Origin of the sequence: Qiania dongpingensis (assembly GCF_014337195.1) — a bacterium.
GTDB classification, from domain to species: domain Bacteria; phylum Bacillota; class Clostridia; order Lachnospirales; family Lachnospiraceae; genus Lientehia; species Lientehia dongpingensis.
The window spans coordinates 2,536,682-2,998,054 of sequence record NZ_CP060634.1 but is presented as its reverse complement, the minus strand read 5'-3'; the positions used below and the strand labels follow the sequence as shown (position 1 = coordinate 2,998,054).

Annotated in this window: 440 protein-coding genes, 7 tRNA genes, 4 pseudogenes, 3 riboswitches and 2 other annotated features (2 of these 456 only partly in view); of the genes and pseudogenes, 107 read left to right on the top strand and 344 right to left on the bottom strand. The window is 49.5% G+C overall.

Annotated features, from left to right (window positions below; genetic code table 11):
• The 3 genes in view from rpoD (H9Q78_RS14065) to H9Q78_RS14055 are tightly spaced (at most 49 nt apart) and all read right to left on the bottom strand, a layout consistent with a single transcriptional unit that may run on beyond the window.
• A protein-coding gene (rpoD, locus tag H9Q78_RS14065) for an RNA polymerase sigma factor RpoD (protein ID WP_249302604.1) crosses the window boundary here: on the bottom strand, positions 1-505 show its 5' portion. It extends 599 nt beyond the left edge of the window; only the first 505 of its 1,104 coding nucleotides appear in the window; it begins with the start codon at positions 503-505; the stop codon falls past the left edge of the window.
• Between the two features lie 49 nt (positions 506-554).
• Positions 555-2,312 (bottom strand): DNA primase, encoded by a 1,758-nt coding sequence (gene dnaG / locus H9Q78_RS14060; RefSeq protein WP_249302602.1) that lies wholly within the window; start codon positions 2,310-2,312, stop codon positions 555-557.
• Between the two features lie 15 nt (positions 2,313-2,327).
• The gene (locus H9Q78_RS14055) at positions 2,328-3,332 is read right to left on the bottom strand and encodes a deoxyguanosinetriphosphate triphosphohydrolase (RefSeq protein WP_231061857.1); all 1,005 of its coding nucleotides are present in this window, start codon (positions 3,330-3,332) and stop codon (positions 2,328-2,330) included.
• A 478-nt stretch (positions 3,333-3,810) separates the two neighbouring features.
• Between H9Q78_RS14055 and H9Q78_RS14050 the strand changes: the two genes are divergently transcribed.
• Positions 3,811-5,163: a sodium-dependent transporter gene (locus tag H9Q78_RS14050; protein ID WP_249302595.1), complete on the top strand. Its 1,353-nt coding sequence runs from the start codon at positions 3,811-3,813 to the stop codon at positions 5,161-5,163.
• A gap of 757 nt (positions 5,164-5,920) precedes the next feature.
• Here H9Q78_RS14050 and H9Q78_RS14605 read toward each other — a convergent pair.
• The 4 genes from H9Q78_RS14605 to H9Q78_RS14030 all read right to left on the bottom strand — a co-directional run bounded on the left by H9Q78_RS14605 (position 5,921) and on the right by H9Q78_RS14030 (position 9,627).
• Positions 5,921-6,070 (bottom strand): AlbA family DNA-binding domain-containing protein, encoded by a 150-nt coding sequence (locus tag H9Q78_RS14605; protein ID WP_283245073.1) that lies wholly within the window; start codon positions 6,068-6,070, stop codon positions 5,921-5,923.
• A gap of 139 nt (positions 6,071-6,209) precedes the next feature.
• Positions 6,210-7,958: a S8 family peptidase gene (locus tag H9Q78_RS14040; protein ID WP_249302593.1), complete on the bottom strand. Its 1,749-nt coding sequence runs from the start codon at positions 7,956-7,958 to the stop codon at positions 6,210-6,212.
• Between the two features lie 188 nt (positions 7,959-8,146).
• A complete protein-coding gene (locus H9Q78_RS14035) occupies positions 8,147-8,860 on the bottom strand; it encodes a YggS family pyridoxal phosphate-dependent enzyme (protein WP_249302591.1) in 714 nt (237 codons plus the stop codon).
• Positions 8,861-8,973: 113 nt separating this feature from the next.
• Positions 8,974-9,627, bottom strand: coding sequence for a YczE/YyaS/YitT family protein (locus H9Q78_RS14030; RefSeq protein WP_249302589.1), 654 nt, complete (start codon positions 9,625-9,627; stop codon positions 8,974-8,976).
• A gap of 161 nt (positions 9,628-9,788) precedes the next feature.
• Between H9Q78_RS14030 and H9Q78_RS14025 the strand changes: the two genes are divergently transcribed.
• The gene (locus H9Q78_RS14025) at positions 9,789-10,697 is read left to right on the top strand and encodes an AraC family transcriptional regulator (protein ID WP_249302587.1); all 909 of its coding nucleotides are present in this window, start codon (positions 9,789-9,791) and stop codon (positions 10,695-10,697) included.
• Positions 10,698-10,765: 68 nt separating this feature from the next.
• Positions 10,766-11,015: a binding site (T-box leader), on the top strand.
• Positions 11,016-11,125: 110 nt separating this feature from the next.
• Positions 11,126-12,508, top strand: coding sequence for a TrpB-like pyridoxal phosphate-dependent enzyme (locus H9Q78_RS14020; protein WP_334298668.1), 1,383 nt, complete (start codon positions 11,126-11,128; stop codon positions 12,506-12,508).
• A 64-nt stretch (positions 12,509-12,572) separates the two neighbouring features.
• On the opposite strand, the gene H9Q78_RS14015 is transcribed toward H9Q78_RS14020, so the two are convergent.
• Both H9Q78_RS14015 and H9Q78_RS14010 read right to left on the bottom strand, forming a co-directional pair.
• Entirely contained in the window at positions 12,573-13,727 is a 1,155-nt protein-coding gene (locus H9Q78_RS14015) for an aldo/keto reductase (protein ID WP_249302583.1), read from the bottom strand.
• Between the two features lie 79 nt (positions 13,728-13,806).
• Positions 13,807-15,408, bottom strand: a complete 1,602-nt coding sequence (locus H9Q78_RS14010) for a spermidine synthase (protein WP_249302582.1) — start codon at positions 15,406-15,408, stop codon at positions 13,807-13,809.
• 150 nt (positions 15,409-15,558) lie between these two features.
• On the opposite strand from H9Q78_RS14010, the gene H9Q78_RS14005 reads away from it, so the two are divergent.
• Positions 15,559-15,756, top strand: coding sequence for a hypothetical protein (locus H9Q78_RS14005; RefSeq protein WP_147595582.1), 198 nt, complete (start codon positions 15,559-15,561; stop codon positions 15,754-15,756).
• 46 nt (positions 15,757-15,802) lie between these two features.
• Here the strand turns inward: H9Q78_RS14005 and H9Q78_RS14000 are convergent, their stop codons facing one another.
• The gene (locus H9Q78_RS14000) at positions 15,803-17,884 is read right to left on the bottom strand and encodes an elongation factor G (RefSeq protein ID WP_249302581.1); all 2,082 of its coding nucleotides are present in this window, start codon (positions 17,882-17,884) and stop codon (positions 15,803-15,805) included.
• Positions 17,885-18,134: 250 nt separating this feature from the next.
• On the opposite strand from H9Q78_RS14000, the gene aroF reads away from it, so the two are divergent.
• From aroF to H9Q78_RS13965, 7 genes are all read left to right on the top strand, one after another.
• Entirely contained in the window at positions 18,135-19,151 is a 1,017-nt protein-coding gene (aroF, locus tag H9Q78_RS13995) for a 3-deoxy-7-phosphoheptulonate synthase (RefSeq protein WP_249302579.1), read from the top strand.
• On the top strand, positions 19,148-20,245 hold the full coding sequence (locus H9Q78_RS13990; RefSeq protein WP_249302577.1) for a prephenate dehydrogenase: 1,098 nt from the start codon (positions 19,148-19,150) through the stop codon (positions 20,243-20,245). Before aroF ends, H9Q78_RS13990 begins: the two co-directional genes overlap by 4 nt.
• A gap of 41 nt (positions 20,246-20,286) precedes the next feature.
• Complete coding sequence (gene aroA / locus H9Q78_RS13985; RefSeq protein WP_249302575.1) at positions 20,287-21,552, top strand: 3-phosphoshikimate 1-carboxyvinyltransferase; 1,266 nt, start codon at positions 20,287-20,289, stop codon at positions 21,550-21,552.
• Between the two features lie 125 nt (positions 21,553-21,677).
• Entirely contained in the window at positions 21,678-23,138 is a 1,461-nt protein-coding gene (locus tag H9Q78_RS13980; protein ID WP_249302573.1) for a DEAD/DEAH box helicase, read from the top strand.
• 390 nt (positions 23,139-23,528) lie between these two features.
• Positions 23,529-23,726, top strand: coding sequence for a helix-turn-helix domain-containing protein (locus H9Q78_RS13975; protein WP_330595194.1), 198 nt, complete (start codon positions 23,529-23,531; stop codon positions 23,724-23,726).
• Between the two features lie 5 nt (positions 23,727-23,731).
• Positions 23,732-24,619 (top strand): LysR family transcriptional regulator, encoded by an 888-nt coding sequence (locus H9Q78_RS13970; protein WP_249302568.1) that lies wholly within the window; start codon positions 23,732-23,734, stop codon positions 24,617-24,619.
• A 106-nt stretch (positions 24,620-24,725) separates the two neighbouring features.
• On the top strand, positions 24,726-25,727 hold the full coding sequence (locus H9Q78_RS13965; protein ID WP_330595193.1) for an alpha/beta hydrolase: 1,002 nt from the start codon (positions 24,726-24,728) through the stop codon (positions 25,725-25,727).
• Between the two features lie 12 nt (positions 25,728-25,739).
• Here the strand turns inward: H9Q78_RS13965 and H9Q78_RS13960 are convergent, their stop codons facing one another.
• Positions 25,740-26,138, bottom strand: coding sequence for a MerR family transcriptional regulator (locus tag H9Q78_RS13960; protein ID WP_238727302.1), 399 nt, complete (start codon positions 26,136-26,138; stop codon positions 25,740-25,742).
• Between the two features lie 128 nt (positions 26,139-26,266).
• Between H9Q78_RS13960 and H9Q78_RS13955 the strand changes: the two genes are divergently transcribed.
• From H9Q78_RS13955 to H9Q78_RS13900, 12 genes are all read left to right on the top strand, one after another.
• Positions 26,267-27,436, top strand: coding sequence for an iron-containing alcohol dehydrogenase (locus H9Q78_RS13955; RefSeq protein ID WP_249302567.1), 1,170 nt, complete (start codon positions 26,267-26,269; stop codon positions 27,434-27,436).
• Between the two features lie 17 nt (positions 27,437-27,453).
• Complete coding sequence (locus H9Q78_RS13950; RefSeq protein ID WP_249302566.1) at positions 27,454-28,110, top strand: flavodoxin; 657 nt, start codon at positions 27,454-27,456, stop codon at positions 28,108-28,110.
• Positions 28,111-28,178: 68 nt separating this feature from the next.
• Complete coding sequence (locus H9Q78_RS13945) at positions 28,179-28,922, top strand: flavodoxin (protein ID WP_249302564.1); 744 nt, start codon at positions 28,179-28,181, stop codon at positions 28,920-28,922.
• 13 nt (positions 28,923-28,935) lie between these two features.
• Positions 28,936-29,475 (top strand): flavodoxin family protein, encoded by a 540-nt coding sequence (locus H9Q78_RS13940; RefSeq protein WP_249302562.1) that lies wholly within the window; start codon positions 28,936-28,938, stop codon positions 29,473-29,475.
• Between the two features lie 12 nt (positions 29,476-29,487).
• Positions 29,488-30,477 (top strand): aldo/keto reductase, encoded by a 990-nt coding sequence (locus H9Q78_RS13935; protein WP_249302560.1) that lies wholly within the window; start codon positions 29,488-29,490, stop codon positions 30,475-30,477.
• 14 nt (positions 30,478-30,491) lie between these two features.
• Complete coding sequence (locus tag H9Q78_RS13930) at positions 30,492-31,127, top strand: flavodoxin family protein (RefSeq protein ID WP_238727296.1); 636 nt, start codon at positions 30,492-30,494, stop codon at positions 31,125-31,127.
• Positions 31,128-31,153: 26 nt separating this feature from the next.
• Positions 31,154-31,813 (top strand): DUF4405 domain-containing protein, encoded by a 660-nt coding sequence (locus H9Q78_RS13925; protein ID WP_249302559.1) that lies wholly within the window; start codon positions 31,154-31,156, stop codon positions 31,811-31,813.
• Between the two features lie 32 nt (positions 31,814-31,845).
• Positions 31,846-32,319, top strand: a complete 474-nt coding sequence (locus tag H9Q78_RS13920) for a winged helix-turn-helix domain-containing protein (RefSeq protein ID WP_330595192.1) — start codon at positions 31,846-31,848, stop codon at positions 32,317-32,319.
• 222 nt (positions 32,320-32,541) lie between these two features.
• A complete protein-coding gene (locus H9Q78_RS13915; RefSeq protein WP_249302557.1) occupies positions 32,542-32,940 on the top strand; it encodes a cysteine-rich VLP domain-containing protein in 399 nt (132 codons plus the stop codon).
• Between the two features lie 366 nt (positions 32,941-33,306).
• Positions 33,307-33,660 carry a replication initiator protein A gene (locus H9Q78_RS13910; protein WP_249302555.1) on the top strand — a complete coding sequence of 118 codons (354 nt, stop codon included), beginning with the start codon at positions 33,307-33,309 and terminating at the stop codon, positions 33,658-33,660.
• Between the two features lie 4 nt (positions 33,661-33,664).
• A complete protein-coding gene (locus tag H9Q78_RS13905) occupies positions 33,665-33,901 on the top strand; it encodes a hypothetical protein (protein ID WP_249302553.1) in 237 nt (78 codons plus the stop codon).
• A 94-nt stretch (positions 33,902-33,995) separates the two neighbouring features.
• Positions 33,996-35,636 (top strand): DUF4368 domain-containing protein, encoded by a 1,641-nt coding sequence (locus H9Q78_RS13900; protein WP_249302552.1) that lies wholly within the window; start codon positions 33,996-33,998, stop codon positions 35,634-35,636.
• A 109-nt stretch (positions 35,637-35,745) separates the two neighbouring features.
• On the opposite strand, the gene H9Q78_RS13895 is transcribed toward H9Q78_RS13900, so the two are convergent.
• The 18 genes from H9Q78_RS13895 to H9Q78_RS13810 form a co-directional block, all read right to left on the bottom strand.
• Complete coding sequence (locus H9Q78_RS13895; protein WP_249302551.1) at positions 35,746-36,375, bottom strand: Spy0128 family protein; 630 nt, start codon at positions 36,373-36,375, stop codon at positions 35,746-35,748.
• A 28-nt stretch (positions 36,376-36,403) separates the two neighbouring features.
• Positions 36,404-37,189 (bottom strand): class B sortase, encoded by a 786-nt coding sequence (gene srtB, locus H9Q78_RS13890; protein ID WP_249302549.1) that lies wholly within the window; start codon positions 37,187-37,189, stop codon positions 36,404-36,406.
• Positions 37,182-38,237, bottom strand: coding sequence for a DUF7601 domain-containing protein (locus tag H9Q78_RS13885; RefSeq protein WP_249302548.1), 1,056 nt, complete (start codon positions 38,235-38,237; stop codon positions 37,182-37,184). The genes srtB and H9Q78_RS13885 overlap by 8 nt, the downstream gene beginning before the upstream one ends.
• Positions 38,238-38,379: 142 nt before the next feature.
• A complete protein-coding gene (gene lepB / locus H9Q78_RS13880) occupies positions 38,380-38,931 on the bottom strand; it encodes a signal peptidase I (RefSeq protein WP_249302547.1) in 552 nt (183 codons plus the stop codon).
• Positions 38,924-39,175, bottom strand: coding sequence for a hypothetical protein (locus H9Q78_RS13875; RefSeq protein WP_249302546.1), 252 nt, complete (start codon positions 39,173-39,175; stop codon positions 38,924-38,926). Before H9Q78_RS13875 ends, lepB begins: the two co-directional genes overlap by 8 nt.
• Before the next feature lie 7 nt (positions 39,176-39,182).
• Positions 39,183-42,002 carry a vWA domain-containing protein gene (locus H9Q78_RS13870; protein WP_249302545.1) on the bottom strand — a complete coding sequence of 940 codons (2,820 nt, stop codon included), beginning with the start codon at positions 42,000-42,002 and terminating at the stop codon, positions 39,183-39,185.
• A complete protein-coding gene (locus H9Q78_RS13865) occupies positions 41,992-42,489 on the bottom strand; it encodes a hypothetical protein (protein WP_249302543.1) in 498 nt (165 codons plus the stop codon). The genes H9Q78_RS13870 and H9Q78_RS13865 overlap by 11 nt, the downstream gene beginning before the upstream one ends.
• A gap of 425 nt (positions 42,490-42,914) precedes the next feature.
• A complete protein-coding gene (locus tag H9Q78_RS13860) occupies positions 42,915-43,748 on the bottom strand; it encodes a tyrosine-type recombinase/integrase (RefSeq protein ID WP_249302542.1) in 834 nt (277 codons plus the stop codon).
• Between the two features lie 262 nt (positions 43,749-44,010).
• Positions 44,011-46,284 (bottom strand): complex I subunit 5 family protein, encoded by a 2,274-nt coding sequence (locus H9Q78_RS13855; RefSeq protein ID WP_249302541.1) that lies wholly within the window; start codon positions 46,282-46,284, stop codon positions 44,011-44,013.
• Entirely contained in the window at positions 46,281-47,765 is a 1,485-nt protein-coding gene (locus tag H9Q78_RS13850) for a complex I subunit 5 family protein (RefSeq protein ID WP_249302540.1), read from the bottom strand. The genes H9Q78_RS13855 and H9Q78_RS13850 overlap by 4 nt, the downstream gene beginning before the upstream one ends.
• 25 nt (positions 47,766-47,790) lie before the next feature.
• Entirely contained in the window at positions 47,791-49,272 is a 1,482-nt protein-coding gene (locus H9Q78_RS13845; protein ID WP_249302538.1) for a complex I subunit 5 family protein, read from the bottom strand.
• A 35-nt stretch (positions 49,273-49,307) separates the two neighbouring features.
• Positions 49,308-50,801 (bottom strand): complex I subunit 5 family protein, encoded by a 1,494-nt coding sequence (locus tag H9Q78_RS13840; RefSeq protein WP_249302536.1) that lies wholly within the window; start codon positions 50,799-50,801, stop codon positions 49,308-49,310.
• Complete coding sequence (locus tag H9Q78_RS13835; RefSeq protein ID WP_147595572.1) at positions 50,801-51,175, bottom strand: sodium:proton antiporter; 375 nt, start codon at positions 51,173-51,175, stop codon at positions 50,801-50,803. Before H9Q78_RS13835 ends, H9Q78_RS13840 begins: the two co-directional genes overlap by 1 nt.
• Positions 51,176-52,153: a hydrogen gas-evolving membrane-bound hydrogenase subunit E gene (gene mbhE, locus H9Q78_RS13830; RefSeq protein ID WP_249302534.1), complete on the bottom strand. Its 978-nt coding sequence runs from the start codon at positions 52,151-52,153 to the stop codon at positions 51,176-51,178.
• Positions 52,137-52,400, bottom strand: coding sequence for a hydrogenase subunit MbhD domain-containing protein (locus H9Q78_RS13825; protein WP_147595570.1), 264 nt, complete (start codon positions 52,398-52,400; stop codon positions 52,137-52,139). Before H9Q78_RS13825 ends, mbhE begins: the two co-directional genes overlap by 17 nt.
• Complete coding sequence (locus H9Q78_RS13820) at positions 52,387-52,713, bottom strand: cation:proton antiporter (protein WP_249302532.1); 327 nt, start codon at positions 52,711-52,713, stop codon at positions 52,387-52,389. Before H9Q78_RS13820 ends, H9Q78_RS13825 begins: the two co-directional genes overlap by 14 nt.
• The gene (locus H9Q78_RS13815) at positions 52,714-53,127 is read right to left on the bottom strand and encodes a monovalent cation/H+ antiporter complex subunit F (protein WP_249302530.1); all 414 of its coding nucleotides are present in this window, start codon (positions 53,125-53,127) and stop codon (positions 52,714-52,716) included.
• Positions 53,124-53,588 (bottom strand): Na+/H+ antiporter subunit E, encoded by a 465-nt coding sequence (locus tag H9Q78_RS13810; RefSeq protein WP_249302528.1) that lies wholly within the window; start codon positions 53,586-53,588, stop codon positions 53,124-53,126. Before H9Q78_RS13810 ends, H9Q78_RS13815 begins: the two co-directional genes overlap by 4 nt.
• 152 nt (positions 53,589-53,740) lie before the next feature.
• Between H9Q78_RS13810 and H9Q78_RS13805 the strand changes: the two genes are divergently transcribed.
• Together H9Q78_RS13805 and trxA are read left to right on the top strand one after the other, a co-directional pair.
• Entirely contained in the window at positions 53,741-54,415 is a 675-nt protein-coding gene (locus H9Q78_RS13805) for a Crp/Fnr family transcriptional regulator (RefSeq protein ID WP_249302527.1), read from the top strand.
• Between the two features lie 66 nt (positions 54,416-54,481).
• Entirely contained in the window at positions 54,482-54,793 is a 312-nt protein-coding gene (trxA, locus tag H9Q78_RS13800; protein WP_249302525.1) for a thioredoxin, read from the top strand.
• A 31-nt stretch (positions 54,794-54,824) separates the two neighbouring features.
• Here trxA and H9Q78_RS13795 read toward each other — a convergent pair whose 3' ends face one another.
• The 6 genes from H9Q78_RS13795 to H9Q78_RS13770 all read right to left on the bottom strand — a co-directional run bounded on the left by H9Q78_RS13795 (position 54,825) and on the right by H9Q78_RS13770 (position 60,348).
• Entirely contained in the window at positions 54,825-55,157 is a 333-nt protein-coding gene (locus H9Q78_RS13795; protein WP_249302523.1) for a hypothetical protein, read from the bottom strand.
• A 199-nt stretch (positions 55,158-55,356) separates the two neighbouring features.
• Positions 55,357-56,367: a hypothetical protein gene (locus H9Q78_RS13790; RefSeq protein WP_249302521.1), complete on the bottom strand. Its 1,011-nt coding sequence runs from the start codon at positions 56,365-56,367 to the stop codon at positions 55,357-55,359.
• Between the two features lie 150 nt (positions 56,368-56,517).
• Entirely contained in the window at positions 56,518-57,411 is an 894-nt protein-coding gene (locus H9Q78_RS13785; protein WP_249302519.1) for a D-psicose 3-epimerase, read from the bottom strand.
• A gap of 22 nt (positions 57,412-57,433) precedes the next feature.
• A complete protein-coding gene (locus H9Q78_RS13780; protein WP_249302518.1) occupies positions 57,434-58,696 on the bottom strand; it encodes an L-rhamnose isomerase in 1,263 nt (420 codons plus the stop codon).
• Between the two features lie 104 nt (positions 58,697-58,800).
• Positions 58,801-59,814: a LacI family DNA-binding transcriptional regulator gene (locus tag H9Q78_RS13775; protein WP_249302517.1), complete on the bottom strand. Its 1,014-nt coding sequence runs from the start codon at positions 59,812-59,814 to the stop codon at positions 58,801-58,803.
• Positions 59,815-59,922: 108 nt separating this feature from the next.
• Complete coding sequence (locus H9Q78_RS13770; protein ID WP_249302515.1) at positions 59,923-60,348, bottom strand: pyridoxamine 5'-phosphate oxidase family protein; 426 nt, start codon at positions 60,346-60,348, stop codon at positions 59,923-59,925.
• A gap of 209 nt (positions 60,349-60,557) precedes the next feature.
• Between H9Q78_RS13770 and H9Q78_RS13765 the strand changes: the two genes are divergently transcribed.
• The 5 genes from H9Q78_RS13765 (at position 60,558) to H9Q78_RS13745 (ending at position 67,039) form a co-directional block, all read left to right on the top strand.
• Positions 60,558-61,223, top strand: coding sequence for a response regulator transcription factor (locus tag H9Q78_RS13765; RefSeq protein WP_249302513.1), 666 nt, complete (start codon positions 60,558-60,560; stop codon positions 61,221-61,223).
• Positions 61,220-62,221, top strand: a complete 1,002-nt coding sequence (locus H9Q78_RS13760) for a sensor histidine kinase (RefSeq protein WP_249302511.1) — start codon at positions 61,220-61,222, stop codon at positions 62,219-62,221. Before H9Q78_RS13765 ends, H9Q78_RS13760 begins: the two co-directional genes overlap by 4 nt.
• Positions 62,222-62,374: 153 nt before the next feature.
• Positions 62,375-63,142 carry an ABC transporter ATP-binding protein gene (locus H9Q78_RS13755; RefSeq protein WP_249302509.1) on the top strand — a complete coding sequence of 256 codons (768 nt, stop codon included), beginning with the start codon at positions 62,375-62,377 and terminating at the stop codon, positions 63,140-63,142.
• Entirely contained in the window at positions 63,132-65,156 is a 2,025-nt protein-coding gene (locus tag H9Q78_RS13750; protein ID WP_249302507.1) for an FtsX-like permease family protein, read from the top strand. The genes H9Q78_RS13755 and H9Q78_RS13750 overlap by 11 nt, the downstream gene beginning before the upstream one ends.
• A gap of 824 nt (positions 65,157-65,980) precedes the next feature.
• Complete coding sequence (locus tag H9Q78_RS13745) at positions 65,981-67,039, top strand: ABC transporter substrate-binding protein (protein ID WP_249304838.1); 1,059 nt, start codon at positions 65,981-65,983, stop codon at positions 67,037-67,039.
• A 70-nt stretch (positions 67,040-67,109) separates the two neighbouring features.
• On the opposite strand, the gene H9Q78_RS13740 is transcribed toward H9Q78_RS13745, so the two are convergent.
• From H9Q78_RS13740 to H9Q78_RS13710, 7 genes are all read right to left on the bottom strand, one after another.
• Complete coding sequence (locus tag H9Q78_RS13740) at positions 67,110-69,209, bottom strand: hypothetical protein (protein WP_249302506.1); 2,100 nt, start codon at positions 69,207-69,209, stop codon at positions 67,110-67,112.
• The gene (locus H9Q78_RS13735) at positions 69,206-71,329 is read right to left on the bottom strand and encodes an efflux RND transporter permease subunit (RefSeq protein ID WP_249302504.1); all 2,124 of its coding nucleotides are present in this window, start codon (positions 71,327-71,329) and stop codon (positions 69,206-69,208) included. Before H9Q78_RS13735 ends, H9Q78_RS13740 begins: the two co-directional genes overlap by 4 nt.
• A gap of 2 nt (positions 71,330-71,331) precedes the next feature.
• Positions 71,332-71,928, bottom strand: a complete 597-nt coding sequence (locus H9Q78_RS13730) for an HdeD family acid-resistance protein (protein WP_249302500.1) — start codon at positions 71,926-71,928, stop codon at positions 71,332-71,334.
• 137 nt (positions 71,929-72,065) lie between these two features.
• The gene (locus tag H9Q78_RS13725; protein ID WP_249302499.1) at positions 72,066-72,629 is read right to left on the bottom strand and encodes a TetR/AcrR family transcriptional regulator; all 564 of its coding nucleotides are present in this window, start codon (positions 72,627-72,629) and stop codon (positions 72,066-72,068) included.
• Positions 72,630-72,745: 116 nt separating this feature from the next.
• Entirely contained in the window at positions 72,746-73,543 is a 798-nt protein-coding gene (locus tag H9Q78_RS13720; RefSeq protein ID WP_249302498.1) for an ABC transporter permease, read from the bottom strand.
• Entirely contained in the window at positions 73,536-74,426 is an 891-nt protein-coding gene (locus H9Q78_RS13715; RefSeq protein ID WP_249302492.1) for an ABC transporter ATP-binding protein, read from the bottom strand. The genes H9Q78_RS13720 and H9Q78_RS13715 overlap by 8 nt, the downstream gene beginning before the upstream one ends.
• On the bottom strand, positions 74,423-75,046 hold the full coding sequence (locus tag H9Q78_RS13710) for a TetR/AcrR family transcriptional regulator (protein ID WP_249302490.1): 624 nt from the start codon (positions 75,044-75,046) through the stop codon (positions 74,423-74,425). The genes H9Q78_RS13715 and H9Q78_RS13710 overlap by 4 nt, the downstream gene beginning before the upstream one ends.
• Before the next feature lie 281 nt (positions 75,047-75,327).
• On the opposite strand from H9Q78_RS13710, the gene H9Q78_RS13705 reads away from it, so the two are divergent.
• From H9Q78_RS13705 to H9Q78_RS13670, 8 genes are all read left to right on the top strand, one after another.
• A complete protein-coding gene (locus H9Q78_RS13705; RefSeq protein ID WP_249302488.1) occupies positions 75,328-75,501 on the top strand; it encodes a hypothetical protein in 174 nt (57 codons plus the stop codon).
• Between the two features lie 131 nt (positions 75,502-75,632).
• Positions 75,633-76,097: a TspO/MBR family protein gene (locus H9Q78_RS13700; RefSeq protein WP_249302487.1), complete on the top strand. Its 465-nt coding sequence runs from the start codon at positions 75,633-75,635 to the stop codon at positions 76,095-76,097.
• Between the two features lie 186 nt (positions 76,098-76,283).
• Positions 76,284-77,042, top strand: a complete 759-nt coding sequence (locus H9Q78_RS13695; RefSeq protein WP_249302485.1) for a Fic family protein — start codon at positions 76,284-76,286, stop codon at positions 77,040-77,042.
• A 203-nt stretch (positions 77,043-77,245) separates the two neighbouring features.
• Positions 77,246-77,833 (top strand): RNA polymerase sigma factor, encoded by a 588-nt coding sequence (locus H9Q78_RS13690; RefSeq protein WP_249302484.1) that lies wholly within the window; start codon positions 77,246-77,248, stop codon positions 77,831-77,833.
• Positions 77,808-78,611 (top strand): hypothetical protein, encoded by an 804-nt coding sequence (locus H9Q78_RS13685; protein WP_249302483.1) that lies wholly within the window; start codon positions 77,808-77,810, stop codon positions 78,609-78,611. The genes H9Q78_RS13690 and H9Q78_RS13685 overlap by 26 nt, the downstream gene beginning before the upstream one ends.
• 362 nt (positions 78,612-78,973) lie before the next feature.
• Entirely contained in the window at positions 78,974-79,189 is a 216-nt protein-coding gene (locus H9Q78_RS13680; protein ID WP_249302482.1) for a hypothetical protein, read from the top strand.
• A gap of 147 nt (positions 79,190-79,336) precedes the next feature.
• Positions 79,337-79,585, top strand: coding sequence for a hypothetical protein (locus H9Q78_RS13675; protein ID WP_249302481.1), 249 nt, complete (start codon positions 79,337-79,339; stop codon positions 79,583-79,585).
• 92 nt (positions 79,586-79,677) lie between these two features.
• Entirely contained in the window at positions 79,678-80,496 is an 819-nt protein-coding gene (locus H9Q78_RS13670; protein ID WP_249302480.1) for an FxLYD domain-containing protein, read from the top strand.
• A 995-nt stretch (positions 80,497-81,491) separates the two neighbouring features.
• On the opposite strand, the gene H9Q78_RS13665 is transcribed toward H9Q78_RS13670, so the two are convergent.
• The 4 genes from H9Q78_RS13665 to H9Q78_RS13650 form a co-directional block, all read right to left on the bottom strand.
• Positions 81,492-81,563: transfer RNA gene (locus H9Q78_RS13665), tRNA-Gly, on the bottom strand.
• 165 nt (positions 81,564-81,728) lie between these two features.
• Positions 81,729-82,493 (bottom strand): nitroreductase family protein, encoded by a 765-nt coding sequence (locus H9Q78_RS13660; RefSeq protein ID WP_249302479.1) that lies wholly within the window; start codon positions 82,491-82,493, stop codon positions 81,729-81,731.
• Positions 82,494-82,606: 113 nt separating this feature from the next.
• Positions 82,607-84,412: an oligoendopeptidase F gene (gene pepF / locus H9Q78_RS13655; protein WP_249302478.1), complete on the bottom strand. Its 1,806-nt coding sequence runs from the start codon at positions 84,410-84,412 to the stop codon at positions 82,607-82,609.
• 83 nt (positions 84,413-84,495) lie between these two features.
• Positions 84,496-85,407 carry a DMT family transporter gene (locus H9Q78_RS13650; RefSeq protein ID WP_249302476.1) on the bottom strand — a complete coding sequence of 304 codons (912 nt, stop codon included), beginning with the start codon at positions 85,405-85,407 and terminating at the stop codon, positions 84,496-84,498.
• A gap of 172 nt (positions 85,408-85,579) precedes the next feature.
• Here H9Q78_RS13650 and H9Q78_RS13645 point away from each other — a divergent pair, with 172 nt between their 5' ends.
• A complete protein-coding gene (locus tag H9Q78_RS13645) occupies positions 85,580-86,530 on the top strand; it encodes a GNAT family N-acetyltransferase (RefSeq protein WP_249302474.1) in 951 nt (316 codons plus the stop codon).
• On the opposite strand, the gene H9Q78_RS13640 is transcribed toward H9Q78_RS13645, so the two are convergent.
• From H9Q78_RS13640 to H9Q78_RS13555, 19 genes are all read right to left on the bottom strand, one after another.
• On the bottom strand, positions 86,499-87,302 hold the full coding sequence (locus tag H9Q78_RS13640; RefSeq protein ID WP_249302473.1) for a hypothetical protein: 804 nt from the start codon (positions 87,300-87,302) through the stop codon (positions 86,499-86,501). The two genes, H9Q78_RS13645 and H9Q78_RS13640, sit on opposite strands and share 32 nt — an antisense overlap.
• The gene (locus H9Q78_RS13635) at positions 87,259-87,858 is read right to left on the bottom strand and encodes an RNA polymerase sigma factor (RefSeq protein WP_249302466.1); all 600 of its coding nucleotides are present in this window, start codon (positions 87,856-87,858) and stop codon (positions 87,259-87,261) included. The genes H9Q78_RS13640 and H9Q78_RS13635 overlap by 44 nt, the downstream gene beginning before the upstream one ends.
• A 14-nt stretch (positions 87,859-87,872) precedes the next feature.
• Complete coding sequence (locus H9Q78_RS13630; RefSeq protein WP_249302464.1) at positions 87,873-90,632, bottom strand: ABC transporter permease family protein; 2,760 nt, start codon at positions 90,630-90,632, stop codon at positions 87,873-87,875.
• Positions 90,629-91,366 carry an ABC transporter ATP-binding protein gene (locus tag H9Q78_RS13625; RefSeq protein ID WP_249302463.1) on the bottom strand — a complete coding sequence of 246 codons (738 nt, stop codon included), beginning with the start codon at positions 91,364-91,366 and terminating at the stop codon, positions 90,629-90,631. The genes H9Q78_RS13630 and H9Q78_RS13625 overlap by 4 nt, the downstream gene beginning before the upstream one ends.
• Before the next feature lie 314 nt (positions 91,367-91,680).
• A complete protein-coding gene (locus H9Q78_RS13620) occupies positions 91,681-93,168 on the bottom strand; it encodes a glutamate synthase subunit beta (RefSeq protein ID WP_249302461.1) in 1,488 nt (495 codons plus the stop codon).
• Between the two features lies 1 nt (position 93,169).
• Positions 93,170-97,744, bottom strand: coding sequence for a glutamate synthase large subunit (gene gltB, locus H9Q78_RS13615; protein ID WP_249302459.1), 4,575 nt, complete (start codon positions 97,742-97,744; stop codon positions 93,170-93,172).
• Between the two features lie 352 nt (positions 97,745-98,096).
• Complete coding sequence (locus tag H9Q78_RS13610; protein WP_249302457.1) at positions 98,097-99,290, bottom strand: acetate kinase; 1,194 nt, start codon at positions 99,288-99,290, stop codon at positions 98,097-98,099.
• A gap of 112 nt (positions 99,291-99,402) precedes the next feature.
• The gene (locus H9Q78_RS13605; protein ID WP_249302456.1) at positions 99,403-100,035 is read right to left on the bottom strand and encodes an epoxyqueuosine reductase QueH; all 633 of its coding nucleotides are present in this window, start codon (positions 100,033-100,035) and stop codon (positions 99,403-99,405) included.
• An 87-nt stretch (positions 100,036-100,122) separates the two neighbouring features.
• Complete coding sequence (gene rpoD, locus H9Q78_RS13600) at positions 100,123-101,250, bottom strand: RNA polymerase sigma factor RpoD (RefSeq protein WP_147597619.1); 1,128 nt, start codon at positions 101,248-101,250, stop codon at positions 100,123-100,125.
• A gap of 126 nt (positions 101,251-101,376) precedes the next feature.
• On the bottom strand, positions 101,377-102,297 hold the full coding sequence (locus H9Q78_RS13595) for a diacylglycerol/lipid kinase family protein (protein ID WP_249302455.1): 921 nt from the start codon (positions 102,295-102,297) through the stop codon (positions 101,377-101,379).
• Between the two features lie 127 nt (positions 102,298-102,424).
• On the bottom strand, positions 102,425-103,207 hold the full coding sequence (trpA, locus tag H9Q78_RS13590) for a tryptophan synthase subunit alpha (protein WP_249302454.1): 783 nt from the start codon (positions 103,205-103,207) through the stop codon (positions 102,425-102,427).
• Positions 103,200-104,384 (bottom strand): tryptophan synthase subunit beta, encoded by a 1,185-nt coding sequence (trpB, locus tag H9Q78_RS13585; protein WP_249302446.1) that lies wholly within the window; start codon positions 104,382-104,384, stop codon positions 103,200-103,202. The genes trpA and trpB overlap by 8 nt, the downstream gene beginning before the upstream one ends.
• Positions 104,381-105,055: a phosphoribosylanthranilate isomerase gene (locus H9Q78_RS13580; RefSeq protein WP_249302445.1), complete on the bottom strand. Its 675-nt coding sequence runs from the start codon at positions 105,053-105,055 to the stop codon at positions 104,381-104,383. Before H9Q78_RS13580 ends, trpB begins: the two co-directional genes overlap by 4 nt.
• 16 nt (positions 105,056-105,071) lie before the next feature.
• On the bottom strand, positions 105,072-105,887 hold the full coding sequence (gene trpC / locus H9Q78_RS13575; RefSeq protein WP_249302443.1) for an indole-3-glycerol phosphate synthase TrpC: 816 nt from the start codon (positions 105,885-105,887) through the stop codon (positions 105,072-105,074).
• Positions 105,888-105,899: 12 nt separating this feature from the next.
• Positions 105,900-106,910, bottom strand: coding sequence for an anthranilate phosphoribosyltransferase (trpD, locus tag H9Q78_RS13570; RefSeq protein WP_249302442.1), 1,011 nt, complete (start codon positions 106,908-106,910; stop codon positions 105,900-105,902).
• A 30-nt stretch (positions 106,911-106,940) separates the two neighbouring features.
• A complete protein-coding gene (locus tag H9Q78_RS13565; protein WP_249302439.1) occupies positions 106,941-107,540 on the bottom strand; it encodes an anthranilate synthase component II in 600 nt (199 codons plus the stop codon).
• A gap of 2 nt (positions 107,541-107,542) precedes the next feature.
• A complete protein-coding gene (trpE, locus tag H9Q78_RS13560; protein ID WP_249302437.1) occupies positions 107,543-108,994 on the bottom strand; it encodes an anthranilate synthase component I in 1,452 nt (483 codons plus the stop codon).
• 178 nt (positions 108,995-109,172) lie between these two features.
• Positions 109,173-109,307: a hypothetical protein gene (locus H9Q78_RS14510; RefSeq protein ID WP_283245052.1), complete on the bottom strand. Its 135-nt coding sequence runs from the start codon at positions 109,305-109,307 to the stop codon at positions 109,173-109,175.
• A gap of 173 nt (positions 109,308-109,480) precedes the next feature.
• Positions 109,481-109,729: a binding site (T-box leader), on the bottom strand.
• Positions 109,730-109,806: 77 nt separating this feature from the next.
• Positions 109,807-111,084, bottom strand: coding sequence for a homoserine dehydrogenase (locus H9Q78_RS13555; RefSeq protein WP_249302436.1), 1,278 nt, complete (start codon positions 111,082-111,084; stop codon positions 109,807-109,809).
• A gap of 310 nt (positions 111,085-111,394) precedes the next feature.
• Between H9Q78_RS13555 and H9Q78_RS13550 the strand changes: the two genes are divergently transcribed.
• Positions 111,395-112,774, top strand: a complete 1,380-nt coding sequence (locus tag H9Q78_RS13550) for a citrate/2-methylcitrate synthase (protein ID WP_249302434.1) — start codon at positions 111,395-111,397, stop codon at positions 112,772-112,774.
• Positions 112,775-112,848: 74 nt separating this feature from the next.
• Here H9Q78_RS13550 and H9Q78_RS13545 read toward each other — a convergent pair whose 3' ends face one another.
• From H9Q78_RS13545 to H9Q78_RS13420, 26 genes are all read right to left on the bottom strand, one after another.
• Positions 112,849-113,766, bottom strand: a complete 918-nt coding sequence (locus H9Q78_RS13545) for a cupin domain-containing protein (protein WP_249302432.1) — start codon at positions 113,764-113,766, stop codon at positions 112,849-112,851.
• Between the two features lie 14 nt (positions 113,767-113,780).
• A complete protein-coding gene (locus H9Q78_RS13540) occupies positions 113,781-114,638 on the bottom strand; it encodes a class II fructose-bisphosphate aldolase (RefSeq protein WP_249302431.1) in 858 nt (285 codons plus the stop codon).
• A 43-nt stretch (positions 114,639-114,681) separates the two neighbouring features.
• The gene (locus H9Q78_RS13535; RefSeq protein ID WP_249302430.1) at positions 114,682-116,169 is read right to left on the bottom strand and encodes an FGGY-family carbohydrate kinase; all 1,488 of its coding nucleotides are present in this window, start codon (positions 116,167-116,169) and stop codon (positions 114,682-114,684) included.
• A 17-nt stretch (positions 116,170-116,186) separates the two neighbouring features.
• Positions 116,187-117,305, bottom strand: coding sequence for a substrate-binding domain-containing protein (locus tag H9Q78_RS13530; protein ID WP_249302429.1), 1,119 nt, complete (start codon positions 117,303-117,305; stop codon positions 116,187-116,189).
• A 45-nt stretch (positions 117,306-117,350) separates the two neighbouring features.
• Positions 117,351-118,319 (bottom strand): ABC transporter permease, encoded by a 969-nt coding sequence (locus tag H9Q78_RS13525; RefSeq protein WP_249302428.1) that lies wholly within the window; start codon positions 118,317-118,319, stop codon positions 117,351-117,353.
• A gap of 2 nt (positions 118,320-118,321) precedes the next feature.
• A complete protein-coding gene (locus H9Q78_RS13520; RefSeq protein ID WP_249302427.1) occupies positions 118,322-119,290 on the bottom strand; it encodes an ABC transporter permease in 969 nt (322 codons plus the stop codon).
• Entirely contained in the window at positions 119,265-120,791 is a 1,527-nt protein-coding gene (locus H9Q78_RS13515; protein ID WP_249302426.1) for a sugar ABC transporter ATP-binding protein, read from the bottom strand. The genes H9Q78_RS13520 and H9Q78_RS13515 overlap by 26 nt, the downstream gene beginning before the upstream one ends.
• Positions 120,792-120,819: 28 nt before the next feature.
• Positions 120,820-122,025: a hypothetical protein gene (locus H9Q78_RS13510; protein WP_249302425.1), complete on the bottom strand. Its 1,206-nt coding sequence runs from the start codon at positions 122,023-122,025 to the stop codon at positions 120,820-120,822.
• Positions 122,026-122,277: 252 nt separating this feature from the next.
• Positions 122,278-123,171 (bottom strand): LysR family transcriptional regulator, encoded by an 894-nt coding sequence (locus tag H9Q78_RS13505; RefSeq protein ID WP_249302424.1) that lies wholly within the window; start codon positions 123,169-123,171, stop codon positions 122,278-122,280.
• Positions 123,172-123,314: 143 nt separating this feature from the next.
• A complete protein-coding gene (locus H9Q78_RS13500) occupies positions 123,315-124,652 on the bottom strand; it encodes an MATE family efflux transporter (RefSeq protein WP_249302423.1) in 1,338 nt (445 codons plus the stop codon).
• 83 nt (positions 124,653-124,735) lie between these two features.
• Complete coding sequence (locus tag H9Q78_RS13495; RefSeq protein WP_249302421.1) at positions 124,736-125,311, bottom strand: TetR/AcrR family transcriptional regulator; 576 nt, start codon at positions 125,309-125,311, stop codon at positions 124,736-124,738.
• 84 nt (positions 125,312-125,395) lie between these two features.
• Positions 125,396-126,253 carry a DegV family protein gene (locus tag H9Q78_RS13490; protein WP_249302415.1) on the bottom strand — a complete coding sequence of 286 codons (858 nt, stop codon included), beginning with the start codon at positions 126,251-126,253 and terminating at the stop codon, positions 125,396-125,398.
• Between the two features lie 103 nt (positions 126,254-126,356).
• Positions 126,357-127,064, bottom strand: coding sequence for an alpha/beta fold hydrolase (locus tag H9Q78_RS13485; protein ID WP_249302413.1), 708 nt, complete (start codon positions 127,062-127,064; stop codon positions 126,357-126,359).
• Between the two features lie 5 nt (positions 127,065-127,069).
• Complete coding sequence (locus H9Q78_RS13480) at positions 127,070-128,077, bottom strand: Gfo/Idh/MocA family protein (RefSeq protein ID WP_249302411.1); 1,008 nt, start codon at positions 128,075-128,077, stop codon at positions 127,070-127,072.
• A 23-nt stretch (positions 128,078-128,100) separates the two neighbouring features.
• Positions 128,101-128,547, bottom strand: coding sequence for a hypothetical protein (locus H9Q78_RS13475; protein ID WP_249302409.1), 447 nt, complete (start codon positions 128,545-128,547; stop codon positions 128,101-128,103).
• A complete protein-coding gene (locus H9Q78_RS13470; protein ID WP_249302407.1) occupies positions 128,544-129,104 on the bottom strand; it encodes a hypothetical protein in 561 nt (186 codons plus the stop codon). The genes H9Q78_RS13475 and H9Q78_RS13470 overlap by 4 nt, the downstream gene beginning before the upstream one ends.
• A riboswitch (molybdenum cofactor riboswitch) is annotated at positions 129,097-129,215 on the bottom strand. Its footprint overlaps the gene before it by 8 nt.
• A 6-nt stretch (positions 129,216-129,221) precedes the next feature.
• Positions 129,222-131,174, bottom strand: coding sequence for an aldehyde ferredoxin oxidoreductase family protein (locus H9Q78_RS13465; RefSeq protein ID WP_249302405.1), 1,953 nt, complete (start codon positions 131,172-131,174; stop codon positions 129,222-129,224).
• Positions 131,171-131,449 (bottom strand): 4Fe-4S dicluster domain-containing protein, encoded by a 279-nt coding sequence (locus tag H9Q78_RS13460; protein ID WP_249302403.1) that lies wholly within the window; start codon positions 131,447-131,449, stop codon positions 131,171-131,173. The genes H9Q78_RS13465 and H9Q78_RS13460 overlap by 4 nt, the downstream gene beginning before the upstream one ends.
• Before the next feature lies 1 nt (position 131,450).
• Positions 131,451-132,311, bottom strand: coding sequence for a sugar phosphate isomerase family (locus H9Q78_RS13455; RefSeq protein ID WP_249302402.1), 861 nt, complete (start codon positions 132,309-132,311; stop codon positions 131,451-131,453).
• Positions 132,312-132,332: 21 nt separating this feature from the next.
• A complete protein-coding gene (locus H9Q78_RS13450) occupies positions 132,333-132,968 on the bottom strand; it encodes an SDR family oxidoreductase (protein WP_249302400.1) in 636 nt (211 codons plus the stop codon).
• Positions 132,969-133,259: 291 nt separating this feature from the next.
• A complete protein-coding gene (locus tag H9Q78_RS13445; RefSeq protein ID WP_249304836.1) occupies positions 133,260-134,792 on the bottom strand; it encodes a 4Fe-4S dicluster domain-containing protein in 1,533 nt (510 codons plus the stop codon).
• Between the two features lie 182 nt (positions 134,793-134,974).
• Complete coding sequence (locus H9Q78_RS13440; protein WP_249302398.1) at positions 134,975-136,819, bottom strand: putative bifunctional diguanylate cyclase/phosphodiesterase; 1,845 nt, start codon at positions 136,817-136,819, stop codon at positions 134,975-134,977.
• Positions 136,820-137,290: 471 nt separating this feature from the next.
• Positions 137,291-137,500: a type II toxin-antitoxin system HicB family antitoxin gene (locus H9Q78_RS13435; RefSeq protein WP_249302396.1), complete on the bottom strand. Its 210-nt coding sequence runs from the start codon at positions 137,498-137,500 to the stop codon at positions 137,291-137,293.
• Position 137,501: 1 nt separating this feature from the next.
• Positions 137,502-137,753, bottom strand: coding sequence for a type II toxin-antitoxin system HicA family toxin (locus H9Q78_RS13430; RefSeq protein ID WP_249302394.1), 252 nt, complete (start codon positions 137,751-137,753; stop codon positions 137,502-137,504).
• Positions 137,754-137,923: 170 nt separating this feature from the next.
• The gene (locus H9Q78_RS13425) at positions 137,924-138,934 is read right to left on the bottom strand and encodes a GGGtGRT protein (RefSeq protein ID WP_249302392.1); all 1,011 of its coding nucleotides are present in this window, start codon (positions 138,932-138,934) and stop codon (positions 137,924-137,926) included.
• A 34-nt stretch (positions 138,935-138,968) separates the two neighbouring features.
• Entirely contained in the window at positions 138,969-139,661 is a 693-nt protein-coding gene (locus H9Q78_RS13420; RefSeq protein WP_147597648.1) for an iron-sulfur cluster assembly scaffold protein, read from the bottom strand.
• A gap of 242 nt (positions 139,662-139,903) precedes the next feature.
• On the opposite strand from H9Q78_RS13420, the gene pfkB reads away from it, so the two are divergent.
• The 4 genes from pfkB to H9Q78_RS13400 all read left to right on the top strand — a co-directional run bounded on the left by pfkB (position 139,904) and on the right by H9Q78_RS13400 (position 142,985).
• Positions 139,904-140,845, top strand: coding sequence for a 1-phosphofructokinase (pfkB, locus tag H9Q78_RS13415; RefSeq protein WP_249302390.1), 942 nt, complete (start codon positions 139,904-139,906; stop codon positions 140,843-140,845).
• Between the two features lie 13 nt (positions 140,846-140,858).
• Entirely contained in the window at positions 140,859-141,047 is a 189-nt protein-coding gene (locus H9Q78_RS13410) for a hypothetical protein (RefSeq protein ID WP_147597650.1), read from the top strand.
• Positions 141,048-141,214: 167 nt separating this feature from the next.
• Positions 141,215-142,138: a helix-turn-helix transcriptional regulator gene (locus H9Q78_RS13405; RefSeq protein WP_249302388.1), complete on the top strand. Its 924-nt coding sequence runs from the start codon at positions 141,215-141,217 to the stop codon at positions 142,136-142,138.
• An 85-nt stretch (positions 142,139-142,223) separates the two neighbouring features.
• Positions 142,224-142,985: an N-acetyltransferase gene (locus tag H9Q78_RS13400; protein ID WP_249302386.1), complete on the top strand. Its 762-nt coding sequence runs from the start codon at positions 142,224-142,226 to the stop codon at positions 142,983-142,985.
• A gap of 47 nt (positions 142,986-143,032) precedes the next feature.
• On the opposite strand, the gene gpmI is transcribed toward H9Q78_RS13400, so the two are convergent.
• A complete protein-coding gene (gene gpmI, locus H9Q78_RS13395) occupies positions 143,033-144,574 on the bottom strand; it encodes a 2,3-bisphosphoglycerate-independent phosphoglycerate mutase (protein ID WP_249302384.1) in 1,542 nt (513 codons plus the stop codon).
• Between the two features lie 238 nt (positions 144,575-144,812).
• Between gpmI and H9Q78_RS13390 the strand changes: the two genes are divergently transcribed.
• Positions 144,813-145,439, top strand: a complete 627-nt coding sequence (locus tag H9Q78_RS13390; protein ID WP_249302382.1) for a GntR family transcriptional regulator — start codon at positions 144,813-144,815, stop codon at positions 145,437-145,439.
• An 83-nt stretch (positions 145,440-145,522) separates the two neighbouring features.
• On the opposite strand, the gene tpiA is transcribed toward H9Q78_RS13390, so the two are convergent.
• The 16 genes from tpiA to H9Q78_RS13310 form a co-directional block, all read right to left on the bottom strand.
• On the bottom strand, positions 145,523-146,272 hold the full coding sequence (gene tpiA / locus H9Q78_RS13385) for a triose-phosphate isomerase (protein WP_249302380.1): 750 nt from the start codon (positions 146,270-146,272) through the stop codon (positions 145,523-145,525).
• A gap of 46 nt (positions 146,273-146,318) precedes the next feature.
• Positions 146,319-147,524 carry a phosphoglycerate kinase gene (locus tag H9Q78_RS13380; protein WP_249302378.1) on the bottom strand — a complete coding sequence of 402 codons (1,206 nt, stop codon included), beginning with the start codon at positions 147,522-147,524 and terminating at the stop codon, positions 146,319-146,321.
• A gap of 105 nt (positions 147,525-147,629) precedes the next feature.
• Positions 147,630-148,661, bottom strand: coding sequence for a type I glyceraldehyde-3-phosphate dehydrogenase (gene gap / locus H9Q78_RS13375; RefSeq protein WP_249302377.1), 1,032 nt, complete (start codon positions 148,659-148,661; stop codon positions 147,630-147,632).
• A 189-nt stretch (positions 148,662-148,850) separates the two neighbouring features.
• Complete coding sequence (locus tag H9Q78_RS13370) at positions 148,851-149,339, bottom strand: YbaK/EbsC family protein (protein ID WP_249302375.1); 489 nt, start codon at positions 149,337-149,339, stop codon at positions 148,851-148,853.
• 56 nt (positions 149,340-149,395) lie between these two features.
• Positions 149,396-150,511, bottom strand: coding sequence for an aminopeptidase (locus H9Q78_RS13365; RefSeq protein ID WP_249302373.1), 1,116 nt, complete (start codon positions 150,509-150,511; stop codon positions 149,396-149,398).
• Between the two features lie 169 nt (positions 150,512-150,680).
• Positions 150,681-151,874 carry a [FeFe] hydrogenase H-cluster maturation GTPase HydF gene (gene hydF, locus H9Q78_RS13360; protein WP_249302371.1) on the bottom strand — a complete coding sequence of 398 codons (1,194 nt, stop codon included), beginning with the start codon at positions 151,872-151,874 and terminating at the stop codon, positions 150,681-150,683.
• A gap of 23 nt (positions 151,875-151,897) precedes the next feature.
• Positions 151,898-152,875, bottom strand: coding sequence for a biotin synthase BioB (locus tag H9Q78_RS13355; protein WP_249302369.1), 978 nt, complete (start codon positions 152,873-152,875; stop codon positions 151,898-151,900).
• Positions 152,865-153,476 carry an ATP-binding cassette domain-containing protein gene (locus H9Q78_RS13350; RefSeq protein WP_249302367.1) on the bottom strand — a complete coding sequence of 204 codons (612 nt, stop codon included), beginning with the start codon at positions 153,474-153,476 and terminating at the stop codon, positions 152,865-152,867. Before H9Q78_RS13350 ends, H9Q78_RS13355 begins: the two co-directional genes overlap by 11 nt.
• Positions 153,473-154,228: an ABC transporter permease gene (locus H9Q78_RS13345; RefSeq protein ID WP_330595190.1), complete on the bottom strand. Its 756-nt coding sequence runs from the start codon at positions 154,226-154,228 to the stop codon at positions 153,473-153,475. The genes H9Q78_RS13350 and H9Q78_RS13345 overlap by 4 nt, the downstream gene beginning before the upstream one ends.
• Before the next feature lie 26 nt (positions 154,229-154,254).
• A complete protein-coding gene (locus H9Q78_RS13340; RefSeq protein ID WP_249302365.1) occupies positions 154,255-155,232 on the bottom strand; it encodes an ABC transporter substrate-binding protein in 978 nt (325 codons plus the stop codon).
• 127 nt (positions 155,233-155,359) lie between these two features.
• Positions 155,360-156,052: a Crp/Fnr family transcriptional regulator gene (locus H9Q78_RS13335; RefSeq protein ID WP_249302363.1), complete on the bottom strand. Its 693-nt coding sequence runs from the start codon at positions 156,050-156,052 to the stop codon at positions 155,360-155,362.
• Between the two features lie 89 nt (positions 156,053-156,141).
• Entirely contained in the window at positions 156,142-156,981 is an 840-nt protein-coding gene (locus H9Q78_RS13330) for a prolipoprotein diacylglyceryl transferase (protein ID WP_249302361.1), read from the bottom strand.
• A gap of 144 nt (positions 156,982-157,125) precedes the next feature.
• On the bottom strand, positions 157,126-157,830 hold the full coding sequence (locus H9Q78_RS13325; RefSeq protein WP_249302359.1) for an ABC transporter permease: 705 nt from the start codon (positions 157,828-157,830) through the stop codon (positions 157,126-157,128).
• A complete protein-coding gene (locus H9Q78_RS13320; protein ID WP_249302357.1) occupies positions 157,830-158,747 on the bottom strand; it encodes an ABC transporter ATP-binding protein in 918 nt (305 codons plus the stop codon). The genes H9Q78_RS13325 and H9Q78_RS13320 overlap by 1 nt, the downstream gene beginning before the upstream one ends.
• A gap of 65 nt (positions 158,748-158,812) precedes the next feature.
• Positions 158,813-159,775, bottom strand: coding sequence for a sensor histidine kinase (locus tag H9Q78_RS13315; RefSeq protein ID WP_249302355.1), 963 nt, complete (start codon positions 159,773-159,775; stop codon positions 158,813-158,815).
• Positions 159,768-160,466 (bottom strand): response regulator transcription factor, encoded by a 699-nt coding sequence (locus H9Q78_RS13310; RefSeq protein ID WP_249302353.1) that lies wholly within the window; start codon positions 160,464-160,466, stop codon positions 159,768-159,770. Before H9Q78_RS13310 ends, H9Q78_RS13315 begins: the two co-directional genes overlap by 8 nt.
• Positions 160,467-160,722: 256 nt before the next feature.
• On the opposite strand from H9Q78_RS13310, the gene H9Q78_RS13305 reads away from it, so the two are divergent.
• Both H9Q78_RS13305 and ftsH read left to right on the top strand, forming a co-directional pair.
• Positions 160,723-161,199 carry a MarR family winged helix-turn-helix transcriptional regulator gene (locus H9Q78_RS13305; protein WP_249302351.1) on the top strand — a complete coding sequence of 159 codons (477 nt, stop codon included), beginning with the start codon at positions 160,723-160,725 and terminating at the stop codon, positions 161,197-161,199.
• Positions 161,200-161,202: 3 nt separating this feature from the next.
• Positions 161,203-163,041, top strand: coding sequence for an ATP-dependent zinc metalloprotease FtsH (ftsH, locus tag H9Q78_RS13300; protein ID WP_249302349.1), 1,839 nt, complete (start codon positions 161,203-161,205; stop codon positions 163,039-163,041).
• A gap of 100 nt (positions 163,042-163,141) precedes the next feature.
• Here ftsH and H9Q78_RS13295 read toward each other — a convergent pair whose 3' ends face one another.
• The 5 genes from H9Q78_RS13295 to H9Q78_RS13275 all read right to left on the bottom strand — a co-directional run bounded on the left by H9Q78_RS13295 (position 163,142) and on the right by H9Q78_RS13275 (position 166,979).
• Complete coding sequence (locus tag H9Q78_RS13295; protein WP_249302347.1) at positions 163,142-163,864, bottom strand: hypothetical protein; 723 nt, start codon at positions 163,862-163,864, stop codon at positions 163,142-163,144.
• A gap of 1 nt (position 163,865) precedes the next feature.
• A complete protein-coding gene (locus H9Q78_RS13290; protein ID WP_249302345.1) occupies positions 163,866-164,726 on the bottom strand; it encodes an ABC transporter ATP-binding protein in 861 nt (286 codons plus the stop codon).
• Positions 164,707-165,090 carry a GntR family transcriptional regulator gene (locus tag H9Q78_RS13285; protein WP_249302343.1) on the bottom strand — a complete coding sequence of 128 codons (384 nt, stop codon included), beginning with the start codon at positions 165,088-165,090 and terminating at the stop codon, positions 164,707-164,709. Before H9Q78_RS13285 ends, H9Q78_RS13290 begins: the two co-directional genes overlap by 20 nt.
• 186 nt (positions 165,091-165,276) lie before the next feature.
• The gene (locus tag H9Q78_RS13280) at positions 165,277-166,137 is read right to left on the bottom strand and encodes a homocysteine S-methyltransferase family protein (protein ID WP_249302336.1); all 861 of its coding nucleotides are present in this window, start codon (positions 166,135-166,137) and stop codon (positions 165,277-165,279) included.
• The gene (locus tag H9Q78_RS13275) at positions 166,134-166,979 is read right to left on the bottom strand and encodes a hypothetical protein (protein WP_249304832.1); all 846 of its coding nucleotides are present in this window, start codon (positions 166,977-166,979) and stop codon (positions 166,134-166,136) included. Before H9Q78_RS13275 ends, H9Q78_RS13280 begins: the two co-directional genes overlap by 4 nt.
• 239 nt (positions 166,980-167,218) lie before the next feature.
• Between H9Q78_RS13275 and H9Q78_RS13270 the strand changes: the two genes are divergently transcribed.
• Entirely contained in the window at positions 167,219-168,028 is an 810-nt protein-coding gene (locus H9Q78_RS13270; protein ID WP_249302331.1) for a histidinol-phosphatase HisJ family protein, read from the top strand.
• A gap of 398 nt (positions 168,029-168,426) precedes the next feature.
• Entirely contained in the window at positions 168,427-168,600 is a 174-nt protein-coding gene (locus tag H9Q78_RS13265) for a hypothetical protein (RefSeq protein ID WP_249302329.1), read from the top strand.
• Positions 168,601-168,703: 103 nt separating this feature from the next.
• On the opposite strand, the gene H9Q78_RS13260 is transcribed toward H9Q78_RS13265, so the two are convergent.
• The 8 genes from H9Q78_RS13260 to H9Q78_RS13225 all read right to left on the bottom strand — a co-directional run bounded on the left by H9Q78_RS13260 (position 168,704) and on the right by H9Q78_RS13225 (position 178,931).
• The gene (locus tag H9Q78_RS13260) at positions 168,704-170,107 is read right to left on the bottom strand and encodes an MATE family efflux transporter (protein WP_249302327.1); all 1,404 of its coding nucleotides are present in this window, start codon (positions 170,105-170,107) and stop codon (positions 168,704-168,706) included.
• Complete coding sequence (locus H9Q78_RS13255; RefSeq protein ID WP_249302325.1) at positions 170,088-170,696, bottom strand: TetR/AcrR family transcriptional regulator; 609 nt, start codon at positions 170,694-170,696, stop codon at positions 170,088-170,090. Before H9Q78_RS13255 ends, H9Q78_RS13260 begins: the two co-directional genes overlap by 20 nt.
• Positions 170,697-170,831: 135 nt before the next feature.
• Positions 170,832-171,704: a helix-turn-helix domain-containing protein gene (locus tag H9Q78_RS13250; RefSeq protein WP_249302323.1), complete on the bottom strand. Its 873-nt coding sequence runs from the start codon at positions 171,702-171,704 to the stop codon at positions 170,832-170,834.
• A gap of 130 nt (positions 171,705-171,834) precedes the next feature.
• Complete coding sequence (locus H9Q78_RS13245) at positions 171,835-172,044, bottom strand: helix-turn-helix domain-containing protein (RefSeq protein ID WP_249302322.1); 210 nt, start codon at positions 172,042-172,044, stop codon at positions 171,835-171,837.
• Between the two features lie 11 nt (positions 172,045-172,055).
• Positions 172,056-172,631 (bottom strand): hypothetical protein, encoded by a 576-nt coding sequence (locus H9Q78_RS13240; protein WP_249302320.1) that lies wholly within the window; start codon positions 172,629-172,631, stop codon positions 172,056-172,058.
• A gap of 250 nt (positions 172,632-172,881) precedes the next feature.
• Entirely contained in the window at positions 172,882-174,015 is a 1,134-nt protein-coding gene (locus H9Q78_RS13235) for an aldo/keto reductase (RefSeq protein ID WP_249302319.1), read from the bottom strand.
• 328 nt (positions 174,016-174,343) lie between these two features.
• Positions 174,344-176,830, bottom strand: coding sequence for a response regulator (locus H9Q78_RS13230; protein WP_249304831.1), 2,487 nt, complete (start codon positions 176,828-176,830; stop codon positions 174,344-174,346).
• Between the two features lie 145 nt (positions 176,831-176,975).
• The gene (locus H9Q78_RS13225; RefSeq protein ID WP_249302317.1) at positions 176,976-178,931 is read right to left on the bottom strand and encodes a 5'-nucleotidase C-terminal domain-containing protein; all 1,956 of its coding nucleotides are present in this window, start codon (positions 178,929-178,931) and stop codon (positions 176,976-176,978) included.
• Between the two features lie 204 nt (positions 178,932-179,135).
• On the opposite strand from H9Q78_RS13225, the gene H9Q78_RS13220 reads away from it, so the two are divergent.
• Positions 179,136-180,611, top strand: coding sequence for a GntR family transcriptional regulator (locus tag H9Q78_RS13220; RefSeq protein ID WP_249302316.1), 1,476 nt, complete (start codon positions 179,136-179,138; stop codon positions 180,609-180,611).
• Between the two features lie 15 nt (positions 180,612-180,626).
• Here the strand turns inward: H9Q78_RS13220 and H9Q78_RS13215 are convergent, their stop codons facing one another.
• The 8 genes from H9Q78_RS13215 to H9Q78_RS13180 form a co-directional block, all read right to left on the bottom strand.
• Positions 180,627-181,658, bottom strand: a complete 1,032-nt coding sequence (locus H9Q78_RS13215) for a GGDEF domain-containing protein (RefSeq protein WP_249302315.1) — start codon at positions 181,656-181,658, stop codon at positions 180,627-180,629.
• A 175-nt stretch (positions 181,659-181,833) separates the two neighbouring features.
• The gene (locus tag H9Q78_RS13210) at positions 181,834-183,042 is read right to left on the bottom strand and encodes a GGDEF domain-containing protein (RefSeq protein ID WP_249302314.1); all 1,209 of its coding nucleotides are present in this window, start codon (positions 183,040-183,042) and stop codon (positions 181,834-181,836) included.
• Positions 183,043-183,281: 239 nt separating this feature from the next.
• Positions 183,282-183,367: transfer RNA gene (locus tag H9Q78_RS13205), tRNA-Ser, on the bottom strand.
• 47 nt (positions 183,368-183,414) lie between these two features.
• Entirely contained in the window at positions 183,415-184,575 is a 1,161-nt protein-coding gene (locus H9Q78_RS13200; RefSeq protein WP_249302313.1) for an N-acetylmuramoyl-L-alanine amidase, read from the bottom strand.
• 19 nt (positions 184,576-184,594) lie between these two features.
• A complete protein-coding gene (gene mnmA / locus H9Q78_RS13195; protein ID WP_249302310.1) occupies positions 184,595-185,698 on the bottom strand; it encodes a tRNA 2-thiouridine(34) synthase MnmA in 1,104 nt (367 codons plus the stop codon).
• 3 nt (positions 185,699-185,701) lie between these two features.
• Positions 185,702-186,139: a Fe-S cluster assembly scaffold protein NifU gene (nifU, locus tag H9Q78_RS13190; RefSeq protein WP_249302306.1), complete on the bottom strand. Its 438-nt coding sequence runs from the start codon at positions 186,137-186,139 to the stop codon at positions 185,702-185,704.
• An 18-nt stretch (positions 186,140-186,157) separates the two neighbouring features.
• Positions 186,158-187,369 (bottom strand): cysteine desulfurase NifS, encoded by a 1,212-nt coding sequence (nifS, locus tag H9Q78_RS13185; RefSeq protein ID WP_249302304.1) that lies wholly within the window; start codon positions 187,367-187,369, stop codon positions 186,158-186,160.
• Between the two features lie 29 nt (positions 187,370-187,398).
• Positions 187,399-187,842, bottom strand: coding sequence for an RrF2 family transcriptional regulator (locus tag H9Q78_RS13180; RefSeq protein WP_249302302.1), 444 nt, complete (start codon positions 187,840-187,842; stop codon positions 187,399-187,401).
• A gap of 154 nt (positions 187,843-187,996) precedes the next feature.
• Between H9Q78_RS13180 and H9Q78_RS13175 the strand changes: the two genes are divergently transcribed.
• From H9Q78_RS13175 to H9Q78_RS13165, 3 genes are all read left to right on the top strand, one after another.
• Positions 187,997-189,547 (top strand): putative polysaccharide biosynthesis protein, encoded by a 1,551-nt coding sequence (locus H9Q78_RS13175; protein WP_249302300.1) that lies wholly within the window; start codon positions 187,997-187,999, stop codon positions 189,545-189,547.
• A gap of 37 nt (positions 189,548-189,584) precedes the next feature.
• On the top strand, positions 189,585-190,097 hold the full coding sequence (locus H9Q78_RS13170; protein ID WP_249302299.1) for a DUF6512 family protein: 513 nt from the start codon (positions 189,585-189,587) through the stop codon (positions 190,095-190,097).
• An 82-nt stretch (positions 190,098-190,179) separates the two neighbouring features.
• The gene (locus H9Q78_RS13165; protein WP_249302298.1) at positions 190,180-190,698 is read left to right on the top strand and encodes a nitroreductase family protein; all 519 of its coding nucleotides are present in this window, start codon (positions 190,180-190,182) and stop codon (positions 190,696-190,698) included.
• Between the two features lie 120 nt (positions 190,699-190,818).
• Here the strand turns inward: H9Q78_RS13165 and metA are convergent, their stop codons facing one another.
• The 6 genes from metA to H9Q78_RS13135 form a co-directional block, all read right to left on the bottom strand.
• On the bottom strand, positions 190,819-191,724 hold the full coding sequence (metA, locus tag H9Q78_RS13160) for a homoserine O-acetyltransferase MetA (protein ID WP_249302296.1): 906 nt from the start codon (positions 191,722-191,724) through the stop codon (positions 190,819-190,821).
• 10 nt (positions 191,725-191,734) lie between these two features.
• Positions 191,735-193,696 (bottom strand): NAD-dependent DNA ligase LigA, encoded by a 1,962-nt coding sequence (ligA, locus tag H9Q78_RS13155; protein ID WP_249302295.1) that lies wholly within the window; start codon positions 193,694-193,696, stop codon positions 191,735-191,737.
• Between the two features lie 21 nt (positions 193,697-193,717).
• Positions 193,718-194,473, bottom strand: coding sequence for a pseudouridine synthase (locus tag H9Q78_RS13150; protein ID WP_249302294.1), 756 nt, complete (start codon positions 194,471-194,473; stop codon positions 193,718-193,720).
• 149 nt (positions 194,474-194,622) lie between these two features.
• A complete protein-coding gene (locus tag H9Q78_RS13145; protein WP_249302293.1) occupies positions 194,623-194,982 on the bottom strand; it encodes a YccF domain-containing protein in 360 nt (119 codons plus the stop codon).
• Positions 194,983-194,986: 4 nt separating this feature from the next.
• A complete protein-coding gene (locus tag H9Q78_RS13140) occupies positions 194,987-195,451 on the bottom strand; it encodes a hypothetical protein (RefSeq protein ID WP_249302292.1) in 465 nt (154 codons plus the stop codon).
• Positions 195,452-195,699: 248 nt separating this feature from the next.
• Positions 195,700-197,043, bottom strand: a complete 1,344-nt coding sequence (locus H9Q78_RS13135; RefSeq protein WP_249302291.1) for an MATE family efflux transporter — start codon at positions 197,041-197,043, stop codon at positions 195,700-195,702.
• A gap of 119 nt (positions 197,044-197,162) precedes the next feature.
• Here H9Q78_RS13135 and H9Q78_RS13130 point away from each other — a divergent pair, with 119 nt between their 5' ends.
• Positions 197,163-197,987, top strand: coding sequence for a MerR family transcriptional regulator (locus H9Q78_RS13130; RefSeq protein ID WP_249302290.1), 825 nt, complete (start codon positions 197,163-197,165; stop codon positions 197,985-197,987).
• 15 nt (positions 197,988-198,002) lie between these two features.
• Here H9Q78_RS13130 and H9Q78_RS13125 read toward each other — a convergent pair whose 3' ends face one another.
• From H9Q78_RS13125 to H9Q78_RS13105, 5 genes are all read right to left on the bottom strand, one after another.
• Positions 198,003-198,587 carry a sugar O-acetyltransferase gene (locus H9Q78_RS13125; protein ID WP_249302288.1) on the bottom strand — a complete coding sequence of 195 codons (585 nt, stop codon included), beginning with the start codon at positions 198,585-198,587 and terminating at the stop codon, positions 198,003-198,005.
• 175 nt (positions 198,588-198,762) lie between these two features.
• Positions 198,763-201,183 (bottom strand): ferrous iron transport protein B, encoded by a 2,421-nt coding sequence (feoB, locus tag H9Q78_RS13120; RefSeq protein ID WP_249302287.1) that lies wholly within the window; start codon positions 201,181-201,183, stop codon positions 198,763-198,765.
• Between the two features lie 77 nt (positions 201,184-201,260).
• A complete protein-coding gene (locus H9Q78_RS13115) occupies positions 201,261-201,482 on the bottom strand; it encodes a FeoA family protein (protein WP_147597267.1) in 222 nt (73 codons plus the stop codon).
• Positions 201,479-201,724 carry a FeoA family protein gene (locus H9Q78_RS13110; RefSeq protein ID WP_147597268.1) on the bottom strand — a complete coding sequence of 82 codons (246 nt, stop codon included), beginning with the start codon at positions 201,722-201,724 and terminating at the stop codon, positions 201,479-201,481. Before H9Q78_RS13110 ends, H9Q78_RS13115 begins: the two co-directional genes overlap by 4 nt.
• 164 nt (positions 201,725-201,888) lie before the next feature.
• Positions 201,889-204,300: a PAS domain-containing hybrid sensor histidine kinase/response regulator gene (locus H9Q78_RS13105; RefSeq protein WP_249302285.1), complete on the bottom strand. Its 2,412-nt coding sequence runs from the start codon at positions 204,298-204,300 to the stop codon at positions 201,889-201,891.
• 235 nt (positions 204,301-204,535) lie between these two features.
• On the opposite strand from H9Q78_RS13105, the gene H9Q78_RS13100 reads away from it, so the two are divergent.
• Complete coding sequence (locus H9Q78_RS13100) at positions 204,536-205,951, top strand: GntR family transcriptional regulator (protein ID WP_249302283.1); 1,416 nt, start codon at positions 204,536-204,538, stop codon at positions 205,949-205,951.
• A gap of 67 nt (positions 205,952-206,018) precedes the next feature.
• Entirely contained in the window at positions 206,019-206,849 is an 831-nt protein-coding gene (locus tag H9Q78_RS13095; protein WP_249302281.1) for a class I SAM-dependent methyltransferase, read from the top strand.
• 38 nt (positions 206,850-206,887) lie between these two features.
• Here H9Q78_RS13095 and H9Q78_RS13090 read toward each other — a convergent pair whose 3' ends face one another.
• Positions 206,888-207,877 (bottom strand): hypothetical protein, encoded by a 990-nt coding sequence (locus H9Q78_RS13090; protein WP_249302279.1) that lies wholly within the window; start codon positions 207,875-207,877, stop codon positions 206,888-206,890.
• A 220-nt stretch (positions 207,878-208,097) separates the two neighbouring features.
• Here H9Q78_RS13090 and H9Q78_RS13085 point away from each other — a divergent pair, with 220 nt between their 5' ends.
• The 4 genes from H9Q78_RS13085 to H9Q78_RS13070 all read left to right on the top strand — a co-directional run bounded on the left by H9Q78_RS13085 (position 208,098) and on the right by H9Q78_RS13070 (position 217,887).
• Positions 208,098-215,666 (top strand): GEVED domain-containing protein, encoded by a 7,569-nt coding sequence (locus H9Q78_RS13085; RefSeq protein ID WP_249302277.1) that lies wholly within the window; start codon positions 208,098-208,100, stop codon positions 215,664-215,666.
• Between the two features lie 252 nt (positions 215,667-215,918).
• Entirely contained in the window at positions 215,919-216,323 is a 405-nt protein-coding gene (locus H9Q78_RS13080; RefSeq protein ID WP_249302275.1) for a hypothetical protein, read from the top strand.
• Between the two features lie 224 nt (positions 216,324-216,547).
• The gene (locus H9Q78_RS13075; protein ID WP_249302273.1) at positions 216,548-217,426 is read left to right on the top strand and encodes an MBL fold metallo-hydrolase; all 879 of its coding nucleotides are present in this window, start codon (positions 216,548-216,550) and stop codon (positions 217,424-217,426) included.
• 5 nt (positions 217,427-217,431) lie between these two features.
• Positions 217,432-217,887, top strand: a complete 456-nt coding sequence (locus H9Q78_RS13070; protein ID WP_249302271.1) for a GNAT family N-acetyltransferase — start codon at positions 217,432-217,434, stop codon at positions 217,885-217,887.
• 84 nt (positions 217,888-217,971) lie between these two features.
• Here H9Q78_RS13070 and H9Q78_RS13065 read toward each other — a convergent pair whose 3' ends face one another.
• From H9Q78_RS13065 to H9Q78_RS12965, 21 genes are all read right to left on the bottom strand, one after another.
• The gene (locus tag H9Q78_RS13065; RefSeq protein WP_249302269.1) at positions 217,972-219,099 is read right to left on the bottom strand and encodes an aldo/keto reductase; all 1,128 of its coding nucleotides are present in this window, start codon (positions 219,097-219,099) and stop codon (positions 217,972-217,974) included.
• A gap of 57 nt (positions 219,100-219,156) precedes the next feature.
• Positions 219,157-219,636: a flavodoxin gene (locus H9Q78_RS13060; RefSeq protein ID WP_249302267.1), complete on the bottom strand. Its 480-nt coding sequence runs from the start codon at positions 219,634-219,636 to the stop codon at positions 219,157-219,159.
• Between the two features lie 199 nt (positions 219,637-219,835).
• Positions 219,836-220,036 carry a hypothetical protein gene (locus H9Q78_RS13055; RefSeq protein ID WP_249302265.1) on the bottom strand — a complete coding sequence of 67 codons (201 nt, stop codon included), beginning with the start codon at positions 220,034-220,036 and terminating at the stop codon, positions 219,836-219,838.
• A gap of 31 nt (positions 220,037-220,067) precedes the next feature.
• A complete protein-coding gene (locus H9Q78_RS13050) occupies positions 220,068-220,610 on the bottom strand; it encodes an RNA polymerase sigma factor (RefSeq protein WP_249302263.1) in 543 nt (180 codons plus the stop codon).
• A 57-nt stretch (positions 220,611-220,667) separates the two neighbouring features.
• A complete protein-coding gene (locus tag H9Q78_RS13045) occupies positions 220,668-220,862 on the bottom strand; it encodes a hypothetical protein (protein WP_147597294.1) in 195 nt (64 codons plus the stop codon).
• 75 nt (positions 220,863-220,937) lie between these two features.
• Complete coding sequence (locus H9Q78_RS13040; protein ID WP_249302261.1) at positions 220,938-221,177, bottom strand: hypothetical protein; 240 nt, start codon at positions 221,175-221,177, stop codon at positions 220,938-220,940.
• 66 nt (positions 221,178-221,243) lie between these two features.
• Positions 221,244-221,498, bottom strand: a complete 255-nt coding sequence (locus H9Q78_RS13035) for a hypothetical protein (protein WP_249302260.1) — start codon at positions 221,496-221,498, stop codon at positions 221,244-221,246.
• Between the two features lie 102 nt (positions 221,499-221,600).
• Positions 221,601-223,775: an NHLP bacteriocin export ABC transporter permease/ATPase subunit gene (locus tag H9Q78_RS13030; RefSeq protein WP_249302258.1), complete on the bottom strand. Its 2,175-nt coding sequence runs from the start codon at positions 223,773-223,775 to the stop codon at positions 221,601-221,603.
• 13 nt (positions 223,776-223,788) lie between these two features.
• Positions 223,789-225,933: an NHLP family bacteriocin export ABC transporter peptidase/permease/ATPase subunit gene (locus H9Q78_RS13025; RefSeq protein ID WP_249302255.1), complete on the bottom strand. Its 2,145-nt coding sequence runs from the start codon at positions 225,931-225,933 to the stop codon at positions 223,789-223,791.
• Positions 225,934-225,946: 13 nt separating this feature from the next.
• Complete coding sequence (locus tag H9Q78_RS13020; RefSeq protein WP_249302254.1) at positions 225,947-226,546, bottom strand: hypothetical protein; 600 nt, start codon at positions 226,544-226,546, stop codon at positions 225,947-225,949.
• A complete protein-coding gene (locus tag H9Q78_RS13015; RefSeq protein WP_249302252.1) occupies positions 226,533-227,432 on the bottom strand; it encodes a GGDEF domain-containing protein in 900 nt (299 codons plus the stop codon). Before H9Q78_RS13015 ends, H9Q78_RS13020 begins: the two co-directional genes overlap by 14 nt.
• Before the next feature lie 14 nt (positions 227,433-227,446).
• Positions 227,447-228,223 carry a 5'-methylthioadenosine/S-adenosylhomocysteine nucleosidase family protein gene (locus H9Q78_RS13010; RefSeq protein ID WP_249302251.1) on the bottom strand — a complete coding sequence of 259 codons (777 nt, stop codon included), beginning with the start codon at positions 228,221-228,223 and terminating at the stop codon, positions 227,447-227,449.
• On the bottom strand, positions 228,220-228,633 hold the full coding sequence (locus H9Q78_RS13005; protein WP_249302249.1) for an ATP-binding protein: 414 nt from the start codon (positions 228,631-228,633) through the stop codon (positions 228,220-228,222). Before H9Q78_RS13005 ends, H9Q78_RS13010 begins: the two co-directional genes overlap by 4 nt.
• Positions 228,630-230,588 (bottom strand): PP2C family protein-serine/threonine phosphatase, encoded by a 1,959-nt coding sequence (locus H9Q78_RS13000; RefSeq protein ID WP_249302248.1) that lies wholly within the window; start codon positions 230,586-230,588, stop codon positions 228,630-228,632. Before H9Q78_RS13000 ends, H9Q78_RS13005 begins: the two co-directional genes overlap by 4 nt.
• Before the next feature lie 14 nt (positions 230,589-230,602).
• Positions 230,603-232,318, bottom strand: coding sequence for an ATP-binding protein (locus H9Q78_RS12995; RefSeq protein ID WP_249302247.1), 1,716 nt, complete (start codon positions 232,316-232,318; stop codon positions 230,603-230,605).
• Positions 232,319-232,326: 8 nt separating this feature from the next.
• On the bottom strand, positions 232,327-233,625 hold the full coding sequence (locus tag H9Q78_RS12990; RefSeq protein ID WP_249302245.1) for a Rossmann-fold NAD(P)-binding domain-containing protein: 1,299 nt from the start codon (positions 233,623-233,625) through the stop codon (positions 232,327-232,329).
• 45 nt (positions 233,626-233,670) lie between these two features.
• Positions 233,671-233,970 carry an STAS domain-containing protein gene (locus H9Q78_RS12985; protein ID WP_249302243.1) on the bottom strand — a complete coding sequence of 100 codons (300 nt, stop codon included), beginning with the start codon at positions 233,968-233,970 and terminating at the stop codon, positions 233,671-233,673.
• Positions 233,971-233,982: 12 nt separating this feature from the next.
• Positions 233,983-234,228, bottom strand: a complete 246-nt coding sequence (locus tag H9Q78_RS12980; protein WP_249302242.1) for a hypothetical protein — start codon at positions 234,226-234,228, stop codon at positions 233,983-233,985.
• Positions 234,229-234,349: 121 nt separating this feature from the next.
• The gene (locus H9Q78_RS12975; protein ID WP_249302240.1) at positions 234,350-235,660 is read right to left on the bottom strand and encodes a sensor histidine kinase; all 1,311 of its coding nucleotides are present in this window, start codon (positions 235,658-235,660) and stop codon (positions 234,350-234,352) included.
• Positions 235,661-235,671: 11 nt separating this feature from the next.
• Entirely contained in the window at positions 235,672-236,403 is a 732-nt protein-coding gene (locus tag H9Q78_RS12970) for a LytR/AlgR family response regulator transcription factor (protein ID WP_249302238.1), read from the bottom strand.
• 284 nt (positions 236,404-236,687) lie between these two features.
• Positions 236,688-238,622 carry a hypothetical protein gene (locus H9Q78_RS12965; protein ID WP_249302236.1) on the bottom strand — a complete coding sequence of 645 codons (1,935 nt, stop codon included), beginning with the start codon at positions 238,620-238,622 and terminating at the stop codon, positions 236,688-236,690.
• On the opposite strand from H9Q78_RS12965, the gene H9Q78_RS12960 reads away from it, so the two are divergent.
• Positions 238,608-240,446: a GHKL domain-containing protein gene (locus tag H9Q78_RS12960; protein ID WP_249302234.1), complete on the top strand. Its 1,839-nt coding sequence runs from the start codon at positions 238,608-238,610 to the stop codon at positions 240,444-240,446. The two genes, H9Q78_RS12965 and H9Q78_RS12960, sit on opposite strands and share 15 nt — an antisense overlap.
• Here H9Q78_RS12960 and H9Q78_RS12955 read toward each other — a convergent pair.
• Positions 240,439-241,143 carry a LytR/AlgR family response regulator transcription factor gene (locus H9Q78_RS12955; RefSeq protein ID WP_249302232.1) on the bottom strand — a complete coding sequence of 235 codons (705 nt, stop codon included), beginning with the start codon at positions 241,141-241,143 and terminating at the stop codon, positions 240,439-240,441. The genes H9Q78_RS12960 and H9Q78_RS12955 overlap by 8 nt on opposite strands.
• Before the next feature lie 385 nt (positions 241,144-241,528).
• Here H9Q78_RS12955 and H9Q78_RS12950 point away from each other — a divergent pair, with 385 nt between their 5' ends.
• From H9Q78_RS12950 to H9Q78_RS12940, 3 genes are all read left to right on the top strand, one after another.
• Positions 241,529-241,939 (top strand): rhodanese-like domain-containing protein, encoded by a 411-nt coding sequence (locus H9Q78_RS12950; RefSeq protein ID WP_249302230.1) that lies wholly within the window; start codon positions 241,529-241,531, stop codon positions 241,937-241,939.
• A gap of 62 nt (positions 241,940-242,001) precedes the next feature.
• The gene (locus H9Q78_RS12945; protein ID WP_249302228.1) at positions 242,002-243,525 is read left to right on the top strand and encodes a serine hydrolase; all 1,524 of its coding nucleotides are present in this window, start codon (positions 242,002-242,004) and stop codon (positions 243,523-243,525) included.
• A 24-nt stretch (positions 243,526-243,549) separates the two neighbouring features.
• The gene (locus tag H9Q78_RS12940; RefSeq protein WP_249302227.1) at positions 243,550-245,064 is read left to right on the top strand and encodes a catalase; all 1,515 of its coding nucleotides are present in this window, start codon (positions 243,550-243,552) and stop codon (positions 245,062-245,064) included.
• 35 nt (positions 245,065-245,099) lie between these two features.
• Here H9Q78_RS12940 and H9Q78_RS12935 read toward each other — a convergent pair whose 3' ends face one another.
• Positions 245,100-245,288 (bottom strand): DUF2196 domain-containing protein, encoded by a 189-nt coding sequence (locus H9Q78_RS12935; RefSeq protein WP_249302226.1) that lies wholly within the window; start codon positions 245,286-245,288, stop codon positions 245,100-245,102.
• Between the two features lie 138 nt (positions 245,289-245,426).
• Here H9Q78_RS12935 and H9Q78_RS12930 point away from each other — a divergent pair, with 138 nt between their 5' ends.
• The gene (locus H9Q78_RS12930; protein WP_249302225.1) at positions 245,427-245,606 is read left to right on the top strand and encodes a hypothetical protein; all 180 of its coding nucleotides are present in this window, start codon (positions 245,427-245,429) and stop codon (positions 245,604-245,606) included.
• Positions 245,607-245,677: 71 nt separating this feature from the next.
• On the opposite strand, the gene H9Q78_RS12925 is transcribed toward H9Q78_RS12930, so the two are convergent.
• The 16 genes from H9Q78_RS12925 to H9Q78_RS12850 form a co-directional block, all read right to left on the bottom strand.
• On the bottom strand, positions 245,678-246,853 hold the full coding sequence (locus H9Q78_RS12925) for an iron-containing alcohol dehydrogenase (protein ID WP_249302224.1): 1,176 nt from the start codon (positions 246,851-246,853) through the stop codon (positions 245,678-245,680).
• A gap of 23 nt (positions 246,854-246,876) precedes the next feature.
• Complete coding sequence (locus H9Q78_RS12920) at positions 246,877-247,968, bottom strand: aldo/keto reductase (RefSeq protein ID WP_249302217.1); 1,092 nt, start codon at positions 247,966-247,968, stop codon at positions 246,877-246,879.
• A 22-nt stretch (positions 247,969-247,990) separates the two neighbouring features.
• The gene (locus H9Q78_RS12915; protein WP_249302215.1) at positions 247,991-248,509 is read right to left on the bottom strand and encodes a flavodoxin family protein; all 519 of its coding nucleotides are present in this window, start codon (positions 248,507-248,509) and stop codon (positions 247,991-247,993) included.
• A 60-nt stretch (positions 248,510-248,569) separates the two neighbouring features.
• Complete coding sequence (locus H9Q78_RS12910) at positions 248,570-249,748, bottom strand: MalY/PatB family protein (RefSeq protein ID WP_249302213.1); 1,179 nt, start codon at positions 249,746-249,748, stop codon at positions 248,570-248,572.
• 36 nt (positions 249,749-249,784) lie between these two features.
• On the bottom strand, positions 249,785-250,426 hold the full coding sequence (locus H9Q78_RS12905) for a cyclophilin-like fold protein (RefSeq protein WP_249302211.1): 642 nt from the start codon (positions 250,424-250,426) through the stop codon (positions 249,785-249,787).
• Between the two features lie 41 nt (positions 250,427-250,467).
• A complete protein-coding gene (locus tag H9Q78_RS12900) occupies positions 250,468-251,079 on the bottom strand; it encodes a LysE family translocator (RefSeq protein ID WP_249302209.1) in 612 nt (203 codons plus the stop codon).
• A gap of 35 nt (positions 251,080-251,114) precedes the next feature.
• Positions 251,115-251,366, bottom strand: coding sequence for a hypothetical protein (locus H9Q78_RS12895; RefSeq protein WP_249302208.1), 252 nt, complete (start codon positions 251,364-251,366; stop codon positions 251,115-251,117).
• A 154-nt stretch (positions 251,367-251,520) separates the two neighbouring features.
• A complete protein-coding gene (locus tag H9Q78_RS12890; protein ID WP_249302206.1) occupies positions 251,521-252,369 on the bottom strand; it encodes a transporter substrate-binding domain-containing protein in 849 nt (282 codons plus the stop codon).
• A gap of 34 nt (positions 252,370-252,403) precedes the next feature.
• A complete protein-coding gene (locus H9Q78_RS12885) occupies positions 252,404-253,156 on the bottom strand; it encodes an amino acid ABC transporter ATP-binding protein (RefSeq protein ID WP_249302204.1) in 753 nt (250 codons plus the stop codon).
• A 4-nt stretch (positions 253,157-253,160) separates the two neighbouring features.
• Complete coding sequence (locus H9Q78_RS12880) at positions 253,161-253,835, bottom strand: amino acid ABC transporter permease (RefSeq protein WP_408635207.1); 675 nt, start codon at positions 253,833-253,835, stop codon at positions 253,161-253,163.
• A gap of 46 nt (positions 253,836-253,881) precedes the next feature.
• Complete coding sequence (locus tag H9Q78_RS12875) at positions 253,882-254,496, bottom strand: cyclophilin-like fold protein (RefSeq protein ID WP_249302201.1); 615 nt, start codon at positions 254,494-254,496, stop codon at positions 253,882-253,884.
• A gap of 59 nt (positions 254,497-254,555) precedes the next feature.
• A complete protein-coding gene (locus H9Q78_RS12870; protein ID WP_249302200.1) occupies positions 254,556-255,326 on the bottom strand; it encodes an SDR family NAD(P)-dependent oxidoreductase in 771 nt (256 codons plus the stop codon).
• Positions 255,327-255,451: 125 nt separating this feature from the next.
• Complete coding sequence (locus tag H9Q78_RS12865; protein WP_249302199.1) at positions 255,452-257,803, bottom strand: ABC transporter permease; 2,352 nt, start codon at positions 257,801-257,803, stop codon at positions 255,452-255,454.
• Positions 257,804-257,815: 12 nt separating this feature from the next.
• Positions 257,816-258,574, bottom strand: coding sequence for an ABC transporter ATP-binding protein (locus H9Q78_RS12860; protein ID WP_249302198.1), 759 nt, complete (start codon positions 258,572-258,574; stop codon positions 257,816-257,818).
• On the bottom strand, positions 258,571-259,941 hold the full coding sequence (locus tag H9Q78_RS12855) for a phenylacetate--CoA ligase family protein (RefSeq protein WP_249302197.1): 1,371 nt from the start codon (positions 259,939-259,941) through the stop codon (positions 258,571-258,573). The genes H9Q78_RS12860 and H9Q78_RS12855 overlap by 4 nt, the downstream gene beginning before the upstream one ends.
• A gap of 14 nt (positions 259,942-259,955) precedes the next feature.
• A complete protein-coding gene (locus tag H9Q78_RS12850) occupies positions 259,956-261,059 on the bottom strand; it encodes a carcinine hydrolase/isopenicillin-N N-acyltransferase family protein (RefSeq protein ID WP_249302195.1) in 1,104 nt (367 codons plus the stop codon).
• Positions 261,060-261,209: 150 nt separating this feature from the next.
• Here H9Q78_RS12850 and H9Q78_RS12845 point away from each other — a divergent pair, with 150 nt between their 5' ends.
• Complete coding sequence (locus tag H9Q78_RS12845) at positions 261,210-262,079, top strand: LysR family transcriptional regulator (RefSeq protein WP_249302193.1); 870 nt, start codon at positions 261,210-261,212, stop codon at positions 262,077-262,079.
• A gap of 195 nt (positions 262,080-262,274) precedes the next feature.
• Here H9Q78_RS12845 and H9Q78_RS12840 read toward each other — a convergent pair.
• From H9Q78_RS12840 to H9Q78_RS12790, 11 genes and pseudogenes are all read right to left on the bottom strand, one after another.
• A pseudogene (locus tag H9Q78_RS12840) lies at positions 262,275-262,558 on the bottom strand (flavodoxin); the annotation flags it as partial.
• 22 nt (positions 262,559-262,580) lie between these two features.
• Complete coding sequence (locus tag H9Q78_RS12835) at positions 262,581-263,093, bottom strand: nitroreductase family protein (protein ID WP_249302191.1); 513 nt, start codon at positions 263,091-263,093, stop codon at positions 262,581-262,583.
• An 82-nt stretch (positions 263,094-263,175) separates the two neighbouring features.
• The gene (locus H9Q78_RS12830; protein ID WP_249302189.1) at positions 263,176-264,045 is read right to left on the bottom strand and encodes an aldo/keto reductase; all 870 of its coding nucleotides are present in this window, start codon (positions 264,043-264,045) and stop codon (positions 263,176-263,178) included.
• A gap of 48 nt (positions 264,046-264,093) precedes the next feature.
• Positions 264,094-264,834 carry a DUF4405 domain-containing protein gene (locus H9Q78_RS12825; RefSeq protein WP_249302186.1) on the bottom strand — a complete coding sequence of 247 codons (741 nt, stop codon included), beginning with the start codon at positions 264,832-264,834 and terminating at the stop codon, positions 264,094-264,096.
• A 4-nt stretch (positions 264,835-264,838) separates the two neighbouring features.
• Positions 264,839-265,378, bottom strand: a complete 540-nt coding sequence (locus tag H9Q78_RS12820; protein WP_249302185.1) for a flavodoxin family protein — start codon at positions 265,376-265,378, stop codon at positions 264,839-264,841.
• Between the two features lie 17 nt (positions 265,379-265,395).
• A complete protein-coding gene (locus H9Q78_RS12815; RefSeq protein ID WP_249302183.1) occupies positions 265,396-265,914 on the bottom strand; it encodes a formylglycine-generating enzyme family protein in 519 nt (172 codons plus the stop codon).
• 13 nt (positions 265,915-265,927) lie between these two features.
• Complete coding sequence (locus H9Q78_RS12810) at positions 265,928-266,632, bottom strand: flavodoxin (protein ID WP_249302181.1); 705 nt, start codon at positions 266,630-266,632, stop codon at positions 265,928-265,930.
• Positions 266,633-266,773: 141 nt separating this feature from the next.
• Positions 266,774-267,133: a MerR family transcriptional regulator gene (locus H9Q78_RS12805; RefSeq protein WP_249302176.1), complete on the bottom strand. Its 360-nt coding sequence runs from the start codon at positions 267,131-267,133 to the stop codon at positions 266,774-266,776.
• A gap of 94 nt (positions 267,134-267,227) precedes the next feature.
• Positions 267,228-268,115, bottom strand: a complete 888-nt coding sequence (locus H9Q78_RS12800; RefSeq protein WP_249302174.1) for a LysR family transcriptional regulator — start codon at positions 268,113-268,115, stop codon at positions 267,228-267,230.
• A 184-nt stretch (positions 268,116-268,299) separates the two neighbouring features.
• The gene (queA, locus tag H9Q78_RS12795) at positions 268,300-269,325 is read right to left on the bottom strand and encodes a tRNA preQ1(34) S-adenosylmethionine ribosyltransferase-isomerase QueA (protein ID WP_249302172.1); all 1,026 of its coding nucleotides are present in this window, start codon (positions 269,323-269,325) and stop codon (positions 268,300-268,302) included.
• A 122-nt stretch (positions 269,326-269,447) separates the two neighbouring features.
• Positions 269,448-270,698 (bottom strand): SH3 domain-containing protein, encoded by a 1,251-nt coding sequence (locus H9Q78_RS12790; protein ID WP_249302170.1) that lies wholly within the window; start codon positions 270,696-270,698, stop codon positions 269,448-269,450.
• A gap of 173 nt (positions 270,699-270,871) precedes the next feature.
• Between H9Q78_RS12790 and H9Q78_RS12785 the strand changes: the two genes are divergently transcribed.
• Positions 270,872-270,943, top strand: a tRNA-Arg gene (locus H9Q78_RS12785).
• A 199-nt stretch (positions 270,944-271,142) separates the two neighbouring features.
• On the top strand, positions 271,143-272,123 hold the full coding sequence (locus tag H9Q78_RS12780; protein WP_249302168.1) for a DUF5688 family protein: 981 nt from the start codon (positions 271,143-271,145) through the stop codon (positions 272,121-272,123).
• A gap of 90 nt (positions 272,124-272,213) precedes the next feature.
• Here the strand turns inward: H9Q78_RS12780 and H9Q78_RS12775 are convergent, their stop codons facing one another.
• From H9Q78_RS12775 to H9Q78_RS12720, 12 genes are all read right to left on the bottom strand, one after another.
• Positions 272,214-274,328: a polyribonucleotide nucleotidyltransferase gene (locus H9Q78_RS12775; protein ID WP_249302160.1), complete on the bottom strand. Its 2,115-nt coding sequence runs from the start codon at positions 274,326-274,328 to the stop codon at positions 272,214-272,216.
• Positions 274,329-274,503: 175 nt separating this feature from the next.
• The gene (gene rpsO / locus H9Q78_RS12770) at positions 274,504-274,770 is read right to left on the bottom strand and encodes a 30S ribosomal protein S15 (protein WP_147597329.1); all 267 of its coding nucleotides are present in this window, start codon (positions 274,768-274,770) and stop codon (positions 274,504-274,506) included.
• A gap of 152 nt (positions 274,771-274,922) precedes the next feature.
• Positions 274,923-275,858: a bifunctional riboflavin kinase/FAD synthetase gene (locus H9Q78_RS12765; protein WP_249302158.1), complete on the bottom strand. Its 936-nt coding sequence runs from the start codon at positions 275,856-275,858 to the stop codon at positions 274,923-274,925.
• Positions 275,858-276,817 (bottom strand): tRNA pseudouridine(55) synthase TruB, encoded by a 960-nt coding sequence (gene truB / locus H9Q78_RS12760; protein WP_249302156.1) that lies wholly within the window; start codon positions 276,815-276,817, stop codon positions 275,858-275,860. Before truB ends, H9Q78_RS12765 begins: the two co-directional genes overlap by 1 nt.
• Before the next feature lie 22 nt (positions 276,818-276,839).
• Complete coding sequence (locus H9Q78_RS12755) at positions 276,840-277,805, bottom strand: DHH family phosphoesterase (protein WP_249302154.1); 966 nt, start codon at positions 277,803-277,805, stop codon at positions 276,840-276,842.
• Between the two features lie 46 nt (positions 277,806-277,851).
• The gene (gene rbfA, locus H9Q78_RS12750) at positions 277,852-278,250 is read right to left on the bottom strand and encodes a 30S ribosome-binding factor RbfA (protein WP_249302152.1); all 399 of its coding nucleotides are present in this window, start codon (positions 278,248-278,250) and stop codon (positions 277,852-277,854) included.
• Positions 278,251-278,277: 27 nt separating this feature from the next.
• Positions 278,278-281,100 (bottom strand): translation initiation factor IF-2, encoded by a 2,823-nt coding sequence (infB, locus tag H9Q78_RS12745; RefSeq protein WP_249302150.1) that lies wholly within the window; start codon positions 281,098-281,100, stop codon positions 278,278-278,280.
• 19 nt (positions 281,101-281,119) lie between these two features.
• Positions 281,120-281,428: a L7Ae/L30e/S12e/Gadd45 family ribosomal protein gene (locus tag H9Q78_RS12740; protein WP_147597334.1), complete on the bottom strand. Its 309-nt coding sequence runs from the start codon at positions 281,426-281,428 to the stop codon at positions 281,120-281,122.
• The gene (gene rnpM / locus H9Q78_RS12735; protein ID WP_249302148.1) at positions 281,415-281,693 is read right to left on the bottom strand and encodes an RNase P modulator RnpM; all 279 of its coding nucleotides are present in this window, start codon (positions 281,691-281,693) and stop codon (positions 281,415-281,417) included. Before rnpM ends, H9Q78_RS12740 begins: the two co-directional genes overlap by 14 nt.
• Before the next feature lie 21 nt (positions 281,694-281,714).
• A complete protein-coding gene (gene nusA, locus H9Q78_RS12730; RefSeq protein ID WP_249302146.1) occupies positions 281,715-282,905 on the bottom strand; it encodes a transcription termination factor NusA in 1,191 nt (396 codons plus the stop codon).
• Between the two features lie 48 nt (positions 282,906-282,953).
• Entirely contained in the window at positions 282,954-283,424 is a 471-nt protein-coding gene (locus H9Q78_RS12725; RefSeq protein WP_249304828.1) for a ribosome maturation factor RimP, read from the bottom strand.
• A gap of 163 nt (positions 283,425-283,587) precedes the next feature.
• Complete coding sequence (locus tag H9Q78_RS12720) at positions 283,588-283,803, bottom strand: hypothetical protein (RefSeq protein ID WP_249302145.1); 216 nt, start codon at positions 283,801-283,803, stop codon at positions 283,588-283,590.
• Positions 283,804-284,290: 487 nt separating this feature from the next.
• On the opposite strand from H9Q78_RS12720, the gene H9Q78_RS12715 reads away from it, so the two are divergent.
• Positions 284,291-284,539, top strand: coding sequence for a hypothetical protein (locus H9Q78_RS12715; RefSeq protein ID WP_249302143.1), 249 nt, complete (start codon positions 284,291-284,293; stop codon positions 284,537-284,539).
• 116 nt (positions 284,540-284,655) lie between these two features.
• Here H9Q78_RS12715 and H9Q78_RS12710 read toward each other — a convergent pair.
• A tRNA-Val gene (locus tag H9Q78_RS12710) sits at positions 284,656-284,729 on the bottom strand.
• A 161-nt stretch (positions 284,730-284,890) separates the two neighbouring features.
• Between H9Q78_RS12710 and H9Q78_RS12705 the strand changes: the two genes are divergently transcribed.
• The gene (locus H9Q78_RS12705; protein WP_330595303.1) at positions 284,891-285,580 is read left to right on the top strand and encodes a M20 family metallopeptidase; all 690 of its coding nucleotides are present in this window, start codon (positions 284,891-284,893) and stop codon (positions 285,578-285,580) included.
• 64 nt (positions 285,581-285,644) lie between these two features.
• Here H9Q78_RS12705 and H9Q78_RS12700 read toward each other — a convergent pair whose 3' ends face one another.
• The 17 genes from H9Q78_RS12700 to H9Q78_RS12620 all read right to left on the bottom strand — a co-directional run bounded on the left by H9Q78_RS12700 (position 285,645) and on the right by H9Q78_RS12620 (position 303,733).
• Complete coding sequence (locus H9Q78_RS12700) at positions 285,645-286,973, bottom strand: hypothetical protein (RefSeq protein ID WP_249302139.1); 1,329 nt, start codon at positions 286,971-286,973, stop codon at positions 285,645-285,647.
• Positions 286,970-287,110 carry a hypothetical protein gene (locus tag H9Q78_RS12695; protein WP_249302137.1) on the bottom strand — a complete coding sequence of 47 codons (141 nt, stop codon included), beginning with the start codon at positions 287,108-287,110 and terminating at the stop codon, positions 286,970-286,972. The genes H9Q78_RS12700 and H9Q78_RS12695 overlap by 4 nt, the downstream gene beginning before the upstream one ends.
• A 207-nt stretch (positions 287,111-287,317) precedes the next feature.
• Positions 287,318-287,518, bottom strand: coding sequence for a hypothetical protein (locus tag H9Q78_RS12690; protein WP_249302135.1), 201 nt, complete (start codon positions 287,516-287,518; stop codon positions 287,318-287,320).
• A gap of 670 nt (positions 287,519-288,188) precedes the next feature.
• A tRNA-Glu gene (locus tag H9Q78_RS12685) sits at positions 288,189-288,260 on the bottom strand.
• A gap of 24 nt (positions 288,261-288,284) precedes the next feature.
• Positions 288,285-288,358: transfer RNA gene (locus tag H9Q78_RS12680), tRNA-Pro, on the bottom strand.
• Between the two features lie 90 nt (positions 288,359-288,448).
• The gene (locus tag H9Q78_RS12675) at positions 288,449-288,757 is read right to left on the bottom strand and encodes a metal-sensing transcriptional repressor (RefSeq protein ID WP_147597340.1); all 309 of its coding nucleotides are present in this window, start codon (positions 288,755-288,757) and stop codon (positions 288,449-288,451) included.
• Positions 288,758-288,858: 101 nt separating this feature from the next.
• Positions 288,859-293,298, bottom strand: a complete 4,440-nt coding sequence (locus H9Q78_RS12670; protein ID WP_249302132.1) for a PolC-type DNA polymerase III — start codon at positions 293,296-293,298, stop codon at positions 288,859-288,861.
• A 41-nt stretch (positions 293,299-293,339) separates the two neighbouring features.
• A complete protein-coding gene (gene ispG, locus H9Q78_RS12665; protein WP_283245051.1) occupies positions 293,340-294,416 on the bottom strand; it encodes a flavodoxin-dependent (E)-4-hydroxy-3-methylbut-2-enyl-diphosphate synthase in 1,077 nt (358 codons plus the stop codon).
• Positions 294,417-294,485: 69 nt separating this feature from the next.
• Positions 294,486-295,784 carry an RIP metalloprotease RseP gene (gene rseP / locus H9Q78_RS12660; protein ID WP_249302127.1) on the bottom strand — a complete coding sequence of 433 codons (1,299 nt, stop codon included), beginning with the start codon at positions 295,782-295,784 and terminating at the stop codon, positions 294,486-294,488.
• A gap of 5 nt (positions 295,785-295,789) precedes the next feature.
• Positions 295,790-296,932 (bottom strand): 1-deoxy-D-xylulose-5-phosphate reductoisomerase, encoded by a 1,143-nt coding sequence (locus H9Q78_RS12655; protein ID WP_249302125.1) that lies wholly within the window; start codon positions 296,930-296,932, stop codon positions 295,790-295,792.
• 41 nt (positions 296,933-296,973) lie between these two features.
• Positions 296,974-297,819: a phosphatidate cytidylyltransferase gene (locus H9Q78_RS12650; RefSeq protein ID WP_249302123.1), complete on the bottom strand. Its 846-nt coding sequence runs from the start codon at positions 297,817-297,819 to the stop codon at positions 296,974-296,976.
• Between the two features lie 2 nt (positions 297,820-297,821).
• Positions 297,822-298,544, bottom strand: coding sequence for an isoprenyl transferase (locus H9Q78_RS12645; protein WP_249302121.1), 723 nt, complete (start codon positions 298,542-298,544; stop codon positions 297,822-297,824).
• A gap of 179 nt (positions 298,545-298,723) precedes the next feature.
• Complete coding sequence (frr, locus tag H9Q78_RS12640; protein WP_249302119.1) at positions 298,724-299,278, bottom strand: ribosome recycling factor; 555 nt, start codon at positions 299,276-299,278, stop codon at positions 298,724-298,726.
• Between the two features lie 13 nt (positions 299,279-299,291).
• Positions 299,292-300,005, bottom strand: a complete 714-nt coding sequence (gene pyrH, locus H9Q78_RS12635; RefSeq protein WP_249302117.1) for a UMP kinase — start codon at positions 300,003-300,005, stop codon at positions 299,292-299,294.
• 139 nt (positions 300,006-300,144) lie between these two features.
• Positions 300,145-300,876 (bottom strand): hypothetical protein, encoded by a 732-nt coding sequence (locus H9Q78_RS12630; protein ID WP_249302116.1) that lies wholly within the window; start codon positions 300,874-300,876, stop codon positions 300,145-300,147.
• A gap of 11 nt (positions 300,877-300,887) precedes the next feature.
• Positions 300,888-301,955 (bottom strand): CHAP domain-containing protein, encoded by a 1,068-nt coding sequence (locus H9Q78_RS12625; protein ID WP_249302115.1) that lies wholly within the window; start codon positions 301,953-301,955, stop codon positions 300,888-300,890.
• 359 nt (positions 301,956-302,314) lie between these two features.
• The gene (locus H9Q78_RS12620; RefSeq protein WP_249302114.1) at positions 302,315-303,733 is read right to left on the bottom strand and encodes an L-fucose/L-arabinose isomerase family protein; all 1,419 of its coding nucleotides are present in this window, start codon (positions 303,731-303,733) and stop codon (positions 302,315-302,317) included.
• A 267-nt stretch (positions 303,734-304,000) separates the two neighbouring features.
• Here H9Q78_RS12620 and H9Q78_RS12615 point away from each other — a divergent pair, with 267 nt between their 5' ends.
• Positions 304,001-304,576 carry a biotin transporter BioY gene (locus H9Q78_RS12615; protein WP_249302113.1) on the top strand — a complete coding sequence of 192 codons (576 nt, stop codon included), beginning with the start codon at positions 304,001-304,003 and terminating at the stop codon, positions 304,574-304,576.
• Positions 304,577-304,672: 96 nt separating this feature from the next.
• The gene (locus H9Q78_RS12610) at positions 304,673-305,359 is read left to right on the top strand and encodes an AIM24 family protein (RefSeq protein ID WP_249302111.1); all 687 of its coding nucleotides are present in this window, start codon (positions 304,673-304,675) and stop codon (positions 305,357-305,359) included.
• A gap of 41 nt (positions 305,360-305,400) precedes the next feature.
• Here H9Q78_RS12610 and H9Q78_RS12605 read toward each other — a convergent pair whose 3' ends face one another.
• The 13 genes from H9Q78_RS12605 to H9Q78_RS12545 form a co-directional block, all read right to left on the bottom strand.
• Complete coding sequence (locus H9Q78_RS12605) at positions 305,401-305,805, bottom strand: MerR family transcriptional regulator (RefSeq protein WP_249302109.1); 405 nt, start codon at positions 305,803-305,805, stop codon at positions 305,401-305,403.
• 474 nt (positions 305,806-306,279) lie between these two features.
• Positions 306,280-306,567: a hypothetical protein gene (locus H9Q78_RS12600; protein WP_249302107.1), complete on the bottom strand. Its 288-nt coding sequence runs from the start codon at positions 306,565-306,567 to the stop codon at positions 306,280-306,282.
• Positions 306,568-306,605: 38 nt separating this feature from the next.
• A complete protein-coding gene (locus H9Q78_RS12595) occupies positions 306,606-308,102 on the bottom strand; it encodes a rhamnulokinase (protein ID WP_249302105.1) in 1,497 nt (498 codons plus the stop codon).
• Positions 308,103-308,203: 101 nt separating this feature from the next.
• Positions 308,204-308,827 carry a class II aldolase/adducin family protein gene (locus tag H9Q78_RS12590; RefSeq protein WP_249302103.1) on the bottom strand — a complete coding sequence of 208 codons (624 nt, stop codon included), beginning with the start codon at positions 308,825-308,827 and terminating at the stop codon, positions 308,204-308,206.
• 23 nt (positions 308,828-308,850) lie between these two features.
• Positions 308,851-309,087, bottom strand: coding sequence for an HPr family phosphocarrier protein (locus H9Q78_RS12585; protein WP_249302101.1), 237 nt, complete (start codon positions 309,085-309,087; stop codon positions 308,851-308,853).
• A gap of 26 nt (positions 309,088-309,113) precedes the next feature.
• Positions 309,114-310,583 (bottom strand): rhamnulokinase, encoded by a 1,470-nt coding sequence (locus H9Q78_RS12580; protein ID WP_249302099.1) that lies wholly within the window; start codon positions 310,581-310,583, stop codon positions 309,114-309,116.
• 64 nt (positions 310,584-310,647) lie between these two features.
• Positions 310,648-311,316, bottom strand: coding sequence for a class II aldolase/adducin family protein (locus H9Q78_RS12575; RefSeq protein WP_249302096.1), 669 nt, complete (start codon positions 311,314-311,316; stop codon positions 310,648-310,650).
• Between the two features lie 48 nt (positions 311,317-311,364).
• A complete protein-coding gene (locus H9Q78_RS12570) occupies positions 311,365-312,750 on the bottom strand; it encodes a hypothetical protein (protein ID WP_249302094.1) in 1,386 nt (461 codons plus the stop codon).
• Between the two features lie 12 nt (positions 312,751-312,762).
• Positions 312,763-313,821: an aldose 1-epimerase family protein gene (locus H9Q78_RS12565; RefSeq protein ID WP_249302092.1), complete on the bottom strand. Its 1,059-nt coding sequence runs from the start codon at positions 313,819-313,821 to the stop codon at positions 312,763-312,765.
• An 87-nt stretch (positions 313,822-313,908) separates the two neighbouring features.
• Positions 313,909-314,991: an ABC transporter substrate-binding protein gene (locus H9Q78_RS12560; protein ID WP_249302090.1), complete on the bottom strand. Its 1,083-nt coding sequence runs from the start codon at positions 314,989-314,991 to the stop codon at positions 313,909-313,911.
• 66 nt (positions 314,992-315,057) lie between these two features.
• Entirely contained in the window at positions 315,058-316,053 is a 996-nt protein-coding gene (locus H9Q78_RS12555; RefSeq protein WP_249302089.1) for an ABC transporter permease, read from the bottom strand.
• On the bottom strand, positions 316,046-317,563 hold the full coding sequence (locus H9Q78_RS12550; protein ID WP_249302088.1) for a sugar ABC transporter ATP-binding protein: 1,518 nt from the start codon (positions 317,561-317,563) through the stop codon (positions 316,046-316,048). Before H9Q78_RS12550 ends, H9Q78_RS12555 begins: the two co-directional genes overlap by 8 nt.
• A gap of 27 nt (positions 317,564-317,590) precedes the next feature.
• Positions 317,591-318,559: a sugar phosphate isomerase/epimerase family protein gene (locus H9Q78_RS12545; RefSeq protein ID WP_249302087.1), complete on the bottom strand. Its 969-nt coding sequence runs from the start codon at positions 318,557-318,559 to the stop codon at positions 317,591-317,593.
• Between the two features lie 267 nt (positions 318,560-318,826).
• On the opposite strand from H9Q78_RS12545, the gene H9Q78_RS12540 reads away from it, so the two are divergent.
• From H9Q78_RS12540 to H9Q78_RS12530, 3 genes are all read left to right on the top strand, one after another.
• The gene (locus H9Q78_RS12540) at positions 318,827-319,588 is read left to right on the top strand and encodes a DeoR/GlpR family DNA-binding transcription regulator (protein ID WP_249302085.1); all 762 of its coding nucleotides are present in this window, start codon (positions 318,827-318,829) and stop codon (positions 319,586-319,588) included.
• 103 nt (positions 319,589-319,691) lie between these two features.
• Positions 319,692-320,360 (top strand): transaldolase family protein, encoded by a 669-nt coding sequence (locus tag H9Q78_RS12535; protein WP_249302083.1) that lies wholly within the window; start codon positions 319,692-319,694, stop codon positions 320,358-320,360.
• A 48-nt stretch (positions 320,361-320,408) separates the two neighbouring features.
• The gene (locus H9Q78_RS12530; protein ID WP_249302081.1) at positions 320,409-320,861 is read left to right on the top strand and encodes a hypothetical protein; all 453 of its coding nucleotides are present in this window, start codon (positions 320,409-320,411) and stop codon (positions 320,859-320,861) included.
• A 109-nt stretch (positions 320,862-320,970) separates the two neighbouring features.
• On the opposite strand, the gene H9Q78_RS12525 is transcribed toward H9Q78_RS12530, so the two are convergent.
• The 6 genes from H9Q78_RS12525 to H9Q78_RS12500 form a co-directional block, all read right to left on the bottom strand.
• Positions 320,971-321,801, bottom strand: coding sequence for an aldo/keto reductase (locus H9Q78_RS12525; protein ID WP_249302079.1), 831 nt, complete (start codon positions 321,799-321,801; stop codon positions 320,971-320,973).
• Between the two features lie 227 nt (positions 321,802-322,028).
• The gene (locus tag H9Q78_RS12520; protein WP_249302077.1) at positions 322,029-322,229 is read right to left on the bottom strand and encodes a hypothetical protein; all 201 of its coding nucleotides are present in this window, start codon (positions 322,227-322,229) and stop codon (positions 322,029-322,031) included.
• A 399-nt stretch (positions 322,230-322,628) separates the two neighbouring features.
• Entirely contained in the window at positions 322,629-323,591 is a 963-nt protein-coding gene (locus H9Q78_RS12515; RefSeq protein ID WP_249302075.1) for a Gfo/Idh/MocA family protein, read from the bottom strand.
• A 198-nt stretch (positions 323,592-323,789) separates the two neighbouring features.
• Complete coding sequence (gene nifJ, locus H9Q78_RS12510; protein WP_249302073.1) at positions 323,790-327,329, bottom strand: pyruvate:ferredoxin (flavodoxin) oxidoreductase; 3,540 nt, start codon at positions 327,327-327,329, stop codon at positions 323,790-323,792.
• Between the two features lie 135 nt (positions 327,330-327,464).
• Entirely contained in the window at positions 327,465-328,406 is a 942-nt protein-coding gene (locus H9Q78_RS12505; protein ID WP_249302071.1) for a transketolase family protein, read from the bottom strand.
• Positions 328,394-329,230: a transketolase gene (locus tag H9Q78_RS12500; protein WP_231061875.1), complete on the bottom strand. Its 837-nt coding sequence runs from the start codon at positions 329,228-329,230 to the stop codon at positions 328,394-328,396. The genes H9Q78_RS12505 and H9Q78_RS12500 overlap by 13 nt, the downstream gene beginning before the upstream one ends.
• Before the next feature lie 1,080 nt (positions 329,231-330,310).
• On the opposite strand from H9Q78_RS12500, the gene H9Q78_RS12495 reads away from it, so the two are divergent.
• The 3 genes from H9Q78_RS12495 (at position 330,311) to H9Q78_RS12485 (ending at position 332,562) form a co-directional block, all read left to right on the top strand.
• Positions 330,311-331,336, top strand: coding sequence for a glycosyltransferase family 2 protein (locus H9Q78_RS12495; RefSeq protein WP_249302069.1), 1,026 nt, complete (start codon positions 330,311-330,313; stop codon positions 331,334-331,336).
• Between the two features lie 33 nt (positions 331,337-331,369).
• Positions 331,370-332,065 (top strand): putative ABC transporter permease, encoded by a 696-nt coding sequence (locus H9Q78_RS12490; protein ID WP_249302067.1) that lies wholly within the window; start codon positions 331,370-331,372, stop codon positions 332,063-332,065.
• 308 nt (positions 332,066-332,373) lie between these two features.
• The gene (locus H9Q78_RS12485; RefSeq protein ID WP_249302065.1) at positions 332,374-332,562 is read left to right on the top strand and encodes a hypothetical protein; all 189 of its coding nucleotides are present in this window, start codon (positions 332,374-332,376) and stop codon (positions 332,560-332,562) included.
• A 207-nt stretch (positions 332,563-332,769) separates the two neighbouring features.
• On the opposite strand, the gene H9Q78_RS12480 is transcribed toward H9Q78_RS12485, so the two are convergent.
• From H9Q78_RS12480 to H9Q78_RS12465, 4 genes are read right to left on the bottom strand one after another with little or no spacing between them, the layout of a single operon-like run.
• Positions 332,770-334,242 (bottom strand): Mur ligase family protein, encoded by a 1,473-nt coding sequence (locus tag H9Q78_RS12480; RefSeq protein ID WP_249302063.1) that lies wholly within the window; start codon positions 334,240-334,242, stop codon positions 332,770-332,772.
• A gap of 11 nt (positions 334,243-334,253) precedes the next feature.
• Positions 334,254-334,625: a VOC family protein gene (locus H9Q78_RS12475; protein ID WP_147597378.1), complete on the bottom strand. Its 372-nt coding sequence runs from the start codon at positions 334,623-334,625 to the stop codon at positions 334,254-334,256.
• 36 nt (positions 334,626-334,661) lie between these two features.
• Complete coding sequence (locus tag H9Q78_RS12470; protein WP_249302061.1) at positions 334,662-335,330, bottom strand: 3-dehydroquinate synthase II; 669 nt, start codon at positions 335,328-335,330, stop codon at positions 334,662-334,664.
• Positions 335,327-335,668 carry a hypothetical protein gene (locus H9Q78_RS12465; protein ID WP_249302059.1) on the bottom strand — a complete coding sequence of 114 codons (342 nt, stop codon included), beginning with the start codon at positions 335,666-335,668 and terminating at the stop codon, positions 335,327-335,329. The genes H9Q78_RS12470 and H9Q78_RS12465 overlap by 4 nt, the downstream gene beginning before the upstream one ends.
• 14 nt (positions 335,669-335,682) lie before the next feature.
• Between H9Q78_RS12465 and H9Q78_RS12460 the strand changes: the two genes are divergently transcribed.
• The 6 genes from H9Q78_RS12460 to thiE all read left to right on the top strand — a co-directional run bounded on the left by H9Q78_RS12460 (position 335,683) and on the right by thiE (position 340,391).
• Positions 335,683-336,012 (top strand): hypothetical protein, encoded by a 330-nt coding sequence (locus tag H9Q78_RS12460; RefSeq protein ID WP_249302058.1) that lies wholly within the window; start codon positions 335,683-335,685, stop codon positions 336,010-336,012.
• Positions 336,013-336,087: 75 nt separating this feature from the next.
• A riboswitch (TPP riboswitch) is annotated at positions 336,088-336,190 on the top strand.
• Positions 336,191-336,311: 121 nt separating this feature from the next.
• Entirely contained in the window at positions 336,312-337,619 is a 1,308-nt protein-coding gene (gene thiC, locus H9Q78_RS12455; protein WP_249302057.1) for a phosphomethylpyrimidine synthase ThiC, read from the top strand.
• 13 nt (positions 337,620-337,632) lie between these two features.
• The gene (gene thiW / locus H9Q78_RS12450) at positions 337,633-338,151 is read left to right on the top strand and encodes an energy coupling factor transporter S component ThiW (protein WP_249302055.1); all 519 of its coding nucleotides are present in this window, start codon (positions 337,633-337,635) and stop codon (positions 338,149-338,151) included.
• A complete protein-coding gene (gene thiD / locus H9Q78_RS12445) occupies positions 338,148-338,960 on the top strand; it encodes a bifunctional hydroxymethylpyrimidine kinase/phosphomethylpyrimidine kinase (RefSeq protein ID WP_249302053.1) in 813 nt (270 codons plus the stop codon). The genes thiW and thiD overlap by 4 nt, the downstream gene beginning before the upstream one ends.
• A complete protein-coding gene (locus H9Q78_RS12440) occupies positions 338,947-339,777 on the top strand; it encodes a hydroxyethylthiazole kinase (protein WP_249302052.1) in 831 nt (276 codons plus the stop codon). The genes thiD and H9Q78_RS12440 overlap by 14 nt, the downstream gene beginning before the upstream one ends.
• The gene (gene thiE, locus H9Q78_RS12435) at positions 339,774-340,391 is read left to right on the top strand and encodes a thiamine phosphate synthase (RefSeq protein ID WP_249302050.1); all 618 of its coding nucleotides are present in this window, start codon (positions 339,774-339,776) and stop codon (positions 340,389-340,391) included. Before H9Q78_RS12440 ends, thiE begins: the two co-directional genes overlap by 4 nt.
• An 80-nt stretch (positions 340,392-340,471) precedes the next feature.
• On the opposite strand, the gene H9Q78_RS12430 is transcribed toward thiE, so the two are convergent.
• The 3 genes from H9Q78_RS12430 to H9Q78_RS12420 form a co-directional block, all read right to left on the bottom strand.
• Positions 340,472-341,818 (bottom strand): MATE family efflux transporter, encoded by a 1,347-nt coding sequence (locus H9Q78_RS12430; protein ID WP_249302048.1) that lies wholly within the window; start codon positions 341,816-341,818, stop codon positions 340,472-340,474.
• Positions 341,819-341,928: 110 nt separating this feature from the next.
• Positions 341,929-343,884, bottom strand: coding sequence for an elongation factor G (locus H9Q78_RS12425; protein WP_249302045.1), 1,956 nt, complete (start codon positions 343,882-343,884; stop codon positions 341,929-341,931).
• 34 nt (positions 343,885-343,918) lie between these two features.
• Positions 343,919-344,257 (bottom strand): cyclic-di-AMP receptor, encoded by a 339-nt coding sequence (locus H9Q78_RS12420; RefSeq protein WP_147597387.1) that lies wholly within the window; start codon positions 344,255-344,257, stop codon positions 343,919-343,921.
• A 153-nt stretch (positions 344,258-344,410) separates the two neighbouring features.
• Between H9Q78_RS12420 and H9Q78_RS12415 the strand changes: the two genes are divergently transcribed.
• Positions 344,411-344,548, top strand: a complete 138-nt coding sequence (locus H9Q78_RS12415; protein ID WP_249302043.1) for a hypothetical protein — start codon at positions 344,411-344,413, stop codon at positions 344,546-344,548.
• A gap of 201 nt (positions 344,549-344,749) precedes the next feature.
• A complete protein-coding gene (locus tag H9Q78_RS12410) occupies positions 344,750-345,187 on the top strand; it encodes an RrF2 family transcriptional regulator (RefSeq protein ID WP_249302041.1) in 438 nt (145 codons plus the stop codon).
• Between the two features lie 14 nt (positions 345,188-345,201).
• On the opposite strand, the gene cysK is transcribed toward H9Q78_RS12410, so the two are convergent.
• Entirely contained in the window at positions 345,202-346,131 is a 930-nt protein-coding gene (gene cysK, locus H9Q78_RS12405) for a cysteine synthase A (protein ID WP_249302039.1), read from the bottom strand.
• A 331-nt stretch (positions 346,132-346,462) separates the two neighbouring features.
• Between cysK and H9Q78_RS12400 the strand changes: the two genes are divergently transcribed.
• Positions 346,463-347,779 (top strand): O-acetylhomoserine aminocarboxypropyltransferase/cysteine synthase family protein, encoded by a 1,317-nt coding sequence (locus H9Q78_RS12400; protein ID WP_249302038.1) that lies wholly within the window; start codon positions 346,463-346,465, stop codon positions 347,777-347,779.
• Between the two features lie 36 nt (positions 347,780-347,815).
• Here the strand turns inward: H9Q78_RS12400 and H9Q78_RS12395 are convergent, their stop codons facing one another.
• From H9Q78_RS12395 to H9Q78_RS12355, 9 genes are all read right to left on the bottom strand, one after another.
• Entirely contained in the window at positions 347,816-348,433 is a 618-nt protein-coding gene (locus H9Q78_RS12395) for a DUF305 domain-containing protein (RefSeq protein ID WP_249302037.1), read from the bottom strand.
• A gap of 64 nt (positions 348,434-348,497) precedes the next feature.
• Positions 348,498-349,451, bottom strand: coding sequence for a CobW family GTP-binding protein (locus H9Q78_RS12390; RefSeq protein ID WP_249302036.1), 954 nt, complete (start codon positions 349,449-349,451; stop codon positions 348,498-348,500).
• A 104-nt stretch (positions 349,452-349,555) separates the two neighbouring features.
• A complete protein-coding gene (locus H9Q78_RS12385) occupies positions 349,556-350,617 on the bottom strand; it encodes an NAD(P)-dependent alcohol dehydrogenase (protein WP_249302035.1) in 1,062 nt (353 codons plus the stop codon).
• A gap of 102 nt (positions 350,618-350,719) precedes the next feature.
• Entirely contained in the window at positions 350,720-351,475 is a 756-nt protein-coding gene (deoC, locus tag H9Q78_RS12380; RefSeq protein ID WP_249302034.1) for a deoxyribose-phosphate aldolase, read from the bottom strand.
• Positions 351,438-352,169, bottom strand: coding sequence for a GntR family transcriptional regulator (locus H9Q78_RS12375; RefSeq protein WP_249302032.1), 732 nt, complete (start codon positions 352,167-352,169; stop codon positions 351,438-351,440). The genes deoC and H9Q78_RS12375 overlap by 38 nt, the downstream gene beginning before the upstream one ends.
• An 86-nt stretch (positions 352,170-352,255) precedes the next feature.
• Positions 352,256-353,005 carry a GNAT family N-acetyltransferase gene (locus tag H9Q78_RS12370; protein ID WP_249302031.1) on the bottom strand — a complete coding sequence of 250 codons (750 nt, stop codon included), beginning with the start codon at positions 353,003-353,005 and terminating at the stop codon, positions 352,256-352,258.
• A 713-nt stretch (positions 353,006-353,718) separates the two neighbouring features.
• Positions 353,719-356,028 (bottom strand): hypothetical protein, encoded by a 2,310-nt coding sequence (locus H9Q78_RS12365; RefSeq protein ID WP_249302030.1) that lies wholly within the window; start codon positions 356,026-356,028, stop codon positions 353,719-353,721.
• 187 nt (positions 356,029-356,215) lie between these two features.
• Positions 356,216-356,297, bottom strand: a tRNA-Leu gene (locus H9Q78_RS12360).
• Positions 356,298-356,385: 88 nt separating this feature from the next.
• Positions 356,386-357,720 carry a sodium-dependent transporter gene (locus H9Q78_RS12355; protein ID WP_249302029.1) on the bottom strand — a complete coding sequence of 445 codons (1,335 nt, stop codon included), beginning with the start codon at positions 357,718-357,720 and terminating at the stop codon, positions 356,386-356,388.
• Positions 357,721-358,021: 301 nt separating this feature from the next.
• Here H9Q78_RS12355 and H9Q78_RS12350 point away from each other — a divergent pair, with 301 nt between their 5' ends.
• Entirely contained in the window at positions 358,022-358,243 is a 222-nt protein-coding gene (locus H9Q78_RS12350) for a hypothetical protein (protein ID WP_249302027.1), read from the top strand.
• A gap of 289 nt (positions 358,244-358,532) precedes the next feature.
• On the opposite strand, the gene H9Q78_RS12345 is transcribed toward H9Q78_RS12350, so the two are convergent.
• The 12 genes from H9Q78_RS12345 to H9Q78_RS12290 all read right to left on the bottom strand — a co-directional run bounded on the left by H9Q78_RS12345 (position 358,533) and on the right by H9Q78_RS12290 (position 373,030).
• Positions 358,533-358,943, bottom strand: a complete 411-nt coding sequence (locus H9Q78_RS12345; RefSeq protein WP_147597401.1) for a CBS domain-containing protein — start codon at positions 358,941-358,943, stop codon at positions 358,533-358,535.
• Positions 358,944-359,054: 111 nt separating this feature from the next.
• On the bottom strand, positions 359,055-359,249 hold the full coding sequence (locus H9Q78_RS12340; RefSeq protein WP_147597402.1) for a small, acid-soluble spore protein, alpha/beta type: 195 nt from the start codon (positions 359,247-359,249) through the stop codon (positions 359,055-359,057).
• Positions 359,250-359,332: 83 nt separating this feature from the next.
• On the bottom strand, positions 359,333-359,524 hold the full coding sequence (locus tag H9Q78_RS12335; protein WP_147597403.1) for a PspC domain-containing protein: 192 nt from the start codon (positions 359,522-359,524) through the stop codon (positions 359,333-359,335).
• Between the two features lie 65 nt (positions 359,525-359,589).
• On the bottom strand, positions 359,590-360,345 hold the full coding sequence (locus H9Q78_RS12330; protein WP_249302025.1) for a DUF4097 family beta strand repeat-containing protein: 756 nt from the start codon (positions 360,343-360,345) through the stop codon (positions 359,590-359,592).
• Positions 360,342-361,229, bottom strand: a complete 888-nt coding sequence (locus H9Q78_RS12325; protein ID WP_249302023.1) for a DUF1700 domain-containing protein — start codon at positions 361,227-361,229, stop codon at positions 360,342-360,344. The genes H9Q78_RS12330 and H9Q78_RS12325 overlap by 4 nt, the downstream gene beginning before the upstream one ends.
• A 2-nt stretch (positions 361,230-361,231) precedes the next feature.
• The gene (locus tag H9Q78_RS12320) at positions 361,232-361,546 is read right to left on the bottom strand and encodes a PadR family transcriptional regulator (RefSeq protein WP_249302021.1); all 315 of its coding nucleotides are present in this window, start codon (positions 361,544-361,546) and stop codon (positions 361,232-361,234) included.
• Between the two features lie 159 nt (positions 361,547-361,705).
• The gene (locus tag H9Q78_RS12315; RefSeq protein WP_249302019.1) at positions 361,706-362,794 is read right to left on the bottom strand and encodes a C39 family peptidase; all 1,089 of its coding nucleotides are present in this window, start codon (positions 362,792-362,794) and stop codon (positions 361,706-361,708) included.
• Between the two features lie 130 nt (positions 362,795-362,924).
• Positions 362,925-364,148: a pyridoxal phosphate-dependent aminotransferase gene (locus H9Q78_RS12310; RefSeq protein WP_249302018.1), complete on the bottom strand. Its 1,224-nt coding sequence runs from the start codon at positions 364,146-364,148 to the stop codon at positions 362,925-362,927.
• Positions 364,149-364,180: 32 nt separating this feature from the next.
• Positions 364,181-365,020 (bottom strand): YhfC family intramembrane metalloprotease, encoded by an 840-nt coding sequence (locus tag H9Q78_RS12305; protein ID WP_249302017.1) that lies wholly within the window; start codon positions 365,018-365,020, stop codon positions 364,181-364,183.
• A gap of 54 nt (positions 365,021-365,074) precedes the next feature.
• Positions 365,075-368,860: a helicase-exonuclease AddAB subunit AddA gene (addA, locus tag H9Q78_RS12300; protein ID WP_249302016.1), complete on the bottom strand. Its 3,786-nt coding sequence runs from the start codon at positions 368,858-368,860 to the stop codon at positions 365,075-365,077.
• Positions 368,861-368,871: 11 nt separating this feature from the next.
• Positions 368,872-372,288 (bottom strand): PD-(D/E)XK nuclease family protein, encoded by a 3,417-nt coding sequence (locus H9Q78_RS12295; RefSeq protein WP_249302015.1) that lies wholly within the window; start codon positions 372,286-372,288, stop codon positions 368,872-368,874.
• Between the two features lie 43 nt (positions 372,289-372,331).
• A complete protein-coding gene (locus tag H9Q78_RS12290) occupies positions 372,332-373,030 on the bottom strand; it encodes a GTP pyrophosphokinase (protein WP_249304826.1) in 699 nt (232 codons plus the stop codon).
• Positions 373,031-373,215: 185 nt separating this feature from the next.
• Between H9Q78_RS12290 and H9Q78_RS12285 the strand changes: the two genes are divergently transcribed.
• Positions 373,216-373,656 (top strand): FMN-binding protein, encoded by a 441-nt coding sequence (locus H9Q78_RS12285; RefSeq protein WP_147597412.1) that lies wholly within the window; start codon positions 373,216-373,218, stop codon positions 373,654-373,656.
• A 103-nt stretch (positions 373,657-373,759) separates the two neighbouring features.
• Here H9Q78_RS12285 and H9Q78_RS12280 read toward each other — a convergent pair whose 3' ends face one another.
• On the bottom strand, positions 373,760-374,644 hold the full coding sequence (locus H9Q78_RS12280; protein ID WP_249302014.1) for a fumarylacetoacetate hydrolase family protein: 885 nt from the start codon (positions 374,642-374,644) through the stop codon (positions 373,760-373,762).
• A 37-nt stretch (positions 374,645-374,681) separates the two neighbouring features.
• Positions 374,682-375,689 (bottom strand): tryptophan--tRNA ligase, encoded by a 1,008-nt coding sequence (trpS, locus tag H9Q78_RS12275; RefSeq protein ID WP_249302013.1) that lies wholly within the window; start codon positions 375,687-375,689, stop codon positions 374,682-374,684.
• Between the two features lie 185 nt (positions 375,690-375,874).
• Between trpS and H9Q78_RS12270 the strand changes: the two genes are divergently transcribed.
• Entirely contained in the window at positions 375,875-376,354 is a 480-nt protein-coding gene (locus tag H9Q78_RS12270; protein ID WP_249302012.1) for an S-ribosylhomocysteine lyase, read from the top strand.
• 95 nt (positions 376,355-376,449) lie between these two features.
• Entirely contained in the window at positions 376,450-377,322 is an 873-nt protein-coding gene (locus tag H9Q78_RS12265; protein WP_249302011.1) for a MerR family transcriptional regulator, read from the top strand.
• Between the two features lie 71 nt (positions 377,323-377,393).
• Here H9Q78_RS12265 and H9Q78_RS12260 read toward each other — a convergent pair whose 3' ends face one another.
• Positions 377,394-377,915: a TetR/AcrR family transcriptional regulator gene (locus H9Q78_RS12260; RefSeq protein ID WP_249302010.1), complete on the bottom strand. Its 522-nt coding sequence runs from the start codon at positions 377,913-377,915 to the stop codon at positions 377,394-377,396.
• A 117-nt stretch (positions 377,916-378,032) separates the two neighbouring features.
• Between H9Q78_RS12260 and H9Q78_RS12255 the strand changes: the two genes are divergently transcribed.
• Genes H9Q78_RS12255 through H9Q78_RS12245 form a run of 3 tightly spaced genes read left to right on the top strand, consistent with a single transcriptional unit; the run spans position 378,033 to position 379,512 of the window.
• Positions 378,033-378,263, top strand: a complete 231-nt coding sequence (locus H9Q78_RS12255; protein WP_249302009.1) for a hypothetical protein — start codon at positions 378,033-378,035, stop codon at positions 378,261-378,263.
• The gene (locus tag H9Q78_RS12250; RefSeq protein WP_249302008.1) at positions 378,260-378,631 is read left to right on the top strand and encodes a hypothetical protein; all 372 of its coding nucleotides are present in this window, start codon (positions 378,260-378,262) and stop codon (positions 378,629-378,631) included. Before H9Q78_RS12255 ends, H9Q78_RS12250 begins: the two co-directional genes overlap by 4 nt.
• An 11-nt stretch (positions 378,632-378,642) precedes the next feature.
• Entirely contained in the window at positions 378,643-379,512 is an 870-nt protein-coding gene (locus tag H9Q78_RS12245; protein ID WP_249302007.1) for a hypothetical protein, read from the top strand.
• Positions 379,513-379,546: 34 nt separating this feature from the next.
• On the opposite strand, the gene H9Q78_RS12240 is transcribed toward H9Q78_RS12245, so the two are convergent.
• The 5 genes from H9Q78_RS12240 to H9Q78_RS12220 are packed head-to-tail and all read right to left on the bottom strand — an operon-like array spanning position 379,547 to position 385,960.
• Positions 379,547-380,689 (bottom strand): carbohydrate kinase family protein, encoded by a 1,143-nt coding sequence (locus H9Q78_RS12240; protein ID WP_249302006.1) that lies wholly within the window; start codon positions 380,687-380,689, stop codon positions 379,547-379,549.
• A 34-nt stretch (positions 380,690-380,723) separates the two neighbouring features.
• A complete protein-coding gene (locus H9Q78_RS12235; RefSeq protein ID WP_249302005.1) occupies positions 380,724-381,434 on the bottom strand; it encodes a TraX family protein in 711 nt (236 codons plus the stop codon).
• A complete protein-coding gene (locus H9Q78_RS12230; RefSeq protein ID WP_249302004.1) occupies positions 381,431-383,323 on the bottom strand; it encodes an alpha-amylase in 1,893 nt (630 codons plus the stop codon). Before H9Q78_RS12230 ends, H9Q78_RS12235 begins: the two co-directional genes overlap by 4 nt.
• Before the next feature lie 13 nt (positions 383,324-383,336).
• On the bottom strand, positions 383,337-385,205 hold the full coding sequence (locus H9Q78_RS12225) for an ABC-F family ATP-binding cassette domain-containing protein (protein ID WP_249302003.1): 1,869 nt from the start codon (positions 385,203-385,205) through the stop codon (positions 383,337-383,339).
• Positions 385,202-385,960 carry an exodeoxyribonuclease III gene (locus tag H9Q78_RS12220; RefSeq protein WP_249302002.1) on the bottom strand — a complete coding sequence of 253 codons (759 nt, stop codon included), beginning with the start codon at positions 385,958-385,960 and terminating at the stop codon, positions 385,202-385,204. Before H9Q78_RS12220 ends, H9Q78_RS12225 begins: the two co-directional genes overlap by 4 nt.
• Before the next feature lie 210 nt (positions 385,961-386,170).
• Between H9Q78_RS12220 and H9Q78_RS12215 the strand changes: the two genes are divergently transcribed.
• Positions 386,171-387,811 (top strand): ABC-F family ATP-binding cassette domain-containing protein, encoded by a 1,641-nt coding sequence (locus H9Q78_RS12215; RefSeq protein WP_249302001.1) that lies wholly within the window; start codon positions 386,171-386,173, stop codon positions 387,809-387,811.
• 8 nt (positions 387,812-387,819) lie between these two features.
• Here H9Q78_RS12215 and H9Q78_RS12210 read toward each other — a convergent pair.
• The 13 genes and pseudogenes from H9Q78_RS12210 to H9Q78_RS12150 form a co-directional block, all read right to left on the bottom strand.
• Positions 387,820-387,984: pseudogene (locus H9Q78_RS12210) on the bottom strand (Fic family protein); the annotation flags it as partial.
• A gap of 64 nt (positions 387,985-388,048) precedes the next feature.
• Positions 388,049-388,603 (bottom strand): CarD family transcriptional regulator, encoded by a 555-nt coding sequence (locus tag H9Q78_RS12205; protein WP_249302000.1) that lies wholly within the window; start codon positions 388,601-388,603, stop codon positions 388,049-388,051.
• 62 nt (positions 388,604-388,665) lie between these two features.
• Positions 388,666-389,139 (bottom strand): acyl-CoA thioesterase, encoded by a 474-nt coding sequence (locus H9Q78_RS12200; RefSeq protein ID WP_249301999.1) that lies wholly within the window; start codon positions 389,137-389,139, stop codon positions 388,666-388,668.
• Positions 389,140-389,180: 41 nt separating this feature from the next.
• Positions 389,181-389,882: a response regulator transcription factor gene (locus tag H9Q78_RS12195; RefSeq protein ID WP_249301998.1), complete on the bottom strand. Its 702-nt coding sequence runs from the start codon at positions 389,880-389,882 to the stop codon at positions 389,181-389,183.
• A 91-nt stretch (positions 389,883-389,973) separates the two neighbouring features.
• Entirely contained in the window at positions 389,974-392,121 is a 2,148-nt protein-coding gene (locus tag H9Q78_RS12190) for an RNA degradosome polyphosphate kinase (RefSeq protein WP_249301997.1), read from the bottom strand.
• 3 nt (positions 392,122-392,124) lie between these two features.
• Positions 392,125-393,651, bottom strand: a complete 1,527-nt coding sequence (locus H9Q78_RS12185) for a Ppx/GppA phosphatase family protein (RefSeq protein ID WP_249301996.1) — start codon at positions 393,649-393,651, stop codon at positions 392,125-392,127.
• A 152-nt stretch (positions 393,652-393,803) separates the two neighbouring features.
• Positions 393,804-395,069, bottom strand: a complete 1,266-nt coding sequence (locus tag H9Q78_RS12180) for an ATP-binding protein (protein WP_249301995.1) — start codon at positions 395,067-395,069, stop codon at positions 393,804-393,806.
• Positions 395,056-396,219 (bottom strand): bifunctional chorismate mutase/prephenate dehydratase, encoded by a 1,164-nt coding sequence (locus tag H9Q78_RS12175; RefSeq protein ID WP_249301994.1) that lies wholly within the window; start codon positions 396,217-396,219, stop codon positions 395,056-395,058. The genes H9Q78_RS12180 and H9Q78_RS12175 overlap by 14 nt, the downstream gene beginning before the upstream one ends.
• A 35-nt stretch (positions 396,220-396,254) precedes the next feature.
• Entirely contained in the window at positions 396,255-397,076 is an 822-nt protein-coding gene (folK, locus tag H9Q78_RS12170) for a 2-amino-4-hydroxy-6-hydroxymethyldihydropteridine diphosphokinase (protein WP_249301993.1), read from the bottom strand.
• A gap of 65 nt (positions 397,077-397,141) precedes the next feature.
• The gene (gene folP / locus H9Q78_RS12165; RefSeq protein ID WP_249301992.1) at positions 397,142-397,954 is read right to left on the bottom strand and encodes a dihydropteroate synthase; all 813 of its coding nucleotides are present in this window, start codon (positions 397,952-397,954) and stop codon (positions 397,142-397,144) included.
• Between the two features lie 18 nt (positions 397,955-397,972).
• Positions 397,973-398,455, bottom strand: a complete 483-nt coding sequence (locus H9Q78_RS12160; RefSeq protein ID WP_249301991.1) for an HD domain-containing protein — start codon at positions 398,453-398,455, stop codon at positions 397,973-397,975.
• Between the two features lie 153 nt (positions 398,456-398,608).
• Positions 398,609-399,163: a GTP cyclohydrolase I FolE gene (folE, locus tag H9Q78_RS12155; protein ID WP_249301990.1), complete on the bottom strand. Its 555-nt coding sequence runs from the start codon at positions 399,161-399,163 to the stop codon at positions 398,609-398,611.
• Positions 399,156-400,466: a bifunctional folylpolyglutamate synthase/dihydrofolate synthase gene (locus H9Q78_RS12150; protein ID WP_249301989.1), complete on the bottom strand. Its 1,311-nt coding sequence runs from the start codon at positions 400,464-400,466 to the stop codon at positions 399,156-399,158. Before H9Q78_RS12150 ends, folE begins: the two co-directional genes overlap by 8 nt.
• Positions 400,467-400,619: 153 nt before the next feature.
• Here H9Q78_RS12150 and H9Q78_RS12145 point away from each other — a divergent pair, with 153 nt between their 5' ends.
• Complete coding sequence (locus H9Q78_RS12145) at positions 400,620-401,042, top strand: putative ABC transporter permease (protein WP_249301988.1); 423 nt, start codon at positions 400,620-400,622, stop codon at positions 401,040-401,042.
• A gap of 64 nt (positions 401,043-401,106) precedes the next feature.
• On the opposite strand, the gene H9Q78_RS12140 is transcribed toward H9Q78_RS12145, so the two are convergent.
• From H9Q78_RS12140 to H9Q78_RS12095, 10 genes are all read right to left on the bottom strand, one after another.
• Positions 401,107-401,874, bottom strand: a complete 768-nt coding sequence (locus H9Q78_RS12140; RefSeq protein WP_249301987.1) for an SDR family oxidoreductase — start codon at positions 401,872-401,874, stop codon at positions 401,107-401,109.
• Positions 401,875-401,924: 50 nt separating this feature from the next.
• The gene (locus H9Q78_RS12135) at positions 401,925-402,983 is read right to left on the bottom strand and encodes an NAD(P)-dependent alcohol dehydrogenase (RefSeq protein WP_249301986.1); all 1,059 of its coding nucleotides are present in this window, start codon (positions 402,981-402,983) and stop codon (positions 401,925-401,927) included.
• Between the two features lie 163 nt (positions 402,984-403,146).
• Positions 403,147-404,265, bottom strand: coding sequence for an ROK family transcriptional regulator (locus H9Q78_RS12130; protein WP_249301985.1), 1,119 nt, complete (start codon positions 404,263-404,265; stop codon positions 403,147-403,149).
• A gap of 63 nt (positions 404,266-404,328) precedes the next feature.
• Entirely contained in the window at positions 404,329-405,105 is a 777-nt protein-coding gene (gene hisA / locus H9Q78_RS12125; protein ID WP_249301984.1) for a phosphoribosylformimino-5-aminoimidazole carboxamide ribotide isomerase, read from the bottom strand.
• A gap of 189 nt (positions 405,106-405,294) precedes the next feature.
• Positions 405,295-405,636: a hypothetical protein gene (locus H9Q78_RS12120; RefSeq protein WP_249301983.1), complete on the bottom strand. Its 342-nt coding sequence runs from the start codon at positions 405,634-405,636 to the stop codon at positions 405,295-405,297.
• 250 nt (positions 405,637-405,886) lie between these two features.
• Complete coding sequence (locus H9Q78_RS12115) at positions 405,887-406,729, bottom strand: ECF transporter S component (RefSeq protein WP_249301982.1); 843 nt, start codon at positions 406,727-406,729, stop codon at positions 405,887-405,889.
• A 246-nt stretch (positions 406,730-406,975) separates the two neighbouring features.
• Positions 406,976-407,104, bottom strand: a riboswitch (FMN riboswitch).
• Positions 407,105-407,204: 100 nt separating this feature from the next.
• Complete coding sequence (locus tag H9Q78_RS12110; RefSeq protein WP_249301981.1) at positions 407,205-407,621, bottom strand: YjdF family protein; 417 nt, start codon at positions 407,619-407,621, stop codon at positions 407,205-407,207.
• 172 nt (positions 407,622-407,793) lie between these two features.
• Positions 407,794-409,200: an MFS transporter gene (locus H9Q78_RS12105; protein WP_249301980.1), complete on the bottom strand. Its 1,407-nt coding sequence runs from the start codon at positions 409,198-409,200 to the stop codon at positions 407,794-407,796.
• Positions 409,201-409,230: 30 nt separating this feature from the next.
• The gene (locus tag H9Q78_RS12100) at positions 409,231-409,893 is read right to left on the bottom strand and encodes a TetR/AcrR family transcriptional regulator (RefSeq protein ID WP_249301979.1); all 663 of its coding nucleotides are present in this window, start codon (positions 409,891-409,893) and stop codon (positions 409,231-409,233) included.
• A gap of 150 nt (positions 409,894-410,043) precedes the next feature.
• Entirely contained in the window at positions 410,044-411,222 is a 1,179-nt protein-coding gene (locus H9Q78_RS12095; protein ID WP_249301978.1) for an iron-containing alcohol dehydrogenase, read from the bottom strand.
• Positions 411,223-411,535: 313 nt separating this feature from the next.
• On the opposite strand from H9Q78_RS12095, the gene H9Q78_RS12090 reads away from it, so the two are divergent.
• From H9Q78_RS12090 to H9Q78_RS12080, 3 genes are read left to right on the top strand one after another with little or no spacing between them, the layout of a single operon-like run.
• Positions 411,536-412,882 (top strand): MFS transporter, encoded by a 1,347-nt coding sequence (locus H9Q78_RS12090; protein ID WP_249301977.1) that lies wholly within the window; start codon positions 411,536-411,538, stop codon positions 412,880-412,882.
• Between the two features lie 37 nt (positions 412,883-412,919).
• Positions 412,920-413,441, top strand: coding sequence for a methyltransferase family protein (locus H9Q78_RS12085; RefSeq protein WP_249301976.1), 522 nt, complete (start codon positions 412,920-412,922; stop codon positions 413,439-413,441).
• 39 nt (positions 413,442-413,480) lie between these two features.
• Positions 413,481-414,239, top strand: coding sequence for an EFR1 family ferrodoxin (locus H9Q78_RS12080; RefSeq protein ID WP_249301975.1), 759 nt, complete (start codon positions 413,481-413,483; stop codon positions 414,237-414,239).
• Here H9Q78_RS12080 and H9Q78_RS12075 read toward each other — a convergent pair.
• From H9Q78_RS12075 to H9Q78_RS12030, 10 genes are all read right to left on the bottom strand, one after another.
• Positions 414,201-414,446 (bottom strand): hypothetical protein, encoded by a 246-nt coding sequence (locus H9Q78_RS12075; protein WP_249301974.1) that lies wholly within the window; start codon positions 414,444-414,446, stop codon positions 414,201-414,203. The two genes, H9Q78_RS12080 and H9Q78_RS12075, sit on opposite strands and share 39 nt — an antisense overlap.
• A gap of 116 nt (positions 414,447-414,562) precedes the next feature.
• On the bottom strand, positions 414,563-415,411 hold the full coding sequence (locus tag H9Q78_RS12070; protein ID WP_249301973.1) for a MerR family transcriptional regulator: 849 nt from the start codon (positions 415,409-415,411) through the stop codon (positions 414,563-414,565).
• Positions 415,412-415,490: 79 nt separating this feature from the next.
• Positions 415,491-415,952 (bottom strand): SufBD protein, encoded by a 462-nt coding sequence (locus H9Q78_RS12065; protein WP_249301972.1) that lies wholly within the window; start codon positions 415,950-415,952, stop codon positions 415,491-415,493.
• Between the two features lie 121 nt (positions 415,953-416,073).
• Entirely contained in the window at positions 416,074-416,406 is a 333-nt protein-coding gene (locus tag H9Q78_RS12060; RefSeq protein ID WP_249301971.1) for a putative signal transducing protein, read from the bottom strand.
• A gap of 11 nt (positions 416,407-416,417) precedes the next feature.
• Positions 416,418-416,870, bottom strand: a complete 453-nt coding sequence (locus H9Q78_RS12055; RefSeq protein ID WP_249301970.1) for a DUF6773 family protein — start codon at positions 416,868-416,870, stop codon at positions 416,418-416,420.
• A complete protein-coding gene (locus H9Q78_RS12050) occupies positions 416,867-417,070 on the bottom strand; it encodes a helix-turn-helix transcriptional regulator (protein WP_249301969.1) in 204 nt (67 codons plus the stop codon). Before H9Q78_RS12050 ends, H9Q78_RS12055 begins: the two co-directional genes overlap by 4 nt.
• Before the next feature lie 303 nt (positions 417,071-417,373).
• The gene (locus H9Q78_RS12045) at positions 417,374-418,225 is read right to left on the bottom strand and encodes an SIR2 family NAD-dependent protein deacylase (protein ID WP_249301968.1); all 852 of its coding nucleotides are present in this window, start codon (positions 418,223-418,225) and stop codon (positions 417,374-417,376) included.
• Positions 418,213-419,004, bottom strand: a complete 792-nt coding sequence (locus tag H9Q78_RS12040) for a protein-ADP-ribose hydrolase (protein WP_249301967.1) — start codon at positions 419,002-419,004, stop codon at positions 418,213-418,215. Before H9Q78_RS12040 ends, H9Q78_RS12045 begins: the two co-directional genes overlap by 13 nt.
• Positions 418,974-419,627, bottom strand: coding sequence for a 4Fe-4S binding protein (locus H9Q78_RS12035; protein WP_249301966.1), 654 nt, complete (start codon positions 419,625-419,627; stop codon positions 418,974-418,976). Before H9Q78_RS12035 ends, H9Q78_RS12040 begins: the two co-directional genes overlap by 31 nt.
• An 18-nt stretch (positions 419,628-419,645) precedes the next feature.
• Positions 419,646-420,275 carry an NAD(P)-dependent oxidoreductase gene (locus H9Q78_RS12030; protein ID WP_249301965.1) on the bottom strand — a complete coding sequence of 210 codons (630 nt, stop codon included), beginning with the start codon at positions 420,273-420,275 and terminating at the stop codon, positions 419,646-419,648.
• 146 nt (positions 420,276-420,421) lie between these two features.
• Here H9Q78_RS12030 and H9Q78_RS12025 point away from each other — a divergent pair, with 146 nt between their 5' ends.
• The gene (locus H9Q78_RS12025) at positions 420,422-420,748 is read left to right on the top strand and encodes a winged helix-turn-helix transcriptional regulator (RefSeq protein WP_249301964.1); all 327 of its coding nucleotides are present in this window, start codon (positions 420,422-420,424) and stop codon (positions 420,746-420,748) included.
• Here H9Q78_RS12025 and H9Q78_RS12020 read toward each other — a convergent pair.
• The 13 genes from H9Q78_RS12020 to H9Q78_RS11960 all read right to left on the bottom strand — a co-directional run bounded on the left by H9Q78_RS12020 (position 420,737) and on the right by H9Q78_RS11960 (position 435,195).
• Entirely contained in the window at positions 420,737-421,381 is a 645-nt protein-coding gene (locus tag H9Q78_RS12020; protein WP_249301963.1) for a CatB-related O-acetyltransferase, read from the bottom strand. The two genes, H9Q78_RS12025 and H9Q78_RS12020, sit on opposite strands and share 12 nt — an antisense overlap.
• Positions 421,382-421,857: 476 nt before the next feature.
• Positions 421,858-422,121: a CD3324 family protein gene (locus H9Q78_RS12015; RefSeq protein WP_249301962.1), complete on the bottom strand. Its 264-nt coding sequence runs from the start codon at positions 422,119-422,121 to the stop codon at positions 421,858-421,860.
• A gap of 172 nt (positions 422,122-422,293) precedes the next feature.
• On the bottom strand, positions 422,294-422,773 hold the full coding sequence (locus tag H9Q78_RS12010) for an NUDIX hydrolase (RefSeq protein ID WP_249301961.1): 480 nt from the start codon (positions 422,771-422,773) through the stop codon (positions 422,294-422,296).
• A gap of 55 nt (positions 422,774-422,828) precedes the next feature.
• Positions 422,829-423,461 carry a hypothetical protein gene (locus tag H9Q78_RS12005; RefSeq protein ID WP_249301960.1) on the bottom strand — a complete coding sequence of 211 codons (633 nt, stop codon included), beginning with the start codon at positions 423,459-423,461 and terminating at the stop codon, positions 422,829-422,831.
• Positions 423,439-423,900 carry an RNA polymerase sigma factor gene (locus tag H9Q78_RS12000; protein ID WP_249301959.1) on the bottom strand — a complete coding sequence of 154 codons (462 nt, stop codon included), beginning with the start codon at positions 423,898-423,900 and terminating at the stop codon, positions 423,439-423,441. The genes H9Q78_RS12005 and H9Q78_RS12000 overlap by 23 nt, the downstream gene beginning before the upstream one ends.
• Positions 423,901-424,107: 207 nt before the next feature.
• Positions 424,108-424,671 carry a hypothetical protein gene (locus H9Q78_RS11995; protein ID WP_249301958.1) on the bottom strand — a complete coding sequence of 188 codons (564 nt, stop codon included), beginning with the start codon at positions 424,669-424,671 and terminating at the stop codon, positions 424,108-424,110.
• Positions 424,672-424,928: 257 nt separating this feature from the next.
• Positions 424,929-425,807: an AraC family transcriptional regulator gene (locus H9Q78_RS11990; RefSeq protein WP_249301957.1), complete on the bottom strand. Its 879-nt coding sequence runs from the start codon at positions 425,805-425,807 to the stop codon at positions 424,929-424,931.
• Positions 425,808-426,105: 298 nt separating this feature from the next.
• A complete protein-coding gene (locus tag H9Q78_RS11985) occupies positions 426,106-426,588 on the bottom strand; it encodes a prolyl-tRNA synthetase associated domain-containing protein (RefSeq protein WP_249301956.1) in 483 nt (160 codons plus the stop codon).
• Between the two features lie 682 nt (positions 426,589-427,270).
• A complete protein-coding gene (gene guaA / locus H9Q78_RS11980) occupies positions 427,271-428,563 on the bottom strand; it encodes a glutamine-hydrolyzing GMP synthase (protein ID WP_249301955.1) in 1,293 nt (430 codons plus the stop codon).
• Positions 428,564-428,808: 245 nt separating this feature from the next.
• Positions 428,809-429,936 (bottom strand): sensor histidine kinase, encoded by a 1,128-nt coding sequence (locus tag H9Q78_RS11975; protein WP_249301954.1) that lies wholly within the window; start codon positions 429,934-429,936, stop codon positions 428,809-428,811.
• Positions 429,933-430,619 carry a response regulator transcription factor gene (locus tag H9Q78_RS11970; protein WP_249301953.1) on the bottom strand — a complete coding sequence of 229 codons (687 nt, stop codon included), beginning with the start codon at positions 430,617-430,619 and terminating at the stop codon, positions 429,933-429,935. Before H9Q78_RS11970 ends, H9Q78_RS11975 begins: the two co-directional genes overlap by 4 nt.
• Before the next feature lie 85 nt (positions 430,620-430,704).
• On the bottom strand, positions 430,705-433,254 hold the full coding sequence (locus H9Q78_RS11965; protein ID WP_249301952.1) for a M13-type metalloendopeptidase: 2,550 nt from the start codon (positions 433,252-433,254) through the stop codon (positions 430,705-430,707).
• A 276-nt stretch (positions 433,255-433,530) separates the two neighbouring features.
• The gene (locus H9Q78_RS11960) at positions 433,531-435,195 is read right to left on the bottom strand and encodes a hypothetical protein (protein ID WP_249301951.1); all 1,665 of its coding nucleotides are present in this window, start codon (positions 435,193-435,195) and stop codon (positions 433,531-433,533) included.
• A gap of 249 nt (positions 435,196-435,444) precedes the next feature.
• On the opposite strand from H9Q78_RS11960, the gene H9Q78_RS11955 reads away from it, so the two are divergent.
• A complete protein-coding gene (locus tag H9Q78_RS11955) occupies positions 435,445-436,158 on the top strand; it encodes a LytR/AlgR family response regulator transcription factor (RefSeq protein WP_249301950.1) in 714 nt (237 codons plus the stop codon).
• 2 nt (positions 436,159-436,160) lie between these two features.
• Complete coding sequence (locus H9Q78_RS11950) at positions 436,161-437,507, top strand: sensor histidine kinase (protein WP_249301949.1); 1,347 nt, start codon at positions 436,161-436,163, stop codon at positions 437,505-437,507.
• 270 nt (positions 437,508-437,777) lie between these two features.
• Here H9Q78_RS11950 and H9Q78_RS11945 read toward each other — a convergent pair whose 3' ends face one another.
• On the bottom strand, positions 437,778-440,387 hold the full coding sequence (locus H9Q78_RS11945) for an Ig domain-containing protein (RefSeq protein ID WP_249301948.1): 2,610 nt from the start codon (positions 440,385-440,387) through the stop codon (positions 437,778-437,780).
• A 319-nt stretch (positions 440,388-440,706) separates the two neighbouring features.
• Here H9Q78_RS11945 and H9Q78_RS11940 point away from each other — a divergent pair, with 319 nt between their 5' ends.
• The 3 genes from H9Q78_RS11940 (at position 440,707) to H9Q78_RS11930 (ending at position 441,554) form a co-directional block, all read left to right on the top strand.
• Positions 440,707-440,967 (top strand): hypothetical protein, encoded by a 261-nt coding sequence (locus tag H9Q78_RS11940; RefSeq protein ID WP_249301947.1) that lies wholly within the window; start codon positions 440,707-440,709, stop codon positions 440,965-440,967.
• Positions 440,968-440,969: 2 nt separating this feature from the next.
• Positions 440,970-441,233, top strand: a complete 264-nt coding sequence (locus tag H9Q78_RS11935; protein ID WP_249301946.1) for a hypothetical protein — start codon at positions 440,970-440,972, stop codon at positions 441,231-441,233.
• Between the two features lie 63 nt (positions 441,234-441,296).
• The gene (locus H9Q78_RS11930) at positions 441,297-441,554 is read left to right on the top strand and encodes a hypothetical protein (protein ID WP_249301945.1); all 258 of its coding nucleotides are present in this window, start codon (positions 441,297-441,299) and stop codon (positions 441,552-441,554) included.
• Between the two features lie 294 nt (positions 441,555-441,848).
• Here H9Q78_RS11930 and H9Q78_RS14600 read toward each other — a convergent pair.
• The 6 genes and pseudogenes from H9Q78_RS14600 to H9Q78_RS11900 all read right to left on the bottom strand — a co-directional run bounded on the left by H9Q78_RS14600 (position 441,849) and on the right by H9Q78_RS11900 (position 446,885).
• Positions 441,849-442,718, bottom strand: a pseudogene (locus H9Q78_RS14600) (KilA-N domain-containing protein).
• Positions 442,719-443,019: 301 nt separating this feature from the next.
• A complete protein-coding gene (locus H9Q78_RS11920; RefSeq protein WP_249301944.1) occupies positions 443,020-443,616 on the bottom strand; it encodes a hypothetical protein in 597 nt (198 codons plus the stop codon).
• Positions 443,617-443,744: 128 nt separating this feature from the next.
• On the bottom strand, positions 443,745-444,101 hold the full coding sequence (locus tag H9Q78_RS11915) for a hypothetical protein (RefSeq protein ID WP_249301943.1): 357 nt from the start codon (positions 444,099-444,101) through the stop codon (positions 443,745-443,747).
• Positions 444,102-444,451: 350 nt separating this feature from the next.
• Complete coding sequence (locus tag H9Q78_RS11910; protein ID WP_249301942.1) at positions 444,452-444,739, bottom strand: hypothetical protein; 288 nt, start codon at positions 444,737-444,739, stop codon at positions 444,452-444,454.
• A gap of 22 nt (positions 444,740-444,761) precedes the next feature.
• Positions 444,762-445,574 carry a P-loop NTPase family protein gene (locus H9Q78_RS11905; protein ID WP_249301941.1) on the bottom strand — a complete coding sequence of 271 codons (813 nt, stop codon included), beginning with the start codon at positions 445,572-445,574 and terminating at the stop codon, positions 444,762-444,764.
• A gap of 63 nt (positions 445,575-445,637) precedes the next feature.
• Entirely contained in the window at positions 445,638-446,885 is a 1,248-nt protein-coding gene (locus H9Q78_RS11900) for an AAA family ATPase (RefSeq protein WP_249301940.1), read from the bottom strand.
• 3 nt (positions 446,886-446,888) lie between these two features.
• Between H9Q78_RS11900 and H9Q78_RS14665 the strand changes: the two are divergent.
• A pseudogene (locus H9Q78_RS14665) lies at positions 446,889-446,987 on the top strand (hypothetical protein); the annotation flags it as partial.
• Here the strand turns inward: H9Q78_RS14665 and H9Q78_RS11895 are convergent.
• From H9Q78_RS11895 to H9Q78_RS11850, 10 genes are all read right to left on the bottom strand, one after another.
• Entirely contained in the window at positions 446,950-447,399 is a 450-nt protein-coding gene (locus tag H9Q78_RS11895) for a very short patch repair endonuclease (protein ID WP_249301939.1), read from the bottom strand. The pseudogene H9Q78_RS14665 and the gene H9Q78_RS11895 sit on opposite strands and share 38 nt — an antisense overlap.
• A gap of 1 nt (position 447,400) precedes the next feature.
• Positions 447,401-448,576 (bottom strand): type II restriction endonuclease, encoded by a 1,176-nt coding sequence (locus tag H9Q78_RS11890; RefSeq protein ID WP_249301938.1) that lies wholly within the window; start codon positions 448,574-448,576, stop codon positions 447,401-447,403.
• Positions 448,577-449,899, bottom strand: coding sequence for a DNA (cytosine-5-)-methyltransferase (gene dcm, locus H9Q78_RS11885; protein ID WP_249301937.1), 1,323 nt, complete (start codon positions 449,897-449,899; stop codon positions 448,577-448,579).
• 41 nt (positions 449,900-449,940) lie between these two features.
• Complete coding sequence (locus H9Q78_RS11880) at positions 449,941-451,233, bottom strand: plasmid recombination protein (RefSeq protein ID WP_249304824.1); 1,293 nt, start codon at positions 451,231-451,233, stop codon at positions 449,941-449,943.
• Between the two features lie 167 nt (positions 451,234-451,400).
• Positions 451,401-451,640 (bottom strand): hypothetical protein, encoded by a 240-nt coding sequence (locus tag H9Q78_RS11875; RefSeq protein ID WP_249301936.1) that lies wholly within the window; start codon positions 451,638-451,640, stop codon positions 451,401-451,403.
• Positions 451,641-451,715: 75 nt separating this feature from the next.
• The gene (locus H9Q78_RS11870) at positions 451,716-451,949 is read right to left on the bottom strand and encodes a complexin-2 (protein WP_249301935.1); all 234 of its coding nucleotides are present in this window, start codon (positions 451,947-451,949) and stop codon (positions 451,716-451,718) included.
• A 98-nt stretch (positions 451,950-452,047) separates the two neighbouring features.
• Positions 452,048-453,178 (bottom strand): AAA family ATPase, encoded by a 1,131-nt coding sequence (locus H9Q78_RS11865; RefSeq protein WP_249301934.1) that lies wholly within the window; start codon positions 453,176-453,178, stop codon positions 452,048-452,050.
• Positions 453,175-453,498, bottom strand: coding sequence for a plasmid mobilization protein (locus H9Q78_RS11860; protein ID WP_249301933.1), 324 nt, complete (start codon positions 453,496-453,498; stop codon positions 453,175-453,177). Before H9Q78_RS11860 ends, H9Q78_RS11865 begins: the two co-directional genes overlap by 4 nt.
• A complete protein-coding gene (locus tag H9Q78_RS11855; protein WP_249301932.1) occupies positions 453,482-454,582 on the bottom strand; it encodes a site-specific integrase in 1,101 nt (366 codons plus the stop codon). Before H9Q78_RS11855 ends, H9Q78_RS11860 begins: the two co-directional genes overlap by 17 nt.
• A gap of 20 nt (positions 454,583-454,602) precedes the next feature.
• Entirely contained in the window at positions 454,603-454,782 is a 180-nt protein-coding gene (locus H9Q78_RS11850; RefSeq protein ID WP_249301931.1) for a helix-turn-helix domain-containing protein, read from the bottom strand.
• Positions 454,783-455,000: 218 nt separating this feature from the next.
• Between H9Q78_RS11850 and H9Q78_RS11845 the strand changes: the two genes are divergently transcribed.
• Positions 455,001-455,528: a helix-turn-helix domain-containing protein gene (locus tag H9Q78_RS11845; RefSeq protein ID WP_249301930.1), complete on the top strand. Its 528-nt coding sequence runs from the start codon at positions 455,001-455,003 to the stop codon at positions 455,526-455,528.
• A gap of 192 nt (positions 455,529-455,720) precedes the next feature.
• Here H9Q78_RS11845 and guaA (H9Q78_RS11840) read toward each other — a convergent pair whose 3' ends face one another.
• From guaA (H9Q78_RS11840) to uvrA, 4 genes are all read right to left on the bottom strand, one after another.
• Complete coding sequence (gene guaA, locus H9Q78_RS11840; RefSeq protein ID WP_283245050.1) at positions 455,721-457,262, bottom strand: glutamine-hydrolyzing GMP synthase; 1,542 nt, start codon at positions 457,260-457,262, stop codon at positions 455,721-455,723.
• Positions 457,263-457,343: 81 nt separating this feature from the next.
• Complete coding sequence (locus tag H9Q78_RS11835; RefSeq protein ID WP_249301929.1) at positions 457,344-457,841, bottom strand: zinc ribbon domain-containing protein; 498 nt, start codon at positions 457,839-457,841, stop codon at positions 457,344-457,346.
• A 117-nt stretch (positions 457,842-457,958) separates the two neighbouring features.
• Positions 457,959-458,567, bottom strand: a complete 609-nt coding sequence (locus H9Q78_RS11830; RefSeq protein WP_249301928.1) for a histidine phosphatase family protein — start codon at positions 458,565-458,567, stop codon at positions 457,959-457,961.
• A gap of 28 nt (positions 458,568-458,595) precedes the next feature.
• Positions 458,596-461,373, bottom strand: the 3' portion of a protein-coding gene (gene uvrA / locus H9Q78_RS11825; RefSeq protein ID WP_249301927.1) for an excinuclease ABC subunit UvrA. It continues 54 nt past the right edge of the window; the window shows 2,778 of its 2,832 coding nt (coding positions 55-2,832); its start codon lies beyond the right edge, outside the window; it ends in the stop codon at positions 458,596-458,598.

Genomic DNA, 461,373 nt, shown 5'->3' with positions numbered 1-461,373 from the left:
TCATGAGCCCCAGATTTCCCTCCTGGATCAAATCCAGAAACTGCATGCCGCGCCCCGCGTATCGCTTCGCGATGCTCACGACAAGTCTGAGATTCGCTTCAGCCAGACGTCTTCCGGCTTCTTCATCTCCCTCTTCGATCCTCTTTGCAAGAGAAAGCTCTTCTCCCGTCGTCAAAAGAGGAATCTTCCCAATCTCCTTCAGATACATCCGAACCGGGTCCTCTGACGAAGGCCCTTCTATATTCACCGTCTCCTGAAATTCCGTCTCTGTTTTGTCTCCTTCCTCATCCGAAAGGAAAAGAAGCTCTTCTTCTGCTATTTCACTGCGTACTTCCACGCCTCCGGCCTCCAGCACCTGAAACGTCTTGTCGATACAGTCCGCATTCAGGCTGTCATCTCCAAGCACTTCCATGATGTCCTGGTAATCCAAGGTATTTTTCCTCTGTGCCGCCAGCTTCAAAAGCTTAGCCAGCTTGTCCTCCAGCCGGAGCCCCACCGCTTCCATATAACTCCCATCCTTCCGTAACCGAATGCTATTCGGCTATATTCTATCCTTAATTGAGAGAAATATGCAGTTGATTTAAGTTTGCCTGCTCTTTAATGAGCTCCTGCAAAGCGGCTATTTCCGTCACATTCCTGCTTTTTTCCTCGAGGCTGTGCCGCTTCACCCGCTTCACGGTTTCCGAAAACGCTTTCTCTCTCTCCTCCTTTGTCAGCTCCGAAAGGGAAGTATTGAACAGCGCCGCCACTTCCTTATATTCTTCCTCGTCGTTAATAAAATGGCTTAGGATACCGGCCGGTTCCAGGTGCCCCGACTGCAGACCCTCAAAGACCATGGCTGCAACCTTCTGATAAAGGACCTCTGTAAAATCCTCCGGTCCTATGATTCCCTTCACCGCACCATAGACACGCTCATCTTCGATCAGCCAGGTGAGCAGAATTCTCTGAGACTGCCGTACCCCGTCAGTACGCTCCTTTTTTTCTTCTGTCCGCCGCATGCCCGACGGCCGTTCCGCCGCCAGTCCGACCTTTCCGCCCATGGTGTTGACCAGGCTCTTCAGATTCTCATACCCGATATGATACTGTCTCGCCACAGCTTCCGTATAATTATCCCGTTCCAGTTTTTCAGAAAACTGCAGCAGCTTCTTTGCCACCGCATTATGAAATGCCGTCTTTTGCTCCGGGTCTTCCATATCATACTGTCTGTAAAGCACATCTGTCTCAAATAAGAAACCGTTCTGCGCTGATTCTATCCGTTCCTCAAACGCCTCTGCCCCCAGATTTTTGATAAATTCGTCCGGATCTTTATACGGCTTCAGGCTCAGCACCTTGGCCGACAGCCCTGCTTCCTTCAATATCGGAATCGCCCGGAGCGCCGCCTTTATTCCGGCGCCGTCACTGTCATAGGTCAGGATCACCTGCTCCGTATACCGTCTAAGAAGACTGGCTTGCCCGGAGGTAAACGCGGTCCCCAGGGATGCCACCGCGTTGGCAAAGCCTGCCTGCTGCATGGAGATCACATCCATATATCCTTCGCAGATCAGCATATAAGGCTTTCTGGCCGTTCTGGCATAGTTGAGTCCATATAAGTTCCTGCTCTTGTCAAAGGCCTTCGTCTCCGGTGAATTCAGGTATTTCGGCTCACCCTCTCCCATAACGCGCCCGCCAAAGCCGATAATCTTTCCGTTCACATCCATGATCGGAAACATCACCCGATTCCAGAACCTGTCATGGCATCCCCTCTCTTCTATCTTCACAAGACCCGTTTCCTTTAAGAGGCTGTCACTGTATCCTTTTTTCTTCAGATACTGGTAAAGGTCGTCCCGGTAAGGATTGGAATATCCCAGGCCGAATTTCCGGATAGTATCATCCGTAAGGCCCCGGCCTCTCAGATAGTCATACGCCCTTTGTCCGGACACGCCTTTCATTTGATAATAAAAATACCGGCCGGCTTCCCGATTCACCTCAAGTATCCTCGCCCGCAGATCCGCCTGTTTTCTGGCCTCCGCGCTCTCCTCCTGCTTCGGCAGCTCTATCCCCGCTCTCTCTGCAAGATATGCGAGTGCTTCTGGAAATGTATAGTTCTCATATTCCATTAAAAACGTGATCACATTGCCCCCCGCTCCGCATCCAAAGCAGTAATACATCTGTTTGGACGGCGTCACGGAAAAGGACGGTGTTTTTTCATTATGAAAAGGGCACAGCCCAAAATAGGTGCTGCCCCGCTTCTGTAATTTCACATAGGAGGAGATCACATCTACGATATCGTTTCGCGTCCGCACCTCTTCCACCAATTCTTCTGGATAAAACATAAGCTCATTCCCCTGTCAGTTTTTCCACGCCTGCGGAACAAACAGATTCGTAAACGTGTCGATCGCGTAGCTGTCACTCATGCCCGCGATATAATCGCAGACCACCCGTTCTTTAGAATCTCCCTGATCCATCAGCATCTTGTATTCCCCTGGAAGCTCATCCACATGATCCAGATAATATCCAAATAAATCCACCAGCAGCTGCTGTGCTTTCGGATCCTCTTTTTTGGATACACTATTCTTATAGACATTTTCAAACATGAATGCCCGAAGGCTTCCCATGGCTTTTTCCACTTCCGGCGCCATGAGAATCTCCGGTTTGCCGCAGCTCTCCTCAATGATACTGTGGATCAGTGTATTCAGACGCTCCCGCACCGTATGTCCGAGGACGTCCGTATAAGGAGATGGAAGCATCTCCTCTGTCAGTATCCCAGCGCGTATGGCATCGTCTATATCATGGTTGATATACGCAATCTTATCCGACAGACGGACTACTTTACCTTCCAATGTATGAGGGCGGCCGGAGGTCCTGTGATTCAGGATGCCGTCTCGCACCTCCCAGGTCAGGTTAAGTCCTCTTCCTTCCTTTTCCAGACGCTCAACCACTCGGACGCTTTGCTTATAATGGGCAAAGCCTTCTGAACACACCGTATTTAACGCGTCCTCCCCAGCGTGGCCAAAAGGTGTATGTCCCAGATCATGCCCCAGTGCGATGGCCTCCGCCAGCTCCTCGTTAAGCCGGAGGGATTTCGCTATAGTCCGGGCAATCTGCGCCACTTCAAGCGTATGTGTCAGTCTCGTCCTGTAATGATCGCCCACCGGTGAAAGAAAAACCTGTGTCTTATGTTTTAGACGCCGGAAAGATTTACAGTGCAGGATTCTGTCCCTGTCCCGCTGATAGGCCGGCCTGATATCGCAAAGAGGCTCGTCTCGTTCACGCCCTCTCGTGTTTTTGCTGAGGGAAGCATAGGGACTTAAAATCTCACATTCCTGTGCTTCCAGCTGTTCTCTGATGTTCAACACTGCCACCGCCTTTCCCTGTCCGGCCTGTGCCGGCGCGGTATATCGTCTGGCCCGCTGCGTTATGAGCGCGGGCCGTGTGGATATCCGATCCTTTTCTAGAATCTAAGAAACAAAGTCTATCCAATGTGATGCGGCAGTCAGGACGCCGGCAGAAAGATTCCGGGACAGCCCGGAACTTCTGCCGGTGCTAAACTTAAGCTTAATCGGAGTTAACTAAAAATGATTCCAAAAAGTATTTTGTATCATTCCAAGGTATACCCAAGGGCATCCCTTAATACATGCCCTCTGGGCAGGCGCCCTTCGTGCGTCAAGGTATACTTCTTCTTGTATATTATACCATGTCTGCTGATGATAGAAAAGTAAATCCCATCGCCTTTTTTTGATATTTTATAGAAATTTCACTTTTCTCTTGTCCAATTTGAGAATTTATTGTAGACTTAATAGAACATTGTCATTTTTTGTGGGAGGTAAAAACATGGAACAGACACCAAAACGAAGCAGTTTTTCCGGGAAGCTGGGGTTTGTCCTCGCTGCCGCGGGATCTGCGGTCGGCCTGGGAAATATCTGGCGTTTCCCCTATTTAGCCGCTAAATACGGCGGAGGGATTTTCCTTTTATGTTATTTGATCTTAGCCGTAACGTTCGGATTTGCTCTCATGGTAGCGGAAATCGCCATCGGACGTAAAACAAGGCAGAGTGCCATAAAGGCCTACGGAGTTCTCGATAAACGTTTTCGTTTTCTCGGTCCCCTCTGCTCGGTCGTGCCGATCATCATCACGCCCTACTACTGCGTTATCGGCGGATGGGTATTAAAATATCTCTCGGTATACGTGACCGGAAACGGAGCGGCCGTATCCGACGGAAACTTTTTCACAAAATTCATCTCATCTTCGTCACCGATGGTCTGGTTCATCATTTTCGTGGTGATCACCGTCGTCATCGTCATGACCGGAGTGGAAAAAGGAATTGAAAAGGTCAGCAAATTTATGATGCCGCTGCTGGTGCTTCTTTCACTGGGAATCGCCATATATTGTCTGACCCTGCCTGGGGCCATGGATGGAGTAATCTATTATCTGAAACCCGATTTCAGCAAGTTCTCCATCACGACGGTACTGGCCGCCATGGGACAGCTCTTTTATTCCATGTCACTGGCCATGGGCATCATGATCACATACGGCTCTTATATGAAAAAGGATACCAGTCTCTCCTCTGCCGTACATCAGATTGAGATTTTTGACACCGGTATCGCGTTCCTGGCTGGCCTCATGATCATCCCCGCCGTATTTTCTTTCACCGGAGGCGCAGACATCAATGCGGGCCCCGGCCTTATGTTTATGACTCTGCCTAAAGTATTTGGCAGCATTACCATCACCAATATCATCGGCACGCTGTTCTTCCTGCTGGTATTCTTCGCCGCTTTGACCTCTTCCATTTCCTTGACGGAGACAGTGGTCTCTATCATCTGCGACAAGACCGGCATGAAACGGATATCCGGCTGTATCATTACTGCCGTCATCCTTTTAGCCCTGGGAACTCTTTCCGCTTTAGGCTATGGCGTGCTGTCTCAGATTCAGATCATCGGCATGGCATTTCTGGACTTCTTTGACTTTGTGAGCAACAGTGTCCTGATGCCCATCGTAGCCTTTATCACCTGCATTTTAGTGGGCTACGTCATCAAACCTAAGGTTATCATAGATGAGGCAGAAGAAAGCGGCCCCTTTAAAGGAAAAAAATTATTTGTGATCGTGATAAAGTATGTCGCTCCCATATGTATCATCGCTATCCTGATCAGTTCAATCTTAAATTCTCTTCATATCATCAATATCTGATTTTCAGGACAAAACAGCCTCTTGCGATAAGAGGCTGTTTTTATACTTTGATACAAAATACTTTTTGGAATTATTTTTAATTAGTTCTGATTAAGCTTAAGTTTAACACCGGCAGAAGTTCCGGACCGTCACGATTTCGGTTCGCTGGCGATTCAGAGGCCGCTTTATCCCCGCTCCGGGAGTACCGCTCACATGTCGGCAGGAAATCTTTATGATTTCCTGTCTCCGGTTCGCTCAGAAACAGAATCGGAATTTTTCGTTTCTTCCTCCCTCCGCCTGGGGAACACCGGCCGCTGCCCTGCGGCGCTCACCTTTAGGCCGGCCCGGAATCTTTCTGCCGGTTTTTTTCTGCCGCACCGTTAAAGATAGGCGCCATGTCCCTGATTCCAGAAAAGGATTGGATATCCACGCAGCCCGCGCGCCTTACGGCAGCGGGCCGCGGTGGGCCGCCCCAATGGCTTTTATAACAAACGAGCGCCTACTTCGGTGCGGCAAGAGGAGCGGGAGGAATGATCCGATTCCATCGTAAGGCGAGCGCCGCAAAGGCGTTAGCAGGATTTTCCCGGCCGCAGGGAGGTAAAAACCGAATTTCATGCAGGTTTTTATTGGAATCTGCCATGGAAAAATTAAGGTTTATCCATGGCAGTTGGAAAGGACCGACTGGAGGCCGTAAAAATTCTGGTTACGGCTGCCAGCGAGCCGCCTGGATGGAATCGGATTTCCTCCTGTCTCATCTGTGTCATAAGATAAATTTGTTTTAAAAGTATTGAAAGGTATGCACCAAAAAAGAATGGTCTTCCCGCTCCTCAACTCCCAGAAGGATAATACCGCCTAATGTATTGGCAAACGCAGAATACGTCTCCCAAAGGCTGCGGGGCAGACCGCCAAGCGCTTTTTTCGCTTCGATCCGGTTTTTTTCCCGATAAGTCTAAAGCCGTGTCAAATCAATAATATCCTCTGTCATATCCCCTCTCCATCTCTACGTTCCTGTACCGGGTTTCTTTTGTCTCTATCATAACATGATCTGCCCCGTTTTGGTATCTTCGTCAGCGGCGGTCGGGTAAACTGTCGTTGAGGCAAAGCGCCCCGTATCCCACCTGCGGGTTGGGATATGTGGTAAACCCGGGCAGCGGACGCGCCCCACGTCTTAAATACGCTTTTAGCTTCTCCCCGTAGAGGTAAGGATCATTTCCTTTTATGATCCCCCACTCCATCATGAGTGCCGCCGCTCCCGTCACAAACGGGGCGGCAAATGATGTGCCGGTCATCGGCCCGTAGCCTCCTCCTGCCTGAATCGTTTCTATTCCCACTCCAGGAGCAACAAGATCCGGCTTTACCTGGTTGGTCACTCGCGTATATCCTCTCCCGGAAAAATCCGCATAAGTCAGATACCGGCTGTCGTAGGCTCCGACTGTGATGACATCCGCGGCCGTACTGGGTATGGTAAGCGTGATATCAGGTGTCGGATTGCTGAATCTGGTCGCCCGGTTGAGCACCCCTTCGCTGGGCAGCCACATATCAAACCTGCCCTCCACAATCTTCTGTGGAATCAGCTGAATATAGTAGATTCCGCTCTCAAGATAAGTATCTGTGGGGATAAAATCTATGAAAATCTCCTGGGCGCTGCTATAAGGAATCGGTTCCCCATAATAGACATAAATAGTCGCTTCCGGCGTTTGATACCTGCCTATGGGCTGTTCCAGTCTGAACGGCCCCAAACGTCTGCCTCTGGGAGTCGTCATCATGATGGAAAACTGGTCCACGTAAGATTTCCAAAGCTGGATATTGAGCCCTGTCTCATACTGTCCGACTATCAGCCGGACGAAGGTACTGCCCGCTTCTCTGTCTGCCCCCTCCGGAAGGTTGACCAGGACCCCGGAGGTATGGCCCCCTGAGCCGCCCTCGTTTCCGCTTCCCACACAGATGACCATCTTTCCCAAATCCGAAACGTCATTCAAAAAACGCTCTAGAAGAGAAGTACCGTCATGAGAACCATAGGTATTGCCAAAGCTCAGATTTACCGCAAGAGGAAAACGGTATTCCAGCATCTTCCGTACCACATAGTCTACCGCCTGCATAAGCTCTGTAGTCCGCGGGAATCCGCCTCCCGCATTGCCAAGCTTTACAACCAGAAGCTGGCTTTCCGGCGCCACTCCCCGGTACTGGCTGCCTCCCACGCCTCCGTTTCCGGCCGCAATGCCTGCGACCGGCGTACCATGATTCTGAAAGTCCTGTGACGGCACCAGAGAACGGTCGTCTTCCCTCAACGCCTCGTTTATCTGTTCTCTGGTATATTCTGTCCCAATATAGTACCCCTCCGGCGGATTCCCATCTATGGTCTGATCCCACAAGAAAAGGATTCGACTGTTCCCCTCCGAATCTCGAAAATCCTCAAGCCAATAATCGACGCCGGAATCGATAACCGCGATCACGACCCCTGATCCGAAGAGAGCACCGCTTCCAATTTGCACCTGATTGATACAGGAAACGCTCCTTCCAACATCCGTGGCCAAAAAAAGCCCTTTCGGTTTCTCTATGTATTCAATCTCCGGCTCCTGCGAAATCGCTTCTACCAGAGACTCCGGCAATGTCACGATCGCATAATTATTGAGGAGCTGCACCACTCGGACATCGTCTCCCACCAGCCGCCTGATATCTCCGCTGTATTTCACGATGATATCCCAGGTATTGGTTGCTTTTTCATATCCCACATTCAGATCCAGAGACTTTTTCCGCTCCTCCTCCGGCACTGCTAAAGCCAGGTTCAGAAGATTTTCCAGTTTTTGATCCGGCATACGATTTCCACCATCCTGTCGTTCCCTTTATCCTTTTTATTCTATGAGTGAAAGACCTTTTTCTTGCTTCTGTGCCGGCCGGAAAATATAATATTGATTGAAAAGAAGAATCTAATACAAAATAGGCGGCCTCTGTCTGAATTCCATTTCAGATCAGCGGCTGCCTATTAAAAGGCATGCAAGATTTCTCAAGGTGTATCGGCCGATTCCGGCGCCCCGTATTGTCTGGCTCCAAAAATCGCGGTCCCCACGCGTATCATGGTGGCTCCCTCTTCTATGGCTACTTCAAAATCACCGGTCATTCCCATGGAAAGCTCTTCCATTTCCACACCCGGTATTTTTTCTGCCTTTATCGTCTCGAACAAAGCTCTCATCTCTTTGAAGTACCCTCTTGCCTCTTCCGGATCCTCCACAGGAGGCGCAATAGTCATCAGGCCTTTTACCCGGACATTGGGAAACGCTGCAATTTCTCGGATGAGAGCCGCCGCTTCTTCCTTTGGCACGCCGTCCTTAGTTTCCTCTCCTCCGATATTGACTTCGATGAGCACCTGGCAGACGACCCTGTGCTTTTCTGCCTCTTTCTGAATCTCCCTGGCCAGGCGGACAGAATCCACCGAATGAATCATATACGCCTTATCTACAATATATTTCACTTTATTTCGCTGCAGATGACCGATGAGATGCCAGCGGAGCGGCTCCGTGATCTCCTCCGTCTTGCTGCACATTTCCTGCACCTTGTTCTCACCAAAATCTTTAACGCCGCAGTTCATGATCTCCTCAAGCATCTCCACCGGCTTTGTCTTGCTGACGGCAATGAGCCTCACCGACTCCCGGCTCCTTCCGGCTCTTTCACATGCTGCCAGGACACGTTTTTCCACAGCTTCCAGATTATCCTTCAACATTTATTTCACCCCGACTTCCTCTCCGCCTGTGCGTGATTCCCGCACATTCAGGCTGTCCTCATCTTAGCACATCCAATCACGTTTTGCAAGATTGCAGGGTGTTTCTCTTACGGCTAACCGGCGGAAGCAGGACGTTTTCCGCGAAGAAGCGGAACCGCCACATGCCCATTGAAAAACTCAATAAAGGGGCCCAGACAGATAGCCGTTACCACGGTTCCCACGCCAATGGATGCCCCCAGAACCAGCGCGAGAACGACACAGAAAAGATCGGTCCCCATCCGGCAGGCTTTTAAAGAAGCTTTACTGCGGTCCCTAAGGATAAGAGCGGCCGCATCATAAGTGGACACTCCCAGATCCGCAGTGAAATAAAGCGCTGTCCCTATACTCAGGATAAAAAGTCCCGCCAGAAAAAAAACGGCCTGCAAAAGTCCCGTTCCCATTCCTGACAGCGCCAGGCCGGAGACCGCGCGCTCCATCCCCTCAGAGAACAATCCAGAAGTAAACTGCACCACATAGCCGGCTCCCACCATGTTGATCAGTGTCGCTATGCCGATATAATGCTGGTCTAGGAACCAAACGGCAATAAATACAGCGAAATTCACAATGGCATAGATATTCCCATAACCTGCCCCTGACAGTTGACTAAGTCCCGTGATAAAACCGGTATAGGGGTCTGTTCCGAACATAGCCGTCTTAATAAAACCGCATCCAATACCGCTTAAGGCTACTCCCGCCAATGCCATGGCAAGCCTTCGTCCCTTGTTCATAAAATCCCTCCCGCATACAGGTTTCAAAAGAATCCTTGATTTTTTCTACAGTTTCATTATAATTGCGTTATAAAGCTTCCTCTATAAATATAATCGCATTTTTTATAACAATCCTGCCTTATACATCGGCGCTGCGATTGGGAAAGGAACTGAAATAATAGATGAATAAAAAAATTATTTTTACCGATAAAAACCAAAGGGAACTCAACCGCACCTTAAGCGGCAGCTTTCCTGTCTGCGTGGAACACGACATGCTGTCGGATTTCATCAAACGGACCGTTCTCCACCACTGGCATCCGGAGCTGGAAATGGCTGCCGTGCTGCAGGGCTCTGTCATTTGTCAGATAAACGGCGTTTCCTGCCGGCTGGAAAAGGGAACCGGCATCTTTATCAATACCAATGTGCTGCACGGCTACCTGCCCGACGGAGAACAGGATTGCATCTATGAAGCCATCCGATTTGATCCTTCCCTGCTGGGGCAGCCGGGAAGCTGCATCTATGAAAACCTTGTCACTCCAGTCCTTTCCAGCGTGAACTTATCCTCTATATTGCTTTCCAAAAACGTCGGCTGGCAAAAAGAATTTCTCACTGCCATCGAAGAGATCGGAAACCTGGAACAGGAAAAGGCCTCTTGTTTGGAGCTTAAGATCCTGGAACGGCTGACCCGGATCTGGCAGCTTCTTTACGAAAATACCATGGAGCCTGCGCTGCAGACTCCCCAGTCGGCCAAGGATATTGCCCGGATGAAGCAGGCCATAACATTTGTTCAAAATTCCTGTCATTCCATCATTACGCTGGATGATATCGCCGGCTCCTGTTCCCTGAGCCAAAGCGAATGCTGCCGGCTCTTTAAGCGTATCCTCCGCCAAAGCCCAATGGAATATGTCATTACCTGCCGCATCAATAAAAGTCTTCCACTTCTGGCGGAAGGAACCTTGTCCATAACAGAGATAGCCGGGCAGACGGGCTTTCAAAGCAGCAGCTACTTTACCGAGACCTTCCGGCGAATGACCGGTATGACTCCTTCCCAATACCGGAAACAGGCGGCCCTGTCCCTTTCCCGTATCTGACAGGATATCTCATTTATACAAAAAACAGTTGACACATTCCTCTCTTTTGGAGTATATTGTTAGTGATAGTAAAACCAGTGAATGAGAAGAGTAGATATCTCATATCCCTCACAGAGAGCTTCCGGCAGGTGGAAGGAAGCAGGGAACCGGATATTGAATGGGCTCATGAGGGCAGGGAGAACGGCGCATGCCTAGTAATACCTGACGGGAACTTCACCCGTTATCAAGGAAGCATATGTGGCAGCATATGGAATGAGTGGATGAACGATCATCAATCCGGGTGGTACCGCAGAAGACCTTATGGCTTCTGTCCCAGTGAAAACTGTGACAGAAGCTTTTTATTTTATAGAAAGCTTGTTCCATAAAATAAACTTGCTCCGCGGGGATTGCACTGCCGCAGCCGATTATCTGTATCAAAAAAGGAGGATATGAAAATGAAAAAAATTCCGCACAGACTTTATTTGACCGAGGAGCAGATGCCGAAGCAATGGTATAATCTCCGTGCCGATATGAAGGAGCTTCCCGACCCGATGTTAAATCCGGCGACCTTCCAGCCTGTTTCTGAAGAGGATCTGTATCCCATCTTCTGCAAGCAGCTGGCGCACCAGGAAATGGACGGTACGACCCGTTACATCGATATCCCGGAGGAAATCCAGGATTTCTATAAAATGTACCGCCCCTCTCCGCTGATCCGGGCTTTTAATCTGGAAAAAGCGCTTGGGACACCCGCCAAGATCTATTATAAATTCGAGGGGAACAATACGTCAGGCAGCCATAAGCTCAACTCCGCCATCGCGCAGGCGTACTACGCTAAGGAACAGGGACTTACCAGCCTGACGACAGAGACAGGAGCCGGCCAGTGGGGCACTGCCCTGGCGGAAGCCTGCTCCTATTATAATCTGCCTCTGACGGTATATATGGTAAAATGTTCTTATGAGCAGAAGCCCTTCCGAAAAGCGATCATCGAGACCTTTGACGGCCATATCGTCGCCAGCCCCAGCAGCACGACCAATGCCGGCCGAAAGATCCTGGAAAAGGACCCCAACACCACCGGAAGCCTGGGCTGTGCCATTTCAGAGGCCGTGGAAAAAGCGGTCACCACGGAAGGCTGCCGTTATGTCCTCGGTTCTGTCCTGAATCAGGTCCTGCTGCATCAATCCATCATCGGCCTTGAATCCAAAACAGCCATGGAGATGCTGGACGAATATCCGGATATTGTCATCGGATGCGCGGGAGGCGGCTCCAATTTGGGCGGCCTGATCGCCCCTTTCATGCAGGATAAGCTGACGGGAAAGGCAAGCCCCAGGATCATAGCGGTAGAGCCCGCGTCCTGCCCGTCTCTCACAAGAGGCCGTTACGCCTACGATTTCTGTGATACCGGCCGTGTGACGCCGCTGGCCAGAATGTATACCCTAGGCTGCGGATTTATTCCTTCTGCCAATCATGCGGGCGGCCTGAGATATCATGGGATGTCTCCAATCCTTTCTAAGCTGTACCATGACGGTTACATGGAAGCCGTTTCCGTGGAGCAGACAAAGGTATTCGAAGCAGCCACCCTTTTTGCAAAGCAGGAAACCATCCTGCCGGCTCCGGAATCTTCCCATGCTATCCGCGCCGCTATTGATGAAGCACTGAAATGCAAAGAAACAGGAGAAGCCAAAACTATCCTTTTCGGATTGACCGGAACCGGTTATTTCGATATGAACGCCTACAGCTCTTACCTGAACGGCACCATGACCGATACGGTACCCACTGATGAAGAGCTGGAAAAAGCATTCGGGGAGCTTCCCAAGATTCCCGGGATCCAGTAATAGAAACGGGATGGAATTCTTGTGGCGAAAGAATTCCATCCCGTTATTTTATAAACTTACCAAATCATTTCCCGAATAAACCGGCGGCCTGTCTCATCTTACCGATGATGTCCACCCCAAAGGGACAATTCTTCATACATTTCCCGCACTCCACACATTCTCCCGCATGATGCTCCAAAAGGCCATAGTGGTCCATGAGAGTATCCGGTACCTTTTCCTGTATCAGAGATAAATCCAGATATTTATTCACAGACGCTATGTCAATCTTTACGGTGCAGGGTGCACAATGGCCGCAGTACATACAGTGTCCATGGAATGAGCTCCTCGGCGCTCCGGAAAGTATCTCGCTGTAATCCTTTTCTTCCTGACTGGCCTCGCCATACGCGGCAGCCGCCAGGACCTGCTCTCTGTCAAACGCCCCCACCATAACAGAAGCCACAGCCGGTCTCGTCAGACAGTAATGCAGACACTGGACCGGAGTCAAAGCCTTTCCAAATGGACATTCCTCTCCACTCAGCAATACTCCGGCGGCATATCCCTTCATGACGGTAAGCGCCACCCCTTCATTCTGACAAGTCTGATACAACTTGGCCCTCTTCGGGTCGATTCCCTGATAAACCCGGTCTTTATATGTACTTTCCTCGAATAAAAAATCTATTTCTTCGCTGGCAGGCAGCATGTCGTAGGCAGCATTGACGCTGAACAAGATCACATCGATAATCCCCGATTTTACAGCCCGAAGCGCCATATCCGGATTATGGGTGGACATCCCCAGAACGCGGATTATCCCTTTTTTCTTAAGTTCCTTCACGTATTCCAGGACCTCTCCCCCGAAAACCCGGTCAAAATCCCGGTCATCATCTATGTAATGGAGCATTCCGATATCCACATAATCCAGCCTCATCCTCTCGAGGAAATCCTCATAAGCGGACACCACCTCCTCCAGTTTTCTGGTACGGCGGTACTGTCCGTTCTCCCACATGGAGCACAGATGCCCTTCCACCACAAAACTTTCTCTCTTATACCGGCTGAGCGCTTTTCCTACGTTGCTCCTGACATCCGGATTGGAATTATAGATATCGATAAAATTTATGCCCCGCTCCATGGCGCAGTCCACAATCTCCTGGCATTCATCATAGCTTTTCCCTTCAAAGCCTTCTCCGCCCAATCCAACCGCGCTCACCTTGATTCCCGTTCTTCCCAAAACCCGATATTCCATATGATACCCTCCTCTTTTTCATACAGTCTAACACTTGGAGTGCGCTCAAAGTCAACAAAAACTTTCCTGTCTGCGATTTTCAGAAACTTTCCAGGACTCCCTGGATTCCCTCTTCTTTAAAAACCTGTTTGTAATAGCCGACTTCATCTTGTATCAGCTCATCAATCACTTCCATTCCCAAAAGCTCCACCGGCGCCTGGTCATCCGTGAGAAGATACCCTCCTTTTTCATATGGCTCCATGCTGCCCTCCACCTTTTCCATGAGCGTCTTCAGTTCCCGATCCTCTATCTCCTTCACCCGCGCTCCAAAAGAATCCATGTCCTCAGGGCTTTCCGATGCAAACAGCACCCGGTTGGTGGAGTTTTCCACATCCACTGTATAGACGGCGTCAAAGACCGACGCGATGGTATCCGAAAGATATTGGTTGATATTCCCTTCTTTTTCCGCATGCATATTCATGTTTACCACCATGATCCCGTCATCGGTCAGATGATTCCGGACCATCGTGAAAAATTCTTTAGAAGACATCTGAAAAGGAATCGTGATATCCTGGTAGGCGTCCACCATGATCACATCGTATTTCTCATCAACAGCATTCAGATACGCTCTGCCGTCATAGGTGGTCACCTTCACGGCTTCCGGCAGTTTGAAATACTCCCCCGCCAGATTCGTTATTTTCTGGTCGATCTCAACACCTTCCACAGACACCCCGTCAAAATATCTCTGGCACTGCCTGGCATAAGTACCCGTCCCCATGCCCAGGACCAGGATGGAGGGGGCTTCTTTTTTCGGTATTCCCGCCATGACCGGAGCTGCCAGCGCATAATCATAATACATGCCTGTCAGGCTGTCGTCCTTCTTCATGATCGACTGGACGCCAAAAAGGACGTTCGTGGAGAGGATCACGCTGTCCTCATCTTCCTTTACCTGGAGATAATTATAGATGGATTCCCCTTCATATAAAAGGCCGCTTTCCCAAAACGCAAATTTCCCCGCAGAACCAAAGATGCTGCAGAGCAGAAACAGAAAAACACTCACCCCGCATTTCACCGGTTTCGCTTTCGTACTGATGAAATAAACCAGTCCAAGAACCAGCAAAATCCCGGAAAATATCAAGAATGTAATGGACGTGCCTACCGCCGGTATGGTGACAAAAGTAGGGACAAAGGTACCGATGATGCTGCCGATCGTATTAAAAGCGCCGAGGGTTCCCACCGTCTTTCCGCTGTCATCCAGGCTGTCCACCGTATACTTCACCAGAGAAGGCGTCACAGTCCCCAGAAGAAAAAGCGGAAATACAAAGATGACCATACAGGCCAGAAATGCCGCCCATATCAGCAGATTGCTGTTCACTGCAAATACAAGGAGCCCTGAAATACCAAGAATGATATATTTGCCTGCCAGAGGAATGGCGGCTATCCAGACTGCCGCAATGATCAGGCGCATATAAAGCTTGTCCGGATCCGGATTCTTATCCGCGCTTTTTCCGCCCCAGATGTTCCCGAGCGCCATGGCGATCATGATCGTCCCGATGATGATCGTCCAGACGATCTGAGAAGAGCTGAAATACGGCGCCAGAAGCCGGCTGGCTCCCAGCTCCACCGCCATCACCGACATGCCGGCAAAAAATTCTGTCATATAAAGATAGTATTTGTTCTTCAGTATCTTTTTTGTTCCCATCCGTGTTCTCCCACATCTTTCCATTTCATAATACTAGTATTCTATCATCTGGAATGAGTACGTCAAGCACTTATGGCGAAAGAAAACAAAGAATCCCGCTTGTTCTTTTTGACAATGGAGGCTATAATATAAGAAAAAGGAGGTATAGAGATGGCTGCAATAGATGGATGTGAAGCAAAATTCCGCACGCCCGTGCCGGAAGAACGTATTTGCCCCAAATGCGGAAAGACTATTGAGGTTTTTACGATCAGGGGAAAGGTCACCGAAGAGACCGCCTGTGAGTGCGGCTATGTGGTTCCTGCAGAAGAACCGGATTCTCCTGTTGTAGAAAAGAAAAAAGAAGAGTAAAAAAAGAAAGAGTCCCGCCTGCGGGATTCTTTCTTTTTTCATTTCCTTATTCTTCCGCCGCCCTCGCCGCGATCTCCTTTGCCTGAACATCACTGGGAGCCTGCTCGTAACGGGTGAACTCATATTCAAAATCACCGATTCCGCCTGTCATGGAACGAAGATCCGTGGAGTATCCAATCAGCTCTGACATGGGAATATCCGCTTCGATGACCTGGTTTCCCGCATGGTCGGGATTCATCCCCAGCACGCGTCCCCTTCTCTTGTTCAGATCGCCCATGATGTCACCGGTGAACCGATCCGGCACGCTGACCTTCAGGGAAGCGATGGGCTCCAGGAGGACCGGCTTCGCGTCCGGCTCAGAGAACGCCTTTTTCACCGCCAGAATAGTCGCCATCTTAAACGCCATCTCAGAGGAATCCACCGCGTGATAAGAACCGAATACCAAAGTCGCTTTCAGCCCCACCACCGGGTATCCGGCCAGCGGTCCTTTCAGGACGGATTCCTGGATACCCTTTTCCACCGCGGGGAAATAGTTTCTCGGAACAACGCCGCCTACAATCTTTTCCTCAAATACATACGGCTTTTCCAGATCGCCGGAGGGCTCGAACTCAATGACGACATCTCCGTACTGCCCATGTCCGCCCGACTGCTTTTTATGCTTGCCCTGCACCTTGACTTTTCCTTTGATGGTCTCACGGAAAGCAATCTTCGGCTTGGCCAGCTCAACCTCCACTTTATAGCGGTTGAACAGCTTGCTGACCACTACCTCCAGCTGCTGGTCGCCGATTCCATAAAGGAGGCTCTGCCTGTTTTCTTTATCAACGACCGATTTAAGCGTCAGATCCTCTTCCATCAGCTTGCCGAGAGCACCTGCGATCTTATCCTCATCTCCCTTGTTCTTCGCTTTATAGCTCATATATGTATAAGGCTTGGAGATGGCGGGCCTGTCAAATACCACCGGAACCGCCTTTGTGGAGAGCGTATCTCCTGTATTCGTCACGGTCAGCTTCGGAATGGCTCCAATGTCTCCGCTTCTTAACGCCGACACCTCAATAGCCTCTTTGCCGCGCATCACGTACAGCTTGGCAACCTTTTCCTCGGCTTCCTTATTCGCGTTATAGAGGGCCGAATCCGGACGGAGCACGCCGGAGCAGACCTTCACATAAGAATATTTTCCGATAAAAGGGTCCACCAGAGTCTTCCACACTTTCACACTGAGAGGATTTGCATCCTGATAATTCGCTTCGAAGATATCTCCGGTAACCGCGTTGGTCCCCGAAAGCTCCAGTTTTTCCGGCGAGGCAAAATATTTTTCCACCGCCTGAAGGAGCATCGTGGTGCCCTGTCCGTTTACTCCGGCGCCCATAAGTACCGGGACGATCGAACCGTCCATCACATGAGTCCTGAGGGCAATGGATATCTCATCATATGTAAACTCTTCACCCGCAAAATAGCGGTCCATGTATTCCTCACTGGTCTCCGCCACGGATTCCATCAGTGCTTCCCGGCAAAGCTCCAGGTTTTTCATGGAGTAATCCGGAATCTCACATTCCTCATAATCACTCAGGCTAAGGAATCTCCTGCCCTTCATCTTGACCACGTTTACGAAGCCTACAAACCGTTCATTCTCACGGATGGGCAGATGGAACGGAGCGATCTTCTTTCCGTAAAGTCCCTGCAAATCCTCCACGATCTGACGGTAGCTGGCGTTGTCATCATCCATATTGGTAACAAAGATAATCCTGGGCAGATCATGCTTCTCACAGAAATCCCATGCCTTCTGGGTCCCTACTTCTACGCCGGATTTTCCATTTATCACGATAATCGCCGCGTCTGCGACGTCTAGAGCCTCTTCCACTTCTCCCACGAAATCAAAATAGCCGGGAGTGTCCAAAAAATTAATCTTAATCCCTTCCCACATGATGGGAATCACAGTTGTGGAAACCGAAAACAGACGTTTTGTTTCTTCTTTATCGAAATCGCTTATGGTATTTCCGTCCGTTATTTTACCCTGACGCGTGGTAACTCCGGTGACATGAGCCATCGCTTCCACCAGAGTCGTCTTACCTGCACCTCCATGCCCCAATAATACGACGTTGCGAATTCTTTCCGATTCAAAAACGTTCATAAGATACTTCCTCCCTTTTTTCTGTATTTGTCCCCACGCCGTTCCAAAATCTGACGGCAAGATGTCATAAATCCTTCATCCCAAGACTTAGTTATATTGTACTAAAAAGTTTTGAGAATAGCAACAAAAATATCTGAATTGTATAAATTACTTTAGTCCGTTACGCTTTAACGTGAAAAAGCGTTGACAAAGCCGGTTTTCTGTTTTACAATACCCATGATATGAGGAAATACAGAAAGGACATAACATTATGATCATCATTATGAAACCCGGCGTTACCCGAGGAAATGTGGATCACATTGTGGAAATGATCGAATCCAAAGGACTGACCGCTCATCTTTCTCAGGGCTCCCAGGTAACCATCATCGGCGTAGTGGGCGACAAGACTAAGCTGGCCCATTCCAATATAGAAATTGCTCCCGGCGTGGACAGGATCGTGCCGGTCACCGAAAGCTATAAGCTGACAAATAAAAAATTTCATCCCGAAGATTCCACCATCACCGTTGGAAACGTATCCATTGGCCCGGGAACTCTGACCATCATGGCAGGCCCCTGTGCCGTGGAAAGCGCGGACCAGGTCATGGAAACGGCCATGGCTGTGAAAAAAGCCGGCGCTTCCATGCTGCGGGGAGGCGCTTACAAGCCCCGTACCTCTCCCTACTCCTTCCAGGGACTGGAGGAGACAGGCCTTCAATATATGAAGGATGCCGGAGAAGCCGCAGATCTGCGGACCATCTGCGAAGTGACCAGTATCCATGCCCTGGAGATCGCCGTTAAATATGTGGACATGATACAGATCGGCGCCAGGAACATGCAGAATTTTGAACTGTTAAAAGAAGTCGGCAAGACCGGCATTCCGGTAATGCTTAAACGCGGCCTCTCCGCCACCGTCGACGAATGGCTGAACGCCGCCGAATACATAGTAGCCGAAGGAAATGCCAATGTGGTCCTTTGTGAACGCGGTATCCGTACCTTTGAAAAAGCCACCAGGAATACTCTGGACTTAAGTGCGGTGCCCGTCCTCAAGGCCAAGACTCATCTGCCGGTCATCGTAGATCCCAGCCATGCGACGGGAGTCCGCGCTTACGTAGCTCCTCTTTCAAAGGCTGCCATCGCGGCGGGAGCCGACGGCCTGATGATAGAAGTACACCCCTGTCCGGAATGTGCTCTCTCCGACGGCCCTCAGTCTCTGACCTTCGAGGATTTCGAGCAGCTCTGCGACAATCTTGATCCCTACGCCAAACTGGCAGGAAGGATGTTTCGATGAATAATCTGACATTAGGCTTCATCGGTCTGGGCCTTATCGGCGGCTCCATTGCCAAGGGCTTCAAACGCGCTGACCAGAATCACCATATCATGGCTTACGCCCGCCACCGCTCCACTTTAGACGCTGCGCTGCGGGACGGGACCATCGACGAAGCTTTGGACGGCGTGGATGAAAACCTTTCAAGATGTGACTACATTTTTCTGTGTACTCCGGTTTCTTATAACGAAGAATACCTGACAGCCATCCGGCCCTATCTCAGGAAAGATGCCATCCTCACCGATGTGGGCAGCGTAAAGACAAATATTCATGAAGCGGTTGAGAAAATGGGTCTGGAGGCCAATTTCATCGGCGGCCATCCCATGGCCGGTTCCGAAAAAAGCGGCTATCAGTATTCCACCGACCATCTGGTGGAAAACGCCTATTATGTGATCACACCCACGCCTTTTTCTCCGCCGGAAAAGGTGGAAGAGCTTCGCCGGCTGGCGCTGTCGCTGTCGGCCCTTCCCCTGATCTTAGATTACCGGCAGCACGATTATATCGTCGCCGGCATCAGTCATCTGCCGCACCTCATCGCCTCCAGCCTGGTTAATCTGGTAAAGGATAAAGATACGCCGGAACAGACAATGAAGCTGGTGGCCGCCGGAGGCTTCAAGGACATCACAAGAATCGCCTCCTCTTCTCCTGTCATGTGGCAGCAGATCTGTGCAACCAACCGGGAGAATATCCAGGCCATCCTTGGAGACTATATCGCTTCCTTAGAGCAGGTGCGTACAGCAGTAGCCGGTGGCGATGACGAAGCCGTATACGATTTATTTGACACCTCCAGAGAATACAGGAATTCCATACCGGACCGTTCTTCCGGCCCGATCAAAAAGGAATACTCTCTGTATTGCGACATCGTGGATGAATCAGGAGCAATCGCCACCATCGCCACCATTCTGGCAGCCCATCAGATCAGCATCAAGAACATAGGGATCATACACAACCGTGAGTTTGAGGAAGGCGTCCTTAAAATAGAATTTTATGAGGAAGACGCTTCTTTAAGAGCGGTCGATCTGCTGACTCAATGCCGCTATACCGTGTATCACAGGTAAAGAACCGCATAGACCTGTATCCCCAGATTTGAGGTAAAAACATGACAAGACCATTAAAAGGAGAAATCACCGTACCCGGTGATAAATCTATTTCCCATAGAAGCATCATGCTCGGCGCACTGGCCCGCGGCACCACGCGGGTGAAGAATTTTCTCCAGGGCGCCGATTGCCTGTCCACCATCGGCTGCTTCCGGGCAATGGGCATCCCCGTCGAAAATAGAGGAACAGAGGTACTCATCCACGGAAACGGCCTCCGCGGGCTCAAGGCCCCGAAAAGAATCCTGGACTGCGGAAACAGCGGCACCACTGTTCGTCTGATATCGGGAATCCTTTCCGCACAGGCCTTTTCCACAGAGCTGACCGGCGACTCTTCCATCCAGAAGCGCCCCATGGCCCGGATCATCGCTCCTCTTTCCCAAATGGGAGCCGACATCATAAGCATACGCGGAAATGGCTGCGCCCCTCTCCGTATCCACGGACAGGAACTGCACGGTACTCATTATAATTCTCCTGTCGCCTCCGCCCAGGTGAAATCCGCCGTCCTTCTGGCCGGCCTCTATGCTGACGGCGTCACACAGGTGACAGAGCCGTTTGTTTCCCGGAACCACACGGAGCTTATGCTGCAGGCCTTTGGAGCACACATCACCACGGAAAACAAGGCGGCATCCATAACGCCTCCTGAAGAGCTCTATGCACAGGAGATACTGGTTCCCGGCGATATCTCATCCGCCGCCTATTTTCTGGCCGCGGGAATCCTGGTTCCCGGTTCTGAACTGCTCTTAAAAAATGTAGGCATAAATCCTACCAGAGATGGGATCCTCCGGGTATTCCAGAATATGGGGGCTGATATCACTCTTCTGAATCCGCGTGTCTGCTCCGGAGAACCGGCTGCCGACATTTTGGTGAAATCCGGCGCTCTCCACAGTACAGTGATCGAAGGTGGAATCATCCCCACTTTAATCGATGAGCTTCCCATCATCGCCGTCGCCGCCTGCTTCGCAGAAGGAACTACGGTCATACGGGACGCTGCCGAATTAAAAGTAAAGGAATCCAACCGTATTGCTGTCATGGCCGAAGGCCTCTCCGCCATGGGCGCGGATGTGGAAGAGACGGAAGACGGAATGGTCATACGGGGCGGTCTTCCCCTGCACAGCGCAGTCATTGACAGCCGTCAAGATCACCGGATAGCCATGAGCTTCACAGTCGCAGGTCTGATGAGCGATGGGATTCCGGACATCAAAGGACAGGACTGCGTGAGTATTTCTTATCCGGCTTTTTATGAAGATCTGGAAAAATTATCGAATTAATAAAGAAACTTTTGCATCGTTACAAGCTTTCTTATAGAAAAAATAAATTTATACGGCATTTTTTCCCAACATGTGTTATAATGAGGAGATGTCATATTAAAATATAAAGAAAGAACAGGTAGCAAATGAATTTTAACGAACTGAATTTACGAAAAGAAATCCTGCGGGCAATCTCAGATATGGGATATACGGAAGCCACCGATATCCAGGGAGCAGCCATTCCCTCCATATTAGAGGGCCGGGACGTCACAGGACGTTCCAGCACCGGCACAGGCAAAACTGCCGCATTCGGCATCCCCATTGTCCAGAAGACCGCAGATAACACGGACAAGGCCAGCGTTTTGATTTTATCTCCCACCAGGGAACTGGCGGTCCAGATAACCGATGAGATTCGCAAATATGCCAAATATTTGTCCAATATTTCCGTCGCCGCCGTATACGGAGGCGAATCCATGACCAACCAGATCCGGATGCTGAAAACCGCGCGGATTGTCGTGGGAACTCCGGGCCGGGTGATGGACCATCTCCGCCGCAAGACTCTGAAGCTTGACCATCTTCAGACCGTGGTTCTGGATGAAGCCGATGAAATGCTCAATATGGGCTTCATTGACGACATCCGCTGCATCCTGGAAAGCGCTCCGAATGAACATCAGACTATTCTTTTCAGCGCTACTCTTCCGCCGGCGATCATGAAGATCACCGAAGACTTCCAGACAGACACGATCATTGTCAAGGCAGACAAAGGACAGCGGACCGTTTCCAGTATCGAGCAGAACTATTATCTCATACCAAAAGAACGTAAGGACGACGCGCTAAAGCTTCTCCTGGAATATTACCGTCCCAAACGGGCGCTGGTGTTCTGCAATACAAAAAAGATGGTTGATGAGCTGTCCGAATCCCTCTGTGAATCCGGTTTCCGCGCAGCAGGTCTCCACGGCGACCTGAAACAGAGCCAGAGAAATATCGTCATGAGAGAATTCAAGTCCGGACGGAGCGGTATCCTGGTGGCCACAGACGTAGCGGCGAGGGGTATCGATGTGGATGATGTGGAAGCTGTCTTTAATTATGACATTCCTCAGGAAAATGAATACTACATCCACCGTATCGGCCGAACAGGGCGCGCAGGCAAATCCGGTTCCAGCCATACGCTGGTCACGAACCGCAAACAGCTCATGCAGCTGCGGGAAATCGAACGGTACGTCGGGATGTCCATCAGGGAAAAACCGATTCCAACGCTCGAGAGCATTGCCGCTTCCGGCACTGCTGAATTGGCCGATATCATCCGCCGACAGGTAGGCAAGGGCATTGACCAGCAGTACCTCGCTCTTGTCAGCCAGCTGAAGGAAGAAGGATACTCTCCGGAAACGGTTGCCGCTGCTCTCTGCGAACGGCTTCAGAAAAAGAACAAGCGTCTCTCTTCTGTCCAGGATGTCTATCCTCTGGTGCTTGGAAGAGAAAAGGAATCCCGCAGGCGCAAACCGCGGTATGACAACAGGGATTATGGGAAAAAGGAATTCCCCAAGGGCTTCAAAGGAAAAAAAGACGGCGGGCACGGTAAACGCCGGGGACCGAGATTTGATTACTAAATGAAATATTCCAAATATAAAAAGGACGCTGCCTAATGGCGGTAGCTCATAAGGAAACATGACAAAAACTATGAGTTATGCCAGGTAAACGGAAAAATGAAAAACTCTATGCGACCACGAAATCTTTCGCATAGAGTTTTTTCATGTTAGGGATATTGTTTTTGAGTTTTTCAGCGTTCGCAGAACGCGCAGCCGTCACCGCAGGTGGCGATCTTAGGGGTTTGGGGATATGTCACCAACAAGCATTATTGCAGGTTTTCCGGGAACGGAAAATCTGCAATAATACGCAATCTTACGTAAGATTGCATTGCTTGCCGAATTTGTAAATTTGACAAAATACATATATGCAAATATAATATAGGCATTGTATTATACGGATATGCGTATGTTATGGAGGGCGAAATGGATTACATATCAGTTAAAGAAGCAGCCGAAAAGTGGGAAATCTCGGAACGACGAATTCAAAAGCTGTGTGAGGACGGAAGAATTGACGGTGTTGAGCGATTCGGCAGATCGTGGATGATACCCAGGAATTCTAAAAAACCAAATGATTTACGAAGGCGTAGCACCCAACAAGAAAGGCGGTGATATTCATGTATAACCCACAACTTGAAACATTTATCAAAGTGGCTGACGCCGGCAGTTTCAATAAAGCGGCAGAACAATCCTTTATCACGCCTACGGCTGTGATTAAGCAAATAAATCTTTTAGAGGCAGGCTTAGGGGTAGCACTATTTGACCGCACACATCGTGGACTTACTTTAACCAAAGCAGGAAAATCTCTGTATCGGGATTCAAAATATATTATTCAATATTGCCGTGATTCCGTTGTTCGGGCAAAGAACGCCATGCAGCAGGACGAGCAGATTATTCGTATCGGCACCTCCCCTATGACTCCGGCACAGGTACTATTGGCACTATGGCCGAAAATTCACGAGCATTATCCTAATATGAAATTTCAGCTTGTACCCTTTGAAAACACGCCGGAAAATGCAAAAGAAATCCTTGCCAACCTCGGACAGAATATTGATATTGTTGCAGGAATTTTTGATGAAACATTGCTGGATTTAAGAAAATGCAAAGGTTTTGAATTGATGCGCAATCCGATTTGCTGTGCAGTTTCCATTAACCACCCGTTGGCAGAAAAAGATAGGCTCAAAGTTACTGACTTATATGGTGAAAACTTAATGCTCATTCATCGTGGCTGGAGCCACTATGTTGACAAGCTGCGGGATGATTTGTGGGTGAACCATCCGCAGATTAAGATTATAGATTTTGACTTTTACAATGTCAGCGTTTTCAATCAGTGCGAAAACAGTAACGACATTTTAATGGCGATTGATTCGTGGCAGAGTGTGCATCCGCTGCTTAAAATCATTCCTGTAGAATGGGATTACTCCATTCCGTATGGGCTGCTCCATTCGCCGGAGCCGACAAAAACTGTTCAGGATTTCCTTTCCATTATTCAGACAATTAAATAAACGAAGTTACAACCTTTAGGTATAAACTGATGAACGAATCGAGACTTCTGTTGAGGTCTCGATTTTTTTATAATGTAGGTGTAAAGAAAAAGCGGAGGTGATCGAAATGAAGAAAGCAACCATTCTTTTTATGATATTTCTTGTGATTTTCTGTTTCGCCGGCTGTTCGTCTGAAGATACTTCCTCCGTCAGCCCCGAAACAGAAAACACAGCGGAATCACAAATGGAGCAAATGAATTTGAGCAGCTTTGATAAAAACACCCGTATAACAGATGTGATCAACGATTCTTCTTTTGGTGATTATGGCAGATTGATTTTTCCGGCTGATACTGGATATTACAGCGGAGACACACTGGAAGAATTAAGACTCACATGGTACAACAACATTTCACCGGATAAGACAGTGGAAATTGCAAACTATCTGAAAAGCCATGCCGACGCCGGAGAAACCGTATTCTATGATATTTATACGGAGGAAGAAAAGGCGGCTGACCCGGATAAAGAAGATACGGGGCTGTTCTTTTTCAAAGGCAATCCCGGTGAGAAGTTTGCTGTGTGCAACGCAGGCGGCGGATTTGCTTATGTGGGAGCGATGCAGGACAGTTTCCCTCATGCGTTGGAATTATCAAAAAAAGGCTATAACGCATTTGCTTTGATTTATCGTCCCGGCGCACAAACTGCCTGCGAAGATTTGGCACGAGCCATCAGTTTTATTTTTGAACACGCCGAGGAATTGGAGATAGATACCGATTGTTACTCTCTCTGGGGCGGTTCTGCTGGTGCAAGAATGGCAGCATGGCTCGGTTCCTATGGCCCCGCTGCTTTCGGTGGCGATGATTTACCCCAGCCGGGAGCCGTTATCATGCAGTACACAGGTCATAGCGACTACACCGAGAACGACCCGCCAACTTATGCCTGCGTAGGAGAAAATGATGGTATCGCAAGCTGGCGCATCATGCAGCAGCGGTTGGAAGCCTTGGACTCTCTTGGTATTGATACAGAATTTCATAAATATCCCGGACTGGCACACGGATTTGGTATCGGAATCGGAACAGCGGCCGAGGGCTGGGTTGATGACGCCGTTGCCTTTTGGGAAAAGCAAATGTGACAGAGTGTAGATTTACTCTTTTGTCCGTATCAAATTACTTATATACGGTTGCTTTCCTGAGAGAACATCATCATAAAAATTTTGTTTCCAATCGATGTAAGCGACACTGGCATTTAGTTCTTCGATTTCAGAGAGAAGGGCTGTCCGTTTCTGAGCGAGCATTTCTTTTCTCGATAAAATAGTTGATTGTCCCTCAAGGCACAGTGAAAGATATCCTTTCATTTCCTGTATGCTCATGCCGCATTTTTTCAGACAGGTAAGGTCTTTAATCCATTTTATATCCTGTTCATCGAAAATCCGGCGATTGTTGGAATCACGCTTTACATTTGGAATAAGCCCCTCGTTGCAGTAAAATTTTAAGGTTTGGTATGTCATATCGAGTGTTCTGCATACCTGCATCATCGTGTACATAACGATTACCTCCTATGTGTGTAAAGAAATTAAAAATCTTTTAAAAAGGGTATTGACCGATAGTTACAACCGGTTGTTATACTCTGATTGTATCACAGAATAAAGTGAAATCAAAGGAGAAATAACAGATGAACAATTTTATTTTTGAAAATGACACCAAAGTTTATTTTGGTAAAGGCTGTGTGAAAGAATATCTTTCCAGCGTTTTAAGCCATTATGGAAAAACCGTTATGCTTGCCTATGGCGGCGGGGCTATCAAGAAAAACGGTATCTATGATGAAATCGTTGAGGCATTGACCGCCGCAGAGAAAACAGTCGTTGAGTTTGCCGGAATTATGGCTAACCCCACCTATGCAAAAGTCTTGGAAGGCGCAGCCCGTGTAAGAGAAAAAGGCGTTGATTTCATTCTCGGCGTGGGCGGTGGTTCTGTGATGGACTGCTGCAAGGCGGTTTCACTGGCTGCCCGGTATGAGGGTGATATATGGAACGACTTTTGGGAGCGAGCCGGTATTGTGGATTTAGAGCCGCTTCCGCTTGGATTCGTGGTTACGGTTACAGGCACCGGCAGCGAGTGCAACGGCGGAGCTGTTATCACCAATGAGGAGCGAAAAATCAAGACGGGGCGGGACTATCCTGCCTGCAATGCAAAGTTCGCTATGCTTGATCCAGTCTACACTATGACCGTTCCCCTGCGTCAGACCGTTTCCGGCGGTTTCGATATTCTTTCTCATATTATGGAGACATATTTCAGTGAGCCGAATGAAGATAATGTTTCTGACAACATTTCAGAGGCGTTGATGAAAAGTGTAATCCACAATCTGCGGGAGGTGATAAAAAATCCAAAGGACTATACTGCCCGGAGCAACCTTATGTGGGCGGCGACTATGGCAGAAAACCGTATCATCAAGCTGGGCAAACGGTGTGACTTTCAGTGCCACCAAATGGAACATCAGCTTGGCGCTTACACGGACTGCAACCACGGCGAAGGACTGGCAGTGCTACACCCGGTCTACTATCGGCATATTTATAAAGACGGGTTGCCGAAGTTCATTCGCTTTGCAGAAAATGTCTGGAATATTCCCCGTGAAGGCATGAGCGATGAAGAACTTGCAAAATCCGGTGTGGAATCACTGGCTATGTTTATCGCAGAAATTGGCTTGCCTACCACTCTGACCGAATTGGGAATTACGGATGAAGCACTTCTGGGAAAGGTGGCAGATTCCTGTAATATTGCTCCCGGAAGTTACAAAAAAATGACTGCCGAAGAAATCCGGCAAATATTAAAAGAATCCATATAATTTAGGAGGTAAACACCATGAAAAAAGTAATTTCTTTATTCCTTGCGCTGACTTTCGTTTTCGCACTGGCGGCTTGCAGCAACAATCAGCCGCAGACAAATGATTCATCTGAATCTATATCCGAGCCAATAACAGAAAGTACAGAAACACCTGCGGATATTTCTGCTCCCGAATCTTCTGAATCAGAAGACGGAAAGACATTGGTGGTCTATTTTTCCGCCACAGGCAACACAGAAGCAGCAGCCAATTACATCGCACAGGAAACCGGCGGCGACCTGTTCGAGCTGGAACCGGCAGAACCCTACACGGATGAAGATTTGAATTATAGCAATGAAGACAGCCGCGTATCCAGAGAGCATGAGGACGAGTCCTTGCGGGATGTGGAGCTTGCAGCGGATACCGTGGAAAATTGGGATGAATACGATACCGTGTTTATCGGATATCCAATTTGGTGGGATATTGCTGCGTGGCCGGTAAATGACTTTGTAAAATCCAATGATTTTACAGGCAAAACGATAATACCTTTTGCTACCTCTGCTAATGACGATATCGGTGAAAGCGGTAAATTGTTAGAGGAAATGGCCGGAACTGGAAACTGGCTGGAAGGCGAACGCTTTTCTTCCAGTGTTTCAAAAGATGCGGTAACAGAATGGATTGAAGGTCTGAATCTGTAAAAGTAAGATACAGATTTGCCCAATAGTAACTCATAAATAACAATATTCAATTTTAGGAGGAAACCATTATGAAAAAACTGATGTCCCTATTCCTTGTGCTGACTATGATTTTTGCACTGGCAGCTTGCAGTAGCAATCAATCTACAGGCGATAATTCATCGGAATCTTCTTCATCTGTACCTGCTACAGAAAGTACAGAACAGCCATCTTCTTCTGATGAAGAAGAACCTGCTGAAACACCTTCTGAACAGCCGGAAACGGATGCGAAAACCCTTGTTGTCTATTTCTCTATGCCGGAAACAACTGATCCAAACAACATGACACAAGAGGAAGATAACAGTGTTGTTGTCATTAACGGAGAAGTTCTCGGAAATACACAGTATGTAGCTTATGTGATTCAGGAGCAGACCGGGGCAGATATTTTCCGTATCGAACCGGAAACTCCCTATCCGACGGACCATGACACTCTTGTCGATCTGGCGGCTGACGAGCAGGATGACAATGCCCGTCCCGCTATTAAGGATACGACCCTGAACCTTGACCAATACGATACCATCTTTGTGGGTTATCCCAACTGGTGGGGCGATATGCCGATGATTCTCTATACTTTCTTTGATACTTATGATTTTTCCGGCAAAACCATTATTCCGTTTAACACCCACGGCGGCAGTGGATTTTCCGGCACCATCGGCACCATTGCAGAACTGGAGCCAAATGCCGAAGTCAACGAGGACGGATTTACAGTATCCCGCAACAATGTGCAGGAAGCTGAGCCGGATATTATAAGCTGGCTGGATGAACTTGGCTATTAAGGAGGAGGCTGTTATGAGCAAAAAAGTATTGATTTTATCCGGTAGTCCCCGTAAGGGAGGCAATTCCGATGTGTTATGTGATGCGTTTATGAAAGGGGCGCAGGAAGCCGGTAACGAGGTAGAAAAGATTTTTCTGCGAAGCAAAAAGATTGGCTATTGCAACGCCTGTTACTACTGCAAAAAAAGCGGCGGTGTCTGTGCCATTAAAGACGATATGGCGGAAATCCTTGAGAAAATGCACTGGGCGGATGTTATCGTTATGGCAAGCCCTGTCTATTTTTACTCTATCGACGCACAGATGAAAACCGTGATTGACCGTACAGTGGCACAGTGGACGCAGATTAAGAACAAAGAGTTTTATTACATTATGACTGCTGCGGAGGAAAGCAGCACCGTTATGGATTGCACTTTAGAGTGTTTCCGAGGTCTTGCCGCCTGCCTTTCCGGCTCAAAGGAAATGGGCGTTATTTACGGAAAAGGCGTTTATGAAGCCGGTGCGATTAAGAACACAGCTACGATGCAGCAAGCCTATGAAATGGGCAAAGGAATTTAAGGAGAACATACCATGCAAAAAAGAAAACTTGGCAACAGTGATTTGATGGTCAATCCGGTGGGTCTTGGCTGTATGGGATTCAGCCATGCTTCCGGTGAGCCGACCGAAAAAAATACTGCAATAAAAACATTACGACAGGCCTATGAGATGGGATATGACTTTTTTGACACCGCCGAAGCCTATACGGGCTTCTTCCCGGACGGCTCTGTGTCCTATAATGAAGAATTAGTAGGTCAGGCACTACATGATGTAAGGGACAAAGTTGTGATCGCCACCAAAATGGGTGTTTTCCATAACGAAGATTTATCCCTTTCTTTGGACAGCAGTCCGGAAACCATCCGAAAAAGCGTGGAGGGCAGCTTGAAAAAGCTGGGTACGGATTATATCGATTTGTATTATCAGCATCGCATAGACCCAAAGGTTGAACCGGAGGTTGTTGCGGAAACCATGTCTGAACTCATCAAAGAAGGTAAAATCCGACATTGGGGAATTTCCGAAACAACGGAAGAATACCTGCGGCGGGCACACGCAGTATGCCCGGTGACTGCTATAGAGAACCGATATTCCATGATGGCAAGGTGGCATGAATCTATTTTTCCTGTGTGCGAAGAATTGAATGTGTCTTATGTGGCTTTTTCTCCTATGGCAAACGGCTTTCTGACCGGACAATATACACCAGGTACTGTCTTTGAGGGAAAGCATGACTACCGGGCAGGTATGCCGCAGTACACAGAAGAAGGATATAACAAAGCAAAAGAACTTTTAGAATTGCTGGAACGGATGGCGCAGGAAAAGAATTGCACGATGAGTCAACTCTCGCTGGCTTGGATGATTTGCAAAAAGCCTTATATTATTCCGATTCCCGGTTCCAGAAAGCCCGACCGGATTCGTGAAAATTTTGCCGCAGGCGATATTTTCTTAACCGCCGGTGAAATTTCTGAAATTGATAACAAATTAAACTCTATGACATTTGATGTCTTTGGCGGTCATCGTGCAAAATAACGGAGGTGAAAACGATGAAAGTATTGCTTGTAAACGGGAGTCCTCATAAAGAGGGTTGTACCTATACAGCTCTCTGCGAGGTGTCCGAAGCATTGAATAAAAACGGTATTGATACCGATGTTTTCTGGATTGGCAATAAGGCGATTTCCGGCTGTATTGCCTGTAAAGCCTGTGTGAAGAAAGGTGTATGTGCTCTTGGCGGCACGGTAAACGAATTTTTAGAGATCGCCGGAGATTATGACGGTTTTGTATTCGGTACTCCGGTTCATTGGGGAGCAGCCAGCGGCGCTCTGACTTCTTTTCTTGACCGTGCTTTTTATGCTGATCTATGCGGCGGTGGAAATCGTTTCCTCTTAAAGCCTGCTGCTGCTGTTGTATCTGCCCGTCGCGCCGGAACCACGGCAACTTGGGATCAGATCAATAAATATTTTGCCCTGATGCAGATGCCGATTATTTCTTCCCGTTACTGGACGATTGTTCACGGTGCAACGCCCGAACAAGTCAAGAAAGATGAGGAAGGTATGCAAACTATGCGTATTTTAGGGAAAAACATGGCATATTTTCTTCGCTGCATTGAGGCCGGCCGACAGATCTGTATTGACCGACCGGAAACAGAAGCCGTTACCTTTACAAATTTTATTCGGGAATAAGGATTAGCACAAAGGAGGTGAAGCGTATGAACCCACAAGCACTTAAAAAGTTAACATTGGATTTCATTATGACAATCCTCCTGCTTCTTCTGATGACCTATGAACTAATCGGCAGAGCTACACATGAATGGCTGGGAACTGGAATGCTTCTTTTAGTGCTTATTCATCATATTTTCAATCATAAGTGGAGCAAGGCTGTTTTCAAAGGAAAATACACGCCATACCGCATGATACAAACTATACTCGTAGCATTGTTGGTGTTATGTATGCTCGGCGCTATGATTAGTGGAATTATGCTGTCCCGCTATGTGTTCGATTTTCTGCCTATTCAAGGCGGACGCTCCTTTGCCAGAAATCTGCATATGGTTTCAGCCTATTGGGGATTTGTTTTCATGGCGGTTCATCTTGGTCTCCATTGGGGCATGGTGATGAACATAGCAAACAAGCACATCAAAAAACCGTCTGCAATCCGCAAATGGATTCTTCGAGGCTTTGCGTTGCTGATTGCCGGATATGGTGTTTATGCTTTTATAAACCGTGACATCTTCAGTTATATGGTGCTGAAGGAGCAGTTTGTGTATTTCAATTATGAAGAACCGATTGTCCGATTTTTAGCAGATTATTTGTCGATTATGTGTCTGTTTGGATGCATTGGTTATTATATGAGAAAATATTCTAAAAAATAATTTGGTGGTGATTTTATGGGAAATTAGTTGTATTGGATTTATCCGAGAGCGGTGTACAGATTGGTGAGAAATTAGCACTCTTACTTGACGAAAAACAGAGGAAAGAACTTGCGAAATATCTTCTTGATAATCCTGTGGAAACAAATGCTGGTGTTACATATCAGCATTTAAGACACGGTTGGCAATTAATTGATTCCCTCACGGAAATTCAGGAAGGCAACTTATATCTTTGTGTAGAACAACGCATTGTAAAAGTGAGAGAAGAAAAAATCGAACTTACTGCTAAAGAATTTGATATTCTGTCGCTGCTCATTATGAATCCAAATCGGGTATTTACCTATGAACTTATTATGGATTTGGTCTGGAAAGAGGATTATGCTTACTATTCCAGAAAAGCAATCAATAACCATGTATGTAATCTCCGGAAAAAATTAAAGATAGACCCAGGCGATCCCGACTATATCAAAAGTGTTACCGGAATCGGATATAAGTTTGTGTTGCCATAAATTCACACCATAGGGTAAAACCTGAGGTGTGAATTTTTTTGTACTTTCTCAGGATAGACGGCAACTTTTTCCTGAAATATGTACTGAATAATGGAGGAATTTTGGGGCTGCCACTTCTGACAGGGTAAATTGTGAATTTTTTGTGAAATTTTCAAAAAGACCCCCTATTTTTGCCAAAAAAATGTACGGAATAGTGAAGGGATATTTTTTGACAGTCAGGAGGTGAAGCATATAAAAGACAAAATACCGGTCATGGATTACAGCCAATACCGGAGGGCAAGAAAATTAGTCCATGCGTGCTGCAATTATGATAACGGAAACTGTATCATTCTGGATGACGGGGAGGAATGCGTCTGTGTCCAGAGCATTTCCTACTCGCTTTTATGCAGATGGTTTCGGATTGCGGTTCTCCCATTGGACAAGCCTTTAGAAACAGTCCTGTTATACAGAGGAAGTATGAAGCGATGTGTTGTCTGTGGTCAGCCATTTCGCCCCGGTTCCAACCGGGCAAAATACTGTAAGCCCTGTGCGGCAAAGGTGCATCGAAAACAGAAGAATGCCAGCGACCATAAAAGAAGGCTCCTATGCGGACAATTAGGAGCGAAAAAAACCTTGATATAGCTGGACGTTTCAACTCTTGTCAGCGGGTTGGCAGTATAAATCCCTTCCACACCCAAAAAGCAGGCTTGAAACTGTCCGCAGAGGTAATTTCACCTATCCGGGATTTTCCCGATTAGGTAAGTACCTACTTCTCTTATATTTCATGCATTTTAGAGTTCGCTCCCAAACGGGGTTATCCTGTCTTGGAATTTCAGAGACTGGAAAAGCTGCCCATCTGCACTGCCCCAAAGCTGTCTTTCCGGCAGTGGATATTTCGACGCTTTGGAGAGCCGGAGAATAGACGGAAATTAAAGAGAAATAAGTAAATTATAAAATAGTCAATATCAATCCAATCAATCAGGATGGATTGATGGAAAGGAACAATGTATGCAGAATAATATTTTTATCCCCTATAAAGCTGATACAACAGTACCGCCGTATCTTCCGTTTCTGCGTTTTTTGGTAACACTCAATTTATCCAATGACGCAAAGGTGCTTTATGCCCTGCTCTTTGACCGGGCAGGCATTTCAAGAGAAAACGGTTACATAGAAACAGACGGAACGGTGCGGCTGTATTTTACAGTAGAAGAAGCAAAAGGGAAATCACACCGGAGCCGTCAGGTAACGACCCGTGCGTTTCAGGAATTAGAGCACAGTGGACTGATTATCCGTAGGAAACAGGGGCTTGGCAGACCTGCAGTAATTACCCTAAAGATTCCGGCGGCAGGAAAGGAGAACTGACTGAATGGCAGATAAAAAAGATCTGGGTACACTTCCGCAATTTCTAAAACCGGAAGTGGCAGAACGTGTGGCAGAGCATTTCAAAGACGGCGTGTTTGAATTTGATTTTGATACTGAGGAACATATTGCGGTGGAGGGCAACACGGTGTACCATGTGATTCCCCATTATGCCGGTGATGATGCGGAAAATGTGCTGAACAAGCTGCGCCGGATGATTGCAAAAAACTTGGAGGAAATGTAAATGAGGGAGGCTGAAATAACAGAAAGAATGCGTTATAATACAGGTAACCGTTTACCTGGCTGTTATCCCTTTTTCGGGAGGAAAGGAGCTACTTATGAACCAGCAGCCAGATAAAATTACAGCTTTATATTGTCGTTTAAGCCAGGACGATGCCCTTGACGGAGAATCCAACAGTATTACCAATCAAAAGGTACTGCTCTCCAAATATGCTGCAGAACACGGCTTCCGCAATACCATGTTCTTCGTGGATGACGGATTTTCAGGAACGAGTTTTCAAAGACCCGGATTTCAGAAAATGATGAAATATGTGGAGGACTATTCTGTTTCCACTCTGATTGTCAAAGACCTGTCCCGGCTCGGCAGGGAGTATTCCTATATGGGACGTTTGCAGGATTTTATTTTCCCGGCCTACGATGTCCGCTTCATTGCAATCAATGACGATGTGGACAGCGCTAAAGGAGAAAATGATTTCGCCGTTTTCAAAAATGTGTTCAATGATTATTACGCAAAGGACACCAGTAAGAAAATCCGGGCAGTCGTTAAAATGCGGGGTGAAGCCGGGGAACACCTTGCCAGTAACCCTCCCTACGGCTATATCAAAGATCCTCATGACAAAAAGAAATGGATTGTGGATGAAGAAGCGGCTAAGGTGGTGCGACGTATCTTTGACCTGTGCATTGCGGGGAAAGGGCCGATGCAGATAGCAAAAATACTGACAGCAGAAAAGGTGCTGACTGTTACAGCCTACCATGCCAAACAGAAAGGCTGGACAATGCCGGATAATCTATATGGATGGAACAAAAAGTCAATCGCCGGTATTTTGGAACGGCGGGAATATACCGGATGTACGGTTAATTTCAAGACCTATACCAAATCCCTGAAATTTAAGAAACGGCTGGAAAATCCGAAAGAAAATCAGCGCATATTTGAAGGAACACAGCCAGCAATCATTGAGTACGGACAATGGGAACGGGTACAGGTTCTCAGGGAAAATAAACGCAGACCGACCAAAACCGGCAAGACAAGCATTTTCTCCGGCCTTGTTCACTGTGCTGACTGCGGAGCTAAGCTCTATTACTGTACCTGCAACAGCTACAAAGATGATTCGCAAGATCATTTCGTCTGCTCCAATTACAAAAGCAATACCGGTTCCTGCCAGATTCATTATATCCGTGAAATCACGCTGTATAAGCGAGTGCTGGAATGTGTTCAACGGACACTGACTTATGTGCGACTGTTTCAGGATGACTTCACCCAGGAAATGCTGATGCAGGATGAAGCCAGCCGGAAAGCAGAACTGGCACAGAAACGAAAAGCCCTGTCAGGCGCACAGAAGCGTATGGAGGACTTGGATAAAATCATCCAACACCTTTATGAAGATAATGTTTTAGGGAAACTAAGTGACCTCCGTTTCCAGAAGTTATCTGCACAGTATGAGACCGAACAGGCAGAAATCAGGCAGCTTTCCGAAACACTGGAACGGGAAATTGCAGAAGAAGCCGAGCAGGTTTCGGATGTGGGGCGTTTCTTACAGCTTGCGGAACGGTATTCCGATATACAGGAGCTTGACGCTGCGACAGTCAACGAGCTGATTGAAAAAATCGTCATCCATAGCCCGGAGAAAATCAACGGAAGAAAGCATGTGACGATTGAGATTTACTTTACTTATGTAGGCAAGATTCGGATTCCTCTTCAAAAACCGGAGCTGCCTGCAAGCACGGAAAAACCGGCGTGATTGTTACCACGCCGGTTCTACCGGGAAATTTCTTTACTTCCTTATGAGCCTCCGCCTAAGCAGCGTCCTCCTTTTTTAATATTTCATACTTATGCAAATTAAAAGAACATCACCTGTTGTGGTCCGACTTCATTTTTACCGCCAGCGCCGTTGCCAGGAGACTCACAAGAATGGCCACGATCCATGGCAGAATATTCTGAGCATCCCCAGTTTTAACGTTTTCCGTTTTTGTCTGGGCTGCCGGCGTTACCGTCGGTTTCTGTTCCGGTATTACAGGCTTTTTATAGCTGTTTCTGAATACGATTTCCGCGCTCTTGTCTCCCGATTCGTCCTTAACCGCCCAGATTTCAGTGCTGAGACCGGCTTCCCCATCATTTATCACTCGGACAGTCACAGTATAAACCGATGTATCATAAGTAAAATTTTCAGTATTTCCTGCCATCTGGCTGATCCGGTACCGGTAATCCCCAGGCGCCAGATAAGTAATCGGCCCAAGCTGTACCTTTCCTCCGCCTTTCAGTATAATCTCCATCTGTCCGGGCATCGGAACATTTTCTCCTTCTATGAGGATCCGATATTCTTCATCTGCCGGCGCGCCCTCCCCTGTCACCACTATTTCCACGGGTATGAATACAGCGCAGGTACGCTCCTCTGCCAGCGCCCTTCCCGGAAAAATCAGGACCGCCAGGATTGAGGTGAGCAATACTCCCATATACCTTTTTCTTAAATTATAGAACATGATAAAACACCTCCCTCCTGTGCCTTCTTTATTCTTCTATCCGTCCGAAAATAATCACGCGGCCGTTTGTCTCAGCTTCGGCACAAGTTGACAGCCCAATTATAGGATCAGACGCCGTGACGCCAATCTCACGGTACTGTACCGCGTTCTCCCGGATATATGCCAGAAAAATGTCCATTTGACCTTCCTGCCCGTCAGGATTAAATATCAGACTGTCAAATGCATCCGTTTTCACGCAGGCAAATATCAGGAACGAATGTGTTTCGTCAGACAGATAGAGTGTGCCTGTCCGATGGCTTTTGAAGTAATCCTGACCGGTAAATTCCGCTACGTCACTGAATATCCCGCCGTTATCCATGTGGTGGCCGTATAGAAGATTATAGCCATCAGAAAAATCCGACTGGTTCCTGCAATCTAAAAATACAGAACCCGACAAGGAAAACTCTCCGAATACATCCTTATTGATATATTCCATATTTGTCTCTCCCTGCACGACCGGATAATCAATATGCGTTCCGTCGACCGTCAACCAGGCCCGTACATCCGGATTAATTTCCTGAAGATCTTCCAGAGTGGAATTTTCCTGCTGATTTCCTTCAGGCTTATATTGCAGCAATTCTTCTCCCGCGAAAGCGCCCTGGTAAACCATGACAGTATCCCACAGGGAATAACCGCCATATAACAGCAGAATCAGAATCAGCAGAGCCGCAGCTGCGTTCAGAATATGGTTTCCTGCCCTCGCTGTCCTGGCGGCCGCCTGCAGTCCGGGCCGCTTCCCGGTTCTGTGCTCTGCTCCAAAACATTTTTTATGCACGGTTTCTTCTGCGCAGGAGCAAAAATGCGGCCGCGGCTGCCAACACCACCATCAGCACATACGGTACGAGGTTCATGAAGATACCTGTTGGCGTCACAGCTTCCTTATTATTCGTAAATGTCACTGTATTATCCGTTTTGCCCATCGTCTGATTTCCGGTTGCAGTTCCGTCGCTTACTGTGCCGTCATTGATTTGATAGCTCGTTGTGTAACCCTCTGTCGATGCAATATTCTCGGTTATTTTGTAAGTTACTGTGGAAGGTATGCCGGTAATCTCAGCAGATTCACTGTCTGCCAGTCTGACTCCCGTCACAGAAGCCTTACCTTGCCCGTCCAAGCTGATCCTCTCATCACCATAGGTAAAGGAAGCATTGGCGGGGCCTGTGAATTCAACAGTAAAATCAAACTCCCGCCCCTTATTTCCCATGGAACCGGTAACCTCTTTTCTCAGTGTCAAGCTATAGGTTTCATAAGAATTCTCATAGCCGCTGCTTTTTCCGGATCTCCCGTCTCCATATTTGCCATCCAGACCGGGAATAGCTGCTTCCGTCAAGAGGACTGAGTGACGGATCACATAGGTATTCGCTTCTGTCCCATTTTCCACATAAATATCCAGATAGCGGACAGCATTGTCATCATTGGTGACATCGGCATTCTGAGAAGCTTTTTCTGTAATCATATAACGGTAGATTCCCGGAGCCGGAAAAGTCACGTTTGAAAAATCCACAGACGCGGTTCTAATCAAATCACTCACACTGTCTGTATGACTGTATGTTACAGCGCTTACAACAGGCTGTCCGACACCTGCCAGAATTTCCGGATTGCTGTCAGCAGCCGCAACACCATTGCCGGGCACGATTTCCCATTCAAAGGTTATGTCCGGAACGCTGGCGCCTTCTGCGCCGGTCATATCCAGTGTCTTTTCGAAAGAAACATTGCCTTCTGCATTTCCTGTGCCCGCCGCAAACACATTTAATCCCAAAGCGGCCACTGTTAAAAGTCCGGCAGCTACAACCGCAGTAAGTCTGCCTAAAAATCGTTTTTTCATTTTACCCAACCTCACTTTTCTTTAAAATTTAGTTAATTATGTCTTGGCCGCGCTGCTGCACGGACTTTATCTCAAAGGCATTAAATACCTCTGTGACATCTCTGAGAACAGACCATTTTCTCGGATGGCTGCAGACCGTTGTCTACAAGTCGCGGCGGCGGATCACGGTAAATACTTTGCCCTTAATCTCGCTTCTTTCCGCCGCCCCGCAGTACCGGCTGTCTTTTGCCCCTTCCCGGTGATCACACAAAATAAAATACTGATTCTCATTCAGTGTCAGGGGATACTCTACTTCACCGTCATATCTTGGCGTGGAATAAAAGATATCATTTTCGATGACGACACTTCCGTTGATCTTCAGTCGGTGATCATCTGTAATTTCTACCGTATCCCCGCCCTGAGCCACGATCCGGCCAATATACTGTGTACTTTCTTTTTCCCATACCACCACATCCTGAATACGCAGCTCATTTTCCAGGCGGAAATACAGCAGCAGGTCTCCTGCGCTGATTATCGGCGACATATCATTATTCTCCATGGGTGTTATTCCAAAGACAACGCCGAAAATAATATACAGCAGCAAAGCCAACAGTACGATACGAGCTGAAAAAGAAGTAATCTCAGCCTGATTTGCGAGTTTCTTCCGTCTGGCCGCTATCACCTGCTCCGGTGTCTCCGGCTTCTTTTCAGCCATTCGTTTCACCTCGCGTTTTTCCCTGGCTGGCAATCCGGCGCTTTAATTCAGAGATTTCCAAATCCCTTTCCCGAATCAGAATCTTTAACCGTTCTTGTTGAATTTCGTAAGCAGAGCGATAAGCATTTTGCAGATTCTCCATCTGGCGCCATACGTCTTTTTCATCCACGCCGCCGAACAGTTTTCTCCGGAAACACATTTTATTCATAAGGACCGCAACATCTTCCATGGTTTTTATTGCCATATATCCCTTAACCCTCTCTGCGTTTCATCATGAAGGCCGCTGCAAAAGTCAGAGCGAGAAACACCATTGCCAGATATGGAAAGACCGACTGACCTATTCCCGTAGGCGGCACCATATCCTTTGTATTTATAAAAACTGCTGCCGAATCATCATTCAGTGTGCCTGTCAGTTTCCCCCCTGTATATTCCCCGCCGCCTGGATTCACTTGCAGCGTATAGTCCGCATTTTCTTCTGTCACTGTATATACGCAGCCATGGGGAATGATCAGATGTATTCTGTCGCCATCTGCCAGTAAAAACTGATACGCTCCCTCATCAGCCTGAAGTGTTATCTCACCAGAATCCTCATTTTCCGTATAAGTCAGATTTTCTGTATACGCCTGACTGTCTTTGGTAAGGGTCAATGAAAAGGAAAATTCCCTGTTATGGTCTCCCATATTGCCGTCCACCTGTTTTTCAATGGTGAGAACATGACTTCCAGGCTCATATGTGTTCGTGAAGGATGCTGTCTGAATTCCTTGACGCTCTACGGTCCCATTCCCGTTCTGAGAAGAAGCAGTCAACCGATAATCATATGCAGAAGAGATATCCGCATTAACCTCACCGGCCTGATAGACGGTATTCGGGGACAGGCCTTCTATCCGGTATTGAAAGCTCTGGCTTTCCTGATTCCATGTGAAGTCGCCGAACGGTACTTCCTGAGCGCTGCCACTGTTCAGCGTATAGTTAAATTTCAAATTCTGCTTCAGATAAACCAGAGCATCCCCCTCCAGCCCCTCAATCTTCTTCTCTATAACCAGCGTTCCTGGTTCCAGCTGTATGACAGGCCTGTTATAAGAATCAGTAATCTCCTCTCCGTTGTAAATATAGGTGAGTGAACTGCCGCTGTTGCTGAAAAAACCCTGCCGCCCCTCTGACGTCTGTCCTGTCCCGGCTTCTCCGGTATCCGTATAGACGGCCCCGTTATTCCGGTATGCTTCATATGCGGCTTCCGACGGTTCTATATTGACGGTCACCTGATAGGTATACCCGCCTTTCAGTTCATAATGATCCGGAAAATCCAGAATGACTTGTCTGGCGCTTTCGTCATATCGGGCCGAAATCGTCACGCCGTCAAATTCCACACTGTTTTCTCCGGAGACAGCCACATTTCCATCTCCGTCCCTGACGGCTACCGTCATAGACGCAGGGTTTCCTCCCATGGTCCCTGCAATCTGTACATTGCTGCTCAGAGTATCCGTTATGGTCACATCGCTGCACAACATTGTGGTAATTGCCGCCTGTATATCATCGAAAGCTGCGTTCAGCGAAGTTTCATCCGTACCCTCATAGAAAGCTTTTGTCGTATTTTTCGGTGCGGCATCTTTCAGATCGCGCAGCTTTGAATAATTATTTTTTGGCCCTACACCAACCGTATAGAAATAATTTGTTCCCAGACCGGCCGCTTCATCTTTAGCCGCCTGCAAATTATAGCCTAAAACATCACTGTTTCCAGTTCCAGTCGTATATCCGTCTTCATCATAACGAAATGTAGGATTTCCATCTGATATAAAAATCACCGCCGTCAGCGCTCCGCTCCTGGCGCTCGCCAGCAGCTCTTTTGCATTTCTCAATCCTGCCTGATAATTGGTCCCTCCGTTGGCGGCCGGGCCTGAACTGCTGGTTATCCGTCTGGTATCTCCAGTCCATCCCACGGTCACTTCCGCGTCATTCCAGGCGCTGTCCCTTCTTCCGTCAGACCCGCTGAACGTCACAAGGGAAAACTGTACATCTATATTCTGATTGGAAGCCAAAGCAGCGGTCAGACTGTCGATGGCATCTTTGGCCGCTTCACGCCTGGTTTTTCTGGATCCGCCTCCCAGACCGTCATCCATGCTTCCGGATTTGTCCAGTACATAGATCACATCCAGCTTCGATTTTGAAGTCGATGTCCCGACCATGCCGGAAACTGTCAGCGTCAGATCATATGTCCCGTCCTCTTTTTTCTCCACATATTTTTCATGTCCGGCTCGCAGCTGCGCGGACGGGGCGGCTGTCCTGACAGTACTTAATACCCGGGCCGTGCCGTCTTCCCGATTGTCGGACCAGGTCAGCGCGAACACCGAAAAACGTTCCGCCGCAAAGACTGCCTGTACCGTTTCACCGTCTACTACAATATTTCCGCACAGGCTTTCCGATGAGTCTGCCACCGCCTGGACCGCTATGCCGCTTTCCGTTTCGGTCAGCTGCAGCAGGGACAGCGACGCCGTGTCCATCTCTGACGTATTGAGCCCGGAGCAGGTCATTTCCAGACGCACAGACCCTCCGGCCGGTTCTACTTTCCCACCCGCCTCATTATAAAAGCCGATATCCCATAGACTAAATCCCTCTGCCTCCGTCCCGTACGCACTCAAAGCTTCTGCATATCTGCTGCCTTGACTTTCAGGCTGAAGTTCTTTTACTTCCAGATAAGCATCTTCCGGCAGCACTCCAGCATCCGCCCAGGCCTTTATGGTGACTCCTTCCGGAAGCCCGCATGGAAGATATTCAACGATATTCCCACTGCTTCCATCTTGCCGGTCAGTCTCTCCCGCTTCCTCCGCCGCTGCCAGACTGCCTTCCGTTCCGGCCTGGGCACCGGCGGCTTCGTCTTGTTCCCCGGCTGCCTTTTCCAGGGTATTCTCCTCTGCACTCAGTTCCGTTCCATTGTCTGACGCAGCGGAACTTACCGATGACGCCAGAATCCGAGGAGCCTCTGTCAGAAACAGCAGTATAAACACTGCCAGCACCGCTGCCAGTGTTTTCTTCAATCCTTTATTCCCCTGGCGCTTCCTTTTTTTACCTCTCATTATTTTTTTCCTGCTCCTTCCGTATAAAGTAATCTATCATAAGCAGCAATTCTAAAGCACTGCGGAAATATTTTCTCTGCCCGCCAATGCAGCAGCTGCCTTGCCAGCTGTAATGCTGCCGGTACACGGTCTGCACAAATATATCGGGCCTGTGGCGGCCGTCCCAAACCCTGCCGGCCTTCCATGCGTGTATGCTCATATCCCATTCATCCGCAGTCTCCAAATCCGCTTCCCGCCAATGGAATTCTTCTCTCTTCCCTTTTATATCCCGGCCAAATCCCGGTATCTTCAGCAAATCATAAATCCTTTCCATTTTCAGCAGCAGATCTCCATATCCGTAAAACTCGATGCCGGAAGGTATATGGGCATTGCTTATCACCCCTTTTGAAAAACTGCCGTCAAATTTATTAACAGTCAGCATCAAAAGAGCATCCCCGGCTGTAACCGGCATTCTGTCTGACGATGCTGGCAAAATTCTTTCCGGCATGGCCGTATTCCTCCTCTTTATATATCCGGTCAGAAATCAGTTCATTTTCATAATGTCGGTTTTCTGTGACTGCTGTCTGACGCTTTTTGCCACATAATTCTTATTACGTGGCAAAAAAAAGAAAAGCCTCAACCATATGAATGGCCCGACCCTTCAAAAAAATGCTGGTTTATTCACTTTGCAGAGCGGTTTCATCCATCAGATCTGCTTTTATTGTTAAAATGAGCGCATATAATAAGCCTTACCGCTGCATATGACAGAAAGGCCTGTTTTCCATGCCGTATCATAAAAAAACCATATTTTACCACTGTGACATTGACATCCGCGAACTGCTGGGTTATAATTTAAGACAGTTTGAGAAGGGATTATGTACATATTTTCAAGTACATCTACCACGTAATAAGAATTACGTGGTATTTTTTTATCTAGACCACCAGATCAAGCGTATCCAGGCGCCGCAGGTGCTCTTTTCCTGTGGATATAATATAGATCCTGGTAGTATTTATATCACTGTGTCCTAAAATGTCTGCCAGTTTCGCAAGGTCTTTGTCGATAGAATAGAAACATCGGGCGAACAAGTGGCGGAGATTATGAGGGAATACCTTTTCAGGGTCAACATGGGCATCCGTACACAGGGATTTCATCATCTTCCAGATATTACTGCGGTCCAGAGGTTTGCCTCCCCGGGTTAAAAATACCGGCCCTGACTGGATTTCATGTTTCTCCATATAGAAAGACAGCCTTCTTTTCAGTTTTCCGGGAATCAGGACAATCCGTGTCTTTCCTTTCAGCCGGACGACTGCTTCTCCTTTTTTTACCGCCTCTGCCGTAATAAAAGCCAGCTCTGATACACGTATCCCTGTCGAACAGAGAGTCTGAAGCAGCAGTGACAGTCTCTCATTTTTCCGTTTTTCGGATGCTCTCACCAACCGTAAATATTCTGCTTTTGTGAGCATCTTGTCTCCGGGGCAATATGGCCGGTGCTGAATTTTAAGCAGGCGGACTTTCAACTCCGGCCTTCCCGCAAATTCCAGGAACCCGTTGATCGCCGCCAGCTTTGTATTGACACTGGCCGGCTGATAGTTGAGCTGAAGGATTTCTTTATAATTGATCACCAGTTCCTTAGAAACAGAAACCGTACCGAAATAATCCAGAAAGTTCAATATGTCTTTATGATACTGCCTTCTGGTAGAAGCTGACTTTTCCTGTTCTTTCAAATACTTCAGATAATCTGCGATTTTCATGTTCAATGATTTCATAATGGCCTCCTTTGTTCTTCTTTTAACATAGCATAACCAGTCGGTCCCTCAATTACTCCGTATATCCAGGACAAAAAACGCCTCATATTGGACAAGTAAAACAGAAAAACGGACTCTGAAGAGTCCGTTGTCCCAGTGTGGCTGCAGATTTCCCATATCAAGTCTCAAACATATGAGAAGTGGAAAAGCGCAATTTACATACAACGAGGGCACCATTCAATCACATCGTATCAATGATTTAACGGCACCCTCTTAAATTTATTTATCTCTGCCACAGCAGATACAAAAGCACCAGAATCAGCCCGATACACACCAGCATCAAAGCAAAAGACAAGCTGCCGTTTATGATCCGGTTCGTTCGCACCGTCTCCTCTTCCAGTTCGATCAGGTTCGGCACATAGGACTTCCTGATGGGGTGTTTCTTTCTCACGGTCTTATTTAACAAGTCCGCGCAACCGTCCAGAAAATGTCCCATCGCATACGCAAACCGATCTCTCATCACTTTCTTTTTAGGCCTCTTCACCTGCCGGTGGGTAGTCCTTCTGGCAAGCACGATGATGCCGTCTGTCATATGATCCAGCGCACGGCTTCCAAAAGCCGTCACCGTCATAAAAACCTTCACCGCAGTCTCCACAACATACGTGTCCAGGAACTGGCACACAGCGCCGGATATCCCCAGAAACGCTCCTTGGATTCCGGAAATCACATACTTATCAAGAAATCCGCAGATTCCTCCAAAAAACCAGGGGAAAAACCTCAGAAGCACAGGACGGTAAATCCTCTCTTCCAGATCAAGAAAAGCCGGCCACCGGTCAACATATTCCCTGATTCCATCCTTTCTCTTTCTCATGAGACAGGTCCGGATGACGCCGAAATACAGCGCCAGACCAATCCCGATGGAGATCATTCCTCCTTTTAAGTTTTCAAAGGAAAAATAATGCACAGCGTGAAGAGGGTTCTCTCCTCGCATAAAAGGCTGGCCCAGCTCCGCGATCTTATTCATGATGATACTGGGAAGCGTCCCCATCACCGGGAGAAGAAGCGCGGGAATTGTCACCGCAAGTCTGCTCTCCAGATTCCAATACTTCTTATATTCCCGGTCAAACTCATCCTGTTTCTCAGGATGCTTCTCCACAAATACCGCGATAAAAAGCTTAAGCATGTAGGCTACGGTCATACCTCCCGCCAGAAGGAAAAGCCACTCCACCGTCTTAAAGAAGGCAGGTGAACCGATGACCGCCATTCCCGCCTTAGCCTGCAACGTCAGCGCCGTATATTCCACTATACTCTCATGGAGCAGCGTCTTGCTGACATATCCGCTCCAAAGGGGTATGCCCCCAATGCCCAGGCCCCCCATCAAAAAGCAGAATTTAAGCAGCGGCTTCTTTCTGCCGAAACCACGGATCTCATTCAGGTCCAGCTTATGGAGGTTCATATAGACAACACCCGCCGCCATGAAAAGGACCAGCTTAAACAGGGAATGGTTTACCATGTGGAGCAGCGTCCCCCTCACAGCAAGGGCATTCTCCTCTCCTAAAAGCCCCTGCATGCCAATCCCCACAAGGATGAAACCAATCTGTGACATGGAAGAACATGCCAGCGTCCGTTTTAAATCCACGGAAAAGACCGCCAGGGCCGCGCCTCCCAGCATGGTCACCACTCCAAGGAGCAAGACTGCCATGCCCCAGGCTGAATCGTGGAGAAAGATATTGCAGCTGACCACGAGGATTCCGAATATTCCGGATTTCGTCAGGATCCCGGATAAAAGCGCGCTCGCCGGCGCCGGCGCCACAGGGTGGGCCTTGGGAAGCCAGATATGCAAAGGGAACATCCCCGCCTTTGCTCCGAAGCCGAACAGCATCAGCGCGCCGGACAGATATAACACGCCGCTCTTTTCCGGCCGCACCTGCCGGCACGCCTCCAGGAGCTCATCCATTTGCAGAGTGCCCGCCGTATGGTACAGCATAAAAAGTCCCATCAGCATGACCATACCGCCGATCACCGCAACCCCCAGGTATGTGCCGGCCGCCCGCATCGCCGCCTCTTTTTCATCATGGGCCACCCACACATAAGAGGTAAAGGACATGATCTCAAAGAAAATAAAGGTGGTGTACAGATCCGCCGATAAAAACACGCCCATGGTCGCCCCAAGGGTCAGGAGCAGGAACAGGTAATAGCGGTTCCGGTTCCGGTAGTGTCCAAAATATTCTCTAGAAAATACAGTCGTTGTCATCCACATAAAGGCCGCCACCAAGCCATAAAGCACCCGGAAGCCGTCGAGCCTCAGAGTAAGCCCCAGGCCGCAGAAGCCTTCCCATTTAAAATTGAGCTCAGGCAGCGCCATGCCGGAAACGCCGCCGTTTCCTGACAGAAGCCCGCGGACAAGCAGGCCGCACAGCAAGGCGAACTCTGCGATCACGACACCATCCGCAAAAAGATTCCTTCCGTTCTTCCCTCTCCGCCCAATCCCATAGGAGAGAAAAGCGCCGAGCATGGGCCAAACTACAAGAACCAACAAAATCCAGTCACCGCTCATATGCCGCTCCCTCCCGCTGTCTGCTTTAGAAAATGGAGAAGCGGTCTGGAATACAGACCAAAGAACAGGATGACAGCCGCAAAAATCACAATGGGGACCAGCATGCGCCATCCCGGCTCCTTCACCCCATCCAAAGCCGTCTCATCATATCCTGCTTTTGGAAAATATGCCCTGACCACCACAGTCATCATATAAATACCGGTCATGAGCGCTGAATAAAGCAGAACACCTGCAGCCAGAAACCCCGGAATGCCGCCGAGTCCCACAGCCGCCTGCGCAATATTCCACTTGCTTATGAATCCCGCAAAGAGCGGAATGCCCGTAAGGGACAAGCCCGCGATCGTAAAACAGGCAAAGGTGACCGGCATCTTTTTCCCTATGCCGTCCAGTTCATATACATAGTTTCTTCCCGACTGGTGCATCACCGCCCCTGCACAGAAAAAGGAGCAGATCTTCATAAACGCGTGAAAGACCAGATGGCTGAGAGCCGCTACCATCCCTGCCGCGCTCATCATAACGGTTCCCAAAAGCACATAGGAGAGATTGCTTATGGTAGAATACGCCAGCCGCCTTTTAAAATGGACCTCCTTAACAGCCATGGTAGAGCCGTAAACAATCGTCACAAGCACCGCTCCCAGCACTACATAATGCGCCCAGGTCCCTTTCAGGAAACCCGCACCATAGCTGAAATAGGTCAGCCGCAGTATGGCAAAGGCCCCGGATTTCACTACGGCCACCGCATGGAGCAGAGCTGTGACCGGCGTCGGAGCCACAGATACAGACGGCAGCCAGCTGTGGACTGGAAACAGAGCCGCTTTCACCCCAAAGCCGAAGAAAGCCAATACATACATAAAAAGAATCACATTGGTGTTAAACCCCGGTACACCCTTGTTGAGCACGCCGCCCAGGGTAAAATCCGCAGTACTCCCATAAATCAGCACAAATACCAGTCCTATGAACGCAAACGCAGCGCCTCCAATGGAATAAAAGAGATACTTCCGGCTTGCCCGGATCGCTTCCTTCGTTCTGTCATGGAGCACCAGCGGAAACGTGACCAGAGTGAGCAGTTCATAGAACAAGTACAAGGTCACCAGGTTTCCGGACAATGCGATTCCCAAAGTCACCCCATAGGTCATTGTGTAAAACGCGAAAAACTCCCTTCCCCGCTTGTCTCCCTCCATATATTCGAAGGCATAGAGCGTAGCAAGGGGCCATAGCACGGATACCAGCCCGGAAAACACGGCCCCCATTCCGTCCATACGGAAAAACACCTTCAGATTCCCTGCCATGGAAAAAAGCACGGCGCCGTTTCCCTGTCCCCTTCCGGTGAACAGCACGGCCCAGATCATGGCGCTGGCGGCCAGCACGATCAATTCTGTAAATATAGGATGCACCCGGGCTTCTTTCTCCGGAATCATCAGCATGAGGATTCCGCCTGCTATGGGCAGGAGCACCGGAGTGACCAACAGCAATTGGTTCATAACAAATCCCCCATTCTCCCGTCCGTCAGAACAGCAGCCCGGCTGCCGCCGACGCTGCATTTAAGATCACGCCCGGGAACATGCCAAGCGCCACGGCTCCGATCGTCATCAGGATCATCGGTACCGTCATAAGAGCGGAAGGCTCCCGCTTCTCCAGGCTGCCGTAATCATAATCTGCTCCAGGGAAAAATCCATGTATCGTGACCGGAAGCAGATATCCGGCCGTCAGAAGAGCGCTTATCAAGAGAATCACAGGTCCCAGCCAGGAGAAAACTCCCGTTCCTGATGAAAGAGCCCCTGTCGCCAGATACCATTTGCTCACAAAACCGCTCGTAGGCGGAATTCCCACAAGGGTAATGGACACCAGTGTGAAGCACCATATGGTCACCGGCATCTCCTTTCCGATCCCCCGAAGCTCCGCCACCTTTGTCTTTCCCGTCTTGTAGATGATGGCTCCGGCTCCCAGAAACAGCGTATTTTTCACCAGGGAATGGAATATCACATGGGCGATCGCCCCTATGAACGCCGCCGGATGGAGAAGAGACAGTCCGAAGAGGATATAGGAAACCTGGCTCACCGTCGAATAAGCCAGCCGCTTTTTCATGATCTTCTCTTTATAGGCCATCATGGAGCCGAGGAAGATCGTCGTCAGGGTAAGTATCAGCCAGACAGTCTGTACCCAGGTCCCCCGGAGGAAATCCGGCCCTATCACATAAAAGACCACACGGATTACGGCCAGCACGCCCATCTTCGTGATCACGCCGGACAGCACGGCGCTGGCAGGAGCCGGCGCTTCCGGATGAGCGGTCGGCAGCCATCCGTGCATGGGAAACATGCCCGCCTTTGTGCCGAAGCCGATGATCATCATAAAAGCAGACGCCAGAAGAAGCCCTTCGTGGCCGGCTGTGGCAGAAGCATCCAGAATCCCGCCGGCCTGGAAGCTTCCTATCGCTCCATATCCCGCAAGAAAGAAGATGCCGAAAAGAGCCATGAAAGCGCCGGCCACCGAATAAAACAGGTATTTAAGGCCCGCCATGATGGCCGGCTTCGTCATCTCATGCAGAACCAGCGGCAGAGATGTGAAAGTCATCACCTCAAAAAACACGTAAAAACCAACCATATTGTCGGCAAAGGACAGAGCCGTCAGCGCCCCCTCCACGATCAGGTAAAAACCGAAGAACCGTTCCTCATGCTCCTCATGGCTCATATAGGAAAATGCAAAGCATCCCACCAAAAGCCATACCGATACCGACAGGCCTGCGAATATCCTGGAGATCGTATCCACATGAAAGGAGATGCGAATCGTATCTGTGAGCTGCCATAAAGTCACAGACACATCTCCCCGTACCAAACAGAGTATGGTAAAAAGAAGCTCCAGCACCAGCGCTCCGAAGACGACCGTGAGCTTTGCTTTCCTCCCTATTTTGGCTTTGGTCAGCGCCAGCGTCAAAATGCCGGCCGCCATGGGGAAAAAGATCGGAAGCAACAATAAAAAATCCTGTTCCATAATACCCTCCCTTATTTTGTCAGCCTGACGCCGCCTTATACAAACATACTGAGTCCGGCGTCAATGGCATTGACGATGGGCTGGGAAAAAAGGCCCAGCACCAAATTTACGATAATAAATAATAACGACGCCACCTTAAGCTTCCCGGAAGCCTGGTGGGACATATCTGCGCCATATTCCCTCTCTGCCGGAGAATAAATACTTATGACCAGACGCAGGAAATAAATAGCGTTCAATATGGTGCTGACTGCCAGCCCGAGGATAGTCGCCACCATTTTATGCGGGCTCTGGACAGCAGCTGTGGCGAACATCAGCTTGGAAATGAATCCTGACAGCATCGGAAATCCAACCATGGACAGCGCGCCCACCGCGAAAGCGATACCCGCTGTCCTGTTCCGGTAGCCGGACCCTCTGAGACTGCGGTAATCTGCTTTTCCGTCCGACACCTCATATAGGCCCACCGCGCTGATAAACAAAAGAGATTTAGTCGCCGCGTGGGTAAAGATATGGAATACGGCCGCCGCCATTCCGGCTTTTGTCCCAAGACCAATACCCATATAAATATACCCGATCTGTGCCACCGAGGAATAGGCGATCATCTTTCTCGTATCCGTCTGCTTGATGGCCTTTACGGATCCCACGATCATGCCGACCAGCCCGAACACGAACAGAGCGTTGATCACCTTGCTGCTCACGACATTCTCGTATCCCAGCACCCGGTAGAATACTTTAATCAGCAGAAATATATAACCCTTCGAAACCAGGCTTGACAAGATTGCGCTGGCCGCAGGGGTGGCATATCCGTAAGTTTCCGGAATCCACGAGTGAAACGGATATAGGCCGCTTTTTATGGCCAGACCGACAGACATGAGCGCTATCACCACCAGAAGAGGCACTTCATAGGAACCGGAAGCCACAATGGCTCCCACCGCTTCCTTGGCCGGCTCCATCAACAGGTGTCCGGTGATGTCGTAGAGCATACTCAGGCTGATCAGGAACATACCGGAGCCAAGAAGGCTCATGACCATATACCGGATGGCCGCTACGATCCCGTGCCCGTCCTGTTTTATCATGATCAGGCCACAGGCCGCGATGGTATTGATCTCCACAAATACATATGCCGTAAACAAATCATTGGTATAGATGAGAGCCAAAAGCGAGCTCATCAGAAGATCCACCAATATAAAGAACAGATTGGTCTTCGTCTCCTCCACGTCGGTAAAAATATGGCTCATGCCGCCCAGCAGCGAAAGGAGCATGATCACGGAAAATCCGGTGGCCGTAAGAGCTTCCAATACACCAGCCCGGATCTCATTGCCCCAGGGCGCCGGAAAATGCCCCATCGAATACGTATAACTGGTTCCCGTCTTCATCGTATACGCCAGAACCGCTGCGGACATGACAAGAACCGCAGTCACCATGAATAGACAAAGGCGCTTCGCCCACGGACCCTTTAAGACAGAAGACAGAATCCCGCAGAACATCGCCAGTATAATGGAGAAAAACGGAAAATTACACACAAAATCCATCACCGCTCCTCCTTCCTCCACTGCATGACTATCTCATCCAGATCCAGAGAACCATATCTTCTGTATAGACGGATAGTCAGAGACAACATCAAGGCTGTCACGCTGACTGACACTACAATCCCGGTTAGCACCAGACCGTCGGGTATCGGGTTCGTATACGCCGCCGGGTCCGTGATCCCGTCGGTCAGGATTGGCACCATTCTTCCGGATATGTATCCCTTGGCCGCCAGAAATAAATATACCGCGGTATCCATGATGTTTAAGCCGATTATTTTCTTTATCAGGTTCTTATGGAGCAGGAGCGTCGTAAATCCAATGCCAAATAAGATCATGGACGCCGTCTCTTCCATATTCGCCGCCAGATGTGCAAGCATCTACATCCCCCCCTTTCGGAACAAGGTATAAAACGCATACATGGTGCAGGCCACCACAAGGCCCACACAAATATTCAGGGGGAGTATCAGCCCGCTGGACAAGATCGCACCGGGCGTCCCCAGAGGAATCCCGCTCTCCATATGATTGGCCCCCGTGAAAAAGGAATAGCTTTTGGCAAGACAGTAAAAGGTAAGAGCCGCCAGGGTGATCCGCCGGAAGGTCTTCTCTGTGAAGAAACGCTCTGTCTTCTTAAATCCAAAGGCGTTCAGATATAAGATCAGGCCGGATCCAATGACCGCACCGCCGGAAAAGCCGCCTCCCGGCGACAGGTGGCCGTTCAAAATAATATAAATGCCAAAGATAAAGATGAGCGGCACCAGGACACAAGATACCTTCTGGAGGATCAGATCATTTTTCGGCTCATATAGCCTGTCGTTCTCTTCTTCTTTCTTCTTCTTCATCTTCTCTTTGCTGCTGGAATTATCCAGGCGCATGAGCACCAGGACACAGGTGGCCGCTATGAACAGTACGCAGGACTCTCCAAAGGTATCAAAAGCACGGTAATCCAGTATCATGCCGGTTACGAAGTTGGTCGCGCCGGTCTCCTCCACTCCCTTTGCTATATAGCGGGCAGAGACTTCATTGTTGATGGGATTATCCGGGCTTCCGAATTCCGGCAGGTATACCACCGTCCATAAGAGCACGCCGATGAGCGTCACACAAAGGAGCACGGAAGCCAGCCGGTAAATAATCCGGAACAGTTTAAGCTCCTTGTTGTGGGCCGTATCATAAACCACAGAATTTATCTTTTCCTCATCAATAAAGGGCTCCCCCTTTTCCGGAAACTGTGCATCTTCATCCTTTTCTCTGTCCAGAGGCTCAATCTCCATCCGTCCTTCCAGAGGGTCGATATCGCCGTCCACCCATTTTTCCAGGCGGTGCCAGCGGCTTTTTTCATAGTCATTCCTCAGTCTCATCCTGCTTCTCCTCTCTGATGGCCCTGATCTTCTTCAAGGTCACAAAAAACAAGATACTGGTGACGCCGGCTCCTACTGCCGCTTCTGTGACAGCCAGGTCCGGCGACTGCAGTATGACCCAGATAACAGCCATGATGGAACTGTAGGACATATAGATGATAATGGATGTCAGAAGCTTCTTCGTAAAACTTACGGACAAGGCACATACGATCAGCCCGGCCAGCAGGCAAAACTCAAATATCCTCATGATGCTCCACCTCGATCTCTCCCAAATCTTCATCCGTCGTCACTTCCAGACGGCTGATCATATGACCTGCCACGGGACTGGCCAGCCAGAAAAAGAGCACCACCAGCAAAAGCTTCAGAGAGTCAAAGCCAATACCCTTCCAGATGATCAGGCCCAGGATTACGAAAAGAATGCCAAGAGTATCCCCAAGGGCAGCGGCGTGCATCCGGTTCAGAGCGCGGCGAAACCGGTTCACTCCGATGGAAGCTGCCAAAAACATCATGATACCAAACAGCAAGAGCGCCGCCGAAATTCCAAAACGTACCCATTCCATCTACTCTTCCTCCTTTTTTTCCGGCCGCTTTTTCTCCGGTTCTCCGGCCGGCTCTTTCTCTTCCTTTTCCAGATATCCCTGATGCTCCAGATTATCCTCTATGGCGGCCTTATCTCCCCGAATCCCTTTCTTCTCCAAATATATCCCGGTGTAGACCTTCGTAAGGACCACCACAGACAAAAAGCTGATCATCGCATATATCAGGCACACATCCACAAGATAGCTCTCTTTCAGATATACAGACAGAATCGCGATGATAACGATCGTCATCGTTCCGATCATATTGACCGCGATGATCCGGTCCGCGGTCTTCGGCCCGCGGACAGAACGTATGATGGATACCAGGACCAAAATGGCCAGGACCACCATACACGCCATAAGAATTCCCTGATAAAGTGTCTCTGCTCCTGTCATCGGCCCGCCTCCATCTTCCGTAAAAGCCGCACGAAATCCGACTCTTCGATTCCTTCTGCCATATCCTTATCCAGACAGTGGACACAGAACTCATTTCCCTCCACGGAAACAGTAATGGTTCCCGGCGTCAGCGTAATGGAATTGGCCAGAAGCACCTTACAGATACCGCTTTTGAGATCTGTCTTAAAATATATAAGTGCCGGCTCCGGCCGGTATTTCTGAGACAGAATCAGGCGAAGGACATTCAGATTCGCCTTGGCGATCTCCTTGACTAAAACACCCAAAAAAGCTAAAAACAGACCTGTATTTTTCAACAACAAAAAATCCTTCCGCAGGCTGTAATCCATAAACCGGCAGATAAATAAATAAACTGCCGCCGAAATTGCCAGACCAAACAGAAAGATTTCCCATGTGAATCTTCCATTCAACATAATCCAGAAAGATAAAAATATAAGATACATCTTGACGAAACCCCTCCCTGTGAATTCTCATCCAACGCCCTTATAGAGTATAACTCTCTTCCCTTGAAAACACAAGGAAACTTTCCGCCTCCTATTTTCCCGTTAAAAGGCATATAAATAAAGTAACAGATGGATCCGCCGAAGAGGAAAATATGATCCAGAATGACAGAATATCCATTTTAGAGACCGGCTTCTCTTTTTGGGAGCATTTATCAGAAGAAGAAAAAGAATTACTGGCAGCTTCCTGCTCCATTGTACAGTTCGAAAAGGGAGCTCTGATCCACCGCCACGATGAAATATGCATCGGCATGCTTCTTGTACTCTCCGGGCAGATCCGCACCTATATCCTTTCCGATGACGGCAGAGAAGTCACCTTGTACCGCCTCTATAAAGGCGATACCTGTATTCTTTCGGCCTCCTGCGTATTGGATGCCGTCGCATTCGATGTGCTGATAGAATCGGTGGAGCCGACAGAAGCCCTGCTCGTGCCCCTTCCCGCTTTCCACCGGCTGATGACACAGAATGTCCACGTGGAATTGTTCGCCTATAAGCTGTCCACCGAACGGTTTTCTGACGTCATGTGGACCATCCAGCAGATATTATTTATGGGGGCAGACAAGCGGCTCGCCATCTTTCTGTGGGACGAGACAGCAAAGACCGGTGAAGATACAATTTCCTACACCCATGATCAGATAGCCCGCTACATCGGAAGCGCCAGAGAGGTGATCTCCCGGATGCTTAAATATTTCAGCGAAGAAGGGATTGTCTCTCTGTCCCGCGGCAAAATCCGTATTCTCGACCGCAGCCGGCTCAAAGGCTATCTGTGACTCAGTCACAGAACCGTATCGAAATTCTCCGTATACTATTTAGTAAAGAAATAAGGAGTTATCAATATGTCAGTCAAAACCATAACAAAGCAAAATTTCCATAGAGAAATCATGAATTCAGCGAAGCCGGTGCTGCTGGATTTCTGGGCTGAATGGTGCGGACCCTGCCGCATGCTCTCTCCTGCGGTAGACGCCCTCGCCGGAGAAAGGCCGGACATCACCGTCGGAAAAGTAAATATAGACGAACAGGCAGATCTGGCAAGGCAGTTCCGGATCATGAGCATCCCTACACTTGTCGTCCTCAAGGACGGAAAAGTGACGGCACAAAAAGCAGGCGTGCAGTCCAAAGAAAACATCCGGGCTATGCTGTACAGTTAGGGTATAATATTAGATACTTTTTGGAATTATTTTATTTAATTTCGATTAAGCTCCAGTTAGGCACCGGCAAAAGTTCCGGACCGTCACGATTTCGGTTCGCTGGCGACGCAGGGGCCGCTTTATCCCCGCTCCGGCAGTACCACTCACATGTCGACGGGAAATCTTTATGATTTCCCGTCTCCTGTTCGTTCAGAAACGGAATCGGTATTTTCGTTTCTGCCTCCCTCCGCCCGGGGAACACCGGCCGCTGCCCTGCGGCGCTCACCTTTAGGCCGGCCCGGAATCTTTCTGCCGGTATTCTTTTTGCCGCACCTTTTCGGATGACTTCTATCCCCTTGATTCCAGAAAAGGATCGGATATCCACACGGCCCGCGCGCCTTACGGCAGCGGGCTGCGGTGAGCCGCTCCAATGGTTTTCAAAACACGTGGAAGCCTTATCTCGGTGCGGAAAGAGGAGCAGGAGGAATGATTCGGTCCCATCGTAAGGCGGGCGCACTTTATGCGTCAAGGCACAAAAAAAGCGGCCCGGCGTATTCTGCCGGGCCGGAGCTTTCGCCCTGTCCTTAATGTCTCAGGATTTTCCGAATAACACAACATACGATTCCAAGTCCGCTGCAGACATAGACCCAGGACTGGCCGGCGGCCAGCACCAGGAAAAACTGTCCCAGGCCGCTCAGGACATGGGGGCTTCCAGGCAGATAGAGCGCCGTCCTGGCCGCCAGGAATGTGAGCCCCGCAACTATCACAAAAGGAATAAGTCCCCGCCCTGTATCGAATCTTCTCATCCTGCCGTCGCAGGCCATGCGTCTGCGCGTGAGGATCCAAAGGGCCGATATCGCGCCATACGCCAATAGCGCCGCCGCCAGAATAAGGTAGAGTCCCTCCGCATAATTGCGGTCAGAAACCACCTGGGTCATGGGACCCAGCACATCCCTCTGGCTCCAAAAACCCGTAAGCAGCCGGATGGTCATCCCTCCCATCAGTACAAAGGACGCAAGACGCAGAGCGAGAGGCAGTATCCTGCCCAGAGTTCCTCCGACAGCCTTCCCCGTCACCCTTCCCACAGATTTCACGGAAGACGCGGCGCGGCCTTTTTTCTTTTTCTTCTTTCTGGTCACCTGTTCCTCATAAACAGTCCGGTTCCCCGGACGGCTCTTTTTTCCGCTCTGTTTCTTCTCACTATAAATATCGCCGTTTTTCGGATATCTCTTTTGTGAATCCGGATCGTATGGATCTCTTCCATATTTACCGTATTTCTTTCCGTAGCTTTCTTTCTTCTCTTCGTATTCCGGGTTCACCAAAGACTCATTTTCTTCCCTGTGGTAAACGCTTCTCTGTTCCTCTCCGTCATACTGCTCCAGCGGTTCCAGCACCACCGTCTCGTCAAGATCCGTTTCCTCCCGGAAAAGCCTCTCTCCGGTATCCGCCGCCCAGGCGTCATCCTGCGGTACGAAATCCACGCCTGAAAAATCGTCTGCCGCCCGCGCTGTCCGTTTCCCCGGCCCCGTTAAAAGCGTCCCGCAGCTGCTGCAAAATTTACCTTCCGTTTCTCTTCCGCATTTTGGACAAATCATAATTCTCATCCCCTATATAAATAACAATCTTGCTTTCCCAGTATCAAATATATGCCATTCTAACACAATGCGACAAAAAACGCAAAATTTTCACAGAAACATCACACATCCGAAACCTGGAAACAGGGGATAAGACAAAGCAAGAACCCTTTATATCTGCCGGTAATCCGATGCAGGGCCGCTGAACACATATCTCAGATATGCCACAGAATTCCTGGCGTCTTCGTCCAGCTGCTCTTTGGAAGCGCTGTTGCTCAAATCCCTCCAGATCTTGATATCGCTTCCCACCTCGCCGCCGTCCAACACAAACGGCTCCATGACAACATTTTTGTCATATCCGATCCTTCTCAGCGCATGGCCGATCTCACACCAGGGCAGATTCCCTTTTCCCGGCACCCGCCTGTTGTTTTCTCCCACATGGAAGTGGCCCAGGCGGCTGCCCGCCGTCAAGATTGCGTCCACCATACTGTCCTCTTCAATATTCATATGGAACGTATCCAGCATCACCTTTGCGGCCGGCACATCCACTTCCTTTACAAACTCCACCGCCTCCTTCGCCGTATTGAGAAGGTATCCCTCAAACCGGTTCAAAACCTCCAGGCAGTAGTCCACTCCACATTCTCCGGCGATTCTGGATACGGTTCTGACATTTTTCACGCTCCGCTCCCAATCTCCTTTTTTGTCAATGGGCTTCGTGTAATCCACCGGCCAATAGGAATAAATACCGCCGCCGATGGTGTGGATATCCAGATATTCCAGCTTTTTTAGAATATCTGTATAAAACTCGACAGCGTGTTTCGTTACGGCCTCGTCCGCGGAACCTAGGTTTTCTTCCGCAGAAGGGCCGTATCCCGCAGTCAGGGTGATCCCTTGGGCTTTCGCCTCTTCCTTAAAGGCCGTAAGCTCGGCTTTGCTGATGTCTTTAAGGGCTGCACAGGAAATCTCCAAAATGTCAAACCCCAGCTTTTTCACCTTCTCTATGTATTTCCTCTGGTCCGCTCCCCACTTCTTTTCCCAGTAAGCAAAATAGATACCATATTTCATTTTCTTTTCTCCCTTTTCCATGTCACTGCCGTTTTAACTGGACCTCTTTCTCATACCGCTCCACTTCCGCGAACCAGCCAAATCCCACCGGCACATTCTCCATTTCACAGATGTGATCCCAGACTGCCTGGAAAGGCATCGTCTTCATTTCTTCCATGAGAGCCAGACGCTTCGTGTAGTTTCCTTCATTTTCATAGGTCCGCAGCTCCTTTGTCGGCTCCAGGAAAGCTTTCAGAAGCGCTTTCTGTGTGTTGCGAAGACCGATCACTCCTGCCGCCACCCGGTTTATGGAAGCGTCAAAATAATCCGTTCCAATGTGCACCCGGTCAAGCCATTCGTTCCGTACGATCTCATTCATGATGTTCTGAGTCGTATCGTCAAACGCCACCACATGGTCACTGTCCCATCTCATGGGCCTGGTGACATGCAGAAGGATCTCATCACATAGGAACATAAGAGAGGATATCTTGTTCGCCACTTCCTCCGAAATATGGAAATGACCGGCGTCCAGTGTGACCGGAAGATGATGTTTCGCCGCATACGCCATATAGAATTCATGAGAGCCTACCGTATAGGCCTCCACTCCTATGCCAAAAAGCTTGCTCTCCAGAGAATCCATATTATGAACGCGGTCTGCCTTCCGATCAAAAACGCGGTCCAGGGATTCTTCCAGCCTTTTTCTGGGAGCGTACATATCCGCGGGCATATCCTTGTAGCCGTCGGGGATCCAGTAATTCGTCATACATCTTATCCCAGTCTCCTGTCCCAGATATTCGCCTATCTCACTGGCGCGTCTGAAATGCTCGATCCAGAATTCCCGCACCCTTTCATCCGCGCTGCTAAGAGTAAACCCAGAATTTGCCATGGGATGCCCTGAGCAGCTAGGGTTAAAATCCAGCCCGATTCCGTTCTCTTTCGCCCAGTCCACGTAGTAACGGTAATGCTCCTTTTCAATCCTGTCCAGGTCGATTCCCGGCTCGGCTGAAGCGATCATCTTGGATTGGACGCTTAATTTATGTCTGCCCGGAATCAAAGAGAACACTGTTCCCGCGTCCTGTACCAGCTGTTCCGCATTCTTCGCCGCTCCCGGATAGTTGCCTGTCGCCATGACTCCTCCCCCGGTTCCGGCCTCCACCTGCAGAAACCCCTTGTCGTCGTCCAGCTGCCACGCATTGAAAGAGATCCTGACGGCTAGAAGCTTCTTCACTGCTTCCTCCGTATCCACCCCCATCTTTGCGTAGCGCTCCTTCGCCAGTTCATAAGCTTGTTCTGTTTTGCTTCCCATATCCTTTCTCCTTTCTGATTTTAATGCCATAGTGGCTTTTTTCAATAATGTAAACGTTTACTCATGCCCGCTTCGCCGCCGGACCAAAAAACCGGCGGGCAAATTCACTCCCGGCGTTTCTCCGTGGACTCCCGCTCTGTCAGCCGCACCGGTATCACCCGGTGACACCCTCCCGCCGTTTTCCCCTCGATCAATTCCAGCATTTCTTTCGCAGCAATCCCGGCCATCTGTTTCACATCCTGATGAACGCTGGTAAGCGCCGGCTCATATATGGCCGCGAGGGGCGTATCGTCAAAGCCGGTCACCATGACATCCTCGGGCACTTTTCTGCCGCGTTCCCGAAGAGCCATGACTGCTCCCGCCGCCAGTTCATCCGTGGTACACATGATCCCGTCAAAGAAGATGCCGGCCTCCAGAGCCCTTCCCACGGCCTTCCTGGATGCTTCTGCCGAAACACTGTCCGCATAAAAGGCAAGTTCCATATCCAAGGGCCTCCCGGCTTCCGCCATGGCCCGGCAATAGCCCCTGTATCTGGCTTCCTTGTTCCAGTCGTTTCCCTTGTCCCGGAGGACAGCTATTCTCCTGCAGCCTCTTTCCACCAGCTTACCGGCCGCCTGATATCCTCCGCTTTCATTATCGGACTCAATGAGTACGATCTCCTTCTGACCCTCGTATCCTTCCGGCCGCCTGTCCAAATAGGCCACCGGCATGTCCTCGATCTCCGTATGTATCCTGCTGCCCGAAATGAACAGGATTCCGCTGACCTGGTGGGCGAGCAGAGTATCCACATGCCGCTTCTCCAAACGTTCATCTTCATTGGTATTGCAGATCAGCGTAGAATACGAATATTTAAACATCTCCATCTGTATCTCCAGGACCAGACCCGCAAAGTGACGGCTCAGAATATCCGGGACGATGATTCCCACCACATCGGTCCGCCTGGTCTTAAGCTCCTTGGCCGGCAGGTTCGGCACATAGTGATATGTCTCGATGATCTCCCGCACTTTGGACTCCGTCTCCGCTGAATACCGCCCGTTCTGATTGATTACCCGGGATACGGTGGCTACAGATACTCCTGCAAGCTCCGCTATTCTTTTTATCGTAATTTTCTTTTCCATAAATCACACCTTGACCATCCGTTCGCGTAAACGTTTACTCATCAATGAACAGTGTACCTCAAAACTGGCTTTGTTTCAATCCTTTTATAAAGGAAATGATTTTTTTCTTCACCGCAGCGTCTGTTCCGCGAATCCAACGGGAATATCATTTTCGTAGATCCATTCAGAAACGTGTTCTATCGTCAATTCAAAAAACACCTCGTCTGATTCTATAAATTCATCTTCTTTGCCAAAGGAATCCGGATATCGGGAAATATACGCTTTTTTCAGTTCTGTATTGCCGCTGCCGAACGCGGAGCCTAAGAATCTCGCTTTCCCTGTGAAATAAAATTTTCCAGCGCATACGGCGATATTGGGGTTGGCTGTCATCTCTTTCGCTTTTTTTGAGGAAGCCGACGTCCGGATATATAAGTTCAGGCCAATGTTCAGGGGACTGACAGGCCTTGAAGAAACGACGTCGTGAACGCTTGTCGATAAATAGATAACTTCCGCTTTATCCAACGTCTCTTCCAGTTTTTCTAAATTGATCTCCATGCTTTCTCCTCTCCCATTCTCTTGATCTTCATGCCAAATAAATCCTCTTAAATATACCTCCGGCAGAAAAAAATGTCAATTTTCGTTTACTCCCATATTCTGTCTCACCTGTTCTCCTTGTTTCGCGGCGGCAGAAATGATATTATTGGGATAATGATGCTCGGCTGTCACCTTTAAATATATTTGCGTGGAAAGAGGGGCTTTTGACAATGGATAAAATTCTGATCGTGGAAGATGACAAAAAGATCAGGGAAGAGCTTCGCACAGCTCTCGAAAAGAAGGGCTACTCCTGTGCTCTGATCGAGCAGTTCCAGAATGTGGCAGAGCAGATCATAAGGGAAGAGCCTTTACTCGTGCTCCTGGATCTGAATCTGCCTGTCAACGACGGATTTTACATCTGTCAGGAAATAAGGAAAAGTTCTGACGTGCCTATAATTGTGGTGACAAGCTCTGACAGTGATATGGATGAACTGATGAGTCTGAATGTGGGGGCGGATGACTTTATCACAAAACCGTACAACATGCACATCCTGCTGGCCCACATTGCAACTGTGCTCCACCGGGCATATGGCAGGAAGACGTCTATGACTCTTTCTCACAACGGTCTCACCTTGGATATTTTAAAGAGCCGTATGTCCTATCAGGGAAAAGAGGCGGACCTGACAAAAAATGAAATGGGGATTCTCAGAATGTTGATGGAGAACTACGGAACGATCATCTCAAGATCCGATCTGATCTGCCAGCTATGGGAAATGGAAGAATTTGTAGAAGACAGCACTCTGAACGTAAACATTAACCGTCTTAGAAAAAAACTGGCGGATCTGGGACTGAACGATTACCTGGTGACAAAGCGGGGTCAGGGGTACATGATATGAAAATTTCAGAATATGTCAGGGATAAGTGGGCCTTTATCGGGACTGGAGTGCTCCTTTACGCTGTAGCGGCCTGGTTTCTCTGGATGACGGGAACGGAGCTTCCGGTGATCATTATGACCGGAATCCTCTATTTTTCGGGCTTTGCGGGGATAGGGGCATATGACTGTATGCAGAAAAAACGGTACTATGACAAGCTGAACGAGGCCTGGGAAGAACTGGAGGAGAAATCCTATCTGACTGAGATCATAAAATTCCCCGGCTTTTATGATGGAAAGCTGATGTATGAAGTTATCAGAAAAAATGAAAAATATCTGAATGACATCATCGCCGATCAGCAGGCGGAAATGATGGAATATAAAAAATATGTGGAAACATGGGTCCACGAAATCAAGACTCCGATCGCAGTGGAGCATCTGATCATCGAGAATAACAAAAGCCCCATTACCTCAAGCCTGGAAGAAGAGGTGGATAAAGTAGAGGCTTATGTAGAACAGCTGTTATATTACACGAAAAGCGGAAGTCTCGAGGGAGACTATATGATACAGCCGGTCATCCTGAAGAAGCTGGTGAGCGAGGCGATTCGGAAAAATAAAAAGATGATGGTCGCCGTTGGTATGATCCCAAAGCTTGAAAACCTGGAATACGAGATTCTCACAGATACAAAGTGGATGGGATTTATTTTGGGCCAGATCATTACGAATTCCGTAAAATATAGTGACTCCCATAAAAAGCCTCATATCACATTTGAAGCCGCAAAAAGTGAAAAGCATATGATAGAGTTCTCCGTTTGGGATAACGGGATTGGAATTCCCGAAGGTGACCTCTCCCGGGTATTTCTGAAAGGTTTCACAGGTGAAAACGGAAGGCGGGTCCGGCATTCCACAGGCATGGGACTATATCTGTGCAAAAGCCTTTGCGACAAAATGGAGATCCCTCTTGAGATTCATTCTAAATGCGGAGAAGGGACAAGAATCAACTTTCTTTTTAAACAGAATTAAAGCATTAAAGCTTCCCGCCTTTTATAGCTAAAACGCAGGAAGCTTTTTATATTACGATAATGTAATCTTTCTGTTATGAACATACGTGGTACAGAAGCTGTTTTAGTGATAAACTGAGTTCAGTACAAGTGAAACAGAAAGGAGAGCCAGAGAATGAAACCAGTTTTGACAGTAGACAACTTAGAAAAGTTTTACAAAAATAAAGGAAACATCACCAAGGCAGTGAACCACATCAGCTTTGAGGTGCAGGAAGGGGAATATGTGGGAATCATGGGAGCGTCGGGAAGCGGTAAGACTACGCTCTTAAACTGCATCTCTACCGTCGACCGTGTGACGGCGGGGCACATTTATGTAAACGGAAAAGATGTCACTGATAGGAAGGAATCTGCACTGGCAAGATTCAGAAGGGAGGAACTGGGTTTCATTTTCCAAAACTTCAACCTCCTCGATACCCTGACAGGTCGGGATAACATCGCATTGGCACTGGCGATTCTCGGAGAGGACCCAAGGAAAATCGACGGCATGGTGGAATCTGTCTCCAGAGAACTCGGGATTGAAAAAATCATCGATAAATATCCTTACGAGATGTCGGGAGGACAGCAGCAGAGAATCGCCTGCGCCAGAGCGATCATCACGAATCCGTCCCTCATTTTGGCGGATGAGCCCACCGGAGCGCTGGATTCCAAATCTGCCGGCATGCTGTTAGAGAGCCTGAGCCTTTTAAACGAAGAAAAAAATGCAACCATCCTTATGGTGACGCACGATGCCTTTACCGCCAGCCACTGCAAACGCATCCTGTTCCTGAAGGACGGGCAGATCTTCAATGAGCTGGTGCGCGGAACGGATTCCCGAAAAGAATTTTTTGATAAGATCATGAAAGTAGTTTCCTTGCTGGGAGGTGAAAAGAGTCATGCGTTCTAGGAAAAAAGCTTCCAAAAAATTTTTTGACAAGCTGGCCTCCAGAAATGTCAAAAGAAGTGCAAGGGACTATTTCATCTATTTTTTCACACTCACCTTTGCAGTATGTCTTTTTTATACCTTTAACTCGATAAAAGCACAGTTCGGCATCCTTGGCATCCCGGATACTCTGAATTATCTGGCGGCGTCCCAGGCGGCTGTCGCGGCCGTTTCCGCGGTTTCCTGCGTCATCATCGGCTTTCTCGTGGCATATGCAAACAACTTCCTGATGAGACGAAGAAAAAAAGAATTTGGAGTATATTTTGTACTGGGAATGGACCGGAAGGACGTGGGCCGCCTTCTCATGAAAGAGACAGGAAAGATAGGGGCCGCATCCCTGGTATCCGGACTTCTTTTGGGAATCTTCGCTTCTCAGGGACTTTCCATGATAACAGCCAGGCTGGCAGGAGCGGGGCTTACCAGTTACCACTTCGTATTTTCACCGGCAGCCATGGGGGCGGCGGTCATCTTTTTTGCCGTCACATTCGCATGCGTCCATATCTTCAACGTTCATCAGATCAAAAAAATGAAACTGATAGAGCTTCTTTATGCAGAGCGTAAAAATGAAGAAATGCCGGAGTCAAAGAAAAAAGATGGTCTCATCACTCTCCTATCCATCCTTCTGATGGCGGCAGGATACTTTGTCATCTTCAAATGGGCCGGTTCCTTCTTTATGATCTCCATCCTGGCAGGAGGCGGGCTGATAGCATCCGGGACCATCTTATTCTTCCTTTCGGCAGCAAGCGCGGTGATGCGCTTCCTGAAACGGAAAAAACGCTTTTACTATCGCGGCCTCAACATGTTCGATGTAAATCAGCTGGGAAGCCGCCTCAAAACAGCCGGTGTCTCCGTCGCTGTCGTATGTATCCTGATGTTCCTCGCCGTATCCGCCATGGGAATCAGCATGGGGCTTGGGCAGAGCAGCATCATCGGAAAGAAAAAGCTGGTGCCGTATGATATCAGCATTGAGTATACCTTTGGAAGTGAAAAGGACAAAGAACTCATGGCCCATTCTATTTTAGAAGAACTGAAAAATAAAAACGCAGAGCTTACAGAATATTTGGGGCCGACTGTCGAGTTCACCGTGTACCGTATCGGCGATTTAAAGGATCATGAGCTTTTTGGACCGTATGCACAAAGTAATAAAGAAGAAAAATTATATGGAGACTATCTTGTCACCGTAATCGGGCTTGAGGACTACAACAGTATTTTAAAGCTTCAGGATAAAGAAACCGTGTCACTGAATGATGACCAGTATGCCCTCGTCTACAATAACCCAGATGCAAAAAAGGTCTTGGAACGATTTGCCGAGGCCCAGGAAAAACCGATGGAGGTGGGAAATACTCTTCTGACTTTAAAGAAGGGAGCGATCTATGAGACCACCCTGAACAATCAGAACGTATTTGCCGATACGGGTGTCCTGCTCGTCCCCCAGAAAGCCGCCGAAAACAGCAAGCCATATATGAAAATCAGCAACAGCATGTATAAAGGGAACGAGAATAACGCTTATACCGCCCTCAAAAAAGATATGCTGGACGTCAATATCTTCAATTACAGAAGCAAAACAGATCTGCTGGTAGAACTGATGTCGAACCAACTGACGGACATCTATGTGGGAAATTACCTTGGAATCACCTTTTTAGTCACAGCAGGAGCTGTCCTCGCGCTGCAGCAGCTCACCCAGTCCTCCGAAAATGTAAAAAGATATAAGCTTCTGTCTGAGCTGGGAGCCGGGGAACGGGAAATGAAAAAGTCCCTCCTGACACAGATGAAAGTATACTTCGGGCTTCCGTTTGCTGTGGCCGCCGTACACTCCGTTTTCGTAATTGCCGGAGTTTATCAGGTCATTCCCTATCTGACTGCGGGAACGATCATGCAAAATGTATTGTTTGGAGCCGGGCTGGCGGCAGGCATCTACATGGTATACTTTATGACCACTTACGCGGGAAGCAGGCAGATCCTCAAACTATACCTTTGAATATCTTTTAACCAAACTTCTCTCCATAACTAGATGAGACAGGAGGAAATCCGCTTCCATCCAGGCGGCTCGCTGGCAGCCGTAACCAGAATTTTACGGCCTCCAGTCGGTCCTTTCCAACTGACATGGATAAACCTAAATTTTTCCATGTCAGATTCCAACAAAAATCCGCATGATATGCGATTTTTGCCTCCCTGCGGCCGGAAAGATTCTGCTAACGCCTTTGCGGCGCTCGCCTTACGATGGAATCGGATTATTCCTCCTGCTCTTCTTTCCGCACCGAAATAAGCTCCCATTCGTTTTAAAATCCATCGGGGCGGTCCACCGCAGCCCGCTGCCGTAAGGCGCGCGGGCCGTGCGGATATCCAATCCTTTTCTGGAATCAGGGGAACTGAAATCATCCGAAAAGGTGCGGCAAGCAGGATACCGGCAGAAAGATTCCGGGCCGGCCTAAAGGTGAGCGCCGCAGGGCAGCGGCCGGTGTTCCCCAGGCGGAGGGAGGCAGAAACGGAAAATCCGATTCCGTTTCCGAGCGAACGGGAGACGGGAAATCATCAAGATTTCCCGCCGACATGTAAGCGGTACTTCCGGAGCGGGGATAAAGCGGCCTCTGCATCGCCAGCGAACCGAAATCGTGACGGTCCGGAACTTCTGCCGGTGCTAAATTGGAGCTTAATCAGAATTAATTAAAAATAATTCCAAAAAGTGTTTTGTACTATAAAAAAGCCGCCGGATACGAGGTACACGGTATTGTCCTGCACGTATTTCTCCGTTCTCCATATTATACCAGTAAGCAAAACTCATAGGAGAACGACCCATTGAACATGAAAACCCTGACGAAACGGCTTCTCTGCCTCTCCCTCTGCTTACTCGTCCTGATTGGGACAGTATCCGGCTGCAGAAAAAAAGCAGACAGCGGGAAGACGGATGCCGAAAAGACAGAGGCCCCCAAGCAGGAAGCCCTGACCCCCGTTACCTTAAGCGAAGTGGCACATTCCATTTTCTATGCGCCTCAATATGTGGCCATTGAAAACGGATATTTTGAAGAAGAAGGCATCGACCTCACCCTCATCAACAGCGCCGGAGCCGATAAGGTAATGACCGCCATGATCTCCGGCGGCGCCGACATCGGTTTCATGGGTTCTGAGGCCAGCATCTATGTCTACGCAGAAGGAAGCTCTGACTATGCGGTGAATTTCGCCCAGCTGACCCAGCGAGCCGGCAATTTCCTGGTGGGAAGGGAAGCAGATGAAGATTTCAAATGGGAAGACCTGAAAGGGAAAAAGGTCCTCGGCGGCCGCGCCGGCGGCATGCCTGAGATGGTATTTGAATACATTCTGAAAAAGAACGGGATCGATCCGAAAACTGATCTGACCATCGACCAGAGTATCGATTTCGGTCTGACTGCAGCCGCTTTCATAGAAGGCGACGCGGACTACACCGTGGAATTCGAGCCCTTTGCCACCAAGATTGAATTGGAAGACGCCGGAAAAGTCGTGGCGTCCCTCGGCGTGGATTCCGGATATGTCCCCTACACGGCTTACTGCGCGAAGCAGAGCTACTATTCGGAGCATCCGGAAATCATCCAGGGCTTCACAAACGCGATTCAAAAAGGCCTTGACTATGTGAACAGCCATACCGCCGAAGAAATCGCCAAAATCATACAGCCTCAGTTTTCTGAGACCGAGGAGAGCACCATCGCCGCGATCGTCGGCCGTTATCTGGATCAGGACACCTGGAAAGAAGATCTGGTCTTCAGCGAAGACAGCTTTAACCTGCTGCAGGATATTCTGACGGAAGCCGGTGAGCTGAAGGAAAAAGTCCCTTATAAAGAACTGGTTAATACTGAATATGCGGAAAAAGCTGCAGAAACAGCTAAATAACAGGTTTACCCGATAAGAAAGAGAGCGCTGCCGAATAGATGAACTTAATCTATGGAGCAGCGCTCTTTCTTTATTCTTCTGTCTCTACTGCGTCTGTCTTATAAATGAACTTCACGCTTCCGCTCATATCTCCTGAGATTCCTGCAAAGGATCTATAGTTCTTAGAGACATCTGCGGTAGCCCGGAGTCTGGATACCAACACATCCAGGTCCCCGTCGACCGCATCCACCAGCTTCTGTATCCCCTCTTCGCTGAACTCCTTCAGACCGTCAGATAACTGCAATGCTCCGTCGGCCAGCTGTGATACCCCATCCGTAAGGGCGCTGCCGCCGCTTTGCAGCCGGCTGATTCCCTCGCGGAGAGTCCCCGCGCCGTCGTAAAGATCTGACGCTCCGGCAGCCAGCTCAGAGGCTCCGCCCAGGAGTGCTCCGGCTCCGTCATTCGCTTCGGCAACACCGGCGGTATAGCTCAGCAGGCCGTTATAAAACTCATGGTAACCGTCCAGCTGGGCCTTAAGGGCCGCTATACTTCCGGCTCCGTTTCTGGCGCTTTCCACAGCGGCATTGATCTGAGACGTCACCTCGCTGCTCTGCATATTCTGCTGGATCAGCTCCTGAACCTTGGATTCTGTGGCAGCGGCGATCTGTCCCAGGATATCGGACGACTGCATCTGATTATCCACAGCTGCCGCGACCATGGCCTGGGTATCGGCATCTACTCCGCCTGCATTCACGGCAGCCTCATACTGCTCCGCCGTCATCGGCATTCCGGCCGCCTGCAGAACTCCTTCCAGTACCTTTCCACGGACAGCGATTTCGACCTGAGCGCGGATGGCCGTTTCCTGAGCGCGCACCTTTCCGGTCACCGCATCAAGCGCCGTATTATAGGCCATGTTGTATACGGTGTTCTCATCCAGGGAGCCTTTGACCCCATCCAGCACCTCCGCATAGTTGTCAATGGTGAGCGCCGGTACAGAAAGCCCTGCCGCCGCCAACTGGCTGTCCGCGGCCGCCAGCAGAGAATCAAACACCTGTCTGGCTCCTCCGTTCAAAGTCTCATTATTGGCAGCCAGTTTATTCAGTCCTCCGGCCAGATCGCCGGCCCCGTCTTTGAGGCTCTGAGATCCGCTCTTTAATGCTCCGGCCCCGTCTGACAAGGCCCCCGCTCCAGACGCCAGCTGGCTGACTCCGTCAATCAGCTCTCCCGACTTGCTCTGCAGAGTCTCCAGACCGTCGTATAATGCGGAAGAGCCGTCCAACAGTTGTTCCATGGCATCGGATAGTTTATCCAGAGACTCTTTCAGTTTGTCAATGGAATCTCCATCCTCCAGGTCGATATCAGAAAATACTTCATTTGTCGCCAGCGACAGAGTGGCGGCCACTTCAAAATCTGTCACATCGGCCGTGATCTCCACATAGCCCGGAAGTTCTATTTTTTCCTTGTCAATATTCAGATTCTCCTGGAGTCCGGGCATCGCGATTCCTGCAACGATGGTATGGCTCCCATCATTTACCAAACGTCCATTGGAAACCTCCACATTCTTAAACTGCTCATTGTCCAGTATCATACCGGTCAGCATCACAAACGGCACATAAATCTTTTGTTTTTCTCCCTCGATCTCCACCTCTTCATATTGATTGTTGGTATAGTCGAACCGCATGGTGACTTTTCCGCTCTTTCCGGCCAGCTCCTCCGCAGAAATGGCTTTCCCGTCCAGCCTGTAGCTGATGGACATGGTAACCGGAAGTTCCTTGCGGATATCTCCTTTATAATAAATATCATTGCCCTCTGCATCCCAGACGCGCATGCCGCCGTCGTTCACGGTGCAGCTTTCTTCTCCGTTCACGTTCGTCACATTGTCAAGCTCTGAACGGTCATTCACCTGTGCTTTGCCGATGCTGTTCTTTATCCAGTCGCTTACAATGACCTTCCTGGGGGAACCGTCGGCGTTTGCTATTACATAAACCGTCTCATCCTTTGATACGTCTCCTTCTGTGGCTTCCTGTTCCTTTTCCCCTCTAGAAGCTTCTGTTTCTGCCGTCTCCTTTTCCGCCGTTCTTCTGGTTTTCGCTCCGGCGGCATAGGATATCGCTCCCACCAGACTAAACACCATCACAGCGCACAGAATCAGGGAAAGGATTTTAACTGATCTCTTTTTCATGTCTTTCATAATGCAACCTCCGAATCATTTTTTCGTTTCCATCCTCTTTTTTTGCCTTTATCTTCTTTTTTCCGGAAGCCGATGCTCGTCGCACAGATTACCCGGTCAAACAGCATGAACATAGCCGGAAGAATCAAAATCACACAGAACATGCTCACAATGGCTCCGCGGGCCATCAGATTACATAAGGAGCTGATCATATCGATATCCGAATAACAGGCCACTCCGAAGGTGGCTGCAAACAGCCCCAGCGCGCTGACGATGATCGACGGAATGGACGCCGCCAGGGCATTTCCCACAGCCGTTTTTTTATCCAGTCCGGAATATCGTTCACTTTTATACCGCGTTGTCATCAAGATCGCGTAGTCGACCGTGGCTCCCAGCTGAATGGTGCTGATGCAGATCGGCGCGATAAAGGGCAGAGACACATTGGTATAATGCGGCAGTCCCAGATTGATGAAAATTGCAAATTCTATGACAGCCACCAGGATGAACGGCAGGGAAATGCTTTTTTCCACGATTGCGATGATAAAGAAAATCGCGATGATGGATATGGCGTTCACCACCTTGAAGTCCGTATCCGTGACCTCTATCATATCCTTTGTACAGGGAGCCTCCCCGATCAGCATACCATTCTTGTCATACTTTTTGAGTACTGCGTTCAGCCCGTCTATCTGATCGTTGACCTCATTGCTGGCCGTCTTGTATTCTGAATTCACCAGCAAAAGCTCCCATTTATCACTTTTCAGGATACTGCTGATGGATTCTGGTATCATTTCCTCCGGTACCAGAGATCCGACTACAGAATCCATTCCCAGCACATATTTCACACCGTCCACGTCTTCCATTTCCTTTATCATCGCTTTCGTCTCTTTCTGAGACAGCGAGGAATCTGCCAGTATCATATGGGTGGAACCCACCTGGAAGGTTTCCTGAAGCTTTGTGTTGGCAATAATATTATCCATATCTCTCGGAAGACTGACCGACAGATCGTAATAGACCTCGCCGTTGGTCTTTTTATATCCGCCGTAGGCAGGAATCAGGATCAGCACAAACAGGACCAGAAATATAGGGAACCGCCTGGTAACAAAGCCTGCCACCTTATCCGCCTTCGGAATCAGAGATTTGTGCATGGTCTTTTCCAGCGGTTTATCCAGGACCAGGATGAGCGCCGGCAGCGTCGTCACACATCCGATCACGCCCAGGATGACTCCTTTCGCCATGACTATGCCGAGGTCCCTGCCCAAGGTAAAGCTCATAAAGCAAAGGGCGATAAAACCCGCGATCGTCGTAACGGAGCTTCCGATCACAGAAGTAAGTGTTTCCTTAATAGCCACCGCCATGGCTTTTTTTCTGTCGGTCCGACGCCGCTTCTGTTCACTGTAGCTGTGCCACAGGAAAATTGAATAATCCATCGTGACTGCCAGCTGGAGTACCGCCGACAAAGCCTTTGTCAGATAAGAAATCTCACCCAGGAAATAATTGGTCCCCATATTTAACAGGATCGCCATGCCGATGCTTATGAGGAAAACAAACGGTATCAGGAAATTATCCATAAAAATCATCATGGCTGCACAGGCCAGAAGGACCGCTATCCCCACATAAATCGGCTCCTCCTTCTCACAAAGCTCCTTTAAGTCCGTGACGAGTGCCGACATTCCGGATACAAAGCACTGCTCTCCTGTGACCTCTCTGACGGCCTGTATGGCTCCCATGGTCTCATCGGATGATGTGGAACTGTCAAAGAATACGGCCATCATAGTGGCATCCCCGGAGTTAAATGCTCGATACAGCTTATCGGGAAGCAAATCCATGGGGACCGACAGATCCAGAATACTGTCATACCACAAAACAGTATCCACATGTTCTACCTGTTCAATCTTCGCTTTGAGCTCTGCTACTTTCTTTTCCGGCATTCCCTCCACGATGACAAAGGAAAAAGCTCCTTTTCCAAAATCCTCCATCAGGATATCCTGCCCTTTTACCGTGTCCATGTCCTCCGGCAGATAATTCAGCATATCATAGTTGATCCTTGTCTTTGCCATTCCGACTGCCGAAGGGACCAGCAGCAAAACGGCAAGTATCAGAATGGGTATCCGGTACTTAACCACCGCTTTTCCGAACTTCATCTCTATTTCTCCTCCTCTTTATATTCTTCTATGATCACGATATCCGGTTTCCTCCCCTTGATGATCTTTACGGCACAAAGCGCCACACACAGGTTCAGGATTCCCTCCGCCAGCAGCGTGATTCCTACCATGACCATGAGAATGGATGCCCCTGCGAAGGGATCGATGACCAGCAGAAGTCCAAAAAGACCCGTGACTACCGCCGTCAGACCGATGACCCACCATTTCCCGATTCCAAATCGTTTCGCGTCTACTGCTGTCTGAATCTTGAACAGGCTGTCTGCCAGAGCCAGGATGCCGATGACGATATGCAGGATGGAAATCACTCCCGCCGGATGAAAAAGCATCACCAGCCCCATCGCCACGGAGAGCAGGCCAAGAGCCAAATCAAACTGAAAGGCCAGGCGGTAAAGATCCTTGGAAAAATACCCGATCAGCTTTATGACTCCGCACAGGATGAGCAGCGCCCCCGCCGCATAGCAAAGCGCCTGTGCCGATATGCCGGGACAGACTATTAAGAATATACCGGCGACACATGAAACCAATGAGGTGACAATATATCCAAATTTTGCGGCTTTGATCGTCTTACTCGTCTTCATACCATATCCTCCTTTTCTTTCCGCTTTTTATTTTATGACCCCGGCTTCTTTTTTTGAATGGGTAAAAAAAGGGCAGTGCACAAAAATTGTGCACTGCCCTTCAATTGACTAAAAATCAGACATTTTATATCCAATGCCTAAATTCCCTGCCTGGAAATCCTCTTTAGCGCCGCCTCGATCTCACCCTCCAGCATCTTGCCAAGTCTTCGGATGACCTGCCTGGGATCGTACTGCATCCCGGCACCCAGCCAATCCAAAACCATACCGGTCAGAGCCGCTTTATAAAACTCCACGATCAGCGCCTTATCTTCCTCGCTGGCTCCGATTCCCTCCGACACTTGCTCGACAAACCGCTTCATCACATCCCTGGAAATATTGTTCAGGTACTGCTCAAAAACCTCCCTGTTTACAGAATTGTATATATGATAAACGCTTTTTTTATTATCCAGGGCAAAATCCGCCGCCGCGATAAACCCTTCTTCCCAGGATTCCATATCCTGATGTTCGGAGATCACCCGCTCTGTCTCCGCTTTCAGGATGTCTTCCACCAAAGCCGGTATATCATCAAAATGATAATAAAACGTATTTCTGTTGATTCCGCAGTCCTCCACGATGTCTTTTATGGTAATCTTATCCAGCTGCTTTTCTCTCAGAAGCTTCAAAAACGAGTCGACAATGGCTTTCTTTGTAAATGACGGCACAGATGTGTCTCCTTTCCTTCCCTTTTCCAACCCTTAATGCGTCTTCCATTATAACCGATAATCCCGGCATTTACAAACTACAAAAGCCTTAAAATGTTTTCTGTCCTGAAAAACCGTCAGATGGACAGATCCTTTTTGCAAAAGATCCTTATTCCCACACCGAACAGCAAAAATCCGGCCCCATAGAGAATGAGGAACATCCAGACCGCCTCTCTGTTTCCTGCCGCTATTTTTTCCGGCTGGAACAAGGTCAGAGGAGTGGCATATTTGAGCTTATCAAATTTCTCTCCTACCTGAGACAGCATCTGGACCAGAATGAACAGGATACAGGCTCCCGCTCCAAAGCCCATAGCCTTTCCGCTTTCCGAAAAAATGCAGGAGAAGAGGAAACATACTCCGGAGAGGAAAAAAAGCAGCCCCAGAAGCCCTGCGTTCACCAAAAAAAATTTTCCGATCTCCAGCTCTCCCGGAAACATAACGGCGGCTACTGCGATGGTCAGAAACGTCACATAGATGACGAGTATCAGTATCATCTGGCAAAGTACGCCGGCCAGCGTGAACGTGAGCTTCATCCGGCTGTTGGGAGTAGCCAAAAGATAGGCAAAAATCCCCCTGTCCGTATACCGTATCATCAGCCGGTTTACCAGAATAATGATGAACACGACCGGAAATACCACGAGCAGAAATCCGTACAGATAGTTGATGACAAAATCCAGCAGCGTAACGCCGGGGGATGCCATCCCAAACGCGGAAAATATCTGCGGCATGCTTTCCATCATCACTTTCAGACTTTCTCCCAGCTTGGGATCGAACATGCAGATGATCATCACTGAATATAAGGACAAAACAGCCCCAAATATCAGAAGGACCTTGTAATTCGCCCTCCATTCTCTTTTCCATAAGGTCTTATTCATCGTCTTCTCCTCCATAGAAGTGGAGGAACATCTCCTCCAGAGTCTGCATACGCATACGGACATCTCCTATCTCATATCCCGCCAGCTCCTTTATGAATCCGTCCATCCCGCCGGATACGGAAATTTCAACATTTTCCCGCTTCGGCGCCGCGTCTTCATGTTTATTTAAATATTCTGCCTTTTCTTCTTCCTTCTGGAAGGTTATCTCGAATATCCGTTTTCTGCTTTTTTGAATATCCTTCATCCTGGAAACGGATACCAGTTCCCCGCTTCGGATAAACGCGGTCCTGTCGCAGGTACGTTCGACCTCCTCGAAAATATGGGATGAGAGAAAAATCGTGGTTCCCTTCTTTTTTTCCTCCAGCAGGATATCGATAAACCGGTTCTGCATCAGCGGGTCCAGCCCGCTGGTCGGCTCATCCAACAAAAGTATCTCTGGATTCTGCATCAGGGCACAGATGATCCCGATCTTCTGTTTCGTCCCCTTGGACATACGGCGGATTTTTCCTCTCCCGTCCAGTTCAAAACATTCCTTGAGCTGATTCAGCCTCGACAGATCCTTGATTTCTTTCATCTGAGCCATGAACTTAAGAAATTCATCTCCGCTCATATCCTCCATAAAAGCAATCTCTCCCGGCAGATAACCCAGATGCCTCTGAATATCCGCCCTCTTTTCAAAGCAGTCCATCCCGTCGATCCGGATGCTGCCTTTATCTGCCCGAATAAAACCCATCAGCTGCCGTATAGTCGTAGTCTTCCCCGCCCCGTTCGGTCCGAGGAACCCAAATACCTCCCCCTCACCGACAGAAAAGCTCACATCAAACACACCGCGCCCTCTTCCATAATCCTTCGTGATCTTTTCTACCTCAATCCTATTTTTCATAGATACTCCTTTTTATAAGATATCCGCCTGAACATATCCATCCAACTGCGGAACAGCTTTATAAGCCCCTCCAGTTCCACGTTCTTCCCCATATTCATCTGCTGATGCATGTAGCCGTCCGTCATCCACATCATCATCTGCAGAATTTCCTCCGGATTCACATCCTCCTGGAATTTATTCAGATCGACTGCTTTAAAATACTGACGGAACATATGGGAGGTCTTCTCCTGCATGTAGTCATCCAAATCCTCTTTGATATCCTGGTGGGTGGAATAAAAAGCCCGGACGGAAAACTCCATCATATAGGGATTCCTGCAGACGATCTGGCATTTCTTTTCTCCTCCATATTCCAGGAGATCAAAAAAATCATCTATTTCATAAAAATGCGGATCCAGCAGCTGGGATGTAACCGTTTCTTCCAGATAATCCATCAAATACAGATACAGTTCCCGTTTATTCTTAAAATAATAAAACAGAAGCCCCTTCGAAATCCCGGCCTTTGACGCTATCAGATCGGTGGAAGCATGCTTATATTCGTTCTTCGCAAATACCTCCAGCGCCGCGTTCACAATCTCCTGCCGCTTTTCCTCCGGAAGCTTTTGAAACCTTTCATTTACCATCGCGCTCTCCCTTCCGCTTTGCCCCTCTATTTTTGACCGTACCGGTCAATCTTTCTCCTTATCCCCATTATAGAAAACTGACTATTTTTTACAACCCCCTTCTGGACAAAAAAATGTAAATACTTTCTATACCTTTTAAACTAGTTTTCTCTGTCTGGTTTACAAAGCAAGAGGAAATCCGATTCCATCCAGGCGGCTCGCTGGCAGCCGTAACCAGGATTTTTACGGCCTTTAGGCGCGCGGGCCGCGTGGTTCCCTGATACTTTCATGGAATCAGAGGGATGGAATTTATCCAGTATGGTGCGGCATGCGGAGTACCGGCAGAAATCATCCGGATTTCTCGCCGACATGTGAGCGGTACTGCCGAAGCGGGGATAAAGCGGCCCCTGCATCGCCAGCGAGCCGAAATCGTGACGGTCCAGAACTTCTGCCGGTATCTGAATGGAGACTTCTAAAAATGATTCCAAAAGTATTTTGTAGTATATCCTAGAACATCCCTTATTTTTCATGTAGCGCGACGGGCAGTAAATTCATATTTCATCAAAAAGCTTCATACTATTAAACAAAACCTGTCAGGACTAAATCCATGAAAATCAAAGATAAAAGCACCTTTTTCATATATCTTTTAATCCCTCTGGCTGTCGGGTCCCTATCTGTCCTCTTCAGTGGTAACACAGCAATGTACTCTGTTATAAATAAGCCCCCATTAAGTCCTCCTTCTTTTGTTTTTCCCGTCGTATGGACTGTTCTCTATATCCTGATGGGCTTATCCTCGTATATCGTTTCCATATCCGATAATCCAAGCAAAGGAGCTTCTCTTAAAGTCTACGCTGTCCAGCTTTTTTTCAACTTCTGCTGGAGTATAATCTTCTTCGGATTTTCACAGTACCTTTTTGCCTTTATATGGTTATTGGCGCTGATAGCGCTCATCGTATTGATGATTTATAAGTTCTACAAGATCAGTCCTTTATCTGCCTATTTGCAGATACCATATTTACTCTGGTGCCTGTTCGCCGCTTACCTGAATTTCATGATCTATAAACTGAATTGACCTGAATGGACTCTCCTTTTCTTTGTCTGAAAGTCCTTCACTTCTCTCGCTTAAAAATAATGATGTGAATATAACAATCGTCATCGTGATTTTTATCAATCAAATTATAAATATTTTTCTTGGATATGTGGGGTTTTCGTTATATAATACTGCTATCCTATTTTTAATTTGAAAGGCGAAATTCACATGACCAAACAACAGCTTTTTAGCAAAGCAGACGATTATAAAAAGAAAATACAATCCAGTCGCCCTCTTTCTCCAGAGGAATCAAAAAACCTGGATGAATATTTCCGAATCGGTTTCACCTATTCCAGCAATGCCCTTGAAGGAAATACACTCACTATTTCGGAAACAAAGATTCTCCTGGAGGATGGTCTAACCGTTGCGGGAAAACTGGTCAGAGATTGTATAGAAGCTCTGGGACATTCCAAAGCTTACGATTATATGCTGAATGTCGCCCGCAGCGGGGAGCCCATAACAGAATCCGCTATACAAAAGCTCCATAGGCTCTTCTACGAGGGAGTTGACAGCGATAACGCAGGGAAATACAGAGATATTCAGGTCTATATCTCTGGAACCGATTATATTCCTCCGGCACCGGAAGATGTCCCAAGATTGATGGAACATTTCATACAGCAGATGGAATACTCAAAGAAACAATTTCATCCGATCGAGTTTGCGGCTCTCTGCCACAAGCGGCTTGTGGATATCCAACCTTTCACTGCCGGAAACGGGCAGATCGCTCGGTTCCTCATGAACATACTGTTTATAAAGGCTGGCTATGGTATCGTATCCATTTCTCCGGCTCTTCGTTCTGATTACATCCAAGCGCTTATAGCTTCTCAGAAACCGGATAACCCAGACACAGATCCTTTCGTAAAGCTGATCGCTGAGTCTGTCATAGAAACCGAAAAAGATCATTGCAGGCTGCTGAATATAACATAATAAAGATTTAGATAAGTAAAACGCAAAAAGGCAGGAAGAAATTCCTGCCTTTCTCGTTGTATTCGATGTCACTTTTCTTGTAATCATATTACATTTTATTTTCAGAAAGTGCAACCAAAGTAATAATGATTGTGTATATATAGTCAAAAGACAAAGAGATAGACCATTCTACCTTTTTAGCATCTAATATGGGGGGATAAAAGATGACACCTGATAAGGAACTCCAATTAATATTAGATTTAAAATCGCATAAAAAACATGCCTTACAACTGTGTATCTCTCTATACTATAAATATGTATCGTACATTGTCGAAAATATAATCGGTAAGTCTCTCTCTAAAGAAGATAAAGAAGAAGCGGTAGCCGACGTCTTTATTTCATTGTGGAGACACACAGACCACATCAATCCTGAACAATATCAAACTTTAAAGCCTTATTTGGGAAGCATTGCAAGAAATATATCGAAAAACGCCTTACGAGAGTTTAGAACAGAGAATCATCTTTCGTTCGATGAATCTATAATCATCCATGCGCCAGAGCAGCTTCTTGACAGCGTTATATTGCAAGAGCTGGCCGACACATTAAAAAATGTTCTTTCACTTCTCAGTGAAGAAGAACGAATTTGTTTCATTAAATATTATTATTACCGGAAAACCATACGGTCCATCTCCGAAGAAACTGGAATAGGAGAATCTTCCATAAAATCCAAGCTTTATCGGGGCAGAAAAAAACTCCGGGATCTGTTAAAGGAAAGGGGAATTGATTATGAAAACTATGAGGACATCTTATAACGATGTTATGCAGGAATTGGATGAATCCTACATTGAAGAATTATGCTGGACTCAAAAAAAGAGCAGAGGGAACTCCCGTATTCATGCAGAAAAAAAAGTATGGATGTCCATTAATCCTCCTACCTATCATAGGTTGAAATTACAATATATTTTAGGTTTCTTACTATTGATCATGTGCGTCTCTTCCCTATCCATATATGCAATATCTTCTCTGCTCAAAAAAGCTTCTTTAATCGATGACAGTACAAGGGGGCTCATTGGCACTGAAGTCAGAGACACCAATTATATCCTATATAAAGATGGCAAATACATGGACAAAAACGGGAATGAAATCAATCTGGATGAGCTATCAGAAATCACACAAGTTCCATCCAGCAGAATTGTAAAAGAAATTGAGATACCTTCCCTTAAGCCTTCAATAATTGTAGAATTCCCCATATCCTCCGCAGAAAAAAACACATATATCACACCAGAAATCATTATGCCAAATGCTTCTCCAGCGATATTGACGCAGCCAGACGGCTCCGGATGGGTATTGTCTGAAGGGGCAGCCATAAGTTACTCTTTTGAAAAATACCCGTCCGTGACGGTAGATGATCAGCTTTTACAAATAGGTATTGTAAAAGACGGCATTATGTATGACGGAATCGTCTATGATAATCTGACTGATACGTATCAGCTGACTGTTTCTGAAAGCGGAGAATACTACATTTATCTGCTAAATGTCAGCTCTGACTATTTGTCACTGAAGACTGGAAATTTAAGCGTCAAATTTTGAATGTAATGTGAACCTTTTATCGTCTCAGTAAAAAAACCGGCGGAAAAACACAAAAACATAACAAAAAACCCAGTGATCAAAGTCTATAAACCTTGATTTACTGGGTTTTTCATCGAGTGCGAGACGGGATTCGAACATGTCAGTGACATATTATGAGAATTCTTATATGCCATTGTACGATGTTTCACTATTTTATTCTATAAAACATAATTGGGGACTGTTATGCAACACGATAAAGATTAAATACAGTCTTTACTTTATAATCTAACAACAAAATATAGAATCATGACCTCTATACTATTTACATTTTTCCTCCAAATAGTGTATACTATTATTGTCGATATATGTCGGAAATATGATTTTTGAAAGTTAATCATCGTTATACATTTGTCGTTATTGCTATCGCCATAACGGCTATTATTGTAATTTGGGCCATTAAGTTTCTTTTACCAGCAAAACGCCCCGTTTTCGAATTAAAATATAGCACTTCTTACGACGATGTACTAAAAAAGTTTGAAGCAAAATTTGATGAAAATATTTTGAACGATATTATTGAAGTTCCTATACACATTATATGAATCGTATAATAATGACTCAACCCATCTTCGGTGAAAACATCATCTGTGCAGGAAAAGTCCTCGGTAAATGGGAATATAGTAGAATTAATCAAACTATTGACCGCTATGCGGCTAATATAATAATAATTTTATGGGAGGAAAACAAGTATGATTTGTCCAAAATGCGGTAGCGAAAATGTAACCATCGAAATGGTTCAAACAAGTGGAAAAACAAAAAAACATGGTAATGGTCTCGGCGGACATGTAAACAATGCAGCCAGAGGTCTTACAGCAGCCTGCACACTCGGAATGTCAAATCTCTTATGGAAAAAATCAAAGGGAAATGAAAAAACATCATTTAATACACAAAAGATATGTCTGTGTCAAAGCTGTGGTAATTCTTGGAATATTAAGTAAAAAGTTGGCTAAGGTCAATTATAACCAGTGTTGGAAGATTTGATTCGCTGCTGGTGTTTTAGTAAAATTGCATTTTGAAGGAGGAAATTAAAATGAAAAAGAAAATTATATGTTTAATGTTGGTTTCTGCGCTAACTATATCAACGGCTGCCTGTGGTAAACCCAGCGCCCCGACAGCCACGGACCAGATAAAGGAAACAACTACCGAAAAATCTGAAGCTTTCTCAACTGAGAACGCAAATGGTACACTCAAAGAAAGCGAAGAATCAAATGTCAGTAAGGCAGATAATTCAAACAACACAATAAAGGCAGAAAGTAAAAGTGATGAGATAAAACCGCCCACTGTTTTGGATTACGGTTATATTGTAATAGAAGGGCACGATTGCTATTATATTGAATATGCTTATGAAATGAAAAATGAAAATACAGTAGATATAGAATTTCCAACCGTAAAAATAATAGCTAAAGATGAGACAGGTTCTATATTAGCATCTGATGAAGATGTAAGGGGGTATATTGCAGCAGGTGATACAATAGCTCAGGCTTCGCAAATTAGTTGTGAAAAAATGCCTGCTTCGATCGAAATAGCAGGAGTAACTCCTGATGACTACAATATAATTACTAACAGCGCTGCCGGAAGTTCTGCTGATTTCGAAATATTTAATATTTCTTTACAGGGAGATTCAATAACTGGAGAAGTTACAAATACTTCAGCTATTGGATATGATGATGGATTTGTTGCGACCGCTATTTTTAGAGATGCAGATGGGCATATAGTTACTGGAGCGACTGGTTATTTTACAAATAAAATTGCCGCTGGAGAAACTACGGCATTTGATATAAACTGTATGTTTGATCCTGCTGAATATGCGTATGATACAATAACTGTTACTGCATACGGTGGAATTTAGTTAAAATTATACATAAAAACCGGTCTTTGCGCCAACAAAGACCGGTAAGCATACAATCCGAAGATGGTACGCCATTACATAACTATATTATATCATCTTCGGACAGCCACCACAAGCGGAACATAAATTCCGGCTGGCTGTTATTTTTATACAAAAAAAGAGAATACTATAACGGCAACAGCAAAAAACTAGCTAATGGTATTTATATAACCATCTAAGAAGTTGTTGTTGATGTAGACAAAGACAGCGTTCGGAAAAATGAGGCAAAAAACCCGACCAGGAACCGACGGCATCAGCTCCCCTCTATATCATACTGTTGATAAATCAAGTCAAAGATGATGTTTTGGTCCCTATCAGCGGGCATGCCCTGAATTACAACTGGATTCGCCTATAAGATGAAAATGGCGTGACTCCTATTACTTTCCATGATTTACGACATATTAACGCGACAAATTTCGCCTTATTTTTATAAATATATGATATATTTTATGGCAAATCTACTTAAAGGAACAGGGAAAATGCCATATTTCGACTACTTCAGACATCTAAATGTTTTCTGCAAGAGATTTAGCTTGGCCTTAATATAAGCACTGACAATTCCCCTAAGTTATGAAATCCTATTTAGCAATAGCACATGGCTATAACATACCTTACCTTGACTGCTACATAATAATGTGCAGGCATAGCTCGCGGGAATTTTAAACTATCTATGAAAATATGGAAAATACATTTGTCTACGTCCTGTAATTTGATAGAAGCATCTGCTCTAAATCTGGAGTCCTACGAACAAGTTATTCAGTAAAGTATTCATATAATAATATTCATTGCGCTGCTGTCTTCCATGTCAAACATTTTATTCATAATTCTCTACAACTCACCTGGAAAAAAAGTGGTTCGCCTTTTACTTTGTCAATGTACTGAATACTCAATTTTTAAAATTTATGCAACACGAAATGTAACACAAAAAGAAGCCTGATAAAATCAGACTTTTTGAGAGCGCGAGACGGGATTCGAACCCGCGACCCTCGCCTTGGCAAGGCGATACTCCACCACTGAGCCACTCGCGCATATGTAATCTTTTTCCTTTTCCACTGTTTTTTTTCCTGTGTTCTCCAGCGGACATGTAATATAATACTATGCCCGCGGCACTTTGTCAACAGTTTTTTGAATTTTTATTATTGTTTTTTTAACTACAACAACTTATCTCCAGAGATAACGATCCGGCCCCTCTTTCAGACCAGAAAAACCGTAAGAAAATACTTGTTGTTTTTGAATTCCCTGGCAGCCATCTGTTCCATCCTGGAAAATTCCGTATCCCGCCAGTTCTCTTCCGCCGCCAGGCTGATATGATACAGCATCACGCCAATATCAAACCCCAGAAAATCCGCCTTGGAGCTGAACCGAAACGTCTCTTTCCTCGCAAACACATGAATCCTGTTCTGATACACCATAAAACGCCAGGGCTGCCCGTTCATGGCAGAGGGGGCCATACGCGCCGCCTGCATCATCAGCCTGGTCTCCTCTGTAGAGTCCTCTTTAAACGCGCACAGCTCCTTTAACGGAAGTCTTTTCGCCTGAAAGGAATCCCGGTACAGTTTCCCGTCCGCATAGCCGAAAGCCAGGACCATCATCGGCTCCATCCCCTCCGGCCCGTCCATGGCCGGAATTTTCGCGCTTCCCTGATAGCAGGTGCCGATGCCTTTGCTGGTCAAATACAGAACGATCTGCTCCATCAGATAACCGGCGTTGGCCATCGCATATTCTCCCGCTTCCGAAAACAGCACCAGATAATACGGTGCTTTGACCTTGAAAAGGCCCTTTATCCGGGCTTCTCCATTCATGGCATTGAATAGTTCCACACTATAACGAAGTTTTCCCCAAAGAGGGCGAAGGCCCTGCTCAAACTTCCTCAGATTTTTAAACAGCTCCTGGGGCAGGGGCTCCATTTTATAATGCCTCACCGATTTTCGGTTAAATACTGCCTCATACAAAGTCAAGCTCCCCACCCCCCATTTCCAATCCTGTCATAATAGAGTGTATTCATTATATCACAAATCCATCCAGTTATTCCTGGAGAAAAGGCAAAGAATTTCTTAAAAATTCCAAAATTTCAGGAAAGCAGCTCTTCCAGTTCTTCCAGCGCCCGTTCGAATGACGCCATGGCCGCTCTGACCGGTTCCGGCGTCCGCATATCCACTCCGGCATCCGCCAATAAATCTATGGGGTCTTTGCTGCAGCCGCCCTTTAAAAATCCCATATAAGCTTCAGCCGCCCCTTCTTCTTTGTTCAAAATCCGCTCTGAAAGAGCGACCGCGGCAGAAAACCCCGTCGCGTACTGATATACATAAAAAGGAGTGTAAAAATGAGGGATTCTCGCCCATTCCAGAGCGATCTCATCGTCGATCACAATACCGCTGCCAAAATAGTCCTGATTCAGCTCCTTATATATGCCGCAAAGCACATCAGCCGTCAGGACTTCTCCCTCCTGCGCTTTTTCGTGAGCAATTTTCTCAAATTCCGCAAACATAGTCTGGCGGAATACGGTGCCTTTAAAACCGTCCAAAAAATGATTCAGGATATAAGCACGTTCCTTTCTGTCTGCGGCGTGCTCCAGCAAATACCGGTTCAGAAGATTCTCATTGCAGGTAGAAGCGACCTCCGCTACGAAAATCTTATATTGAGAATTTGTAAAGGTCTGGCTGCTGTTGGAAAAATAAGAGTGCATGGCATGGCCCATTTCATGGGCCAGGGTAAATACATTATCCAAAGTATCCTGGTAGGACATGAGTATAAAGGGATGGACGCCGTAGGGACCTCCGCAGTACGCTCCGCTCCTCTTTCCTTCATTCTCCCGGAAATCAATCCACCGGCCTTCCAGCCCCTCCTGAAACACCCGAAGATACTCAGGCCCCATTGGTTCCAGCGCTTTTGTTATGATGCTCTTTGCCTCCTCATAGGAAATCCTGTTCTCCACATCCGACACGATTGGAGTATAAAGATCATACATGTGAAGCTCATCCAGCCCCAGCATTCGTTTTCTGAGCGCCACATAACGGAACATGAGCGGCATGAACTCTCTCACTGTACTTATCAGAGTATCATACACCTCTTCCGGCACATTGGCATCTGCCAGATAGTATGCCCGCGCAGAGCTGTATCTCCTGGCTTTCGCGTAGAAACAAGCCTGTTTCGCATTGGCCTGAAAAGCGGCGGCCAGCGTGTTCCTGTGGCGGCCGAATGTCTCATACATGGCATGAAACGCAGCCTCACGGACTCTTCTGTCCTTGCTCTCCAAAAAAGATACATAACGGCCATGGGTCAGTTCCACCAGATTCCCATTTTCATCCCTTACGGACGGGAACCGGGTATCCGCATTATTGAACATCTTAAAAATCTGAGAAGGCCCCATCGTCACTTCAGAGGCGTCTGCCAGAATCTCTTCCACCTCCTGGCTTCTGGTATGCGCCCGGTCCCGGAGTATCAGATCCAGAAGCCTGTCAAAGCTCCTGTCCGCCCCGCTTGATTTCCTAAGCTCCGTCAGGCGCTCCGGCGCGATCGCCAGAATCTCAGACGCGATAAAAGAAGAAGCCGCGGAAGCCGCCGCCCATAATCCGGCCGCCCGCCCTACCATCTGCTGATAAAACTGGTTGCCCGTATCCACATCTGATTTCAAATGAGCATAGCTGTAGATCTTATCCATCATTTCGCTTATCTGTTCATCAAATTTAAGGCAGCCGTAAAGCATTTCAGCAGATTCCCCCAGGTGTCCTTTAAACCTCTCATAATCAGAAAGCGCTGTTTTCGTTTCTGTAAATGCTTCTTCCCATTTGGCATCGGAAGAAAAGATATCCTCCGTCGCCCAGGTCTCTAAAAAGGGAATCTCGTTTCTTTTTTGGATCGTCTTTGTTTCGGCCATATCGTCTCCTCCACTTTCCGGACCATTCTATTCCGGAATTTCATATTCTATTCCTATACGTAAGTGTATACTCTACATCTCCGTCATTCTTCCTGTATCTCCATCTCCTTGTCTTTTCTGTTCCCCTTTAAAAAGGAAAGCTTAGTCTCAGCCAGGAGGATAGCCGCAAAAATAAGCGCACATCCTATCGCCATCCTGACAGTCAGATACTCTTTCAGAAAAATCAAAGAACAAAGCACGCCGAATACCGATTCCAGGGAAAGGAACAGCGACGCAGAAGAAGGCGTCGTATATTTCTGGCACACATTTTGCAGGAGAAACGCGATCATGGTGCTCCCCAGCCCCAGATAAAGCATACTAGTTACAATCTTCATAGAAAAAGCCGCTTCCGGAAAAGTCCCGTCATAGAGAGGCGCCATGAGCCATGAAATAAGAGCTGCCACCCCAATCTGAAGAATCGTCAGGGCCACAGGATCATGCTTCTCCGTATACCGGTCAATATAAATCATGTGGAACGCAAAACCAAAGCCGCAGATAATAGTCAGAATATCACCGATATTCATGGACAAGTCGCCTTGCAGGGAAAGAAGTCCGATTCCGGCGATTGCCAAAAACGCGGCGGCGATACAATACCCATCCGGCTTTTTCTTATTGATGAACCAATGAAGAAACGGAACGATCACCACATATATCGTGGTCAAAAACGCATTTTTCCCGGCTGTGGTGTATTGAATCGCGACGGTTTGAAAGAAATAGCTGATAAATAACAGGATGCCCAGAATCCCCCCGCAAAATAAGTCTCTTTTACTGATTTTAAATAATTTTTTGCAAAATACAAGTGCCAGTCCGGCAAACGCAATGGTAAACCGGAACGCCAGCATGTAAACAGGCGGTATGAAATCCACGGAATCTTTTACCACCACAAAGGCAAATCCCCATATCAATGCGGTGAGCACCATCCCGGCGTTGGCGAGCCCCGTCACATTTTTCTTCAATTTTATCCTCCACTCTCTTCTCTGCACAGACTGTCCAAAATCAACCAGTGGCATTATACTCTTTTCTTCTTTTCTTGTCCACACCTGCCGCTTGATTTTTGAAAAAATCTTTCCTTCGGATTCCTTTTGCCCCATCTTCATGATAGAATAGTTTCATAGGAGGAAAACTGCTATGCCTTATATTCTCTGCAACAGTCTCAATGAACTTCAGTGTTGTCAAGTGACGGCTCTGCATACAATCTGTTCCGAAGCTGCGCCTGTGACGTCTCCAGCAGGAAACGCTTCTTCCAAAAATCCGATTGTCCTGAGCTTAGTCCTTCCCGAGCCAAACGCCGAGGACGAGGATACCTTTTTTCTGCTTTTTTATATGGAAGAAGTTCTTGTAAGCTTTTTGTCTGTTTTCTGTCCGGACCGGAAAACCGCGGAGGTATCCGGCTTCACCCATCCCCTTCACAGAAAAAAAGGATATTTTTCCCTGCTCCTTCAGGCTGCCCGTACAGAAACGAAAATCCGGTTCGGAAATGTGTCCTTCCTCTATCAATGTCTCTCCTGTGACCCTGATACCACCTCCTTTTGCATGCGCCGGAATTTAAAATTATCACATTCCGAATGTATGATGGCAGCCGAGATTCCTGCCGCAGGTGCGGCTGCCGCTCCATCTGTTCAACTTTCTCTTTCCGGCCGTGACAACCGAGAACAGCTTATTTCGCTGCACATGCAGGCGTTTGACGCGGATCGATTTTTTACAGAATCCTATATCGACACCATTTTGGAGGATCCGGATACGACCTCCTACATCTTATTGCCCGCCCCCTCTTTTCAGAAGTCTCAGGAGGAGCCCCTTGGCCTGCTGCATCTAACGCTTGATAAGAACGGGCGCGCGGCATATCTGATGGGCTTTGGCATACTGCCCTGTTTTCGTCGGAAGGGGTATGGAACAAAGACGTTATCCGCCCTGTTCCAAATCCTTCCTCCCGGATGTCTTCTCCTTCTCCAGGTATCCACATCCAACCTTCCGGCTTTTTATCTTTATAAAAGCTGCGGCTTTCTCATACAGTCAAGGCTCGATTATTACCGGGAAAGCGGGACTTTTATTTCACCAGGGAAGAAAGAGCCGTCTTAAAGGTCTCCAGAGAAGAATCCCCCGATGTGAGCACATAGAGGAAGCCGTCCTCCGAAAATGCCGCGCCGTAGATTTCTTTCCCTCCCTCCGTGCCGTTTAGCCGGTATAATGTGACAGTTCGCCCTCCCAGCTCCTCCCGTCTCAGGTATACCCAATTCTGACTGACCGAATAGGAATATCCATAGGCTTTCTCTTCTTCTTTTACAAAATACGCATTATAGCTGGAGATCCCCGGATGTTCTTCTTTGTCAAAATACGCCGCCACGTTGTAAAAGCTGCTTCCCGGCCTGGAATCCAGATACAGCCCCGATACCGTCTGTCCTTCCGGCTTCACCAGCGAAAATCCCAGCTCTGCCTCCAGCTCCCTCCAGGATTTATAAGCATAGGTCCTCCCATAGGAAGGATCTATTTCTTTATAGTTTATCCGGTAATTTTCACTCCTTCCCTCCCCGGTAATAAATGTCACGTATGGGCTGTTTCCCTGTACCTTGACCGGATACAGGAAGGATGCCGCCAGCCCCACCGTCAGAAACACGCAGGCGGCCGCAAGAACACATCTGCAGATCCGCAGCCGTTTTGTCTTTCTGCGGTAAAGCAAAAGCTCCCATTTCATCTTAAGCTCTTTTTTAGTATATTGTGCCGGCGTTTCTTCCCCTTTTCGTTTAAGCTCCCCTTCCACGAGCTCGTCCATCTGAGACGGGAGAAATTCTCTTTCCTCTAAATATCTGTCAATGAATACCTCTTGATTCGTTTTCATCCGGATATCTTTCATATGGCCCGCCTCCCTTCTTCTCCATCTGTTCCAACTGTTTTCTCAGCTTTTTCCGCAGCCTGCAAACCTTTGTGGTGGCATTCGTATAGGAAATAGACAACGCTTCCGCGATCTGCCGCGTATTCTTTTTCTCCAGCACCAAAAAACGGTAAAGCTCCCGTTCCTTTGGTTTAAGACACGCTGTCAGATTCTCTTCCAGTCCCTGAGTTTTCCTGCTTTCATCTTCACGGACCAGCTTTTTTTCCACATCTTCCAAGCCGTCAGAATATCTGCTGAAAAAGCCGTTGTCTGCCTGTTCAAATTCTTTTTTGCGCGCCTGCTTTCTCAAGGTTTCCAGCGCGACATTCCGCGCCGCCACATACAGCCACCGCTCTGGGCAGGGATGCTCCATCAGTCTTTCCACCTTCCGAAACGCCCGGAAGAACACTTCCATGGCGCAGTCCTCCGCATCCTGTCCAGAGGCTCCCAGCTTCAGGCAGCAGTACCGGTATATCCGGTTATAGTTTTGGCTGAAAAGCAGTTCCATGAACTGCTGCTCTTCCTGGCTTCGCTTCACGTTCCATTCCTTCCTCAGTCTTCCTGCCGGATCAGGCTGCTTATGCTGTCCTTAAAAAACGCCCGCGCTGTTATGACGACGGCTGCAAACGACAGAAATGCCGCTCCCACGAGCACCTTCATCCACTGCCAGAACCCCCAATATCCGTCCAGCATGAAAAAATATTCTGAACTTATCCTGACAAGCAGCATGGATACCGCCCACATGGCCGGTACCAAAGCAATAAACGGACGGATGAGTGACCAGAACAGCCTCTTCCTGGTACAGCCCGCAATCTGATAGAGCCCCGTGCGTTTTCGTTCCTCTCTGACCCGCATCAACATCCTCCCCGTTATCATGCCTGTCCCCATTATAGCAGAAAGTATCGTCAGAAGGGTAGAAAGAACCGATAAAAGAAGACGATACTGACGGTATTCCTCCATGAATCCCCGGCGGTCATCCAAATGCATCTCCGACAGCTTGCCGCTCAGTTTATACATGTTCTGCTTAAGCGTCCCTCCGTCTTCTCCATTGACTCCGTAAACACGGACGCGGGTATAGGTGCTGGGAAGACCTATCGCCTCAAAGGTATCATTAAGTCCCAGGAAGTTAAAAAACGGTTCCGGACGCATCGTATCTTCAAACCATCCAGCCCGGCACCGGATGACCGCGCCGATCCGAAATGTGAAATCCTGTCTCTTCACTTCATCTTCTGCAATCTTAGCCGTCACCTTTCCCCGAAGCTCCGGGTTCTCCGAATACAGGCGGAAGACATCAATGGTATCTCCCACATGATAATATCGGTTGCTGTACTGTCCCTCGCTTCCGTCATAAACTCCTTTTTCCAGATAGGAAATTGACATCGCACTGTTTTTTTGTCCGGTCCCGTCGTCATACTCCCACATCTCTGTCTGGATATCCGGGACCATCAGAATGATCTCTTTTCCCGTTCGTATTTTCTCCAGATCGATCTCCCCCTCCTCCACATAAGGGGCAAGGCTCAGAAGCTCTTCCTCTGAATATCCCTGCAGTCTGGATTCCTGATAGGATCCGTCAAGTCCGTATATCCTTTCCATTTCCTCATTGAAAGAAACCGTCTGGCTGGACAGCATGTCATCCTCCATCGCTTTCTGGTAGGGATCTTCTCTGTCCGCTTTCATATAAAGCTGGCTGCATTCCTTATATGCCAATACTTTTTGTATCCCTTCCTCTTTCCTAAGCGCTTCCACATCCTCTTCGCTCATCCCCAGATACGGTTCGTTATATACGGTATAAATATCATCGGGCCCTGATGTGCTGACACTCAGAGAGTTTCCGTTTTCATCCACATAGGAGGTATCATCGCTGATGGTATTCGCCAAAAATTCATAATCATAGTCCGTGGAGATTTTCCCGTAGAGCGGTACAGAAAGATTTCTGTTTTCATCTGCTTTCAGATAGCATAAGGAGCTGCCGTGCAGAAAAAAGATACAAATGAGAAGCAGACCAAGAAGCCCGCCGGCAATCAGACGCTTTTGTGTTCTGCGGCGGCGGAAGGATACTGCCTGTCCTTCCAGAATCTCCGTTCGAAAAAGCCGTACTGCCGGAAGGACACCTGACAAAAGAACAAGTACGCCGATCATAGCCGCCGCCCCGGCCATTCCCGCCGCGCTCACCCGGAATAAAAAAGGCATGGAGATCATCCTGCTTCCAAGACTGCATATCAGATATGCCCCGCCGATTCCCGCCAAGATCCCAATGGGCAAAGACAAAATATAAACCCAAAAAAGATCCAGATAAAGCAGAAATGGGATACTCGCTCCAGGTACTCCTAAAAGCCGGTACAGCCGCATTCTCTGTTCCAGTCTCGGAAGTCCCAGAAGCAATAGCTGGATCAGCAAAAGGGCCGCGCAGATATAGACCAGGTACAAGAGATAAGGGGGAACGGAAAACTGTTCGCTTTTTATGGCCATGTTCTGCACCAGCGCGTAGTCCTCCATATAGATATCGGAAGAAAAGACGTCCCTCAGCTCCATAAGAGTGCGATGGGATATCTGGATATCACTGGCTCCCTGCAAAAGTATTTTAAAATCCGTCTCAGAAAAGAACAGATCCGGCCTCTGCCTGTCAGCATCCGTCTGGTTTACATTTTCCACCCACAGCATCCCATAGTCATAAAGAATACCTGAGACAAGGTAACTCCTGCCCCTCCATTCCACACGGTCTCCAGGCTGAGGCTCCTCCTCCCATTCCTTCTGCAGGCTTTCCGTTATTACGACCGCCCCCTCTAAAGGCCAGGTTCCTTCCTTCAGCCTGAGGCGTCCCAGCTCTCTGGCCGTTTCATCGGCATATCCCACGGACAAAAGGCCGGAGGTACCTCCTGCGCCATAATAATCCGCTTCCTTTTTCTCCCGCTTCAAAAAAATCTGTTCCAGGCTCTTTTCCGCTTCATCCGCATCAAGGTTCGGACTCTGTTCTTTCCAGCACGCCAGGTCAGCGCTGTAAAGATTTCCCAGGCGCCGGATCTTTTGGATTTCTTTTTCATCCAGAAGCCCTTTCAGACTACCGTCGTTCATTCCCTCCAGGGCCGCGGTCCCAGCGAGGCTTCCTGCCGTTTCATTCCCATAAAAAATATCTGTGAACTCTCCATATAAGTCCTTTTTCTTTTCCTGCGCCGTATAAAACATGCTGTCTGTCACAGTTATAAAAAGCAGAGGCAGCGCTATACAAAGGGTCACTCCCAGAAGAAACACCCGGTAAGCGCCGCTTTTTACAACACCCTGAAGACTGTATCCAAGCATTTTTCTAATCTTCATACGTGCCCCCTTCTGTTTTCCTCTCCGCTGTCCGGCTGAACCATCCCGTCTTTTAGCCGTACGATCCGGTGCGCCATCCCCGCAGCCGCCATATCGTGAGTGACGATGACAAAGGTCTGTCCATATTTCTCATTGGAACGCAAAATGAATTTTAAAAGCTCCTGTCCCGCAGCTTCATCAATATTGCCGGTCGGTTCATCTGCCAGGATCAGATCCGGCTTCAAAAGCAGGGCCCGGGCGATAGCCGCCCGCTGCTGGCCCCCTCCGGAAAGCTGGTGGGGATAAAAGCCCAGCCGGTCTTCCAGATCCAGCATGGAGATCAGCTCTTCTTCGAAAGCCTTATCCTTCTTCTTTCCCGCCACATCAAGGGGAAACTGCAGATTCTGCCGAATGGTCATATCCGGTATCAGCTGGAATTTCTGAAATATGAATCCTATCCGTTCCCGGCGGAATTTCGTCCTCCTGCTGTCGTTCATTTCATAAAGCGGACTGCCGTCCAGAAGGACCCTTCCTTTTGTCGGCGGCTCTAATCCTCCCATCATATGGAGAAGGGTCGTTTTTCCTGATCCGCTTTTTCCTACTATGGCGGTGATCTCCCCTTTCCAGATGGATAGATTTACTTGATCCACGCTTTTTACAAGTGCCTCTCCATCTCCATAATATTTGGACAGCCCCTCTGTCCTTATGATCTCCGATCCCATGCTCTCCTGTTTGAATCCTGTATGACTCTTCATACGCTCCCTCCTCATAACCTCTTTTCTTAATCATGTCAAAAACATCCGGTCTGTCACACCTTTTCAGGAAAATAAAAATAAGAAAGCCGCAGCCGCTTGCTTAAGCGCTGTGGCTTTCTTAAATGCCATTTCTCCTATCTGTATATTTCCCGGCAATATCTGGCGACACCATTCCGTCCGTGAACCTTCGTCTCATAAAGGGCCCTGTCGGCATTTTTGTAGATGGTCTCAAAATCCCTCCCATCATCTTGCTTTTATTGTACTCATATCAGATAACTTTTTCAAGACGGAGACTCTGCGGAAAACGGATTTCCTTATACCGGATTGGAATACCCCATCAGGCTCTCATCCACCTCTCTGGCCACTTCACGTCCTTCCCGTATGGCCCACACCACCAAAGACTGTCCTCTGTGCATATCACCGGCGGCAAAAACATGCCGGATGTTTGTCTGATGCTTTCCCGGTTCCGTCTTTACGTTCGTCATTCCGTCAACGGATACCCCAAAAGCCTTTGTGACATATTCCTGACTTCCCAAAAATCCGGCGGCAATCAATACCAAATCCGTTTCTACTTCTTTTTCACTGCCTTCCACCGGAACCATTGCCATCCTTCCGCTTTTCGAATCCTTCTTTCCTTCCAGCTTCACAAGAACGGCCTTCTTCAGGTTTCCCTTGGCATCCGGAATAAATTCCTTAACCGTGGTCTGATAAAGCCTGGGATCATGTCCAAACCTGGCGATAGCCTCCTCCTGTCCGTAATCGGTCTTCAACACCCTCGGCCATTCCGGCCATGGATTGCTGTCAAGCCGTTTTTCCGGCGGCTTCGGCATTATTTCCAACTGAATGACTGACGCACAGCCATGGCGGATGACTGTCCCCACACAATCGTTCCCAGTATCTCCGCCTCCTATGACCATGACCTTTTTTCCTTTTGCACTTATATATTTCTCATCTTCCAGATTGGAATCCAACAAACTCTTGGTCGTAGATGCCAAAAAATCTACCGCAAAATAAATACCCCGGGAATCGCGTCCCGGCGCCTTGATATCCCTTGGATTTGAGGCTCCGCAAGCAAGCACCACACTGTCGAACTGCTTCATCACATCAATGGCCTTATAGTTCACTCCGATATCGGCGCCAGTCACAAATTCCACGCCTTCCTTTTCCATGATATCGACTTTCCTGTCAATGACCCATTTTTCCAGTTTCATATTGGGAATCCCATACCGGAGTAATCCTCCGACGCGGTCCTTTCTTTCAAAGACCGTGACCTGATGTCCTCTTTTGTTTAAAAGATCTGCCGCGGTAAGGCCAGAGGGCCCGGAACCCACAACTGCGATACGTTTTCCTGTCCTCACTTTAGGAGGCTCTGGCTTCACATAGCCGTTTTCATATGCCGTCTCTATGATGCTTCTCTCATTTTCTTTAATGGAAACAGGCGGACCTGCCAGGTTGCAGGTGCATGCCGCCTCACAAGGAGCCGGGCAAACCCGGCAGGTGAACTCTGGAAAGCTGTTGGTCTTGCGAAGTCGATAATAGGCCTGCTCCCAGTTCCCACAATAAACAAGATCATTCCATTCCGGAATCAGATTATGTAAGGGGCAGCCCGACACCATTCCGTTAAACAGTACTCCGGACTGACAGAACGGCACACCGCAATCCATACATCTGGCTCCCTGAAGCCGCTGGCTTTTCACCGGCAGTGATCTGTGAAATTCACGGAAATTCCGAACCCTTTCCTCCGGCGGCATCACCTCTCCTGTTTCTCTTTCATATTCCAAAAAACCAGTAGGCTTCCCCATCTCAATGTCCTCCTTCCTCATCGCCCTTTGCGTTCACAAAGAACGCTTCTATCTGCGCCTGCTCGCTGCTGAGTCCCTTTTCTTCCATCTGTATGATAGTATTGAGCATACGTTTATAGTCATATGGTATTATCTTTTTAAACCGAGGCAGATACTCCCCAAAATGGTCCAGTATTTTCTTTCCTCTGGCAGAATTTGTATAAGCCACATGATCCTGGATCATTTTCTTCAATTCCAGAACATCATATTTATTCGTCAGTTCTTCCATGGAGACCATCTCCCTGTTGAGTCTGCGATACAGATCATTTGCCTCATCCAATACATAGGCAATCCCTCCGCTCATACCTGCCGCAAAATTCTTTCCCGTTTTCCCAAGGACCACGACACGGCCTCCTGTCATGTATTCACAGCCGTGATCCCCTACGCCTTCCACCACGGCGGAGGCGCCTGAATTACGGACACAGAAACGCTCTCCTGCCAGACCGTTAATATAGGCTTTTCCACCCGTGGCGCCATACAGAGCCACATTTCCGATGATGATATTGTCCTCTGCCGAAAAGCGTGCGCCTTGAGGAGGATAGATAATCAATTTACCGCCGGAAAGCCCCTTTCCAAAATAGTCGTTGCTGTCGCCCGCCACCTCCAATGTGAGACCGGAAGGAATAAACGCCCCAAAGCTTTGTCCTCCGCTGCCGCTGCATTTTATAATAAAAGAATCTTCCGGCAGTCCCTCCGGACAGCGTCTTGTGATCTCCGAGCCAAAAATGGTGCCAAAGGTTCTGTCCGTATTTTTAATATCTATTTCAATACTCTTTTTCTGTCCCATCTCCAGTGCCGGCAGGAGCTTCTTCATCAATACTCTCTCATCGGCCGTTTTCTTAAGCATAAAATCATATTCTTTTTTCTTATGATAACCGGCCAATTTGTATCCCACATAGGGATTGTTAAGAATCGCCGATAAATCCACAGTTGCGGCACGTTCAAAATCAAATTCCCGCTTCATTTTCAGAAGGTCAGTCCGTCCCACCAGCTCATCCACAGTGCAGACCCCCAGTTTAGCCATGTATTCACGAAGCTCCTGGGCAACAAATTTCATAAAATTGATGACATATTCCGGTTTTCCTCGAAATCTTTTTCTCAGCTTTGGATTCTGAGTAGCCACTCCCACCGGGCAGGTATCCAAGCTGCACACTCTCATCATAACACATCCCATGGTCACCAGAGGCGCAGTTGCAAATCCAAATTCCTCCGCGCCAAGCATTGCGGCTACCGCCACGTCACGGCCATTCATCAGCTTTCCGTCTGTCTCCAGGATCACCTTATCCCGCAAATCATTCATGATCAGAGTCTGATGAGTCTCCGAAAGCCCCAGTTCCCAAGGAAGTCCTGCATTATAAATGGAATTTCTGGGCGCAGCACCGGTTCCGCCGTCGAATCCGGATATCAAGATAACCTGAGCGCCGGCTTTCGCCACTCCTGCCGCCACCGTCCCCACACCTGCTTCCGATACCAGCTTTACAGAGATTCTGGCATTTTTATTGGCATTTTTTAAATCATAGATCAACTGTGCCAAATCCTCTATGGAATAGATATCGTGATGGGGCGGGGGAGAGATCAGACTCACGCCCGGAGTGGAATGTCTTGTTTTCGCTACCCACGGATAGACCTTTTTCCCGGGAAGCTGTCCGCCTTCTCCCGGTTTCGCCCCCTGCGCCATCTTTATCTGGATTTCATCCGCGCTTACCAGAAAACGGGATGTCACGCCAAAGCGGGCAGATGCCACCTGTTTAATGGCCGAACAGCAGTCTTTCCCTGCCACTCCCTTCGTATCCAGACGCTCCAGCGCTTCACCGCCTTCGCCGGTATTGGATTTTCCATGAATGGCGTTCATGGCCAGCGCCAGGGTTTCGTGGGCCTCCTGCGAAATAGATCCATAAGACATGGCTCCTGTCTTAAATCTCTTTACAATGGAATCTACACTTTCCACTGCTTCGACCGACACACCCTTTTGGGGGAAATTAAAATCCAGAAGCCCGCGAAGATTCAGTGGGTTCTTTTCTTCGTGGAGCATCTCTGAATATTCCTTAAACATCTCATAATCTCCTGTCCTCGTGGATTCCTGAAGGAGATGAATGGTCTTGGGATTGTACAAATGTTCTTCTTTTCCGGAACGGGATTTATGGCTTCCCACACTTTCCAGGGTTAGGTCTACTTGAAGGCCTAGAGGGTCGAAGGCCGCCGAATGAAGGGCGTCCACATCCGCCGCGATATCCTTCAGAGTGATTCCTCCCACCCGGCTCACTGTATTGGTAAAATACCGGTCTATCACCTCTCTGCTGATGCCTATGGCCTCGAAAATCTGAGACCCCTGATAGGATTGAATGGTAGAAATCCCCATTTTAGAGGCAATTTTCACAATGCCATGAAGGACCGCCAGATTATAATCATCTACCGCAGCATAATAATCCTTGTCAAGCATACCGGATTCAATTAGATAATGAATAGATTCATGAGCAAGATATGGATTAATGGCACACGCCCCATAGCCCAGCAGTGTGGCAAAATGATGGACTTCTCTGGGCTCCCCGCTTTCCAGGATCATGGCTACGGAAGTACGCTTCTTGGTCTTCACCAAATGCTGCTGCAGTGCGGAAACGGCCATTAGAGAAGGAATCGGCACATGATTTTCATCAATTCCCCTGTCTGAAAGAATCAGAATATTCGCTCCGTTCCTGTGCGCCCGATCCACTTCCAAAAACAAATGGTCGATTGCCCGTTCTAAAGACGTATTTTTATAATAGATAATAGGAATCACCGCAGGCTTCAATCCGGGAATCTTCATATTTTTTATTTTCAAAAGATCCGTATCGGTGAGAATCGGGTTGTTCACCTTTAAAATCCTGCAGTTTTCTGGAACCTCCTTTAAAAGATTTCCGTCACATCCTATATATACCGCCGTAGAGGTTACAATTTCTTCCCGAATGGCGTCAATGGGCGGATTTGTCACTTGCGCGAATAACTGTTTAAAATAATTGAACAGCGGCTGATGCTGCTTGGAAAGAACCGCCAGCGGACTGTCTGCCCCCATTGAGGATACCGCCTCTGCTCCATCTCTGGCCATGGGAAGAATCATAGTCTTATACTGTTCGTAGGTATATCCATATGCTTTCTGAAGTTTTGCCCGTTCTTCCTCTGTAAAGCCGGGAACCTTCTTATTGGGAATTTTAAGGTTTCCAAGCTTTACCAGATTGCTGTCCAGCCATTCCCCATAGGGCTTTTTGTCTACAAAACGGCCTTTCAGAGTATCGTCGTCCACCACCTCGCCCCTGACTGTATCAATCAAAAGCATCTTTCCCGGCCGGAGTCTCTCTTTTCTCGATACTTTTTCCGTCGGAATTTCCAGAGCTCCCACTTCCGATGCAAGAATCACATATCCGTCATTCGTAACATAATACCGTGATGGGCGAAGGCCGTTCCGGTCCAGAACCGCTCCTAAAATATCCCCGTCGCTGAACACGATGGAAGCCGGCCCATCCCAAGGTTCCATCATTGTGGCATAATATTGATAGAAATCCTTTTTTTTCTGACTCATATATTTATCATTAGCCCAGGGCTCCGGGATAGTGATCATTACGGCAAGTGGCAGTTCCATACCACTCATCACAAGAAACTCCAGTGTATTGTCGAGCATGGCCGAATCTGAACCCGATTGATTTACCACCGGAACCACCTTAAGCATTTCTTCCTTTGTAAATTCAGATTCCATATTTTCCTCACGGGCCAGCATTCGGTCCACATTCCCGCGGATGGTGTTGATTTCTCCGTTATGCACGATCAGGCGATAAGGATGCGCGCGCATCCAGCTGGGAGTGGTATTTGTACTGAATCTGGAATGGACTACGGCAATGGCGGATTCAAAATTCTGAGACTGCAAATCCACAAAAAACAGGCGCAGCTCTTTCACCAGAAACATTCCTTTATAAACAATAGTACGGCTGGACAAAGAGACTACATAGGTATTATCGTTACTCTGTTCAAATACACGTCTGGCCACATAAAGCTTCCGATCAAAATCCACCCCTGTTTCCACTTCTTCCGGTTTCTGTATGAAACATTGTTCGATACATGGCATACAATCCAATGCCTTTTTTCCCAATATGGAAGAATTCGTTGGAAGCTTTCGCCATCCCAGGAATTCCATTCCTTCTTTTTCCACTATGATTTCAAACATCTTCCTGGCCTGGTTCCTGGCTAGCTCATCCTGAGGAAAAAAGAACATGCCTATACCGTACTCTCTCTCTCCGCCCAGAGCGATACCGCACTCTGCCGCCGCTTTTTTAAAAAACCTATGGGAAATTTGCAGCAGGATTCCCACGCCGTCACCCGTCTTTCCCTCCGCATCTTTTCCGGCTCTGTGTTCCAGGTTCTCAACGATTTTCAGCGCATTTTCCACGGTCTGATGCGTCTTGATTCCTTTAATGTTCACCACAGCTCCTATGCCGCAATTGTCATGCTCAAAGCTTTCATCATACAAACCGGGACGCCGCTTGTTTTTTACCGCCTGTTTTCTATCCATAATCTGTCTCCTCTCTTCCGGCAATGCCTTCATAAAAGAAAAGGAGCACAGCAGATACAGACTAAATTTTGTCTGTATCTACAGCACTCCGTTGTGCCACTTAAAATATGGCGATTCCGTTCTCATTTATGAAGTTATACACATCAGTAACTTGTGTTTTATCATACAATCATTTATTCCGTTTGTAAATAAAAACTTTTTATTGAATAGTCAGTTAATTTCAAACCTCCCTTGTGTGCTTCCTGCCCGGTGGTTTTTTCTTTCATGGAACGCACTTTCCTATGATATAAAAAGACGAACTGCCCAACCCCGCCGGCAGTTCGCCATTTATCTTTTTATCACAATCTGACCTTTATTTTACAAGAGCCACTGTCTCTCTCATGATCGCCAGTTCTTCGTTGGTGGGCACCACAGCGACCTTCTTTGCTGAATCGTCTGCAGAAATCACCACTTCTTTGCCACGGCTGTTATTCTTTGCCGCATCGATCTTTACGCCCAGGTATCCGAGATATTCACATACCTTTTCACGGATCAGAGGAGCGTTCTCGCCAATGCCGGCCGTAAACGCAATGGCATCCACACCGTTCATGGCAGCCACATAAGAGCCTACTATCTTAGCCACGCGGTAACAGAAAATATCGATGGCGTCTGCCGCCAGCTGATTGCCGTCTGCCATGGCTTCCTCCAGATCGCGGAAGTCGCTGGAGAGGCCTTTGGTCAGGCCGAATACGCCTGATTTCTTATTCAGGATATTCAGCATCTCACTGACTGTCTTATTCTCTTTATTGCAGATATATTCTACCACAGCCGGATCGATATCGCCGGAGCGCGTTCCCATCACAAGTCCCTCCAATGGAGTCAGGCCCATGCTGGTATCCACACATTTACCGTTTTTCACTGCACTGATGGACGCGCCGTTGCCCAAATGGCAGACAATGACCTTGGAATTATCCGCATCGAGGCCGAGGAATTTAATCGTCTCTTTGGACACAAAGCTGTGGGAGGTTCCATGGAACCCATATTTCCGGATATGGTATTTCTCATAATATTCGTAGGGAAGTCCATACATAAACGCTTTGGTGGGCATCGTCTGGTGGAAAGCCGTATCAAAAACTGCTACATTGGGCTTTCCGGGCATCAGCTTCTGGCAGGCATAAATACCTTTCAGGTTGGCCGGATTATGGAGAGGGCCCAGATCACAGCACTCTTCGATGACATCCACAACAGCCTGGTCGATGACACAGGACTCCGTAATCTTCGCTCCGCCATGCAGCACGCGGTGTCCGATGGCGTCCACCTCATCCAGGGACTTCATAACTCCGGTCTTTGCGTTTACAAGCGCGTCCAGAACCATCTGAATCGCCTCTGTATGAGTGGGCATAGGCGCCTCTGTCACTTCTTTTTCCCCGCCTGCCGGCTGATAGATCAGACGGCCGTCTATGCCGATCCTCTCGCACAGGCCCTTTGCCTGAACCTGCTCTGTTTCGGAATCAATCAGCTGATATTTCAGAGAAGAGCTTCCGCAATTGATAATCAATACATTCATGAATTTGTACCCTCCTAAATTAATAATCCTCTTTTTTGTGAAAAACACAGATTATCTTTATTCTATCGCGTTCCTTGCCCTGTGTAAAGTGCAATTCTCCCCGATCATGTTTTTATTTCGGTACGCTTCCCGCCCTTTCTTCCCTTTTAGAAAAAATACAGCCGCAGTAATTCTGCCGGTAAAGGCCAAATTCCTTTGAAAGCTCTATGGAACGCTTATATCCCTCCCGCTTTTTAAAATCGGAAGGCAGATAAGAAACCCCATATTCCTCTGCCAGGGCCTCCCCGATCTCCATAAGCTTCCCGGCGTTTTTAAGCGGGCTTATGGACAAGGTGGTACAAAAATAGTCATATCCGCCCTTCCGAGCCATGGAAGCCGCCTGCCGGAGCCGGAGTTCATAGCAGCCAAAGCACCGTTCGCCTCCCTCCGGGACGTGCTCCATCCCCTTGGCCATTTGGTAAAAGGCATCCGGATCATAGCTCCCCTCCACAAACTCAATGGGAAAAGAGCCGCTTCTTTCTGAAAGCTCCCGGATCAGACGCTTCTGCTCCTCCACCCTCTTCCGGTATTCCTCCTCCGGACTGATATTGGGATTATAATAAAAAACGGTAATGGAGAAATAACGGGACAGATATTCCAGCACATAGCTGGAGCACGGCGCGCAGCAGCTGTGCAGAAGCAGACTCGGCGCCTCTTTCTTCATCCTCTCCAGGAGTGTGTCAAGCTCCTTCTGATAGTTTCTCATGATCCATTCCTTTCTGAATTTCAAACTTTCCTAATGAAACAAAACGCTGCCCGGATCATTCCGGGCAGCTTGGTCTTTTGCCTGCTTCTACAGAAAATCTCTGATACGCTTGCTCCTCACAGGATTACGCAGCTTCCTGAGGGCTTTCGCCTCTATCTGCCGGATGCGCTCCCTGGTGACATTGAACTCCTTGCCAACCTCCTCCAGAGTACGGGGATGCCCGTCTTCCAAGCCGAAGCGCAGGACGATGACCTGGCGCTCCCTTTCCTTTAAATCCTCCAGAAGCGTATCAATATGTTCTCTGAGCATCACAGATTCCACATTTCCTTCTGGTGTGACCGCATTGCTGTCCGCAACGAAATCCCCCAGATTGGAATCGTCCTCTTCTCCGATGGGAGTTTCCAAGGAGGCCGGTTCTCTGGCAATCTGCATGATCTCCATGACTTTCTCTTCCGTCATATCCAGAGCGCCCGCCAGCTCGGTCACTGAGGGCTCATATCCCAGCTCAAGAGTCAGCTTCCTCTGCATCTTCGACATTTTGTTGATGGTTTCCACCATATGTACCGGAACACGGATAGTCCTGGCCTGATCTGCCAGCGCCCTTGTCACCGATTGCCGGATCCACCACGTCGCATAGGTACTGAGCTTGTACCCTTTTGTATAATCAAATTTTTCAACGCCCTTTATAAGCCCCAGGTTTCCTTCCTGGACCAGATCCAGAAAGCTCATACCGCGGCCCGTATAGCGTTTAGCAATGCTGACCACCAGCCTCAGGTTCGCCTCGATCAGACGTTCCTTCGCCACCTGGTCTCCTTCCGCCTTTCGTTTCGCCAGTTTCAGTTCTTCTTCTGCCGTCAACAGCGGGACTGTGCCAATTTCCTTCAGATACATCCGAACCGGATCTTCCGTACCGATGCCATCCAGAAAATCAATGGCATCCAAGTCAATCTCTTCTTCCTCTTCTTCTTCCAATGTGAAAGCGTCATCATCCGCGTCCAGGACCATGTCTTCATCGATGGTCAGTTCATCATTCATCACGCGCAGTACGTCTATCCCATTGTTCTCGAGGTATGTAATGATATCTTCAATCTGCTCAACGGTCAGATCCGCTCCCGCGAAAAAGTCATTGATATCATTCATATCCAGAGTGGACTTCTTGCTCTTACCCAGTTCTACAAGTTTCAGTAAATCTTCACTAAACTTTCCTTTTTCCACTTGCTAACGTCCTTTCGCACACACTTCTCCACGCTAATTTTTAATTATACAAGCTTTTTCTACAAAAGTAAAGCCAAGATTTCATTTTTCCTGTGTTTTCCTGAATATCTATTTCAATTTTCCAAATTACGACTGCGTTTTCTTTTTTGGCGGCATATGGGTCATCTTCATGATCTGTATAGCCCGGCAATGGTTATCAATGACGACTTCTTTTCTCTTTCCGCCAAATTCTCCGTCCAGCACCCATTCCACCGGTTCTTCAAACTGGAATTTCACATGGGAAGCCATAAAATGTCTCACCAGCTTTGATTTATGGCCGTTCTGCAAAAGACTGGCCACCACGTCCGGAAGCTGGAGTATGTTCTGAGGGTTTTCCACTAAAAGCACCTCAAATCTGCCGTCGTCCAGCCTGACATTCCTGCCGTTCAGCCCTTTAAAGCCTGCTATCTGATTGGCGTTGCTGACCATCCCGACGAGTACGTCCCCCTCGTAGAAATCCGTCTCCGTCTCCATGGTGATGTGCTGTGCCTTTATACCTCCCAGGCTCTTTGCCGCTTCCAGAATGTAGGCGGGATGGCCTAAAACCGCCTTAAACTCTCTGGGAGTCTTATAAGGCACATCCGTAAAAGCTCCGAAAGCCGCCACGTAGGTGAAATAGCTCTCGTTGAATTTTCCGATATCCACGGGACAGGCGGTGCCCATCACAATGCTTTCCGCCGCCTGGATCATGTTCCTGGGTATTTTATGGCTGGCCGCGAAATCGTTGGTCGTGCCGGCGGGAATATAACCGATATAAGGTTTCTTATCCATCCCCATAACACCGGAGACAACTTCATTCAGAGTACCGTCTCCCCCACTTCCCACAATCAAATCCATGCCATATCCACGTTCTTCTACCACTCGCCTTGCATCCAGTGTCCTCTGGGTCACATGGATCTCCACTTGATACCCGGCCTTCACAAAAACATCCAGGATGTCCATAAGCTTAGTCCGAATCTGTGCTTTGCCTGACAGCGGGTTGAAGACGAACAGCATCTTCTTATCCATACTGTAGAACCCTGCCTTTCCACCACAACGGCAGCCGCCGTTTTACTCACGATCTGTCTGAATCATCTTTATACATAGGTAGATTCTACTCTTTTCCGACTTTGACGTCAATCTTTTCACGAAAATTTTATGATTCGGCACTTAATACGGCTTCTTTCATTTTCTTCACATATGCGGCCACCGGCTCAATGCTGTCTTTTCCGTACTCTGCCACCAGCTTTACAATGGCGCTGCCCACGATAGCCCCGTCGGAAACAGCCGCCATCCGTTTTGCCTGCTCCGGCGTGGATATCCCAAAGCCCACCGCACAGGGCACCTTTGCCTCCTGTTTCACAGCCTTCATCATGGAGCCTATGTCCGTCTGGATCTCGTTTCGAACGCCGGTCACTCCCATGGAAGAGACACAATATAAAAATCCCTTCGCCTCCCTGGCTATCATGGCGATCCTTTCATGGGAAGTAGGCGCGATCAGAGAGATCAGATCAACGCCAAACCGTTCACACTCCGGCAGAAGCTCCTCTTTTTCTTCATAAGGAAGATCCGGCACGATCAGACCGTCAAGGCCTACTTCCTGACATCTCCTCATGAACCGTTCTTTTCCGTAGGTATAAATGGGATTGATATAGGTGAGGAACACCAAGGGAATCTGTGTGGTCTTCCGTACTTTTTTCACCAGATCGAACAGTCCGTCCGTCGTGCAGCCCGCCGAAAGGGCGCGCTGGTTGGCGTCCTGGATCACGATTCCTTCTGCGATAGGATCAGAAAAAGGCACTCCTATCTCAATGAGGTCCGCACCGGCCTCCGCCATCGCGTAAATCAGCTGCTCCGTCACATCCAGCTCAGGATCTCCCCCCGTCACAAATGGAATGAACGCCTTTCCGTTTTTAAAAGCCTCCGCTATCCTACTCATATATATTCACCCCCCTGTATCTTGCAATAGCCGCCACATCCTTATCGCCCCGTCCGGATATATTGATGACAATGATCTTCTCTTTATCCATGGTCGGAGCCAGCTTTCTCGCATATGCCACCGCATGAGCGCTTTCCACAGCCGGAATGATGCCTTCTGTCCTGGAAAGATATTCAAAGGCGCTTACCGCCTCTTCATCGGTCACCGGCACATACTGAGCTCTTCCGGTCTCATGGAGCATCGCATGCTCCGGTCCGATCCCCGGATAGTCAAGCCCGGCAGAGATGGAGTATACCGGTGCGATCTGTCCGTATTCATCCTGACAGAAAAGAGATTTCATCCCATGGAAGATACCGGTGCTCCCATTGGCAATGGTCGCGGCATTTTTAGGATTATCCACTCCAAGGCCGGCCGCCTCACACCCGATCAGCTTCACCTGTTCATCGGGAATGAACTCGTAAAAGGCTCCCATGGCGTTGCTCCCGCCGCCTACGCAGGCAATGACCGCGTCCGGAAGCTTCCCTTCCTTTTCCATAAGCTGTTCTTTGATCTCTTTTCCGATCACCTTCTGAAAATCCCTCACGATCATCGGAAAGGGATGCGGTCCCATTACAGATCCCAGAACATAGAGCGTATCGTCCACTCTTCTGGTCCACTCTCTCATGGTCTCATTGACGGCGTCCTTAAGCGTCATCGTGCCGCTTTTCACCGGATGTACCTTGGCTCCCAAAAGCTCCATCCGATATACGTTTAGCACCTGCCGGTCCGTGTCTTCCTTTCCCATGAAGATTTCACATTCCATTCCCATGAGCGCCGCCGCCGTCGCAGTCGCCACGCCGTGCTGTCCCGCTCCTGTTTCGGCAATGACGCGGGTCTTCCCCATTTTCTTGGCCAAAAGCACCTGCCCCAGCACATTATTGATCTTATGGGAACCGGTATGATTTAAATCCTCTCTTTTTAAATAAATTTTTGCGCCGCCCAAATCCTTCGTCATTTTCTCTGCATAATAGAGCAGTGAAGGGCGCCCCGCATAATTTTTAAGGAGCTCGTCAAGCTCCCGGTTGAACTCCGGATCCTTTTTATAGTGCTCGTAAGCGGCGTCCAGTTCCTTCACCGCATTCATAAGCGTCTCCGGAATATACTGGCCGCCGTACTGTCCGTACCTGCCTTCTTTCATAGTTCCTTTCCTCCTGTTCTTCTTCCGGCCCCTCCGCCCGCTGCGTACCCGCCGCGGGCGGCTTTTAAAAAGGCCTCTACTTTTTTGATATCTTTATATCCGCCGCTCTCCAGACTGCTGGAGACATCCACGCCATAAGGGCGATATCGGCAGACGGCCTCCGCCACGCTTTCTGTCCTCAGTCCTCCTGCCAGGAAATATGGCTTCCTCAGACTTGGAATCAGCTCCCGGTCAAAGGCTTTCCCACTTCCACCGTATGTCCCTTCCGTATAGGTATCCAAAAGAAGATAGTCACAGGGAAGCTGTTCTGCCGAAAGTACCTGTTCCCGGCTCTTCACCCGTACTGCCCGGATGACCGGCACATGGGTCATATTCCGCAGCCGTTCCATATATTCCCGGTCCTCTTCTCCATGAAGCTGTACCATGTCAATGACACCGTCCCGGCACAGGCCGGCCACCTGCTCCGGCTCTTCATCAACAAAAACTCCCACCGCCCTGATTTCCGGATTCAGAAGAGTTTTCAGCCGCTCTGCCGTATTCCGGTCCACCTGCCGGCTGCTCTTCGCAAAAACGAATCCGATAAAATCCGGTTTGAAGCGGTTGGCCATCTGAATATCCTCCGGTCGTCTCAAACCGCAGATTTTCACTTTTACACCGTCTGTTTTTTCCATATCTGCTCCGCCTGCCTTATATTTGTCCGCGGTCAGAGCCTTCTGTCATTTCTTCGCCTCTCAGCCGTTTCAGCATGCCCGCCTTATCCGCACTTCTCATAAAGGTCTCTCCGATCAGCACTCCATTAACCTTTGCATCCCGGAGTACCTGGATATCCGAAGCGTCCCGGATCCCGCTCTCTGCCACGAACAGTATTTCTTCCGGCACCAGGCTCCGAAGCCTCTCGCTGTTATGAATATCCACCTCAAAGGTCCGGAGGTCTCTGTTATTCACTCCGATCATCCTGGCTCCCGCGTCCAGCGCCATCCGGATCTCCGTTTCGTCATGGGCCTCCACCAGAGCGGACAGACTGAGAGAGTCACAGATATGCAGGTATTGCTTCAATCTGTCTGCATCCAGGAGCGCACAGATCAGCAGCACACAGGAAGCACCTATGGTCTTTGCCTGATAGATCTGATATTCATCCACGGTAAAGTCCTTCCGGATGATCGGAAGCGGGACGGTTTCCGCGATCGCCGCCAGATATTCATTTTTTCCCAGAAAGTATTCCGGCTCCGTCAGCACGGAGATACAGGCGGCTCCCGCCTTCTCGTATTCCTTTGCTATCTGCACATAAGGGAAATTTTCTGCGATGACCCCTTTTGAAGGAGACGCCTTTTTCACCTCACAGATAAAGTTAATGTCCTGTTTTCTGAGGGCTTCTTCAAAGGGAAAGGATTTCTGGTCCTCCGTCAGAAATAACGCCCTCTTTTTCATTTCCTCCAGCGACACTCTTTCCTTCTCTCTCATAACCCGTATCCTGGAGCTTTCCGCCAGCTTATCTAAAATCATGCCAAACCTCCGTCAATTCTCATTTGAGAGCCGTATGAACGCTTCCAGCTGCTCCCTGGCCTTTCCGCTGTCGATCAGTTCTTCTGCCAGCTTCACAGCTTCCAAAAGACTCACATCGTCCTTCACCATATAGATACAGGCGGCAGAGTTTAAAACCACGGCGTCCCGTTTGGGTCCTTTTTTTCCATCCAGGATCTCTCTGGCAATCTGTGCATTATCCGCCGGCTCTCCGCCCACCAGGTCCTCCGGCCTGCACTTTTTAAGCCCCACCTGCTCCGGCTCCAATATATAAGAAGTAATGGCCCCGTCCCGCAGTTCACAGCAGACAGTCGGTGCGCTCAGGGATATTTCGTCTATCCCGTCCTGTCCGTGCACGACAATCCCCCGTTTGACGCCCAGCTTTAACAGCACCTGGGCGAGAGGCTCTACCAGCTTTTCATCATAAACTCCCAAAAGCTCAAAATTAGCTCCCGCCGGATTTGCCAGCGGCCCCAGGATGTTGAAAATAGTGCGGATGCCCAGCTCCTTCCTGACCGGCGCCACAAACCGCATGGCGGTGTGATAAGTCTGTGCGAACATGAAGCACAAGTTGATCTTCCCCAGAATGGCCGCACTCTTCACAGGGCTGATGGCAATGTTCACACCCAGAGCCTCCAGGACATCCGCCGCCCCGCATTTGCTGGATACGCTCCGGTTGCCATGCTTCGCCACCGGAATCCCCGCAGCTGACACTACCAGGGAAGAAACCGTGGAAATATTGAAGGTATTGGCCTCGTCGCCTCCGGTTCCCACGATCTCCAGCACATCCATATTGTGCAGCAATCGGGTACAGTGTTTTCTCATTCCGGCCGCGCAGGCAGTAATCTCCTCGATGGTCTCTCCCTTCATCCGCAGCCCCGTCAGAAACGCGCCCATATGGATCTGGGATGCTTCCCCGTCCATGATCTCATCCATCACCTGCTCAGCCACCTCATAGCTGAGGTCATTGCCGTTCACCACTTCATAAATCGCTTCTTTTATCATGTCCTCTCCTTCTTTCCGCCAAAATCTCTGTCAAATATGCTGTGATCTAAGCTTTCGCTGGTCAATGTTCAGGAAATTTTCCATCATCTTTTTTCCGTTCGGCGTGAGCACCGATTCCGGATGGAACTGCATGCCGTACAGAGCAAAATCCCTGTGCTCCACCGCCATCACTTCCCCGTCCTCTGCCTCTCCTGTCACCAGAAGCTTTGCCGGCAGAGAAGCCTTTTCCACCGCCAAAGAATGATAGCGGGCCGCCTTCTCCGTCCCGGAAAGTCCCGCAAAAATCGGGGATTTCGTGTCAAGCTTTATCCTACTCTGTTTTCCGTGCATCAGTTCCTTTGCGTAGGTTATTTTCGCCCCCAGCGCTTCACAGATTGCCTGATGTCCTAAACAAACTCCGAGAATAGGAATCTCTCCCATGAAGCGCTTCACCACGTCCTCACAGATTCCCGCGTCTTTCGGGCGGCCCGGCCCCGGAGATAGTACGATATGGCTTGGTTTCCACGCTCCGATCTCCTCCGCCGATGCTTCATCATTCCGGGTGATCCGGATCTTTTCCAGGCTGACGGAGCCTATTAGCTGCACCAGATTATAAGAAAAGCTGTCGTAGTTATCAATCAGCAATATCATGCTCACACCTCCCCGGCCATGCGGATGGCCTCTATTACCGCCCCGGCTTTGTTGGAGCACTCTTCATATTCCCGCTCCGGCACACTGTCAGCCACGATTCCGGCCCCAGCCTGTACATAGACCCTTCCGCCTTTTTTCACTGCCGTCCGAATGGCGATGCACACATCCAGATTACCTGAAAAATCCATATATCCAATGGCTCCGCCATAGATTCCCCTCGCTGCCGGCTCCAACTCTTCTATGATCTCACAGGCCCGGAATTTCGGCGCGCCGGACAAGGTGCCGGCCGGCAGAAGAGCCGGTATGGCGTCGCATCCGTCCATGCCGCCTTTCAGCTTTCCCGTGACCACAGATGCAATATGCATGACCTTGGAAAACCGGTGGATACACATATAATCCTCCACCTTCACTGACCCATATTCTGAAATCTTTCCGATATCATTTCTGGCCAAATCCACCAGCATATTATGTTCTGCCCGCTCCTTCTCATCGGCCATCAGCTCTTCCTCGAGTCTCCTGTCCTCTTCCGGCGTCCTGCCCCGCTTCCTGGTTCCTGCCACCGGAAAGGTCGTAAGCTCTCCGTCTATGAGCTTCACCATGGTTTCCGGAGAAGCCCCTGCTATTTGTACGTCATCGCTTTGGATGAAGAACATATATGGAGAAGGATTGGTGGTGCGCAGCACGCGGTAGGCATTCATCAGGCTTCCCTCATATTCCGCCTCAAACCGTCTGGATATCACGCCCTGGAAAATATCTCCTTCCTTAATATAATGCTTTGTCTTTTCCACCATGGCACAGTAATCCTTTTTGTTTATGTTGCAGGCAAATTCCGGCGGTTCCCTCTTCGGCTCCTCCGGCAAAGGTATTTCACTCTGTATCAGATGGATGATCTTCTCTATTTCCAGCACTGCCGCATTGTATCCCTGTTCTCCTTCTTCCGTCTTCGCATTCACTACTACGCAGATTTTCTGTCTCAGATGGTCATAGGCGATCACTTTATCAAAAAGCATCAAATCAAAATCCTGGAATTCACTCTCCTTAAATTTAAGCTTTTTCTCCGCATACTGAAGCATTTCATAAGAAAAATATCCAACAAAGCCTCCGGTGAAAGAGGGCATCCCCTCCAGCCTGGGCGCCCGGTATTCTTTTAGAAGTCCTCTCAGCACCTCCATCGGCTCTCCGGGAATCCGGTTTTCTATCTCTCCGCTTTTAACCGTCACACCCCCATCCTCGCAGACTGCGTGCAGCAGCGGATGAAATCCAAGAAATGAGTACCTTCCCCACCGTTCTCCTCCCTCTACGCTTTCCAGAAGATAGTAGTGTTTATCCAGCTGTGCGAGCTTTCGCAGCAATGTGATCGGCGTAATGACGTCTGCAAATATCTCCCTGCAGATCGGCACCAGGCTATAGCCGTCCCGATATTTTTTCGCCTCTTCGTATGTTGGTGTGATCATGGCTCTCCTCCTGTCTGATGATGGGTCTGCAAAGTTCCTTATTAAAAGGGATGATACAAAATACTTTTTGGAATCATTTTTCATTAGCTCCAATCAGGATCCAGACTGACACCGGCAGAAGTTCCGAGCCGTCACGATTTCGGTTCGCTGGCGATGCAGGGGCTGCTTTATCCCCACTTCAGAAGTACCGCTCACATGTCGCCGGGAAATCCGGATGATTTTCCGTCTCCGGTTCGCTCAGAAACGGAATCCGTATTTCCGTTTCTGCCTCCCTCCGTCTGGGGAACACCAGCCGCTGCCCTGCGGCGCTCACCTTTAGGCCGGCCCGGAATCTTTCTGCCGGTGCCCTCTTAGCCGCACTATACTAGATAAAATTCATTTCTTAGATTCCAGAAAAGGATCGGATTTCTTCCTGTCTCATCTGATTCATAAGACAAATTTGTTTTATAAGTATTCAAAGGTATACAAAAAAAGCTTCTGCCCCTTAAAAGGGACAAAAGCTTATGATCTGCTTCTGCGATACCACCCTGATTGATGCACTGCATCCTCTCTGTCACATACCATCATATGTGCCTCGTTGATAACGGATGAGGTCCCCGTCGAAGCCTACTGCCTGTACAGGGGTTCGGCCCGCCCTCCCAAGTCCATTCAGTCCGTTCCAAAATGCTGCTTCTCAGCTGTGGCAGCTCTCTGTGATTTCTTTCCCGGCTTACTTCTCTTGGTCATCGGTTTCTGGCTGTTATTCCATTGAATCTCGATAACTATGTTTCATAGTATAATCACTTCTTTTCCATTTGTCAATGAAAAACTTTCTATAAAACCCGGATGATACTGGATATTTTTTGGATCACCGACATCCCGCCGAGGACAGTCACCGCATCCCGGAAATGATATTCCTTGACCAAATCCGTCACAATCGCCAGCTCCGCAAAGCCATCCTGGGTATTTTTCTGTATCAGCTTTGAGATGCTCACTGCGTTGTTCCCAAAGACTCCGGCGATGGTGGCCAGGACGCCAGGCTTATCCTCTGCATGAAGCCTCATGAAGTATTTGCTTTCCACATCTCCTATGGCCTTGACTGGAAGCTCCCGGTAGCAGCTGCAGCCGATCCTTCCGCAGCATCCCCATTCAATATCCCGCAGAATATCGATGACGTCGCCCACTATGGCGCTGGCCGTGGGCATCTCTCCGGCTCCTCTTCCATAAAACATAGCGTCATCCACTGCATCTCCGTGGACAAACACCGCATTAAAAGCGTCTTTCACAGATGCCAGAGGATGTCCGCTGGGTATTAACATCGGATGCACTCTGGCCTCGATACCGTTATCCGTGTTCTTCGCCACTCCTAAAAGCTTGATATCACACCCCAGCTCTTTGGCATACTGGATATCCTTAGCGTTTATCTTTGAAATCCCCTCTGTATAGACGTCTTCAAAGACCACTCGGGAGTGAAACGCGATGGAAGCCAGTATCGCCACCTTCCTGCCCGCGTCATATCCCTCCACATCAGCCGTAGGATCTGCCTCCGCGTACCCAAGCTCCTTTGCCACTCTCAGGGCATCCTCAAACTCCATGCCGTCATCTGTCATCTTTGTCAGTATGAAGTTCGTTGTCCCATTGAAGATTCCCATGATATCGCTGATCTCATTGCCTGCCAGACACTGCTTCATGGGGCGGAGAATCGGTATTCCGCCGGCGACTGCGGCTTCAAACAGAAAATCACAGCCGTTGTCCTTCGCCGCCTCCAAAAGCTCCTTTCCTCTGGACGCGATCAGATCCTTATTGGCTGAGACCACATGCTTCCCGGCCCGAAACGCCTCCATGATGATGGTGCAGGCCGGCTCCATTCCTCCCATCACTTCTATGATCACGGAGATAGACTCATCCTCTACGATCTCTCTCCAATCATCGGTGAGCAGTTCCCGGCCGACCTTCTTCTCGGCCTTTTCCAAATTCCTGACCAGAATCTTCGCGATCTCTATCTCCACGCCGGCTTTACTCGGCATTTCCTGTTTTCTCCGCTCCAGCAGCTTATATACGCCGGATCCTACGGTTCCCAGCCCTAATATGGCGATCTTAACCTTCTTCATTTACGCCTCCGTTTCTGTGTTCTTGTTCATAGAGTGTTCTATCCTGATTGTATGTACCTTCCAGCCATTTGTCAATGGGAAAGGAGATTCCGCCGCCTGGATTCCCTCCTATTCTCCGGACAAAATTAGGAATAAAAAGTCAATAAAATTAATACCTAATTTTTTAAATATTCTTCCATTAAAATACATAAAATCGCCAAAAAAACAGAACAGGGATTGCCTTATTTTCAAAATGCTGTTAAAGTATACTATAATCTTTTAAAGACCGGTATCTAAGGCAGGCAATGTATATTCTAAAGGAGGTTTTTCTATGTCCGACGATGAAAGATTCAACCCCGTAGACTTTGAGTTTGACACCCGTTTAGATCAGTTGGTGGAATACTGTAAGAACTCCAATCACATAGATTTGAATCTCTATACAGAATACGACGTAAAACGCGGTCTCCGTGATTCCAACGGCAAGGGTGTCCTGACAGGTCTCACCGAAATATCCGACGTTATCGCATTTGACGTCATCAACGGCCGGAAGATCCCGGCCAACGGACGCCTTTATTATCAGGGCTACAATGTCAAAGATCTGATCAATGGCTTTCAGGACCGTAAATTCGGTTTTGAGGAGACTACATATCTGCTCCTATTCGGCAGTCTCCCCACCCACGCTCAGATGGATGAGTTTCTGGAGCTGATGGGCCACTTCCGGAACCTTCCCGACACCTTCGTGCGTGACATCATTATGAAGGCTCCGAGCAAAGATATCATGAACTCGCTGCAGAAAAGTGTCCTCACCCTGTATACCTACGACAGAAATCCGGACGACGTTTCCATCCCCAATGTATTAAAGCAGTCCCTCCATCTGATCGCCCAGTTTCCTTTGATTTCCGTATACGCTTATCAGGCATACCGCCACTATCATCTGGACGAAAGCCTGGTCATACGGAATCCCAAGCCTCAGCTCTCCACTGCGGAGAACATTCTCCGGCTGCTTCGTCCCGACGGAAAATATACGGAACTGGAGGCAAAGGTACTGGATGTGGCACTTGTCATCCACGCCGAACACGGCGGCGGGAACAATTCTTCCTTCACTACCCATGTCGTGTCCTCCACCGGCACCGACACCTACTCAGCCGTTACAGCTTCTCTCGGTTCCCTGAAAGGCCCGAAGCACGGCGGAGCCAATCTGAAGGTGCAGAATATGTTCGCTGATCTGAAGAAAAATATTCCCGACTGGTCCGACGAGGATGCAATCCGTGAATATCTCCAGATGCTGATCAACAAAGAGGCGTTTGACCGGAGCGGACTGATTTATGGCATCGGCCATGCCGTATATACCAAATCCGATCCCCGCGCCGTCATTCTAAAAAAATATGCCAAGGCGCTCTCCGAGGAAAAAGGCCGAACGGAGGAATATAAACTCTACACTACCGTGGAGCGGCTGGCCTGTCAGCTCCTGTCAGAGCAGAAACAGCTGCACAAAGCCATCTGTGCCAACGTGGACTTTTACAGCGGCTTCGTTTATAACATGCTGGGTCTTCCCAATGAACTCTTCACTCCCATATTTGCCATCTCCCGTATCTCAGGCTGGTGCGCGCACCGGATCGAAGAACTGGTGAACTCCAGCAAGATCATCCGCCCTGCTTATAAATATGTGGGACAGCATCACAGTTATGTGGCCCTGGATGACCGGAAATAACGACAAATAACGGGTATGCCTTATGATTTAAGGCATACCCGTTCTGCGTCTCTCTGTCAGAATCATTCGTTTCGTCAAAGGGCCGTGACTGCAAACACAGCTTTCACCGGCTGACTTTCAAAATTCACCAGCTGATAAGGAGTCCCTGCCGGCAGGAAAAAGGAATCCTCAGGGCGCAGCTGGAAGGATTCCTGCATCTGCGTGAGATTTATGGTAATTGGTCCGTCTATACAAAAGATTGCCGCATCTCCTCCGTGGCAGTCTTCTTCGGAGCACCTCGGTCCATAACCGCCGGGCGGAAGGATGAATTCTCCAAAGTGTCCGTAATCATTGCTCCCTATGAAACGCATCAGCATTGGGTGCTTTGTTCCATGGATATTGTTGAGCTTGTCACAATCCCTTACCGTATATACCGCCTGGGGATAGGCCCTGGCTTCTTTTCCGTCCACCGGCCAGCTGCCGATATCGTCGGTACAGCCCTGTCTGCTGACATTCTGGATCACACTTCGCATATCCGGCAGCTTGTCGTTATTCGGCCCTTTATAAAACTTTGTCTCCGCATCCGTCGGGATATAAGCCGGCGGAATGTCTTCTCCCCATGCCTTCGGTGTGATAAAGTAAAGCACCCGGACCTTCTGATCCGAAAAGTTATGAGCCTTGTGCCATGCCTCCTGCGGCATGAACAGTCCGTCCCCGGTCTCCAGATACGCGAACTGGCCGTTTCCGCTCCGCTGCACGATAGGTCCCTGCAGAATATAATAAAACTCATCCCCCGGATGGATATCCAGCGGGTCAAAAGCGCCGCCGGGCCCCAGCTCATAAATTCCCAGCATAAAGGTATCTGTGCTGACTATCGTAAAGGTATTGTCGCTCGTAAACGCGTTGTCCGGCGGATACAGAGCACTACTGTATTCCTCCCTGCGGATCAGCCTCGGATATTTCCTTCCGTCGGCAAAAGGGAACTTTGTTAAAATATCAGTAAGCTTCGGCATTTTTTACTCCTTTCTTACCGTCCGTTTCTCATACAGGCAATGATATCCTTGGCTCCTTGTTTCAATACTTCATATGCGCGGGCAGTCAGAGTATTATAGTAGGTCTGCTCCGGATTCTGGGCGATGATCCTCTGAAGCTCCGGGGCTACCTGAATGGATAAATACGTATAATAATTGATCTTGGACATGCCGGAGCTGATCGCCGCCTGCAGATCCTCAAATGATACTCCCGAACTTCCGTGCATCACCAGGGCGGTGTCCTCCGGGACCGCTGCCCGGATCTCCTCCAGCCGCTTCAGGTCAAGGACCGGAGCCGCTTTATAAAATCCGTGCTCCGTACCGATGCACACCGCCAGGGCGTCACAGCCAGTCCTCACCGCAAAGTCCTTCGCGACTTCAGGATCCGTGTAAAAGCCTGTCTTATCCTTTGGATCGATCCCCCCGTGATTGCCAAATCCCGGCATTCTCCCAATCTCAGCCTCCACCGTGAGCCCAAACGGATGAACCATATCGCAGATTTCCTTTACATTGGCAATGTTCTCTTCATAGGGAAGATAGGACCCGTCGTACATGACCGAGGAAAAACCGCATTTCACCGCCCGCAGGCACATATTCAGGCTCAGTCCGTGATCCAGATTGACCGCTACCGGAACCGATGCGTTTTTTGCACATTCCACCATATACGGCCCGATCACTTCCATTGCGATGTCCGTTTCATGAGCGCTGGCATGGTCCAGAATGACCGGTGTCTGCAATTCCTCCGCCGCATCCACGGCAGCACGGACAATATCAAAGCCCGGCGTGTTGATCGCCGCGACCGCCATCTTATTCCTCCGCGCTTCCCTCAGTATTTCTTTCATGTTTACAAGCATATTTGTACCCCCTGGTAAATTAGTCATGATGTTGGTTCTGTTATCACTGCAGTCCTGAGTAAACAGCCCTGACCGCTTTGCTGAGCCGCCGGTGCCGCTCCAGTATCCCAGAACTGTCCTGCTTCGGCACATAGCGGCACATGGTTTCCCGGAACCGCCGGCCGGCCTCCTCTAAGCCGGAATAGCAGCCGAATTCCACGGCGCAGAGCATCGCCAGACCACGGGCACCCGCTTCCTCGTGTTTCAGGACTTCAATTTCCTTTCTGGTAATATCGGCCTTCATCTGCATATATACAGCCGACCTGGAGACACCCCCGACCGCCGTGACACCGTCCACCGGTATCCCATAGTCCTTAAGCAGCTGAAACATTTCCGCCGATTCACAGCAGAGTCCTTCCAGCATCCCGCGGTACAGATGATATACAGTGGCTCCGGCGTCCATCCCGATGAAGGAACCCATGGACTGTCCGATATCCGCAAAACAAGTGCTGGATAAATACGGCAGGAACACAACGCCTCCGGAAATGCCTGAACAGTTCTGATTCAAATCGTCGTATACACTCCTCCCTTCTTTTTCACATTTGTCACTGAGGGCTGCCGCAAAATTCCGGATAAACCACTTCAGGCAGTTCCCATGCATCAGACGGCTGAGCAATGAAACGTACATCCCCTTTTTTACAAATGGCTCCATTTGCAGGCGCGCCTGTCTGATTCTCTCCGCGCCTTTTCTGTCAGTCAGCAGATTGAGCGCTTCCGTGGAGCCTTCCCCCAGAACAGCATCTCCCGGCCTGACTGCCCCTCCCCCGACTGCAGCGCTGATCTGGTCATGGCAGCCTGCCAGGATCTCCATATCCACAGGCAGTCCAAGCTCTTCACTGCATTTTTTTCTTATCGTTCCCAAACGGGTCCCCGCCCTGCCAATCTGTGGAAAAAGCCGCAGGTCCATATCATACCGTTTCGCTATGCTGCCGGACCATTGAAAGCTGCTGATGTCAAAACACATTGTGTTGGAGGCGGCTGAATAATCGATCATGGCCTCTCCACACAGCAAATACGCGATGTAACTGTCTACAAAAAAGATCCTGTCTGCTTTTTCAAAAATATCCGGCCTTGTTTCCTTCCAGTATGTATATTGATTGACCGCGGCAATCTGCGGCTCCGTCTTTCCTGTAATAAGGTAAAGCTCCTCCCGCGGAATCCGGTGCTTAAGCCGGTTCCACACCTCTGTGTTCCTCCTGTCCATGTAGGTTATGCCGTCATCCAAAAGCAGCTGCCCGTTCTTATCGATCAGCGCGAGCGTCTCGCCAAGGGACGACATCATGGCAGCCCTCACACCGGCCGCGGCCGGTGCGAGTTCCTTCAATACGGCTTTCACGCTGTTCCATACGGCGGTAAGGCTCAGGACGGCAAATCCACTCTGTCCTCCGGACAGCTTATATTCACGCCGGGCGCTTTTAAGGACAGTGCCCGTTTCAGAAATCACCGACGCCTTGCAGCCGGATGTCCCCACGTCAATACCGATAAAGTCCATGCTTCCTCCCTAATTTCTTACCAGCTGTAATCGCCGATATTGCTCTTATCCAGAGAGATGAGCCCAAAGTATATGTATTCCCCTGTTACCGTCGCCTCAACATCCTCGAGGCCTTCCACCTTAAAGGTATCGCCGTCTGAAAATTCCTTTCCTTCCAGCATCTCATAAGCGGCATAGACGGAAGTATAGGCCAGATAGGCCGGCTCCGTCACATAAGCACTCTGGACCGTACCGTCCTCGATATAGGGCCGGATGACATCTGGAAGCGTCAGGCCTGTTATGAAGATGGAGCCTTTTTCAAGATTTCCCTGCTCCACTGCTTCTTCCACCGCGGCCGCTGCTGAATGAGGTTCGTATCCGGAAATGCCGATGATGGCCTGGAGATCCGGATTCGCCATGATCAGATTCTCGGCATTTTGCAGCGCCACCTCAGTATCATCGTCCGACCAGGTCGTGGAAACGAGCTCCATATCCGGATAATTTTCCGCCATCTCATCCTGTACGCCGGCGAGTCGTTCCTGCTGGTTTCCGGCGCTGATGCCGCCGCCCATCACCGCGACCTTGGCATCCTTCCCCACTGCTTCGGCTACATCCTTTACAAACATGCGGCCGCACTCATAATCACTGGCTGAATTCACATAGAAGGTACGTTCGCTGTCCGCACAGTCGGAATCATAGGTCAGGACCAGGATTCCCTGTGATACTGCTTTGTCGATGGAAGCCTTGCAGCCGGCCGCGTCATTTGTGGCGATCACGATCGCGTCCGGCTTCGCGACGATCGCGTCCTCCAGCATGTTGATCTGTTCCGTGGGGTCCGCATTTGCCGGACCGCTGATGATCACATCGATTCCCAGCTTCTCACCGGCTTCCTCCGCACCGGTGCAGGAATACACGTTCCAGGCTCCCGCTACCTCCTTCGGCATGAAATAGATGGTCTTCTTCTCCCCCTTGTCCGCAGATGTTTCCGTCCCCTTCTTTGTCTCCTTGCCGCTGTCCGTACTTTCTTTCGCCTCTGTGCCGGAAGTCTCCGCTGTGGCGGAGGTATCTTCCTTTTTCCCGCATCCGGCCAGTGAAATGATCATACATACTGCCAGCATGACTGCCAATCCTAAAGATACCATACGTTTCCTTTTCATAAAAACCCTCCTTATTTTTGATTCCCTCATGGGATAATGATACCGTCACTTTTTCTTTTTTTTCCGCACCGGCTCCAGATTGCCGGCAATGACCGACAGCAGGATGATCGCTCCCAGGATTGCCGACTGATAGTAGGCGCTGATATGGGAAATATTCATGCCGCTTTTCAGATACCCGATCACAATGATCCCAATGAAGGAACCGAGCATGGTGCCTTTTCCTCCGTTTATGCTGATGCCTCCCAGCAGACACATGGTGATCGCCTCAAATTCATATCCGTCTCCCAAAGCCGCCTCAATCCCCTGCATTCTGGAGAGGATGACAATCCCTGCCAGACCTGAAATAAAACCGTTGAACGTGAATAACCCAATCTTATATTTTCTTACCTTGATCCCGGAAAAAGCCGCCGCGCTCGCATTGTTCCCGATCGCCCGGATATCCATCCCGAACCGCGTCTTCTTCATGGCAGCGGAAAGAATCACAAACACCGTTATCACCAGGAGAAAGGAATAGGGGATGACGCCGAACAGCGTTCCATTTCCAAAGCGGAAAAAAGATTCGTCGGGAAGCCCCCGCATCGGCCCTCCCTGCTTAAACACATAGCAGAGACCGCGGAACGCAGTCATAGTACCCAGTGTCACGATCACCGGCTGCATCTTCATCACGGCGATCATAAAGCCGTTCAGAAAACCGATGGCCGCAGCCACAGCCAGAGAGATGAGGACCGCCAGCGGAACAGGTACATATCTCTGCATCAGCGTCCCGGCTAAAAAGGCCGAAAAGCACATGACGGATCCCACCGACAGATCAATATCTCCGGTCAGCATGACCAGGGACATGGATGCCGCGATCAGGCCTATTTCTGCAAACTTCGCCGCGATGTTCGTAAAATTGGCCGACGTGACATAGACCTTTGATTCCAGGGAAAACCCAATCAGCATAAGAACCAGGATGCCGATCAGAATCATATATCTCCTGAGATTATAGTTGGAAAAAGCTTTTTTGATCTTCACCTTCATTTGTCCTTTTCACCTCCAAGCCTTTTCCGGAAAATTGCGGAGCTCTGCAGAAACTGCACGAGCATGGATAAGAGGATCAGAATTCCGGTGAGCGCCGTCACCCAGTAATCTGTGGAACGAGCCAGGATCATACCGTTGTTGAGGACTGCCATGGTCAGGGCTCCAAATACGATTCCCAGGACTCTGCCCCGTCCTCCGCTCATACTGGCCCCGCCCAGAAGCACTACCGCCAGCAGGGTATTCACGGTATCGCTGCCGATTTTAGACGCCAGAATATTCTGATAAATACTCGAATAGAGGATTGCCGCCACGCCAATCAGAATACCGGAAAAAGCATACACGCTCCTCTTTGTCCTGCCCACGTCGATTCCCGCCTGGACGGCTGCCTCACTGTTTCCCCCTACCGCATAGATTCTTCTTCCGAACCGCGTTTTGCCAAGGATAACTGCTGTAATCGCCGCCACGCCTAAGAAGCAGAGAAAGGGAACCGGTATCACGCCTGCCAGCTGTCCGGAGCCCAAGGAAAGCATCGCCGGCGAAGTGATGATATAAGCCTGTACACTGAACATCAGCGCAATTCCGCGAATCAGGTTTTTTGCCGCCAAAGTCACGATCAGGTCCGGCAGCTTTATCTTGGTGACCAAAACTCCTTTCAGATACCCCACCGCGGCTCCGCAGATGAGTACCAAAAGAAAGACAATAGCAAATGGCATCTTCTTGGATTCCAGAAATCCGGTCAGCACACATAATAACGACAGCGTGGAACCGATTGAAATGTCAATCCCTCCGGTCAGCACGATCAGGAACAGAGAAACCCCCAATATCCCGTTGATCGCAACCTGTTTGCTGATCATTTTAATGTTTCCAAGACCTGCGAATCTGGGAGTGATCAGGGTAAATAAAAGGAACAATAATACCATGGACAGCAACGGCGCCCATTCATGTGATCTCCTGCCGCTCTTCACTCTGCTCCTCCTTTCCGCCGGACGCAAGCTTCAAAAGCCGTTCCTGCTGCAATCCTTCTGTCTTTAAAGTCGCACAGATGCGGCCTTTATGCATGATCATCACTCTGTCCGTCATGCCGAGGACCTCCGGCGCCTCCGAAGAGATCAGGAGAATCCCCAGCTCCTCTGTCTTTACCAGCCGGTCGATCAGATTGTAGATCTCCGCCTTTGCGCCCACATCTACCCCTCTCGTTGGTTCATTCAAGATCAAGACCTTAGGATGGATGGACAGCCATTTGGACAGGACTACCTTCTGCTGATTTCCTCCGGATAAAAGGTTGACATGAGTGTCCCGGCTGACCGCTTTTATGGACAAGGCCTCCATATATTTATCACAGATCTCTCTGTTCTTTGCCCAGTCCACAAAAATTCCCTTTCTGCAGCTTCCGCATCCTGCCATGGAAATGTTTTCAAACACGGACATGTCCCGTACAAATCCATCCTTTTTTCGATTTAGCGGGACATAGGCGATCCCGTTCTTCACCATATTGGGAATATCCGTCTTTTTTATCGCCTGCCCGTTTAATGTGACTCTGCCTCCCGTCGGCTTCCGGTATCCGAACAGGGTCTCGGCAAGCTCCAGAGTACCGGACCCGGCAAGCCCGTATATCCCCAGAACCTCCGATTTCATCAGCTCGAAGCTCACCTGTTCAAAATTCTCACCGTTAAAATCTGAAACCCGGAGCAGAACACCGTCATTTTTTGTCGGCGTATGTACGTAATACTCATCCAACTGCCGTCCGACCATTTTATTCACCATCTGCTCCACCGTGGTCTCTCCCACATTTACAACATCGACCACCGTCCCGTTCCGTAAAATGGTCACCCGATCACAGATGGCCTCTATCTCGACCATCTTGTGGGATACATAGATAATCGTGATCCCCCGGCTGTTCAGTTTTCGGATGAACTGAAAGAAAATCTCCACTTCATTTTCCGGGAGTGCGGCAGTCGGCTCATCCATGATGATCAGCTCCGCGTTCATGGACATCGCTTTCGCAATCTCGACCATCTGCTGTTCATGAATACTGAGTTCACTGCCCATGCGGTTTACATCGATTTCCACCCCCAGCGTCTCCAGCACCCTGCGGGCGTCTTCCTCCATCCTCTTTTTCTGAATCATCCCAAATTTTCCGACATAGTCCTTCCTGTTCAGAAAGATATTCTCGGTCACCGTCATGTTTGGAAAGATATTCAGCTCCTGGTGCATAAAAGCAATCCCATCATCGGCAGATTCTTCAATGGACGCATACGCGACCTCCCGGCCTTTAAATAGGATTGTACCGGAGGTACGGGTGTATAACCCGGTCAGTATTTTCAAAAGCGTGGACTTCCCCGCGCCGTTCTCTCCGATCAGTCCCATGATCTCCCCCTGTCTGACATCAAGGCATACATGGTCAAGGACTGCCGCGCCGGGAAAGGTTTTATCAATATCTTTCATCTGAAGAATATATTCTGCCAATATTCCTTCCCCCTTCTTTCCCGGCCGTTCACGACTCCGGCGCATCCGGCATTCCGCAGTTATTGCAGAAATGCTTCAACATCACCAGGTCCTCGCAGGAATGATTGGCGATCAGGACGCCTTCATTCGCACGCTCATGGGATACGAAGAACTCATCCTTTGTCATCTGCCCCATCCGGATCACATTGGGCGATTCACATTCCAGCCCGCCAAACACGCCGTGGCCCGACAGCAGAATACATCCGTATGCAGCCTTATCTTTGATCAATACGGTCTTCCCCGGCCTGATCGTCAGCTCCTTGGCGCCGAAGTAGGGGTTTCCATATGTAATCCATTTGGATATATAATCCTCTGTCTCGGTCTCTGTGACAGGACGGCGGAAATATTTTTTGCGGTAGTATGGATCTGTATTGATCTCCCAGTCAATCAGACTCATGGTATATTCGTATTCATCCTCCGCGTCGTCGGGGACCAGGTTGTTCATTTCACTGTGGGGGAACGCGGGATAATGATTGTCCGTATAGTTTTCAAATACCGCATAGGATTCGCTCATCCACTGCGGTTCATAGGTACACCACGCGCCGCAGCCATGCAGGACGCCCGCCGGAGTATACCAGCCGGTTCCCAGTTCCAGGCGGTACGCCCTGGACAGCTCCACGATCCTGTTTTCCCCCTTGTCAAAGTCCCTGAGCCTCTCGAGGACTTCTTCCCTGCTCACAGAAGGATCGATTCCAAGATATGTGATCACATTTTCATTCGCGGCGGACATGTTCATCTGAGGCGGATAATAATACGCCTCCGGCTTCATGACGGCTCCTGGCTTGCAACAGGCCGCCTCCTCCGTAGGATGTACATGGAAAAAGGAAGTGGTCGCGTAATCATAGAACTTAGAGAACATCGGCCACCGGCCATATTTATCCCAGAGCTCTTTTCCGATCAGATCCTCCTTCAATTCCTCCACGGCATCCTTAAAAAGAATCTGTTCTCCATCGCAGTCTACATACTGCATTCCCAAATTCTCCGGAGCATCCTTCACTCCATGCTCCACCGGAGCCGTCGCACAGAACCATCTTTCCTCGATCATACCCAGCTCATTTCCATAATAGGCGTAATCATCCGGATGAAGTCTGAGCCTCCTCCCCGGCATCCAGGAGTCTCTCGGGATAAAATCCGGGACCATACGAAGAATGCCGTTATTCTTCTTCATCGTCTTTTCCAGTGTCTTGCGTGTCATAAAATACCCTCCCATTCTTTATGATTGATTGAAACTATAGGTACCCTCCCAAATTTTCTCAAATTTATTGCATAACCCCATATTATTTCTATTTTTATAGTTTTAATCGCCATATATGTATATTATATTTTTCATATTTCCTCCTGTAAAATGAATTATTGTCATCAACTCCATAACCGTCAGTCATGGTAAAGAAAGCAAATACAGGACGGAATCCGTGGATTCCGCCCTGTTTATTGGATAAAGGAAGTCTTATTTACTTTTCTGAGAAATACACTCTATCAAATTGCGGAGACAGGAGGGCATCTCCTTCTCCTTATTCCATGCCACATAGGTATCCCTGGCATCCAGCGGCTGAGCCATCGGAAGCTCCGTCAGTTGAGTGTACCGGTTGTCCATCTGAGCAATCTCTTTGGATACGACGGCTAGTCCGAACCCCTCCAAAGCCAGCTGGATCATCACCGTCGTACTCCCCACCTCCAGGCTTGCTTTGACTTGTACTCCAATCTCCTTCATCTTGTCATCAAACAACTTGCGGGTATGGGTGATACGGGGATGCAGAAGGATTGGAAATTCCGTGAGCATTCCCCAGTCCAGCGTGCCCAGCTTCGCCAGCGCTGCGTACCGTTCTCCTGCCACGACCACCTCGTGCATTTCACTGATCTTTCTGAATTCCAGCCTGTCACACTCCACATATTTATTCAGAAGCCCGATATCAATATCCTTCTGCAGCAGACTTCCGATCGTCTGCTCTGAATTGGAATACAGAGTCTCCTTGACTATCACATTTGGATACAGATTATGGTACTCCCGAATAACGGGAATCATAAAATATGTGAACAGATCGTCTCCCCCGCCGATATTGACTTCTCCATAATCTGAATAGTTGATCTGGGATATCTGCTTCACTGTATTATCCATGATATCCATGCTCTGCCTGACGCCCTCAAACAAAATCTCCCCTGCCGGCGTCAGCTTTACCCCCTTTTGATTCCGGTAAAAAAGCTGACAGTCCAGCTTTTGTTCCAGCTTCGCGATGGCTTTGCTGAGAGCCGGCTGGGAAATATGGATCTCTTCTGAAGCCTTTGTGATATTCTGGGTCAATGCAACACAGTAAAAATAGTATTCGTTAATATCAAAGAACATGCACTATCTCCTCCGCAGTCCCGGTTCTGGGCCCTGCATTCTGCTGTATCCGTATCCGAAAACGAACAAAACACACCCCATTTATGTGCTTTGTTTCACCCATTGTATCACAAATGACAGAAAGAGACAAATTCCATCATCTCTTAGACAGGCTTTAAGGACGGCCTTCTGCCTGTTCTCAGTTCATAAATGGTGACTGCCGCAGCGGCAATGGCCGCGGCCACATGGCTGATCAGGACCGCAGTCCAGACACCATCCAGTCCCGCTCCAAATACAGACAGAAGCCATGCGGCGGGCATCCGTACGATCATATAATAAAACACCATGCAAAACATACTTTTCATAGGCTTTCCCAATCCGTTCATCCCTCCCAGAAAACAGTTGGTCACTGTGTTGAGGATATAACCTAAACCGACTATCTGAAAACATCGGGAAACGATTTCTGCCGTATCTTCACTGTTTACAAACATACGGGAGAAGGGGCGCGCAAAGAATATCACCAGCAAAGACAGGGCGGCCAGAAGCCCTCCTCCGTAAAGGACTGCCGATCTCAGGTAATCTCTGACCCGGTCATACCGTCTGCCGCCAGCACACTGCCCTACGATCGAGGTCAGTACCATATTGAGAGCCATAGCCGGATAAAAAAGGATGGTCTCCAGTTTCCCCATGATACCGTAGGCAGCCAGGGCAGTGATGCCATATCCGCTCACAAGGGAAGTTAAAAACCCGGTGCAGATTGCCGGAATGCTCTGCTGAAAGGCAGAGGGGACGCTTTTTTTCATCAGAGGCAGTATCTGTTCCTTCCGGAAGGCCGAAATACGCAGACTGAAAAGCTTTTTCTTGTGTAAGTACAGCAGCATGAAAAACAGGCACAGAAACTGGGAGAGCAAGGTGGCGGCGGCAGTTCCCTGAAATCCAAACCACCAGATAAAAAGCGGGTCAAGCAGAGCATTGAGAAGCGTGCATACCAGCATGGCGGCCATCTGAAATACCGTGTTCCCAAAGCTTCGCAGCACGGCTGTAAAATAGCAGTACAAATAAACAGTGATATATCCGAGAAGATAAATGGACAGATACTCATAAGCCATCTGGTATGTCCCCTCCGGCGTCTTTAAAAGCGTGAGGAGCGGACGCAGCGCTACCTCCAGGACAACGGTCATTCCCAGCGCAAAGGCCGCCGCCGCGAGAAATGATGTGGCGATCATGCTTTCCACTTTTGTCTTGTCTTTTGCTCCTATGGCCTGAGACAGCAGAATGGCGACGCCGTTGGTCGCGCCCATTGCGATCGCATTTAAGATCAGGATGATCGGTGTGGAATTGGTAAGCGCGGCATACGCTGTCTTTCCCAGAAGATTTCCAATCCAAAGACTGTCCACGAGGTTATAAGCCATGTTTAAAAACATGGCTGCGATCATAGGCAGTGCCATGGCAAACAAACATTTTCTGGTATTTCCATTGATAAAATCCATTTTAACTGGCATTCTTATATTCCTTTCTTTTCCGTGAATGAACATCATTCATTTTATGACCATTAAGTATCCCTGTCCGGCAGACAGGGATTTTATTAACTCAGTTTTTTAATTATACCTATTAGAAAGGTCTTGATCCTCCTGACCCTCTCTTCTCGCGGCAGTTCCTGATCCAGCAAGATGCCCAGCTGTCCGTACACACAGAAAGATGCCGCCGCGTCTGTGTCTTCAATATGTGTCTCTCCCCGGCCATTTGCGGCATCCAGCTGAGCCTTCACCACCGGTTTCATCCTGGCACAGATGCTCATGGATAGCTGATTGTGTATCTTCCGGCTTTCCGGACCGTGGCAGAACCGGTTGGCATAGCTGTCGTCTGACTCCGCTTCAACAAAGGTCGGCATTTCCTCTACCATTTGAACCAAAGAGATCCCCGGCTTTTTCAGAACCTTCGTTATCTGATCCACCTGGGACTGGGCATATTGATCTATGGCTGTGTCAAACAATATTTCCTTTGAGGGAAAATAACGGTAGCAAAGCCCTTGGGCTACCCCCATAGCCGTCGCGATGTCTGCCATGGAAGTTTTCTCATATCCCTTTTCATAAAACAGCTTCATCGCCGTGTCCAGAATTTCCTGCCTGCGTTCCCCGGGTTCCTTCGTAATACGCGGCATAAGAGATTCCCCCTTTCTGAGCTCACAACAATCATACCATAAGCCGTCGTCAATGTCAATGAATGATATTCATTCATTGTGCTTCTATTCTAAGAAAAATAAGACTCCCAGGGTCCCCGGTCCGCAGTGACTGGAAATAACTCCTCCTGCCCGAGTCTCAACAATCTCCTGGAACTTTCCAAGGCCCTCCAGATATGTCCGGACCTGCTCCACCACAGCCCCGTCGCATCCTGAATGGGTGATAAATACCCTTTTTCCGTCTGCCCTTAATAAATCTTCCTCCATATCCTTTGTGTACTTGAGAATGACTTTATCCAGAGTACCGCGGTACTTTTTCTCCACGCCCATCTTTCCGTCTTTCACTTCAATTCTCGGCTTTAGCTTGAGTGTATTCGCCAAAAGCGCCGTAGCCGCCGTGCACCGTCCTCCTCTGGCAAGATAGGTCAAAGTATCTACGACAAAGCTTGCCCTCACTTTATCCTTTGTTTCATCAATGATCTTCAAAATCTCCTCTGCCGGCATACCTGTTTTTGCGAGCTCTGCAGCCCGAAGCACCTGCAGGCCGATTCCGGTGGAAAGGCTCCTGGAATCTATGACAAACAGTCTGTCTGTCTCAAGCTCCGCAGCCGCGAGACGCATAACATTGCATGTGGTGCTCATCTCTTCTGAAATGCCGATAAAGATCACGTCCCGCCCTTTTTTGATATACGGCCCGGCCGCCTCCAATGCCTTCTCCATGGAGATCGCGGCAGTTTTCGGGGTCGTTTTATGTTCCTCCGACCAGCGGAATATCTCCTCCGGCGTCACTTCCGTTCTGTCATAATAGCTCTTATCGTCCATAACGATACATAACGGCACTATCGCTATATCGTATTTTTCCAGCAGCTCCTCTGTCAGGTCGCAGGTGCTGTCCGCAATTATTTTAACATCAGCCTTTTCCATATGCTGTTCTCCCTTCTGTCCCCCGCGGTTATATGTTTTATGTCCGCGTCTATTCTAGCACAAGAAGGATAAAAAAGCACCTGTTATTCCAAAGCTTTTGCCGTTACTTTTCCTTGAGGAATTTATATACCGTCTGATTGAATTCTTCCGGCTGCTCACCTGCTATAAAATGGCTTCCTTCCAGAAAACACAGGCGGCTATCCGGTATACTCTCATGAATCTCTCTCGTATGGGAAGCCTTGATCATATCCTTCGTCCCTGCTATTACCAAAGTGGGAACACCAAGCTTCAAAAGTTCTTCCGGAGAAATGTGGGGTCCGGTCACCATGAGTCCCAAAAGTTCCTTCTTCCTCCTGAGTTTTTTATCAAACAAAGACAAAACAGCGACCATGGCATAGCCCAGGACGATGGGCAGCTGAACGCCCGCGCGGACGCCGGAGGGCCGGAGGTTTCCTCCGTTCAGCACTATTTTTTTCAGATATTCCGGATATTTCAACGCAAATATCATGGCTATATTGGCTCCGTCGCTGAAACCAAGAAGAATAATCTTTGATAAACCGTTTACATCCAGGAAATACTTTAGATCTTCTGCAAATTGCTCCAATGTAAAAGGAGCCGTTCCCCTTGGCGACTGCCCGTGACCTCTGGTGTCCACTGCTATCACCCGATACTCGCGGGAAAAGAAATCCATCTGATGAACAAAATAAGAGCCGTCCTCACCATTCCCATGAAGGAGCACCAAAGGCATTCCCTCTCCTTTTTCTGTATAATACAGGCAAAACTCCTTTTCCGTCTCTCTGTCCGTAAACATCCCGTTTATCTTCCTCTTATCTTCCTTTGGGCTGATTCATAGCCGATCGCTTCCAAAAGTCTGTCCATGGTCCGCGCCAGATTCAATGTAAATTCCTTGGACACATGGGGAGCTTCTCCCTCTGTTATGCAGCGTCCCAGCTGCGCCACTTCCAGACTGTAATTCTGAGGTGCAAAAACTTCCTTTGTCACTTCTTTTCCATCTGTACAGATCGTGTAGCTTAATTTACCCTGCTGATTGAATTTGGCCTCCGAGCGGATATAGCCTTTTGTTCCGTGAATCTGCAGTCGGTCAATCCGCTTATCTGCTTCTGTTTCCAGCAGCATTCCACAAGTGAAGGCCGCTCTGGCGCCGCTTCCAAAGGTCACGATGCCTGAAGTGCATACATCAATTCCCTGATCGGAAAAGTCACCGACAGCCATGACCTTCTCGGGTTCCTCATCAAAGATCCAGAGAATCTGGCTGACGTTATAGCATCCAAGGTCATACAAGGCGCCTCCGTTTGTCTCTTTTCGCATACGGATATTACTGAGTTTATAATCAGATGTGATAAAAGCCGTTTCCATATAACGAATCTTACCGATGGAACCCTGTTCCACCTCTGTTTTCACAACCCGTACAATAGGACTGTGGAGATACGCAAACGCCTCCATTAAAAACACACCGTTCTTTTCAGCCGCCTCGATCATTTCCTTTGCCTCTGCTTCACAAGGCGCCAGAGGCTTTTCGCAAAGTACATGCTTCTTTGCTTTCAGCGCCCTGATGGTCCATTCTTTATGCAGAGTATTAGGAAGGGGAATATAAACAGCTTCCACTTGTCCGTCTGCCAAAAGCTCTTCATAGCTCCCATAAGCCTTTTCAAATCCAAACTCCTTTTGGAAGTCCTTTGCTTTATCCAAATTTCGTCCGGCAACCGCATAAAGCTCACAATTATCTGCCAGCCGCATACCGGGGATGGTCTGCCCTCTTGCGATTCCCGCCGTTCCAAGTACTCCCCACTTTATTTTTCTCATATACAAACTCCTTTCACTACACCCTATTCCACTGTGATCCGCACTACATTGGATACGCTACGCTTGCTGTCAGTATCTCCAAATACGATCAGCCGGATCGCATCCTTTTCATACATCAGATATACCTTTCCGCTTTCCCCTGCTTCTTCGGCGGAAACCTCTGCGGTATAAGAATCATCGGAAGAAACAATTACATTGCGGTAATGAATGATTTCAAGCTGTTTCAAAATCTCATCTAATTCAATGCCTTTGCCTTCTACTAAGATTTCATCACCTTTTCCATTGATCCGGATACCGGATACCTGCTTATACTGCCATTTATTATAGTCCAGTACAAAGTTCTCTTCATTATAAGAAACCTGTACAGTACCCTGAACAGCCGTATCCCGCGTATTTAAATGTACCGCCGACAAAATTGCGACCAACGCCAATAGAGCAAGAATAAAAAACATAACTCTTTTATTTTTCATGATCGTTTACCTCCCGGTTCATCCAAGTTCCAAATAAACGCCTTATGAAGACGTCCTGCAATCCAGGAACCCAAAAGCCCATAGATAGAGCCGCTTGCGGCGGACACACAAAGATACAGCCACAAAACCGTTCCCTTCAGTTCAAAAACAAGAACGTTAGCCGTGACAGAAGCCATGACCGCAGCCAGTACATTCGTTAACACCATTCGCTCCTGTCTGCAAAACCTTCCTTTTTTCATCAGCCCGCAGACTAGATCTATCGTGATCCCTGGAATGAGATATCCGATGGGCATAAAAATACCCATGCTGCCCACCCGTCCAAGCGCCAGCGCCAAAAGTCCCTGCACACAGCCCATCAGGCTTCCCCCGCCGCGCATACCGGTGACCTCCAGTGCGACCACAAGAAACATAATGGAAAATCCTGTACTGATCCCGCCTGGAATGTGCAGCGCTTCCGTGATCACATTAGCCATAGGGTTCACGAGCTTTTTGGTAAACAATCCCAACACACAGCACAATGCCATAAAATTAAGCATTGCTAATTTTGATCTTTTCATTTTATGAACTCCTTCTCAACATGGAAAGCATATCCGTTTCCAGATATACTCCGGCCGCCCGGCATGCGCATTACACGTTTAGCTTAAGACGGCTCGGAATTCAATTTCATCGTATAGTTAACCTTCTCCCGGAACAGGCTCCTCCTGACAATAAGCCCGCCCGGGCGCCTGCGCCGGTCTTCGAAGATCAGGTATCAGCTCGGCAAGTCCGCAGTCTGTAAGGGTTTTAGCAGTGGGAAGTCCGGTCTCCCTGTCCCATCCGTGGATCTCATAATAATGATCCATCATCTTCTCCCACTTTTCACGCTCAAGAGCACGCCCCTTTACCGGTCCTGACTTCACCGGTTCCCTGAAAAGCCTTTCTCTTGGTCTGTCGTCTTCTCTGGTATAGCCTGCATGACAAAAATTGAACATCTTTTCCAGATTTAAAATTGCCTGCATTCGAATCTTGAATTCTTCAGGCGTCAGTTCCATGCCTGCTGCCAGCCGCAGAAAATCGCTGAGGTCTTCCATATCCATCATCTGGATCTGCTGCCAGTCGCTGACCATCAGGCAAAGGCCAAGACAGCCGCAGGCTCTGGAGATATCTTCATAATACATCACAAGCTCCGGCTTTCCTTCATAAGCTAAAGGATCATTAAAGGTATGTACTTTGAACTTTCGAAGCGCAGCTTCTTTCTCCTCCTCGTTGAAGATCCCCGCTTCACAGACAGGTGAACCAAGAACATGACTTCCCCCGCGGGTAGATGTCAGCGCGCCGAGACCATAACCAATCAATGGACGCACAAGCTCAAACAGCTCATTCCCCTTAACGTGCATACCGTAATAGGATGTTTCACCGGAAAATATCGTACTGGCCCTTGCCACGCCTTCTGCGAGGATCGAGCCGACGCCTTCCCGGCCCGCTATTTTTTTGATCAACGTGAGAGCCGCTTCCTGATTGCCGAAATGAAGTTCTAATCCGTCAAGCTGTTCTAACGTAATCAGGCCCTTTTCATAACATTCCATAACCCATCCGAGAATTTCAGCGATCACATCCATATCCATGCCCAGATTATTGCACAGCCATGTGGCCTGAATACAAAAGCCGTAATCAGCAATGTCCAGCTTTGTTCCGAAATTTAAGATGGAATTAAAAGGCGTGCCTTCCATTTCCAGCCCCGCATAAGGACCGTCCGGAATCCTGTGTCTGTTCTGGCACCCCACAAGGCAGCCGCGGCATGAGGTCTGTCTCAAGGTATATTTTCCGCAAATTCCGGCAGGATCATACGCGTCCAGCATATCTTTGGAAATGTGGAGATCCTGTCCATGGCGATAGCTGAAACCGCCTACTCTGTATTTGCTGGGTACACAGCAGAGAGTACCGTAGCTCATCAGATTTTTATATGCCTCGTTTCCATCAAATCGTCCATAGATCTCATCCACCTTCCGTTTAAAACCCATGACGTCGTCCACCGATACCGAACCCTCTGAACCGTCCGCAACGATGGCCTTTAAATTCTTGGAGCCCATGACCGCACCAAAACCGCATTTTCCGATGATCCGGTGCCGGTCAACCGTCACGCAGGCAAAACGGACCACCTGTTCTCCCGCCGTTCCGATACACATAGTGCTGATTTCCGTTCCATGGGTCTCCTCCAGCCAGTCCACGGATCTATCCACGTCATATCCGGTGACGGCGTCCGCGCTCTTAATCTCCGCCTTTCCGTCTTTGATATATAAATATACCGGTCTTACGGAACGGCCTTCCACTACAATATATTCATATCCCGCATATCGCAGATTGGCGCCGAAAGAACCGCCCGCGTTTCCGGAAGCGATCCCCATCGTTACAGGAGATTTTGTAACTGTCATAATACGGCCCGTTCCGGGACAGAACGTTCCGCTCAAAGCTCCTGTACAAACAATAAAACGGTTGGCCGGGTCATAGGGAGTTACCCAAGGCTTCACCTCATCATACAGGAGCTTTTCAGCCACGCCGAGACCGCCGATCCATTCTCGATACGGCTCCGCGCTTTCTGTCGATATATGGCCGGTGCTTAAATTCACTCTTAAGATCGTTCCCATCATACGGCTGATATCCCCTTTCCCTGTGCTGCGATAAATACCCGAAGCGCATCCTTCGCGCGATAACAGTATTTCACACACTGGAAATTATTTTCTCCCTCGCCCTCGCAGGTGTCACAGGTGAAAGGCTCCTTGAAGCAAACGCCCACGCCGTCTCCTGCAAGTCCGATGGAAATACTTGAATATTTATAACCAAATTTTCCTGTATGATGCAGGCTGCACGCCATTTCGCATGCTCTGCAGTTGACACATCCATCCAATTTTATTTTCTCAGGCACCTTATTCTCCTCTCCTTCCCCTCATCCACTCCGGAAGCTCTTCTTCTTTTCTTCCGCAATATCTGCAGGATCTATATCTACAAAGCTCGCAATCTCCCCTGTTTCCATTGATCGCCGGCTCTCCCTTCACTTCCTGTTCCAAAAATTCCACCATGGCCGGAATCTGTTCTCCCGAGCCGTCAACCGCCAGCACAACCGCCCCTTCATTTCCTCCTACCCCTCCGCAGGCAACTAATACTGCCTCCGCGCCAAACAAAAGACGGATCGCTTCGATCTCGGTGATTACAGAAGTATTGGTCAGACAGTACATTCCTCCGTCCGCGCCCATGGAAATATCAATTTTACCGGCTCCACCCAGCGCTTTTGCAGCCGCCGGTACGGATGGTACCAGCTTCTCCAGCCCAACGGGAGTGATCATCGTAATCCCCTTGGAAGTCACAGGTCCTATGATTTTCGGAATCGTTCCGCCGTCAAATCCGGTCGTCACAATGCCGACAAATCCATTGGGATCCAACGCATTGGCTCCTTTAATCACGACCGTATCTTTATGATAGTCTGAAAGTGCCTCCGCAAAAGAGCGGCCGTTCTTCACTTCTCCTTTATAAAACACACTGGGGAACGGCTGCCTTTTAGATGGCCTCGTCACACAAAGCAGACCGTCGGTACAAAGCCCGACCGTGCTGTTTGAAGGTGAAATACTCCTATCCTGCAAAAGCTCCTGAGCAATAAAAGCATTTGTTGTTCCGTCCGAAAGAAGGAGATAGGCATTCTCCCAGGCTTTTCTGACCTCCGGCATCCTTACGACTGCCTTTGCGATCAATCGTTTCGATTCGCTGGGCGTGAGGGTCACAACTGCTCTCATACGATTCCTCCTTTTATCTGCTTAAAAACAAGTAAAGGCTCCGTCAATGATAAAGTCCGAACCTGTAGTAAAGCTGCTGGTATCTCCTGCCAGATATACACAGATGGATTCCAGTTCCTCCGGCCTTCCCATCCGTCCGAGAGGAGTCATCTGATTCCATTGTTCTATTAGCGGGATCAGCACAGGCGAATTCAGAGTCAGCTCCGTGCCGATATATCCGGGGCTGATGGAATTTACCCGCACGCCCCTTTTCGCCCATTCAACGGCAAGAGATTTCGTCAGTTGGATCACAGCCGCTTTCGACGCATTGTAAGCACTCTGAGGCTGCGGCACGTTTACAATATGCGCCGACATGGAAGCTGTATTGATAATAGAACCGCCGCCGTGCTCCAGCATATATTTTCCCGCTGCGATATCCGTCAGGAAAACGCCGTTCAAATTTACATCGATGACTTTATGCCACTGCTCATATGTCATCTCCTCTGCCGGTGCATTGATGCAGACGCCGGCATTATTGTGACAGAAATGAAGACCGCCAAGCTCCGCCACGACTTCTTTGATCATCGCGTCCACTTCTTCTTTTACGGTACAATCTGTCTTTATGGCAATGACGTTTCTTCCCGTAAGCTCAGAAAGTTCCTTTGCCGTTTTTTCCATCCAATTTCATTTTTTCCAGAATCCCCATAGTCGCCTCCTTGTTTACTAGTATTTATCAAAATTATAATCGTTTAGATCAACATTCGTCAAGCAATTATAGTTAAGAAGAAAGTAAAGACAGGCAAATCGGGCTTTTCCCCGCCTGCCTGCCTTCACCTTATTATACATCTGCCTTATCCGGCTCCCAAACCGAACTCCGTCCATCGTATCCTAATATCCGTCCCGCCACCGAAAGCCGACTTTTATCATTATTTTTCCTGAAGCGGGATTTTTTTGACACGACGCCTGCAGCTAACGGGCGGGAGCTCTCAAATCTCCTTCCTCCAATTCCGCCAGATAACTTTTGTAATTGCTGTCCAGGGCGTTTCGGTATCCGGCTTTCTTCATGCTGAGCATTACCTGTCCTTTGGATTTCGTAGGGCTCTGCATAATACCGGCGCCTCCCACACACCCTCCGGGACAGGCCATTCCTTCCAAAAGGTACCCGTCATAGACGCCTTTCCGCGCTTCCGTAAGAAGCTCCCGGCATGCGCCGAGTCCTTCCGCGTTGGCCACCTTCACTTCTCTGTTCGGCTTCATCTTCTTGATGCAGTTCACCACGGCTTTCGCCACTCCGCCACTCACGGCAAATCCCCGTCCGTCTGCGCTGGCGGCCGACAGATCCTCATCGGCAGTCAGCTCAGAGAAGTCAATATCTTTTGCCTTAAACATGCCCATGACTTCTTCAAAGGTGAGCACAAAATCAATATCACTCCGGATTTCCGTCCTGCTGGCCTCCAGCTTCTTCGCTGAACACGGTCCGATAAAGACCACTTTACATCCGGGATGCTCTCTCTTGATCAAACGGCCCGTCAGCACCATCGGCGTGAGCGCCATGGAAATATACGGAGCCAGATCAGGGAACAGCTTATGGGCCATGGAATACCAGGCGGGGCAGCAGGAAGTGGCCATAAAAGGCTGCTTCTCCGGCACCTCCTCCAGGAAATCCCTCGCTTCTTCAATGGTACACAGATCCGCTCCTACCGCAACTTCCACCACGTCTGCGAATCCCAGCTCCTTAAACGCCTTTTTTATCTTATCCGAAGGAAGGTCCTTGCCAAACTGTCCGACAAAAGCCGGAGCTACCGCCGCATAAACGGGAATCCCGTTCTTTATGGCATGTATGGTCTGGAAAATCTGTCCCTTATCCGCAATGGCGCCAAAGGGGCAGCTCACCAAGCACATCCCGCAGGATACACACTTGTCGTAGTCAATGGCAGCCCGTCCAAGCTCATCGGATCCTATCGCATCCACGCCGCAGGCTTTGGCACAAGGCCGTTCCATTTTAATGATCGCCCCATATGGACAGGTATTGACGCATCTGCCGCATTGGATACATTTTTCCGGATCGATCACCGAGCGGCCCGCCACGATGGAGATCGCATCCTTCGGGCAAACCTCTTTACACGGATGGGCCAGGCACCCCTGGCAGGCATCCGATACCCGCACCTCATTTTCCGGGCAGGAATGGCAGGCGAACTTTATGATATTAATAAGAGGCGGATCGTAATACTTTTCCGCGATCGCGCTTTCCTCGATGCCTCTTGACACCGGAGCATGCTCCGTCATATCCCGGAGCGGAAGGCCGATAGCCAAACGGAGGCGCTCTTCTACGATCGCCCTTTCCAAAAATACGCTCTCCCGGTAAGTGGCCACTTCACCCGGTATGATCTTATACGGGAGATTGATAATCCGGGAATAGTCTCCCCCCTCATACGCCATCCTGGCCACCTCTGTAAATATCTTTTGTCTGATTTCTACTACGCTTGTGTAAACTCCCCGCATGCTCATGGTATGCTTCCTCCTGTTAAAGATTAGTCTTCCCCTCGACAAAACTATACAATCCATTATACCAGCAAACAGCACTGTTTGTCATCTGGCATTTTTCTTTCCTTCTGAAGCAGAATATAAAGAAACAATATACCTGAGATGAATAAAAACATGCTCCCGCAAGGGGGAGCAATGGTTCACAAAACTATATGTTTTTTATCCCTTTCAAACTGCAGACAGCCGTTTTCTGCTTTTAATCTCAAGGCAAATTCCTCCTGTGGAATCGGTTTGGACCAATAATATCCCTGTCCATAATCACAGCCAATATTCTGCAAAAAGTCCACCTGCTCCGGCAATTCTACACCTTCACAGATAATTTTAGTTTTCAGAACATGAGCCAGACTGACGGCCCATGTGATCACTCCTTTCACACTGTCGTTACGCTCCATTTCCTTCAGGAATTCTCTGTCCAGCTTAATGATTTGAATCGGCAGCTTGCTCAGCATATTTAAGCTGGAATAGCCAGAACCGAAGTCATCCATGGAAATAAGAAACCCCATATCTTTAAGCCGGCTCAAAAGCTGAATGACAGAATCATCTACCTCGCTGAAAAAACTCTCTGTGACTTCAATTTCAATACACCCGTATGGAATCTGGTAACGGTCAGCGATTTCCAAAAAGGTATCATAAAAAGTCCGGTGGTAAAACGTAACACGGGAAAAATTCACAGATATCGTAAGCGGAGGCAGCCCTTTCCCCAAATGACGCTGCAAATATTCACAGGTTCTGTTCAACATATAGAAATCCAGCTCTGCTATAAAACCGATTTTTTCATAAAACGGGATAAAAGAATCCGGATATAAAGTTCCATAGTCCGGCAGCTCCAGACGTACAAGAGACTCAGCGCCGCTTATCCTCCCGCTGACCAAGTCCACTTTAGGCTGCAGATAAAGCCTAAACTGCCCGTTAGTCATCGCTTTATATTTATGGTCATTCAAATAATTTTCCAGCTTCAGCCTATTCAGTAGTTTTTGGTCATACCATACAATCTGAGATATCCCTCCGGCCTTCGCCGTCTTATGGGCGATGTTTGCTTTATCCATAATATTTTTGACAGCCTCACCCTTCTGTTCGATATGATATGCTCCAACAGAAAACGTCACTCGGCCAAAGGCCTCGATCGGAAGCTGCTCTTCCAGCACTTTATTTAAAACCTTTAATATCTCATCGACCACTGTGTCTGAATGACGGGACAGAAGTACAAAATCATCAGCATCAATACGGGCACAAAGCTGTTCATCCAAATAATGTCTGGAAAGTGCAGACGCCAGTGCCTGCAGCAGATGGTCGCCGAACACATAACCTCGAGCATTGTTGACTGATTTGAAATTATCCACATCAAATTCCACAATCGTGTATTCTCTCTCACTCTTTCGGTTCAAAAGGGCGTCTGCCGCTTTCTCAAAACCTTTTCGATTCAAGATGCCCGTCAAATTATCTGTATCCTTGCTTTTTTCCAGATCCCGGTGGCTTTTCCGGTTCAATACTGCAAATATCGCAACAGAAACGGCGAGGCTGATAAAATATAATATCGCGAACCGTTTGAGCTTGCCGTCCGAATCCAGCTCCGCGCTGAGCACCATTCCATCCGCAATCTCAAAATGCTGCTGACTCATCTCAAAGAGAGCGCTCCCATCTTCTTTTCCATTCCGCATCTGAAGAATTTCTTCTTTCATATCTTCCCATACGGATTTCAGTTCGCCAAGCCTTTGCTGATAATCTTTATTCGAAGTCCTCGACAAGTCATATTCTCCCTTCCCTGTCTGCAGACTATAAATAATATGATCCAGCCGTAAGATCAAATCATCATCCGGTATTCCATTCAGCTCTTCTTTAACCAGCTTCTGTGTGGCCCCCCGAACAATTCCGCTATAATTGATAATGCGCGCGTCACCAATATTCTGACACAGCGGAATCAGCAGGACCAATATTGCGATGATCCACATGGCCGTATATATAAGAAATTCCTTTTTCTTTTTCATGGACTAAATCTCGACATTCTTACATTTTAACAATTGTGCTGCAACAAACAATGCCCGATAAAATCGTCTTATTTTTTACTATCTATCAGTATTTTATAGTAACAGTATCATTTTATCATATCAGCTATTAGAAGGCAATCTGAATTCCCCCACTTACTGCATATTCATAAATCAAATGTACATTACTCTGTACTTCTGTTGCTTTTTCAAAATGAACTATCATCATACCTGATTTTAAATTCAAAGGCCGCACCAACCATAAATGGTCAGTGCGGCCTTTAAAAAATCCCTTAATATACGATTTTCTTAGAATTTTCCTTCTTTCGCCGCTTCCTCAATGGCAACGGTGAAGGGTGGGGTTTCAAAGGAGTGAAGGGTGTTTGTGCGCTATGGGTGTGCTACTGGACACTGCTGATTGCTTCCTAATGCCTTTCGTAAATGTAAAAAATTCTTGTCTTAGCACTTTTAGCTTTATGCAAACATTAATTTACCTTTAGCTTTTGGTATTTCACGACCAATCTCTTTGGCGGTTTCAATCCACTCCGAAATAACTATCTCAACATTTTTTAAAGCTTCCTCTGCTGTATTTCCGTCTGCCATACAGCCAGAAAGTTCAGGAACTTCTACAATAAATTTATCGTCTATATCAGACCAATATATAATTCTTTCATATTTATGCATACTACTTCACCTCCATCTGATACTTTAATATTATGTTCCTTATTTGCTTTATTTGATATGGTTTTGCCTTATTTCCATCTGGTTGTATGTTAATAATCTCATCGACGCCCTCTTTCCAATATATAAAGTGGTCTCCTTTCGCTCTACACTGAAAACCCATTATATCAAGTATTTTCTGCAAATCAGCAAATTTTATGTTTTTATCCTGCACTCCGCTCATAATAGAATGAATTAGTTTTTCTAATGTTGCCAAATTATTCTCCTCCTACTATGTATCCTGTATATCATTGTATCATAGGCATATATTTATTTTCCACACTTATAATATTAAATTTCATAAAACACTTTCTAAACAATAAAAAACTGCACCAACCATGAAAAGTTAATGCAGCCTTTTGAACCCCTTATTCTATGCGTGTTTCCTTAAAACTTACCTGCTTTAGCGCTCTCCTCAATCGCAACGGCAACGGCAACGGTCATACCGACCATGGGATTATTCCCCGCGCCGATCAGGCCCATCATTTCCACATGAGCGGGTACAGAAGAGGAGCCTGCAAACTGTGCGTCAGAATGCATACGGCCCATGGTATCTGTCATACCATAAGATGCAGGGCCTGCAGCCATGTTGTCGGGATGCAGGGTACGGCCTGTCCCGCCGCCGGAAGCTACGGAGAAGTATTTCTTGCCCTTCTCCACACATTCCTTCTTGTATGTACCTGCAACAGGATGCTGGAATCTGGTGGGATTGGTGGAATTCCCGGTAATGGATACATCCACGCCCTCTTTCCACATGATAGCAACGCCTTCGGTGACATCATTCGCACCGTAGCAGTTTACTTTCGCTCTCAGGCCCTCGGAATAGGATTTTCTCCACAGCTCCTTCACTTCGCCTGTATAATAATCCATCTCGGTTTCCACATAGGTAAAGCCGTTGATTCTGGAAATGACCTGTGCTGCGTCTTTTCCAAGGCCGTTCAGGATGACACGCAGAGGGTTCTTACGAACCTTATTCGCTTTCTCCGCGATACCGATGGCGCCCTCTGCCGCTGCAAAAGACTCATGTCCAGCCAGGAAACAGAAGCACTCTGTATCCTCCTCCAGAAGCATCTTGCCCAGGTTGCCGTGACCAAGGCCTACTTTACGCTGGTCAGCAACGGATCCGGGGATACAGAAGGACTGAAGACCCTCACCGATGGCCGCAGCCGCGTCAGCCGCTCTCCTGCAGCCTTTCTTGATGGCGATGGCGGCGCCCACGGTATACGCCCATTTTGCGTTCTCAAAGCAGATGGGCTGAATGTTTTCTACCATTTTATATACATCTAAGCCGGCGGCCTTCGTCACCTCTGCGGCTTCTTCGATGGAATTGATTCCATATTCCTTTAACACAGCAAGAATCTGTTTTTCTCTTCTTTCATATGATTCAAATAAAGCCATTTTATATGATTCCTCCTAATTATAAGATTTAATATTACTCTTCTCTGGGGTCGATGATCTTCACTGCATCCGCAACTCTGCCGTACTGGCCCTTTGCTTTTTCCCATGCGGTATTGGGGTCATCACCCTTTTTGATGAAGTCGGTCATTTTGCCAAGGCTTACGAACTGATAACCGATGATCTGGTCATCCGCATCCAGGGCAATACCTGTAACATAACCTTCTGCCATTTCCAGATAACGGGGGCCCTTTTTCAGGGTACCGTACATCGTGCCCACCTGGGAACGGAGGCCCTTGCCCAGATCCTCTAAGCCTGCGCCTATGGGCAGACCGTCTTCGGAGAATGCACTCTGGCTTCTTCCGTATACGATCTGGAGGAATAATTCTCTCATAGCAGTATTGATGGCATCACACACCAAATCCGTATTCAGCGCTTCCAGAACGGTCCGGCCGGGCAGAATCTCAGAAGCCATGGCGGCGGAATGAGTCATACCGGAACATCCAATGGTCTCTACCAGAGCTTCCTGGATGATTCCTTCTTTTACATTCAGGGTAAGCTTGCAGGCTCCCTGCTGAGGTGCACACCAGCCCACACCATGAGTCAGGCCGGAAATATCAGAAACATCCTTTGCCTTTACCCATTTTGCCTCCTCGGGGATAGGGGCAGCGCCATGGGCAACGCCCTGTGCTACTGTACACATCTTCTCTACTTCATGTGAATAAATCATGTTAAGACTCCTTTCAGAATATATGTATTCAACCGCTGGCATCCCTTCAGAGGTGGCGGAGATTACCTGGCTCCTGCCCAAGACGCCATACTCTGTTTTATTTTCTCACAAAACGTCGAATTAGTCCAGTTGTTTTTTCTCTAAAAAATGTATAAACTGAAAAGATTCCCTTTCCTGCCATAATCGAATATGATAAAATATCAATAGGCGGATATAAGTTTGAATCAGATTGGAGAGGTAATATGATAGTTACGGTTACGATGAACCCGGCCATCGACAAGACCTTGGATGTGGAAAATTTCACCGGAGGAACCATTCACCGCGTGACTAAGGTCATCCAGGATGCCGGAGGAAAAGGAATCAATGTATCAAAGACCATTCATGCCCTGGGAGGCGAGACGATCGCCACCGGTTTCCTGGGAGGAAGCTCCGGGCGGATGATCGAGCATGCGCTGGATGAATTACATATTGAGCATCAGTTTGTATATATTGAAGGTGAGACCCGTACCAATGTTAAGGTCGTGGATACGACGAAAAAAGGATTTGTCACAGAATTCAACGAGCCAGGGCCTACGGTCACTCAAAGGGATATCCAGACACTCACAGAAACACTGGAGCTCTATGCAGGGCCCTCCACCATATTTGTTTTCTCCGGCAGTGTCCCCGCCAGCGTCGACAAAGACGTCTATGGCTTTTTGACGCGGAAGCTCCGGAAGCGCCAGTCCACAGTCTTCGTGGACGCCGCAGGACAGCTGCTGGAGGAAGCCATAAAGGCAAAGCCCTTTTTGATCAAACCGAACGCTTATGAGATCACCCGGCATTTTAACCTGTCCGAGGACGTGTCTGAGGAAACATTGATCGATCTCGGCAAGGAGCTTCTGGCAAAGGGAGTCAATACCATCGTCATTTCCAGAGGTCAGGAAGGCGCCATTTTTCTGGATCATCAAAGGGCCTTTAAAACCAACGGCATCCAGGTCCAGGCCCACTCCACCGTGGGCTCCGGCGATGCGATGCTCGCGGCCCTCGCCTATGGGCTGGACGCCGATATTCCATACGAAGACTGTGCGAGACTGGCCATCGCCACCTCCGCCGGCGCCTGCACCACGCTCGGTACCAAGCCTCCGGCCAGGGAACTTGTGGATGAACTGGTCAAGGATGTCTTAATCTATCCACTGTGGCCATAAGGAGAAAGAAACCATGAAGAAAAAATTTATCGCTGCCATGAAATATGTGAGCCCCGCGATCATCATAATCGTGCTGGTGCCCCGTTTCCTCGGGATGAACATTCCCGGCTGGTTGACCTTATCCCTTCTCTTCGCCGGAATGGTGCTGTGCGGCATCGCTATCCTGCTGGAGAAAAAAGAGAACAAAAATACCAATACCTGAAAGTTCGGCATGGCAAAAGGCGTATCGTTTTCACAGCGATACGCCTTTATTATTCCTGCTGCTCTTCGTCCTTTGCCATACAAGATCATTTGTCCGTCTACAAAAATTTACTATTATGCTATACTGTTTATACCTCATTCGTTAATGACAGATTAAAGGAGCAGAACATGCAGATAAACAGGCTGTTTGAAATTGTATATATCATGCTGGACAGGCGCCATATTACCGCAAAGGAGCTGGCCCGGCAGTTTGGAGTATCCATCCGGACCATCTACCGGGACATTGATATCCTGAGCTCCGCGGGGATTCCTCTGTATACCGTACAGGGGACCGGCGGCGGAATTTATATGGATGAACATTTTAAATTCAGGAATTCTCTTCTGACCGACGAAGAAAGAAACCAAATACTGATCGCGCTCCAAAGCATCATGACGACAGAAGAACTGGAAACCTCCCGTCTTCTGTCAAAACTCAGCGGGCTGTTCCAAATAAGGCATACAGACTGGATTGAAATTGATTTTTCCCGCTGGGGAAGCAGGCGCCGGGATAAAGAATATTTCCGCCTGTTAAAAAACGCGGTCTTCGGCTGCCGCGCCGTCAAATTGAATTATATCAGCTCATACGGAAGCATTACAGACAGATATGTTTTCCCCGTCAAACTGGTGTATAAATCCAGAGCATGGTATATTCAGGCCTATGACAAAGACCGGGAAGCATACCGGACCTTTCGGATCAGCCGGATACTGGATCTGGAAACGACATCGGACAGCTTCGAAAGGAAAGGTCTCCCGGAGCCCCCGGAAATAGAGCAGTCAGATTCTTCCCCCGGCACCCTGGTCCATGTAAAGCTCCGATGCTCTCCGCATCTGGGCTACCGCCTGTACGATGAGTTCGATCCCGCCGCTATCTCTCAAGACAAAGACGGCAGTTTCCTGGCGGCGGCTTCTCTTCCGGAGGACCCCTGGCTGTATGGTTATCTTCTCTCCTTCGGATCCGGACTTGAAGTGCTGGAGCCTTTATCCGTTAAAGAAATGCTGCTGAAAGAAGCAGGTAAAATCCAATCCTCATATGATAAGAAAGTAAAAAAATAACAGGTTTTCCTGTAACCTGACATAGTGTTGTCAACTTGTATGTGGTAATATAGGACATACCAACATAAAATAAGGAGAACTCCCCATGGAATTTATCACCGTAAATCAGGACAATATAAAAAAGGAACACATCTGCTGCTGCATATCCGATAAAAAGGGAGAAAACTGTGTGTCTTCCAAAAAGGCCTGGATGGAGGAACGATTTCCAGACGGGCTGGTCTTTCTCCGCTTGAATGCCAGAGGAAAAGTTTTTATCGAATATATCCCTGCCGAACGCGCATGGTGTCCCATCACGGCCGACGGCTATATGCACATAAACTGTTTTTGGGTATCCGGCCAATACAAGGGAAAGGGATACGCCAATCAGCTCTTAGAGCTCTGTATCCAGGACGCAAAGGCAAAGGGGAAATGCGGCCTGACCATAATCGCTTCCGAGAAAAAGAGAAGTTTCCTGTCAGATCCGGATTACATGAAATACAAAGGGTTTTTAACTGCCGACACGGCCATGCCCTATTTCGTCCTTTACTACCTGCCCTTTAGCGACGGCGCTCCTGTCCCAAAGTTCAAAGATACCGCGAGGTCCGGAAAAACCGAGGAACAGGGAATGGTACTCTATTATTCCAATCAGTGCCCACATACGGAAAAATATGCGCCGCTCATAGGCGATATCGCCAAACAGCATGGGACCTCAGTATCACTCCATAAGATAACGACTACAGAGCAGGCGCAGAATTCCCCCACGCCATTTCCGACCTACAGCTTCTTTTATAACGGAGAATTTGTAACAAACGAAATCTTTGGAGAAAAAAAATTTGAAAAATTCCTGCAGGAACATGGTTTTTTATAAAACGAAAAGGCATCTGTGGCAGCACAGACGCCTTTTCATTTCTTCTTTTATTTCTTCATAAGCAGCGACTTTCCAGTCATCTCCTCAGGCTGCTCCATTCCCATCATCTCAATGAGCGTAGGGGCGATATCCGCCAAGCATCCGCCCTCTCTGAGAGTATATTCCGGATCATAATTCACCAGGATAAACGGAACGGGATTTATCGTATGGGCTGTAAAGCTTCCGCCATGCTCATAATCGATAAGCTGTTCAGCATTTCCATGATCCGCGCAGATGAACATCTGGCCGTCCACTTCCTCTATGGCCGCCACTGCCCTTCCCACACACTCATCCACGGCTTCCACCGCTTTTATGGCCGCCGCTTCAATGCCCGTATGGCCGACCATATCAGGATTTGCAAAATTGATGATGATCACATCATATTTGGAAGATTTGATCGCCTCCACCAGCTTGTCACACACCTCATACGCGCTCATCTCCGGCTTCAGATCGTACGTGGCTACTTTGGGAGATTTCACCAGAATCCGGTCCTCCCCCTTATTCGGCTCCTCGACACCGCCGTTGAAGAAAAAGGTGACATGAGCATATTTTTCGGTCTCGGCAATCCTCGCCTGAGTCATATTATGGGCCGCCAGATATTCTCCAAAGGTATTGGTGATCTCCACTTTATGGAATGCCACCAGCTTGTTGGGAATCGTCACGTCATATTCTGTAAAGCACACATACGTGGTCTTGATCCTCTCGCCTCTGTCAAAGCCGGTAAACGCATCATCACAGAAAGCCCTTGTGATCTCCCTTGCCCGGTCGGGACGGAAATTATAAAAAATGACCGAATCTCCATTCTGGATAGTCGCCACAGGCGCGCCGTCTTCCACGACCACAGAAGGAAGCACAAATTCATCATTTACTCCTTCATCATAGGATGCCTGGATAATCTCCACCGGGTCTGTGCCGGTCTTTCCTTCTCCCTTTGTCAGAGCCCGGTATGCGAGTTCCACTCTGTCCCAGCGGTTGTCTCTGTCCATCGCGTAGTAGCGTCCGCTGACAGACGCGACCTTTCCCACTCCGATCTCCTTCATTTTTTCCACCAGCTCAGCCACATAATCCTTCCCAGATGTGGGAGGCGTGTCGCGGCCGTCCAGGAAACAATGTACATAGACCTTGGTTAGCCCTGCCCTCTTCGCCAGCTCCAAAAGGCCGTAGATATGGGTATTATGGCTGTGTACGCCGCCGTCTGAGACCAGCCCGTAGAGGTGAAGGGCGGAATCATGTTTCTTACAATTTTCAACTGCCGCCTTAAAAGCTTCATTTTTAAAGAAATCTCCATCCTGGATTTCTTTTGTGATCCTGGTGAGCTCCTGATATACGATACGTCCGGCTCCCATATTCAAATGCCCGACCTCGGAATTTCCCATCTGGCCCTCCGGAAGTCCGACCGCCATACCGCTGGCATTTCCTTTGACAAAAGGGCATTCCGCTTTCAGCTTATCGATCACAGGGGTATTTGCTTCATAAACGGCATTGCCGTCCTTCCTGTCGTTCAAACCATAGCCGTCGAGAATCATTAACACTGTAGGTCTTTTGCTCATCGTTTTTCTCCTTTTAAAATCATGATCTCCCGAAAATGAGAGGTAAAATGCTTGTATGTCCCAGGGAAAAGCACCGCAGACACTCTTCCAATTCTGAATTGTACTCTATTTTCTTTTCCTATGCAAGACCTGAAACAAAATTTTCCTCCCTGATTTCCGGTATCTGCCCGCTTCATTGACAAACACCCGGCCCTATTCTATAATTTACATATTAACCTGAAACCAATGAGGGATAAACATGAACGATAACAATACCAGCATCAAGGAGCATATCTACCGTTCTCTGCTGAAGGATATCATAGAGGGAAACTACAGCCCGGAACAGGTGCTCAATGAAAAGAATCTGATGGAACAGTATCAGGTGAGCCGCTCTCCGATCCGAGAAGCTCTGGTGGAGCTCTGCAAAGAGAAGGTGCTGTACAGCATCCCTTATTATGGCTACAAGATCACGCCGCTGACCGAACAGGATATCTATAACGTTAAAACATATCGATGTGTCCTGGAATGCGGCTTCATGTCTGAATGCTGGCATAAATTCACTCCGGAAGCCCTTTCAGCTCTGGAAGAGCTTAAAAATTCCCAGCTGAAACATGGCGCCAGGCAAGAGGCCATCCGGCATTGGAATGACAATATCGACTTTCATCTGGCATTTTTCCGTATCTATGAAAATGATTACGCATACGAAACGCTCCGTTCTGCCATGTCTATGCAGACCAGAGCTTATGTCCAGATCAGGATGACCCAGCAGCATTCCCCTCTCTTTGAAGAAACCTCCGTTTTCCACAGTTCCATCCTGGATGCGGTAAAGCGGAATGACAAGACCACCGCCGTCGGCCTTATGCGGGCAGATATCATGAGCATATAACACTTCATGCAGCATGTTCTAAAACGTAAAAAGGATGTTCGGAAAACCATAGCAGGCTTTCCGGACATCCTTTCTTTCCTCATTTATTTCCAGTTTACGATCTTTCCGAAATCGGGCTTCAGCGCCGCGCCGCCTACCAAGCCGCCGTCGATATCGGGCTGTGCAAACAGCTCGGGAGCGGTCTTGGCATTAACGCTTCCGCCGTACTGAATGCGGATTGCTTCTGCTGTCGCTTCATCGTAGATCTCTGCGATGCATTTACGGATGCCGCAGCAGACCTCCTGCGCCTGTTCTGTGGTAGCGGTCTTGCCGGTACCGATGGCCCAGATGGGTTCGTACGCGATCACTGCCGTCTTAGCCTGCTCCGCAGTCACTCCGAGGAACGCGATCTTAACCTGCTGACGGATGAAGTCCATGGTAACGCCCTGCTCTCTCTGAGTCAGAGTCTCACCGCAGCATACAATGGGAGTGATGCCATGCTCAAAGGCCTTCAAGACCTTCTTGTTCACAGTCTCATTGGTTTCCGCAAAATACTCTCTTCTTTCGGAATGGCCGATGATCACATATTTCACACCCACGTCTGTCAGCATATCAGGAGCGATCTCGCCTGTGTAAGCGCCTTTCTCCTCATAGTACATATTTTCTGCACCAATCTCGATGTTGGAGCCCTTAGAAGCCTCCAGCGCGGGAATGATATCGATAGCCGGAACGCAGAATACTACGTCCGCGTCCTCTGTCACTACCAGAGGTTTCAGAGTATTGATAAGCTCCACAGTCTGGCTGGGAGTCATGTTCATTTTCCAGTTGCCGGCGATTATTTTTTTCCTTGCCATTGTTTTTTCTCCTATTCTGTTAAAATCTTCCTGATCGATAAACTGTTTATTTGTCGTTTGCCGCCACTACGCCGGGAAGGTCTTTGCCCTCCAGGAATTCCAGAGAGGCTCCGCCTCCGGTGGAAATATGGGACATCTTATCGCCAAAGCCCAGCTGATTTACCGCAGCCGCGGAATCTCCGCCGCCGATAATGGTGGTAGCGTCTGTCTCAGCCAGAGATTTTGCCACGGCAATCGTGCCTTTCGCAAGAATCGGGTTTTCAAACACGCCCATAGGGCCGTTCCACACCACGGTCTTAGCAGACTTCACGGCATCGGCAAACATCTCGGCCGTCTTCGTTCCGATATCCAGGCCCATCATATCTGCCGGTATCGCGTCGGCCGCCACAACGGACACCTCGATCTCTGCGTCGATGGGGTTCGGGAAGGATGCCGCGATCGTAGTATCGACAGGGAGAAGGAGTTTTTTGCCGAGCTTCTCCGCCTTATCCATCATCTCTTTGCAGTATGCCACCTTTTCATCGTCCACCAGGGAAGTGCCTACCTCATAGCCCTTCGCTTTCAGGAACGTATATGCCATGCCGCCGCCGATGATCAATGTATCGCATTTCTCCAGAAGGTTCGCAATGACATTCAGCTTATCCGCCACCTTCGCGCCTCCCAGGATGGCTACAAAAGGCCTTTCAGGATTATTCACCGCATTGCCCAGGAAATCAATCTCCTTCTGCATCAGATAACCGACTGCCGCAGTATCCACGTACTCGGTCACTCCCACGTTGGAGCAGTGCGCTCTGTGAGCCGTACCAAAAGCATCATTTACAAATACGTCGCAAAGGGAAGCCAGATCCTTGCTGAAGGCCTCTCCGTTCTTGGTTTCTTCAATCCGGTAACGGGTATTCTCAAGCAGGACCACGTCCCCGTCTTTCATCTCCGCAACCGCCGCCTTTGCATTGGGACCCACCACATTTTCATCCGGGGCAAACTTCACTTCCTGTCCAAGAAGCTCAGACAGTCTGGCCGCCACAGGCGCCAAGGACAGCTCCGGCTTCGGTTCTCCCTTGGGCTTTCCCAGGTGAGAGCACAGAATGACTTTTCCGCCGTCCGCGATCAGTTTCTTGATCGTAGGCAGAGCCGCCACGAGACGGTTCTCGTCCGTGATCTGGCCGTCCTTCAGCGGAACGTTGAAATCACAGCGGACCAGGACTTTTTTGCCTTTTACGCTGATATCGTCAACTGATTTTTTATTAAGCATAAATTACCTCCTTGTTCCTTACTTTGAAAGTCAAAAAGCGGGTCCGGTCCTATTAAGGAACCGGACCCGCCATAGGATCTTATTTAACTATCGCTTGTCCGATGCTTAAGCTAACTCAGCAAAGTATTTGATAGTTCTCACCATCTGGCTAACGTAGGAATTCTCATTGTCATACCAGGAAACTACCTGTACCTGAGTATCGCCATTCTCCATAGGAGAAACCATGGTCTGTGTCGCATCAAACAGAGAGCCGTAAGTCATGCCGATAACGTCGCTGGACACGATCTCGTCGGTATTGTAGCCAAAGGACTCTGTAGAAGCAGCCTTCATAGCGTCGTTGATCGCTTCCTTTGTAACAGCGCCCTTCACTACTGCGATCAGGATCGTGGTGGAGCCTGTGGGAGTAGGTACACGCTGAGCAGCGCCAATCAGCTTGCCGTTCAGTTCAGGGATAACAAGACCGATGGCCTTTGCAGCGCCGGTGGAGTTGGGAACGATGTTGATAGCGCCTGCACGGCTCCTTCTCAGATCGCCTTTCCTCTGAGGTCCGTCAAGGATCATCTGATCTCCGGTATAAGCATGGATCGTGGTCATGATACCGCTCTGGATCGGAGCAAGGTCATTGAGAGCCTTTGCCATAGGAGCCAGGCAGTTTGTCGTACAGGAAGCTGCGGAGATGACCGTATCTTCTTTTTTCAGTACGTTATGGTTTACATTATATACAATAGTAGGAAGATCATTGCCTGCGGGAGCGGAGATAACTACTTTCTTCGCGCCAGCTGCGATATGAGCAGAAGCTTTCTCTTTGGAGGTATAGAAGCCTGTGCACTCAAGTACAACGTCTACTCCCAGCTCGCCCCAAGGCAGTTCGGCAGCGTTTGCCTTTTTATAGATGGTGATCTCCTTGCCGCCGATGATAACAGCGCCTTCGGTATCGCCTTCGCCCTCTTTATAAGAAACAGTATCAGCCAGCGCGTACTTGCCCTGAGATGAATCATATTTCAATAAATGAGCCAGCATCTTAGGGCTGGTTAAATCGTTGATCGCTACAACATCATATCCAGGAGCATTGAACATCTGTCTGAATGCCAGACGGCCGATACGTCCAAAACCATTGATCGCAACTTTTACTGCCATTTTGAATTCCTCCTATAATATAAAAAAATTTTAATAAGTAGTATTATTTAACTCATTAGATATTTTACCTAATTTGCTAAAAAATAGCAAGCGATTTTTTTCCTTTTTTAAGTCATACCCCTTGTTTTATCACTAATCCACAATTATTTGTCCAGGCGGCGCGATTATCCGGCAATATGACAAGAGAAATCATGCTTCCTCCTGCCAGCCTTTGCACACGTCAATCCACCCTTTTGCGTTTCCGCAGAGATACAGCTCTTCACAGGTCATTTCCACGGCGGAGCTGGCGCTTCCGGCCGCGGGAAATACCGTCTCGAACCGCCGCAGCGACTCATCCAGATACGTATTCACTTTACCTTCGGGATTGGCAAAGGGGCATACTCCTCCGACAGCGTGTCCGGTATATGACACGACCTCCTCCGGTGACAGCATCTTTGCCTTGCATCCAAAAAAGCGCTTGTATTTGGAATTGTCAACTTTGGCGTCTCCCGCCGCCACCACCAGAGAGCAGTGCACCCCATCCTTCGATAAGAACGACAAGGTCTTCGCGATCCTGGCCGGGATCACGCCCACTGCCTGGGCAGCCAGCTCCACCGTGGCGCTGGATTCTTCAAATTCTCTTACGTCTTTATCCTTATTCCATTTCTTCAGGTATTCTTTTACTATCTCCACCGACATGGCGGTATCCTCCTCTTTTGCTTTTCCTCATTTCTCCCCGGGCTTAAAACCATCCATTACTTGAGATTCTCCGGATTCAGTCCCAGAAGCTCCTCCACTACAAATCTGCCGTCCTTCCGGATCAGCCTGCCGTCAAAATAGATCTCTCCGCCGCCGTACTCCGGCGTCTGGATACATACCAGATCCCAGTGTATCGAAGACTGGTTTCCGTTAGGGGCCTCCTCATAGCAGTTGCCGGGAGTAAAATGGAAGGAACCTTTGATCTTTTCATCAAACAAGATATCCTTCATGGGCTTTTCCACATAGGGATTTACCCCGATGGCAAACTCGCCCACATAACGCGCCCCTTCGTCGATGTCAAAGATCCGGCTGATCTTCTCCGTATCATTGGCCGAAGCTTCCACGATTTTCCCATTTTCAAAGGTCAGGCTGATATTTTCATAGGTGAAGCCCTGATATACGGAAGGAGTGTTGTAGCGGAGCGTTCCATTCACAGAATCCCGAACCGGAGCGGTAAACACTTCACCGTCGGGAATATTCATCGTTCCGGCGCAGGGAATGGCCGGAATCCCTTCTATGGAGAATGTAAGATCCGTACCCGGTCCCTTGATCCGTACCTGGGACGTCTTATTCATAAGCTCCACCAGCGGCTTCATGGCCTCGTCCATTTTTCTGTAGTCCAGGCAGCACACGTCATAATAAAAATCCTCAAAGGCCTCCAGACTTGTGCCTGCGCTCTGTGCCATGGACGGCGACGGGTAACGGAGCACCACCCACTTCGTCTTCGGCACCCGGATGCCGTGATGGACCGGCGTCGTATAAAGGGAGCTGTAAAGTGAAAGCTTTTCCGGCGGCACATCAGAAAGCTCATTGATATTATCGCCGCCCCGGATGCCCAGATAGCAGTCCATCCTGGACATCTCCATACCGTCCACCTCAGCCATCAGCCGCAGCTGCTCTTCCGTACAATGGAGAAGCATCTCCCGCTGCATCCTGCTGTCCGTAAAATGAATGTAGGGCCGTCCTCCCGCCTGATAAACCTCTTTCACCACCTGGCGGGCCAAATTGGCCGTGTCGATTCCCGTATAATGGACATACACGTTTTCCCCAGGCTGTACCCGGCAGGAATAATTCACCAGGTTATATGCCAGTTTTTTGATCCTTTCGTCCATAGAAGCCTCCTTATCTAGTTTTCCAAATCCTTTTATTCTTATTCTTCCATTTTTGTTCAGTTCAAAACAATCTTTATTGTAATCCTTTCCTGAGATTTTGTAAAGGAAGTGGCTTCGCCACTTCCTTCCTATTATAATATCCGTCTTTTATCCGGAAGCCTTATGAAATTTATGGCACGAAGCTGATCTTATCCAGGATTCCGTTCAAGTAAGCGATCACAATGCCGTAATTGCTGATGGCGACTCCCTGTCTCCTCGCCGCTTCCATGCGTTCCATCACATACTTCCGATTAAACATGCAAGCCGCGCAGTGGATGACCAGGTTATACCGGCTCAGATCCTTTGGAAAATCCACCCCCCGGACAAAATCGATGCAAAGCCCCCGCCCCACATGGCGGCGGAGAAGCTTCGGAATCTTGATCCTGCCGATATCTTCCTCTGTGGGAGAATGGGCACATGCCTCCGCTATCAATACCCTCGAGCTTTCCGTAAGCCCTTCGATGGCCTCCGCTCCCCGCAGAAATTCCCGAATATCCCCTTTATATCCCGCAAAGAGGACAGAAAACGAGGTCAGCATGCTCTCCTCCGGCTTCAGACGGTAAACCTCCGCAAAAGCCTGGGAGTCGGTGATGATCAGTCTGGGCGGTCTTACCAGCGCTTTTAAGGTCATCTCCATCTTATCGGCCGTACAGCTCATCACCAGGGATTTTTTATCCAGAAGTTCCCGGATTGTCTGCACCTGAGGCAGAATCAGCCTGCCCTTCGGAGCCTGGATGTCCTGCGGCATTACCAATAGCACCAGGTCGCCTTCTCCCGCCAGGCCCCCGGTCAGGCTCACATCCCAGAAATTCTCCGGAGCGCTCTCCACGATTTTTCTCTTGAGCGCCTCAACGCCGGCTCCCGTACGCAGATCCAATTCCAGGGCTTCCAGCCCCAGACTGTCCCGGATGGCTTTCTTCACCGCCTCCCTCTCCTCCGGCCGGCAGATCTTGTTGACCGCGGCGATTACCGGTGTCTTCCGCTCCGTGAACCGGGCCGCCCACTCAATCTCTTCTCCCGGTAAAGAATCGAACAGTATGACTGCCACATCGGTTTTCGTCATGGCTTCTTTCGTCTTCCCGACTCTCATGCTTCCCAAAACGCCTTCATCATCAAAGCCGGCCGTATCGATGAATACCGCCGGTCCGAAACCCCGAAGCTCCACTGCCTTATATACCGGATCCGTCGTCGTCCCCGCCACATCGGACACCAGGGAAGTCTCCTGCCCTGTCAGTGCGTTGACCAGCGTGGATTTCCCCACATTCCTTCTGCCGAAAATGCCGATATGCAACCGGTTTGATCTCGGTGTGCTGTCCATTCCCATATCGTTCTATTCCTTTCCCTTTGTCAGAAGCTTAAGGCCAGCCCCGTCAATTCCGCGATCTGATAAAGATGCTCTGTCCCGGACACATTTCGGTTGTCAATGACCCGGAAATTCTTTGCCAGAGCGTCCGGAAGCAGATCGCAAAACAGCACATTGGCGCCGGACAGGATGGCATCTCGGTTCCCTTCAGGGTCTGCCAGCCCATTCCGCAGATCCTTCCCCGGCTGCTGAGCCGTAATGTTCACATCCGGCATCATCAGACGGAGCAGGGCAATCTCCTTCCTGTTTGTGAGCAGATCTCCCACGCCCCCTTCCGCCGCCAGCGGCGTGTTCTGGGCCGGCATATATGGAATGACCGGAGCCCAGCTGATATCCAGCTTTTTCATCAGCAAAATATCCTCTGCCAGCTGATCCAGGCCCTGCCCCGGAAATCCCACGATATTTCCGGAGGCCAGCCTCATGCCGCTGGCTTTTACGGATTCAATGGCTGACATGCGCTTTTTGAAATTCGTCGAAGGATTCAGCCGGTTAAAGGTTTCCTCGTCCGACATCTCAAACTTCATCACATATTCCTCCGCGCCGGCGGACTTAAGCTCCCGGTACTGCTCCAGGCTGTATTCCCCGCAGGCAAGACTCTGGTGCATGCCCATCCCGTGGATGGCTTCCACAATGTGCAGAAGATTGTCAAATCCGTATTTGGGATCTTCCCCGGATACGAGGAAAATATGGTGGAATCCATTCTCACTGGCCATCCGCGCCGAAGCGATCACATCTTCAGGAGCCAGACGGTACCGTTTGACACCGCTGTTGGAAGCCCGCATGCCGCAGTACAGGCACTGATTTTTACAGATATTATCATATCCCAGCATCGCCATCGCAAGCAGGCTGCCATCCTTCCTCTCATCCCGCAGCTTCGCGGCCTCCGGCGCAACTTCCGCTTCAAACTGAGCCTCCGGCATCCTAAGAACCTCCAGAACTTCCTTTTTCCCTTCAATAATCATCGTTTTCCTCCCAAATCTCCGCCTGTTCCATCCGTATGACCGCGCCGCCCATCTGCTTTGCCTCGGCCTCGTCATGGGTCACCAAAATCACGGTCTTTCCTTTTGTATACTTTAGCACGTAAGATATCGCTGCCTGCCTGGTGGCGGCGTCCAGTCCTTTAAACGGCTCATCTAAGAAAAGGATGTCCGCGTCAAATAACACCGCTCTGGCAATGGCCACTCTGCGTTTCATTCCGCCGCTGAAATCAGCCGTCGGCTTAAGAAACATATCTTCCTTTAATCCAAGCTCTTTCAGATGCTCTTTCACCAGCTCCTTCGGAATCCGGCTCCCGGCGGCCATACGGACGTTGGAAACAGCCCCGAAGGATTCGCAGAGACGGTCCTCCTGGAAGACGGCGCTTTTCTTCTCCGGGACTCCTGTCACAGCGCCGGCGTCCGGCGGGATAAATCCCATCAAAATATTTAAAAGCGTAGTTTTTCCGCACCCGGAACCGCCCATGACGCTCGTGGTTTCTCCGCCCTTAAACACCCCGGAAAAATCTTTGAGCACTTGTTCTTCCCCAAAGCTTTTATATATGTTTGCAACTACAATATCCTTCACAGCTTCTCCAATCTGGCAAAGCCCCACTTCATAAATTTCATGAAAACCTTCTCAAACAGGACGCTGAGCAGCACGATCACTATGGTCCAGGCAAACAAATCCGCCGTGCTCAGATATACCTTCGCTTCATAAAGCCGCTCTCCGATGGAACCATCGGGAATCCCGATCACCTCCGCCGCGATCCCCGCTTTCCATGATATGCCAAGCGCAGTACTGCACGCAGAAAACAGGAAGGGTCTTACCTGAGGAAGGTAGATATAAAAAAGCTGCCTCCTCCACGGCATCTGAAAGATTTCCGCCATCTGGAGCATCCTGCCGTCAGTGCTTTTCATTCCCTGCAGCACGTTGAAATATACGATCGGGAATACCATCAGGAACGAAATAAATACGGAAAGACCCGACGCGCTCAGCCAAATCAGGCTGATAATGATAAAAGAAGCTACCGGCACAGACTTGACCGCCACCAGAAAGGGCCACAGGAGAGTCTCTATCAAATGGCTCCTCGACGAGATGACTGCCAGAAGGGCTCCCAGGAAAAGGCCCAGAAAAAAGCCGCCTTCTATCCGCAGGAAGCTGAACCAGAGAGTCTGCCAGAATCCGGGCTCCAGCCAAAGCGCACCAAGACGCAAAAGAACCCTGACCGGCGAGACCAGTAAGAGCTGCTGCCCCAGAATCATCGAGGCCGCCTGCCATAGGAGCAGGGCAAAGATCACAGCTGCGGCCCGTTCATATAACCGTCTTCTCTTCATCATCCCCACCTCATAAGCCAGCCAAAGGACTATTTACCTTCATAATAAAAATCATCACCCGGCAGTTCTCCGCCCACGGAAGCAGGATTCTGATCGTACAGCACCTGCAGATATCCCTTCATGGCCGTCTCCATCTCACTTCCGTCCACATAAACAATATTGCAGTAAGGAATCGCTTTCTGTGCCACGGCAGCCTTTACGATATCGTATTTTTCCACCAGGGCAGAAGCATCCTCCAGATTTTCATTAACGTATTCTGTGGACGCTTTATATTCCTCCAGGAATTGTTTCAGCTGTTCCGGATATTTTTCCGCGAACTCTTTGCGCACCACGAGACCTGCTGTAATGAACTGGCTTCCGTTGTCCAGAGCCTTCCATTCTTCTGTCAAATCCAGAACCACGTTCAGTCCCTCGATCTGAGCCCCCGCCACCGTTACAAAAGGCTGCGGAAGCATGGCAATGGCGCTCTCCTGCGCCGCCATCTGGGCCACTACTTCTGCAGGCTCGCTTTTCCATTCTACTGTCACGTCCGTTTCCGGATCCAAACCGTTCTGTTCCAGGAGGTAATTAAGCGCGTATTCCGGAGTGGAGCCTTTTCCTGTGGCATAAATGGTCTTTCCCTTAAGGTCCTGCCATCCGTTGACAGTCTGTCCGCCCTTTTCCACCATGTAAATCACCCCGAGGGTATTGACCGCCAAGAACTGTACGGCCCCGTCGGAATTGTTATAGAGGATCGCCCCCAGATTGGCCGGAACCGCCAGGATATCCAAATCCCCTTTTAAAAGCTTCGGCGTCAGTTCATCCGCCGAGCCAGACATCGTAAACTCAATCTTGCTTTTGCTCTTTTCGTTCTCCGCGTCATCCAAAAGCTTTACCATACCCATGGACGTGGGCCCCTTCAGGCCTCCAAGCCGGATGGACGCAGCCTCTTCTGCTTTTTTCCCGCATCCGGCGAATACCATCGCCAGCATAATGACCGTCATAACGGCAGATATTATTTTTTTCATGTGAATCCCCCTTTTGTACTCTTTATAAGTTAGCGTTCATCAGCATAGCACATCACAGGGTGGTCATTCGTTGCATCCGCAACCAAATGGTATAAGTTTCTGATTTTTCGTTAATTTTTTATCTTTTCTAATCCTCTTCTGTTCTTTTCATAAGCCTGAATTTTTCCTTATAGAACTGAAGGATTCCTTCCTCCTGCATTTTAGCCAGTTCCCGGGACAAGGCACTCCGATCGGCGCCAAGATAGGCGGCCATTTCATTTCTGTTAAACGGAAGCGTAAACGTATCGCTGCCGTACTGATGGGCGCATTGGGAAAAAAACACGATCAGCTTCCCCCGCAGGCTCTTTTTGGACAAAATCTGGATCCTGTCATTCATGGCCAGCGTCTTCTCGGTGAGCAGCGTGATAAATCTCAGAGTAAGACTATGGGAATTTCCTGTGCCGCCGCCCGGCATCCTTTTGATCTCCTCCGTACTCAGCCACAGAACTTTTACCCCTGTGGCAGCACAGATTGTGACTGGTTCTTCCTCTATCTCCAGAAAACACATGGACTCTCCAAAGGTATTCCCCTCTGTCACGTTGGCCATGATGATAGGGTTCCCGTCTATGTCATCCATATGTACCTGCACTCTGCCGGATAATACCAGGCCGAACCTGGTCATCCGGCTTCCTACTCTATGAAGGAATTCTCCCTTCTCATACCGTTTGGGAACGGCAGAAAAAAAATCCAGGGCATACTGGAGCGTCTCCCCTGACAGCCCCTGAAAAAGCCTGTTTTTCTGCAGTACCGCAAAATCCCTCGCAGTCAGCTCGTCCTTCATCCTCGATCTCCCTGTTTGAATCTCCTGTTAAATGAAAGCAGCGGCTGCCTGCCGCTGCTCCTCTTCCTCTGCCATTTACGGCCGGAATCTTATTTTTCAGTTTCTTCCTCTGGTTCCTGTTCCGCCGAAGCGTTTTCTTCTTCTCCATCCGCGGCTTCAGCCGCCGCCTCTGCCTCACTGTCCTTTTTTCTTCCGCAGCCGACAAAAATCGCAATACCGGCAATCAGCATAAAGATCGCGATAAACTGAGAAGTGGACAGCGCCCCTACGTTTCCTCTGGGATCGCCCCGGAAGAACTCGAGCACAAACCGTCCGATGCTGTAAAAGACCAGGTACAAGGCTCCCACCTGACCGTTTTTCTTTGTCCGTCTGGCGATCAGAATCAACGCGAGGAAATTCAGAAAATTCAACCCGCTGGAAATCAGCTGGGTGGGTATCAGACTCACTCCATTGGGAGCATAGGCGGATTCCTGGAATATGATTCCCCAGTCTGCGTGGGTCTCCCTCCCATAGCAGCAGCCCGCCAAAAAGCAGCCCACCCGTCCAAAGGCCTGTGCCAGGGCGATGGACGGCATCACCAGATCAAAATATTTCAAAAAAACAAGCTTCTTCACACGGCAGAACAGATAACCCGCCAGAATTCCGCCGATCAGTCCGCCATATACCACAAAACCTGTGGACATCGTCGACCAGATTTTGGCCGGATTTTCGATCAGGGACGGCAGTTCCGTTATCCAAAACAGAAGCTTTGCTCCAATCAAGCCGCCAACCAGACTCCAGATTCCGAGGTCAAACACTTTATCATCGCCAATTTTCCATTTTTTCTCACGGTACATGGCGACCGCAAAAGCTGCGATGACCCCGATGGCGATCATCAGGCCGTATCCGTATATTTTAAACGGGCCTATCTCAAATAATATTTCTTTCATGTGGAGTTCTCCTTATATCTGTGAACGCAGGATCCGCGTGCTTTTTCAAACAGTAACTTCCTGCATTATATCAGACTTTTCCTGTTTCCGCAAGCAATGCTCCTCTGCGCTTCCTGCATCCACATGATGCCGGCACTGTCCGGCTTACTTAAGGTCTCTCTTCTCCACGTTATACAGAGACATCCCCGCAAACAGAAAGGAAATCACAGTCAGCACAATGGGAAAGACCGGCTGATCCGCCATGGTAAGGTCTCCCACATTAGCCTGTGTGAGGAAGATCAGCAAAAATGACGTGATGATCGTCGCCTTGGAGGATTTCATCGCCATGCCTGCAAACAGGGCGATAAAGCTCATACTCACAACAGAAAATGATTTTAAAATGAGCGGAATGTAAAAAGAGAGGCTTCCCATGTCAAAATCTATGGCAAAGGGCGACTGCAGGAATCCTGCTCCTATGGACACGCAGGCATAAACGGCTGCCTTTGTGAGAATAAGCGCAGTAAAATTAAAAATCCAAACAGCGGCCATCTGAGAGGCCAATATTTTCTGACGTCTGATCGGATAAGAAAACATCAGATTCATTGTCTTGTTCTTATAGGAGCTCACGATAAAGGATGCCAGCATGACTCCTGCAAACACGAGAAAAGACATACTTGTAAACAGTTCTATGGAAGCAGATATTCTTCCCGCACCGGGCGCGGCATCCAGCGTTCCGTCTGGTTCACTGGCAATTCCCCAAAATGTCAGAGCGAAAATAAACAGGCAGAGAAGTACAGCCACCGCGGCCGCAGCGAGGATATATCGTCCGATTCTGTTTTTCTTCCATTCCAGTCTGATAAGTTTCACCATTACTGTCTCACCTCCTCCGTCATTTTTAAAAAATAATCCTCCAAAGTTTCCGTCTTCTTCTTGATGGAGACAATATCCACGCCGTTTATCATCAGCTCTTTAGAAATTTTCTGCACCGTGATATCCGCCTCGTATATACGGATATTCGTGTCGTCCACAATTTTAAAATTACTCAGCTGCAGTTTATCGGACAGCACATAAGCCGCTTTTCTGACATCCTCGGCCGACAGTTCAATAAAAGCAGTATTTTTTTCGGATATTCTGTCCATGGAAATCTCATCTTTCAATCTTCCGCAGCTTATGATACCGATCGTATCCGCGATATGTTCTATCTCCGAAAGAAGATGGCTGGAGATGATAAAGGTCATACCATACTCTGTACACAATTTGCAAAACAGATCCCGTATCTGTTTCATTCCGGCCGGGTCAAGCCCGTTTGTCGGTTCATCCAGGATCACAAGTTCAGGCCTGCATATGATGGCGCGGGCGATTCCCAGCCTCTGCCTCATCCCCAGAGAATACTTTCTGACAGGCTTGTCTGCGGAATCTGTCAGCCTGAGCATTTCCAGGACTTCTTCCACACTTTTCCGATTATAGTACCCCATGTATTCACAATGAAACCACAGGTTTTCTCTTCCGCTCAGATGGTCATAGAATGTCGGAAATTCGATGATACTTCCCATCCGTTTCAGTACCTCATAGGAAGCCGGACCCAGCACGGTTCCAAACGCCTCGACCGTTCCGCCCGTCGGCTTCCAAAGATTCGTCATCATCTTCATCACCGTGGTCTTTCCCGCCCCATTCGGTCCCAGAAATCCATAGATTTCCCCTTTTTCCACATGAATACTGACATCCTCCACCAGATTTATCCCGTCAATGGTCTTCGTCAGGCGGTCTGTCTGCATGATATATGGCATAATTCACTGCCCCCTTTCTGAGTACCATTATAGCGGCGCGGATTTTCAAAACTCTTGACAAAATCTTACGAATTTCTTTCGAAGAAACTCTCACTGTCCGCTTTCCTGAGCATCAGTGTAAAAGTAGTTTTCACATCCGGCGCGCTGTCCAGAAAAAGGTCTCCTTCCATCTGGACCGCAAGATTTTTAGCGATCGTCAGCCCCAGGCCGTTGCCCTGTATCTCCCTGTTTCTGGAGTCCTCCATCGTATACAGCCGTTCAAATACATGGGCGGCGGATTTCTTATCGATCCCCCTGCCTTTGTCGGTAATATTGATAAATACATGCTTCTCGTCCTCCCGCAAAGAGATGCCCAGATAGTTTCCGTCACTTCCGTAGCGTATCGCGTTGGACAGGAGATTAAAAAGGATTCTCTGCACTGCCTCTTTATTTGCCAGAACATAGATCGGCTTTTCCGGTATGTCTACATCCACGGTGAACCTTTTCTGCAGCAGGATATCATAAAAATCCAGGACGTTTTCCCTGCACACCTCGTTTATATTGAGTCTGGATATGGGAATATCGGCATCGCCTGCTTCCAGCTTCGCCAACGTAAAAAACTGACCGATCAATTCCATGACCTGCTTCGCTTTTATTTCCACTTTTTTAAGAGCTTCATCATCTTCATTGTCAAGGCGCATGATTTCCAAATACCCCAATATAACGGTCAGAGGAGTCTTGATATCATGAGAAATATTGGATAGCATTTTTTTAGATGAGAGCTCCGCTCTTTTAAAATCCACTTTTATTTTCTGACGATCCTCCAGCAGGCGGTCAATCTGCTCCACAAGTCCTATCAAAGCCTTATTATCCGTAAAAACCATCACTTTTTCATCGCTGCCCGTCTCTAAGATCTCCGAAAGCTTTTCGGTTATCTGTCTAAGCTTTGTATACAGATCTTTCTTAAATTTATATCTTTGATACAAGATGACAAAGAACAGGGCGGCGACAGCCGCAGATAAAAAAAAGATCACTGTATTTTCATTCATCGGCCGTATCCCCCAGCTTATAGCCGATTCCCCAGACCGTAATGATATGTTTCGGATTTCTGGGATCGTCTTCTATTTTATTGCGAAGACGGCTGATATGGACATTCACCGCATTTTCATCTCCCAGATATGCGTCTTTCCATATCAAAGAATATATCTGCTCTTTCGTATATACCCTCTGAGGATTCTGCATGAGCAGCCTTAATATCTCAAATTCCTTGGCGGTGAGTTCTATCCGGTTTCCGTTCTTCAAAAGCGAATGATCATTCAGGTTCATGACGAGGCCTCCCTTTGACAAAATCGGCCGTTCTGTGTCAAAGCCAGCGGCATACTGTGTGCTCCTTCGGATGTTCGCCTTGATTCGTGCCAGGACCTCCGAAACAGAAAACGGTTTTGTGATATAGTCGTCGGCTCCTAGTCCCAGCCCCAGCGTTTTATCGGAATCCGTATCCTTTGCCGACAGAATGATGATGGGAACCGTGTTCACCTCCCGGATTCTCCTCATGACCTCCATACCGCTCAGCTCCGGTATCATCAGATCCAGGAGCACCAGGCTGAAATCATCAGAAAAAAACATCTCACAGGCGCTTTTTCCGTCGTATGCGGGAACGACCTCAAAATTCTCGGTTTTTAAAAAATCCCTCAACATGCCGCTTATCTCTAAATCATCTTCCACCAATAATATCTTCATATCAAATTTCCTCCCCATCAGGTTTCCTTCTAATTATATTGCCTCCTCCCCAAATAGGCAAACATAATTCCAATCGTTTGGGAACAATCATGGATATAAAATCAACTTTCCTGCCACAATCCTAAATAATGAATAATAAATATATCTTATTTATTAACAATTTAATAAAAGTAAATAATTCATTGACTTTTTGCTCTGAAGTGTAATATACTCCTGTTGTAAAAGCGCCTTATAAGAATAAAGGAGGAGTATTCGCATGGATTGTAACGGTTCTTCCCTTGAGGAAAAAGATTTGCTGCCTGACGAGCTGGCGGAAAGCTTCACCCATTTTGTCCTGACCTTTTATTACAGGATGCAGGAGCATCCCGTCAACCTGTGCGGGATCAAGCTCAGCTCCCATGCATTCCATGTTCTCTATATCCTGAAAGAGGACCCGAGGGGGCAGGTCCCCATGACGGAACTGGTCACACGCATACGCCGGACAAAGCAGCAGCTGTCCAAGCTGACAAGCGACTTAGAGGACGACGGCCTGGTCGCCAGAGTCCGTATGAAGGAAAACCGCCGGGCCGTCTATGTGACCCTTACCGACAAAGGAAATGAATTTGTCCGCCAGGCCACCGCGTCCATGGTCGGGGCCATGACACAATTTTTAAAGAGCCTTCCAGAAGAAAAACGTACTGTTATCGAAGACGTCACAAACCAGCTGACTGTTTTAATAAATGAGGAGGTATAGCCAATGAAAGAAGTACAGCCGCCGAAAAAACCGATTCTCTTTTATTACCTTATAGCGCTGATCGTGCTGCTGCTGTTAAACGCCCTGTTCTTTCCCAAGATCTTCAGCGCAAAAGTAAGCGAAGTGGATTACGGCGTCTTTCTCTCCATGATCGACGAGGGGAAAGTAAACGAAGTTCAGATTGAAAACAATGAGATCATCTTCTCCGATAAAGAAGAAAAGCCGAACTACTATAAGACAGGAAACATGAATGACGACCGGCTGATCGACCGGCTTTACGGCGCGGGCATCACCTCTTTTGGTACGCCCATTGTCAAAGAAACTTCGCCGATTTTGAGTTTCCTTTTAAGCTGGGTATTTCCAATCCTCATCTTCGTCGTCATCGGACAGCTGCTGTCCAGGAGCCTGATGAAAAAAATGGGCGGATCCATGGGAAATGCCATGAGCTTTGGAAAAAGCAACGCCAAGGTATATGTGGAGTCCAAGACCGGCATAAAATTCTCTGATGTGGCCGGTGAGGACGAGGCCAAGGAAATCCTCACGGAGATTGTGGATTTCCTGCACAATCCGAAAAAATACACGGAGATTGGCGCCAGGATGCCCAAGGGCGCCCTCCTGGTGGGCCCTCCCGGAACCGGAAAGACTCTCCTTGCAAAAGCCGTGGCCGGCGAAGCCAATGTTCCCTTCTTCTCCATCTCCGGATCGGAATTTGTGGAGATGTTCGTCGGCATGGGGGCTGCGAAGGTCCGCGACCTCTTTAAGCAGGCCAGTGAAAAAGCCCCCTGCATCGTCTTTATCGACGAGATCGACACCATCGGCAAAAAGAGAGACGGAAGCGGAATGGGAGGAAACGACGAACGGGAGCAGACTTTAAATCAGCTGCTGACAGAAATGGACGGGTTCGACGGCACCAACGGCGTTATGATCCTAGCCGCCACCAACCGCCCTGAATCTCTGGATCCCGCCCTTCTCCGCCCCGGCCGTTTTGACAGACGGGTCCCTGTGGAGCTGCCTGACCTGCAGGGCCGGGAGGCCATTCTCCGCGTCCATGCCAAGAACATCAAGCTGAGCGACAATGTGGACTTCATGTCCATTGCCCGGACGGCAGCCGGCGCCAGCGGCGCGGAGCTCGCCAATATGGTAAATGAAGCGGCTCTCCGGGCCGTCCGGGACGGCAGGAAATATGTGACCCAGGCTGACCTCGAAGAAAGCGTAGAAGTCGTCATCGCGGGCTATCAGAAAAAGAATAAGATTCTTTCCGATAAAGAAAAGCTGACGGTGGCGTATCATGAGATCGGACACGCGCTGGTCGCCGCTCTCCAAACAAATTCCGCCCCGGTCACAAAGATCACCATCATTCCCCGTACCTCCGGCGCGTTGGGCTATACCATGCAGGTGGACCAGGATGAACGGAACCTGATGTCCAAAGAAGAACTGGAAAACAAGATATCCACTCTCACCGGCGGCCGTGTGGCAGAGGATCTGATCTTCCACTCCATTTCAACGGGAGCCTCCAATGATATCGAACAGGCCACCAAGGTGGCCAGAGCCATGATCACCCGGTACGGCATGAGCGAGGACTTCGGCATGGTCGCCTTTGAAACCATAAAAAACCAATACCTGGGAGGAGATGCTTCTCTTGCATGTTCGGAAAACACCTCCGCGAAGATTGACGACAAGGTCGTCGCGCTGGTGAGAAAACAATATCAAAAAGCAGAGGAGCTCCTAAAGTCCAATCTGGCCAAGCTCCACCAGCTGGCAAAATATCTGTATGATCACGAGACGATCACCGGAGAAGAGTTCATGGAAATCCTGAACCGACAGGATGCCGCCATCCAATAGACTTGATATGCCTGCAAAAGAAAAAGGGAGATTGCACTAGGTCTGTGCATCTCCCCTTTTCATGGGCTAAAAACTCATTTCCGCTCAGCAATAAGCTATATTATCTGAGCTCTGTTCTGCGGATAACGGCATAAGAACCGCTGCCCAGAATAACAATGGCAAGCAGTAACGTCAATACCGGGAATAGATGATTAATCGTTCCGTCGGTCATAAAGCCCATTGCTTTTGCAGAAAATTCTAAGATATTGCTCACCGTTCCGGCTGAAAAAACATATCTGAATAATGCAATGATCAGCAAGACAATACCGCCGACAGCAACTCCCAAATAAATGGATATTGCTTTCCCGGCTTTATTGATCACAAGTATTCCTATATAAAGCAGGCTGCAGACCATGACATAGACGAGGAAGAGCCATAGCCAATTCATAACTATATTTTCGTAGCCATATATCCCTCCATAGAGGGAAGAGTAACCATGGTTAAAGTGATGAATGATATTTCCGGCCGCCGTATCAACAAGCGCCATTGATCCAGATATAAAGCAGAACATGGAAAATGTCGCGGTATAGATATATTTTCGGGTAAATCCGTTTTGTATCAGCATCTTAAAGTCTTCTTTAAACCCTAATACACCCAAAATTCCAACATAGACCAAAGTATTCACTTCTAAACTATTTGTTCCTACCTCTTCAAAACTCCCTGTGCTTATTCCAATGATCAGTGTAATAAGAGAAACGGCAGCATACTGTATGGCATAAAAAATCCAAATATACTTAAACGAGGTCATGCATTCATATCGAATAATAGATTTTAGTTTTTTCATATCAATTGCCGCCTTTCTCTGTCAGCTTAACAAACAGCTTCTGTAAATTCATCGCTGAAAGCTGTACGCCGCTTCCCTGTGGAGCCGGGAACCTTTCCCCCAATACATAGGCGATCTTCATACCGCCCAGCTCGTCATATCCAATCACATTTTTACCGTCGCAGTAAGCGTCGACATTATTTGCCATACCAGAAACGCTGTAACCCGTTTCCAATAAATTTTCCACACTTTCTTGCAGCAATACCTTTCCTTTATCGATCAGGACAACTTCTTCGATCAGATTTGCGACTTCTTCAATCAGGTGCGTTGCAATAATGATCGTCCGTTCGTTGTTTTCATATTCTCTTAACAATAGGTCATAAAACAGCTCTCTGTGATTGGCGTCCAGCCCTAACACTGGTTCATCGAAAATCACATACGGTACGTTAAGGGCCATAGCAACCGTCAATTTGAAAATTGACTGATAACCCTTCGATAACTGCTTAAATTTCTTGCCGGTATTGAGGCCAAACCGTTCGGCGATCTCAAATGCTTTCTTCCTGTCAAAGCTTTCGTAGAAGCAGTCTATCCATTTAAAATGGTCTTTAACTTTTATTCCATCCGCATATAAATCTTCTTCGCTCATGCAAAAAATCTTTTCATGGACGTCCATGTTTTCTTTTGCCGGCATATCATCAATGAGAACCTCTCCCTCGTCAGTAAAAATACGGTTTGCGATAATGTTGATAAGCGTAGATTTTCCAGCGCCGTTTCTTCCCAAAAATCCGTAGATTTTCCCATGCTCAAAGGTAAAAGAAACATCGTCAAGTGCCGTAACATCATGATAACGCTTTGTGACATTCTTAATTTGAATTGCATTCATTGTCATAACCTCTCTCTATTAGCTTGATAACTTCCTCTTTCGACATATTCAGTTTCGCCGCTTCCGTAATCAGAGCCTCTATATACTGGCTGAAAAACTGTCCTTGCCGCTTTGTGCGTATCTTATTGACTGCCCCTTCCTTCACATACATTCCAAGCCCTCTCCTCTTATAAATGACCTCTTCGTCCACAAGCATATTCATTCCCTTCAAAACGGTATGAGGATTTATATTCAGCAGCGCTGATATTTCATTCGTAGAGGGTATCTTTGTTTCCTCCGGAAATATCCCTGTAAATATGGAATCCTCAAGCTGTTCGGCTATCTGAATGAATATGGGCTTATCTGTATTTGTATCTATATACACCGCATCACCCTCTTTGTTTGTATGTTTGTTGCTCAAGTAACTAACCATCTTACATCTTTAATATAGCTGATTCAGGCACGGATGTCAAGAGATTTATATCATTTATTAAAAGAAAAAAGCGCGTATCTCTTTACAGAAACACACGCTTTTAAGATTATTTTATAGACAATGGAATCTCCGCCTCATTTATCGGAATATCTTCTCCGCCACTTTTTTTATATACTCCGGAGTGGTCCCGCAGCATCCGCCGACAATACCGGCCCCCGCTTCCACAAGCTTCGCCATATGTCCCGCATACTCCTCCGCCGCCATGGAATAGACCGCCTCGCCATCCTCCCGGATCACCGGCATGCCGGCGTTCGGCTTCACCAGGACCGGAACGCTCACAGTCTGCCTGATGGTCCGTACCACGGCCTCCAGCTGGTCCGGTCCCACAGAGCAGTTGATTCCGACCGCGTCTGCTCCCATCTCCGCCAGCGCCGCCGCAGTGTCAAAGACGTTCCCTCCAAAGAACAGGCTGCCATCGGATTCAATAGTCATGGAACATATCATGGGCAGCCCGCAGACCTCCCTGCAGGCATCCAGCGCGGCCATGGTCTCTTCCAGCCCAAGCATAGTCTCCGCTACGATCAGGTCCACTCCCGCGTCAGCCAGAATCTGGATCTGCTCTCGGTATACATCCAGCAGCACGCCGTACTCCTCTTCCGTTTTCCCCGTCGTTGTAACGTCTCCCGCTACCAGGCAGGAGTTTCCCACCGCCTCTCTGGAGATTCCCACCAGCTCCCGGTTGATCTCCTCCAGCCGTCCCTCCAGCCCATGGCCGGCAAGGCTTATCCGATTGGCAGAAAAGGTCGGTGCATAGACGATCTGAGAGCCGGCTTCCAGATACTGCTTCTGAAGCTGCACCAGCACTCCGCGGTGGCCGCATATCCACTGCTCGGTACATACTCCCCGGGGCATCCCGGCTTTCATCAGATTGGAGCCGGTGGCCCCGTCCAGCAATACAGTCCCTTTTTTTACAAGCTCCTGGAATTCTTTTCTAGTCATTCTCCGTTCTCCGTTTCTTTTTCCACCCTCGCGCCTTCGTGTTCCGCATCGTCACTGTTTTCCGCCGCAATGCTGAGAAAATCCTTATCTTTATTTTTAAGCCTCGGTATGAACCGTCTGGCAAAACTGCCTTTTCCGCGGCTCTTCACATAGAAAAATCCCACCACAGAAAATACGGCCGCACCGATGAAATTCACAAACAGATCCTTCATGGTATCATAAAGCCCGATGTCTAAATAGCCTCCAAGCCCCAGACTCTGTCCGTTGACGGCTGCATCCTGAATCCCTTTTATGGTGACCGGCACATTACCGCCGTTCGGATCGAGCATCACCGACGTGATGGAATGAAGGATTGTGTCCTTCTGCATATCCAGATGAAAAAAGGTATCCATACCACATTCAAAGAATTCCCAAAGGACGCCGATGGTCATGGAAAAACAAAAGGCTACAATGGCCATAAAAGCCGGAGACAGTTCAAAGGAAAACCTCTCATGACGGTTCAGGATATCCACCAGGGAAAATCCAATGGCTGCCATCAGAAAGCCATTCAGCGTATGTAAGACCGTATCCCAGGCCGGTATCCGGATATAAAAGGCGTTGATCTCTCCCAATATCTCTGCCGAAAAGATGAAGAGCAGCATGATGATCTCAAGCGCGGTCGGAAGCTCGATCTTTATCTTCACCTGGATCAGGCTGGGAATCACCAGCAGCACCAAAGTCAAAATACAAAGAAACACATTTTCATAATTTCCTCTGAATAGCTGCAGGATCATCGTAGCAATAACAAACAGCCGCAGGATAAAATATACGAAAAAGGAGCTCTTGTGCTCCCGTAGCTCCATTCCCAGAGCCGTGCGAAACGCTCCCTTGTTCCGTTTCTTTCTCTTCTTTTCTTCCTTCTCCACGATGTCCTCCTCTTCCATGTTCCTCCGCCGTATCTTTTTTCCATTATAGCGTCAAATAAAAGAAGCCGCAAGCAGTATATCGAAGCCGGCATTTGACAATCATTTCGTTTTATTCTATTCTGTTTAAAGGACAAGGGTATCCGTTCGATCAAAATATGGAAAGGAAATACGCTGAGATGACACCCATTTATATTGATTCCCATCTGCATACAAGCTTTTCCGGCGATTCGGAAACGCTGCCCCGGGCGCAGATAGAGCAGGCCTGTGCTCTGGGCATGCAGGCGCTCTGCATTACGGACCACCAGGATTTCGAATTTCCTGCCGGTGATATAAGCTTCTTATTGGATACTGACGAGTATTTTTCTGCCCTGACCCGTCTGCAGACAGAATACCAGGAAAAAATCCGGCTTGGTATCGGCGTAGAATTAGGGCTTCAAACAAATATCAAGACAGACCTGGCCGCTTATGCGGACAGCTGCCCATTTGATTTCATCATTGGTTCTGTTCATGCCTCCCGCGGAATGGATCCCTACTATCCGGAATTTTTCGAAGGTCTCTCCGAGGATTCCGCATATCGTTCTTATTTTGAGGATGAACTGGAAAATTTCAGGGCCCACGACTGCTTTGACGTGGCAGGCCATCTGGATTTTGTGGTACGATATGGTCCGAATAAAAACCAATATTACAGCTATAAAAAATTCTCCGACATTTTAGATGAAATATTAAGGACCCTGATCGGCAAAGGCAAGGGCATTGAATGTAATACCGCCGGTTTAAGAGCCGGACTCGGGCATCCAAACCCGACGGAGGACATTCTTAAACGTTATCGGGAATTGGGCGGAGAGATTCTGACCATCGGCTCTGACGCCCATCAGCCGGACCACATCGGATATTCCTTTGACCGCGCGGGATCACTGTTAAAAGACTGCGGCTTTCGATACTATACCGTTTTTCGCGGTCGGAAACCAGAATTCCTGCCGCTCTGACAAAGTGGTTTATGGCCGGAGAATTCCTTTTTCTCCGGCCCCTTGACTGGACACAGTATTTCAGCAATATACACAAAGATGTTCATGCAGTTTTCACCATACCAAAATCTCCCTGGATTTTTTTGTTAATTTATATACAAACGAGCATTTCTTGTTTTCGTTTTTAAACATTCTTCCATCATTCTATACAATTTTTTCTTTGGAAACCCCCTCAAATTCCACGAAATTATGCTGTTTTATCTGCTATAATATGAGCCGTGAAGGAAAGAAAGAAACAAAATATATGACATCTTCTGCCGACCTGATATCTCTTACTTGAATCAAGAAAAATTTCAAAACCAAACGTCATAAATATTATAGTGTGAGATATGAAATGTCATATCGGAAAGGATTCTGTCATGTTGGATTTATTATTAACGATTGTTGCCATTGTTGCCGTTTTAGCTGTATCCTTTGTTATCAAAGCTGTTGTGGTCATTTGTGAAGAGCGTGAAGAAACAGCGAGCGCTTCTGATCTTTATACCTCAGCTGTAAGCAGACATACTACTTCCCATAAGAAAGCTGTTGCATAACCCCTTTATCACAGCTGAATAAATTTTGAGCATACGGAACTGCCATAAAGAAAGCTTCTGAAAAGAGGTTTCCTTTATGGCAGTTCTGCTTTCTGGAAATCTTTTATTTCCCTGCGATCGTCTGTCCCGCCATATTCCTGCTTGCAGTCTGTTTCATTCGGCGTACAGAGCCGATACAGACCAGAGCCGTGAGAACATCCGCCGCGGGCTGTGCAAAATAAATTCCATTTATACCAAAAAAACGCGGCAGCATAACGATAAAGGGAATATAGAACAATCCCTGACGGATTACAGAAAGCAGCAGTCCATACCGTGCCGCACCTATTGTCTGGAAGGTAATGGTCATCATGTAGCAAAGCCCAAAGGCAGGGTAAAGCGCCACCTGCGAGATCAAGAGTTTCGCCCCGTATCCGACCACCGCGGGATTCCGGTTAAAGAGCATAATGAGAGGCCTGGATAGCAGGATATAGATCACTGCAACCGCTGCCGTAAGTACGAGAGAAGCCCTTAGCGAAAAGCGTACCGACTCGTGAAACCGTTCTTCATTCTTGGCTCCAAACGCATAGGACGCCACAGGCTGATATCCCTGCATAAATCCCATCACCACATAGCAGCCAATCAAAACTAATCTCTGTACGACTCCATATGCCGCAATGATCAAATCTGAATCCGGCATCGGCTTGGCCGCGATATTGGTCAGCGAAGTCGCCGCAGCCAGGCAGATTTGAATGACTGCCGTAGGGATTCCTATCACCGTCACTGTCTTTATCAGTGAAAAGGTCGGCTTAAAATAGCGTTTTTTGATCTTAATGACAGAGCGTCCGCTTCCGTAAAACCATGCCAGAATCAAAAATGTCACAATCTGGGAGACCGTCGTTGCCAAGGACGCCCCCTCCACTCCCATGCCGAATCCCCACTCAAACATGAATACCGGGTCCAGAACGACATTGAGAGCAGCGCCGGTGATGACCGCAATGGAAGAAATCTTTACGGAAGACTCCGCCCTGGCGGCACAGTTCATGCTCTGGGCAGGCAGATTTGCCAGAGCGGCGATGAACATCCAGAAAGCGTAGTCCTTTGCCTGGGGCAGCACCGCGTCCGACGCGCCGAACATCCGGAGAAGCGGCTCCATAAAGGCGATTCCTCCCAGGCACAGGATTACGCCGATCAGGACTGACATCCCCACTACGCTGGTCACGGTCGTGCCTGCTCCGTCTTTATCGTCTGCGCCAAGCTGCCGGCCGGCCAGTACTGCCGCGCCGGCGGCAAAAATATTTTCCACCGATACCATGATCAAAAGAAGCGGAAGTGTCACTCCCACTGCCGCCAGAGCAGTATCCGAACCCAGCATCCCGATATATGCTGTATCCACAATATTGTACACAGCTTTTGCGAGCAGCGCCAATGTAGCGGGAACTGCCAGCCTGACTATTGCTTTTGATGTCTTTACCTCACCTAATAGAGAACTCATGCCTGTCTTCGCTCCTTTATCTTTTAATAACTCCATAAAGCAGGATGTCCAACGCCCTCCTGCATCTTTGTTCATGCTCTTCCTGGGATTCCCTGCCCATATCTGACGCTCTGTATCCGGCATTGACGAAGTCCTGATACTGTCCAAAGGTCTCAATGACCTCTTCTTTCGTTACATCAGGACGAAGCAGCGCCTGTTCCAGAATACGGCCCAGAATTTCCACATTCAGCTCATCAAAGGTTCCTTTCACTTTTTTTATTTCATCAGCCAAATGACTCGGAGGGGAGATCACCACCTCGCAGAATATCCTCTGATATAAAGGATTTTCCCTGAAAAACTCCATGCGTGTATCGAAATACCGCTCCAACCGCCCCTTCGCATCCTCTGTCTCCGTTTCCAAATGGCGGCGCAGATAGGATATAAGCGCATCGAAGCATTCTCCGACACACATCAGATATACCTGATCTTTATCTTTAAAATGATGATACAGAGCTCCTTTGGAAATATCTCCGTCGCTGCAGATGGAATTAATGGAACCCATTCCATATCCATGTTCCCCAAATTCCCGAATGGCGCTCTCAAGGATCTTCTGCCTGCTGAGCTGATTCTTTTCTTCTCTCTTCATAACTAAACACCTCCGGCACTGAACTCGATTAATACAAAATAGACCACTCGGTCTGTTCTTGCAGTATAGCACAAACAGACCGAGTGGTCTATAATATTTCATCCGTTTATAAAAGTTTAATATTCTGTAACTGTTTTATTTTACAGCCAGCAGCTCAATATAACCGCGTGACCCAATCGGTTCCAGCTGGATACGGGGATTCTCCCTGTCCCACTCGCGGCCAGTCACAGATGGATCGTACTTCCGGATAGATTCCCGCACCTCCTCAATCGCCTGGCAATACTCCTCCTCCTCATATGGTTCTCCCTGAAACATCAGATATTTTGCTGGAGGCAGTTCAATCGTATCAAATCCTTCCGGCACCGGTCCGTCATATTCCATGCCGACTTCCACTCCCTGAACATATTCGGAGGTGCCGGGCTTCCGGTACGTCTCCGGCAGCCAAAGGCATACCGGCTCACCACAGAGGGACTTCATGCTCATGAGCAGCCCCCAAACATCACAGCCTACCTCCTCACAGTAAGGGAAATAATCGGACGCTTCGATACCCCTTTTCAGGATGACCTTGCGGGCAGGCTTGTCAACCTCCTGAATAAACACGTTTTTTACTTTTTCCATAGCAGTTCCTTCCTTTCTGATCTCTCTGTAAACCGCACCGTAGGGAGTGAACAGATATAGAGGAATAGGATTCTCGGCGTATTCACTGGGATTGCAGCCAAATTCACGGAAAAATGCCCTCTGATATCCGTCCACACTCCCAAAACCCAGACTGAAAGCTACATCAATGATCCTGCAGGCTTCGTCCCGCAGCTTAAGCGCAGACTTTGACAGCCGCAGCCGCCGGATATAATCCGCGGGCGTCCGGCCGGTCCATTGCCGGAACAAGCGGTAGGAGTGCCACGGGGAATATAAAGACACCCGTGAAAGATCCGCCAGGGTGATCTGTTCATCCAAATGTACTTCAATATACTCCTGCATCCTTTGCACCGCTTCTGCCTGTTCCTTCATCTCTGTCACCTCCCTACTGCTCCATCCTATCAGATAAAAGAAAAAACCTCTCGACGATTTTTGTCATGGAGCGAACAGAAAGGGGATGATGATCCACCATACTCCAAAACACGATTTCGATTTCAACCGGTCAGTCCTTTTGATATTCCAGGATATCTCCGGCATCGCAGTCCAGAACCTCACAAATGGCAGCCAAAGTAGAAAAACGGATTGCCGTCACCTTATTGTTTTTTATTTTGGAAAGATTCACGTTGGAGATGCCTACCCGCTCGGCAAGCTCATTTAAAGAAATCTTCCGTTCTACCATCATGCGGTCCAGCCGCAGTACGATTTTCCCCATGATAAGCCTCCCTATAAAAGTCCGTCTACATCATTCTGAAGCTGAGCTCCATACGCAAATATCTGAGAAAGGCAGAGAATCAGAATGCCTGTGATAAAACCCTCCAGATTGACACTGATCTCCGCAAATTCTGTGCCGAGCACAAGCCTGGAAATGCCGCTCATGATAAGTCCTGCTGCCGGGACGGCAATATAAAAAATTCCAATCTCCCTCACCATACGCGTGATGTCCTTCTGGAAAGGAGTGCTGCCCTTGGAAAACCATGTTTTTCCCTTAGCTGTTTTGAAGATCAGATAGATATTCCGGAATACCATCGCCATCAAAGAAAGAATCAAGACTGCTCCAATGGAAAACAAAATGACCGCGGCATAACGGACTTTTCCGTCTGCGCCGACCGCTGTCATTTCATAACCATAAACGGAAAGATTTTTTCCCAGCTCCGGCATCACTCTTGTAAGAATGCCGCAGATCCAGTCCCCTGCCACAACCGCGCATACCAACAGTCCCGCCGCGGCCGCCGCCCCTATCCAATGAAGCACCTCCAAAACCTTTGACACCACCAAAGCAATCTTATTCAACTGATTCATATCTTCCTCCTCTATCCTTTTCCGGCGCTTCGCGCCTTGATGATGTCATCATAGCACTTTATTTAATGTATGTCAATATATTTTTATCTATAAACATTAAATATCATCTGTTTATCGATAAGTAACGTTTGATTTTCTCTGCCGGTGATCAATAACACAAAAGCCGCCTTTTCCTGCAGGAGAACTTCCTGCTCCGGAAAAGGCGGCGGCATCTTTGTTATACGGGATGAGGAGGAATCTGAGAGCCGCATCAGGCTCTTAGTCGCCCGGAAAAATCAGCCATCGCTTCTGAAATTTTAATCTGCTGAGGACATACTGCCTCACAGCTCCTGCATCCGATACAGGCATCCGGCCGTTTTTCTTCCGGCACTGCCATCAGGACCATCGGCGCAATAAATCCTCCTTCCGTAAATCGGTGCTCGTTATACAGAGACAGAAGAGAAGGAATATCCAGCTGCTGCGGGCAGTGACTGGTACAATAGCGGCACGCCGTACAAGGCAATATGCGCTTTTTTACCATACCGTCCGCAATTTCCATAAGCGTATCAAATTCCTGACGGTCAAGCGGCCTTTCCGTTTCGAAGGTCCGGATATTATCTTTCAGCTGTTTCAGGTTTGACATGCCTGATAACGTCACGGTAACACTGGGAACCGTCTGCAAAAACCGGAATGCCCATGCCGGCGTGTCTTCTTCCGGACGAAGCTTTTTAAGCTTCTTTGTGTCTTCCTCAGACAGCTCAGACAGCTTTCCTCCCCGAAGAGGCTCCATCACCCACACAGGAATCTGATATTCTCCCAGCAGCTCTACTTTTTTCTCTGCGTCCTGAAAACTCCAGTCCAGATAATTGAGCTGAATCTGGCAAAACTCCATCTGCTCTCCATAGGCCTCCAGAAAACGCTTCATCACATTATAGCTTCCATGGGCAGAAAAACCCAAATGACGGATTCGTCCCGACTGCTTCTGTTTCAACAGATACTCAAAAATACCGTATTTTTTATCCAGGTACGCGTCAATGTTCATCTCACATACATTATGGAACAGATAAAAATCAAAATACTCCACTCCGCACCGCTTTAGCTGTTCTTCAAAGATCATCTCTACTTTGTCCATATTAGAAAGGTCATATCCGGGAAATTTATCCGCAAGAAAAAATCTTTCTCTCGGATACCGGCTCAGCGCTTTCCCTAAGACAGCCTCGGAACAGCCGTCGTGATAGCCCCAAGCCGTGTCGTAATAATTAATTCCATGCTCCATGGCATAGGCGACCATCCTTCCCGTCTCTGCTTCGTCTATTACTGCGTATTCCCCGTCTGTCACCGGCAGGCGCATGGCGCCTAGTCCTAAGGCGGACAGACGCATATCCTGAAATGTCTTATAGATCATATCCTCTTACTCCTTTCAAAACATTTCGTTTTCATTGACTGTATCGTTTCCAAGATAACCATACACCCTGGAGCACACTTTAAGTCAAGAAAAAAATGCCGCCGGTTTAAAATCTTTATCGTTTTCTCCTGTCTAATTCGATATCATAATGTTATAAGGTACTTCGATCGTTTCATCTCCATTTGTCATGGTAAACAGGATACATAGGTCTTTCCTTCTCCGGCCGCCTCCGTTCCTTCGCGGAATACGGTCCATAGAACACCGGATTTAGCTGACTGGAGCTCTGCTGAGCAGCCTTGATCCGGACTGCTTCCAGTCTGTTTTCAGTCTATTTTTCAAACTCATGTAAGTCCCCTCGCAGCCATTCATCCATTACTTGGTACAGCTTTGAGATATCCAGCGGTTTAGAAATGTGGGCATTCATCCCTGCCTCCCTGCTTTTTAAAGCGTCCTCGGCAAAAGCATTAGCTGTCATGGCAAAAATCGGTACAGAGACGGCATCCGGCCGGTCCAGCTTCCGGATTTGCCTGGCGGCCTCATAGCCGTTCATCTTCGGCATTTGAATATCCATCAGGATCAGATCATAATACCCCGGCTCCGAAGACACGAATTTTTCCACTGCCTGCGCTCCGTCTTCGGCCGGATCGATAGCAGCTCCCGCGGCGCCGATCAGCTCGACCGCGATTTCCATATTGATCTCGTTGTCCTCCGCAAGCAGGATACGTATACCGTGAAAATCATAGTCCGGCACGCCATCAGTACTATATCCTGGAAGAGGGCGGTTCTGCTGTATGTTGGCCAGGGCGTCGGAAATACTGCTTTCAAACAGAGGCTTATAAATGATGCCGTCCACTCCGCTGTTCTTCGCGTCCTGCTCCATACCGGCCGTATCGTTGGCAGTGATCAGAACAATAGCGGTATCACCGCCCGCTATGGAACGGATCTGCCGGGCAGTCTCAATCCCATCCATATCCGGCATCTTCCAATCTATAAAACAAACATTATATCCTTTCCCCCGGCCCTGGGCCGCTTCCACACAGGCGACCGCCTGGGAACCGTTATCTACCCATTCCCCATGCACCTGCATCTTCTCCAGAAGCAGCAGGACATGTTCACAGGTATCCCGGTCGTCATCCACAACCAGCGCATTGATATCTTCATAGCGGACCGGTTCCCGCCGTTCGTTCGTCCGTCCGAAAGGGAGTTCCAGGATAAAAGTGCTTCCGGCACCCAGTTCACTTTCAACCCGTACGCTGCCGCCCATCAGTTCGGAAAACCGCTTTACGATGGCAAGGCCCAGGCCGGTGCCTCCATACCTCTGCGTTACATCCGCACTTTCTTGTTCAAAGGACTCAAAAATCTTGTCATAATTTTCTTTGGCAATGCCACAGCCGGTATCGCTCACTTCAAATTTCAGCCAAAGAGCGTCCCCCGGTTCTCCCGACTTCTCAGCCGGCGCCATCGGTGTGACCTGGAGGCGGATACGGCCTCCTGACGGGGTAAATTTCATAGCATTGGATAGAAGATTTGAAAGAATCTGATTAAGACGCAAGGAATCACCTATCAGCACTTCGTCCACCGAGCCCAGCAATATCGTCTCATAATAGATTCCTTTATTTTGGGCCTGAATATAATATAAATTCCCAAAATTTTCTAGAAAGGCCCGGAAGTCAAACCGTTCATGACGAATCTCCATCTTTCCGCTCTCTACTTTGGACATATCCAGCACGTCATTAATAAGAGCCAAGAGATGATTGGAAGATATAGACACTTTTTTTAAACAATCTGCAACCTTTCCGTCATCGCCAATGTTCTGCTGGGCTATGGTACTCATGCCGATAATGCCGTTCATCGGTGTCCGGATCTCATGACTCATGCGGCTCAGAAACTCACTTTTCGCATAGTTCGCATCCTCTGCCCGCTTCCTGGCGGCCTCTGCCGAGGCCTTAGCTTTCCGGAGGGCACGTTCATTCCGGCTTATATTCGTATAGTAGAAGAAAAACACCGCAGAAAGAATCGCCAGGATCACTGCCAGCATTATGACCGCGTTTCGGTTCAGCCGATAGGTCAGATTATCGACGGTAGAAGCTATCACTTCGTAAGGAATCGCGGTCAGCATATGCCAGTCCGTATCGGGAATCGGCGCATAATATATATAACGATTTTCATTTCCGATGGTAAACGCCGACCGGCCGGCTGTACCAGATTGAAAGTCCTCTTTGATTTTTTCTGCAGAATATCCCTCGTCAAACACCGCATACTGCTTTAATTTGGAAAAAAGATTAACTCCTTTTGGTATACCGGTATTATGCTCTGTATTATTGATCACGTAATTTCCAGATGACGCCACAATGCTGGAATAAGTACGGGCATCTTCCCGCTCCAGAGAAAGCTGCCAGCTCAGCGAATCGGCATCGAGCCCCGCCAAGACGGCAATGAATGTCCGTTCTCCATATGACACGGGCGTAATGGTCGTACCCAGCAGGAACATGTTATCGCCCAAAATAGTCTCATTATAGGAAATAAGGTTGTCTTCTCCATTCAAGAGCTTTCCGATAAAACTTATCTTCGAAGCAGCCGGAAAAACACCGTCCGTACTGTGGTATTCGCCTTCATCATCCAGGAACGCCAAAAAGGAAAAACGGTTGTATTCTTGTACCCTGTTTAAAAATTTCATTAAAGATTCCTGATTCTGCAGATCCTGTTCTGAAACCGCGTTCACCGCTGTCTGCAGCTGGGAAAATTGAGCATTCAGGCTTGTTTGAAAATGACCGATGGTTTGGGAGGTCAGTTCACGCAGATAAAGTGTACTCATTTCCACAGCTGCGTCCTGAGACGCCAGATTGGATGATTGGATCATTATAAAGAAACAGACCGTACAGGCTGCGACAATGCACGCAATAAATAAAACCGCGAAATGAGGTCGTCGTTTCTTCTTCTGTTTTTCAGCCTCCTGCATATCATTCCCCTTCACATGCTACTGTAATGCGCCCTTCCAGTTCGGCGCTTACCGGCTCTTCCTGATGACTGTTAAAGTATGCTCTCATGGCATCGGCATAAGTCGCCTCTGTATCTCGAATCAATTTCGCGCCTTCCGCCTTGGGAACATCATTGCTGAACAGATTGAGCATAGTATAACCGTCCCCGTTGTTATCCAGGTAGCCGCTGGAGCCCGCCATGTAATTGTTGACGGCCAGGGTATATGATCCAGACGGCTCCAGCGGGGTCCCGTCAGGCAGAGTAACAGACAAAAGCTTTGCCGGCGTGTTTCCGTCCTCGGGTTTATAAGAATAATGAAGCCCGGAAACCTGAAGGAAACGCCCCGAGGGAATACCGTCCTTTCCTGCTGTAAGAGATATACCGTTTTCCAGCATTTCAAGAATGACGCTCCCGTCTGCCTCTACTACCACGATGGTATTCGAGTAAGGACAGACCGCGCTCAGATCGGCTCCCATCACATCTCCCTGATACAGACTGGCGCGGATTCCTCCGCCGTTCACCACGGCGATATCCGCGCCGCTGTACTCCGCGACGGCGTCCGCGACCAGATTTCCGATAGCAGTCTCCTCCCGTCTGGTATTATAGTTTTCATAGAGCAGATCCCCGCTCACGCTTCCCACCACTGACTGATCATAATCAACGGCCTCCGATCCGTTTCTGTAATAATCGTCTACGGAAGACAGTGCTTCTGCCATCTCCATTTCACCGTTCAGCACTGCGATCATACTCTGCCCGAAATATTGAATCACTTTAGACGGCAGCTCGATATTATAGATATACCCCCCTGCCGCACACGTCTCCAGCCCCTCTGGAATCTGACCGCCGTTATCCTCGTATCCGGACAGATAAGAATTAGTCGCTCCTGTATCCCTGATCCAGGCATCCTGCCCCTCTTGAGTGGACAAAAGCCCTAAAATTCGCCGGCAGGCATCCAGTTCGCCTTCTTTTCCTTTCTCATCCAGCGCACGGTTGATTCCTATAAACCCGTCAGGAGAAGAAATGGCCCATGGCGAGTTTCCCTGATCGCTCAAAAAAGGCAGCATGACATACTCATATTTATCCGTCTCACTGCAAAGCTGTGAGAGCAGTCTGACATTCCCATAGGAAAGCAGCAACGTTCCTTCCAGCATCCGTTGTTTCACAGGAAGCGCGTTTGCTTGTTTTGTCGCTATGGCTTTAGAATTCAGATACCCCTTCTCCACACAAGTCATAAGGATATTAAGGCTGTCGTCCCAGACCCCGTTGAAAGAGGCCTTTTCCTCTTTGAACCCATCCATCCATTTGATTCCATCCATCAGACCCAGAAAATCCGGAACCCGGGTTCCAATGATATAGGAACCGATAGCCGCAGGAGTTATAGTATCAATGCCAAACATGGTGCCGTCAGTCCCTGCTCCGACTCCCTGCTCTTTCCCGGCGCCAAACAAAGCCAGCAGATCCATATTGGTGGCAGGTATCGGCAGACCCAGCTTTTCTGTCAGCGTTTTGTTGAGTATGTAGCCTGAATACTGGCCGGGGAGAGGGAGGTAATATGTCTTCCCCTCGATCATGACCGGGTTCATCGCCGTAGCCTGATAGCCGGCGGCATACTCCGTCGCGCTCAGGTCCAGCATGTATTCTTTCACATCTCCGGTGGGGAGAGTAGTAATGATCAGGTCAGTGCCCCGGCCGTTTCGCAGACGGCGTTCGCTGTCCCCATTGATTGTCCCTGTGGTTGTAGCTTCCACCTGCAGATCGATATCGGAATAGGTTTCCTCCACCAGCCGTTCAAATTGCTCCAAAGCGATTGGATACATCATTGTGACCGTTATTTTTTTAGATGCGCTGCTTCCCCCGCAGCCGGTAAAACCACCGCATAATACGAGACACAACCCTAAAATCAAAATTTTTTTGATTATTTTATATCCTTCTCCCATATCCCGCAATCCCCTCCTCCATGGGTTCTATCCTTGTTCATATCATTCCTTTTTATTATACCTCATTCCATGAAAAATTCAATCCTCAATCCCTTGTTCATGACATTCCAATTCTTATATGGGACTATTTTCATAAAAACCATAATATATTCTGGCTTATTAAAGCTTGAAATGCTACAATAAAAAGACAAGGCGGTGACGGATATGCTCAATGACCAAGGGTTTGCAAATCTCATATATGAATATTTTGTTGTCCGGTTTCAATTCCAGTATTATAAAAAAGGAGACAGTCTGCCTAAAACCGAATCTCTCTGCCGGCAGTTTAATGTATCCTCTCTTACCATAAAATCTGCTTTCAAGCGTTTGCACGACGAAGGATACATATCCAGAAGCCACGGACGGAGTGCCAAGGTCCTCTTTCAGCAAGATGAGAAAGGGCTCAGTAAATTTGCCGTACGTTTTTTTTCTGAACGCCGCACCGCTATTCCCGATCTCTATCAGTCCACGGAGCTGGTGGTCGTGCCGATGCTGACGAAGGGATTTCTTCTCATGGACGACAATGATTTTACCATTTTGGACAGATTGGCGGAACAGCCGAATCCGGAAGATCAGATACGGTTTTATTGCTATATTCTGCTGAAAACTAAAAATCCGCTCGTCATGAATCTCTTCTGGGAAAGCACGCTTTATCTGGGACTTCCGTTTCCCATAAAACATAAAGGACACGTTCTTTATGACGCTGAAACAAGCCGTCGGCGGCTCAGAGAATTGATCGCCTGCGGCAGAGAGGGCGATCCGGCGCGCATCTATGACGCACATCTTGCCTTTCAGCGGGATGTTTCAAAGGAAATCCTCAATTATATCGAACGCCGTCTTCCGAACGTTCCGCAGATAAAACCTCTTTCCTTTTGCTGGAATGTCTATCGGGACCGGCCACAGATATGCTGCAGCCTGGCCATACGGATCATACATGATGTGTACTTTGGGGACTACTGCGGCAGAGAATTCCTGCCCTCTTATGAAAATTTGGCAGAAAAATACAGTGTCTCAGTCAGTACCATGCGGCGGACGATCGGCCTGCTGAACCAGCTCGGCGCCACCCAGACGATCAACGGAAAAGGCACCAGGATCTTAATGTTAAGTGAAACGGACGCAGAAACGGCGCTGGATCTCACAGCTCCCGCAATACGGCAGAATATGAATTATTATATTCAGTCCTTTGAGCTGCTCGCAGAATCCTGTGAAAGGGTAATGAATTTTGCCTTGAAAAATTTTACCGAATCAGAAAGAATGGAATTGGTCAGCCTGCTTGAAAAGTCTTTGCAAACAGGCCGCTATAATATATCCCCGCAGCGCATATTCGCATTTACGGCGGAACACAGTCCACTGCAGGCATTGCAGGAGATTTATGGAAAGCTTTATGGGCTTAATCTCTGGGGATATCCCATGAAGAAATACAGAACACAGATGCCCGGACTTGATGAATCCATGAAAAAATTCACAGAAACGATCGTCCAGTCATTAAAAGACAATGATATTGACCATTTTTCGATGCTTTTCAGCACATTCATGAAAAACGAATATCAAATTGCAAAGAAAATTCTGACAGAACACGGTTATAAGCCGAAGGACATGAATATGTCTCCGGCTTTCAGCCTCCTGCGGATAGACGATATATAAAATCTCCTGTCCGTCTCACTCCTTACGGTCTGCTTTTTTACTCTGTTTTTGTACGTACATTTTTTTATCCGCTTCCTGTATGAACTCGCTCAGAGTGCCATATGCCGTACTGTCCACCGCACCGTAGCTCAAGGACATCGGGTAGGTATTCTTCCCCGTGTTTTCTTGCCCCCTTAGCTTCTCGTTGATATGCTCCGCTCTTTTTTCTGCCTGTTCGACTGTCAGCCCCATAAACAGGATCAAAAACTCATCTCCACCATAGCGAAACAGCAGATCCTCTCCGTTCCGGCACTCCTGACGGACAATCTCCGTGACTGTCAGAATATAACGATCTCCCTCATCATGGCCATATCGGTCGTTGACCGTCTTAAGTCCATCCAGATCAAGGAAACATAGGACAAATGGCAGTCCCTGCCTTACTAGCAGAGGAATAGTCTTTTCCGCCTGCTGCCGGTTATAAAGACCGGTCAGCAGATCATGAACGGCTTGCTGCCGGAACGCCTCCCCCTGAGAGATTTGTTCTCTCAGTTTTTTTTCCATATATTGATTTTTCTCGCGATATCCATCCAGTTCGCAGATCCGCCGCGTATATCGTACTGCGATATACAATCCCCCTATACAAAACAGACAGGACTTGATGCTCCAAAGCTTCAGAAGAAGATCATTAAAAGGTGCGGAATACAACAGAAGATTGAGAAACAAGTATAAGAATAACCCTATCATAATTCCAAGCAAAAAGGACTGATGCTTCGGATAATCAAGGATTTGGCGGCTGCGGGCCATCCGTTTGGGACTGCTTAGAAAATGCATCGCAGCGCCTGCAAAAAGAAATCCCAAAAGGACCGGAAGCCATTTCAGGTTGTCGGCACTCGATATATGATTATCAAAATACTGCAGATTCTGATTCATGACGGCGGCGATTATGCTGCGGCAAAAAATATTGGCAGAGAGCCCATAGATGATACCGATCAAAGTACTGAACCGCGCACATCTCGTATCCCACCCCGTATAAAGCTGTGTTTCTATAAACAGCAAAACAGCAAACAACAGCCAATTCTCAATTAAATACAGTTCCTGTATGCTGCACAATATAAAAAAAGAATAATTAACCAAAAAACATATAAAAAAGAATCGGAAATGCGATGGCTGCTGCCGCAGCTCCTTAACAAAATGAAAATATCGCCAGTTAAAATAATAATAGGTTCCCGCCGTTAAAAGCATCTTAAACATTTTTTCGCCTCCGATCGTTTTCTTTTGCCTTATCCTGATACATAGCCTGATCTGCCAGATGTATCATGTCTTCTGCATTTTTGATGGAATCGCAGGGAGTAGAGGCGACGCCAAAACTAAAAGAAAAGGATTGTTTTTCAGTCAGAGCGAATCGGATCGCTTCCATACGTCTCTCCGCAGTTTCCTTCCCGCAGCCCGAAAGCAGGACGACAAACTCATCTCCGCCGACCCTGGCGAATACATCTGATTCTACTAATAAATCTTTTAATGCTCTTGTAAAATTGATCAAATATAAATCTCCCTCGCGATGTCCTTTCTGATCATTAATCTGTTTAAGGTGGTCCAGATCAATGAAAACCAGGGAAAACGGTTCTTCAGACTGCAGTTTAAATGCAATCTTCTCCATGGCATAACGCCTGGAAAAGATACCGGTCATAGGATCTGTCCCACTTTGGACCGCCCATTTTTCAGTCGCAGCATGCTGGCGCAAAAGCTCAGCTGAAAGACGTTTATTTTCATCTTCCAAATGGTGTATTTTGAGAATAGAGTATAGATGATCAAGAAAACAGATCAAGTATGACTCCAGCAATACAGTGCTTCCGATCAGAAATAAGGGCAAAAGGTTCCATTCTACTCTAGAACAGCACAGTATGCTGTCCGACAGCAAAAAAACATTGCAAAACCAGAGAAACAAAAAGAACGGCCGTATCTCCTCACTCTCCGATTGCGTCCGGAGCACTTCAAGAAACATCTTCAATCCGGGGATCATAAAGGCGGCCAGATTATTTACAGCCAGGACGACACTGATTGCCGCGATCCGCCATAATGGCGCCGCCAGTATTTCATTCATCGGCACCCCGGCTGCCAAGGAAAACGTACCGATCAGAATCATGTGAAGAGCCATTGTCAGTAAATGCGTGAGATTGATCAAAAATATTTCCTTTGTTCGATTCCCGTTCCGGAACAATTGAAATACCTTTCCAAAATAGGCCAAAATATAAACGATGGGAAGCGGAATATCGATCATTCCCCATAAAACGAATATGATCATCACAGGAAGCAAAATTGAAAGGCGGCTCCAATCCGTGCATTTGACGGAATATCCCAGCGCGCTCATAGCCCGGCCGGACGTAAACCCATAGAGCAGGGACAACCCGGCAGGTACTAAGAGTCCTCCGCCGATATAAACGGAAAACGCCAACTTCTATTCCCCCTTTCTGAATGATATCGCATTACATGTTATGAAATTTAGTCCTGATCTGTTAACCGTGGTCCATTTCCAATCAGCTTCTGAATCCTTAATCGAAGCTCCTCTTTTGATAAAATATAAAAACAGGCAATAGAAAATAAATCCATCACCTGTTTTTGTACCATATGAGATTAAGTTGCTTTATAGATTGTATACAGAAAAAAGTGCCGTAAATACGGCACTTATAGGCGCGGAGACGGTGGGATTTGAACCCACGTGCCCCGGAGGACAACTCGATTTCGAGTCGAGCTCGTTATGACCACTTCGATACGTCTCCAAATCATACTAGACTATTTTACCTTCAAAGGAAGGGAATGTCAACTGTTACCGTCCAAAATACACGTCGATTCCGTTGGCGATTCCATTTACAATTTTCGCCTGGTAGGAAGCCGAAGCCATCGCTAAATCTTCATCGGGATTGCTCATATATCCCATCTCTACAATGGTCACGGGCACCTGGCACCAGTTAATCCCGCTCATGGTATCCGTCTCCCATACTCCGTTGTTTCCGGAGCCGGTGGATGCCGTCATGGAATCCAGTATGCAGTCGGATAAAGAACGGCTCGCACTGTAGATCTCGCTGCAATACGGATTTTCCGGCGTCGGACAGATGGTCATGGCACCTGTCTTCCCGGTGTTTTCTGATCCGTTGGCATGGATTCTCACAAATGCTTCAGCTGCTGCCTCATTGGCAATGGCAGCCCGCTCCGCATTGCTGATGTCCACATCATTGGTCTCCCGGACCATCAATACCTGGTATCCCCGGGAAAGCAGCTCATCCCGGAGCTGCAAAGAAACCTGTAGATTAAGCTCCGATTCGTCCAGGCCGGACGCGGCCCCGGCGGTCCCGTAGGATACTTTTTTCTTCATCTCGGAAGCTCCCGGCCCCACCGGTTCTTTCTCATTGTTTCCCACGGCCTGGTGACCGGGGTCAATGCAGACCAAGGGTCCGCTTCCGCCGTGATAAATCCCCGTGCCGGCTTGTCCCTGCGCCGGGGGCACGGCAGCAGGTTCTTCCGCCGTCAGATACTCCGAGGATACAAAGCATATTTGTCCCCCATATTCCACCTGACTCCATTTTTCATTATAACCGGTCCTGCGGACAGACTGGCCGGCCCGCAGCTTGCCCACAACTTCCGAACCGGCACTTGCATCCTTGCGGATATTCACCGTATCCGTCGCGTACACTGTCTCGTCCACATCGGTAAAAGCAAGCGTTTCCGTCTCTGCCGCCGTAGTAGCCGCCGCCGTCGTGGTGGCCGCCGTTGTGGCTGGCGCCATCGTGGAAGGCTCCTCCTTACTCGGTGAAGCAGTCGAAACCGTATCACCTGACTGCTCCGCCGTTGTCCCCGCAGCCGGCTTCCTATTCCCGCAGCCGGCGAGTACGAGTGCCAAAAACAGACATACCGCCAACACTCCTGTCAGTGCACGCTTTTTTCTGCCTCTTCCATTTTCCATATGCCTGGCTTCCCTGAATTCCTTCATATCACGCTTCCTCCGGATTTTACTGTTCTTTCTTTATATCCTGCACCGGGACGATCGTACCGCCGCCGGCCACATATTCCCCGTCATACAGCACCAGGGCCTGTCCAGGTGTGACCGCCCGCACCGGTTCTGAGAACCTGCACTCCAGCGCATCTCTCCCGACTCTCTTCACTCTGCACGGCGCGCCTTTATGAGCATAACGAATCTTTCCCGTGAGGAGCTGTCCGTCCTCCACATCCGGAAGTGCCATAAAATTCAGTTGACTGCAGTACACCACATCGGTGAAGACATCCTCCGCCTCCCCAATGACTACCTCGTCGGTCTCCGGCCGAATCTCCGTTACAAACACCGGATGGCCCATGGACAGATTTAGGCCTTTTCTCTGGCCTATCGTATAATGCGTGATTCCTTTATGGCGTCCCAGTATATTCCCGTCCCTGTCCACATAGTTTCCCTCTCTGAGAGGAACTTTTGTGTTCCTTTCAATGAAGCCCGCATAATCGTTATCCGGCACAAAGCAGATTTCCTGGCTGTCCGGCTTAGAGGCCACCGGAAGTCCCCTCTCCTCCGCCATTCTCCGTATATCCTCCTTGGCATATGCTCCCACCGGCATGAGCGTATGCCGGAGCTGATCCTGGGTCAGATTATAGAGAGCATAGGTCTGGTCCTTCGCCGCCGTCACAGAATTCCGGACGGCCATCCTGCCATTGTCCAGTGCTTCCACGCGGGCGTAATGGCCTGTAGCGATATAATCCGCGCCAATCTCCAGGCTTCTTTTGAGAAGCGCCTCCCATTTCACATAACGATTGCAGGCAATACACGGATTCGGCGTCTTTCCACGCACATAAGAATCCACAAAGTAATCCATGACCTTTTCCCGAAATACATTTTTGAAGTTCATCACATAATACGGAATCCCCAGAATTCCGGCCACTCTACGCGCATCATCCACGGCAGAAAGACCGCAGCAGCCACCGTTTTCCTCGACGACTGTCCGGTCCTCATCCTGCCAGATCTGCATGGTCACGCCTATGACCTCATATCCCTGCTCCAAAAGCAGGCAGGCCGCCACAGAGGAATCCACTCCTCCGGACATGCCTACTACGACTTTCTTTTTTTTCATGAATCAATAATCTTCTTCCTCTTCGTGTTCACTGATATCTGATTTCGGTTTGGAAAGCCCTTCTATTTTTATATGGTTTTTTTCCGCATAATCCCATAGAGCCGCATGGATTGCTTCCTCCGCCAACAAAGAACAGTGTACCTTAACCGGAGGCAGTCCGTCAAGTGCTTCCATGACCGCTTTGTTGGTCACCGTCAACGCCTCATTGACTGTCTTGCCCTTCACCATCTCCGTGGCCATACTGCTGGTGGCCACCGCGGCACCGCAGCCGAAGGTTTTAAACTTCACATCCTGAATCACCTGATTTTCGTCCACATCCAGATAAATCCGCATGATATCTCCGCATTTGGCATTGCCTACGGTGCCGATTCCACTGGCATCCTCTATTTCTCCCACATTTCTAGGGTTTTGAAAATGGTCCATTACTTTCTCGCTGTACATTATTTTATTCCTCCTGATTTATTTCTTTTCCGTTTTCGTCTCCGCCACTTCTTTCCCTCCGTTTATGAAATCCTCATATAGCGGAGACATGGAGCGCAGTTTTTCCACGATCTCTTTTAGCTTTTCCACCACATAATCAATCTGCTCTCTTGTGGTATCGTCTCCCAGGGTCAGTCTCAGAGAGCCGTGGGCAATCTCATGGGGCAGTCCAATGGCCAAAAGCACATGGGAAGGATCTAAAGATCCGGAGGTACATGCAGATCCGCTGGAGCCGCAGATGCCGGCCATGTCAAGCATGATCAGCATGGATTCGCCTTCTACAAACTGAAAACTGAAATTCGCATTGTTCGGCAGCCGCTTTGTACGGTGCCCGTTGAGCCTGGTATAAGGAATCTCTTTCATCACCCGCTCGATCAAGTAATCCCTGAGCTCTGATTCTTTCCTGGCCCGTTCTTCCATCGTATCCGCGCAGATCCTGGCCGCAGTTCCCAGACCTACAATACCTGGAACGTTCTCCGTGCCGGCACGGCGCTTCCTCTCCTGGGCGCCTCCATGAATAAAGGAACGGATCTTTACGCCCTTTCTGATATACAAGAAGCCTACGCCCTTCGGCCCGTTCAGCTTATGGCCGCTGGCACTCAGCATGTCAATCCCCATTTCATCTACCTTTATCGGCACATGGCCGAACGCCTGCACCGCATCCGTATGAAACAGAATCCCCTTCTCCTTCGCCAAGCGGCCGATTTCAGCGATCGGCTGCATCGTGCCGATCTCATTATTCGCAAACATCACGGAGATCAGGATGGTATCGGGCCTGATGGAGGACCTTAGCTGTCCCATGTCCACCACGCCGTTTTCATCCACATCCAGATAAGTCACCTCAAATCCCTTGCTTTCCAAATATTCGCAGGTATGGAGAATAGCGTGATGCTCAATCTTCGTCGTGATGATATGTTTTCCTTTTTTTTCGTAAGCGTCTGCCGTAGCTTTCAGCGCCCAGTTATCAGCTTCTGAACCGCCCCCGGTAAAATATATTTCGCTGGGATCCGCGCCCAATATCTCCGCAACGTTTTCTCTTGCTTCCGTAATGGCCTGCTTGTTTCCTGACGCGAAGCCGTACACAGAAGACGGGTTGCCGAATTTATCGGAAAAATATGGGAGCATTGCATCCAGTACCTTCGGATTCACCTTTGTAGTAGCCGCGTTATCTAAATAAATCAACTGTTCCATTTTTTGTACCCTTCTTTCCTTATCTTATATTATTCCTCTTCCCATGTCCCTGCCTGTATGGATTTACTCTGCTCCACAAGTTCCTTTAAAGTGATGTGGTCCACCGTATCCTCCAGGTTTTCATGAATTTTCTTCCATACATATTTTGTCACGCAGAATTTAGCCGTCTTGCACGCGCCGTCCTTCTCAAGTCCGGCACAATCCACCAAAGTCAGATCTCCCTCCAGGGCCCTCAGGATATCACCCACGGAAATTTGGGCCATATCTCCCACAATCTGATATCCGCCCTGTGTGCCGCGGACGCTTTTTACCAGACCCGCTTTCTTGAGCATTCCCAGAAGCTGCTCCAGATATTTATCAGACAGATCCTGTCGTTTTGCAATTGTCTGGATCGACACCGGCCCCTCTTCACTGGTTTCGGCCAGATCCACCATGGCCCGCAGGCCGTACCGGCCCTTCGTTGACAATTTCATCCTTCGCCTCCAAATTCCCAGTAAAATACTATGAATTTCATTGATACTATACCACCGGCCGGTATTTTTGTCAAGACCGCCTGGGAAATATTTACATGGGACTATTTAAGCATTTCCCACAATATACTGTAACAACGCCATTTGAGGTACTGCCATGAAAAAAAGGAGACAAAAAAACCCGCTGATCCTGGGTACTCTGCTCTTGACCGCCTCCGGAATCGCCGCGCGGATCGCCGGCTTCTTTTACCGGATCTTTCTTTCACATAAAATCAGTACAGAGGCCATGGGGCTCTACCAGCTGGTATATCCCATATATGGCATCTGCTTTTCCCTCTGCTGCGGATCCATCCAGACCGCCATATCCCGATTTGTGGCGGCCGAGCACGGTAAAAAAGGAGAAGGAAACAGCCGCCGGTATCTAGCCTGCGGGTTGATTCTCGCCCTCTCTCTTTCCTTTGCGGCAGCGGCCATCATGTATCAGTATGCCCCGTTTCTAGCTCTCCATGTGCTGTCTGAGCCCCGCTGTGAAAATCTGCTTCGTATCCTGTCCTTCTCTGTCCCCATGAGCGCCGTACATGCCTGCATCTGCGGTTATTATTATGGGCGCAGCAAAGCGCAGGTCCCCGCGGCCGCACAGCTGATCGAGCAGTGTGTCCGCATCATGACCGTGATTGCCGTCGTATACATGGCAGAATCATCGGGAAAGACCATTACCGCCGCGTACGCGGTAGTCGGTCATCTGGCCGGTGAGGCCGGCGCCCTTCTCTCCAGCCTCCTGGCTTTTTCCTTTCATGCTTCCAAACTGGCACGGGAAAAGGGCTTTGTCCAGGAGAGGGGCTCTGAGCCTTCTTCTTATGGCCTTTTGTTCCGCAACTTAGTCCTGATGGTTCTGCCGCTCACGGCGAACCGTCTGGTCATCAGCCTCCTGCAGAGCGCTGAAGCCATCATGATTCCAGGGCGTCTGCGAAGTTTCGGTCTCTCCTCCGGCGACGCCCTGAGCCTGTATGGAGTCCTGACCGGGATGTCCTTACCCTTTATCCTTTTTCCAACGGCCATCACCAATTCCCTTTCGGTCATGCTGCTCCCCCATATTGCAGAAGCTCAGTCCATGAAGGCCTATGAAAGCATCAACTATTCCTCCGCGGTATCCATACGATACAGCTTATACATCGGCATCCTGTTCGCCGGGATTTTCCTCTATTTCGGCCCCTCCGTAGGACCGATCATCTTCCACAACGAAACGGCGGGCAGCTTCTTGTCCGTCCTGGCATGGCTGTGTCCGTTCCTCTATGTATCCGGTACGCTAAACAGCATCATCAACGGACTGGGCTATGCGAAGACTACCTTCTTTCATACGGCCATAGGTCTGACCATCCGGCTCTGTTTTGTCATGTTCCTGATTCCGAGGCTTGGAATCCGCGCTTATCTGTACGGGCTGCTGTGCAGCGAGCTCACCATTACCCTGTTCCACCTGAGCTTTCTGCGAAAGAAGATCGAGCTGCCATTTTCCCCCTTTTATGAGCTCATCCGTCCTACCCTGGCCGTTTTCCTGTCCATCGGCATCACCATGGCTCACGCGTCCCTTCCCATCCATGAAGGAATGCCCGCCCTGTTAGACCTACTGATCTCCGGGATCCTGTTCGTCGTCTGCTTCCTGTTTTTCCTGTATGTGACAAGGCATAAACATTCCGCCTCCCGCATATAGTGAAACTTATCATCTTAAATTAATCAAGGAGCTAACTATGAATACTGAACACAAAAAATTAGTTCGCTGTACGCTTCTCGGTATCCTTCTGGTATCTGTTTTCGGCTCTCTGCTGCATTTCGCCTATGGTGCAAGCGGAGGGAATTTCCTCGTGGGACTCGTCTCCCCTGTGAATGAATCCACCTGGGAACATATGAAGCTTTTATTTTTTCCCATGCTCCTGTATCTGCTCTTGGCGCTGCCGAGACTTAAGGCCTCCTATCCCTGCGCCGTCTCCGCGCTGCCCTCAGGAATACTTGCCGGCACCTTTCTGATACCGATCCTCTTTTATACCTACAGCGGTTTCCTGGGCTTCCATAACCTTATACTGGATATCGCCGTTTTCCTCGTAAGCACAGCAGCCGGGTTCCTCGTCTTTTACCGCCGGACCCTGAACTGCCGGTCAAAAAAATATACTCTGCTTCTCAATCTGCTCCTTACGATCCTCGCGCTCCTGTTCTTCCTCTTCACCTGTTTTCCGCCCTCCATAGGATTGTTCGTTTCCCCTTGAACAAGTTGTTTGACATTTCCGGAAACAGACATTAGAATGAAAGAAAACATGTCAATTCTATTCACCTTTGGAGGGAAAATTTATGTTAGATCTCTTACTTAGAAGAAGAAGCTGCCGGAAGTTTGAAGACAAAGCTGTAGAAGCAGAAAAAAAAGAAAAGCTCCTGCAGGCGGCACAGCTTGCACCTACCGGGAAAGGCACCCGTTCGTGGGAATTTGTAGTGATTGAAAACAAGGATACACTCCAAAAACTCGGCAACTGCCGGAATCCGAAACAGCCGTTTTTGCCGGTGACGCCTCTTGCTATTGTGGTTTTGAGCAACACGCAAAAAACAGATACATGGATTGAAGATGCCGCCATAGCTTCTGTCATCATACAGCTGGAAGCAGAAAGTTTAGGCCTCGGTTCCTGTTGGGCACAGATTCGGTTAAGAGAATCCAATCAGGAAATGAGCAGTGAGGATTATGTGCGGAAGCTCCTTGGGATCCCAGAGCACATGGCAGTGCTTTCCATTATCGCGGTGGGCTATCCGGAAAAGACTTTGCCTGCCCATTCATTAGAGGAAGTGGAGCAAGAAAAGATTCATAGAGAATTCTACTAAAAGTCAGGCGCTGACGCGCCATTTTGGCAGTCACAGACAACCCTGATTCCCATAAAATAAATGATAACGGCCCGCGTGCATAAAGCAGCGGGCCGTTCGTATACATGGATTTTGCCATATTTACAAAATATATGGCGTCACCTGATACACATAAAAATTGATCCAGTTGGTATAAAGGGCATTGGCGTGCATCCTCCACGTGAGAAGAGGCCTCTCCTCCGGGTCATTCTCCGGATAGTAATTCACCGGAACCGCCGTATCCATTCCCTTTCCCCGGTCGCGTCGATATTCCCCGTCCAGAGTTACCCTGTCATACTCAGGATGTCCCATGACAAAAATATGCCGTCCGTCCCTGCTTTGCACCAGAAACACACCTGCCTCATCGGATTCTGCCAGTATGATAAGCTCCGGACAGGCGGCGATATCCTCTTTTCTCACATAAGTATACCTGGAATGAGGCGCGCGGAACACATCGTCAAATCCTCTCACCAGCGGGACCGTCCGGTCCAGCACCTTGTGATCATAGACACCGAACAGCTTTTTTTCCATCTCGTGTTTCTGGATCCCATAGTGATAATACAGACCCGCCTGAGCTCCCCAGCAGATATGTACCGTAGAAGTCACATGAGTCTTTCCCCACTCCATAATCTCCGCAAGCTCCGGCCAATAGTCCACCTCTTCAAATTCCATCTGCTCCACGGGTGCCCCTGTGATGATCATGCCGTCAAATTTCTGCGCGCGGATGGCGTCAAACGTCACATAAAACTTGTTCAGGTGGCTCACAGAGGTATGGGTAGACTCGTGGGTAGACATATGCAGGAATGTGATGTCCAGTTGAATCGGCGTATTGGAAAGAGAGCGGAGAAGCTGTGTCTCCGTATCCTCTTTAATGGGCATCAGATTCAGGATCACAATCTGCAGAGGACGGATGTCCTGAGTAAGCGCGCGGTTCTCATCCATGATGAAAATGTTTTCCGTTTCGAGTATCGCGCGCGCGGGCAAGTCATTTTGTATCTTAATGGGCATAGTCTCTCTCCTATTCTGTCATATTCAGAAATTCCTCTTCCGATATAATGGGAATTCCAAGCTCCTTGGCTTTTTTATTCTTCGAGGAACCTGATAAACTGTCATTGTTTATGAGGTAATCAGTCCTGGCCGTAACAGAACCCGTCACTTTACCGCCCAGAGATTCGATCAGTGCCTTTGCCTCGTTCCGGTTTCCAAACCGTTCCAAAGACCCTGTGATGACAAACGTCTTTCCGGCCAGGATCTGTGTTTCCGCTGATGCCACTTCATCATGAAATGTCACCAGCGAAAGCATTCGGTCTGCCTCCTCATTATTCTTCTCTGACTGGAAATAAGATACCATGCCGTCGGCGATCACCGGGCCGATACCGTCTATCTGCTCCAGTTCCTCCCGGTCCGCATGACGGAGCCTGTCAAAGTCATAATCAAATGCTTTGCAGAGCATCTTTGCGTTGGCCACTCCGATATTGGCGATTCCCAGCCCATAGACAAAGCGGGGCATGGTCGTGTCCTTCGCTTTTTCCAAAGATGACTGAAGATTTTCATAGGATTTCTCTCCAAAACCATCCATGGAAATAATCTGCTCCCGGTAGCGGTCCAGGTAAAATAGATCCGCAAATTCCCGTACGAAACCCGCATCCACAAATTTCTCCAGAGTCGCTTCGGACAGCCCTTCGATATTCATGGCGTCCCGGCTCACAAACAATGAAAAACGCTTGATTCGTTTTGCCTGGCACTCCGGATTCGTGCAGTACAGCGATTTCACGTCGTTTTCCTGTCGTATCTCTGTGGCGCCGCCGCAGACGGGGCAGACCTCTGGTATTTCCAGGCTTCCGCTCCGCGTCAGATTGTCCGCGATCTGAGGGATGATCATGTTGGCCTTATAGACCGTGATCTCATCCCCGACACCCAGCTCCAAGGCTTCCATAATGCTCAGATTATGAACGCTGGCCCTGCTGACTGTAGTCCCCTCCAATTCCACCGGCTCAAATACGGCTACCGGATTGATCAGCCCAGTCCTGGAAGCGCTCCATTCAATATACGAAAGATGAGTGGGCTGTATCTCGTCCGCCCACTTAAACGCAATGGAATCCCGGGGGAATTTCGCGGTCCGGCCCAGAGAACGGCCGTATTCTATATCATCAAAAATCAGAACCAGGCCATCGGACGGGAAGTCGTTGTCCCCAATCCTGCCGGCAAAATCTGCGACTGTATCCGCCACAGTTTCCCGGCTGACCTTCCGATACTCCACCACATCAAATCCCTGCTCGGAAAGCCAAAGGAACTGATTCTCCCTGGAGTTTCCAAAATCCACGCCCTCCGCTTTTACCAGAGAAAACGCAAAAAAATTCACATTCCGCTTCGCTGTGATCTCGTTGTTCAGCTGGCGGACCGTTCCGCTGCAGAGGTTCCGGGGATTCTTATATTTCGCATCCACTTCTGCGATCTCTTCATTTATCTTATAAAAATCCGAATATTTGATCACGGCCTCTCCGCGAAGCACCACTTCCCCGCGGCAGGCGATCGTGAGGGGTACATTGGCAAACACACGGGCATTATTCGTGATGACTTCTCCCACTTCCCCGTTTCCCCGGGTGACTGCTTTTTCAAGCTGCCCGTCCCGGTAGGTCAGTACAATGGTCAGTCCGTCCAGCTTCCAGGACAGGAGGCCGTCCTTATCCCCCAGCCATTCGGCCAGCGCTCCCGAATCCTTTGTCTTATCCAGAGACAGCATCGGGCTCTCGTGTGCTTCCTTGGGAAGCTCACTCAGCAGTTCATAGCCCACCTGTCTGGTAGGACTCTTGGATAAAGTAATCCCAGTTTCCTTCTCCAGAGCCACAAGCTCATCGTACCGTGCGTCATACTCATAATTGCTCATGATCTCCCGGCTCTCCTGATAGTAGGCTTTTCCCGCCTCTCTCAAAAGGTTCACCAGCTCCTTCATCCGTGCGATCTGTCTTTCCTTTTCCATTCTAAGCACCTGCCCGTTGTCTTAACAATTTTTATTCTTATTGAGCTCTTTCCACGGCTTTCCGCTGGAGTCCTTAAGAAGCTCCTGAAGCGCTTTATATTCCTCTGGTGTCGCTTCCCGATAACTTCCGACGGGAATGCCGTCCACGGTAAAATTCATGACTCTTATCCGTCTGAGTCCTCTCACCCGGTAATCAAAGTACTCGCACATCCGCCGAATCTGACGGTTGAGCCCCTGAACCAGGATTATGCGGAATTCCTGCGGCCCGGTCTTTTCTACCCGGCAGGGCGCTGTCACCGTATCCAGGATCGGCACACCTTTTGCCATGGCCTGCAGGAACTCAGGTGTCACTGGTTTATTCACCTTCACCAGATATTCCTTGCTATGAGCATTTCCCCTCCGGAGTATTTTATTCACCAGTTCTCCCTGGTTTGTCATCAGAATAAGCCCTTCTGATTCTTTATCCAGGCGTCCGACCGGATACACGCGGATCGGATAGTTCACCAGATCCACGATATTCTTTTCACCTTTAAATTCCGCGGTGGTACACACTACTCCTGACGGCTTATTCACCAGAAGGAGCACCGGACGTTCCTTTCCTCCCACCGCCTTGCCGTCCACACACACCTGCTGGCCCGGCAGGACCTTCTGGCCCATGGACGCGGTCCCGCCGTCCACCGTCACCCTGCCCTGCGAGGTGAGCCGGTCGGCTTCCCTGCGGGAGCAGACGCCTGCTTCACTCAAATATTTGTTCAAACGGATTCCCTGTTCTTCCACGATCTGCGTACCCTCCGGTTTCTGATTTTAGACGCTGTATGAAATGCTGCAAACAACCTTTTGATTCTAATGCTTTATTATAACTTTCCTTCCGGGCATAGTCAAGCAAAGCGAGCCTCTCCCGCCCCGCCTTCGTGGTTCGTCTATGCTTAGTACACTTCCGCCCCAAAGGGCATCAGCGCCAGCTTTGCCAGCTTGAACTGCTGCATCCCAAAGGGAATCCCTACGATGGTCACACAGAACAAAAGTCCCAGTACCGCGAACTCCAGGGCCATAGGAAGTCCCGATATGACCAGCCAGATTATGTTTAGTAAGAAGGAGCCTGCGCCGCCGCCATAATGAACCTCCTTTCCAAAGGGAAAAAAGCTGAGGCCCGCAAACTTAAAGCACTGTACGCCTATGGGAATACCCACGATGCTTATGCACCACAGGCAGCCCGCCAGGCACCAGCTAAGCCCGCTTAAAAGACCTCCGAAAACAAACCAGACGACATTTCCCAACAATCCCATATCATTATCTCCTATCTTCCAGGCAGAGGCCGGAATACCAGCTCCTTAAGCTCATCAGGATCTCTTCTACTCTCATCCTGGCATCCTCGACCTGCTCCCTGGCTTCCTGTATCCTAGACTGGACCATCCAGTCCGCAACCAGTCCGTCAAAAAAGAAATCCGCGAAGGTCAGAAAACTTCCTATCTCCACCTTAAACTCCATGGGCACCTGTATATCCGACAATTCCTTTTGAAACTTAAGCAGATGAAGCTTAGCCCGCTCGATTTCCTCCCTGGCATCGTCAATTTTGGAATGTTTGATCAGGCTCGCGAAAAAACCTCCTCCAAACATATCCCAGACGCCCCATCCCCTGGCGCTTCCCAATTGATCCTCCGCACATTTCAGGCTGTAAAGCGCCTGTTCTCCGGCTTCGATCGCCTCGCAGACCTCCCGCGTCTGTTTCCTCAGCATATCATTCTTTTCCTCCATATGTCTCCTTTCCTGCCCTCAGGCATTTCCTGCGGCAGATAAGAAACTGGATATATTTCATGATTAGATTCCATCTGATATGAAATAAAAAAGACTTTTATTCCAGCACACCTGCCACAATAAAAGTCTTGCACTTCTCATTTGATACGGATACCTCTTCGGTATCGGGTGACGATTTCAAACCCGTCTCACGACGTTTGGCTACTCCCTCTTATTGAGAGGGATTATAGCATATGCCTTTCAATCTGTCAATCAAAAGACGTCATTCTCCTCTCCCTTTTGCTAAAATATGAATATAGACAAGGTAAAGACACAGTAAGGGTCAGCACCTCTGCCGCCGGTATGGACAGCCATACGCCGTCGGCTCCCAGAATACGGGGCAGCACCAGTACTGCAGCCACGATAAAGACAAAGGTCCTCAGAAAAGAGATCAAAGCGGAGGTCTTCCCGTCCGACAAGGCGGTGAATATCCCGGAAGCCAGAATGTTCGTCCCGGCAAACAGATAATTGAACGCGAATAAGGTCCCTCCCCTGCTGGCCAGTTCATAGGCTTCTGTCCCCTTCTCCATAAAAACCTGGGCGATCAGAGGCGCTCCCGCCCATGCGGCAGCGGTGATGACGACCGCGGAAATCATCACAAAGCGAATGGAAATCCGATATATCCTCCGCAGCAGTTCCTTCCGTCCGGCGCCCAGATTATAGCTGAATACCGGCGCCACACCGATGCTGAATCCCAGATACAGGGCGTTGAACAGAAACTGGCCGTACAAAACCACTGTCATGGCCGCCACTCCGGGCTCCTTTGCCAGCTTCAGCATAATGATGTTGAACAAATATGTGATGACCGCCGTGGACAGATTCGTGACCATCTCAGAGGAACCGTTGAAACAGCTGTTTCCCAGGACTCTTCCATCAAATTTCGGCTTCGCGAACCTAAGGCCGGTCTTTCGGAACGCAAAAAACAGGATTCCCGCCGCTGCGGGGATAGACTGCCCGATCCCGGTAGCCAAAGCCGCGCCGGAGACTCCCATTCCGGCAGGACCCATGAAAACATAATCCAGTATGATATTGGCGACTCCTCCGAAAAGGATCAGTCCCAGTCCAAGCTTGGGCCTGCCTGCCGTCACAAAGAAGGACTGGAACAGCATCTGCAGCATGCACATGGGCGCAAAATACAGGATGACGCTCAGATAGGCGGCACTGTATTCTATCAGCGCGTCCGTGGCCCCAAGGAGACGGCACAGAGGCTCCAGATATAGATTTCCAAAGACCATTCCCAGAACGCCCATTCCGACGCCCACCAAAATGATCATCGTAAAATTCTCATTGGCTTCTTTTTCCTTTTTTTCACCGATCTTTTTTGCAATTACAGCGCTTCCTCCCGTCGCCAGCATAATGCCTGCCGCCATCAGTACATTTGCCACCGGATAGACAATATTGTTGGCCGACAGGGCAAGGCTCCCTACCATCCGTGAGATAAAGATCCCATCCACAATGGTATAAAGGGACATGAACATCATCATGATTATGGTAGGGAGCGCGAACCGTATCAATGAAAAAAATTTGAATTCCTGTGAAATCGAATTACTCATAATACTCCCTCTTTCCTTTACTTTTTTCTCTTCCATGAGGTATGATAAGGTATCGGGTAACCCAATAGTCAATAGAAAATACAAATTTTTACATTAAGAAAGGTTAAATCGGTCCGGATATGGAACATAACCGCTATTTTACCGCTGGGGAATTCGCCAGGATCGCCGGCACCACCAAGTATACCCTCTTTCATTATGATGACATCGGCCTGTTCTGTCCTGCCCTCCGGGCGGATAACGGCTACCGCTATTACTCCATTGAGCAGCTGGAGATTTTCGATGTCATCTGCATCCTGCGGGAGCTGGACATGCCCTTGTCCCAGATACAGGACTATCTCGCCCACAAAAGCCCTGAAGCATTTCGAAAGCTTCTTGCCGACGAGGAAGCCCTGGTCAGTCAAAAAATCGCCCGCCTGAAAAGAACCCGGGACTGGCTCCGGGCAAAAGCGGCCCTGCTGCAAAAATCCCTGGAAAAAGAATCGGCCTCTCTGGAGATTCTCGAATTTCCGGAACAATACTATGTATCCACCTATACTGCTGTGACGGAAGATACGGCAGTGGCACAGAAGATTGCCGCTCTCTACGACCACTGCGAAAAGCATGGATTCAAAAGTCCATATAACGTAGGTTATATTCAAAAATATTCCTCATTATCCCGCGGTGTCTACCAGGATTACCACATCTTTTACCTGCTTTTTGACACTCCGCCAAAAAAGCTGGCCTACACAGTAAAACCGGCCGGCCGCTATCTCTGCGCTTATCATAAGGGGCATTGGAACCGGATAGATGAGACCTATCAGAAACTTCTTCAGTACGTTTCGTCGAATTCCGAAGCCCTGAGTGAAGATTTTTTTGAAGATTACCTCCTGGATGAGCTGGCTGTCAGCGGCGCAGAAAATTATCTGACCCGTATTTCCGTAAGGCTTGAATCCCCTCCTTTGTGAAAGGCCCCGTCGGCCTCACAAATTATCCCGAATCACTCTGCAGGGATTTCCACAGGCAATCTTATCAGACGGAATATCTTTCGTCACCACACTGCCTGCGCCTATCACAACATTGCCGCCGATCGTCACTCCAGGCAGAATGATCGCTCCGCCGCCAATCCAGACATTGTCTCCTATCACGACCGGAGCCGTTCTGGTCTTGCAAAAAGAAAAGGAGCCGTCTTCTTTTATATCTCCAAACCGCTCCCTCGCGCTGACCGGATGAAATGCCGTATATATCTGGACATTCGGCGCGATAAGGGCATTATCGCCTATGATGATCTTATTATCATCCAAAAACGTACAATTCATGTTCACTTCACAGTTGTCACCAAAGTAAATGTTATTTCCATAGTCCACAAAAAACGGGGCCGTGATCCAAAGGTTTGTACCTCGTCCGCCCAAAAGCTCATTCAGTATCTTATTCTTCTCTTCTGAATCCTCCGAATCCAGCTGATTATAGATACGGATCAGATTTTTGGCTTTATGCCATCTGGCCAAAAGCTCCCCGTCGCCGCAGTCATATAATTCTCCCGCCAGCATTTTCTCCCGTTCTGTCATATTTTTTCCTTTCCAGACCATTCCGTCAGCAATTGGATACAAGCATCAATGAACTTCTATGTCCAAATATAAAGGCTCTCCCGGTAAAAATCAAATTAATTCTGATTTAGAAGAAAATCAAATACGGAGCGTGCAGTAAACTGCAACGCTCCGTATCCTTTTATACGATGTTATATTATGCTCTTGCTTTTATTTTGACCTTTGTTTTCAGCGCACTGCTCTCTTTATAAGGACGGAACAGCATGAACAGGATAAACGCCACGATCACAAACGCGATGACCGCGCCTGCCACATTTCCGCCGCCGGTGAATAGCATACCCAGCTGGTAGAGCACAAAAGCAGTCGCATAGGCGAACAGACACTGATAACCGATCGCAAACCAGGTCCACTTGGCGCTGTTCATCTCGCGCTTGATCGCTCCGATCGCCGCAAAACAGGGGGCACACAGAAGATTAAAGACCAAGAATGAGTAAGCTGCCAAGGGTGTGAAAGCGGCGCGCATGTTGCTCCAGATCTGCCAGCCGTTTTCCGCTACTTCCTCAAAGCCTCCGAACAAGACTCCAAAGGTTCCCACTACGTTTTCCTTTGCGATCAGGCCGGTAACCGTAGCCACCGCACCCTGCCAGTGTCCCCAGCCGAGGGGCGCGAAGATCCACGCGACCGCACCTCCGACAGCCGCCAGGATACTGTCATTCATTTCCACCATACCGAATCTTCCATCGGCCCAGCCGAAGGAAGAAGTGAACCATACCAGAATCGTCGCGAGCAGGATGATCGTACCGGCCTTTTTAATGAAGGACCAGCCTCTTTCCCACATGGAGCGGAGTACATTTCCGACAGTCGGCCAGTGATAAGCGGGAAGCTCCATGACGAACGGAGCGGGATCGCCTGCAAACATCTTCGTCTTTTTCAGCATGATGCCGGAAATGACGATTGCCGCGATACCAATAAAGTAGGCGCTGGGCGCTACCCACCAGGCTCCTCCGAACAGGGCTCCGGCGATCAGGGCGATGATCGGCAGCTTTGCGCCGCAGGGGATAAAAGTCGTGGTCATGATCGTCATTTTACGGTCACGGTCATTTTCAATGGTCCTGGACGCCATGATACCGGGAACGCCGCAGCCGGTACCGATCAGCATGGGGATAAAGGATTTACCGGAAAGCCCGAACTTCCGGAAAATACGGTCCATGACGAAAGCGATACGCGCCATATAACCGCAGCTCTCCAAAAATGCCAGGAACAGGAACAGAACGAGCATCTGCGGGACGAATCCGAGTACGGCTCCGACGCCGGCAATAATCCCGTCCAGTATCAGTCCTTTCAGCCAGGAAGCACAATTTACCGCATCCAGGCTTCTTTCCACAAGTCCGGGAATTCCAGGCACCCACACGCCGAAATCGGCAGGATCCGGTTCTTCCTGTTCCGCAGCCTCCAAATAAGTATCATAGGTGACCGGAATCTCTTCTTCTACATTTCCGTTGTCGTCGTAGAGATACGCCGTCGTTTCGAGATCCGCCGCATTCTCCGGATCCATCCCGGCTGCTTCCGCGGCAGCTTCAAATGCTTTCGTCACCGCGCCGGGCACCTCATATTCTTCTGCCGCTTCTCCATAGGCGGAAGAACCGATTCCAAACAGATGCCATCCGTCTCCGAACACGCCGTCGTTGGCCCAATCCGTCGCGATGGTCCCTACCGTGCTGACTGACACAAAATATACAATGAACATGACCGCCGCAAAGATCGGAAGGGCCAGGAAACGGTTGGTCACCACCCGGTCAATTTTATCCGAGACGGAAAGGCCTCCGGCGTTCTTTTTCTTACAGCAGCCTTTTATAATGGAAGCTATGTAGACATAACGCTCATTGGTGATAATGCTTTCCGCGTCGTCATCCAGCTCTTTCTCCGCTGCTTTTATGTCTCCTTCCATATGGGCGAGCACCGTCTTATCCAGCTTAAGCTGTTCCAGTACTTTTTCGTCCCGCTCAAATATCTTGATCGCATACCAGCGCTGCTGTTCCAGCGGCATATTATGGACGGCCGCCTCCTCAATGTGGGCGATCGCATGCTCCACAACTCCGCTGAAGCTGTGCTGGGGCACCGTCTTCGTCCCCTCCGCGGCCCTCACGGCTTCCTCGGCCGCATCCATGATCCCCATTCCCTTCAGCGCGGAAATTTCCACGACCTTGCAGCCCAGCTGCCTGGATAGCTCGCCGACATTGATCTTATCCCCGTTTTTCTTGACGACATCCATCATATTGACGGCTACCACCACAGGAATCCCCAGCTCAGTAAGCTGAGTGGTCAGATACAGGTTTCTCTCCAGGTTCGTTCCGTCAATGATATTCAGGATGGCGTCCGGCCGTTCACTTATCAGATAATTTCTGGCGACAACTTCTTCCAATGTATAGGGTGAAAGCGAGTAAATCCCCGGAAGATCCATGATGATCACATTATCATGCTTCTTCAGCTTTCCTTCCTTCTTTTCCACCGTCACTCCCGGCCAGTTTCCCACAAACTGGTTAGAACCGGTCAAGGCATTGAATAATGTCGTCTTGCCGCTGTTGGGATTCCCCGCAAGAGCAATTTTGATATCCATCGCATTCTGTCCTTTCCAAAAATAATTAGTCTCCTCTAACCTTCGTTCTGAAAAACAGGGAGCCGCGCTCCCCATGGTTATTCTACTTCAATCATGTCCGCATCCGCTTTCCGAATGGACAGCTCATATCCTCTGACGGTAATCTCTATGGGGTCGCCCAAAGGAGCTACCTTCCGAACATGGACCTCCACACCGCGCGTGATGCCCATATCCATGATTCTGCGCTTCACGGCGCCTTCGCCGTGGAGCTTCACCACTTTGGCCGAATCGCCCACTTTCACCTGCCTCAATGTTTTCATACTGTCTCCTCCTGATTCTCTGTACTGGCCTGCACCATGATCTTTCCGGCCATCTCCCGGCTGATCGCCACGCGCGAATCTTTAACATTTACTATGAGATTTCCTCCCATAGTGGAAACCACGGTGATGCTGCCTCCGGAAACAAAGCCAAGATTCTCCAGATGCGCCCGGACCTCCGGCTTTCCACTGACCTTCCTGATCATGTTCTCTTCCCCGATAACTGCTAGTGTCAACGGCATCATATTCATCCCTCTCTCAATGGTAAGTATGCACTAACCAGTCTCCAAAAATATATGGTTAGATTTTCCTAACCATGCTCATGTTAGCATCATCTAACCATTTTGTCAAGAATACTTTTTGACATTTTCTGATTTCGCCTTTCTTTCCGCGAAGAAGAGGCGGCCGTTCAGCCGCCCATGTATTTTTCTATCACCTGATACAGCAATTCCAATTCCAGGGGTTTCACCAGATGGGCGTTCATTCCCGCGGATATGGAAGCCTCCATATCTTTTTTCATCGCATTGGCCGTCATGGCTATGATAGGAACCGCAGCCGCGTCCTTTCTGTCCATGCTCCGTATCCGACGGGCCGCCTCCAGCCCATCCATCACCGGCATCTGCAGATCCATAAAGACGAGATCATAATAAAATTCTGGAACGGCAGAAAACTGTTCGACCGCCTCCAGGCCATTCTCCGCCGTCTCCACCGCAAACCCGGTCTGGCCAAGGATTTCTTCCGCTATTTCCCGATTAAAGGCATTGTCCTCCACCAAAAGCAGCCTTTTCCCTTTGTAGGATCGTTCTGACTGTATCTGAGGCCTCGCGTTGGATTCCACGTTTTCTTTCAGAACGTATTTTTTGATCGTATAGACCAGATTGGACTTAAGCATCGGCTTGACGACAAAGCCGTTGGCTCCCGCCGCCAGCGCTTCTTCTTCATAATCCAGCCAGTCATAAGCGGAAATCAGGATGATTGGAATATCGGGACCCGCCACAGCCCGAATCTTCCTCGTCGTCTCAATGCCGTTCATCCCCGGCATCGTCAAATCTATGATCACAGCAAGAAAATCCTCATTTATCCGATGGTTCTTCTCAACCTCTTCCACTGCTTCTTCTCCACTCAGCACCCATCTGCTGCTCAGTCCGATCTCATCCAGCCGTTCGCAGACAGTTTCGCAGGCAATCCTGTCATCGTCCACCACCAATACAGGAAACGTCTCTTTCAGCTTTAGATCCAGCTTCTCTTCTTCACAAACCTCCAAATACAGAATGACTGTAAATTTTGATCCCTTCCCATAGACACTTTCCACCTGGATATCGCCGTTCATCATCCGGACAATATTCTGGCTGATGGCCATGCCAAGCCCTGTTCCCTGGATGGAACGCACGTCGGCATCGTCCGCCCGCTCAAAAGGGGTGAACAGCTTTTTCAAAAATTCCGGCTTCATGCCATATCCGTTATCCTGAAAAGAAAATTCATAGCAGCCGCAGCCCTGGATCTGAGACGGCTTTTCCCGGATTTCAAACAGGATTTCCCCATCATCCGGCGTGTATTTGACCGCATTGGAAAGGATATTCAAAAAGACCTGCTGGATCCGCTGGGGATCGCCAATGACATTTTCGTGACGCAGCCCGTAAGCATGGATATTAAAACGGTGATTTTTATCCATGATAGACGGCTGCATGACCGTAATAATATTCTGAAGCAGATCGCTCAGGCTGAATTCTTCCTCGGAGAGAGCGATCCGCCCGCTTTCGATCCGCGCCATATCCAGCACTTCATTGATCAAGCTTAAAAGCAGCTTGGAAGATAATGTGATCTTTTCCAAGCAATTTAAGACCCGCTCTTTATCATCAATATGAGTTCCCGCAATGGCGGTCATACCGATGATCGCATTCATGGGCGTGCGGATGTCATGGCTCATGCGGGACAAGAATTCCGATTTCGCCCGGTTGGCCTGTTCTGCCGATTCCAGGGCATTGTGCAGCATTTCTGAACGCTCCTCCAGCTGCTTTTGCAGTTCCCTCTGTTCCGTGATATCCGTCACATCAATATAGATAATCAAATAAACTGGGTTTCCGTCCAGCCAGTCAACACAGTCTCCGTTGACTTGCAGCCACATATCGCCGCCTGATCTGTCCTTTGCCTGCAGTGTGAAATGAACTGGTTTACCGGCACGCATTAATGGAAAATTTTGACGGTACGCAGAATGATTCTGCTCCGATCCATAATTCGTGATTCCTTTATAAAGACCGTTTTCCGAAAATTCCTCAAAGGATTCTGTAAACCGGTCATTGGCATATAGAAAACGAAATCCGTCTCCGTCCACGCGGAACTTGGCTACGAAACCCGGGAGATTGCTGTAAGTGACCGACTGCTCTTTCTGAACTCGTACCAAATCATCAATATTGGTCATGACCGTATACGAAACCTGGTATCCGTTCACATACTCATCGGAAAACGAATTACAAATCTGGACCCATACATGTCCGCCGCCTTTTTGGGGCATCTTCGCCACCAGACGATATCCGTTCTGATGCTTCGCGACTGTTTCCATGACCGTCTCCGTAAGTTCCTTCCATTCATCCTGAAAGTCCTCGTAATATAAATCCGGACGGTTGTGAAAAATCTCCTCATATTCTTCTTTTGGCCAGCCGATCAGCTCATAATAAAAATCGTTGGCCCAGACCAGCGTAAAATGTTCATCCAGCAGATGTTTGCTCACGCTGACGCCCAAAAGCCGCATCAGTGTATTATACTCATAATCAGCCGACTGGGCTGTCACAATTCCGGCAGAGTCTGTTATCTCATTTTTCATATTGAATCCTCCCGGTAATTACCTTTCTAAACAATGGAATGGGGCTGCCGCCCTTTTATCATTATATGGCAGTCTGTCGGCTGTCGTCATCCCTCGACCTTTATCATCATATCACATTTTTATCCACATGGAAAGAATAATTTGGGAATACTCAAACGGATATCAAAAATAGATTTTAATTAAAAAACATGGTATACTTTATCACAGGTATTTAAGAAAGAATGGTGTCGGACTATTGGAGAAGAAAAATTTTCAGATTTTGATCTACCGTTATATGATGGCGCGAATCCACTACGGATTCTATCCAGAAAAGGAACCCTTTCCTTCCATCCACAGACTCAGCAAAATGTTCCGCGTTTCGACTATGACGATACGCTGTGCCTACAAAATGCTGGAAGAAGACGGTTATATTTTTACAGCCAAAAATAAGCGGCCTGTACTCGTCCGCACTCCTGACGCCGCCGGAGAACTGCCGCCCTGCCTGTATACTTCGGAACAGACATTCCAGGATCTGTACCAAAGCCTGGCACTTTTTCTGCCAAGCATTTTTTGTTACGGACTCTTTCTCTGCGATGACGAAGATCTGGAATCGTTAGGCAGGATCCTCAGCTGTCCCGGCAACGCCTGGGACGAGCCGGTAATACGGTTTTTGTCCGGAATCGTCGGCAAACTTAAAAATCCACTGCTGGACGATCTCTACTACGATGTACTGCTGTATTCCTATCCCTTTTTCCTCTCCCGCATGTTTCAGGACGCACCAAAATGGCAAACGCCTCATGAACTGATATGCCAGTATTTCCGGAAGATTCTCTTCGTACGAAAGAAAGGAGATTTCGACGAACTTCGGACGCTGGTCAATAAAATTTACCAGAAATATCAGTTTGTCCTTATCCCGCGGTCTGAGAGTCTGCCCGCTGAAAACTTCTACCGCTGGTCAAAGCCTCAGATATGCGGGAGCATCGCCGCCAAGCTGGTCTGCCGAATCTTCTGCGGTATCTATCCCGCAGGCACCTTTCTTCCATCCGCATCCGTTTTGGCAGAAGAGTTTTCTGCCGCGGTCATTACCATGCGCCGGACCATCAAGCTCCTAGATAATCTTGGAATAACAGAATCCATTAACGGCAGAGGAACAAGGGTCCTCTCTGAACAAGAAAGCTTAGAAAGGGTCGACTGGCAGGATCTCCAGGTCCAAAAGAAAATCCTCTCTTTTTTGTATTGTCTTCAAATTCTGGCCATCACCTGCCGAAAAGTGACAGAAGGGATTTTGCCCTGCTTGAAGAGAGAAGAGCTTCTCGACGCCTCATCCAGACTCTGTATTGCAAAGAAATTGAACCGGACCGGCCTTATGGAAGTAATCTGCCTGAATCTTCTGCTCCGCTCTGAAAAATACTTATCCATCCGGGATATTTATGAACACCTATTGAGTCATCTCATATGGGGATATCCGCTCTCATATCTGCCGCCCGCGTCCAGTCTGGGCGCTTATGCCGTAAACCTCGCGGAAAGCCTGGAGGCCGGAGACAGCCGCCGTTTTTCCGAGGAATTAGAAAAAAGCCTCCACGCCCTTTTTCATTCTTGCAGAAAAAAAGCGGTTTCCGTGGGAATCGAAGAAGCCGGTACGCTGGATCTCCCGCCCATTTCTGCTTCGTGATCCAGATTTGCTGAATTATTCTTCCCATGCGCTCCTTGTGGTATACCCCACATCAGAAAGGAAAAAAATGAACAACAGCTTTTTTGAATCTTTAATACTGCCTCCTGTTTATACAAAATCAAATGCTGAGTTTTGGAACGATGGATATATTTCCAAGCAAATGCTTAAAGCACACTTGGATCCGGAATTTGACGGAGCCAGCAGAAGGCTAGAATTTATTAAACAATCTGCCGCATGGATAAATGAACTTGTCCCTCCTTCTGAATATCCTTCACTTCTTGATGTTGGATGCGGGCCCGGTATCTACGCTGAAAAATTTGCCGAAGCAGGATATCATGTTACTGGAATAGACTTCTCGAAACGTTCTATTGATTTTGCAAAGCAATCTGCCATGGATAAGAATTTAGACATTCATTATTTGTATCAAAATTATTTAAATATGGATTTAATGGACCGGTTCGACCTTTCTGTGATGATTTACTGCGATTACGGTGTGTTGTCTCCAGATGAAAGACAGGCTATCCTGGGCAAAATCTTTCATCATCTAAATCCAGGCGGAAAATTATTATTGGATGTTTTTTCTATGAATAAATTTAATAATTTCAAAGAACAGCAGATCTGGGAGTTCTGCTGCAACGGCGGATTTTGGCGTCCCGATGAATACGCTGCCTTAAGCGGTTTCTACAAGTATCCGGATTATGTGACTTTGGATTTGATAACGATCGTCTCAAAAGACGAAATCGTACCTTATTATCTATGGAACACTTATTTCTCAGGAAAACGCTTAATAAAAGAAGCCGAAAAAACTGGTTTTAAAGTATGCGGCATATATAGTGATGTTACGGGAAAGAGCTATCAATCCGATAGCGACACAATCGCAGTCCTATTAGAAAAGTAATGTTTCATTGAATGTTCAAGATTATAAGAATTAAAATTTTACAGCGACTTATCCCAGATATCATCCAGAGATCCCGCTTTCAGGATCCTGTCATAGGAGGAATAGCGGGGGGCCTGAGGGGCCTGGCCCTTTTTTCTCCCAAGGCCCACTTTATTGATTTTTTTCAGAGAACCGGGCCTGAAAAGCACAATATACTTGTTGGTATCCTTATATTTCTCAATCCTGTCCACCTCTGCTATATAAGTGATACCGGATACCGGCGCCACCTGATAAGCCGCGATATAGCGGATTCTGTCCAGCATGGCTCCGGATATCCGTACCGCGAACCATCTGTTGTTTTTCAGGAACTCCTCCTCAAAGCCCTCTTTTCTGGCCGGAACGACGATCGTATCCAGCTCATCGGCATCCTCCGCGGCAGGCAGGCCGGTCAGTACGTCATCCTTGAAGGGAGTGAAACGATGCAGCCTTTCGTTTCCACAGATATAAGTCTGTGCCTCGATGACTTCCGTCGCCATCGTCAGCTGCCCCATCACATTGGACAGCTCCTCTGTTGCCTCATCTATCACGATGATTGCCGCCGGCTTGCTGTCAAAGATGACCTTATCCAGCAATTCATTGATGTTTCCGTATCTTGACTCCCGAAAAAACTGACAGAGCTTTTCCTTTTTTGAAAAATCCCGGTCGATATTGTCAAGCAGCAGGCTCTTCATCTTGTACTTGTCTGTTTCAGATGATATTCCAAACCGCAGGATCTGCTCTCCGATATGCCCGTAGACATCGTGCCCTGTGAGCTCCACCTCCACAAGATAGAGACGGGGATTGTCATGAAAGGTCAGATCTAGATAGTATCCGTCCGGCACCGCCGCCCCCTTTTTCGGAGTCCCGATGAGCCTCTTCATGTCAAAATAGATCCCCGACGCGCCGAAGATCGCCTCTGCGTTGGAAACGACCATCCGTTCAAATTCCGCCTCTTTTTCATACTTATACTGGCAGTATAGATTGCCAGATTCATCTATTATCTTATACATCCAGATCTCCTCCCTTAAAATCTTCCGAGATTTCTTTGTTCTATTATAAAAGAATCCGGAAAAATAGCAATAGCAGGGATACAAGCTTTGGTGCCCTCCTTGTGCACTCCTCTTTTTTCGGGGAATACATTAATATTATACAGGACAGACGGAATTCTTTTTTTATGCCCGCATCCTGTAAATATCAAGATCTGACAGCAACCTAAAGGAGGAATCATATATGCCCGCAACACTCACAGGCACTGTATTTCACGACCTGAACCATGACGGTCAGTTCACCTCAGGTGACCCCGGCATTTCAGGCGTGAATGTCATCCTATATACCGTCCCAGGCTCTTCATCCGGCACTCCCGGATGTGCCGGGACTACCACAGGGGCGGACGGCCGCTATTCTTTTTCCATTGCGGAGGCCGGAACCTATACCGTATACGAGACCGTTCAGGCCTCTTCTGCCTGTCCGCCGTCCGTCATGGGGCAGCCGGCCGGCTACTCGTACTCCAACGGCCCCCGAAAAGCGGCCGTTACCGTGACCCCAGAACAAATCACTGGAAACCAGACCGTCAACGGCCCTGATTTCAGCCATGACACCTTAGGTTCTCCTCTTCCCTGCGACGCTGAGATGTATCTGTTTGAAGGGCGCCCGACTAACCGCCTGGGCATCAATCTGGTGACCGGCGCCCAAACGGTCTATGGCCCTTTGAATCAGGGAAGCGCCGTCAATGCCATCGGCTACAATGTCCTCGACAACCATATCTATGGATATGACCAGGCTGCAAATACCCTGATCCGCGTGGGCCAGGACGCTCAAGACATGCTCCTCTATCCCCGTCCCGCCGGAATGCCGGCGGCTGCCTATTCGGTAGGCGCCATGGACTTGGCCGGCTTTTATTACGCTTTTGCTCCTGGTACTGGCCGGTTCTATACGGTGGATCTGAGGCAGGATTCTCCGACATTTCTGAAACTTGTGGACCCTGCAAACGGTTATGTGGAACAGACCGGCAACTACGGCACTCCGCTCTCATCTCCACTCACCATCGGAGACTGGGCCTTCAACCCGAGAGACAACCGGCTGTACGGGGTAGAACGAAACGGTGTCGTATACCGAATCGACGAAACAACCGGAAATGTTACCCCTCTCGACACCGCTGGTCCAAACCCCGGTGAGACCTTTGGCTCGGTGGTCATAGACGGAAACGGCAATCTATACGCGGTGAACAACGCGGACGGGACCATTTACCGATATATCCTAAACGGAGATTTTGCCTCCGGCACACGTTTTTCCAGCACACAGGTGGACGCCTTCAATGACGCAGCCATGTGCCCTTACGCAGTCATAGAGCTGGATTTCGGCGACGCGCCAGACGCGGGAGGCAGCGGCGGAGCCGGAAACTACAATACACTCCTGGCAAGCAACGGTCCCCGTCATGGCATCGGCACCGGGCTGTATCTGGGTACGATGGTGACCGCAGAGGAAGACGCTCATCAAAATGCGACAGCGACCGGGGATGATCTGACCCAGGGCATCCAGGACGACGGTCTTTCCATCCCTCTGCCTCTCCTTTCGGTAAATGCCGTTTCCTATTCCCTGAATGTGACCGTGACCAACTATACGGGCAGTGCCGCAAATCTTTACGGATGGGTGGATTTTAACAAAAACGGACTATTCGAGGCTTCAGAGGCAGCAACTGCAGTCACAGTTCCCGCAGGCTCCGGAACCGGCCAATACACTCTCATCTTTAACCGGCCTGCGGGCACTGTCCTGACACCGGACCACACCTTTGTGAGGCTCCGGATCACCAGTGACAACCTGACCGACACCGGCCAGGAGCTGCAGGATACCAGAAGCGTCGGCCCTGCTTCCGACGGCGAAGTGGAGGACTATATTCTGCAGATCGGCACCACCGCCGACTTATCACTGACCAAGACGGCAGATCTCCCGGTGCTGCACACGGGAGATACCATTCAATACACCATCACGATTACCAATAACAGCTCTGAGGAAGCTCTGAACGTCGTTCTGGAGGATATTGTTCCGCCGGAAATCACCGGAGTCATGTATCGTGTCAACGGCGGTCCTCTTGATTATTGGACCGGTTCCCTTCCCCTCGGCACCCTGGCACCCGGCCAGGTGGTCATTGTCACCCTGCAGGGAGTTTTCGACGGTTCCACCCTGGGCCCTGTCGTCAATACAGCCACTGTCACAGCGTCCTCTGACGATCCAAACCCTGGAAACAACTCGGACACAGTTACGACTCCCGTTGAACGTTCTGCCAACCTGGTAATTCAGAAAGAGCCTCGGGCAGCATCAGCCACCATAGGGGAAATATTTGAATTTCTCATTTCCGTCACCAACAAAGGGCCCGATCCGGCTGAAAACACCGATATCACGGATATCGTGGAATCTGATTTATCTTCTCCAGAATATTCCCTGAACGGCGGCGCCGACTGGCTCCCCTGGACGGGACAGCTTTTTATCGGGACACTGGATCCTGATGTCACCTTTTCTTTTCTGCTCCGGGGGACCGTAGAATCCGGCAGCTCCGATACCCTTACCAACACGGCTTCTGTGACCAGCAATACCGGCGATCCGGATCCTTCTGACAACACCGTCACCGTCCAGGTGCCAAAAAATGCTTCCGCTGACTTAAGCGTGGTAAAATCGGGAGAGCCAGACCCGGCAGGCCTTGGCCAGCAGTTAAACTATACCATTGTCGTATCCAACAGCGGTCCGTCTCCCGCCGATGACGTCACCATAAACGATGCCATCCCCGCCGAGCTTTTAAACGCGGAATATTCTCTGGACCGCGTGAACTGGGCGCCCTGGACGGGAACTCTGGCGGCAGGCAGTCTGGAAGCAGGCTCCGTCTATACGGTTTACCTGCGCGGGACTGTAGATCCTTCCTCAGCTTCCGGCCCCCTTTCCAACACTGTCACTGTGGACTCCTCCACTCCGGATCCCGATCCGTCCAACAACACGTATACCGAAACGGTGACTACCGAGGACACAGCCGATCTGGCCATCACCAAGACGGCGAGTCCCGTACCGGTGACCTCCGGCGAAACGCTGACTTATACGATCACCGTCACCAACAAAGGGCCGTCACCCGCCAGAAATGTAACGGTAACCGATCCTCTGCACGCAGGTATCCTGAATCCAGAATACTCTGTGGACGGCAGTGCGTACGCGCCATGGAACGGGCAATATACGGTATCTGCCCTGGCAGCCGGAGCCGTCACCACCATTACGATCCAGGGGACCGTCTCTATATCTCAGGCGGAAAACCTGGTAAATACTGCCGTCGTCACCAGTGATACCCTGGATCCGGACCCCGATGACAACTCCTTCACCACCGTCACTCCTGCCGCCCTCTCTGCGGATCTGGAAGTCACAAAGACAGGACCGGCAGAGGCTGAGGCAGGAGGTCCTGTCACGTATACCATAACAGTGACAAACCATGGCCCCAGCGATGCCCAGGATGTGTCCGTCACCGATGCCGTCCCTGCTGCAGTGACCGGAACAGAATATTCCGTGAACGGAGGCATCTATTCACCCTGGACCGGCAGCTATACCATTCCGGTTCTGGCCGCTTCCGATTCTGTGACGATCAGCATACGCGGAACCCTCAGTCCGTCCGCATCCGGCAGTCTTACAAACAGTACGTCCGTCTCTTCATCCACACCGGATCCAGATCTATCCAATAACGATGATTCTGTGATCACGGACGTAACTGCCAGCGCAGACCTCTCCGTCGTCAAAACGGCCTCTCCGGATCCGGCCGTTCCCGGGCAGGCTCTGACTTACACCGTCACGATCAGCAATGCGGGACCCTCCGCGGCCTCTGACGTGAGTCTGGAGGATAGCCTGCCTGCTGCCCTGACCGGAGCAGAATATTCCCTGAATGGAACCACCTGGAATCCCTGGAGCAGTCCCTATACCGTCGGGACCATCCAGCCGGGAAGCGTCGCTACTATCTATCTGAGAGGTACGGTAGCCTCTTCCGCCGGCACTTCTGTGACCAATACTGCCACGGTTTCCTCCAGTACCCCGGACCCCGACACCGGCAACAACACCTCGACCGTTGTAACACCTGTGAATCTCTCAGCGGATCTGTCTGTCACCAAAACAGCCAGCCCTGACCCGGCTGTTCCCGGAGATCTTCTGACCTATACGATCACGGCCTCCAACGCAGGACCGGCCGACGCACAGAATGTTAAGATCTCAGATACGGCTCCTTCTCTGCTCTCCAATGTCACGTATTCCACCGACAACGGAACAAACTGGACCACATGGCCGGGAACCCTGAGCCTGGGAACGGTCACGGCAGGAAGCGATGTGACGATTCTTCTGCGGGGTACGGTATCAGGCGCAGCTACGGGAACCATCCGCAATACGGCACTGGTCAGTTCCGATACCTCCGATCCCGATCCGTCCAACAATACCGATACGGTCCTGACGCCGGTAAATACCTCTGCAGATATTTCCGTAACAAAAACTGCTTCTCCGACCCCGGCAGAGGCCGGCCAGCTTTTGACTTATACGATCACAGTGAACAACGCAGGACCAAACACCGCGGAAGCCGTCGCTCTGACAGACGCGGTCTCCTCAGACCTGACTCAGGTGGAATTCTCTACCGACGGCGGAACAAGCTGGAATCCCTGGACCAGTCCTTACAATATAGGCAATCTGGACAGCGGCGCAGCCAGGACTGTCCTGATCCGCGGAACCTTGAACGCCGCGGCCACAGGGCTGCTCGTCAACGAGGTCTCTGTTTCTTCCGTCACACCGGACCCTGATCCAGACAACAATACGTTCACACACCGGACTCCGATAGGAACATCGGCGGATATCTCCGTAACAAAAACAGCGGACCCTGATCCGGCCGTTCCCGGCGCTCCACTGTCTTATACTATTACTGTCCGCAACGCAGGGCCGGACACCGCCGCGAATGTGATCCTTACAGACACTGCCGCAACTGCTTTGGAAAATCCGGAGTATTCTCTGAACGGAGGCGCATACGCGGCCTGGACCGGAAGCCTCATGATCGGGAGTCTGGCGGCCGGCGGAACCGTTTCCGTCGTCATTCGCGGCACGGTGGGAGCCGAAGAAGAGGGGCAGCTCACCAATCAGGCTTCCGTCACTACCACTACCCCCGATCCCGATCCGGATAATAATACTACGACAATAGAAACGCCGCTGGCCCCGTCGGCAGATCTCTCCATCCAAAAAACCGGTACGCCGAATCCGGCCGTTCCCGGAGAGCTCCTGACCTACACTCTGACCATCCGAAACGCCGGTCCTTCTCTTGCCAAAGAAATCACTGTCATTGATACGGTACCGGGAATCCTCTCCAACGCGGAATATATGGCGGACGGCTCATCCGGCTGGACCCCCTGGACCGGCACTCTCCAGATTGCATCCCTGGCCCCCGGCGCTGTAACAACTCTCACCATACGGGGGACCCTAGATCCGTCCGCGGCAGGGACCGTCCGAAACACCGCTGTGGTGACGGCCGCCACTCCGGACCCGGATCCCACGGATAATCTATCGGTGGATGAACGTCCGGCCGCCCCCTCCGCCGATGTCTCCATCAGGAAGACTGCCAGTCCCACCCCTGCTGTCCCCGGCAGTTATGTCATCTACACGCTGACGGCTTCAAACGCGGGACCGGCGGACGCGCAGAACATCACACTGACCGATACCATGCCCGCACGGCTCACAAATCAGGAATACTCCACCGACGGCGGCAAAACGTGGAATACCTGGAACGGGACCTTTCACTCTGCCTCACTGCCGGCAGGTTCCACACTGACCGTCATACTCCGCGGACTCCTGCCGGCCTCTGATACCGGCGGCGCGTCTCTCAACAATACGGCAGTCATCGGAAGTGACACCCCGGATCCGAATCCGGACAATAACACCTCAACAGTTGTAACACCTGTAAGTAAGCTCGCGGATCTGGCAGTACGCAAAACCTCCCAGCAGGCCGTCGTCTCCCCCGGTGAGCAGATAACCTACCGCATCACAGTCAGCAATGCGGGACCGGATACCGCGGAAAATATTATCATAAGGGACACTGAGGCGACAGGTCAATTGACCAATGTCCAGTACTCTGCCGACGGCGGAGCTTCCTGGCACACCTGGAACGGCAGCTATAACGCCGGAGCGCTGCCGGCCGGCGGCACACTGCCGGATTTCCTTGTGCGCGGTACCGTGCCGGAATCGGCTACTATCATTACCAACACTGCTTCTGTAAGCAGCGATACACCGGATCCGGATACGAGTAATAACACGTCCTCCCTCAACATCCGGGCAGAAAATATGGCTGATATGTCTATTACCAAATCGGCCTCTCCGTCCCCCGCCGTGCCTGGGCAGAAGATCACCTATACTCTGACGCTGACCAACAGCGGGCCGGGAACCGCCAGACGCGTCACCTTAGTCGACGCGGTGCCGAGTCAGATATCCGGCACAGAGTTTTCCGTTGACGGAGGAGCTACGTGGGCGCCCTGGAGATCCCCTTATGAAATCGCGTCCATGAGCGCCGGAAGCACCGCCGTGGTGCTGATACGAGGAACCTTAAGCGCATCGGCATCCGGCATGGTCATCAACACCGCCGTCGTATCCTCTTCCACCCCGGATCCAAATCCCAGAGACAATACGGTGACCGAAACCACTCCTGTACAGGATGCTGCCGACATCTCTGTGACAAAGCTGGCCCATCCGTCACCTGCCGTCCCGGGGCAATATCTGACTTACACCCTTTTGGTCGCCAATGCGGGACCTGCCGAGGCTCACGATGTCCTGCTGACTGACCTGACGCGGAATGCGGAATATTCTCTGGATGGTGGTGTAAGCTGGCAGCCGTGGTACGGTTCCTACAAGCTGGGCACCATATCCGGCGGAGCCTCAACCAGACTTTTGATCCGCACCCTGCTTCCGTCCGACGCATCCGGAAGCATAGAAAACACGGCATCCGTATCTTCTACCACCCCGGATCCGAATCCGGATAACAACACGGATACCATAAATACACCTGTGGCTGAGACTGCTGACCTCTCCGTACAGAAAACGGCTGAGACCGCCGTTGCAAGTCCTGGAGATACGGTGACCTATCAGATCGTCGTACGGAACCTCGGCACCATAGAAGCCGAAAACGTCCGGCTCCGTGATGATATACCGAATGGACTTTCCAATCTGGAATACTCCACAAACGGCGGCGCAAGCTGGTCTCCGTGGAGCAGCCCCTACCAGCTTGGAAATCTGGAGAACCAGGGAACCAGGACGATCCTGCTCCGGGGGACAGTGACCGCCTCAGCCGGCATTGTTTCCAATATCGTATATGTTGGCAGCGATACGCCGGACCCGGATTACACCAACAACAGAAGTCAGGCCAATGTTACGGTCACGGTCCCTGACGCAGCTGACCTTTCCATTACCAAGACGGCCTGCTCTGATACGGTATGCCCCTGCAGGCCGGCGGCTTTCCACATCACCGTGACAAACAATGGCCCCGGCACGGCTAAAAACGTGATGGTTTCCGATCAGCTTCCATCTGAGCTTCTGCACGGCCGTTATTCCCTGAACAACGGATTCTCATGGCATCCGTGGTCCGGACAGCTGGCGGCCGGCGATCTGGTAAGCGGCGCGTCGTTCACCATACTCCTCGCCGCCAATGTGGACCGGTGCGCATGCGGGCTGATCACCAACCAAGCTGTGGTATCCGCTTCAACTCCTGACCCGAATCCAGACAACAACCGCTCCTCAGCGACCGTGAGGGTCTGCCGGTAAAAAAACGGCGCTTGACAAGAAAAAAATGCAATTATTCTACGGCGGCCCTTCGGGGCCGTCGTTTTTCTGTACTTTTGAATACCTTGCAAACAAGTTTTCTTTGTCTGTATTTACTTGATAGGAGGAAATCCGATTCCATCCAGGCGGCTCGCTGGCAGCCGTAACCAGGATCTTTACGGCCTCTGGTCGGTCCTTTCCAACTGACATAGATAAATCGATATTTTTCCATGTCAGATTCCAACAAAAATCCGTATGATATACGATTTTTGCCTCCCTACGGCAGGGAAGATCCTGCTAACGCCCTTGCGGCGCTCACCTTACGATGGAATCGGATCATTCCTCCTGCTCTTGTTCCCGCACCACGATAAGCTTCCGGTTGTTTTGAAAACCATTGAGGCGGCCACCGTGGCCCGCTGCGGTACGCGCGCGGGCCGTGCGGATACCTGGTACTTTTATGAAATCAGGAAAATGGAAGTCATCCGAAATGGTGCGGCAGATAGAACACCGGCAGAAAGATTTCGGACCGGTCTAAAGGTGAGCGCCGCAGGGCAGAGGCCGGTGTTCCCCAGGTGGAGGAAGACAGAAACGAAAGATACCGATTCCGTTTCTGAGCGAACCGGAGACGGGAAATCATGCGGATTTCCCGCCGACATGTGAGCGGTACTGCCGAAGCGGGGATATAGCAGCCACTGCATCGCCAGCGAACCGAAATCGTGACGGTCCGGAAATTCTGCCGGTGTCTAACTGGGGTTTGATCTGAGCTTATTAAAAAATGATTCCAAAAAGTATTTTATTTCATGCTATAATAAATTAACACCTTGGAAGATTGTTTCTGATCTCAGTATGATATTCTGTTCCAAGCGTTATGGAAGGAGACGAAAATGTATGAATTGATACAGCTGACGGAGCAAAGCTATTATATCCAAAATCCCTCAAAGATCGGGCTTGTCAGACTAAAGGATACCGACGTCTGCCTGATCGACAGCGGCAGCGACAAGGACGCGGGGCGTAAAGTGCGCCAGATTCTGGATGCCCATGGCTGGCGCCTGACCGCCATATACAATACTCATTCCAACGCCGACCATATCGGCGGAAACCGCTATCTGCAGGGACAGACGGGATGCAGGATCTATGCGCCGGGCATCGACTGTGAATTTACAAGGCACCCGGTCCTGGAGCCGTCCTTTCTCTATGGAGCATTCCCGCCCCGGGACCTGCGGCATAAATTTCTCATGGCACAGGAAAGCGACGCTTTGTATCTATCGAAAGACGTCCTGCCGGAGGGCTTCACGGTCCTTCCGCTCCCCGGACATTTTTTCGATATGGTGGGCTTCAGGACGCCGGATGATGTTGTCTTTCTGGCCGACTGCCTGTCCAGCAGGCAGACCCTGGACAAGTACCAGATAACTTTCATCTATGATGTCGCCGCTTATCTGAATACACTTGAAATGGTCTGTTCTCTGACTGCAAAAATGTTTGTTCCGGCCCATGCGGACGCTGCGGAAACGATTGCCCCGTTGGCAGAGTATAATATCAGCAAGGTATTGGAGACCGCGGAAAAAATCCTCTCTTTCTGTGAGGAACCGATCTGCTTTGAACTGCTGCTGCAAAAAATCTTTACGGCATATGACCTCACTATGAACTTTGAGCAGTATGTCCTGGTGGGCAGTACCGTCCGCTCTTACCTTGCGTGGCTAAAGGATACCGGCAGAGCCGACGCCTTCTTTGAACGAAATATGCTGCTTTGGAGGAAGGCGTAAACCCTATGAAAATCCGCACCTATTTGCCGTCCGACTGCAGATGGCTGGCAAAGCTCTTTTATGATACTGTCCATACCGTCAACGCTGAAGACTATACAGAAGAACAACTGAATGTCTGGGCAACAGGAAATGTAGATCTGGAAAAATGGAATCAGTCCTTTTCTGATCATCATACCTTCGTAGCCGTTGAACATGAAATGATCGTTGGTTTTGGAGATATAGACAAAACCGGATATCTGGACCGGCTGTTCGTCCACAAGGATTACCAAAGGAAAGGAATTGCTTCCGCACTCTGCGACGCATTGGAGCACGCGGCCGGTAACGCCAGGATCACCACAGAGGCCTCTGTCACAGCGAAGCCATTTTTTGAAAAAAGGGGATATCAGGTTGTGAAGGAACAGCAGATTGAGAGGCAGGGTATCCTGCTGACCAATTACGTCATGGAATATTATAGAGCTTAACCGTAGAAGGTCAAAGTGAGCAAGCAAAAAAGAGGACAGAATCCCATCTGTCCTCTTGAAGCGAACAACATTAGTCCGCTCTCTTTATTCCTTATTCCCAAAGGTCTCCGCAGCTCTTTCGAGCTCTTTTCGGATGGATATATGCTGAGGACATACCTCCTCGCATTTTCCGCATTTGATACATTCAGCGGCCCTCTTCTTTCCATGCCCGCTCACCAGCCAGTCCTCCTGATGGGCCGCCGACGGCATATCCTGATACAGAGTCAGATAATTTAGTGCGGTAAAGGAGCCGGAAATGCCGATGTTGCCGGGACAAACCTTCGCACAGTAATTGCAGGTTGTACAAGGAATCAACGGAATCCGGGCGATCTCTTTCTGCGCGGTTTTAAGGGTTTCCCTCTCTTCCGCCGAAAGACCGGTAAACTCCTTCATGTAAGAAAGATTATCCTGCATCTGCTCCAGATCGCTCATACCGGACAGCACCGTGATCACGCCTTCCAGATCAGCGGCAAAACGGATGGCCCAGGATGCGATGGATCTGTCCGGCTCAGCGGCTTTAAAAATCTTTTGGACCGATTCCGGAGGATTGGCCAGCATGCCGCCCTTCACCGGCTCCATGATCACCACCGGCTTTCCGTGTTTCCTCGCCACCTCATAGCAGCGGCGGGACTGCACCGCCGGATAATCCCAGTCGGCATAATTGATCTGGAGCTGTACAAACTCCATTTCCGGATGCCTGGTCAGAAGCTCATCCAGCTCCTCCGGCGTGGAATGGAATGAAAATCCGATGTGTTTGATCAGCCCCTGCTCTTTTTTCTCCCGCACAAAGCTCCACATATCGAAGTCATTGAAGAAATGGGTGCGGCCCTCTCCCAAATTATGCAGCAGGTAAAAATCAAAATAGCCCGCCCCTGTCTGCTCCAAAGAAACGTCAAACTGCCTGGCCGCATCCTCTCTGCTTTTACAGTCGATCCACGCCGCGTTTTTAGTCGCCAACTGAAATCTGTCACGGGGATAGCGCTCCACCAGCGCCTGACGGACCGCGTCCTCGCTGCCGGCATATGCCCACGCAGTGTCAAAATATGTAAAACCGGCTTCTAAAAACATATCCACCATCTGTTTGGTCTGTTCGATATCAATCCTGCCGTCCTTCTGCGGCAGCCGCATCATGCCAAAACCCAGTTTTCTGATTTCTTTTCCTAAATGATCCATTCGCACTGTCCTCACTCTTCTTTCTTTTATTTATCTGCCAACAGGCTCTCCGCTTCTTTACAGCCCGAAGCTGTCCGCCCATTTCTTAAGTTCTGCCGTTTCCGCATCCGCATTAAAGCGTTTCCCTTCTTTGAGAAGCGCGCCTGGACAGGATACCTTCAATTCTTCGTTGGTCTGACCCATTCCGCTGCTCCCCGAGGTCGCAAAGGGGATGACAGTCTTTCCTTCCAGATCATAGGACTCCAAAAATGTATTGATGATCGAAGGCGCAACGTACCACCATATGGGAAATCCAATATAGAGGACATCATATTTCCCCATATTGGGAACCTTATTCGCAACGGCAGGGCGGAAAGACTTATCATTCATTTCAATACTGCTGCGGCTTTTTTTGTTCATCCAGTCCAGGTCGGCCGCCGTATACGGTTGTTCCGGTACGATCTCGTGCAGGTCCCCGTCTATCGCCGAAGCCAGTTTCTTTGCCAATTTGGCAGTGACTCCACTTGCCGAAAAATATGCCACCAATATTTTACTCATATTCCTTTCCTCACTTTCTTTTCATGTTCAAGATTGTTTTAAGCTGCTTCCCCACATCAAAAAACAGATGCGCCAGAGAAATGATTCCATATCTGGCTACATCTGTATTTTACTTCTTATTTGCCACAATGTCCAATGCTTATATAAAATCCTCTGCCATTCCCACGAGGTATTTCTGCGTATCTTTTTCTGCCGCCTTCTACCAGGCTGACTGCTTTGCCCCGCACTCGGGGCATCTGACGTTTCGGTTTCCATCGGTAAACAGCCATCCCCCGCCCAAATAGCCGCAGGTTTTGCAGGTGCGCCAGTCCATGCTCCTCAGACCGCCTGTTACGCCGTCCAGAGCCTCGTCGGACAAAGCGGAAAAGCCGTTCCTATTTGTCATCTTTTCTTCTTTCATTCTCGATTCCTCCTTATCTTTATCCTGTCTCTCAGACCATATCCTCCAGGGATATGCCCTGCTCTCTGAAAAATCGGAGCATTTTTTTGAGGGCGCGGCCATGGAGAGTCCGTTCCGTACTGGGGTTTAATCCCAGTGAAAAGGCTGTCTCCCTGCCGCTCCGCCCTTCAAAATAGCGCATATATATGACATTCTGTTCTGTTTCGCTCAGCACTCCGAGCAGGCTCATGATCTCTCCGTGCATTTCCTCAGAATATATACGGTATGCCTCTTCAAAATCCAGAGAACAGGCGAGCGTATCCATAAAATCGTCCAAATTATCCGCAGGCTGCCTTGCCCTGCGGTAATAATCGACGACCGCATGGCGCGCTATGGCATAAATCCATGTGGAAAATCCGGCTTTCTGCGGGTCGTAGTCCCGTGCATGCTCCAATACCTTCAGAAAAATACCGCTGACGATGTCTCCGCAAATCTCATGGTCATAAACCCGGTAATACACATAATTGTAGATTTTGGGAAAATACTGTTCGTACATACAGCTTATCCCGTCCTTTGACTCCAGATCGACTGACATTCTCTCTTCCTCCCGGACCGCTTCTTCATAAAGTACCCTTTCCTCGTTCCATTACCGTCATTCCTTTTTTCTGAAAAGGCCCTTGTCCATGGCAGACCGCTCTTCCTCCGGGATTCCGGCTGCGGCGATCCATTCGTCATACTGGTCCGGGATCTCCCTGACCGCAGAAGACTGTTTAAGCAGTTTTAAAAGAAGTGTCTCCCGGATCGGGCTGTCAGCCGAAAAATCTCTTCGCACCCAGCTTCGTTTCATTCCTGTCTCCTTTATACGCGAATACGCGGGCGTTTCACCGAAACGCCCGCACAATTCGTCTGACTTCCTTTAAGATCAGTCCTTGTGAAAACCGCAAAGATGCCAGCCGTCTTCTTTCATCAAATGAGAACATGCGCCGCATGTACCGCTGACAGCCAGGATCTTCCTGTTGTAGAAGTTCGAGCCGGGAGCGTAATCTCCGCAGGCCTTCGTTATTCCGGTCACGATCCTGTGGCCGCCGTATGCCGCTCTGCCGCCGTCTACAGACTGTAATTCCTCATCCGTCAGTTCCATTGCTTTCTTTTCTTCACTCATGTTCATTTCCTCCTTAAGATTGGTTATTTATGTAAATTATTTTACATACAGGCTAATACTCCGGCTTTACTCGCCGCCGGAAATGATCCTGGCGTCGCACACATGCCAGCCGTCGCACCTGACCATATGTCTGCACGCTCCGCAGGTACCGCTGATGGCAATGACCCTTTGGTTGAAAAAGTTTCTGCCCGGCGAATAGTCACCGCATGCCTTTCCGAAAGCCGTGATGATCCGCTTGCCGCAGTAAACGCCTGCCGTACCGCCATCCACGGACTCCGTCGCTTCTTCACTTAATTCCGTAAATTTCTTCTCTTCACTCATCTGAATATCTCCTTTTCTTTTTCTGGACTTTTGTTTCTCTGCCTTCTGCTTATATATACGGTCAGAAGAACGGAGTGTCTCACTTTCTTTCTATTTTTATTTCTATACCATCTGCCGCCGCACCAGCTCCGCAAACTGCCCGTTTTGGGCAACCAGCTCGTCAAAGGTACCGTCCTCCGCGATCTTTCCCTGGTCTAACAGGATGATGCGGTCACACTGTTTGATGGTGGACAGCCGGTGCGCTATGATGATCCTGGTGCTGTGCAGACCGTCCAGGGATTGGGAGACCTGCTTCTGGGTGATATTGTCAAGCGCCGAAGTCGCTTCGTCGAACATGACGATCTTAGGCCCCGGAGCGATGGCGCGGGCGATCATCAGCCGCTGCTTCTGCCCTCCGGATATTCCGCCGCTTCCCTCGGAAAGAACTGTGTGCATGTTCATCGGCATCCTGCGGATGTCCTCGTCGATGCCGGCCATCCTCGCCGCTTCCCAGGCATCCTCCAGAGTCAGCCACGGCGCGGAAACGACAATATTGGAATAAATATCTCCTGCGAAAAGCGCTCCATTCTGCATTACCACCCCGATATTCCGCCGCACAGAACGCACGTCCAGCGTCTCGAGGTCCTTCCCATCGTAATAGACCGCCCCCGACTGCGGCTTTTCGAAGCCCAGCAGAATACGCATCAGCGTAGATTTTCCGCATCCTGTTTTGCCAACTACCGCTACATACTGGTTCGGACGGATCTTAAGGGACAGATTGTCAAGAATCTTCGGTCCATCCTGTTTATACTGAAATGTGATATTGCTGAGTTCGATTCCTCCGCCCAGCTTTGTGACGCTCTTTTTATGCCCCGATACATCCGGCCTTGCCTTCATGATCGGCTCAGCCATTTCCATCATGGGCTTTATTTTCGCTATAACGCCCGTAATCTGCGCCAGCCCCATGATCGCGGTGCTGACAGAAGCGTAGGCAGCGGTAAACGCCATATAGGTCGCTGGACTCACACCGGAGACCGCCGCCACTGTGTAAAGCACCAGCAGGCTTCCTGCAGAAAACAGTACGCTCACAACCGGGCCCAGCTTCACCACCATCGGCGGATCATAAGAAAGCTTCGCCGATTCCTTATATTCCTTCGCCCATCTGCCGAACATCCGCTTTTCCGAACCGGACAGCTTAATCTTCTGGATTCCATTGAAAATAGAGAAAACCATACCGTTGAGCTTTGCATCCGCATTCAGCGTCTTCCTGGAATAGGACATCTGAAAGTAGCTGTCAAATACTGTGTAGAGCAGATTCAGGCCGAGGATCGCACAGCCCGCTATGGCAAGCGGTTTTGAAAAGCTTATGATCTGGACTACATAGACCAGGGAAAAGAGCGCCGTAAGTCCCGTATTGATCACAGTATCCTCCAGGGTTTTGGCGAGATTGCTTATACTTTCCAGGCGCTTCGCCGTCTCGCCTGCCGACGATTCCTTAAAAAATCCCGGCTGCAGTGACAGAAGCCTCGCCATCGCGGCGCTTTTCACCGCGATATTTAATTTCCGCTCAATCCTGGCGTCCAGGACACTGCTGCACATGGAGAACAGATTGCTGGCTACCAATGCCGTGATCAACAGCACACTGATGGGAAACAGATAATAAGCGATTCCCGCCGGGATGACGCTGGAAAAGACAATCTGGGTGGCGTAGGGCGTCACCAGGCCGATGAGAGATATCACGAGGGTCATCGCCGCCGCATAAGCATAGTCCCACACGCTCAGGCTGCGGGCGATGAAAACCAGGAGATCCCGGATTCCCATCTCCCGTTGAGGAAACGCCTGATAAAAACAGAAAGCATCTCGTTCAAATTCTTCCACATTCCTCTTTGTGACCCGGACTCTCCGCTTTTTCTTCGGGTCGAAATAGCGGTATCCTCTGACGCCGCTGGGAAGAAGCGCCACGACTGTCCCATCCTTTTTGGCCGCCAGAAGCGGATTGATGGAGTCCCGGTACCATGTGTCCGTGAGCTCCACCCGCCGGCGCATAATGCCGGTGGGGCGCAGGGCGTATTCCAACCGGTCATTCAGATTTTTGATCTCCGGAGGGATCTCCGCAGAAGGAGCATGCAGATAATGCAGAATCTCTACAATGGCATTTCCTGAAGCTTCTATGTCGTCTTCCATGGCATGTGCGCCGGCTGAAGGCATCACTACCGAGGAAAGCTCATAAAACGCATTTACGAAAAGTTCGTCATCCATTTCCTGCCGCTGCTGCAGCTGGTCTTCAAACCATCCCATGAAGTCCTCCTCCTTATTCTGTCGTGATGAGCTGCGTATACAGCCCGCCGTTACTCATCAGTTCCTCATGAGTTCCCCGCTCCACGACCTCACCGTAATTCATCACGATGATCTCATCGCAGTCGCGTATGGTGGACAGCCTGTGGGCAACGATGATGCAGGTGATCCCCCGCTCCTTGATGGCATGGATGACCTCGTATTCCGTCTTGGCATCCAGCGCGCTGGTGGCCTCATCCAGGATGACGATGCTGGGATCCTGGGCGAGCACCCGGGCAATCTCCAGCCTCTGCCTCTGTCCGCCGGAGAAGTTCCTGCCGCCTTCGGTCAGCTTACAGCCGTAGCCGTCCCGAAGCATGATTTCTTCGTGCATGCTGGCGTCCTTGGCCGCCATGATGACCTCAAAATCCTCGATGGAATCGTCCCACATTTTGATATTATTGCTGATGGTATCCTGAAACAGTGTGATATCCTGGTCAATCACCGCCAAAGAGCTGGTGAAGATCATATGGTTTATCTCGTCCATCGGCCTGCCGTCAAAACGGATGGAGCCGGACCATGGCTTATAGAGTCCGGAGATCAGCTTTGTCATGGTGGATTTCCCGCAGCCGGAACCGCCGACAAAGGCGATCTTGGAGCCAGGCTTTATATGGATGCAGAAATCATCAATAAGAGGGGCGAGCATCGTATTATATCCGAAGGTGATGTGCTCAAGCTCAATATCTCCCGACAGCTTATGCGCTCCTTTGAGGCTCCCTGCCTCTGACGTCTCTTCTGTCCTGTCAGCGGGATATTCCATCACATCCTCCACGCGCTCCATGGAAGCGCGCATCTGCTGTATAGTAGAGCTGACCGCGGTCAGGGTGAGCGCAGGCGCGATAAACTGACCGATGAAGCCCTGAAAAGCCAGCAGCATGCCGACGGTGAAGCTCCCGCCGAATATCAGCAGCGCCCCGATCAGCAGAACGGAAATATTGGCCAGAGAGGTGAGGAACTGAGGAATGGAATTCATATACAGGTTCACATAAAGCATCCTGTTGTTTTCTGCTGCTTCCCTCGCCACATACCCGGACCAGCGCTGGAAAAAACCGTTCTCCGCGCCGGATGCCTTGATGGTCTCCACCATCTCTATGCCGGAGGTGGTGACACTCTGCACCTTGCCTTGCTCCCGCATGGCAACCCTGCTTATGTTCATGATCTTCTTTGATACGATCTGTGCCGAAAACAGATTGACCGCGACGGTCACAAGACCTACCAAGGTCAGGATCAAACTGTAGCGTATCATAATGACCAAATACAGGATAAGCGTCATAAAATCCAGGATTGTCGGAGCAATCTCCGATATCAGCGTATTGGTGATGCCCTGATTAAGCCCTTGCCTCCCCGCCAGATCTCCGGCGCTCCGCTGTGAGAAAAAGTTCATGGGCAGGTGCAGCACATGCCAGATAAAGCCCGTATTGGCGACAATGGCAAATTTCCCTTCCAGCCGCTTGCTGTATACTGTTTTAAGAAACGTGACCACCAGCTGAAAAAGCACCACGGCGGTCAAAAGCCCTATGAATGGATACAGCCATTCCGCATGTTCTCTTGTTAAGATACTGTCCATGAACACTTTGGAGAATAGAGGCTGAACGATGCCAATGCACGCGATGAACAGCGCCGTGACCATGATAAAGGCAAACGCGGCCTTGGTCCCGGCCAGGCGCTTTTTTACAAAGCCCCAGATACTCTTTGGCGCGCCGCTTTTTTCAAAGTCCTCTCCCGGTTCCAGGGAAAGGACTACGCCGGTAAAGGCCCGGTCAAATTCCTTCATGGAAACGACGGTCCTCCCTCTGGCCGGGTCGTTGATGACGGCTCCCTTCCGGGTAAATCCGCAGAGCACTACAAAATGGTTAAAATTCCAATGGATTACCGCAGGAACAGGAATTTCCCCCACAGCCTCCAGCTCATAGCGATAAGCCTTTGCCTGGAACCCGTATTCCGCGGCGGCTGCCTTAAGACCCTTTAAGCTGCTGCCGTCCCTGGAAACGCCGCAGGCAATACGGACCTGTTCCAACGGGACCCATTTTTCATAATACGCCATGATCATCGCCAGGGAAGCCGCGCCGCACTCCAAAGCTTCCATCTGTATGATCACTGGTACTTTCACCGGTTTTACCATATCTGCCAACTCCTTAGTTTTCCAGGATCAAATCGATCGGCTTCTGATTTTTAAGGACCACCAGGGCCGCGGCCGTCGTACCGGGCCGGACGGCCACTTCTCTGCCTTTGACGGACGACCATTTTAAGCCGCTCGCTGTATTTTCATCCGTCTCCAGCTCCACCGTCACAAGAATTCCCGCCGTATCCGGCATGATGAGTTCCGGCAGCTTTTCGCTGCCCAAGAGCTCCGTCAATTCTTCTTCCGTCACCGGATACGTCTCGATCTCCGCTATTTTTCCCCGGATAAAACCGTAGGAATCTCGCCCCGCCGTGCTGGGTGAAACCTGAACCTCCATCCCTGTCTGCAGGCTTCCCGCATCTTCTGAAGGTACGACCACAGCCAGCCTGTCACAGGTTTCGTCTCCCTCAGCAGAATAAAAGGCTCCCGAAGCGCTGACTGTCAGAGGGATATTACCCAAAAATCCCCATATCAGGCCTCCGGCCAGCAGAAGGCCCAATGCTGCCAGCATGATCACGACACTGGGATTGATGACCTTTATATAATCGTTCAATTTCTCCGGCGATGAGATCCGTTCCAAATTGGTTTTTCTGAACACTTCATTCTGTTCCATGGCCTTTGATTCTCCTCTTTTCCTCATACATCCGTTTATCTGCTTCCAACACCAGCTGTTCCAGATCTTTCGTACAGCCGTTCCAAGCATCCCCTACCGCTACGCTGCAGACAAGTCTCTGCCCTTCATCCCGCTGCCGCAGCTCCCGCAGGATATCATCCCTGCAACGGTTCAGCTCCTCTTTAGAGCATCCGGCCCAAACGATCAGGAACTCGTCGCCGCCTAACCGGTAACCGAATCGGTCCTCACACAAAGCGGTACGAATGGAATCTGCCAGTCGGCGGAGCAGGGCGTCCCCCTCGGAATGATTAAACCGGTCATTCGCCTCCTTCAGGTTATTCAGGTCAAAATACAGGATCCCATACGCTTTCGGTTCCCGGTAGACACTTTCCAGGTCCCGATTATACTGGTTCCTGTTTAAAAGTCCGGTAAGCCGGTCGTGGCTCAGCTCATAAAACAGCTGGTCGCGCATCTCATCTCTTTCCAGGATGAGCCGCTGCATCATCCCGACTTCCTTTACTGCGTCACATCCGAGTCCCATCATATCGCTGATGACATTGATATTCCCAACACGGTACTGAATCCCTTTTGACGTGACCAGGCGGTTTTTGATCTTCAGCCACTGCCCGGAATCCGGTTCAAAATAATCCCAGGTGTAAGGGGGAGCTCCATCGTCCTGATTTTCGGACAGAGAAGGGCAGAAGGGGCAGGGTTCCTCCCTCCCCAAAAAAGCCTTATAGCAGACTTCGCCAAGAAATGGCCCTCCCGTCTTGCTCCTACTGGGAAAACAGCTTATGTACACAACTGTCTTGCTGACTTCCTCCACGATATAAAGGGCTTCCGCACAGCCCAGCAGTCCATTAAGCAGGTCTTGTGTCAATTCCATAAAAACACCTTTCTTTATTCAAGCGGAAGATACTTTTCATAAAGCAGTCTGGCAAATTCCGAACTGGTAAACGACGCGAATTTCTGATAGATATGGTTCTTTCCTTCGTCGGCAAAATCACAGATGCTTTTTACTACGACCGGCTCCGGCTTAAGGCCCGACGCGTGGCGGGCCGCGTAAAAGACGCCGTAGGACTCCATATCAAGTCCTGCCGTCAGAGGAAACTGTGCCCTCACCTGTTTCTCCACCACCTCGCTGTTGGAGACGACTGCCGTGCCGCAGGCCATGGGGCCGATATGGACATGGAACTCATTGTCCGGCGCTTTGGCGGCCCTTCGGACGTAACGCTCTACCTCCTTATCCAGATAGAGGCTGGTGGGACGCGGCAGAAAGCCCACGGTTCCAAACTGTATGCCCGCTTCATCGGCACTGACGAATTTTCCATAGGAATAGTTCCAGACCGTGTCGGCGGCAATCACGTCGCCGAAGATCTGTTCCGCCCCTATCCCGGCGGCTATCCCCGGCATGATCAGGTACCTGGGACGGAACCGTTCTATCAGCTTATGGGAAAGCGACACTGCCGCGGGCATCCCCATTTCCTCCTGCTGAGCCGTGACCAGACGAAAGTGTTTTCCGTCCCGCTCAAATTCTGTCTCATAGTAAATCTGGCTGTCGCCCGGATAATGAAGAGTCCGCCATTCCCCATACAGCCGCATCACGCCGGCGGTCTCTATGGACACTGCCGTCTGGAGGGCCACCGCGCAGCCATACTGCTCCATGCCGCCCGTCATTTATTCAATTCCTTTCGTATCGTCAGAATGTTTTTCCCGCTCTCATAAGCGTAGTCCACCTGGTCCATGGATTTTTTCACCATGAGTATGCCGAGCCCGCCGATCCCTCTCTCATCCGCGGAAAGGGTCGTGTCGGCATCCTTCTTTGCCAGCGGATCAAAAGGCGTTCCGCTGTCCATGAACTGAATAGTCACATGGACCGGCTCTCCCCCGACCTCGCATCGGATGGTGGCCTTCCCGACTGAAGGATTATAAGCGTAGTGAGCAATGTTGACATAGATTTCCTCCACAGCTATGGAAATCTGCATAATGGCTTTCATGGGACAGTCATTCTGTTCCAGTTCCCGTTCAATAAAGTCCTGTACGGCACTCAGATTCTCCAGAGTGGCCGCCACCGTTAACTCTTTCATGATCCTCTCTCCTTCGCTCCTCTGAGCCGCAGGCTCACCATGGTGATATCGTCAAACTGAGGGGCGCTGCCCACAAAGGCGTCGATATCTTCTTTGATAAGGGAAAGAAATTCTCCCGGCGCTGCTTCTTTGTGGCGGTTCAAAGACTCCAGCATCCGCTCTGTCCCAAAAAGCGTATTGTCCCCGTCCGTCGCCTCAGCCACCCCGTCCGTATAGACATACAGGCTGTCGCCGGGGCCGAGTTCCAACTCATACTCCCGGTAGCGGGCATCCTCCATGCCCGCCAGCACAAATCCGTGCTTATCCTTCACGAGTTCATAGTCCCCGCCATCCTTTCTCAGAGCCGGATACTCATGCCCCGCGTTGGCACAGGTGAGGCGGCCGGCAGAGATTTCCAGGATTCCCAGCCAGACGGTCACAAACATCTGCGCTTCGTTATTCTCACAGAGCTGGTTATTAACCTTCTCCAATACTGCCTTGGGAGAGAGGCCGGTCTGAGCGCAGTTTTTAAGAAGCGTTTTGGCAATGACCATAAAAAGGGCGGCCGGCACTCCTTTTCCGGATACGTCGGCGATCACTATCGCCAAATGATCATCATCCACCAGGAAAAAATCATAGAAATCTCCTCCTACTTCCTTCGCTGGGGTCATGGTAGCATAGATATCGAATTCCGGCCGTTCCGGAAACGCCGGAAAGATGCAGGGCAGCATCGAGGCCTGGATTTCAGTCGCCACGGAGAGCTCTGCCCCGATGCGCTCCTTTTCTGCAGTGACGGCCCTTAAGTCGTGCATATAGGCAGTGATATCGCGCATCATGGTATTGCAGGAATCTGCCAGAAGGGTTATCTCATCCCCCGTATCAATGTCCGTGATCTTTGGCTCTGGTATCTCTCCCGAATCCGCGGGCTGGGCCGCGAACTCCCTGACGTTTTCTGCCAATCTCTCCAGAGGGTCGACGATATTCCGCTCCACATACCACAGGAACACGATCGCCACGGCAAAAATAATATTGATCGCAAGGCCTACTATCTGATAGACATAGCGCCAATGGGTCAGCGTATCATCTCCTGTCTGGGAATGATAAGCCGTGAGGCCCACAAAGGCGATAAAAATGACGGCGAGCATCAAAAACCCGATGACCACCTTTGTCTTGATTGTAGTCTTTACTTCCCGGATATTTCTGAGCTGCTCTTTTTTATCAAAATTAAAGGGTTTTCCCACTGATGGAAACACCAGGACCATGGAAACTGCAAGCAGTGCCGGCGCTTTTATACTTTCCACCGGCGCTCCTCTCAAAAATGATATCCAGAACCATCCCAGGCCCAGGGCCGCCGCTGCAAAGAGCATACAGTCAAAACGAAGATAGCTCCCCTTTTTCCTGCGCTTTGCGCCAGGCACATAGTAGTCGGGATGAAAACGTTCCAAAAATATCAGGATGGGGACTCCCAACAGAACCGCAAAGTCAAAATTATTGAAAAACAGCAGCGCATAAGAGCTTCCGCTTCCGGAAAATCCTGCCGTTTCAAAAATCAGGGACAGCATCCCGGTCACCACCAGGGAATCCAGAAGGATCACATAAATGTACTTGAGTATCTTCCGCACACTGCCAAGTGTCGGGTAGAGGTCTTTTTCATCGACCCGAAAAGAATACCACAGCTTATAAGGCAGATAAGCATAAAAAAAATTAGCCAGGAATCCCATAATACACACAAAAGCATTGCTTCCGGAAATCATATCAGAGATCAGATTCCCGATCGCCGTACCGAACGCCGCGGCAGGGCCCCACATGAGTCCCAGCACCGGAGGTATCACATTTGCCGGCCGTATTTCCGTGATTCCGGGCATCAGAGAGAGCAGCTGCCGGAAGGGAAGGGCCACCGCAAAAAACAGCACGGCGGAAAGGACCAGCCGGAGCCAGTTCTTTTTGTCCCGGAGTGAATCCAAAATAACATTCAACCTCGTTCCCTCCTTTACAGTACGATGTGGAGATTATTAAAGCCGATGACTCGTTTATAGCTGAATTCCTTCGCCACTTTCTTTACCAGATAAATCCCCAGCCCTCCGATATCTCTTGATTCCGCGCCGGCCGTGATATCCGCGTCCTTTTTTGCCGTCGGATCGAACTGAACGGCGTCATCACGGATATTTAAGAGCACCTGCTCTCCAACTGCGATCCGGATATCGATGTAATGTTTTTTGCCGTCCTTGAACCCATATTTGATGATATTGACCGCAATTTCCTCGATGCAAAGCAGGATATAATACTGTTTTTTTCCGTCTATCCCGTTTTTATTGCAGAACGCTTCAATTTCTTCATTGAGTGCAACGATATTGGCCTCTTCGTTCAAGATCAGTGTCTGATAAATCCGATCCTCCGGGATTTCCGATGCCCGTATCTGAAGCAGACTGCCTTTCGTCACCAGGACAGCCGTCAGAAGTGTCAGCACCTCCGATAGGAGAAGAGAGGCCCAGACCCCATTTTCTGAAAGCCCGGCCCCATATACCAGCACCCAGATGAACAGAGCCGGAAATAAAAGGTTATCAAGCACCGTGAATATCAAGGACAGACCCGGTTTCCCCGTGGACCGGTAAAGGCTGTTTAAGAACGCCGCCGCTGAAGAAAACAGACAGGACAGGCCGATCATCCGAACTGCCGCCGTAACGTTCAGGGAAAACAGAAGGGACAGATACGGGGCCCCCGCACACAATAAAAGACAGAGGAGCACGGCTCCGCAGGCCAGGACGCGGCCGGCGGTTTTAGCCGTCAGGCGTATGCTTTTTACGTCCTGTTCTCCATAGTAGACACTGAACATGGGCTGAGCCGCATGATTCACGCTGTCATAAACCGCATAGATGAATGTGACCGCATATTTCACCACGCCGTATGCCGCAATCCCCGATGTCCCCGACACGTCCAGCAGGACGTTGTTGATGATGACCGTCAGAATCGTCTGAGCCAGAAAAATCATGCTTCCCGCAAAACCCGGCTGTGCGATTTCTTTCAGATTGCCCGCCCGGAAGCCTATCCGGAACCTCAGGACAGATCTTCCGCTCAAAAAATATCCCAGATAGAACAGGACACAAAGCCCATTGGAAATCACAGACGCCGCCGCGATACAGGAGACCGGAAGTTTCATCCCGCCGATGAACAGCCACAGCAGGATTAAATTTGAGAAAATGGAGATCAGGGTGCCCGCCATTGCGACTCCGGGATGGCTGTCATTTCGGATAAAGGCGTTCAGCACGCCGCAGAGCAGAAGGAACGGCATACCCATGAACAGGATCCGGACGTATTCTCCCGCCGCGTCCTGCTCGGAGAATGTCCGAGCGCCCAGAAGCGGAAGCAGAGAACCGCTCATTAAGACTCCAAAAATCAGAGCCAGAATGCCGAGGACCGCTGTGCCAAAAACCGCGGCCGTGAATATCCGTGAGGCTTCCTTTTTATCTCCCTGTCCCTGCCGGATGGAGACAGCGATTCCGCCGCCCACTCCGAAGAAATAAGTGATGATATTGGTGAAGATCATCACAGGCAGGGCCAGCCCCACCACATAGCTTCCTTTCCCGCCGAAAAACAGGCCGGCAAACAGAATATTCAGCAGGCTCATGACTGCCGTCCCCATCGTGGAGATTGCCGTGGGGATAAAAAAAGTTCGATATGTTTTTCGGATGATTTCCTGATATTCCATTCCTTTATTTATTTCCTTCCCAATGCTTTTTCCCTCAGCCGCTCTTCATTCGGATGCCGATTAAACGTAGCGCTGTCAAAATACAGATGATTCATTTCCATCCAGCGGTTTAAAAGACCCGTTTCCCTCTCCGTTCCGCCCAGTTCTTCATCCACACCGAAAAGATATGTCCTGTTCTGAAGCCGTCCCCTCTGCTCCCACAGCGTTCTGGCAGAAAGAAGCATCTCCGAGAACACCGGATCGATCATGCCGTAGGTCAGGCTGTCGGAGCTTTTGTCATAGAAGTTGAGGGGAAATCCCTGAGCCAGGAGAATCAGCTCTTTTCCACCGGGAAAGCGGTAAGCATCCGCCTGGTACAGCCGCGTCCTCTGTGCGCCGGCTAATAAATCAAACACCTCTTCAAACTCCACCTGCTTGGAAGAGGAGCTTGCCAGAAAAATCCGCCCCGACGTACCTCTCAGGAAGTATTCCAGCATTTCTTTTGTAAAGGAAGGTTTACCCACATTCCCCATCACAAGCATATCGTCGCGGAACTCTCCGTCCCAAAGGGTGAGGCCATCTTCTTTCGCTGTCTTCCGGATCTCCGCGTCCGTGTCATACACCTGCATATGGACATGATTCAGTGAAAGACAGCATGCCACACTCCGTCCGATGATCCCGTATCCTATCAGAAGGACATCGCGAAAGTCTATGAAACTTCCTTGCCGCCGGAGCATCCGCTTCAGCTCTCCCACCACCCGGTCGGCAACAAAATAGGACTCCACACGGACCTTGTACGCCGAGCGGGCCACGCTGACAGCCGGGTATAAAAGCTTCCCCTCTTTACTGGCGCGGGTCCCCGCGGTAGTCTGCTCCACACTCCCCAGGACGGAATCCACAAAGCGGGGATGCGCGGAAAGCCACTGGCTCAGCACCGGATAGTGGTATCCGCCGTCTTCCACGACCAGAAGCCGCCTTCCCTGCTCCAGCTGCTCCCGCACTTCATGCTCCAGGGCGAGGGCAATCATCCGCCGGACCGCGCGGAGGAATCCCGGAGGCTGTTCTTCTGCCTTCCGGTTATTCCGAAGCAGTATATAACCGGTATCTGTCTGTATGCCATGATACGCGCCGTAAGTGAGTCCTTCAGGCACACCTCTGTCATTATAGGGGACAGCCACAAACACCACCTGCCCGAATTCCTTTTTTAACTGTTCGGTGAAATAAAAGGAATTTTCCATGCAGTGGTTGATATGCAATACCACCGTATCTTCCGCTCTCTCTCGCTCTGAAAGCAGGGATTCCAGCAGGGGCATGACCGCATCGTTCATCGAATTTTCCTCCATACCGGCTCCAATGGCCACTCCGGCCGGCAATCAGTTTTCAATCGTCAGGATATCCGTGAATCCAGTGACCTCAAAGACTTCCATGATGGTGTCATTTACATGGCGTACCAGGAGCTTCCCCTGCTTGTTCATCTGCTTCTGCGCGCCCAGGATCACTCTGAGTCCCGCGGAAGAAAGATACACCAGTTTCTCCATATCCAGAATCAGGCAATCAACTCCGTCCATACTCTGTTTCAATTCCGCCTCCAGCTCCGGCGCCGTAGTCGTATCCAGGCGCCCTTCAAGAATGACGGTCAATTCGGATTCGATTTGAATTTTTGAAATAGTCATAATAAACTTCTCCTATCCTTCTTCATTTTTATGAAAGTCCAGCTTTGTGTCCACCCGGTTTTCCGGGCACCGGCAAATACTGGTATGGATATGCAGCTCCGTGCTTTTACGAAAGTCTGCGTATCTGCAGTACCAGCATTCCTTGATACCGCCCGCGTCTTTAGCGCGGGTCCAGTGTTTACAGCAGTAGTCTTCCGTAACGATCGGATATCCGTCATCCGTGACGCCTATAATCGTTCTCATCTGCCTGTCTTTCATAACGGTTCCTCCACCTTGGCCTTTCGTCCTGTGTAATTTCACTTTATCACAAACAGGGCAGAAGAATTCCCGCCTGGGAGAAACGGCATCCTGAAGAGGACAATTGACGGCATACCCGTTTTCATTCTGTTGTCAGCCCCAGCACGACGCGCAGCACAAAGATCTTCCCTTCCGGTCCGGCGAAATAGTAGCCATGATACTGCCCCGCGATATCTGCGACACTTTCCAGGCCCAGTCCATGATCATCCTCCAGTTTTCCGCTTTTTATCTTGCCTTCAGAATCATAAATGACCATGCCGTCAAAGCTGTTTTTTACTTCCAGGATCAAAAAGCCGCCCCTCACCCTCGCCAAAAGTTCGATAAACCGTTCTTCTTTATCTGAAAGGCGCTGACAGGCCTCCAGCGCGTTTTGCAGCGCATTGCCCAGTACTACGCTGAGATGACTGTCATGCACGGAGATCTCCGTCGGAATCTGTGCATCGCACCGGAACCGAATCCCCTCCGCCTCTGCCCGCTCCGCGTAATACCCCAGCAGAATCCCGGCAGTATAATTGGCACAGAGCGCCTGGCCTGAATGCTCCGAAATATTTTCCAGCAGACCGTCCAGATAGCTCTGCATATACTGAAGCTGGCCGCTTCGCAGGCATGATTCAAGTACCCGGAAATGATGGCGCATATCATGCTGCATCCGGCGGATCTTCTGCTGGTGTAGCGTCAGCGTTTTATAATACTGCTCCGATTTTCTCAGTTCTTCTGCTGTCCTTTCGGCCCGTCGTTTTGCCTCATCCGCCTCTCCGGCGGCCGCCATATGGAAAAAGGCCAAGGAATATCCGGATGCCAGAAGGATCAGGAACAAGACGACATTCAGATATTCTACAGGCTCTGCTCCTCCCTGATTCCCCCAGACATCAAACAAAAGCAGCATCAAAAAATATCCGGATCCCGCAAACACTGCAGCGCCCCGGGAATGGCGCCCAAATTGAAGAAGCCACCGCAAGACCGGCTTCCGAAGCTTTTTCCAGTAGATCCAGAGACATAAAAACGTATAGATAAAATAGAACATCATAAAACCAAAACGGGAAAAATGCGCCGGGCAGACGTCACATAACAGCAAAGCGGTATATTTCGCCATCAGGACTGCCGCATATAAGAAGGTATTTATAAAAAAGAAAGTGAACAGCCGCTGTCTGACTGGCACATTGAACAAATAAAGATAAGCAAATATCAGAAACAGGCCTGCCATTTCCACCGAACGGCTGCCAAAGAAGGGATGTAAAAAGCTGCTGAAAAGACACACAAATAAAATGCAGAGTACCCAGCAAAGAATCGTTTGGAGGTTCTTTCGTCTGGAATGGTAAAAGGTATGCGTCATACCAATGAAAAAACAGAGCACTCCGCCGCCTGCGACGGCGGCTCCAAGACCGTCAGACATCTGAGTCCCTCCTAAATCCGTGTCCGTTCCGCCTGAGACAAAATGTACTCAAAGTAATTATCCCGAATTGCTTTAGCGCCCCGCTGCCGGATTGGCACACGTGTTCCGGACTCCATGACAAAATCGTCAAGAGCCGCTTGCACCCGCTCCATATTGATGAGAAAGCTCTGGTGGCAACGCAGAAAACCATGGCTGGCCAATTCCTGCTCCACATCGTCCAGCTTGGCGTAGACCCGGTGCACTTCCTCGTTTTCAAGGTGTACCAGCAGCAGATTCCGATTGCTCTCAATATATTCAATCTCCCGGTATGGAATACGGACTCCGCGGCTTCCCTCCCGCACCATCAGGGTCTTTTGCCTTCCGCCATATTCTTCCCGCAAATAGCAGTCCAGCAGCCACTCCGCCTTTTGCGCTTTCAGAGGCTTCACCAAATATCCATAAGCGCGTACATCATAGCTCTCCAGGGCAAAATCGGGGGTAGTCGTCAAAAAAATAACCGCCGCCTGCCGGTCATATTCTCGCAGCTGCCTGGCGGTCTCAATTCCGGACATACCGGACATGAAAATATCCAGGAAAATAAGATCGAACCGGGAGCCTTCCGAAATATCATCGCAAAGAGATTCCCCTGTCGCATATTCGGTTATGGTATAGGGATACGGATTCTGAACGAAATAGGAGTTCAGAAAACAGCGGAGCGCCGAACGTTCCTCTTCGATATCATCGCATACCGCTATATAAAGCATCCGAAATCCCTCCCTTCCGATAATAAATTACCATAAATTCCCTTCCTGCGCGCTCAGTCGGGATAATTGACAAAATCCGTGGGATATTCGACATGAATTGCAGGATTTTTCACATTATAGCAAAAGAAATGGAAAATAGGAGAGACTCCGCATGAATGACGGAAATAGGGTACGAATGATATACCATTCCGTTGACGTATAGAATTTAGTATGTTAAATTAAGAACAAATTGGAAAAGCCTATCTTAGAAAAAAAGCACCATTGTGCAATGGCGCTTTCTCTCTTTATGGTTTCTTTTTATGGTGTATTTCCAGGCTGATGCCAAACAATATGAGCAGAACCGTAGCAGCGGCAGCAGCGATATATTTAAGCGTATGTCCCGCAAAAGGCTGGATTCCTGCGTTTTTCGCAGGAATCTGTGCATTGTCTCTGTCCTCCGAATCGGCCGCCTCTTCCCTGAGAGACGCCGTCTCGTCCTCCGCTTCCCGCTCTGCAACAGGTTCCGCGGATTCTTCCGCGGCAGCTTGGTTCCCGGAGGGCCAGCAGGGTACTGCTCCGGCCGTTTCCGCTGCCGGCAAGTCTTTCAGGGATATAGATACTGGAACTGTTTCCCGTTCCTTGTAGGATTCTGAGGCCGCCTCTTCCTCCGGGGGAGACGGAATGTCCGGCGCAGGAGAGACTTTGCTGTCTTCCGTCTCTGCCTTCCCCGGGCGGTCATGTTCCCCCTGTCCGCCTCCTCCGTGATCGCCGCTCTGATCCTCGTCCATGGTCCAGTTTCCTTCCCCATCCGGCGAAACTTTCATGATCTTCGTTTCACCGGCAAAAGCAGAGCCTGTCACTGTCAGCTTGCAATAGAGCGGAACAGGCGCTTCCTCGGGGACTGCGATCATCCTGTCGTCCTCATCATAGACGACGCCGGTGTCATATGCATCGTTGTATTCATACTCCGAGCTCCATAAAAGGCTCCCCTGATACCAGGTTTCTTTGTCAAAGGAAAAGGACCAGTTCACCTCCTTTGCACCGTTTGGCCAGGGAAAAGTAAAGGTAGGAATCAGCTCTCCGCCCCGGTTCTGCATCTTCACTGTAAAAGGCAGATCCTCCCGCAGGAGATGTACCGTGAGGATAGGCTCAGGCGTGCCTCCGGCAATCCTTATGTGTCCATCCTTAAAACGATCCTGGTCTTCTGCGCTCCATCCAGGGTTAAGCCCGTAGTGTCCGGAAACGGTAAAACTGTCCTCACCGCCGGCGATTCCCGCTTCATACTCTGCCCTATCCCATTCCAGGCCAAATTCCATTATCGTGCCCGCTTCTCCGGCAGATATGGTCAGGGTTCCAAGCGCCGGCAAAAATGCCTCGTTAAATCCGGTATCCGGACGGATATAGACATTCAGTTCATGGGGAAACATATAGCCGAAGCGGCTGCTGTACGGATTCTCGTAAATCTGTTCCTCGGGATCTTTAACTCGTACCACAACAAAGGTACGGCCTTCTGAACGAATCAGCCCCGCTTCATAAAGTTCCTGCTGCCACGTTTCCGGATAAAAGGGCTCACTATAAATCCCCGTGACCTCAAAGCTGCCGGCCCCGCTTTGAAGTCCTTTTACATAAGATGCTTCATCCCAGATGATTCTGAAATCCAGCCATTCCGTATCATAGGGACTTTCTTCCTGTATCAGGCAATCATATTTGGCCAAATACAAGGAAGAAAAGTCCGGAGGCGAATCCCGGTCTATCCAGATTGTCTGAATCTGCATGTCGGGACTGGGTTTATAGACTGTGACCAAATCCTCAGGGCGGATATGGACAATGATCTCTATGGCGCTCCCAGGTTTAATCTGGATTTCGCCAGAATCCCATCTGTCATGGGTCGTCTCATCCCACGCCTGAGACTCCGGATCCGGCGGCTTATATTCTCCATGAACAGAAAAAACCTTTTCTCCTCTGCTCAAGGCGCCCTCATATTCCGACTGATCCCATTCAACCGGGAAGAACAGAGGATCTTCCGATTCATCCCCGTTTAAGTACAGCCACCTAAACCAGCCCGCTTCGCTTTTAAAATCCTCGTAGCTGGCACCGGAAGGGAGGTACAGATCCTCCTTCGGCTCAATATCTTCATAATAACCTGTCAGTCCGCTGTCTGCCGCACATACCTGCGCCGCCGCGCCAAACAGCAACAGCGCACACAGCATAAGAAAGGCTCTGCAATGCGAAAAATCCATAAAAGACACTTCCTTTCCTCAGCTCCCGCTGCCGCCGCGCTGCTGATTTTTTCTCTGCTCCTGGCCCTCGCTTACAGGGCCGACAACAAATATACCGCCGGCCCTCCATATGGGGAAAACGGTGTGTTTGCCTTCTCCGAATCCGACCTCGGCCGTCCGTTATTTTTGATAGACGGATGGCTGCTGGACGGGCAGGAAGTCTTTATCGGGCAGTATTCCAATTTTTCCTATCTGTCCGAAAGGAATTCCCCCTTCGGAACGGGAACTTATACTCTCACCCTCCGGTATGAAGGCGCTCCCCGTATCCTTCTCCTGGAGATTCCTACTATCTTCACACAATATACCTTATATATAAACGGCGTCCCCGCAGTCACCGACGGGGACGGGACCCAGGCCGCCGTCCCGGTGGGCGGACCGGATACCCTGCTCACCTTGGAGACTGTAAACCAAGACCACTACTACAGCGGACTGACTTATCCTCCCGCCCTGGGAACCCCGGAGGAGATCAGCCGTCTGTTCTTCATCCGCACCTTATGTTATACCGCGGTCTGCTTTTCCGGACTGACCCTTGCTTTATTTTCCGCGGCGGTGTGGCTGTCCAAATACAGGGACAAGCTGTTCTTCCATTTCGGCCTTCTGTGCCTGGCTTTTTCCGTTTACTGCGCCCATCCCCTCATCTGGCAGGCAGGCGCTGCGGGCAGGCTCTGGTATGCGGCTGAGGATTCTTCCTGGCTTTTTGTGCTGGCTCAAGCCGTCCATCTGGCCGCTCTGTCGGCACACCTGGAACGGGAAAAATGGTACCGCCGGGCGCTGCGGCCGTTTCTCCTCGCCGCATGTCTTTTTACTGCGTTCTCCGTCCTGGTCCTCATACCCGCTGACGGCGGCTTCGTCAAATTCTACGGTTTCTTTACCGACTGGTACAAGCTTTTCGTCTGGGCCGTCCTGGCAGTCCTGACAGGCATCGGGCTTTATCGGAAAAATTCGGAATCTGCCGCTCTGATCATGGGGGCGGCCGCCGTTCTCGGAGTCAGTGTCCTGATTGATCTGTGGGATTCCAACATGTTTGAACCGATCCGCGGACTGTGGCAGAATGAGTACGCAGGCGTCCTCCTAGTTCTTTTGTTTGCCGTCATGATGGTCCGCCGTATTCTCTCCCTTTTGAGAGAAAGCAGGGAGCTCCAAACCGTATCTCTGCAATACCGGTTTGCGGCTGAGAGCGCAGCACAGATGCAGAAAAACGCCAGGCAAGTCAGGGCCATGAAGCATGAGCTGAATCATCATATCGAAGCATTATCCGCTCTCTGTAAAGAAGGAAGCCTTCCGCGTCTCGAAGAATACCTTCGTGTACTCCGAAATGAAAAGAACGCGCTCCCTTCCCTGTACTACTCCGGCCACTTTCTCATCAACGCCATGCTGTGCAGCTATCTGGAGCCGGCGCGCCAAAAAGGAATAAAGGTGGACTGCCTTGTCCTTGTGCCGGATCAACTGGCGTTTTCGGACGCAGAGCTCTGCACTCTGCTTTCCAATCTCCTGCAGAACGCCGTGGAAGCCTGTACTTCTCTTCCCCGCGAGGTGAAGCCATATATCCGCTTTGAAATGTCCCTGAACGGGAACCTGCTGTCCTTTCTCTGCGTCAACTCCGCCGGCCCCGGAAAAAGCTCCGGGCCGTTTCCCACTACGAAGCAGGACAGCCAAAATCACGGCCTTGGCCTGCCGGCGATAGCCCGCATCACGGAAAAGTACAGCGGCGCCATGAGCGCTGTGAAAGAGAACGGAACCTTTACGGTCCGCGGAATCTTGTCCCTGCCCAGCTCCGTCAGCTAAAATAGTCCAGCCATTTCTGCTGCGCCTCCGCATAGCTCCGCACCGCGATCGGAACCGTATTTCTGTCTTTCAGGATATAGTGATAGCGCTGGATCCCGGTGACCCATTCCAGATTGACAAGAAAGCTCCTGTGACTTCTGTAAAATTTTGTGGCGGGCAGCTGTTTTATGACGGCCGAGAGCGCCCCCGTGCCCGTGACGTCCCGGCCGGCACAGTGCACCACCAGCTCCCGGCGGAACACTTCAATATAGCAGATCTCCTTTAGGGGCACCATTTCCCTGCCTCCTTCCCCGATATCCAGGTTTAAAAACGGTTCTTCGCGCCAGCGGGACAAGCAGTGCTCCAATACCGGCATCAGGTTCTCTTTCGTCAAAGGTTTGAGCAGATAGCTCACCGGATAGGAACGGTATCCCTCCAGTGCATATTCCGCGCAGCTGGTGACAAATACCACGTCTGTCCCGTCGCCGTCCCGGTGCAGTTCCTCCGCCAGCTGAAGGCCCGAAGGCCCGTCCATCAGAATATCCAAAAGGATCAGATCCCATTCCGCCCCCTTTTCCCTGGCTCTCAGTAACTCTTCCGGAGACGCCGCATATTCCGTCCGGCAGGCTTCACCCAGCCTTTCCATTAAGCGGATGACTAAAGCTTCTGTCTTCTCCCGGTCAGCTTTATCATCGTCGCAGACCATAATACGGTACACAGTCTCACCTCACTTCGGATGCCGGCCTTCAAAGGCCGGCCACATCTGCGGGTTCTCCGCAGGCCTTCATAAAATGAGCGGCGCCGGGAGTATTTCCCAACGCCGCTTTTCTATGAAATCATTATATCCGGTTGGTAAAATAAAGTCAATAAAAATGTCGAAAGCAGGTTGTCCGATGATTTTAAATGTCTTATCGTAACAAGAGAAATTCGAAAATACTTCCATCCATCCAATCTTCCGCCAGTTACAAGAAAAATCCATTATTCTCTGATTATTTACCATTTGTAACAAAATTTTATAATCTTCTCTTGACAGCCTATACTGTACCTGCTATTATTACAATATAACTGTAATAAAAATATATACAGAACAGAGAGGGAAGCTCATGAAACGAATGCCGTTAGTTTTAACTCTTGCTATATGCTGTGCAGTACTGTTCGCCGCCTGTTCTTCAAAAAGCAAGCCGTCCGATGGGGAAGCCTACCACAAGATCACGGCGGAAGAAGCCAAGAAAATGCTCGATGAGGGCGGCGTCACCGTGGTGGACGTCCGCACGGCAGAGGAATACGCCGAAAAACATATTCCTGATGCCGTGCTGGTACCGGTGGAATCCATTGGAACGGAACCGCCTGAATTGCTGCCTGATAAGGATGCGGTACTCTTGATCCACTGCCGTACCGGTGTACGCAGTAAACAGGCATCAGACAAACTGGTGAAATTAGGCTACACGCAGATCTACGATTTCGGCGGAATTGTGGACTGGCCTTATGAAACTATTGGCGGCAGCGGCAAATAAACTGCTGATTCGCGGCAGTGGTATACGTCATTAGATATCACTGACACAGAGAGGAAGGCAATATGAACACACGAGAACGTGAAACCATGAAAATGAGAGGCAGTGCCGATGTCTCCTACCTCGGTGAGACTGTAGACCAGATGATCTGGGAATTTATGCGGCGGAAGAAAATCCCCGGCCTGACCCTTGCCATCGTACAGGCTCCGTACATTCCGCGAGTTGTAGGATACGGTCTTTCCGACGCGGGGCAGAAGCGTCTTGCCTCCGCCAACACCATGTGGCCATCCGGACCGATTTCTCAGGCGTTTGCCGCCGTGGCGGCAATGCAGCTATACGAAGACAGCAGACTGAATCTTTCGGACAATGTCGGCACATACATCCCAGATATCCCGAAAACGTGGCAAAAGATCACTCTTCTTCAGCTGCTGCGCCACGCGTCCGGCCTGCCGGATTACCGCAAAAGTGAAGCATGGGACCCGCACCAGGAATGGGAATTCAGCCGGCTCATAGAACTCGCCGCAGGCCGTCCCCTGACATTTGCTCCCGGAACGAATGTAGAGCAGAGCGCCACCAACTTTCTGCTGCTGACGGAAATCATTGAACGAGTGAGCGGAAAAACCTATCATGACTTCGTCACACAGCGCCAGATTGAATTTTTAGGACTGCGGCGCACGGGATTTGCGGAGGACCTGGATAAATTTGTCCACGAAGATGTTTCCCTCTCTGAAAATGTCCACCAGATCTTTAAAAAGAACGGAGCCTATATTGATCCCACCGAAACGGCTGCCAGTTATGGGCCGGACGGCAGGCTGATTCCCCGCGTCTCTTCTTCGGCACTTCGGGGATTCTCTGATATCTGGGCATCGGCGCAGGATATTTCCTTCTGGGACATCGGACTCGCAGGAGGCGTACTGATCCATGAGCCAGAGCACCGCTCGCTGATCTACGCCCCCTGGAAGCTCCCAAGCGGCGAGGAGGTTCCCGCCGTGGCCGGATGGCAGTTCTATAAGCACCGCGGACTCATGGATATCAAAGGCTCTGTCCCTGGATATTCCTCATTTTTAAGCCGTTTTACGCACCCGGATGAGCTGGTCTGCGTGACCCTGCTCGCAAACCGGGAGGGAGTAGATTTCACAAATCTCGGCCGAAGGATTGCCGGAGCCTTTGGCGACCTGCTCTCCACCAACTATGACGACAACAAATTATACCTGCTCGAGGGTCAGCTGCCGGTTCAGGAAACGGTCGGAAAGCTGGAAAAAGAATTGGCCGCTCGCGAGATTCCTCTATTCGCCAAGTTCGACCACGCCGAAAATGCAAAACAGGCGGGACTCTCCCTTCGTCCCACCACGGTCCTGGTCTTTGGTTCTCCCAAAGTTGGCACCGGCCTGATGCAGGCGGATCAGAGCGTCTCTCTGGAGCTGCCGCTCCGTATTTCCGTCTGGGAGGACGAAACGGGCAGCACCTGGCTTGCCTTTCCCCGCCTTGAACGTATGGCGGCGGACTACAGCCTGCAAAACCGCCCGGAAATAGAAAAAATGGAACTGCTCATGGAAACACTTGTCCGCAAAGCGGGCAGCATTTACTAATAAATAATAAAGGAGGCTGATAACATGAACGATTCGAAGAAATTAACCAATGAAGCCGGTGCGCCTGTCGCCGAAAATGAACATTCTCTGAGCGCGGGACCGCGGGGACCGGTAATGCTCCAGGATGTATGGCTGCTGGAAAAGCTGGCGCATTTCGACCGGGAGGTGATCCCTGAACGGCGGATGCACGCCAAGGGCTGGGGAGCTTATGGAAAATTTACCGTTACCCATGACATTACAAAGTACACCAAAGCAAAGCTTTTTTCAGAGATTGGTAAGGAGACTGAACTGTTCCTCCGCTTCTCTACCGTGGCCGGAGAACGCGGAGCCGCGGATGCAGAACGGGATATCCGCGGCGTAGCTGTGAAATTCTATACGGAGGAAGGCAATTGGGACTTGGTCGGCAACAACACCCCTACCTTCTTCCTGAGAGACGTACATAACTTCCCGGATCTGAACCGGGCGGTCAAGCGGGATCCCCGGACGGGGATGCGAAGCGCCCAGAACAACTGGGATTTCTGGACTCTTCTGCCAGAAACCTTTCATCAGACCACCATCGTCATGTCCGACCGCGGCATCCCGGACGGTTTTCGGCACATGCATTTCTATGGTGAGCACACGTTCTCGATGTACAATGCCAAAAATGAACGTGTATGGGTGAAATTCCACTTCCGCACCCAGCAGGGCATCAAAAACCTGACGGATGCCGAAGCGGCCGAGGTCTGTGCGACTGACCGTGAGAGCGCCGGCCGCGACCTCCTGGAGGCCATTGAACGCGGTGATTTCCCTAAATGGACCATGTACATTCAGGTAATGACCGAAGAACAGGCAAAAAAACATTATGAAAATCCCTTTGATATCACGAAGATCTGGAGGCACAAAGAATATCCGCTCATCGAGGTAGGTGAACTGGAGCTTAACCGCTGGCCTGAGAATTATTTCGCCGAGGTGGAGCAGGCGGCTTTTACCCCAGCCCATGTGGTCCCCGGCATCGGATTTTCACCGGATAAATTTCTGCAGGGAAGACTGTTCGTCTACGGCGACGCCCACCGCTACCGCTTAGGCGTCAACTCCAATCAGATCCCTGTCAACCAGGCAAAGCACGCGGCCGTTTTCGACTATCACCGGGACGGCGCCATGCGGGTGGACGGAAATTACGGCGCGGCTCCGGCTTACAGCCCCAACAGCGCGGGAGTCTGGGCCGCCCAGCCCGAGGTGATGGAGCCGCCGCTGGATCTTTCCGGCGCCATGTATGCCTATGATCCGGCCGACGATCCCACCGATGACTGCTTCCGGGCCGGCGGCGATCTGTGGCGCGTGCTCTCCGAGGATAAAAAGGCGCTTCTCATCGAGAACACCGCCCGGAATATCGCTCCTGTCACCGAAAATATCAAATACCGCCATGCCGTCCACTGCACATGGGCAGATCCGGAATACGGCGAACGCATGACAAGAGCCCTGGGTCTTTCCCCTGAACGGGTAAAGGAGCTCGCAAAAGGCGATCACAAAACACTCGTTCAGGCAACATTAAAACCGTGACTTTTCTACAGAATACAGAGTATAATCTATTTGTTTTAAGCCTTACTGATTATCTCCTGCACGCGGCCGACCTGTCCGTCCTCCAGCATGACCTTGATGCCATGGGGATGGAAACCATACCGCAAGGGATACACTTCTGCGTCCATGTATTCCTGAACTTCATCCTCCGAATGTTGATCTGCGTAAACGACTGCTCTTGTCTGAACTTCAATCAGATTATCCATTGCCTCCCGCAGGGCATTACATCCTCAGCCGATCCCAGATACAGCTTGCGGATATTTTCAATCTCCTCGTTCTGCATGTCATAACGGGCCTGAAAGAAAGAATCCTTAATTTTCTACGAGGAGGTGTGCGCGGAGGTCATGGGGACTAAGCAGAAGGAGCAGCTCAGGCATATGACCGGTTTCCATTTCAAGCGTCGCGAAATCCTCAATCTGCCGGAGGAACATCTGGCCGCCATCGAGAAGCACCTGGAAGGCCGGGTGAGAAATCTCCTGGCCATTCCCGCCCGCCGACGCCAAAGGCAGGAAAAAGTAAGGTAAAACCGTAGGTTACGTATCACTAAGTGAATTACATAACCTACGGTTTTATTTCTCCTATTTTCGTCTCTCTTTTATTTTATACTTGCTTTGAATATTTCCACGATTTCATCATGGGCCAACACTTTGAAACCGCCTTCCATGATAAGGGTGCTCTCGGCAAGGCTGTCGATCATATCCTCGGTAACGCCTAAATCTTTCGCGTTCATGACAAGACCAAGTTCGTTCATCCACTGTTCCATGCGATTGAGGCCCTCGGAGGCAATCTGATCCAGTGTTTTATTCGCGGACTCAACGTCCCACACGTTTACAGCGAACCGCACAAATTTAGCAAGGCCGAACCGGCAGATGTAACGGTAATACGCCATAGAAACCGCTGAGAGGGTCATGCCGTGAGTGGCGTCGGTATAAGCGCCCACCGCCTGTCCCAGCATATGCACCATCCAATCGGTGGTTTTTCCTTTTGCCACAAGGGTATTGAGCGCCCAGGCAGCCGTCCACATGAGGTTGCTGCGTGCTTCATAGTCGGTGGGGTTTTTGATGGCAATGCGGGATGAATGAATCACGGAACGCATCAGCCCCTCGCTGATGTAGTCGCTGGTGTTGTCGTCCTCACCAGAGAAGTACTGCTCGCAGATATGGTTGAAAATGTCATAGATGCCTGCCGCCATCTGGTATTTCGGCAGGGTAAAAGTAAAGGTGGGGTTGAGGATCGAAAATTTGGGGAATACATTCTCCCCGAAAACATGCCCAATTTTGAGTTTCTGTTCATGGTTTGTAATCACCGCGCCGCCGTTCATCTCAGAGCCGGTGCCCACCATGGTCAGCACGCAGCCGACAGGGATAATTTGGGTGTTGGGCGCCACGTCCTCCATACGAAGATAATACCTCTCCCACGGATCCTCCTCACAATAAGCGGAGACGGAAACCGCCTTGGCATAGTCGCATACCGAGCCGCCGCCCACAGCCAGAATAAAATCGACCGCATTTTCCTTTGCGATTTTGCAGCCCTCATAGAGCTTTTGCACTGTGGGATTGGGCATCACGCCGCCATCCTCAAACACGGTTTTGCCGCCCGCTTTCAAAATTTCCAGCACTTTGTCATAAATGCCGTTTTTCTTGATGGAGCCGCCGCCGTAGACAAGCTGCACGTTTTTTCCGTACTTTGGAAGCTCATCGTTGAGATAGTTGAGGGAATCTTCTCCAAAGTAGAGTTTGGTGGGGTTTGCATAGCTAAAGTTTCCTAACATGTCCGTTTCCTCCTGATAAAGATTTATTGGTTGAAATACTGCGCAATTTCTCGCATCCGCGCTTCCTGCTTTACATGGAAGGGGCAGCGGCTTTCGCAGTGGCCGCACCGGGCGCAATCACTCGCGTGAAGCGGCAGCTTTTGATAATGTCCCGCCGCCATCTCATCGCCGGCCAGCGCCAGATCGTAATATTTATTGATCAACCCCACGTCCAGTCCTTTGGGGCAGGGCTGACAGTGGTTGCAGTAGACGCAGATGCCGTCCGCGTCCTGTGGAGTAAATTCCCCAATGATGGAATAGTCGCGCTCCTCCGGCGTGGCTGTAAGGTACCCCAGCGCCGTCTGCAAATCCGCCATATTGCGCACGCCGGGCAGCACCGTCAGCACGGCGGGGCGGTCGAGCGCATACTGGAAACACTGCACATGGGTCAGCGCCCGCTTAAAAAGAGAGGTTTTCGCATCTAAAAGCTGGCCGCCCGCAAAGGGCTTCATCACGGAAATGCCCACGCCCATGCGCTCACACTCCCGATAGAGCGCCGCCCGCTCCGCCACCTCCCCGATGGCGTAGCTGCCCTTGCGGTAATCATAGGCGGGGTTGATGCTGAACATCATCATATCCACGAGACCAGTATCGAGGATGCGGCGGGCAACTTCCGGGTTGTGGGAAGAAAATCCAAGATGACGAATTTTCCCTTCATCCTTTAGCCCTTTCATGTAGTCCCAGAGGCCGCCGTTCATTACGACCTCCAGATCCTCCAAATCATCAGTGCAGTGGACAAAGCCGATATCGGTGTAATCGGTATTCAGATGATTCAGTTCCCACTCAAACTGCTCTTTAATTTCACTGAGCTTGCGCGTCCAACCGTATTTGCCGCCCTTATAGATGGCGCCGAAGTGCATCTGGGTGATGATTTCGTCTCGCCGGCCTGCAAACGCTTTGGCATAGGCCGCAAAGGGCGCACGCTCCGAGGGCGCCATATCAAAGTAGTTGACCCCGTTTTGCAGAGCGGCTTCCAGAACGGCGGTCATTTCCTGCTCTGTTCCGGTGATGCTGCTGCTTCCCAGGCCAATGACGCTGATTTGTTCTCCGCCATGCGGTAAAATGCGATATTCCATAAGTTCCTCCTACAAATGCTTGTTAAAGCGATTTCCCAAATTCGCGCAGCTCGCTGAGCTTTTCCTCTGACTTGTTTTGCTGATCAAACGCTGTGAAAACGCCCATATCCGTAAGCTTCAGATAGTCCAAAAAGGAATTCTGATATTCGTAGATCGCTCCGCCATATACATTGTCGCTGCCTGAGCTCAAAAACAAAGCTGCTTTCTTGAGGTTTTTCGGCTTATCCAGTGCGTAAATACGATTGATGGCACACTGGAGCTGGCCGGTAAAGCTGTGATAGTAAACCGGCGATGCCAGCACGATCATCTCAGCCGCCTCTAAAACCGGGTAAACCTCCTGCATATCATCCTGCTGAATACATTTGCCTTCACCTTTGGTGTGACAGTACTCGCAGGCAAGGCACCCTGCTATACTCTTTTGACAAACGGGCACCACCGTGATGTTGTGTCCGTTCTCTTTTGCGCCTTCTACAAAGGCTTCCACCATAGCGGCAGTGTTTCCGTTTGGGCGTGGACTGCCGTTCAAAACTAAAATATTCATGTATTCTCCTCCTATCGTACCATCGTAATTTCTGTTGGGCTCAGGGACGGGCATTTCGGTTTAGCATTGCGCCACAGCCCACTCTTCATATGCCAAAACGCCGTCTTTCAAACGGTCCAGTCCATCCAGCAGAACCGAGCGCGGACAGGCGATATTCATGCGCAGGAAATATTCGCCGCCCTTTCCATACTGGCTGCCCTGCGAAAGATACAGTCCTGTTTTTTCTCGAATAAACCGTGCCGCTTCGGAAACGGAGCCGAGCATTTTCGTACAGTCCAGCCACAAAAGGTAAGTGGCCTCAGACGGAACAGCCCTTACTCGTCCGATTTCCTTCTCTGCGTATGCTGCCGCCAGCAGCTTGTTCTCATGGAGATAGGTTCGCAGTTCGTCGAGCCAATCCGCCCCTCTGGTAAAGGCGGCCACTGCGGCGTCCACCGCAAAGGCATTCGGCTCGGCAACCTCGTCGGTATTGAATGCCCGCCAGACCTTGTGGCGCAGATGCCTGTTTGGAACGACTACAGCCGCTGTTTGCAGCCCCGCCAGGTTAAAGGCTTTTGTAGGGGCGATGCAGGTGACACTGTTCTCACGGCACGCATCAGAAACCGAAGCGAATGGAATGTATTCTTTTCCGGGAGCAGTCAGATCACAGTGGATCTCATCGGACACGACCGTCACATGATACCTTGCCGCCAGTTCGCCGATCCGCGCCAACGTATCCCAATCCCAAATCTTGCCCACCGGATTATGCGGGTTGCAGAGAATCATCAGCGTGGTTTGAGGGTCGGAGATCTTTTCCTCCAAATCGGCAAAGTCGATACGGTATTCCGTCCCATCGTACTTCAAAGGACTCTCCAGCACCTGACGGCCGTTGTTCACGATGGAGCTATGGAAGATGTTGTAAACCGGTGTCTGGATCAAAACCTTTTCCGCCGGTGTTGTCAGCTTGCGCACCATACTGGAGATGGCAGGGACAACGCCTGTGCAGAAGATCAGCCAATCTTTTTCCACGGAAAACCCATGCCGGCTTTGCCACCAGCCCATATAAGCCCGATACCAAGTATCGGGTACGACGGTATAACCGAAAACCCCATGCGCCGCCCGTGCTGCGACTGCCTCCCGGATTGCCGGAGCGGTTTCAAAATCCATATCTGCCACCCACATGGGCAGCTCGTTTTCCGCCACATCCCACTTCAGAGCGTTTGTATTCCTACGATTGACCGGTATATCAAATGCTGTCATAGTTGATTCCCTCCGTTCTCTTGGTTTCGTTCCGTTTCAAGGGGCGATGGAGAAAGTCACCTGCACATCTCCGCTTCCGAGCGCCTCCTCCCAACCGGACAGGTCATCAATTTTCCCCAGCCGTGTATAGCTCCACGAGTTAGAACCATAAAAGATAACAATTTGGTTGTCGTTGTACAGTACAATATCTCCGGCCTGTGTGGTGGTCTGGCTGTCGCTGGCGGGAAGGCTGGTTCCCAGAGAGCCTACTTTCTCAAAGCCGGAGTAATCACTCATCTGGATCACCACAGGCGCACTTTGCATCATCTCTATCAAAGCATCCACCGCGGCATTTTCCTCAAGCGTTGCCGTAAAGGTGCTGCTTCCAACTTGCACGTTCATTTTTAGTACCTCATTTTTTTCTGAAGATTCATTGTCTGCCGGCTCCGATGACGGCGTTTGCACAGAAGGCTGCGTGGAAGACTGTGTGGATGAGTCAGGCTCTTCCAAAGAAGACGGCGCAGAAGGCTCTGAGGATGGCGGATTCAGTGATGCGGATGTGTCTCCCACATCTGCGATTTCTGATGAAGAGGGAGCCGCGCTTTCTCCTGCAGAAGCCCCATTTTGTCCGTTGCTGCCGCAAGCCGCCAGAGAGAGTGCCAAAACCAGGCTGCATAGAGCGATCAAGATTCGTTTCATTTTTCCCTTCCTTTCTGACCAGTAACGGTTCGCAATCATTTTTAGAGGAGCAGCCGTAAAAACACAACAGCGCCAAACACAGTGAGAATTCCACCGAATACCTTGTTCATTTGGCGAAAGCTGCGGCTGCCTGTTTTTTTCCTGATGGCACAGGCTGCGGCGGATAGCGCTGTCCACCAGATATAGGTCCCAATGAACACACCGCACACCAAACCGGTTCCCTCAAGAAGCCCTGCCGTTCCTGAAATACCAAAATAGGAAAAGGCGAACAGGAAGGTAAGGATGGCTGCCGGGTTGGTAATTCCAATGGCGAAGGAGGACAGGAACATCTTCGCTCCTCGGGCTGCTTCTGCCTCTGTCACAACAGCTTCGGTTTTTTTTACTATCAGCCGGATTCCCATAATCAAAATGAGTCCGCCGCCGAGAAGGTTGATGATTGTCTGATGCTGTAAAAGGAAATCGGAGATCAGGGTCAGTCCAAAAGCCCCGACAATGGCATAGAGGCAGTCAGCCACAGAGGATCCAAGTCCTGTCAGCAGCCCGGCCCGAAATCCAAAGCTCCATGTGCGCTGCAATGTCATAGCGCCCACCGCACCGACCGGAATGCCAAACAGCAATCCGATCAAAATGCCTCTCAAAAAATAACCCGCCAATTCTCTCACCTCCCAGCGTATTGTTTGTACAAGTCTTAGATTTCTTGTTCTTTTCGCATCATAAAGAGGAGATAGTCCAGACAATCTATTTGCTTTTGGTCTTGATGGAGGTGATCCACCAGACAGCACCTGTGCTTCTCAAGCAGCTGGATTCCAGTCATCCGTTTTCCGCGCTGTAAATCTTCCAGAAAGGTCCGAATGGTATCTTCATCACAGCCTGCATCCTTCAGATTTTGAATGATGTCCTCCTCGCTTTGATACGCTTTCATTTTCTCATACCTCTTCATTAGGGTCTCCCTCTTTGTTTCCTGTAAATTTATTATAACTGTCGTCCGTTTCAATATCAAATACCTATATCAAATGGAAAACCATACCCTAAAGGCATAATCAAAGCACAAAAGAACCCTCGAAACTGGTCCGAGGGTAAATTCGCTGCTCCTTTTATGAAGCCTGAGAAATGTCTCTGCCAAAGTATTTTTCGGAAAGCTCAGACAGTACCCCCTCTTCGCCCAGTTCTGCCAACGCATTGTTGATCGCTTCCCGAAGCGCGGCGGTTTCTTCCCCCTTGCGCATGGGAATTCCAATCCGGTTGGCTTCCTCAGTCAGCACCGCGATCTTCAGTTCCGCCTCCGGGTGGGCTTTCATGTAATCATAATAGGTCATCTCCGCATTGAGCGTGGCGTCGATGCGGCCGCTGAGAAGCAGTTCAAAGGTTTGGTTCAAATCGTCCACGCCGGTCACTTCTGCACCATACTGTTCCGCCAGCTGCGCATAGGTGCTGGAGATGGTATTGGCGGTGTGTTTCCCCTGTAAATCTTCCAGCGTATTGATGTCGCTGTTCTGATTTGTGGTGATGACAGCGGTGCGGTTATAGGCATAGGGGTCGGAAAAATCATAGGTCTCCTGCCGCGCGGGATCGATATCTACACCATTGACCATGATGTCATAACGGCCCGCGGAAAGGCCCGCAAGAAGACCGTCCCATTCGCCCTCCACAAATGTGGCCTCTACACCCAGTTTTTCCGCAATGGCCTGCGCGACTTCCACATCGTAGCCGACCAGATTGTCGTCCTCATCGTGATAAGTCCAGGGCGCCCAGGTCCCTTCCATGGCCACAATGATGTCGCCCCGTTCCCGAATCTGGGCGAGCAAGTCGCCCTCTGCTGTCTGTGCGGAAGGGGCAGATGTATTATCTTGCTGCTGTGTGTTGTTCCCGGAGCAGCCGGTCAGGGCAAAAATGCCAAGCATGGCAACAGCCATAAACAATGCCAAAAAACGTCTCTTTTTCATGAATTTGTACTCCTTTTTATGGTTTGTAATCATTTCAACTTGTTAAGCCGGCACTCTCGTTAATTGTGCGGAGAAATTCCTTCGTTCGGGCTTCCTGCGGATTTTCAAAGAAAGTCCTTGAATCACCGGACTCTATGACAGCTCCGTTTTCCATAAAAACCACTTTATTGGATACGGTCCTGGCAAAGCTCATTTCATGGGTGACAACCAGCATGGTCATTCCCTCATCGGCAAGCTGCCGCATAACGGCCAGCACCTCGCCGGTCAATTCCGGATCCAACGCCGAGGTCGGCTCATCGAAATAGATGATCTCCGGGTTGGTGGCCAGTGCCCTTGCAATGGCTACGCGCTGCTGCTGTCCGCCGGAAAGCTGATTTGGGTAGTAATCGTACCGATCAGAAAGCCCTACCTTATCCAGCGCCTGTTTTCCAATCTCTACCGCTTGCTGCTTCGGCATCTTTCGTGCGACGACCAGTCCTTCCGTCACGTTTTGGAGAGCGGTCTTGTTGCGGAACAGGTTATAATTTTGAAAAACAAAAGCGGTTTTCTTTCGCAGTCCAGCAATTTCCTTTTTACTGATGGAATCAAACTCAAAACGTTCCCCGTCGAACACCAGCATACCCGCATCCGCCGTTTCCAGAAAGTTGATGCAGCGCAGCAGCGTGGTCTTGCCCGAACCGCTGGGACCGAGGATCGCCACCACATCGCCTTGATCGACATGGATATCCACACCGCCGAGTACTTCTGTCCCGTCAAAGGATTTTCGGATATTTTTGATCTCCAGCATATGATTAACCTCCCTGTTTGCCATGAGCATTAAGCTTCTTCTCTCCTATGCGCTGCAGCTTTGTCAGTACGGTGGAAAACAGCAGATAGATCAAACCGACCTCAATATATAACGCAAGCGGCTCATAGGTCCTCGCTACAATGCGCTGTGTCACCATGAACATTTCCGTCACCGTAATGTTAGCGGCGAGAGAGGTGTCCTTAACCATAGCGATTAACGAGTTGGACAAGGGCGGGAATGCGGTGCGCATTGCCTGAGGCAGAATAATCCGGCGCATGGTTTGCAGATAGGACATTCCGGCACAATACCCTGCCTCCAGCTGACCGGCAGGCACCGATTCCAGCGCAGCCCGAATGGTTTCTGCGCAGTAGGCCCCTTCGTTGACGGAGAATACGATGACTGCCGCCGGAAACGGGTCAATAACGATGCCTAGATTGGGAAGCCCATAGAAGATCACGAACAGCTGTACCAGCAGCGGTGTACCGCGGACCACCCAAATATAAAACCTGGCCACCTGTTTAAGGCCCTTGATATCGGCAAACTGTACCATGGCGGCGGCAATTGCAAGGATCAGTGCAAAAGTAAAGGAAATTACAGTCAGTGGGATCGTCATGGTGAGGCCGGGCAAAATGATTTTCCCGAAGGAATCGACCAATATATCCCACAATCGTTCGCTTATCATAGCTTTGCATATCCTCCCTTCTCATCCATTTTCCTGCCCTTATTTACTCGTCGGCGCTGATGTTGATTATCTTGTTGCCCCAGCCTTCGAGCACAGGATTCTCCTCAACGGCGGTGATGAATTCTTCTGTGGCGTCAAAATAGCCAACCGGTGTATATTCACCGGATACCTCAGCGTCCCCAAAGAACAGGACAATGCGGTTCGGTTCGGAATAGTAGACCGTTCCCGCCTGCTCTGCGGTCACATTTTCAGGGTTCGAGGGGATTTCATACCGGCTGGGGATGTCATAGTACTGCATAACTTCCCAGTTGTCATAATCATCATAATGGTAAATGGGAAGTCTCCAGTCGGCGGTTCCCACATGCCGGGCAATCGCGGCTGCCGTATCGTTGTCGTAGAGGTGCATCGTAAAGGATGCGCCGTTGTCACCAAACCGTACATAGAGTTCTGCTGCGGCTGCAGCCGTTTCCGAAGAAGAATCTCCGCGGTCATCGGTGCTGTCAGGTGTAGAGCTTGGGACGCTGCTCACCTCTGGCGTGGAGGAAGGAGAATCATCCCCCTCCGTTCCGTTCGTTTGACTGCAGCCGGCCAATATCATCACAAACACAAGAGATAAGGCGAGGAGAAGAGAAGGCCTTCTCAGCGTATTCTTTTTCATCGTAAGTTCCTTTCCTGCGCCTTTTGTATGGCACATCAGAGAGTTCAAAGTTTTTCATATCAAAGGAAGGCACCATTGCATACCTGCAGGACCTGGCCTTTTACATGACGGCCCATTTTGCTGGCGAGATACAGGCAGGCATACGCCTGATCAATCGGTTCGCATTCAGGGCCGGGGAAGTAGACGAAATGGCCGCTGTGCTCCAGCATTTTGGCGCCGCCGGGCTGCTCGCCGGCCCGGTTGGCCAGATGTGCTGGGGTCACGGTCGCGCCGGGCGCTACCGCATTGCAGCGGATATTGGTCTCGATCAGCCGCATGGCCACATTTTTTGTCAGTGTGTTGAGCGCGCCCTTGGTAGCGGTATAGCTTGCACCGCAGAAGGGGCGGGTGCCGTTCACCGAGGAGATGTTGATGATGACGCCCTCGTTCTTGGGCAGAAAATATTTCAGTCCCTCGCGGATATACCGCATAGGGCCGCCCAGATTGACATTCATGATGTGCTGCATCCACTCATCAGTGGTCTCGTCGATGATGGTCTGCTCTCCGATTCCGGCATTGTTGACGAGAATATCCACATCTCCAAAAGCCTTGATGGTTTCCTTAAACACCCGCACGGTATCTTCTGTGGAACCGGTATCCGCCGCCACACCGATGGCACGGTATCCCTTGTCTTTCAGATCATCGACAACCGCATCCAGCTTCTCCTGATGGCGGGCCGTCAGCACGACCGCCGCGCCCTCTTCGGCAAAAACCTCGGCAATGGTGCTGCCCATGCCATAACTGGCCCCGGTGATAATAGCGATTTTTCCTTGTAACATCTGCTGATCCATAATGGAATCCTCCTAAAATTTTTTATTGCGCTCGCTCCTCACTCCATAAAAAGAGGGAGGGGAACCTCTGCAATTCCTCCTGAATCGCAGAGTAGCAAATAGCTCCGCTGCCGCTCAGCTATTTTTTATTCTGTAATTAGGACGGTCAAATCCGTCCGCTTAATCTTACCCGCCGCAAGATAGGCAAAGCCCATAAACAGCAAGGTGACGAGCACCGCTGGGAAAAGGACAGAAACCACACCTGGATGGGATGCGAAATTACTGATGCCGGCAAACTTCATCACGCTGGAAACCAGCGGATCGGTGATTGCCGCCGCCAAAAGCACGCCTGCCAAAGAGCCAAGCAAAGCGACGATTCCAAAGCGTAAAGCAAAGGAGAAACGAAGCCGTCTGTCCAGGAAGCCAATGGCTTTGTAAATGCCGATATCCCGCTGCTCCGCCGAGAGGATCTTGCTGCCGGTCATCACGGTGACAATCAAGATAAAGAGCAGTACCATCCCATACAGAAAAGCTACCAGCGCCTGCATGGCTGAGATAATCCCGAACAGGCCGGGCCAGGTGTTTTCATGTACATGAACATCGCCGCCGAAGGCCGCGTCCAAAGCCCCGGTGATCGCCCCTTTTTGAGAAGGGTCGCTGAGAAAGTAATGATGACACCAGATCTGCGGGTCGTCGCGTCCGATTTTGAGGTACCCCTCCCGGCTCATCCCCACGTTGGCGCCCATGTCGTTGGCGCAGGAGTAGATGCCGGTCACCAGGTATTCGCCGCTGCCGCTGTCTCCCGTGACGGTGAGCGTATCGCCGATGGATACGTCTAAATCGGCGGCTGCAAACTCGGTCAGGACAATCTCGTGATCGGCAGTACTGGTCCTTCCCTCCAAAATGTGAAAGCGGTCCGGCTCAGAAATGACATTGGCGGTGTAGTCGATGCCGTTTACTGCCACGCCGGGCATGGCAAGCAGATAAGTATCGGTGATACTTGTATAGGAGAGCACAAGGTTCTGTGCCTCCTCATCCGTGTGCTGCCCGAACATTTGCACGCCGATGTCGTGGTCGGCAGGATTAAAAGCGTCCATCATACCCTTGCCGTCCGCTCCCAGCCAGGCGTCCATCCGCCCGATCATGGAGGCGAAGAACACCAGCAGGATGGCGACGATCAGAGCGCTCACATACTTCTTTTTCCCTGTGATTAGCTGCCGCACGGCGAGCGAAACGCTCAAATGCTTTCCGCTGATTGGGGCCGTCTTCCCCATAGGATGGGCGGGGCCCTCCGTCTCTCCGCGAATGGCTTTCATGGGGGTGACACGCCCAATTTTCCCTGTTTTTAAGACGATAAAGCCTGCAAGCAGCAGCAGAATGGCGGTAAAGGCACCCAGACATAGCCCCCAGGGGAGCCGGGCCGGAATCAAAACACCGGTTGTGGATAGGGTGACACTGCTTACCAGAAGACTGAGCGGTGCGGCCAAACCAAGCCCCAGCAGCATCCCCGGTAAAATGGGAGCGGCATATTGCATGAGCTGAACCAACCGGAGCTGCATACTGGTAAACCCGCAAGTTTTGAGAATGCCCATGTCCACATAGTCCGCCTCGATGGCGCCGGTGATGCTGTGCCCCAGCACGGCCAGTACCACAAGGAGCAGTACCGCCACAAAAGCTAGAAGCAGTCCGCTGAAAGCATTTTGCAAAATCAGCATAAACCCGGATATGGCCTGGTTGCTGTGGACAAATTCCGTGTAGGCAGGCAGGCTGGTATTTTCATTCAGGATTCCGTTGAGCTCCCCAGTGGTCAGCGTGCTGTCCGTCGTCTGGAAAATATGAAGCATCTGGCCGGGGCGGGCAAGCGCGTCAATCCCGGCGCCCACGGCTGTCTCGGTGATTGCCGCATAATCTTCCTCACCGATGAGGAAGCCTTTCATGCCGATCATCGAACTGCCCATAAAGGGATCCTCGTAGAAGCCCGCAATCGTGAGAGAAACCGTTTTGCCGTTACGGGCGATGGCAAAGTGGATTTCGTCCCCGATTCCCACGCCCATCATGGAGATGAGCGACGGCGAAATGTAGACTTCACCCGGCGCGATCTTTGGTGTGTCCGTCAGATAACCGGCAAGATCGCCGGTGAAGAACCGGTAACGGCTTTCCTGGGAAGTATAAAGAATGAGCTGCCCCTCACTGTCGGACTCCTGTTCATGAGCGGTATAATTGGAGAACACAATGTCCTGTGCTTCCACTCGCTCCACATCGGAAAGCGCCGTGATACCCTCTGTCAGGCTCTCGGTATCCGGCACACCGGACACCCAGGCAGTCAGATCCCCGAATCCCGCACGGTTCCGTTCGGAGCTGATATAGCTCCTCGAATTCATCCAAACCGTTAGTACGGTACCAAGAGATAAGGATATCAGCAGGATCAGGATGAAAATCCCGGTGAGGACGCCCCTGTGCTTTTGAATGCCTGCTTTTAACAAAGTTTTATATTCCATTTCAGTCCCCCCTTACCAGCGCAAAGAGGAAAGCCACTGTGTTGTCTGGGTTTCACGCTGCCTCGCATCAGCCGCGCTGTAAACGGGCAGCGTAAACTCATCGAGGATTTTGCCATCCTCCAGATAAAGAATCCGGTTGCCTCGAATCGCCGCACGCACATCATGGGTGACCATCAAAAGGCTCTGCCCGTCAGAATTCAGGGTTGACAGCAGGTTCAAAACCTCTTCGCTGTTGGATTTATTGAGCGCACCCGTGGGCTCGTCGGCAAAAATCAGTCCGGGACCTTGAATCATCGCCCGCGCAATGGCGGCACGCTGCGCCTCTCCGCCGGAGGTCTGCGACGGCAGACGATCCTTCGCACCATCCACATGCATCCGAGAGAGCAGTTCAGACGCTCTTTGCTGTACATCCCTTGGTCTGCCGCCGCCCACATATCCAGCCACCACGATATTTTCAAACAGAGTCAAATTGCTTACCAGGTGGGTCTGCTGAAAAACAAAGCCAAATTCCTTCGCCCGGATCCGGGCCATCTCCTTTTCCGTAAGGCCGCTGATCCTCTTGCCCCGGTATTCGATCTCTCCGCTTGTGATGCTGTCCATTCCGCTGAGCGCGTACAAAAGCGTTGATTTACCGGCACCGGACGCCCCCATGATCACTGTGAAATCCCCCTCATAAACTTCCATATTCACTTTGTTTAAGATCGGGATGGTTTCGCCGTTTTGTGCAAACGACTTGCAGATGTCCCTGCCCTGCAAAAGAACTTTTTTCATACCGCAGGCCTCTCTTCCTCGAACGAATTTACAATCAGGCGCTTTTTCCCCGTCTGTGGATCCGGCGTGATTTCATCCACGAACCGCACATAAAATTGCACATAGGAGAGCTTTTTTTCCTTTAGGATGCCGCTCATCTGCTCCAGCATCTCGCGGCGGATTTCATCTCTGGACGCTGCCGCAGAGGTTTCCGCCAGCATCTCAAAGGTATCCAAACTGGTCTGCTGAAATTGATAATCAAGCAGACCCTCTATGCAGAAGCCTTCAATGGCCAGGGGATGTAAAAACTCCCGATTTCCATTTCCGTCGGTAAACCACAAAACGTCTTCGTTTCTTCCCAGAAGCCCAACCGCTTTTGAAAAGGGATACCTGCTACTGCGGTCCGGCTTCTGCAGCGTCAGGTGATCCGAAATCTCATAGCGGATCAAGGGCTGCGCAAAGTTATAAAGAGAAGTCAGGTACATGTGCCCGTCCTCCGCCTCGATCACATTCATATCGTCAAACAAAACCATACCGTCTCTGGGATCGAGTTCCGCACCCAGAGCGAGAGATTCGCTTGCCCCGTAGAAATTCACAACCTCGGCATGGAAAGTCTTCTCCAGATAGTGCCGCAGGCTGCTTCCCAGCGGTTCCCCACAAGAGATCACCCGAAAGACCTTGCACTCCACTTCACCGCGTTCCACAAGCTCAGCAAGAATCTTAATGGCCGACGGATAACCGATGATCATATTTGGCTTAAACTCTTGAATGTGACCGATCCACTCCGCAAGCGGCGTTTTGATATCCAGATACATCTGCTTGGCGTGAACGCCGTCGATCCCGTCGCCCACCGCCATGGCGCCGCCGTAACGTCCATCCGTCGCCGCAAGATAGGCGATGCGGGGGCCGCGGGCCAGCAGCTTCAAGATTTGCAGCATGGACATGCCCCACAGCGCGCCCCGGATGATTCCCAGCAGCATATGACTCCACGCAGCGTCATCATATAGAAAATATCCCGGTTTTCCTGTGCTCCCGGAGGAATGCACCACATGGTATTTTCCTTTGAAGGGCTTGCGGTCCACCGCCTCCTCAGCGTCAAACCGCCGCATTTCCTCCTGGGTCAAGTCAGGAACTGTGACCAGCTCGTCAAAATGAGCGAGAAGTTCTGCTTTGGTGAGTACAGGAAATTGCGATAGCGGAGCTGTCTGAATACTCTGTTTGGTGATTCCCGCCGCCTCAAAGGCTTTGCGGTAGTAGCCGGACTGCTCATAGGCAAAGGCCAGCATATGGCGCAGTTTCTTTTGCTGTAATTCTGCCATCTCTTCACAGGTTTTCTTTTCGTTTTGCTTCAGGGTATACAGTTCCCACAACAGGTTTAAATAGTTCATTCGCTTCGCCTCCCTTATCCGATCTGAAACACATAGCAGTTCTCATAATTTTCACGGTGGTAATAGTGTGCTGTGCCGTTATTCAAATTGAAAACGGCGCTCCACTCGGTGGATTCAAATTCGCCAAAGTTGTCCTTGCTCACACTGTCCAGCGCGTCCCGGACCTCATGCATGCTCATTGTTCCCTTTTCAGAAAGGGCCTGTGTCAATATCTCAAACCGCTCATGAGACTGAGCCGTGCCGATCCCGTTTTTCTCGCCTTCAGCCAGATAAAAGTTCGTCACCACCGGCGTCTCGGTCACGATCATTTCATTGTTTACATATTCCACTACGACGCTGCGTCCAGTGGTATCCGCAAGCGCAAAATGGATCATCATTCCCATCGAGGCGTGCATATCGTACTGCTCCAGTAACCCCAGTGCCTCTTCCACATTTCCGGCCTTGTTCAGCAGCAGGCGGATGGCCGTGGTGGTGGTGATATCCGTCTTGTCCGTATTCTGATCAATGGTCGCGGAATCCTGGATCATGTTGACCGATACGGCAAGTCCGGCTTCGTTCATACCATCCAGCGGCGCGTAGAGAGCGGCCAGCGTCCGCACGTCATTAAGCTTCAGCACCGCGCCGACAGCGCCGCCGCTTTGGCTGATGAAATCCATATTCACCGTGGAAATGGAGGCGTAGCCCTCCTCGGGTTTGGATGAAACCACCAGTGCGTCGCAGTTCTGCCAGTCAAAATTACGTCCAAAGAGCTGGTCGCCTTCGGGACTCCCAACCGCGATGGTGCTGCATCCAAACAGGCTGCCCAAAATATCGAAATCCGCCAGCAGGTGGGAGGACAAAAACTCCACGACCTCCCCATCGGAGGACGCGCCGCCTGCGGCGAGAAACGCTTCAAACCCATCATCGCCCTCAAACCGTACCGCAGAGAATCCCTCCTCCAGCTTTGCTATTTCAGAGGTTAGTGCAATCGCTGTTTCCTCAGCTTCCGTTTCGCTTTCCGCCGCACTCCCTCCGCCACGGGATGGATCCGGTTGGTTATCATTTGAGCTGCTGCACCCGGTCACCAGCATGGCTATGGATAGACTCGCCATCAAAACGGCAAGAAATCTTTTTTTCATCCGACTTCACTCCTTTGTTATCCTTCAGCTTTGATTTTATTGTACCAGCACGCATCTGAAATAACAAATACTTATATCGGATGCCTATCTCTGCTTTACAAGCATAGATAAAATTGCTATACTGGGTTTAGTTGAAAGGAGGCAGTCTTTATGGAACTTCGCGTTTTACAGTATTACTTAGCCGTTACCAGAGAGCAAAGCATTTCCGGCGCTGCCGAATCGCTGCATCTCTCTCAGCCAACCCTTTCCCGCCAGTTAAAAGACATGGAGGAGGAACTGGGCAAACAGCTTTTCATCCGCAGCAACCGTAGGATTACACTGACGGAAGAGGGGATGATCCTGCGCAAGCGTGCGGAGGAAATTCTCGATCTGGTTGGGAAAACCGAACGGGAGATTGCCGCCTCCGATGATGTAATCGAAGGCGATGTCTACATTGGCGCCGCTGAAACAGATATTGTCCGTCTTTTCGGCAAAGCCGCACAGGAGCTCCAGACACAATATCCAAACATCCACTACCACATATCCAGCGGGAACATCGAGTTTGTACTGGAACAATTGGACAAAGGACTCATCGATCTGGGACTGATATATGGACCTGTTGATCCTCAAAAATATGAATCCAGAGAGATTCCGCTTCAAGACACATGGGGAGTATTGATGCGCACAGATTCTCCGCTTGCTCAGAAACAAACCATCACGCCGGAGGATCTGTGGGATAAACCGCTGATCCTCTCCCGTCAGGCGGACCCTGAAGTCAAATGGCTGAAAAAGGACATTGCCAAGTTGAATGTGGTGGCCACCTATAATCTGGTATACAATGCCTCGCTTCTGGTGGACGAAGGGCTGGGATATGCCCTGAGCTTTGACAAGCTGATCTATACCGACGGAAATTGCAGTCTTTGCTTCCGGCCGCTGTCTCCCAAGCTGGAATCCACCGCAACCCTTGTATGGAAGCGGTATCAGGTATTCTCCAGGGCGGCGTCCAGGTTCCTGTTGAAAATGCAGGAGATAGTGCAATAGCAGACCAGCGCCGCTGCATGATTTGATTTATGGCTGACGAAAAGGGACAGCATTACAGCCACATAGCTGTAACGCTGTCCCTTATTACATACACCATTCTTATTACAGTATACCAAAGCTGATCTGATTGGCGTGGGACGTGCTGTTTTGCGTGATTCCCAATGGGCCGGACGTATTCCTCCTTAAAAGCTCTCAGCCCATGCCGCTCATGCCGGAGGTGGCAAACGGAATGATCTTCTTGCCGGTCAAGTCATATTGCTCCAGAAAGGTATTGATGATCGTAGGCGCTATATACCACCAGATGGGGAAACCCACAAACACATGGGTGTACTCCTGCATGTTCTCCACTTTATTGGCAACCGCCGGACGGAACGACTTGTCATTCATCTCTGCGCTGCTGCGGCTCATTTTATTTGTCCAGTCCAGATCTGCCTTATTACGCCGCTGGCGGAAAAATACGCGACTAAAGTTTTACTCATTTTTATTCCTCCGTTTCTATTGTTAGATACAAGTAACAGTCTCAGAAATCTCCTTGCGCTGGCTGTGGGATGCGAGCGGTTCGGCGCCCTCTGCCGCATATCCCAGGTCCAGCATCATCAGTACTTCTTCATTCTCTGGCAGGCCGAATTCTTTAGCCACCATGTCCGGGTCAAAGAAGTTGATCCAACAGCTGTCCACGCCCTCCGCTTTTGCTGCCAGCATCATGTGCGCTGCCACGATGGTGGCATCCTCAACGCCAGAATCCCGCTTTTCACCCGGATAAGTAAAGACGTTGTTTTTATCGAAGGCTACAACTAAGACTGTAACGGCACCATAGCGACATGGAGTCATCTTATCAATTTTGACAAGCCCTTTTTCGGACTGTACCACATAAATATGCTGTTCCTGCAGATTCTTTGCGGTTGGCGCAAGCCGCCCTGCTTCCAGAATGGCATCCAGCTGCGGTTTCTCTACCGGACGGCCGTCAAATTTTTTGCAGGAAAAACGCCCCCTGATCACCTCATAAAATTCCATTTTGATTTCCTCCTTTTTTAATTTTCTATATTCATTGGACTCTTTATTATATTGCTGTATCCTCACAATACACTATGATATATCATAAGCTGGTCAATACCGGGTTGTTGAGGTAACCATATACCCGTTTCACTTCGCTGATCTTTCTGGTATCCAGCATCGAAGGAGTTTCCATATCAAGGCCGCCGATTTTTTCTAAATCCTCTGCATCCAGTTCAAAATCCCAGATATCCAGATTCTCTGCCATGCGTTCTCTGTGAACGGATTTTGGGATGACAATCACATTCTGCTGTACATTCCAGCGCAAAATTACTTGTGCCGGTGTTTTGCCGTGCTTTTCTGCAATTTTCATTAACACCGGTTCCGTGAACATCCCTCTCAGACCCTCTGCAAAAGGCGCCCATGCCTGAGGCTGTACCCCAAGCTCCTTCATGATCTGCATATCTTCTGCTCGCTGATAGTGAGGGTGGCGCTCGATTTGGTTCACCTGAGGAATAACCTCCGCATTGTAACATAGATCCAGCAGGCGGTCTGGCATAAAATTACAGACGCCAATCGCTCTGATTTTCCCTTCCTTATATAATTCCTCCATGGCTCTCCAGGAACCGTAGTAATCCCCAAAGGGCATATGGATCAGATATAAATCCAGATACTCAAGTCCCAGTTTTTGCAGCGATTCTTCAAAAGCCTGCATGGTTTTTTCATATCCCATCTGCTGGATGTAAGCCTTTGTTGTGATAAACAGCTCCTTCCGGAGGACAAAGGATTTCTGGATTGCCCGACCTACCGCTTCCTCATTCTGGTAAGAGCTTGCCGTGTCAAGTAACCGGTATCCCGTTTCAATAGCATCTAATACCGTCTGTTCACAGACAGCGGGATCTGTCACCTGAAATACACCAAAGCCCTCCAGCGGAATTTCTATTCCATTATTCAATTTCACATAATTCACCATAAGTCTTTTTCTCCTATTCCTCATAAACCGAAAGCGTAATTGTACCGCTCAATTTTTCAATATCCTCCTTGCCGCAAAGAATCGTTTCAAGCTTTCTTTTCTCTGTGTTCTTTTTCTCTTCCCTATAGCCGTCAACAGCTTTGAAGCATAATGGGATAGAAAGATAAATAACCCCATCAGCGCCAGATAATCCAGATAAAACAGATGGACGCGTTCATTATAATCAAGAAAAACGAATTCAGACTGCAAAAACAGATAGGTCACAAAATCCCGGCCGACAAACGCGTAAATTCCATAAGCTGCAATCAGCAACCCAACCGCAAACAGGAGGGCGGACCGCACCCTGGAGGACTTCTGAACTTTAAGTCCTTTTCTGGCCATCCCAACAAACATACTCCAGTGCAGACCCAGATGCAGGCTCATCAACACAAATCCCCAGTACGCCCCCAGGATATGCAGCCGCCTGGCCAGAGACATCCCGCCCTCGATGGGCAGGAAAACAAATACATGGCGGGACATGACGATACTGCTGTACATGAGGGCCAGCATGGCAGAAAGAGTGAGAAGATTGACGCACAGACGAAAGATGCGCATGGGAGTATACTGCCCCCTGAAGAGCCCCTTGTACCAGTTCCGGTTCAGCAGGTGGTGTGCAATAAATAAGAGGAAGATTCCCGCTCCTGCCCATTCATGTGCCATATCCCCCCAAAACTGATAGCCCATCAAAAAAAGAAGGGCCGCCGTCATCCAGATATCAATGACGGTCTTGATTACAGCTTTTGGTTTCATGTGTTCACCCGCCTATTCTTTTACCCAGCTCATACGCCTCCTGGGGGAATTTTGTTCTTTTTGTCATGTCAGGGGTCCCGCAGCCGGTTCCCAGCACCATTCCCTGGTCCCGGAAATTCAGATAACTGCACAGGGTTTGATAATGGTTTTTGATATCCTTCATGGTCCAGTCATCCCCGTTCCACGCCGCCGCAAGAAGCACCGACTTCAGCCGCCTGGCAGTCAATGCCCCATTGAAGCTGTAAAACCGGTCGATGACCATTTTAAGCTGCGCAGAAAGGCCAAAATAGTAAAGCGGAGTCACAAACACCACTAAATCTGTTTCCATCAGGCTTTTTCGAATCAATGCCATATCATCTTTCTGGACGCACGGCCCGGACATGCCGCAGCCCTCGCATCCCAGACAGGGATGCAGGTCCGCATGGGCTGCGTCAAATACCGTGACCTGATGGCCGGCTTCTTTGACGCCGCGCATAAAATTCTCGGCCAACAGGTTGGAAGAGCCCTTCCGGTGCGGGCTGCTCTCGATTACAAATATCTTCATTCTATCACTCCCTTTCTCTATTTCAGAACAGGGCCAGCGGCTGCAGAGAATATGGTATCACTGCTGCCCCCGCCCCGGTATATGCGCAGGGATTCCTCCGCCGGGCCCGTAGGGTCTGTCTGTTCCCCGGGTTCGTAGGCGCCGTAATAGTCCCACACCCATTCGCTCACGTTTCCGTGCATATCATACAGGCCAAATTTATTCGGGAAGAAACTGCCAATCTCAACCGTTGTCTCCCTGTACTCTCCGGTGAAGCTGCTGGGATTGCTGCCTGTCACTTCTTCATACTCTGCCTGGGTCAGCTCGTACCGGCAGATATAGAAATCGCTTACTGCTACTTCGTGCTGCGCTTCATCCTCACCTCTCCAGGCCTCCGACTCCGGGCTTCCCATCAAAAAGGCCCCGCCCTCAATCAATATGAATTGTTCGGGAATCTCCGCCAATGTATTCTCTGTATGATCCGTTTCCGCCTGGCCGCAGGCCGCCAGCATAAATACCAGCAGCAGCGACAGGGCAAGTGTCAGCAATCGTTTCATATTCGGCACCTCCTTACTCTGTCAAGCCCAGCCCATTCAGCCATTGTGTTACAGCACTGCCGGGGGCAGATGCGGCGGAACTGCCAAGGTGCAGCCCATCCAGAACAACGGCATCCGGCTCCAGCGCCCTCATAGAATTGATCGTATCCGAAAGACCGCTTCCTCCGCTGGTGCAGAAAGGAGCGATGGTTTTTCCAGACAAATCATACTCATCAAAAAAGCTGTAAAGGATCATGGGCATATCTCCCCACCAGTTTGGGTAACCCACATAGATCACTTCATAATTCTCCCACCCGGTAATGCTGCCGGAAATAGCCGGCCGGGCATCATTCCTCTGCTCTTCCTGTGCGATATCCAGGAGGGTATCATAATCATCCGTATACGGCTCTTCCGGGATGAGTTCAAATAAGTCGGCGCCGGTCTGGCTTTGGATTTCACCGGCCAGGGTCTCTGTATTACCGGACCAGGAGAAATAGACGACCAGTGCTTTTCCTGTATCTTCCCCGGCGGGATCGTCTGACGCATCCTCTGTGGATTCCGCCGTCACTGCAGTATTTGAACTTTCTTCCTTTTCCGGGAGTTGGGTTTCATCTGAAATGCGGCTGTTGATCTGGGAAGACTCCTCTGATGGTCCCTCCAATGTTTGAGTGCCGGTGTTTCCACAAGCAGACAGGGTCAGCATCAGAACAGACAGTGCTAAAGCTAGTAATTTCTTCATACGTGATCATCTCCTATTTATTTGTTTTCTTTTCCGTTCAGGCCATAGGGCTTTCCCAGGACCAGGTTTCAAGCGCAACACACGGCATCTTCTTATTGCTCTCCATAAACTTACTCTCCTTTTTAATCAGCTTTTGACTCCTTATTGTTCTGGCTTCTTTGCGTTTTTCATTTTATACCGGAGATAATCCAGACGGTCCAGCTGCCTTTCTTTAAAATGAATCTCATCCAGCGCGCTGTCCCGCTTTCGGCTCAGCATGGACATCCGTTCCTCCTCCGTGGAGTCTCCCTCCAGCAACAGGCGCATGTAAGTCTCTACCTCTTCATTACTGAATCCTATATCATGCAGCGTCATAATCATACTCAGCCGCTGGATATCATCTTCGTCATACTGCCATGCCCCCATTACTTTTTTAACCGCACCGCACAGTCCCCAGCTCTCGTACTCTTTCAATACTTCCACAGGGATTTGATATCGTTCACTCGCTTCGTTGATTGTCATTTCTTCACCTCGTAACCAATATTTCAAAAAAAATAAAGGCGCCCCTCTCTGGAACACCTTTATTGTATCGTCTTATTTAGTTGATGTCTAATTCCTATATATCATTGTAAGATATGTTCTTAAAGCATGATCTCGCATATTCAATAAATGATGCAGTTGCTTTGGAGAATATCTGGTCTTTCTTCCACGCCAGCACCGTGCGGGATTCCACCGCAGGAAACAGGGGGATAAACCGGAGATTTTCATAGGTGCAGTTCAGCTGGATGCAGAGAACCACGCCCATGCCGCTCTCCACCAACATCGCCTCGTTGTACAATAGATTACCGGTTGCAACAACCTGCAGCTGACCATAGCGGTCTCCAAACCAGTTTCCAAAACTATTCAGGAAATCCCGTGACGCTGTGATTACAGGAATATCCATCAAATCCTCCAAAGTGATGCACTCTTTTTGGGCCAGTTCCGAATCGGTCCGTGCCAGGATCCCCCAGGTTTCTTTCTCCGGAATAGTGGCAAAATCATACTTACGGATATCCACCGGTTCCCCCATGACGCCCATATCCAAAAGGCCCCGTTCAATGTAGTCGCCTATGTTCTCTGCATTTCCACTGTAAATCCGAAACCGGACCAATGGATGCTTTTTCTGGAAGGAAGTCATCACCTGTGAGAAGATCCGCGTACTTCGGAATTCTCCGCTGCCTATCGTAATTTCACCGGCTAGATCCTTCTCATTGCGGATAAACTCCCGCCTTGTTTTCTCCGCAAGGGTGACCAGTTCCTGTGCCCTGCGTTTCAGAAGCATACCATCTTCGGTGAGATTGATTCTGTGATTGCTTCTGGTAAACAGCTTCACTCCCAGTTCCTCTTCCAGCTGCATCATCTGCCGGGAGAGAACGGGCTGCGTGACATGAAGCGACTGCGCTGCCCTTGTGATATTTTCTTCTCTGGCAATGGCCAGGAAATAATTCAAAACCCGTAGCTCCATTATCACCAGTCCTTTCCATATTCTGAACACAATTGTTTAGTCAAATAATAGCATACGGAAGCCTGTATTACAAGAAAACCCATAAGCGAGGGGCTTTAACATTCACATATTTCGGACGCCAAAAACCCGCAAAATCCCAGTAATACTGCGCCTTTGCGGGTTCTTTCCTTGTCAAAAATTTTACTCACCCAATATACATTGCATCTCCAAAGCTAAAGAACCGATACCTCTCCTTCACCGCCTCTTCATATGCCGCCAGCACATGTTCTCTGCCTGCCAGGGCGGACACCAGCATCAGAAGCGTTGACTGAGGAAGATGGAAATTGGTGATCAGCGCATCGATGCACTTGAACTTATAGCCCGGATATATGAAAATTTCCGTCCAGCCGCTCTTCGCGTCAATATGCCCGTTCTCGTCAGCCGCTGACTCCAGGGTCCGGCAGCTGGTGGTACCTACGGAGATCACTCTATGGCCGCCCTCCTTTGCCCGATTGATCTTCTCCGCTTCCTCCGGCTCTATGCGGAAGAATTCCGAATGCATGTGGTGATCCTGGACATTCTCCACCTTGACCGGCCGGAAGGTCCCAAGCCCCACATGGAGAGTAACGCTCGCGATTTCCACTCCTTTGGCCTTGATCTCCTCCAGCAGCTCCTTTGTGAAATGGAGGCCGGCCGTAGGCGCGGCGGCAGATCCGTCGTATTTGGCATACACCGTCTGATAACGGTTCTTATCCTTGAGCGGATGCGTGATATAAGGAGGCAGCGGCATCTGGCCCAATTCATCCAGTATCTCTTCAAATATCCCGTCATAGGAGAATTGGATAAGCCGGTTCCCTTCCTCAACTACCTCCACTACAGTCCCCTTCAGCAGACCATTTCCAAAAGAAAGCACCGTTCCAGTCTTAGCTTTCTTTCCCGGCTTCACCAAGGTTTCCCAGATATTATTTTCCTTTCGTTTCAGGAGCAGGACTTCAATCGTGGCCCCCGTATCCTCCTTGACGCCAAACAGACGGGCCGGAATTACCTTCGTATTATTGATGACAAGGCAGTCCCCGGGAATCAGATCATCCACAATATCGCGGAATATCTTGTGCCCGACGGTTCCCGTGCGCTTATCCAGAGTCATCAGCCGCGAAGAACTCCTGTCCTCCAGCGGATCCTGGGCAATGAGTTCCTCCGGCAGCTCGTAGTCAAAATCCTTTACATTCATGTTATCTCTCTCCCACTTGTGATGAAACCTCAGAAAAAGGGACGTCCCACACGTCCCTTTTCCATATGCCGCTGCGGTCATTTTACCATGGCCGTATCATACTTTCAAAATACCTTTGGGGGCTATTCGGACTCTGCAGGAGCCGCCGTAGTCAGATAACCGGCCCCGATATAGCAGGTCTCACCCTCATAGATGACCCGGCTCCAGCTGTCATTATAGCCTGTCCGCTTTATGGACTCGCCTGTCAGAAGGGAACCGGCTACCTCTCCATTGACATCCGGCGTCTTCCGGATACGCACGGTCTCTTTTGCATAGACTGTCTCATCTACTTCTGTAAAGCCGTCTCCCTGTGCCTGGCTTTCAGGGGCTGTCGCCGTAAGATAACCGGCGGCAACATAGCAGGTCTCACCATTAAACTCCACACGGCTCCAGCCGTCATTATAGCCGGTTCGATGAACCGACTGGCCTCCCGCCAGAGATCCGGCCACTTCCCCGTTGGCATCCGGTGTCTTTCTGACCTTGACATTTTCCTTCGCATAAACAGTCTCATCCACATCGGTAAACACACTATTATCGGCAGACGAGGACTCCGAAGAACCTGTCGTCTCCGATGAAGATTCCCCGTTGTTATCCTGTTCATTGCCATACAGTTTCGTCACCAGCGCGTTCAGCGCCTCGTCGCCGGCCATCGCTTCCGTCAGCTTATCATCCGTTTCCTTTAAAAGGGCCTTTACGTCTTCTCTAGTATTTACTTCCTCCATATAGGCGGCGATCTCATTATCCACGTCCTGATTGTAGATATAAATGTCCCCCGCGTCATTGGTACAGACATACAAACGAATCAGGCAGGGTGCCGGCGTCTCCACATTCAGGAATTTCATATCATAAGACACATAAACAATATAAGTACCGTCCACAAGACCGTTCAGTGTATAACATACCATGTTCTGGTAGCTCTCAACAAATTCTTTCTCAGCCTTCAGCTGCTCCTCCGAGATGGACTCTGTAGAATCCACAAGCTTTGCCAGGGCACTCACATCGCAGTTCTGGACCGCGGTAAAATAGGAATTTACCAGTGCATTGATCTCTGGATGCGCATCCTTTTCCAGCGTGCCTCCCTGTTCCGGTGAAGCACTGCTGCTTAAATCGATCACCGTGGTTTCTTTATCTTTTCCGTTCTTTTTTACTTTTCCCACAACTATGATCACTGTCACAACCACAAGAATAGCGACCAGCGCCAGGATGATATATTTTCCATATAATTGCAGAAACTCAACAAAGGGATTCCGTTTTTTTCTTCTTCGGCGGGAGCTCCCGCTTTTCTTCTGTTCGTCTGAGTCCGGTTTCTTCTGCCAAGATTTCAGTTCGTCCATTCAAAAGCCTCCTTTTCTGACAAGCAGCCGACAGGCCGCCATCTTGAGCATGTGTACATAATAGCAAAAAAACCATAAAAATGCAACAAACTCATAATTTTTTAATTTTTTTCATTTTTCACTTGCCCTTCTCTCGCAAATGAGTTAGAATATTCTTCGACGGACTTTTACATGCACCTGTAGCTCAGTGGATAGAGCAGTGGCCTCCGGAGCCACGTGCGGTGGTTCGATTCCACTCAGGTGCAGTCCTTCTTTTTTCAGCCGTTCGGCGCCGATTCCCTTTTAGAATTTGTCAATTGAAGATTTTGTTATCAGCAGTTATTTTGCAGCTGTTTTTTCTAATACTTCTGCATCCCTTATCCTGCCTGGTATCCTAACTATTCATTTCTTTTACGGAAACCCCGTTTCTTACACGGGTATTCCGCTTCTTTGGAGGTATTTTCTATGAACTATCCTGATTTTCTGTCTCAAATCCGTTGTCAGATGGAGCACCGCATGGACAGCCAGGCTTCTGTATCCATTCAGCCTGTACTGAAAAACAATGGCCTGCGTCTCGACGGCCTTCTTATTATGCAGCCGGGAGAAAACATCACTCCCACCATATATCTCAACGATTACTATGAGGAATATCTGAACGGCGCTTCCATGCAGGATATCCTCTCGGATATCGAATGCGTCTACGAAGCCCACCGCTGTCCCGCCAGTTTCGACGTGGCGCTGTTCCAGGACTTTGAACGGCTGAAAGGAAAGATTGCTTTCCGTCTTATAAACCGCGCCGCCAATAAAACGCTGCTGGAGGACCTTCCCTTCATTCCATTCTTGGATTTGGCTGTTGTCTTTTATTTCACTATAGAAAACGATTTTATCGGCAGCTCCACAGCACTTATCCATAAAAGGCATATGGAACTCTGGGAAACGTCCGCGGAAGAACTGTACCTTTTGGCATTTTCCAACACTCGCTCTCATTATGGCTGTGAAATACGTCCTATGGATCAGCTGATACGGGAGATTCTAGAACGTGACGGCAATTCTTTTCTGAAAAAAGACCCATCTGTTTACGACTGTCTGTCAGCCGGCATGGCAGACAATGCCCCGGAAAAAAAGCCGGCAAATCCCATGTATATCCTGACAAACCGCGAACGTGCCTTTGGCGCGGTCTGCCTGCTGTACGACGAGGTTCTGCAGAAATTTGCGAATGAACTAAACGACGATTTCTATGTTCTTCCCAGCTCTATACATGAAGTCATACTCCTTCCCTGCAAAAAAAGCCCGTCCCCGGATTCTCTTCAAAATATGGTCCGGGAGATCAATGAAACCGACGTCGCCCCTGATGAAGTCCTATCTGACCATATCTATGTCTACCGGGCGGCCGGCCGCCATCTGGGCCTTGTCCTCTTCTCCCATGAAAAAATGTGCTGCCATTAGCCGCTTTTAGAAAAAGTGCGGCAGAAATCCTTTGTCTCCTACCGCACAGTTCTATTTACCATATTCAGTTTACAGGTATCAGACCTTCTTTTACTTAGAAGGCTCTCCCGCTTTTTCCTGAGGGACATCCTTCAGACTCAGATTGATTCTTCCCATACGGTCGATTTCCAGTACCTTCACAGTCACTTCATCGCCGATGTTCACGACATCCTCCACCTTCTCCACACGCTTCTGAGAAAGCTTCGAAATATGAATCAGACCGTCCTTATTGGGAGCCAGCTCCACAAAAGCGCCGAAGTTCATGATCCGTACGACTTTTCCAGTGATAATTTCGCCGGCCTCCACGTCATTGACAATACGGTTGATGATCGTTATCGCTCTGTCGATCATTTCCTTGTCTGTACCGCACACGGAAACGGAACCGTCATCTTCGATGTCAATCTTCACACCAGTCTCTTCAATAATCCTGTTGATGACCTTGCCCTGCTTGCCGACCACATCACCAATCTTTGTGGGATCGATCTGAATCTGCAGAATTTTGGGCGCATATTTACCCACTTCATGTCTGGGCTCTGAAATCACAGGGTTCATAACCTCATCCAGAATATAATACCTGGCTTCCTTTGTCTTGGCGATGGCCTCCTCGATGATCGGCCTCGTGAGCCCATGGATCTTGATATCCATCTGGATGGCCGTGATGCCCTTATGCGTTCCCGCCACCTTGAAATCCATGTCGCCGAAGAAATCCTCCAGACCCTGGATATCCGTCAGTACAATGTAATCGTCATCTGTATCCCCGGTCACCAGACCGCAGGAGATGCCCGCAACCGCTCTCTTAATGGGTACGCCTGCCGCCATCAGCGACAGGGAAGACGCGCATACACTGGCCTGAGAAGTAGAACCATTGGACTCCATCGTCTCCGAAACCGTCCGAATCGCGTAAGGGAATTCCTCTTCCGAAGGAAGCACGGGAATCAAGGCTCTTTCTGCCAGCGCTCCATGGCCGATTTCACGGCGTCCCGGCCCTCTGCTGGGTTTCGTCTCGCCTACTGAGTAGGAAGGAAAATTGTAATGGTGCATATATCTCTTGGACGTCTCGTTGCCATCCAGCCCGTCTAACTTCTGGCGCTCAGAAAGCGGCGCAAGGGTACATGCGTTGAGAATCTGAGTCTGTCCACGGGTAAACATACCGGAACCGTGCACTCTGGGCAGGATATCCACCTCTGCCGCCAAAGGGCGAATCTGTGTGATCTGTCTGCCGTCGGGACGCTTGTGATCCTTAAGAATCATCTTGCGAACCGTCTTCTTCTGGTATTTATACAGGGCCTCTCCAATAAGGGGCACCCAGTCGGGATGCTCTTCCGCATAGCGTTCTTCCAGCTCGGCTTCCAGCTTTTTGATGTTTTCTTCTCTCACCTGCTTCACATCCGTAAAGACAGCGGCTTCCATAGCGTCAGAAGGAATTGCGGAAGTCATGTCATCCCACAGCTCTGAGGGAACTTCGCAGCTTTCATAGCTGTGCTTGGGCTTTCCGCACTCTGCTACGATTGTATCAATGAATTTGATGACTTCCTGATTCAGCGCGTGAGCCGCAAAGATCGCTTCAATCATCTTATCCTCCGGCACTTCATTGGCCCCAGCCTCTATCATGATGACCTTATCCCTGGTGGAAGCTACTGTAAGAGCCAGATCAGAAACCTGCTTCTGGGCAGCGGTGGGGTTGAAAATCAACTCTCCGTCGATCATGCCGACCAAAGTTGCTGCCGTAGGGCCGTCAAAGGGAATGTCCGAAATGGAAACTGCGATGGCAGAACCCAGCATAGCCGTGAGTTCAGGACTACATTCCGGATCCACCGACATGACCAAATTGTTCAGGGTGACGTCATTTCTGTAATCCTTGGGGAACAGAGGACGCATGGGACGATCGATCACCCGCGCTGTGAGGACTGAATTCTCAGAAGCTTTTCCTTCTCTTCTGTTAAATCCTCCGGGAATCTTTCCGACTGCATACATCTTTTCCTCGAATTCCACGCTCAGGGGGAAGAAGTCGATGCCCTCCCTGGGTTTGTCGGATGCGGTAGCCGTGGAAAGGACCACAGTGTCCCCATAATGCATGAACGCAGCGCCATTGGCCTGAGCCGCCACTCTGCCCACATCAACCGTCAGGGTTCTTCCGGCCAGTTCCATTGAAAAACTCTTATACATATGATATCTCCTTTTCTTTCTGAGACGGAAAACACCGAAACTACTGAGAAACACAGCTTCCCTGCACATAAGCTGCGCTTTTCAGTGGTCTCAATGTAAACTCCCGCCTGTTAATAGGTTTTGTCTTAAAAGAACAGGGTGGATTTCTCCACCCTGATGCTTTCAAAATCCACGATTATTTTCTGATTCCCAAACGAACGATCAAATTACGATATGCCTCGATGTCACTTCTCTTCAGATAATCCAGAAGGCCGCGTCTCTGACCTACCATTTTCAAAAGACCGCGTCTGGAATGATGATCCTTCTGATTTACTTTGAGATGTTCAGTCAGCTCTGTGATACGCTCTGTTAAGATCGCGATCTGAACCTCCGGTGAACCGGTATCGCCGGGTTTCCTTCCATAAGCTTCAATAATCTCTGCTTTCTTTTCCTTAGAAATCATTTCAATTTCCTCCTTATTCTTATTCACACCTGGCACCAGGCATCGGTTGGAGTATCCAGAAGCTGGGTGTCGGCGCATTTTTACACCATGCCAGTATAGCATACGTTTTACAAAAAGTAAACATGATTTTTATGCAAAGCGCTTGTTTTCCGTTACAATCCCGGCCGCTGTTCAAAAAAAGCAAGACTGTCCTCCGCGTCTCGTTTAAGCTGAGCCTTCAGCGCCGCCACGGAACTGAATTTTTCTTCTTTTCGAAGGTAGTGGAACAGCTGGACATCCAGGATCCTTCCATATACGTCTTTATCAAAACCGAAAATATAGGTTTCCACACCCTTCGGGTATTTTCCGGCTATGGTCGGTTTATATCCCACATTGGACACACTTTGGTAGACCGAACCGTCTATTTCCACCTTCGACACATATACGCCGTTGGGCGGAAGAAGCTTGTCCTCCACCGGAATCTGGTTAATGGTGGGCATGCCAAAGGTCCTCCCCAGGTGATTTCCGTGCACCACTTCACCCGTTACCGTATAGGGATATCCCAGCAGCTCATTCGCCCGCTCCACATTTCCCATCAAAAGCTCTCTTCTTATGAGCGTGCTGCTGATGATCTGTCCGTCTTCCGCAACTGCTTTTTCCATCACTTCCACTTCATATCCATGCCGGGGCGCAAGCTCCTTAAGAAGCGCCACATTTCCCCGCCTTTTGTATCCAAAGCAAAAGTCCGGTCCGGTTATGATCTTTTTCGCCTTCAATCCCTCAGCCAATACCTTTTCCACAAAATACTCCGGCTCCATATGGTGTACTTCCTCAGTAAAGGGATATTCTATCATAAGTTCAACGCCCAGTTTTTCCATATGAGCCCTTTTTTCCCGGTTTGTGAGCAGCACAGGCTGTGCCTCGCCGTCCACAAGATTCTTCGGAGGGCGAAGGAATGTAAAGACCACAGCCTGAAGCCCCTGTTCCCTGGCCAGGAACAATTCATTTATAAGCTTTTGATGCCCTCTGTGAATGCCGTCAAATTTCCCCAGGGTAACCGCAGAAGGCCGATCCGTAGAAATCTCCGTCCGTCCGGTGATCAGTTCCATTATCTTTCCTCCATTACTCCGTCGGGAACTGTGAAAAACAACTTCACAGGGCGGTACCGCCGAATAGCCTCGTCAAAGGAATAAATCCCCATGAACTGCCCGCGCCTGTCATACAGCCGAATCTTCTCTTCTGTCTTATTCTCTGTTTCCTCTCCGGTATCTGTTCCTGCTCTATCCTCTTCTTCTCTGTCAAGCTCCGACAGCTTCAAAGGATTTCCGTTATAAAGAAGCTTCTCCGTCCCTTCTGCCGCTCGGTAAGCTGGATACTCGGGGAACAGAGAATCTATGGAGATCAGCTTCTCCCCCAGCGCTCCCTCATCACGCAGAAGCTCTACCTGTGAAAGAGTCAGCGCATCTTCCAAACGAAAACCGGCGACCCTCACTCGGATCAGTGACTCCATACAGCCCCCGCATCCCAATTTCTTACCGATATCATGGCAGAGTGTACGGATATAAGTCCCTTTCGAACAAGTAACCGTCAATGTCACCCGGGGAAGTTCCATTTTTTCTATGGCGATCTCATGGATCGTCACCGGCCGCGCGGCTCTTTCTATTTCTTTTCCCTGTCTGGCAAACTCATACAGCTTCTTTCCGCCGACCTTCAGGGCAGAATACATCGGAGGCACCTGGGCATACGGCCCGATAAACCCCAGGACCGCTTCCCGGACACTTTCCTCATTCACATCTGCGGAAGACCTGGCGATTACCTGTCCCGTGACATCCTGAGTATCAGTCTCCATTCCAAGCAGAAGCACCGCCCGGTACGTCTTATCCTTGTCTGCCAAAAGTTCACAGACTTTTGTCCCTTTTCCCAGGCAGACCGGCAGAACGCCTTCCGCGTCCGGATCGAGAGTCCCTGTATGACCGATCTTTTTCTGTTTTAAAATTCCACGGAGCTTTGCCACCACATCGTGGGAGGTAAAGCCCCGCTCTTTATATATATTCAATAATCCATCCATAACTGATCTTCCCGCTTCCAGGCTATCTCAGGCCGGCGTCCATAAGCTGCATCTCTATACGCTCTGAAAGGTTATTTAACACATCATATACAGAGCCTGTCATCGTGCATCCGGCCGCCCTCACATGGCCGCCGCCGCCGAAAAACGCGGCAATCCGGCTCACATCTACTACGTTGTTCGAACGCATGCTGACCTTGAATTCCTGCGGTGCCGTTTCATATAAAAAGACAGCACATTCCACACCTTTGGTAATTCTCAGCTGGTCGATGATTCCGTCCAGTTCCTTAGTATCCACCTGATAAAAATCCAGGTCCTTCTGGCGCACCGCCGAATAAATACAGGTTCCGTCCATAAACAGCACACTTTCTGTCAAAGCCCTGCCTAAAATCTGATTCTGTTTATAAGTCTTCTCATAAAAAGTCCTGTCTATGATCTCGGAGAATGGAATTCCTTTCTCAATGAGCCGTCCTGCAATCTCCATAGTAGCTCTTGTAGTATTGGAGTGCTTGAACACCCCGGTATCGTGAACGATGCCCATATAAAGGCATTCTGCCACTTGTCTGTCCACATAAGCGTCATCCATCAGCATATAGAGAGCTTCACTGGTCGCGCTACATTCCGGACGCACATGCATGAGTCCGGCAAAACCGGTATTCGTCACATGATGATCAATGCAGACTGTTTTCCCCGCATGGTCAAAATAACCCGCGAAACCTCCCAACCGTTCTTTGTCACTGGCATCCAGCACAATACAAAGATCGTATACATTTCCGTCGGCTGTGTCATGACTTACAGTATCCGCTCCTTTTAAAAAGCTGAATGCCTCCGGAAAAGGTTCCAGGTACACCTGGACCTGAAGCTCCGGCGCCGACAGCTCCAGATAGTTCCGGAGTCCCAGGCAGGAGCCGACACAGTCTCCGTCCGGCCTTACGTGCCCGATGACAGCAACATTATTCACTTCGGTCAAGATCTCCTTAAGCTGTTCCATATCTGCTCCTTTCTATCCCTGTTTCGCTGTCTTCCCCGCGGCATTCTCAATCCTGCCGTTCCTCTTCCTCAGATCTTTCTTCGGGCTCTGTACTGCCGCCCATAACGTCATCGATCAGCTTCGACATGTGAACGCCGTATTCAATGGACTGATCCAGAATGAAGGTGATCTCCGGCGTGTTTCTGAGATTTACAGATTTCGCCAGGGCCCTTCTGATATAGCCGACTGCGTTTTTCAGGCCCTGGATTGTCTCCTTTGCCGCCTCTTCGTCCCCCAGGACGCTGATATAAGCCTTACAGTACTTGAGGTCAGGCGCCACCTCCACCGCTACGACGGACGTCATAGGGTGGATCCTGGGGTCTTTTACCTCAGTCCTGATGATATTGCTCAGTTCTCTCTGCACTTCACTGTTGACACGGATATTCTTAATGCTGTTTTTACGCATAGTTCACCAATCCTTCCGGGATTACGGCTATCTGGGGACCTCCACCATGATGTAGGCCTCCACCATGTCGTCCTCCTTGATGTCATTGAATCCCTCGAATACGAGTCCGCATTCAAATCCTTTGGCCACTTCCTTCACGTCGTCCTTGAACCGCTTCAGGGATGCAAGGGGGCCTTCGAAGATCTGCTCTCCTTCGCGGCTGATCCTCACACTGCAGTTCCTCTGGAACTTGCCATCCATGACATATCCGCCTGCGATCGTCCCAACTCCTGATGCCTTGAAGGTCTGGCGTACAACGGCATGGCCGATGACCTGCTCCTCAAAGACAGGATCGAGCATCCCCTTCATGGCTGCTTCCACATCCTCGATTGCCTGATAGATCACCTTATAAAGGCGTACATCTACCTTTTCTCTTTCCGCGATAGACTTGGCCGTCGCATCCGGGCGTACATTAAAGCCGATGATGATCGCGTTGGAGGCAGACGCCAAAGACACGTCGGACTCATTGATGGCCCCCACACCGCCGTGAATGACCTTCACGACCACTTCTTCATTGGAAAGTTTCACAAGGCTCTGCTTCACCGCTTCCACGGAGCCCTGGACATCTGCTTTGATGATAATGCCCAGTTCTTTTACATTGCCCGCCTTGATCTGGCTGAACAGGTCATCCAGAGACAGCTTTGCTTTTGTATCATCCAGGAGCTTTTCTCTTCCCTCTGAAATGAAGGTTTCCGCAAAACTCCTTGCTTCCTTTTCTGACTCCGGCGCCACAAATATCTCCCCGGCGCTGGGTACGTCGTTCAAGCCCAGAATCTCTACCGGAGTAGAAGGGCCTGCCTCTTTCACTCGGCGTCCCTTATCATCCATCATGGCCCTCACTTTGCCGTAGCAGGAACCGGCCGCAATGGCATCTCCCACATGGAGCGTTCCCTTCTGAACCAGGATCGTAGCCACCGGGCCTTTTCCTTTATCCAGCTCTGCCTCAATAACAAGGCCTCTCGCACAGCGGCTGGGATTGGCTTTCAGCTCTTTCACTTCTGCTGTCAGAAGAATCATCTCAAGCAGGTTTTCAATCCCCTCTTTCGTATGGGCCGATACGGGCGCAAATATGGTACTTCCGCCCCAATCCTCCGGGACCAGCTCATACTCCGACAACTCCTGCTTCACCCGGTCGATGTTGGCGCTGGGTTTGTCAATCTTGTTAATGGCCACGATGATCTCCACGCCTGCCGCCTTTGCATGATTGATGGCCTCTACCGTCTGGGGCATGACACCGTCATCCGCCGCAACCACCAGGATTGCGATGTCCGTGGCCTGCGCGCCTCTCATTCTCATGGCAGTGAACGCCTCATGGCCGGGCGTATCTAAGAACGTTATCTTCTGTCCAGAGATTTCCACTACCGACGCACCAATATGCTGTGTAATCCCGCCTGCCTCTCTGGCGATGACATTCGTCTCCCGAATCGCGTCCAGCAGAGAAGTCTTGCCGTGGTCTACATGGCCCATTACACACACTACCGGAGATCTCGGAATCATACTGTCCGCGGGATCTTCTGTATCCTTTAAAAGCTCTTCTATGACATCAATCTTGATCTCCTTTTCACAAAGGACATCAAACTCCATGGCAATCTCTTCTGCCGTATCATAATCGATCTCCTGATTGATCGTAACTACTTTTCCCTGCAGGAACAGCTTTTTAACGATGACGGAAGGCTGCAGCTTCATCTTTTCCGCCAGCTCCTTAATCGTCAGGATCTCAGGAAGAACGATGGTCTTTACTACTTCTACTACCGGCTCTGTCTTCTGGTCAGGCACTTTAGCCAGAGACTTGACAGATGCCTTTCCTCCGCGCTTCCCGGACTTAAGCTCAAAATCGTCCACCTGCTTCTTGTCGTACTTATTACCGGCTCTGTTCCCTTGCTTTTGCTTTTGCTTGCCTGAATTCTTCTGGCTGCTGTCCAGCTGGGGAGCGGGAACGGAAAATCCGCCGCTTCTCCTGTTATCTCCCGGCTTCTGCCCGGGCCTTCTGTTATCTCTGTTAAACTGGCCCGGACGGTCTCCGCTTCTTTCCCCGCCGGCAGGCCTGCTGCCATTCCGGTCTCCAGCCGGTCTCCTGTTAGGATCGTAGGGACGCTGCTGGCCCTGGCGGTTTCCGCCGGTCCTGTCGCCGGTCGGCCTGCTCCCGTTCCGATCTCCTGACGGCCTTCTGTTCGCGTCATACGGACGGTCTCCCTGCGGACGGCGTTCCCTGTTATCCGAAAAGCTCCGTTCTCCAGCGGGACGGGCAGTCCTCTGCTGATCCGGGCGGCGGTTCTCTCCGCGCGAAGCAGGCGCTGTCTGGCGGCCTTCCGCAGAGGCAGGCGTCACTGCCTGGGCTCTCATCTGCGGCTTCTGTACGTCGGTTTGAGGCGCCGGCCTTCCTGTTCCTTCCGGTTTCTGTGGAGCAGACGCCGCAGAAGCTGCCGGTTTTATGGATGGCTTAGGTCCGACAGGCCTTGTGGACTGTCTCACCGGCTGACCGGAAGCCGCCGGACGCCCGGTCTGGCCGGGACGTCTCGTTCCGGGTCCTGCCGGTCTGGCTCCGGTACGGCTTCTTCCGGCCTGAGAACTATTCTGTGAACGGAATACTGCGGTAATCCGCTTCTTCGGTGCCGCTTCCGTTTCTGCCTTGGGTTCCTCCTGAGGCTCCGGTTTCGGTGAATACGCCCTTCTGACCATGTCGGCCTGCGCTTCATCGATCACGCTCAGAGGACTCTGGACGTTTACCCCGTTCGCCTGAAGTACGTCCAGTATATCCTTATTATTTTTATCTATTTCCTTCGCTAATTCATGGACTCTCATTTTTGCCATACTTACTACCTCCGTTTGATTACTCACTCTCTATCTGTTTTACCACAGCATCCCGGAAACCTGCGTCTGTCAGCGCCACGGAAGCCCGAAGCTCCCTGCCGATGGCAGAACCCAGGTCTTCTTTTTTACCCCAAAAGTACAAAGGAACTTTATAGTAAGTACACATATTCGTGAACATTTTCTTTGTATTATCCGACGCATCTTCTGCAACGATCACCAGTGTGGCTTTCATGGATTTGACAGCCTTTTCTGTCAGGAACTCGCCGCTGACCAGCCTGCCTGCCTTCATGGCCAGGCCTAAAAGGGATGCTACCCTATTTGCTCTCAATGGCTTCCAGCTCCTTTCTCAGTCTGTCGTACACTTCCGCGGATACCGGCATCTTAAAGGACCGTTCCAGCCCTCTGCCTTTCACGGCTTTTTCCAGGCACTCCCTGTTAAAACACAGATAAGCTCCCCGGCCGTTCTTCTTCCCGGTCGCATCCAGGACGATATCCCCCTCTGCTGTCTTAAGAATTCTGATCATATCCTTTTTATTCTTCATTTCGCCGCAGCCGACGCATTGTCTCTGTGGGTTTTTCTTTTTTACGCTCATGGAATCACGCTCCGTTATGAATTACTCCTGCGGCTCTGTCCCTTCCGGATAGTATCCGCCGTCTCCTTCTTCATATCCCTCTTCGTATCCGTCTTCATACTCGAACCCTTCATAGTTGTCGAATTCACCTTCCATCCCCTCTTCATATCCGATCTCCTCCAGGAGTCCGGATTCTCTTGCCTGAGTCTCGCTCTTAATATCTATCTTAAAGCCGGTCAGCCTTGCGGCCAGTCTTGCGTTCTGGCCCTCCTTGCCAATCGCAAGGGACAACTGATAGTCCGGCACGATTACCTGTGCGGTTTTCTCATCATCGTCAGCCACCACGCAGATGACCTTTGCGGGGCTCAGAGCGTTCTCGATCAGGAGCGCTGAGTTATCGCTCCAGTTGATGATGTCAATCTTCTCTCCGCGCAGCTCTTCCACCACGGCGTTTACCCTGGCGCCGTTAATACCAACGCAGGCGCCGACCGGATCCACATTGGGATCGTTGGAATGAACCGCCATTTTTGTCCTGGAACCTGCTTCTCTGGCAATACTCCTGATCTCCACGGTCCCGTCTTTCACTTCGGCCACTTCCGATTCAAACAGGCGCTTCACCAGCTCCGGGTGTGTCCTGGATACCAGGATCCTGGGACCCTTGGTCGTATCCTTCACTTCCAGGATATATACCTTGATTCTCTCTGTCGGCATAAAAGTCTCGCCCTTTACCTGCTCATTTTCATTCAGCATTGCATCTACTTTACCCAGATTAATGCTGACGTTCCGCCCAAGATACCGCTGGACGATGCCGGTCACGACTTCCTTTTCTTTTCCGTAATACTGATTGAACAGTACCTTTCTCTCCTCTTCGCGGATTTTCTGCAGAATCACGTTCTTTGCGTTCTGAGTGGCGATACGTCCAAATTCCTTGGATTTGATCTCCACCCGTGCGACGTCTCCTATGCCAAGATGGGGATCGATCTCCCTCGCTTCCTCCAAAGTGATCTGAAGAGCGGGGTCTTCTACGTTTTCCACCACCTCCCGTTCGGCGTATACGGAAAAGTTGCAGGTCTCTCTGTCTATGATCGCCTTTACATTATCCGCTTTCCCGAAATGGGTCTTACATGCCTGAATCAAAGAATTCTCGATGGCTTCTAAAAGAGTTTCCTTGCTGATATCTTTCTCTTTTTCCAAAAGCTCAAGGGCTTCCTTCAATTCCTTGTTTTCTTTCATTTATCTGTTTCCTCCTCTTCCTTTCCCTTCCGGGATGTATCCTCATACTCAGCCGAAATCAAATGCCAAACGAATCAATGCAATATCGGTTCTCTCAAAAACAATGGATTCCCCGTCCTCTTTTTCAATAGTTACCGAATGGTCATCATAGGATATCAGTATTCCTATAAATTCCTTCTCCTTATGGAAGGGACGGTACAGACGAATCTCTACCTCTTCTCCAATGCTTCTGGCAAAATCCTTTTCTTTTTTAAGGGGCCTGCCGAGTCCCGGTGAACTGACCTCCAGGATATAGCTGTCGGCGATATAGTCCTCTCTGTCCAGAATATCGCTGAGCGCACGGCTGACTGTCTCACAGTCATCCACCGCTATCCCGCCCGGCTTATCGATGTAGGCTCTCAGAAAACGGTTCCCGCCCTCTTTGACGAATTCCACATCCACCAGCTCAAACTGGTGAGATTCCACGATCGGAAGCAGCAGTTCCTCGGTACGTTTCTCAATGTCTTCTTTTCTTGTCAGCATTCTCTGACCCCTTTCTGCTGATTCTTGTGATATTCACAAAAAGCAGAGTTCTTTCTCTGCAAGCCAAAAACAAAGAGTGGACATCCGCCCACTCTTCATCCTGCTTTATTCATTATCATTAATACTATAGCACATTTTTCCATTCAATGCAAGCTCTTTATTATAGGGATATACTGTTTCTCGCCGCTTCCTCCTCAAAGAAAACCGTACGTCCGATCTGATGAGAGGATATCACGTACTGCCCCTCGCAGTTCCCATAGGTATCTATCTGAAAATTAAATCCGTCGTCTGTCTCTTCTATCTCCATGATCCGGCCCGAATGGACCAGACCATCCTCCGTGTAATATACCACCCGTCCGTTATCCGCCAATTCCATTCCACTTTCTCCTTTCATTTATCGCCTATTTTTTCCAGCAGCCGGAAATTCATCCCTTTTAGCCGGATTTTTATAATATCTTTATCCTTTCACAGCCGTTTTTAAAACAAATTTGTCTTATGTATAAGATGAGACAGGAGGAAATCCAATCCCATCCAGACGACTCGCTGGCAGCCGTAACCAAAATTTTTACGGCCTCCAGTCGGTCCTCTCCAACTGACATGGATAAACCTTAATTTTTCCATGTCAGATTCCAACAAAAATCCGCATGATATGCGATTTTTGCCTCCCTGCGTCCGGGAAAATCCTGCCAACGCCTTTGCGGCGCTCGCCTTACGATGGAATCGAATCATTCCCCCTGCTCCTCTTTCCGCACCGAGATAAGGCTTCCGCGTGTTTTGAAAACCATTGGCGCGGTCCACCGCAGCCCGCTGCCATTAGGCGCGCGGGCCGTATGGATATCCAATCCTTTTCTGGAATCTAAGAAATGAAATTTGTTCAGTATCGTGCGGCAGGGAGGGCACCGGCAGAAAGATTCCGGACCGGCTTAAAGGTGAGCGCCGCAGGGCAGAGGCCGGTGTTCCCCAGGCGGAGGGGGGCAGAAACGGAGACAGGAAATCATAAAGATTTCCTGCCGACATGTGAGCGATACTGCCGGAACGGGGATAAAGCGGTCCCTGCATCGCCAGCGAACCGAAATTGTGACAGTCCGGAACTTCTGCCGGTGTTTAACTGAAACTTGATCGGAGCTGGCTAAAAATGATTCCAAAAAGTATTTTGTTATATTAAACTAAAAGCCTTGTTTCTACGGGACATACTGCAATATCCACGTAGATACAAGGCTTTTCATAGTGGAAGCAATGGGGCTCGAACCCATGACCTCTCGCGTGTGAGGCGAACGCTCATCCCAGCTGAGCTATGCTTCCAGTGCTCTTCTATTTTATCACTTGAAATGAAATAGTCAATAGAAATCTGAAATTTTCTAAAATCCGCTGTCAAACGACATGTACTTAAAAGCAGGAAATTCGCATAATTTGTATATTGAGGCAAAATAAAAAAATAATGTAAAGTAAAAGGCACAGTAAACCTGATCGACGACGGGTTCCATGCCGATATGGTGGTGATCGGGGAGCCCACCAACCTGACCATCTGCCGCGGATGTGAGGGTATGCTGGAGGTCATCATTGAAGTCACCGGAGTCCCGGTTCATGCGTGCAATCCTGAGCTGGGCGTCAATGCCATCGAGGTCATGTATGAAATCATGTCGGAGATTAAAAAAATCCCGGTGGGAACCAGTGAAATATTAAACAAGGGAGCGATCAACTTCGGAGTGATTGAAGGCGGCTCAAGATCTTGTGTCCTTCCTGAGAAATGCACGCTTAAGGTCTCCAGATTCATTGTCGAAGGAGAAAACGGCGCTCAGTTCATGAAACAGATCGAAGCCATCCTGGAAGAAGTGAAGAAAAAAGACGAACGCATCCAGGCTACCGCCATCCTCGGCTATGATACCCTCGCCGGCGTCGTTCAAGACGGTGCGGAAGTGATCGAGATGTTAAAAGAAGCCGGCAGAGAGGTCACAGGAGAAGCCGCTCCTCTGACAGCCATGCGGGCCCATATGGACGCGGACTTCCTGATCAACAAAGCCGGTATTCCCACCGTGGCTTTCGGGCCCGGAGACTTGGACGCTTATAACGCAGGCGCCGAATGGGTCAATATCAGTGATGTCGTCACAGCTGTAAAGGTGTATATCACCGCCGTCATGAACTTGCTCGGATAATACTTAACCGCCCTTTTCGGCCACAAAAAAAATCCTGTGCCGAAAAGGGCGTTTATGTATTTTGTCATTCCCGGTCCTCCTGAAAGGAAATGCTGTGTCTGGAACACCACTGCCTGAGAGATGCCACCAGTTCTCCGTATTCATCGTAGATCAGTTCCTCCGGCACACCGCCAGAAGTGGTGCTGCCCAAATGGTATTCCTCCCGTTTCGCCTCTGATCGGACGGCCATTATTCTGTGGAAAGAAGTCCCGTTCCTTGACCTTCTAAAACCGACAGGCGTCATGGATATCCTTTTTATCTCTCTGGCTGGATAAGATGTTTCATCCACCCGCAGGCTGGAATCTGCCAGAACAATCCGCTCCGGCATTTTTTTCGAATACGTGAAGCAGCGAAAAGCCTGAAGGACCGGCAAGGGCACACAAAAAAGCAAAAAAATGACCAGTATCAAAAATACGGCATTTGCATCCATCGGCTTTTTATATAGGAGACAAAACCACAGGGCCGCTAAAACTGCCCCCGCGGCCGCGCAGCCAATTCCAATCTGCGCCGCTCGTCTGCGTTCCCTTTTCAGCAGTTTTTCTCTGGGTATCTGGAATTCCCGTTTGTCACACGCTTCATAGATATATTCCGCCGTCAGTTCTTCTGGAATCTTTTCAAAAGTCCCATCTTTTCTAAGCTTATTGATATCTTCCATCAAATCTGAAAAATCCAGCGCCTGAATGCCATAGCAGTTCAATACCTTATTATAATGCGGCCGAACCGGCACAAAAATCAGCCGGTTTGTTCCAGTGAATATACCGTTCAGGCGCTTTTTTTCCGTCACCGCCCAAAATCCGGTGTTCAGCGGATACTCCGCATATTTTCGGTTTCCTCTGCAGAACCTGAGTCCTGACGTACTCACTTCGATCCGGATCCTGCACCAGTAAAATGCCCAGAATGATGAGAGACTCAGTGTACAGGTCAGCCAGATACCCATACAGACTCCTTTGGCAAGAGCCAGATATTTAAGCCCATCCAAAAGGACATAAAATAGGAGGAATAAGAAAAATCCGATCAAAACCAGTTTTTTTGCAAATTCGGCCACTAGCAGTCCCGGCGCACTTTTATATATTTTCTTATCCGGAGCCGCGGCCTGCCATTCTGTACCGGCAGATTCTTCACAAAATCCAGCTTTTTCCGCAGCTCCATTCTGCTTTCGTATCAACTGAATCCCCATTATACAAAGCAGTGCCGTCAGGATCATAAAGATAAAAAGAATAGAAAAAAGCCGGAGCTCACTTTTATAAAATCCCCACTTCATCCACTCTGTGATCTGGTGTACTACCAAAAGAGCGGAAAGAAGAAATAAAACGGCTCCGGCCGCCGTCATCAAGATACCCACAATTTTTTTCATTCTGTATTTCCCCGCCTTTCTCCATCCTCAAAATAATCCATTCCTGTGCATGCGGTGATCCTGTTCACTGTCTCTTCCAGAATCTTTTCTGGTTCCGACTGGCTGCAGCCTGTCAGCCAACGTATACTCTGCCGCACGAAGTGCGCCTGCCCGGAGGGCATGAATTAAGGGATGCCCTTGGGTATGATACAAAATACTTTTTGGGATCATTTTAGCCGGCTCCGCTCAAGCTCCAGTTAAGCACCGGCAGAAGTTCCGAGCCGTCACGATTTCGGTTCGCTGGCGATGCAGGGGCCGCTTTATCCCCGCTCCGGCAGTATCGCTCACATGTCGGCGAAAAATCTTTATGATTTTCCGTCTCCGGTTCGCTCAGAAACGGAATCGGTATTTTTCGTTTCTGTCTTCCTCCGCCTGGGGAACACCGGCCGCTGCCCTGCGGCGCTCACCTTTAGGCCGGCCCGGAATCGTTCTGCCGGTGCCCGGCCTCCCGCACCTTTCAAGATACACACTATGCCCTTGATTCCAGAAAAGGATTGGATATCCATACGGCCCGCGCGCATAAAGCAGCGGGCCGCGGTGTCCGCTCCAATATCTTTCGGAACAAACAGAAGCTTATTTTGGTGCGGGAAGAGGAGCAGGAGGAACGATCCGATCCCATCGTAAGACGAGCGCCGCAAGGGCGTTAGCAGGATCTTCCCGGCCGCAGGGAGGTAAAAACCGAATTTCATGCAGGTTTTTATTGGAATCTGACATGGAAAAATTAAGGTTTATCCATGTCAGTTGGAAAGGACCGACTGGAGGCCGTAAAGATCCTGGTTACGGCTGCCAGCGAGCCGCCTGGATGGAATCGGATTTCCTCCTGTCTCATCTGGTTATAAAGGTAAGTTTGTTTTAAAGGTATTCAAAGGTATACCCAAGGGCATCCCTTAATTCATGCCCTCCGGGCAGGCGCACTTCGTGCGGCAGAGTATACCCAAGGGCACTCTTTAATCCATACCGTTCGGGCAGGCGCACTTCGCGCGGCAGATTATACTTTACCTCAGCCCTGGTCCGTCCTTTCCTGACAGCTTTGCTGACAAACAGCGGATAAACCTTTCGCAGAAAGCCTGTACGAGTGTGTCACGGTTCTCATGGAGCGTTTATTTCAAAGAATATACTTCCTATGAAATAAAAAAACTCAGCACCTTGCTGAGAATTTTCGAATGTAACTTTTAATAGCCTGTAGGGGAATCGAACCCCTGTTTCCGCCGTGAGAGGGCGGCGTCTTAACCGCTTGACCAACAGGCCATATCATCAGTATCCTAGGGAAAATCGAGGCGACAAGATTCGAACTTGCGGCCTCCGCGTCCCGAACGCGGCGCTCTACCAAACTGAGCCACGCCTCGATACCTATGTGAGTATATCCTAAATTATATGAATTGTCAAGAAAATAATTGCAATTTCTTTAAAAATTATTTTCGGTTTTATATGATAATTTATTTCATCAGTTTCTGGATCGTTTTACACAACTCGTCCACAGACGCCTCTTTCCCGTCCCGAATGTCCTCTACCACACAGGTTTTGATATGGTTGGACAAAAGCGTTCTGTTAAAGGCGTTGAGCGCAGAGCTCACCGCCTGCACCTGCGTCAGAATATCCACGCAATACCGCTCTTCTTCCACCATGGACCGGATTCCGCGAATCTGCCCCTCCATCCGGTTCAAACGGTGAATCAAATCCTTATATTCTTTTTCATCACGGTGCTTCATCTTTCCGCAATTGCAGCATTCTTTTTTACAATCCATGGAAAACCTCCTGTATTCCGGCCCTGTTTTCGTATCTCATCCATCATACCACAAACCTGTTTTTCCGTAAAGGCAAAGCCTGGCGCCGATGTGTATCGGCGCTATAGATCAAAGAGCGACAGTTGATTGCTCTTCGGAAGATCCCCGAAGATACCCATATCCGCCATCAGATCAATGGTAGTCTTCGGCACCTTCGTCTTCTGCCAGAAGTCTTCCAGAGATAAGAACCGCTCTCCTTTCTCCACCGCTTCCACCACGGCATCGGCAGCCTTACCCCCCAGCCCGTCAATGGAGCTTAAAGACGGCATCAGTTTCCCGTCGACAATCTGGAATTTGTCCGCCTTCGCCCGGTAAATGTCAATGGGCATGAATTCAAATCCTCTGGCATACATTTCCTGGACGATCCGCATGTCGCGGAGGGTATCCTGCTCCTTCTTAGAAAGAGTATCCGAGCGATTTTTATAATCCTGCAGGTAATATTCCAGCTTGTCCCGCCCCTGGCACATAATCTCATAAGAGAATCCGGATGCTCGGATACTGAAAAACGCCGCATAGTACGCCAGCGGATAAAACACCTTACAGTACGCGATCCGCCAGGCCATCATGACATAAGCCGCCGCATGCGCCTTAGGGAACATGTATTTGATCTTCTTACAGGAGCCTATATACCAGTCGGGCACCCCCGCCTCCTTCATGGCCTTTTCCCACTCCGGCTTAAGGCCCTTGCCCTTTCGGACGGCTTCCATGATGGTAAAAGAAAGGCTCTTATCCATCCCCATATGAATCAGATAGATCATGATATCATCACGGGTACAGATAGCAGTCTGAATCGTCGCCTGTCCGCTGAGGATCAGATCCTGCGCGTTCCCAAGCCAGACGTCCGTGCCATGGGAAAGGCCGGAGATCCGGACCAGGTCGGAAAAGCAGGTCGGCTTTGCGTCAATAAGCATCTGCATGGCAAAATCTGTCCCAAACTCAGGGATTCCCAGCGCTCCCAGCTTACAGCCGCCGATATCCTCCGGCTTTATTTTGAGGGCGCTGGTATTCTGAAAGAGACTCATAACTTCCTTACAATCAAGCGGAATTTCCTTCGCGTCCAGTCCCGTCAGGTCCTCCAGCATGCGGATCATGGTAGGATCGTCGTGTCCAAGAATGTCCAGCTTGAGCAGGTTATGATCGATGGAATGATAGTCAAAATGTGTGGTGACAATATCCGTGGTCATATCATTGGCCGGATGCTGGATTGGCGTGAAGGAATTGATTTCTTCTCCATGAGGCATGACCACGATGCCTCCGGGATGCTGCCCTGTCGTCCTTCTGACGCCCACGCAGCCCAAAACGATCCTGTTGATCTCCGCGTTTCTCTTTCTGGTCCCCCGCTCTTCAAAATATTTCTTTACATAGCCGAAAGCCGTCTTATCCGCCAGAGTGCCGATGGTGCCCGCCCGGAAGGTATGACCCTTCCCGAATATCACTTCCGTATAGGCATGGGCCTTGCTCTGATAATCACCGGAGAAGTTCAGGTCGATATCCGGCTCCTTATCTCCTTTAAATCCCAGGAACGTTTCAAAGGGGATATCAAATCCGTTTTTCTTAAGGGGCCTTCCGCAGACGGGACAATCCTTGTCAGGCATGTCGCATCCTGCACCGCCGCTGAATTTTTTCACATCCTCTGAATCAAATTCACTGTAGTGGCAGTTTTCACAATAATAGTGAGGGGAAAGAGGATTCACCTCCGTGATTCCCGACATGGTAGCCACAAAGGAGGAGCCAACAGAGCCACGGGAGCCGACCAGATAGCCGTCTTCGTTGGATTTCCACACCAGCTTCTGCGCGATGATATACATAACGGCGAAGCCGTTGGTGATGATGGAATGGAGCTCCCTCTCCAGACGCTCCTCCACCACCTCCGGCAGCGGGCTCCCATAAATGGACTTCGCCTTATCATAGCACATGGTACGAAGCTCCACGTCGGAATTCTCGATGACAGGAGGGCACTTGTCCGGCCTCACTGGAGCAATCCTCTCACACATATCGGCAATTTTATTGCTGTTGGTCACCACAATCTCGTAGGCTTTCTCCGGGCTCAGATAAGCGAATTCCTTAAGCATCTCCTCCGTTGTCCGCAGATATAGGGGCGCCTGGTTGTCGCAGTCTGAAAATCCCTGGCCCGCCATGATGATCCTCCGGTAGATCTCGTCCTCAGGGTTCAGAAAATGTACGTCGCAGGTGGCGACCACCGGTTTCTTAAACTGCTCTCCCAGTTCAATGATCTTAAGATTCAGATTCTGCAGATCTTCCTCGCTCTTAATCCCGTGTTTGCCTTCCCTCAGCATAAAAGCATTATTGGCAATGGGCTGGACCTCCAGATAATCGTAAAATTTCACCAGGCGCGCCAGCTCCTCGTCGGGCGCCCCTCCCAGGACCGCCTGAAACAGCTCTCCCGCTTCACAGGCCGAGCCGATAATCAGGCCCTCCCTATGCTTTGCAAGCTCACTTTTTGGAATTCTGGGCCTTCTGGCAAAATAGGTCAGATGAGACATGGAAATGAGCTTATACAGGTTCACGCGCCCCGTATCGTTCTTGGCCAGGATAATCACATGATAGGTGGGCATTTTCCGGATATTGTCCACGGACATACTGCCCAGCTCATTTACTCCGTCTAAAGTCTCCACATTTTTCTTACGGAGCTTTTCCACAAAAGCCACAAAAATATGTGCCGTCGCCTCCGCATCATCCACCGCCCTGTGATGATTCTCCAGGGATACACCCAGGGCTTTTGCCACCGTATCCAGCTTATACCGTTTAAGCTCCGGAAGGAGGATCCTGGCCAGGGTCACCGTATCCACAACAGTTGGTTTATAGTTTATACCGAGAAGCCCTGAGTTGTGCTCGATAAAGCTCATATCAAAGGACGCATTATGGGCCACCATGACAGAATCTCCGCAAAATTCGAGAAACTGCGGAAGGACCGTCTCTATGGTCGGTTTCCCGATGACCATACTGTCATTGATGCCGGTCAGCTTCTCAATCTCAAAGGGTATGGGAAGCTCCGGATTCACAAAGGCAGAAAACCGATCGTTGATCTCTCCATTCACTACCTTTACCGCGCCTATCTCGATAATTCTGTTTTTCGCAGCGCTGAGGCCTGTCGTCTCGATATCGAACACCACATAAGTATCCAAAAGAGACTGGTTTTCCGAACGCACCACCACATCCTTCAAATCGTCTACCAGATATCCCTCCACGCCATATATCACCTTGAAGGGATCTGTCTTAATGGTCTCAAACTGATTATAATCGAAAGTATGGAACGCGTCCGGAAATGCCTGTACGCAGCCATGATCGGTGATGGCCATAGCCGGCATTCCCCAGGATTTGGCCCGTTTTATCAGATCCTTTACATCCGAAACGCCGTCCATATCGCTCATCTTTGTATGGCAGTGAAGCTCAACCCTTTTCACATCGCTGTTATCCTGTCTTTTGGAAGTGAAATCAGCAGCCTTTCGGATTCCGGTGACCGACGCGATCGTAAGCTCTCCATCAAACTTGTCAATATTGGTAATTCCTTTGATCTTGAGGAATATCCCTGTCTTTAAGAAGCCGCGGACCTCGTCGATCATCTCCGGCTTGATGAACATCTTCACAGTGATCGTATCGGTAAAATCCGTGATATCGAAAATCATGATGGTTTTCCCGCTGCGAAGCTCCCTTTCCTCCAATCGGAGTACCTTTCCGCAGATGACCACCTCTCCCATCTCGCCGATGATCTGGTCTAAGGACACCTCTTCTCCATCGTCAAAGTCATATCCGAACAAAACGTCGTCATGACGCATTTTGCTCCTTCTGCCGAAATAGCCGCCCTTTTTCACTGCCGTCCTGGGCGCCGGCTTTTTTTCCTCCGCCGCGGGCTCATTCTTTTCATCCAGCTCCTTTAATTTTTCTTCTTCTGCCGCAGCAAAAGAAGACTGCCGCACTACCCGGGCAGCCTGCTTTTTTGTAAGCTGTTCTTTTTCCTTTTCATGCTGTCCCAGCCGACATTCCTTATAGAGATAGCGAACTTCTATTCCAAAGCCGCAGCGTTCATTGAACACCTTTTCCAGCACCCTCTTAAGCTCATCCACTTTGCTCTTGGTGACGATATCATTCTCCACCTCCAGCGTCAGGATATTCTCCTCCGGAAATTCCCACTGGGCCTTTCGAAAAATATTATATTCGATAAGGCTGTACATTTTAAGTTCCAAAAGGATGCTGTCCCGGTAGACCCGCATCAGCTTTTCCGGATTATACTGGGCCGACAGCCGGTACGTCTCCTGAATCTTGATCTCTGTCTCATAGCCGCCGAACAGCTGCTTCTTTATGCTTGCTTCCAATATGTAGATGTTTCTTTTATGTATCAGCCTTTCGGAGACGATATAAATACGGATGGAGCTTCTGTCCTTGTTGGCCGCCACTTTTTCTATGGTGACCAGCTCCAGAAGCTCCCTCATTTCGTCCGAAACCTGCAGCTTTGGAATGACTTCCCAGAATTTCTTTCCCATTATCCGCACTCCCTGCCATTCGCGGCCCTTTTATGCCGCAGCTACTTCTTCCAATGCAACAGCTCGTCCTTAAGTACCGACAGAAGTTCCTTCTCGGGTACCTTCCGCACGACCTCGCCCTTTTTGATCAAAAGGCCTTCGCCGATCCCTCCCGCAATTCCAATATCCGCCTCTCTCGCTTCTCCCGGTCCGTTGACCACGCAGCCCATGACCGCCACCTTAAGCTCCAGGCCATCCATGCCGGATACCATGGTCTCCACCTGATTTGCCAGACCGATCAGATCAATCTTGGTACGGCCGCAGGTAGGACAGGACACCACTTCGATGCCGCCTTTTCTGAGTCCCATGGTGCGGAGGATCTGCTTCGCCGACCTCACCTCTTCCAACGGATCTCCCGTGAGGGATACCCGAATGGTATCGCCGATTCCCTGATACAGGATGATACCCAGGCCCAGCGACGATTTGATATTCCCCGAATGCAGCGTTCCGGCTTCCGTGATGCCCACATGTAGCGGATATGACGTCCTTTCCGCTATCAGCTCGTGGGCTCTGGCACACATGAGCACATCGGAGGACTTGATGCTGATCACCAGGTTGTCGTACCCCATATCCTCTATCAGACGCGCCTTATCTAAAGCGCTCTCCACAAGGCCTTCCGCCGTTACGCCTCTGTATTTCGATATGAGCTCCTTCTCCAGGGAACCGCTGTTCACACCGACGCGGATGGGGACATGCCTCTCCTTCGCCGCGTTTACGACGGCTTCTACCCGCTCTCTCGAGCCAATATTCCCCGGATTGATGCGAATCTTATCCGCTCCGTTTTCCACTGCCGCTATTGCCAGCCGATAATCAAAATGAATATCCGCCACCAGCGGGATGGATATCTGCTTCTTGATCTCTTTCAGTGCATGGGCTGCTTCCATAGTCGGCACCGCACAGCGGATGATCTCGCAGCCGGCCTCTTCCAGTCTGTGGATCTGAGTCACGGTAGCGGCAATATCTTCTGTCCTCGTATTCGTCATGGACTGGATCAGGACCGGGCTGCCGCCGCCGATCTCCCTGTTTCCAATCCGGATTCTCTTTGTATTATCCCGATATGCCATAGCATATTCCTCCACACTGCGTATCTTCTGTAAGCTATTTGTCCGCCGCGCCGTTTTCCGGCCCGCAGCTGTCCCATGCTCCGGTCAGCGGACAATCTTCAGGACATCATTAAACAGGACAAACACCATGAGCGCCATCAAAAGCACGATACCGATGGTATGCACCATTCCTTCTTTCTCCCTTGGCACAGGCTTTCCGCGGATGATCTCTATGAGAATGAACACCAGGCGGCCGCCGTCCAAAGCCGGCAGCGGCAGAAGGTTCAGTACGCCCAGGTTCACGCTGAGCAGGATGCTGAAATTCATCAGGTTCAAGAACACATAAAGGATTCCGTCCGGCTTACTCTGCTCCACAACCTCTCCGACCATGTTCACGATTCCAACAGGGCCTGACAGATCATCTACTCCTACCTTTCCGGTGACCAGCATCTTAAGAGAAGTAAGGGTATAGCTCATCCAATACCGCACTTCCGAAAAGCTGCTTCTGATCACGGAAAGCGCTCCCGCGTTCTTATTCCGGTAGCCGACCGCTTCCATTCCCAAAGTATTGGATTTATAATACGCAGGCGTTACAGTCAGATTAAAGCTTTCTCCATCCCGTTCACAGGTGATCGTCACCGCCTTATCCTTACTGAGGGGATGCTCTTCAAAATATGTCTGAAGTGCTGTGCCGCTGGCAATGGGAATCCCATCTATAGCCGTGATGGTATCTCCTACCTTCGCACCGTTCTTCTCCATATCCAGGCCTTCCACCAGGCTGGTGATCTCAGCCGGTTCTTCCGTGGCATAATAGGAAAATCCGGTCATATAGGATTCATAAGTCGGGTCCAGTTCTGTGGTGAACGTCTCTCCATCCCGTTCATAAGTGATCGTGAGAGGGGAACCGTCCATCGGATGGTTCAGGAAATAAAGCTCGATGTCCCGCCCGAGGGTGATCTTATGGCCGTCAATGGCCTTTATCAAGTCTCCTTCTTCAAGACCCGCCTTGGCGGCGCCGTATTCTTCTGACACATAATACACTCTCGGCTCATTTACTCCGGCCAGGCTCAGTACCACAATAGAAAGTACAAGTGCCAACAGAAAATTAAAGATCGGTCCGCCTGCCACCACCGCAAACCTGGCAAGAGGAGATTTACTGTTGAAAGAATCCTCACTTTCATCCTCATCGTCTTCCCCGACCATCTGGCAGGAACCGCCAAACGGGATTGCTTTCAGGGAATATCTGGTCCCGCCCTTTACGCCGCTTATGATCCGTGGACCCATGCCCACGGAAAACTCCACGACGCCGATACCGTTTTTCTTTGCCAAAAGGAAATGTCCGAATTCATGGGACACCACCAGGATGCTGAACACCAGAAGTGCCAGCACAATGTTTAAGATCATGCTTTCTACCACCTGTCTTCAATATAGGAATATGTTTCTGCTTCTGCCTGGAGGATTTCTTCCAATCCAGGGTTCTCCTGCCGCTTATGACGGGCCATCGCGGCTTCTATAATATCCGTGATCTGCAAATATCCGATTTTCTGCCGTAAGAATGCCGCCACAGCCCATTCGTTGGCCGCGTTAAACACGGTCGGCATCGTGCCGCCCTTTTCTCCGGCCTCATAGGCCATGGAGAGCCCCGGAAAGTTTTTAAGATCCGGAGCCTCAAATTCTATGGAACGAAGACTCCAGAAATCCAGCCGTTCTCCATTCATGTGCCGCCTTTCCGGGTATAAAAGCGCATACTGGATCGGCAGCTTCATATCCGGAGTTCCCATCTGGGCGATCACCGCCCCGTCCTCATACTGGACCATGGAATGAATGATGCTTTGGGGCTGGACTACCACCTGTACGTCGGAAAGCTCCACGTCAAACAGCCATTTCGCCTCCATGACCTCCAGCCCCTTATTCACCAGCGTGGAGGAATCAATCGTCACCTTGTGGCCCATGGACCAATTCGGATGCTTCAGCGCGTCCTGAAGCCGTATTCCTTCCATCTGTTTTCTCGTAAATCCGCGGAAGGGGCCTCCTGAGGCCGTCAGGAGGATCTTCTCTATTTTATTTCCTTCTTCCCCGTTCCGGGATTGGAAAATGGCGCTGTGCTCACTGTCCACCGGGAGAATCCTCACACCGTTTTTTTTCGCCAGCGGCATGATCAGATGCCCCGCCGTCACAAGTGTTTCCTTATTGGCTAAGGCAATATCCTTTCCCGCCTCAATGGCTGCGATGGTAGGCCGGATGCCGATCATGCCTACAACTCCGGTCACCACGATCTCAGCCGTTTCTTCCGTGGCTGCGGAAAGAAGTCCTTCCATTCCGGCCAGCACCTGGATCCCCGTATCCGCAAGCCTTACGGCCAGGTCCTTCGCTTTTTCCTCGTCCCAGAGGCTCACCAGCCTGGGGCAGAATTCTCTCGCCTGTGCCTCCAGAAGCTCTATGTTAGTTCCGGCCGCCAGCGCGGTCACCTGCATATCCGGATTCTCACGCACCACCTCTAAGGTCTGTGTCCCAATGGAGCCTGTGGAGCCCAATATCGAAATCTTCTTCATTTATCTTTATCTCCGTTATATGAACTTATTATACGCTGCCCTTATAAAAACCATTTAAACGCTTCCATTCCCCGGGTCAGCAGGACAATGGTGTAATAAATGGCCGGGGCAACAAAAATGACGCTGTCAAACCGGTCCAGGATGCCTCCATGACCTGGAATCAGCTTTCCATAATCCTTTACATCATGGTTCCGCTTGATGGCAGAGGCCGCCAGATCCCCAATCTGGGAAATCACCGCTCCCACCATACAGATAATAGCACAGTCCAGGACCGGAGAAGTGAGCTCTGCCCCCACGCTGCTTCCAAAAACTGCGCCGTAAACGGCGCCCAGGATTCCCGCCCCCAGAATACCTCCTACCGCGCCCTCTACTGATTTCTTTGGACTCAAACGGGGCGCCATCTTATGTTTTCCAATGAGCATGCCCACACAGTATGCACAGGTATCACATCCCCAGGAGCTTAAGATCACCAGCCATACCAGAAGCTGACCTCCCTCCATCACCCTGGTCCGGTACATATAGGACAGCATCACAGCCACATATACCAGCCCGAAGAACGCCGTCATTACCTGTCCTGCCTGGTACCGCGGAAATGTGAACACATAGACCGCCATCAAAAGAATCAGAAATACGACAAAGAAAATCACCGGCATGGAATCCACCGCCGGGTTTTCCGAAAGGATGAGAATGAGATAGTAAAGCGCTGCCATTGCATATCCCACCGCTCCAAGCAGGCTTTTCTCTATCCCGACGGTCCGGTACAGCTCATACATACCGATAAGAGAAATGAGGAGCAGCCCTCCTGCTAGGACATATCCCCCCAGCGTAAGAAGGCCTATGGCAATGAGAACCAAAACAACGCCGCTTATCAACCTGGTCCTGAACATTCTCACACCCCCCCAAACCGTCTGTCTCTATCATTGTATTTCTCTATGGCTTTGGCCAATTCCTCTTTATTGAAATCCGGCCAAAGAACATCGGTAAAATAGAATTCCGTATACGCCAGCTGCCATAAAAGATAATTGGACAGCCTCTGTTCTCCGCTGGTCCGGATGAGCAGATCGGGATCCGGCAGCTCCCTGGTATCCAGATAGCTGTTGATCAAGCCCTCCGTCACCTCTTCGGGGCGCACCTTCCCGTCCCTGCAGTCTTCCATCATGCGGCGCACCGCCCTTGTGATCTCGTCCCTGCTTCCATAATTCACCGCGATCGTGAATACCATCCGCGTATTCTCCCGCGTCTCATTCTCCAGCCGGTTCAGGCCCTCAATGATATCCGGGTCGAACCGGCTCCGTTCTCCTATCATGATGACACGCACATGATTCCGCTTTGCCACCTTTAAAAGCCGCTTCATATAATAGCGGAACAGCTGCATAAGAGCCCCCACCTCTTCCGCAGAGCGTTTCCAGTTCTCCGTGGAAAAGCCATAAACAGTCAGGTATTCTATCCCCATCCGCGCCGCGTCCTCAACAGTCTGCTCTACTACCTTGCAGCCTTCCACATGTCCCATGTTCCTGGGCAGGCCCCGTTTTTTCGCCCATCTGCCATTGCCGTCCAATATAATGGCCACATGCTTCGGTATCTTCCAGTCCGTTTTCTCTTTCTCTGCCATAGTTCCTCCAACTTTATCTCTGTTCGCCGGTAACAAAGTGGGCAAGGCCCAAGGGGTTTTTTATTTCATAGGAGGTGTGTCCAATGAAATAAAAAACTGCCGGCGGAAGAAAAGGGAGCAGGAACCTCTTGTGCCTGCCCCCCCCTGCTATTCATGATTTCATGGTATCTTCCCGCATCCTATACGGTCAGAATCTCTTTGCTCTTGATCTCGATTTCCTTATCCACCTTCTCGATGAACTTGTCCGTCAGCTTCTGCACCTTTTCTTCCAGCTGCTTCTGTTCGTCCTCGGAAATCTCTCCGCTCTTGTTCTGTTTCTTGATGGAATCATTGGCATCACGGCGGATATTCCGGATTGCCACCTTCGCTCCGTCTCCCTTTTTCTTTACGTCCTTGGCCAGCTCTTTTCTGCGCTCCTCGGTCATCTCCGGGAACACCAGACGGATCACGCTGCCGTCGTTGCTGGGATTGATGCCCAGATCGGATACCTGAATCGCCTTTTCGATATTCTTGATGAGGCTCTTTTCCCAAGGCTGGATAAGGAGCATCCTGGGCTCCGGCACAGATACGTTGGCCACCTGCTGGATACCGCTCGGCACTCCATAATAATCCACCGTTATCTGGTCCAATACATGGGGGTTCGCGCGGCCTGCCCGGATTGACGCATATTCTGCCCGCAGCACACTCACCGCTTTTTCCATTTTCTCTTCAAATACCCTTAACTTCTCTTCCATATCCGAATCCTCCCTATTTATCATCCACCGTCACCACGGTGCCTGTGATATCGCCCTTCATGGCTTTCCGGATACTGTCCTTCTCGCCCAGCCCGAACACTGCCATAGGCATATGATTCTCCATACACATGATAGACGCGGTCAGGTCTACCACCGCCAGCTTTTTCTCGATCACTTCCCCAATGGAAACCGTATCATACTTCTTCGCGTCCGGATTCGTCCTGGGATCGCTGTCGTATACGCCGTCCACTGCCTTTGCCAAAAGGATGATGTCTGCCTCCATCTCAATGGCCCTCAGCACAATGCCCGTATCCGTGGAAAAGTATGGATGACCCGTCCCTCCCGCGAAGAACACCACCTTTCCTTCCCGAAAGCACTGGTTCGCGGCATCCTTGGAAAACAGCTTCGTCATGGTGCCGCAGGCAAACGGAGTGAAAATCTCTGTGTCCATTCCCTCGGAACGAAAAATCTCCGACACGTAGATACAATTCATTACCGTAGCCAGCATCCCGATCTGATCGGCCTTCGGCCGGTCTATGGCATTGCTGGAGCGTCCTCTCCAGAAGTTTCCACCGCCGATCACAACGCCGATCTCCACACCTTCTTCTGCTGAAGGCTTCACCTGCCTCGCCACAGCCTTCACCGTAGCTTCGTCAAACCCTTTTCCGGCCGGCCCCGCCAGAGCCTCGCCGCTGAGCTTCAGTAATACACGTTTTGCTTTCTCCATGATCTCCCTCACTAGTATCCATCATGCAGCTGTCAAACATCACCATCGCTGCCTATAATTATCTAATATAGTATAGCACAACCTCCCCGCACTGTACAAGTTATAAATTCGTGACATTAAACACAATGAATTCAACCTGTTATCTAATTTTTTGCCACTTAGATACCATCTGGTCTGTAAGAGAATATACAACACCATTGCCCGCGTCAATCCAATATTCTCTTTCTTTAATTGTTGACGGGTTCTGTTCGTCATAAAAAATCAGAATATAATGCCCTTCGTAATCGCTAACCTTAAAGTCTATATCCGCAAAATAAGACTCGTCCCCATAAGCCCATTCAGAAAAGTCCACAGGCGTTCCATCAAGATGATATTCCCTTCCCCACCTGCTTGTTATATCCTGCAAAACTTTTTCATCCAGTATCATGGTTTTTAAAACATAAGAAGCTTCCATTACGTAGTGATCATATTTATAATCCTCGTAAGCATCTGGTTCATCTTCTCTGTTTACAGATCCTAAATATTTAACTGAATTTTCACTCAAGGATACTATACTTTGTTTTTGGTAATCTAAGATTCTCTGGCGTTGTTCCTTGTCGGGATTCGGCTGAAACCCAAAATGTGGCCGGATATATTCTATGAATTTATAATCACCATACCACTCTTCTTTCTCCTCCATATTCGAAAAATTCGAGACAGTACTCTCTGTTATTTTTAATTCATATAATTCATCCGGATTTTTCCCTGTTTCAGTCTCCTGAATTTTGCTTCCCGCTTCCTCACTATTTATTTCTTCACCACAGGCACAGCATCCCAAAACGCACATTATTAAAAATATATTTAAAATACAGACAGAGACATACTTTTTCATAAAATCTGCTCCTATTTATAAAAAATAAGGCCGCCATTTCCCAGATAATAAGGGCACATTTGAATTTCATGTTGAGCTAATGGGCCAATCCCCATTTTAGAACGAATAATTATTTTACCTCCGTTAGTGCTATGTACTACTCCAACATGACTGCCCAAACTATCTGTTCTTGTATAATAAATCACCCCACCGGCTGTTGCATTTGTCAGACTACTTCCTAACCTTGTATAGCCAGCCGCAGTAGGCGAAAGATTATTTAACCAGTAGATGTTTGATGTGGAACGATTAACCATCGCATATGAGGCGCAGTTATACATTGTAGTAGCTGTACCAAGAATTGTCGCTTGGGGATATGCTTGACTATACGCAATATTCTCCTGATTTTTCTGTGCTGTTGACAAATCGGACAGATAATGAATTACGGAAACATTTACACCCTTAAGTGATTTTACCGTATGACTAGTAAATTCAGCTCTATAAACCTGCATTCCGGCAATTCTTAGATTAGACTCCGTACCATATAATTCGGACGCTAAAGCTTTCTGATCATCTTTTTGATCTATCACTTTTATCAATTCATCTAATTGTTTTTCAGAAACTGTAACTTTATCTGCCATATTACTAATTAATATCTCCGCAAAAGTCAATTTAATAATACTTATATCCCCTTCTTCTTCCTTGATTGGTACGGGCATATTTTCATAATATTCTATCAATGTCATAAAACCATCTGTTCTTTTTTCTAATTCTCGCAAAGCATTCGAACAACTTAATACATGAGCATATCCCTCTTCCAAAGTATTAAACAATGTCAAATCAACTAAAAATGGATAATCCATTACAGCCTGAACCAATTGCTGAGTAGTCATATCTTCTAATATTTCCTGAGAAATAGAATATGCTTCAACTTTTTCAGTATATGTCATTTCCATCCAGCTTTCATCTGAAATTCCCACTTCATACGAATACCTATCATTTTCTATCTGATCACAGCTACCTGTATTACCATTTGCTGATGCTGTAAATCCTAGAACCAACGATAATATTATTGTAGTAAACACAGCCGCACTTTTTTTCATACATAATCCCCCTTTTTAAATAAATAATAACTTTTTTGAAATGTTATCATCTTTGTTACCCTTTACATATAAGTACTTTTTAGCCACTTAAAAGTCTTTTTACAGTCAATTTTTTGAACTATTATTATTTTTTTGATTTTAGTTGTTTATATTCTTAGTATATCGTATTCATATAATTTTTACCAGTTTTTTTTATCATCTCATTATTAACGCCTTATTTAAATCTTCTTTTTCTTAATAGATTATTTATTTCCGCAACACATTAACTATTGCATAAAACCATCAGACGCTTTTATGCAACTCAAAAAGGAAGCGGGGCCTCGCCCCGCTTCCGCATAAAAGTCTCAAAGCATATTCTATTAGCCCATCATATCCACATCGATGTTCAGCATCCGGCAGATCATCTTCAGCTTTTCCACCTGGTCGCCGTATACGGCATGGCAGTGGTTGGCATCGAACTTATCCAGGAAAATGCTATGATCAAAAGGAAGCTTTGCAAATACATGAGGCCATTCTTCCGTGGTCTCCGCCATTTTTTCCTTGGGCAGCTCTACAAATTCTGCCGGAATGATGGTCATACGGTATTTGCCTTCCCGACGGCACAGTCTGGCAATGGTGGCCTTTCCGGGTTTCGTCATCAGGTTTACATGGCAGCCGCCGCCGGCATAAATGGGAAGCGCCGGATAAAGCGTGGTCTTTGCCAAGTTCTCTTTATAATCATCAGAAGCTGCCGCGTAATAGGTAGACTGAGATCCGCAGTTGCAGAATACCATCACATCATAATCCTTGTCATAATGGCGCACATCCATGAACACGACCGGATCATCGGTCAGAAGATGAAGGATTTCCATGGTCAAAGCCGCGTCGGAGTCCGCCTCACAGGCACAGATCACGGGCTTTTTAGGGCCGTCCCAGTCATAGGGGTCATTCATAAAAGCTGCGGACAGGCACTGAGTGCAGTAGTGACGGCTCATCTCATAATGGCATTTCACCCCGATGAAATCCAGGTCGTTGTCCTTAACGATTTCCTTAGTAGCTTCATAATGACGGATCTGCGTTTTCAGCTTTTCAGGCGTGAAGCTGGTGCCGTTGTATTTAATCTCGCCCACATTGTCGGTAAGCCATTTGAATGCCTTCTCTACCTGCTCTTCGCTGACATTGTCTGCCCGACGGACGATCTCCAGCTGGTCAATGTGCTCAATATCCACGCCGAAGTTGCGCTCCCAATCCTGCATGTCAACGGTAGCGCTGTACATGCCAAGGCTTCTGCCGCCGATAAGGCCGTATTTCATTCCGTTCAGCCGGCTGACCACCTTAGAACATTTTGCAAAATCAATGATCTTATTTAAGACTTCCGTTTCCCGCACATCTCCGGCCACGCGGAAATGATCGATCCCAATATGGCTCAAAGCTCCGCCTGCGGCGAGCATGGACACCATGCCGGGCCAGTCGGGATTTAAGTTAGCCGCCAGAAGGAAGGGACCCTTGCCGTTCTTAGCCGCGATCGCGCTGAAGTTGGGGAATGCGAATACGCCGTAGGAGAAGATCGTACCGTCCACACCCTTACATTTCAAATCCTCCGCAAGTCTTTTTGCAGATTCTACACTATTTACCAGGCTGTCCGCCACGATCACATCTACTTCCCCGCTCTTCGTCAGCTCTTCGTAGATCACGTCCACCTGTTTCTGAACAACGTCCTTGAGCTGCTCATGTACTTCCGGATCCCCGTCGGAAAACCCGATCAGGCCAATCAGCGGTTTCTTATTCTTTTCTGCCATAGATAATACCTTCCTTTCTTTCCCTGCCGCACAACACCCCCGTGCCGGCAATTTTGTTATGTATAATGTATTTTGTATTTACTATTTCAAATATGAAATAGTAAATTTCATATATTGTGATTATAGCATAATAATTGAAAAATATCAATAGAAAGCTGTCTTCTCAATTGTCAATCTAATTCTAAATATAGTTGACATTTCATCGCTTCTATTCTATAATGTCAGCAGTCTTATTTAATACATGGAACGTTTGGAGGAACCCTGACTATGGAAAAAAGCAGTGCAAAAAAAAGTGCCAAACCGGCATTGTCCATCATGCAGATGACGCTGATCGGTGTGATGACCGCCGTAACCTGCATACTCGCTCCCCTGGTGATCCCGCTTCCCATCAGCCCCGTGCCGATCTCCTTTACAAACCTGGCCGTATATATATCCCTGTATGTGCTCGGTATGAAAGCCGGAACCATCAGTTATCTGGTCTATCTTCTGATCGGCCTGGTGGGAGTCCCTGTCTTTTCCGGCTTTACGGGAGGCCCGGCCAAGCTGGCAGGCCCCACCGGCGGATATTTGGTCGGGTTCCTGTTCATGGCGCTGATCGCCGGATATTTTATCGACCGCTTTTCCAGGAATCACATTCTTCAGGTTCTCGGAATGATACTGGGAACTGCCGTATGCTATCTGTTCGGCACTGTATGGCTCTGCATTCAGATGAAGCTGTCATTCCCCGCAGGTCTGATGGCCGGCGTCGTCCCCTATTTGCCGGGAGACGCAGCCAAGATCGTACTGGCGGCACTTGTTGGACCTGTTCTGAAAAGGGCGGTTTCCCGGCTTAAAGACCGTTAAGCCCGCGGGGATTCCAGTTGACGGATGTATCCTGCCATGATAGAGTGAAATTGTCAATCGTAAACAATCTTTTACCTGAATCAGGAGGATACTTTCATGAAATATAACATTCAGGGAGGCAATCTCCCCGTGGTCATCTGTGAGCTTGACGCCAATGAACAGATGATCACAGAACGCGGGTCCATGAGCTGGATGTCACCCAATATGCAGATGGCTACCAGCGGCGGCGGTAGCATCGGCAAAGCTTTCGGACGGATGTTTTCCGGCGAAGCCATTTTCCAGAATATCTATACCGCCCAGGGCGGCCCCGGCATGATCGCATTCGCCTCCAGCTTCCCCGGCTCCATCCGGCCGCTGGAAATCATGCCCGGAAGTGACATGATCGTGCAGAAGGCCGGTTTCCTGGCCTCCACCGCCGGAGTGGATCTGTCTGTTTTCTTCCAGAAAAAGCTGGGCGCCGGCTTCTTCGGCGGAGAGGGCTTCATCATGCAGCGGCTGTCCGGAAATGGCATGGCTTTCATCGAGATTGACGGAGCCGCCATAGAATACGACCTGGCCCCCGGCCAGCAGCTCATTGTGGATACCGGCTATCTGGCCGCCATGTCTTCCACCTGCAGCCTGGACATCCAAAAGGTCCCTGGCGTTAAAAATATGTTTCTGGGCGGCGAAGGCATCTTCAACACCAGGATCACCGGCCCCGGCCATGTGATCTTACAGACTATGCCTGTGAGCGATGTCGCAAAAACTCTGCAGCCCTTTTTCAACACCAGCGGAAACGGCTGAACCATGTGCTGAATCGCAATACCATTGGAAGTTCCAGGCCATCAAGCTTCTGGTCTGGGACTTTTTTGCATCTTCTGCAGCCGCTTTTCCGCGGCTGTCATCTCCTGCTCATACCGCTCGATCTTTTTATCAAGTCGTTCGATTGACGCCCGTATGTCCTCCATGCGGTCCATAAGCTGATTTCTCTGTTCGATCAGAATCGCTTTTCTGGCGCCGGCCGTTTCGTCCCCTTTCCGGAACAGAGTCACGTACTCAATCAAGGCTTCAATCTGAACCCCTGCTTTTCTCATACATTTCATCAGTTCGATCCATCCGCAGGACTCTTCGTCATAGTCCCGAATGCCGCCTCCCGTCCGCGGAACCGGGGGAATCAGACCAATCCGCTCATAGTAGCGGAGAGTATCCGCGGTAAGACCATATTTTCTGCTAACCTCTGCAATTGTCATAAGAATCCCGCCTTTCTATCCCTTGCCGCACAAAATGCAGCCGCCTGGAGTGTGTGCATTAAGGGATGCCCTTGGGTATACCTTTGAATATCTTTAAAAAAACGTATCTTTATAACCAGATGAGACAGGAGGAAATCCGATTCCATCCAGGCGGCTCGCTGGCAGCCATAACCAGCAGCTTTACGGCCTCCAGTCGGTCCTTTCCAACTGACATGGATAAATCGATATTTATCCATGTCAGATTCCAATAAAAACCTGCATGAGATTCGGTTTTTACCTCCCTGCAGCCGGGAAGATTCTGCTAACGGCTTTGCGGCGCTCACCTTACGATGGAATCGGATCGTTCCTCCCGCTCCTCTTGCCGCACCAAAGTAGGCGCTCGTTTGTTATAAAAGCCATTGGGGCGGCCCACCGCCATAAGGCGCGCGGGCCGTGTAGATATCCAATCCTTTTCTGGAATCAAGGAAACGGAAATTATCCAGTATAGTGCGGCAGGCAGGGCGCCGGCAGAAAGATTCCGGGACGGCCTAAAGGCGAGCGCCGCAGGGCAGCAACCGGTGTTCCCCAAGCAAAGGGAGGCAGAAACGGATACAGGAAATCATCAAGATTTCCTGTTGACATGTGAGCGGTACTTCCGAAGCGGGGATAAAGCGGCCCCTGCATCGCCAGCGAGCCGTAATCGTGACGGCCCGGAACTTCTGCCGGCGCAATGCTGAATGTCCATTTATTTTCGAAACCATTCCCCTGGATATACCATAACATCCGAACCTCACCCTATGTCAAGGTTTTTCTCAAATCTTTTACTGCTCCAGTCCGCATACATCCAGGAACGCCCGATAGTGTCTTCTCCACTCTTCTGCCTTTTTAGGATGAAAAATCTCAAATTTAAAGGAATTTCTCACCACTTCTCTTATTTCTTCCTCCGAATTAAGCACTCCAGTCCCCACTGCCTGAAGCAGAGAGTTTCCGATGGCAGCCGCCTCCTTCGGCCCCGCGATCACTTCCAGATCAGCTGCGGAAGCCAGCATTTCATTCAGAAAGCCCACGCCGCTGGCTCCCCCCACCACATAAAGCGTATCAACCCGCCTTCCTGTAGTGCGCTTTAAAGCATCCAGAGAATACAGACATTTAAATGTGATACTTTCATAGATGATCCTGGCCATCTGCCCCACATCGTCTCTTTGGACTTCCGGCTGCCCTGTCCGTCTAAGATAGGCCGCTACAGCTTCGGTCATATCATCCGGATTATAAAAGCAATCATCATCCGTATCAATAACGGCGTAAAAAGGGACCGCGGACCGGGCGAGCTCCACAATGGCCGGATAATCATAGTCAACTCCCATTATCTGTTCCCATTTCCGCTTACATTCCTGAATGATCCACATAGCACATACATTCCGTTTAAGCAGTGTTTTTCCAAAGGCCAGTCCCGTATTGGAAAGATTATAGTGGTAGGACAGTCCGCTGTCCGCCGGCTCCTCCAGCTCCATGCTCACCAAATACCAGCTCCCGGTTGAAATATAGGCCCAATCCTTTCTGTCATCCACCGGGACCGCCACTCCCGCCGACGACGTATCATGCACGGCCGGGGCCACCACTTCAAACCGGTTTGTTCCGTACCATCTGGCTTGTTCCTCCGATATCCTCCCCAGGCATGCACCTGCATGCACTACCGGAGGCTGAAGACTTTTAGGAATTCCGAACAGATCAAATACCCGGTCCTCCCAGCATTGATCCCTCATATTGAACATTTGAGAATAGGAAGCCACTGAAAATTCCGAACATACCTTTCCGGAAAAAAAATACATCAGGATATCTCCCAAATGCATCATCCGATTCCCATTCTTAAGAAGCTCCGGGCTCTCTTTTTTTACCGCCAGCAGCTGACACAGGGTAGCGTCCTGAATGCGCCGCTGGGTGGTCAGCTTATAAAGCTCCCGGTAACTGATCTTCTTCTCCACTTCCTCGGGCATGCCGTTCGTCCGTTTATCCCGGTAAAAGACTGGAAGCCCTACCAATTCTCCCTGAGGATCCACAATCCCAAAATCACTGGACCAGGAATCCGCTCCAAGGCTTCTGACCGCCGTGCCCTCCCGTCCAAGTTTTTCCAGCGTCCGGCAGATCTCTCCATAAATTCCATAGACATCGATGCATACGTGGCCGTTCATATAAATCCTGGGAGTGGGAAAGCGCTCCACCTCCCGCATCTCTATTGTCTTCCTGTCTGTCAGGCCGGACAGCAGGATCTTGCCATTGCTGGAGCCCAGGTCTACGGCTAAATATTGTTCCTTCATCATATCCCTCCGATCATGAAAAAGGGCAGAACTCCGTTTCCTGAGATTCTGCCCTGTCAGTCTGCACCTTGTTCCGATGGGATTGTCCTAACTCTCCGTCCGGTTCACTTCTGGTTTAAAGAGAAGAAAAAGTCACATTCCTCCGGACTCAGATCTGCCTGTCTCCCCAAGGCATTGGCAATGAACACCGTTTTTGTAATAGCCTCGGCCGCTTCTACTCTGTTCATGGCGTCAGTCACTGTCGCCCCTACGGCCAGTACGCCGTGGTTGCCTAGGATGACGATATCATGATGCTTAAGTATCGGGATCGCCCCTTTCAGGATGTCCTCTGTGCCGGGCCGGCCATAAGGCGCCACCTGAAAATAATCGAAGTTCCCCATCATCTCCGGATATGCCCTTGTCTCCACCGGCTTGCAGCATAGAGCATAAGCAGTCAAAAAGGTGGGATGGCAGTGTACCACTCCTCCTATGTCATCCCGGATGGTATAGGTTTCCATGTGCATGGGAAGCTCCGAGGTGGGTTTACAGTTCCCTCCCACCTGTTTTCCGTCCGAATCAATCACAGCCACCATCTCCTCAGTCAAGAGAGCCTTATTCTTTCCTGTCGGAGTAATATAGACCAGCCCGTCTTTCTTTGTCGATATATTCCCCTCAAAGGCATTCACCAGGTTCTTCTCATCCAGGCGTTTTGCCACCTGGAGAACTTCCAGTATCTTTTCTCTGTCCATCGTTTTAAACCCTCCTTATATTGTCATGGTTCCTCTATCAAATAATCCCCAAGCTCTTCAAAGAGCTTTCCGGCGTCGATGTCGTCTTCCACCACTACGAACATATCTTCCTTCAGGCTGAGGATGAACATGCCCAGCAAAGATTTGGCGTCGACCATTCCCGATTTGCTGTGAATCCAGATATCATACGTGTACTGCGATACGATCCGGTTAATCTTCATGATGTCATCGGCTTCATGAATCTGTATCCGTTTTCTCATTTTTTGCTCCTTTCCATAACAGAGGCCTAATAGTGAATGCGTTCAAACAGCTTTCTGTTGTTCTCAAAAGCTTCCTCCATCCGGTCATTTTTCTTTGGCTCATAAATCCGGATCTCCACAGAACGCCTCACAATCTCCCTGGTCTCCATAAGGCTCCCTGCCAATCCGCCGGCCAGAAGCTGAACAGAGGTATTTCCGTATGCGCTGGCCTCCGCCGGCCCTGCCTTCACCACGCACGCGGCCGCATCGGCTATAGCCTGGCATAAAGACGCGTCCTGGCTTCCCCCGGCCACGATGTGAATCACGGAAAACCTTCGTCCGCTGCATTCCTCCAGCCGTTCCTTCATTACCTTAAATTTAAGTGCCAGACTGTCATCTATGCACCGAATCACCTGTCCCGCAGTCTCCGGTACCGGCTGTCCGCTTTCCAGGCACAGACGGCGTATCACGCCGGGGATATCTCCCGGAGGCACCAGCCTGGCGTCATCCACATCGATCACGCTTTGGAAAGGCTCGCATACTGCCCCCAGCTCTGCCAGCTCTCCGAAACTAAATTCTTTTCCTTCCCGTATCCATTGGCGCCTGGATTCCTGTATCATCCACATGCCCATGACATTTTTGAGGAAACGGATCCTTCCGTCAGATCCTCCTTCGTTGGTAAAGCGATACCGCGCCGCAGTTTCATTGATAATGGGAGTATCCGATTCGATCCCGATCATTGCCCAGGAGCCGCATACGATATACACAAAATCCTGGGATTCTGCGGGCACTCCGGCAGCCGCAGCAGCCGTATCGTGGCTGCATCCAGACATCACCGGCACCCGGTGACCCCGAATACTCTCCCTTGTTTTTCCAAGCATATGGGCCTGTGTGACCGGGAGCAGTTTTTCCCGGGGAAACGGCACAGCCCCCAAAAGCGTCTCATCCCAGGTTTTCCGCCAGGGATCCAGCATCTGGGAGGTGGAAGCGATGGAATAATCCGCGTTCTTTTCTCCGGTCAGAAAGTAATTGAAAAAATCCGGAGTGAACAGCATACAGGATATAGATTCCAGCATCCAAGGTTTTTCCTTTACCAGATAATAAAGCAGGTACAGAGTATTCCAGTTCAAGAACTGGACACCTGTCCTCATATAAATCTCTTTTTCCGGAACCCTCTCAAAGAATTCTTCCTTCAGGCCGTTAAACCGACAGTCCCTGGCGCAGATGCCTCCCCAGAGATATTCGCCGTTCCGGTCCAAAGCTGTCATATCGGTGCCCCAGGAATCCAGGGCCAGACTGTCAAGTGGAGCGTCTTTGGCAGCCGCCAAAAGGGCATCCCTCACTTGAGCGAACACTCCTAAAAGGTCCCAGTACTCATGTCCCAGCGCAGGAACCGATTCATGATAAAACCGGTTCTTCTCCTGGATCTCTACTGTCCTTCCATCGTATTCTGCCAGAAAAGTCCGGACACTGGAGGTCCCTATGTCCAGGGCCGCCATCCTGAATTTCTTCTCCATCTGTTCCTCCTTTTACAATGCCGGCGGAAATACTGCCGGCCGGTCTTACTCATACTAACTATATTCAGAATTTCACATAACCCGGATGCTTCGCCTCCGGATTATTGCCCCGGTACATTTCCACCAGCTTATCAATTTCTTTTCTGGGAAGCTCATTCTGTTTTCCAAGCATCATGCCCAGATAAATAATCTTCGCGTTGTACTCCAGCGTTTCTGTTTTAAAATATGCGGTGGTCAGATCCTTTCCCACGGTCACGGTCCCGTGGTTCTCCAGCAGGAACGCGTCATATGTCTGAAGGAACGGAATCATGGCGTCGGCCAGCTCCTGCGTAGAGGGCTTTGCATAAGGAACGATGGGGACGGCTCCCAGCGCGCAGACAGCCTCCGGAAGGATATATTTATCCAGCGGGATATGTGCAACGGCAAACGTAGTCGCATAGGGCGGATGCGCATGTACTACGGCTCCCACGTCCGGCCTTTCCTTATAGACCCGCAGATGGACCTTCACCTCAGAGGACGGTTTCCAGGTGCCTTCCAGCACTTCCCCCTTTTCATTCACTTTCACGATCATATCCGGTGTCAGATATCCCTTGCTGACTCCGGTCGGCGTGGTCAGGTACTCTGTTTCATTCAGCTTTACGGTGATATTCCCATCGTTGGCGGCCACAAATCCATTGGTATAGATCCGCTTTCCGATATCGCACATAAACGCCTTTAATTCCTGTTCATTCATTTTGTCTTTCCTCCTGTATTGGCTTTTTTGTTCATGCAGTTACTATGATCATTTCCCCGCTTCCAGACAGACCGCCCGGATACCAAGGATACTGCAGATTTCTTTCAGCTCCTTTTCATATTCTCCATATATCACATGGATATGGTTGGAGCGCACCTCATCAAAAAAGGTCTCTTTATCACAGAGCAGTTCAAAATAAGCGTGAGGTCTCTCCCATATGGTCTCCCTGAGCTTTTCCCGGTCAAAATACACGGCATTGGCCGGAACGATCAGCATCTCATATTCTCCCTGCTTCCGATTCAGTCTCGCCATGGTCACCCGCCCCTCTTTTGTCACGTATTGGGGACATGTGCCGCCGTATTTCCAGTAGTGTTCGTGCACGCCTTCTCTTTCCCAGATGACTTCCTTTTTATCTCTGGCAAAGTCCGTAGGCTGGGATCCGCAGTTGCATGTGGTCAGCACCCGGTCCTTATAGTCATATTGGGACAAATCTGTGAACATCACCGGACCTTCCTGCAGATGATGGAGAAGCTCCATGGTCAGCGCTGCATTGATATCCGCTTCACACCCGAATACCATCCTCTCTTTCTTTCCAAAGGCGTCTTCGCAGTCTCCCATCATGGAATGGCACAGACAGAACGATGTATACTGATTGGCCATCTCCGGCAGACATTTAGTGGAAACAAAAGACAGGTTATTTTCTCTGCAGAACTGCTTCATGGCCAGATACAACTTGATCTGTTTCATCATGGCTTCTTTGGTCGTCACAATGCCCCCGAAGTTTTCTTCGATCCATTTATAAAATTTTTCCGCTTCGTCGTCGTCTATTTTCTCCGCCCTGGCGATAATCTCCATTTGTTCAAAGGTCTCAATCTCCACTCCAAACTTTTCACGCACCACATTGGGATCGCACACTGCCGTCACCATGCCCATGCAGGTTCCTCCGCCCAGTCCCAGCTTTTCTCCTTTCATAGAAGAGACCGCGCAGGCCGCGTCCAGATAGACTCTGCATTTTTCTCTGGTGGCAGCATCCTCAAAGGGGCCGTACACCAGATTTGCATGAAATCCGAATTCATCCATTCCGCCTCTGGCGATGGCTCCGCCCACCAAACCGCAGGTCCCTGCGCCAGCATCGGCCCAGATGACCACAGGGACGCCCGCCTCCCGCACCAATGCCGCGGCACAGTTGGCATAAGTCCAGGTCCCCACGTAGAGGACCAGCGCCTGGATTCCCATATAGCGCAGCTCTTTTCCGGCTTTTACCATGTCTTCCATGGTACGGTTCACATTGCCGGCATCCTTTACCTCATAGCCCATCTCCTTCAATGCGGCCTTCACCACCTCGTGGGTGGCCGCAACACGGTCAATGGTTTCCTGAGGCCAGCTGTCCCCAGGCGCAAAAGTCGAAACAAGGCCTATCACTTTTTTTGACATAGGATTTCCCCCTTATTCTGATGTTTTGATCAATTGTTCTATCTGCTCCCTGTCCTCCAGGATACCGAGCTCTGTCTCCACCCGCACCGTTTCAAAAGGGGCGATGGTCTGGAGCGTCCCATATTTTTTTTCGTTCACCCGGCCCTCGCAATGGCAGTTCGCAGGTTCCAAGCCCACCGCATAAGCTCCTGCTATGTTCGTTTTCCACTCATGCAGAAACGGCATTACATTCGTATCCTGTTTGATATAAAATCCAAATCCAAGCCTCTCATTGAACGCCAGAGTTGTCACCTGCTTCTTCTCCCGGAAGCTGTGCATGATGCAGATTTCCTTTCCCGGCACCTGAGGCTTTTCCACCTTCCGATACTCAGAAAGATACGGCGCCGCCCATTCGTCCCTGCAGGATTTCTCCGATGGCTCCACATAAATCTTCATCTCCGAATCTGCAAAGGGAAAACCCAGGTTCAAATGATACATGTACATGAGCGGCCGTTCCTCAAACCCTTCATTTTCCAGCTCATCGGTGATCTTCACAGCCGGCTTCCCCATGGAGACCTGCATGTGCCGCCTGAGAGCAATATTTTCTCCGAAGAGGCTGGTCTCCCTCACTTCTCCGTACAGCTCAATGAGATAATCATTCTCAGCCCAATGGGCGGCAGCGGCGACATTCACCGCCGACATGGCTTTGATCCGTCCATGACACACCTGCCTCTCTCCCGCGTCCACACAATCATACCCGACATTTTGGGTGCCGCAGGTATAAAACAGGCCGCCGCACAAATGCCTGAGTGTGTCTTCCGAAGATTCCGGAAGATAGCGGAGCGGATACACAAGGCCGTTTTTGCTCAAGAAATTCAGGGGAATCCCTTTGTAGCTCATGGAATTTACATCCATGCACCGGTTTTCCATCACAGAAAATTCCATTCCGCTCCCGTTTTTCACTTCCAGAAAGCGAATCCCATCCCCGTTTCCGTCAATCTGCTCCTTCCTCGTCACGCCGGCTATCTGAGTGATATTTCCAGCGTAGGAAAGAAGCTCTTGTTTCGTATAATCCCGTCCGAATACTTTCATTTACATTCACCTTTTCAAAACCTGTGGCCTGCTTCCGCAGGCGGAAACAGACCACAGCGTTCCGTAAAGCATGGTTATCGGTTTTTATTACTTCCCGAAGGGGTACAGAAGCTCCTGAATATGTTCGTCATCGAAGTTCGCAGGAGTTACGATACTGTTGCCGGAGTTCACAAATTTCTCAACATCTTTTCCTTCGATCAGATTAATGGCCTGCGCTACAGACTCATAGCCCATGTTATAAGCTTCTGCAACGGAGCATGCTGCGATGGTTCCATTCTGGATATAACCGTTGATCGTATCGGAGGAGTCGAAGCTTCCCAGGAGGACCTTGCCGCCCAGTCCCTTTTCTTCCAGAGCGGAGGCGATGCCCTCAGCCGTGGGAGTGTTGGTCGTGTAGAATGCCTTGATGTCGGGATATGCAGCCAGCATGTCATAGGTCTGGCTCATAGCCTTGGAAGAGTCGTTCTGAGAATAAAGGATTTCTCCAACGATCTCGATATCGGGGTATTTTTCTTTGATGTAATTGATGAAGCCGTTCTCACGAGCCATGATGGTCGCGCCGCCGGGTACTGCGGAGATGATGCCTACCTGTCCTTTGCCGCCAATCCTCTGAGCGATTTCCTCAGCTACATCAGCGCCGGCTTTTTCATTGTCCAGAGCTACCAGACAGTCATAATCTTCTGTGGAGATCTTAGAATCGACCAGTACCATGGGGATGCCGGCTTCCTGGACCTCAGCGCAGGCGCCTGCAAGGGCGTCGGTATCGTTGGGGGCTAAAACGATGGCCGCGGGCTTTGTTCCGATAGCTGCCTCAACCATGGATACCTGCTTTTCAATGTCCACTTCTCCTAAAGGCGGCGCCTGATAGATCACGTCGTACCCTTTTTCTTTTCCGCATGCTTCCGCGCCGTCCTGCAGGCAGAGCCAATGGTTATACTGGGACTCTTTGCCAATTACGTAGATGGTCTTGCTTCCCGATGCGCCTTCCTCTTTTTTGGCCTCGGTGGTCTCGTCCTTTTTTGCTTCCGTGGTCTTCTCTTCAGCCGCCTTTGTGGTCTCGTCCTTCTTTGCCGCAGTGGTCTCGTCGGCCGCTTTCTTTCCGCAGCCCGAGAGCGCCATGATCAGGCAGAGCATCACCGCTGCAACCGCTGTCCATTTGTTTCGTTTCATGTTTCTTCCTCCTTTTACATTTTTATATAGTAAACAGCCCTATGCTGTTCCTAGCGTTCTTTCCCTTTACTTCTTGGAAGCCTCTCTGCGCCTCCGCATGATATCGGCCCACACGGCCACGATGATGATCACACCGGTGATAACCTGCTGCCAGAAGGTATTCACCCCCAGAAGGTTCAGCCCATTCCTCATGATACCAACGATAAACGCGCCCATCACAGCTCCGGGAATCGTGCCCTGGCCGCCCATCATACTGACGCCGCCGATTACGGATGCCGCGATGCCCTCCAGCTCAAAGCTGGTCCCAGCCGTGGGCTGCGCGGACAGAAGCCTCGTGGTGAGCATCACGCCCGCCAGTCCGGCCATGCCGCCGCTGAACATATAAGCGATGGTCGTGATCTTATCCGTACTGATACCGGAAAGTCTGGCCGCCTCCACATTGCTGCCCGTCGCGAATATTTTTCTTCCCAGCGTCGTCTTGGAAAGGACGATGGTCAGGATCACCGCGCATATCACCATGATATATACCAGCATGGGAATGCCGAGGATCTTTCCGCTCCCGATGAACTTAAGTCCTGCCAGATCGCCTTCGCTGGCCACTTCACGCACAGAAATGGACGAACCGCTGGAGATGATATAAGTGGCTCCACGGAATATGTACTGAGTACCCAATGTGGCGATAAATGGGATCAGGTGCATCTTTGTAACCAAAAATCCGTTGAAAAGGCCGCACAAAATACCGCACCCAATGGTGATGATAATACAGATCCATGCCGGTATGCCGGCCCGGAGGCTGACGCAGAAAATCGCTCCTGCCACACCGACCACGGAACCCGCCGACAGCTCGGCGCCGCCGATGATCAGTACAAAGGAAATGCCGCAGGCCAGAGTCGCATAAATGGCCACGGAAAGGGTGATGCTGATGACATTGTCTACGGTCAAGAAGGCTCTCGACAGGATAGAAAAAATGATGATCAGACCGAACAGTCCGGCCATGCTGCCCAGAAAGTTTGCAAATTTCGTCCGGGTAATCTTGTTTTTTACGGTATTCGAATTATTCATTTCCTTCACGCTCCGTTCCCTTTGTTTTCAGGCCAGTGATGTATTCCATGATCTCTTCCTGAGTCGTTTCCTTTGCAATCACTTCCCCCACAATGCTTCCTTCATGCATGAGAGCAACCCTGTCGCTCATGCCCAGAAGCTCCGGAAGCTCGGATGAAATCATAATGATTCCCACACCCTGGTCGCTCAGCTCATTCATCAGCTTATAAATCTCAAACTTGGCTCCCACATCGATGCCCCTCGTCGGTTCATCAAAGATCAGCAGGTCCACCTGTCTCGACAGCCATTTGGCTAAAACGAGCTTCTGCTGATTCCCGCCGGAGAGGAACTGAGCCAGCTGGCCCAGCTTCGGAGTCTTCACCGACAGCGCGTCCACATAGTGCTTCGCGTTCTCCTCCGCCGTTTTGTTGATAACAAAACCGTATTTGGATATTTTTTTCATGGAAGCCATATTGATGTTTTTCTCACAGTCCAGGCGGAGGGCCAGGCCCTCGTTCTTCCTGTCCTCAGTCAGATACGCGATCCCGTTTTTGATCGCCTGGCCGGGACTTCCCACGTTCACCTTTTTGCCGTTTACCTTCACTTCTATGCTGCTCACCGGATCGGCGCCGAATATCGCTCTCGCCATTTCTGTACGTCCGGCTCCCATCAGCCCCGCGATACCCAGGATCTCTCCTTTACGCACGTCAATATGATCCACATTTACCTTCTTATTCCGAATATGGTTCGCTTCGAAGAAGACTTCTCCAATCTTTCTCTCATGCTTCGGATATTTGTCCTCCATGGTCCTGCCCACCATCCGGTTGATCAGTTCATCCAGAGTCACACTGGCAAAATCAAAGGGATCTCCCACCTGCTGGCCGTCCCGCAGTACAGTCACACGGTCTGCGATCTTGGAAAGCTCTTCCATCCTGTGGGAAATATAGATGATTCCTTTCCCTTCCTTCTGAAGCTGCTTGATGACCATGAAAAGCTGCTCAATCTCCGAGTCCGCCAGAGCCGCTGTCGGCTCGTCGAACACGACCACGTCCGAGTCAAAGGACATTGCCTTGCAGATTTCTACCATCTGCATCTGAGCCACGCTCATGGTCATTACCACATCTCCCGGCTTGATCATATTCAGCTTGAACCGGTCCAGGATCTTCTGTGTTTCTTTTTCCACATATTTGGCATCCACAAATCCAAATTTGTTTTTATGCCGCCCAATATAGACATTATCCGCCACGGTCAGATCCGGGCAGAGATTGAATTCCTGAAAGATAATGCTGATGCCCAGCTCCTGGGCCTCCTTAATGTTGTGAATGGAGACCTCCTTTCCTTTTACAATGATCTTTCCCTCGTCAGGGGCATAGACGCCGTTCAGTATTTTCATCAATGTGGATTTCCCCGCGCCGTTTTCCCCCAAAAGCGCATGGACTTCTCCCGAATTGACCACGATGTTCACGTTGTCCAGAGCCTTTACGCCGGGAAAGCTTTTCGAGATTCCCTCCATCCTAAGAATTTCACCCATACTATGTACACCCTTTCTCTCTCCTTGTCATTTTGAAAGGAACACCTTTTCACGGACTATTTTAGAGGCGTAGGCCGCGTCTCCCCGCCTGATACATTCTTCTATATTCTCCATGCCGATCTTATCCACCATCTTGTCGAACATATCGAGGTACAGAATACTCTCTTCCGCACAGGCGAAGGAATCTTCACGGCTGGGGAAGATGTCTACGGAACACCAGCCGTCATATTTTACCTTTCTCAACACGTAGCAGAGCTCTATGTATTCAATAAACCGGACCGACCCCAGGATCATGTCGTCGTCCCAATAACCCAAACAGTCATTGGTATGCATGTGGAAGAGGCGTCCTCTTTCCGCACAGGCCTGTACTGCCGCGGCCATATTGGCGTTGGCATAGAGCACATGCCCCACGTCCACGGACACGCCCAGGTTCTTTCTCCCTCCCTCCGCACACATCAGAAGGGCCGTTCCGTATGTATCCACCAGAGAACGGTTCCTGGGCTCCCTGGGCTTGAACTCCAGCGCCACCTTCACGTCTGGATTATGGTCGGCGACTTCCACCGCTCCGTCCAGGAAATCGTGATAAAGCCTGCTGTAATCCGTACAGAGCGCGTAGTCAAATCCATCCTGCCCCGGCCAGATGTTGATGACCTCCGCTCCCATCTCTGCCGCATAGTCGGATGCCCGTTTGCAGATATCGATGGCTTTCCGGCGGAGCGCCGGATCTGGATTGGCCAGAGAGCCTTTCCCCAAATCTCTCCTGCCCGCGATGGCCACATTGATACAGGCGCATTTCAGGTTCAGATCTTCCAAGATTCTTTTTGTTTCTTTTCCGTCTGCTTCCTCTCCGCCTGAGGAGATCTCAAGCCCCTGGATGCCGGGAATCTCCGCCAGTTTTTTTGCCTTCTCCGCGAAGGAACAGTCCTCCTTGTACCCTTCAAATACGAATCTGTCACCGAGGATACCCATGGATCCTGTAATTACGCTTTGTTTCATTTCCATTCCTCCCTGTTCGTTTTCATGTTCCTTTTGCATTGGATCGGTGTTTGCTTCATCGTCATTTTAAACAATCAATTGTGCCATTTTTTAAAATAAATCATACAATTGCACATGTTTCTGTATCTCATGGTGTTATTCTACGACATCAAATGAACATGGTCAACATTTTTCATGTTCGCTTTGTTTTTTGCTATTGCTTTTTTTGTTATGCTATGATATATCTAAGATAGACTTTCGAAAAATCAAATAAAGGAGGGAACGCCCGTGAATGCAGAAACCAGACAGATAGCGATTTACGACATGATAAAGTCCAACAAAGAAATGTCCGTGAATACTCTGGCACAGTGCTTTGGCGTATCCGCCATGACAATCCGGAGAGACTTGGAGCAGCTGGAACGCTCAAAGCTCATCGAACGCGCCTATGGGAAGGCGCAGATTGCAGACGAAAGCAAGACCGAGCTTTCATTCAACCTGCGTAAATCCATGAATCTCACCTACAAGCAGAAAATTGCTATGGATGCCGCCAACTTTATCACCGAGCGTGATGTAAGAAGCATTTATGTAGACGGCAGCTCTACAGCTATGGAGCTTTTAAAGGTTTTGCCGCCCAATCGTTCCATGACCGTATTTACCAACAGTGTTTTTGCCCTGAACCTTCTCCAGCCGAAGACCTGGATCGATACCTTCATCATTGGAGGGTTTCTGAACCGTGAAGTATCGTCTATGGATGATATAACTTCCGTTGATCTCTGTAAGCAGATCTATGTGGATGCCACCTTCACTTCCTGCAGCGACATTTCTGCGGACGGCATGTTTAATAACGGCACCACCGGCACCCAGATCCGCCGGATCATGATGAAAAATTCTCAGCACAACTATCTGTTGGCAGACCATACTAAATTTAACTCCAGGGGAGTTTTCCTTCTCAATACCTGGGATAAGGTCGATACTCTGATCACAGATGAAAAACCGGACGCCGCCTTCCTGACAGCAGTCCAAAAGTACGGAGTTTCTGTCATCTGGTAAGGTGTATGACAGGCATTTGCAAAAGCAGCCGGAAGGTAAATTTTGAAACCGCCGTTCACAAGCGGTGCGGAAGATCCGAAAAATCAACAAGGAGGATAGTATCATGAAGTTATTCGCTGACACTGCCGATATGGCAGAACTGACTGAACTGGAAGAAATGGGGCTTCTGGCCGGAATCACCACAAACCCGTCCCTTTCTTCCAAAGAAGGCGCCGATGTCGTGGAAACCATTTCAAAGCTTTCCAGGCGCTTCCCCAACATTCCGGTGCTGGCGCAGGTCGTCGCCGTCACCAAAGAGGAGATCATGGAACAAGCAAAGAGTATCCGAAGCGCCGGAGACAATGTGGTAGTCAAAGTCCCCGCCACCGCAGAAGGAATCAAAGCCATACGTGCCTTAAAGGAAATGGGCATCAAGACCTGTGCTACTACCATCCTGACCTCAGCCCAGGCCATGCTCTGCGCCCATGCCGGAGCTGCTTACGTAGCCCCTTATACCGGACAAAATGACTGTATCGGCTATCATGGGCTGGACACTCTCCAGGAGATCGCGGAGGTGTTTGCGTCCTCGGACTATGAAACGGAAATCTTGGCAGCCTCCATTGAAAAACCTCAGGAATTTGTGGATTACGCAGTCCATGGAGCCGATATCACCACAGCGCCTTATCATGTATTCATGGATGTGTTCCAGATGCCCATGCCGCTGACCCAGTACTATATTGACAATTTCTACAGGGACTGGACCGCGAACGGCGCTTATTTAAAAGGAAAATAACAGAATCTAAAGAATAAAGAAAAAAGATCAGATAGGGAGACAGCTCAAATGGAAGTAAAAATCACAGATTTAAAAGATACTTATGTGTCCGGCGTAAAAGCCATATTCCCGGAATCTTATGAAACGGTAAAGGAAGATTACCTGGAGTGGACGGCTTTCAAACTGACCAGCCGCCTGAATACTACAGAAGTGACCGCCGGCCTCCTTCAGGGATGGCACCACACCCCCACCTTCAAGGTAGTGGAGACCCATGAAGATAATGAAATCTTCTGTTTTCTGGAAGGAACGGCTCTTATGATCTTTATCGACATGGATGAAAACGGTCCGGTGATGGATACCGCACAGATTGTACGGATCCCCGCGGGGGTCACCCTGGAGATAGAAAAAGGCAAGGGACATTTCGTGGCAGTGGCAGAGGATACTACCTATAAAGCCATCGTAGTCTCTCCGGTCCAGGCTGCGCCAAAAGTCATGCTTCCCGAGATTATTGCAGGTATTTAAGTACATTTTTTATTCCTCTTTAAAGAGAAAAGGCTTCCGTGTCGTCTTCGGAAGCCTTTTCCCGTTATACGGACCCTATTCATAATGATCCTGTATATCTATTCATTTATCAAAAATCTACGCAGTCCGGATCAGGGCCCGTCCGTTTTCCGCAGTTCATAGCATCCAGAAGAGCACATTCCTCTTCCGTCAGTTCAAAGTCAAATAGATTCCTGTTCTCTTCAATCCTGTTTTTATGAACAGATTTGGGAAATACGATGATGTCTTTTTGCAAGATCCAACGCAGAATCACCTGCGGCCCGCTCTTTCCGTATTTTTTTCCAATCTGCACCGCTGTGTTATCCCGAGTAAAAGCGCCGCTTCCTAAAGGGCTCCAAGCTTCAAAAGCAATTCCCCTTTCCCGGCAAAATGCCAGCAGCTCGTTGTCCTGCATGCAGGGATTGAACTCCATCTGATCGACAGCCGGACAGATCTCCGCCCCCATAAGCAGTTCCTCCAACTGATAGATTTTAAAATTGGACACTCCGATGGCTCTGGCGCGGCCGCTCCTGTAAATCTCCTCCATAACCTTCCAGGTCTCAGAAATACATCCTCCCACCGGCCAGTGGACCAGATACAGATCCACATAATCCGTATCCAGGCGCGCCAGGCTTTCCTCAAAGGCTTTCATCTGCCGGTGTTCTCTCTGATCCGCGTTCCAAAGCTTCGTGGTCAGGAATATCTCATTCCTTTTAAGCCCGCTTTTTTTCATGGCCCGCCCGACGCTTTCTTCATTTCCGTAAACCGCCGCCGTGTCAATGTGCCGATAGCCCGCTTCCAGAGCATATCCAATGGCATTTTCTGCTTCTTCTCCGTTTTTTGCCTGCCACACGCCAAACCCGAGACGAGGAATCTCCACGCCGTTGTTCAGCCGGATGACTGACTGAAATGATAAATTCATAAATACCTCCTAATGATAGATGGTTTGCTATACAGAAAAATACGTTCCGATATGTTTCTGTTATTATACTACAAAACACTTTTTGGAATCATTCATAATAAGCTCCGATTAAGCTCCTGTTAGACACCGGCAGAAGTTCCGGGCCGTCACGATTTCGGTTCGCTGGCGATGCCGGGGCCGCTTTATCCCCGCTCCAGGAGTACCGCTCACATGTCGGCGGGAAATCTTTATGATTTCCCGCCTCCGGTTCGCTCAGAAACGAAATCGGTATTTTTCGTTTCTGCCTCCCTCCGCCTGGGGAACATCGGCCGCTGCCCTGCGGCGCTCACCTTTAGGCCGGCCCGGAATCTTTCTGCCGGTTTTCTTTCTGCCGCACCGTTTCGAATGATTTCTGCTCCCTTGATTCCAGAAAAGGATTGGATATCCACACGGCCCGCGCGCCTAACGGCAGCGGGCCGAGGTGGCCGCCCCAATAGCTTTCGAGACAAACGAAAGCTTACCCCGGTGCGGAAGAAAGAGCAGGAGGAAAAATCTGATTTCATCGTAAGGCGAGCGCCGCAGAGCCGTTAGCAGGATTTTCCCGGCCGCAGGGAGGTAAAAACCGAATTTCATGCAGGTTTTTATTGGAATCTGACATGGAAAAATATCGATTTATCCATGGCAGTTGGAAAGGACCGACTGGAGGCCGTAAAGATCCTGGTTACGGCTGCCAGCGAGCCGCCTGGATGGAATCGGATTTCCTCCTGCTTTGTAAATCAGACAAAGAAAATTTGTTTGAAGGTTATTCAAAGGCATACTCCGTCTAATGGGAATATGATTGCAAATCTTCAGCTATTTTTACGGAGCTGATCCAGGATCCGCATCACGTTCAGGCTCTCCTCCTGCCATCTGCCGCAGGCCTCCCGGTCTCCGGCTTCATAAACTCTTACAAAGTCCTCCACTTCATAGGTCATCCTGTTTACATTTCTGTCATATTCTGCGCGCTTTGTTTCCCCGTTCCTGAGGCAAAGCTTCACATTTCCGCACAGATTCCCCGCTTCTTCCACCAGGATATATCCTTTTTCCCCTTCTATCAGCCCGGTATTTTTTCCGTTACAGTCCTTTGCTCCCATGCAGGTACATACGAATCCGTCGTACTGTAGCACAGCTGTTCCTGAGCAGTCGACGCCGTTAAAGCCGCGGTTTGCAAAATAAGAAGCCGTTTCTGGTAACCCGAAAAGATCCGCGATCACATGGAGGTTATAGACATTGATATCCATGAGCGCGCCGCCTGCGTATCCCGGATCAAACACATTGGTCACTTTTCCTGACAGATATGAATCATAGCGGCTGGAGTATTGACTGTAATTGTAATGTACCAAACGCACCGGGCCGATCTCCCTCAGCCATTCCTTAACCACTTTATAGTTGGGCATGTGGAGGATTGTAATGGCCTCAAACAAATAAAGGCCTCTTTCCCCAGCCAGACGGACCAGCTCCTCCGCCTCTTTAAAGCTTCCTACAAATGGTTTTTCACAGATGACATGTTTCCCTGCCGTAAGGGCTCGCTTCACATAATCGTAATGAAGGCTGTTGGGAGACGCCACATAGATAAAATCAATGGTCTTGTCGTTCAGCATCGCGTCCAAATCCGAATACCAGCTGCCGGCGCCATGTTTTTTGGCAAATTCCTTCGCCCTCTCCTCCGTCCTGGAATACACCGCCGTACAGCAGATGCCCTCCGTCTTCTCCACCGCGTCCAAAAACAGGTCCACGATACTGCCGCTGCCAATCGTCGCCAAATATATCATCAGTTTCCTCCTTTCCATCAAATGTCCGCTCATGTTTCCAAACGGCTCCAGCATTTCGCCCTGGCTCCGCCCGGGCGCACGCGGACATTCGTCAAATGTCCACTCATAGCCAAAATGGCCCCGCCTTCCGCAAGTATACTTGCTTTTGGCGGAGCCATTTTGTCTATTATGCTGTCGCTTGACTCAAAGTCAACACGTTCATTCTTCTACGCCGTACAGCTTAACCAGCTTCTGCAGGTGAGCGTACTTCGCTTTGGACTGTTCTTCCGCAGCTTCAAACAGCTTCGCAGCCCTTTCCGGATTTGCACGTACCAAAGAATTGTAACGTACTTCTCCGTTCAGGAACTCTTTGTAGTCTCCTGTAGGAGCCTTGCTGTCCAGGCTGAATCCAGCCTTGCCTGCCTCAACCAGTTCAGGGTTGAAACGGAAGTTAAACCAGTAGCCAGCCTCAACGGCCGCCTTTTCTTCCAGCTGAGCTTTCGCCATGCCGGCCTTGATACCATGGTTGATACAAGGAGCATATGCGATCACCAGGGAAGGTCCGGGATAAGCTTCTGCTTCTGCCAGAGCCTTTACACACTGATTGTAATCCGCGCCCATAGCGATCTGAGCAACGTACACGTAGCCATAGCTCATGGCGATGGCAGCCAGGTCTTTCTTCTTCACATCCTTGCCGCCCGCCGCAAACTTGGCGATCGCGCCGGTAGGAGTAGCCTTGGAAGACTGTCCGCCTGTATTGGAGTAAACCTCGGTATCGAATACCATAATGTTGATGTCCTTGCCGCTGGCCAGAACATGGTCAACACCGCCAAATCCGATGTCGTATGCCCATCCGTCACCGCCGAAGATCCACTGTGACTTCTTAGCCAGGAAATCCTTATCCTTGAGGATTTCTTTGGACTTCTCGCAGCCGCACGCTTCCAGAGCAGCTACCAGCTTGTCCGTAGCAGCGCCGTTCAGTGCGCCGATGGAATAAGTCTCCAGCCATTCCTTGCCTGCTGCTTCCACATCGGCGTTGCCGCTGTTCGCAATCGCAGCTTCTACTTTGCTCTTCAGGCTTTCCCTCATGGCATTCTGAGCCAGGCTCATACCATATCCAAACTCAGCTGCATCCTCAAATAAGGAGTTTGACCAAGCCGGTCCTTTTCCTTCGGGAGTCACGGTATAAGGAGTACTCGGTGAAGAGTTGCCCCAGATTGAAGAACAGCCGGTAGCGTTTGCGATATACATCCTGTCTCCGAACAGCTGAGTGATCAGCTTCGCATAAGGAGTCTCGCCGCAGCCTGCGCAAGCGCCGGAGAACTCAAGCAGGGGCTGTCTGAACTGGCTTCCCTTTACAGTATTTTCCTTGAACTTCGCAAGAACCTCAGGCTTCTTAGGCAGCGTCAGGCCATATTCGAAGCCCTTCTGGCAGTCCGCGTTGGCTTCCATGTTCTCCATGGTGAGCGCCTTTGCGCCTTTCTTGCCGGGACATACAGTCGCACAAGAGCCGCAGCCCATGCAGTCCAGAGCATCCACGGTCATGGAGAAGAACATGCCGGGCATACCGGTCATAGGAACCTTCTTCATATTCTCGGGAGCCGCAGCTGCCTCTTCTTCTGTCATTACAGCAGGACGAATAGAAGCATGAGGACACACATAAGAACAGAAATTACACTGAATACAGTTCTCAGGATTCCAAACGGGGATGTCTACCGCAACGCCGCGCTTCTCAAATGCAGCGGTTCCGTTGGGTGTGGAGCCGTCCACATAATCCACGAATGCGGATACAGGCAGCTTATTGCCTTCCTGAGCCGCTACACTCTGCTGAATGTTCTTAACAAATTTAACGGCTTCTTCTCTTCCTTCACGTACCTTCTCAGAAAGATCTTCATACTGAGCGTCTTTCCAGCTTTCAGGTACTGTGATCTCTTTCACATCCTTCGCGCCGCGGTCGATGGCGTCATAGTTCATCTGAACGATCTTGTCGCCCTTTCTTCCGTAAGTAGCCTTTGCAGCGGCCTTCATCAGCTCGATGGCTTTATCCTCAGGGATAATGTTGGCAAGCTTGAAGAATGCGGACTGAAGTACGGTATTGATACGGCCGCCGAGGCCAATCTCTTTGCCAATCTTGATACCGTCGATCAGGCAGAGCTTGATGTTGTGGTCGGCAATATATTTCTTAGCCTGTCCGGGCAGATGCTCTTCAAGACCTTCCATATCCCAAGGGCAGTTCAGAAGGAATGTTCCGCCGTCCTTCAGATCCTGCACCATGTTGTACTTTCTCAGATAAGCAGGATTGTGGCAGGCTACAAAATTCGCTTTGCTGATCAGATAGGTGGACTTGATCGGATCCTTACCGAAACGCAGATGGGAGATCGTCACGCCGCCGGACTTTTTGGAATCATAATCAAAGTATGCCTGTGCATACATATCGGTATTGTCACCAATGATCTTAATGGAGTTCTTGTTCGCGCCTACGGTACCGTCCGCGCCAAGGCCCCAGAACTTACAGCTGATCGTGCTCTCGGGAGCTACGCTGATCTCTTCTCCGGTCTCTAAGGACAGGTTGGTCACGTCGTCCACGATGCCGATGGTAAACTGTTTTTTCTCTGTATTATTGTATACGGCAACAATCTGAGCAGGGGTCGTATCCTTGGAGCCCAGACCATAGCGGCCGGTAAAGATGTCGATATTGTGGAACTTCGTATTCCTGAGGGCAGCAACCACGTCCAGGTACAAAGGCTCGCCAAGTGCGCCGGGCTCTTTTGTCCTGTCCAGAACGGAAATCCTCTTAACGGTATCCGGAATCGCCTCGATCAGTTTCTCAGCGCAGAAGGGTCTGTACAGACGCACGATGACAAGGCCTGTCTTCTGTCCCTGTGCGTTCAGGAAATCAACGGTCTCCTCGATGGTCTCACATACGGAACCCATCGCAACGATCACATGCTCTGCATCCGGAGCGCCGTAGTAGTTGAACAGCTTATAGTCTGTGCCGATCTTTTCGTTTACCTTGTCCATGTACTCTTCTACGATGGCAGGAAGCGCATTATAATAAGAGTTGCATGCTTCCCTTGCCTGGAAGAAGATATCAGGGTTCTGAGCGGAACCTCTTTCACAGGGATGCTCAGGATTCAGGGCGCGGCGTCTGAACGCGTCGATCGCATCCATGTCGGCCATGTCCTTCAGATCTTCCGTATCCCAAACCTCGATCTTCTGGATCTCATGAGAGGTACGGAAACCGTCAAAGAAATTGATAAAGGGAACGCGGCCCTTGATCGCTGCCAGATGAGCTACTGCAGTCAGATCCATGACCTCCTGCACGCTGCCTTCACAAAGCATAGCGGCGCCGGTCTGACGGCATGCATATACGTCGGAGTGATCGCCGAAAATAGAAAGTGCATGGCTGGCCAGAGCACGCGCGGATACATTGAACACACCGGGAAGCAGCTCGCCGGCGATTTTATAAAGGTTCGGGATCATAAGCAGCAGACCCTGAGATGCCGTATAGGTAGTAGTCAAAGCACCTGCCGACAGAGAGCCGTGTACTGCGCCCGCTGCGCCTGCTTCAGACTGCATTTCTGTAATCTGAACGGTCTGTCCGAAGATGTTTGTCCTCCCCTGTGTCGCCCATTCATCTGTGGCTTCTGCCATAGGTGATGAAGGGGTAATCGGATAGATGGCCGCCACATCGGTAAATGCATAAGAAGCATGAGCCGCTGCATGGTTGCCATCCATGGTTTTCATTTTTCTTCCCATAGATATTCTCCTCCTCTAGGAATATAAGTGAATGTGATATAGATTAATATAAATAGCACAAAATCATCTTTCTCATTATACAATTCTTGTTACAAGAATGTCAAACAAGTATCTCAAAAAATACATTATTTGTGCTTATTTTACAAAGGCTTTTACCTTTTCTGCAATGCTGTCGCCGTCAAGGCCGTATTTCTTGATCAGAGCTGCTGCGGGGCCGGATTCTCCATAGGTATCGTTAATGCCGATCTTCAGTACCGGTGTCGGCGCTTTCGCGGACAAAGCGTCGCACACGGCGCTTCCCAGGCCTCCGATGACAGAGTGCTCCTCAACAGTCACAACCTTGCCGGTCTCTTTCGCTGCCGCTGCTACCAAGTCTTCATCGAGGGGCTTGATGGTATGGATATTGACGACCTTGGCGTCAATGCCTTCTGCCGCCAGTTTTTCAGCAGCGGCCAATGATTCACTCACGCACAGGCCGGTGGCGATGATGGTCACATCCTTGCCCTCTCTCTCCACAACGCCTTTTCCGATTTCAAATTTATAGGAAGCTTCGTCATGGATGACCGGAACCGCCAGACGCCCGAATCTCAGGTATACAGGTCCCTGGTGCTCTATGGCAGCGCGCACGGCCGCTCTGGCCTCAACGTCATCCGCCGGGCTGATCACCACCATGCCGGGAATCGTCCTCATCAGAGCGATGTCTTCATTGCACTGATGGGTAGCGCCGTCTTCTCCTACGGAAATGCCGGCATGAGTAGCGCCGATCTTCACATTCAGATGAGGATACCCGATGGAGTTGCGGATCTGCTCAAAGGCTCTGCCCGCCGCAAACATTGCGAATGAACTGGCAAAGGGGATCTTCCCTGTGGTGGCAAGGCCCGCCGCCACGCCCATCATATTGCATTCTGCGATGCCGCAGTCAATATGGCGCTCCGGAAACGCCTTTTTGAAAACTCCGGTCTTAGTAGCGCCGGCCAGGTCGGCATCCAGCACGACCAGTTCCTTATATTCAGCGCCACATTCTGCCAGTGCCTTACCATAGCTCTCTCTTGTCGCGATCTTCTTTATTTCTGACATAATGCTTCACCTACTTTCTCCAAATCTGCCATTGCGATGGCATACTGCTCGTCATTGGGGGCAGTTCCATGCCAGGACGCCTGATTTTCCATAAAGGATACTCCTTTGCCCTTTACCGTTTTCGCGATAATGGCGGTAGGCTGTCCTTTTACCGTCTTCGCTTCCGCGAACGCTGCGCGGATTGCTTCGAAGTCATGTCCGTCAATATTGATCACATGGAAATTAAACGCTTCAAATTTCTTATCAATGGGATAGGGAGAGTTTACATCCGCAATGTTCCCGTCGATCTGAAGGCCGTTGTTGTCCACGATGACTACCAGGTTGTCCAGCTTTCTGTGAGCGGCCAGCATAGAAGCTTCCCATACCTGCCCTTCCTGGATCTCCCCGTCGCCGAGAAGTGTATATACACGATAATCCGCATTGTCCAGCTTGCCTGCGATCGCCATGCCGACGGCTGCGGAGATTCCCTGTCCTAAAGAGCCGCTGGACATATCCACGCCGGGGATATGCTGCATACAGGGATGGCCCTGGAGATATGAACCCAGATGGCGGAGAGTCAGAAGATCCTCAACCGGGAAAAAGCCTTTGTGGGCGAGTGCCGCATAATATCCGGGAGCCGTGTGCCCCTTGGACAGTACAAAACGGTCCCTGCCGGGCTTTTTCGGATCCTTCGGGTCCACATTCATCTCTTCAAAATACAAATAGGTAAAAATCTCTGCAGCGGAAAGAGATCCGCCGGGATGGCCGGCTTTCGCGCTGTGTACGGATGACACAATGCTCTTGCGAATTTCATTGGCCTGTTTTTTGAGTTCCAACGTATTCATCATAGTTCCTCCTTTAATTTCTAATAGATGGACTCCAGATATACAGAATCTCTAATAGACATACTTGTTTAAAGTATACCATTTTACCGTTTTTCTGTCCACTATAAATCACAATCCCTTTTTACCCTCATTCACAGCCGCTCCCATCATCCCGTTCTTTTTTTATTTCCCGGCGAATTATGTCCGCTTTTCTTCCATATTATAATACAAAATACTTTTTGAAATCATTCTTGTAAGCTCTGAATAAGTTCCAGTTAGACACCGGCAGAAGTTCCGGGCCGTCACGATTTCGGTTCGCTGGCGGTGCAGGGACCGCTTTATCCCCGCTCCGGGAGTACCGCTCACATGTCGGCGGGAAATCTTTATGATTTCCCATCTCCGGTTCGCTCAGAAACAGAATCGGTGTTTTACGTTTCTGCCTCCCTCCGCCTGGGGAACACCGGCCGCTGCCCTGCAGCGCTCACCTTTAGGCCGGCCCGGAATCTTTCTGCCGGCGATCTGCCTGCCGCACCGTTTCAGATGATTTCCGTTCCCTTGATTCCAAAAAAGTATTGGATATCCACACGGCCCGCGCGCCTTGCGGCAGCGGGCTGCGGTGGACCGCCCCAATGGCTTTCTAAGCAAACAAAAGCTTATTTCGGTGCGGGAGTAAGAGCAAGAGGAACGATCCGATTCCATCGTAAGGCGAGCGCTGCAAAGGCGTTAGAAGGATCTTCCCGGCCGAGGGAGGTAAAAACCGAATTTCATGTAGGTTTTTATTGGAATCTGACATGGAAAAATTAAGGTTTATCCATGTCAGTTGGAAAGGACCGACTGGAGGCCGTAAAGATGCTGGTTACGGCTGCCAGCGAGCCGCCTGGATGGAATCGGATTTCCTCCTGCCTTTAAATCATACAAAGAGTTCTTGTTTGAAAGGTATTCAAAGGTATATCAATAGGGAACTTATTTCTCCATCCCGTTTTCCGCAGCAAACAGACGTTGCAAGTTTTCGGAAAAAGCCGTATAATGTTAGATGGCTGTAAAACAAGTCGCTATAAAATACAGCATTTTAGACGCTGGTCAAGATAAGGAGTGAATTCCGTGAAATTATTATCTATCGCAGTGCCCTGTTATAACTCTCAGGACTATATGGAGCACTGTGTAAATTCCCTGCTTCCCGGAGGAGACGATGTGGAAATCCTCATCGTAAACGACGGTTCCAAAGATGATACGGCAGATATCGCAAACCGGCTGGAAACAGAACACCCCGGCATCGTCCGTGCCATCCATCAGGAAAATGCCGGTCACGGCGGCGCGGTGAATACCGGCCTCGCCCATGCCACAGGCTTGTTCTTCAAGGTTGTGGACAGCGATGACTGGGTGGATCTGGAAGCATACAAAAAAATCCTCAGTTTTCTTAAAACGGCAGTCATGGAAGACCGTCTTCCCGATCTGCTGCTGTCCAACTATGTCTATGAAAAACAGGGGGCGGCCCATAAAAAGATCATGCAGTACCGGAAATATTTTCCCACCGATACTTATTTCACCTGGGATGATGTAAAACCGCTTCCTCCCACCATTTACATTCTGATGCATTCCGTCATTTACCGGACGGCTGTCCTCAGGCGCTCCGGGCTGGAGCTCCCGAAAAACACCTTTTATGTGGACAATTTATTTGTATTCCAGCCTATGCCCTACGTAAAGACATTGTATTATATCGATGCAGACTTTTACCGTTACTTTATCGGCAGGGAGGACCAGTCCGTCAATGAATCTGTAATGATCTCACGACTGGACCAGCAGTTCCGAGTGACCCGCCTGATGATCGACTGCCTGGAGAAGTCCGGACCGCTTTTTAAGAGCAGGACACTCTGCAAAAACATGTGTTCCTACATGAACATTATCCTGAGCATCTCATCCATCATGGCCATTAAATCCGGCACAGAAGAGCATCTGCGGGAAAAAGAAGCGTTATGGCAGGAACTAAAGGATATGAACCCATCCCTCTACCGGAAGTTCCGTTACCGGACCCTGCTCGGCATCACCATGAACCTGCCCGGAAAGATCGGCAGGAAATGTTCCGTACTAGCTTATAACGTGACCCAAAAAATATACGGTTTCAATTAAAAGATACCGGTTGCACTGGAAAGGAGGAGGTCTATGGCTTTCAAACGTCCATTTAAACCAAAAACAAAAGATGCAGACTGTAACTTTTACAAAATCTTCTGGATCTATATAATCGGCGGCATCCTGGGATGCCTGGCAGAAACTATCTGGTGTTATTTCGCCTTTGGCGGATACTCCAACAGGAGCAGCAATCTGTTTTTCCCCATGAGCAATGTCTGGGGAGCCGGCTGCGCCCTGTTCAGTATCCTGCTGCACAACAATCAAAATTCAAAGCCTTTCCATCTGTTTATCAAAGGCTATATATTTGGCGGTGCATTTGAATTTTTGTGCGGTTTCGTCTGCCAGATCGTGCTGGGTGTCACGTTCTGGGATTATTCCGGTATACCGCTCTCCATCGGAAACTATGTAAACCTGGTCTTCTGTGCTTTCTGGGGTTTGGTGGCCATTGCCTGGGCCAAATGGATCTATCCGTTCCTGTCCAGGCTTCTGGAGAAGGTCCCGCAAAAGAAGCGGCGGTTCGCCACCCGGTGTACCGTATGCCTGGTGGTATTCACTTCGGTCATCTCCTGCCTGGCGCTCATCCGCATGAGCGAACGGCATAAGAATATACCGCCCAGGAATTTCCTGGAACGTCACCTGGATCAATACTATCCGGATCGTCTGCTGGGAAGCACCTTCCCGAAAATGAAATATCTGGATACCGGGGAATACATAAAAGATCTGCCATAAAATAAAAAACACCTGGGAGCCATGCCGGCGCTCAGGTATTTTTTATTTCATATCTTTCAAACAAGCTTTCTTTGTCTGGTTCACAAAGCAAGAGGAAATCCGCTTCCATCCAGGCGGCTCGCTGGCAGCCGTAACCATGATCTTTGCGGTGCTCACCTTACGATGGAATCGGATCCTTCCTCCTGCTCCTCCTCCCGCATCAAAGTATCTTCCGTTTGCCTCAAAAGCTATTGGGACGGTCTGCCGCAGCCCGCTGCCGTTAGGCACGCGGGCTGTGTGGATATCCGATTCTTTTCTGGAATCATGAAATGGAAGTCATCCGAAAAGGTGCGGCAGAAAAGACGCCGGCAGAAAGATTCCGGGCCGGCCTAAAGGTGAGCGCCGCAGGGCAGAGGCCGGTGTTCCCCAGCCGGAGGGAGGCAGAAACGAAAAATACCGATTCCGTTTCTGAGCGAACGGGAGACGGGAAATCATCCAGATTTCCCGCCGACATGTGAGCGGTACTCCCGGAGCGGGGATAAAGCGACCCCTGTATCGCCAGCGAACCGAAATCGTGACGGCCCGGAACTTCTGCTGGTGTCAGTCTGGATTCTGCTTAGAGCTAACGAAAAATGATTCCAAAAAGTAATTTGTATCATACCTTGCCGCACGAAGTGCGCCTGCCCGGAGGGCATGAATTAAGGGATGCCCTAGGGTATAAGTTTTCAGACACGGTCCCGCTGTTTTTCAGCCATCCATTTCTGTGCCGCTTTCGCGTCCGATATATACGGCTCATAGGAATCCCGCACACGCTGGGTTACCTCGGCGCCTTTCCCGGCCAGTATCACCACGTCACCCGGCTCCGCCGCGTCCAGAGCCGCCTGGACGGCCTGTTCCCGGTCCGGGATTATCCTGCACGGTTTCTTGATATGGGACTGAACCTCGAGACATATCTCCGCCACATCCTCATAGCCCGGATCATCCGCCGTCAGATATACAAAATCCGCATACTTGTCCGCCAATATCCCCATGTCCCGCTTTCTAATGGGAGAACGCTCGCCGGCACATCCGAACACCGAATGGATATGATTCGGGGCAAACGTTTCCTGCACCGCTTTATATAAATTCAAAAAGCTTAAGTAATTATGGGCGTAGTCCACTACAATGTGAAACCCGCCGTATTCCATCAGCATCATCCTCCCCGGAATATGGATATGACGGATTCCCTCCGCAATGGTCCCCGGGCCGATGCCCATGACAAAGGCCGCCAGTATCGCCGCCGTCAGGTTCTCCACATTGAACCGTCCGACCAGGCTGCTTTCAAAGGCGTACCACCTGCCTTTGTATCCCAGCTCGAAACGGCTCCCGCCGGCGCTGACCTCTATGTTCCGTATCACACCGTCACACGTCTCGTCGTGTCCATATAACAGTACCCGTTTTCCTGCACATCCCGCCATGACCTTGTCGAAAAACCTGGTTTCTTTATTCACTATAACGGTATCGCACTGAGATAAAAAGGATATTTTACAGCTCACATATTCCTCAAGGCTCGCATGCTCCTTTTCTCCGATATGGTCCTCATCCACATTCAGAAAAATCCCAATGGGAAAATGCTGCCCGTATACACGCGATAATTTCATGGCTTGAGAGGACACCTCCATTACCACGTGATCACATCCATTGTCCTTCGCTTCCCGAAAATAAGACTGAAGCTCGACCGGCTCCGGAGTAGTCAGATGGCTCAGTCGGGACGTCTTTCCTGTGTTGACCTCCATCGTGGAAAAGACAGCCGTCCGTCCGGGAGCCCCCGCATCCAGAATTGACTTTAAAATGTAAGCCGTTGTAGTTTTTCCTTTTGTCCCCGTGATTCCGGTGACGAACATCTCATCCCCGGGATTCTCATAAAACCATCTTGCCGCGATTGACGACGCTTTCCGGATATCCTTAACCAGGATATGAGGCAGGATGCCGCCGAAGTCCGTCTCCGCCATATAAAGGACGGAGCCTTTTTCAGCCGCCATCTCCAGATATTCTTTTTTAAATGTAAAGCCCTTGCAGATAAAAAAGGCTCCCGGGCCCGCTTCCCTGGAATTCGTAGTCAGGGAATCAGGCGAAAGGCATCCCGCCTCCTTGGAAGCCTCTATGAGCAGTCCCTCCTGCTCCAGCAGTATGATCAAATCACTTATGGTACCCTTCATGATGCGCTCCCTTATCTTTTCTCCGGTATGATCTCCAGCCAGTATCCGTCCGGGTCTTCAATGAAGTAGATTCCCATGGACGGGTTTTCAAAACAGATGCATCCCATTTCTCTGTGCTTTTCATGAGCCGCCTCAAAATCATCCGCCTGGAACGCGAGATGGATTTCATTGTCTCCCAGGTTATAAGGCCTGTCCATGTCCCGAAGCCAGGTCAGCTCCAGAAGATGGCTGGTCTGTCCGTCGCCCAGATAGACAATGATAAAGCTTCCGTCTTCCTTTTCAATCCTTCTCGTTTCCGTGAGTCCCAAAGCCTTTTTATAAAAATCCATGGATCTTTCCAGATCATATACGTTAATATTGTTATGCACAAATCTGAATTTCATATACGCCGCTCCTTAATTATTATAAAACGCCAAATTTTACAGTTCTTCTATATACTCTGCCACAGCCTCGCCTTTGTGACGCCCGCTGGGTTCTGCCGGATAAGAGGCCAGACTGTCGCCCTCTGAAAGCCCCGCAAATGCTGAAGGACTCCCGCTCCCTTCCAGATAAACGCTGTCAGCCTCCTGAACTGTGGCAGATATGCCGTTTTCCAGCTCGATCCTCCACAGAGGCCTCTTTTCTTTTTTCACGCGCCCGACAAATGCCGTCCGGAAGCCGTCCGGTGAAAACACCGTGAGCTCATCTCCCGGCTCCACTTCTGCCAGATATTTTGTCACCCCGTCCCGCATATAAACATACTGATGGAGAGCGCCGGCATTTACCCGGAACACACGTCTGGGATAAGTATCCACTTCCCGGTTTTCCGACATGGCTTTTACGAAACCTTTGCAGGTATTTCCGATCAATATGCCCTCCTCCTCAGACAGGGCGTCAATAAAATCCAGCTCCACCCGGACTCCCGTTCCCAGCTTTAAAAGCCTTGTTATTTTTGTCAGCTGCCGTTCCGCCATCCATTCCTTTTTTTGATTTTCCATGGTCTCAGTATAGCACAAAGAAATTCCCATTACCAGAGTGAGTTCCGGAGGCAGAACACATTTCCTACACATAGCTGTGATAAAATATAATAAAATACTTTTTGGAATCATTTCCGAAGGTCTCCATTAAATACCGGCAGAAGTTCCGAGTCGTCACGATTTCGGTTCGCTGGCGATACAGGGACCACTTTATCCCCGCTCCAGAAGTACCGCTCACATGTCGCCGGAAAATCCAGATGATTTTTCGTCTCCGGTTCGCTCAGAAACGGAATCGGTATCTCCGTTTCTGTCTCCTTCCGCCTAGGGAACACCGGTCTCTGTCCTGCGGCGCTCGCCTTTAGGCCGGCCCGGAATTCTTCTGCCGGTATCCTGCCTGCCGCACCATTCTGGATGATTTTCGTTTCCTTGATTCTAGAAAAGGACCGGATATAAGGTATGATTTGATCCAAGAAAGGAGTATGCTATGTCCCGGAAAATCAAAAAGTTTAATAAACTCAGTAAACTGCCTCTTGCTTTACTTTCCTTTGTCCTCATGGCCTTCTTTCTGGCCTCCTGTATGGATTCGGGGAAGGCGCCTGACACAGAAAAAGCGGAGGAAGAGACCGTGGTCTATATGGGCCGCAGCCTTCCGGTCTCAAAGCTCTCCGACGAGACACTGGAATGGCTGGAATGGTTCAATCAAATGCCTGAAGAAGCGCAGCTGGCAATCAATTATGTCCCATATGACATATCCTCGCTGATAAATGAGGGCTCCGGCAGCCCGGAAGCGTTGGAAACCACAGACGCTCCGTAATGGGTTGACTTTCCAACGGAAAAAGCATATAATCGCCATATAAATGAATACGAGCTGGATTTAAGCTGGCCTTTGGTCAGTTGTCTGGGGAGCTTAGAAATAGGCTGAGAGGGAGTATGGCTCCGACCCATGACCTGATACGGATAATGCCGTCGTAGGAAGACATCCCGCACCGGATGATGACATCTGGGGCTTGTCCTTACGGGCAGGCCCCTTTTTTCCGGCTAGATCACGGCTCTTCTCCGGAATGCGTCCGTCATCCGGAGCGCCGGCCAGACATTCTTATCAGGAGGATAGGTATGAACTACACAACACAGATGGATGCCGCCAGAAAAGGCATCGTCACCAAAGAAATGGAAATCGTCGCAAAAAAGGAACAGATGGAGATTCCGGAGCTTCTCCGGCTGATGGCCGAGGGAAAGGTCATCATTCCCGCCAACAAGCTCCACACCTGCATTGAGCCCAATGCTATAGGTTCCATGTTAAAGACCAAGATCAATGTAAATCTCGGAACTTCCAGGGATTGTGTGGATCTGAATAAAGAGCTGGAAAAAGTGAATGACGCCGTGAAAATGGGCGCGGAAGCCATCATGGATCTGAGTTCCTTCGGAAAGACCCAAGAATTCCGCCGCAAGCTGACGCATGAATGCCCGGCCATCATCGGCACTGTTCCCATTTACGACGCCGTCGTATATTACCATAAACCCCTCAAGGAGATCACCTCCCAGGAATGGCTGGACATTGTAAAAATGCACGCGGAGGACGGCGTGGATTTCATGACCATTCACTGCGGCATCAACAAAAACACCGCAGACCGTTTTAAGGACAACAAGCGCCTGACCAATATTGTCTCCCGCGGCGGCTCCATCATCTTCGCATGGATGGAAATGACAGGAAATGAAAACCCTTACTTCGAGCATTACGACGAAATCCTGGATATCTGCCAGGAATATGACATAACACTGAGCCTGGGGGATGCCTGCCGTCCCGGCTGTCTTGCCGACGCTTCTGATATCTCTCAGATTGAAGAACTCATCACCCTCGGCGAGCTGACCAGAAGAGCCTGGGAGAAAAATGTCCAGGTCATGATCGAAGGCCCCGGCCATATGCCCCTTGACCAGATAGAAGCCAATATGAGGATCCAGAAGACCATCTGTAAGGGCGCGCCTTTTTATGTACTCGGGCCGCTGGTCACGGATATCGCTCCCGGTTATGACCACATCACCGCAGCCATCGGCGGGGCCATCGCCGCCACCTACGGCGCGGCGTTCCTCTGCTATGTGACTCCGGCCGAGCATCTCCGCCTTCCCGATGTGGATGACGTAAAGGAAGGTATTATCGCTTCCAAGATTGCCGCCCACGCCGCAGACATCGCCAAGGGAGTCAAGGGCGCCTCTGACTGGGACTATGCCATGAGCACAGCCAGAAAGAAGCTGGATTGGGAGAAAATGTTTGAATTGTCCATCGATCCGGAAAAGGCCCGCCGCTACCGTGCGTCCGCCAAGCCGGAAAAAGAAGATACCTGCTCCATGTGCGGCAATTTCTGTGCCGTCAAGAATATGAACCGCATCCTCGACGGAGAGATCGTCAGCATTTATGACGAATGAGAGGGAAATGAACATGAGACCCAATATTAAAAAGCTGGCCGTGGGCGGCATGCTGGTCGCCCTGACCGTCGCACTTTCAGGATTCTATATTCCCATTGGCGCATCCAAATGCTATCCGGTCCAGCATCTGGTGAATATCCTGTGCGCCGTTTTTCTCGGCCCCTCTTACGGGGTGGCGTCCGCTTTCTGCTCTTCCCTCATCCGGAATCTGATGGGGACAGGAAGCCTCCTGGCTTTCCCCGGAAGTATGGTGGGCGCCCTTCTGGCAGGCCTTCTGTACAAAAAAAGCAAAAAACTCATTTTCGCTTATGTGGGAGAGCTTTTCGGCACAGGTATCCTGGGAGGAATCCTGTGCTTCCCTGTGGCCTCTTTTCTCATGGGAAAAACCGTAGCCGTATTTGCTTTTGTGCTGCCTTTTTTCCTGAGTTCCCTGGCGGGCACCTGTATAGCCGTTATCCTGACGGGAGCCCTCTATAAATCGGGGCTGCTTGAAAATCTTCAGCGCAGTCTGAAAGGAGGCGCTCTATCATGAAACGCAGTACTGTATTGACGATCGCCGGCTCTGACCCCAGCGGAGGCGCCGGAATCCAGGCAGACTTAAAGACCATGACAGCATTTGGATGCTACGGGATGTCCGCCATCACGGCGATCACCGTTCAGAATACTACCGGCGTCACCCGCGTGGAAACCTTAGACCCCGGCCTGGTAAGCGCTCAGCTGGACGCCGTCTTCACCGATATCCGTCCCGACGCCGTAAAAATCGGCATGGTTTCCTGTAAAGAAACCATACGAGTGATCGCGGAAAAACTGACAGAATACCACGCGCAGAATATCGTCATGGATCCGGTCATGGTATCCACCAGCGGGCATCGGCTGATGGAGCCGGACGCGATGGATACCCTGATACGAGTTCTCCTTCCCCTGGCCGACTTAAGCACGCCTAATCTTCCGGAGGGGGAAGCCCTCTCCGGCCTGACCATCGCGTCGGGAACTGATATGCCCTGCGCCGCGCGGAAAATCTACGATGCCACCGGCCACCCTGTCCTGTTAAAAGGGGGGCATTTGGACGGCTGCGCCGACGATCTGCTATGGAACGGCAGAGAAGAGATATGGTTACGCGGCCGTCAGATAAAGACCAAGAACAGCCACGGAACCGGCTGTACGCTGTCCTCCGCCATCGCCTCCGGCTTAGCCCTGGGCCTTTCTCTGGAAAGCGCCGTCCGGGAAGCCAAGACCTATCTTTCCGGCGCGCTGGCCGCCGGTCTGGAGCTTGGGAATGGACGCGGTCCCGTGGATCATTGTTTTCGTATAGAATGGGGTCCCCGTCATGACACAGAATGATCAGATTTCCAAAATCCTGGAGCTTTGGCAGGCTCTCCCAGAGACTAAGCCTCTGGTCCATGTGATCGCCAATCAAGTTTCGGCGGCCTTCTGCGCAGATGCCATGTCCGCTTCCGGCGCGAGGCCGGTCATGGCTGTTTCTTCTCTGGAGACCGGCGAGATCACAGAGCATGCTGGCTCCTTTGTCGCAAACCTGGGGCAGCCCTCGCCGGAAAAAGAAGCGGCGGTCCGGGAGTCCCTGCTCTCCGCCGCTCGGAACAGGATTCCTGTCATACTGGATCCGGTGGGAGCCGGCGCATCCGTATATCGGCATCAATTGGCCAGTTCCCTCCTGTCTCTCCCCTGGAAAGGCATCATAAAAGGAAACGCGTCTGAAATCCACACCCTCTGCACCGGACAGCTCACTCATCAGGGAGTGGATTCTGTCGGCTTCGATTCTCCGGAACTCTCCCCCCTCGCCGATCCGCTGTTTTCCGGAAGGATTCTGGCTGTCACGGGGAAAGAGGACTGCATCCTTGACGATGATCGGAGAATCATCCTTTCACATCCTGCTCCTCTCTCCCATGCCATTGTCGGGACGGGATGCGCAGCAGGCTGTCTGTGCGGATGCTTCGCGGCGCTCACGGAGGATCTTTTTCTGGCCGCTGCCGCGGGACTGAGCTTTTTCAGCTATGCCCAATTCCGTGTGGATGTCCTAGAAGGCTACGGCTCCTCCAAGCTTCATCTGCTGGACGCTCTCAGCCGGACTGAAGCAGACGGTTTTAAACGGTATCTGCAGACAATCCTCATCTATCAGTCAGGAGGAAAAACAATATGAGACTTTTAAAAGAACGAGGGATACTCTATGTGATCGTGGACTGCCGAAGCGGACTTTCGCCCATCGAAGAAGTGCTGAACGCAGGCGTCGATCTGCTTCAGCTGAGAGAAAAAGGACTGACCTCCGCAGAATATCTGAAACGTGCCAAAGCCGTAAAAGCCCTTTGCAGAAAATACAGAACTCCTTTTATCGTAAATGACCGCATTGATATCGCCCTTCTGTCTGACGCCGACGGCGTACACCTGGGCGCCGATGACGTACCTGTAGATGAAGCAAGGCACGTTTTGGGAGACGGTCTCATTATCGGCGCAACTGCCAAAACCGTATCCCAGGCAGTATCAGCCGAACAGATGGGGGCTGATTATATCGGCAGCGGCGCCTTTTTCCGGACAGAAACGAAATCCGACGCCATGCCCATCTCCCCGGACACTTACCGGCAGATCCTCGCTTCCATATCCATTCCCGACGTGGCAATCGGCGGGATTACTGTGGAAAACTGCGGATTTCCTCTTTCTCTCGGGGCAGACGGACTGGCCATAGCGGCCGGCATCATGAAATCCGGAAATATCAGCGAATCCGTCCGAACGTTCCGGAAAGCACTTGCCGCGCAGTAAGAGCGAGTCTGTTTCTCCAATTCCTATTTTAGATGGAACAAAGCCCTGCCGCAACACATAGCGGCAGGGCTTTGCTTTTATCATACTGTTTTTCGTTTCAGCCGTTCATCCGAGCCATGACGGATCCATTTCCCGCTTATCATCCTCCACAGGAACACGACAAACCGGAAGATCCAATCGACACTCATGGCTATCCAAATCCCGATGACTCCCGTATGGAAAACCTTTACCATCAGATATGCGAGACATATCCGGAAAAGCCACATGGAGGCCACGGCGATCACCATGGTAAATGTCACATCTGACGCCGCCCGCAGCGCATTGGGCACAATAAAGGCCGGAGGCCAAAATAACATGGCGAACCCATGGAATACGATCAGGCCTGCAGCGATGGCTGCCGCTTCCGGGGACAGATTATATATACCGATGATCGGCTTATGCAGCAGGTCGATCACGACGATAATCCCGATCAGGATGGAATAATCCAGAAGCACCAGCTTCTTCGTATATTCCTTGACCTGGCCGAATTCTTTTGCTCCTACGCACTGAGATGCCACCGTCACAAGTCCCAGTCCGATGGCCTGTCCCGGCAGATATTCGATGCTGGCCAGATTTGTGGCCACTGCGAAACCGGCTATGGCGACGGTTCCCAAAGAAGACACGAGGCTCTGGACCATGATCTTTCCCAATTGGAACATACTGCTCTCCATGCCGCTGGGAATCCCTATCCTTAAGATCTGCCTGATCATGTCCGGTTCATAGCCCAGTCTGAGATGCTTGTCCACATGTACCTGATTTTTTTCATTTCGTATGATAACAAGCATGATGACCGCGGCGACCATACGGGAGATCAAAGTCGGAACGGCCACGCCTGCCACGCCGACACGCAGCACATAGACACCTATGGCATTTCCCGCAATGTTGATCCCATTCATGACCAGAGAGGTCTTCATGGATACCTTGGAATTACCCATGGCCCGGTAAAGGGCCGCGCAGGAATTATACATGGCCAGAAAAGGGAAAGAAAGAGAAGTAATATAAAAATACAGGCTGGCATCTGCCATTACGTCCGCGTCGATTTTACCGAATATGACGCTTAAAATGACCCGGTTCCCCACGAGAGCGATCACCATGATCGCCGCGGAGATTACCGTGGTCACAAGCAAAAGCTGATTCGCCGCCCGGCAGGCCCGCTCTTCATTTTTGCAGCCCAAGTATTGGCCGGCTACAACTGCGCCTCCGGTGGCCATCGCACCCAAAAGCTGTATCAGGAGCAGATTGATGGCATCCACCAGGGACACACCGGACACGGCTGCCTCTCCGACTCCTGCCACCATGACTACATCCACCATTCCTACCAGCACCGCGAGGAACTGCTCCACGATCAGCGGTATCAGCAGCCTCCTTAAATCCCTCTTTGAAAACATGTATTTTCCCCTGTTCCGTCCGCAAAGCTTTTCATACTATTTTTCTTATACCGATTCCGATTGTATCACCGAAGACATCCTTTTACAAGTCTTTTGCACCTTCTTTTTTCTCATCCTTTTATGTGCCGCATCCGGTCCACATCGTACCATTTCACTTCATATCCCGCCCCATGGGAGCAGAATATAGAGCAGGACGGATTTTCCAGATCCCGCTCCTTTACGTAGCCTGAGGCGGCTGCCGCCTCCTCCTGATCATGACAGGGCGCATATCCGTCCGGCTGAAACAAAGCGGTGCCGTCTCCTCTGCTCAAAGAAGCCAGCTCCAGAGGATATTCCATGAACTCCGACACGGGCCCCCTGCCGCATATGACCGTCCTTCCGTTCCCAGATTCCGGAGGTAAAAATGTTCCGTTTCGTTTTTGAATATCCATCATCACTTTACCGGACAGCCCTTCCGGTACTTCAATCTCAAAGCGGTACCAGGGCTCCAAAAGAATCGTCTCCGCCTTCTCCAGCCCCTGCCTCACCGCCCGGTATACTGCCTCCCGGAAATCACCGCCCTCTGTGTGCTTCAGATGGGCCCGCCCTGCTTTCAGGATGATATCCACATCGGTAAGCGGCGCCCCAGTCAGGATTCCTCTGTGTTCTTTTTCCAGAATATGGTGAAGGATCAGGCGCTGATAGCTGCCGTCCAGCTCATCCTGACTACAGTCTGAAAAAGCCCTTATCCCCTGTCCTCTTCCTCCCGGCCGCAGCAGAAGGTGAACCTCCGCATAATGACGCAGAGGTTCATAATGGCCATAGCCCATCACCGGCCCAGCGATCGTCTCCTGGTACAGAACCCGGCACGGGCCGAATTCTATTTCCATATGGAACCGTTCCATGATAAGCGCTTTCAGGATCTCCAGCTGGACGGTCCCCATGACAGATGCCTGGATTTCTCCTGTTTCTCTTTGATACCGGATAGCGAGGCCTGGCTCCTCTTCCTCCAGAATATGGAGATATTTGAGGGCTGTCAAACTATCTGTGCCGTCTTTGACCAACACCTGGACTGCCATCACAGGGCACAGGAGGTACGGCCCGCCGTCCTCCTCGTACCCCAGTCCCTGTCCCGGCCGGGTCCTTGTAAGTCCCGTGACCCCGGCCACTGTGCCGGCGCGGATTTCCTGTACAGTCTGATACCGGTCTCCGCTGTAAAGGCGGATCTGATTGACTTTTTCCTCCTCTTTTTCCCCCTTAAAACGTATGATATCCTTCACATGAAGCATTCCGCCCGTCAGCCGCAGAAACGTGATCCGGTTCCCCTGATCATCGTGAAGGATCTTATATACCTTTGCGCCAAAATCAGGGGATTCTTCCTTTTGATCTGTACACGCCGCAAGGAGCGACAGCAGCTCCGGCACGCCGTCCCCGGACAGCGCCGCGCCAAACAGACACGGGTATGCCAGCCGTTCTCTTATCTGTCTGCGGAAAATCTCCAGCCACCGGAGCTCTGATATCTTCCCTTCCAGATATTCTTCCAGCACCTCATCTTCAAGGGACGTAATCTCCTCTTTCATTTCTTCTGAAAACCGGATCTGCCCGTCCTCCGCCGCAGCCAAAGAAGCCGGTACGAACCCGGCTCCAAAAGCTGTCTCCAGCTGTTTCAATATGGCTTTTTCTCCGATGCCTTCCCTGTCCATCTTATTAATGAATAGAAACACCGGAAGCCCCTTTTTTTTAAGAAGTCTCCAAATGGTCTTTGTATGCCCCTGTATCCCGGCGTTTCCATCCACTACCAAAATTCCATAATCCAGGATGTCCAAAACCCGTTCCATCTCTCCGGCAAAATCCACATGTCCCGGAGTATCCAGCAGTATGAAACTCCTTCCGCCGAAATCGAGCGCTGCCTGGCGGGAAAAGACCGTGATTCCTCTCTCCCGCTCTATCCGGCTGCTGTCCAAAAAGGCGTCTCCGCGGTCCACCCTGCCCCGTTTCCGTATCATTCCCGCTTCATAGAGCATAGCTTCTGTAAGAGTCGTCTTTCCGGCGTCCACATGAGCCAGCATTCCCACTACCGTATCCATCTCAAACGCTCCGTTTCATCTGTTTTCTATGCAGTCAGAATTTTTCGATCCGGTCGATCGGGAATTCAAATATCGTGCAGCCGCCCACTTCCACTTCTAAAGGCACCGGCATATTGATTCCCGTATATGAGCCTCCCGTCAGGTTTCCGGAATTATCATAGCGTATGGCCCTCCGTTTTCCGGCATTTTCCCGGATGACGTTTACCGCGTCGTCCACCCGTTCATCCTCCGTACCTATCATGATGGTAGTGTTCTTTCCTTTCAGGAATCCGCCTGTGGTCGACAGCTTTGTCACAAAAAAGTTCTGCTCATTCAAGCATCTTACCGTATCCATTTCATCCTCGTGGTGGATGATCGCCATTATCATCTTCATATGCGTATCCTCCTTCAGCTTATATTTCTTATATTATAGCACGCTTCCCATTAAAAATTTGTTAGGATTTTATTACGTTCCATCTAAACTAGAAAATTCTTGTTTTCGCATGAATTTCGCCGTTCCAGGCATACTAAGCCTGAGGTGATAACGATGGAAAACCACAAAGAGTACAATGTAGCTGATGTTTCAACAAATACCCTGGATAAAATCAAAGCCCTGGAAAAAGAGCTGGAGAAGGAGACCAAAGAAAAAATCGTTCTGATCGCGTATAAAGAAACCGTGCGCTGAGCGCCGGAGTATTAAAAATCTCGGGCAAATAACACTCTGCGCAATATTGCCCCACAAAAAAGCAGAAGAAAGGCCGTTCTATCCATATAGACGCCTTCCTTCTGCTTTTTCATATTCATTATGGCCAGAGACTCAAATCACTCAGGCTTGAAAGCCTACTAAATACATGTTATTATGGTTAATATATTGGGAGGTGTAAAAATGAAAATTTCAACTAAAGGCCGCTACGCCCTGCGTATGCTTCTGGACCTCGCCGAGCGCCAAAATGACGGATACACTGCGCTCAAAGATATTGCCGCCCGCCAGGGAATCTCTAAAAAATATTTGGAACAGATTATCCCAATCCTGAATCAATCCGGTATCCTCCAGGCCAGCCGCGGTTTCCAGGGAGGATACCGGCTGGCAAAATCCCCCGATAAATATACGGTGGGAGATATTCTGCGCCTCACGGAGGGAAGCCTCTCTCCCGTCGCCTGTCTGGACCATGAGCCAAATCAGTGCAGCCGCTGTGACGAATGTGCCACGCTTTCCGTATGGCAGGGGCTTAACCGGGTGATCAATGAATATCTGGACAGCATCACCCTGCAGGACCTTTTAGACCGGCAGAGAGAACGGTACAGCAATGATTATATGATATAGCTCCTGGCTTTTAACTATTCAGAAAACATCGGAGTAGAAAGATACCGTTCTCCGGTATCCGGAAGCAGCGCCACGATAATCTTGCCCGCGTTTTCCGGACGTCTTGCCAGTACCGCGGCCGCCGATACGGCCGCTCCGGAAGAAATGCCCACAAGCACTCCTTCATTTTTCGCTAGGCTCCTGCCTGCTTCAAAGGCTTCTTCGTTCTCCACCAGCATGATTTCATCATATATTTCCGTGTTCAGGGTATCCGGCACAAAGCCCGCGCCGATACCCTGTATTTTATGCGGCCCCGCGGTCCCCTTGGATAGAACAGGAGAACCGGTCGGCTCCACGGCAACGACCTTGATATCCGGATTTTTCGATTTCAGATATTCTCCAACGCCTGTCACGGTTCCGCCGGTACCCACGCCCGCCACAAAAATATCTACCTTGCCGTCTGTATCCGCCCAGATTTCCGGTCCTGTTGTCTGCCGGTGAACCTCAGGATTTGCCCCATTGGAAAACTGGCTGGGTATAAAGCTTCCTTCTATTTCATCTGCCAGCTCCTCGGCTTTGGCGATGGCCCCCTTCATCCCTTTTATGCCCTCCGTCAATACCAGCTCCGCACCGTATGCCTTTAACAGGCTGCGGCGTTCTACACTCATGGTGTCCGGCATCGTGAGAATGATCCGGTAGCCCCTGGATGCCGCTACCGCGGAAAGACCGATCCCCGTATTGCCGCTGGTCGGTTCAATGATCACCGACCCCGGCTTTAAGAGGCCCTTTGCCTCAGCATCATCAATCATGGCTCTCGCTATCCTGTCCTTTACGCTTCCCGCCGGATTGAAATATTCCAGCTTAGCGAGGATTGTAGCCGAAAGCCCATGCTCCTTTTCATAATTCTTAAGCTCCAAGAGAGGCGTTCCGCCGATTAAATCTGTGATTCTTTCAAATGTCCGCATTCGTTATTCCTCCTGATCATTCCTATTATGATATTCTGTCAGTTTCCCGTACCCTTATGAAATCTTTTTAGCGGCAACATCGTTTCTTTTTTTTAGACTGTCTCATAACGATTCCTCTTTCTTTTATCTTATTAAACCTATCAATTTTATAGGTTTTATGATATCACTCTGATCTTGATCTGTCAATCCCTATTGTAACAAAGTACTTATTTTACTTTTCTGGATAAATTTACTTGACAAAGAAAAAATCCTTATGTAATATGTAAAGCATATCAATTCCATAGGTTATATGTGCTTGATATGTTTCGTATCCATAAAAAAGAGAATAGAAATGAAAGCTGAAGAGGTGCTCACTATGAACAGACATTCCTACCGATTTGAAACGATCCAGCTGCATGCAGGCCAAGAAGCCCCCGACTCCGCCACGGACGCGAGGGCCGTCCCTATTTATCAGACCACATCCTATGTATTTAAGGATTCCGCCCATGCGGCGGCCCGTTTCGCTCTCACCGACGCGGGCAATATCTACGGCAGGCTGACGAATTCCACCGTCGATGTATTTGAACAGCGCATGGCGGCGCTGGAGGGAGGCACTGCCGCGCTGGGCGTAGCCTCCGGAGCCGCGGCCATTACCTATACCTTTTTAAATCTTGCTCAGGCCGGGGACAATATCGTTTCTGCCAAAACCATATACGGCGGGACTTACAATCTGCTGGAGCATACGCTTCCCCAATACGGGATCACCGCCGTTTTCGTGGACGCGGATGAAGAGAACGCTTTTGAAAATGCCATAAACGAACGTACAAAAGCAGTATTCATTGAGACGATCGGCAACCCCAACGCCACTCTGATCGATATCGAAGCCGTGGCCGCTGCGGCCCACAAGCATAAGATTCCGTTGGTCGTGGATTCCACCTTCGCGACTCCCTTTCTGGTACGTCCCTTTGAATATGGCGCGGATATTGTAGTCCATTCCGCCACTAAATTCATAGGAGGCCACGGTACGGCCATCGGCGGCGTGATCATCGACAGCGGCAAGTTCGACTGGGAAGCCAGCGGCAAATTCCCTTCTCTCACCGAACCCAACCCCAGCTATCACGGAATCAGCTTTACAAAGGCGGCCGGAAATGCCGCGTTCGTGACTAAAATCCGAGCGATCCTCCTGAGAGATACCGGCGCGACTCTGGCCCCCCTCCATGCCTTTTTATTCCTTCAGGGTCTGGAAACCCTTTCTCTCCGTGTGGAACGTCACGTATCGAACGCGCTGAAGGTCGTGGATTTCCTCTCCAGGCATCCGCAGGTGGAAAAGGTCAACCACCCGTTTCTTCCCGATCATCCCCACCACGCCTTATATCAAAAGTACTTTCCCCACGGCGGAGTTTCCATATTCACCTTTGAGATCAAGGGAGGAGCCAAAGAAGCACAGGATTTCATTGACCGCTTGGAGATTTTCTCTTTGCTTGCCAACGTAGCCGACGTGAAATCTCTGGTGATTCATCCGGCCTCCACCACGCATTCCCAGCTTACGGAAGAAGAGCTTTCCGCTCAGGGAATCCATCCGAATACGATCCGCCTGTCCATAGGCACCGAGCATATCGACGATATCCTGGAGGATCTGGGCCAGGCGTTCGCCCAGCCAGCTGTCTGACCAAAAAGCCGGGGGGGCTTCACCCTCCGGCTTTTATCAATGGGCGTGTCCGCCGTTCTCTTGTTCCATCTGCTGAATCTCTTTTTCCTGCTGGGTGATGATGGCATTGGCCAGCCGGATCACCTCTTCCTCATCGGTATGGTTCAGAATGGCTTTTGACATATCTACCGCCATCTGATGATGCATCGACATCCCTTCCGCAAAAGCCCTGTCAAGGCTTTTTGCCTGGGAGTCATGAGCCATATGGTGACTTTTCATCATACCTTCGTATTCTTCCAGATAAAGAGTCTCCTGCTCCTCGTCCGCCTTTCCTTCGTCCAAGATCCTTGCGGCCATTTCACTCATCTGTTTTATCTCATCTTCCTGAGTGCTGATAATCTGTTCCGCAAGCTCTTTGAACTCACCTTTTTCTCCCGCGTGCTGCAGATAGCTCTGAGACATTTTAACAGCGGACTGATGATGAGGTATCATCTGATTCAAAAATGTCGCGGCTGCCGAGCCGGAAGGCTCCACATCATCCATCTTTTCCATCATCTCATCCATGATCTCATCCTGCTCGCTCATATACGCGTTCAATTCTTTTTTACTGCTGCCGCATCCGCTGAGCAGGACCAGCACGGCGGAAACAGCCAAGGCTATCCGGTATTTTTTCATATCGCCCTCCATCGGAACTATATTCTCATCCTATTATTTCCCAAAAGACGATATTTATGCCATCCTAACTTCTTGAGATTTCCGCGCGCGCCTTCACAGGAGCTCCCTTTTCCCTCCTCCTGAAAAAAACCCGGCGCAGCTTCTGCCGGCTGATATCATTGCCGATAAATACGGCTTTCCCTTCCTGATCCGTATCCATATCCATTACCGAATACTGGCCGTCCGCCACATCAAACCTAAACATCCGGCCGCCGGCCCGCAGGTGTCCCTTGGCCCGGAAAATGTCGCCAAACTGTCCATAGACGATCTGCTCCATTAAAAGGATCAGCCTTTCCGGACTTTCCAGGGAGACACCGTTCAGAGAAAATGTATCCGGCATCCCCTCTGTGTTCGCTCCCGCATCCTTCAGGACCTGTCCGTCATAGCCTGACTCCAGCAGTCTGTTCCACCAATCCGAACTCATACCGCTGTAATGCTCTGTGACTATCAGAGCATCCGGATTCCATTCTCTAAGCTTCTTTCCCAGAACTTTTCTTTCCTCTGCATCTGCCTGTTCCATCTTGGACGCGACTATAGTACGGGCGGATGCGATCTGATCCCTATAAAGCTCCGGAAACTCCCGGCGGTAACGCTCATAGCTGTGCCCGTCCACTATGGTGACGGGCGCCAGCAGTGAAATCCTTTCATATTCGATTTCCTGGAGACTCTGTATGATATTGCTCAGCATACCCACCCCTGTGGGCTCTATCACCAGATATTCCGGATCCACCGTATTGGCGATGGTCAGGACAGAGGCCGTAAAGTCTCCCTTCATAGAACAGCAGATACACCCTTCTGCCATCTCCCAAATGTTGACATTTCCCGCATCCATACTGTCTTTGAGCGTATCGCCGTCGACCCCAACGGAACCGTATTCATTTTCCAGGATCGCAAAATCCTTACCCGTATGCTTTGCCAATGCTTTAATAAAAGTAGTCTTCCCCGCTCCCAGAAAACCGGATATCACAAGTATCTTCATGAGCTGATTCCCTTACCTTTTCTATTATTTCCTGTACCCGGAATGAGACAGCGCCTCTCTCCGGAGAAACATAAGGCCCAATGCAGTGCACTGGGCCATGTTCATCAGTCTTCGATTTTTACGACCGGTTTGATCAGATCGGCAGGCTTGTCTCTCATCAGGAACAGCGCCTCTTCCACATGCTCCCAGCCCTCAAACACATGGGTGCTCAGAGGTGAAAGATCCAGCTTCCCGGATGAAACCAGCGCTCCCAGCTTCTCCATACGCAGGCGTCCGCCCGGCATCAATCCGCCGTTGATCTGCTTGTGGCCCATGCCCACGCCCCATTCAACACGAGGGATATCGATCACTTCACCGGAACCCAGGTAATTGACATTGCCAATTTTTCCGCCGGGTTTCAGGCACTTGACCGCTTCTGAAAAGGTCTTTACACTGCCTCCCGCGATCACGACCTTGTCCACGCCCTTGCCGCCGGTCATCTCCAGCACCTGCTCAGCGATCGGTCCGTTTTTATAGCTGACAAAATCTGTCGCTCCATATCCCTTGGCCGCTTCCACACAAACGGGCCTGGTGCCGACCGCGATGATCCTGGCGGCGCCGCGGAAATTCGCTCCCGCTACGGACATCAGGCCTACGGGACCGATCCCGATCACTAAAACGGTATCTCCAAACTGTACGTCTGCCAGCTCGACGCCATGGAACCCGGTGGGGACCATGTCAGAGAGCATGCACGCGTCCACCGTATTGATATTGTCCGGAAGCAGAGCCAGATTTCCGTCCGCATCGTTCACATGGAAAAATTCTGAGAACACGCCATCCTTGAAGTTGGAGAACTTCCAGCCTGCCAGCATGCCTCCTGAATGCATGGAATAGCCGGCCTGTGCCTCCAATGAGTTCCAGTCGGGAGTGATGGCAGGAACCAGGACACGGTCTCCCGGTTTGAAATCCTTGACAAGCTCTCCTACTTCCACTACCTCTGCGCAGCCTTCATGGCCGAGGATCATATTATGACGCTCTCCGATAGCGCCCTCCCAAAGCGTATGTACGTCGGATGTACAAATGGCGATTGCCAGGGGCTTACAGATTGCATCCATCGGCCCGCATTTCGGTCTTTCTTTTTCAATCCATCCCGATTCGCCAATCTTTAACATTGCATAACCTTTCATGTTCTATATCTCCTTTCCATCCTTCATTATCAAAAGATGTTTTAAGTATATCACTAAAAGGTTATGTAATCAATCAGTAACCTTTTGGCAGATTTACTAAAATCAGCGGACCTTATCTGTACTATTTGCCAGAATCCCTCCGTTCAGCTCTTCCATAATGGAAAGCGCCGAATCAAGCCCCAGCCCAAAGCGGCTGCAGCCCTCTTTTTCCATGGCAAAGATCGTGCCGGCCGTACGAATCCCTCCCGCCGCCTTCAGTTTGATCCTTCCCCCCGCCTGAGAGGCCATGATCTTTATGTGCTCCAGCTTCGTCTTCTCCACATACCACCCTGTGCTTGTCTTGACATAATCGGCTCCAGCTTCCGCGCACAGATCCACCGCCCGGCGGATCTCCTGCTCCGTCAGCCGGGGGGCTTCGATGATCACCTTCACCGGTATCCCGGAAGCATTCTCGATCACAGCCCTGATTTCTTCCGTCACCCAGGCATACTCACCGCTCCGGAATGCCGTCAGGTTCATCACCATGTCCATCTCCCCGCAGCCCATCTCCAGGAGTTCTCTGGCCTGTCTCCCTTTCTGAGCCACTGTGTCGCCGCCCCCCGGAAAGCTGATGACGCCCCCCGTGCGGATATCCGGCTCATCCCGCAGCTTTTCCGCCACATAGCTGCTGAATGCCGGAAGGGTAAATACACATACAAAGCGGTATTTCCTGGCCGCCTCTATCATCCTGCCAATCTCATCCCTGGTATGAAACGCCTGGACACAGCTGATATCAATATGTCTGGCCAGCCTCTGTGCTTCTATACTCCTGTCTTCCATTCTATTTGCTTCTCCCATGGCCGTGAATTTCGACCTCATACCGGCTTCCTATGATCTTCACATAGTCCATACATATGGGCCTGTCCTCATGATAGCAGACCCGGCGCACCATTAAAAGCGCATCCCTCGGTTTAATGCCCAGTATCTGAGCCTCTATGAATGTGGCCGATACCGCGGATATCCTGTCCTTCGTGCTGTCAATGGTGATCCCATATGTCTCCTCCAAAAACTGATAAAAGGCCACAAACTTGTCTTGATATTTTTCTATACCCGGAACGAAAGAATATGGAATGTAGTTTTCCATGATCGTCACTGGATTATCGTCCGCCAGCTGCAGGCGCTGCACTCTTGCAAGCTTCGTCCCGCTGGGTATCTCCAGCCCCTCTGCCATTTCCCCTACAGCATCCACCGTATCGATCATCATACTTCCCGTGGAGACCGAATAGCCCTTTTTTCTCAGGGATTCTGTAACTGAAGTCACCTTATTGTAATCCTGCGTCGCCTTATAATCACAGACCTTTGTACCACAGCCCTGCCGCACTTCCAGGATATTCTCCTGGCTGAGCATCTTCACCGCCTTCCGGACCGTGGTCCTGCTCACACCGTAAATCCCCTCCAATTCACTTTCCTTTGGAAGAAAGCTGTTGACCGGATAGGTTCCTTTTTGAATCTCAGCCTTCAGTCCCCGGTACACCTTCATGTAGACCGGTTCATTTGTCCTGTTGTTTTCCATTCTCTCCCACTCCATACGTACTTCATTACTGTGCCACAAGTTTATCATATTTAAGGGACCGTTACAACAAAGATAGGAAACGCCCCTCACTTTTTAAGTATTCTCTTTAAGCTGGCGGCGTCTAATAAATTCACCGTCTCAAACCTTCCTTTATAAAATACGGCCCAGTTATTGAAAACACAGGGCAGTTCCTTTGCTTTCTGCAGTGTGTCTACCTCTATAAAGGACACGGGGACGCCGTTTTGTTCACAATATCGTTTTACCCTCTCCACGTTCTGACAGATATAAGGGCACTGCATATCATAGTAAATCGTCAGTTCTTTATTTTCAATCTCCGGTTTTTTAACATGCTGTGAGAAGCTCGGCAGTGTTCCGTCAAATGAAAGCGCCAGCAGATTATATCCATAGTCAGTGGTATCGACAACCTCGAATCCAAACTTCTTCGCAAACGCCTGGTCAGACAGCCAGGACTTCTGTTTTTGTGCCCCGAGCATGCAGACACCGGATTTCCCCTTATCCCTGGCATCCGCCAGACAATATTCCATCAGGGACCTCCCATATCCTTTCCCCTTTTGGCCGCCTAAAACCCATAGACAGTACAGATAATAATAATTGTCGCCAATTATGGGAACCCATGCCGTTTCAAGAGGGGCATATTCAATAAAAACGACAGCCCTTTCATTTAGCTTTCTAAAAACGTGGCCTTCCTTCAGCCGTTCTGAAAGCCATTGCCGCTTAGCTTCGATGCCTTGATGAGGCTTTTTGCTGCGGATTATGCAGCATAAATGCTCATCGGCAAGGTTCTCTGTAGTTATGTTGATAAAATCAGGTTTCATGTACATCCTCTCTTTCAGGTTTCATGTCGGTTGCTTATCTTGTTTCATTGTTCATCCTTAATCCCAGGGTATAAACCGGTCACACTGTAAAGTTTTTTTACTTTCCGCCAATAAGCTTCTTATTGTTGATAATCCTGCGGATGTATTAAAATGTGTACCAATTGGCAGGACAAATACGCCTTTGATTTTCCTGAATCGTACATAGACTTTCGTGATCCATATACCCCACTCTCTTCATACAAGTATTGAGGACAAGCGATTGAGACAGACTGAGATAGAAACGCCGCTGCTGACGATTTTCCCGTTCCTCCCGCAGGGTTTGCAATAGAAAAAAACGAAATGAAGTCTTATATTTGTTATTAAATCCAGCTTCTGCATCGTTCTTCCACTTTTTCAGCACGAATACCGTATATTGGTCAACATCCCGGTCAACTTTCGCAGCACAGTTTGGACACAGCCAAATGGCATTTTCAATGGACTGCTTTTCTCTTAGCGTATATTCTTTGTTATATCTTGGTCCGTTTGGAGAAGCTGCCTCAATATGGCAGGCCTGACCGATGCTGTATGCATCACCGCTGTTTTTTTAACCAAATATGTATTCTTTCTGCAATTCGGATTGCTGCAAATGTAGTTGCAGCGCAAAGCAAGTTCCCGCTTCAGCCTTTCAGGAAAATCTGCTTCTCTTTTCATTTAAAAACTTCTTTTCACTAACATTACAGCAAATATAATATGTTCCCCAAAATACTATTTTCCATATTTGAAGATTTCCCCGCAATGGCTTTCCGTATTTGAACTACTTCTTCTTTGCTGACGATTCCGCCTCCATGTGCCGCTTTATTTCTCATGGGACGCAGCGTATCGAGTTCTTCTAGAATTATTAAAACCATATTTTTTTCTATCTGCAGATTCTGAAGATACTTAGACGGTCCTTCCAAGTTTATCGCGTTTTTATAAAAATTCCATAAGGTCCCCATTTCCAGATCAGATTTAAGCGCCTTCTTTCCTGTCATATATATTGCCCTCAAACTGTCTCCGCAGTACGGCTTCAATTTCTTGCTGACGCCGGCAGATGAGTCTTCTTTTACCATCGGCATCAAAATCTTGATTCTGTAGGGACGATACAGCACAAGATTCATGATTGTCTCCAACGCTTTAAAATACTCCAATGCTATACAACTATAATCCATAATATACGACTCGTTTTCCTGATTCACATATTTTTCAAATAGAAATTCCGCAGTAGCCATGGATATCAAAATGGATTTAAACATATTCTCCAGTGAAAGCAGGTTAAAGTCAGATTGTAAATAGGCTTCTAAGCACTGGCTTATATGAAGAAATCCGGCTTTTAAAGTTTGGTCCAGCCTTCGATATATCACCTGATATATTTCATTATCGGCAATTTGATTTTCGATCAATGCCAATACCTGTTTTGTTACTTCAGCCATCAAATCATAGGTATCGGCTACGAGGCCCCAATTCAGCAACTGGGTAATTCTCTCATATTTCAGGTTTAATAAACAATCGACCGTATATTCTGAGTGAAGGTCTTCTGCCAGACACTGTAAAAATTCTTGATGTTTATTTTTTATATATTCCGTTTCCCTCCGATCTAAAGACAACACTTTTAATTCTTCAAACTCCTGAGAAATAATTTCATACCCATAATCATCTTTATAGATATAACTCTGTATTTCATTACATAACTTGGAAACACCAAAAGCAGCTTCATTAAAGGAATAATTGAGAATGTCTTTCAGCCAATACAATCCTTCTAAAATAACAGCCAGCGCATAAAGCTTGTTGTAAACAGCTTCTGCACCAATTCTCTTGGTGTATTTGGCTATAAATTTAATCATATACTCCCTCAGGTCTTGTCTATCATATCCGTTTTCAAGCAAGAATTGAGAAATATCCGCCATGTCATAATCCTTATCATCTAACAATTCCACATAAGCGGCTATCGTATCATTATGAAAAGGATGATGGCATCTCCCATCGTCATAAACGGCATAGTCGTATACATCATATATCCCACGTCGGTTCAGGGACATCCCGTACTTTTCATTCACTTGTTTCACTTCATCCAAATATCCTTTGATATAGGACAAAATCTGCTCTGACAGATCCCTTGGACCCAAACCTTTCCAAATACTGATTTGGATTGCACCGCCTGTAACATAATGTACATTACAGGCCATTACCATAAGAAATGATTTCAGTGTATTCTCATTCTTTGTTATCCTCCAGTTATTTAAATGTATATAGAGACTTTGATTTGAATAAGCGTTTGCACGAATGATTTCTAAATCATTGCTATGATCGCCTTCAATCATTTCAACATTGTCAAGTAGAATGCGGCGGTTATCAATAAGATAAAAGCCTTCCAGAATATGTGAGACTAAATTAACATATTCCGCTGAAAACTCCTTACTTTTTTTGGGAGTCAGTTCATTTGTCAAAAGGGCCTGATATACCCCCTCGGTTTTATAAGAGATATCATGATTCATGTTGTGTAAAGACTCTATTGGAAAATCTATGTACAAAAAATGAGACATAATGTTTTCCATGCAGGTGCATTGCCAAACGCTGTCATTTAAAGCAAAATTCAACGATTCTCCATCCGTATTTCTATGAAGTTTCCACCGTCTATCTGTTCTGCTTTTCCAAATATCTGCAGGCGGAGCCAGCCGTATTAAAAGTTCATAAAAGGGAACAGCCTCAATGATTTTTTGGAAAGACATTTGGGATATCTCAATATTCCGCAGGCATTCGTGCTGATCGTTTATTTGAAGAAAGACACGAATAAGATATAATTCTTCCAGGTCAGCCGACTCAAGATATTTTCGATAATGATTATTTAAAATGTACATAAAACTGCCATATAAGTAATCATAATATGATTCACAGTAATTTTCATACCTCTCTTGGTTTTCCCGATACATGAAAATTGCTTTCTCAAAAAAGCCATCCAACTTCCTGTCCAGTTCACTGCAGAATACTATCATATCTGTTTTATTCAAATATTACGGCCTCCTCTCGAATCATCTAATAACTTTTTAATTATATCATACCGTTCTCGATCTAACAAACAAAAGGACCGTCAGGAAATTCCTCTCCACTCAGGTCCTAAGTTTATAGCATAGAAAAAGAGGCCAATATTTGGATTCTCTCAATTTTGAGTTCCAAAGTTTGGCCTCGTTCATCTGATACGGATAGTGGGACTTGAACCCACATGCCTTTCGGCACAGGAACCTAAATCCTGCGTGTCTGCCAATTCCACCATATCCGTAGGAAAAACTGCCGCACCGGCCCGAAACCGATGCGGTATCATCTTACCATTTCCGTCAAGAAAAGTCAACATAACGGCGGAGTTCTATTCAGCCGATTCCTCCAAATAAGATTCCCAGGACATACACCACGAGCGTCAGTCCCACAAAGAGATATTTGGTCACCGGCTCAAACCAGCGTCCCAGCTTTTTCCTTCTGCCGAGCTGCACATGTTCTCTCGCGTATCCCTTCGGGCATACCCAGAAAAACATCACCGCCGCCAGCAGGGCGCCAAGAGGAATAATATAAATGGACACCACGTCCATCCACCTGCTCACCGCGTCGGCGCTCTCGATGAAAATGCCCACCGCGGCAGCCACAAAGGCCACAATGCCCACCGCCATCTTCCTGGACATCCGGAACTGCTCCTGAAGGGCTTCGATGGGAGTCTCGAACAGATTCACAAGAGAAGTTATGGCCGCGAACAGCACCGCCACAAAAAAGATTACGGAAAATAGCCATCCGAAGGGCATCTTCTGAAACACGGCGGGCAGGGTGATAAACATGAGCGGCGGCCCGGCGGAGACATCCAGCCCGAAGGCAAAGACCGCCGGAATCACCACCATTCCCGCCAGGAGCGCGGCACAGGTATCAAATATTGCCACATTCCTGCCGCAGCTCACCACGTCCGCATCCTTTTTCAGATAACTTCCATAGACTATGGTCCCGGAGCCTGCCAGGGACAGAGAGAAAAAGGCCTGCCCCAGGGCGTAGACCCAAGTCTTCACATCCGCCAGTGATTCCCATCTTGGAATGAACAGATAGCGGTAGCCCTCCGAGGCGCCCTCCAGTGTAAAAACGCGAACCAGAAGAATCACAAAAAATACAAAGAAGGCCGGCATCATTACCTTGTTCATTTTTTCAATCCCCCTGGATACGCCAAACAGCATGATGGCAAAGGTTATGGCAAGCCCCAGCATATGCCAGCCAATACTGCCGAAATTTCCGGCCAGAGCGCCGAAGTACGCTCCCATGTCCCCAACCTTCCCTAAGTTTCCGGCCAAAGCTCCGCACAGATATTTTAAAAACCAGCCTACTACTACCGAATATCCGATGGCAATTCCCAGGGAACCGATTACGGGAATCAAGCCGATCAGCTTTCCTCCCTTTTTCCCCCGCAGCTTCATGGCCTTCTCAAAGGCCCCCGCGGGGCCTGTCCCCATGGAACGGCCGAAAGCCATTTCACCGATCACGCCGGAAAAGCCCAATAACACTACAAAAATAAAATACGGGATCAGAAAAGCCGCTCCGCCGAATTTTCCTGTCCGGTATGGAAACATCCAGATATTTCCCATTCCCACTGCGGAGCCGACACAGGCCACGATAAAACCCATTCTGCTGCGGAACGCGTCTCTCCCGGGAATCTCTTCTCTTTTCTTTTTCATAACTCTACCCCATTTCCGTTCATATTGCCATACCACCTGCCAAATATAGCCGGACTTTTTGAACTATACCTTTGAATACTTTTTAAACAAGCTTCCTTTGTATGATTGAAAGGCAGGAGGAAATCCGCTTCCATCCAGACAGCTCGCTGGCAGCCGTAACCACGATCTTTGCGGCGCTCGCCTTACGATGGAATCAGATCGTTCCTCCTGCTCTTCCTCCCGCACCAAAGCATCTTCTGTTTTCCTCAAAAGCTATTGGGGCGGTCTACCGCGGCCCGCTGCCGTTAGGCGCGCAGGCCGTGTGGATATCCGATCCTTTTCTGGAATCAATGGAACGGAAATCATCCGAAACGGTGCGGCGGGCAGGGCTCCGGCAGAAAGATTTCGGGCCGGCCTAAAGGTGAGCGCCGCAGAGCAAAGGCCGGTGTTCCCCAGACGGAGGGAGGCAGAAACGAAAAATACCGATTCCGTTTCTGAGCGAACCGGAGACGAAAAATCATCCAGATTTTCCGTCGACATGTGAGCGGTACTCCTGGAGCGGGGATAAAGCGGCCCCTGCATCGCCAGCGAGCCGAAATCGTGACGGTCCGGAATTTCTGCCGGTGTCCAACTGGAGCTTAATCGGAGCTTATTATGAATGATTCCAAAAAGTATTTTGTATTTTTAATATCGACGCTAAAATCTTAACAGATAAACGCTTCTTTGACAATCGTTTCTTCTTCTGATCTTATCCGCGCAGACAGCGGAGCGGCATCAAAAACGATGCCGCTCCGCCGCCGGGAAAATACCCCGTATCCCCTGTCCTTCGGGGACTATTCACATTTTACCATATGTTCATAACAATAATGGATGATATCCTTCCGTTTTACGATGCCGATAAAGATATCATTATCGTCCACCACCGGAACGAAATTCTGATTCATGACCTTTTCCATCAGGTCCTCCATCTTCGCATTTACGGACACGGCCGCGGTCTTCTTTTTCCGCCTGATGTTCATAATGCGGACATTCTCTGCCTCGCGTATGTTCAGGTCCCAGTCCTCCTTCACATACCAGAGCAAATCTCCCTCCGTAATAGTGCCTGCGTATCTGCCGTCCCGGCTGACGACCGGCACCTCGGAAAATCGATGGTACTCCATCTTTTCAATGGTCTGCCGAAGAGTATAGTCTTCATACACAAATTCCACATCACTTTTGGGAGTCAGGAAAAACAATATGTTCATGGACATCTCCCTCCCGCCGGCTTTCCGGCAGTTCTCTCGGTATCCATAGTACCATATTCTTCCCTAACTTTCCAGTCTCTCCCTTCGGATTTTAGAAAAGATTAAGAAGTTTCAGGATTTACTCAGCTCTCTTTTTTTCTTCGTCATCAGACCTCCGATACGTCCGGATTCTTTCGCTGAAAGACATCTCCAGCCACCGTCTAACACCTTCTGATAAACGCCGATCTCATCGGCGATTTCCAGCTTTAATTTCTCTTCCGGCGTCAGATTTTCCAAATCGATCGGCTTATCTTTTTTCTTTCCCATAAAAACAATGCTCCTTTCCCCCTGTCCTCCAGGGCTACTTAGAGCATCGCCGTTTTTAAGAAAAATATTCAGGCCTTCCTATACTAATTTTCCGGATTCTGCGGCATGATCACAGCCGCTATAAAATACGCCAGGATACCGGCGCCCGTACAGCCAAAAAGCGCCCAAACCACACGGATGATCGTAGCGTCAACGCCGAAATACTCCCCGATACCGCCGCACACGCCCAGCAGCATCCTGTCCCTTACAGAACGGTATAATCTTTTTGGTTCCATGCTCCATTCCTCCTATAAGCATACTTTGGGCTTCTCACCCATTCTACTTCAAATTTGCTATGAACTCAATCATTTTCAGAAAAAGCGAACTCAATGCTCCCAGCGTCACAGGAAAGCGACATCTTCTTATCCGCGCCATAGGATACATTATCCCGGTTGAATACGCCGCCGCACTCATAGGTTCCCACTGTAACGCTTCCCAGGTTGCAGTCAATACTCAGATTAAAATCTTCATCTCTCCCGTCCAGGAACCCGCTCACGCCGCCGGCCTGACATTCCGCGGAAATCTCCTTCGACACGTCTGCTGCAAAATCCGCAGATCCTGCCTGCACATCGATATCCATCGTCTCGCAGGAAATCCGTTCAATCTCCACCGCGCCGGCCTGCACGTCTATTTCCACATGCTCCAGACGGACCCCCCTTGGAATTGTGATGTGGACTTCACCCAGGGTGGATTTCAGATAGACACCGTCATCGTTGATATAGAATCCGCCAATGGAGGTGCCGTTTTCGTGCTTTTCCGCCTCCTCCAGCGTCCAGGTGCCGTTTTCCACGGTACTTTTGAAATGCTCTCCGGCTGTTGACGCGGTGATCGCAAAGGCATCGCCTTCCTCTACGAAAATGCTGCCCGCTTTCACTTTGAGACAAACGTTCCGGATATCGCCTTCTATGATCTGATTCCTCTCTACCAGCTCCCAGTCATACCGATCATGCGGATGATATCCCCGGAAGCCCATGGCCCAGCTGACGGATATCATGAGAACGCCAACTAGAAAAGAGATCCCGCAGATCCACAGACATACTTTTGTAAAACGCTTCATGCCGCAGCACCCCCTCTCCGCAGTCTCCGCGACAGAAAGTTAAAAAAGTTCCCTATCATATGGATAATGCCGGGCACCGCTTTTCCGCAGAACAGGACGGACAGCCATGTAAAGAACATTCCTATCGACAGCAGCACCAGTCCCGCGCCGCATATCATGATTCCTGCTATCGGATAGATCAAAAGCTTCGCGATTCCTATGCCGATCAGTATCACACTCACTACCAGAAGCACGGCTGCGACCAGGATCACGGCCAGAGCCACTCCGCCGACGCCGCAGACGACCACTGCGGCAGCTCCGAACGCCACGCCGGCTCCTCCGAGCAGAATCGGTGATACCATCAAAAGTCCTAATATCACGAGAATCCACATCAGCACGCTGAAACGGCGCCGGACCGGGCGTCTGTCCTGCCGCTCTTCCCTGTAGGTCTGATGATACGAATCGTCTTCATGTTCCTGGGGACCTTCCCGCCATGTAGCCTCACCCTGATCGGTCTCTTCTTCCATGCGCCGATAAGAGGCGTCCCGATAATCCTCCTGCTGAGAATAAGCGCTTTCTTCCCGGCTGTCATTTTTATCTTCTATTGTGTCTTTTCTGCAGTGCTCCGGCGGCACCACTTCATATTGAGGACTGCGGTAGCGCTCATTCCGATAACCGGCTTCCGTGTACTCCGCATCCTGGTTTTCATATCCGTTGCGCGCTCCCTCCCGGATGATCGCGGCTATCTTTTCCGGCCTGCCAAGCTCTGAGATCACCTGAGCTTCGTTTTCCACCCCGGCATCGTCAAAATAATCCTCATAATATTGAAGGGCTTCTTCCTTTTCCTCATCTGGTACGTCCTGTAAAAGATAAGCCAGCTCCTTCATATATTCTGCCCTGTTCATATTCACACCTCCTGAAGGATCATTGATATTTTGCTGGAATACTGCCGCCATTCCCCTTTGTAGAGATTGAGCTGGGCATCTCCCTTCGATGTCACTTTATAATATCTTCGATTCCTGCCCCCGTATTCCTTGTCGTAGACCTCCAGGCACTCATCCTTTTGAAGCCTCCTGAGCACCGGATACAGCGTTGACTCCGATATGTCAATGGCTTCCCGGACTTCCTGGGTGATCTTATACCCATATGTCCCGTCCTTGTCTCTGGAGACGACTGCCAGCACAATGGCATCCAGGAGAGCGGCACCTGTATTAAATACCATGCGACCAACTCCTTATCTATAATATATAATATTATTTCTTGATTAATACTATATATCATATAATATTGTTTGTCAACAACTAACAATAAATTATATGCCGCATTTTTACAGAAAGACACAATAACGGCCGAAAGGACTGAATCCTTCCGGCCGCACAGATCATATCTGAGAAAAGCTTTTTTCAACCTTCCGGTCTTTGCTTCTGACAGAATAGGACCAGATATTCTTTATCTGATATTCCAGATCCGAATAGGACCATTTCATCCCGCTCCGCTTTGGGCTGTTGGGATCGTGGACCAGGAGCTCGTCTCCTTCCCGTCCATATATAACGATAAAGTGCCCGTTCGCCGTGAAATCCCCCGGCCGCATGCTGCAGATCAGCGGACGCCCGGCATCCAGCTCTCTAAAGACCGCCTCCTTGCTCAATGAAATCGTATTCGACTGGAGTCCCAGCTCCTCCGCGCCGGCTCCCATCAGCTCCCAGCTGGTGCCCACGTTTTCCAGATAAAAGCCGTTACTTTCGCTGTACGCGGCCATTACCTTTGGATTCATAGACGTGTCTCCCGTAAGTCCCACATAAACCATGGAAAGGCAGGTGGGGCCGCATCCGCTGAGAGCCATCAGGTCGTCTCCGTATTTCCAGTATCCCCATCGCTTGTCCCACTGGATAAAAAGAGGAATCTCCCCTTTGACCAATTCTCCTGACAGATCAATGACCGTCTCTTTATTCTTTTCTTCCGGATAAGAATAGACGAAATCCAATGCTTCCGGGGAGCTTTCCATTAAAGACACCAGAGATTCCGGATACTCTTCCGGGTGCTCCAGCACATAGACCCTTTTTTCCTCGTCGCTCATCTCCAAATCCTGTTCGCTCGCCGTAGACATAAACCCGCTCCGTGACATTCCCGACTCTCCGGGCAATGAATCATCCGTCCTTCCCAGTGTCTTGCTCCCGGCAGGCGCCGTCAGCCTTCCCGCGAGGAAAGAACCGGTACAAAGGACAAAAGCTCCGAAGACAAGCCCGATCCGTTTTCTTATCCTTTGATTTCTTCTCATGCGCTTTTTTTCTTCCAGTCTGGAAGTATCAAGGCGGCCTGCCGGTCTCCGGCCCGATACCTTATACGTCCCTGTATCGGCTCTTCTTCCGCTCCCGCCTCTTTCTTTGCCGGAGCTTTTCTTTCCAACTGCGTATCCTTCCCCCGAATTCTGCCATCTGGGAGGCTCTTTTCCCGTGGTCATTTGATTCATGAGCGTCTCCTTTGCTTTTTCATCCAAACTCTTATCTTAGTATACATAAGAATTCTTGTGCAAACATGAATCAAATCTGAAGATTTCCGAAAAAAAAGTAAAGAATTGTCGGATATGGCTCCGGATTCACTTACGGCTGGCGGTATTCAGACAAAAACCTTGCCAGACGGCCGGCAGCGCTCTTAAGCTCTTCGACCCTGGGAAGGTATACCACGCGGAAATGATCCGGCTCCTTCCAGTTGAATCCGCCTCCGTGCACCAAAAGCACCTTTTCAGAACGCAGGAAATCCAGCACGAACTGCTCGTCGTCGTGAATATTGAATTTCTTCACGTCTATTTTGGGGAAAATATAAAACGCCGCCTTGGGCTTCACCGCCGTTATGCCTGGAATATCGTTGAGCGCGTTGTATATGAACTCCCTCTGCTCATAAATCCGTCCTCCCGGCAGCAAAAGCTCATCCACATGTTCCTGCTGATAGCCTCCAAGAGCTGTCTGTACTACCATCTGTGCCGGGACATTGGCGCAGAGTCTCATGGAGGACAGCATGTTCAGCCCCTCGATATATCCTTTGGCTCTTTTCTTATTCCCGCTGAGCGTCATCCAGCCGCTCCGGAATCCCGCGATCCGGTGGGATTTGGAAAGGCCGTTGAATGTCACGCACATCAGATCCGGCGCCAGTGACGCGATCGAGACATGAGACTCACCGTCCATCACAAGGCGGTCATAGATCTCGTCGGCAAACAGGATCAGTTCATGACGCCTGGCGATATCCACGATCCGTTCCAAAAGCTCTTTGGGATACAGCGCGCCGGTGGGATTATTGGGGTTGATGATCACAAGCCCCTTCGTCCGGTCCGTGATCTTCTTTTCCATATCATCCAGATCCGGGTACCAATCCGCTGATTCATCACAGATATAATGCACCGGCCGGCCGCCGGCCAGATTGGCTGCCGCCGTCCAAAGAGGATAGTCCGGAGAGGGTATCAGGATTTCGTCCCCGTCATCCAAAAGCCCCTGCATGGACATGGTGATCAGCTCACTGACACCATTTCCCACATAGATGTCCTCCATGGTCACATTGGGAATCTTCTTTATCCTGCAGTACTGCATAATGGCCTTTCTGGCGCCGAAGACCCCCTTAGAATCGGAATAGCCCTGTGCTTCCCGCAGTCTGGTCTGCATATCATGGATGACCTCATCCGGCGCCTGGAATCCAAAAGGAGCCGGATTTCCGATATTCAGCTTCAAAATATCGATATTCTCGGCGATCATCCGGTTCGCCTCGTCGACCACCGGTCCCCGCACATCGTAACAGACATTGTCAAGCTTCTTTGATTTTTCAAACGTCCTCATAGTCAATCTCTCCTTTTCTATTCTGTTCTTCTCTACTGCGGTATCCTCTCTGGATTATCCGCCGTCTCCTCTTTTTCATCGGGATATTCCAGATATAATTTTCTGGCAAACACAGCCGTTATCACCATGACCGCCAGAATCAGGAATTCTGTTAAAAATACGTTGGCCAGTATCCCCTTCTGGTAAAGTCCCGCGAACATGTCGCTGAAAGCGTGGATTCCGATCGCCGCCGGAAGCAGCCATTTTTTCCCGCACCGGGCGGCGCCGTAAACCAATACCGAAAGGCTCAGATGAAGCCCCATGGCGACCAGTCTTTCCAGAAAGGACAGCAGATAGATCCAGGCCGGCTGCGACGCGATGGATTCCGCGGCGTTTTGCACGGTATCGGCAGACGCGGCGGGAATCGTCGCGATATATGCGTCCAGCCCCATTTTATTGACTGCAAACGCCAGCGTCATGGTGCTCACCAGACTGAGCGCCACCAGAAGAGTCTCGATTCCTCCATGTCCCAGGCCGTACATGAGGGATATCCTCTTCCCTCTTTCATTTCTCAGCAGCTTTTTGAAAGCCACAAAGCGTCCGATCTCCTCAAATATTCCGGCAGCTAGACCGCCGTATATTGCATAAACCCACCCGTTATTCAAGATCATATCTCCCGCTCCGGGCACCCCCAGCACCACCTGATGTAAGATGTTCTCCAGAAAGCGGACAAAAACAAAGAAAGTCAGCGCTCCTACCAACAGCGGATACAGCTTCTGTCCCGTCCTCTTTTTCAAAAATACCACCGCTAGAACAGGCGCCAATACCATCCCCGCCAGTGAGACCGCCATACAGAGAACCGAGCTCTGCGGTATCAGAATTCCTGAATCCATATATATTCCCTCCGTCCGTGTTTTCCACGTCTTTTTATGATCACATGCCGCCCGTCAGAGCGGGATCGCCCGTTCCAGGGAAAAAGAGTACAGATATCTTTCTTTCACCCGTTTTCCTGTGTTTTGTTCCAACGCTTCCTGATAATAATCCACCTGCGTCCGGTACCGTTCCAGGAAACGCCTCACGCCGTCCTCTCCTTCCATCTTATCCACTTTGTCCGTCTTATAGTCCACCAGGACTAGTCCGTCTTCTTCTTCAAACCAGGCGTCGATGATGCCCTGAACGAGCATCCTCTCCTCCGACAGCCCGGCTTCCCCATACTCTGAACAGATTCTGGCCGCCGGCACTCCCATGACGAACTGCTGCTCTTTCCTGAGCGTCCCAAGACGTTCTCCTTCTGCCATCCTTTGTCCCAGGGGAGAATCCAGAAATTTTGTGATTCTCCCCAGATTCAGCCGCTCTCCCGTACCAGAGGGCAGAAGACCTTGTTTTTCCAGAAGCATGACTGCTTCCTCCACACTTTCCCTTTTGGCCTCCGTAGTCATGGGGAGGAGCTCCAGCACCCGGTGGTAGGCGGTGCCCCTGGCCGCTCCCGACAGTTCTTCCTCTTTTTCCAAAAAGGCCGGGCGTTTTCTGTCCGCGTCCTTGTCCTGATCCTCCATAAGGCGGACCGCCTCTTCTTCCCCTTCTGTCATGCCCATCTCTTTCAGCTGGGAAACCGTAAACTTTCTCGGCGCCGATACGGCCGCCAAATACGGATACACATAAGATAGCTGATCCGCTATCTGCCCCGAAAGAACTTTTTCTTCATCCGGAAGTCCGCCCCAATCCGTCAGCCTTTCCCTGAGAAGCCCTCCTGATGCCTGTTTCTCTACCTCGTGGTACACCAGCGCCTCCACACTCTCCACATGCACCACCGCCGGTATTTCTTCTCCGTAGACCGGATGAAATACCGGAGGGGTAATCCCCCGTTCGGATAGAATCTCTCCGTAAACACGGCTCCTCACCAGCGCCATGAGCATCCAGTCGAGATAAGAAGACGCTCTTGAAACTTCCTGATAAGGCAGTTCTCTTCCCTCCTCCAGGCGGAGACTGTTCCATTTCGTGAGCTTCGTCTCCAGATAGCGGTCCGTCCCTGTGATGATCAGCTTCTCTTCCGCCCTTGTGAGCGCCACATACAATACTCGGAGCTCCTCGCCCAGGTTCTCCAGGCGCAGCTGCCTCTGAAAAACCTTCTTCGGAAGGGTGGCTGCCTTCAGCCGTCTTTCCGTATCGATGTAATCCGCCGCGATCCCCAAATCCGGATGGAGCAGTATTTTCCCTCTCGCATCTCCCTGGTTGAACAGCTTGCCCGCGCCGGCCAGGATCACAATGGGATATTCCAGCCCCTTGCTTTTATGGATACTTGTGATACGCACCGTATCCTCCTGCTCCCCGGCCAGGGAAGCTTCGCCGAAATCCACCGAATATTTCTGCAGGTTCTCGATATAACGGACAAATTGAAATACCCCCTGATAACTGGTATTCTCATAGTCGACCGCCCGTTTTATGAGCATCTCTATATTTGCCAGCTTAAGCCGGCCTCCCGGCGAAGCAGCCAGGATATATTCGTACTCGGTCTTTTCCAGAATATAGCGAAGCAGCTGGTGAAGCCTCATATACACAGCTTTTTCCCGGAAGTCACGGATCATATCGTAAAATCTGCGCACCTTTCCGCGAAGCTCCTCCGACACCATGGCATAGCTTCCGCCTTGTTCCTCTGCTCCCTTTTCTTCAAGGCAATGTTTCACGGCTCCATAAAGCCCTCTCGTTTCCTTTGGCACGATATCTGCGCGAAAATCAGCGGTTATCAGCGCCAATTCTTCCGATGTGAAGCCTCCCATGGGAGATTTCATCACCGCGGCCATGGGAATGTCCTGCATGGGATTGTCGATCACCCGCAGCAGATGAAGCACACACTGCACTTCCCTGGCTGTAAAATATCCGGTCCTGGACTGAGCGTAGGCAGGAATTCCGGCTTCCATCAGGCTGTCCACAAAGACCTCCGCCCAGCCGGTGACTGTCCTCAGAAGAATCACAATGTCTCCATATCTGGCTGTCCGGTATCCTTCCGTCTGGCTGTCGTAAATCTTATATCCTGAGACCGGGTCCGTCAGTTCCCGGATCCGTTTGGCGACTGCCTTTGCTTCCAGCTCCTTCGCCTGGTATTCCGCAAGCTTCGCGTCGGCTTCCTTATCCCGGTCCTTCCCGGAATCCAGGAAAATGAACTCCGTACTGCGGTTTTCCCCCGCCTGTTCTCCATCTCCTTCCGGAAATTCACGTCCCGGAACGAGGGCCGCGTCTTCGTCGTATGAAATCCCCCCCAGCTTCTTTTCCATCAGCTGGCTAAAAAAGAAGTTGACAGTTCTTAGTACTTCTTCCCTGCTGCGGAAGTTCCGATGGAGATCTATCTTCTGATGCAGGCTGTCTTCTGCCGTATAGGCTTCATATTTTTCCATAAAAAGCTCCGGTCTCGCCTGCCGGAACTTATAAATACTTTGCTTTACATCACCCACCATGAAGATATTGGGATGCCCGTCCCTTTCCCTGGATACGCTGCGCAGAATCTCTTCCTGGATCCGGTTGCTGTCCTGATATTCGTCGATCATGATCTCATAGAAGCTCTTGCTCATCTCCGCCGCCGCTTCCGTGGGGAGAAATTCCCCGTCCGGGCCTTCCTCCGTCAGGACCTTTAAAGCAAAATGTTCAATATCCCCAAAATCCACCAGATTCTTTTCCCGTTTGGCCGCGGAATAGTCTTGCCCGAACTCTGCTGCAAGATCTACCAGCTCGCAGAGCGGTCCGCTGCATCCTCGGATATCGGAAAGCACCTGTTCCATATCCCCCAGGTAATATTGCTTCGCCATGTCCTGCAGAGCCTTTTTCATCTCATCCCGAAGGGCGGACAAAAACGCTTTCTTCTCATCGTCCACCGCCGGATCCTTTTTAGAAGGCTTACGAACAAACGCCGTTTTTAATCCCGATAAGATCTCTGCCGCTTCCTCATAAGACTGGGCAGACAGCAGGCCCTTGACAATCCGTTCATCTGACCGGAACATCTCCTCATAATAATATGGGCCTCCCGGTTCCAGACAGACCTCTCTCGCCGCCGTAAAACGGGCAGCCAATTCCTCCGCCTCCAGATGGATCTCATCCATGAGACACTCCATCCATCCCGCAGACCGGGCAGCTTCCGCGGAGCCGGCCTCCAGCTGGTCCTTCCACTGTTCCAGCTGTCTGTATGGATTTGGATAAGCAGATGCAAACTGATACAGCTTCTCGATATAATCCGGTATCCCTCCGTCTCCCTTCCCCTCGGCATAGCTTTCCACGAACTGGAAGAATTCCGGAGCCGCTTCCTCATATTTTCTCTCCAGCAGGGCTTTCATGACATCCTCGCGGAGCAGCTTCAATTCTCCTTCATCCCCGATTCGAAAATCCGGGTCCAGGTCCAGGCTGCTGAAATAATTCCGCACTATATAAAGACAGAAGCTGTCGATGGTCATGATCTTGGCATGGGGAAGCAGGTCCTCCTGGCGTTTCAGGTTCCGGTCGTCCGGCTCTTCTTCCAGCCGGCCGGAAAGCCGCTTTGCAATACGTTCCTTCATCTGGCCCGCAGCGGCGTTGGTAAAGGTCACCACCAGCAGCCTGTCTATATCCACAGGATGATCCTCATCGGTGATCATGGACAGGATTCTCTCAACCAGCACCGCCGTCTTTCCGCTGCCCGCCGCAGCCGCAACCAGAATGTTGCGGTCACGCAGCCCGATTATCTGTTTCTGCTCATTTGTCCATTCCACAGCCAACTGTCTCACCTGCCTTTCCCGCCGCTTTCATCCTTCTCAGCCATCTCTTTCCAAATCTCCTCCGGCTTCCGTTCTGCCAGCCGTTTATAGTCATAGCCCGCCGTCTTTTTATCAAAACCGCAGACAGACTGGAAATCACAGTAGTCGCACCCCGTCCTGTCCCGGCGTTTATAAGGCGCCGCGGAAACGTCTCCTCCGGCGATGGCTGTCCCAAACTCCTTCATCCTGCCGCTTACAAAGTTTCTCAAATGAAAGAGCTGTTCCTTCGAAACGGCCGCAGACTTCCCTTTCACCAGGCTCCCGTCCTTCATGACCGCCGGGATCCATTTGGACGCTCCGTTTTCTCCCCCCTCCTGCTGGAGCAGGGAGACGACCTCCTCCTCGCCATTGAAAAGCCCCTTGGGACGCAGTGCTTCCAGAACCGCGGCCTCCGGGCTCGCCCCCGCGGATTCCCGTTCCAGCACCGGATCTTGGATCTGATAGTAAAACATGCCCGCCGGGACGATTTCTTTTCCCGGATGCCTTTCCTGTTCCCGCCTTATCACCGCGTCCAGATAGACGACCAGCTGCAGCTGCAGGCCATGGTATACGGCATTCAGATCAAAATCCGTGCCTCCGGATTTATAGTCCACGATCTTCACATAAACCTTCTCATCATCTTCAAACAGATCGACCCGGTCAATCTTTCCTTTAAGCTGCATACTTCCGCCTTCTGAAAGAGTGATCCTCATGGCCGAATTTTCCCCCGGCGCAAAACTCAGTTCAAAAGCGGCCGGTTCAAATCTACCCGCAGCCAGCTGCTCTCCCAAAGCCCATATCGTCTTTTCCGTGATTTTCTTCATTCGATCGTACAGATAATGATTTCTGGAAGAGCTTTTCAGAATGTCGCTCCCCAGGGAATCGGCTGCCTCTTCCATTGCCGCTTCCACCAGCTCATGCCGTTCTCCGTTGGAAGCAGAGGCGATGGAAATCCCCCTTTCCTCCGCCTTCTTGAAGCACAGCTCAATGGCGCGGTGAAACACGTTGCCCATGTCCAGGGCGGCAAACTCAAATTCCTTCCGCTTCACCAGATTCAGCCCATATGTCAGGAACTGAGCGTACGCGCAGACCGCATACGTCTCCAGCCTGGTCACGCTTCCATATAATGGCTCTCCATAAAGCACCCTGGCCACCGCCCTGGATATCCGGTCCCCTCCATAAGTATAAAAGGCGGCATCCGCCATCCGCTTCAGAAGATGCCGGTTCTCTTCCTCCGCGTACAGACAGTCATACAGAGCGGCCCAAGTCCTCGATGCCTTCCCATTCCGATATTCTTCCATCCCCTCCGCCAGCATTTTCATGGCCAAAGGCGGGGTGAGGATATGGGAGAAATCTCTCTCCGCCTCCGACTCTGTCTCCAGCTCCGGAAACACCCTGCAGAGAAAGGCGATATATGACGAAGGGCTCTTACTTCCGCCCGCTTCATCCGCGGCCGCATAGGAGATATAAAGCTTCCTTGACGGTTTTGTCACCGTGAGATAGAAATAAAATTTATCCATCAAACTGCTCTCACGCCTTGTGGGAGTGAGTTCCACATAAGCCTTCAGCTCCTCCCGGTCAAGCTCCGACAACAGCCCGCCCTGTTTTCCGGGCGACGGCACGTTTCCGTCATTCACTCCGATAAAAAACAACGCCTTGATATCTTTCAGTCTGCTGCGCTCCACGTCTCCCACCAGGACCCTGTCGATGGCCGCGGGAATCACGCCTACCCGTATTTCTCTGCAGCCGGAGTCCAGCACGTCATTATACGTCCTGACAGAGAGGACCTCATCTCCCAGCAGACCGACGATCCGGTCAAACAGCCCCAAGAGCAGCTCATAGGCCTGTTCATATTCTTTTGCAAGGCTGTATTCCCCCGCCTCCTCAAACGCCTCCGTCATCTGCCTCAGAACAGAATCCGCTTCCTGTCCTTCCATCCATAAAAACAGCGCCTCTGTCATCCGGCGGACAGAAGCTCCTTTTTGCTTAAACGCCTCCCGGAGGGTGAGAAGGGGACCGGCCACAGCTTCTCTGGCCCGGTTGAGCGCCTCCAGATTCACATGCTCGCCGCCCCGGTATGTCTTCTCCCATGGACTGCTCCATCGTTTATGCCCGCGGATTCCGAGAGCCAGCACATAATTCTCCATCTCGTACAGGATGTCTTCTTCCACCGGAAGAAACCCACATTTAAGATAACGGAAAACACTTTCATAAGAGAAGTCTTTTTCCACGATCTCCAGGGCCGCCCGCATATATTCCACCAGAGGATTGGTGAGCAGGCTTCTTTTATCATCTAAAAAGCAGGGTATTCCCGCCTCTTTCATGGCCTGCTCTAAAATCGGCCTGTAGCCCGCCATATCCCCGCAGACTACGGCGATATCCCGATAGCGGAGCCCTTTCTCCCTCACCAGGACCGATATCCTCTGCGCCATCGTTCGCGTCTCTTCCAGCGGCGTTTTGGCTCTGGATAAAATAATATCCTCCGGAGCGCCCTTCCATACGCAGCAGGGATAACGGAAAATCTGCTCCGACAGGAACATTAGCTCTTTCGATTCCCGGAATCTTTGAGGCCGTTTTTTTTCCATTAGAACATCCTCGTCCCGTCCGGCACGGAGCTCTTCTGCCATACGGCTGAGGGTCCCGATGGTCTTTCGGCTCAGAGAAAAGAGATCGTGGCTTTTCTTTTCCCCATAGGGATCCGCATCCACATCTATCGTCACAGCCACCATGACCCTCCGCCCCTGGCGGAGAAGGAGAGCCAGCACCTCATACTGCGCAGGAGTAAAGCCTGTAAATCCGTCCAGCGCTATCACACTGTCCCTCACTTTTTTTGAGCGGGGAAGTACCCGGCACAGTGCCGCCAGCAGTTCTTCGGCCGTTATGGTACCCTCTTCCATGGAAGCGCGGAACGCGCCGAACAGCACCTGCAGATCTTCCAGCTTTCTGTGCAGAAGAGGCCTGTTTTCTGTACTCACAGTCAGCCTTTTCAGTTCTTCTTCTCCTATCCGGTACTGACCAAACTCGGACATCACAGACTTTAACTGATCGATAAACCCCGCCCTGTCCAGGTGTCCCCGATAGACTTCCAGCTCCTTCTCCACCCCGGCGCACGCTTTCCGAAGCACCATGCTCTTCCCCATATCGTCCAGCACAGCATGAGGCACACAGGAAAGTTCCTCGAAAACCCGGTAGGCCAGGCGCTCAAAGCTCAAAATGTCTATATTCAGGATGCTGTGCCCCGGATGGATGTCCGCCAGTTCTTTCTGGGTTTCCATCGTAAACTGCTCCGGCACGATGGCAAGGAACCGCCGCTCTGGATGCGCCGACGCCTCTTTCACAAGAGCGTGATTCATATAGTAAGATTTTCCGGTGCCCGCTCCCCCCAAAATAAACTGAAGTGACATATCATCCCTCTTTCCAAAGCCCCAAACGTGTCCCTGACATCCGTCATGACAGATCGTTGAACTCTCCGATCATCCGCTTGATCTCCTGCATCTTCCTGTCCGTATCCGAAATGGTGTCGGCACATTCCAACAGCCTCCCGCTGATCTCTTCGTGTCCTTCCACGTCCTCGATATCCTTTTTATACCGAAGCTGGTGCTCCAGGCTGGCCCAGAAATCCATGGCAATGGTCCGTATCTGGATCTCAACCTTCATCGGCGTCTTTCCCCTGGAAAAGAATACCGGAATCTCCACGATCATGTGATAGCTTCTGTAGCCGTTCGCTTTCGGTTCCTTAATATAGTCCTTTACCTGGAGGACTGTGATGTCGTCCTGGTTCGCCAGGAGGGCGGCGACCATATAAATATCGTCTATGAACGCGCAGACCACCCTCACGCCCGCCACGTCATGAAGTCCTTTCAGGATATTCTCTGGAGTCAGTTCCAGACCGTACTTCTTAAGCTTCCGGAAAATACTGATCGGCTTCTTCACTCTGGTCTGAATGGAAGAAATCGGATTTCTCTTATACCGGACAGAAAATTCATCGTCCAGCACCTCCAGCTTCGTCTGCACTTCCCGGATCGCGCATTTGTACATCATCATCAAATTGGCAAACTCCTTGCTGTCCCGGAAGAATTTCTCAGGAGCGGATCCCTTCGGAAACTCATCCTCACCCCATTCCCGTTCTTCCCATTTGAGCTCTATATTGACCGATTCCTGTATTTTTTCCTGTTCTTTCAAAATATGTTCCTTTCCAAATCCCTTATCTGTGTTCCTCTGTATTGTTTCGCTGAGTGATACCTATTATACCATTTCCCTCTTTTCGGTACAACTGTCATATTCCAGTCCGCTTCCTCATATCCTGTACAAAGGAAATCGAGGAGCCGTCTATGAGTTCCAAAACAAAAATAGTTGTATTACGCACGAAAGAGCTGATCTACACGGGTATTTTCGTTGCCCTGGGCATCCTTCTCATCATTCTTCTGGTCTGTATGTTCGCACCGAAAAATAAGACAACGGAAACGAACGCCACCGTTTCTCAATATACTCCCGGCGTCTATACCTCATCTTTGTCGCTGAACAACCAGGCCATTGATGTGGAGGTAGTGGTGGACTCTGATCAGATTAAATCCGTCCGTTTCGTGAACCTGGAGGATTCCGTAGCCACCATGTATCCTCTGATGGCTCCGGCCATGGAGAACCTGGCAGAACAGGTAGTGGCAAACCAGGGAGTGACCGGCCTTTCCTATGACCAGAGTTCTCAGTACACCTCTATGGCGCTCACAGAGGCCATAAGCTCCGCTCTGCAGAAAGCCGTACCGAAAAAATAATTTTCCGGCAGTACATAAGCTTTCCTACGAAATGAAACGGCGGCAGGAGTCCCCTCCTGCCGCCGTTTGTATTGTCAGCCCGCTGCCCTCAGCAGCTCCGCCGTCATTTCACCACATTCTTGATCGTACCGATGCCCTCAATGGTGCAGGCGATCTCATCTCCCGCCTTTAAGAATTTGGGCGGGTCAAATCCCATTCCCACTCCTGCCGGCGTCCCCGTCGCAATGATCGTACCCGCTTTTAAAGTGATCCCCTGAGACAGCTCGTGGATGATATGGGGGATATCAAAAATCAAAAGCTCCGTATTGCTGTCCTGGCGAAGTTCTCCGTTGACCCTGGACTGGATGCCCAGTTTCGGAGGAAACGAGATCTCATCCGCCGTGACGATCCAGGGCCCCATAGGTGTGAAGCCATCCAGGCCTTTTCCGAAATACCACTGCTTATGCCGCGTCTGGATTTCCCTGGCGCTGACATCATTGATGACTGTGTAGCCCAATATATATCCGGCCGCGTCTTTTTCCTCTACCTTTTTTGCATCCTTTCCTATGACAAAAGCCAGCTCCGCTTCATAGTCCAGGCGTTCCACGATATCCAAATGACCTTCTATCTCTCCATAAGGCTTCACGGCTTCCCCAATCCGCTTGGAAAAGTACACGGCAAAGGGCCGTTCTCCGCCAAAGGCTTCTTTCTTATAACGGGCCGACTCTTCTGCATGGGCCATATAATTGATTCCCAGACAGATCATATCCTGCTTCGGGACCGGGATCGGCGCCAAAAGCTCCACCTGTTCAAACGGTATCTCCGCCTCTGTACCGGCCTCCGCCGCTTTCTGAAGGCCGCAAAGCCCTTCGCCGGACAGAGCGTCAATGAGCTCGTTCATTGTATCATAAGCAAATCCGAGGTCTTTCACCGGATATACATAATTCCCACAGGGGGATATCACTCCCACCGCTTCCTTTTCTTCATATCGGTATGTCACCAGCTTCATATCTCAGCCCTCCCTGTATTCTAATAAATATGTTCTCTCAATTTCTTATTCTGTCCGGAAATCCAATCTTCCTCTGCACCTTGCGAAGCGTCTTATTCGCATAATAAGCGGCTTTTTCGGCATTTTCCTTAATGATCCCGTCTATATACGCTTTATCGGCCGTCAGTCTGGCCTGTTCCTCCTGAAGGGGAACAAGGATTGCCGCAACGGCTTCTCCCACGGCAGGCTTAAATTCTCCATATCCCTTTCCGTCAAATTCCTTCATCGTCTCATCCGGCGTCTTTCCCGTACATGCACAGTAAATGTCGATCAGGTTCTTCAACCCCGGCTGATCGTCGGTATAACGGATGATGCCCACAGAATCCGTGACGGCCCTCTTGCATTTCCTCATAATGGTGTCTTTATCGTCCATCAGATAGATGCTTCCATTTGGATTTTCATCGGACTTGGACATCTTCTTGGAGGGTTCCTGGAGGCTCATGATCTTTGCCCCTACCTTGCCGATATACGCTTCCGGCAGAGTAAATACATCCCCATAGGTGCTGTTGAACCTCTGGGCAATGTCCCTCGTGATCTCCAGATGCTGCATCTGGTCGATACCCACAGGCACCAGATCCGCCTGGTACAGAAGAATATCTGCCGCCATCAGAACGGGATACGTAAAAAGCCCGGCATTGATATTGTCCGCGTGCTTCGCGGCCTTATCCTTGAATTGGGTCATGCGGTTGAGTTCGCCCATATAGGTAAAGCAGTTGAGAATCCAGGCCAGCTCCGCGTGGGCGGAAACATGGGACTGATAATAAATACAGTTTTTGACCGGATCAAGTCCCGCCGCGATATACAGGGTCAGGAGCGTCCTGGCCCGCTTCCTCAAAACGGCCGGGTCCTGGCGGACCGTTATGGAATGCATATCCACCACGCTGTAAAAGCAGTTATATTCATCACTGATGGTCACCCAGTTTTTCAGGGCCCCCAGATAATTTCCCAGTGTAAGGTTCCCCGTAGCCTGCATGCCGCTGAACAGGGTCTTCTTTCCGTCTAGCATCTGTTTCTTCCTCCTTGTGCAGATAATCTCGTTCATCCCCGGCTGAATCACTCTTAGATCCGGGCATTCTAGGTTTTAGTGTAACACCCGCTCCGGCCCCTGTCAACAGACGGTTTTCTCTTGCTCTTCTGCCTCTGTTCCGTTATACTGGTGACATTGATATGCAAAAGGAAAAGGAGACAATTATGGAGAAAATCGCCAGCTTCACCGTAAATCATCTGGCCCTGCTGCCGGGCCTTTATGTATCCAGAAAAGACCATGTGGGAGGAGAAGTCGTCACTACCTTCGATATCCGGATGACCCGGCCCAATCATGAACCGGTCATGAACACCGCCGAGCTGCACACCATCGAACATCTGGGAGCCACATTCCTGCGGAACCATCCTGTATACGGAAGCAAGACGGTCTATTTCGGCCCCATGGGCTGCCGTACCGGCTGCTATCTCCTGCTCGCGGGAGATTATGAGTCCAGAGACATCGTACCTCTGATGACGGAAATGTTCACCTTCATCCGAGATTTCAGCAGTGAAGTCCCCGGCGCCAGAGCCAGAGACTGCGGCAACTATATGGACATGAACCTGCCGATGGCCAACTATCTGGCCAACCGGTACCTGAAAGAGGTCCTCACAAATATCGGAGAAGAACGGCTCAACTATCCAGAATGACCGCTCCTATGTATGGTGCGGCAGAAAGGAGAAAAAAACCATTGACTCTCACGCATGGTGATAGTGTACAGTATAGAGCAAGGAGGTGATCGGATATGATGACAGTAAAACAAGTATCTTCACTCACCGGTATCAGTGTACGGACCCTCCAGTTCTACGACGAGATCGGCCTGTTCAGGCCGACGGAGGTGACCGCCGCGGGATACCGCTTATATGACGACGCCGCACTGGAGACTCTGCAGCAGATACTGTTTTTTAAGGAACTGGATTTCACTTTAAAGGAAATCAAGGCGATCATGGAGAATCCGCAGTTTGACAAAACCGCGGCATTTAAAAAGCAGAGAGAACTGATTCTCATAAAGCGAGACCGGCTGAACGCTCTGTTAAAGTTATTGGATAAGCTTGCGAAAGGAGAACGATGTATGGAATTTAAAGATTTTGACATGAACGATTATTTCCGCGCTCTGAATGAGTTCAAAATGACCCATGCGGATGAGATCACGGAACGTCTGGGAAGCATGGAAGCTTTCGACAAGATGATCTCTGGATTAAAAGGAAATGAAGAAGAAACAGCAGATATGGCGGTAAAAGAGTATGGCAGCCTGGAAAATTTCACAAACGCCATGAAAAAAAATTTCCTGGAATATTTGTCCCACGGCCCTTCTGTTTCCCAACCGGAGGTTCCCGGTCTCATTGAAAAAACAGAAGAGCTCACCAAAAAGCTCACGGCTGACTTAGGCAGGGACACCGCCTCCCCCGAGGTCCAGAAAGCTGTCCGGGAATTGATCTCTTTTACCGATGACTGCAACGGAACCATGGACATGGGAGAAAACCATTGGTCCTTCATGGCTGAGCTATATCTGACGAGCCCCGCTTTCATCGAAACCACCGACAAAAAATACGGAATCGGCGCGTCAGAATTCATCGGGCGCGCAATACAGGCTTATCTGGAAAAAGCAAACCTTTAATCGGACAGAATAAGCGGCCCGCGCACATAATGCAGCGGGCCGCATTATTCACACTGAGGATATTCCCCGGCTCACTTTGCCCCATATTCCGCCATAATAATGGAGGCTATCTCTTCCGGCGATTCTTCACAGTCATTCTGCAGCCACTTCTTGATTATGGCATTCAGCCCGTTTCGGAAAAATTCCATATGATATTCAATATATTGATTGTCATAATAGGATGCGGCCTGATGTACGTCATATTCCGTAATTTCAAATTTCCCGTCCAGCCCCAGCTTGAAATACGTTTTGTAGAACATCTGATTTTCCTTGATATGGCGAAAAAGCTTCAGAAAATCATTGCTGTTATACTTTTGTTCCCGCTCTTCCTTATACAAGCCGAAAACCTCTTCTTCCAGCTTTCTCTGCACGGCATCCGCCAGGTCATAGACATCCAGATAGTTCGCATAGAAAGTAGTCCTGTTCACACCGGCCGATTTACAGATATCCGTAACAGAAATTTTATTCAGATCCAGGTACTGGAGCTGTTGTATAAAGGCCGCCTCGATTCTTTTCTGAGAATCTCTCCTGCGTTTATTATTCGGCGTATTCATGCAGACCTCCATTATCTCAACAAATGCACATATATTGATGATTGTTCTGTTCTTTCGGAGACATTATACTATACAACAGAAACACAAACAACTGTTTCACAGAAAGGAAAAAACAAGATGTCCAAATTCAAAGAAGCAAATAAAAAGATCGAAAATGCCGTAACAGGCGGATACAAGAAGATGGAAAACAGCGTGGTCTCCGGATATAAAAAGGTGGAAGATCTGTTTATCAATACTTTTCTGGCCGATGAAGGAGAAACCATCGAGGAAGCGAGGGCCAGAGTCGTCGAACATGCTGAGCAGGTAAAAAAAGAACATGCCGAACGCCAGGAAAGGAGAAGTAAATGAAAAAAATCAACTTTGTCTCTCTGGTCATGGGAACAGTGGGAGGAATATTATTCGCGCTGGGAATGTGCATGTGTCTGATCTCCGAATGGGGAACATTCCGGCAGGGAGTTTTTGCCGGCATCGCCGGTCTGGTTGTTCTGCTCGCAATGCGGATCGTCCGCCGCCGGATGCAGGGAAAGCCTGCTGTCGTCCTGCGCGCAAAAGCTGCAGGGACCGCCGCACTTGGAGTCGCAGCCGCTTTGGTACTGGGCACTGGAATGTGCATGACCATGGTCTGGGAAGGACTTTTGATCCCCGGCATCGTAGTAGGAATCGTGGGAATCCTCCTGTTTCTCTGCCTCATACCAGTCCGAAAAGGGCTGCGATAGGAAGTGTGACCATGGAACGGCAAAAACAGATCCTTCACAGGCTGTTATATCCCAATATCCTGCTGCTTATTTTTCTGTCCCTTGTTTCCTCCGTGCTCCTGGCTGTTGTTTTTATCTGGAAACCCGTTAATCCGGCTGCCGCTTATACCATATACATGGTCTCTGCTTATACAACGGCCGCCATTGTTCTGCGGATGATCGTCCTGGTGAAAAAAGGAAGGGCTCTGCTCCACCGCAGCGTCTTCTTCCACCGGTATCTGACGGAGCTGGATTTTAAAGCGGAGGTATCCCTCTATGGGTCGTTCGCGGTCAGCATGATCTATTCTATATACAAAGCCGCCGTGGGTATCTGTCTTCATTCTGTATGGTTTGGCATGACAGCGCTCTACTACATGCTTCTCAGCACAGAAAAGGTCCTGCTGCTCCGCCGTGTCAGAAAAAAGAAGCAAGATCCCAGCCTGAATTTTCAAAAATTCCGGTTTTCCGGATACCTGCTTCCGATCCTGACAGCCACAGTCATCTGCATAGGCTTATATACCGTTTATTTCGGAAAAGCAGCCAGGTATCCCGGCTCCATCATCTATGCCGCCGCCGGCTATACCTTCTACAGCCTTATTCTCGCCATCGTCAATATTGTGAGATACCGGAAGCTTAATAATCCCGTTTACTCAGCCAGTAAAGCCGTCACACTCACCGCGGCCCTTGTCTCCGTGTTTTCTTTACAGACAGCCATGCTTGAGACTTTCGGCGGCGATGCCCCGTGGCAGAAACAGATGAATCTGTGGACAGGGTCAGGCATCATCCTGCTCGTCACAGCTATGACTTTCTTCCTGAGAATGAGATACACCGTTCATAATCAAAAAGGAGCAGCAGCCCGCTAAATGACTTCAGCCGGCGCAGCTCCTTTTATTTGCTCTATTGTTTCTTCCAGCCTGCGTCGATTTTCCGTATCAGCTCCTCAAAGCTCTTCAGGCCGCCCAGCGCATCATAGGATTCCACACAGGATGCTCCTGTCGCCGCCGCCAGCTGCAGGCATCTTTCTCTGGAATATCCCTGCGTCACCGCGTAAAGGAACGCGGCAATGGTCGTATCTCCCGCACCCGTGCCCGAAAGCACCTGATCCGGCACGTAGCTTCTCTCAAAGCACGCTTTATCCGCCCAGTCCTCCGGATTGAGCGAGATACCTCCGCCGATCCCGGCCAAGGCGCCGGCTCCCGCGGTCATCAGATATAATCCTTTATAACCGCATTTCACAAGCACTACTTTTGCTCCCCAGGAAATCAGCTGCTCCGCCAGAGGCTTCACATCCCTTTCCATATCCAGAAGCCCGATCATATCGCCGTTCTGTGCCTCGGCAAACAGGCGGTTATATTTATCCCTGTCCAGATAGAAGATGAGCTCCTCAATGCTCGGCTCAAAGAAATCCACATACGGAGAAAGCTTCCGGATGATCCCGATCCAGTCCGCGCGGCCGCTCTCACATTCCGGATCCACCGCGCATAAGTCTACGGAGGTGGCCACTCCGGCTTCCTTCGCTTCCTTCATCATGGCAATGCATTCCGCCCCGTCATTGATATAAAGGTAATGGCTGACCGGCGGGTATCCGTAATGGAAGACCTCGGCTGTCTCATAAAGCGTTTTGTCGATATCATCCTTCCGGAAGGTATTCCCCGCACAGGGATCATGAAGAAAGATCCGGTCGATTCCAGGAGGCGCCAGCGCAATGGAATAAGACGTGGAAATGCTGCCGTCCACGATTAGGTCTTCCGCCGCTCCATACTTTTCATAATAACGGCAGACGATGTCTCCCAACTCGTCTTTGCCGACTTTTCCGATAGGATGTACCTTTGCACCCAGGACCTTAAGGCCAAGGCCCGTATTGGAAACGGCGCCTCCCGGGTGGATGTCGATGCCCGCCACATGGACGACCTTCCCGGGAACCAGGATTTCCTCCACGGCCCCCGCTTTTTTCTGGGACTCAAATACCGGGGTCAAATCCAGCGTGAGCGTCCCTGCCACGATGATTCCCTCTCTCTTTGTCTCTGCGTTGTTTCCCATAACACACACTCCAATCTCTATATGTTCGTCTTTTTCAGGTGAGCAGAAAATGTTCCGCTGCCCACAATAAAACTAAATGAACCGGATAAAAACAATAGAAGAAATACTTCTGCCAGATACGCTTGGCCGGGGAATCCGGAATCCTGCCGCCCCTCTCTCCGTTATAGACCGCGATCGGCAGAAACGCCAGCATGGCAAAAGGCTCAATCCCTCCCATTAAGAACAGGACGATGCCGATACTGATGACCATGGGGACGGGACGGGTGCGGAAAAAATAAAACAGAAAAATGATCAGCACGCCTTCTGCCCCATAATCGCTCCGGATCACAAACGCCAGACACAGCATAGAAACAAAAGCCATAATGGCGTATATGGGCTGCACATTAGCCAGGAACCGGCTGTAAAGATACAACAGCAGCAGGCCGATGAACAGGGTAAAAAATACGTTTTGATAATCCGCATAGAATATCCGTCCGAATAAAAGCAGGTCAAAGGGGATTTCCGATACCAGCGCAAACACGCCCAGACGTATTAAATATTTTTTAATATTGCTGGTATGATAAAAACCCTCCACCAGCAGGAAGCAGTAAATGGGGAACGCCAGCCTCCCGGCGATCCTCATGCCCCCGCAGACCGCGTCCGGCGCCGTCCCAAGGAGGGCAATCCCCAAGTGATCCGTAAGCATCGTGATCACCGCTATCCATTTCAGCGCCAGCGCGCTGAGTCCTATTTTCTTCTCTGTCATTTTCCGGCTTTCTCCCAATTTTTATCCTGTCTTTCACTTTCCTCAGCTTCCGGCCGGGAGCTCCTTTTCGAGACAAAGACAGCGATGCTTCTCGGCTCCAGCTTAAAGGAATCCTGCTCCTCCAGAACAGGCGGCTCCGGGAAAAACCCGTTCATTTCCTCCTTCGCCGTATGGACCGCGAGATGCCACAGCACGCCTGTATGAGGAAGGGAAAATACATGAGACTCCCAGTGCATATTGAGGATGACGTAGATATCCTCGTCCTCACTTCCTTCCGCATATTTCCCGCTGTATAAAAAGCCCAGCTGCCTTCTGTAATTCTCGTACCGCGGATACCAGGGAGCCTCCCCGTGGACAGAAAAATCCGGACAGCCGGCTCCTAGATAATCCATGCTCCTCAGACCTCCCGTCTTATGAAGCATCGGATGCCTCCTCCGGAATTGAATCATAAATCTCGAAAACAGATATATGTCTTCATTTAAACGCCCTTTTTTCCAGTTCACCCAGCCCACCGCGTTGTCCTGACAGTAAGCATTGTTATTTCCGTCCTGAGAATTTCCCCATTCATCTCCGGCCAAGATAAGGGGTATTCCCTGGGCGAGCATGAGAAGGACCCAGCCATTGCGCAGCTGCCGCTTCCGCAGCTCCAGAATCCTTCTTTTTTTAGTCGGGCCTTCCACGCCGCAGTTCCAGCTGTAGTTGTAATCGGTGCCGTCCTTTCCGTTCTCACCGTTGGCTTCGTTGTGCTTCCTGTCATAGGAAACCATGTCCATCATGGTAAAGCCGTCGGTGTTCGCCAGAAAATTGACCTTTCCCCTGCCCCCTCCATTTTCTTTCATATGATAGATCAGAGGGCGGAGCTGGTCCTCATCTCCCTTGATGAGCTTCCGCATATCCTTTAAAAAATCATCCCGGTAATCTGCCAGATACCGTTTTCCGGCAGGGCAGACCCCGTCCCATCCGCCCGCGAACAATTTGACTCCTCTCAGGGAGGGGTCCTCTGAAACTGCCCTGGCGTCGAAACGTCCGCCGATGTGGATGCCGTCCACATGGTATTCCTGTACCCAGTGGCGAAGACATTCCAGCAGATACGGCGTCCCCGCGTCCGGTTCAAAATAAAGCTCCACCGAAACCTCCAGCCCATTCTCGTGGAAAGCTTTTACCAGCCGCTTAAACTGGACGTCCACACCCCCGGCTGTATTTTCCGGCAGTCCATACGCCGCTTTCGGCGCGAAGCAGTATGCGGGCCCATATCCCCAGTAATTGAGCTTCCCCTCTGCCCTTCCGGAATCAAATGGGCCGGGACATGACTGTGCGGCGGGGAGTTCTGTGAACTCATCCGGCAGCTGAAGCTCCACCGTGGTGACCCCCAGCCCCTTCAGATACGGGATCTTCTCCAAAATGCCCTCAAATGTTCCTTTATGCCTGACGCCGGAAGAAGGATGCTTTGTAAATCCTCTCACATGGAGACGGTAGAGGACCGTATCCTCAAAGGGATAGCCCGGCCTTTTATCCTGCCCCCAGTCAAAGCCTTCCGTTAAAAACCCATACCGGACAGGCTCGCCGGCCTCAGCCTGCGTCCCCCATCTGCTCCGTCCGGCCACCAGACGGGCGCACATATCCTTAACCGGCTTTCCATCCACCGACAGGCTGTATTCATATTCCTCCGGGCGAAAACCGGACAGGGCGATATAGCGCACATCCCCCATCCTGTTTTCCTCCGGAAAAACGAAGCTTTTCGTTTCTTTTTCTCTCCCCTTTTTATAAAGATGGATTCTGGCGGTCCCTTCCGTTTCAGAAGTAAATGCCACATGGACACGTCCGTTTTCTGTCTGCGCTCCCAGCGGAAGCGGCCTAACCCATGATGTCTCCACTTGAATTTTATCCAAGGCTATCCTCCTTTTATTTTGAGACCGTCTCCCCCGCCTCGATCCTGGCGGCCAGGTCTTCCAGATACATCCAGCGCTCCATTTTCTCCTCCAGCCTGCTCTCCAGCTCCTGTTTTTCTTCCATCAGCCGGCCAAGCCGGCCATAATCCGCAGCCGCTTCCTCGATGGCCGCCTCTTTTTCTGAAATCTCTGTCTCCAGAGCTTCTATCTCCCCTTCTATCGTTTCAAAATCCCTTTGCTCCTGAAATGTAAATTTAAGTTTCCTGGGCTTCATCCGGGAATCCTGCTTCCATGCCTGCGCCGCCGGCTGCTCTCCGTTCTCCCGCTGGCCCCCGGCCCTTCCATTCTGGCCCCGGCTCTTCCCGGAAGCATCCAGAGCCTCCTGCTCCGCGCGTTTTCGTTCCGCTGCTGTCTGATAATCGGTATATCCGCCTTCATACTGGACAAGCGCCCCGTTTTCTTCAAAGGCAAAGATCCTTCTTGTTACCCGGTCCAGAAAATAACGGTCGTGGGACACGGCGATGACGATTCCCGGAAAGGTATCCAGATAATCCTCCAGGACCATCAGCGTCTGGATATCCAGATCGTTGGTCGGCTCATCCAGAATCAGCACATTGGGCGCTTCCATCAGTACCCGAAGAAGATAAAGCCGCCGCCGTTCTCCGCCGGAAAGACGTTCTATGACCGTATACTGAATATCCGGCGGGAACAAGAAACGCTCCAGCATCTGGGAAGCGCTTATACTGCCGTCGGCCGTCGGCACGTATTCCGCCACATTCCGGATATAATCGATCACCCTCAGGCTCAGATCCATATATTCATTTTCCTGGGAAAAATAGCCCAGCTTCACCGTCTGGCCGACGACAAGCTCTCCTTCATCCGGCGTCTCCGCCCCCATGATGATCTTCATAAGCGTGGATTTGCCGCAGCCGTTCCGGCCGATGACGCCGATCCTGTCATCCTTTAAAAAGATATAAGTGAAATCCTTTAAAAGGATATTCTTTCCGTAGGACTTGGATATCCCATGAAGCTCCACGGTGGTCTTTCCAAGACGGCTTTTTATCGAATTTATCTCCACACTGGCATCAGACTCCGGCGCCTTGGCGTTCAAAAGCTCCTCAAACCGCTGGATATGGGCTTTCTGCTTGGTGGATCTGGCCCGCGCCCCCCGCATCATCCATGCGAGCTCCGTCTTAAGAAGGCTCTGTCTTTTCCGTTCCGCCGCCAGGGCCATGGCCTCTCTCTCCGCTTTTCGCTGAAGAAATCCGGAATAATTGGCCTGGTAGCTGTAAAGGCGCCCCTTGTCAAGCTCTACGATCCGGCTGCAGACGCTGTCCAGGAAATAACGGTCATGGGTGACCATAATGACGGCTCCTCTGAATCGTTTTAAATAATCCTCCAGCCATCCGGCCATTTCGCTGTCCAAATGGTTGGTCGGCTCGTCCAGGACCAGGATATCTGCAGAAGACAGCAGCGTATTCGCCAGAGCCACTCTCTTTCTCTGACCGCCGGACAGTTCCTCCACCGGCTGCATGAAATCCGGTATGTCCAATGTATTCAGCATGGCTTTGGCCTGGCTCTCGATATCCCATTTATTCTGCTCTGTCACATTCCCCGCGAGCACGCAGGAAAGGACATGGCTTCCTTCTTTAAATACCGGCGTCTGAGGAAGATAACGGACATGAAGCCCGTTCCCCATGGATACCGTGCCTCCGTCCGGTTCTTCCAGTCCGGCTGCAATACGAAGAAGAGTGCTCTTCCCTGTGCCGTTGATGCCGATGACCCCTACCTTCTCCCCGCTGCCCAGCGAAAAGGATACATGGTCAAATAATTGTCTGTCCGTATAAGACTTCGTCAAATCCTCAATGGTGAGCAGGTTCATAGCGCGATCACCAGCTCCACCGGACAGTGGTCGGAACCCAGCACATCCGTATGGATGTCCGCGCTCACCAGCTTGTCCGCAAGGCTTTCTGAAACGCAGAAATAATCGATGCGCCATCCGGCATTCTTTGCCCTGGCGCTGAAACGGTAGGACCACCAGGAATATATCTCCGTCTTATCCGGATAAAAGTACCGGAACGTATCCACAAACCCGGACTCCAAAAGCCCGCTGAATTTATTCCGCTCTTCATCGGTGAAGCCCGCGTTCTTTCTGTTTGTCTTGGGATTTTTAAGATCGATCTCCTTATGCGCCACGTTCAGATCCCCGCAGAATACTATGGGCTTTTTCTCCTCCAGCTTTTTTAAATAACTGAGGAAAGCGTCCTCCCATTCCATCCGGTAGGGAAGCCGGGCTAGCTCATTCTGTGAGTTAGGCGTATAACAGGTCACCAGATAATATTCCGGATACTCAAGGGTGATCACTCTGCCTTCTTTGTCGTGCTCCGGCACTCCGATGCCGTATGCGGCAGAAAGGGGCTCCTCCTTCGTGAATACAGCCGTCCCCGAATACCCTTTTTTCTCCGCATAATTCCAATACTGGCGGTATCCTTCTGCCGGCAGATCAATCTGCCCTTCCTGCAGCTTCGTCTCCTGTATACAAAATACATCTGCGTCTGTCTCTTTAAAATACTCTAAAAATCCTTTTGTCACGCAGGCCCGAAGCCCGTTGACATTCCAAGAAATCATTTTTTTCATAATTTTCTCCCAATAATTTCCGACTCCGGTCTGTAAATCACAAACAGCGTAAAGCTAGTTTTCATTATAAACCATCCCGCATATGCAGGCAACCGAAACTTTTACTTGCAAAATGCGGATTTTCCTGTAAAATATAGGATTGACAGCTTATAGCCAGGAAACGGAAAATCCGTAAAAATAGACCTGTTAAAGATAGAAAGGAAAGTTTAGATGATCAGTGCAAACAATATCACACTCCGCATCGGAAAAAAAGCTCTTTTTGAAGATGTGAATATCAAATTTACGGAAGGCAACTGCTATGGCCTCATCGGAGCCAACGGCGCAGGGAAATCCACCTTCCTCAAGATCCTGTCCGGACAGCTGGATTCCTCCAAAGGAGAAGTCATCATCACCCCCGGGCAGCGTCTCTCGTTCCTGCAGCAGGACCACTTCAAATATGATGACTGCGTGGTCCTGGACACAGTGATGATGGGAAATCCCCGTCTGGTGGAGATCATGAAGGAAAAGGAAGCCATCTACGCCAAGCCGGACTTTTCCGATGAAGACGGCATCAGGGCCGCCGACCTGGAAGCAGAATTCGCCAATATGAACGGATGGGAGGCGGAGTCCGACGCCGCTACGCTGCTCAACGGCCTCGGCATCGGCCCGGAGCTCCATTACTCCCTCATGAAGGATTTAAACGGCAACGATAAGGTAAAGGTGCTGCTGGCGCAGGCTCTGTTCGGAAATCCGGATATCCTGCTCTTAGATGAGCCTACCAACCATCTGGACCTGGACGCCATCGCCTGGCTGGAAGAGTTTTTGATCAACTTTGAAAACACAGTCATCGTGGTATCCCATGACCGTTATTTCCTGAATAAGGTCTGTACTCACATCGCGGACATCGACTACGCAAAGATTCAGCTCTATGCCGGAAACTATGATTTCTGGTATGAGTCCAGCCAGCTGATGGTCAAGCAGATGAAGGAAGCCAACAAGAAAAAAGAAGAAAAGATCAAAGAACTGCAGGAATTCATCCAGCGTTTCTCAGCGAACGCCTCCAAATCCAAGCAGGCCACCTCCAGGAAACGCGCCCTGGAAAAAATCCAGCTGGACGAGATCAAACCCTCCAGCCGGAAATATCCTTATATTGATTTCCGCCCTGAGCGGGAGATCGGGAACGAAATCCTGACCGTCGAGAACCTCTCAAAATCCATCGAAGGCGTAAAGGTGCTCGACAACATCTCCTTCATACTCGGCCGGAATGACAAAGTGGCCTTCGTCGGCTCCGATGAGCTGGCAAAAACCACTTTATTCCAAATCCTTGCAGGAGAAATGGAACCTGACGAGGGTTCCTACAAATGGGGCGTGACCACTTCCCAGGCTTACTTCGCCAAAGACAATACCTCGGAGTTCGACAACGACCTGACCATCGTGGACTGGCTGACCCAGTTCTCACCGGTGAAGGACGTGACCTATGTCCGCGGCTTCCTGGGCCGTATGCTGTTCGCCGGAGACGACGGCGTCAAAAAGGTGAAGGTCCTGTCCGGAGGTGAAAAGGTCCGTTGCCAGCTGTCCAAGATGATGATCCAAGCTACAAACGTGCTGATACTGGATGAGCCTACCAACCATCTGGATATGGAGGCCATCACGGCCCTCAATAACGCCCTGATCAAGTATCCCGGCGTCATCCTGTTCTCCTGCCACGACCATCAGTTTGTACAGACCACAGCCAACCGGATCATGGAGCTCACGCCCGGCGGCCTGATCGATAAGATCACCACCTATGACGAATACCTGGAGAGCGATGAAATGGCCCGGAAACGGCAGAAGAGCTACAGTCTGTCGGAATCCGACGCAGAGGACAACTAAAGTTCAGCAAGCCAAATACGTGTACTCCGCCCATTCCCTTCTCTGAAGGGATGGGCGATATTCATTTCTACATATTTTTCTATAATTTCATCAAACGTAGACTGTGGCATCTTATCAATATTCTCAAGAACCGCTTCTAAATACATAAGAGGCGCAAAACGGAAGCCGCCTTCGAACAGCCTGTTTTCACCTTCCGCTAACTTTAAAAGGCGTAAGATCACTCTTACGCCCGGTACATTATCCTTCTATCAAGGCTCCGTTCAGTCTGTCCTCTGCCTGTTCTAATGAGATTTGGAAGATCTCAGCAGTTTCCGCTAAGAGACTGGCCTCCACTTTTTTCAAATTCTGCTCATCCGAGATACCCAGCTTCTTCACATGGGCCAGACGCCTCCGCTTCTCTTCCTTTATCCCTTTCCACATCTGCAGCCACTTTTCAAACTCGCAGGAATGCAGTACCTCTGCATATTCCTTCTGCCGTTGTCTCTCATCCTCATTATACAAGGATTTCAGCTTCGGTATCCCCGCCAGGAGCTTCTCAGCGTTCGGCCCGCTCATGATCTTCCGGACAATCCTCTTTTTCGGATTTTCCGTTTTCACATAAAGCGTCGTCCCCTTACAGCACAATGGCTGCAGATAGTAATATTCCGTACCTCCATCCAAAAAGTCCGGAGTCCCTATCCTCATGACGGAACAAACCTCACTGCATCCATACACTACTACATCATTCACACGATACAATTTTTCACCCTGCTTTCCAGTCCTGTGGAGCCATTTAAAAATCCTCAGATTCATAAAACAGCAGTTGCTGATTTTATTATATCACAAAAAAGCCGAAAATTAAAGGCATTTTTCTTTCAGAATCCTTCCAGTCTTCTCCGCTTCCTAAGACGCTGGCGTTTTTCGGCCCCTTCCCACTCGGCCTGCTGTCCTGGTGTCTCCACGATAAGCCTGGGCACCCGCTTCGGTCTTTCTTCTTCATCCAGCGCCACCATCACGATATACGCTCTGTTAATAGGCCGTCTCATACCATCCAGGGATTCCACATAAGTATCTACCCGCACTTCCATGGAGGAATTCCCAACATGAGTTATCCGGCCCACCAGGACCACCGTATCCCCTGCATAAGCGCCCTGCTTAAACTGAAGATTGTCGATGGCCGCCGTGATGATGTTCGATTCGCTGTGCCTTCTGGCTACAACGCCCGACACCTCATCTATCCATTCCAGGAGCTGGCCGCCGAACAGTCTTCCCGCCCCATTCAAATGGGTCGGAAACAGAAGATGAACCTGCTCCGTCATGGAATCCTCCATATGCTTTTCTTCTTTCATGGCACTCCTTCCTGAAGGCTGGCAGGACGCCGGCGTTTTTATCATTTCTCAATTTTATATCCCACGCCCCACACTGTGGTAATGATCTTCTCCGGCCTGGTATCTTCTTTCATCTTTCCCCGGAGCCTCCTGATATGGACCATGACTGTATTATTCGCTTCATATACCCGCTCTCTCCAGACATGGCTGAAGATTTCATCGGTGCTGAAGACCTTCCCCGGATTGGAGGCGAGCAGGTACAATACGTCAAACTCAATCGGCGTCAGGCGCACTTCCTCTCCGTATACCTTTACCTGCCGGCTCACCCGGTCCATGACCAGTCCCCGGATGGACAGGATATCCTTTCCGTCCGGCTCCTCCTGGCCTGTATCCATTTCCATATAACGGCGGAGCTGCGCTCCCACTCTGGCCACTACCTCCAGGGGATTCACCGGCTCCGTCACATAGTCATCGGCTCCGCTTCTGAGGCCGATGATCTTATCCATATTTTCCATCTTTTCGCTGAGCATGATGATCGGAATGTTGCTGACCTTCCTGATCTGCCTGCACATGGTGACGCCGTCCATACCGGATATCGCCATACCCAGAATCACCAGATGAATGGCTTTTTCGTCCAGGATATCAAACCCCTCTTCGGCATTTCCCGCCCGGTACACCTGATATCCCGCACTGACCAGATGAAGCTCTATGGTGTCCGCCGCTTCTTTTTTTCCGCTTACGATGAGTATATTCACCTGGGGCAAAACAGCCCCTCCTCTCTGTTCACAAAAATCTCAAGTGCAATTCCTTCGCAATTTCAGTCCTATTTTAACATAAAGACCCAAAAAGAGCAATTTATTCCGGAGATTCCCTAGGAACAAAGACTCTGCCTGTTACCGCCGCGTTCCTCCCTTTCACCGGCGGCCTAGCCGCTTTCACAGCTTCTTCGCAGAACTGGCTCTGGGAATCCACCAGGATTTTTCCCCGTTTGTCCGGCTTTTCATAGGTATCGTCCGGAAGCAGGACATGGGCTTTTACGTTGTCCTCCAGCTCCACCTCCAGGATGTGGAGTACCTTTTCCCTATTTTCCTGTACTTCCACCGGGAAGAGAAGCTCTACCCGGCAGTCCAGATTCCGGGGCATCCAGTCCGCGCTTCCCATATAAATTTCATAATCTCCGCCGTTTTCAAAATAAAAAATCCTGCTGTGCTCCAGAAATGTCCCGACGATGGAACGGACCGATATGGTATCGCTGATCCCGGGAATCCCCACCTTCAGACAGCAGATGCCCCGAACGATCAGATCGATCTTCACTCCGGCTGCAGAGGCCTTGTAAAGACTCTGGATGATGACTGGATCACAGAGGGAATTCATCTTCGCGATGATCCTGCCTTCATGCCCTTTCTTCACCCATTTGATTTCTCTCTCGATCAGGGCCACAAACCTGTTTTTCAGCCAAAGTGGAGCCAGGGAAAGCTTATTCCACACCAAAGGCTCCGAGTATCCCGACAGCATATTGAAAACCGCGCTGGCATCCTCGCCGGTGGCTTTGTCGCAGGTCATGATTCCCGTATCCGTATAGAGCTTGGCCGTGGAATCGTTATAGTTCCCTGTGGCCATATGGACATAGCGGCAGATCCCTTCCTCTTCCTTCCTGACTACCAGGCATATTTTGCAGTGGGTCTTAAGACCCAAAAGTCCATAGATCACGTGGCAGCCGGCCTGCTCTAATTTTTTAGCCCATATGATATTGTTTTCCTCATCAAATCGCGCCTTCAGTTCGACCAGGACCGACACCTGCTTGCCATTTTCCGCGGCCTTCGCGAGAGCCGCCACAATCGGGGAATTTCCGCTGACTCGGTAGAGCGTCTGCTTGATGGCCAGAACCTGAGGGTCCGAAGCGGCCCGCCGCACAAAATCCACGACCGGATCAAAGGACTCATAGGGATGATGCAGGAATATATTCCCCTTTTTTATATTTGTAAAAATGTCATCTTCGTTGGCCAATTCCGGCACCGCCTGGGGAACCCAGGGCTTCTGCCTCAGATGGTCAAAGCCTTTTATTCCATACAGCTTCATTAGAAACGTCAGATCAAGAGGGCCGTTGATCGTAAAGATATCCTCGTCCCGGATCACAAACTCTTTTTTGAGGATCTTTAAAAGCCGTTTGTCAATGCTCTCCTCCACTTCCAGGCGGATAACCTCGCCCCATTGGCGCCGTTTCAGCTGCCTTTCGATCTCCTTTAACAGATCCTCCGCTTCTTCTTCGTCAATGGGCAGGTCCGCGTTTCGCATGATCCGGTACGGATGCGCGCATACGATATCATAATTGAGGAACAGCCTGCTCATATTCCGTTCAATGATCTCTTCCAGAAGGATAACGTTCCTCACGCCGTCCTTTCCCGGCAGCTCTATGATCCTTGGAAGCACGGCGGGCACTTGTACCGTAGCAAAATCCAGGGTTCCTTTTCCCTCACTGCCCTTCTTCTTTTTTAAAAGAGCCGCGATATTAAGTGTCTTGTTCCGGATCAGAGGAAAGGGCCTGGAGGAATCTACCGCCATGGGCGTCACCACCGGATAGACAGAAGTCTCAAAAAATTGATCCGCAAACTGCTTCTGCTCCTCATCCATGAGCTCATGGCGGGGAATAAAGACAAGTCCCTCTTTTTTAAGGAGCGGGAGCAGGGAGCGGTTCCAGGTGGAATACTGGGTATCCACCAGCTGATGCATGCCCTCCCCGATCTTTTCCAGCTGCTCTCTGGGAGTCATGCCGGCAATATCCTTTTTGGTATAATCCGCATGTACCATATCCTTAAGGGACGCCACCCGGACCATTACAAATTCATCCAGATTCGAGGCGGTGATAGACAAGAACTTCAGCCGTTCAAACAGCAGATTGCTCTTGTCCCTCGCTTCTCCCAGAACCCTGATATTAAACTGAAGCCAGGACAGTTCCCTGTTCTGGAAATATTCGCTTTTCTGGAATTCCTTTCCCTCTGCCATAGTTTATATTCCCTTCTTCTTCCTTAACACCGGCCTGATACCATAGACTTCTTCAAAGAAATCCGCCTTCTGTTTGAACAGGCTCTCCTCCAGCATGATGTTCTCCGATGAATCGGTAGTCAGAAACATTTGCTGGTCTTTAATGGATACCCGAATGTCCTTGAATTTCTGTTTATGGCTTCTGTCCATGGCGTTCCCGATCTTAAGAATCGCCGTCAGCTTGGCTATGATGATTCTCATATCCTTATTGAGCGTATAGGAATCCGCCGTATAATCGAATTCCATCGTATTATATTTCACCACATTGGCAATGATCTCCCTTTCTTTATGGGAAACACCAATGATTTCCGTAGACATGATGATATTATACGCGCACTCTCCCGGGGTCCGCATACTAATATACTTTCCACAGTCATGAAGGATCGTGCTGATCTGCAGGAGCAGCCGCTCCCGTTTCCCCAGACCATGGTATTTCCTCATGCTGTCAAATATATTCAGCACATTCTTCTCCAAGATCGCCGAATGTTCTTTATCACTCATATACCGTTTTGCGATATTCCGGGCGGCCACCAGGATATCCTGTGAAAAATCATGGGGAAACCTCAGAAGTTTTTTCTGCTCCGCGTACTCTGCTGCGATGCCGTCCCCCAGACGGACTCCCGGAAGCCATACCATTTCGGCTCCCGTGATCTCGATCAGCTTTTTATATACCATGGCCCCGGGGACGATCAGGGCCACAAATTCCGCCGGAATATCGTATTTCTCCGCAATCTGCTCCTCGCTCATATCCCGCAGCGCCTGATAGAACTCCTGAAACTCCTGGACGCTGATACGCTGCTTGTCTGCATGGGCGCCGCGGCCCATATATAAGGCGCATACTCCCGTGGCAATGATATTCTTCACCTCCCGTTCCTTTAAGAACAGCTTCTTGAAGGTCTGGATATCATTGTCGATCAGCTCCTGGATGATCTGCTTTTTATCACTGTTTGTCCCGCCTGTCTTGGCGAGAATCTGATGGATACGGAGCGCTCCCAGCTGGAGGTTCTGCGTCGTCACCAGCGCATCCTTGTCAAACACGGAAATCTGCATGCTGCCGGACCCCACCTCGGCGATGGCAGTTCCCTTCTGGATGATATTGTTAAACTCATTTTCTTTGGCCGCGATGGCCTTATAGCATAAAAACCGCTGCTCCGAGTTGCTCAGTACTTCTACTTCCAGGCCGGTGCGGACCTTGATCTGATCCAGCACCACCTCCCGGTTCTCCGCCTCCCTGATCGCGCTGGTGCCGTAAGCTTTATATCCGTCCACCTGGAACTCTGCCATGACTCCCTTGAATTTGGAGAGCAGCTTACACATCTCATCCACCCGGTCATAACTGATGATACCTCTGTCATAGGTATCGCGCCCCAGGCCGATGACCTTCCTCACCCGGTTTAACTGCGCGATCCCTTTTTTCGGAGAGATTTCGTATATCGTAAGCTCCAGTTCATAAGATCCCACATCGATTGCTGCGAATGTCGCAACTGCCATTTTATCACCCCTCGCCGGAATTCTTCGTTTGTTACTATTTTACTCCATCTTTCAGCTAAAATGCAAGTAAGAAACACGTAAAGAGGGTTCCCCGGACATTCCTCCTTCCGGAGACTTCGCCGGGAAACCCTTTTTGACCGATCATTCTAATTTTATTTCCGCTTTCCCATCAGATAGGTGATAAACTGAGTCGCCGTTCTGCCGGATATGCCGCCGTGAGAAAGCTCCCATTTATTGGCCTCAGCCAAAAGCTCTTTCTCCGGCATACAAATGCCGTTCCGCTCCGCCAAAGTCTTCACAATTGTCTGGAACTCCTTCGGCTCCGGTCTTCCATAATAAATCGTCACGCCGAACCGGGCCACCAAGGACAGCTTTTCCTGAACGGTATCAGAACGGTGCATGTCCTCGCGCACCTCTTCCTTGTCGCTGAATTTCTCCCGAATCAGATGCCGCCTGTTGGAGGTGGCATAGATCAGTACATTGCCTGGCTTTACCTCCAGGCCGCCTTCTATGATGGCCTTCAGATACTTATATTCTATCTCAAACTCTTCAAAGGAAAGATCGTCCATATAAATAATAAATTTATAATTCCGATTTTTGATCTGTCCGATCACCGCCGACAGGTCCTGGAACTGATGCTTGTAAATCTCTATCATCCGCAGGCCCTGGTCGTAATACTTATGCAGGATAGCCTTGATGCTGGAGGACTTCCCTGTCCCGCTGTCACCAAACAGCAGACAGTTGTTGGCTTCCCGCCCTTCCACAAACGCCTCTGTATTCTCTATCAGCTTCTGCTTCTGCAGTTCATATCCCACCAGATCATCCAAATAGACATGTTCAATATTCTTTATGGGGACGATATGGGTCTTTTCCTGCTCCCTTTCCACGCGAAACGCCTTGTGCAGGCCAAATTTGCCCACTCCGAAATGCCGGTAGAATTCTGTAACGATATCCAGCCAGGTTTCCGGACTCTCCGCTTCCGCCAAAGCCACGCTCAGAGACTGTATATTATCCCGGATGCGCCGGTTGAAAATCTTACTGTGAGTCCCGGTGCTTTCATAATCCTTTAAAAGTCCGAATACCGGGCACCCCGTCTCCTCATCCAGACGCTCCAGGTCATAGTCAAACCACTCCTTGAAAATCTCAAAATCGTGGCGCGCCAGAGAATTGATGGTGCCCTTTACCTTTCCCCGAATCTCACAGGCGGTGCTGAACGCATTTTCATTGGTCGCCAGAATATAAGCCAGAAAACTGTGCCAGAGATTCCCCTTAAACCCATGAGAAGCGGAAAATTCCACCAGCGCACCGGCAATCCTGTAGGGGTCCGGCACACGGCTGCCTTCCATGAGCGCCGCCATCTCTTCCAGAAGCTCTTTATGTCCCGGCTCCCGGTATAATATCAGATTATTTGTTTTCATCGATGTTCTTTCCCTTATCCGTATAGTAATTGCCCAGGATTCTGAAATAGTTGGCTTCCTCCAGAATCCCCCTGAGGGCATTCTTCACCCCCGCGTCTCCCAGATTCCCTTCAAAGTCCACGAAAAACCGGAATTCCCACGGACGTCCCAGGATGGGCCTGGATTCCAGCTTCAGCATATTTAGCCCGTTGTAAGTCAAATGTGACAGCATGTTGTAAAGCGCGGCATTCTCGTGGTTTGTTTCAAAACAGAGACTAAGCTTATTGGAATCCGCCACGTACATTTTCCGGCTGGCCACCACGATAAAACGGGTGGTATTCCCCCGGCTGTTCATGATATTCCGGTCCAGGACCTTAAGGCCGTATAAGCTGCCGGCCATTTCGCTGGCAATGGCCGCATGGGTGATATCCTTTTCTTCCTGCACCCGCTTGGCGCTGAGGGCCGTATTGCTGGTGCTGTATTTCGTAAGCTCCCTGTGCTCCTCCAGAAAACGGCTGCACTGCATCAGCCCCTGGGGGTGGGAATAGACCGTCTGGATATCGGAGATCTCCGCCTCCGGCAGTCCCAAAAGCACATGATCCACCTTTACAAAAGTCTCCCCCACGATATAGTTATCGTATTTCACCAGCAGGTCATAGACATCCGATACACTCCCTGCCGAAGAATTCTCTATGGGAAGTACCGCAAAATCAGCCGTTCCTGCGCAGATGGCTTTCATGGCGTCATCCCAGGTCTTCACATGGAATACCTTTGCCTTTTCCCCGAAAAACTGGAGAGCAGCCACATGACTGTACGCCCCCTCCACTCCCTGGAAAACCACATTGGCCCGGGATTTCTGCAGGTTCGGCACCATCTCAAAGGGCAGACCGGTGATGACCCCTTTATCCGCCAGCAGCTGATACTGCAGCTTCCGGCTGATTGCCATGATCTGAGTGAACAATTCATGGACGCCATAACGGTTGAAATCGGAGTCCGCCATCTGCTGGATAGCCTCCAGCTTCTCCACCTCCCGTTTCCTGTCCAGTACCTGCATGCCCGTCTTTATCTTATACTCCGCCACCTCCTGGCAGAGAGCCATACGCTTTTCAAACATCTGCACCAAATCTCTGTCGATATCGTCAATCTCTTTTCTGAGCTCGCTTAAATCCATCTTTTCTTCTCCCACACTCCTATGCCGCAAAGCACTTATTCCCTGTCTGAAAGTTCCTCTAAAAGCTCCTTCACCCGTTTTTTCAATACCGGATGCATCTTATAAGGAGCGATCTGCGATAAAGGCTCCAGAACAAACCTGCGCTTTGGTATCTCCGGATGAGGTACTGCCAGCTCCGGCTCCTCTAGGACTTCGTCGTCATAAAACAGCAAGTCCATGTCTAAAGTCCTCGGTCCCCAGTGGACCAGCCTTTCCCGGTTTTCCTTCTGCTCCGCCTTCTGGAGGACAGCCAGCAGCTCCATGGGAGTGAGCAGAGTCTCCAGCTCCAGGCAGCCATTTAGGAAATCCTCCTGCTCCACCCCGCCGTAAGGCTCCGTGACGATCATATCCGAAATGCTGCCCACACGAATCGCCGGATCATCCCGCAGAACCTGTATCCCCGAATCAATATGAGATCTCCTGTCCCCCATATTGGAGCCAAAGGCCACATAAGCTCTGTGCCAGCACCGCTCAATCTTCACCGATACGGTATCGAGAGGCAGTCCCACCGGCGCCCAGGGTTTTTTGATCTCCAAAGTAATCCCTTTTAAAAGCGGCAGTGTCTGAAGCAGATACTCCGCCAGCTGTTCCGCAACCGCCTCTATCAGCCGGCTGGTATGTTCCTTCATAAATCTGGTGATCTCCTGGCACACCGTCCCATAATTTATGGAATACTCCAGATCGTCGGTCCGCCCCGCGGTCCGTATCTCCGTCCAAAGCTCTGCGCATACCAGAAATTTTTGTCCCAGCGCCGTCTCCTCCGGAAACACCCCATGATTTGCGTATACCTCCAGATTCTGAATGGTTATTTTATCCATAGCGTTTATTCCTCGTCTGTTTCATCCGCGGCTCACCCGCGGGATTTTCTGCCCTCCGGGTCCGGTCATTTCGCGTTCAGAATAGCTTCCGTCATCAGAACCGCCCTTTTATTCGATTTCACGTCGTGGACGCGCACAAAGGCGCAGCCCTTCATGACACCCATGACTGTAGTCGCCAGAGTCCCTTCCAGCCTTTCTGCAGCCGGCAGATCCAGCGTGAGCCCGATCATGGACTTTCTGGATGTTCCCAAAAGCACGGGATATCCCAGCCCCGCCAGTATCTCCAGGTGATTCATAAGTCTCAGATTGTGTTCGTAAGTCTTTCCAAAACCGATGCCGGGATCCAGGATGATCTTATCATCCGCCACCCCCGCTTTTTTCGCGATCGCCGCCGATTTTTTCAGATCGTCTGCCACTTCCTCCAGATAATTCTCATATACCGGTTCCTTCCTGTTATGCATCAGACAGCAGCAGACTCCATACTTCGCGATCACCCCGGCCATCTTCTCGTCATATCTGCATCCCCAAATATCATTGATCAGATGGGCGCCGGCTTTGACCGCCGCCTCCGCCACCCCGCTTTTATATGTATCAATGGAAATCGGCGTTTCAAACCGTTCCTTCACAGCCTCGATGACCGGAAGGACCCGTTCCATTTCTTCTTCATCGGGAAGCACCTCGCCGTACCCCGGCCTGGTGGATTCCCCGCCTATGTCAATGATATCCGCCCCCTCTGAGAGCATGTCCTCCGCATGCTTAAGCGCCGCGTCCAGACGGTTCCATTTCCCTCCGTCTGAAAATGAATCCGGCGTGACATTCAGGATTCCCATGATATACGTGTGCTTTCCAATCTCAAACTCTCTGTCTCCGATCTTCATACTGTCGCCTTCCCGTCCCTATCGTTTGATATTAAAATTTTTCTTTTCCAGAGGCCAGTTGCAGGACGCCTGTACTTTGCAGGCAAAACAGGCCCTGGATTTCTTGTCCGCCGCGTACAAAAGCCTGGCGAGAGGCCGTTCCTCCGCTTCACTTTTGGAACGGTGCCGCCCGACAGCGTCCAGAATCTCCGCGGTCTCGTCTTCATCAAAGCCGCAGTCCTTTAAAACAGTCTCCGCCAGCAGCGCGCCTGCCCGGTCGTGAGGAATCCCCGTCTCATACTGGCTTGCCCGTCCAATGTCATGGAGAAGGGCCGCTGCATATATCATTTCCTTCCTGACCGTAAGCTCTTCTTCCAGCGCCGTGATATATGCCACCCGCGCCACGCTCAGCAGGTGGTCGATATCGTGGCGGCAGTACACCCTGTCCCGCTCCAGGCGGGACAGCTTCTTAAGCTCCCGGATGAAGGTCTCATGCTGAATGATCTGATTCACTCGTTCCATAATCTGCCCATGCCTTTCTACGCATAATCAGAGTAATTATAGCATAGATAAAAACAAAATAAAAGCCCTCCGCCGGCGCATAAAAGGAGCAAAAGCTCCCTGCTCGGCAGCAAGGCTTTTAACTGAGCGGAAACAGTCTTATCCGGCTTTTGATCAGCGTATCATAGAAAATACCCGTTCGCAGAGAGCCGGATCCTCTTTGAATGCACCGCGGCAGACATAGGTCATGGTCTGCGCGCCCGGCTTCCGGATTCCCCGCATGGTCATGCACATATGCTCGGCCTCGATGACGACCATAGAGCCCTTTGGCTTCAAATATGTCATGAGGGCGTCGGCGATCTGCGCCGTCAGCTGCTCCTGAATCTGAGGCCTTCTGGCAAATGCATCCACCGTACGGGCCAGCTTGCTGAGACCCACCACGCGGCCGTCAGGCACATAGGCCACATGGGCTTTGCCGTAAAAAGGCAGCAGATGATGCTCACACATGGAGTAAAGGGCAATGTCCTTTTCCAGTACGATCTCATTTCCGGACGCCGGAAACGTCTTGGAAAGATGCACCGCCACTTCTTCATCGGTACCGCCGTATATCTCCTCGCACATCCGTGCGATCCTGTCCGGAGTCCCGACCAGGCCCTCACGGTTGATATCCTCTCCCAGGCCCTCCAGCATAAGGCGGACGGCCGCTTCGATTTTCTCTCTATCAATCATGGATATTCTCCTTTAAGACATTTGACAGTTCTCCCAGATAAGACAAGGAACCGAACGCCAGAATCACATCCTCTTCCCCCGCCCAGCTCAGGCTGTCTTTCACAGCCTTCGAAAGACTTCCCTTTGCTTCCACCGTCCCGTGGAAGCCGACAGTCTCCGCCTGACCTTCGATACAGGCTTTAAGCGTCTCTGCCGGAAGGGCTCTGGGACTTCCCGGTGTCACTGTATAGATCCGCTCCGCCAAGGGCGCGGTGATTGCTGTGATCTCCCGGTAATCCTTATCTGCCAATATCCCCATTATATATAAAATTCTTTTGTTTGTAAAATACAAGTTTATGGAATCCCTGAGTCTCTGCGCCGCCTCCGGATTATGCGCTCCGTCGATCACAAATACCGGCCTGTCCAAAAGCTTTTGGAACCTGCCCGGCCATACCACCGACGCCATACCCTCGTAAACCGCGCTCACTTCAATATCATAGCCCAATTCCTTAAGAATTTCAACCACTTCGAGAGCCGTACTTGCATTAATCACCTGATATGCTCCAAGAAGAGGGATCTTCACCCCGCGGTAGGGGCCATAATCAAAGACTGTCCCGTCCGCCCCAGTCTCCACGATCTTCACTGTTTCCGGGCGGGATATCCTTAAAGGAGACTCCTTTTCCCTGCATATTCCTCGGATAACCTCGGTCACCGTACTGCTCTGACCGCAGAGGACCGTCGGACGCCCCTGCTTGATGATACCGCCCTTCACGCGGGCGATCTCCTCCAGGGTATTCCCCAGGAACTTCATGTGATCCATACTGACCGACGTGATCACGCTGCAAACCGTGGTCTTCACCACGTTGGTGGCGTCCGTCTCTCCTCCCATGCCGGTCTCCAGCGCCACAAGCTCACAGTTCTGTTCACGGAAATAAAGGAAGCTCACAGCCGTTTCTATCTCAAATGCCGTCGGACAGGAAAGCCCATCCGCTTCCATAGAATCAGCCGCCGTCCGAACCTCCGTCATCAGGCGCGCCACATCGGCCTCCGATATGGGCACACCGTTTATCTGGATCTTCTCACAATAGGAAAAGACAGAAGGAGAATTGTACCTCCCCACACGGCAGCCGGCCGCCCTGCATACCGACGCGATAAAGGCCAGCGTAGATCCCTTTCCATTGGTTCCCGCTATATGGATAAAAGAAAGATCATCCTGTGGATTTCCCAGTCGGGAAAGGAGTTCTCTCATGGAGGAAAGTCCCAGAACAATATTTTTTTTCTTCGTGACTTGATCGATATAGTCGATTGCTTCCGTAAAGTCCATTGTGCTCTCTCTGCTCCCCGGATGTCCGTTCATTAATGTATTATTTGTCATCCATCATTTTATACTATCACGTTTCCCGTCAAAATCAACCTTTCCCGAAGGAAAACCGCTTTTTTCCTGCATATTTTTTTATACATTTCTCATACTAACCCCATGGAAAACAACTTTATTAAATGCGGTCTGGCAGGCTGGACCGCCGAGCTATGTTTCAGCAGCCTGATCTCCCGCACGATGGAGCATGACAAGCGTATGATCGGACAGACCTCTCTCTTTATGTTCCCAATCTACGGTATGGCGGCAGCCATCAACCCGATCAGCCGCACCCTCTGCTCTCACAGCGATCTACTGAACAAGAGCCCTCTCTGCCGCGGAGGAATCTATACCGGATTGATCTTCATCACCGAATACTGTACGGGCTGGCTTCTGCGGAAAGTCGGCCGCTGTCCTTGGGATTACAGCGGCGCCAAGCTCAATGTGGACGGTCTCATCCGCCTGGATTTCGCGCCGCTCTGGTTTGCCCTGGGGCTGTTTTTTGAAAAATATACCTGCCCGTGCAGGAAAAAGCGGCCCTCTTGAAGTGAAAAGGATGTACCGAACAATCGGCACATCCTTTTCCAATGGGTATATTGAAATAATGACTTTAGAAGCAGGTATAAGCGCCGTCCACGATTGCGTCGCTTCCATTGGTATAGCCGGAGGCGTCGCTGGCCAGATACAGTACGGCGGGAATCAGTTCTTCAGGCTTGCCCATGCGGTGCATCGGCATCAAAGGCAGCCACGCATCTTTAAGCTCCTGAGGAGTATCCACAGACATGGGAGTCGCGATATATCCGGGGCTCAGGCTGTTCACGCGGATACCATACTCTGCCCACTCAAGGGCCAGGGAACGGGTCATGTGCATAACGCCGGCCTTGGAAGCGTTATAAGAGCACTGCCACTGGGGAATATTGGCAATGGTCCCGGACATGGAAGCCATATTGATGATGCTTCCGTGAATACCGTTGTCTGCCATGATCTTTCCAACGGCGCGGGCCATGATATATTCGCCGGTCAGGTTCACGTCGATCACTTCTCTCCAGTCCTCGATGGATGCTTCAAAGGTCCCCTGGTGCTTACAGATTCCGGCATTGTTGAACAGCACATCAATGTGGCCCGATTTTTTCATGATCTCAGCCAGCGCTGCGTCCACATCGGCCTCTTTTGTCACATCGGCCCTGACGAAATAACATTTTCCGCCCTCCGCCGTAATCTTCTCAACCGTTTCATCCGCATTGCTTCTCGCAATGATGACTACCTCTGCGCCAGCCTTTGCCAGACCGATGGCAACAGTCTGTCCGATGCCTCTTCCGCCGCCGGTCACGATCGCAACTTTTCCTGTCAATCCAAATACTTCATCCAAATAACTCATATCGTTCTCCTTTTCCATCTGTTTTATGTTCACACGGTTTCATACTTTTGTCATTCTGCTTCTTTGTTGATCTTAATAACTCCCTTTACAATCTCCGCCTTATTGTTGATGCTGTAATCCATCCCCTTCTGTACGTCGTCCAGATCGAAAACATCGGTCACAATACCTTTCAGGTTCACTTTTCCCTCGGCAACTGCTTCGATTGCCATGGGATAGATGTGGCGATAGCGGAATACCGTCTTAAACGTAAGCTCCTTATCCAAGGCCAGACTGATGGGCAGCGTCAGCTCTCCGCTCTTGGAATACCCCACCAGCACGATGGTCGCGCCTTTTTTCGTAAATTCAATGGCCTGTCTGGTGGTGATCTCCGTCCCGGCCGTCTCGATCACGAGATCGCATCCCTTGCCGCCGGTGAGACGTCTCACCTCTTCGACCACGTTCTGCTCTTTTCCGTTTATCACTCCGGTCGCTCCCAGCTCCATGGCCTTTTCCAGACGTTTTTCCATGATGTCCACCACATACACCTTGGACACTCCCATGGCTTTCAGCGCCATCATGGAAACCAGTCCAATGCAGCCGGAACCTGTCACGACCGCAGTCTGTCCGGCATGAGCGCCTCCCTGCTGCGCCGCATGGAAGCCGACCGCCAGGGGCTCGATCAGAGCGCCCTCCAGAGTGCTCACATTTTCCGGAAGCTTGAAGCAAAGATCCGCCTCATGGGCCACATACTCCTGGAACACACCGTCCACCGGCGGAGTCGCAAAAAAGATCACATCCGGACAGAGATTATATTTTCCCTCTCTGCAGAACTCGCAGTGTCCGCAAGTCTTTCCAGGCTCCAGAGCGACCCTGTCCCCGACCTTCAGATGCTTTACATCAGCTCCCACCTCCACTACGACGCCGCCGGGCTCATGTCCCAGCACAAAGGGGGGCTCTACTATATAATCACCAATGCGTCCGGTCTCATAATAGTGGAGATCGGAACCGCAGATTCCTACGTAATCCAGCTTTACCAGCACCTCGTCCGCTTTCGGCGCAGGGATGTCCCGTTCCGTGAACCCCATCTTTCCGATGCCTTCCATGACTGCTACTTTCATTTTGCCTTCCATGGCTTACCCTCCTCCATTCGTGGATGCCAATCTGTTCTCAATGCAAACACTTTCATAAAGCCTTTTATCTAAGTGAGTATATTATCCCACCATCCCCTTAAATTGTCAATACCTCTCCGGCAGATTCCGAAAAAAACCATGCTTTTTTACCCCGGCGCTGTCATTACAGGGAGTCAAAATATTCCTCTACAAATCGAATCCCGGCTCCGATAGCGGCCGCCTCATGCTTATATCGTCCGGTCCTGACATAGTTCTGATCCGACTCAAATATCTGATACTCCAGGATATTGTCCTCCAGCGCCCCCAGGTACCGGTCCATATAGCCTCCTACATAGCCTCCCAGGATCACGTCACAGTCAAAAGCCATCCGCAGGTTGGTGATGGCAATCGCCAGATATCCCAGATAATCTCTCCAGGCCGCCTGATATACCGGATTCTCATGTTCCAGGCCCTGAAAGAAAGCGTCCAGGTCGTCCCCGGCCCACTTGGCCAGCGCCCTTGCGGAGCAGTAGGAATCCATACAGCCTTTTTTTCCGCAGTAGCAGGGCGTCCCGCCCGGTACCAGGATCATATGGCCGAACTCCGCGCTCCGGAAATGTCCTCCCTTATAAATATCTCCGTCTATATAGATCGCCCCGCCCACTGTATTGCTCAGAGACAAGTATATCGTATTCTGCCCGATTCCCCGCAGCTCCGCGTAAGCCGCGCTGTTGGCGTCATTCCGGAAGCTGGTTTCATAGGGAATATACGCCGATACCTTGCCCAGGTCGAACTCCTCCAGTCTCAGCACATGGGACTGGGTCATCCATCTGCGCTCCTCATCCACGATACCGGGAATCGAGATTCCCACTCCCAGAATTCGTTTTCTGTCTGTCCGGCAGGCATCCAGGAACTCCTCCAGCCGGATTCCCAGTTCCCGGTAATAGTCATCCCCGTCTTCAAACGCAGACCGCAGCCGCTTTTTATACCGCACCTTTCCGCTGACGTCCAAAAGCACGAAACTTATGTGGTTCCTGGTGATATCAAGCCCTACCGCGTAACGGATATCCGCGGCGATGGACAATGCCTTCGCTTTCCTGCCGCCTGTGGATTCATATTCGCCCGCTTCAACGAGAACGCCTTCTTCAGAAAGCTCCTTCACCCGCTGCAGCACCGTGGGCATGGAAAATCCCAGGTCGGCGGCAATCTCCTGCTTGGACGCCTCCCCGTGATGATAGATATATTTTGCAATTTTTATTTTATTCAGCCGCTTAGTTTCGGCGTTGCTGATTTTCTGTTCCATGAAAACCCCTTTTCTCCTGTTCCCGCCATATTCCAGCACTGTCATTCTCCCTGATGTCTCTGTCTATTCCCCCATATAAGCGAGTACCTCTTTATATTTCATATTTCCTCCAAAAAGGTCAAGAGCGCTTCCTATGGTCACGTCCACATATCCGCGTCCCAGCTCTTTTACCGCCTGAAGGTCGGAAAAGCTCCCCACTCCTCCCGCATAGGTCACAGGAATCCCGGTAAATCCCCCCAGCATTGAGAGCAGTTCCCGTTCCACGCCGGATGCCTTGCCTTCCACATCCACAGCGTGAATTAAAAATTCATCGCAGCCGGCCGACAGCTGGCTGAGTATCTCCGGGGTGACCGGAACCTCTGTGAATTTCTGCCACCGGTCCGTCACGATATAATATTTCCCGTTTTTCTTCCGGCAGCTCAGATCCAGGACCAGCCTTTTTTTCCCAATCGCTCTGATCATGCGTTCCAGATTCCGTTCCTCCATCCGGCCGTCCCGAAATACAAAGGAAGTAACGATCACATGGGACGCGCCCAGATTCAGAAACTCTTCTGCGTTCCGGTCGTTTATGCCTCCTCCCAGCTGAAGCCCTCCGGGATAGGCAGCCAGCGCTTTTGCGGCCTGTCGCTTTGTTGCCTCGTAATGTTCGGATCCCGCAGGATTCAGAAGAATCACATGACCTCCCCGCAGACCGTCCTTTTTATAAAACTCTGCGTAAAATTCCGCATCCTGCTCTGCCACGAAATTTTCCCTGGCCTGATTCCCCGCATCCTTCAGGCTGCCGCCTATGATCTGCTTTACCTTTCCGTTGTGGATATCAATGCAAGGCCTGAATCTCATCTCCTTTTCTCCTCTCTAACGTCATTGGACAGATGGGTCTTAATGAAATGATACGAAATACTTTTTGGAATCATTTTTTAATAAGCTCAGATCAAACCCCAGTTAGGCACCGGCAGAAGTTCCGGACCGTCACGATTTCGGTTCGCTGGCGATGCAGGGGCCGCTTTATCTCTGCTCCGGCAGTACCGCTCACATGTCGACGGAAGATCCGGATGATTTTCCGTCTCCTATTCGCTCAGAAACGGAATCGGTATTTTTCGTTTCTGCCTCCCTCCGCCTGGGGAACACCGGCCGCTGTCCTGCGGCGTTCACCTTTAGGCCGGCCCGGAATCTTTCTGCCGGTGCCATTTCTGCCGCACCGTTTCGGATGGCTTTCAAAACAACTGGAAGCTTATTTCGTTGCGGGAGGAGAAGCAGGAGGAACAATCCGATTCTATCGTAAGGCAAGTGCTGCAAAACCGTTAGCAGGATCTTCCCGGCTGCCAGCGAGCTGCCTGGATGAAAGTGGATTTCCTCCTGCCTTTCAATCATACAAAGAAAGCTTGTCTGAAAATATTCAAAGGTATACCCAAGGGCATCCCTTAATTCATGCCCTCCGGGCAGGCGCACTTCGTGCGTCAAGGTATACCCAAGGGCATCCCTTAATGCATACCCTCCGGGCAGGCGCACTTCGTGCGTCAAGGTATGTTATAAAAAGCCGGAGGTGTCTGCACCTCCGGCCTTATTCTCCATGTACAGCCTCCTGCCCTCTGTCAGCAGGATCTCTGTCCTTCCATCCGCATTATGCCTTTCCGCCGGATATCTTTTCCAGGTTTTCCGCCTTCCCGGACGTCTGTCTGGGACTGTCGGCCTGCTTCATTATAACACGGATTCTTTTATAAATCAAAACAGTAATTAAGGAAACGACCACACCTTTGAAGAGATTGAACGGCGCAACGGCCAAAAGCACAAATGTCCAAATCCCCTTTATGGCCGGATTGATCGCTGTTCCCATTCCCACAAGCCCGGCCAGGCTGTCTTCGGAAAACAGATGAAGGACATTCATCAGCAGGACGGCCGCCGCCAGAATGGCGGCTTCCACCACAACGCCGACTGCGATGGGATGTTTTCCCTTTTCCCGTCCGTAGAAAAAGAATATGGGAAATGCGATTGCCGCTGTAAAAGCGCCCATTACCAGAAATCCCTGCCATGCTCCTTCAAAAGCCTGTGCATAAGTTGGCAGAAGTACATAGGCGTTCAAAAAGCAGCCCACGGTGGTCATGGTCAGCGTGCCAACCGCCAGGCCAATGACAGCCCCCTTCTTCGTCCGATTCTTCCGATAGATCATCGACGCGGGAATGACCAGGGCACAGCCGATCAAAAGATTCGCCCAGTCTCCCACCCCCATGGTGCTGGAGCCTTTTAAAAGAAGCTTCAGCACCACCTTCAGCGCCTCGATGATAAAACCGGCGGCCGGCCCCATGGAAAAAGCTCCCACAAGAACCGGAATCTCGCTGAAATCAAATTCATAAAAGGGCGGCGCAAACCACAGCGGAAACTCCAGATACATGAGCACCGCCGCCACGGCCGACAGGACCGCGATGGTCACCAGGTTTTTCACAGTAAGTAATTTCGCTCGTTTCATTTTTCCTCCTGTCTGTTCTTCCAGTAAGCATCCCCTGCGGTCTGCAGAGGAAAATCAGAGGACGTACGTCAGTGTGAAATCCAGAGATCTTTTATTCTATTGAAAATACAATGAACTTTCCTATGGAATAAAAAGCCCCGAATACCGTAAAGTATTCGGGGCATATGCTCTGTCATCCTTCTGTCCTCCGGCCGTGCCCACCGTATCATCGGCATCAAAAGCACTATCCTGAGAACTTCTCTGACGCACCTTCTTCTCTCATCCAGACTATACTGTCGGTCCCGGAATCTCACCGGGTCAGCTGCCCTGATATACCAAAGCAGGTCGCGGACTGTCACCGCCGGTGGGGAATCACACCCCGCCCCGAAGAACGTAAACTTTTTTCAAAATGTATTATAACACTCCGCCGAAAAAATTACAAGCAGTACATAATATTTCTGCGACCATTGCTGGAATTCGGAAAAGCACCGGGGCATCATCTGCCCCGATGCTTCTCTTTCTTTTTCTGCTGTTTCAACTGAAATTGACGTTCGCTGACCGCGTCTTTCCGTTCCCGGGCCGATACCTTCCGGGCGGATCTGCGCTGTTCCTGCTGCAGCTTAAGGGCCTCCTGAGATCGTGTGCCAATCCCGCTCCTCTCTGTCTGCCTGCGCGCCTCCCGCTGGATCCGCTTCGGATTTCTCCCCGTTTCCTTCCGTCCCGTCTCCACAGCCGGACTGAACTGCAGCCGGTAATAATGCTCCTTCAGATACTCATACACCTCATAGTCCCTGGGCTCGGCGCCAAAAACGACCCTGCACACCGACAGCTTTCCTTCTGAAACCTGTTCCACCACAGCTACCCAGAATGGTTCCTCAAAAAACACAGTTACCGTTATCAATTCTCTGTCCATTTTCACTCCTCCTTAAAGTTCAATGAACAAAGAACGGACGACCAAGGAGGAAGGCTACTGACAGCCGCCGCACTTCTACGGCCGCTGCGCCCGGACTACCAACCGGGCCGTGTTTTTATCTTTGCTGTCTCCATACTACCGTTGCGGCGGCATTCCTGTCAAGTATTCTGTTTTATCCTTCCACATTCACCTGTCCGCAGGAGGTATCCTCCTGATTCCCTATCTGCATGGATATCCGGCGGCTGAACCAGGCGATCGCGGCGGACAGAAACGCAGAGGCCAGAAATATCCATCCTTCTCTGCCCGCCATCTTTTCAAACAGCAGCCCATAGGTCATCTGTCCCAATGGCTGAGAACATGTGGAAATGGCCAGTATCCAAGAAATCACTTTTCCGATCATGGTCGCTGGAGTCGTCATTTGGATATAGGACATGACTTGAATCGTGAAAAGAGTAGAGCAGACCATGATCAGAAATCCAGAAACAGCGAATACCCCATATGCCACTGAATCAGAGGACCGCAGCAGCAGGACCAGCCCCATCGGGGCTGTGCCGAAACAGCATGCCACCAGGATCTTCCAGCTTTTTTGGATAGTCAGCTTTTTGTTCAGTACGCCGGCCAATATCCCGCCGGCCAAGCCTCCAAGCGCGAGGATTCCCTGCAGATATCCCAGCATCTGAGAAGAGAGACTGGGCGGAAAATCAAGGACCTGTGTGACAACCACGGGAAAACTGATGATGATGAGCGCGGACAAGGTAAAATTAATCATAGCGCAGCATATTGTCATCTTTCCAATCACCGCATTTTCTTTTCCTATGAACCGGACGCTGCTTTTTAAATCCTTCCATGCCGTCCGGATGATCCGCTCTCTCCGCTTCTGCTTCTGAAAAGGAATCGTGATGAATATTTCCATGACCGCCGATACGGTGAAGCACACCGTACAAACGTATAACACCGGCAGGATTCCCCAGATCTGATAGACGATGCCGCCCAAGGCAGGCCCCAGGAGTCCGGAAAGTGACGCGACCATATTGATGACTGCGTTGGCGGACATCAGCCCTTCCCGGTTTACGAGAAGAGGAATACTGGCCTGCACCGACGGCTGATACGCTCCTGATATTCCATAAAGGAAAAATAGGACAATCAGAATCATGAGCACCAAATCCGCTTTCCCATAAAGGACTGCGAACAGAAATACCAGGGCCGCCGTAAAAAAGTCCAGCGCCACCATGATGTTCCGTTTATTTACCCTGTCGGCAATCAATCCTCCGATGGGGGACATTAGGAACATCGGAATAAAGGTACAGCCGGATACCACTCCCAGCAGAGCTGATGAGCCGGTCTCCCTCAGAAGATGAAGCGGCAGAGCAAATCTCAGCACCGCATTTCCGAACAGCGAAATAATCTGTCCGATCACTACCATGACAAAATCCTTTGAAACAATCTGTTGCCTTTGTCCTTCCATAAATAAACCTCTATCCTTCCGATTTGTTGTGTGTCCGCGAGTTTGTCTTGATTTCTTTAATACCAACTGTCGGTATGTATTGGGCCAAAAAAATATTCCTCTTATGCCTTTCATGCCGGTATATCCGGCGGAAACACCGCCGAATCATTCCTCTTTTCTATTTTGTCTGTACATTTCCACATATTTTTCAAGCTGCTCGACCATCCCGTCCTCGATGACATCCACGCCCCAGAGCCGGAGCGTGTGCTGAAAAAACCGCATTTTCCGCACAGCCTCTTCCGGTGTGCAGTGGTAAACCATGGGGTTCAGCCAAATTCCGCCCAGTAAAAGCAGCGTCTCCGAGAGCTCCTTCGGATAATCCGTCACTATGGAACCGTCCTCTATCCCTTCCTGAACCGTGGGAAGTATATAGGATACGGACTCATCCTGTATGGATTCGGCCAGGTAGCGGACCAGAAGCTGTGGATTTTTCAGCATATCAGGAGCGGCCGTGAACATTTCTATCTGGGAAGGCTGATAGACAGATTCATGGAACATGAGCCGGAGCTTTTCTTTTCCGGTGAGGTCCTTCCTTTCCCGAATCCTCTGCATTTTTTCCTCGGACCCAGAATATATATGGTCCGCCACGGCTATCATGATGTCTTCCTTTGATTTAAAGTGATGATAAATAGCCCCCTTGCTCAGTCCGCCCAGGTGATTGATGATCTCCTGAATGGAGGTATGCTCATATCCATTTTCTATAAACAGCCTAGTAGCTGTCTCAATGATCAAATTCCTGGTTTCCTCCGGATATTTATTTCTGGCCATTTCTTTTCTCCTCATACATACCAACGGTATGTTTATTATACATACGATTGATGGGTATGTCAATGACATTTTTCCGGAAACCGTGAGCGCCGTATCCAGCCATCCAAAAGAAGGCAGAAAACGGCGCTCGTATAAAGAAGAATATATTTATTAAAACTCCACTTCGGTCCCGTTATAAATGCAGGTGAACAGCTTTTCCATCGCCGCGGCATCAATCGTTCTGGGATTGGAGCCTGTGCACGCATCTTCCACCGCGTTCTTCGCAATCTCCCCGATTTTTTCCCTGAATTCCTCTTCTTTCACACCGCAGTCCTTCATAGTATTGGGAATTCCCAGATAATCGTTCATAGAGCGGATTTTTTTCTTCAGCCCGTCTACGCACTCCTGCTCCGTGCCGTTTATCCCAATGGCATTGGCGATCTCGGCATACCTTTTGGCCGCTTCGGGCTCTTTTGCGTTATAAGAAATCACATAGGGCAGATACATGGCGTTGGCAAGGCCGTGGGTGATATGACCCGTGGAGAATACCGCGCCGGTTTTATGGGCCATGGAGTGAACGATTCCCAAAAGCGCGTTGGAAAACGCCATTCCTGCCAGGCACTGCCCATAATGCATATCTTCACGGCTCTTCATGTCCCCATCATAGGACTTGATCAAATCACTGTTTACAATCTGGATAGCTTTAATTGCCAGCGGATCTGTAAAGGTACAATGGAGTGTGGACACGTAGGCCTCAATGGCATGGGTAAGGGCATCCATCCCCGTATAAGCCACCTGCTTTGCGGGCAGCCCTTCCACGAGCTCCGGATCCACGATCGCAACATCAGGAGTTATATTGAAATCCGCAAGGGGATATTTGATTCCCTTTTGATAATCGGTGATCACGGAAAAGGCCGTGACTTCTGTCGCCGTGCCGGAGGTAGTGGGAATCGCCGCAAATTTTGCTTTTATCCTCAGCTCCGGGAAATTGAAAGGTATGCAAAGGTCCTCAAAGGTAGTCTCCGGGTATTCATAAAATGCCCACATAGCCTTCGCAGCGTCGATTGGAGAACCCCCGCCCATGGAAATGATCCAGTCCGGCTGGAATTCTCTCATGGCCTCCGCCCCTTTCATGACCGTCTCTACGGAGGGGTCAGGCTCCACCCCTTCAAACAGCTTTACTTCCATATCTGCTTCCTTCAGGTAATTCACAGCCTTATCCAGAAATCCCTGTTTCTTCATGGAGCTTCCTCCCACTACGAAGAAAGCTTTTTTTCCTTTCAGGTTTTTAAGCTCTTCCAGACATCCTTTCCCGTGGTAAATATCTCTGGGTAATGTAAATCTGCTCATATGATCCTCCTTCTGCTCTGCAAGTATAAATAGGTTTTTATTGTTAAGTATTTGTCAATTTCGAGTTAATTATACTGGTAAAAGCTGAGATTTGTGGATATTGTTCTGCGCTGGACTAAATCTGGAAAAGATGATACATTAATTATGAGTTTTATTCTATCACAGAAAGGCGGGATACCTATGCGTCTCTGTATTGACGGCGCTCCATGCAGAGTCTGATCAGCGGACGGATTTGCATGGAGACGTGTTTCTTTACGTCCGATCGGGCTTTGCATTTTAATATTATAAATATATTAAAAGGAGCAAAGTCATAATGAAGAAATCAAAAAACCCATTTTACGGATTACATACGTTTATCCTTTTATGGATAACTCAGGCTTTTTCCACTCTGGGAAGCTCCATGACCAGTTATGCGCTCGTCATCTGGTCATATCAGCGGACAGGCTCCGCCCTGACCACTGCGATGCTTTCCATCTGTTCCTATGCCCCCTATGTGCTCCTCAGCATTTTTGCCGGCGCACTGAGTGACAAATGGGACAAAAAGCGCACCATGCTCATCTGTGACAGTGCGGCCGCCGCCACTACCGTATTGGTTCTGGCGCTTCTCGGCACCGGCAGGCTGGAGATATGGCATTTATACCTCATCAACGCTTTGAACGGCCTTATGAACACCGTACAGCAGCCCGCCTCTGACGTGGCGGTCAGCCTGCTGGCGCCAAAAGAACAGTACCAGCGCGTCGGAGGGATGCGTTCCTTTTCCAACTCCCTGGTGACGGTCCTGACACCGGTCATCGCGACCACGGTCCTTTCCTTTTTCGGGATGACCGCAGTCATTCTCTTCGACCTGATCACCTTCGTCACAGCGTTTCTCACCCTCGCCCTTTTCATCCATTTTCCCAAGCAGAAAGCAGCGCCGGAAAACGGCGCCGGCTCTCTGTGGGATACAATGAAAGCCGGGCTGGTATATCTTCGAAAAAACCGCGGCATCCTGGATCTGATCCTGTTTCTCGCTGTCATTAATTTGATTGCGTCCATGTATAATGCCGCGCTTCCTGCCATGCTCCTCTCGAGGAACGGCGGAAGCCAGACGGCTCTCGGCCTGGTAAACGCCTGCACAGGTCTGGCGAATCTGGCCGGAAGCGTCTTCATGTCCTTCTGCCCTCCTCCCAAGAGCCGGATTCGCGCCATCTGCAATGCCCTGTTGTTTTCCATGAGCACAGAAAATTTCCTGCTCGCTTTCGGACGCAGCCTCCCGGTCTGGTGTACAGGAGCCATTCTGGGATGGCTGTTCATACCGGTAATGAATACCAACATCGACGTGTTATTCCGTTCTCGCATCCCCATTGAGATGCAGGGACGGGTCTACTCGGTCCGCAATACCCTTCAGTTTTTCACCATTCCCTTGGGATATCTTCTCGGAGGCCTGTTCGTGGATAACCTATTTGAGCCATTCATAGAAGCCCGGCCGCAGGGCAGTTTTTTTCTCGCCCTGTTCGGCCGGGGGAAAGGCTCCGGAGCCGCCATGCTCTTTCTATTTCTCGGCTTGACAGGTGTCCTGACATGTTTAGTCTTCCGGAAGGACAGATATATATGGAGGCTGGAAGGCCTCCAGAAAAAAAGAGACATAAATCATAGCCGGAAATTCGGCAGAGTATACTGAGAATCACAGGCAGCGTAGAAAAGGACGTGAAAATTCAATGAATGGATTCTTCTTGTTAATACCATTTTTCCTGATAAGGTTCGGACTTCTTTCTCATTTGAGCAGAGGCGCGGTAAAACGCGCGGCTTATTTTCCTCCTGTGGTTGGAAATGAGAAGACCGCCTATTGGATATATCAGATCTCAAATATCGCACTTATGGTGTATTTATGCTTTCTCACTGTTAATATGGATTTTTCCTGGCTGTTTGCCGCTGGTGCCGTCGTCTACATATCAGGCCTTTTTTTCTGCGCGGTCTCCATGATTAACTACGCTGCCCCTTCCGCCTCGGGGCTAAATTCCAGCGGTCTTTACCGTTACTCCCGAAATCCCATGTACGCGTCCTATTTTTTGTGCTTTTCAGGCTGCGCCCTGCTGACAAGATCGCTGCCGCTGGGAGGAATCGTGCTCGTATTTATATTTTCCACCCATTGGATCATTCTTTCCGAGGAAAGATGGTGTTTGGAGAAATTTGGAGAGAGCTACGAACAGTACATGAAAAAAGTAAGACGGTATCTTTAATAATCACAGAAATCCTCTTTTGAAAACAGGAGACGAAAAATGATAGGAGTTTATTTAAGCGGAACGGGAAACACCGAACATTGTATAAAGAAATTGGTCTCGCTTCTTGACCCACCGGCAATAACCATACCCCTAGAATCGGAACGCGTTATCACAGAAATAATCAGAAATGACATAGTAGTTTTGGGATATCCGACCCAGTACTCAAACGCACCCTACATGGTCCGGAATTTTATAAGTAAAAATGCCTCTCTCTGGAAAAACAAAAAAATATTTTGCATGGCCACCATGGGAGCGTTCAGCGGAGACGGCGCCGGCTGTACCGCAAGAATATTAAAAAAACACGGAGCCGTTATCCTGGGAGGACTGCATATCCGCATGCCTGATTCGGTATGTGACAGTAAGCTGCTCAAAAAGACCAAGGAGCAGAATAAGCAGATCCTTTTAAACGCGGATAGAAAAATAGAACAGGCTGCAGCCATGATTCGCGAAGGGAACTATCCGAGGGAAGGAATCACGTTCCTCTCTCATCTGGCGGGCCTGTTTGGACAAAGACTCTGGTTCTATGGAAAGACGAAGGGGTATTCTGACCGGCTGAAGATAAGCAGCGCCTGTATTGGCTGCGGAATCTGTTCCTCTCTCTGCCCCATGAAAAACCTTTCAATTGTAAACGGAAAAGCCATTCCCGCCGGAAAATGTACCATGTGCTATCGATGTATCAGCAGCTGTCCCAAACAGGCGATTACCTTGCTGGGAACGTCAGTGCAAGAACAGTGCCGCTATGAAAACTATATTTAATACCCCAGATAATAATGCCGCCCCTTGGCGCAGTCCTTCCCCGCTTTCCATGGCTTTCAGCAACACCTTTTTTCTCGACGCGACCGGCAAATCGAGGAAACAATCCAGCAGAAGTTCCGGAGAACGGTCTGCTCCATACCCTGTATGCTCGATCGGTATCAAGCCTCCGTTTTCAAAGCACGGAGAAGTAACTGTCAATTTCTTCATATCACACTCCTATTAAAATTTTGGCTCAGTTTTCAATGGTGAGATTGAGACACTCAGAAAATAACCGCAGACCCGCTGATATCAATGCGGGTCCGCAGTATCTCACATATCAATAATCAGCTCTTGTAAAATTCAAGAATCGCTTCTCCGATATATTCGGATGCGCCTTCCCCATACTGCTGGTCCAGCGCTTCCTTCATCCTTTCGTCGGTCCGACAGGATTCTGCCAGCTCCTTCATCAATTTGCTCACATCCTTCATCTGATACAGCTGTTTGGAAACAAAATCATATTCGCCTATCAGCGCTTTTACTTCAAAAGCGGACACATCTGTGCCTTTCTTATCTGCCAGCCTCCTGTAGATTGCATCGATCCGGTTCTGGTACGCCTGCATGATCTCCGAACTGCCCGGATTCTTTACCGATTCTTTGACGGATTCCTTATCCCCGTACCACTCCACCACTTTCTGAAAATTTTCCTGCGCCTGCTGGCTGCCCGCACTTTCCAGGAAATGCTTCCGGAAATTTTCCAGCCCGCCATATCTTTCGGTGAGGACTTGAACCTGCTGCTCGTCCATCTTCCCGACCATGGACTGATACATTTCTTCGATCTCCGTCTCATCAAACACTTCAAAATTCATCCGATTGACTCCTTTCAGAATATCATCAATGCCGGATATCAAACGGTCCAGCCGTTCTCTCTTAAGCTCCAGCATCTTCCTCTGGCTCTTTAATATCCGTTCCTCATCAAAATCAGGATTCTCCATGACTGCCTTTATTTCTTTTAACGGCATGTCAAATTCCCGGAAAAACAGTATCTGCTGCAGAGTCTCCAAGGCTTTATCGTCATAAAGCCGGTATCCCGCCCCACTGTAGACAGTCGGCCGCAGAAGGCCGATCTCATCATAATAATGAAGCGTGCGCACGCTGATACCCGTCAGCTCTGAAACTTCTTTCACTGTTCTCATCGATGCTTCCTCCTGACCTTGATAACGTCACTCTACACCATGACGTTCCGTAGGGGTCAATACTTTTTTGAATGATTTTTCAATTTTCCCCAATAACGCGCAGTACATCCGCTATGTCCTTTTCCACCAGCCCTCTCATGCTCTCTTTATATTTCTCCGTATCCGCCGCAAGAAGCGCCCGCTTTATCCGCGGAATCCATTCTGGACGGGCGGAAATCATTTTCTTGAGGCCCCCGATACATTGTCTGGCAGTGACCGGCTTTTCATCTTCAATGTGGAGCAGATATTTGTCCAGGATCCGGTCCATTTTTCTCTCCTCGTCCCACTGGGCATTTTCTGCCAGCAGGAGCAGTCCCCTGTTTCGAACATAAGAGCTTTTTGAATCCAGCATTTCTGCAAATCTGTCTGTATAGAGATACACAGCATCCGATTCGCCGGACAGTTCCTCCAGCCGCTTAAGGGCTGCATAGCCCGCATTATGGTCTTTGCTCCAAAGCAGAGAAACCAAATTTTCCATATGCTCCATATTAGCCCACTCCATATTGTCGTCCTTTCTCTTGATCTCTGGCCGGACTGCCTCGGTATTTCCATATCAGAATCCCTTTTTACAGGATATCATCGGGAACATGACGGCGGCATGTCTTGTTTTACTCGGTTTCTTTCTATAAAAATAGAATGGGAATTACTACACAGAGAACAACTACGACGGCCAGCAAAATCCAGCCGATTGTTTTCTGGCCCTTAGAATAGGCACGGCGGCCCCCTCCAGAATTCGTACTGATGGGCTGGAAGCCCTCCAGGATTTTTTTCGCTGTATCCAGGTTTTCCCGGGAGACCAGGATCTCTTCACCTGTGATCGAATTTCCCATATAGACGTCCATGACCCCGCCCTTCCTGACGGCGGGGATTCCGTTTTCTTTCAGTACCTGCAGTATCTGCTCCGCCTCTGTCCTGCCCGCTGCGGAGACCAGCATCACTAATTCCTGTCCTTCCATGAATACACCCCCTATTCGGAATACTTTTCCTCCTGTTTCCGTTTTCGCATCTGTGCGGCCTTTTCCAAAGTATACAGGCAGATAAAGCACAGAACGGCTATTCCTGCAAAAAATATAACGGTATATTTGGCGACGGCTGCATTTTCACCAGCTTTTTGTACGATGATACAAGCATATAACGCCGAAAAGAGGCCAGAGCACACGACGCTTCCCAGCGCCATCTGCCACACCGTCATTCCGCCGCCGTTCCTGGTCCAGATGCCGCTTTTGATACATCCGGCCAGATAGACGATACCGCCCGCGATCAATATGGCCGTTTCACCCGCGACATCCTCCAGCCTTCCCTTTCCGGCCAGCTTTATCAGAATAACCGCCGTACATAGGATAAACATGACATAAAAGCTGACGGCGCCTGTTCTGGCGGAAACCTGTCTCTGCCTTTCGTCCAGACCTTTTTCTTTCATCTAACCCCCTCCTCCCAGAACAGATCATCCAGCGTCTTGCCGAGTTCTCTGCAGATCGCAATGCACAGCTTGAGTGTAGGATTATAATCCCCCGCCTCTATCATCCCAATGGTTTGTCTCGTCACGCCGACTCGTTCTGCCAGCTCAATCTGCGACAAATCTTTCTCCATCCTTGCGATTTTCATTTTCAGGTTTTTCATCCCTCACCTCTTTGTTTCTATCCTTTCCTGTCTTTATTATATTCTTTCTATTTACGCATGTCAAATATATCTTGCATTTATATAGTATATATGGCACCCGACAGAGCAAAGATTATTAAGCAGGAAGTAACAAAAGACCGGCAAGCAGCCGGCCTTTAATAAACTAGTATGCAGTTTTACAGATGAGCTTTAAAACGTATGTCATGCAGTCCATTGTTCCACGCCTCCCTCATGGCAGGGGAAAGGCTTGGATACGCCGTCTTTCTAGTTAAGATCATCAGTACAAACGGCCTGTTTATTCCGTCATAGAGAGCGTAGTTCCTTCAATGCCGCTCCTATATCACAATCCAGACAAAAGCTCTGTTTTTGAATCTCGCGGGGGACATAAGCCTCCCCTCTGTTAATACAAATGTAATTTGCCAGGGGATTTCGCCGGACCTGCTGCCAAAAGGGATATTTGATAATGCCCGGCGTGTTCATTCCTACACCCAATTCCAAATAAAGAACAGACTGGCCCTGATGGCGGCGTACAAAATCCTGATACCGTCCGGCAGCCTGATGCCATCCCTCATCCTGTACAAAGGTATCGTCGCAGCGAAGGTTCATGGTCATCGGCGCGCCACAGACAGGGCAGCGCGGTACAAGTTCCGTTGGAATTTTCATATTCACTTGCTCCGCCCTCATCTGACGGACAGTATCTTCATTATCATAGGTTTTTTCGTGACAGGGCCGGGAGCACTGCCACAGACCATAATCCCCCTGTGTATAGAACAGGCGCTTTTTATCGAAGCCGGCTTTTTGAAAACAGTGATCCACATTTGTAGTCAGGACAAAGTAATCTTTGTCTTCCACCAGTGAAAACAATTCCTCATAAACCGGCCTCGGCGCATCCATAAACCGGTTGATCCAGATATATCGGCTCCAATACGCCCAGTATTCCTCCAGCGTCTCATACGGATAAAAACCGCCCGAATACATATCCCGGAAACCATACTTTTCCCGGAAATCCGCAAAGTACTTTTCAAAACGCCTGCCGGAATAGGAAAAGCCGGCCGAAGCAGACAGCCCGGCGCCCGCCCCGATCAGTATCGCACCGGTCTCGCCGAGCAGCTCCTTCCATGTTTTCTGTCCTATATTAGTTTTCAGTGACTGCATTGATAACCTCCCAGCAATTCCATATAAATCTGAAAATCGGTATCTTTATAGACATTGAAAACAACCCTCTGTATCCGGCTGTCCGCCCGTAAAAAACCTTTCACGGTTTCCACAGCAATCTTAGCCGCTTCTTTACCGGGAAAATGAAATTCTCCCGTGGAAATACAGCAGAATGCGATATTCTTAAGCCCACTGTCCGCCGCCAGCTCCAGACAGGATTGATAACAGGACGCCAAAAGCGTTCTGTCTGTCTCCGTCGGCTCTCCTTGTACGATCGGGCCTACCGTATGAAGCACATACCGGCAGGGCAGATTATACGCCTCTGTGATCTTGGCAGCCCCTGCCGGTTCGTCTCTTCCCTGTTCTTCCATGATATGTTGACAGGCCAGCCGGAGCTGCACTCCTGAGGCAGAATGTATGGCATTGTCAATACATCTGTGGCAAGGTATGAAACAGCCAAGAAGCGATCGGTTAGCCGCGTTCACGATTGCATCCGCCTGCAAAGTGGTGATATCTCCCCTCCACAGACAGATTCCCTCCTGTATCGGAGACAGCTCCGATACGGAAACTACCCCTTTGCGGTCCCGCTCTTCTATCAGATATGCGTCCTGAATCTTTAAAAACTCATCTGTGACCGGTTCCGGCGGGCGAACATTCATCAGAGAACGGAACAGGCGCTTTTGTTCTTCTGTGGACCGCGGGATCTTAAGCCTACTATACTTGGCGTTTTCCTTGATCAAATACTGTATCAGATAGAGCAATCGTTCCTGCTGTGACATGATTTCCTCCTCGCGATCGCCTGCTGCGGACAGATTTCCGCACATTTCCCGCAGTGCAGGCAGTGTTCCTGCTGAATCTTCACCGGGCGGGCAGAAATATCGATGCACTTCTGAGGACATACGGGTAAACAAAGACCACAGCCAGTACATTCCTCCGTTACATCCATTTCATTTGCGGCCGCCCTGGCGCCTCCAAAGGAAAAGCTCTCCCGGTAAATGGGACGGCAGCTCAGATCGAAGTACTCCCCGCTGCCTTCATAGATCTGAAAAACGGTCAGGGCCGACCGGCTGGTCTCAGTGGGATAGATCTCCACCATATAAGGATTCTTCTTAAAAATCTTCGGCAAAAGCGCGCCGCCTGTTTCCCGAACCTTCCCCCGGATGGTGATGGACTGGCTGGACATGGTATCTTTTCCTCTCAGTCCCGTCAGGGATATAAACGGATCCGCACACAGCCGCTCATAAAAGGACTTTCCCCTTGCCGTCAGAAAATACACGCTGTCTTCGTCCGACAGCATGATATCTACAGCGCAGGTCACGGGATGTCCGTCCTTATCTGCCGTCGCAAATATCACCGAATGAATGTCCTCCCTTAAGATCTGCAGATATTCTTCCGCACCCATCGTGCTTTCCTCCTCCATTTATTCCGCGACAACAGATATCCTCTGCTGAATATGGCCTCCATTCACTGCCTCGTCGACCATGGCAATCGCATAATCCGCATAGCTGATAACACTCTCCCCTTTGGAGTTCAGCGTCAGCTCCTCGCCGCCGAGAATATAGTTCCCTGTTCTTGCTCCGTCGGCGCGAAAGTCTCCGGCCGGGCTTAAATAAGTCCATTTTACATCCTTCCTGGCGCGCAGCTCCTCCAGCGCTTTCCCCATATTGGACGCAAGCGGCTTAAAGATATCCGGAAAGTCGGGGCCATCCATTACCTGTGCCGTATGCTCTGTATTCACATAGAGGCTCCCCGCCCCTCCGACCACCAGAAGCCTTGTATCTTTTCCGCTGACAGTATCACACAGATGCTTCAAAGATGTGCTGTGCTTCGGCAGCTCCTCCGGTGTCCATGCCCCAAAAGCGTCAATGACCACATCAAAGCCTTCCAGATCCGAGGCAGTCAGCTGAAACAAATCCTTCTGAATGACCTTCTCTGCGGCCGATCTGTTTTCTCCACGCACCACTGCCGTGACGTCAAGCCCCCTGTCCATCGCTTCTTTCACGATCAGGCTTCCTTCTTTTCCATTTGCACATACGACTGCAATCTTCATTTTGAATTCCTCCATCCTTTTCTTTCAATCACTTGTAACTTCTCACCTGTAAGAATATAATATATCCATAAGGGCTATTGGTAAAGTAAGCACTTTATTGTGCCCTAGTCACCCAAACGAAACTATTGCATGAATTGGAGGTTTTTATGAACAGAGAACTGCCCGCCTGCCCGGTGGAGACCACCCTGATGCTCATCAGCGACCGCTGGAAGGTATTGATCATCCGGGATCTGATGGATGGAAAGAAACGGTTCGGAGAATTGAAAAAATCCATTGGGAGCATATCGCAGAAAGTTTTGACCGCCAATCTCCGCTCCATGGAAGAAAGTGGTCTTGTGAACCGAAAGGTATATCCGGAGGTTCCTCCAAGAGTAGAGTACTCTCTTACGGAAACCGGATACAGCCTCAAGCCGGTGCTGGACGCCATGGTGGATTGGGGGAACGATTATAAAAAGAAAGTATCAAAAATGTGACGATTTCCTCAGCTGTTCTATGGAGCCTGTCTGAATCGCGCCGATGCTCTCCGCGATTCTTTCCTTCGGCCAGTCCCACCACTTTAATTCCAGCAGCGCGGAAATGGTTTCTTCTGAAAAGCGCTTCTTAATGGTTTTGGCAGGTATTCCCCCGACCACCGTATACGGCGGTACGTCCTTCGTGACCACCGCCCGTGTTCCTATGACCGCACCGTCGCCAATCGTGACACCGGCCAGAATCACGGCCTCGTAACCAATCCATACGTCGTTTCCAATGAGGATATCCCCTTTGTTATCCCAGGAGCCGGCGACATCCGCGCGGTCCAATCCCCACTCTTCATAAAACAGAGGAAACGGATAGGTAGACAAAGAGGACATTTTATGGTTGGCGCTGTTAAAGAGAAATTTCGCTCCGCAGGCTATGGAACAGAATTTTCCGATTACCAGCCTGTCGTGGTTGATCGGATAATGGTATAAGACGCTGTTTTTCTCAAACTGAGCCGGGTCGTTGACAAAATCATGGTACATCGTGTATTCCCCGATCACTATACTTGGGTCTTTGACCACACTGTTCAAGTACACCGTTTCTTTATCTCCCGTGCGGGGATAGATCTGTTTTTCTGTATCGGACATTACCGTTTACCTCCTTCTGGTATTCACCTATATTTTATCTATTGACTTATCCCTCTTCAATATACACTATAGCCCGGCAATGTTTTGTATATGATAAATCGGGCAGGCCCATGATTCTGCCCTTAGATTTTCCTTTTCTATTGACAGCCCAATCCCATGAAAAATAAAATGAGCCGGTAACCGTGAGTTTCTCTCAGGTTATCGGCTCTGCATAAGTGTCCCTGCGGATCATGCCCCTCGTATTTCCTTTACACCTGGGGCAATACAGCTATTCCGCTTCATCCATCTGCCGCCTGTAAGTGATCCTGTTTATTCAATGCGGTAAAAAGCTCACATACGCGTCTGTCGGCATCTCACTGACGGCATCCATACCGAGGTCAAAATAAGAAGTAAAAAGCATGGTCGCAATGCCATGGCTCAAAAACCACATTTCAGCTTCTTCACGAAGTGTCTCCCCTGCCGCGCCTGGCCCCGATCTATCTTTGATAGAGAATCTTACGTATGGCATAAACCGACAACCCGTACCGGTCAGCCAGAACCTCGATTGCAGACCCGCCGCGGTATTCTTCCTTTATTTTGTCATTTCTCTGCTGCAATTCTTCCCGGTAGCCGGAGACTTCTCCCCAGCGTTTTTGTCTGCTCCGCTCCACAGGCACATAAAGATATCCTCCCTGTATGTATTCCTGCAGTTCTCTGACCAGTCCCTCCGGTAGCACAGCGTTCGCATTCTTATATCTCATGCAGGCTCCCTCCTTGTTTGAAATCGACAAGTATCAAAGCCAGCATATGGATTCAGCGACTGAAATTACTCCATACAAAGGTCGCTGCCTGCCGGCTTTGCATGGAGCCATGCTTCATTTCTCTTTTTCATTTTACCTCCGTGTTGTCGTACATAAGGATGTCCTTACCAGATCAAACAGGTGTGCCGTCCAGAACCGCAAGCTTCAGGGTGTCTCCCTCGTATTCCAGTTTCAGGGAGAAGAAAGGCGCGCCGGCAGCCAGAAGCTTCAGAAAAATCTTATCTCCGGTCCAGAGCTCCAGCCGGTTCAGCTCTGATTTCTTCACCCACTCAAGTTTTCCCTCATCGCACTCCTTCAGTTCTCCTTCAAACCCGTCAGCCGTATACAAGCACATGTATTCCGTGCCGTATCCTGCCTGGGTGAAGGTCACCAGCCCGCGGAAACGATATCTGGTTAAAGACAGACCGGTCTCCTCCTTCGCCTCTCTCAAAAGGCAGTCTTCCGGACTCTCGCCTTCCTCAAAATGGCCCCCGATGCCAATCCATTTTCCCTCGTTCACATCATTTTTCTTACTGATGCGGTGCATCATCAAATAGCTCTCATCTTTTTCCACATAGCACAACGTAGTCATGCAGGAACGTTTTTTATCCATCTTCCTTCTGTTTCCTTTTCTAAAAAAATTTTCTGTCAAAGTCTGAATCCCCATCTCAGTTCTCTGTTATCTCTAAAATGATTTCTTGTATCTCTTGTTCCGATAATCCATTGTCTGAATGAATTGAAAATGCGTAGTGACCATCGTTCCACAGTACAAGCGGATACACACCGTCATTCCCTTTTAATGTGACTTCATATCCACCCAAATTAATAATTCGTTCCTCATCATACATCCCGTAAATGCCAGAATTATCTTTTGAACCAAAAGATTTTCGGTAAGTAATGGTCCGTCCGGGAAAACTATAGATAATTTCTGCCAGTTCTTTATTATAAGCCTTATAGTGAGCTTCCGCAGACCCCTTTAAAAGTGATGGGATATCCTTTATGACAAAGCCAATGTAATCTGACAATTCTTTGTCAGATTCTTTTTCTGTGATATCTGGCGAAGTCAATATTCCCGGTTCCGGTTTATGGGACATATCACTGATACGACCGGACAATATAATAATACCAGTCAGCAAGACAATAAAACAGGCGGCTGCAGAAAGAATCTTAGCAACGGGAGAATATCTCTTCTTGTTTTGTTTCGTGCAAACTTTCCGGCCGATGTTTTCAATCAACCGTCTGCGCATATCTTCAGTTATTTCTATTTTTAACATGGTTTCACAATATTTCCCCAAAGTCATACGCCTCCCTTAAAATGTCTTTCAATTTAAGCCGGCCTCTTCTCAGATCAGAGCGCACTGTCGATTCCTTCCTGTTTAAAATCTCAGCAATTTTTGCCGTTGAATATCCCTCATAATGATATAAATGTATCACCTCCCGGTATTTTAATGGGAGTTCTTTAACCGCTTCCCAAACAAACGACAAGTCCTCTCGTTCCTCAGCGGCTAATCTTTCCGCCAATTCATCCGTTCTGCGGATCCGGTTATATTCTATCTTATTTTTGCTCAGATTAGCCGCCACCCGCAAAAGCCATGCCTTTTCATGGGATGGAGAGTTTAAAACAGGAGCCTTTTTAAGAAACTGAATTAAAGTATCCTGCAGAATATCTTCTGCGTCGCTCATATTACACAAATACGAATATGCAAGCCGCAAAATAGAGTCACCATATTTCTGAAGCATCCTTTCAGCCTGTAAACAGATTTCCTCCCGCCTGACCGATATATCTTGCACCGTCTTTTTTTCTGAAAGCGCAAACAAAATATGGTGATATGACTGAACTACAGAAGCCATAAGGTTTCTGAGACCGTATTTTCTTCCAACACATAAAGCCATAGCTTCCCCTTATTTAATGGAACAAAGTTAAAACTCTTTTATGTTATCTTCACTTTAATTTATCAATTCTATCAATCCCATCATGCTGTCACTTTCCATACCATCACTTACATGCACAGAATACGAATAATCCTTGTCTGTCCAGACGGCAAGAAACTTAGTGCCGTCATTTCCTTTAAGAGTAACGTCCCGTCCGCCGGCTGAAACCACATCCTCTTCTTCATAGTCCGTAAAATCGCCGCTTATATCTGTACTGGAAACAGCCTTCCGAATAAGAATTTTTTCCTCGCCGGAAAACATATAAAACACTTGTATCATTTTCATATCTTCTTTGCTTGCCGTCTGAATCTTTTTTTCCGAATAACCTGCTGCCTTATCAGGTATCGTTATATCAAACCCGACCTGCCGGCAGGCTTCTTCTATGGTATCGCAGTCGGAAAAAGGATTGGAAATTTGAGCGCCTAAAGTACCGTCCTTTTCCCTCGCAGCAGAATCTATCTCCGTCTGGCTGCCGTTTTCCGCAGTATTATCTCTGTTTTTACCCCTCGTGCTCCCACAGGCAGCGCTAAAAACCAGTATTACCATACATAATAAAAAAACAGCCGTTTTCCTCATCATAATAAAAACTCCTTCCTGTATACAAAAATTTGAATTGCTTCATTCAGCATTCTAATATAAATACAGGTAAGGACCCGGAAATGTTGCATTTAAAGCCAGATAGATTACAAGCCCTCTTAAATAATATATTTGTATTATATCTCCCGAACATTTTACTGTAAAGAAAATATGGCCATGACCCCTTATTTACATTCCCGCATGGCATAAAGAAACCACCCTTAAAGCCGGTCAAGGCTCAAAGGGTGGTATTTCTGATCCTATCTCTTTTCAACCGCTATCCAAATCTCGCAGCGATAGTCTGGAGATGTCACATCTGCCGACGGATATGCCTCAAAATCGGTTCCTCCACAGGGCTGATATTCACTCGCCGGGAAGAATTCGCTGTAAATCCGCTGATACAAATTTTGAAATGCTTCCGGCATCTTTCCGATACAGGGAAATACCACGTAGGTATGCGCCGGAATCTCTTCTACTAAAAGATCGTCTTCTTCCACCGGCTTCCCATTATACATGGCCCCAATCGCATAGGGAAACTCTTTGTCCGCAGCATCCTTTCCAAAACAGGCCCCTACAATGCAGTCTTTAAAAATGTTGTCCTCCGGAATGTACTTGCACAGCGCCTGGATGGTGCCGTCCATACCGCACTGCTGCCAGAATTCTGAAATCTCCGCCGCCGTCAGCTCCTGTTTCCCGGAAACCTTCTTTCGTTTCATGACCAGCTTAAACGCTTTCTGGGTTTCAATTCTGTAATCCATCATATTTCCTCCGTTCAAAATAAGTTTTACGGATAGGCGGGAAAAGGATTTCAATACTGCCTTGTTATTTTTCGCCTGTGAGGGTGACATTCCATGAAAACGGGAAAACGCCCTGCTGAAGCTTTCCGGTGAATCATAGCCATACCGCAGCGCTATATCAATCACCTTATCATCGGTACCCAACACCTCATTTCCCGCAAGGGACAGCCGCCTGCAGCGAATATATTCTCCCAATGTAAAACCACATAAGATACTGAATACACGCTGAAAATGAAAGCTTGAAGAATACGCGCATTTTGCCACCTCTTCATAATCAATAGGCTCCCCGATGTGGTCCTCCACATAGTCGATTGCCCGCTGCACTCCCGAAATCCAGTCCATCGTCTCCCTCCTTCCGTATAATCCTATTGTAGAGGAACATGGAGAGTTTCTCTTGACTTTTTGTGCGGTGAGATGTCGTCTTCAAAAACATTATTTCCTTACCGGTTATTTTTCATTATAAACGATTCCACTGTGACAGACCAGCCCATTTAAATAATTTAAAACAGATACGCTGATTATCGCTTAAAAACTAGGATTATGAGCAATGATATAGAGTTTCTAACCGATGTGGTTCATTGCATATTCAGCTGACGAACTGGAATCTTTCCTACTCTTCTATTACAGTAAACTATTAGCACTATATTTCAACAACATCTACTTCATTCCCGTGTTCTCTAATTAAACTAGTAAGAATATCCGCTTGCATCCATACTGTAGCATTATTCTCGTTTGGATGTACGCCAATCATATTTCCTACAAACTCAGAATCAAGGTAAAAATGAACTCTACGATCAGTATCATTCAAAATGCCAAGCGGTGTAACAGAACCAGATGTCAATCCCATAATTGCCAACAAGTCGTCTTCTGATGCGAAAGAAAGAGCTCGTAGACCATGTTTCCTGCGAAAGTCTTTCAAGTCAACTCTCTTGTCACCTTTAACAGAAATCAGATAGTAATTGCGCTTTTTATCATCTCGGATAAATAGATTTTTTGCATCCCATTCAGGATAGGACAATTCCACAGAGTCAAGCTCTCCCATATTAAAAACCGCTTTATGCTCATTTACTTCAAATTTTATATCATGTTTTCTCAGAAATTGATATGTTTCTTCTTTATTCATAACTTTATCTCCACAAATTCAAATTTATAGAGATATTATACAGTTATTATGTAATACTGGCAATGATATCATAGTCATATTATAAATCTCTTTTACTCATCTTCAAATGCTGATTCGTTCATTTCTGGAAAGTCCAGCAATCCAGAAACAGTCATATCCAAACCTATCGCAAGTTTGTGAAGTGTTTTTAGTTTTGGGTTCTTTGTCTCGTATATGGTTATGTAAATTATAAATGAACTGAGCATAGTTAATAACAGCGTGATATGGCTGGCTTCCTCCATAAACGCGATGACCACAAATTCTCAAAATACAAATATAAAAGATATATGTGTAAAAGAAGCTGTCATGACGTTTGAGAACATGAAAATAGATTCTAATGTCTTTAATTCCTGGGAATCGTATGATTCGCTGTTATATACAGAGCATGGATGAAATAAATAAACAGAATGATAACAATTACAAATCTTGTTTTCTACTTGACAGCATCGCAGGTATGTTTTACTTTACCTTTTCTTTCTCAAAATCTATCGTTGAATGGAACGAGTTCAGCGGAGAAGCCTGGTATGAGCACCAAAATGGAAAAAATGAAATGTCACAATGCAAACACGCCTTTGCTGAAGCTTACCACATACTAAAAGCCGGAACGTCCGCAGTTTAAGCGGCTTCCCGGCTTCTTTGACAACTATTCGAATTCTATCGTAGCCGGCGGCTTCGGCGACATATCATAGCAGACCCGGTTCACATGATCGACTTCATTCAGAATCCGGTTCGTGATCACCTCCAGCACATCCCAATCCACCTTTTCAATGCTCGCCGTCATGGCATCCACGGTGTTGATCGCCCGGATGATCACCATATAATCGAAGCATCTCGCGTGGTTTCTCATACCGACAGATTTAAAATCCGGCACCACAGTAAAGTACTGCCAAACTTTCTTGTCCAGTCCGGCCTTTTCGAATTCTTCTCTGAGGATCGCATCGGATTCCCGCACAGCTTCCAAGCGTTCTCTTGTGATTGCGCCGAGGCAGCGGACGCCAAGCCCCGGTCCCGGGAACGGCTGACGGTAAACCATATAATCCGGCAGGCCCAGTTCAATGCCACAGGCCCTCACTTCATCCTTAAAAAGCTGCTTCAAAGGCTCCACCAGTTCAAACTTCATATCTTCCGGCAGACCGCCCACATTGTGATGGGACTTAACCATCTTCGCGGTTTTAGTCCCGCTCTCAATAATGTCGGGGTAAATCGTGCCCTGACCCAGGAAATCGATTCCCTCCAGCTTCCTGGCCTCCTCCTGGAATACATTGATAAATTCTCCGCCGATGATCTTACGCTTCACTTCCGGATCCGATACATTTGCAAGCTTTGTAAGGAATCGCTCTGTCGCGTCCACATAGATCAGATTCGCGCTGAGCTGATCCCGGAAGACGCTGACTACATTCTCCGACTCATTTTTTCTCATCAGCCCATGGTTTACATGGACACAGACCAGCTGCTGGCCGATAGCTTTCAGAAGAAGAGCCGCCACAACGGAGGAATCCACGCCGCCGGACAGGGCAAGCAGGACCTTGCGGCCGCCCACCTGCTGTTTTACCAGCTCTATCTGATCCGCCACGAAATTCTTCATGTTCCAATTGGCCTCTGCTCCGCACTCATCGAACACAAAGCTTTTCAGCACCGGTTCCTCCGGAATCCTGTCATACCGTTTTTCACATTTTGCCGTGGGGTGATCAATGGAAATCACCGGATAACCACAGCCATACAGCTCCGGCGCGACATCTACGGCTTCACCGTCTACGATTCTGTTTTCCCCGCCGTTCAAGATAATACCCTTCACATTCTGAAGCGCCTGTAATTCCTTTACGGTAATGTCATGAGGATGAATCTCGCTGTACACACCCATATCTCGGATTGCTCTTGCCAAAACCGTGTTTTCCGTACTGCCCAGATCCAAAATAACAATCATATCCTGTTTCACTTTATTTTCTCCCTTGTATTAAGAATGAGTTTGATAAAAACATTATATCGTAAATACGGTAGATTTTCCACGAGAATTTTACAGTTCTTCATCCATCCAGCAGGCAACAAATTACGCCGGCCCTTAAAGCTTCCATACCTAAGGGACATCTCGCAGTACTTTGGCTGTTTCTCTCTTTTTTATCCATATCTCAACCGCCTTTTCCGTAGCAAGGTCAATTTGATCAGCAATGATTTTCTCGTCTCCTATTGTTTCAGCATGACTCTGAAAACCGAACCTGTTTCCATTTTGCTGGTCACTTCGATTTTCCCTCCATGACGTTCCACAATGAGTTTCGCCACAGATAAGCCCAAGCCGGAGCCGGAAATCTGCTGAGAGCGGGAAGGATCAGACCGATAAAAGGGCTCGAAGATATGAGGCAGGGCATCTGCTTCGATTCCGATTCCGGTATCTTCTATCTGTATACAAACATTCTCTTCGCTTTGCTCCATCGTGACAATTACCCTCCCGCCGGGACGGTTGTATTTAATGGCATTTTCAATCAGATTGAAGACCGCCCGATAGAGAAGACTGGCATTTCCCCTGATCGGCTGCGCCTGACCGGAGACAGCGAGCATCACACCGCATTCCTCCGCCCTTCCGGAAAGCTCCCGAACCGCCTGATCGAGCAGCGTCCGCAATTCCACCGTCTCCCCGACCGGAGCTGCTTCCAGATTTGCCAGGGAAAGGAGGCCCTCCACCGTTTGGATGATGCGTTCCAGACTCTCGCCGGTATCCGCCATAAATTCCTGATAATCCTCTTCCTGCGGCTGCGGCGACATCTCCAGCACCTGAAGGGAGGACTTGATGACCGCCAGCGGAGTCTTCAGCTCATGAGCCGCATTGGCCGCAAACCTTTTTTGTATGGAAAAAGAGCTTTCCAGCCTGTCTAACATTCCATTGAAAGATTCCGTAAGAGCCAGCACCTCGCCCTTCGCACCTTCTGTGGCAACCCTATGGTCCAGATGCATGTCATCGACCTCACGGACGGATTCCGTCAGCTTTCTTAAGGGGCGCAGGATCCGGCCGGCGGTCCAATAGGTACAGCCCACACTCAGGACTACGAGCAGAGCCATGACAATCAGGGACTGTATGGAAAATCGATGAGACGCCTCCCGATAAAATTCCCCCGGAGACACCGCTGCCGGGTCGATCCGATCCGCCTCAATCCAAGCAGGGTCCAGCTCCACCTGACCCGACTCGATCAGCGAAGCATAATTTCCGTAATAAGTGTCTGCGGCTAAAAGGGAATTAGCCGTCAGCAGAAGGCATACAGAAAGCAAAATCACTCCCACAACTACAGTGAGCCGAACTTGTAACGTCCATTTTTTCATAATGTCTTCTCCTCCGGGGCCTGAATCCGGTAGCCATGGCTCCTCTGGGTAATGATATAGTCCCTCGCCCCCGCTTCATCCAGCTTTTTACGAAGAGAATGGATATGGAAGCGGAAAGAATTGGAAAAGGGATCGGCCGCGCTGTCCCAAGCGTGCTCGATCAGTTCTTCCGCACTGACTACCCGGCCAGTATTGACGAGGAGATATTCCAAAATGGCATACTCCTTCGGTGTCAGCTCCACCGGCGACGGGCCGCACCAGGCCTGGCGGAGCGCAGTGTCCACCCGCAGCCGGCCGCAGAGCAGCTGGGATGGAGAGGTGGTGAAATTCCTCCTCAGGAGGCCCCGGATGCGGGCTTCTAATTCCCGGAATTCAAAAGGCTTAGTCAGGTAATCGTTGCTCCCCTCGTCCAGTCCATTGATCTTATCCTCCAGCGTATTCCGGGCAGACAGAATCAGTATCCGGAAATCGCCGTTCTGTGCCCTGATTCGCCGCAGGACCTCCATACCGTCCAGTTTAGGCAGGTTAAGATCCAGGATCATCAGGTCGTAGTCATTGAGATCGTATAATTCCAGAGCCTCCTCGCCGTCATAGGCGCAGTCCACCGCATAGCCCAGTAATCTAAGGCCTTTCGATACATTTTTAGCCAATAGGACTTCGTCCTCTACCAAAAGTAATTTCATGTCTTCACTTCCTTTTTCTCAGCATACTGGACTTTTGCTGGCTTGTCAATGACGGAGCCGCTATCCGCGGCTCCGTCATTTCATGTTACCAGATCACGATTCGGTCCTCCGGGGCAACGTACATCCCGTCGCCAGGCTTGATTCCGTAAGTATCGAAGTACTCCTGGAAATTTGAAAGCACCCGGTTGGCCCGCAGGATATTGGGAGCGTGCTGGTCGGACTGGGCCATTTCGGCCAGAGTCTCATAGCTCCCGGTACGCAGCCACTGGCGTGTGTAGCTGCGGAAGAAAGCGTCGTAGTCCGGGTTCTCCATGGAGGACAACACCTCCAGGCCGCAGGCGATGCCTCCAATGTCGGAGATATTTTCACTCAAGGTCTCCTTCCCGTTGGCAGGGATGCCGGGAGCGGCTTCATATCCATTGTAGAATTCTTCTGCCTTTTTACAGAGCTCCTGAAAATGAGTGAAGTCGTTGTCCGCCCACCAATTTCGAACCGTGCCGGTGGCGTCGTACTGGGCTCCTCCGTCGTCGAACATGTGGGTGATCTCGTGGGCAATGGTGCTGCCAATAGCTCCCAGGTTAGCCTCAAAAGAGGCATTTTTGTCATAGAAGGGCGCCTGAAGGATTCCCGCCGGAAATATCAGAGTGTTGGTATTCCGGCTGGCGGCGGCGTTGACCGTAAAAACCGCCATAGGAAAACGTCGTGGATTTACCGGCTCATCCATACCTTCGATCATCTTCTTCCATTTATCCGCCTCAGAGGCAGCCACATTTGCAAAGTAGCTTCCGCCTTCGGAGACACCCTTGATCTCGGCATTGTTAAAATCCCACTGGTCGGGATAGCCGATCAAAACGGTCATATTATCCAGCTTCTTGATGGCCTCCTGCTTGGTGGATTCTTCCATCCAGTCCAGACGGCCGATGCGGGCCTTAAAGGCATCAATCATCTTCTGTACCATTTTCTCTATTTCGGCCTTGGACTCGGCAGGGAAATAACGGTCCACATAGAGCTGGCCCAGTTCCTCGGAAAGCAGGGACTGTACAGCCTCATTGGCCGTTTCCTCAGGAGTGCCGCCCTGAACATCAAAATTCTCAGCCAACTCCTGGCTCAGATACTGGCCGAATCCAGAGATCAGAGCGCTTTTCTGCATGGCCTTGAAAAGCTCCAGATTTTCTTCGGTAAACCATGTGGCATAGGCCGCAAACTGCTTATCGTCAAAGACCTGCATCCTGGTGTCAGATTTAAGGCCGATCGCTGCGAACAGCTCCGAGGGCTTGGCCTGAGGCATCAGCTCATCCAGAGATGAGGGAGTATAGCGCTTGGTCTGGCTTTGAAGGCTGCTCTGCTCCTCCGCGCTGGAAGCATGCTCGGCCAGGGCTCTCTCCATACGGAGGATACCGTCAGTCAGCCTTTCCGCTTCTTCCTTACTCTCACCTGCCGCGATCAGCTGGGAGATCATTCCCTCCCGGTATTCCTGAACCATCTCATTGTCCGGGTCGTCGTAGTCCTCGGCAGAAAACATGATGCTTAGAGTCAGCAGCTGCATGACTTTCCGGCTGCTGTCCTGAGTGTCGGTGACGGACAGCATGGGGAAGAGACCGTTTCCGGGATTGCCCAGCTCGTTGACCGCCATCGCGATGGCGGCGTTGAGTTCAGAGAAATTCTGCGCTGCGTCTACAGCCTCCAGATATTTCCGCAAAGGTTCCACCCCTGCCGCGTTACGGGCCTCCAATGCCAGAACGCTTTGGTAGAGATCACGGATCTTCTGCTCGGGACTGCCCTTAGGATAGTCCTTCCCGCTGTTCACGATTTCAAGGATCAATTCGTGAAGCTGCTTATCTGTGTTTGCGGCTACTGCGCTGGAGCCGCCCACGGCAGAACCGTCGCCGGGAAGCTCCAGGGCATCCAGCTCGCCTTTATTGACAGTCGCATAGAAATTATCTTTCAGATTGGTACCGAAAGCCTGGAAAAATCGCTGAGCAATAATTTCGGCGTCTTTCTGGGTCACACTGGCGTTCATCTTGTCATTGCCTGAGCCTTTTTCAGAGGAAGAATTCTGGCTGTCAGAAAGCTTGGCGGGATCGGCTTCCATACCGTCAGACATTTCGGCATCCGACGAGGACGTCCCGTCCGTATCCGAAACGGAGTCGTCCTGGCCCGCGGTTTCGGGAGCTTCCTCCAGTTCAGGCAGACCTAGGTCGGAGGCGGCCAGCACACCGCCGTTGGAAAGATTACTCAGGACGCTCCAGGCCCACTCAGGCGCATCGGTCAAATCCACGGGCGGCGGGGCTGTGTTTTTACCGTTGCCCTCAGGGGCGGGCAGATCTCCGAAAGCCCGTCCCGCCAACACGAACATTTGAAGCCGCGTTGCCTGTTCTTTCTCGTCAAAGCCCTCCAATACAGCAGCGCGGTCGGCTTTCGGATTGTAATCATCCGCCGCCTTGACAAAATAGTCTGCAAGCTGCCCCAGCGTCATAGATTTCCCCTTAGTATCCGACGGAGCCGATTCCATACCGGAAGAGCTGCTCTCCCTGGGAGCAGTGCTTCCCGATGGAGCAGGGCGGGTACATGCGGTCAATGTCAGGGACAACAAAAGCACGATCGCTGTAATCGTCTTTATCCATTTCTTTTTCATGATAGTTTTTCCTTTCTGTTTTATTTTTATCATTATTCTTTTCTTATAAATCCACAGCTCTCATCGGAGCCGACGTGAACTGTGGTTATACAATAACACAAGCTATGTTAGATTTTCGTTAGGACAAAAAGCAATTTAATTTTCAGCTGGCGCCTAAATGTTACGAAGAAGCAAACCTGCAAATTAAAAATACTCCGATGAATTTATCATTCATCGGAGTATCATCAATTCTTTTATAGAGTACAATTTGTTGAACATTAATAACCATTCCGTTTTTTACGACTCAGCTTCTTGTGGGAAATCAGACCGATGCAGCCCAGCAGTGAGGACAAGGCCAGCAGCAAGAATGGCAGCGTATTTAGATGTGTCGCCGGTCTGCGGGGCCGGATTTTGCGGAGCAGGGCTGGGGACCTCGCCTGCCTTGTTGATGGTAATCGTTACTGTGCAGGACACGCTTTCCACAGTATAGGTCGCTGTGACCTTTCCCACTTTCAGGGCCTTAAAGGTGTAGGTACCGCCGTCCTGGGTCATTTCCAGAAAGTCCTTGTCATAGCTCCATTCACCGCCAGACGGCGCGGGCTTCCAGCTTACGTTCTGGCCCACGATCAGGGTATAGGCTTCCGGCAGGCCGGTTGGAACAATGATTTGGATTTTCATCACATAGTGGCAGACGGTACATTCCTGGTGCCGGCTGCCCGCCTCGGTTTCCGTGGCAGATTTATCAATAATCCAGCTGCCTGCGGTGTGGGAATCTTTCCCTATTTTTTCACCGTCGTGTGCGACGCATTCATGCCAGTGGTTGTCTTTGTCAGAGTTCCACGTGGTTTCAGGGGTATGTGTATGCGTCACCACAGGGATTTCCTCTTTTTCCTCATAATTGCAGACGGAGCAGACACGATGCCGGCTGCCTTTTTCGCTTTCGGAGGGATTCGTGTCGATTACCCACCCGCCGAAAGTATGAGCCGCCTTGTCGATGACGTTGTCACCGGCAATACATTCCTTCCAGTGATGGGCAGCGTCACTGCTCCAGCCATTGTATTGGTGAGAATGCGAAACCGTAAAGCTCACGTCTGCCGAGGCGATTCTTCCATCGTCATAGGTTACGTTTAATGCTGCAATGTAGGTGCCACACTCAAGATTTTCTTTAGGCTGAATGGCCCATAAAGTATGATCAGCCGCGCCTGCAGGGATACTGCCAGTTTGCGGGCCGATAAGCGTAAAGCTGTCCATATTTGCGCCGATAAGTGTAATATCCGAAATAGCAGCATCTGCGGCGCCTTGATTTGCTATCGTCACACTCTGAGCGGCAGGCTGATGATAGCCCTCCTGCTCCTCGGCAAAGACAGGCGTCATAACACTTAAATGGGGAGCGATGACGCCTGAAGCCTTAAGTGTCATGGGCGCTGTAACGCAGGAGCCATTTATTGTGACAGTGCCGGTGTTCATATCATAGGTATAGTCGCTTTGAGAAGACAACTCGGTTTGCCCCTTCATAATAGAAATGGAAGCGGGCGGGTAATAGCCATTCGCAGTATCTGTTAGCAGCTTAAAAGAAAAATCATGATTATAGCGCATGATTGCATAGTCTTTTGGCGTAGATTCGCCATAGATGGTATATTCAGACAAGGGCTGGTCGATGGCAAGGTTTTCGGTATCCATTTTCAAGCCATATCTGCCGTTACCGTCATCTACAATTTGCGAATTGATGAAGTCTCCGCCAAGAATCAGCGCTCCTTCTTTGGAGTACACTGTATTGTCTATAAATTTTCCATAGATGATTTTGCCCGTCTCGCTTCGTATGGTAACATCCATACCATTGTATGTGGGACCGTTTATGGTACCGGTGATGTCAATGGTAATTGCGTGGGCTGTTATAGGTATGAACAGAGTTATCATACACAAGGATAAGAATAAGACCATCCCTTTTCTCAATTTCTTCATGGTGTTAACCTCCTTCATCTTTCCTCAGGGCTGTCGGCCCGTGTGCCAAAAAATAGAGTGACCCCTTGTCACGATTTTTCTACTTTGATTGTTGCAGATTAGAAGGATGAAATCAATAGTAAAAGCGTAAGCCGGCCCTATACGGCCTGAGCCGGAGGTATTGCCATATAAATAGTCGTTTTTTCATGGTATAATGGTCTTGACAAACTGGATTATTTATAATTTACCTCACGGGAAGGGGGAAAAGACATGCTGGCTGTACTCTGTGACGACCGGGCGGCGGACCGGGAACTGCTGGCTGATTTCTGCGCCCGGTACGGGAAGGAAAACCGCCTGCCCATCACCACTTTAGCCTTTGAGAACGCCGGGGCGCTGCTGCAAAGCCGGGAGGCGAGGGGCGCAGACGTGTTGTTTTTAGATATTTACATGGAAGGAGCCTTGGGGGTAGATGCGGCGCGCATTTTACGGAGTAAGGGGTTTCGGGGTGCGATTGTGTTCACCACCACCAGCCGGGAACACTACGCGGATGGCTTTGAGGTGGAGGCCATCCACTATCTCTTAAAGCCAGTGGCGTGGGATACCTTCTGCGAGGCCATGCGCCGGGTGCATGACCGTTCCGCCGCGCAGGCGCGGTCCGTGCGGGTCACGGCCGGACACGCCGAGGTGGATGTGGACGTTTCCGGCCTTTGCTACATCGAGGTCTACGGACACAAGACCATCCTTCATACTGGCAAGGGAGAGGTGACGGTGAATCAGTCTCTCGCCGCATTGGAGGAAGCCCTGGGCGGCGACCCCTTCCTGCGCTGTTACCGCTGCTTCATTGTCAACATGGATTTCGTGGAGCGGGTGACGGATGACGCCTTTCTGATGAAGGACGGGCGGGAAATTCCCTTGTCCCGGGACGGCCGAGCCGCCATTAAAAACCGATACCTGTCGTATGTGTTCAAACGGATGGAGGGATAAGGATGGAAACAATCGCTTCCGAATATATCGTCTGTATCATAGAGGCGGCTATGACCATGTTCTTCTGTATCTATGTGGTGAAAGACCGGCTGACAGTCCGCCGCACGGCGCTGCTTCCTTTGGCCGTGGCAACTCTGGCCCTTATCGGCAGCGCGCTGTCGATGGCCATCTCCGCGGGGCTTGACACCTGGCTTCCCTATGAATTGGATACCAGCACGCCCATGCTGCTGTTGTGGTTCCTGACGGGCTTTTTTTGCCTGCGGGCCGCCACCCATGAACCAAAGAGCGCTCTGGTGTTCCTCCTGATCCTCGCCAGCCAGGTCCTGCAGCTGTGCCGCAGCGTCACTTTCTTTTTTTACGGCCTCGTTTTTCCGGAGCTGGCGGTGGGCGACTTTGCCTGGACCGACATTGTGGGCTTCGGCGTCCCCTCGGTGCTGCTGACGCTCCTGCTTGCGGTATTCTGCCGCAGTCTCTACCAAAAGCTGCAGGGACAGGGCTGGAATGAATATGCCAGGTTATGGATGATTCCCCTGTTTTTCGTGATCCTATACACCTTGCAGATCAACCTGCTTCCCATCGAGGGCAGTCCGGCAGCGGCCTACTCCATCAAAATCCTGCTCCTCTTGTGCGCCTTCCTGACCTATTCGCAGATGGCCTCCGCCATCCGGAGCGCGGCGAAGGCTGCGCGGGAATCCGCCGTCCACGCCCAGCTTGCCCATCAGCTGGATCTGCAGCGGGCGCGCATGGAAGATCTGGAGAGCCACGCCGAGGAGATGAAGCGCATCCGGCACGACCGCAGGCAGCACGTTCAGGTGCTGCGGGGACTGTTGGAGAAGAACGAGATTCAGGAGGCCCTGACCTATTTGGACGACTACGAGGGCAGCATGGCCCAGGCCATCCAGCCGCCCCTGTGCGAGAACTATGTGGCGGACACGCTTTGCCGCCGCTATGAGGCGCTGGCAAAGCAGTCCGGTATCGAGGTGACAACGGAGCTTACGCTGCCAAAAGAGCCGGGGATTGCAGGCAGCGACCTGGCCGTTATCTTAGGAAACTTGTGGGAAAACGCCGTGACCGCTGCGCTGGACGCAGAAGAGGGCAGGCGATTTATCCAGTTAAAGGTACAGACCGAAGCCGGGCGGGTCCTGATCCGCATGGAAAATGGCTTCTCCGGTCCGGTCTATGAGGAGAACGAGCGGTTTTACTCCACCAAACCGGGGAGAAACAGGGCCGAGGGCGTGGGGATTGCCAGCATCAGGGCGGTAGCTGAGCGCTGCGGCGGTATAGCGGGCTTCACCTACACCCCGGACACCTTCACCGCCTCGGTGCTGCTCTACAGAAAACAGGGATAAAAGCCATGATATATAACAATGTGTAAATCCCATCGTCCTCTACACCCTCTCCCTTCCATGGAGTCACGTCTCCAAAGTGCGTAATAACTTTCGTCACAAACGCCGTATTTACTGGGGTTGTGGGGATTTTTGCCCCTAACAGAATAATCAACTTTGCCCCAAAACACTGCCTACTATTCAAACTCTACAAGCACAAAACAATTTTGTATAGGAAAACTGAGCGCCGCCATTTTCCCGCTAGAGGGTATGGCAACGCTCAGTTCTTAAAAATCATTTATTCCTGCCGTTTTTACGACCCAGCTTTTTGCAGGAAATCAGACCGATACAGCCCAGCAGCGAGGCCAGCGCCAGCAGCACAAACGGCAGTGTGTTCGACGTGTCGCCGGTCTGCGGGGTTCGGTTCTCTGACTGAGAGGTTCCCGGCTTCGGGGTTGGGTTCTCCGGAGCAGGGCTGGGGCCGGGAGCCTCTCTGACCTTGTTAATGGTAATCGTTACTGTGTAGGACACGCCGTCCACAGTATAGGTCGCTGTGGCCTTTCCCACTTTCAAGGCCTTAAAGGTGTAGGTACCGCCGCCTTGGGTCATTTCCAGATAGTCCTTATCATAGCTCCAGGCGCCGCCCACCGGCGCAGGCATCCAGCTTATGCTCTGGCCTACATTCAGGGTACAGGCATCCGGCAGGCCGGTGATGACGGTCTTGCTCTCGGTTTTTGCCACCGCGTAGGGAGAAAGACTCGAGAACGTGTCGGTGACAACCCCATTTTCCACCGTGAGGGTGCGACTTTCCAGCACCTTCTCGCTGCAGTGAAGGAAGTAGACGGTTTGGCCGTTCATGGCTTCTCCCACCGGGATGGTGACTTCCAGCTCCCCTTGATAGGAGCCCGTGGATATGCCGATGTCGTAAAGGACGAGAAGTTCTCCCCTCTCCTGCCGGGCACGGATGTCGTCGCAAGCCGGGCAGGCGCCTTTCTCATGAAGCACTTCATTTTTCCTGACGGCCAGGGCCGCATCGCTGCTGAACAATCCGCTCACTTTGATGCCGGTGGCCGGGTCAGTCAAGGTTTCATAGCTATAGGTACTGCAGCCATCTGGGAGAGCCCTGATCTCAATCGTAAATTTTCTCTCATCACTGCCAACGCTGTTTTCCGCTCTGAGCGTAAACTTAAAAATCCCGGGCAAAACCGGTGTTCCCTGAATATGGCCGGTAGACGTAAGCGTCAGGCCATCCGGAAACCTTCCCTTTACCACACTCCAGGTGATGGGCGTGCTGCCGCTGGCCCCAAGAAGTTCTTGATATTCCGCCGTTTCCAATCCACTTTTCAGCGTAGTGGTGGTAATCTTCGGGGGAATCTCTAGAGGAACCTGGGCAGGTTCGATTACTGCCGTTACGGCGGTTGGTCCCATTACAGTATAAACCGAACCAGACTCGAATGTTTTGCCATTTACCGTGAGAGATGATAGCTGATACCCAGGGTCCGGATAACATCGAATGATGATCTTTTCCTGATATGCAGCCAAAAAATCAGCGTCATGGGTTAAGTGCTCAACTGTATCCTCAATCTCAATCCGTCCGTTTTCCAGGATCGCGGATGTAACGATGATTTTTTCTAAAACCTGGATATATAAATCTGTGGTTACATTTTCCACGGTCAGAACGCCCGTTGCCTCATCGTAGTCAAATTCCCGTTTGGTTCGCTTTGGTTCATCTCCGCCGTTTTCCACTGCAAAGACATGGACATTCCCACGAATGATTTGGTAACCCTGCTCCGCCGTCAACATTATGGTTAAATCATCACCTTGCTTAACAGTTCCCTGCGTGGAATCCGCGTGCAGATGGCTCGCCAAACTATAACTCACCGCATAGCCAGGAGGCTGCAATTTCCATTCGCTGGTGCCGCCGTTCAGGGCATATGCAAGATGATAGCCCTCGGGAAGTCCGCTTTCATCGGGGTCCAGCTTAAAGAACCAATCAGACGTATGCACATCCGCCAAAACCAGCGGATGCTCCGTATCCCACGCTTCATTATTGTCCGCCTTGAAGATGACCAGCTTGCGTCTATCCGAAGCACTGAGGAAGCCGTTTGTCAAATCGAGAGTCGCGCCGTTCGCAATTCTAACTGTCCCGCTGCTCAGCAATCCGCCCTTGACAACAAGCGTAGTATTCGCCTGAAATGTGCTGTCTTCATCCACTATAACGTCACCTTCAATTTGCACATTTTCCAAATTTATACAACCCCCGCCATAAACCCGGATGGAAGGGAATGCAGAAGTGTCACTACGTATCGTTCCATTCTGAATCGTAAGCGTAACGCCGTAAACAGAGAGCATACCGCCATACCCTCCCGGATTCAGAGAGTCATCCGCACCCAGAGTATAGCCGTTAAGGTCTAATATCACCGGGGCATTATAAAAAAGCACATAGCCGTTGAGATTGACGTCCTTATTTAATGTGACTGTGTTTCCGTTTACCGTTGCATTGTCGTTCCCCCCAAGCGCACTAGCAAGGGTATCCCCATTGTAGACGTTTCCGCCTGGTACAACAGCAACGGGAGACAAACCATTCATAACAGAATTGCTGCCCAGTGCTACCACCGCAGTGGACTCTGGTGCAGGGGAAGCCTCCGCCTCGAGCGTTGCCTCAGGCACAGGCGTACTCTCCGCCGCGGGGGTGCTATCAGTGCTGCCGTCGCACAGCTCGCAGGTATGGGTGCAGGGCGCGCCCTCTTGGGCTTCCACATACCCGCACTCCTGGGTATGCTCCTGGTGGTTGGGGCAGGACGTTTCCGCCGCGTAGGTCATGCCGGATAGTGGAAATGTGACGGGCAGCATACACAGGCACAACCCCAAAGACAGCAGCCTGCTTTTTCGCTTCATTCTCATACATATACCTCCTTCATCTGGACTGTCGGCCCGTGTGCCAAAAAATTGAGTTGATAGGGTTGTTTGTCTTACCTACGGTAATAGGTAAGACAAGGGGGTACCCCCTTGTCGCGATTTTTGAAAAAACCGCAGAAATCGCCCTTTGAATTTTTCTACTTCGATTGTTGCAGATTTGAAAGGTGAAATCAATAGTAAAAGCCTAAGCCGTTCCCATACGGCCTGAGCCGGAGGTATTTGCCTATAAATTATCGTTTTCTCATAATATAATGGTCTTGACAAACTGGATTTTTTGTGATTTACCTTACAGGAAGGGGATGGAATGATGCTGGCTGTACTCTGCGACGATCAGGCGGCGGACCGGGAGCTGCTGCTGGAATTCTGCACCCGGTACGGGAAAGAAAAAGGCCTGCCTGTCTCCACGCTGGCCTTTGAGAAGCCGGGGCGCGAATGTGTTTACCACCACCGGGAGCATTACGCGGACGGTTTTGAGGTAGAGGCCATCCACTATTTATTGAAGCCGGTGGCGTGGGATTCCTTCCGCGAGGCCATGACCATGTCTTTCTGTATCTATGTGGTGTAGGATTGGCTGACGGTCCGCCGAACAGCGCTCTGGTGTTCATTTTGATCTTCGCCAGTCAGGTCCTGCAGCTGTGCCGCAGCGCCACCTTCTTTTTCTACGGCCTCTTTTCCCCGGAACTGGCGGTCTGGACCGACATTGTGGGCTTCGGCGTCCTCTCGGCGCTGCTGACCTGCCTGCTGGCGGTGTTCTGCTGCAGGCTTTACCAAAAGCTGGATCTGCACCGGGTGCGCATGGCGGGTCTGGAAATCCACGCCAAGGAGATATAGCGTATCCGGCACGACCGCAGGCGGCACATTCAGGGGCTGCTGGGGCTGCTGGAAAAGAACGAGGTGGAAGAAGCCCTCTCGCATCTGGACGACTACGAGGGCAGCATAGAGCAGGCCGTCCAGCCGCCCCTGTGCGAGAACTATGTGGCGGACACCCTCTGCCGACGCTATGAGGCGCTGGCGAAACAGTCCGGCATCGAGGTGACGACGGAGCTTGTGCTGCCAAAGGAGCGGGGGATTGCGGGCAACAACCTAGCCCTCATCTTAGAAAATCTCTGGGAAAACGTTGTATTTACTGGGGTTGCGGAGCTTTTACCGTAACAAAAAAAGCCCCGAACTTTAGATTTCTCTAAAGATTCGAGACTTTTTTCTCATTTTATGACAGGCTGACGTTTTTTGCCCAAAACAATGTCTACTATTCAAACTCGACAATTACTAATCAATTTTATTTAGAAATTATTCGCTGTCGTGTTTATAGTTCTTTTGATTATTTGATATATCCATGTTATCCTGCCTATATGAGCTATTGCTATCGGCATTGATAACACCTGCTCTGTAACTGTGGATAATAACAATATGTTCCGCCTCAAATCATAAGCTGTTTTGCTTAGAAAATCAACTGTTTGTTTCTGTATCTTCAATAAGATTTTTCTTTAGTGCCTCAATCGTATCTTGGTTCTTTTTCAAAAGTTCCAATTGCCTGTACGCTTTTTCTCTTAATATTTTTAACCTTTCGATTTTAGGCACTTCCTGCCTTATCAAATCAGCGTTTGTATCTTCCAGATTGATAAGTACCACCAATTCCTCTGCCGAAGCAAAATCTCTGATATTAGGTGTTTTCCCGCTTATTCCTTTTTCATTTCTCTATTGTGCCGCCGTTTTTCCAAATAAGGCCATATTCAAAATATCCGCTTCTATAGCATATGTATATGCCATCTCCTGAGAAGATAATATCGGTGTTATCAGAAATTCCTTTACAGCATCTGTATGAATACGGTAATTTATTTTTGATAATTCTCTCTTTGCATCCCATCCAATCGCTAATCGGTTTGCTTCATCTTTCTTTAATTGCTGATAGTCTTTGATAATGTAGAGTTTAAATTCTGGGGAAATCCACGAAGCAAACTCAAAGGCAATGTCTGTATGAGCATAAGTTCCACCATATCGTCCCGATTTTGATACGATACCGATTGCATCTGTTGCTTTTATCCATTGCTGCGGTGTCAGCGTAAACGCATTATCTCCCGATTCCGCTTTAAACCTATCGAATTCGATAGGTTTAAAATTGGGATTGTGGATCTGCTCCCACAAACCCAAAAACGAAATCGTGGAATGATTACGCATCCAGTTTGCCACCACAATAAAAGCATTGTCAGGGTTTTTATATTTTGCGATATCCGTCAATGAAATTTAGGCATCCTCATTAACAACATCGCCCATCACTCTGATTTCTGTACCATTAGCATCTATTTTCATATTCTTCATTATTTCTCTTCACCCCCTCTCATGCTATTTCCCGAATGCGTTTTTCATATGAGTAACATTCCCTATATAGCATCATTTACTCTGTCTTGCTGATTTTCTGTTATCAAACTGTTACTATTATTTATAAATACTTTAGTATATATATTAGTAAAATGCAATGTCCTTTCCATCTTCTAAATAATCTGGAATCTTCACATCTTTTGTAAGCGGATGTCCCTTAAATTATATTCTTATTGCCCTAACAGAACCATATATGTCTATCATCAATTCCTTTTGCTTTTCATATATATCTACATTGTAACTATTTATTAGTTAATTCATGTGCAGGAACCTGCCTAATCTTTCTTACCTGCTTGATAGGTCCAATTATAACTTCATCTACATCAAAATTAGCTTTAACATTTTTAAGAAGCCACTCTTTGAACATTACTATACCGCCCTTATCCTTACCTTCCTTATCTTTTCGTTCTATTCCTTTTATAAGTACAGAATCTTTTTGAAATGCTTTTATCAAAATATTATGCACTACCAATTTTTCTAACACTAACACAAAATCATAATAATTCTTCATTGTTGGTAATAGTATATTCCTATATCCCTCCGGCATATCTGTATATTGTGTTCCATATGTATGTGAAAATAATTTAGGAATACTCATTGCTTCACAAAGATTATTAATCACTCTCATTTCCTCTAAAAGAGCATGAAATATCCAGTATTGGATGACCCATTCTCCCATAAGCAAATTTTTAATAAACCCCTCACTAACTTTGCAATTATTTTGGTTTTCTAACTCAAATCCTTTCCAAAGCATTTGAATTTTGGGGGATAATTTTGCTAAATCTATTACAAAAACTCCTATTGCTCTATTTAGTATTTCGCCTTCTATATATGCCATACCATAATCCTTAATATAATCATTCGGAGAACCTTCTTCATAAAATTCATCTTTAATGCATATGGTACCTCTATACCCATTATCCATGACTAAGAACTTTGGATTATTAATATATCTTTCTAATATTTCTATATCAAAAAAATGACTTTAAACTGTTCCTTGCCTCTTTGCAAAAGGGCTGTATATGGTTTCTGATAATCAATTTGGACTTCCTCTAACGCCCGATCTGTTGAATAAAAACATGTATGCCTATCGGTATTTCTTGCATTTACTATTTGATGTTCCTTTGATAACCCTAAATCAAATCCTTTGATATGAGGATTCAACACATCAACTTCGGAAATTGCTTCCACAAACCCGTCATTAATTAATTCTATCATTTCATTTACATCATAATTTTCTATCTCATAAATAGGCAAACCATTAAAACTACTCGAATCCAAATAGTATCTAATAACTTCATCCAATAATTTGCTATCCTTCATGGCACATCCTCACATTTATTTCTACTAAGATGTTTTATTGTACCATGCCTCTAACTAAAGATACAGGCAAATTGTGTCTAACAGTTTTAAACCATTATACAGATAACGGAAATTGATATAAACCTAAAAATGTAGACAATATAAGTATAGCAGGCAATCTCATGGACTACCTGCCATATAATATATCCTATATAGAAATTTAATTATTCAAACTCGGCGTGTTCTTTATTGTTATTAACTATATTTGTTTAAGTTTTATACGGATACGCACCGTTTTTACTTCAATTACATAATTTATTCTGGCTTACTGATTTTTTGTTGCCAAAATGTTGCCACTAATACCAAAGATTTTATTCTAAATTAAAATCCTCATAACCACATAGCATAACATATCCCACATAATCACAATACGAAGATCCGCATTTTCCACAAGGCTTACACCTTCCTAATTTTCGCTTGTTTTTATGGCTTTTATTTACAATAATTCTATTTTCATTTCTGATTTCTCCAATATATTTTCCAGAAAAATCATATAACTCATCATCATAGAATACTCCTAAAGGATTACCAGTCTTTGAATAAAGATAATCGCCGGAACGTCTGCCTATATATTTTCCGCCCCATGCCCAATAATTCATAATCCATTCGCTCCTATCTCAATTATATTCCAGAAACAATTTCATCCACATTATCAATTATATAACTCGGTACAATATTAAATTTAATAATATCCAAAAAATGTAGATAATCATTTTCAATATGATATGTTTCGTCTATAAATTTATACCAAGCGCCATCCATTTGTGTGATTTTAACTTCATTGTGAGTCAATATTTCATTCATTTCTCTAAATAACTGTACTTTTAAGTACGCATTAGTTTCAGTATCGTATAAATTTTTAATTCCTTCTTTGGTATATATGCTATTTTTAAGTTCATCATAATCAAAATCTGGAATATATTCCTTAATTTTAGATATTCCAATAGCAATATCTTCCGGGGCAATGTCAATATATCTATTATTTCCCAACTTTCTCTTTATTTCATTTGCATGAATGAGGCAAGATAAAATTTCATACACCAAATCCCAATCTCCATTCCGCCCACTTAGTTCACTTAACTTTCTTAAAAAAGCCACACGGCTAACTATATTTATATCTGTATTTTTTGCAATTTCACTACACTCTATCGTAATAAGTTTCACATCCAAATTTGGATCTATCTTGTGTTCTTTAACACTTCCATGTTCATTACAAATAAAAGAAGCCTGCGCCTTTTCTTCCCCTAATTTTCCAACTACGATAAAATCCGTAATAGGCTCAAAGTCATGTGTTAAAAACAAAACTGTTTTTCCCTCTAAAGAAACATCCCGTTTCCCAATATTCTTAAACATCCTATGAAGAATGGCATACTTTTTATTAGTATCGAATGATGAGATCGGATCATCCAGTATGATTAAATCCGGGTCTTGCATAACAGCATAATACATAAACAGAATTAGTGCAAAAGCGTTTTTCTCTCCCCAGCTTAAATGATCTCATATCTTTGTCACATCTGTTCTTTCTCCACTAAAACATTGTTTTAATATTGTACGACTATTAGTTTCATCTTCCGCAAGTATCACTAATTCATAGTTTATGCCTGCCGTTTTCAAGAATTCATTAATATCCGTTTGTGATGCTTGTATCGTTGCTTGCATTACACCTTTCAATGCACCCATTTCTCTTTTTAATACTGCTGCTTCTGAACGTAATTCAAGCACCTGATCATTTATTCGATTAATAACATTTTCAATTTTTTCTCCACCAAAAATCTCAAAAAAACTTTTCGGAATCTCCATTTCATTAATTTGTTGCTCAAGTTTAGATATATCTGCGAGGACAATCCTCCTGTTACCAAACTCAACAATAGCAGCAAACCGTTTCAACATTACATCCAATTCTAATAATAATTTTTCAAGAATAGCCGATATAATATCTTCTGGAACATCCGTTTTCACATAAGATACCAATTCATCATACTTCTCCGGTTTAACATATATCCTTAAACTTTCAAGCAAATCTAACAAATCTTTGAGATTTTGCGAATCAGATTTTTTATAAGTCTTTTTGAATACCTCTTTTCTCTGATTGTGTACAGACCTGTTTAATGTTTCTGAACAATATGGGCATCCATCTCCAACATCAAAAGCATCTCCTTTAGACTTCCAGTCTATCCAAGGAATATTGATTTCTGTATTTGTAATAAAGGGTCTGTAGCTATCCAGTTCTTCTGGTATATTATACAAATTACTTTTAGACAATACACTTTTATATACACCTGTTTTATTAAGTTTTCCATTAGCATTACGTTTAAATTTACCCGCAATCTGATCTAATAATTTCTGCAACTCTTGTATTTCTTCATCCTGCTTCATAATATTATGCAAAGCTTGAAGATGTTGATCGAGCTGTGCCTTTTTTTGAGAATAATTAGGTGTTTTCAAAAACACTTCAAATGAATTCTGTATTACTTCATCTTCTTTAAAAACAATATCTCTGACAAATTCTTCATTAAACACCAATATCTTTCCAACCTCCGGACTGATTGAGACAGATGCTGGAGTCTCTGTATAAAAAGACTGTAATTCTTCTATTTTTTGTGATTCCTTTGAAAACTCTATTGCTTTTGCAATCGTTGTTTTTCCAGTACCATTTATTCCATAAAAGATATTAAGTTTTCCATCCTCAATAGTTAATTCTCCCTCTACAATATTATTGCAATTTTCTATTTTAATCCGGTACATTAAATTCCCTCCTCACTTGTTATTTTCAAAAACCCTAAAACAACCTTTCACTCAACACAGTATATTAAATTTCCAGAAACATTTGGTTACCCTTCAAAAATTTTTCTATCTCTTTTAAATATTTTTGACAATCGGCTAAATTTCTTTTCATTCTCTTAACTGTACACTCCCACACAATCAGGCACTTAATTTCCTTATCCTGCAATTCCATTCTGACAATATAATCTCTTTTTACATTCGCTTCAAATTTTTTCTGCCAGAATTCCACTCTTGATTTCGGTATATACGCATATTGACAGCCAGAATGTCTGTGCCAGAAACATCCGTGAATAAAAATCGCAGTATTGTACTTACGAAGATAAATATCAGGGTGTCCGGGGATTTTCTTTGAATTAAGACTATATCTATATCCCTGTGCAAAAAGTAATTTTCTGAAATACATCTCTGGTTTGGTATCCTTTGAACGGATAGCCGCCATATTCCTGCTTCGTTCTTCCGGGCTTTTTATATCCATCTTATTTGCCCTCAATCATTTTTACATATTGCACAAACCGAGCTAATGTCCATATTCTGTCTCTGCGGTCTTTAGGATATGTCACTATGTAGGGCTTCGGTACAACCAATATAACATTTTCTGCCTGCATTTCATCCATCTGAGCTCCGGATATTCCCTGCTGAAGCGTACAGAGATACTTTGGTTTATCCCTCAATCTATCCGCTTCATTTAATACCTGTCTCCACCTGTCCTTACAGGTTGTTTTTGCTGCCAGAGAAATAATATTATCCGTTGAAAAATCATAATCATGATATGCTTCCTGAGAGGGAAACAGAAAATCCGGCTTTTTATTCCCCTCTGTAACAGCTTGGGATGAATACTCTATACCATTTCCATCAAATATCGCTGACAAATGATGTTCAAGACTTTTACCAGCCCGACTTTTTCTGCGATTCAGCACTACATTAGCAACTCTTACAAACTCATCGACAGTATGAAATCCTTTTGTAATAATTTCGCCATATCTTGCATATTCCAATGCTCTGAAAAGAGTATATTCCATATTCGTCCAACTGATAATTTTCTCATCAGGATTTGTAAGGATATATTCCACATGATTATATGCTTTTTCTTCAATTGTTCTAGCCGCCACTGACATTACATCTGATGCAGGGAAATCTACATCCAAGCCGCTGATAAACTCCTGTATTGCCATCCTTTCCTGCGTTTCTGACGAAACTTTTTCTATATCAATAAGACCGTTCGTCTCAGTAGGGCTTATGCCGAATGTATCAAGAAACTCTTCTATTTCCTCATCTGTTTCCAGAAAATATACACTGTAATCAACATCCGTTTGCTGTGTAAATACAAATAATGCTCCCGTCTGCTCTGGTTTTAAGAATGGAAAGCCTCTTCCAAAACGTGTAATCCTTAATTCATTTTTACTCTCATAGTATGTAAAACAACTTTCTGTCTCAAAATCATCCTGCCATCTGATTTTTACCATTCTTTTTGGAATTGTATCCTGTTCGAGTTCCTGTCTGCTGAACATCATATCTACAGCCGATTTTGAAATCAGAATACCGGACTGATGACCACCCGTTGCTCCTGTGTCATTTGCAGAAAGAAATTTACAAAATCCCTTTTCACTGTTGAGAACAGATTTTATTGCCTGTCCTGCATATCCTGTAGTCATCTAAATCACCATCCTCTGTAATTCTTTTTCTTCTGTCTGATCTATTTCTTCCAGTTTCTTTACTATCAGTTTTGCTACATTTTCCATCAACGGCACAACAACAGAATTTCCAAACTGTTTATACGCCTGAGTATCAGATACCGGAATTTTGAAGTCATCCGGGAACCCCTGCAACCTCGCACATTCACGGGGCGTCAGCCGCCTGGGATTCTTGCCTTCCTGCTCAATCAGTATTTCTGAACCATCTTTGTAATATCTGGCACTGATTGTTCTTGACACACCATCTAATGGTGCAATCCCATAACCAAATCCATTTCCTGCGGCTTTATGCTTTGCCGCATAATTCTGTAGATATGTCCAAAGTTTATCTGATAACGTATATTTTTCATCAACACTTTCATCCAGAATATCACGCATAACAGGTTTGGGATATTTAGGTGTCAAATCAAAATCAAACTGCATATTCTTTCCATATTTTTTGCGGTCAAACCCCACAATCAGAATCCGTTCTCTGTGTTGAGGCACATAATTCTGTCCATCCAGAACAGCATAAAATACACTGTAATCCAATTCCTCTAATGATTCCAGTATTACCTTAAAAGTTCTGCCTTTATCATGACTGCACAGATTTTTTACATTCTCCAGCATAAAGGCTTTTGGTCTTTTTTCTTTTAATATCCTGCAAACATCAAAAAAGAGTGTTCCCTGTGTCTTATCCTCAAATCCCGTTGCACGTCCGAGGCTGTTCTTTTTTGAAACACCTGCGATAGAAAAAGGCTGACATGGAAATCCGGCTACCAGAATATCATGATTCGGTATAGATGATGCTGGCACCTGTGTAATGTCTCCCTCTGGCTGCTCTCCAAAATTAGCAAAATATGTCTGCTGACTGTATTTATTCCACTCATTAGAATAGACACAGTATCCGCCAGCCCTTTCAAAAGCAATTCTCATTCCACCTATTCCGGCAAATAAATCAATAAATGTAAACTGGCGGTCTTTCACTTCCCGTTGCTTTCTTCTCATATCAGTAACATAATACGCAACCGCTTCTCTCACACAATCCTGCATTGTCTGCTCCATCATCACAGAATATGCGTTTAATTCATTATATAATTCATCATCGACTCTTAAATGTACCTGTTTCATCCACATCACTCCTGGGAAATAATTTATACCTGATTTTTCCCTCATTATACTATCAAACCTTTTCAAAAGCAAGCACTTTTTATCGAACATACTTTCTTTTTCTTTTTGCCAGCCAGTTAAAATAAAACTGGATGTCTGCGCTGTTCCCCTTTTGATCAACTGATGGGAATTCACTTTATGACATCCGGGAGGGCTGTTAAAAGTCCTCCCGGATGTCAACGGGCTTCCTGATTATGTTTTCTCCTTACAGCCCGTTTCTGTTCGGCTTCTATCTGCTCCTGCTGTTTCGCCCGGTTAATCACGGCGTTTACCTGTTCAGAGCCAACCACCGCCTTTACACGATCAAAATCTGCCGCCACCATCCTTAGTTCTCGATTTTCCTCCAAGACTACTTCCAGCCTGTTTGACAGACGCTCGTTTCCACTCCGTTCCCTGCTATACGCCGCTTGCAACTTCGTAAACTTATTTGAAATATCCAGATACGCCGAATAAACAGAGCGCATGACTTGTACGATTTTCTTTATTAGCGGCTTTGCCTTCTTCTCCCGATACGACTTTGCAGATTCCGTAACCGCTGCTTCTGGAAGCGTTTGCTCCGGGTCTGCAGAAAAGTCTGCCGCCAGCTTCTCCATATTCTTTACCATAGGAGCAAGTTCATCCATGCGCTTCTGATATTTATCCACCTGTTTCTGCGCTTTCTCTGCTTCTTGCCGGGACTCCTGTAAATCTTCCCGCAAGAAATGAATCTCATCATCAACCTGCAACAACTGTTCATGCAAATCTTCGTTGATTTCTTGAAAAGTGGCATTTTCTTCTTGTAATTCTGCTTTCTTCGCTTCCAATGCCGCAACTTCCTTTGCCCGCTCCTTTTTCTCAAAATCCAGAACAGATAAATGCTTTTCATGTATGCCTTTTTTCTCCCATTCAATCCCCTGTTCCAGCATGATAGCGGCAAGCTGTTCTTTCTCATAAGACACCCACTGATTTAATTCCGTTTCCCGTCTTGTTCCACCTTTAAATCCGAGAGCAGATAACGCCTGTTTCAAAGAAACTCTTGTATCAAGCCCCCGCTTACTTCCTGTCGTGTAAGGGATAAAATCAATATGGAGATGTGGAGTAGCTTCGTCCATGTGGAGATAAGCACTGAATACTCTCAATGTAGGATTTCTACGTTGGAAGTCCCGCATATATTTATCCAGCACCTTTGCCGCAAGCTGTCCGTTCTCCGTTTTCGCTCCCATATTGTCCTTATCCCCAATTTGCAGGATAATCTCATGGAATGGTTTCTCCTGCTTGCCGGAACAGATTTTATCATAATAATCATCAATGCGGCGGTCACTTCTGGTCTGCTTCGCATTGTACCGGGCGAGTGCTTCATCAAATAATTCGTGATATACGTCTTTAACATTTTCGTTGCAGTATTCTACGTTCAAACAGCTTCGCTCCGGGTCAGTATTCTTAGCATGGAATTTTCTGCTGTTATGGTTGACAGAGCCTTTTCCTGTCATAAAGCTAATCGTTCGCTTCAAGCAATATCCTTTCTCCCTGTTCGGGTAATCAGCGCCGGATACGGCGCATAGGCTTTGTTACTTTCGCCGAAAGTAATGCAAAAGCACTTTTGACAGCCGTTCCGTCCATCAAAAGCTGCCTTTGCGCCCTGCCGGGGGCTTCCGTCCTACGGACGGGGCGGCTGTTCCAGCCGCTTTACTTCCGCTGCCATCGCTTTTCGGATAACCGACAGCATATTCTCCATCGTGTATTCGTCCCACCCCGCAAGCCATATCAATATGCGCTGTTCATCTTCTGTCAGTTCTATCTCTCCAAAAATTTCATTGAGGACTGCTATTCTCCGTGTTTCGCTTTCGTAAAAATATTTGTTCTTATTCCGTGTTCCCCATTCCGGCTGAATAATCATCGAATCACACCTTTCTCTTTATCTGCTATCCACAGGAGCGTGACACGCTCCTGTTAATTATCATCAAAGGAATAACTACCATCGAAAGCTATCCAACACTCCACGCCTGTTCAGATATTCCTGTCTGGCTTTTTCCCGTTCCTCCTGTGTGGGCGCAGTCTTATATTTGGCATATAATTCATGACGCACCAGTGAATCTAATTTCTGCTCTAACCCCTGCCGGATTTGATTCAGACAATCGTCATCTTCCACCAGATGATAGCGTAGCAGAGATACAAACAGTTCATAAGAAATTTGCACGTTCTTCATAAAAATCCTTTCTGCGTCGGTTTGCGTCGATAGCGTCGATATTTTCTATACCAGTCTATTGTAAAAAATACCGTCGCAACCGACGCATATCGTCGCTTTTATACTCTCGGCTCAAGCCGTTTCAGAATAATCTTCCTTTCATGCCCCCGCTTATTGTCATAGAAAATCCCATAATCATTAATCAACTGGCTGTTGACTACATTCAGCTTTCTGGAAAGCACATTCGCCTGTAACTGTATATCCGGCAACTGGCTTGCAAGTTCCGTTGCTGTTCCCGTCCATTCCGGTCTATTCTCGGTCAGAAAGTTGTTAATCGCTTCCAGCAGAGGATTCGACGGCTGTTTCCACAGTTCCGTTTCCGCCTTTTTGAATTTCCAGACACAGCGCTCCCGGTCAAACTCTATAGTCAATTCCTGATCCGGCTGGTCTCGCCCCACTATATCCATAACCGCTTCATTGTCAGTGTGCTTCTTCTTGTGCATAATGAACGCACCGTCTGCCGCACCCAACAGTCCGTTTGTACCGGAAATCATATCGAAACTGTCCTCGGATTCCAGCTTGCGTGTGTGATGAACCACCAGCAGGCAGATACCGTATTTATCGCTGAACGACTTTAACTTTGTCACATTCTCGTAGTCGCTGGAATAGCTGTACCTGTCCCCGCCGACCTCACGCACTTTCTGGAGCGTGTCAATGATAATCAGCCTTGCGTCCGTATGCTCTTTCAGAAATTCCTCTAATTGCCTGTCCAAGCCCCCATTCAGTGTCTTTGCCTGTGTTGCAAAGTACAGATTATCCACACATTCCACGCCGAACATACCAGAGAGCCGCCGCTGAAGCCTTGCGTAATCATCTTCCAGTGCCAGATACAGCACCGTCCCCTTTCGGACGGGATAATTCCAAAGAGGAAGTCCCATTGCCACATGGTAGGCAAGCTGTCCCATAAAGAATGATTTTCCCACTTTCGGCGCACCCACAAAGAGATAAGTGCCGCCATAGAGGAATCCGTCTACAATCGGCGTTCTGGGCGGATAGACTGTATCATACAGTTCTGTCATGGAAACCGTTTGAAACCCGCCGCTCCCGGATTTCTCCAGGAGATTTTTGGCTTGCAGATTGATTTGTGCTGTTTCATTTGCTATAATTTCATTGTGATTTTTTAATTGCGGCTGCGCCCCATCTGCGCCAACAGATGATACGGGAGCAGTCGTTTGCATTTTTTCTGTCATTCATCTTCTCCTTTCAGACCATCTAACGTAATTGCAATTACCTGCAACGTGTAAAGCAGTTCGTCATTGTCCGGGCTTAATGTTTCCAGCCGCTTCAATTCCTCATAGATAGCCGCCATTTGATTTTTCAGAGCCTTATAAACCCTCGGATTGCCCTGTACCACCACATCCCGGCACAGCAGCCGCCTTGTGATATAGTCCTGCTTTGTCAAGCCTGACAACGCCACCAAATCATTAAGCAGCTTTGCTTCCTCGTCCGATACCCGGAACGCCACCGTATGATTGCGCCACCGCCCTTTGTAATCAAGTGTTCTTTCCATTTGTGTCCTCCTTATGTCTACGCTCCATTTCCAATTTCTCCGCCATTTCCGTCTGCACCGTAGGGAACAAGTGAGCATAACGATAAGTGATTTTCTCCGCTTCATGCCCCATGCGCTCCCCAATCGCAAGCACTGAAAATCCCATGTCGATTAACAGGGAAACTGCGCTATGACGAATATCATGCACACGAATCTTTTTCACTCCTGCCTGCTTTGCCCCTCGCTCCATCTCGTGATTAAGATAGGATTTTGTGACCGTAAACAGTCGCTCCTCTGGCTTAATGTCATAAAGCATTTTGATATACTCCTGCATTTCCTCACAGAGAAAAGTTGGCATTTTGATTACACGGTTGCTCTTTTTTGTTTTCGGGTTTGTGATAATATCCCGCCCTTTAGAACGATGAAAGGTTTTGCTGATCGTGACCGTCTGATTTTCAAAGTTGAAATCAGCCGGAGTGAGTGCCAGCAGTTCGCCGGAACGGATTCCACACCAGTAAAGCATTTCAAAAGCATAATAGGAACGGGGCTTATCCATCATGGCTTCGGAGAATTTCAAATATTCCTCTTTCGTCCAGAAATTCACTTCTTTTGGAATCTCATTTCCCATTGTTCCTGCCCGCCTTGCCGGATTGTAGGGCAGGCTATAGAAGTTCACAGCATGATTGAAAATCGCCGTAAGCTGGGCGTGAATAGTTTTCAGATAATCTGCCGAATAAGGCTTTCCCTTCTCGTCCCGGTACGCCATGAGTTCATTCTGCCATGCGATAATATCCTTTGCTTCAATCTCCGCTATTTTTCGATTCCCGAAATACGGTAAAATCTTTGTGCGGATTACATGGCTTTTGGATTCCCATGTGCTTTCCTTAACACGCTGTTTCTTGTCGGCTTCGTAAACTTCAAAGAAGCTGGCAAACGTCATATCCAGCTTTGCGCCCTGTTTCAGCATGATTTCATGCTCCCAGGCTTGCGCTTCTCTTTTGGTAGCAAAACCTCTTTTTTGTGTCTGTTTCCTCTCGCCTTTCCAGTTGGTAAAGCGGTAGATTACCCGCCACGTTCCCGTAGCATTGTCCTTGTATACAGCCATTCAAATCAACTCCTTTCCGTTTAATCGCTGTAACAGACCTTTTTATGAAAAAAAGTAGTGTTCACACGTCCAGCCACCGTCAGATACCCCTGCTTCTGCAATTCCGCGTTCAGTTCCCGCACAATCTGATAGGCTTTCGACTTTGACACCCGCAATTCCGCAGCCACTTCCTCCACAGTCATAAATGATTTTTCTGCCATTCAGTTATCCTCCCCTTTCTGCTTTAACTCTTTTTGTTTAAGTTCTGTATGTATAATACTAAATAAATTCCGTTAAGTCAAGTGGTTTGTAGCAAAATCTTAACTTTTTTTATTTAAGTTTCTCTTGCTATTCCTATTGCACCATGCTATACTAACTTCAACGAAAATGTTTAAGTCAAGAATGGTTGTATCACTATAACTACAACGGAGGTTTTATTATGGCAATCGGCAAAAGAATCCGCTTTTTCCGCAATCGGAAAGGCATGACGCAAAAGCAACTGGGCGAACTCCTCGGTTTTCTCGGAAAAACCTCTGATGTCCGTATGGCGCAGTACGAATCAGAAGCCAGAACGCCGAAACAAGACCTTGTAAAAGAAATGGCACATATCCTTGATGTCAGCCCACGAGCAATCACAGTTCCGGAGATTGACAGCTATATCGGGCTTATGCACACGCTCTTTGCGCTGGAAGATATGTATGGGATGAAAATCGGAGAGATTGACGGAGAAGTGTGTCTGCGATTAGATAAATCCGCCGGAACAACCTACACCACTATGTTTGATATGTTCCATGCATGGCAGGAACAGGCTGTCCGTCTGGAACAGGGAGAGATAACCAAAGAGGAATACGACCAGTGGCGGTACAAATATCCCGAATTAGATACCTCAAATCACTGGAGAAAGGTCGTTCCCTCACAAGAACTCAGCGACCTTATCTTACAGGACTTGAAACCCGAATCCGACTAATTTTCAACCTCGAAACGCACAAAAAACCTTACCGACTTTCAGCTTCATTTCTGAAAATCAGTAAGGTTTTTCTGTTATTGAAGTATTCTATTATTCAGTGAGTGATAGCCGAAATGTTGCCAAATCGTTGCCAGAGCTTAAACAATTTTGCTTGCAGTCCGCATAAACACAGGCTTTTCCAATCTCATTTCATCACTCAAACTCTATCGTTCCCGGCGGTTTGCTGGTCAGATCGTACATGACCCGGTTCACGCCTTTTACTTCATTCACTATCCGGCTGGCTGTGGTCCTCAGAACATCCCAGGGAAATTCCGCCACGTCGGCCGTCATAAAATCACTGGTGTTGACGGCGCGCAGCGCCACCGCGTAATCATAAGTACGTTCGTCTCCCATGACTCCCACTGAACGCATATTGGTTAAAGCGGCAAAATACTGGCCGAGGCCTTTGTCCAGTCCGGCATTGGCGATTTCCTCCCGGTAAATGGCATCGGCATCCTGTACGATACGTACCTTTTCCTCCGTCACCTCTCCGATGATACGGATACCCAGACCGGGCCCCGGAAAAGGCTGGCGATAAACCAGATATTCGGGAATACCGAGCTCCAGTCCGGCTTTCCTCACTTCATCCTTAAAAAGCAGGCGGAGAGGTTCGATGATCTCCTTAAAATCCACCACACTGGGAAGCCCGCCCACGTTGTGATGGGATTTGATGACCGCGGATTCTCCAAGACCGCTCTCGATCACATCGGGATAGATGGTGCCCTGCACCAGATAATCCACGGCGCCAATCTTTCTGGCCTCTTCTTCAAACACGCGGATAAATTCCTCACCGATGATCTTTCTCTTTCTTTCAGGTTCCGTGACACCCTTCAGTTTCTTATAATAGCGCTCCTGAGCATTCACACGGACAAAATTCAGCTCATAAGGGCCATTGGGTCCGAATACAGCCTCTACCTCATCACCCTCATTTTTTCTGAGCAGGCCGTGGTCCACAAAGACACAAGTCAGCTGTCTGCCGATGGCCTTTGATAAAAGGACTGCCGCCACAGAGGAATCCACACCGCCTGACAGAGCGCAGAGTACCTTCCCACCGCCGATCTTCTCTCTCAGAGACTTGATAGTATCCTCCACAAAGGAGCCCATCCTCCAGTCCCCGCTGCATCCACAGACCTTATATACAAAATTGGACAGCATCTTCATGCCTTCCTGAGTATGCATCACCTCCGGGTGGAACTGGACCGCATAGAGCTTCTGTTCCCGGCATTCCATGCCTGCGACAGGACATGCGGCCGTATGCGCCGTCACGCGAAACTTATCAGGCGCCGATGCAATATAATCCGTATGGCTCATCCAGCACACCGTCTGAGCCGAAACATCGCCAAAAAGGACAGAATCCCTGTCCACTTCCACTTCTGTCTTGCCATATTCGCTGACGGGAGCCGTTTCCACTTTTCCTCCCAGCATATATGCCATCAACTGAGAACCGTAGCAGATTCCCAGGATAGGAATCCCCAGCTCGAACAGCTCCTTTTCACAGCGGGGCGAATCATCACCGTACACGCTGTTGGGGCCGCCGGTAAAAATAATTCCTTTCGGGTTCATGGACCTTATTTTATCCAGCCCTATGCTGTAAGGGTGGACCTCACAATAGACATTGCATTCCCGGACCCTCCTGGCGATCAGCTGGTTATACTGGCCGCCGAAATCCAGAACGATAATCATCTCTTTCTCCACAAAAATTTCCTCCTGCCTGTACTTTCTCAGTCCTTCTCTTCCAGCGCCCTTCAGCAGACAGGACTGCCGGAAACCGGCAATTTATGGCTGAAGCTTCTCGCCGCACTCCGGGCAGTAGATAAGCTCTGCGCTGACCTTCGCCTGGCAGGACGGGCAGACCCTGGTCTCGCCTTCCTCTTCAGCCGTCTCTTCTTCCTTCTCTTCCGGTTCCTCGTCCTTCACCAGGATCTCATTTTCCGCTCCGCATTTTCCGCAGAACTTATCCTCATTTGGCATCAGCGCGCCGCATTTCACACAGCGCTTCTGATTCTTCAGAATCTGCTTATCCTTCTTCAGGGCGTTCAGCCGGTCCAGACATTCCTTCACATCAACCGCATATATGGCGTACTGCTCCGGCATATCCTCCGCATGATCCCCATAAAAAGCCTCGCCCAAAGCGGCATAAGCTTTTTTTACCTTCGCTTCTTCCTGGGAAATCTGAAGGCTCAGCTTGGTGCTGCCCGCCACTTCCTTGGTCTTATGACTGATCACTTTTCCGGCACTCGCTACTGTTTCACCCAATGTATCAAAAAAATCCATTTGAATCCTCCTCTCGGTTTCCGGCTGCCAAAGGCTGCTGATGCATCCCCCTCTCGTCCCTATCCCGGATCATACCGGATAGACGCACTTTTATTATAGGAGCATCCCCGATAAATGTCAATCCAAGTGGTGGGCGTCGTTCAGAGTACGCAGGATACTGCGGTCCTTTTCTATATCAATGACAGTCAGAGACGTATTGTCCAGCTCAATGCACCGGTACAGGCGGGAGGATATATCCAGCAGGTAAAATACCGCCAGCTTGAGGATACCGCCATGGGCCACCACCACTACGGTCTTATCCGTGTGGCGGTATTCCTCTTTTATGTCCTCCAGCGCCGCGCCTACACGCAGCTTGGCCCGGTTCAGCGTCCCTTCCCCTGCCATCGGATAGTGGAAAGGCTCAATCCTGTATAATGAAAAAGCCTCCCCGAATTTCTCTTCGATCATTTCCTTTGTCAGGCCGTCCCATTCACCGAAATCCAGCTCCTTGATGCCGTCGACCTTGTGGATTTGAAGCCCCTTCGGCTCCGCAATCGCCCTAGCTGTGTCATAGGCCCTCTGCAGGGGAGAAGAATAGACCGCGTCCACAGGGATTGACTCAAACCGTTTTCCCAGCGCGGCCGCCTGGGCTTTCCCCCTCTCGGAAAGGGGAACGTCTGTCTGTCCCTGATATCTGCCCTCTGTATTCCAATCCGTCTCTCCATGCCTTATCAATATAAATCTCATCTGTCTGATTCTCCTCGTCCATTCTCTGCTACAGATATCTCTTCACATATTTTCCCGTGTATGAGACAGGGTTCTCCGCTACCTCTTCCGGTGTTCCCTCGGCGATCACGGTTCCGCCGCCGTCTCCGCCCTCGGGACCCATGTCAATCAGATAGTCTGCCGTCTTGATGACATCCAGGTTGTGTTCGATCACCACTACGGTGTTTCCATTTTCGCACAAACGCTGCAGAATTTCAACCAGCTTGTGGACGTCTGCAAAATGGAGGCCAGTAGTCGGCTCATCCAAAATGTAAATGGTCTTGCCGGTATCCCGCTTAGACAGCTCCGTCGCCAGCTTGATTCTCTGGGCTTCTCCGCCTGACAAGGTCGTGGAGGGCTGTCCCAGCTTGATATAAGAAAGTCCCACATCATAAAGCGTCTCAATCTTCCGACGGATGGCAGGAAGGTTCTCAAAGAACTTCATCGCCTCTTCCACAGTCATGTCCAGCACATCGTAGATGCTCTTTCCCTTATATTTCACTTCCAGGGTCTCCCGGTTGTAGCGCTTTCCTCCGCACACTTCACAGGGAACATACACATCCGGAAGGAAGTGCATCTCGATCTTCAAGATCCCGTCTCCGCTGCACGCCTCACAGCGTCCGCCCTTCACGTTGAAGCTGAAACGTCCTTTTTGATATCCCTTGGCCTTTGCGTCTGCGGTGGACGCGAACAGGTCTCGTATCGTATCAAACACTCCCGTATAGGTGGCCGGATTGGAACGGGGAGTCCTCCCGATGGGAGATTGATCGATGGCGATCACTTTATCCAGCTGCTCCACGCCTTCAATCTCCTTGTGTCTGCCGGGAATCAGCCTGGCCCGGTTCAGCTTTCTCGCCAAAGACTTGTACAAAATCTCATTGACCAGGGAAGACTTTCCGGATCCGGATACCCCGGTCACGCAGGTGAACACTCCCAGCGGAAGCTTTACCGTAATATTTCTCAGGTTGTTTTCCGCGGCCCCTTTCACCGTGAGAAAACCAGTCGGCTTCCTTCTGGCGGCCGGAACCGGAATCTTGGTCCTGCCGCTCAGATAAGCGCCTGTGATAGAGTCCGGACACTCCATGATCTCCTTGGCCTTTCCGACCGCCACCACCTCGCCGCCGTGCTCTCCTGCCCCCGGTCCGATATCTACGATACAGTCGGCCGCCATCATGGTATCCTCGTCGTGCTCCACCACCAGCACGCTGTTTCCCAGATCCCTCAGATGGATCAGCGTCTTCAGGAGCTTGTCATTGTCCCTCTGGTGAAGGCCGATACTCGGCTCGTCCAGTATATATGCCACTCCGACCAGGCCGGAACCAATCTGTGTGGCCAGGCGGATCCTCTGGGCCTCTCCTCCTGACAGTGTGGCTGTCCCCCGGGCCAGGGACAAATATTCCAGGCCCACGTCGACCAGAAATCCGACCCTCGCACGAATCTCCTTCAGGATCAGCCCTCCAATGGCGATCTGCGTCGGCGTCAGCTTTTGTTCCACATCATTCATGAATTTCTGCAGCGAACCAATGGACATGGATGTGATATCATAAATATTTTTGTCGCAGACCGTCACCGCCAGCGACGTCTGCTTCAGGCGCTTCCCTCCGCATACTTTACAGGGAGTGATCCGCATAAAGCTTTCATACTCGGCCTTAATGGATTCGGATCCGGTCTCCCGGTAGCGGCGCTCCACATTCCGTATGAGCCCTTCAAACGCCACGTCGTAGATTCCTTCTCCCCGCTGTCCGCGGTAATGGACCTTCACCTCTTTTCCGTTCGTCCCATGAAGCAGGATGTGGCGAACCCGCTCCGGATAATCCTGAAAAGGAGTGTCCAGATCAAAATCATATTCCTTGCACAATGCGTCCAAAATGGCCCTGGTAAAACTGCCCTTGGTCGCACAAGACTGCCAGCCGCAGACGGTAATGGCTCCCTGATTGATGCTGAGACTTTTATCAGGAATCATCAGGTCCTCGTCAAATTCCATCTTGTAGCCGAGTCCCGCGCACTCCGGACATGCCCCGAAGGGATTGTTGAAGGAAAAGCTCCTGGGCTCCACCTCTTCGATGCTGATTCCGCACTCCGGACAGGAAAAGCTCTGGCTGAACGTGATTGGCTCCCCGTCGGCCACATCCGCGATCATCAGTCCCTCAGACAATTGCATGGCCGTCTCAATGGAATCCGTCAGCCGTTTTTCAATCCCCGGCTTCACGACCAGACGGTCCACCACAATCTCGATATTATGCTTGATATTCTTGTCCAGGCTGATCTCTTCCGTCAGCTCATACAGGTTATTGTCAATACGTACCCGGACATACCCGCTCCGTTTTGCCTGATCCAGCACCTTCTCATGGCGTCCCTTTCTCCCCCGGACCACGGGAGCCAGCAGCTGAACCTTCGAACGCTCCGGCAGGCTCATGATATGATCCACCATTTGGTCTATAGTCTGCTTCTTTATCTCCCTGCCGCACTTGGGACAGTGGGGAATCCCGATCCGCGCATAGAGCAGACGGAAATAATCATATATCTCCGTCACCGTACCCACCGTTGAACGGGGGTTCCGGTTTGTGGACTTCTGATCGATGGAGATGGCCGGCGAAAGCCCTTCGATGCTCTCCACGTCCGGCTTTTCCATCTGTCCCAGGAACTGCCTGGCGTAAGAAGACAGAGACTCCATATATCTCCTCTGTCCTTCCGCGTAAATGGTGTCAAAGGCCAGAGAGGATTTTCCTGAACCGCTCAGCCCCGTCAGCACTACAAACTGGTCCCTGGGGATGTCCACCGATATATT

Coding starts and splice junctions, on each gene's coding strand:
- H9Q78_RS12135 (WP_249301986.1), bottom strand. CDS start 402,983: ATGGAAGGCAAAATGAAAGTAGCAGTCATGGAAGGCATCGGAAAGATG.
- H9Q78_RS12140 (WP_249301987.1), bottom strand. CDS start 401,874: ATGAGTTATTTGGATGAAGTATTTGGATTGACAGGAAAAGTTGCGATC.
- thiD (WP_249302053.1), top strand. CDS start 338,148: ATGAAACGCAGTACTGTATTGACGATCGCCGGCTCTGACCCCAGCGGA.
- H9Q78_RS12535 (WP_249302083.1), top strand. CDS start 319,692: ATGAAGTTATTCGCTGACACTGCCGATATGGCAGAACTGACTGAACTG.
- H9Q78_RS12700 (WP_249302139.1), bottom strand. CDS start 286,973: ATGAAAAAAATTGTGGGTATCTTGATGACGGCGGCCGGAGCCGTTTTA.
- nifU (WP_249302306.1), bottom strand. CDS start 186,139: ATGTACAGCGAGAAAGTAATGGACCATTTTCAAAACCCTAGAAATGTG.
- H9Q78_RS12575 (WP_249302096.1), bottom strand. CDS start 311,316: ATGAATGAACAGGAATTAAAGGCGTTTATGTGCGATATCGGAAAGCGG.
- H9Q78_RS12870 (WP_249302200.1), bottom strand. CDS start 255,326: ATGGATCAGCAGATGTTACAAGGAAAAATCGCTATTATCACCGGGGCC.
- H9Q78_RS12205 (WP_249302000.1), bottom strand. CDS start 388,603: ATGAATCTGAGGATTTTTAAATGGCTCCACAGGACTGGAAAGCAGGGT.
- H9Q78_RS13020 (WP_249302254.1), bottom strand. CDS start 226,546: ATGGAACAGAATGAAGTGTTCAGAAAAACCAATTTGGAACGGATCTCA.
- H9Q78_RS13500 (WP_249302423.1), bottom strand. CDS start 124,652: ATGCCAGTTAAAATGGATTTTATCAATGGAAATACCAGAAAATGTTTG.
- H9Q78_RS13955 (WP_249302567.1), top strand. CDS start 26,267: ATGAACAATTTTATTTTTGAAAATGACACCAAAGTTTATTTTGGTAAA.
- H9Q78_RS13815 (WP_249302530.1), bottom strand. CDS start 53,127: ATGACAGGAGCAGAGACACTTTATCAGGGAATTCTTATGGCGTGTATG.
- H9Q78_RS13805 (WP_249302527.1), top strand. CDS start 53,741: ATGATCCAGAATGACAGAATATCCATTTTAGAGACCGGCTTCTCTTTT.
- H9Q78_RS13090 (WP_249302279.1), bottom strand. CDS start 207,877: ATGTATAAGATAATAGATGAATCTGGCAATCTATACTGCCAGTATAAG.
- H9Q78_RS12320 (WP_249302021.1), bottom strand. CDS start 361,546: ATGGTATTTAATACAGGTGCCGCTCTCCTGGATGCCATTGTGCTGGCA.
- H9Q78_RS13540 (WP_249302431.1), bottom strand. CDS start 114,638: ATGCTTGTAAACATGAAAGAAATACTGAGGGAAGCGCGGAGGAATAAG.
- folE (WP_249301990.1), bottom strand. CDS start 399,163: ATGATTGATAGAGAGAAAATCGAAGCGGCCGTCCGCCTTATGCTGGAG.
- H9Q78_RS13695 (WP_249302485.1), top strand. CDS start 76,284: ATGACCAAACAACAGCTTTTTAGCAAAGCAGACGATTATAAAAAGAAA.
- H9Q78_RS12430 (WP_249302048.1), bottom strand. CDS start 341,818: ATGTTTTCAAAGAGGGATTTAAGGAGGCTGCTGATACCGCTGATCGTG.
- H9Q78_RS13505 (WP_249302424.1), bottom strand. CDS start 123,171: ATGTTCTTTGATATTAACGAATACTATTTTTACTGTGTTGCATTGACC.
- H9Q78_RS13610 (WP_249302457.1), bottom strand. CDS start 99,290: ATGAATGTATTGATTATCAATTGCGGAAGCTCTTCTCTGAAATATCAG.
- H9Q78_RS13235 (WP_249302319.1), bottom strand. CDS start 174,015: ATGATCTATAAGACATTTCAGGATATGCGTCTGTCCGCCTTAGGACTA.
- H9Q78_RS12930 (WP_249302225.1), top strand. CDS start 245,427: ATGGGGACTAAGCAGAAGGAGCAGCTCAGGCATATGACCGGTTTCCAT.
- H9Q78_RS13835 (WP_147595572.1), bottom strand. CDS start 51,175: ATGCTTGCACATCTGGCGGCGAATATGGAAGAGACGGCGTCCATGATC.
- H9Q78_RS12890 (WP_249302206.1), bottom strand. CDS start 252,369: ATGAAAAAGAGACGTTTTTTGGCATTGTTTATGGCTGTTGCCATGCTT.
- H9Q78_RS13790 (WP_249302521.1), bottom strand. CDS start 56,367: ATGATTTGTCCAAAATGCGGAAGAGAAACGGAAGGTAAATTTTGCAGC.
- H9Q78_RS11915 (WP_249301943.1), bottom strand. CDS start 444,101: ATGAAGGATAGCAAATTATTGGATGAAGTTATTAGATACTATTTGGAT.
- H9Q78_RS13770 (WP_249302515.1), bottom strand. CDS start 60,348: ATGGAGATCAATTTAGAAAAACTGGAAGAGACGTTGGATAAAGCGGAA.
- H9Q78_RS12045 (WP_249301968.1), bottom strand. CDS start 418,225: ATGCAGTCACTGAAAACTAATATAGGACAGAAAACATGGAAGGAGCTG.
- H9Q78_RS12370 (WP_249302031.1), bottom strand. CDS start 353,005: ATGAAACCTGATTTTATCAACATAACTACAGAGAACCTTGCCGATGAG.
- mbhE (WP_249302534.1), bottom strand. CDS start 52,153: ATGAGACTGAGGAATGACTATGAAAAAAGCCGCTGGCACCGCCTGGAA.
- H9Q78_RS12630 (WP_249302116.1), bottom strand. CDS start 300,876: ATGAAAAAGTATGTCTCTGTCTGTATTTTAAATATATTTTTAATAATG.
- H9Q78_RS12485 (WP_249302065.1), top strand. CDS start 332,374: ATGGAAGTCATCCGAAAAGGTGCGGCAGAAAAGACGCCGGCAGAAAGA.
- H9Q78_RS13145 (WP_249302293.1), bottom strand. CDS start 194,982: ATGGGATTGTTGGGAAATGTCGTCTGGTTTGTTTTCGGAGGTCTTTTA.
- H9Q78_RS14020 (WP_334298668.1), top strand. CDS start 11,126: ATGAAAATGAAAAAAATTCCGCACAGACTTTATTTGACCGAGGAGCAG.
- H9Q78_RS13925 (WP_249302559.1), top strand. CDS start 31,154: ATGAACCCACAAGCACTTAAAAAGTTAACATTGGATTTCATTATGACA.
- gpmI (WP_249302384.1), bottom strand. CDS start 144,574: ATGAGCAAAAGACCTACAGTGTTAATGATTCTCGACGGCTATGGTTTG.
- H9Q78_RS12410 (WP_249302041.1), top strand. CDS start 344,750: ATGAAAATTTCAACTAAAGGCCGCTACGCCCTGCGTATGCTTCTGGAC.
- H9Q78_RS13325 (WP_249302359.1), bottom strand. CDS start 157,830: ATGGTGAAACTTATCAGACTGGAATGGAAGAAAAACAGAATCGGACGA.
- H9Q78_RS13510 (WP_249302425.1), bottom strand. CDS start 122,025: ATGACACGCAAGACACTGGAAAAGACGATGAAGAAGAATAACGGCATT.
- H9Q78_RS12215 (WP_249302001.1), top strand. CDS start 386,171: ATGATCAGTGCAAACAATATCACACTCCGCATCGGAAAAAAAGCTCTT.
- H9Q78_RS12180 (WP_249301995.1), bottom strand. CDS start 395,069: ATGAAAACAAATAATCTGATATTATACCGGGAGCCGGGACATAAAGAG.
- H9Q78_RS12580 (WP_249302099.1), bottom strand. CDS start 310,583: ATGGAGAAGAAATTCAGGATGGCGGCCCTGGACATAGGGACCTCCAGT.
- trpD (WP_249302442.1), bottom strand. CDS start 106,910: ATGATAAAAGAAGCGATTTATGAAGTGGTGAACGGCAATGACCTCAGC.
- H9Q78_RS13490 (WP_249302415.1), bottom strand. CDS start 126,253: ATGGAAAAGGCTGATGTTAAAATAATTGCGGACAGCACCTGCGACCTG.
- H9Q78_RS13365 (WP_249302373.1), bottom strand. CDS start 150,511: ATGGACGAAAGGATCAAAAAACTGGCATATAACCTGGTGAATTATTCC.
- aroF (WP_249302579.1), top strand. CDS start 18,135: ATGATCATCATTATGAAACCCGGCGTTACCCGAGGAAATGTGGATCAC.
- H9Q78_RS13855 (WP_249302541.1), bottom strand. CDS start 46,284: ATGAGCGGTGACTGGATTTTGTTGGTTCTTGTAGTTTGGCCCATGCTC.
- H9Q78_RS11880 (WP_249304824.1), bottom strand. CDS start 451,233: ATGACAGGAAAAGGCTCTGTCAACCATAACAGCAGAAAATTCCATGCT.
- H9Q78_RS12605 (WP_249302109.1), bottom strand. CDS start 305,805: ATGACAATTGCAGAGGTTAGCAGAAAATATGGTCTTACCGCGGATACT.
- H9Q78_RS12835 (WP_249302191.1), bottom strand. CDS start 263,093: ATGGAATTTTATGAGGTGATCAGGGGGCGTTTTTCCTGCAAAAAATTT.
- H9Q78_RS12295 (WP_249302015.1), bottom strand. CDS start 372,288: ATGTCACTTCAGTTTATTTTGGGGGGAGCGGGCACCGGAAAATCTTAC.
- H9Q78_RS11860 (WP_249301933.1), bottom strand. CDS start 453,498: ATGGAAAGAACACTTGATTACAAAGGGCGGTGGCGCAATCATACGGTG.
- H9Q78_RS11845 (WP_249301930.1), top strand. CDS start 455,001: ATGGCAATCGGCAAAAGAATCCGCTTTTTCCGCAATCGGAAAGGCATG.
- hydF (WP_249302371.1), bottom strand. CDS start 151,874: ATGGGAATGGACAGCACACCGAGATCAAACCGGTTGCATATCGGCATT.
- H9Q78_RS12185 (WP_249301996.1), bottom strand. CDS start 393,651: ATGGCAGTTGCGACATTCGCAGCAATCGATGTGGGATCTTATGAACTG.
- H9Q78_RS11875 (WP_249301936.1), bottom strand. CDS start 451,640: ATGATTATTCAGCCGGAATGGGGAACACGGAATAAGAACAAATATTTT.
- H9Q78_RS12025 (WP_249301964.1), top strand. CDS start 420,422: ATGAACAGAGAACTGCCCGCCTGCCCGGTGGAGACCACCCTGATGCTC.
- H9Q78_RS14015 (WP_249302583.1), bottom strand. CDS start 13,727: ATGGAATATCGGGTTTTGGGAAGAACGGGAATCAAGGTGAGCGCGGTT.
- H9Q78_RS12885 (WP_249302204.1), bottom strand. CDS start 253,156: ATGCTGGAGATCAAAAATATCCGAAAATCCTTTGACGGGACAGAAGTA.
- trpA (WP_249302454.1), bottom strand. CDS start 103,207: ATGAGTAGGATAGCGGAGGCTTTTAAAAACGGAAAGGCGTTCATTCCA.
- H9Q78_RS12875 (WP_249302201.1), bottom strand. CDS start 254,496: ATGAAAAAGAATACGCTGAGAAGGCCTTCTCTTCTCCTCGCCTTATCT.
- frr (WP_249302119.1), bottom strand. CDS start 299,278: ATGGAAGAGAAGTTAAGGGTATTTGAAGAGAAAATGGAAAAAGCGGTG.
- H9Q78_RS12260 (WP_249302010.1), bottom strand. CDS start 377,915: ATGAATACGCCGAATAATAAACGCAGGAGAGATTCTCAGAAAAGAATC.
- H9Q78_RS13765 (WP_249302513.1), top strand. CDS start 60,558: ATGGATAAAATTCTGATCGTGGAAGATGACAAAAAGATCAGGGAAGAG.
- rbfA (WP_249302152.1), bottom strand. CDS start 278,250: ATGCGTAAAAACAGCATTAAGAATATCCGTGTCAACAGTGAAGTGCAG.
- H9Q78_RS11835 (WP_249301929.1), bottom strand. CDS start 457,841: ATGGATTTTTTTGATACATTGGGTGAAACAGTAGCGAGTGCCGGAAAA.
- H9Q78_RS12500 (WP_231061875.1), bottom strand. CDS start 329,230: ATGAATACGTTGGAACTCAAAAAACAGGCCAATGAAATTCGCAAGAGC.
- H9Q78_RS13965 (WP_330595193.1), top strand. CDS start 24,726: ATGAAGAAAGCAACCATTCTTTTTATGATATTTCTTGTGATTTTCTGT.
- H9Q78_RS13565 (WP_249302439.1), bottom strand. CDS start 107,540: ATGATATTGCTGATTGATAACTACGACAGCTTTTCTTATAATCTGGTG.
- H9Q78_RS11890 (WP_249301938.1), bottom strand. CDS start 448,576: ATGACTACAGGATATGCAGGACAGGCAATAAAATCTGTTCTCAACAGT.
- H9Q78_RS12075 (WP_249301974.1), bottom strand. CDS start 414,446: ATGAAGAAATTGACAGTTACTTCTCCGTGCTTTGAAAACGGAGGCTTG.
- H9Q78_RS13295 (WP_249302347.1), bottom strand. CDS start 163,864: ATGAAAAAACTAAAATCTATTATTCGATATGAATGCATGACCTCGTTT.
- H9Q78_RS13135 (WP_249302291.1), bottom strand. CDS start 197,043: ATGAGTAATTCGATTTCACAGGAATTCAAATTTTTTTCATTGATACGG.
- H9Q78_RS13495 (WP_249302421.1), bottom strand. CDS start 125,311: ATGCCGCGTATTACGAAGGAACCCGGGGAACGCAGGCAGGAAATTCTG.
- H9Q78_RS12255 (WP_249302009.1), top strand. CDS start 378,033: ATGTCCAAATTCAAAGAAGCAAATAAAAAGATCGAAAATGCCGTAACA.
- H9Q78_RS13705 (WP_249302488.1), top strand. CDS start 75,328: ATGGAATTTATCCAGTATGGTGCGGCATGCGGAGTACCGGCAGAAATC.
- H9Q78_RS13900 (WP_249302552.1), top strand. CDS start 33,996: ATGAACCAGCAGCCAGATAAAATTACAGCTTTATATTGTCGTTTAAGC.
- H9Q78_RS11945 (WP_249301948.1), bottom strand. CDS start 440,387: ATGAGAATGAAGCGAAAAAGCAGGCTGCTGTCTTTGGGGTTGTGCCTG.
- H9Q78_RS13960 (WP_238727302.1), bottom strand. CDS start 26,138: ATGTACACGATGATGCAGGTATGCAGAACACTCGATATGACATACCAA.
- H9Q78_RS12475 (WP_147597378.1), bottom strand. CDS start 334,625: ATGAAATTCAGATTTGTGCATAACAATATTAACGTATATGATCTGGAA.
- H9Q78_RS12280 (WP_249302014.1), bottom strand. CDS start 374,644: ATGAAGCTGGTGACATACCGATATGAAGAAAAGGAAGCGGTGGGAGTG.
- H9Q78_RS12590 (WP_249302103.1), bottom strand. CDS start 308,827: ATGGACAGAGAAAAGATACTGGAAGTTCTCCAGGTGGCAAAACGCCTG.
- H9Q78_RS12950 (WP_249302230.1), top strand. CDS start 241,529: ATGAAACGAATGCCGTTAGTTTTAACTCTTGCTATATGCTGTGCAGTA.
- H9Q78_RS12620 (WP_249302114.1), bottom strand. CDS start 303,733: ATGGCAGAAAAGAATAAGAAACCGCTGATTGGCCTGATCGGGTTTTCC.
- nifS (WP_249302304.1), bottom strand. CDS start 187,369: ATGGAACAGTTGATTTATTTAGATAACGCGGCTACTACAAAGGTGAAT.
- H9Q78_RS13435 (WP_249302396.1), bottom strand. CDS start 137,500: ATGCATAAATATGAAAGAATTATATATTGGTCTGATATAGACGATAAA.
- H9Q78_RS13990 (WP_249302577.1), top strand. CDS start 19,148: ATGAATAATCTGACATTAGGCTTCATCGGTCTGGGCCTTATCGGCGGC.
- H9Q78_RS12655 (WP_249302125.1), bottom strand. CDS start 296,932: ATGAAGAAGATTTCGATATTGGGCTCCACAGGCTCCATTGGGACACAG.
- H9Q78_RS12200 (WP_249301999.1), bottom strand. CDS start 389,139: ATGAAAGAAGAAAAGCATATGGAGGATTCCATGACGGAGCAGGTTCAT.
- H9Q78_RS12340 (WP_147597402.1), bottom strand. CDS start 359,249: ATGGGAAAGAAAAAAGATAAGCCGATCGATTTGGAAAATCTGACGCCG.
- H9Q78_RS14000 (WP_249302581.1), bottom strand. CDS start 17,884: ATGAACGTTTTTGAATCGGAAAGAATTCGCAACGTCGTATTATTGGGG.
- H9Q78_RS12985 (WP_249302243.1), bottom strand. CDS start 233,970: ATGACTATTTCAAAAATTCAAATCGAATCCGAATTGACCGTCATTCTT.
- H9Q78_RS13370 (WP_249302375.1), bottom strand. CDS start 149,339: ATGTCGGTGGAGATAGTAAAAGAATACCTGAAGAAATGGAATAAGGAT.
- H9Q78_RS13630 (WP_249302464.1), bottom strand. CDS start 90,632: ATGAAGATTAGAAAAATGCTTGGATACAGTCTTCAGGGTGTTGTAAAA.
- H9Q78_RS12790 (WP_249302170.1), bottom strand. CDS start 270,698: ATGGACGAACTGAAATCTTGGCAGAAGAAACCGGACTCAGACGAACAG.
- H9Q78_RS13445 (WP_249304836.1), bottom strand. CDS start 134,792: ATGCGGGGAGTTTACACAAGCGTAGTAGAAATCAGACAAAAGATATTT.
- H9Q78_RS12470 (WP_249302061.1), bottom strand. CDS start 335,330: ATGATTCCAAAAAGTATTTTATTATATTTTATCACAGCTATGTGTAGG.
- H9Q78_RS13040 (WP_249302261.1), bottom strand. CDS start 221,177: ATGAGTGAAGAAAAGAAAGCAATGGAACTGACGGATGAGGAATTACAG.
- H9Q78_RS12965 (WP_249302236.1), bottom strand. CDS start 238,622: ATGGATTTTTCGCATTGCAGAGCCTTTCTTATGCTGTGTGCGCTGTTG.
- H9Q78_RS13105 (WP_249302285.1), bottom strand. CDS start 204,300: ATGAAAAATGAGATAACAGACTCTGCCGGAATTGTGACAGCCCAGTCG.
- H9Q78_RS12865 (WP_249302199.1), bottom strand. CDS start 257,803: ATGGAATATAAAACTTTGTTAAAAGCAGGCATTCAAAAGCACAGGGGC.
- H9Q78_RS13870 (WP_249302545.1), bottom strand. CDS start 42,002: ATGAGAGGTAAAAAAAGGAAGCGCCAGGGGAATAAAGGATTGAAGAAA.
- H9Q78_RS12265 (WP_249302011.1), top strand. CDS start 376,450: ATGATGACAGTAAAACAAGTATCTTCACTCACCGGTATCAGTGTACGG.
- H9Q78_RS12780 (WP_249302168.1), top strand. CDS start 271,143: ATGAACTATCCTGATTTTCTGTCTCAAATCCGTTGTCAGATGGAGCAC.
- H9Q78_RS13620 (WP_249302461.1), bottom strand. CDS start 93,168: ATGGGGAAGCCTACTGGTTTTTTGGAATATGAAAGAGAAACAGGAGAG.
- H9Q78_RS13390 (WP_249302382.1), top strand. CDS start 144,813: ATGAACGATAACAATACCAGCATCAAGGAGCATATCTACCGTTCTCTG.
- H9Q78_RS13110 (WP_147597268.1), bottom strand. CDS start 201,724: ATGATGCCGTTGACACTAGCAGTTATCGGGGAAGAGAACATGATCAGG.
- hisA (WP_249301984.1), bottom strand. CDS start 405,105: ATGAGATTCAGGCCTTGCATTGATATCCACAACGGAAAGGTAAAGCAG.
- H9Q78_RS13410 (WP_147597650.1), top strand. CDS start 140,859: ATGAAGAAAAAATTTATCGCTGCCATGAAATATGTGAGCCCCGCGATC.
- H9Q78_RS12825 (WP_249302186.1), bottom strand. CDS start 264,834: ATGAAACCAAAAGCTGTAATCAAGACCGTCATTGATATCTGGATGACG.
- H9Q78_RS12610 (WP_249302111.1), top strand. CDS start 304,673: ATGAAATATAACATTCAGGGAGGCAATCTCCCCGTGGTCATCTGTGAG.
- H9Q78_RS13480 (WP_249302411.1), bottom strand. CDS start 128,077: ATGAGAAAAATAAAGTGGGGAGTACTTGGAACGGCGGGAATCGCAAGA.
- dnaG (WP_249302602.1), bottom strand. CDS start 2,312: ATGTTTTATCCAGAAGAATTGGTGGAAGAGGTGCGGACGCGAAACGAT.
- H9Q78_RS13820 (WP_249302532.1), bottom strand. CDS start 52,713: ATGGAATGGGTACGTTTTGGAATTTCGGCGGCGCTCTTGCTGTTTGGT.
- H9Q78_RS13755 (WP_249302509.1), top strand. CDS start 62,375: ATGAAACCAGTTTTGACAGTAGACAACTTAGAAAAGTTTTACAAAAAT.
- H9Q78_RS11965 (WP_249301952.1), bottom strand. CDS start 433,254: ATGAAAAAGAAATGGATAAAGACGATTACAGCGATCGTGCTTTTGTTG.
- H9Q78_RS13425 (WP_249302392.1), bottom strand. CDS start 138,934: ATGGCTTTATTTGAATCATATGAAAGAAGAGAAAAACAGATTCTTGCT.
- H9Q78_RS11870 (WP_249301935.1), bottom strand. CDS start 451,949: ATGAAGAACGTGCAAATTTCTTATGAACTGTTTGTATCTCTGCTACGC.
- H9Q78_RS12305 (WP_249302017.1), bottom strand. CDS start 365,020: ATGGATTCAGGAATTCTGATACCGCAGAGCTCGGTTCTCTGTATGGCG.
- H9Q78_RS13275 (WP_249304832.1), bottom strand. CDS start 166,979: ATGGAGCTACGGGAGCACAAGAGCTCCTTTTTCGTATATTTTATCCTG.
- gltB (WP_249302459.1), bottom strand. CDS start 97,744: ATGGATAGAAAACAGGCGGTAAAAAACAAGCGGCGTCCCGGTTTGTAT.
- H9Q78_RS13930 (WP_238727296.1), top strand. CDS start 30,492: ATGAAAGTATTGCTTGTAAACGGGAGTCCTCATAAAGAGGGTTGTACC.
- H9Q78_RS13085 (WP_249302277.1), top strand. CDS start 208,098: ATGCCCGCAACACTCACAGGCACTGTATTTCACGACCTGAACCATGAC.
- nusA (WP_249302146.1), bottom strand. CDS start 282,905: ATGAAAGAAAACAAGGAATTGAAGGAAGCCCTTGAGCTTTTGGAAAAA.
- H9Q78_RS13690 (WP_249302484.1), top strand. CDS start 77,246: ATGACACCTGATAAGGAACTCCAATTAATATTAGATTTAAAATCGCAT.
- H9Q78_RS13780 (WP_249302518.1), bottom strand. CDS start 58,696: ATGGGAAGCAAAACAGAACAAGCTTATGAACTGGCGAAGGAGCGCTAC.
- H9Q78_RS13595 (WP_249302455.1), bottom strand. CDS start 102,297: ATGGATAAGAAGATGCTGTTCGTCTTCAACCCGCTGTCAGGCAAAGCA.
- H9Q78_RS12715 (WP_249302143.1), top strand. CDS start 284,291: ATGAAATTTGTTCAGTATCGTGCGGCAGGGAGGGCACCGGCAGAAAGA.
- H9Q78_RS11990 (WP_249301957.1), bottom strand. CDS start 425,807: ATGGACTGGATTTCGGGAGTGCAGCGGGCAATCGACTATGTGGAGGAC.
- H9Q78_RS12145 (WP_249301988.1), top strand. CDS start 400,620: ATGGAAAACAACTTTATTAAATGCGGTCTGGCAGGCTGGACCGCCGAG.
- gap (WP_249302377.1), bottom strand. CDS start 148,661: ATGGCAGTAAAAGTTGCGATCAATGGTTTTGGACGTATCGGCCGTCTG.
- H9Q78_RS13060 (WP_249302267.1), bottom strand. CDS start 219,636: ATGAGTAAAATATTGGTGGCATATTTTTCGGCAAGTGGAGTCACTGCC.
- H9Q78_RS12480 (WP_249302063.1), bottom strand. CDS start 334,242: ATGAAGGGTACCATAAGTGATTTGATCATACTGCTGGAGCAGGAGGGA.
- H9Q78_RS13535 (WP_249302430.1), bottom strand. CDS start 116,169: ATGGACTTTATCGGTATTGACGTGGGGACATCCGGCTGCAAGGCGTCG.
- H9Q78_RS12285 (WP_147597412.1), top strand. CDS start 373,216: ATGAGTTCCAAAACAAAAATAGTTGTATTACGCACGAAAGAGCTGATC.
- H9Q78_RS11850 (WP_249301931.1), bottom strand. CDS start 454,782: ATGGCAGAAAAATCATTTATGACTGTGGAGGAAGTGGCTGCGGAATTG.
- trpC (WP_249302443.1), bottom strand. CDS start 105,887: ATGATTTTAGATAAGCTGGCGGAAAGCTCCAGGATACGGGTTATGAGA.
- H9Q78_RS14040 (WP_249302593.1), bottom strand. CDS start 7,958: ATGCCGGATCAAAAACTGGAAAATCTTCTGAACCTGGCTTTAGCAGTG.
- H9Q78_RS13170 (WP_249302299.1), top strand. CDS start 189,585: ATGAATACTGAACACAAAAAATTAGTTCGCTGTACGCTTCTCGGTATC.
- H9Q78_RS13860 (WP_249302542.1), bottom strand. CDS start 43,748: ATGAAATCATTGAACATGAAAATCGCAGATTATCTGAAGTATTTGAAA.
- H9Q78_RS13625 (WP_249302463.1), bottom strand. CDS start 91,366: ATGAAGAGTCATACAGGATTCAAACAGGAGAGCATGGGATCGGAGATC.
- H9Q78_RS13045 (WP_147597294.1), bottom strand. CDS start 220,862: ATGAAACGAAGCTGGGTGCGAAGAGATTTTTCGGCTGACAGCCCGATC.
- H9Q78_RS13455 (WP_249302402.1), bottom strand. CDS start 132,311: ATGAGAGCAGTTGTGACCCTCACGCCCAGCGAATCGAAACGATTGATC.
- pfkB (WP_249302390.1), top strand. CDS start 139,904: ATGATAGTTACGGTTACGATGAACCCGGCCATCGACAAGACCTTGGAT.
- H9Q78_RS13670 (WP_249302480.1), top strand. CDS start 79,678: ATGAAAAAGAAAATTATATGTTTAATGTTGGTTTCTGCGCTAACTATA.
- H9Q78_RS13270 (WP_249302331.1), top strand. CDS start 167,219: ATGACACCCATTTATATTGATTCCCATCTGCATACAAGCTTTTCCGGC.
- H9Q78_RS11960 (WP_249301951.1), bottom strand. CDS start 435,195: ATGAAGAAATTGAGAAAAGGGATGGTCTTATTCTTATCCTTGTGTATG.
- H9Q78_RS12550 (WP_249302088.1), bottom strand. CDS start 317,563: ATGGGTGAAATTCTTAGGATGGAGGGAATCTCGAAAAGCTTTCCCGGC.
- H9Q78_RS13115 (WP_147597267.1), bottom strand. CDS start 201,482: ATGAAAACATTGAGGCAGGTGAAAGTGGGCGATTCGGCCAAAGTGGTG.
- mnmA (WP_249302310.1), bottom strand. CDS start 185,698: ATGAAAAAAAAGAAAGTCGTAGTAGGCATGTCCGGAGGAGTGGATTCC.
- H9Q78_RS12190 (WP_249301997.1), bottom strand. CDS start 392,121: ATGGCAGAGGGAAAGGAATTCCAGAAAAGCGAATATTTCCAGAACAGG.
- H9Q78_RS12670 (WP_249302132.1), bottom strand. CDS start 293,298: ATGGGAAAGAAATTCTGGGAAGTCATTCCAAAGCTGCAGGTTTCGGAC.
- H9Q78_RS12855 (WP_249302197.1), bottom strand. CDS start 259,941: ATGAACTATTTAAACCTGTTGTGGGAACTGTATACCCTGAAGCAAAAC.
- H9Q78_RS13125 (WP_249302288.1), bottom strand. CDS start 198,587: ATGACAGAACGGGAGAAAATGCTGGCGGGAGAATTATATGACTGCGGC.
- H9Q78_RS13645 (WP_249302474.1), top strand. CDS start 85,580: ATGCCTTATATTCTCTGCAACAGTCTCAATGAACTTCAGTGTTGTCAA.
- H9Q78_RS13470 (WP_249302407.1), bottom strand. CDS start 129,104: ATGAAAAGATCAAAATTAGCAATGCTTAATTTTATGGCATTGTGCTGT.
- H9Q78_RS13640 (WP_249302473.1), bottom strand. CDS start 87,302: ATGAAAGATATCCGGATGAAAACGAATCAAGAGGTATTCATTGACAGA.
- H9Q78_RS13840 (WP_249302536.1), bottom strand. CDS start 50,801: ATGGATTTTGTGTGTAATTTTCCGTTTTTCTCCATTATACTGGCGATG.
- H9Q78_RS12005 (WP_249301960.1), bottom strand. CDS start 423,461: ATGACTTTGGGGAAATATTGTGAAACCATGTTAAAAATAGAAATAACT.
- H9Q78_RS13580 (WP_249302445.1), bottom strand. CDS start 105,055: ATGGAAAAAACAGACGGTGTAAAAGTGAAAATCTGCGGTTTGAGACGA.
- H9Q78_RS12820 (WP_249302185.1), bottom strand. CDS start 265,378: ATGAAGATATTTGTAATCGAGAGCAGCCCGCACCGGAAGGGCTCTTCC.
- H9Q78_RS13030 (WP_249302258.1), bottom strand. CDS start 223,775: ATGGGATGGTTTGAAGACCAGCTGCAGCAGCGGCAGGAAATGGATGAC.
- H9Q78_RS12240 (WP_249302006.1), bottom strand. CDS start 380,689: ATGGGAAACAACGCAGAGACAAAGAGAGAGGGAATCATCGTGGCAGGG.
- H9Q78_RS11895 (WP_249301939.1), bottom strand. CDS start 447,399: ATGGATATAAAAAGCCCGGAAGAACGAAGCAGGAATATGGCGGCTATC.
- H9Q78_RS13140 (WP_249302292.1), bottom strand. CDS start 195,451: ATGGAGGAAAAGAATGATATGCTGAGGAAACAGACGCGGGAGGTCTGC.
- ligA (WP_249302295.1), bottom strand. CDS start 193,696: ATGGAAAAGGAAAGACAGATCGCACGGATGAAGGAGCTGGTGAACCTT.
- H9Q78_RS13935 (WP_249302560.1), top strand. CDS start 29,488: ATGCAAAAAAGAAAACTTGGCAACAGTGATTTGATGGTCAATCCGGTG.
- H9Q78_RS12490 (WP_249302067.1), top strand. CDS start 331,370: ATGGCTTTCAAACGTCCATTTAAACCAAAAACAAAAGATGCAGACTGT.
- H9Q78_RS13250 (WP_249302323.1), bottom strand. CDS start 171,704: ATGAAGGAACAGGCAGAAGCGGTGCAAAGGATGCAGGAGTATATTGAA.
- H9Q78_RS13555 (WP_249302436.1), bottom strand. CDS start 111,084: ATGAAGAAGGTTAAGATCGCCATATTAGGGCTGGGAACCGTAGGATCC.
- folP (WP_249301992.1), bottom strand. CDS start 397,954: ATGAAGATCGGAGACAGAGAGTTTGAGATTGGAAAGCACACGTATATC.
- H9Q78_RS12755 (WP_249302154.1), bottom strand. CDS start 277,805: ATGGAACAGCTTAAGGAGATCTTGACCGAAGTGAATAATGTTGCTGTC.
- H9Q78_RS13910 (WP_249302555.1), top strand. CDS start 33,307: ATGCAGAATAATATTTTTATCCCCTATAAAGCTGATACAACAGTACCG.
- H9Q78_RS12150 (WP_249301989.1), bottom strand. CDS start 400,466: ATGGACTTTACGGAAGCAATCGACTATATCGATCAAGTCACGAAGAAA.
- pyrH (WP_249302117.1), bottom strand. CDS start 300,005: ATGGAGAAAGCAAAACGTGTATTACTGAAGCTCAGCGGCGAGGCTCTG.
- H9Q78_RS14050 (WP_249302595.1), top strand. CDS start 3,811: ATGGAACAGACACCAAAACGAAGCAGTTTTTCCGGGAAGCTGGGGTTT.
- trpB (WP_249302446.1), bottom strand. CDS start 104,384: ATGAAAGAAGGCAGGTACGGACAGTACGGCGGCCAGTATATTCCGGAG.
- H9Q78_RS12570 (WP_249302094.1), bottom strand. CDS start 312,750: ATGTCAAAAAAAGTGATAGGCCTTGTTTCGACTTTTGCGCCTGGGGAC.
- H9Q78_RS12805 (WP_249302176.1), bottom strand. CDS start 267,133: ATGACAATCAACGAAGCGAGTGAACGATATCAAATCCCTGTGGAAGTA.
- H9Q78_RS11855 (WP_249301932.1), bottom strand. CDS start 454,582: ATGGCTGTATACAAGGACAATGCTACGGGAACGTGGCGGGTAATCTAC.
- ftsH (WP_249302349.1), top strand. CDS start 161,203: ATGAAAGAAGTACAGCCGCCGAAAAAACCGATTCTCTTTTATTACCTT.
- H9Q78_RS11910 (WP_249301942.1), bottom strand. CDS start 444,739: ATGAATTATTGGGCATGGGGCGGAAAATATATAGGCAGACGTTCCGGC.
- H9Q78_RS11940 (WP_249301947.1), top strand. CDS start 440,707: ATGATGCTGGCTGTACTCTGCGACGATCAGGCGGCGGACCGGGAGCTG.
- H9Q78_RS13710 (WP_249302490.1), bottom strand. CDS start 75,046: ATGGTAAATGAAAGGTTTCAAAAGCTTCCGGAGGAAAAGCGGCAGGAG.
- H9Q78_RS13420 (WP_147597648.1), bottom strand. CDS start 139,661: ATGATTTATTCACATGAAGTAGAGAAGATGTGTACAGTAGCACAGGGC.
- H9Q78_RS13130 (WP_249302290.1), top strand. CDS start 197,163: ATGGAACATAACCGCTATTTTACCGCTGGGGAATTCGCCAGGATCGCC.
- H9Q78_RS13075 (WP_249302273.1), top strand. CDS start 216,548: ATGTATGAATTGATACAGCTGACGGAGCAAAGCTATTATATCCAAAAT.
- H9Q78_RS13485 (WP_249302413.1), bottom strand. CDS start 127,064: ATGTTTACGGACAGAGAGACGGAAAAGGAGTTTTGCCTGTATTATACA.
- H9Q78_RS12860 (WP_249302198.1), bottom strand. CDS start 258,574: ATGAAAAAAGTTCTTTTGCAGGGCAGGGACATCTGCAAGTCGTTTGCA.
- H9Q78_RS12040 (WP_249301967.1), bottom strand. CDS start 419,004: ATGTCACAGCAGGAACGATTGCTCTATCTGATACAGTATTTGATCAAG.
- H9Q78_RS12800 (WP_249302174.1), bottom strand. CDS start 268,115: ATGGAGCTACGGGTTTTGAATTATTTCCTGGCCATTGCCAGAGAAGAA.
- H9Q78_RS13685 (WP_249302483.1), top strand. CDS start 77,808: ATGAAAACTATGAGGACATCTTATAACGATGTTATGCAGGAATTGGAT.
- infB (WP_249302150.1), bottom strand. CDS start 281,100: ATGGCAAAAATGAGAGTCCATGAATTAGCGAAGGAAATAGATAAAAAT.
- H9Q78_RS12330 (WP_249302025.1), bottom strand. CDS start 360,345: ATGAAGCGTTTTACAAAAGTATGTCTGTGGATCTGCGGGATCTCTTTT.
- tpiA (WP_249302380.1), bottom strand. CDS start 146,272: ATGGCAAGGAAAAAAATAATCGCCGGCAACTGGAAAATGAACATGACT.
- H9Q78_RS12110 (WP_249301981.1), bottom strand. CDS start 407,621: ATGGACAGAGAATTGATAACGGTAACTGTGTTTTTTGAGGAACCATTC.
- H9Q78_RS13055 (WP_249302265.1), bottom strand. CDS start 220,036: ATGAAAGAAGAAAAGATGACAAATAGGAACGGCTTTTCCGCTTTGTCC.
- H9Q78_RS12530 (WP_249302081.1), top strand. CDS start 320,409: ATGGAAGTAAAAATCACAGATTTAAAAGATACTTATGTGTCCGGCGTA.
- nifJ (WP_249302073.1), bottom strand. CDS start 327,329: ATGGGAAGAAAAATGAAAACCATGGATGGCAACCATGCAGCGGCTCAT.
- H9Q78_RS12920 (WP_249302217.1), bottom strand. CDS start 247,968: ATGGAATATCGCATTTTACCGCATGGCGGAGAACAAATCAGCGTCATT.
- H9Q78_RS13200 (WP_249302313.1), bottom strand. CDS start 184,575: ATGAAGGAATTCAGGGAAGCCAGGCATATGGAAAATGGAAGAGGCAGA.
- H9Q78_RS13065 (WP_249302269.1), bottom strand. CDS start 219,099: ATGGATCATTTAGGAAAAGAAATCAGAAAACTGGGTTTTGGCATGATG.
- H9Q78_RS13865 (WP_249302543.1), bottom strand. CDS start 42,489: ATGCCGGAAAGAATTTTGCCAGCATCGTCAGACAGAATGCCGGTTACA.
- H9Q78_RS13545 (WP_249302432.1), bottom strand. CDS start 113,766: ATGCCGAAGCTTACTGATATTTTAACAAAGTTCCCTTTTGCCGACGGA.
- H9Q78_RS11905 (WP_249301941.1), bottom strand. CDS start 445,574: ATGCAAGACCCGGATTTAATCATACTGGATGATCCGATCTCATCATTC.
- H9Q78_RS12810 (WP_249302181.1), bottom strand. CDS start 266,632: ATGAAGAAATTACTAGCTTTAGCACTGTCTGTTCTGATGCTGACCCTG.
- H9Q78_RS13550 (WP_249302434.1), top strand. CDS start 111,395: ATGTCCGACGATGAAAGATTCAACCCCGTAGACTTTGAGTTTGACACC.
- H9Q78_RS13310 (WP_249302353.1), bottom strand. CDS start 160,466: ATGAAGATATTATTGGTGGAAGATGATTTAGAGATAAGCGGCATGTTG.
- H9Q78_RS12615 (WP_249302113.1), top strand. CDS start 304,001: ATGGAAAAAAGCAGTGCAAAAAAAAGTGCCAAACCGGCATTGTCCATC.
- H9Q78_RS13745 (WP_249304838.1), top strand. CDS start 65,981: ATGAAAACCCTGACGAAACGGCTTCTCTGCCTCTCCCTCTGCTTACTC.
- H9Q78_RS12675 (WP_147597340.1), bottom strand. CDS start 288,757: ATGGATTGTAAAAAAGAATGCTGCAATTGCGGAAAGATGAAGCACCGT.
- H9Q78_RS13180 (WP_249302302.1), bottom strand. CDS start 187,842: ATGAAATTGTCAACGAAGGGCCGGTACGGCCTGCGGGCCATGGTGGAT.
- H9Q78_RS13785 (WP_249302519.1), bottom strand. CDS start 57,411: ATGAAATATGGTATCTATTTTGCTTACTGGGAAAAGAAGTGGGGAGCG.
- H9Q78_RS13980 (WP_249302573.1), top strand. CDS start 21,678: ATGAATTTTAACGAACTGAATTTACGAAAAGAAATCCTGCGGGCAATC.
- H9Q78_RS12105 (WP_249301980.1), bottom strand. CDS start 409,200: ATGAAAGGCATAAGAGGAATATTTTTTTGGCCCAATACATACCGACAG.
- H9Q78_RS13850 (WP_249302540.1), bottom strand. CDS start 47,765: ATGAACCAATTGCTGTTGGTCACTCCGGTGCTCCTGCCCATAGCAGGC.
- H9Q78_RS12175 (WP_249301994.1), bottom strand. CDS start 396,219: ATGGATTTAAGCGAGCTCAGAAAAGAGATTGACGATATCGACAGAGAT.
- H9Q78_RS12220 (WP_249302002.1), bottom strand. CDS start 385,960: ATGAAAAAAATGATTTCTTGGAATGTCAACGGGCTTCGGGCCTGCGTG.
- H9Q78_RS13885 (WP_249302548.1), bottom strand. CDS start 38,237: ATGAAAAAACGATTTTTAGGCAGACTTACTGCGGTTGTAGCTGCCGGA.
- H9Q78_RS13345 (WP_330595190.1), bottom strand. CDS start 154,228: ATGATGAAGAGAAGACGGTTATATGAACGGGCCGCAGCTGTGATCTTT.
- H9Q78_RS13945 (WP_249302564.1), top strand. CDS start 28,179: ATGAAAAAACTGATGTCCCTATTCCTTGTGCTGACTATGATTTTTGCA.
- H9Q78_RS12505 (WP_249302071.1), bottom strand. CDS start 328,406: ATGTCAGAAATAAAGAAGATCGCGACAAGAGAGAGCTATGGTAAGGCA.
- H9Q78_RS13335 (WP_249302363.1), bottom strand. CDS start 156,052: ATGAAGGACGAGCTGACTGCGAGGGATTTTGCGGTACTGCAGAAAAAC.
- H9Q78_RS12335 (WP_147597403.1), bottom strand. CDS start 359,524: ATGGAACCAAAAAGATTATACCGTTCTGTAAGGGACAGGATGCTGCTG.
- H9Q78_RS13330 (WP_249302361.1), bottom strand. CDS start 156,981: ATGAAAGAAATATTATTTGAGATAGGCCCGTTTAAAATATACGGATAC.
- H9Q78_RS13810 (WP_249302528.1), bottom strand. CDS start 53,588: ATGTATCTTATATTTTTATCTTTCTGGATTATGTTGAATGGAAGATTC.
- H9Q78_RS13950 (WP_249302566.1), top strand. CDS start 27,454: ATGAAAAAAGTAATTTCTTTATTCCTTGCGCTGACTTTCGTTTTCGCA.
- H9Q78_RS12385 (WP_249302035.1), bottom strand. CDS start 350,617: ATGAAAGGTTATGCAATGTTAAAGATTGGCGAATCGGGATGGATTGAA.
- H9Q78_RS12460 (WP_249302058.1), top strand. CDS start 335,683: ATGTCCCGGAAAATCAAAAAGTTTAATAAACTCAGTAAACTGCCTCTT.
- H9Q78_RS13080 (WP_249302275.1), top strand. CDS start 215,919: ATGATATACGATTTTTGCCTCCCTACGGCAGGGAAGATCCTGCTAACG.
- H9Q78_RS12095 (WP_249301978.1), bottom strand. CDS start 411,222: ATGAGCAGATTTACATTACCCAGAGATATTTACCACGGGAAAGGATGT.
- H9Q78_RS12420 (WP_147597387.1), bottom strand. CDS start 344,257: ATGAAGATGATAATGGCGATCATCCACCACGAGGATGAAATGGATACG.
- H9Q78_RS12940 (WP_249302227.1), top strand. CDS start 243,550: ATGAACGATTCGAAGAAATTAACCAATGAAGCCGGTGCGCCTGTCGCC.
- H9Q78_RS11995 (WP_249301958.1), bottom strand. CDS start 424,671: ATGATGAGGAAAACGGCTGTTTTTTTATTATGTATGGTAATACTGGTT.
- H9Q78_RS13720 (WP_249302498.1), bottom strand. CDS start 73,543: ATGAATAAGACCTTATGGAAAAGAGAATGGAGGGCGAATTACAAGGTC.
- H9Q78_RS12035 (WP_249301966.1), bottom strand. CDS start 419,627: ATGGGTGCGGAAGAATATCTGCAGATCTTAAGGGAGGACATTCATTCG.
- H9Q78_RS13875 (WP_249302546.1), bottom strand. CDS start 39,175: ATGGCAATAAAAACCATGGAAGATGTTGCGGTCCTTATGAATAAAATG.
- H9Q78_RS12585 (WP_249302101.1), bottom strand. CDS start 309,087: ATGAGAAAACGGATACAGATTCATGAAGCCGATGACATCATGAAGATT.
- H9Q78_RS12375 (WP_249302032.1), bottom strand. CDS start 352,169: ATGGAAAACAACAGGACAAATGAACCGGTCTACATGAAGGTGTACCGG.
- H9Q78_RS12415 (WP_249302043.1), top strand. CDS start 344,411: ATGGAAAACCACAAAGAGTACAATGTAGCTGATGTTTCAACAAATACC.
- H9Q78_RS13280 (WP_249302336.1), bottom strand. CDS start 166,137: ATGACTAGAAAAGAATTCCAGGAGCTTGTAAAAAAAGGGACTGTATTG.
- H9Q78_RS12645 (WP_249302121.1), bottom strand. CDS start 298,544: ATGGCAGAGAAAGAGAAAACGGACTGGAAGATACCGAAGCATGTGGCC.
- H9Q78_RS12975 (WP_249302240.1), bottom strand. CDS start 235,660: ATGTCTGACGGTCTTGGAGCCGCCGTCGCAGGCGGCGGAGTGCTCTGT.
- H9Q78_RS12765 (WP_249302158.1), bottom strand. CDS start 275,858: ATGGAACTGATCACCGGACGGACGGAGATTTCTACGGATCGGCCTTCT.
- H9Q78_RS12995 (WP_249302247.1), bottom strand. CDS start 232,318: ATGGAATATCAGGAAATCATCCGAAAAACATATCGAACTTTTTTTATC.
- H9Q78_RS11975 (WP_249301954.1), bottom strand. CDS start 429,936: ATGAAAAAATGGACGTTACAAGTTCGGCTCACTGTAGTTGTGGGAGTG.
- H9Q78_RS13440 (WP_249302398.1), bottom strand. CDS start 136,819: ATGAAAAAGAAAAAGGAATTTCTTATATATACGGCCATGTGGATCATC.
- H9Q78_RS13675 (WP_249302481.1), top strand. CDS start 79,337: ATGATTTGTCCAAAATGCGGTAGCGAAAATGTAACCATCGAAATGGTT.
- truB (WP_249302156.1), bottom strand. CDS start 276,817: ATGGATGGATTATTGAATATATATAAAGAGCGGGGCTTTACCTCCCAC.
- H9Q78_RS13165 (WP_249302298.1), top strand. CDS start 190,180: ATGTTAGATCTCTTACTTAGAAGAAGAAGCTGCCGGAAGTTTGAAGAC.
- H9Q78_RS12030 (WP_249301965.1), bottom strand. CDS start 420,275: ATGAAGATTGCAGTCGTATGTGCAAATGGAAAAGAAGGAAGCCTGATC.
- H9Q78_RS12120 (WP_249301983.1), bottom strand. CDS start 405,636: ATGATTGAAAGGCAGGAGGAAATCCACTTTCATCCAGGCAGCTCGCTG.
- H9Q78_RS12060 (WP_249301971.1), bottom strand. CDS start 416,406: ATGGAAGGACAGGAATTAGTGATGCTGGTCTCCGCAGCGGGCAGGACA.
- H9Q78_RS13530 (WP_249302429.1), bottom strand. CDS start 117,305: ATGAAAAGGAAACGTATGGTATCTTTAGGATTGGCAGTCATGCTGGCA.
- H9Q78_RS12690 (WP_249302135.1), bottom strand. CDS start 287,518: ATGGATATCCAATCCTTTTCTGGAATCAAGGGCATAGTGTGTATCTTG.
- H9Q78_RS12050 (WP_249301969.1), bottom strand. CDS start 417,070: ATGAAAAACCTGAAAATGAAAATCGCAAGGATGGAGAAAGATTTGTCG.
- H9Q78_RS12850 (WP_249302195.1), bottom strand. CDS start 261,059: ATGAAAAAAAGATTTCTTGCCGTTTTGATGGCGAGTCTATCCATAGCC.
- H9Q78_RS11865 (WP_249301934.1), bottom strand. CDS start 453,178: ATGACAGAAAAAATGCAAACGACTGCTCCCGTATCATCTGTTGGCGCA.
- thiW (WP_249302055.1), top strand. CDS start 337,633: ATGAGACCCAATATTAAAAAGCTGGCCGTGGGCGGCATGCTGGTCGCC.
- rpsO (WP_147597329.1), bottom strand. CDS start 274,770: ATGATTTCTAAGGAAAAGAAAGCAGAGATTATTGAAGCTTATGGAAGG.
- H9Q78_RS12515 (WP_249302075.1), bottom strand. CDS start 323,591: ATGATATATTTGGCGACGATTGGCAGCGGCAGTATCGTGGACCTGTTT.
- H9Q78_RS12310 (WP_249302018.1), bottom strand. CDS start 364,148: ATGAGGACGTTTGAAAAATCAAAGAAGCTTGACAATGTCTGTTACGAT.
- H9Q78_RS13450 (WP_249302400.1), bottom strand. CDS start 132,968: ATGGAAAAAACGGCAAAGGAACTTTCTGAGCTTACGGGAAGAAACGTC.
- H9Q78_RS12625 (WP_249302115.1), bottom strand. CDS start 301,955: ATGAAAAAAAGTGCGGCTGTGTTTACTACAATAATATTATCGTTGGTT.
- H9Q78_RS12115 (WP_249301982.1), bottom strand. CDS start 406,729: ATGAAACGAGCGAAATTACTTACTGTGAAAAACCTGGTGACCATCGCG.
- pepF (WP_249302478.1), bottom strand. CDS start 84,412: ATGGCCGAAACAAAGACGATCCAAAAAAGAAACGAGATTCCCTTTTTA.
- H9Q78_RS13290 (WP_249302345.1), bottom strand. CDS start 164,726: ATGAATGCAATTCAAATTAAGAATGTCACAAAGCGTTATCATGATGTT.
- H9Q78_RS13895 (WP_249302551.1), bottom strand. CDS start 36,375: ATGTTCTATAATTTAAGAAAAAGGTATATGGGAGTATTGCTCACCTCA.
- H9Q78_RS12020 (WP_249301963.1), bottom strand. CDS start 421,381: ATGTCCGATACAGAAAAACAGATCTATCCCCGCACGGGAGATAAAGAA.
- H9Q78_RS13825 (WP_147595570.1), bottom strand. CDS start 52,400: ATGAGGATATTTGAGTTTTGCCTGCTGGCCGGGCTGATCGTATGTGCC.
- H9Q78_RS12815 (WP_249302183.1), bottom strand. CDS start 265,914: ATGAAACGATTGCTGACACTTGCCCTGTCGCTGCTGCTGGTATTTATG.
- H9Q78_RS13400 (WP_249302386.1), top strand. CDS start 142,224: ATGGAATTTATCACCGTAAATCAGGACAATATAAAAAAGGAACACATC.
- H9Q78_RS13005 (WP_249302249.1), bottom strand. CDS start 228,633: ATGAAAGAGTTAACGGTGGCGGCCACTCTGGAGAATCTGAGTGCCGTA.
- H9Q78_RS12935 (WP_249302226.1), bottom strand. CDS start 245,288: ATGGATAATCTGATTGAAGTTCAGACAAGAGCAGTCGTTTACGCAGAT.
- lepB (WP_249302547.1), bottom strand. CDS start 38,931: ATGGCTGAAAAGAAGCCGGAGACACCGGAGCAGGTGATAGCGGCCAGA.
- H9Q78_RS12355 (WP_249302029.1), bottom strand. CDS start 357,720: ATGAAAAAGAAAAGAGAAGAGATTCCCGGGAGAGACGCGTTCCGCAGC.
- H9Q78_RS12945 (WP_249302228.1), top strand. CDS start 242,002: ATGAACACACGAGAACGTGAAACCATGAAAATGAGAGGCAGTGCCGAT.
- trxA (WP_249302525.1), top strand. CDS start 54,482: ATGTCAGTCAAAACCATAACAAAGCAAAATTTCCATAGAGAAATCATG.
- H9Q78_RS12440 (WP_249302052.1), top strand. CDS start 338,947: ATGACACAGAATGATCAGATTTCCAAAATCCTGGAGCTTTGGCAGGCT.
- H9Q78_RS13740 (WP_249302506.1), bottom strand. CDS start 69,209: ATGAAAGACATGAAAAAGAGATCAGTTAAAATCCTTTCCCTGATTCTG.
- H9Q78_RS12345 (WP_147597401.1), bottom strand. CDS start 358,943: ATGAACATATTGTTTTTCCTGACTCCCAAAAGTGATGTGGAATTTGTG.
- H9Q78_RS13715 (WP_249302492.1), bottom strand. CDS start 74,426: ATGAAAAATAGGATTGAGGTAGAAAAGATCACGAAGGATTATGGAAGA.
- H9Q78_RS13320 (WP_249302357.1), bottom strand. CDS start 158,747: ATGCCATATATCATGCAGACAGACCGCCTGACGAAGACCATTGACGGG.
- H9Q78_RS12600 (WP_249302107.1), bottom strand. CDS start 306,567: ATGTTATGGTATATCCAGGGGAATGGTTTCGAAAATAAATGGACATTC.
- H9Q78_RS13605 (WP_249302456.1), bottom strand. CDS start 100,035: ATGAGAAACTATCAGAAGGAGCTTGACACACTCCTGGAGAGGATGAAG.
- H9Q78_RS12915 (WP_249302215.1), bottom strand. CDS start 248,509: ATGAATATTTTAGTTTTGAACGGCAGTCCACGCCCAAACGGAAACACT.
- H9Q78_RS12775 (WP_249302160.1), bottom strand. CDS start 274,328: ATGTATAAGAGTTTTTCAATGGAACTGGCCGGAAGAACCCTGACGGTT.
- H9Q78_RS13760 (WP_249302511.1), top strand. CDS start 61,220: ATGAAAATTTCAGAATATGTCAGGGATAAGTGGGCCTTTATCGGGACT.
- H9Q78_RS13775 (WP_249302517.1), bottom strand. CDS start 59,814: ATGGAAAAGAAAATTACGATAAAAAGAATAGCGGAGCTTGCAGGAGTA.
- H9Q78_RS12650 (WP_249302123.1), bottom strand. CDS start 297,819: ATGTTCAGGACCAGGTTGATAAGCGGCGTTGTTTTGGTTCTCATTGCC.
- H9Q78_RS12100 (WP_249301979.1), bottom strand. CDS start 409,893: ATGGCCAGAAATAAATATCCGGAGGAAACCAGGAATTTGATCATTGAG.
- H9Q78_RS14010 (WP_249302582.1), bottom strand. CDS start 15,408: ATGGGAACAAAAAAGATACTGAAGAACAAATACTATCTTTATATGACA.
- H9Q78_RS13730 (WP_249302500.1), bottom strand. CDS start 71,928: ATGAAGACGAGTAAGACGATCAAAGCCGCAAAATTTGGATATATTGTC.
- H9Q78_RS14035 (WP_249302591.1), bottom strand. CDS start 8,860: ATGTTGAAGGATAATCTGGAAGCTGTGGAAAAACGTGTCCTGGCAGCA.
- H9Q78_RS13230 (WP_249304831.1), bottom strand. CDS start 176,830: ATGAGTACACTTTATCTGCGTGAACTGACCTCCCAAACCATCGGTCAT.
- H9Q78_RS13905 (WP_249302553.1), top strand. CDS start 33,665: ATGGCAGATAAAAAAGATCTGGGTACACTTCCGCAATTTCTAAAACCG.
- H9Q78_RS13970 (WP_249302568.1), top strand. CDS start 23,732: ATGTATAACCCACAACTTGAAACATTTATCAAAGTGGCTGACGCCGGC.
- H9Q78_RS14005 (WP_147595582.1), top strand. CDS start 15,559: ATGGCTGCAATAGATGGATGTGAAGCAAAATTCCGCACGCCCGTGCCG.
- thiE (WP_249302050.1), top strand. CDS start 339,774: ATGAGACTTTTAAAAGAACGAGGGATACTCTATGTGATCGTGGACTGC.
- H9Q78_RS13050 (WP_249302263.1), bottom strand. CDS start 220,610: ATGTCAGTCGATCTGGAGTCAAAGGACGGGATAAGCTGTATGTACGAA.
- H9Q78_RS11950 (WP_249301949.1), top strand. CDS start 436,161: ATGGAAACAATCGCTTCCGAATATATCGTCTGTATCATAGAGGCGGCT.
- H9Q78_RS13025 (WP_249302255.1), bottom strand. CDS start 225,933: ATGGTAAAACCGGTGAAAGTACCAGTGATCATACAGATGGAAGCTTTG.
- queA (WP_249302172.1), bottom strand. CDS start 269,325: ATGAATGTAAAGGATTTTGACTACGAGCTGCCGGAGGAACTCATTGCC.
- H9Q78_RS12270 (WP_249302012.1), top strand. CDS start 375,875: ATGGAGAAAATCGCCAGCTTCACCGTAAATCATCTGGCCCTGCTGCCG.
- H9Q78_RS13355 (WP_249302369.1), bottom strand. CDS start 152,875: ATGATTATTGAAGGGAAAAAGGAAGTTCTGGAGGTTCTTAGGATGCCG.
- H9Q78_RS12245 (WP_249302007.1), top strand. CDS start 378,643: ATGGAACGGCAAAAACAGATCCTTCACAGGCTGTTATATCCCAATATC.
- H9Q78_RS13245 (WP_249302322.1), bottom strand. CDS start 172,044: ATGGGGAAAATCGTACTGCGGCTGGACCGCATGATGGTAGAACGGAAG.
- H9Q78_RS12720 (WP_249302145.1), bottom strand. CDS start 283,803: ATGGAATTGGCGGATAACGGACGGGTGGTATATTACACGGAGGATGGT.
- H9Q78_RS13475 (WP_249302409.1), bottom strand. CDS start 128,547: ATGAAAAATAAAAGAGTTATGTTTTTTATTCTTGCTCTATTGGCGTTG.
- H9Q78_RS12980 (WP_249302242.1), bottom strand. CDS start 234,228: ATGAAAGACAGGCAGATGAGAACGATTATAGGCGTCACGGATGACGGA.
- H9Q78_RS12895 (WP_249302208.1), bottom strand. CDS start 251,366: ATGAAGAGGTATGAGAAAATGAAAGCGTATCAAAGCGAGGAGGACATC.
- H9Q78_RS11985 (WP_249301956.1), bottom strand. CDS start 426,588: ATGAATAAAGAAGAAACATATCAATTTCTGAGAAAACATGATATAAAA.
- H9Q78_RS12910 (WP_249302213.1), bottom strand. CDS start 249,748: ATGACAGCATTTGATATACCGGTCAATCGTAGGAATACAAACGCTCTG.
- trpS (WP_249302013.1), bottom strand. CDS start 375,689: ATGCTAGACGGAAAGAAGACCCTGTTCAGCGGCATGCAGGCTACGGGG.
- thiC (WP_249302057.1), top strand. CDS start 336,312: ATGAACTACACAACACAGATGGATGCCGCCAGAAAAGGCATCGTCACC.
- H9Q78_RS13845 (WP_249302538.1), bottom strand. CDS start 49,272: ATGGAACAGGATTTTTTATTGTTGCTTCCGATCTTTTTCCCCATGGCG.
- H9Q78_RS12400 (WP_249302038.1), top strand. CDS start 346,463: ATGAAAGCTGAAGAGGTGCTCACTATGAACAGACATTCCTACCGATTT.
- H9Q78_RS13095 (WP_249302281.1), top strand. CDS start 206,019: ATGAACAACAGCTTTTTTGAATCTTTAATACTGCCTCCTGTTTATACA.
- H9Q78_RS13735 (WP_249302504.1), bottom strand. CDS start 71,329: ATGAAGTTCGGAAAAGCGGTGGTTAAGTACCGGATACCCATTCTGATA.
- H9Q78_RS12250 (WP_249302008.1), top strand. CDS start 378,260: ATGAAAAAAATCAACTTTGTCTCTCTGGTCATGGGAACAGTGGGAGGA.
- H9Q78_RS14025 (WP_249302587.1), top strand. CDS start 9,789: ATGAATAAAAAAATTATTTTTACCGATAAAAACCAAAGGGAACTCAAC.
- H9Q78_RS11900 (WP_249301940.1), bottom strand. CDS start 446,885: ATGTACCGGATTAAAATAGAAAATTGCAATAATATTGTAGAGGGAGAA.
- H9Q78_RS11955 (WP_249301950.1), top strand. CDS start 435,445: ATGCTGGCTGTACTCTGTGACGACCGGGCGGCGGACCGGGAACTGCTG.
- H9Q78_RS12395 (WP_249302037.1), bottom strand. CDS start 348,433: ATGAAAAAATACCGGATAGCCTTGGCTGTTTCCGCCGTGCTGGTCCTG.
- deoC (WP_249302034.1), bottom strand. CDS start 351,475: ATGAGGTCGAAATTCACGGCCATGGGAGAAGCAAATAGAATGGAAGAC.
- H9Q78_RS13305 (WP_249302351.1), top strand. CDS start 160,723: ATGGATTGTAACGGTTCTTCCCTTGAGGAAAAAGATTTGCTGCCTGAC.
- H9Q78_RS13010 (WP_249302251.1), bottom strand. CDS start 228,223: ATGACGGGCGGCATGGAGCAGTATGGCTGCGCGGTGGCCCTCCAGACG.
- cysK (WP_249302039.1), bottom strand. CDS start 346,131: ATGCGGACATTTGAAAGAATCACAGATTTAATCGGCGGAACGCCTCTC.
- H9Q78_RS12055 (WP_249301970.1), bottom strand. CDS start 416,870: ATGAAAGAAAAAGGTCTGGACGAAAGGCAGAGACAGGTTTCCGCCAGA.
- H9Q78_RS12130 (WP_249301985.1), bottom strand. CDS start 404,265: ATGGAACAGAAAATCAGCAACGCCGAAACTAAGCGGCTGAATAAAATA.
- H9Q78_RS12325 (WP_249302023.1), bottom strand. CDS start 361,229: ATGAACAGGGCAGAATATATGAAGGAGCTGGCTTATCTTTTACAGGAC.
- rnpM (WP_249302148.1), bottom strand. CDS start 281,693: ATGAGCGTAAAAAAGAAAAACCCACAGAGACAATGCGTCGGCTGCGGC.
- H9Q78_RS13380 (WP_249302378.1), bottom strand. CDS start 147,524: ATGCTTAATAAAAAATCAGTTGACGATATCAGCGTAAAAGGCAAAAAA.
- rseP (WP_249302127.1), bottom strand. CDS start 295,784: ATGATCTTAAACATTGTGCTGGCACTTCTGGTGTTCAGCATCCTGGTG.
- H9Q78_RS13015 (WP_249302252.1), bottom strand. CDS start 227,432: ATGGAATTGACACAAGACCTGCTTAATGGACTGCTGGGCTGTGCGGAA.
- H9Q78_RS12000 (WP_249301959.1), bottom strand. CDS start 423,900: ATGCTTCAGAAATATGGTGACTCTATTTTGCGGCTTGCATATTCGTAT.
- H9Q78_RS12015 (WP_249301962.1), bottom strand. CDS start 422,121: ATGAGATATAAGAATGCGAACGCTGTGCTACCGGAGGGACTGGTCAGA.
- feoB (WP_249302287.1), bottom strand. CDS start 201,183: ATGGATATCAAAATTGCTCTTGCGGGGAATCCCAACAGCGGCAAGACG.
- H9Q78_RS13750 (WP_249302507.1), top strand. CDS start 63,132: ATGCGTTCTAGGAAAAAAGCTTCCAAAAAATTTTTTGACAAGCTGGCC.
- aroA (WP_249302575.1), top strand. CDS start 20,287: ATGACAAGACCATTAAAAGGAGAAATCACCGTACCCGGTGATAAATCT.
- metA (WP_249302296.1), bottom strand. CDS start 191,724: ATGCCCATTAAGATACAAAATGACTTGCCCGCGCGCGCGATACTCGAA.
- H9Q78_RS13035 (WP_249302260.1), bottom strand. CDS start 221,498: ATGAGTGAAGAGAAGAAATTTACGGAATTAAGTGAAGAAGCGACGGAG.
- H9Q78_RS12425 (WP_249302045.1), bottom strand. CDS start 343,884: ATGGATACGGTAGTGGGAATGCTGGCTCATGTGGACGCCGGAAAGACG.
- H9Q78_RS13175 (WP_249302300.1), top strand. CDS start 187,997: ATGAAAAAAAGGAGACAAAAAAACCCGCTGATCCTGGGTACTCTGCTC.
- H9Q78_RS13240 (WP_249302320.1), bottom strand. CDS start 172,631: ATGAATCAGTTGAATAAGATTGCTTTGGTGGTGTCAAAGGTTTTGGAG.
- folK (WP_249301993.1), bottom strand. CDS start 397,076: ATGGATAAAATAACCATTCAGAATCTGGAGGTATACGCAAATCATGGG.
- H9Q78_RS13070 (WP_249302271.1), top strand. CDS start 217,432: ATGAAAATCCGCACCTATTTGCCGTCCGACTGCAGATGGCTGGCAAAG.
- H9Q78_RS12830 (WP_249302189.1), bottom strand. CDS start 264,045: ATGGTGAATTATGTGAAATTGAATAATGGAATAGAAATTCCGCTGGAG.
- H9Q78_RS12990 (WP_249302245.1), bottom strand. CDS start 233,625: ATGAACGATGCGGTCATGCCCCTGCTGGAATCCCTGCTTTCAGAGCGA.
- H9Q78_RS12555 (WP_249302089.1), bottom strand. CDS start 316,053: ATGAATAATTCGAATACCGTAAAAAACAAGATTACCCGGACGAAATTT.
- H9Q78_RS13260 (WP_249302327.1), bottom strand. CDS start 170,107: ATGGAGTTATTAAAAGATAAAGGAGCGAAGACAGGCATGAGTTCTCTA.
- H9Q78_RS11970 (WP_249301953.1), bottom strand. CDS start 430,619: ATGAAATTACTTTTGGTAGAGGACGAAGTCCTATTGGCTAAAAATGTA.
- H9Q78_RS12545 (WP_249302087.1), bottom strand. CDS start 318,559: ATGAAACAAAGCGTAATTACAGGATCCATGGGTATCCTCGGTGACAGA.
- trpE (WP_249302437.1), bottom strand. CDS start 108,994: ATGATCACACCAACATACGAAGAGGCGAAAAAATATCGGGACGGCTAT.
- H9Q78_RS11830 (WP_249301928.1), bottom strand. CDS start 458,567: ATGAGATTTATATTGATAAGGCATGGAGAGACGGATTGGAATACAGAG.
- H9Q78_RS12595 (WP_249302105.1), bottom strand. CDS start 308,102: ATGATGAAGGAACAATATTTAGCCGTAGACCTGGGCTCCAGCAATGGC.
- H9Q78_RS12235 (WP_249302005.1), bottom strand. CDS start 381,434: ATGACAGAGAAGAAAATAGGACTCAGCGCGCTGGCGCTGAAATGGATA.
- H9Q78_RS13940 (WP_249302562.1), top strand. CDS start 28,936: ATGAGCAAAAAAGTATTGATTTTATCCGGTAGTCCCCGTAAGGGAGGC.
- H9Q78_RS13405 (WP_249302388.1), top strand. CDS start 141,215: ATGCAGATAAACAGGCTGTTTGAAATTGTATATATCATGCTGGACAGG.
- H9Q78_RS13255 (WP_249302325.1), bottom strand. CDS start 170,696: ATGAAGAGAGAAGAAAAGAATCAGCTCAGCAGGCAGAAGATCCTTGAG.
- H9Q78_RS13265 (WP_249302329.1), top strand. CDS start 168,427: ATGTTGGATTTATTATTAACGATTGTTGCCATTGTTGCCGTTTTAGCT.
- H9Q78_RS12845 (WP_249302193.1), top strand. CDS start 261,210: ATGGAACTTCGCGTTTTACAGTATTACTTAGCCGTTACCAGAGAGCAA.
- H9Q78_RS12080 (WP_249301975.1), top strand. CDS start 413,481: ATGATAGGAGTTTATTTAAGCGGAACGGGAAACACCGAACATTGTATA.
- H9Q78_RS12225 (WP_249302003.1), bottom strand. CDS start 385,205: ATGAACCTGCTCACCATTGAGGATTTGACGAAGTCTTATACGGACAGA.
- H9Q78_RS12390 (WP_249302036.1), bottom strand. CDS start 349,451: ATGAAGATACTTGTGATATCCGGTTTTCTGGGAGCGGGGAAGACTACT.
- H9Q78_RS13225 (WP_249302317.1), bottom strand. CDS start 178,931: ATGGGAGAAGGATATAAAATAATCAAAAAAATTTTGATTTTAGGGTTG.
- H9Q78_RS12565 (WP_249302092.1), bottom strand. CDS start 313,821: ATGAAAGTATTCGGACGGGATTATACGAAACAAGAGCTTCTTTCCTAC.
- H9Q78_RS12085 (WP_249301976.1), top strand. CDS start 412,920: ATGAATGGATTCTTCTTGTTAATACCATTTTTCCTGATAAGGTTCGGA.
- H9Q78_RS13700 (WP_249302487.1), top strand. CDS start 75,633: ATGAAAATCAAAGATAAAAGCACCTTTTTCATATATCTTTTAATCCCT.
- H9Q78_RS12560 (WP_249302090.1), bottom strand. CDS start 314,991: ATGAAACGAAACAAATGGACAGCGGTTGCAGCGGTGATGCTCTGCCTG.
- H9Q78_RS14030 (WP_249302589.1), bottom strand. CDS start 9,627: ATGAACAAGGGACGAAGGCTTGCCATGGCATTGGCGGGAGTAGCCTTA.
- H9Q78_RS13315 (WP_249302355.1), bottom strand. CDS start 159,775: ATGAATGAAAATACAGTGATCTTTTTTTTATCTGCGGCTGTCGCCGCC.
- H9Q78_RS12925 (WP_249302224.1), bottom strand. CDS start 246,853: ATGTTAGGAAACTTTAGCTATGCAAACCCCACCAAACTCTACTTTGGA.
- H9Q78_RS12315 (WP_249302019.1), bottom strand. CDS start 362,794: ATGAATCAAATGACCACGGGAAAAGAGCCTCCCAGATGGCAGAATTCG.
- H9Q78_RS12065 (WP_249301972.1), bottom strand. CDS start 415,952: ATGGAGTGGGCTAATATGGAGCATATGGAAAATTTGGTTTCTCTGCTT.
- H9Q78_RS12905 (WP_249302211.1), bottom strand. CDS start 250,426: ATGAAACGAATCTTGATCGCTCTATGCAGCCTGGTTTTGGCACTCTCT.
- H9Q78_RS13975 (WP_330595194.1), top strand. CDS start 23,529: ATGGAGGGCGAAATGGATTACATATCAGTTAAAGAAGCAGCCGAAAAG.
- H9Q78_RS12160 (WP_249301991.1), bottom strand. CDS start 398,455: ATGGAACGAGTGAATCAGATCATTCAGCATGAGACCTTCATCCGGGAG.
- H9Q78_RS12010 (WP_249301961.1), bottom strand. CDS start 422,773: ATGGATAAAAAACGTTCCTGCATGACTACGTTGTGCTATGTGGAAAAA.
- H9Q78_RS13465 (WP_249302405.1), bottom strand. CDS start 131,174: ATGATGGGAACGATCTTAAGAGTGAATTTAAGCACCGGCCATATATCG.
- H9Q78_RS12090 (WP_249301977.1), top strand. CDS start 411,536: ATGAAGAAATCAAAAAACCCATTTTACGGATTACATACGTTTATCCTT.
- H9Q78_RS12970 (WP_249302238.1), bottom strand. CDS start 236,403: ATGCTTTATATAGCGGTATGCGATGATATCGAAGAGGAACGTTCGGCG.
- H9Q78_RS12070 (WP_249301973.1), bottom strand. CDS start 415,411: ATGAGAACAGTGAAAGAAGTTTCAGAGCTGACGGGTATCAGCGTGCGC.
- H9Q78_RS12525 (WP_249302079.1), bottom strand. CDS start 321,801: ATGAATTTATCATTTCAGTCAGTCATCCGGCTGAACAACGGCGTGGAG.
- H9Q78_RS12960 (WP_249302234.1), top strand. CDS start 238,608: ATGCGAAAAATCCATAAAAGACACTTCCTTTCCTCAGCTCCCGCTGCC.
- H9Q78_RS13340 (WP_249302365.1), bottom strand. CDS start 155,232: ATGAAAAAAATAATATCTGCCGTTATGACGGTCATTATGCTGGCGATG.
- H9Q78_RS11920 (WP_249301944.1), bottom strand. CDS start 443,616: ATGGCATATATAGAAGGCGAAATACTAAATAGAGCAATAGGAGTTTTT.
- H9Q78_RS13220 (WP_249302316.1), top strand. CDS start 179,136: ATGCTCAATGACCAAGGGTTTGCAAATCTCATATATGAATATTTTGTT.